Raw genomic sequence first — 461,373 nt, 5'->3', positions numbered from 1 at the left:
AGGGAAAGGCCACACATCGTGACTGAGATCGAGATCGGGCGCGGCAAGCGCGGCCGCAGGGCGTACGCGTTCGACGACATCGCCGTCGTACCGAGCCGGCGCACCCGGGACCCGAAGGAGGTCTCGATCGCGTGGCAGATCGACGCCTACCGCTTCGAGCTGCCGTTCCTGGCCGCCCCGATGGACTCGGTGGTCTCCCCGCAGACCGCCATCCGCATCGGTGAGCTGGGCGGCCTCGGCGTCCTGAACCTCGAGGGCCTGTGGACCCGGTACGAGGACCCGCAGCCCCTGCTGGACGAGATCGCCGAGCTGGACGAGGCGAACGCCACCCGTCGTCTCCAGGAGATCTACGCCGCCCCGATCAAGGAGGAGCTGATCGGGCAGCGCATCAAGGAGGTGCGGGACTCCGGCGTCGTGACGGCCGCCGCGCTCTCGCCGCAGCGCACCGCCCAGTTCTCCAAGGCGGTCGTGGACGCGGGTGTGGACATCTTCGTCATCCGCGGCACGACTGTGTCGGCCGAGCACGTGTCGGGTGCCGCCGAGCCGCTGAACCTGAAGCAGTTCATCTACGAGCTGGACGTTCCGGTCATCGTGGGTGGGTGCGCGACCTACACGGCGGCCCTGCACCTGATGCGTACGGGCGCGGCGGGCGTCCTGGTGGGCTTCGGCGGCGGCGCCGCGCACACCACCCGTAACGTTCTGGGCATCCAGGTCCCGATGGCGACGGCGGTGGCGGATGTCGCCGCGGCGCGCCGCGACTACATGGACGAGTCCGGCGGCCGGTACGTGCACGTCATCGCCGACGGCGGCGTGGGCTGGTCCGGCGACCTCCCGAAGGCCGTGGCCTGCGGTGCGGACGCCGTCATGATCGGCTCCCCGCTGGCCCGTGCGACGGACGCGCCCGGCCGCGGCCACCACTGGGGCATGGAGGCCGTCCACGAGGACGTGCCGCGCGGCAAGCTGGTCGACCTGGGCATCGTCGGGACGACGGAGGAGGTCCTGACCGGCCCCTCGCACACCCCGGACGGCTCGATGAACTTCTTCGGCGCCCTGAAGCGGGCCATGGCGACCACGGGCTACAGCGAGCTCAAGGAGTTCCAGCGCGTCGAGGTGACGGTCGCGGACGCGCAGCACAAGCGCTGACCGCAGGCCGGCATCCGGTCGGCATCCGTACGAGGACGAGGGGCCCCGCACCTGCACGGTGCGGGGCCCCTCGTCCTCGTACGCGGCCGACGGTCAGCCGGTGGGCGGAGCGATCGTCACTCCGCGCCCTTCTTGGCGCCTCCGAACGCGGCGACGGCGGCCAGAGCGAAGAACACGAAGGTCATGAACTCCTTGCCGACGTTCCAGGCCTCCGTCAGCAGCGAGAAGTTCTCGAAGAGCATCTCGGTCGTGGAGACGTTCAGCTCCTCGGCGGCGATGATCGCGAGGGCGAGGATCTGGCCGAGGTAGACCGCGCCGAGGGAGAACACCGCGCTCACGACGGGCAGGACCGGACCACGGCCGCCGACCTTGGAGGCGGCGAAGCCGGTCAGGAAACCGACGCCGATGGCGGCCCAGCCGATCTCCCGCTCGATCGATCCGGCGATACCGCCGTAGACGCCGGCCGCGACGAGCGCCGCGACCAGGGCGACCACCACGCCGAGGGCGAGATTGCCGCGTGCCGGCGCGGTCGGTACGGGCGCCGGGGCGGGCGCGGCGCCTTCGGCGAAGGGGTTGCCGGGCGGCGGAACGGACTGGGACATGCTGGTATCCCCCCAGGGACGTAGAAACGCACGAGTGTGCGACGAGGTGGCGCTGGAGGCTAGCACTACGGTCCGGCGTCGCACACACCGATTCCCCGGGCGGTGGCCCGGGGAGTCCTCACAGGCGGTGTGCCGCGCCCGCGGGGGAGGCACCGCGGGTGTCCAGGAGCAGCTGCGCCTTGACCGCCAGGCCCTGGAGGTCGTACGTGCGGTGGTGCTGGAGCAGGATCGTCAGGTCGGCGTTGGCGGCGGCCTCGTAGAGGGAGTCCGCGCGGGGGACCGGCCGGTCGCGGACGCGCCAGTCGGGGACGTACGGATCGTGGTAGCTGACGGACGCGCCCAGTTCGATGAGCCGCTGGGCGATCTCGGGGGCGGGGGAGCCCTGGAGGTCGGCGAGGTCCGGCTTGTAGGTGATGCCGAGCAGCAGGATCCGGGCCGCGCGGGCGGACTTGCCGTGCTCGTTGAGGAGGGTGGCGCCGCGCTGGATGACGTACTGCGGCATGCGCTCGTTGACCTGTCCCGCGAGCTCGACCAGGCGCAGGCCGCGGTGGGGGCCGACCGTGTCGAGGGGGACGCCGTGGCCGCCGACGCCGGGGCCGGGGCGGAAGGCCTCGAAGCCGTACGGCTTGGTCTCGGCGCAGCGGATGACGTCCCAGAGGTCGACGCCCAGATCGTGGCAGAGCACCGCCATCTCGTTGACGAGGGCGATGTTGACGTGCCGGAAGTTCGTTTCGAGCAGCTTGACGGTCTCGGCCTCGCGCGGGCCACGGGCACGGACCACCTTGTCCGTGACGCGGGCGTAGAACGCGGCGGCGGATTCGGTGCAGGCGGGGGTGAGTCCGCCGATCACCTTGGGGGTGTTGGTGTAGCCGTGGGTGCGGTTGCCGGGGTCGAGCCGGCTGGGGGAGTACGCGAGGTGGAAGTCGCGGCCCGCGCGCAGCCCGGAACCCTGTTCGAGGATCGGCCGCAGGTAACTCTCCGTGGTGCCGGGCTCGGCGGCGGATTCGAGGATGACGGTCGTACGCGGGCGGAGTCGCCCGGCCAGGGCGCGGGCGGCGTCGGCGACGGCGGTGAGGTCGAGCGACCGGTCCGCGCCGAGGGGGGTGGGGGCACAGATGACGGCGGTACGGACCCGGCCCAGCTCGGCGGGATTGCTGGTGGGCCGGAAGCCGCCCGAGAGCATCCGGCGGATCTCGGAGGCGCTGAGAGAGCCGACCACGGGCGGGCGTCCGGCTGCGAGTTCGGCGACCGGGCGGGGGTCGGTGTCGTAGCCGATCGTCTCGATGCCGGCGGCTACGGCGGCTTGGGCGAGCGGGAGTCCTAGGTGGCCGAGTCCGATGACGGCGAGATCTGCGGGCATGGCGGTGAGCCGTCCTTCCCGGTAGCCGAAGCTCCCAGTAGCCGAAGGGGACGCCACCCGCAAGTCCTGTGGACAGAACGAGCGGGCGCAATGTCAGACTAGGAGTAAATATGACCGATTTGCTGGATTGTGGGTGTCTGGCCGCCCGAGTGTTGTCCACAGGCGGTGGCTGAAGTCGGGGAGTGCGGACAGAATCGAGTGTGTGAGCCCGACAACACGAGCCCTGACGCAGGACCGGGGCGACGGGAGGCACCGTGAGGACAGCGACACTGGGACCCGCGCAGCGCGCCGGGGCACTCGCCGCGATGGCGGAGCGTGAGCTGGACGTGCTGGTGGTCGGCGCGGGCGTGGTCGGCGCCGGCACCGCGCTGGACGCCGCGACGCGTGGACTTCTCACCGGACTGGTCGAGGCGCGGGACTGGGCCTCGGGCACGTCGAGCAGGTCCAGCAAGCTCATCCACGGCGGGCTGCGCTATCTGGAGATGCTGGACTTCGCCCTGGTGCGGGAGGCGCTCAAGGAGCGCGGACTGCTGCTGGAGCGGCTCGCCCCCCATCTGGTCCGTCCCGTGCCGTTCCTCTATCCGCTCCAGCACAAGGGCTGGGAGCGGCTGTACGCCGGATCGGGCGTCGCGCTGTACGACGCGATGTCGGTGTCCTCCGGCCACGGCCGGGGTCTGCCCGTCCACCGCCACCTCTCCCGCAAGCACGCCCTGCGGGTCGCGCCCTGCCTCAAGAAGGGCGCCCTGGTGGGCGCCCTGCAGTACTACGACGCCCAGATGGACGACGCCCGCTATGTGGCGACCCTGGTGCGCACGGCGGCCAGTTACGGGGCGCAGGTCGCCAGCCGGGCCCGGGTGATCGGCTTTCTGCGCGAGGGAGAGCGGGTCGTCGGCGCCCGTGTGCAGGACGTGGAGACGGGAGGGGAGTACGAGGTCCGGGCGAAGCAGATCGTCAACGCCACGGGGGTGTGGACGGACGACACCCAGGCGCTGATCGGTGAGCGCGGGCAGTTCCATGTCCGCGCGTCCAAGGGCATCCATCTCGTCGTCCCGAAGGACAGGATCCATTCGACCACCGGGCTCATCCTGCGCACCGAGAAGTCCGTGCTCTTCGTCATCCCCTGGGGGCGGCACTGGATCGTGGGGACGACCGACACCGACTGGGACCTGGACAAGGCCCATCCGGCGGCATCCAGCGCGGACATCGACTATCTGCTGGAGCACGTCAATTCGGTGCTGGCCGTGCCGCTCACACGCGATGACGTCCAGGGGGTGTACGCGGGCCTGCGTCCGCTGCTCGCGGGCGAGTCGGACGCGACGAGCAAGCTCAGCCGCGAGCACACGGTCGCGCATCCGGTGCCCGGCCTGGTCGTTGTCGCCGGGGGCAAGTACACGACCTACCGGGTGATGGCCAAGGACGCGGTGGACGCGGCCGTGCACGGCCTGGACCAGCGGGTGGCGGCCTGCGTCACGGAGGACGTGCCGCTGATGGGCGCCGAGGGCTACCGCGCGCTGTGGAACGCGCGGGCGAGGATCGCGGCGCGCACGGGCCTGCATGTGGCCCGCGTGGAGCATCTGCTGGGCCGCTACGGCTCCATGGTCGAGGAGCTGCTGGACCTGATCGCGGCCGACCCGGGGCTCGGTGAGCCGCTGTCCGCCGCCGATGACTATCTGCGGGCCGAAGTCGTCTACGCCGCATCGCACGAGGGCGCCCTCCACCTCGACGACGTGCTCACGCGACGGACCCGGATCTCCATCGAGACGTTCGACCGGGGGACGCGCAGCGCGCGGGAGTGCGCGGAGCTCATGGCGCCGGTGCTCGGCTGGGACAAGGAGCACATCGCGAAGGAAGTGGAGCACTACGAGAAGCGGGTGGAGGCGGAGCGGGAGTCGCAGCGGCAGCCGGACGATCTGACGGCGGACGCGGCGCGGCTGGGGGCGCCGGACATCGTGCCGACCTGACGGACGCATGCCGCGTTTCGGGCAGGGCCGTTGCCTCCGGCTGCCGCCGGAACTGTCCCGGAACGAAACCGTTGCCGAGCCAGGATCGTGTAAGGGGGTGGTGACCTGTTCGGGAGCCGATCTCCCGTGCCAATAGGGCGGTGACCAGCGGGTCGACGGCCGGCGCGCGTGGTCGTGGCGCCCGTCGGTGGACCCGGGAGAATCGCCGGTCCTGGAATGAGAGACAATGGGGGCTCTTCCAGGGCGGGTTGCCGCACCGCGCAGGAAGCGGCAGGCGCGGGCGAGGATCAGGGATCGCAGAGGGGACGCATGTCGGAGGCGAAGCAGTCGCGGGACACGGCACCGGAGCCCCTGCGCGATGCCGGAAACGTTGTCGCACACGAAGACGAGACGCGTGCGGACGATGCCGTGAAGGACACCGCGGAGCCGGGCGCCGACGGACGCGCCACCGGGTCGGAGGAGTCCGGCCGGGCCACCGGTCCGAAGCCCGAAGGGGCCGATGGGACACCGGAGGACGCGGTCGGGGACGACCTCGTCAAGGACGCTGCGGGCGATGGCGGTCCGGTGAGCGACGGCCCCGTCAAGGGTGCCGCGGGCAAGGGCGCGACCGAGCCGGACGCGTCCGCCGGGAGCGCTTCGGCGGGGGATGCCTTCGCCAAGGCCGACTCCGGCAAGGACGGGTCCCCCAGGGATGCCGCCGCCAAGGACGGCTCCGCCAGGCAGGCAGCGGTGTCGGACGTGTCCGGCAAGGGTGCTCCCACCAAGGGCGCGTCGGCCACGGGCGCTTCGGGCAAGGGTGCCTCTGGCGCGTCCGGCTCCGGCAAGGCGGGCACCGGTGCCTCGCGGGGCGGGAAGGTCGGCGAGGGGCGGCTGCTGGCCGGGCGGTACCGGCTGGGCGGGGTCCTCGGGCGCGGCGGCATGGGCACCGTATGGCGGGCCGTGGACGAGACGCTCGGCCGCACGGTCGCCGTGAAGGAACTCCGCTTCCCCAACGCCATCGACGAGGAGGAGAAGCGACGCCTCATCACGCGTACGCTGCGCGAGGCGAAGGCGATCGCCAGGATCCGTAACAACGGCGCGGTGACGGTGTACGACGTCGTCGACGAGGACGACCGGCCGTGGATCGTCATGGAGCTCATCGAGGGCAAATCGCTCGCCGAAGCCGTCCGAGAGGACGGCATCCTGACGCCCCGGCGGGCGGCAGAGGTCGGGCTGGCCATCCTCGACGTACTGCGGTCCGCGCACCGCGAGGGCATCCTGCACCGCGACGTGAAGCCGTCCAACGTGCTGATCGCCGAGGACGGGCGGGTCGTCCTCACCGACTTCGGTATCGCCCAGGTCGAGGGTGACCCGTCCATCACCTCCACCGGCATGCTCGTCGGCGCGCCCTCGTACATCTCGCCGGAGCGCGCCCGCGGCCACAAGCCCGGACCCGCCGCCGACCTGTGGTCGCTCGGCGGCCTGTTGTACGCGAGCGTCGAGGGCTGCCCGCCGTACGACAAGGGCTCCGCCATCGCGACCCTGACCGCCGTTATGACCGAGCCGCTGGACCCGCCGAAGAACGCGGGCCCGCTGGAGGAGGTCATCTACGGCCTGCTCGCCAAGGACCCGGCGAACCGGCTCGACGACGCGGGCGCGCGGGCGCTGCTCATGGACGTCATCCATGCGCCGGAGTCGCGGGCCGAGCCGGAGCCCTCGCCCGAGGCGACCCGGGTGGTGGCGCTGCCGCCCGTGCCGCCGGAGCCCACCGCCCCGGCCAGGGACCGAGCGAAGGAGGCCGCCGACGCGGCGGCCGAGCGGGTCCGCGGCGCGCTTCGCTCCGTACGGAACGCGGCGGCGAAGCCCGAGCCGAAGCCCGAGCCGGCGCCCGCGCCCACACGGCCGGCCCCCGTGCGCGCGTCGCTGACCGATGTGGTGCCCAAGCGCACGCTGGTGATCATCGCGGTGGTCGCCGTGCTCGTGGTGCTCGGCAGCGTGCTCGCGTACAACCTCAGTGGTGACGGCGACGAGCAGGCCAACACCGGTTCGCGTCCGTCGGCCTCGGCCCCCGGCACGGTGCCGGGGGACAAGGGCAAGAGCGGCGACGGGAAGCAGCCCGCAGTGTCCGCGGGCCCCTCGGCGGACGGTGACGCGGGCACCGGCACTCCGGGCGCCGGTACCCCGGGCACGGGCAAGACCAGCGGCGGAACCGGCGCCGGGGGCAAGACCGGCTCCGCGCCGCTGCCCACGGTCGCGTACCGGCACGCACAGGGGTTCTCCATCGGGCTGCCGGAAGGCTGGAAGTTCACCAAGACCGACAGCGCGGGCGCACGGTTCGAGGGGCCCGACGGACAGCGCCTGCTGGTGGGCTGGACCACGTCACCGAAGGACAATCCGGTCGCCGACTGGATTCGTCAGGAGGGCTGGATGCGCCGCGACGGATACAAGCGCATCAAGATAGAGGCCGTCGCCTACCGTGGATGGAACTCTGCCGACTGGGAGTTCACCTTCAAGGAAGACGGCACGCGCTACCGGTCCCTGGACCGGGGATTCGTCGTCAACAAGGGGCTCGGCTACGGGATCATGTTCACCGCCCGTGCGGATGACTGGACGAAGCCCGAGACCACGGCCACGTTGAAGGCCTTCTTCGATACCTTCCAGCCCCGTTCCTGAAAACCTGTTCCCCGTCCCCGGTCCTGCAGAGGTGCGCCTCGGCAGGACCGGGGTCAGGTATTCGAGGGTCAGGAACTCAGGATCTTGCGGGCTCCGGCCACGATCTTCTTCTGACTGGCCGCGAGGCTGTCCAGCGCGGAGCTTTCCTTCTTGATCAGCCCCTGCTGGATGGCGGACTCGACCGCATGCCAGGTCTTCGGCAGCCCGACCTCGAATTTGCAGGTGACATCGGCCTTCGCGACGGCTCGTTCCCGCTCGTCGGCCGTGGGGTCGGAGAACGCGGGATCGTCCGTCACCGCGAGGGGGGACGCGTATGTGTGCCCGTGCCGTTTCATGCACCCGGACCAGTCGGCGAATGCGCTCTTGACGCGCGGGTCCTCAAGAGACGCCTTGTAACTGTCGAAATCGATGCTCTGGGCGATCTCTCTGCCGCGCTGCCCGTAATGGTCCCCGTAGACCTTCCGCTTCGATTCGCCGTAGCAGCCCCCGCTCGGCACGGGAATTCCCTGGTACTCCTTGACCGGCTTGGCGTCCGCGCCCTTCCCGGACAGCAGCATGGACTGGAGGGCGCTCGGCTGGGGGAGGGAGGCGGGATCCGGGCCGGTGGCATCGGCGACCTGGTAGCCGTTCCGCGCCGCCGCCCGTGCGTCGGTCAGGCTGTAACGGCGGCTCGCCTCAGCCTGTGCCGAGCCCCGCTCCGGGTTTCGGGGCGGCAGCGCGGGTGCGCCGAAGCGCCGCACGCACGCCTCCTGGAGCTTGATCTCGGCCCGGTCGAGGAGGAGTTTGTCCTGCGGACTCAGGGCGTACTGGTCGAGCGGCATCGAGAAGGTGAAGGCGGCCTGCTTCGGAGCCGGGGCTCCGCTTCCTGCGGCCGTGGGACCGGGACCGCGCTCCGTCGGCGCATCCGATCGGTCGGCGCAGGCGACGAGGGACACGGAGAGGGCCAGCAGAGCGAGCGTCGAAGCGGTGATCCGGGTGTGCGATCGATGGTTCATGTCCCTGCGATTTCCTTCGGGCCGGGCGGGTTTCCGGTTGCTGCTTTCCGGCTTCCGGCTTCGGTTTCCGGTTGCGGTTTCCGGTTTGCGGTTCCTGAATCGCTCGCGGAAACCCGCCCAGCTCTCGAACTATCCAGCCACTGCTACCAGTTGTAGCAGTTCTTCGGGTGGTTACCGACGTTGCTGTAGCCGGCCAGAAGCTTCACCGACGCGTTCTCGTTGTAGGTGCGGACGAGCCGGGGAGCGAAGACGATCCCGTTCTCCATCGACTCGAGCTTCTCGCAGGGGCCGTTGTAACCGCTGCTGTAGAAGATGCTTCCGGAGGAGGTGTAGAAGTTGTTGTCCGCCCGGAAGTTCGCCGAGGCGGCGTTGTTCTTCACGGTCAGGCCCTTGCCCGCACCAGCCGTGGTGAAGGTGTATCCGGCCAGGTTGGAAATGCTCTTGGTCGTGAGGAAGTGAGAGCCCTTGTTCTCGCTGTTGTAGAACAGCCAGAGACAGGGCTGGCTCGGGGCGCACGATGCGGCGGCGGCAGTCGGTGCGGTGGCCAGGCCCGCACCCGCAATGGTCGCCAGACCGGCGACGGTGACAGCGATTCGTCGTCCTACGGACATGTTTCCTCGAATCTCCAAGATCAATAACGGTCGGTGGAGTGTGCCAATTTCGGTCGAACTGACAATCGACTAAGTGGAGTTGAGTGCATCACGCTGTGGGGTGGATCCGTCGTCCCCCTCGGCGCCGTGCCGCCCCGGCACGTATCGTGAGGGACCGTGGGCCATGCGCAGCCGCAACAGACCGGTGGGGGACCGGAATTGGCGGATTCGTACGGGTCGCGGGACCGGGGGGACAGCACGCTGCTGGGGAGGCGCTGTGGACGACTACGCGGGCAGGGTTCTCGCCGACCGTTACCGTCTGCCGTTGCCGCCTTCCGACGCGTACGAACTCGTCGAGACACGCGCCTTCGACACCTACAGTGGCCAGGAAGTCCTTGTCCGGCAGCTGCCGTTGCCGGAGGTCGTGGACGCGGAGGTGCTCGACCCGGACGGCTCCGGGCGCGCCGTCGCACCACGGCGCGTCTCCGGGAGGGCCACGCGTCGGCCCACGGACCCGGCGGTACGGCGCGCGGTCGAGGCCGCGCAGGCCGCCGCGCAGATCCCGGACCACCCCCGCCTCGACCAGGTCTTCGACGTGTTCGCGGAGGGCGGTTCGCTCTGGATAGTGAGTGAACTGGTCGCGGCGCGTCCGCTGGCGGCGCTGCTGGCCGAGAGGCCGCTGACCCCTTACCGAGCGGCCGAGATCGGCTCCGATGTGCTCACCGCGCTGCGGGCGCTGCACGCCCACGGCTGGACCCACCGCAACATCACGGTCCGTACGGTCCTCGTCTGTGACGACGGCCGTGTCGTCCTGACGGGCCTCGCCGCGGGCGCGGCGGAAGAGGCGCTGTGCGGGTACGCGCCGGTGCCTGAGCCGATGGAGTACGCGGAGGCTGTGGAGACCGGGGGGTACGCGGAGGCCGGGGAATACGTGGAGGCCGTGGAGGCCGTGCCGTACTCCGCGGACCCGGCCATCCCGGTGCAGCCCGCCCCGCAGGACCGGTACGCCCCGGGGTACGGGGACGGGCGCGACCAGGTCGACGTACGGACGCCGCGCCCCGGCGCCATCGCCGCCTACCGGGCGGGAGCCCGCGCCGGTGCTCGGATCGGCGAGGACCGCCGTCAGTCCGAGGTCGGCCGCCAGTCGGAGGAGGGCCGTCGGAGCGAGGGCGGCGTCGGGCGCCTGCACCACCCGGGCGTGCGGGACGACGAGCGCGGGGCCGTCCCTGCCGAGAGCCTGCTCCCGCCGCGGTGGTGGTCCCGGCCGGCGGACGAAGAGGCCGACGAAGAGGCCGAGGACGCGTACGACGACGACACCTACGACGGGCCGTACGACGTCGCTCTGTACGAGGGCGACGCGCACGGCGGCGAGGCATACGAGGGCGACGCGCACGGCGGCGAGGCATACGACGGCGACGCACACGCCGACGAGGACGGCGGGGACGGCGGGGGCGGTGGGGACGACCGGCCGCGCGGCACCCGTCGCGCCCTGCTGGCCGGCACCTGGAGCGACGGCCCCTTCTCCGGTACGGACGGCCCCGCGTCCCTGTCGGCGGGCGGCGGAGCGTCACCGTACGGCACAGGCTCCTTCGGCGCCGACGCCTTGCGCGCCGAGGCGCGGCGCGGCTCGGACCCGACGTACGGCGACGGCCGCCGCGACAGCTCGGCAGACCCCCACAGCACCGGTCCGCGCGGCACCGGCCCCCACAGCACCGGCCCCCACAGCACCGGCCCGCACGGCACCGGCCCGCACGGCACCGGCCCCCACAGCACCGGTCCGCGCGGCACCGGCACACACAACACCAGCCCGCACGGCTCCCGCCCCCACGGCACAGGCCCCCACCGCCCCGGTCAGGGCCCCGGCCCCGCCTCTTCGCCCCCGCACGCCCCCGACCGGCAGCCGGTCGCCGCAGGCCGCTGGGACGAGGTCGTCGCGGGCGGCCCCGCCGACCCCACCGCCTCCGTCTACCGCGGCCCCACCACCCCACTGGCCGCCGAGCGCGCCCGCCAGGCCCGGATCGCCGTCGTCGGCGCGGTCACCGAGCGCTGGGCGCCCGAGCAGGCGGGGCCGGTCCACGAGAACTGGCAGCTGGCGCCGCCCATCGGCCCCTCCACCGACCTGTGGGCGCTCGGCGCGCTCCTCTACCGCGCGGTGCAGGGCCATGCCCCGTACCCCGAGGAGAGCGCGGCCGAGCTGGTCCAGCTCGTCTGCGCCGAGCCGCCCGCGTTCGCGGAGGAGTGCGGGCCGCTGCGCCCGGTCGTCGAGTCGCTGCTGCGCCAGGACCCCACCGAGCGCCCCGACTTCGAGGAGCTGCGTGGCTGGCTGCGCTCGCTCATCAGGTCCGCCCCGGAGCCCGAGGCGGGCACTGAGGTCGTCCCGCTGCCGTCCGTCGACGCCGCACGCCTGCCCGTCGTGCGCCGCCGTGGTGAGCTCGTACGCAAACGCCGCCCCGGTTCGCTCGACAGCAGGCACGGCCGCCACCGCCACAAGAAGACACGGGAGCCCCGCTCGCCCCGTTCGCCCCGCGAGCCGCGCACCCGCCGCCCGCGCGCCCTCGGCCGTCTCCTCCTCGTCCTCATCCTGCTCGGGCTCGCGGCGGCCGTCGCGTACGCGGTGATGTTCATGCCGAAGGCCGGGTCCTCCTCGCAGTCCCAGTCCCCGTCGTCGCCCGGCCGGGAGGCGCCGGGCGGCGGAGCGTCGTCGGACTCCGGCGCCGACGGCACTCCGGACGGCCAGCAGCCGCAGACTTCCGCGCCCACCTCCGGGGACCTCGCGGACGGCTATGAGGTGCGCGCCGACCCGGAGGGCTTCCGGATCGCCGTCGACAAGACCTGGGAGCGGCGCGCCAAGAACAGTGACGGCCAGGTCCGTTACGCCGGTGGCGCCTTCACGCTCATCGTCGTTCCCGGTCGTGACACCGTGCGGGCGAACGGCTCGGACCCGATGACGTACCAGCGCGACAAGGAGCGCGAGCTGCAGCCCTTCCGGGACTCCTCCTGGACGGAAGCGTCCGGTCTGCGCCGCACCGACGTCGGCGAAAAGGCGATGGCGGAGGGGAAGTTCAGCTGGAAGGACGGCAACGGCAGGCAGGTGTACGCACAGAACCTCGCCGTCATCGTCGGCGACCGGTACCACGTGATCCAGGTGATCGGGCCCGCGGACAAGAAGGACAAGGTCGCCGAGATCCACCAGCAGGCCGCGACGGCCTACCAGGTGACGGGCTGACGGGCGCGCGTCCGCCGGGTCGAGTGACCGACCGACAGCGTGCCGCGACCACTACATCACGGTGCGATTTCGTGAGCTGCCCCAGGTTCCCCGTACGTACTTCCCCTCCGTAACCTGTCTTTCCAAGGTACTAGCGGGGCACGGGGGCACGTGGGCACGTGGACAACAAGCAGAGTGGCACGGGCGCGGGTTCACTGCTGGCCGGCAGATACCGCCTGACCGAGAGCATCGGCCGGGGCGGCATGGGCAAGGTGTGGCGCGCCCAGGACGAACTGCTCCACAGGACCGTCGCCGTCAAGGAACTCACGGCAGGGATGTACGCCTCCGAGGCCGACCGTGCCGTCCTGCACGCGCGGACCCAGAAGGAGGCCCGCGCCGCCGCCCGCATCACTCATCCCAATGTCGTCACCGTCCACGACGTGCTGGAGCACGACGACCGTCCGTGGATCGTGATGCAGTACGTCGACGGTCCGTCGCTGGCCGACGCCGCCAAGCAGGCCGGGGCTTCCGGCGAACAAGGGCCGTCCGGGCAGCAGTCCGGTCAGCCGTCCGGGCAGTCAGGGCAACGGTCCGGTCAGTCCGGTCAGTCCGGTCAGTCCGGCCGATCCGGCTGCATCCGGCCGACGGAGGCGGCGCGCATCGGTGTGTACGTCCTCGCCGCACTGCGCGCCGCGCACGCCGCCGGAGTACTCCACCGTGACGTCAAGCCCGGCAACGTCCTGCTCGCGACCGACGGCCGGGTCCTGCTGACCGACTTCGGCATCGCCGCGATCGAAGGCGACTCGACCATCACCAGGACCGGTGAACTGGTCGGCTCCATCGACTATCTGGCCCCCGAGCGGGTACGGGGCGGCGACCCGGGCCCCGCGTCCGACCTCTGGTCCCTCGGTGCCACGCTCTACACGGCGGTGGAGGGCCGCTCGCCGTTCCGCCGTACGTCACCGCTGTCCACGATGCAGGCCGTGGTGACCGAGGAGCCGGCCCCGACCGAGAGGGCAGGACCGCTCGCCCCTGTCATCACGGCACTGCTGCGCAAGGAGCCCGACCAGCGCCCTTCGGCTGCCGAGGTCGAACGGATGCTGCTGGAGGCGATGGAGGGGCGTACGCCGAAGTCGGCGCAGGCGTACGTACCGACGCAGACGGTGACTCCGCAGGAGCGGTGGACGGGGACCACGCAGCTGACCGCACCCGCACCCGCACCCGCACCAGCGCCCGCAACGGCGCCGGCCAAGCGGCGCTCCGGCCGCTGGCGTACGGCCGTACTCGTGGTCGTACTCGCCACGGTCTTCGGTGGCGGGGCGGGATTCCTGGCGATGAAGTACGCGGACGGCGGCGCCGGCACCCCGTCCTCGAACAGCTCGACCGGAAGCAAGGGCGGCAGCGGCGGTGCGGCCGACCCCGCCAAGCCCGGCTCCGTACCCGCCGGCTGGGTCCGGGTGAAGGACCCCGAGGGCTTCAGCCTGGCCGTACCGAAGGGCTGGACACGGCAGTCGGACGGTAACCAGATCGACTACACGCCGGACAACGGCCGCCACCGCATCCGCATCGGCATCGACAAGTCGCCCGACTTCGAGAACCCGTACGCGCACATGCTGGACCTCGAGAAGATCGTCGACAAGCGGACGCAGTACAAGAGGCAGACCCTGCACCCCAATACGTACCGTGACCAGACGAACGCGGCGCTCTGGGAATTCACCTGGACCGAGACCAAGGACCACCCGGGCAAGCGCCGCGCGATCGACCAGATGTACTACGAGGACGACGGTACGGAGTACGCGCTCTCCATGTCGGCCCCCGAGGAGGGCTGGGCGACCACCCGACAGCAGTTCGACACGATGCTGAGGTACTGGCAGCCGCCCACAACCCCCTGATCAGGGCTTTTCTGCCAGCGATCGCTGGCGTGATCGTCGGGGTGTGTGAGGGCCTGGCGAAAAGCTGTTACCCACGGGTACCCAAAGCCTCGATTGCGTCATACTCTCGCCCCCATGACGGACTCGCAGGACTCGCAGGCTGCCCTCGCCCCCACGAACCCGACCGCCCCGGCCCCCGCGGGCGTGCGCACCGCCGCCGACGTGGTCACCCCGGAGGTGGTCGCGCAGCTCACCCGTGGCGTCGTCGGCTCCGGCCGTACCGCCAACCACACCCCCTTCACCGGCGAGAAGCTGGCCGACCTGCCCGAGTCCACCCCCGAGGACGTCGCCGACGCCTTCGCCCGCGCCCGCGCCGCGCAGCCCGTCTGGGCGGCCACGTCCCCCCGCGCCCGCGCCGCCGTCCTGCTCCGCTTCCACGACCTGGTCCTGGAGCGCCAGGCAGAGGTCCTCGACCTGATCCAGCTGGAGACCGGAAAGGCCCGCCTCCACGCCCACGAAGAGGTCCAGGCGGTCGCCGTCGCCGCCCGTCACTACGGCCGCAAGGCCCCCTCCTACCTCAAGCCCAAGCGGCACACCGGCGTCGTCCCGGTCCTCACCAAGACCACCGAACTGCGCCAGCCGCGCGGCGTCGTCGGCCAGATCGCCCCCTGGAACTACCCCCTGGAGCTGTCGGTCGGCGACGCGCTCCCCGCCTTCGTGTCCGGCAACGCGGTCGTCATGAAGCCCGACACCGAGACCGCGCTCACCGCCCTGTGGGCCCGCGACCTGCTCATCGAGGCCGGACTCCCGGCCGGCGTCTTCCAGGTCGTCATCGGCGAGGGCCCGGTCGTCGGCCCCGAGGTCGTCCGGCACGCCGACTACGTGTCCTTCACCGGCTCCACCCGCACCGGCCGCGAGGTCGCCCAGGGCGCGGCGGCCCGCCTCATCGGCGTCTCCCTCGAACTCGGCGGCAAGAACGCCATGCTCGTCCTCCACGACGCCGACATCGACAAGGCCGCCGCGGGCGCGGTGCGCGCGTGCTTCTCCTCCGCGGGCCAGCTCTGCATCTCCATCGAGCGCCTGTACGTCCACGAGTCGATCGCCGACGCCTTCATCGAGCGCTTCGCGGCCCGTACGAAGGCGATGCGCCTCGGCGGCTCCCTCGCGTACGGCGCCGACATGGGCTCGCTCGTCGGCGAACGCCAGCTGGAGACCGTCAAGCGCCATGTCGAGGAGGCCGTCGCCAAGGGCGCGACGCTGGTCGCGGGCGGTGTCCACCGCACCGACATCGGCCCGCTCTTCTACGAGCCCACCATCCTCGACGGCGTCGAGGCGCCGATGGCCGTGTGCACCGAGGAGACCTTCGGCCCGGTCGTCTCCATCTACCGGTTCACAGACGAGGACGACGTCATCGAGCAGGCCAACGGGACCCCGTACGGCCTCAACTCCAGCGTCTGGACGAAGGACGGCAAGCGCGGCCACGCCGTCGCCGCCCGCCTGCGCACCGGCACCGTCAACATCAACGAGGGGTACGCGCCCGCGTACGGCAGCGTCCAGGCCCCGATGGGCGGCATGAAGGACTCCGGCCTCAGCCGCCGACACGGCTCCGAGGGGATCCTCAAGTACACCGAGGCCCAGACGGTGGCGCAGCAGCGGGTGATGCCGCTGGCCCCGTCGTTCGGGATGGACGACGAGAAGTACGCGGCGTTCATGAGCATGTCCCTGAAGGCGATGAAGGCGCTCCGCCTGCGCTAGCCAGTTTCTGGCACCCCCCGTCCCCACCCGCACCGAGGAGAGCGAACAGCCATGCCCGAGGTCCCCCCTGCCCAAAAGCAGGACGAATCAGGATACGACTACGACGTCATCGTGATCGGCTCGGGCTTCGGCGGCTCGGTGTCGGCGCTCAGGCTCACGGAGAAGGGCTACCGCGTCGGCGTCCTGGAGGCGGGCCGCCGCTTCACGCGCGAGACGCTCCCCAAGAACTCCTGGGACCTGCGCAACTACCTCTGGGCCCCGGCCCTCGGCCTCTTCGGCATCCAGCGGATCCATCTGCTCGGCAAGGTGATGGTGCTGGCCGGCGCGGGGGTGGGCGGCGGCTCCCTCAACTACGCCAACACGCTGTACGTGCCCCCCGCGCCCTTCTTCAACGACCCGCAGTGGTCGGGCATCACCGACTGGCAGGACGAGCTCGCCCCGTACTACGACCAGGCGAAGCGCATGCTGGGGGTCCGCCTCAACCCGACGATGACCCCGTCCGACGTCCACCTCAAGGCGACGGCCCAGGCGATGGGTGTCGGGGACACCTTCCACATGGCTCCGGTGGGCGTCTTCTTCGGGGACGGCGACGACGCGGACGGTAAGGCCAAGGCGGCGCCGGGCGCGGAGGTCCCCGACCCGTACTTCGGCGGCGCGGGCCCGTCGCGCCGGGCGTGCACCGAATGCGGGGAGTGCATGACGGGCTGCCGCCACGGGGCGAAGAACACCCTCAACGAGAACTACCTCTACCTCGCCGAGCAGGCGGGCGCGGTGATCCACCCGATGACGTCGGTCGTCGCGGTCACGGAGAACTCGCGGGGCGGCTTCGCGGTCAAGACGCTCCCCAGTGACAACAAGCGCAAGGCCCGGGGCCGTACGTTCACCGCTGAGCGCGTGGTCGTCGCCGCCGGTACGTACGGCACCCAGACCCTCCTCCACCGGATGAAGGACACGGGCCTGCTGCCCCGCATCTCCTCGCGGCTCGGCGAGCTGACCCGCACCAACTCCGAGGCTCTCGTCGGCGCCCAGACCGACAACCGCCGCTACCGCAAGCGCCACGGCGCGGACAAGGTCGACTTCACGCGCGGCGTGGCGATCACGTCCTCGATCCACCCGGACGAACACACCCACATCGAGCCGGTCCGCTACGGCAGGGGCTCCAACGCCATGGGCGGCATGACGATCCTCCAGGTCCCGTACAACACGCGGGCCCGCGTACGCGCCTGGCTCGGGAACATCGCCCGACACCCGCTGCTCGCGGCCCGCTCCCTGTCCAACCGCCGCTGGTCCGAGCGCACGATCATCGGCCTGGTCATGCAGTCGCTCGACAACTCCCTGACCACCTACCGCAAGCCCACCGGCCTCGGCAAGGGCCTCCTCACCGCCCGCCAGGGCCACGGCGCCCCCAACCCGGACCAGATCCCCGAGGCCACCCGCGCCGCCTCCCTCCTCGCCGAGGAGATCAACGGCTTCGCCGGCTCCAACATCGGCGAACTCATGGGCACCCCGCTCACCGCACACTTCCTCGGCGGCTGCCCCATCGGCTCCTCCGCCGAGCACGGCGTCATCGACCCGTACCACCGCCTCTACGGCCACCCGGGCATCTCGGTCGTCGACGGCGCGGCCGTCACCGCCAACCTCGGCGTGAACCCCTCCCTCACCATCACGGCCCAGGCCGAGCGGGCGATGTCCTTCTGGCCCAACAAGGGCGAAACGGACCCCCGCCCGACCGCCGGCGCGTCGTACGAACGCCTCACCCCGATCGCCCCGAACTCCCCGGCGGTCCCGGCCGACGCCTTCGCGGCCCTGACCCTCCCGTTCCTCGGCATGCCGCCGGTCCCGCCCAAGAAGTAGCCGGACACAACAGAGAGGCGCTGCACCCCCCTCCGAGTGCAGCGCCTCTTGTGCTCTTTCGAGCGGTGTTACGTCATATACGCCGAGGCGTCGTTACGCGACCGAGCCGGCCTTGCGGCGCTTCATCGCGAAGACGACACCGGCACCGGCGACGATGGCGATACCACCGGCGATCCCGATGGTCGGCAGCATCGAGGACGAACCGGTCTCGGCGAGGTTGCCGGTGACGGCGATCGGCTTGGCCTCACCCTGCGGCTTGACGTCCGACTTGGGCTTGTCGCCGGTCGGCTTCGAGTCCTCGACGTCACCGGGGTTGCTGCCGGCCTTGACGACCGTGAACGCGTAGGTCTCGCCGTTCTCGAAACACGTGGACGTCTCGTCCGCAGCGTCGTTGAAGTACTCACCGACGGCGAGAGCGAGGCCGTCACCCGCAGGAGCACCCTTGTCGATCTTCAGGCGGAGGTCGATGGTGACCTTCTGCCCGGCATCGAGCGGGAACTCGCCGAAGAAGACACCATTGTTGATCGGCGTGTCGGCAAAGTCGTTGATCCACTCGCCGGACTCGGGGTCCTTGTATTCGAAGTGCGCGTACTTCTCGACGAGCTTGTCCTTGGGGTCCTCGGGGTCGTAGGTGGCGACCGCGTAGACGAACAGGCTCTCAATGTCGATCTCGCCGGCGTTCTTCACGTTGAACGTGAAGTTCTTCCAGCCGCTGCCCGCGACGATCTTGTTCGGGAAGCCGCCGAGGGAGACCTGGACGGAGCCCTCTTCGCAGATCGGGAACTCCTCGTCCTCCTCGAGTTCCTCCTCCTCGCCCGGCTTGACCTCGTCCGCCGGCTTCTCGTCCTCGGCGGGCTTCTCGTCGCTGCCCGGCTTGGTGTCCTCGGCCGGCTTCTCTTCCTCGGCCGGCTTCTCCTCCTCGGCGGGCTTCTCCTCCGCCGCCGGCTGCTCGCCCTCGGCGGGCTTCTGCTCCTCGGCCGGCTTCTCCTCCTCGGCCGGCGTGGTGTCCGTGTTGGCCGCCGGGCTCGCGGAGGAGGTGGTGCTCGGGGCGTCGTCGGTCGCGTACGCGGCCGGGGCCGCCAGGAACGCGGCGGGGGCTATGACGGCGGTCGCGGCGGCGACGGCCATAGCGCGGCGAAGCTTCATGAAGACCTCAGTGAAGTCCAGGCGCACCGCGATGCGCGGTACGGAGTCTGATCGCCATCCCCGGCCGTGGGGTCACGGGTGTGGCTGTTGTTTCCGCATGCATGACCCGTGATCGATGTGGAGGGTTGTACTCCGACGTACAGAAATTTTATGTGGCCTCTGTCACGTGACGTTTGGTATATGCGTGGGGCGCATTCCGTGATCGCGTGGCAGTGCCGCGCCGCGCAGGCAGGGCAGTTCCAGGAGGAGCAGCCCTGCCTGCCGTCAGCAAATGGGCTACGGCGCGGACCCGGCCGCCGCCAATCGAACGCCCCGGCTCTCCGCGATGCGGAGAGCGTCCCGCAGCGCCTCGGTCAGCCGGGCGGACAGAAAGCGGAGCTGGCCCGCGTCGGCGTGGGCGTCGTCGAGGAGGGCCTCGGCGTGGCCGAGTAGTTCGGCTCCCATGCCCAGCTGAATCGACTCGATCTGGTCGGCGACGCGGGAGACGTAGCCGCCCTCGCTGTCGGTCAGCAGGTAGCAGGGCTTTCCCCCGGTTCCGGCCCAGGGCAGCAGCTGAGCGGTACGGTCCAGATCCATCAGACAGCCCCCAGCCACGCAGGTTGGCGATGTGGACGATTTGGGGGCAGCGGCAGTCCCAGCCACTGCCGGAAGGTCCTGGCGATACAGTGCGGCACGTCTACCTGCTTCCTTCAGGCGGACCACGCCCCCGGGCCGTGCTAGCGGCTGCGGGGGTCTTCCGTGGCTGGACGACCACTGACCGTAGGGCCCCTGAAGGAGGCGTATGGGCAGGGTTTCTGCCCCTGCCTTTCAGGCAGCCAGCAGCCCGAGCTGTACCGCGAGTTCGCTGGCCCGCCGCCGCTGGAACGGATTCTTCGACTCCGCTTCTTCCAGCAGGATGCGCCGCGCGTATCCGTTGTAGCGCATGGTCTCCGGGGCCGCTTCGTACGCCTTTCCCAACACCGTCAGGCGGCCTCGGGCTGCCCGTCCAGCTGGAATCCGCGGGCCTCCTCGATACGGTGACGAGCGAGCCGGGGGCGAGAGGGAATCGCCGCCGCGTTCGCCGCGGCAGCCTGTCGGACACTCTCCCCGCCCGCATGCAGCTCGACTGCGACGGTCACCGCGTGTGCTCCCATGACGGCACGGGAGAACGACGTGACGGAGTGGTAGTAGTCGGCAGGCAGCTGCTCGGCGATCGCGCGTGCGCTGTCCCAGTACCCCCACGCCGCTCCGGTGTCGCCCCGCCGTGCCGCCGTGTATCCGGCCTCGAACCGAAGCGCACCCGCGATTGCTCGTACGTCGTCATCCGCTTGCGGTAGCAGCGGCTCCAGATAGCGGAGGGTCTCCAGGGTCACAGCGTCGGCGGCGTCGAAATGAGCCGGTCCGCTGTCCCGGTGCGCCTGCGAGGCCAGCCAGGCCGCTACCCCGAGAGTGTGTGGATCCTCCGACTCCAGCGCCGCGACCATGCCGCGCTCGACCACCCGCCACAGCAACGAACCATCGGGCTGGTAGGCGATGAAGAACTGAGCCAGGCTGTACGTCTGCGACAACACCGTTTGCGTGACCCGTCGCTCCGCTCCCGTCTCCGCCTGCCGCACAGCCAGCTGTGTGTCGCGGATCAGATCGGGCAGCAAAGCCCCGATCACGTCGCGGTGATTCGGCGACGAGTGGCGAGCCTGCCATGCACGCGCGAGACGCGCTTTCAAGTGAGCGACAGACGGGGCTTCGTAGTCAGCTGTGAACGGGTAGGCGTCGATCGCCGCCCGCACTTGCGGAAGCCGTACATGGCCAGGGCCTGTGAACAGGGCAACCGCCTGGGACTGATCGCCTGTGAGCTCGGACAGGTCGCGTACCCGCAATGCCTCGGCGATGCGCAGCACTATCGGAAGCTTGGGCATCTGCAACTGCCCGCCCTCCACCTGCTTCACCCAACTCGGGGACTTCCCGACCAAGCCGGCGAGGACGGTCCGGCTCATCCCGCGACGAGTACGCAAGATCTGCATCCGCTGTCCGAATGCGATCGGTTCGATGAATGGACCAGGGGTGACATCGGACGGCATGACCTTGCCCCTCTGTAGGCAAACCACGTCAACGGCAGCGTACGGCGCGCGGCTGTACGTGGTGCGAAGATCAGCCCTTTTCGGCCGATGCGGCCTGCCGCGCCCTGCGACCTGGAGCGGCTTCGGACTGGCCCTTGAGCTTGGGCCCTACGGCCTTCCAGGTGTGGATGTCCGCTCGCCGAGCCGCTCGTCGACCGCGCATGGCGCCCCGCGTGGCCTCCGCTCGGCTTGGGCCACGTGCCCCTCCGCCTCCACTGTAAAGCCATCGACACTCCCGACGCAGCCCTCAGCGCCCCGACAGGCCGCCTGAATACCCCGATGAAAGTGACGAGCCGCCCCACTCGGCCGCATCCATCTACTGACGTTGCCGTCAAATGCTGCCGTCACGGCATCCCGAAACCCCGCCAGGACACGCCTGGCGGGGCTTCAAATTTGTGGAGGCGCAAAGGGCTCGGTCTATGAGACTAGGGCGTCCCTTGATGCCGGAGGGTCGCCGGGACGACTCGCCGCCATTCACCCCGAGGCTATCTCCCATGCCCAGGCCTTCGCGCGCACGGAGTCCGGGAAGGCAGGGAGCCGCGAAATGTGCATGTCCTGTGGGTTATGCGAAGCCTTCACTCTTCGCGCGTCGCAGAATAGTGGCGGCTTCGCGTACGGCCACGATAAGGTTCCGTCTCTCCTTTTCGATCTTCGAGACCCTTCCGCCTGCCAAGCGGTATGCATTTTCGAACTCGACCCAGGATTCATAGGCGATCCGTACCGCCTCTGAGCTGGCCCGGCCCACCGCGAACTGCTGCCGAAGCGTCAGTGGAGGATCATGGCGCCCCATCCATATCTCAATGCGAGCTTTGGCTGAAATGAACTCTGCAACAGCCTCGATTACGTCGTTGCCGATCATGTTGCTGCCCATCATCTGAACGGCAAGGTTGATCGCCACTGAAGCTGTGGGAGCTCGCAGTTGCTCCGGAGCCTCCCAGTTCGGAGGTTGCCACTTGAGCGACTCCCAACCATCAGACCTCACGGCTAGAGTCTCCTTTGCGGATATGAGGAGTTCAGCAGCCAACCTGCAATGTTCGTTGAGTCGCTGACAGGGATGTCTACGCCACCAGCTTTGAGGATTCTCGCACAGTACGTCACGCAGTTATTCGTGTCGTTGTCGTGCGGGCCTAGATTGACATCCTCCATTGAGTATTGCGCCCGTTGTGCATTCCTGGCGTTAGGAAGGGGGATTCGGATGACGATCGTGCCAGGCGAGTGGGGCTTACTGCGAACTCCGGGAACAGAATCCAAGCCAGGCCGGGATCCTGCTTCGGTGTGCATCGTCGTATCTCCATGCGTCACGGAAATTGAGGCATGCCTTTCGACGTCATCGAAATAGACATCGGCATATTCAGTGTCGCAGTTGTGTACGAGGACCGGTGTGGCCCCCGCCAGCACATAGTACGTGTGGATATCAGCCACGGTCAGGTTGTGAACCGTTGCCTGCTGAGTCCAGCGCTTGACCGCGGTGATCTGAACCCGCGTGCCGGCCCCCGTGCGAAGCCACTCCCCGGCCTTCAGATCAGTGGCCTTGATCCAGTCCCGCAGTTCGGGCACCCAGAACGGGTGGCCGTCCGTTGCGGTGACGGTCGCCGTCTTGCCGCCCTTCTCTCCATCCGTGTCGACCGTGACCTCGACGAGGTTCTTGGAGCCCTTGCCGACGATCGTGGCAGCGACATCCTTGGCCGCGATCTCACCCGTTTCCGGGTCAGTGGCGAGAACCTTGTCGCCGGGCTTCAGGTCCTTGATCGCCTTGCTGGAGCCGTCGGCCATGACGACCTGGGTATCGGGCGTGAAGCTGTTGTTGGTGGGGCATGCATCCTGGCTTCCGCCGCCGCCACCACCATCTCCCCCTCCGCTATTGCTGTCGGCCTTCTCCGCAGCCTTCGCTTTCACCTCCTCCGCCTTCTTGGCCGCGGCCGCGGCATCGGCTTCCTTCTTCCAAGCAGCCATGTCCTCCGCGTACTTGGCCATGGCCTTCGCGTCGTCATCCGCGCGTCGCAGCGCACCCGTGGCCCAGGCGATTTCCTCGTCCCACTTGTTGTACGCAGACCAGGCCTTCGCCAGCGCCTTGACCAGCCGTTTCGCCTTGCCCGCCCAGGGGATGGCCGCCTCCACCGCCATCATTCCGCAGGTGGCGAGGTCTCCCCCGAGACAGGCGACGATGTCGTTGTAACCGCTGGCGTCCTTCAGGACCTCCATGGCGATTTCGCGGATCTTGTCCAGGCGGCTCTGTTCCTTGAGCCGCTTGGCGCGCTCGACGTCTTCCTTGCTCACGCTCGGCGTCGGCTTGCTCGGCGCCGGCGGAGTGGCGCCTCGTCCGGAGTTGGAGCCGGTTGTGTCATGCTCCTTGGGCTTCGAGCTGGAAGTCGGCATCCCTCCCCGGCAGCCCTTGATGTCACCCGTGTGACACTCCGCCACCCCCAGCCCGGAAGGATCCGACAGCGTCACCGGACTGTTGTGCGCGTACGCGTACGGGTTCATCGACTGCGACTCGCCCGTATCCATGAGCGGGTCGACCGAGATGAACCGGCCGATCGCCGGGTCGTACTCCCGCGCGCCCACATGCGTGAGCCCTGTGGACTCGTCCTTCGTGCCGCCGAGGAAGCCCTGCTCGCCCGGCCAGATCGTGGGCTTGGTGCCGCGCTCCTCGCCGAACGGGGTGAACTTCCGCCGCGTGACGGCCTGAGTGGCCACGTCCACCGACGTCGTCGCCGTGCCGTTGTGGTCGCTGAGGAGGTATGACGTCGTGATCTTGCCGGCCTCGGCGGTGCGCACCATGACCGGACCGGCCGGGTGCGCGTAGTAGCGCGTCCCCTTGGCTACGTTTCCATCCGCGTCCAGCTTGATCTCGGTCCCGGGCAGATACAGCGTGGCGCCCGTCGGGTCGTGCCGGATGAGGCGGTTGCCGCCCGCGTCGTAGATGAAGTCGGTGGTCTTGGCGGTCTCTCCGGAGCCTTCGGTGACCTTCTCCAGGTGGCCCTCGATGTCCCAGGTGAGGGCCTGGGCGTTGCCCTGGGCGCTGGTGCGCGTGATGGTGTTGCCGGCCGCGTCGTAGGTGTAGTTGTCGGTACGTTCACCCTGCGGGCCGGTGGTGGCGACCTTGGCCAGCCGGCTGGTGGTCGAGCCGCCTTCCTCGTACGAGTAGACGCGCTTGACGTCCTTCGCCGTGTCACCCGCCGGGTCGTGCTTCGTCTCGGTCTGCCGGTTGCCGACAGCATCGAACGTGTACGAGGACCAGTAGGCGTCCGGCCCGCCGACCTGGGGCTTCGACCCGGAGCCCGCCGCGCCGGGCTGCGCCGCACAGCCGTCCGTCGCCGTCCAGGCGTCCGTCATGCGGCGCAGGTAGTCGTAGGCGAAGCACTGGGTGTCGGTGGTGGCCGACGTGGGGTTGGGGCCCTGCTTGTCCGTGATCTTGAGGATGTTGCCGGTCTGGTCGTAGGTCGTGCTGATGTCGCTGATGCGAGTGGTGGCCGTCGTCCCGGTCTCCTGGTCGTGGACGGAGCGGGTGGCGCGCCGGGTCTGCTCGTCGAACTCGTAGCTGGAGATGACCTGTTTGCCGGCTGGTCCGACCTGGGTGCGGACGAGGTCGCCCAGCGGCGTGTACGTGGTGTTGGCGACGAAGGCCCTGCCTGCCACGGCCATGGTGGTGATCTGGTCGAAGCCGTGGTAGCCGATGGACACGCGCTCGGAGGCGAGACCGCCGGCAGCTGGGTGTGTCACCGTCTGAGGGAGGCCTACGGTCTTGGTGTACGTGTTCGTGTACGTGTAGGTGCCCGCCAGCTTGCCCTCGGCAGCGGGGATAGTGATCTTCGAACCGAGCGGGCGGTACTCCGTGTCGTACCCCGTGACGGCCTGGACGTACGCGTTGCCCTTCACGAAACGGGTCGACGAGACCGGGAGCCCGAGAGCGCCGGGCATGTCGTACGCCTGCTCGGTGAGCTTGGTGCCCAGGAGGGAGCCCTCGTGGGTCGCCGTGACGCGGCCGAGATCGTCGTAGGCGAAGGCGATCGTCTTCGCCGGGGCGCGTCCGTCGGTGACCGTCTGGACCCGGTCGCCCTTGTCGTACGTGGTCTTCGTCGTCCCCTTGTCGGGGTCCGTCGTCTCGTAGGGGCGACCACGCAGGTCGTACTTGTACGACCAGACGTTGCCCTTCTGGTCGGTCACCGACTCCAGGAGGCCCCGGCGCTCGTACTTGTAGTCGATCTTGGCGAACGTTCCCGTCGGCCCTGCGCCGTGGAACTGCTGCAACTGGGTCTTGCGGCCCTTCGCGTCGAGCAGCGACTTGGTCGGAGTGTCGCCGTTCGGCGGGTCCACCGCTATCCAGTCGCCGCCGTACGACGTGGTCGTACGCCAGGTCTCCTGGCCGAGCTTGCGCGCGATGGTCGCGACCGGCCGGCCCATACCGTCGTATTCCGTCCGGGTGGATGACGGAACCGCGTTGTCGTTCGAGGTCCACAGACCAGGTGTCGGTGCCTCGCTGTTGAAGTGGGCGCCGTTCTCCTTCCACACCAGCCCTCGGCTGTCGTAGAAGGTGTCAGTGACGACCTTGCCGCCGTCGAGCGCTTGCTGCTGTGTCTGGCGCAGCCGCAGCGCGCCGTCGTAGATGTCGTAGCTGACGCGGTAGTCGCCGCGCTCCAGCAACTTCTTGTTGGTGATGACGACCGGGGCGTCCGGAGTCACGGTGTAGCTGAACTCGGCATCGGGGATGGTGGTGTTGGCGTCCCGGTCGGGCGACCAGACCTTCGTCGTACGACCCAGCGCGTCGTACTGCATGACCGAGCGGCGCTTGTTCGCGTCCTCCTGGGCCAGCGGCAGGCCGCGACCCGGGTCCAGTTCGATCGTGCTCGTGTGGCCGAGCGCGTTCGTCGTGACGATCTTCGTGACGACCGAGTCGGACGACGGGGTGAATGCGGTCCTGGTGACCTTCCCGTAGACGTCGGTGGTCGAGGTCGGACGACCGTAGGCGTCGACGGTAGTGGTGCCGGTCAGGGTGTACTGCGGCTCGCCGTCCGCATAGCCCGACAGCGACTCACCCTTGACCACGTTGCCGTTGACGTCGTAGTGGATCAGCTTGTCGGAGATGACATGATCGGGGCGCTTGATGTCCGTGGCGGCGCAGCCCTTGGAGAGGGACTCCACCCGCTTCTGTGCCCACAGCCACTTCACGGTGTCGGCGTAGTATTCGAAGCGAGTGCAGGAGTCGTCGTCCGCCTTGCTCAGATCGCCGTGGTCGGTTGTGTGGAGAAGCCGGCCCACGTTGTCGAATTTGTGCTCCACAGCGGTCCGGCGCTGGCCGCGGCCGTCCGAGAGGATCGTGCGGGAAGCCGTCTTGCCGGTCTGCTGCACCCAGGCTTCCAGCGCTGACGCGCCTTCGCCTTCGCGCTGACGGGTGGCGGTGGGGCCGTGCAGCCAGGGGGTGTAGACGGTGGCCGACTCCAGGGGGCCGCCCTCGCCGTTGTAGTAGAGGACCTCACGTGCCTGCCCCTGGAAGAGCTCGTGGTCGGCGATCTCACCGCCCTCGGAGTCCTTGACCTTCACCGAACGCTTGGCGCCGTCGGGGGACGCCTTGTCGCCGTCGAGGCCCCGGAAATACAGCGTGTCCACCTGGGTCCGCTTGTCGGGCGCGACGCCGACCAGGGTGCGGACCCTCTCGTAACCGCGCCACTGGCTCCAGGTGCGTACCTGCTTGCTGACGCTTTCGCTCTCGTCGTCGTAGGCCCAGGCCGGGGCGCCGATGTACTGGTAGTTGGTCTCCTTGGTCGGCGAGGTGCCGTTCTTGTCCTCTTCACGGATCTGGTCGACACGGTGCTTGTGGAACCAGTCGGTCGAGTACTTCTTCTTGATCCCGGTCGGGTCGGCCGGGTCGGGGACCTCGTTGACCACGGGGTAGCAGCGCAGAGTGTTGCTGTGCGGGGAAGCGGGAAGCTTCGTCGGAGCTTCGGAGCTGCACTCGGGGGCCGCGTACTTGACGGCGATCTTCGCGCCGGTCTCGGTCTGGATGGTCTCCACACGCCAGCGCAGGAACGGTGGGTTGCCGTCGGTGTCGTTGTCGACCCGGTTGGGCAGCTGCTTGCCCCCGAACACCACCGGGGGGAGCGTGATGGGCGTGCCGTTCTTGCCGGTGTGCTGGATCTGGTTGAGCCACAGCGGGTACTCGCCGCTGATCGCACCGTCACCGGTGGCCTTGAAGTCCTGGGCCAGGGCCCAGGTGTCCACCGGCTCGTGCTTGTCGGCCTTCAGGACCTCGGTGTTGACCGCGGTCAGCCGTTTGCGGGTGAAGAACGTGGGCGCGTAGCGGTCCTTGCACTCCTTGCCCGACGCGCACAGCTGGTCGGCCGGAACGTCCGGCCAGTTGCGGGCCACGTCCCAGGCGGCTTCCGCCGTTAGCTTGCTTTCGGCGCAGTCGAAGCCGCCGACCTTGAGGCAGCGCTCGGCGACATCGAAGGTGACCTGGGCGGGGGCGAGGGCGAACGGGTCTTCGTTGCGCAGACCGTAGGAGATACGGGTCAGCCAGCCACCGCGGTCGTAGTCACGGGCGGTGGACGCGCCCATCTCCGTGACGTTGGAACCGTAGTAGTTGCGCTCCGTCGCGTACCAGTACGTCATCGCGTTGCCGCGCGGGTCCACCACGTAGTCGAGATTCCAGCGCCAGGCCTGGTCGCAGACCGAGGCGGCGTAGGTGGCCTCGTGGCAGTCTTCGCCCGAGTGGTTGCCGTAGACCGGGACGGTCCAGGTGGAATTGGTCTCGGGCTTGCCCGCTGCCCATTCCGGAAGCCGGTTCAGACCGAAGAAGTACTGCACACCCTGGGTGTTGGTGATGCGCCAGTACTCCTTCTCCGTGTCGCCGTTGACCGCGCCCTTCATCAGCTCGACGCGCGTGCCGTCGTCGCTCGCCTGCCGCCACTTCTTGGTCGCGTCGTCGAGGACGAGCTGGGTGGAGGAGCCGTCCAGCGACAGGGTGACGGTGGGCGGGCCCTGGCACAGATCGCCGGTGGGGTGCTTAGGGTTGTTGTAGCCCGCCTTCGTACGGTCATTCGCGCAGGCGACGTAGCTGCGCTCGACGTAGTTCGAGCTCAGGTCCCAGCCGTCACCGACCCAGGAGGTCTGCTGCGAGGTCGCCGACGTCCGACCGTCGACACTGGCCGACGAGTAGTTCAGCGACAGAGCCGGACCGGGGCCACCCAGCGATGCAGGGATCTCCATCGGGTACGACCAGGAGAAGTCACCGGCTGCGCCGCCTCCCTGCCAGGAACCGGACGGGCTGAGCGATGTCGCTTTGTAGTCACCGCTGGATCCCTGGGCTCCGGCGGTCGCCGCCAGGACTACGGCCCGCGGGGCAGGGGCAGCTGATTTGGCCGCCGTCTTGGTGGTGATGGACGCCGGCTGGACCGTCGCGGTGAGCGTGCCCTTGGCGGAGTCGTTGACCGTTGCGACCGGGGTGCGCTTCTGGCACTCCGCCTTCTGCGGCGTCGTCAGCACGCACTCGGGCAATGCGACGAACTTCAGGCGCGAACCCCAGCTTCCGCCGTAGGCGTTGCGGAAGCCCTTGTAGTCCAGCTCGACGGCGAGGGGGGAGGACGTGGTGTCGGTGTCCGTGCGCTGGACCTTGAGCAGGACGCCGTCGACACCCGCTTTGTCAGCGGTGGTCCGGTCCTTGATCTCGACCCGCGCCGCAGATGTGGCCGTGGCCTTCGCCGAGAGGCGGACCGGCAGGGCTCCGGCCTTCACATACGGGCCGCTCGGCGTCTTTCCGGATGCGCGGGATTTCGCGGTCCGGGCTGCGCCCGGAACCTTGACGACCTGGGAGCCGGCCTTCGGCCAGGTCACGGATGGTGGCTTCTTCCACGTCTTCTTGGCGCCCTTGCCGGAGGCCGGAGCAGAGGTCCTGGGAGCCGGTTTACCTGGTACGTCCGCCAGCTTCTGCAATTCGGGCAGCGAACTTTTCGGTGCTGCTTCTGCGGCCGGAATCGCTGGTAAACCGGTGAGTAGCAGTGTCGTCGCCAGTATGGGTAGAGACCAACGGGCGCCCGGATGTCTGCGCCGGTAGCGCTTTTTCGGCCAAGACGACGTTCGCGTGTCCAAAATCCCCACCCCGGACCTCGAAAGGAACTAACTGGCTGCGGGAAGCTACCAGCCGTAACGCTCTGAATGGAAGGCCCATCGGAAAATCCGAAACCTCGGCACAGATGAAGTCGGAGAAATGGCCCAGCCCTCCCGGAAAAGGGACGAGGTGGGCATGCGGACCCGTCTCGAAGTCGGCCCAAGTCGGTCGCGCGCGGCTGCTCCACCTGCTAGAAACAACTCGCAATGCAGGTTCCGTCACGGTGAGTGACAGCCATCGATGGGTGTCGCCGAAAGTCCGGCATGCTCATTCGCGCACCATTCATGAAGCGAGAGAGATGTAGTCCATGAGAAGACTGAGAGCAGGGATGAATGATCCGGGTGGGTCGCGCAGAAGAGGGGTTTCTGTTGTCGCCGTAACCGTACTGTCGGTGGGAATGGCCGCTCTTCCTCCGGTTGAGTCAGGGGCTTCCTCGGTATCCAGAAATTCTGATACCGGACCATCCGTGAGTCTCGTCGAAAAGCAGCGCAAGGAGGCTGATGCTGCAGAGAGGAGGGCCGCGAAAACCGGAAAGCCGGTCGAGATTATTTCGGAGCGGACCGAGACGGATCAGACGTACGCGAATCCGGACGGCACTTTCACCGTCGACCGTTACCTTGTGCCGCAGCGCGTGCGGCAGAACGGTAAATTGATCCCCGTCGACGCGCGTCTCGCGATTCAAGGGAACGGCAGGGTCGCACCGAAAGCCACAGGCCTCACCGTCTCCTTCTCGGGCGGCGGTGACAGCGCCTTCGCGACCATGGTCAAAGACGGCAGGGAGGTGGCCCTCTCGTGGCCCGGCAAGCTCCCCAAGCCGATCCTGTCCGGCGACACCGCCACGTACCGAGAGGTGCTGCCCGGCGTCGACCTGACGGCCACCGCCACCGTGGATGCCTTCTCCCATGCGCTTGTCGTCAAGAACGCGCAGGCGGCGAAGAGTCCGAAACTCGACGGCATCACCTTTGGCCTCAAGAGCAAGGGCCTCGCTCTCAAGACCGGTGCGAACGGAGAGATCCGCGCGCTCGATCCCACCGGCCGGGCAGTCTTCTCCGCCCCGAAGCCGCAGATGTGGGACTCGGCCGGCGTCAAGGCCGGCAAGCCGGGCGGGAAGGGCAAGCCCTTGCCTGTGGTGCGTCCGCTCGCCGAGGTGCTTGATGGTGCGACCGAAGGGTCTCAGCAGGCCGACATTGGCGCGAAGCTGACAGGTCGAACGCTGACCTTGACGCCGGACAAGAAGCTGCTGACAGACCCGGGCACCGTGTTCCCCGTCGTCATCGACCCCATATGGGCCAAGGACGCCCTCAAGAACGCCTGGTCGGTCGCGTACAAGCACACCGCGTACCCCAGCAGCGACGACACTGTGTACTACAACGGTGGCACGCTGTCGAAGGAAGCCCGCGTCGGCGTCGCGATCGACCCGGACGGCGGCACGGTCAGCGCCAACACCTACTTCCGTATTGCCACGGGCAACGTCTGGGGCAAGCAGATCATCAGGTCGACTCTGCGGATCAAGCAGACGTACGCCGGCTCCTGGTCGTGCAAGTCCGGTGACATTCTGGTGAAGGACATAGGTAAGGCTCTCCCCTCCAACATCACATGGAACCGGCAGCCCGCCTCACTCGGCACCGTCGACTCCTCCGGCGAGTCCTTCGGAGGCAGGAACTGCCCCGCCGACAGTGCCGGTCTGGTCGAATTCGACGTGACCTCGGCCATCAGTAAGGCAGCCAAGGGCAAATACCCGGCGTGGGCATTCGGGCTGTTCGCCAGGAACAGCACGGTCGATGTCTCCTGGCGGAAGTTCGACCCCAATTCCGTACGGATCTCGACGTATCTGAACACGCCCCCGGTCAAGCCGGCCAATCCCTCCACCAATCCCTCGGTCCCCTGCGGCGGCGGCACGTTCGGCATCACGGACTACGTCACTCTCCGTGTAACGGTCAATGACGCAGAGGACAACAACCTCAAGGCCCAGTTCCAGTACGGACCGGTCGGCGCGACGGCCGCGCCCGTCCGGCCGACCAAGGTCGCGGCCAGCCGCGGCACGGTCGCCAGTCTGCGCATCGACACGAGGAGCCTCACCAGCGGGACCTACTGGTGGAACGTCGTCGTGGACGACGGGACCGCCAACAGCCCGGTGAGCGATACCTGCCGGTTCACGTACGACGGCTCCGCCCCGTCGAAGCTTCCCGGTGTGTCCTCGCCGCAGTTCCCGGCCGACCGGGACGGGAGTCCGGCCCGTTCCAAGGGGGAGTTCTTCTTCACCAACGGAGGCGTCAGCGATGTCACCCACTGGATGTGGTGGACCGACTCGGACACCACGGAACGCTTCGTGTACGCCAAGGACTTCCCTGACCCGGCGCATCCGCCGAAGGTCGACTACACGCCGCTCAGCACAGGACCTCAGTACATGCACGTCCGAAGCATCGACGCAGCCGGTAACCGATCAGCCGAGCATCTGTACCTCTTCTACGCTACGCGTTCGCCCGAACGGGACAAGCCCGGCGACCTCAACGGCGACGGCAACGTGGACCTGTGGAGCGTTGACCCGGGCGACGGGGCGCTGTGGGTTCACCCGGGCCAGGGCAACGGAAAGTTCGCCGTAGGCGCACACGCCGCTGAGGCCTCCTTCGGTGAGGCTGCTGTCACCCATCGCGGCGCCTGGAACGAACGCGACTACGACGAGGACCTGGTCGCACTCCGCCCCGGCGCTGAGGATCCGGCACGCAAGGAACTCTGGGTCTACGAGAACGAGGGCGACGGCACTCTGGACGGTACGGAGGCCGGGAGCTGGGAACTCGAGGTGATGTCAGACGAAACGGACAACCACTGGCACAACGCCGACCAGATCCTGTCCATCGGCAGCATGAACGACGACAACGGCGACGGCGTGCTCAATGAGGCCGATGACGCCGATCTGCTGGTCAAGTCGGGCAGTGAGCTTTGGCTGTACCTCGGTTCCAGGGCCACCAACCTCCTGGACGCGTTCGTCCCGCCGATCCCGCTCGGCAACGCCGACTGGCAGGACATGACCCTTCTGGGGCCCGGCGACCTCAACAAGGACGGCCTGCCGGAGCTGTGGGTCCGTGACGCCAAGGCCGGCACGGTCCACCAGTACACCAGTCGCGCCAACCCCAACGCGGGCGACACCGCCGCAGATCTCAGCGTCTACGGCGACGCGGCAGTCCGGACCACGTCGATCGGATCCGGCTTCACCTCGGCCGCCTACCCGCACTTGTCCACCGAGGGAGACTTCGAGGGCGACGGCTTCGCCGACCTGTGGGCCAGGGACGGCGTCGGAGCCTCCGTAGAGTTCCCGGGCCGGGCGCTGACGAACAACTCGGCGTTCGGCTCGGCGCGCCCGCTCGTCACCAGCGGCACCCCGTGGGGCACTTGCGAGGTCTTCGAGTCGACTGCCACGGGAAGGCGCAGCTTGTGCGGTCCGATCCTGGCCAAGTACAAGGCGCTCGGCGGCCCGGCCAAGTTCGGATACCCCTCCACAGACGTCAAGACTCCCGGAGACGGTGTCGGTCGCTACGTCCACTTCCGCGCGCCGGGTACCACGGCCGACAACCGGTCGATCTACTGGAGCCCGGACACGGGAGCCTGGTCGGTCGTGGGCAGCATATGGACCAAGTGGACAGCCATGGGCCGTGAGAGCGGAGCCCTCGGATACCCGACATCGGACGAGCGTCCCACCAGCGACGGTGTCGGCCGGGTCACTGCCTTCAGCAAGGGCGGCAAAGCCGGAGCCATCTACTTCGCGTCGGGCATCGGGGCCTTTTCGACACAAGGAGCGGTGTACGCGAAGTATCTGGAACTGAATGGCCCGCGCACGCTGGGGTACCCCACCAACGACGTGACGGCCACCTCTCCCAAGGCCGGCTCCTACCAGCGGTACCGGTTCCGCCACGAAGCGGCGGACAGCTCGTCGATCTACTGGAGCAGTGCCACCGGGGCGTGGCCCGTCTCCAACGAGATCCGGGCCAAGTGGAACTCGCTCCAGTCGGAGAACAGCTGGCTGGGCTTCCCTGTCTCGGTCGAGTACGACGTCGCTGGGGGCACCCGGACCGACTTCGAGGGCGGATACGTCCGGCTGTACACCGCCAGCGGCATCGCTACAGAGCACAAGTCCGCCGACAAGACCGAGAGCCTGCGGAGGGAACTGTCCGGCGACGTCAATGGGGACGGCCGGAGCGACATGATCACGGTCTACAACTACGGTGGCGCCACCACTGGGTTCCACCTGCTCGAGGGAAATGCCGAGGGCGGGTTCAACCCTCCGAAGGAGGCGTGGGTCAGCGGCAGGGGAGGCTTTGACTACACCAGGAGCAAGTGGGTATCCGGCGACTTCGATGCGGATGGCCATGCCGATGTAGCCGCCTTCTACGGGTACGCCGACGGATCAGTCGCGACATGGACCTTCTACGGGGAGGCCGACGGCACGTTCAAGCGAACGGCCAAGAGTGCGGTGATCAATCCCGGTAGTTGGACGTGGAGCGCAAGCGAGGTGCTCGGCGGCGACTTCAACGGTGACAAGCGGAAGGACCTTGCGGTCTTCTACGACCTCGGCAACGCCACATCTCGGCTCTACACCTTCACGGCGAAGGCCGACGGCAGCTTCAACCTTCCCTTCGCCAGTTGGACGTCCAGCGCGGGAGGGTGGGATAGCAGCAGGTCTCAGGCCGCGGCTGGCGACTTCAACGGGGATGGCCGTGAGGAGCTGGTGGCCCGGTACGCCTACGACGACGACACCGAAGCCCTGTGGTATTTCGTTACTTCCGCCACCGGCTCGTTCACGTCCGGAGGAAAGGGGTACTCAGGCGACATCAGTGCGGTGGAGAGGGGCTCCGTTGGACTGGTCAGCGTCGACTTCAATGGGGACAAGCGAGTAGATGTCGCCATCCTGCGAGCTGTTCCTTATATGCGGCTGTCGGTGTTCGCCGGAAAGTCGGACGGGGGCTTCGAGGCGCCGGGACTTGTCTGGAATTCGCTTCTATGGGGCGAGAAGTGGGTGAAGGGCTATACCGGGGACCTGCTCTCAGGGGATGCAAACGCTGACGGGAGGGCGGATCTGGCCATGATGTACGGGAATGCCTCCGGGGCCAGTCGCGCCTACACCTTCGTCGGCAAGAGCGAAGGCGCCTTCGGTATCCCCCAGCCCTCGTGGCACGCGGAACCAGGCACCTGGTAGCCGCACGCACCACCACCTGACCCATCCACGCAAGAGCCCCGCGGACGTCACGTCCGCGGGGCTCCTGGCTGTCAGCACCGACGTCAGGGCAGCGCCGGTGCCGAAGAGCGGCGCCGGGGGGTTGCGCCGCTGGTGTGGGTGGGGGGTGGTGTGGACCAATGGCATACGGGGTGCGCGGGGCCGCGATGCCGTGGGGACGGGGTGTGCCTGCATGGTGCTGGACGGCTGTGGGCCGCGCAACCGTTTGGACCGGATGCGGTCGGCCCCGGGCGTCCCCGGAGCCGACCGCCTGGGGTGACCGGGCTGCTGTCCCCTGCCGACCGGTCACGCGCGCTGGGGCGAGGTCCCACGACGTACCTGCGTACGTCACACGCCCCAGCGAAGCCACGCGTGGTTTCTTCCCTCGGCCCGCCCCTGGCTGGCACGGACATCGGGACCAACGAAGGCCCTCCGGATGCGGTCACGCGCCGTACGGGTGAGAGCCGAATCGCACTCAGATACGACCCCGGCACAGCTCCAGCAGGGTCATCGCCAGCGACGTGCCCGGCTTGCCCAGGGCGTCGCGGTAGTGGGCGAGCACCTCCATCTCGCGCGAGAGGTTCACGCGGCGGCCGCCGGAGGTGATCCGGGCCTCCTGGATGACGGCGGAGACGGCCGCCCGTTCCTGGATCAGGCCGATGATCCGGTCGTCGATCGCGTCGATGCGTTCGCGGGCGTCGCCGATGAGCGTGGCGGCCTCGTCGGTGCGGGCGCCGGTGTCGGTGGAGGTGGACGTGGCGGTGGCGGTGGCGGTGGCGGTGGACGTGTCGGTGGAGAGGGAGGCGGTGGTGGTCATGCGGGGCTCCTGTCGGGTGGAGTCCCGGAGCGGCGGCCAGGCCCGGAAAACACAGAGCGCCCCGGGCCTGTCGGCCCGGGGCGCCTGGGAAGTCGCTTGTCAGTGGTTCAAGCAACACGACCGTGGCAGCCGGCGGGCCGGGTGCCATAGGTAAAGAGGAAGGTCGAGTGCTTGCGCATGGCGGTCAGTATGCCCCGCTCGTCCTCACCGGTGCCAATCAGGGTTCGGATGGTGAGACAAAGAGCGCCTGCCCGCGCCGGTAGAATCGACAAATAGAGACCCCCTGCCACCACCGCCGGAAGGCCGCCGCCGTGTCCTCAGCGTCCCCCGCTGCCGCACCCGCATCCAACCCGGACGTAGTCCTCGTTGTCGATTTCGGCGCGCAGTACGCCCAGCTCATCGCCCGTCGCGTCCGTGAGGCCCGGGTCTACAGCGAGATCGTCCCGTCCACCATGCCGGTGGCGGAGATGCTGGCCAAGAAGCCGGCGGCGATCATCCTCTCCGGCGGCCCCTCGTCCGTGTACGAGGAGGGTGCCCCGCGGCTCGACCGTGCGCTCTTCGAGGCCGGCGTTCCCGTCTTCGGCATGTGCTACGGCTTCCAGCTGATGGCGCAGACGCTCGGCGGCACGGTCGACAACTCCGGCGCGCGTGAGTACGGGCGTACGGGCCTGCACGTCAGCAAGACCGGCTCGACCCTCTTCGAGGGCACCCCTGCCGAGCAGCCGGTGTGGATGTCGCACGGCGACGCCTGCTCCGCCGCCCCGCCCGGATTCACCGTCACCGCGTCCACGGACGTCGTCCCGGTCGCCGCCTTCGAGAACGACGAGCAGAAGCTGTACGGCGTGCAGCACCACCCCGAGGTGATGCACTCCACCTACGGCCAGCAGGTCCTGGAGCACTTCCTCTACCGGGGTGCCGGTATCGAGCCGACCTGGACGACGCACAACGTCGTCGAGGAGCAGATCGCCGCGATCCGCGAGCAGGTCGGCGACAAGCGCGCCATCTGCGGGCTGTCGGGTGGTGTGGACTCCGCCGTCGCCGCCGCGCTCGTGCAGAAGGCCATCGGCTCGCAGCTGACCTGCGTGTACGTCGACCACGGGCTGATGCGCAAGGGGGAGACCGAGCAGGTCGAGAAGGACTTCGTCGCCGCGACCGGCGTCTCGCTGAAGGTCGTCGACGCGCAGGAGCGGTTCCTCACGGCGCTCGCCGGGGTCTCGGACCCCGAGGAGAAGCGGAAGATCATCGGCCGCGAGTTCATCCGGGTCTTCGAGCAGGCCGAGGTCGAGATCATCGCCGAGGCGGCGGGTGAGCACGGCGGGCAGCCGGTGAAGTTCCTGGTGCAGGGCACGCTCTACCCGGACGTGGTCGAGTCCGGCGGCGGCACCGGCACCGCCAACATCAAGTCGCACCACAACGTCGGCGGCCTCCCCGAGGACCTCGAGTTCGAGCTCATCGAGCCGCTGCGCAAGCTGTTCAAGGACGAGGTCCGGATGGTCGGCCAGGAGCTGGGCCTGCCCGAGGAGATCGTCCATCGCCAGCCCTTCCCGGGCCCCGGCCTCGGTATCCGTATCGTCGGCGAGGTCACCAAGGAGCGCCTGGACCTGCTGCGCGAGGCCGACGCCATCGCCCGCGAGGAGCTGACGGCGGCGGGTCTCGACCGCGAGATCTGGCAGTGCCCGGTGGTCCTGCTGGCCGATGTGCGGTCCGTCGGTGTGCAGGGCGACGGGCGTACGTACGGACACCCGATCGTGCTGCGCCCGGTGTCGAGCGAGGACGCCATGACGGCGGACTGGACGCGGATGCCGTACGAGGTACTGGCGAAGATCTCGACCCGGATCACGAACGAGGTCGCGGACGTGAACCGCGTCGTCCTGGACGTGACGTCGAAGCCGCCGGGCACCATCGAGTGGGAGTGACCCGGGCACAGCCGGGCCAACGCCGACGCCGTCGCTCATCTGTTTGAGCGGCGGCGTCGCCGTATCGTGCGGGCGCGCCGGAGATACCGCGCGGGATCGACCGAGCCTCGGCAAGTGGCGTGAAACCTCTGGTCAGTTGGGGTGTCCGGAGGTACCTTCCGCCGCATGACCGCCGCCGCCGAACCGCCCGCCCACGCCCCCACATCCGCCCCCGCCCCCGCGCCCGTCCCCGTGGAGCGGCTCCACTTCGCCATGCCGCCCGTCCACGAGACCCTCGCCGAGGAGCGGGCCCACCGTAAACAGCGGATCGCCGGGGCGCTGCGCCTGTTCGCGCGGTTCGGGTACGAGGAGGGTGTCTCCGGGCACATCACCGCGCGCGACCCCGAATTCGACGACTGCTACTGGGTCAACCCCTTCGGAGAGCCGTTCGCCGGCATGACCGCGAGCGCGCTGATCCTGGTCAACGGGGACGGGCACGTCGTCCAGGGCACCCAGCACGTCAATCAGGCCGCCTTCGCCGTGCACGCCGAAGTGCACCGGGCCCGGCCCGAGGCCATGGCCGTCGCGCACACGCACTCCCTCCACGGGCGCGCGCTGGCCTCTCTCGGGGAGCTGGTCGAACCGATCACCCAGGAGGCGTGCGCCTTCTACGAGGATCACGCGCTGTACGACGCGTACACGGGTGTGGCCGTCGACGCGGAGGAAGGGCGGCGGATCGCCACCGCGCTCGGCGGGCGCAAGGGGATCATCCTGCGCAATCACGGGCTGCTGACGGTCGGGGACTCGGTGGACGCGGCGGCCTGGTGGTTCATCGCGATGGAGCGCTGTGCGCAGGTCCAGCTGGCGGCGGGGGCGGCGGGCAAGCCGCAGCTCATCGAGCACGGGGACGCCGTGGCCACGCGCGAGAAGCTCGGCGGTGATCTTGTGGCGTGGATCAACTATCAGCCGCTGTGGCGGCAGATCAGCGGGGCGCAGCCCGAACTCATGTCGTAGTACGTCAATTTGATCGTGAGTCAATCACCCTTCGGCAAACTCGGTGGTGCGTGCGTTATCGCCCCAGTACGGCACAATTCCTTGGAATTACAAGGCCGTTGCTCAGACGAAGGGTGCGTCGCCGTGGCGGTGCAGGAAGCGGGACGAAGCGCGCACGGCGGTGGCTGCACCTGCGGTGACTGTCCGCACGGCGCGCGCGAGGGGCACCGGCGCGCCGTCGCCGAATTCGTCGGGCGCCGCGACGAGCTCGCGGCGGGGCAGGGACTGCCCGCGCAGGTGGCGTACTCGGTCGGCGCGTCCCGGCAGTGGATCTCCGACGAGCTCTCCCAGTCGGCCCGTGCCGTCGCCGAACGCAGTCGCGCGGCCGGTGACGCCTGGCTCCGGCGGGTCTGGCGGGTCACCTTCCTCGTGCTGTGGGGCGGTGTCGCACTGCTGCTCCTCGTGCAGGCCGTCACCGCGATCGACTCCGGCTGGACGGGGACGCGCACCGCGTACCTCGCCGCCGCGGCCTGCCTCGCCGCCCTGCTCACCGCCGCGGCCCGGCTGCACCGCGCGCACGGCGGACTGCTCGCCCCGCTCGTGGGCGAGGACAACCGGCTGTCGACGTCGCGGGCGGTCGCCGGGGCGTGGGTGCTGCTCGCGGTCCACGCGGTCCTGTTCCAGGCCTTCCAGGGGCGCGGAGCGATCGCCCAGGGGGGCATCGGCGGGGGCGCCGCCCTGCTGACCGTCGTCGCCGCCGTCAGCCTGGTCGCCGTCGTCGTACGCCGCGTCGTCACCGTACGCATCGTCACGCAGCGCCTCCAGAAGGTGCAGGCGGACCGTCCGGCCCCGGCCGATCTGCTCTGCGACGACGCCGGGCGCGGCAGCTTCACGGACGCGCAGTACGTCCTCGTGAACACCGCGGCCCTGGTCCACACGGCCGTCCGGCCGTCCCTGCCCTGGGGGCTCGTCGCGCTGGTCCTCGTCTCCGCGGCGGTCTATCTGGCCGGGAAGTATGCGGAGGGCGGCAGGCCCGTCGTCCTGTCCGTCGTCCGGGCCCGGGAGCCGGGCGATCTGGACGGTCCGATCCGCACGGGCGACGACATCGAGATCCGGGGCGCCGGGTTCGTACCGCCGGGGGCGGGCAGCCCCGACCGGCTCGCCCGCATGATGGTCCGCATCGGCGCGGTCCACGTCCACGTCCCGCTGATCCCCGTCCCCGGCGGCTTCGGCAACCCCACCGACACGAGCCTCACGGTGCCGGTCCCGGTCGACGTCGAGCCGGGGCGGGTGGACGTCCAGGTGGTGACGGCCGCCGGGGCGGAGTCGAACCGGGTGACGATCGACGTCGCCGACTGAGCAGGCGAGCCCGACGGCGAGCCGCCGGGCCCAACAGGCGATATTTGGTCAACCTGGCATTTTCCATGTGCAGTTGACCCGCAGTGGGTACTCTCCGGACCGCCAGCGGTGCGCGACGAGGCGAACGGAGCGTGGGACAGCCCATGACACTGCAGAGGGACGGTCGGCCGGCGGCGAGGCCCGCCACCACACTCGAGATCATCGTCGACGCCGACGAGCTCGACGAAGAGCCCGGTACCAGGACCAAGGGCCTTCGCCGGACGGGCCGCGACGTGGCCGCCGTGCCCGTCCCCACCGAGCAGGTGGCGGCGAACGTCGAGAGCGCCGTGGCGGCCCTGCGTGGCATCTTCGACCGCGTCGCCCGCACCGACTCCGCCTTCCCGCTGCGCGAGGTGCAGGTCTCCTTCGAGATCTCGGCCAAGGGCGGCTTCCAGCTCATCGGCACCAGCGAGGTGCAGGGGAAGGGCGCCGTCACGCTGGTGTTCGGAGCGGCCGACCGTCCGGCGAGCTGACCCGGATGGGCGCGCACCGGGCGCTGCTCCTGTTCGTGCCGGTGTACGACTCGCCGCACTGGCCGGATCTGAGCTATCTGCGCGACGAGTACGAGGACCTGCGGGCCGGCCTGCTGGAGCAGGACTACGAGATCGACGAGCGCAGCGGCTGTGCCGGTCTCGTCTCGCAGGAAGTCCTGCTTCGGATGGCGGCCTTCATCCTGGAGGCGCGGCGCGGCGATCACCTGCTGATCTACCTCAGCGGTCATGGCTTCCACCACGACGGACGGCACTGGTTCGCCGGGCAGGACTCCCAGGTGGGCCGACCGGGACAGCCGCTGTTGTCCAGCAACGTCGACCTGGAGCGGGACTGGCACGACCACGCCAAGGGCAGCGACGCCGAGCGCGTACTGGTCGTCGTCGACGCGTGCCGGGACACCTTGGAGGTCGACGGTTTCGAGGGCTTCGCGGGCAAGATCGACCGTGCCGTGAAGGCCCCGGCCGGGACGGACAAACTCGGCTATCTGATGGCGTGCGCGCCGGAGGAGCCGGCGGCTGTCGCGGGGCCCGCCGAGGGCTCGTTCAGCCTCTTCACCAAGGCGTTCCGCGAGATCCTCGCCGACGCGCAGGGGGCGCTGCGCGCCGACCGGCTGCGCGGTCTGCTGGAGAAGTCGATGGAGGATCTGCGCAAACGGCAGCAGGTCGTGCCACGGAAGCAGATCCCCCGGCTGTGCGTCGAACAGGGCGGTCCCCTGTTCGTCGTCGTCCCCACGAGCCCCCCGTCGGCATCGCGGCACCTGCTGATCCGCGACCCGAGGCTATGGGACCGGGTGACGGACCGTACCGAGGGCGAGGATCTGCTGGCGGAGGCCGCACTCGTCATCGACAGCACGCTCGACCCCTGGCTGCGGGAGGCGAGAACACGGCTCGCCCAGGATCCGTGGCTCGACTGGGAGGCGGACCTCCGGGCATCGGACAGCCTCGCGCAGCTGATCGAGCACCTGCCCAGCGAGGTGACGTTCACCCCGGCGGAGGCCGCGCTGCTCGCTCTCGCTCCCGCGCTGTACCACGGCTTCCGGGTCCGGCTGGCCTCACGGACGGACCCGGAGTCGCGGGTGGAGTGGGAGCAGTACCCACGCCTGCGGCGCCAGACGGCCGACGAGACAGGCCCGCATGGACGGAGCCGGGACCGTGACGTGGCCGAGTCGTGGGTGTTCCACCAGACCCGGTGGAGCCCGGGGAACGCGCACAACTTCACGTACGACCTCGTCGACTACCTCGACATGATGCTGGCCGGAACGGGCGCGCTGGCCGACGTCTGCACCCCGCCGGTCATGTCGTGGTTGTTCCGGGCCATGCGGCACGGCGGGGGCGTCCTCGCCGAACCTCCCGCGCTGCCCTACGCGCCGGGGCCCGACGTCGGCCATCAGAAGGTCGGGCTGCTGCTGTGCGTCGCCCAGACCATGTCGCTCGACCGCAGCGAACTGCCCGCCGTACTGGTGGAACACATGGGCGGCCGGGACCGGATCGGGATGAGGCACGTCCGCCAGGTCATCAGGGAGGCCGAGTGGACCCCGTCCGGGCAGGACCGAGGCAGGGGCACGCTGGGGCTGAGCGCGGAATGCGGCTACCAGGCGCTGATGGTCGCCCTCCAGGAGCGGGTGAAGGAGCTGGACGGCCTGCTCTGCAGCGAGCTGAATCTTCCCGTGCTGCCCCTGCTGCCCAGCCGGGCGTCCGGCGTCGAGGTCAAACCGGAGAAGAAGGCCGACGGCAGGACGGACAAGTTCTTCCCCGTCGCCACCCGTTTCGGGCTGGACGGCAGCCGCGTGCGCGAACTGCTCGTCGGCGAGCAGCTGTACGCGGACAAGTATCTGGCGGTCCGTGAGCTGTATCAGAACGCCATGGACGCCTGTCAGGTCCGGCAGGCCAGAGAGCTCGCGCGGCAGCCGATCGGAAGAAGGCGGCGAGGGGCGGACGGGGTACGCGGGGAGGACGGGGAAGGCCAGGAGAGCCCGGAGCGCGGGACGAGCTGGGTGGGCAGGATCACGATCACCCAGGGCGTGGACGGCGGCCGTGAGTTCGTCGAGTGCCTGGACAACGGCTCGGGCATGGGTCGCGGCGAGCTCCTCTACTCCTTCGCCCAGGGAGGCGTACGGCTGTCCCATCTCTCCTCCTTCCAGGAGGAGAAGCTGGACTGGGAGCGGCTCGGCATTCCGTTCCAGGAGAACAGCCGCTTCGGCATCGGAGTCCTCAGCTACTTCATGCTCGCCGACGAGCTGGTGGTCGTGACGCGGAAGTTCCCGCGCGAGGGACCCCCGGACAGCGCGGCTCTGCGCGTCACGATCGACGGACCGGACCACCTCTTCCAGGTCACCGAGGACACCGAGGACGAACACTTCTCCGACGGCCGCTGCGGGACCAAGGTACGGCTGTACCTACGGGCCGGACTGGACGGGTTCTCGTGTGTGAAGGCGTTGCGGTCCGTGCTCGGCGTGGCCCGCTTCCACACGGTGGCGCGGTACGGGGACGAGGACCCGGAGACCTGGGAGCCGGACGACTACCAGAGCCGCCCCGACACCGGAACCGCCCCGGCCATCGGCGCCTCCGGAATGGTCGTACCGGTCACCGGCGGAGAGGTCTTCTGGTGCGAGCGGGGCGGAGCCCTGCTCGTGGACGGCATCGCGGTCGACAGCCGGCTGTCTCCCGATCCGGCGGGCGGACGGGCCGAGCGGGCCGCACCGCAGCCGTCCGTGCGCGGAGCCGTGGTCAATCTCAGGGGACGGGTCGTCACGCGCCCCGGGAAGAAGAAGGCCGTCCCGCAACTCACGGTCGACCGCCGCCGCATCACCGATGACGTCACGGACACCGTCTTCTCCCTGCTGGGCAAACGGGAGTCCGTCAGAGCCCTGGTGGACAGCAAACTGCTCACCGTGTCATGGCTGGCGGGGATCGCGAAGGAGGAGCCGCGTCTGGCGGACGCGATCGTGACCGGACTCGTACGCCGGGGCGGGAAACTGACGTACGACGAGGGGGGCGACGGGACAGCCGACCTGGCGCGGACCGGGTTCATGGTCGCGGACCGGGAACTGCGGGCCGTGTGGAATGCCCCGCTGCCACCCCAGCTGAGGCGCGAGGGACCGAACTTCCCGAGGGAGCGGGCCGCTCGACTGCCCGCCCATCTCGCGCTGTGGCGTTACGCGGCCCATTTCCCGGACGACGTACGGGTGGCGCTGGGCGAGGTCTGTCCCCCGGAACTGGGCGACGTGCCGCTGCGCCCGGCACTCCCGTCGGACGATCTCATCCTCGGGCGCCAGGAGGGCTCCCAGGGCAACGTGACTGCCTCCTGGGACGCGCAACCCCCGCCGGGCGAGCTGTTCGCGCGGGCGGAGGAACTCGGCGAGCCGTACGCCACGGTCGTCGACCGTCTCGCCGCCCTCGGGCTGTCGGCACCCAGGACGGAGCGCACCACCGCTCTCACGGCCCACGAGGTGTCCCGGCTGACCAGCCAGGACGCCGACGGCGTGCCGCCGTATCTGTACCCGGGCGATGCCATCCGGGTCTGGCAGGTGCTCGCCACGTGCGGTGACGACGCGCACGCCGCCGCCGACGCGGAGGCGTTCCTCTACGAACTCGGCTACGACACCAAGGCGTTCTCCGCGCTGCTGGACGCCGCGTCGCCGGAATCCGGGCTCGTCCGCAGCCTGAAGGCCGAGGGCGGCGAACTGATGTCACGGGGGGCGCGGCTCGCTTTCGACAGTCCCGAGCGCCTCCTCGCCGCCGCCGACGCCTGCGGCATGTCCGTCAAGGAGATCAGAGGGGTACTCGCGTCTCAGACCTTCGCCGTCCCCAGGCCGAGGGATCTGGTCAGGATGTACGTCGGCTGGCCGGATGACTCCCCGTCCCCGTGGGACCGCGAATCCGAACCCCCCGTCGCGCTCCTCCCGGACCTCTACCGGCTGGCGCACCTGCGGGAATGCACCACGGCCGAGGCGGCGCGTCTGCTGGAGGCATTCGGTTACCGGGTCGACGAGCCCGGCGACGACCGCCCGGCACCCGAGGAGGCGGAACTGCTGGTTCTGCCGGTGGCCGACGGCCGGTTCCTCAACCCACGAACCGCCGTCACCCTCCTCGATCTGCGCGTCCTCGCGCAGCACAAGGGGCTGCCACTGTCCGGGGTCGCCGACTCGCTGCGCGCGCTGTCGGTCGAGGTGCCCGAAGGGCTGCCCGACTCGCTGGACGAGCGCGACCTTCCACTCCTCACCCAGGCGGACGAGGAGCCCAACGCGCTGCCGCGCGGGCTGGACCTGAGCCTGCCGGTGCCCGTCGCGCATCTGACGCTCCTCGCCGCCCGTCTCGGCCGTACCGTCGAGGAGATACGGACACGGCTGAACGAGCTCGGCATGACCGTCGCCCCGCTGCCCGACCCGGAGACGGAGCTGTTCGACCCCCGGACGGAGCAGTGGATCGCCGTCGGCTGGATCCCCTACTCCGCGGAGCCGGAGCGCCATGAGGTGCCCTTCGCGCACGTGCTCTGCACGGCGGCGGACCAGGGGTGGGACCTCGACACGACGGCCGAGGTGATGCGGGCCCGGGGGCTCGTGGTCCCGGCCGGGGAGGACGGCCGTACGCCCGAGGCCGACGGACGCGATCTCACCCTGCTGAGCCGGCGCTGCGACGGCCAGGCCCCCTGGCTGGCGCTGACCGAGGAGGTCTCGCCCGACCACGTCCTACGGGCCGCCAAGGAGACGGGAATGCCGGTCGCGGACGTGCGGGCCAGGCTCACGGCTCTGGGCCACGACGTCTTCACGATCGAGGAGGACGGCGACGCGGACTACTTCGTGAGCCTGCTGCGGGACATGCCGGGAACGCCGCACCACCCCGTGGATCTGTGGCCGTACAACGACATCAAGGACAGCCGGGTACCCGCGGCCTGTGTGTGGATGCTGTCGCGCATGAGCCGTCGCACCCTCGACGGGATCGCCGCCCTCCTTCGGGCCGCCGGAGCCGAGCTCGCCGAGCGGGAGTACCCACCCGGCCCGCCGGACGAGCGCGAGCTGCTCCTGCTCCGGGAGAACGCCGCACCGGACGGCCCCTGGCTCGTCTGCGGCGAGACCGTCGGCCTCGAACACCTCCTCGTCTCGGCGCACCGCCTGGGCATGACCGTCACGGAAGTCGCCGCCCGGCTCCGCGACGACTTCGGGCTCGATGTGCCCGATGTGGGGGAGCTGGTCGCGCGGACCTGGGCCGAGGTGCCGAGGTCTGCCCCCTGGGGTGCCGCCGGATCTGGGTGAGCGGGACCGTCGTCGCACACGTATGCATAGGTGTGGGGCGTGGGGACAATCGTCCCGGGCCGGTACTGGTGTGGAGGCGACGATGGGGCACGCGTACGGGACGACGGCGTACGGAACGATGGCGGGCACGCCGGAGGGACGCGGTGGATGGCGGGAGATCGGGCGGCGCTACGCGCTGCTGCCGTTGCGCGTCTTCCTCGGCGTGACCTTCATCTACGCGGGGCTCGACAAGCTCACCGACGACGCGTTCCTGTCGGCGACCGGCACCGGGTCCATCGGGGAGCTGATGAGCGCGGTGCGGGACAACTCGGCGATCCCAGGCCTCGTCGACCTCGCGCTGAAGAACCCCGAAGGGTTCGGCTACGCCATGGCCTTCGGTGAGCTGGCCGTCGGGATCGGCATCCTGATCGGGCTGCTGGCGCGGCTCGCCGCCCTCGGTGGGGCGTTGATCTCGCTGAGCCTGTGGCTGACCGTGAGCTGGCAGACCGAGCCGTACTACTACGGCAACGACCTGGCCTATCTGATGGCCTGGCTGCCGTTCGTGCTGGCCGGTGCGTCGGTGCTCTCGGTCGACGCGCTCCTCGCGGCGCGCCGTCGCCGGATGCTGTAGCCGGCGAAGGACGCGACGCCGGCCAGGAGCAGGCCGCCGAGGACGACGACCGGGGCGACGAACCACGCGGCTTGCCATGACCCCGCCGTGTCCCCGAGCACGATCGCGGCGGCGGCGAGGACGGCCGCGCCCGCGATCAGCCGGGCGGGGCGGAACTCATGAACGAACTCACGACTGGCCTCGCGACTGACCTCATGACGTGGCACGGGTGACCTCCACCTGTCCGATCCCGACCTTGAGGTCGAGGTCCAGCGTGCCCGCCGACCGCGCACCGGCGGGCGGGAGGAGTGTTCGGGTGCGCTGCTGGTCCGGGGCGACGTCGGCGTCATTCGGCCTGTCGCCGGGCAGCCGGACGTCACCGAGACCGGTGGCGGCGGTGACGTTCACCGTCGCGTCCCTGGGCACGATGACCTTCAGCTGTCCGGCGCCGACCTCGGCCTCGGTGCGCAGCGACGTCTTCGCGGGGATGACCACACGGCCGAGGTCGAGGGTGCCGACGCCCGTGCCGAGCTGGTAGCGGGACTCGACGCCGGCGACCGTGGCGGGGCGCCACTCCGTGCGCATCCACTCGGTGCTGATCTCCCTGGGCAGTGCGGAGGCAGCCGCCAGCAGGAGGGCGGTGACGACCGTCATGAAGATCGTGCCGCCGCCGGTACGCCCGACGAAGCTGCTGATCGCCAGGCCCAGGCCGAACACGGCCAGGGCGCAGGCGAGCCCGGTCTGCAGGCTCGTGCCCAGCGGCTGGCCGCCCCAGGACAGCGTCGTGCCCAGGGCGCCCGCGACCAGGGCGAGCAGGAGGACGAGGCCGCCGATGGAGCGTGGTCCGCGCGGCCGGGGAGGGGCGGGGCGGGGGCGGACCGCGCCGTGGCGGGGTGCGGCGGGGGCGCCCACCGCGTCCGCGGGGCCCCACAGATAGCCGGTGGCGACCGGTCCGGTGGAGCCGTCCTTGATGATCGGGTCGCGCCACCACGACGGGCTGCCCGGTGTCGGCGGAGCCATCGTCTCGGGGGGTGCCTCCGCCACCGCGTGCGCGGTCGCAGGGTCGAGGGGGCCGCCCTCGGGCGTGATCAGGGTGCGCCGCTGCGACCAGACGGCGGCGCCCGCGACGGCCAGGGTGAGCAGCGCGGAGAAGGCGAGCGTGCCGCCGTTGCCGAGCATGGACAGGAAGCCCGCGCAGCCGAGGAGGGCCATCAGCACGGCCAGCAGCGCCGCGCCGTCGACGCGGCCCGACAGCGCCCGCCGCGCCTCGTTCTCGTCCTCGCCGTCGAGGGGGATCAGCAGCCAGGCGAAGCCGTAGAAGATCAGGCCGATGCCGCCGGTCACCGAGAGCACGCCGATCGCGATGCGGAAGATCACCGGGTCGATGCCGCAGAACCGGCCGAGTCCGCCGCACACACCGGCCACGACCTTGTGCCGAGGGTCGCGGCGCAGCTGGGGCGCCGGGTCCGGCTGCCCGGGCTGTCCGGACGACGGCCCCGCGGGCGGCTGCTCGGGAGGCTGTCCCGCCGGCGGCCGGCCCGCGGGCGGCTGCTCGGGTGGCGGCTGCTCCGGTGGTGACGAGGGCGGCGGAGCGGTCGGCTGAGTCATGACTCCATGGTGACGGGCCTCTTCCCACTCACGCAGCCGCCGGAACCCTGGCCCTTCCCTGATATTGCCCCCGTCCCGCCGGTCAGGGTCGCAGGTCGCGGCGTATGCGGGGTCAGGGTCGGTTTCAGGGACTGCCCTGATGTCCGCGCCCGTGCGGACATGTGACGATCGACGCATGTCAGCCGCCCGTGCCGCCACCCGTCTGCCGGAGACCGAAGAGCCGCCTCCCGTCCGCAAGCTGTATCGCAGCGCCGACGGCCGCTGGCTCGGCGGTGTCGCGCGCGGACTCGCGGGACATCTCGGGCTCCCCGTCGTCTGGGTGCGGCTCGTCTTCCTCGGCCTGTTCATGGCGAACGGCCTGGGCGCGCTGCTGTACGCGGTCTTCTGGATCGTCGTCCCGCTCGGCGTCGGGGGCAGGGCGACCGCCGAGCCGAGGCCCGTCTTCGAGACGACGCCGGACGGCAGACGACGACTGCGCAAGCCCGACACGGGCCAGCTGTTCGCACTGTTCGCGCTGGTCATCGGAGCCATCGCGTTCATGGGCAGCGTCGAGATAGGCGGCTCGGCCAACCGCTATGTGTGGCCGCTGCTGCTGATAAGCGCCGGTGTGGTGCTGGTGTGGCGGCAGGCGGACAACGCCCGCCGGGCCCAGTGGGCCGGGGACGGGCGGCGGCGCCGGCTGCTGCAGCTGGCGCGGGGACTCGCCGGGGTGGCGCTGGTCGGCGTGGGTCTGACCGTCTTCATGGTGGTGCGAGGCTCGGCCGCTCAGCTCGGCAATGTCCTGACCGCGGCGATCGCCGTGATCGTCGGCGTCGGTCTGCTCGCCGGACCATGGCTGGTCCGGATGACCCAGGACCTCTCCGCGGAGCGTCTGATGCGCATCCGCGCCCAGGAGCGGGCCGAGGTCGCCGCCCATGTCCACGACTCCGTCCTGCACACCCTCACGCTGATACAGCGGAACGCGGACGACGCGGGTGAGGTGCGCAGGCTCGCCCGTGCCCAGGAGCGCGAGTTGCGCAACTGGCTCTACAAACCGGAGGGCACCGGCAAGGAGGAGGACGAGGAGCCGACGACGCTCGCCGACGCGGTGAAGAAGTCGGCCGCCGAGGTCGAGGACAAGCATGGTGTTCCGCTGGAGGTCGTGGTCGTCGGCGACTGCCCGCTCGACGAGAAACTGACCGCACAGATGCAGGCCGCGCGCGAGGCGATGGTGAACGCGGCGAAGTACGGTGGCGAGGGGGGTGCCGTGCAGGTGTACGCGGAAGTCGAAGGCCGTACGGTATTCGTCTCCGTCCGTGACCGGGGGCCCGGCTTCGACCCGGACGCGGTACCGGAGGACCGGATGGGCGTACGAGAATCGATCATCGGCCGGATGCAGCGCAACGGCGGGACGGCACGCCTGCGTTCCGTCCCGGGCGGGGGCACGGAAGTGGAGCTGGAGATGGAGAGGGCGGACGGATGACCGAGCAGACCGACGGAGCAACGGGCGTCGCGGAGCGTCGCGTACGGGTCGTGCTCGTCGACGACCACCGGATGTTCCGCGCCGGGGTGCAGGCCGAGATCGGCCGGACCGACGAGACGGGCGTCGAGGTGGTCGGCGAGGCCGCCGACGTCGACCAGGCGGTCACGGTGATCACGGCGACCCGGCCCGAGGTGGTGCTCCTCGACGTCCATCTGCCGGGCGGCGGCGGGGTCGAGGTGCTGCGCCGCTGCGCGAGCCTGATGGCGGCCACCGAGCACCCGGTGCGCTTCCTCGCGCTGTCCGTGTCGGACGCCGCCGAGGACGTGATCGGTGTGATCCGCGGAGGCGCCCGCGGTTACGTCACCAAGACCATCACCGGCACCGATCTCGTCGACTCGATCTTCCGGGTGCAGGAGGGCGACGCGGTGTTCTCGCCGCGGCTGGCCGGGTTCGTGCTGGACGCGTTCGCCTCGACGGACGCGCCGCCGGTGGACGAGGACCTGGACCGGCTGACCCAGCGGGAGCGGGAGGTGCTGCGGCTGATCGCGCGCGGGTACGCGTACAAGGAGATCGCGAAGCAGCTCTTCATCTCGGTGAAGACGGTCGAGTCGCATGTCTCGGCGGTGCTGCGCAAGTTGCAGCTGTCGAACCGGCACGAGCTGACGCGGTGGGCGACGGCGCGCCGACTGGTCTGAGGCGGGGGCGGGGCGGAGCGGGGCGGGGCGGGCTCGGTCCCCGGGGGGTGACGGGCGCCCCGCCCTGTCAGTGGGGGCTGCGATGATCCACGGCATGAGCGACTCGACCTCCGTGACGTGGCCCACCGACCTGTCGTCCGCCGTCCGGCTCGCGCAGACGTTGCACGACATCGAGTGGGGCTGGAACCGACCCGACATCGAACGGCTGGTGGACGCGCACCCCGACTGGAAGATCCGCAGGGAGTTCGCCGACTGCCTCGTCGCCGGTCTGGAGCCTTCCCGCGGCTACGGGAGCCCGTTCGGCCCGGAGTTGTTCCTCGACGCCCTCGAACCCAAGAGCAAGCACTACGTGCGGGCGCGCCTGCCCTTGCTGGAGTTCCACCTCCCGACGCCCGGCGACGAGCGTGGGCGCGCGCTGGAGCAGCTGTCCCGGGCACTCGAGAGCATCGGTGCGCCCACCCGGGTACCGGCCTGCGCCGACGGGTTCGGTCTGCGCTGGCAGTCCGGCGAGCGCACGATGCTCCTGCAGAGCAACGAGCGCCGCGCATGGATTTCCGTCCAGCCCGTGGTGCGGCGGGCCGAGCACATCGGCCCGGAGCTCCTCGCCGTGATCGCCGCCCTCGTGCCGCTCCTCCACGACCGGGCCGACGGCTGCTGCGACCGTACCGATGTCGAGCAGCGCGTGGCCGAACTCCCCGGCTGGTCCGTCGACTTCGCCGACACGCACGCCCATGCCCGCGTCAGCACCGCCGACCCGGACTGCCAGGTGTCGTTTCTCGGCATGGGCGGGCGGGGCCACACGTACGACCACCTGGGGCTGTACCGGTTCGAGCAGGACCCGGGCCTGGAGCGGCGCCGCGAGGTCTTCGGCGAGGTGTACCGGGCGATCCGCGGCGTCATCGGTGAGCCGACCCTCTACGGCGGCGGTCCCGACGGTCCCGATGTCCGCTGGCGGAACGCAGGGAAGGACGCCCGTGTCCTGCGCCTGCGCGCGGACAGCCTGCGGGTGTGGGTCGAGACCTGCCCGGCTGACGAGCTCGAGGAAGAGGAGTTGACGACCTTCGAGCACGGCGGCCCCTCGGGAGGCCCGGACGGGCCCAGCGACTTCCCCCGGCTGCCGTACACCTGGCAGCTGGTCCTGCACGGTCCCGGCGACACAGCCACCTACCTGCCGGGCGGCCGGCTCGCCCTGACCATGCCGCACCTCCAGGAGGCGCTGGAGACGCTGCTGAAGGTGTGGATCGAGCAGTTGCCCGTCCAGCGCCCCGGCGAGAAGGTCACGTTCACCATCGCGAGCCGCGGGATCAGCGGAGGGATGTCCTTCACCTACGACACGGTCAAGGGCATCCTGCTGCGCGTCGGCAGCCGTGACGGCGACCCCGCCGCGGCGGCGGCTGCGATGAGCGCGGTGGGCTGGCAGCCTTCGGGGCGCCGCTGGAAGGCCGAGTTCAAGAACCCGACCGAGCGGACGGCCACCGAGGTGGCCACGCTCGTCGTCACCGAACTCGCGGCCCGGGGGGTCACCGAGCCGTACCGGGAGATCACCGCGAAGCGCGTGGGCATCGGCACCCCCACCCACGGCGCCCATGGATTCTTCCGGGCGACGGGACTCGGCATCGAGAGGGCCTGACGGAACAGGAACAGGAACAGGAACAGGAACAGGAGCGGAAGGAGACGCTGTCGACGGCATCAGGCGACGCGGGTCGCGCCGGCGAACGGCATCTGGTCCATCGGCGCGACCCTGACCGGCGCGCCGGGCCGGGGGGCGTGGATCATCTGCCCGCCGCCGATGTAGAGGCCCACATGCGAGATGCCCGAGTAGAAGAAGACCAGGTCCCCGGGGGCCAGTTGGGAGCGTGGCACGCTGCGCCCCGCGTTGATCTGGGTGTACGTGGTGCGGGGGAGGGACACTCCCGCCGAGCGCCACGCAGCCTGCGTGAGACCGGAGCAGTCGTACGCGGACGGCCCGGTCGCCCCCCAGACATAGGGCTTGCCGAGTGCCCCGTAGGCGTAGGCGATCGCCTGTGCGGCACGGGAGTTGGGGGCGGGAGCCGGGGCGCCGGGGGCCGGTGTGCCGCGCGTGGAGTCGCGGTCGGCCCGGGGGACGGGCGTCCCGTCCGTGGCCTGGTACGCGGCGCGCTGCTCGGCGGTGAGCCGTGCGAGGTACGCCTCGGCCGCCGCGAGCTTCTCGCGCACCGTGGTCCGGTGCCGGGCCAGCTCCGCCCGGCGCGTCGTGAGGGCGGTCAGCCGCTCGCCGGCCTCCGCCCGCACTTGCGCGAGTTCCCGCTGCTGCCGCTGGATCCCGGCGATCGTGGCGGCCTGCCGCTCACCGATGCGATCGGCCAGCTCCGCTCCGGCCAGATAGCGGACGGGGTCGGAGGTGAGCGCCAGCTGCATGGCCGGGTCGATGCCGCCCGACCGGTACTGCGCGGTGGCGAGCGAACCTAGGCCGTTCCGGGCGGCGTTGAGCCGCTGCGTACGCCGGGCGGCCTCGTCGCGCAGCTCGTCGAGCGACTCGCGGGACTGGTCGACGGCCTCCTTCGCGCCGTTGTACTTCTCGGTGGCCTCCTCGGCCTCCTGGTACAGCTTGTCGGCCTTGGCCTTCAGCTGACCGGGTGTGGGGCGGGGCTCGGCGTGCCCGGAACCGTCGAACGCGGTGGCGGTCGCGGCACCGGCAAGCGCGAGGGTGAGGGCGGTGCGGGCGGCGGGGCCGGTGAGCGTGCGCTGCTTGGGTTTGCGGTGCGCTGCCACGAGGGGCCAGTCCTTCCGGGGTCCGGTAGGTCACCCCGTACGAGGTGCGAGGTACGACGTGTGCGGTACCGGGCACGGGGCGCGGATCCGGCGGCGGAACGCACGGGGGAGCGGACCACCGCCGGATCTTTTCGGCGGGGGCGACCGACTTGCCGCCGGGATCAGGAGCGGCGGTGAGGCGTCGGCCACCTGGGGAAGGACGCTAAACCTCCGGGTGGTGGAGGAGCTGCGCGATGACCGGTATTAGCCGGAGATGGACCGGCTGGGGTCAGGTTCGGACCGTACGGTTAGGCTCCGGTGCCATGGACGTACTCATCAATGTCTTCGTCGCCCTGCACATCATCGGAATCGCGTCGCTGCTCGGCGGCTTCCTGACCCAGATGAAGTCGATGAGCGCCGGAACCGCGCGCTTCACGCCCGCGATGCTGCACGGTGCGCTGACCATGCTGATCACGGGCGTGGCGCTGGTGGGGCTGAACCAGGCGGACGACCAGGAGGTGAACAACCTCAAGATCGGCGTCAAGCTGGCGGTGCTGGTGGTGATCCTGGCCCTCGTCTACGTGAAGCGGGACGAGGAGAAGGTGTCGAAGGGGATGTTCAGCGCGGTGGGTGGCCTGACGCTGGCGAACATCTTCATCGCGACGCTCTGGACCTGATCCGGCCGGGGGTCTGGGGGTTGTCCCCCAGGAATGTCGGCATCGCGACGCTCTGGACCTGATCCGGCCGGGGGCCGGCGACCTGATCCGGTCGGGGCCCCGGGCTCAGGAGGGGCGGACGCTGCCGTAGATGGGCATGTAGTAGATGGACTCCTCGCGGACGTTCGTGCCCGGCTTCGGGGCGTGGATCATGATGCCGTCGCCCTTGTAGATGCCGACGTGGCTGATGTCGTCGTAGAAGAAGACCAGGTCGCCGGGGAGAAGATCCTTCGTCGCGACGCGCTGCCCGACCTTCACCTGGTCCCAGGTGGTGCGGGGGAGGTCGACGCCGGCCTCCTTCCAGGCGGCCTGCGTGAGTCCGGAGCAGTCGTACGAGCTGGGGCCGGTCGCGCCCCAGACGTACGGCTTGCCGATCTGGGCGGCCGCGAAGGCGAGGACCTTGGCGGTTTTCGCGGCGTACGTGCCGCTGGGGCTTCCACTGCCGGTGCCGGTGCCGGTGTTGCTCTCCGGCTGCTGTTCGGGCTGTTGCGCCTGGCGCTCGGCCTCGGCCTTCGCCGCCGCTTCCGCTTCCGCCTCGGCCTTCGCCTCGGCCCGGCGGCGGGCCTCTTCCTCCCGCTTCCGTTCCAGCGCGGCGAGCCGGGCCTTCTCCTCCGCGCTCAGCTGCGACAGGAGCGCCCGCGCCTCGCCGAGCTTCCGCTGCACGCTCTGCTTGCTCGTGCGCAGGGCCTGCTGTGAGGCGGTGAGCGCCTCCAGGCTCTTCGTCGCCCGCACCCGCTCCTTCGCCGCCGCGGCCTGCCGGGTCTCGAACTCGGTGATGGCCTCGCGCTGCTGCTCGGTGAGCCGGTCCATCAGATGGGCCTGGTCGAAGTAAGCCTGCGGGCTGTCGGCCAGGAGCAGCGCCGTGGTCGGCGTGATCGCGCCGCCGGTCCGGTACTGCGCGGCCGCGTACTGGCCGAGCGTGCGCCGGGCCTCGTTCAGCGACTCCGTGCGCCGGGCGGCGCCGTCGAGCAGTCCGTCGACCTCACGACGCTGCTTGGCGGTGGCTTCCTTCGCCCGGTTGTACTCCTGGGTGGCCGAGCCGGCCTGCCGGTAGAGGTCGTCGACCTTCCTCTGGACCTCTTCGACGCTCGGCCTCGGCTCGGCGTGGGCGCTCTGGGCCGGGAGCAGCGTGACGGAGGCGAGGGCTGCCGTCGTGAAGCCGACGGCGGGGGAGTTCGTACGTGAACCCGTACGGGGGCGCGGCTTGCGATGCGACGCCAAGGCCGGCAGCTCCTTCCGTGGACCGCCTCCGAACTCCCTTGCCGGGATGTCGGATTCGGCGCGAGCCGCCCGATTGGCGTTGTTCGCCGTTGGGAGTACGGGCTGCCTGGGCGAGCACGCTAGCCACAGTGTGGTGCTGCTGTGAAGGTCGATGTGCGATATGCCCGATACATTTTCGTTATCTTTGCGCAGGGTGCTCAGTTGACTCCGCACGGTGACGGGGGTGAGTGTCGCGAAGGCGGCGGCGGGCTGTCGGTGGGGCGGCCTAGACTCGTAGAGCGATGAGCAGCCTCTTTGACGACAGCTTCCTGGCGGACCTCCAGCGCACACCGGCATCGGAGGAGCACCCGCCGCCCGAGCACGACGACCACGACGAGCACCTGCCCGTCGAGGAGGTCCCGCACGACCTCTTCGAGGGCGCCTTCGACGTGCCCCCGGCGCGCGACGCGTACTACCGCGACGGTGCGCCGCGTCCCGCCGTGGACCCGGCCGCGCTGCTCGACGGGCTGAACGAGCAGCAGCGCGCCGCCGTCGTGCACCACGGATCGCCGCTGCTCATCGTGGCCGGTGCCGGCTCCGGCAAGACCCGGGTGCTGACGCACCGGATCGCCCATCTGCTGGCGACCCGCCACGTCCACCCCGGCCAGATACTGGCGATCACGTTCACGAACAAGGCCGCGGGCGAGATGAAGGAGCGCGTCGAGCACCTCGTCGGTCCGCGCGCCAATGCCATGTGGGTCTCCACCTTCCACAGCGCCTGCGTCCGCATTCTGCGCCGGGAGAGCAAGCGGCTCGGCTTCACGTCGTCGTTCTCGATCTACGACGCCGCCGACTCGAAGCGGCTCATGGCCCTGGTCTGCCGCGACCTGGACCTCGATCCGAAGAAGTTCCCGCCGAAGGCCTTCAGTGCCAAGATCTCGAATCTGAAGAACGAGCTGATCGACGAGGAGACCTTCGCCGACCAGGCCGCCGACGGCTTCGAGAAGACGCTCGCCGAGGCGTACCGGATGTACCAGTCGCGGCTGCGCGAGGCCAACGCGCTGGACTTCGACGACATCATCATGACCGCCGTCCACCTCCTCCAGGCGTTCCCGGACGTCGCCGAGCACTACCGGCGACGGTTCCGCCACGTCCTGGTCGACGAGTACCAGGACACCAACCACGCCCAGTACACGCTGGTGCGCGAGCTGGTCGGCACGGGATACGAGGATCTGGACCCGGCCGAGCTGTGCGTCGTGGGCGACGCCGACCAGTCGATCTACGCCTTCCGCGGTGCGACCATCCGGAACATCCTCCAGTTCGAGGAGGACTACCCGGACGCGACGACGATCCTGCTGGAGCAGAACTACCGCTCGACACAGACGATCCTCTCCGCCGCCAACGCCGTCATCGAGCGCAACGAGAGCCGCCGCCCCAAGAACCTGTGGACGAACGCGGGAGCGGGCGCGCAGATCACCGGCTACGTCGCCGACACCGAGCACGACGAGGCACAGTTCGTCGCCGACGAGATCGACCGGCTGACGGACGCGGCCGAGGCGAAGGCGGGCGACGTCGCTGTCTTCTACCGGACGAACGCGCAGTCCCGTGTCTTCGAAGAGATCTTCATCCGCGTCGGCCTGCCGTACAAGGTCGTCGGCGGCGTGCGCTTCTACGAGCGCAAGGAGGTCCGGGACGTCCTGGCCTATCTGCGGGTGCTGGCCAACCCCGAGGACAACGTCCCGCTGCGCCGGATCCTCAACGTCCCCAAGCGCGGCATCGGCGAGCGCGCGGAGGCGATGATCGACGCGCTGGCCCTGCGGGAGAAGATCACGTTCCCGCAGGCCCTGCGCCGCGTGGACGAGGCGTACGGCATGGCCGCCCGTTCGGCGAACGCCGTCAAGCGCTTCAACACGCTGATGGAGGAGCTGCGCACGATCGTCGAATCGGGCGCCGGGCCCGCTGTCGTACTGGAGGCCGTGCTCGAACGGACGGGGTACCTGGCGGAGTTGCAGGCGTCCACCGATCCTCAGGACGAGACCCGTATCGAGAATCTTCAGGAGCTGGCCGCCGTCGCGCTCGAATTCGAGCAGGAGCGCGGAGCCGCGGAGGGCGCGGAAGCGGGTGCGGGTGCCAGTGCGGGTGCGGGTGCCGGTGCGGGTACGCCGACGCTCGCCGAGTTCCTGGAGCAGGTCGCGCTCGTCGCCGACTCCGACCAGATCCCGGACGAGGACGAGGAGGGAAGTGGTGTCATCACGCTGATGACGCTGCACACGGCCAAGGGCCTGGAGTTCCCCGTCGTGTTCCTCACCGGCATGGAGGACGGCGTCTTCCCGCACATGCGGGCGCTGGGCCAGACCAAGGAACTGGAGGAGGAGCGCCGTCTCGCGTACGTGGGGATCACGCGCGCCCGCGAGCGGCTCTATCTGACGCGGTCGTCGATGCGGAGCGCCTGGGGCACGCCCTCGTACAACCCGCCGTCGCGCTTCCTGGAGGAGATCCCGGACGCGCACCTGCGGTGGAAGCGGACGGGGCCGATGGCCGCTCCGGCCGGGCCGACGTCCGGCACCGCCTCCTCGCTGTCGTCGTCGCTGTCCTCGTCCCGCTCGCGCTCCGGCCCTTCGGGCTTCGCGACACGGCGTACGACGGACAAGCCGGTGATCGGGCTGGCGGTCGGTGACCGGGTCACGCACGACCAGTTCGGTCTGGGGACCGTGATGGCGGTGACCGGGTCGGGGGCGGATGCGCAGGCGACGATCGACTTCGGCGACGCGAAGCCGAAGCGGCTGCTGCTGCGGTACGCGCCGGTGGAGAAGCTCTAGAGAGCGTGAGGCGGGCGGGGCGGGGCCCGGCGGCCCCGTCACGCGGCCCGCGTCGCGTCACTTGCCGGTCGGGGCTTGTGCAGGGGCTCTCGTTGGGCGGGGTTCGTGCCGGTCCCTCGACGGTCGGGACTCGTGCCGGCTCTTCGCCGGTCCGGGGTTCGTGCCGGGTCCCTCGACGGTCCGGCTGCGGGTGTCAGACCGGATTGAGGCCGTGGCTGCGCAGCCACGCCAGCGGGTCGACTGCGGAACCGCCGCCCGGTCGCACCTCGAAGTGCAGGTGCGGGCCGGTGGAGTTGCCCGAGTTCCCGGAGTACGCGATGGTCTCGCCGGCCTTGACCGAACCCGAGCGGATCTTGGTGCTGCTGAGGTGGCAGTACCAGGTCTCCGTGCCGTCGGCGGCGGTCACGATGGCCATGTTCCCGTAGGCGCTGTTCCACTGGGTGCGCACGGTGCCGTCGGTGGCGGCCTTCACGGGAGTCCCGTAGGAGACGGGGAAGTCGATGCCGGTGTGCATGGACATCCAGTTGACGCCGGCCTGTCCGTAGTACGCGCTCAGTCCCTGCTGGTCGACCGGGAGGGCGAACTTGGGGCGCAGCGCCTCGCGGCGCGCGGCCTCCTCCTCGCGCTTCTTGCGGTCGGCCTCCTGGCGGGCCTTGAGGTCGATGCGTTCCTGCGTACGGCTGGCACGGTCGCCGAAATCGCGGGCGTCGGCGCTCAGCGCGGCGAGCTGCGTGTCCATCTTGCTGTTGGCGGCGACCGGTTTGACGGACGCCGGATCGGCGGCCGTGACCACGGGTTTGGCGGCCTTCTTCTCCTCGCCGCCGGTGAGCCCGCTGACGGAGGCGGCCGCGACACCGGCGACGCCCATCACGCAGGCGGAGGGCACGGCCACGGTGAGGAGGGCCGAGCGCTTGGCGGGGGTGCGGCGCCGGCTGCGGCCGCCGTCGGCCCGGCGCGCGGGGCGGGGGGCGGGGACGACGAGCGCGGGGCCGGTTTCCGGTTCCCGTTCCGGCTCGGTGTCCGAGGTCAGCTGCTGCTCGGCTTCCGGCAGGGGCTCGGGAGCGGGCTCGATACCGGCGTCGTAAGTGGCCTCGTAACCGCTGTCGTACGCGGAGTTGTACTCGGCCTCGTACGAGGACGTGTACCCGGTCTCGTGCTCGGACTCGTAGAGGAACTCGGCCTCGGGAGTGAACTGTTCGGGGATGACGACCTGCGCGAGCACGGTCTCGGCGTCCGGGGCGGGGGCCTGGTACTCGGCGTATCCGCTCTGCCCGCTCTGTCCGTTCTGGTCGACGTAGTAGCCGGTGTAGTCCGTGTGCTCCGCGTACTGCGGGGCGGTGCCCGCCGAGTTCCAGGCGGTCGCGTCGTAGGCGCCCGTTTCGTACGAGGTCGTGTCGTACGCGAAGGTCGCCGCGGCTGTCTCGAACTGCCCCGTCTGATTCCAGGCGTTGGCGTCCCACTGGCCCGTGGCGTTGGCGTCGTAGGTGCCGTAACCAGCCGTCGTCGCCGACTGCCACTGCGTCGCGTCGTACTGCCCGCTGTGTCCGGAGTCGTAACTGCCGGGCATGGCGCCGAAGAGCGGGTCGGTGGCGAAGCTGCCGGTGGCGTAGGTGTCGTACCCGGCGTCGGGGTGCTGGTCGTTCACCAACTTCTCTCTCGCCTCGGCAACAGGACCAGGATTTCGGGGCCACCCGCGACGGGGGTTCCCGAGGAACGCAGTGGGCGCGACTGTACCCGGCGGTATGCGACGCCGACAATCTTCCGCAGGTTTTCCGCCTGGGGGAAACGGGCATTCGGCCGCCTTTCGGCGGACTGCGGGCAGAGCTTTGGCCTTACGTTCGAAGGGTGTTCGACAATGGTTCATCTGGGAGGGCGGGCGGGGGCGTCAGGCGACCGACACCGCTCCCGGGTTTCCGGACGCCGGAGCGGCGGACTCGAGCGCCTGGCGGATGCCCGCCGCGACAGCGGGATGCACCGGCAGCGCGAGATGACCGATGCCGCTCACCCGGACGTTCTCCGCGATCAGGTCGGGATGGTCGATACACGCCGATTCGAGCGGCACCATCAGCTGATCGAGGTCACTCCAGAAACTGACGAAACGGGTTCGGCACCCCGGGGCCGGCAGCCGCAGCTCCTCGAGCACGGCGGAGCCGGGGCGCATCTGGCGCACGATGGGGTGAGCGCTCGCGAGGGGGACGGCGCTGGTGCCCGAATGAGGGGTGCCGAGCGTGACGAGCGTACGGACGCGATGGTCGCCGCCGAGCCGCTGTACGTAGTAGCGGGCGATCAGGCCGCCGAGGCTGTGTCCGACGATGTCGACCTGGCGATGGCCCGTGCGGGCGCAGATCTCCTCGATATGGCGGCCGAGCAGCTCGGCGGCTGTCCGTATGTCACAGGTCAGCGGTGAGTAGTTCAGCGATTCGAGATGGCGCCAGCCGTGCCGGGCGAGGGAGCGGCGCAGGAGGACGAAGACGGAGCGGTTGTCGATGAAGCCGTGGAGGAGGACGGCGGGTGGGTGCGTTCGTCCATGGGTGGGCAGGGCCGGGGGCTCAGTCGGCTCGGTCGGCTCTGCGCCGGGGCCGGGGCGCTCGTGGCCCAGCCCCGAGGGGTAGAGGACCAGATGTCCGGCGAGGATGGCCAGCTCCAGCGCGGTGGCACGGAGCAGGGCGATCGACAGTCGTATCCGCAAGAACGGCAGGAGCCCCATGGCCGACCTCCGAATGGCGCACGGGACGACGACACCGTCCCCCGTATGCCCTCATGGGGTGGCCGACGGGCCGTACCCCCGCGCCGCGCGGCTGGCGGCACGGTGGCACGGCGACCAAGAAGCGGCTCCCGTGGCTCCCCTTGCGTACGTCCCTGCGGTGAAGGTGGCGGCTGTGGCGACTGATGCCACCCGATGCGGGTACGACGCATAGCGAACATGTCCCACGTGTGATTTCCCCCTCGCTATCCACCGTGAAACGGCCGGTTGCGGGATGCTGGAGATAACGTTCGTTCACTTCCCCGGCCCTTCCGGCGCGGGGTCCGTGCCCCTGGCGGCGCAGTCGGTATGTGGAGGCAGTGATGGGTGTGACCGGTCCGATCCGCGTGGTGGTGGCCAAGCCGGGTCTCGACGGCCACGATCGCGGCGCGAAGGTGATCGCGCGGGCGCTGCGCGATGCCGGTATGGAGGTCATCTACACCGGGCTGCACCAGACCCCGGAGCAGATCGTGGACACCGCGATCCAGGAGGACGCCGACGCGATCGGCCTGTCCATCCTGTCCGGCGCCCACAACACGCTCTTCGCGAAGGTGCTCGAACTGCTGAAGGACCGCGACGCGGAGGACATCAAGGTCTTCGGCGGCGGCATCATCCCCGACGCGGACATCGCCCCGCTGAAGGAGAAGGGCGTCGCGGAGATCTTCACCCCGGGCGCGACCACGGCCTCGATCGTCGACTGGGTCAACGCCAACGTCCGTCAGTCGGCCGACGCCTGACCTTCCTGGCGGCGACGGGCGACGGCGACGGCGGCGCGCACCGGTACCCCGGGGACCGGTGGCCCTGGCCCCCACGCCCCGCCGGGCCCCCGGGCCCCCGGGCCGGCACGCCCTCAGGTCCCCGGGGCTCACGCCCCGCCGGGCTCGGGCTCTACGGCCCCGTCGGGCCCCGGGCTCTACGGCCCCGTCGGTGTCAGCTCCGCGCGCATCGTCGCGCGCAGGCGCAGCGTCGAGACGAGGCGCTGGAACGCCTCGGACCAGTACCCGCCCGCCCCCGGCGACGCCCCCTCCGGCTCGTCCGGGGTCGCGGTCAGCAGCTCCAGACGGCTCGCCTCCGCCGGATCGAGACAGCGCTCCGCGAGGCCCATCACGCCGCTGAAGCTCCACGGGTAGCTGCCCGCGTCCCGGGCGATGTCGAGGGCGTCGACGACCGCGCGGCCGAGCGGCTCGGCCCAGGGCACCGGACAGACGCCGAGCAGCTGGAACGCCTCCGAGAGGCCGTGCGCGGATATGAACGCGGCGACCCACCGTGCCCGTTCGTCCTCCTCCAGCGCCGCCAGCAGCTTCGCGCGCTCGGCCAGCGACGATGTGCCGGGGCCGGTGGACGGAGGGGCGGAGGGGGCGCCTAGGAGAGCGCGGGACCACTCGGGGTCGCGCTGGCGCACCGCCGCCCGGCACCAGGCCGCGTGCAGCTCGTCGCCCCAGCCGTCGGCGACCGGCAGGGCGACGATCTCCTCGGCCGTACGTCCGCCGAGCCGCTCCGGCCAGGCCGACAGGGGCGCCGCCTCCACCAACTGGCTCAGCCACCAGGACCGTTCGCCCCGCCCCGAGGGCGGTGTCGGCACCACCCCGTCACGCTGCATCGCCGCATCGCACTCGTACGGCGCCTCGATGGCGATCCCGGCCGCGCCGTGTGCGCGGTCCAGGCTTACGCAGCCGGCGGCCCGGACGGCCATCCGGGCGGCGAGCGCGGAGTGCGGCAGCGCGGACAGCAGCTCGGCGGCGGTCGCGCGGACGTTGCGGCTTCTGTCGGACAGTGCCTGTTCCAGGAAGGCCTCGTCCGCGTCGGACAGTCCCGTGCGCAGCGAGTCGAGGAACATCAGCCGGTCCTCGGCGCGCTCGGTGGACCAGGTGGCGGCGAGCAGTGCGAGCGCCGCCGCCGGATCGTGCGCCCGTACGGCCGAGAGCAGGGCGACCCGCTCGGCGAACAGGCCCTCCTCCCACAGCCGCCGGACGGCCTCCGTGTCCTCAGGGGCGGGGAGCGCGTTCCCGCCCGATGTGGCGCGCAGGGCGAACTTCCAGTCCGTGTTGAACCGGGCGAGCCAGAGCCCGCGCGGTCCCGCGAAGCGCAGCGCCTGCGCGCGCAGATCGGTACGGGCCCGGGCGGCGTCGAGCAGCGCGGGCAGGGCGGCGGCCGGGGCGCGGTAGCCCTGGTCGTCGGCGGCGGCCAGCCACTGCGGCAACAGCTCCGTGAGGTCCGGCGCCGTGCCGCGCCTGCCGCCTCCGCCGGCGGGGGCGGACCGGTCGGCCAGCAACTGCGCGAGCCTGCGCCGGGCGGGCTCGGGCGGCATGGGCCGGTCGTCGTGCGGTGCGGGCTCCGGCCTGCCCGCGGCCGGAGCGGGCCGCAGCCCGGCCCGGCGCCGCACGGTGTGCAGCGCGGCTGCGTCGAGCAGAGCGACCGGCGCGTCCTTGCCGGGAGCCATGACATCGGCCGGCGGGGTGCGCCGGTCGGTGCCGAGAAGAGCGGAGGTGACGAGCTCTTCCCAGGCGGACGTGCGAGTGGTGCTGGTCATCGGGTCCTCCGTCGTGTGTTCCTGCGGCGGGGCGCGGCTGGGCGGCCGGGGCGCCGTCGGCTGCGGCGCCCGGACGCACGGTGCTCCGGCGGCCGACTCGCTGTCTGTCGGCAGTCGTGGCGCGGTGCGGCGATCCGTGGCGCCGCCTGCTCCTGCGGTGCGGGCGGCGGGCGGCTCGCCGCTTGTCCCGGTCGTGGCGCGGTGCGGCGATCCGTGTGCCCGCCGCGCCCGGCACCGGTCGTGGTGCGGTACGGCGGTCCGTGGCTCTGCCCACCCGGCAGCTGGTGCCGCCGTTGGCGGCGGACAGCGCCGTGCTCCGGTGGGGCGGGCGGTGGGCGGCTCGCTGCCTGCCGCCCGGCACGGTGCGCCGCCCGCGTCGCATCGTGATCAGGTGAGCGTGACCGTGTCCGTGGTCTCGTCGGACCAGGCTGCCAGCGGCGTGAATCCACGGTGGCCGCACTCTCCGAAGACCGTGACCGGGCGGCCTCCGGAGAGGGCGACGAGCTTCCACAGACCGGGCCGGGCGAGCGCGGTGGGCGCGACCGGCAGGGCGGTGTCTCCGGGGGCGTCGGCCAGCTGCCAGCCCGTGTCGCCGGGGACCGGTATGACCGCGGTCAGGGTGACCGGCCAGGAGTCCTGCCAGGGGTCGTCGCGCAGGGCCGCCCCGTACGCGGCGAGCGCGTCGGATGCGGAACCGCCCGGTGGTGGTGCCTTGATGGGGACAGGGGTGCCGAACTGCTCGCCCAGATCGGCCCGCAGCTGACCGGCTCCCGCGTACGGCACGAGCTCGGCGTCGAGCATCAGGCCCGTCGGCAGCGCCAGTTGTGGTGAGCGGCCGGCGGCGCCGAAGGACAGCAGCAGCGCCGACCGACCGGTCTCCCGCCCGTGCAGCCAGATACGCCGGGTGGTGATCTTGCCGTCCGTCGTGTCGTACTGCGCGAGCACCAGCCAGTCGTCCCTGACGGGTGGCCCCTCGGCCACCGCGGTCAGTCCGACCCTGGTGCGCACGGTGGCGGCCAGGGGCTCCGGCAGCCGCTCGATGTCCAGCCAGGCCCGGTCCAGGAGGTGGGTCAGCGCGCTCTCCTCCAGCAGGCGCGTCGGCCACCCGGGCCCGGAGCCGGGGATCGCGCCCAGCTCCCGCACCCTGCCCGCCAGTCCGGGCGCCTGCGCGTCCACCATGCGCGCGGCCGTCTCCTCCCACAGCCCGTACCCGGACTGCTCCGCCGCGGCCAGGCCGCCGCGGACCAGATCGGCCAGCCGCTGCTCCAGCTCCGTCGCCCCCGCCGTGATCCGGCCGGCTCTGCGCTCGGCTCTGCGCCGGGCTGCCTCGGGGTCGGCGGACCCGCCCTTCTCCTTCTTCTCCACCGCGCGCTCGCGGCGGCCGGCCAGCCATGCGTCGGCCCAGTCCGGCACCTCGGAGTCCCGGACGCCCTCCTCCCCGCCCGCCCAGAGCAGCAGCAGTCCCAGCGCGTGCTTGCACGGGAACTTCCGGCTCGGGCAACTGCATGTGTACGCCGGGCCCGTGGTGTCGACGATGGTCCGGTACGGCTTGCTGCCGCTGCCCTTGCACAGGCCCCAGACGGCTCCGGAGCCGCTGCTGCCCGTGCCGGACCACGGCCCGGCCGTGCCGAGTTTGCTTCCCGCCTTGCGCGACGGAGCGTCAGGAGCCAGAGCCAGCACCTGTTCCGCCGTCCAGCGCACCCCCTGCTGATTCATACCGAAGACGCTACGGGCCACCACTGACAATCCGCTCTGACCTGCGGTTTTGTCAGGTTCCATAACGACTTGACTTTACTTTGTCTTTGCGATTTTCTGCGGTTCTCAGCCACACGATCCAGGGGGGATCCCCGCATGAACCGCACCATCCGCACCACCCTCGGCACCCTTGCCGCCGCCGGCCTCCTCTTCGGCCTGTCCGCCTGCGACGCCGCCGTCGACTCGGTCGACAAGGCGCTGAATGAGGATTACGAGGTGACGTACGAGGTCACGGGCAAGAGCGTCGACTCGATCGAGTACAACGGCGGCGCGGGCAGCGCCACGGAGCCCAAGCTCGAATCGGTGCCGAACCCCACGCTGCCGTGGACGAAGACGGTGAAGCTGAAGGGCATCGAGGCCCCGACCGTCGTGCCGATCGCCCTGGACGCGGCCGGTGCCGATGTCAGCTGCAAGATCACCTACAAGGGCAAGGTCATCAAGCAGGAGTCGGGCGCCGGCGTCGCGGCCGCGACCGGCTGCATCACGGTCTCCCCGCTCGTCGAGTAACCGGCCTCCGCCGCCACTGAGTTCGGGCCCTGATCAGGGCCCCGGCCTGCGGAAACGGCTGATTGTCAGTGGCATGGTGCACGGTGGGAACCACATCCGGTCGATCGATCTGGAGGGGGACCCATGTCCGTGCCCGAAACCAGTGCAGCCACCGCCACCGAGGCCCTGCGGCCCCACGCGGAGGACGCCTTCGCCGATGAGCTCAAGGCGCTGGCCGCGGCCGACGACCGGCCGCGGCCGGCCCGCTGGCGACTGTCACCGTGGGCGGTGGCCACGTATCTGCTCGGCGGCACGCTGCCCGACGGGACCGTGATCACACCCAAGTACGTGGGGCCGCGCCGGATCGTCGAAGTGGCCGTGACCACCCTCGCCACCGACCGCGCGCTGCTCCTCCTCGGCGTCCCGGGCACCGCCAAGACCTGGGTCTCCGAGCACCTCGCCGCGGCCGTCAGCGGGGACTCCACCCTGCTCGTGCAGGGCACCGCCGGCACGCCCGAGGAGGCCATCCGCTACGGGTGGAACTACGCACAGCTGCTGGCCCACGGCCCCAGCCGGGACGCGCTCGTGCCCAGCCCCGTCATGCGCGCGATGTCGGACGGCATGACCGCGCGCGTCGAGGAGCTCACCCGCATCCCGGCCGATGTGCAGGACACGCTCATCACGATCCTGTCCGAGAAGACGCTGCCCATCCCGGAGCTGGGCCAGGAAGTGCAGGCGGTCCGCGGTTTCAACCTGATCGCCACCGCCAATGACCGCGACCGCGGGGTCAACGACCTGTCGAGCGCGCTGCGCCGCCGGTTCAACACGGTGGTCCTGCCGCTGCCCGCGACCCCGGACGCCGAGGTCGACATCGTGTCCAGGCGCGTCGACCAGATAGGGCGCTCGCTCGACCTGCCCGCCGTGCCCGAGGGCGTCGACGAGATCCGCCGCGTCGTCACCGTCTTCCGTGAGCTGCGCGACGGCGTCACGGCCGACGGGCGCACGAAGCTCAAGTCCCCTTCGGGCACGCTCTCCACGGCCGAGGCGATCTCCGTCGTCACCAACGGCCTGGCGCTCGCGGCCCACTTCGGCGACGGCGTCCTGCGGCCCGGTGACGTCGCGGCGGGAATCCTCGGAGCGGTGGTCCGCGATCCGGCGGCGGACCGCGTCATCTGGCAGGAGTATCTGGAGACGGTGGTGCGCGAGCGGGACGGCTGGAAGGACTTCTACCGCGCCTGCCGCGAGGTGAGCGCATGACCTCGGGGACCGCGACGCCGGAGCCGCCCGAGGCGGCCGCGCCGGTCCGGGACGCCGCTGCCCGTGGGGCGCGCGCATGGCCCGGGGGCGGGCCGTTGGTGCTCGGGGTGCGGCATCACGGCCCCGGGTCGGCGCGGGCCGTCCGGGCCGCGCTGGACGCGGCGGAGCCCGGAGCCGTGCTGATCGAGGGGCCGCCCGAGGCGGACGCGCTGCTGCCGCTCGCCGCCGACGAGGGGATGCGCCCGCCGGTCGCGCTCCTCGCGCACGCCGTGGACGACCCCGGCAGGGCGGCGTTCTGGCCGCTGGCCGAGTTCTCCCCGGAGTGGGTCGCGATCCGCTGGGCGCTGGCGCACGAGGTGCCCGTACGGTTCATCGACCTGCCCGCGGCGCACTCCCTGGCGGCGGCCTCGGACCCCACATGGGGCGACGGCGAGGACGACGAGGCGGAAGTGGACGGCGGAGGGGGCCCGGCGCTGCGGATCGATCCGATCGCCGTGCTCGCCGAGACCGCCGGGTACGACGACCCGGAGCGCTGGTGGGAGGACGTGATCGAGCACCGCACCGTCACGCCCGCAGCCGGCCCCGGGACCGCCGACCCGTTCGCGCCGTTCGCCGTGCTCGGCGAGGCCATGGCCGCGCTGCGCGAGACCTACGGACACGGCGGGTACACCCGGGATCTCGTCCGCGAGGCCCACATGAGGATCCAACTGCGCGCTGCGCGCAAGGAGTTCGGGGACGAGGTCGCCGTGGTCTGCGGCGCCTGGCACGTTCCGGCCCTCACCGGGAGGACCGGAAAGTCCACCGTCACGGCCGACCGCGCCCTGCTCAAGGGACTGCCCAAGGTCAGGACGGAGATGACCTGGGTCCCCTGGACGCACCGCCGGCTCGCCAGACTGGGGGCACCTCCCGGGCGAAGCTCCGGGGGAGGCTACGGCGCGGGGATCGACTCCCCCGGCTGGTACGCGCATCTGTTCAGCGCCCCCGACCGTCCCGTCGAGCGCTGGATGACCAAGGTCGCCGGACTGCTCAGGGCAGAGGACCGGATGGTCTCCTCGGCCCATGTCATCGAGGCCGTCCGGCTCTCCGGGACGCTCGCCGCGATGCGCGCCCGGCCGCTGCCCGGACTGAGCGAGACGACGGACGCCATTCGGGCCGTGATGTGCGACGGCTCCGACGTCCCGCTCGGACTGATCCAGGACAAGCTCATCATCGGAGATGTCCTCGGCGAGGTCCCCGAGGCGGCCCCCGCCGTGCCGCTCCAGCGCGACCTGGCCCGGCTCCAGCGCACTCTGCGGCTCAAACCGGAGCTGCTGGAGCGGGAGCTGGAGCTCGACCTGCGCAAGGACACCGACGCGGCGCGCAGCCGCCTGCTGCACCGGCTGAGGCTCCTGGACATCGACTGGGGCACCCCGTCGGCCGGTCGCGGGTCCACGGGCACGTTCCGCGAGACCTGGCGGCTCCGCTGGGATCCCGAGCTGTACGTCGAGGTCGCCGAGGCGGGCGTCTGGGGCACGACCGTCCTCTCCGCCGCCACCGCGAAGGCCGAGGCGCACGCCGTCTCGGCGCCCGTGCTCGCCGACATCACGGCACTCGCCGAGCGCTGCCTGCTGGCCGAACTGCCCGAGGCGCTCCCCGTGGTGATGCGGGCCCTCGCCGACCGGGCCGCGCTCGACGCGGACGTCGGCCACCTCGCCCAGGCCCTGCCCGCCCTCGCCCGCTCGCTGCGCTACGGGGACGTCCGTACCACCGACACGGCTGCGCTCGGCGAGGTCGCGGCCGGGATCGCCGAGCGCGTCTGCGTCGGGCTGCCGCCCGCCTGCACCGGACTCGACGCGGACGCCGCCACCGAGATGCGCGGCCATCTCGACGGCGTCCACACGGCCATAGGCCTCCTGCCGGAGACCGGGGAGCTGGGCGGCCGCTGGGCCGGTGTCCTGCGCAAACTCGCGGCGCGGGACACCGTGCCCGGGATCATCCGCGGCCGGGCGGCCCGGCTGCTGCTGGACGACGGGCGGCTCGCGGAGGACGAGGCGGCGCGTCTGATGGGGCTCGCCCTCTCGCCCGGCACACCGCCCGCCGACGCCGCCGCCTGGATCGAGGGCTTCGTCGGCGGCGCGTCCGGAGGCGGAATGCTCCTCGTGCACGACGAGCGCCTCCTCGGCCTCGTCGACGCCTGGCTGACGGCCGTCCCGCCGGATGGCTTCACCGACGTACTGCCGCTGCTGCGGCGCACGTTCTCGGCGTACGAACCGGGCGTTCGGCGCACCCTGGGCGAGCTGGTCCGGCGCGGCCCGGCAGGGGGAGGCGGCCCGGAGCAGGGGGAGGCCGGAGCGCCCGGATTCGGGGCCGGGCTGGACGAGGAGCGGGCCGACGCGGTGCTGCCCGTACTGCGGCTGATCCTGGAGGGGAGCCACGTATGACCACACCGGCGGACACATCGGCGGACACGGCGGCCGACGAGCGGCTGCGGCGCTGGCGGCTGGTGCTCGGCGGGGGAGCGGCCGACGGCACCGGCCGCGCGCTGACCGGCAGGGACGCGGCGATGGACGGAGCCCTGGGCGCGCTGTACGGGGCGGGCGGAGGAAAGGACAAGGGAAGCGGGAAGCGGTCCGCCGGGCTCGAAGGGTCCGCGCCGAACGTGGCCCGCTGGCTCGGCGACATCCGGACGTACTTCCCGAGCTCGGTCGTCCAGGTCATGCAGCGCGACGCGATCGACCGGCTCGGGCTCAGCACCCTGCTGCTGGAGCCGGAGATGCTGGAAGCCGTCGAGGCGGACGTGCACCTCGTCGGGACCCTGCTCTCCCTCAACAAGGCGATGCCCGAGACGACGAAGGAGAGCGCCCGCGCGGTCGTACGGAAGGTCGTCGACGATCTGGAGAAGCGGCTGGCCACCCGCACCCGCGCCACCCTCACCGGCGCGCTCGACCGGTCGGCGCGCATCAGCAGGCCGCGTCACCGCGACATCGACTGGGACCGCACGATCCGGGCGAACCTGAAGAACTATCTGCCCGAGTACGGCACCGTCGTCCCCGAGCGGCTGGTCGGCTACGGCCGCGCCGCGCAGTCCGTGAAGAAGGACGTCGTCCTGTGCATCGACCAGTCCGGGTCGATGGCGGCGTCCGTGGTGTACGCGTCGGTGTTCGGCGCGGTGCTCGCCTCGATGCGGTCGATCGCGACCCGGCTCGTCGTGTTCGACACGGCGGTCGTCGATCTGACGGACCAGCTGGACGACCCGGTGGACGTGCTGTTCGGCACGCAGCTCGGCGGCGGTACGGACATCAACCGGGCCCTCGCCTACTGCCAGTCGCGGATCACCCGGCCCGCGGACACGGTCGTCGTGCTCATCAGCGACCTGTACGAAGGTGGCATACGCGACGAGATGCTCAAACGCGTCGCGGCGATGAAGGCGTCGGGGGTGCAGTTCGTCGCGCTGCTCGCGCTCTCCGACGAGGGCGCGCCGGCCTACGACCGCGAGCACGCGGCGGCGCTGGCGGCGCTGGGAGCACCGGCGTTCGCCTGTACGCCCGATCTGTTCCCGGAAGTGATGGCTGCGGCAATTGAGAAGAGGCCGCTGCCGGTGCCGGCTGCCGACTGAGGTGGAGACCGCTGCCCATAACGGACATGGCGACCCATCAGTAACAAGGGACTTGCGTGAACCCAGGAGGCTCATGCGAGCATCGTCCCCGTTGCCCCGGAGGGGCATGATCCACAACCTGGGAGGGCTCGTCCCGCTTTGACTGCCATCGCTGCTCAGCCTGCTGCCGCCGTGCGCCTCGTGCGCGCGGGGGCCGGGCGGCATGCGGTGCGCGCGGTGCGGGTGTTGCTGTTCGTCGCCGGGCTGATGGTGCTGGGGTTCGTCCTCGGCGGCCAGGCGCAGGCGGCGGAGCAGCCCGCAACGGGGCTCGGAGCGGGATCCGGGACCGAGCGGGTCCGTGACGTCGCCGTCGAGCGCGTCGCGGAGTCGGTCGTCGAGACGGTCCCGGACAAGGTCGCGGAGCCGGTCGAGTCCGTCGCCAGGGCGGTCACCGAGCCGGTCCAGCAGGCCGGTCCCGTCGTGGAGCGGGTGCTCCAGCCGGTCGTCCGGCCCGCTGAGCACGCGGTGGAGCGGGCCGTGGAGCGGGCCGTGCCCGAGCGGCTGTTGCCCGCGTCCGGCCTGGACGGCGCGGCAGCGGCAGTGACCGCACCCGTACGCGTACCGGCGTCGGCACCCGCACTCGCGCACGGGGCGGACCTCCCGCAGGCCACCGACCCCGTCACCGATCGGCGTGACGCGCCGCGCCCCGCCCCGGCCTACGCGTACGTCTTCGCGCACCAGGCGTCGGAGTCGTACGCCGCGGCACCGACCGCCGTGCTCGGCGCTCCGGCCGACGGGCCGCTGCTGCCGCAGGGCCCCCGCCGCGCACCGGCAGGGCCGGGCGCCGCCGCCGTGGTGGCGCACGCGAGCGACAGCCACACGCCGCGCCCCGGTGACCGCGACCCGCAGGCGGCGATGTTCTCGGACGCCGTGACGTTCGGGCTCATAGCCGGTTCCCGCCAGGCGGTGGCCGGCACTCCGGTGCGCGACCGGCACCGCGACATCCTCGAATTCCCCGGATAGGGCAGGCCGTTCCCCCGCCTCAGGACCTGCCGCGCGGGGGCGGAGCAGGTCTGCCCGACCCTCGAATTCGAAGGACTTTTCCGAACATGAACAAGAACATCCGTCGTTCCATAGCCGTGGCGGCCGGCGCCGCCGGTCTGTGGGCGGTCGGCACCGCCGCCGCCAGCGCGGACGAGCTGCCCTCGCTGTCCCTCTCGGCCCCGGACCGCGCCGCCGCCGCCGTTGACGCCGTCGAGGACACCGCGAACGACACCGTCGCGGTCGACGACACCGTCCAGGTCCAGGACGCGGCCGCCGCCGTCGTCGGCAAGGCCGAGGGCACCGCGCAGCCCGCCGCCGACGCCGCCGCCCAGGCCCGTGCGTACGTCGAGGGCGAGGCCGGTGAGGCCGAGGGCGAGATCGACTACCTCTTCGGCCCGCTCTCCGACTTCGCTCCCGAGCTGGTGCAGCAGGCGGGGCAGGCCCCGGCCCACGTCGCCCCGGTCGTCGACGAGACGTCGCAGGACGTTCTGCCGCCCATCGCCGTCCGCGCGGTCGACGGTGTGCTTCCGGTCGCCGGCCAGGCGGTCGGTGACGTCGGTGGCCTCGCCACGGGCGTCGTCGGCGACGTGACCCCCTTCGCGGGCGGTGTCGTCTCCGAGGTGCAGCCGTTCGCCGGCGACGTGGTCGGCGAGGTCCAGCCCTTCGCGGGCGGTGTCGTCGGTTCCGTCCAGCCGCTCGTGGACACCGTCGTCGACCACGTCGAGCCGGTCGCGTACGGCGTCGGCGGCAGCGCCGGCAACCTCGCGTACGGGGTCGCGGGCGACGTACAGCCGTTCGCGGGCGGTGTCGTGTCCGAGGTGCGGCCGTTCGCGCAGGACCTCACGGGCACGGTCGCAGCGACCCCGGCCGTGGGGAACGCGGTCTCCGGCGTGCAGGGCGCGGCGTACGCCGTCACCCCGGGCTACGCCGACAGCCTGGCGCAGAACCTGACGCAGGGCATCTGAGCCAGGTCTGCCGGACCGGCGCGTCCGGCACGGGTCCGCTGACCCGGTACGGCCGACGCGGGTCTGCCGACCGGCGCGTCCGGCGCGGGTCTCCTGACCCGGTCCGTCCGGCGACGCGGGGCCGCTGACCTGGCGCACCCGCACGCCTGACGCATCCGGCGCATCCCGCGCATCCGGCGCGGATCTTCGACACAGCGCATCTGACCGGCGGGTTCAGAGCATCCTACGGGCGGTCCTCATTGGGGTGGGGGCCGCCCGCTGTCGTTTCCGCCATTCGCCGCGCCGTACTCGCAGGGTTCCACCATGCGCGCGATCTGTGACAGGTATCACCGCTCCTGTGTGATCTGCGATTTAGGGACCCACGGCCCACGGGGATAACCTGCGAGACGGACATGCCGCGTACCCGGCCACCGTGTACGCCTCCCTTGTGACAGCGCAGTCACGTTGCCCTTCGCGGCACGCCCACGCAGACAACGAACCGCGATCACTGAAAAGGGACGGACGCGCGTGGACCTGTTCGAGTACCAGGCGAGGGACCTCTTCGCCAAGCACGGTGTACCGGTGCTGGCCGGTGAAGTCATCGACACGCCTGAGGCGGCGCGCGAGGTGACCGAGCGTCTCGGCGGCCGGTCGGTCGTCAAGGCCCAGGTCAAGACCGGCGGCCGCGGCAAGGCCGGCGGCGTGAAGCTGGCCTCCAGCCCGGACGACGCGGTCGAGAAGGCCGGTCAGATTCTGGGCATGGACATCAAGGGCCACACGGTCCACAAGGTGATGCTGGCCGAGACCGCACCGGAGATCGCCGAGGAGTACTACGTCTCGTACCTCCTCGACCGCACCAACCGCACCTTCCTGGCCATGGCCTCCGTCGAGGGCGGCATGGACATCGAGGAGGTCGCGGCCACCAAGCCCGAGGCCCTCGCCAAGGTCCCGGTCGACGCCACCGAGGGCGTCACGATCGAGAAGGCCCGCGAGATCGTCGCGCAGGCGAAGTTCCCGGCCGAGGTCGCGGAGCCGGTCGCCGAGGTCCTCGTGACCCTGTGGAAGACCTTCGTCGCCGAGGACGCGCTCCTCGTCGAGGTCAACCCGCTGGCCAAGGTCGCCGACGGCCGCATCATCGCCCTCGACGGCAAGGTGTCCCTGGACGCCAACGCCGAGTTCCGCCAGGCGGACCACGCGGCCCTCGAGGACAAGGACGCAGCCAACCCGCTCGAGGCTGCGGCCAAGGCCAAGGGCCTGAACTACGTCAAGCTCGACGGCGAGGTCGGCATCATCGGCAACGGCGCGGGTCTGGTCATGTCGACCCTCGACGTCGTCGCGTACGCCGGTGAGAACCACGGCAACGTCAAGCCCGCCAACTTCCTCGACATCGGTGGCGGCGCCTCCGCCGAGGTCATGGCGAACGGCCTCGAGATCATCCTCGGCGACCCGGCCGTCAAGTCGGTCTTCGTCAACGTCTTCGGCGGCATCACCGCGTGCGACGCGGTCGCCAACGGCATCGTGCAGGCCCTGGAGCTCCTCGAGTCCAAGGGCGAGGCCGTGACGAAGCCGCTGGTCGTGCGCCTCGACGGCAACAACGCCGAGCTGGGTCGCCAGATCCTGGACGACCGCAACCACCCGCTCGTGCAGCGTGTGGACACCATGGACGGCGCGGCCGACAAGGCCGCCGAGCTGGCCGCGGCCAAGTAAGGGACGAGGGACACCAACACCATGGCTATCTTCCTCACCAAGGAATCCAAGGTCATCGTCCAGGGCATGACCGGCTCCGAGGGCCAGAAGCACACCAAGCGCATGCTTGCTTCCGGCACGAACATCGTCGGTGGCGTGAACCCGCGCAAGGCGGGCACGACGGTCGACTTCGACGGCACCGAGATCCCCGTCTTCGGGTCGGTCAAGGACGCCATCGAGCAGACCGGCGCGGACGTCACGGTCATCTTCGTCCCGGAGAAGTTCACCAAGGACGCGGTCATCGAGGCGATCGACGCCGAGATCGGCCTCGCGGTCGTCATCACCGAGGGCGTCGCGGTCCACGACACCGCGCAGTTCTGGGCGCACGCGGGTGCCAAGGGCAACAAGACCCGGATCATCGGCCCGAACTGCCCGGGTCTGATCACCCCCGGTCAGTCGAACGCGGGCATCATCCCGGCCGACATCACCAAGCCCGGCCGCATCGGTCTCGTGTCCAAGTCCGGCACGCTGACCTACCAGATGATGTACGAGCTCAGCGACATCGGCTTCAGCTCCTGCGTCGGCATCGGCGGTGACCCGATCATCGGCACCACCCACATCGACGCCCTGGCGGCGTTCGAGGCCGACCCGGACACCGACCTGATCGTGATGATCGGCGAGATCGGCGGCGACGCCGAGGAGCGTGCCGCCGACTTCATCAAGGCGAACGTCACCAAGCCGGTCGTCGGTTACGTGGCGGGCTTCACCGCGCCGGAGGGCAAGACCATGGGTCACGCCGGCGCTATCGTCTCCGGTTCTTCTGGCACCGCACAGGCCAAGAAGGAAGCCCTGGAGGCCGCGGGCGTCAAGGTCGGCAAGACGCCGACCGAGACGGCGAAGCTGGCGCGCGCCATCCTGGCCGGCTGACGGCTGATTACGCGGTTCATACGCGGATGGGCCCGCACCCCGGTCTCCCGGGGTGCGGGCCCATCCGCGTATTCGGCGTGCGTGCAGTACGGGCGCGGGCGGCGTGCGCGCGTACCGGCGCGGGCTGCGTGCGTGCCGTACGGGTGCCCACAACGCGCGCGGCGTGCTCAGCGCGCCAGGGGCGCGAGCCGCTCCGGGCCGCTGAGCGGATGGTTCTGGAGCAGCGCGCGCAGCTGGACGGCCTGCGCGGTCAGGGGCTGTGGACCGGGCCTGGGCGGTACGCCGCCGACCGACTCGCCGGGGGCCTGCTTCGGTTCGTAGTGGTTCTGCGCGGTGACGGCGGTGACGATCGCCGCGCCGATGATCATGGCGGTGAGGCCGACCGCGGCCCGCGTCCAGAACCGGGTGCGCAGCTCGCTTCCGGTCCGTACGGCATGGGCCGGGGCGACCTCAGGCGCGGGTACGGCGGCGACCAGGTCGCTCAGCCGCTCGTGCAGCGTGTCGGGCCGGGTCAGCTCGGGGAGCCGTTCGGCGACGAGGGAACGGGCGTGCAGCACGCGGTTCGCCGCGGCCGGCGTGCTCGCCTCGGTCTCGGCCGCCGTCTCGGGCAGGTCGATGCCCAGCCCGTCGTACAGCAGGAGGGTGCGCCGGTACGCCGGAGGCAGGTCGAGCAGCGTCTCGCGGAGCACACGCCAACGGGGGTCCGCGGGGGCGGATGCCAGGTTTTCCGCGTCCGCCGGAGGGGCGGGGTCGGGCCGGCGGTGGGACCGGCGCAGCCGCTGCCAGGGCGCGGTGGCGTACTCGTACGCCGCCGCCCGGACCCAGCCCGCGGGGTCGGGGTCGACGGCCACTTCCGGCCAGCGCTGCCAGGCCCGGTGGAACGCCCACTCGACGGCCTCCAGGGAGAGCCTGCGGCGTCCCGTGAGCAGGTACGTCTGGCGTACGAGGCCGGGGGCGGTGTGTTCGTAGAGGGCGTCGAAGGCGTCCTCGGGGGTGAGGGTGGGCGCGAGCACCGGCCTGGCGGGCTTCGGGCGGGTGGACGTGGCGGCTGCCCCGTTGTCGGGGTCGCGTGTGTCGGGGTCGCGTGCCGGAGTGTCGGGCTCGGGCCCTTGGTGGTGGGGCGTGTCGGGCTCGGGCCCCTGGTGGTGAGGCGGGTCGGCCGGGACCGTCGTGGCCCCGTCGTCCTCCTGCGGGGGCTCCTCGCCCTCCCCGGCCGCGATCTCGGCCTCGTACTCGGCCAGCAGTTTCGCGTACGTCTCGCGCTTGCGTCCGCGCGGGCTCGTTCGGCCCGTCTCCCAGGACCTGAGCGTCGCCCGGGTGACACCGACGGCCCTCGCGAGCTGTTCCTCGCTCAGTGACTTCGCCTCGCGCAGCCTGCGCCGTTCCTTGGGGGAGGGCAGCGGGTCCGGGTCGGGGTTCTCGGTGGGGTCCGTGGCGCTCTGTGTCATGAAGGGCTCCCCGGGGCCGGAAGGCTGCACTGGGGCGAAAAGTACATAAGCGTATCTTCGGCGACACCACGGCCATTCGCCTGTTACACGGATAAAGCGCGTGTCGTTGGCAGCATGTCCGCGTGACCCAGTTGACCGATCGGATGACCGATCCTGGACCGGCGTTCGTGCCCCTCCAGGGCGCACGGCCGCCCGCCGCCACGCTGGCGGCGTCGTTTGCGCGGGGAGCGGTCGCGGCGTGCCTCGGGCTCGGCGCGCTGGCCGTCCTGGTGCTGGTGATGTGGATCAGCTCGCCGTACCCGGACAGCGGCCCCGAGGGGGCGCTGCACGTGGCCGCCGGGCTGTGGGTGCTCGCACACGGCACCGAGCTGGTCCGGCCCGGCACGCTCTCCGGCGCGCCCGCGCCGGTCGGGCTCGTCCCCCTGCTGCTGGTGACGCTGCCCGTCTGTCTGGTGCACCGGGCGGCCCGCGACGCGCTCGATCTGGACCTGGAGCCGGACCCGGACTTCGATACGTCCATGCCTTCGGAGTGGGCGGCGGTATCGGCGGTGGCCTGCGGATATCTGCTGGTCACGGCCGCCGCCGCGGTCTACTCCGCGGACGGGCCGCTCGCCGCGCGGCCGCTCAGCGCCGTACTCCACCTGCCCCTGGTGACCGCCCTGTCCGCGGCCGCCGGGGTGTGGACGGCTCATGGGCGGCCCCTGGCGCCGCTGCCGGGCTGGGTGCCTCGGGGCGTACAGGGCCTGCGGGCCGCCGTGGGGCTGCGGGCCGGGGGCGCGGCCGTGGTGGCGCTCCTGGGCGGTGGGGCGCTGCTCGTCGCGGGGGCGCTGGTGTGGCAGGCGGGTGCGGTGCAGCAGTCGTTCCTGTCGCTCTCGGTGGACTGGCCGGGCCGGTTCGCCGTGCTGCTGCTCGCGCTCGCGCTGGTACCGAACGCGGCGGTGTGGGGGGCGGCGTACGGGCTCGGCCCGGGTTTCGCCCTCGGTACGAGCGCGACAGCGACGCCGCTCGCGGTCGCCGGGACCCCCGCGGTGCCCGACTTCCCGCTGCTCGTCGCGGTCCCCGCCGTGGGGCCGGGCACTCCGCTGACCTGGGCGGCCGCCCTGGTGCCCGTGGCCGCGGGCGTCACGGTCGCCCGGCTCACGGTCCGCGCGGCGGCGCCCCGGCCGGCCTGCCCGGAGGACGCCTGGACGTGCCGCGAGACCGCGCTCACCGCGCTGCTCGGCGCGGGTGTGTGCGGGGCCCTGACCGCCGTCCTCGCGTCGATGTCGGGCGGTGCGCTGGGCGCGGGTGCGCTGGCGTCGTTCGGCCCGGTGTGGTGGCTGACGGGTGCGGCGGCGTTCGTCTGGACCGCGACCATCGGGGTCGTCGGCGCGGTCGCCGCCCGCGCGTGGCGCCTGCGGGGCGGGCGGGCCGCGTTGGTGGCGGGCGATGTCTCCGATGACGTCGACGACGACCTGTTCGACCTCTACGACTGGCTGGACGCGCCCCCCATCCGGCCCACGGCCGTACCGGTCCCGACGCCCTCGGTCGACGCGCCTGTCGAACCGGCCGGGGATACGACGCCGCCCCTGCCCGTACCGCCGCCCGGCCCGGCGGACGCGCGGGATTTGCCGGGCTCGCCCGGGTCGGCAGAAGCGCAGGGAGCTCCGCCGGGGCCGCGGCGGCCGCAGGGGTTGGCCGAGTCGTGGGATGAGCCGGGGGCCGCGGCAGGGCCGTCGGCATCGGCGCCCCGGCAATCGCCCGGCCTGGCGGCGGTTCCGGATGCGTCTTGGCAGGTGCCCGGCACGGCGTCGGCCCCGGAAGCGCCCCGGCAGGCGCCCGGCGTGGCAGCGGTTCCCGAAGCGCCCCGCCAGGTGCCCGGATCGGCGCCCCGCCAGGTGCCCGGCGTAGGTGCCGCCCCAGAAGCGCCCCGTCACGTACCCGGATCGCCGCCCGTCCCAGAAGCGCCCCGGCTGTCGCCGGCCCCGCTCCCGCCGTTGGCGCCACCGCCACCGCCACCGGACAGGCCTCCCGGTCCTCCGGCCGCCGCCGGGATCCCCGAGCCGCCCCGGAACCCTCCTACTCCTTGACGCCGATCACGCCACGCAGCGGCTCCGGGAGCCGCTCGTTGCAGGAGAGCTGGCCCGCCTTCGTCAGGGAGTCGTCCACGCAGGTGTAGAAGTCGCGGTAGACCAGCTGCATCGAGAACGTCATCGCCACGATCAGGAGCGCGACCGCCGCCATCACCAGACCACTGACCGCAGCCGTGACCTGCTGCTTGCCGCCCGGCTGGCCCCCCGCCGCCGGAGCCGATGCCGAAGCCGGGGCGCCGGAGGACGGGATCGCGGCCGGGATCGCGGCCGCGACCGCGTCCCGGGTGCCGTCGGTCCGGCGGCGGGCCTTGGCGCGCAGCGAGCTCACGCCCCAGTACAGCGAGAGCGCGCCCAGCAGCAGCGCGATCTCCTGGAAGTCGAAGAGCGCGAAGAAGAAGGCCCACATGCCGCCGAGCAGCGCGTAGCGGGCGCGCCGCTGGGCCGGGTCCGTCGGGTCCCAGCGCAGGCCCGTGCCCGATCCGCCGCCGCCCTCCGGACCGTTGCCGGGCCCGTCACCCTGGCCGTTCTGCCCGCCCGGCCGGCCGCCGAAGCCACCCGACGAGCGCCCCGGCTGACGGCTGCTCCACTGGCTGCCCCAGCCGGACCCGGACCCGGACCCGGACCCGGACCCGGAGTCGGATCCCGGGCCGGAGTCGTCGCCCGCACCGTGCCGCGGTCGCCACGGCTGGTCCGGAGTCCCCTCCGGCGGCGGTGCGAACGGGTTCGGATCTTCCTTGGGCTCAGTCGGCTCCGTGGACTGGCGTTCCCGCAGCAGGAGGGAGCCCCGCTCGGTGGCGAGCGGGTGGCGGAGTGCCGTGCGGCGGCATCGGTCCGGCATGTGGTGAACGACTTCCCCTCTTGTACCTCTGAAACCGGGTACTCCGTCTGGGGACGGGCCCTGCCCCCAGACGCTACCCCCCGGCCCCGCCCCCGTCCCGTGGGGGCCGCTCGGTGTGCCGGTATCGTTGCTGACGGTCGGCGGCTTCGTAGAGTTCCCCGTATCGCGGGGCTCGATTCGTTCGTACGACCACACAAAGCCCCGCGCAACGCCCCACGCAAAGCCGATCGCAACGCGAAATGAGTATCCCGTGGCTCCCGCCCGCCTCGTCGTTCTGGTCTCCGGATCCGGCACCAATCTCCAGGCGCTGCTCGACGCCGTCCGCGAAGCCCCGGGAGGCCCCGAAGGCTACGGCGCCCGCATCGTCGCCGTCGGGGCCGACCGCGACGGCATCGCCGGCCTCGACCGCGCCGCCCGCGCCGGACTCCCCACCTTCGTCTGCAAGGTCAAGGACTACGAGACCCGCGAGGAGTGGGACCGGGCCCTGACCGAGGCGACCGCCGCGTACGAGCCGGACCTGGTCGTCTCCGCGGGCTTCATGAAGATCGTCGGCAAGGACTTCCTCGCCCGCTTCGGCGGCCGGTTCGTCAACACGCACCCGGCCCTGCTGCCCAGCTTTCCCGGTGCCCACGGAGTCCGCGACGCGCTCGCGTACGGAGCGAAGGTCACCGGATGCACCGTCCACTTCGTCGACGACGGCGTCGACACCGGCCCGATCATCGCCCAGGGCGTGGTCGAGGTACGGGACGAGGACGATGAAGCCGCTCTGCACGAGCGCATCAAGGAAGTCGAGCGTCAACTGCTCGTCGATGTCGTGGGGCGTCTGGCCCGTAACGGCTACCGCATTGAGGGACGAAAGGTAGTTATCCAGTGACCGCCGAGAGCAACAAGCGGCCCATCCACCGTGCGCTGGTCAGCGTCTACGACAAGACCGGCCTGGAAGAGCTGGCCCAGGGCCTGCACGAGGCCGGGGTCCAGCTCGTGTCGACGGGCTCGACCGCCGGGCGGATCGCCGCCGCCGGGGTCCCGGTCACCAAGGTCGAGGAGCTCACCGGCTTCCCGGAGTGCCTGGACGGCCGGGTCAAGACGCTGCACCCGCGCGTGCACGCCGGAATCCTCGCCGACCTGCGCCTGGAGGCGCACCGCGAGCAGCTCACGGAGCTCGGCGTCGAGCCGTTCGACCTCGTGATCGTCAACCTCTACCCGTTCCGGGAGACCGTCGACTCCGGCGCGACGCCCGACGAGTGCGTCGAGCAGATCGACATCGGCGGTCCCTCCATGGTCCGCGCCGCCGCCAAGAACCACCCCTCCGTGGCCGTGGTCACCAGCCCCGAGCGGTACGCCGACATCCTCACCGCGGTCGCCGGCGGCGGCTTCGACCTCGCCGCCCGCAAGCGCCTCGCCGCCGAGGCGTTCCAGCACACGGCCGCGTACGACACCGCCGTCGCCTCCTGGTTCGCGTCCTCGTACGCCCCCGCCGACGAGTCCGCGTTCCCCGACTTCCTCGGCGGCACGTACGAGCGCTCGAACGTCCTGCGCTACGGCGAGAACCCGCACCAGCCCGCCGCGCTGTACGTCTCCGAGGAGGGCGGCGGGCTCGCCGCCGCCGAGCAGCTGCACGGCAAGGAGATGTCGTACAACAACTACACGGACACGGACGCCGCGCGCCGTGCCGCGTACGACCACGCCGAGCCCTGCGTCGCGATCATCAAGCACGCCAACCCGTGCGGCATCGCGATCGGCGCCGACGTCGGCGAGGCGCACCGCAAGGCGCACGCCTGCGACCCGGTCTCCGCGTACGGCGGTGTCATCGCCGTCAACCGCCCGGTGACCGTGGAGATGGCCGAGCAGGTCGCCGAGATCTTCACCGAGGTCATCGTGGCGCCGTACTACGAGGAAGGCGCGGTCGAGGTCCTCGCCCGCAAGAAGAACATCCGCGTGCTGCGCTGCCCCGACGCCCCGGCCGCCCCCGTCGAGCTCAAGCCGATCGACGGCGGCGCGCTCCTCCAGGTCACCGACCGCCTCCAGGCCGCCGGCGACGACCCGGCGAACTGGACCCTCGCCACTGGTGAGGCGCTGTCCGAGGCTGAACTGGCCGAGCTCGCCTTCGCCTGGAAGGCCTGCCGGGCCGTCAAGTCCAACGCGATCCTCCTCGCCAAGGACGGCGCCTCGGTCGGCGTCGGCATGGGCCAGGTCAACCGCGTCGACTCGGCGAAGCTCGCCGTCGAGCGGGCCGGCGAGGAGCGTGCGCGGGGCGCGTACGCCGCCTCCGACGCGTTCTTCCCGTTCCCGGACGGCCTGGAGATCCTGACCGCCGCCGGGGTCAAGGCGGTCGTGCAGCCGGGTGGTTCGGTGCGCGACGAGCTCGTGGTCGAGGCCGCGAAGAAGGCGGGCGTGACGATGTACTTCACGGGTACGCGGCACTTCTTCCACTGACACCCGAGCGGCCCGAGCAGCCCGCAACCTGTGAATTCACAGGTGCCCTCAGGGGCGGGGGCGATGGTTCGCTCTGAGCACGGCACAGAAACCGGTGACCACGGGGGGCACCGGGCCGTGACCAGGAAGGAACCGTTCATGCTCCAGTTCCAGGGGAAGGCCGCCGCGCTGCTTCTCGCGTCCGCGGCGGCTGTGGGCTCTCTCGCGATGGCGTCGCCCGCTTCGGCGGCCCCGTCCGGGCAGGGCTCGGTGGCGCAGGACGCCTCGGCGGCGGACCGGGCGCGGTGCCAGCGTGCGGTCATCCGGACGAGCCAGGGCGTGCTCACCTACACGGAGTGCAAGACGAAGTCGCGTGGCGTCTGGTACACGAAGGTGGACGGCCGCGTGGACGACACCAGGCCGGGTAACGGGCGCTGTGTCTACGCCACGGTCCGGATCGGCGCCTACAAGCTGGTCGAGAAGGACTGCGGCACCGGATACAACAACTTCCACACCGGCTGGAAGCGCGGCTCCGACGCCAAGGTCACCCTCGGCTGAGCCATCTGCGACGGCCCGGCGGACCACTCGGTCCGCCGGGCCTTTCGCGGCTCTGTGGCCCGGGGGCTCTGTGGCCCGGTCGCTCACGGGGCTCAGCGGCTCAGCAGTTCCTGGCCCACGTATGCGACAGAACCTTCGTCCCCGATCCGAGATTCCGCTTCTCCAGCCGCTCGACGCACCCCACGCGCTGCTTCAGCCCCGGCTGCCCGAAGTATGTGACGTCGACGAACCCCTTGGGGTCCTCCGTACCGTTGTTGAAGACCGAGCGCGGGCCGTCGTCCCCGGCCCAGCGGCACCGGGTCTCGCCTTCGAGCCACTCCGGGTCGTCGCCCTCCCACGCACACATATCGCCCCGGCCGTCCTCCTCCGCGAAGAAGCAGACGGCGCCACCGGCGCACCGTTCGTATCCATGGGCGGTCGGCTCCTCGCCCTCAAGCGTCCGCAGACCGATGCCCAGCCCCACGAGCGCGACCACCCCTGCAGCCACGGCGAGCTGGGCCCGTCGGCGGCGCCGGGGCGGCCGTGGCGGCCGGCCGGCACCGGCCGCCTCCACGCGCCGCAGCAGCGCGTCCGCGTCGTGCGCGGCGCGTTCCCGTTCCTCGTGCGTCCGGGCCAGGCAGTCCGTGACGATCTGCCGCCAGGGCTCGGCCAGTTCGGGTGACAGCCGCAGTTCCTCGTCCCCTCGGGCGTAGCGCACCGCCGCGTCCCGCCGCGCGGACGGAGTGCCCCCGGGCAGCGGCTGCGCCCCGGTCAGCACCACGTGCGCCAGCACGCCGAAGGCCCACAGGTCGGCGGTCGGGCGGATCTTCATGCCGCGCTCGCCGACCTCGGACCAGAGCAGCTCGGGCGGGGTGTAGTCGGCGGTCGTGAAAGCGGGGGCGTACGCGTGGGTGCCCTCCAGCTCCGCCGCCATGTTGAAATCGCCGAGGCGGACCGTACCGTCCCGCATGAGGAGCACATTGCCGGGCTTGAGATCGCCGTGCACCCAGCCCGCCCGGTGCAGTTGCCGCAGTCCCTCGCAGACCTGCGTGAGCAGCGCGGGCCCACGGTCGCCCGGCCGTCCGCGCGCCAGCAGGGCGTCCAGCGAGCCCGCCGCCTCCTCCAGCACGAGGACGGTGGCGCCGTCGAGCTCAGGGTGCCCCGGGTCGTCCACCGTCAGGGTCTCGTACATCCTGATCAGCCGGGGTGAGCGCAGCTTGCGCAGTACGCCGACCTCGCGCTCGGCCAGCTCGCGCAAGTGGCGCAACTGGCGCGGGGTGTGCGTGCCCGTCGACAGGAACTTCAGCGCGGCCCGCGCCGGGAGCCCCGGGGCGGGCACGGCGATCCGTGCCGCGTACACACTGCCGAACGCGCCGGATCCCAGGGGCGCGCCGACGATCCAGGGGCCGACCCGATACCCCTCGGGAACGGTGACGGCGTACGGCTGCCGGGTCACCGCGGCGTCACCGGAGCACGCCGAGGTCGTCCTCGCGTACGAGGTCGAAGCGGAGCGCCAGCGAGACGACCGAGTCCTTCTTGCCGTTGAGCCGCGGCCCCGGTCCGGCCGTGTCGGGACCGGGCTTGAGGCGCAGCTTCACCGCCAGGTAGTCGATGTTCCACTGCACGGACGTCCTGCTCACCTCGGGCCATACGGGACGCAGCCGCTCGACGACCTGCTCGACGGTGGGCGGCGGCGCGTGCGGCTCGCCGCGCAGGCGTGGTTCGCACAGGGCCGCGAGGACCAGGAAGTAGCGCTTGTCGCGGTCGAGCGGGAAGGCGAGCGCGGTGCGGTCGCCGTCGCGGGCCGGGGCGCCGTGGTCGGCGTAGTCGTGGCGCGGGGCCCAGACGTCGAAGCTCAGCAGCTCGTCGGCGGCCGGCAGCACGATGCGCGAGAACTCGAAGGGGACGGGCGCGGCCATCCTGCCCGGCGCGATCTTGATGTGCTCGCCGGCGCCCTCCGGGTTCTCGACCACGTACGTGGCGCAGCCGCTGAAGTTGCTCAGTGACCAGTACGTGCCGGTCGCGGTGATCTCGCCCGCCGTACGGGACACTCCGCCGTGCCTGATCGTCAGATGCCGGCTGCCGGGCGAAGCGGGTTCGCCGCGGCCGAAGAGGAGCGTCTCGCCCGGTGCGAGCCGGATCTGCTCGCAGGAGACCGCGGCCGGCGGCGGCACCACGATGATGCTGAACACGCTGCACATGGGGCCAGGGTAGGCAGCGCCGATAAACGTTCACACAACGGCGAAGGCCGTAACGCCCCACTGTGCGGGGGAGTTACGGCCTTCACGGATGAACGGTCAAGCGGTGCTTCAGCGCTGGCGGTTGAAGTACGCCGAGGCGTCCGCCTTGGCCAGGAAGACGATGATCAGGATGCCCAGGACGAGGCTGATCAGGGCGAAGAAGTTCGCACCGAACAGGTTGATGACGCTGAACAGCGTGACCACCGAGGCGTAGACGATCGCCGAGACGCGGATGCCGCTGCCGCCCTTGCCGAGCTTGGCACCGCTGAGGATGCCCCACAGGGCGAATCCCGCGACGAACAGCGCGATGATCACCATGAAGCCCATGCCGATGCCGGCGGCCGCCTCCGCGTCCGCGCTGGAGGTGGACGAGGACTCCGCGGCGGCCGAGAACATCTCCATGATCCACGCGCCGGCGATGAGGACGAAGACCGCGCCCAGCGCCTGGAAGCCGCCCAGGATGAAGAGCATGACGCGTGCGGCCTTCACGCCACCCGGCATCTCCGTCGGGACGCCGGGGTAGCCGCCGCCGTAGGGCGTGACCGGCGGGGCCTGCGGGTAGCCGTAGCCGGGCTGCTGCGGCTGGCCCTGCGGGTAGCCGTAGCCCGGCTGCTGGCCCTGCTGCTGGCCGTAGGGGTTGTTCGGGTCGCCGAAGCTCATGGCGGGATTCCTCCGTCGGGTTCTGCTGGGGACTACGCGGTCCAAAGCGGAGGAACATTTACAAAACTTGCGGTTTGCCCCCCGACACTGCCCGCGGCACTGCGCCGCTCATCGTGGTATTCCCGTCGCATTTTTGTCCAGTCGGTAACCGTAGGTGTTGTGCAAGTGCAACCTCCTGTTCTCGTCGACGGTGCCGAATTGGAACACGGGAGGGGTCATCCGCGAGGATGGGTCCATGACCGCCCAGATTCTCGATGGCAAGGCCACCGCAGCCGCGATCAAGTCCGACCTGACCGCCCGCGTGGCGGACCTCAAGGCCAGGGGCGTCACGCCCGGCCTCGGGACCCTGCTGGTCGGCGAGGACGTCGGCAGCCAGAAGTACGTCGCGGGCAAGCACCGCGACTGCGCGCAGGTGGGGATCGCCTCCATCCAGCGCGAACTGCCCGCCACCGCCACCCAGGAGGAGATCGAGGCGGTCGTCAGGGAGCTCAACGAGGACCCGGAGTGCACGGGATACATCGTCCAGCTGCCGCTGCCCAAGGGCATCGACACCAACCGGGTGCTGGAGCTGATGGACCCGGCGAAGGACGCCGACGGGCTGCACCCGATGAACCTCGGGCGACTGGTGCTGAACGAGAAGGCGCCGCTGCCCTGCACGCCGGCGGGCATCGTGCATCTGCTGCGACGCCACGGTGTCGAGATCAACGGCGCGCACGTCGTGGTCGTCGGGCGCGGTGTCACCATCGGGCGACCGATGCCGCTGCTGCTGACGCGCCGGTCCGAGAACGCGACGGTGACCCAGTGCCACACCGGCACCCGTGACCTCTCCGCGCAGCTGCGGCAGGCCGACATCGTCGTCGCCGCGGCGGGCGTACCGCACCTGATCAAGCCCGAGGACATCAAGCCGGGCGCGGCGATCCTCGACGTCGGCGTCAGCCGCGACGAGAACGGCAAGATCGTCGGCGATGTCCACCCCGGCGTCGCCGAGGTGGCCGGCTGGGTCGCCCCGAACCCGGGCGGCGTCGGCCCGATGACGCGCGCGCAGCTGCTGGTGAACGTCGTCGAGGCGGCCGAGCGCGCGTCCGCGGCCGCCGTCGACGCCCCTGCCGCGGGCTGACCGCCCATGCGCACCCCGGATGACCGCGCCGCGGCCGACGACCCGGAACGCCGGGACCCGTCGGGGGCCGAGGCCCCCGACGCCCCGCCCGCCACGGCCGTACCCGCCGAGGCGACCGGCGAGCAGAGCGGCGGCGCGTCGTCCAACGGCACGGGCCCGTCCCGGAAGAACGGTCATGCGCCTGCCGCGTCGGGTGCTGAGCCCGCCGGGTCGGGCGCCGGCCAGGTGAACGGCAACGCACCCGCCGGGCCGGGTGCCGAGCCCGCCGCATCGGGCACCGGCCGGCTGAACGGCCACGCGCCTGCCGCGTCGGGTGCCGAGCCCGCCGCATCGGGCACCGGCCCGCTGAACGGCCACGCGCCTGCCGCGTCGGGTGCCGAGCCCGTTGCGCCCGGCGAGAGTCGCGTCAACGGCCGCGCGCCCGCCGGGTCGGGCGACAGTCACGCGAACGGGCACGAGGCCGCCGCAGCGGCCGACAGTCACCTGAACGGTCACGAGCCCGCCGCAGCGGCCGACAGCCACGTGAACGGCCACGAGGCCGACCCGCAGGGCCCCCGCGCCGCAGGCGGGTCGCGGCGGCCGCCCACCGTCACCCGGGACACCGCGCGGCCCGAAGGCGGCGGGCGGGCCGCGCCCGGGGGCGCGCCCGCGCCCGCGCGGCAGTGGCCGTTGCTCACCGTGATCGGGCTCGCCGTGGTCGGGCTGCTGATCGTCGGCGCGAACCCGTTCGCCCAGGCGTTCCGCGTCGGGACGATCCTCGTCGGCGCCGCCCTCCTCACCGGCGCGGCGCTGCGCCGGGCCCTGCCGTCCGTGGGCATGCTGGCGGTGCGCTCGCGGTTCACCGACATGGTGACGTACGGCCTGCTCGGTACCGTGATCGTGCTGCTCGCCCTGATGACCCAGCCCGACCCGTGGCTGGAGATCCCGTTCCTGGAGGACGCGGTCCACTTCACTGTGCGGTAGGGATGCCGCACCGGCCCGAAGCGCGAGAGGGACGTCCACCTCATGGCCAAGATCAAGGTAGCCAACCCCGTCGTCGAGCTCGACGGCGATGAGATGACCCGCATCATCTGGCAGTTCATCAAGGACAAACTGATCCTGCCGTACCTCGACATCGAGCTGAAGTACTTCGACCTGGGCATCGAGCACCGCGACGCCACGAACGACCAGTTGACCGTCGACGCCGCCCACGCCATCAAGGAGTACGGCGTCGGCGTGAAGTGCGCCACGATCACACCGGACGAGGCGCGCGTCGAGGAGTTCAACCTCAAGGCGATGTACCGCTCGCCCAACGGCACCATCCGCAACATCCTCGGCGGCGTGATCTTCCGTGAGCCGATCATCATGGACAACGTGCCCCGGCTCGTCCCGGGCTGGACCAAGCCGATCGTCGTCGGCCGTCACGCCTTCGGCGACCAGTACCGCGCCACCGACCTCAAGGTCCCCGGTGCGGGCACCCTCACCATGACCTTCACCCCGAAGGACGGATCGGAGCCGGTCGAGCTGGAGGTGTACGAGTTCCCGGGCGCGGGCGTCGCGCTGTCGATGTACAACCTCGACGAGTCGATCCGCGACTTCGCGCGCGCTTCGTTCCGCTACGGCCTGGCCCGTGACTTCCCGGTCTACATGTCCACGAAGAACACGATCCTCAAGAAGTACGACGGCCGCTTCAAGGACATCTTCCAGGAGGTCTTCGACGCCGAGTTCCGGGCCGAGTTCGAGGCCAAGGGGCTCACCTACGAGCACCGTCTCATCGACGACATGGTCGCCTCGGCCCTGAAGTGGGAGGGCGGCTACGTATGGGCGTGCAAGAACTACGACGGTGACGTCCAGTCCGACATCGTGGCCCAGGGCTTCGGCTCGCTCGGCCTGATGACCTCCGTGCTCATGTCCCCCGACGGCAGGACGGTCGAGGCCGAGGCCGCGCACGGCACGGTCACCCGTCACTACCGGCAGCACCAGGCGGGCAAGCCGACCTCGACCAACCCGATCGCCTCGATCTTCGCCTGGACCCGTGGCCTCGCCCACCGCGGCACCCTGGACGGCACCCCCGAGGTCACCGGGTTCGCCCGGACCCTGGAGCGGGTGTGCGTCGAGACCGTCGAGGGCGGCCAGATGACGAAGGACCTGGCGCTGCTCATCTCCAAGGACCATCCGTGGCTGACCACGGAACAGTTCCTGGACGTGCTGGACTCCGGCCTGCAGAAGAAGATGGCGTCTACCTGAGCGCTCCACGGAACCGAGCGCTCCCCAAGCGCCTTCGGCTCCCCCGGAGTTGGGCCGTAGGCCCCGGATGAACGTGACGGCGCCCGTCCTCTCCCCCGAGGGAGGACGGGCGCCGTCACGTGAAACAGTGTTATGGACGTGCCGAACGGCTTCAAGGGGCGCCAGTGGCCTGTGTCACGGAAGTGACGGTTCCGCCATGGTGTGATCGTTGGGCAACGGGTGCGAAACTGTGGCGGGCTTCCGGGTGGAGGCGTGCGAGGGGGCGCGCTTATGTCCCGAATGCCCCCGTGCGCCCCTGGGGCGGGAACTGTCATCCTGGCTCTGCGCATCCCTCTGGTTAGTCCGCCCGGCCGGCCCGCGACCACGGGTGGGTCCGGCAGGACACCGGGGGTGTGGCAGGGGGGCACCAGCACGGGGCACATCAGGCACGTTCGGGGGGACAAGGGGGAGGCAATGCCTCGTTGGAAGGCGCTACCGGAAGAGCTCGACCCACAGGTCAGGGAGTTCACCAGCCAGCTGCGCCGGCTCGTCGACCGCAGCGGGCTCGGCATCGCCGCCGTGGCGGACCGCACCGGCTACAGCAAGACGTCGTGGGAGCGCTATCTGAACGGGCGGCTGCTCGCGCCCAAGGGCGCGATCGTCGCGCTCGCCGAGGTGACCGGGACCAACCAGGTCCACCTCACCACCATGTGGGAGCTCGCGGAGCGCGCCTGGAGCCGCGCCGAGATGCGCCACGACATGACCATGGAAGCCATCCGGATCTCGCAGGCGCGGGCCGCGCTCGGCGAGTTCGGTCCGTCCACCGACTTCGGTCCGTCCACCGACTTCGGTCCGTCCGCCCAGGCCGGCGCGTCCGCCCAAGGCGGTGCGTCCGTCCCAGGCGGCGCCTCGCGGACGGCCGCACCGCCGACGGGCCCGGACGCCCGGGTGTCGTACGCCCCCGCGCAGGGCGGCCGCCCCGTGCCGCCGTCACCGCCGGGGCGGCAGGACGGCGGGCGGCGCAAGGTGACGCTGTTCCTCACGGGGGTCGTCGGCGCGCTGCTCGTCATAGCCGCGGCCGTCCTGCTGACCGATCTCGGCGGAGGCGGGGGAGGCGGCGCCAAGCCCGTGGCCGAGTCACCGGCCGCGTCCCCGACCGTCAGCGATCCGCAGCTGCCCGCCGGAGTGAAGTGCTCCGGCGCCGACTGCACCGGCCAGGACCCCGAGAACATGGGCTGCGGCGGAGAGTTCGCCATGACCACGTCCCGGGCGACGGTCGGCACGGCGCTCGTCGAGGTCCGCTACAGCAAGACGTGCGCGGCGGCCTGGGCCCGTATCACCCAGGCCACCCCGGGCGACACGGTGCGCATCACCGCGGCCGGAGCGACCCAGAAGGGTCTCGTGAACGCCGACAAGGACGCGTACACGCCCATGGTCGCGGTCGCCTCGGCGGCAGAGGCGAAGGCGTGCGCGACGCTCACGACGGGAACGGAAGGCTGCACTGCGACACAGTGACCCGAGTGCCACGGCCCAGTGACCGAGTGAACCGGGCCACAAGCGGCCTGCGGTGCATAGGGTGGGTCGGGGTCGGATAGCCTGACCGCTGGATATCTCGATGTGGAGAGATATCCAGCACCAGGGGCAGGGACCCCCACCGCCAGCTGTCTTACGGAGATCGCCATGACCCGCACTCCCGTGAATGTCACCGTCACCGGCGCGGCCGGACAGATCGGCTACGCGCTGCTCTTCCGCATCGCCTCCGGCCACCTGCTCGGCGCGGACGTGCCGGTCAAGCTCCGCCTCCTGGAGATCCCGCAGGGCCTCAAGGCCGCCGAGGGCACCGCCATGGAGCTCGACGACTGCGCCTTCCCGCTGCTCAAGGGCATTGACATCACCGACGACCCGAACGTCGGCTTCGCCGGCGCCAACGTCGCCCTCCTCGTCGGCGCCCGCCCCCGCACCAAGGGCATGGAGCGCGGTGACCTGCTCTCCGCCAACGGCGGCATCTTCAAGCCGCAGGGCAAGGCCATCAACGACAACGCCGCGGACGACATCAAGGTCCTCGTCGTCGGCAACCCGGCCAACACCAACGCGCTCATCGCGCAGGCCGCGGCCCCGGACGTCCCGGCCGAGCGCTTCACCGCGATGACCCGCCTCGACCACAACCGCGCGCTCTCGCAGCTGGCGGCCAAGACCGGCGCGTCCGTCGAGGACATCAAGCGCCTCACCATCTGGGGCAACCACTCCGCGACCCAGTACCCGGACATCTTCCACGCGGAGATCGCCGGCAAGAACGCCGCGGAGGTCGTGAACGACCAGACCTGGCTCGCCGACACCTTCATCCCGACCGTCGCCAAGCGCGGCGCCGCGATCATCGAGGCCCGTGGCGCCTCCTCGGCCGCCTCCGCCGCGAACGCCGCGATCGACCACGTCCACACCTGGGTCAACGGCACCGCCGAGGGCGACTGGACCTCCATGGGTATCCCGTCGGACGGCTCGTACGGCGTCCCGGAGGGCCTGATCTCCTCCTTCCCGGTCACCTGCAAGGACGGCAAGTACGAGATCGTCCAGGGCCTGGACATCAACGAGTTCTCGCGTGCCCGCATCGACAAGTCGGTCGAGGAGCTGTCGGAGGAGCGCGAGGCGGTCCGCGGTCTCGGCCTCATCTGATCGGCTGTCTGTCACGACTGTGGGGCGCTACGCAGCGGCGTGGCGCCCCACAGTGCACACTGGCGGCATGGAACTCGGCCCCCGTCTGGTCCTCCTGCGCCACGCCAAGTCCGCCTGGCCGGATGTCGCCGACCACGACCGCCCCCTCGCCCCACGCGGCCACCGGGAGGCCCCGCTCGCCGGACGGCTGCTGCGCGAGAGCGGCTGCGTCCCCGACCTCGTGATCTGTTCCACCGCCCGGCGGGCCCGCGAGACCTGGGACCTCGCGGCGGGGGAGCTGGGCGCGGGGATGCCGGTCCGTTACGACGAGCGCGCGTACGGCGCCGATCCGGCGGAGCTGGTCGACATCCTGCGGGAGGTGCCCGGGGGGACCGGGACGGCCCTGCTGGTCGGCCACAACCCTGGCATCGAGGACCTGGCGGCCGGACTCACCGCGCAGGCGGAGGGCGACGCCCTCGACCGGATGACGGAGAAGTTCCCGACGTCGGCGTTCGCGGTGCTGGTCCTGGGTGAGGGCGGCTGGGCGGCGCTCGCCCCGGGCACGGCGCGGCTGACCGCGTTCGTCGTCGCCAGGGGCACCGAAACCGACCGGCCGTAGACATAAGCAGTCCCCGGTAGCCGTCTCGATTTCTGTACACATCAGTCGTCGCTGACGTGCCAGTCCTCGGGGCTCCTGCCGGGGGCCTGGCCGGAGCCGAAAGCTGAGTCACGCCGGTCGGTGAACGTCTTCGCCGACGGGTGCGGCTCTCTCCGGTTGTCCGGTGTAGGGGCAATTATCCGCCCGATTTGTCCGAAGTCAAGAGCCAGTCGGACGGCAGTCGCGACAGCACCCGGGTTCGTGTGATCTGAAGACCCGGTTGCAGCCCTCGCACTCCTGGAACGGCACGACGACCGGACCGGCGGGAGCAGCAGGCAGCGCGGGCGGTAGCCATTCGGTGAGCCGGTGCGCGAGCAGGGCGACCGGGCGGTGGATCGTGCCGACGGGGAGCGCCGAGGTGAGCGTACGGACCACCTGCGCGGGCGGCACGGCACGGTCCAGCCAAAGCGCGAGCTGCGGCGCGAGGGCGGCGATGTCGCGGACGGAGAGCGTGAGGCGGGGGTCGAGGGAGCGCAGCCCGGCGAGCAGCTGGGCGGCCGGCTGGTGCATCAGCTCGCTGATGCTGGGCAGCGGCGGGCGGGGCCGGGCCTTCGGTCGTTTGACCAGGCTGACGCGCCGCAGCGGGGCGGCTGCTTTCGGCGTCGGCTTCGGCTTGGCGCCAGGGCACTCGTAGTACGTGGTCCGGGTGCAGATCCGCTGCCTGGGCGTGCGGTACTTGCTGCGGCACAGGTAGCCCGCCGCTTCGAGCTCGTTGAGCGCGGCGGAGATGCGGTCCTCGCCCTCGGGGAAGCGGCGCGTCAGCTCCTGGATGCGGACCTGGGCGCCGTCGCGGAGGGACTGGATGTGGACCGCGAGGCCGATGGCGGTCGCGGAGAGGGACCTGTGCTGGGCGAGGTGGTTGCCGACGACCGTGAAGTTGTCTTCGTGCCGGTGTCGGACATGAACCACGCCGCTGGAAACCGGCGGCGCGATAGACTGCGCTGTAGTCATTGGGAAGGTGTTGTCTTCCTCGTGAACAGGCCCTCGGATTGGGATTGCACTCCCGCCGGGGGCCGTTTTTTGTGGGCTTGTGGCGCGAACGTACCTTGCCCGTCCCGAAATATGCCACCCCGTCACCTGAACGGATGACAAGGGGACTTGGGGGAGAGGTTGGAAGGTTTCTTCCCCAAGTTCTTTAAGGGGCGTCGGGCCCCACCGCGTCGCGGCCCACCGGATCGCGGAACCCCGCGATCCGGCGCGACCTGCGGCTTTACGCCCGCTCGGGCACGGACGCGGACGCGTATTCGACGAAGGCCGCCCAGTGGGTGGGGGCGAAGTCGAGGACGGGGCCGGTGGTGTTCTTGGAGTCGCGTACGTGGATGGTGGTGGGGTGGGCGGCGACCTCGATGCACTGGCCGCCCTCGCCGCCGCTGTAGCTGGACTTGCGCCAGGCGTAGGCGACCTCGATGCACTCGCCGCCGTCGCCGCCGCTGTAGCTGGACTTGAACCACGTCAGGTTGTTCATCGTTCTCCCGTCGCCAACTGCTTGATGAACTCGGCCGATTCCTCGGGGGAGAGGGCCTGGCTCTGGAGGATTCCATACCGCCTGGCGTGCCGGTTGACTGCCCTGCGTTCGGTGATCAACTGCCCGGTGCCCTGGACTTCGAGGTAGACGCCCATGCCCTGATCCGGCGTCTCGACCAAAGTGAACGGGCCCTCCAGTCCGGCGTGGTTGCCACGCTCGGTCGGCATCACCTGGATCTCGATGTGCCGCTCCTGCCCCGCCTCCAAAAGGCGGTGGAGCTGCTCACGCTGAGCCTCGTCGCCCGCTGTGGGACGGCGCAGGGTGACTTCTTCGAGGATGAAGCTCAGGTGGGGGGACGGGCTCCGGGTGAGTAGCTGCTGTCGGGCCAGCCGCGCGGCCAGACGACGTTCGATCTCCTCGTCCTCCAATGCTGGGCGGTAGGCGGCGCACACGCCACGGGTGTACGCCTCCGTCTGGAGTAGGCCGTGGATGAGCTGCGTTTGGTACGTCGACAGCGCGATCGCCTCCGCCTCGGCCTCCGCGAACGGCTCGAACCACGACGGATGCGGCTCCTTCAGCAGCTCGTCCACCACGGACGTGAACACGCCGGGCAGATTGAACTGCTTCTCCAGCTGCACCGCGAGGTCCATCTTCATCGGCCGCCGCAACTGCTCGACGCTCGCGATCTGGGATTCCGAGAACCCCACCTTCTTGCTGAATTCCCGTTGCGTCAGCCCGACCCACTCGCGCAGGGCCTTCATCTGCGTCGCCAGGTGGCGCATGCTCGTAGGGACGTTGTCGTCGTTCTGTTGGCTGTTGCTGTGGTCGGTCACGCCACGCTCCCTCGCCGACTCGTACGGAACCGACGCCGACCCGTACAGCACGGTCGTAGCCCGCGTCGGTGTCGTCAAGCTAGGCCTGATCAGGGCAGATTCGAGGCGTGAAAGACGAAACCTCACCCGAACGAAGTTCCGTACGCTTGAACGCAGTTGGGATCGACAAGGCGACGATCCTGGCCAGCGCGTCCCGCGCCCTGGACGGCTGCCCGCCCTCGCCCGGCGACGTGGACGCGCTCATCCTCCTCCTGCGCGGGCACATCAACCTGCTCATCCCCGAGATCGAGGCCCTCGCCAGGCTCCTCCCGGGCGGTGAGCAGGGCCGCTGCCTCGCTCTCGCCTCCGTCGGCGAGGCGCGACGGAAGCTGCGTGCCTGCTGGGGGCCGGGAGGCCCGGAGCGGCGGGCGGAGCAGCTGGCTCGCGTGTGCCGGGCGCTGATTTTCCATTTCGAGGAACTGGAGGCGGCGCGTGTGCGCACACTGAGTACATGAATGAGCACGCTGAGGGAGCACCCGCCTATCTGACCTTCCGGATGACCCACCAGCCCGGCCCGATCGCCGCCTTCGCGGAGGAGGAGGCCTGGCGGGCGCGGGAACGGTATCCGGACCTCATGGGTCTCGTGGCGCCGGTGTTCTTCTACGCGCGGGAACGGGATCTCGGCGGCTGGGAGATCCTCGGCGGCGGCGGTGACGCGCCGCAAGGCACCCGGGACGGCCTCGGGTCCCACTTCCGGATGCTGGCCAGTGAGACCACCGACCCGAAGGCCCGCAAGAAGCTGCTGGCGGCGGCCGAGAAGCTCGAATGGGTCGTGGTGGACGAGATGAAGGTGCTGGGCGTCCGGTACCGGGTGGTCCGTGCGGAACAGTTCATCCGCATGGGCCCCGACGGCCCCGAACCGCCCCGCCCCTCCGATCCGGACCCCGCCCCGCCGGAGGGGGCCCACAAGGTCCCCAGCCGTACGAAGGGCTTCGTGATCGACCCCTGGACGGGGACGGGTATCTCGGAGGGCCTGCTCCGGTTCGACCTCGCACAGATCGTGATGGCGCGCGGGTCCCAGACGGGCGCCATGTACGCCGACGCCGCAACCGCCCGGCAGACCCACCCCGGCGCGGTCCTGCTGCCCGTCGAGTTCACCGTCGCCCAGAGGGACGAGGGCGGCCGCTGGCGCCCCCACTCCGCAGGCGGCACCACGCCCCAGGACGCCCGGGACTCGCTGGCGCTGAGCTTCCGCGTCTTCACACCCGTGTACGAGAAGCTCGACGAGGAGCAGCGGGCCGAATACGCCCGCGCCGCCGACCGCCTCGACGAGACACGGGGTCCGGGCATCGTCGTCGGCACCCGCCGCTACCGGATCACCCGCGTCGAGACTCTCGTACGCATCGGCCCCGACGGCCCGGAAGGCCCCCGCCCTTCCGACTTCGACCCGGAGCCCCCGGTCGGGCAGCTCGCCAAGCAACTCAAGGCGGCCGGGCTGTGGCGCGAGGAGGACGAGGAGCCCGAGCCGCTGACGGGGGATGCGCTGGAGCTCTGGAACCTCATGCAGAAGGAGCAGGAGAGGGCGGGGCGGCCGCCGCTCCCGTCAGCCGGCGGCGATGGCGAGTAGCTCGGCCTCGATGAGGGCGCGGGCGTCGTCACCGTAGACGGCGGACCGCTCCAGGAGGGTGAACGCCTTCTCGTAGGCGGCGATTTCGGTCTGGTCGGTGATGTTGAGGCCGGAGCCGTACGTCTCGACCTTGACCTGCGCGGTGTCGAAGATCGAGAAGGCGTGCCCGGGATAGACGGCGAGCTCCGCCCGCGCAGGGATCACGCCCAGCTTGAGGCCCGGCAGGTCCAGGGCCTTGAGCAGGTGGGCGAGCTGGCCGCGCATGACGTCCCTACCGCCGAGGTTGCTGCGCAGGGCCTGCTCGCCGAGCAGTGCGTGGTAGGTCCGGCCGCCCTGGCCGATGAACTGGGCGCGGGCGGTACGACGGGCCACGCCGGCTTCGACGTCGTCGGGGATGCCGTGGAAGTCGACGACGTGGCGGAAGACGGCACGGGCGTAGTCCGTGGTCTGGAGGTTGCCCCAGATGAGGATGGGGCAGTAGTGGCGGGAGTCCTGGGTCCTGCGCACCAGTTCGAGGAACTCGTCCTGGATGGGGCCGGTGCCGGCGTGGAGGGTCTTGTCCCAGGTCTCGCGGGCGGGCTTGTGTGTCGTCGTCATGGGGCGAGTCTCCCCGGCGCCGGAGGGAGTCCGAACCTTAAATCGCTGCAAGTGACTGCAAGTATCGAGTCTCAGGGGCGTGTTGAGTGCATGCTCCTGGATGTAGATCGTCAGCTCCGACCAAGGAGGAAGCGTGACGTTACGTATGCTGGGCAAAGACCCCGAGAGCCAATTCGGCCAGTCGCCGACCGTCTACTTGGACGACCAGACGGACACATACCTCGTCCAGGGCTGGAAGGTCTTGGATGAGGAGCGCCTCGCCCAGATGGACATCCCGGGGCATGAAACAGTCGTCGAGATCCCGCGTCGTATGGTCCAGTTCTTCGAGGAGATGAAGCGTGACGCAGGCACCGAGGTTTGAAGAGCTGCTCGCCTCGGCACATCACTCGGCCATCCACCTGGAAATGCGCGATGGCTACATGGAGTCCGACGAGAGCTACATGGCCTGGAAGGAGGGTCGGCGAGGCGCGGCCCTGTGGGGCGGGCCGGAAGCCGGAGGGTGGCTCAAGTGGGTGCGCGACGCGACTGAGAGGGGCGTCGCGATCCGACGTGCACGGGTGTTCTCCGTGCCCGAGTCCGACTACATCAAGTTCGAGCACCATGTGTCGGACATGAACGTAGAGGCAGGCGAGCAGATCCGCTGGCTGCCGCGTCGGCGAGCGACGGACATCGCCTTCCCCGGAAACGACTTCTGGGTTTTTGACGACGAGCTCGTTCTGGTCCTGCACTTTGCGGGCGATGGGGAGATCGCGGAGGTCTGGTGGGAGCTCACGAAGGATCCCAAAATCCGTGAGCTTTGCACGAGTGCATTCGAAGCCGTGTGGGAGCGAGCCGTTCCACACGAGGAGTACAAGATCTCGTCCTGAAGACATGGCAGAGTCGCCTTCCTCGTCCGTGCGGGAAGCCCGTAAGACGTTGGGTAACCGGCTGAAAGAGATGCGCAAGAAGGCCGGGTTCAAGACAGCACGGGCCTTCGCGGCCCGTGCTGGCTGGAGTGAGTCCAAGGCTTCGCGGATAGAGAACGGGGTAACGGCTCCCGCAGACACCGATCTACGGGTATACGCCGAGCTCTGTGGTGTCCCTGAGGTCTTCGACGACCTGGCAGCCACCTCCCACAACGTCGAGGAGCTGTACATCGAGTGGCGTCGGGTGTCGGGGCGCGGCCTTGCGCCCATTCAGGCGGCCAGCGTCCCTCTCTATCAGCGCACTCGGCATTTTCGTGTATACGAGCCAGGAGTCGTACCTGGTCTGGTGCAGACTGCCGATTACGCGCGGGCGATCATGGGGCGGCTCGTAAACTTTCACCGAATCCCCAATGACCTGGAACAGGCTGTCGCAGCCCGTATCAGCCGCCAACAGGTCATCTACGACGCCACGCGCCGTTTTGCTCTGCTCGTCGAGGAGACTGCCTTGCGATCTCGGTATGGAGGCGCCGAGACCATGGCCGCGCAACTTGGTCATCTGCTGAAAGTGGCTTCGCTCCCGCAGGTCAGTTTCGGTGTAATCCCGATGTCTGTGGACCGCCTGCTGGGCCCCCATGAAGGTTTCTGGATCTTCGATGACAAGCAGGTCCTCGTTGAACTCGCCACTGCCGAAGTGAAGGTGAGGCAGCCGAGCGAGATCGCCGTCTACACCCGGATGTTCGCGGAACTTGCGGCGATGGCCTCCTACGGGCCGCAGGCCCGTGCCTTGATCGCGCAAGCCATCAGCGCGCTCGGGTGAACCTCTGCAAGCACCTGCAAGTTCGTTGAGCTGCGCGTATCCGCAGGTCGACGCTCTCCTCATGACACCCCAGCACTGCCACAAGTGCGGCACCCTCACCGATGCCCCGTCCTCGTCGACGAAGTCCACGCCGCCACCGGCCCCGGCCACAACGTCTACGCCTGCCCGGCCCACGCCCCGCGCGTCCCGGTCGCGCTGACGCCTGCCGCCGCGCTCGCGTACGCCCTGAGCAAGGGCCGCACCGACGGCTGAGAGCTCCCCGCGCCCGGACCGGGTCGCCGGCCAAGGAGAGCCCGGCCGGGGGCGGGGCGGGCCCATAAGGCGGGCCCACTGCAAGTGCACGGCGGCGCGGGGACGGGCCCCGGGCCGAGGAGCGCACTGAAGGTCACCATGCGCTACCCGCTGGACGTGGTCAAGGCCGACCCGGAGGACGACGACGGGCAGGGCGGCAACGAGAACGGCGGTTGCGGTGACGGTGGCGGCTGCGGCCGTCGGTGAGTAAGGGGGCGGGGCGGCTTCGGTCGCCCCGTCGGTCGGTTGGCGGGTCGGTCGGCAAGGAGAGAGTCCATGGCCAGGCATCACCACGGATACACCTGGCTCGGCAGTGGATTCGAGCTGCACCGGGACGGGCCCCGGCGCGACGTGCACCCCGAATTCAGGGTCAGCGGCGTGCCGCCGCTCGAAGTGGCGCAGTGGTTGTTGAAGCCGGCGTCGTTCGTCCAGGGGACGTGGGTGGACCCGGGCGAGGCTGCCCGGTGGTACGGGAGCCAGGCCCGGGTGCACATGGAGGCGTTCTCGTCCTCGTACGAGCGGGAGGTGCTCGACAGTCGGATCAGCGCGGTCGCTGTGCGTCTCACCGGTGGCGAAGACGTCGTCGGTGGCTGGTGGCTCACCGGGCAGCGGTTTCTGTCCGTCTGCCTCGTCGCGTGCTCACCGCACCGGATCAGGCCCGGTTACCCCTGTCCGGTCCCCGCGTAGGCCTAGAAGCTGAAGGTCATGAACGCCCCGTATCCCCGCTCGGCCGCCTTGGTGAAGAAGGTGACAAGTTCCTCGTAGGCGCGCTCGAGCCAGTCCAGATCGTCCTCGGGGCTGAACCTCCAGGTGTTGGGGTAGACCTCCTCTTTCGTCATCCGCTCCGGGTCGTAGTGGACCGCCAGCCGCTCCCACGGGGTTGCCCGCAGCTGCCGTGCCACGCTCTCGATCTGCGCCGGGGACCACCCGAACAGAGTCCCGTCCTCCAGGATCTGGAACCCGTCCATCAGGAACTCGAGATCGACGTCCGTCCCGTCGAGCAGGAACTGGAGGCCGGCCCACGCCTTGTCCGGGCCGCCATAGGGGCGATCCGGCATCGAGAGGTCGTCGCCGTCGTACAGCTTGTATACGTATTCATCGGCCCAACTCGGATCCTTCTCCGCCCTGTCCAGCTCCTCCGTGGTCGCGCTGATGAACCCGATGCTCACGCTCATGAAAGCCATCCCCCTTGGCGGACCGCGCGATCGACCCTTTGCTCGAACATCGAACAGTGACGGCGAGTGTTCCACGCGGCTCTGACAAGCGGGCCGGTCATCCCTGCCCGGCCCCCGCGTAGGCCTCGCGGAGGTCGTCGAGCGCCAGGCCGAACTCCTCGGCGGCGGTACGGAAAGTCGCCCGGTCCACGAGGGCCGTGACCAGGGCCGCGGCCCCGGTGGCCGGGTCGTGCTCGGACAGTCGGCGGGCCAGGCTCACGCCCTCGTCGAACAGCGGTCGTAGGCGCCCCACGGGCAGTTGGGCGTGGTACTCCCCGTGGCCGGCGGAACGTACGGTGAGGACTCGGTGCAGCCGGACCAGTTCGGCCAGGTGCCTGTCCGGGTCCTCGGCGGCCAGTGGCGCCAGGGTGTCCACTTCCTCGCGGAGGGTGTCGCGGCTGTCGACGTAGCGGCGCCAGGCCTCGCGTGACCACAGCGGGAGCGCCGCACCGATGGGTGGACGGGGTTCCTCCGGTGCCCGGCGCTCGCTCTCGGCGCCGGATATGGAGAGCAGGACCGCCCAGTAGGAGGCCTGGTAGCCGCTCCAGGAATCGCGCTCGCCGGTGGTGGCCAGCTCTGTCAGCAACCTGAGTGCCTCCTGCCCGGTGGCGGCCGCTTCCTCGTGCCTGCCACGGGTGTCGAGCATCTGGGCGTGCCGGATCAGCGTGTAGAGGTGATAGGCCATCGAGCTGTGGCCGTCCGCGGTCTCGGTCGCCTGCATGGTGACGAGTTCCTCGAACGCGGCGAGCGCTTCGTCGGACCGGCCCGCGGCATCGAGCGCGACGGTCCACTGCAGCAGTGACGAGGTGAGACCGCCGCCGCTGGGCCCGCCCGGCCGGAGCGCCGCGACCGCCTCGGTCAAGGCGTCCGCCGCCTCCGCGTGGCGGCCTTCCTCGGAGAGGCCTGCGGCCCATCGGTTCAGCCCCTTCACCGACGTGGGGTCGATGGCGAGCATCTCGGCGCGCACGGCGAGCCCTTCGGTCCGCCGGCCCAGGTCGTACAGGTGCCACTGGTACCTGTCGAGCGCGTCGTACAGCAGCTCGGCGCGGGCGGGCTCGGCGGGGTCGATGGCACGCGCGGCCGCTACCGCCTCCTCGCGCAGCGCGAAGAGCTGCTCGGGGAGGTCGCGGTAGCAGTCGTCGTAACTCAGGTGCCGCAGGGCGGTGACCAGACGGGGCAGGTAGGCGGCGGGGCTGACGTGGGCGAGCACCCGGTAGGCGCTCACTTCCTCGCGAGGCGTGCGGCGTCCGGACGCGAGCAGCAGCGTGCGGGCGCGCAGGATGTCGTCGTGGTCGACCTGAGTGACTTTCAGCGAGTGATCCATGACGGAGATTCTGGGAGTTGCGGGGAGAGTCGGACAAGGCTCGCGAACTGTGCCTTTCGTCCTACGAAAACGGCCTCTGACCTGTCATGATGGGTGTGTCATTACGCCAGGGGCCCCTCTGGGGCGTGCCGCGAGGGGCGGCCGGTCACGGAACCGCGGGCGGCATCGGCGCAGTCTGACGCGACATGCGCGTGATGATGATCCTCCCCGCCCTGACGGAGGCGACCAGTCCGCTCTTCCGTCCCATCAAGTACTCGCTCTTTCCGCCGCTCGGGCTCGCCACCCTCGCCGGATATCTGGATCCGGACGACGAGGTGACGCTGTACGACGAGCACGTCGAGCGGATCGACATCGAGGCCCTGCCCACGCCCGACCTGCTGGTCGTCCAGCCGTACATCACCTCCGCCCGGCGCGGCTACGAGATAGCCGACCACTTCCGGGCGCGCGGGGCGCATGTGGCCATGGGCGGCCTGCATGTGACCTCGCTTCCGGAGGAGGCGGCGGCACACGCGGACACGATCTTCACCGGGCCGGGTGAGGACACCTGGCCGCTGTTCCTCAAGGACTTCCGGGACGGTGCGCCGGCTGCCCGCTACGACTCGACGACCCGTACGCTCGCCGGGCTGCCGCCCGTGCGCCGTGACCTGATCAAGCGTCATCTCTACCTCGTGCCGAACTCGATCGTGGTCTCGCGAGGCTGCCCGCACCACTGCGACTTCTGTTACAAGGACGCCTTCTTCGAGGGCGGCAAGTCCTTCTACACCCAGGCCGTGGACGACGCCCTCGCGGAGATCGAGCGGCTGCCGGGCCGGCATCTGTACTTCCTGGACGACCATCTGCTCGGCAACCGGCGGTTCGCGGAGGCGCTGTTCGACGGGATGCGGGGGATGGGACGGCTGTGGCAGGCGGCCGGTACGGTCAGCTCCGTGCTTCGGCCCGGACTGCTGGAGCGGGCGGCGGAGGCGGGGCTGCGGAGCCTGTTCGTGGGGTTCGAGACGGTGAACGCCGCGAACCTCGCCGAACGCAGGAAGAACCAGAACGTCAACGCGGACTACGTCGCAGCCGTGCGCCGCCTGCACGACTGCGGGGTCATGGTGAACGCCAGCTTCGTCTTCGGGCTGGACCACGACGGCCCGGACGTCTTCGACCGCACGGTGGAGTGGGCGGTCGAGCAGGGCCTCGAGACGGCGACCTTCCACATCATGACGCCGTATCCGTCGACCGGGCTGTGGAAGCAGCTGGCGGCCGAGGACCGCATCGTCCACCGGGACTGGGATCTGTACGACACCCGCCACGTCGTCTACCGGCCCAAGGGGATGAGCCCGCGCCAGCTGGAGGACGGCTACTGGCGGGCGTACCGGGACTTCTACCGCTGGTCGAACATCTGGCGGGGCGCGTCCGCACAGCCGGGCCCGCACGAGCGGCTGCGTCATCTCGCGTACGCGGGCGGATGGAAGAAGTTCGAGCCCGCCTGGGACGCGCTGATCCGCTCGCGCCGCGTGGTGCGGGCGATGCCGATGCTGGAGCGGACCCTGGCGGCCTTCGGGGGGCGCTGAGCCTCATGGCCCTTGGAGCAGTTCTCATCCTGACTCCGCAGGTCACGGGGCTGGTGCGCGTCCATGGTGAGGTGGTCGTGCCGGTCCCGGGGCATCGAATTAATGCGTTGACACGCCCGGCAGGCGTCCTGTTAGCCTTCGGAGGTCGTTCTGTTTCGTTCTGGGCCTGTGTGCCCTGGAAAAGGGTGTTTGATGTCCCGGCCCGCGCCGAGTGCGCCTCGCCGTACCGCGTAACCGTCCGCTGCCTTTCGCTGCCCGTTTCTCCGGGCGGCTGCCGGACGTGCTCTCCGGTGCTCTGACCTGCCTGTCCGCCGTTCCACGGCGTTTCTGGGCCCTCTGACGAGGCCACTCGGCCTGCTCTTGCTGTCATGACCGACTTCCCAGCAAGGAGCACCCGGGTGTCCAGCCACACCACCAGAACCACCAACACTCTCAGCCTCGGCACCTTCGCCTGCGTCCGGTGCGGGCTGACCGTGTCCGCGTACGCCGCCGACGGCGCGCCGCGCGACCACTGCCCGTCCTGCCTGCACTCCCGGCACGTCCTCGACCACGTCGAGGGCGGTCCGAGCGACTGCGAGGGCCGGATGTCCCCGATCGCCATCGCTGTGCTCCGCACCGGTGACTGGATGGTGATCCACCGCTGCGTGCGCTGCGACGAGCTCACCTCGAACCCGGTCCGCGCCGACGACAACCAGCTCATCCTGATGCGCATGGCGGTCCGCCCCCTGGCCCAACCGCCCTTCCCGCTCGAAGCGTTCGGAACCCTCTGACCGCCCGTCAAGGAAGGAGCATCGCCATGCCGCGCAACAACCACGGCGGTCGCGGGCGGCGTCGACCGCAGCGGCGCAAAGACGTCCTGCACACCCAGGGCGGACACCGGACGAACGACTTCCGGTGCGCCTCCTGCCGGCTCGACGTCTCCCTGGACGCACCCGGCACCGCGCACCGCAACCACTGCCCCAACTGCCTGGCCAGCCTGCACGTCGACCGGAAGATCCCCGGCGACCGCGACGCGGACTGCCGCGGCCGGATGGAGGCGCTGGGCATGTCCGTCCGCCCGGACGGCGAGTGGATGATCATCCACCAGTGCGCCTCCTGCGGCGAGCTCAGCGCCAACCGCGTCGCCGGTGACGACAACCCGCTCGCCCTGGTCCGCCTCGCCCTCAGACCACTCGCCGACCCCAAGCACGCCGGCCGCGCCCTGCTCACCCTGTGACCCGGCCGCTGCGGCTGTGGGCCAGGCGCAGCTGCACCCGCAGCCGCGCCCCGCCCACGGCGCCACCCGACCACGACTTCCACCTCCACATCCACGGAAAAGGAACAACCCAGCAGTGAAGATCAGGACCGAGACCCCGCACGACGCCGACCGCGTACGCGAGGTGATCACCGCCGCCTTCGGCTCCCCCGAGGACGCCGACCTCGTGGACGCCCTGCGCGCCGACGCGTGCTGGATCCCCGAACTCTCCCTCGTCGCCGAGAACGAGAACGGAACCGTCATCGCGCACATCCTGTTCACCCGGGCCGGCATTGGCGACGCCCCGTCGCTGACCCTCGCCCCGGTCTCCGTCGACCCCGCCCACCAGGGCACCGGCGTCGGCAGCACCCTCATCCGCGCCGGCCTCGACGCTGCCCGCGCTCTGGGTGAACACACCGTCACCGTTCTCGGGCACCCCACCTACTACCCGCGGTTCGGCTTCGAACGCGCCGACGCCCACGGGGTCACCTGCACCCTCAGCGCCGGGCCCGACGAGGCCAAGATGGTCCTCTCCCTCGACGGCCGCCCCGTCCCGCCCGGTGACATGACGTTCGGCAAGCCCATGGCCGACGCGATCAGCGCCTACCGGCCGCAGTAACCGAAACAGCACAGCCCCAGGTCGTTGACCTGGGGCTGTGCTGTAGCGGATGACGGGAGTCCCGGGTGCGGGCCTCGGCTTGCGTGGGATCCCGGCGGCGTTGCGCGTCTACCTCCAAATGTAGTACTTCTTATACATGAGCGAGCAGGTGCACAACAGGCTGGCCGTCGTCAGAGCTGAGCGGAAAGTGTCCCGTCAGCAGTTGGCCGAGGCAGTGGGCGTCCACTACCAGACCATCGGCTACATCGAGCGCGGGCAGTACAACCCCAGCCTCGACCTGGCGTTGAAGGTCGCGAAGTTCTTCGGGTTGCCGGTGGAGGCGCTGTTCTCCCTGGAGCCGTTCCAGCCGCTCACCGACGAGGTCTACGGGAGGAAGTCATGACGGGGACTGCGGAGCGTACGGCGGCCGATCGTCCGACACGGTTCGACCGGCGCATGTACGAGGTGATGAACAGGAGGGAGGCGGCTGCGCTGCACGCCACCGCCGGTCGCAGGCGGGCCTTCGTCGCCGCCCACATCGTGCTGACGGCCGCCGCCGTGGCGGCCTGGCTGGGGACGGTGCTCGGCGATCAGCTCTGGTGGCTCTTCGTGATGCTCGGGACGATCCCGCCGTGGGTGTTCGTCATGGGGGTCCTCAACGGCGCCACCCGTGGCCTGCTCGAACTGCGCACCCGGATCCTCGACGAGCGGCAGATCGCCGAGCGGGCCGCGGTGCTGGCGCGGGCGCACAAGCTGACCACCTGGCTGTTCTTCGGGGCCACGGCGGGCGCCGGGGCCGCCGCCTGGTTCGGGGACATGAATGGCGAGGTGATGCTCTTCTCCGTGCTGTTCGTCGTTCTCGTCGTGCACTGGCTGATGCCCGCGTGGGTCGCGGGACTGCGCGTGCAGGACGAGGTCGAGGACGATCTCGGCATGGAGTGACACCGGCCACTCCCGGCCAACCGCCGCGCATGCTTTCCGCCCCCCGGGGCAGGCGACCCGCTCACCAGTTATCGCTGGTGAGGCATAAAACGGGAACGGAAGGCGTAACGCGACGTGTCAGCACAACTGACCATTCGCGTGGACGGAGAGTGGCGAAAAGCCGCCTCCGGAGCCACGCGCGAGATCCTGGACCCCGCCGACGCCACCCCCCTCGCGGTCGTGGCGGAAGGCGGGGTCGAGGACACCGACGCCGCGGTCGCCGCCGCACGCGGCGCGTTCGACCGGGGCCAGGGGGAATGGCCGCGGACCCCGGTGGGTGAGCGGGCCGCGCTGCTGCGGCGGGTCGCCGGACTGCTGCGGCGCGACCGCGAGGAGCTCGGGCTCCTGGAGAGCCGCGACGCGGGCAAGACCGTCGAAGAGGGGCGCGTCGACATCGACTGCGTCGCCGACGCGTTCGCGTACTTCGCCGACCTCGTCGTGAACGAGACCGGGCGGGTGGTGGACGCCGGGTCGCCGGACATCCACAGCGTGGTCGTGCACGAGCCCGTCGGGGTCTGTGCGCTCATCACCCCGTGGAACTACCCCCTGCTCCAGGCGAGCTGGAAGATCGCCCCGGCCCTCGCCGCGGGCAACACCTTCGTCATCAAGCCGAGTGAGATCACGCCGCTGACCACGGTCGCCCTCATCCGGCTGCTCCACGAGGCCGGACTGCCCGACGGCGTCGCCAACATCGTCACCGGCCCCGGCGACACCGTCGGCGCACGCCTCGCCGAACACCCCGACGTCGACCTCGTCTCCTTCACCGGCGGACTCGCCAGCGGTACGAAGGTCATGCGCGCCGCCGCCGACAGCGTCAAGAAGGTCGCCCTGGAACTCGGCGGCAAGAACCCCAATGTGGTGTTCGCCGACGCGTGCGCGACCGACGAAGGCTTCGACACCGCGGTCGACCAGGCGCTGAACGCCGCCTTCATCCACAGCGGACAGGTCTGCTCCGCCGGCTCCCGCCTCATCGTCGAGGAGTCCGTCCACGAGCGCTTCGTCGCCGCACTCGCCCGCCGCGCCGACCGGATCCGCCTCGGACGCGGCACCGACAAGGGCGTCGAGTGCGGCCCCCTCGTCTCCGCGCGCCAACTGGCCAGGACCGAGGAGTACGTCGCCTCCGCCCTCGCGGAGGGCGCGGTGCTGCGCGCCGGTGGCACGCGCCCCGAAGGCCCCGGGTACTTCTACCGGCCCACCGTCCTCGACCGGTGCCACCGCGAGATGCGCGTCGTCCGCGAGGAGGTCTTCGGCCCGGTCCTGACCGTCGAGACGTTCCCCGACGGGGACGAGGACACGGCCGTCTCCCTCGCCAACGACACCGAGTACGGACTCGCGGGCGCCGTCTGGAGCGCCGACCCGGGCCGCGCCAGGCGGATCGCCGGGCGGCTGCGGCACGGCACCGTCTGGATCAACGACTTCCACCCGTACCTCCCGCAGGCGGAGTGGGGCGGCTTCGGCAAGTCCGGCATCGGACGCGAACTGGGACCCGCCGGTCTCGCCGAGTACCGCGAGACCAAGCACGTCTACCAGAACCTCGCTCCGCGCCCCGTGCGCTGGTTCGCGGGCTGAGCAGGGGAAGACAGAATCATGACCGAGTACCTGACCGAGTACGACTATGTCGTCGTCGGGGGCGGCACCGCCGGGTCGGTGATCGCCTCCCGGCTCACCGAGAACCCCGACATCACCGTCGCCGTCATCGAAGGCGGCCCGAGCGACGTCGACCGTGACGACGTCCTCACGCTGCGCCGCTGGATGGGCCTCCTCGGAGGCGAGCTGGACTACGACTACCCCACCACCGAACAGCCCCGCGGCAACTCCCACATCCGGCACAGCCGCGCCCGTGTGCTGGGCGGCTGCTCCTCGCACAACACCCTCATCGCCTTCAAGCCGCTGCCCTCCGACTGGGACGAGTGGGCCGAGGCCGGGGCCGCCGGCTGGGACGCGGCCGCCATGGACCCGTACTTCCACCGGCTGCTCAACCACATCGTGGCCGTCGACGAGGCGGACCGTAACGCCATCGCCCGGGACTTCGTGGACGCCGCGCAGACGGCGCTGGGCGTGCCGCGCGTCGAGGGGTTCAACAAGAAGCCCTTCCACGAGGGCGTCGGCTTCTTCGACCTCGCCTACCACCCCGAGAACAACAAGCGGTCGTCGGCGTCCGTCGCCTACCTCCACCCCGTGATGGACGAGCGGCCGAACCTGACCCTGCTGCTGGAGACCTGGGCCTACCGGCTGGAACTGGCCGGGAGCCGGGCCCGCGGCGTGCACGTCCGTACGAAGGACGGTCAGGAGCGGCTCGTACGCGCCCGGTGCGAAGTCGTCGTCTGCGCGGGCGCCGTGGACACGCCCCGCCTGCTGCTGCACTCCGGCATCGGGCCGAAGCGCGACCTGGAGGCGCTCGGCATACCCGTCGCCCACGATCTGCCGGGCGTCGGCGAGAACCTGCTGGACCACCCCGAGTCGGTGATCGTGTGGGAGACGCACGGGCCGATCCCCGAGAACTCGGCGATGGACTCCGACGCGGGACTCTTCGTACGGCGGGACCCGGAGGCGCGCGGACCCGATCTGATGTTCCACTTCTACCAGATACCGTTCACCGATAATCCGGAGCGGCTCGGCTACGAACGCCCGCCGTACGGGGTGTCGATGACACCGAACATCCCCAAGCCGCGCAGCCGCGGCCGGCTGTATCTGACCAGCCCGGACCCCGAGGTCAAGCCCGCCCTCGACTTCCGTTACTTCACGGACGAGGACGACTACGACGGCCGCACCCTCGTCGACGGCATCCGCATCGCGCGCGAGATCGCGCGCAGCGAGCCGCTCGCCGGCTGGCTCAAGCGGGAGGTGTGCCCGGGGCCCGAGGTGACCGGCGACGAGGAGCTGAGCGAGTACGCCCGTAAGGCCGCGCACACCGTGTACCACCCGGCCGGGACCTGCCGAATGGGTGCTTCGGGCGATGAACTGGCCGTAGTCGCACCGGACTTGAAGGTGCGGGGACTGGGCGGAATCCGTATCGCCGACGCGTCGGTCTTCCCGACGATGCCCGCCGTGAACCCGATGATCGGCGTGCTGATGGTCGGCGAGAAATGCGCGGAACTGCTGACGGGGAGTGAGACCCGATGACCGAACCATCCGTCTTCGCCGTACAGGACCTGTGGAAGGTCTTCGGGCCGCCGCGCGCCGCCGCCCGGGTACCCGGATCGCCCGAGCTGACCGCGCTCGGCCCTGCCGAGCTGCGGGAACGTACCGGCTGCACCGCCGCCGTACGGGACGTGAGCTTCGACGTCCGGCGCGGCGAGGTCTTCGTCGTCATGGGCCTGTCCGGCTCCGGCAAGTCCACGCTCGTGCGCTGCCTGACGCGGCTGATCGAACCGACGTCCGGAACGATCTCGATCGACGGCGAGGACGTGCTGTCGATGGACCGCGCCAGGCTGCGCGAGCTGCGCCGGCACCGCGCCTCCATGGTCTTCCAGCACTTCGGGCTGCTTCCGCACCGCTCGGTGCTCGACAACGTCGCGTACGGACTCGAGATCCAGGGCATGGGCCGCGCGGAGCGCCGCGCCCGCGCCGCCGAGGTCGTCGCGAAGGTCGGCCTGGAGGGCCTCGAACACCGCCGCCCCGGGCAGCTCTCCGGCGGCCAGCAGCAGCGCGTCGGGCTGGCGCGGGCGCTCGCCGTCGACCCGGAAGTGCTGCTCTTCGACGAGCCGTTCAGCGCGCTCGACCCGCTGATCCGCCGTGACATGCAGGACGAGGTGTGCCGGCTGCACCGCGAGGAGGGCCGCACGATGGTCTTCATCACCCACGACCTGAGCGAGGCGCTGAGGGTGGGCGACCGGATCGCGCTGATGCGGGACGGGCGGATCGTGCAGCTCGGTACTCCCGAGGAGATCGTCGGCTCGCCCGCCGACGACTACGTACGGGACTTCGTCCGCGACGTGCCGCGCGAGCAGGTGATGACCGTCCGCACGGCCATGCGCCCCGCGGACGAGGACGAGGCCTCGTCGGGCCCGGAGGTCGCCTCCGACGCCACGGTCGCCGTCGCGATCGACGCGGTCGCCCGCGCGGGTGCCCCGGCGCGGGTCGTCGAGAACGGCCGCTGCGTCGGCATCGTCGACCACGCGGCGCTGCTCGCGGTGGTGGCGGGCGTGCGGGTGGGGGAGGTGGCGGCATGAGGAGCGACTTTCTGGCGGAGCCCGTCCGGGGGCACCCTCAGGCTCAGCTCCCTCCAGCCCCGCCGGCGTTTGAGGCGCGGGGTCTGGGGCGGAGCCCCAGTGTTGGGGAAGGGGCGGGGCGGGGAGAAGGCTCGCCGCAGGCGCCCACCACGTGGCGGTGGTCCCGATGACCGCCACCGTGAACGCCGTCTCCAAGACCACCGGGCCCGTCGCCCCGACGCCCAAGCCCGCACGCGCCCGCCGCCCGCGCGGACTCGTCGTGGGCGGCGCCGCCCTCGCCGTGCTCGTCGTGCTCGTGGCGGCCCTGGTCGGCGGCGGAAGCTGGCCCGCAGGGCTGACCGTCGACATCTCGCAGCCGCTCGACGACGCCAACGACTGGGTCATCGACCACCGCGACACCCACCCCCTCTTCCTCTACTTCCTGCTCCACCTGTCCAACACGGCGACCGACGCGGTCGACGCCGTCTACCAGGTGCTCGACGCACTCGGCTGGCTCGGCGTCGTGGCCGCGGGCGTGCTCGTCGCCTGGCGGGCCGCCGGGTTCGGGCGGCGGGGCGCGCGCGTCGCGGTCACCGCTCTCGGGGCGTTCGCCGTCTGCGGACTGCTCGGGATGTGGGACGCCACGCTGCTCACCATCGCGCTGATGGTGGTGTCCGTGGTCGTCGCGGCACTGCTCGGCGCGCTCATCGGACTGCTCGCCGGAATCTCCGACCGCGTCAACCGCGCGCTGCGGCCGGTGCTCGACACCATGCAGGTGCTGCCGGCGTTCGCGTACCTCCTGCCGTTCGTGCTGGTCTTCGGCACGGGCACGCCCGCCGCGCTCTTCTGCACGGTGATCTACGCGGCCCCGCCGATGGCCCGCCTCACCGCGCTCGGCCTGCGCGGCGCCGACTCCTCCGTACTGGAGGCGTCCGCGTCGCTCGGTGCGAGCGGCTGGCAGCGGCTGTGGACGGCCCGGCTGCCGCTCGCCCGCAAGCAGATGCTGCTCGGCCTCAACCAGACGATCATGATGGCGCTGTCGATGGTCGTCATCGCCGCGCTCGTCGGGGCGGGCGGCCTCGGCGAGGAGGTGTACTCGGCGCTGTCGACGACCGACGTCGGCAAGGCGTTCGCCGCGGGCGTCCCGATCGTGCTGATCGCGATCTGGCTGGACCGTACGACGGCGGCCGCGGGCGACCGCATCGGCGAGGGCGCCCCGGCTCTGGGCAGCGGGCGCACCTGGGCACTGGTCGCGGTCGGGGTCGCGGGCGCGGCCGCCGTCCGCACCTCGACCTGGCCCGAGGCGTGGACGTACGACATCTCGACCCCGGTGAACCGGGCCCAGGAGTGGATCACCGGGAACCTGACCTTCACCGAGGTCTGGGCGCGCGAGTTCACCCTGTGGATCCTCAACCCACTGCGGGACACGCTGATCTGGCTGCCCTGGTGGGCGGTGCTGCTGCTCGTCGCCGCCGTGGCCTGGCTCGTCGGGAACTGGGCCGCCGCGCTCACCGCGACCGCCGCGATGGCGGCCATCGGTGTGCTCGGCGTATGGGCGAAGTCCCTGGACACGCTCTCCCAGGTGCTCGCGGCGCTCGTGCTCACTCTGGTGCTGGGCTTCCTCGCCGGGGTGCTGTGCGCGCGGGCCGGGCGGCTGGAGCGGTGGCTGCGGCCGGTGCTCGACGCCATGCAGACGATGCCGCAGTTCGTGTACCTGATCCCGGTCGTCGCGCTGTTCGGCGCCACGCGTACGTCGGCGATCGTCGCGGCCGTCGTCTACGCGCTGCCCGCCGTCGTACGCATCACCACCCAGGGCCTGCGCGAGGTCGACCCGGCCGCGCTGGAGGCGTCCCGCTCGCTCGGCGCGTCCACCGGGCAGCAACTCCTCCAGGTCCAGCTGCCACTGGCCCGTCAGGCCCTGCAGCTCGCCGTCAACCAGGGCGTGGTGCTGGTGCTCGCCGTGGTCGTCGTGGGCGGCCTGGTCGGCGGCGGCGCGCTCGGCTACGACGTCGTCAAGGGGCTTTCCCGGGGCGAGATGGGCCTCGGGATGACGGCCGGAGTCGCGATCGTCTGCCTCGGCCTCGTCCTGGACCGCGTCACTCAGCCCGCGGCGCGCAAGCACCGCTGATCTCTGTTCTGTGATCTCCGATCCCACTAGGAGCACCATGCGTACTGCCCGTACCTCTCGTACCCTCCGCACCGTCACCGCTGTCGTCGGAGCCCTCGGCGTCCTCTCCCTCAGCGCGTGCGGCGCCGCCGACACCGGCAAGAGCCAGGACGTCGGCGGCGGCAAGAAAACCGTGAAACTGACCGTCCCCTCCTGGGTCGGCGCCCAGGCCAACGTGGCCGTCGCCAAGCACATCCTGGAGAAGGAGCTCGGCTACACCGTCAAGACCCAGCAGATGGGCGAGGTGCTGGCCTGGGACGCGCTGTCCAAGGGCGACACCGACGCGATCCTGGAGGACTGGGGCCACCCGAAGGAGGAGAAGCAGTACGTCGAGAAGAAGAAGACCGTCGTCAAGGGCGGCGACCTCGGCGTCACCGGGCACATCGGCTGGTTCGTACCGAAGTACTACGCGGACCAGAACCCCGACATCACGGACTGGAAGAACCTCAACAAGCACGCCAAGGACTTCAGAACCGCGGAGAGCGGCGAGAAGGGCGAACTGCTGGAGGGCTCGCCCGACTACGTCACGAACGACGACGCGATCATCGACAACCTGAAGCTGGACCTGAAGACGAACTACGCGGGTTCCGAGGCCGCCCAGATCACGGCGATCAAGAAGTACGCGAAGGAGAAGAAGCCGTTCCTGACGTACTGGTGGACGCCGCAGTGGCTGAACGCGCGGATCGAGATGGTCGAGGTGAAGCTCCCGGCGTACAAGGCGGGCTGTGACGCCGACCCGAAGAAGGTCGCGTGCGCGTACCCGAACACCCCGCTGCAGAAGTACCTCAACGCGGACTTCGCGAAGGACGGCGGCGAGGCGGCCGAGTTCCTGAAGAACTTCAAGTGGACCACCGAGCAGCAGAACGAGGTCGCGCTGATGATCGCGGACGAGAAGCTGTCGCCCGAGGCGGCGGCGGAGAAGTGGGTCAAGGCGAACGAGTCGACGTGGAAGGCGTGGCTGCCGAAGAAGTGACCGGGGCTCTCCGGGGCCCGGGGCTCGGGACCAAGGCCCCGGGCCCCGGGCCTTGGGGGCGCCTGCGGCGGGCTTCTTTCCCCTACCCGCCCCTTCCCGCAGTATCGATTTGCGGCTCCGCCGCGTGGGGGGGCAAGCCCCCAGCCCCCCGGTACCTCAATCGCCGGACGGGCTCCAAAGGAGCCCCTCCGGTGATTGAGGAGCAGGGGCTCGGGGGCGGAGCCCCCGACCAGGACCGGTGGTCAGCGGGGCACCAGGCCCGACGCGGCGGCTGACGCGAGGGCGGCGGCGGATGCGTCCGCGTTCAGGAAGGGACGGAGGAACTCCTCCGTCACCGTGCCCCCTTCGGCGGCGGTCACCAGACGCGCCGTGTCCTCGCGGCTCGGACGGGGCTCGGGGCCGTCCATCTCGTCCAGGGCGCACCACGCCTCCGTCACGGCGTTCGCGAAAGTCGCCAGGCGGCTCATTCCGCAGTCGAGGCCGTCGTCGTCCAGGCCGTCGGGGTACGCGGCGCGGGCCCAGGCGCCGTTCTCGTACCAGTAGACGCAGCCCAGTTCGTCACTCTCGACCAGCTTGCGCAGCTCCTCGTGGGGCAGCCAGGCCGGCGCACCCGCGAGCACGTCGATGGCCGGCTCGTGCCATTTGACGCCGCTGGACTCGTCCTCGCCGTAGAGCACGGCACGGCTGCCGTCCCCGGCGACCCGGGTCAGCGTCCACCAGGTGCAGCCCGAGTCGTCGAGGTGCAGTCCCTCCGCGTCGTGCCAATAGCCGTGCCGGTGGCGGCTGTCGACCTCCTCGGGATCGGCGGTCACGGCGGCGAGTACCGCCCAGCGGGCCCAGAGCAGGTCGGCCGGTGGCAGGTCTTCCGGGCGGCCCGGGCGGTGCAGATCGTCAGTCACGCACGCAAGGATGCCGCGATGTCGCGGACCGCGTCGAGCGTGCGCAGGAGCAGGCCGGGACCGAAGGTGATACGGGTGGCGCCCAGCCGGCCCAGCTCGGGGACGGGCGGACTGCCGGGCGCCTTGCCGACGTTGATGGGGCCGGGGACGGCCTCGCGGAGCCGGGGGAGGGCCTCGGCCGGGGCGCCGATCGGGTAGACGCAGTCGGCGCCGGCGTCGACGTACAGCAGGGCCCGTTCGATCGCGGCCCGCGGGTCGGTGACGCCGCGGATGAAGGTGTCGACGCGGGCGTTGATGAACAGCGCGTCGCCCGCCTCGGCCCGTACCTCCGCGAGCCATGCGGCCTGTCGGTGCGGGTCGACGAGGACCTTGCCGGGGCCGGAGTCCTCCAGGTTGACGCCGACCGCGCCGGTGTCGAGCACCCGGGCCACGAGCTCCTTCGGGGCCAGGCCGTAGCCCGCCTCGATGTCCGCGGAGACGGGCACGTCCACGGAGCGGACGATACGGGCGACCGCCGCGAACATCTCGTCGGCGGGCGTCTCGCCGTCCTTGTACCCGAGGGAGGCCGCCACCCCGGCGCTCGGTGTGGCGAGGGCCGGGAAACCGGCGTCGGCGAAGACCCGGGCACTCGCCGCGTCCCAGGGGCCGGGCAGGACGAGCGGGTCTTCGGGGGCGCGGTCGTGGTGTAGGGCGCGGAAGGTGTTCACCGACATTGCCGGCCTCTCAGTCGCTTGTGCTGGTCAGTGCTCGGCCGGTCAGTGTTTGTACTGGCCCGGTGTGTAGTGGCCCGGCGCCAGCCGGTGGGTGACCCCGAAACGGTTCCATGCGTTGATCACCGCGATCGTGGCGACGAGCTGGGCCAGTTCCGCCTCGTCGAAGTGCTTCGCGGCCTTCTCGTACACCTCGTCCGGGACGAAACCATCGGTCAGCACGGTGACCGCCTCGGTCAGCTCCAGCGCGGCGAGCTCCTTCGGCGTGTAGAAGTGCGGCGACTCCTCCAATGCGCTGAGCTGGACGATCCGGTCGACCGACTCGCCCGCCGCCAGGGCGTCCTTGGAGTGCATGTCGAGGCAGAAGGCGCAGTGGTTGAGCTGCGAGGCGCGGATCTTCACCAGCTCCAGCAGGACCGGGTCGAGGCCCTGCCGGGCGGCCGCGTCCAGCCGGACCATGGCCTTGTAGACCTCGGGGGCGTGCTTGGCCCACTCCAGGCGCTGGGCGGGCTCGGGGTTGCGTGCGTCGCGTTCGTTCGCGGTAGCTGTCATGGATACGACCGTACGAGGAGCATGGCGCATGGGTATGGTCCATTTCCATGGCAGATGACTGGGCCACTTCGGGGGCCACCTCAGGGTCGGACTCCGGCGCCAATTCCCGAGCCGCTTCGGGGGGAGCGTCCGGGGCCGCGTCCGGGGAAGCGTCCAGGGCCGCTTCGCGGGGAGCGTCCGGGGCCGCGTCCGGGGTCGCGTCCGAGGCTGCCCTCGGGGGCGCTCTCGGGGGCGCTTTCGGGGCGGACTTCCACATCGAACTGCGCGGATCCGGCGGCCTGCGTACGGGCCTGATGGACGCGCTCCGCGACGCCGTGCGCACCGGGCGGCTCGCCCCCGGCACCCGGCTGCCGTCCTCCCGTTCGCTCGCCGCCGACCTGGGCATCGCCCGGAACACCGTCGCCGACGCGTACGCCGAACTCGTCGCCGAGGGGTGGCTCACCGCCCGGCAGGGCTCGGGCACGCGGGTCGCCCGCCGCGCCACGCCCCGTAAGCAGGCCCCCACCCCGCCCCGGACCTCTCCGGTGCGCCTGGGGCCCACGTACAACCTGATGTCCGGCACCCCCGACCTGGCGTCGTTCCCACGTGCCGAGTGGCTCAAGGCGGCCCGGCGCGCCCTGGCCGCCGCGCCTCACGAAGCCTTCGGTTACGGCGACACACGCGGCCGCGTCGAGCTGCGTACCGTCCTCGCCGACTATCTCGCCCGCGCCCGGGGTGTGTACGCCGACCCGGACCGCATCGTGATCTGTTCCGGCTTCGTGCACGCGCTGATGCTGCTCGCCACGGTGCTGCGGAGGCGGCGGGTGCGGGAGGTGGCCGTGGAGGCGTACGGGCTCGATCTGCACTGGCAGCGGCTGACCGACGCCGGGCTGCGGCTGCCCGCGCTGCCCTTCGACGAGCGGGGCACCCGTACGGAGGAGCTGGCGCGGATGAAGGGGGCGGGCGCCGTGCTGCTCACGCCCGCGCACCAGTTCCCGATGGGCGTCGCGCTCCAACCCGACCGGCGGGCCGCGGCGGTCGACTGGGCGCGTGGTGGCGGCGGGCTGATCCTGGAGGACGACTACGACGGGGAGTTCCGCTACGACCGGCAGCCGGTCGGCGCGCTCCAGGGCCTCGACCCGGAGCGGGTGGTCTACCTAGGGACGGCCAGCAAGGCCCTCGCGCCCGGGCTGCGACTGGGCTGGATGGTGCTGCCGGAGAGCATGGTGGGGGAGGTCACGACGGCGAAGGGCGTGGCGGACTGGGCGTCGGGCACGCTGGATCAGCTGACGCTGGCGGAGTTCATGGCGTCGGGGGCGTACGACCGGCATGTGCGGGGTATGCGGCTGCGCTACCGGCGCCGCCGGGACCAGCTCGTCGAGGCGCTCGCGGAGCGTGCCCCCGGCATCCGGGTGAGCGGCATCGCCGCCGGCATGCACGCGGTCCTCGAACTCCCCCTGGGCACGGAACGCTCGGTGGTCCAGGCCGCGGCCTGGCAGGGCCTCGCGGTGGAGGGCCTGTCCCGCTACCACCACCCCTCGACCCCGGCGGGCCGCGACGCGCTGGTGGTGGGATACGGAACACCGTCGGACAGCGCGTGGTCGGGAGCGCTGGACGCGCTGTGCAGGGTGCTGCCGTGAGGGGGCGGGGGCTCATTCTGAGCCCGTCCGGCGTTTGAGGACACGGCCGGAGGCCGTACGGGGTCTGGGGGCTTGCCCCCAGTTGTGGGAAGGGGCGGGTAGGGGAACAAGCCCGCCGCAGGCGCCCTACCCCCGCCCTACCCCCGGTCGGGTCCCGGCGGGTCCGGGTCTGGGTCCGGGGCCGGTGACGTGGCCGGGTCCGGGGCCGCCGCCGGGAGTTCGCCGAAGCGCGCGAGCGCGAGCGCGCCGGCGATCGAGATCGTGAACCCCGTGATCGCGAGCCACGCGAGCCCCTCGCGGGGGCGATCGCCCAGCCAGACGACCCCGACCGCCGCGGGCGCGAGCGTCTCGGCCAGGACCAGCCCCGCCGTGGCCGTGGTCACCGAGCCGTGTGCGAAGGCCGAGGTGAGGAGCAGGAACGCCGCCGCGCCCCCGAGCAGCAGCGCGTACAGCGCCGGGTTCGTGAAGTCCACCGAGTCCATCAGCCGCACCGCGACCTCGGGCACGCCGAAGCCGATCCCGGCGCCCAGGCCCAGGACGAGCGCCCGGGACCGGCCGGGCAGTCCGCCCGCCGCGACGCCGATCAGCAGGACGGCGGCCGCCACGGCGAGCAGCACCCACTTCAGCGCGGGCGGCGGAGGCGTCGCACCCTCCGGTCCCGAGGAGAGCCCCAGCATCGCGAGGCCCGCGCAGACCACCCCGATCGCGACCCACTCGGTGCGGCTGAGCCGGACCGCCAGCGCCCGTACCCGCGTCGCCGTCACCGCCGTCACCGCGAGGCTCGCGGCGAGTGCCGCACCCACCGCGTAGATCGGGATCAGCCGCAGCGCCACGACCTGCAGGGCGAAACCGGCGCCGTCGAGGACGAGTCCGACGAGGTAGCGCCACTGCCGCACCGCGCGCATGAACAAGGCCGGATCCACCCCTGGACTGCCGCCCGGACCGGTCTCCGGTTCGACCACCGCCCGGGCGGCGACGGCCTGGAACACGGTGGCCATGCCGTAGCAGACCGAGGAAGCGACCGCGCACAGCATCCCAAAGAGCACAAAAGGACTCTAGTTGGGGAGTGATCGCGGACCGGCCTTACGGGCGGGCGGCGCGGCCATCTAGTGTGTGCGGCGATTCGTTCATTGGCTCGATACGTACGCAGCTCGATACGCACGCGGCTCGACACGTACGCAGACGGGGAGGCCCGGAACATGGCGCGGCGCAGGCTGAGGTCGAGCACGGTAGTGCTCGGCGGAGTGGGGGTGCTCGCGGCGACGCTGACCGCCTGCGGCTCGGAGCCCGATGAACGATGCGTCGACCCGGTGACGTACGAGGTGCTGCCCGAGTACGAGTGCGAGGACAGCGACGGCGACGGCCGGTACTACTACGGCGGCAGGCACACCGGCGGCACGGTCAGCGGCGGCAGCTTCGACAAGTCCGCGGTCGAGAGCGGCGGCTTCGGCTCCGGCAGCGGCTCCGGCGGCGGCTGAGCACGACCGTCATGAAGCGCCACACCATCGACCCGCGCCCCGGCTGGCAGGAGACCGTCGAGGAGCAGGGCCTGATCTATCCGCTCACCCGCTATCCGGACGGCTCGCTGCGCCCCTACTGGGACGAGAGCGCGTACTACGAGTTCTCGCTGCCCGAGGTCGAGGCGCTGGAGGAGGTCGTCGAGGAACTGCACGCCATGTGCCTGGCCGCGGCCGCGCACATCGTGGAGCAGGATCGTTTCGCGGACCTTGGCATCACCGACCCCCGGCTGGCCAAGCGGATCGCCGAGTCGTGGCGCCGGCGCGTCGAGCTGCCGTCCATCTACGGGCGCTTCGACCTGCGCTACGACGGCACGGGCCCGGCGAAGATGCTGGAGTACAACGCCGACACCCCCACCTCGCTGGTCGAGGCCGCCAGCCCGCAGTGGTTCTGGATGGAGGAACGCTTCCCCGGCGCCGACCAGTGGAACTCTCTCCATGAACGCCTCGTCGACGCCTGGAAGCGGCAGGCCCCGCTGCTGCCGCCGGGCCCGGTGCACTTCGTGCACTCCGACAGCGACGAGCTCGGCGAGGACCTGATGACGGTCGCGTATCTGCGCGAGACCGCTCAGCAGGCCGGGCTCACCACCGAGGCGCTGTCGGTCGAGCGGATCGGCTGGGACCGGCTGTCCGGGCGGTTCGTGGACGACCGGCTGCGGTTCATCCGCAGCTGCTTCAAGCTCTATCCGTGGGAGTGGCTGGCCACCGACCGGTTCGGTCCGCACGTCCTCGACACCCTGGACAACGGCGGCGGCACCGGTACCACCTGCTGGATCGAGCCCGCCTGGAAGATGCTGCTCTCGAACAAGGCGTTGCTCGCCGTGTTGTGGGAGCTGTATCCGGGGCACCCGAATCTGCTGCCCGCCTATCTCGACGGCCCGCGCGAACTCGCCGAGCGGGGCGGGTACGTGGCCAAGCCGCTGCTGGGGCGCGAGGGCGCGGGCGTGACCATCCACGAGGCGGGCGACGCGCCCGTGCTGCGCGAAGAGCCGTGCTGCTACCAGGAGTTGGCGCCGCTGCCCGACTTCGACGGCAACCGGGTCGTGCTGGGTGCGTGGGTGGTTGAGGACGAGGCGGCAGGGCTCGGCATCCGCGAGTCGTCGGGACTGATCACGGACGAGTACGCCCGTTTCCTGCCGCATGTGATCCTTTAGTCTTCTGGTCTCCCCGCAACCGAGCGCATCGGAGACCGAATGGCCATGGCAGATCAGCGAGTTGTCCTCGTCACCGGCGGCGGCACGGGCATCGGCGCGGCCACCGCGCGGCTCCTGCGCGCCGCCGGGCACCACGTCGTCGTCTCCGGGCGGCGCCCCGAGCCGCTGGAGCGGATCGCCGAGGAGACCGGCGCCCTGGCCCACCCGGCCGACACCGGCGACCCCGAGGCCGTCCGCGGTCTGGTCGACGCGGCCGTGGCCGCGTACGGCCGGCTGGACGGGCTCGTGCTCAACGCCGGTATCGGGCGCTCCGGCGGCGTGGGCGAACTGTCGGACGAGGACTGGGAAGCCGTCATGCGGACCAACCTCACCGGGCCCTTCCTCCTGCTGCGCGCCGCCCTCCCGCATCTGCTGGAGGCGCGCGGCTCGGTCGTTGCCGTCGCGTCCGTATCCGCACTGCGCAACGGAGCGGGCAACGCCGCGTACGCCACCTCCAAGGCGGCGCTGCTCCAGCTGTGCCGCTCGCTGGCCGTCGACTACGGGCAGCGCGGGCTGCGCGCCAACACCGTCTGTCCCAGCTGGGTACGCACCGAGATGGCGGACCGGCGCATGACCCGCTTCGCGGAGGAGACCGGGCTGTCGCTGGACGGGGCGTACGAGGAGGCGACCCGGCTCGTCCCGGCGGGGCGCCCCGGCGACCCGCACGAGGTCGCCGAGGCGATTTCCTGGCTGCTGTCACCCGCCGCCTCGTTCGTCAACGGCGCCGTGCTCACGGTCGACGGCGGAGTGACGGCGCTCGACCCCGGGACGGTCGCGTTCGACTTCAGTGTCGAACCGCGTCGCGGATAGGCGGCGGCCGGCAGGCGGTGGGTGGCGGACGGCGGACGGCAGGCGGTGGCCGTCGGGCGGTGGCCGTCGGCGGGGTCAGCCGCCGGCCAGCACCGCGCGCAGCTGCTCCAGGCCCCAGTCCAGGTCCTCCTTGCTGATCACCAGGGGCGGGGCGAGCCGGATGGTCGAGCCGTGCGTGTCCTTGGCCAGAACACCGCGGTCCATGAGCCTCTCGGAGATCTCGCGGCCCGTGCCGTGCGACGGGGCGATGTCGATCCCGGCCCACAGCCCACGCCCGCGCACCGCCTCCACCGCGCCCCCGCCGACCAGCAGGCCCAGCTCGTGGTGGAGGTGCTCGCCGAGCTCGGTGGCCCGCTGCTGGAACTCCCCGGTGCGCAGCATCGCGATCACCTCCAGGGCGACGGCGCAGGCCAGCGGATTACCGCCGAACGTCGAGCCGTGCTCACCGGGCCGGTAGACCCCGAGCACCTCGGAGGACGAGACGACCGCCGAGACCGGCACGACTCCGCCGCCCAGCGCCTTGCCCAGGATGTACATGTCAGGGACGACGCCCTCATGCTCGCAGGCGAACGTACGGCCGGTGCGGCCCAGGCCGGACTGGATCTCGTCGGCGATGAAGAGCTGGTTCCGCTCGCGGGTCATCTCCCGTACCCCGGCGAGATAGCCGGCGGGCGGGACGAGCACCCCGGCCTCGCCCTGGATCGGCTCCATCAGCACCGCCACCGTGTTGGCACTGCAGGCGCGGTGCAGGGCGGTGAGATCGCCGTACGGCACGATCTCGAAGCCCGGCGTGTACGGACCGAAGTCCGCGCGGGCCTCCGCGTCGGTGGAGAAGCTGATGATCGTGGTCGTGCGGCCGTGGAAGTTGTTCGCCGCGACAACGATCTTGGCCTGGCCGGGCGGGACGCCCTTGACCTTGTAACCCCACTTGCGGGCGGTCTTCACGGCGGTCTCCACCGCTTCCGCGCCCGTGTTCATGGGCAGCACCATCTCCATGCCGCACAGCTCGGCCAGCTGCGTACAGAAGTCGGCGAAGCGGTCGTGGTGGAAGGCGCGCGAGGTCAGCGTCACCCGCTCCAGCTGGGCCTTCGCGGCGTCGATCAGCCGCCGGTTGCCGTGACCGAAATTGAGCGCCGAATACCCGGCGAGCATGTCGAGGTAACGGCGGCCCTCGACGTCCGTCATCCACGCACCGTCCGCCGAGGCGACGACGATGGGCAGCGGGTGGTAGTTGTGGGCGCTGTGCGCCTCCGCGGAGGAGATCGCTCTCTCCGTTGCAGACGTTGTTGCAGACACGGGGTCTCCGTTCGTCCTGCGGCGTGGGCCGGTGGATCGGTGGCCGGCGAGGTCGGACCAGGGCCTTGGGTGTGGCCCCTTTTCTATCGTCGCTCGGCGACCGGGTGAAGAAACATTGAGCTTCGGGCGCGGCTGACCGCAGACCTTCCCGTTTCCCCGCGGTTTCCGGGGGCGGCGACCGCGCCCGCCGGGTGCCGCGAGTAGGGTGACGGTACGCACGGCGACTGGCGTACGCGGAACGAACCGCGGGGAAGCCGTGTGCGGCAGAACCTACGAGGTGCCGCCCGCCTGGGCACCTGGGACAGAAACTCCCAAGTGGGTGCCGCCCGCCCCCTGGCTCCGCCGGGGGGACCCCCAGCTGCACCCGGGACAAAAACTCCCGCGTGGGTGCCGCCCGCCCCCCTGGCTCCGCCGGGGGGACCCCCAGCAGCACCCGGGACCAGAAATTCCCACGTGGGTGCCGCCGCCCCCTGGCCTCGCCGGGGGACCTCGGACGCCCCCGGGTCCAGTGATCCCGGGGACCAGGCTGCACCCCGGGACACCGACTGCCTGCCCGGAGGACGCCATGACGCAGACCCATCCCGCACTCACCGCCACCGATCCCGAACTGGCCGCGCTCGTCGGCGCCGAGGAGCGGCTCCAGGCCGACACCCTGCGGCTCATCCCCAGCGAGAACTACGTCTCCCACGCGGTGCTCGAAGCCTCCGGCACCGTCCTGCAGAACAAGTACAGCGAGGGCTACCCCGGCCGGCGCTACTACGAGGGCCAGCAGAACATCGACCAGGTCGAGCTGCTCGCCATCGCCCGCGCGAAGGCCGTCTTCGGCGTCGAGCACGCCAATGTCCAGCCCTACTCCGGCTCCCCGGCCAACCTCGCCGTCTATCTCGCGTTCGCCGAGCCCGGCGACACGGTGATGGGCATGGCCCTGCCGATGGGCGGCCACCTCACCCACGGCTGGGGCGTCTCCGCCACCGGCAAGTGGTTCCGCGGCGTCCAGTACGGCGTGCGCAAGGACACCGGCCTGATCGACTTCGACGAGGTGCGGGAACTGGCCCTCAAGGAGCGGCCGAAGGTCATCTTCTGCGGCGGCACGGCCCTTCCCCGCACCATCGACTTCGCCGCCTTCGGAGAGATCGCCCGCGAGGCCGGCGCCGTGCTGGTCGCCGATGTCGCGCACATCGCCGGTCTGATCGCGGGCGGTGCCCACCCGTCTCCGGTCCCGCACGCCGACGTGATCTCCACGACCACCCACAAGACCCTGCGCGGCCCGCGCGGCGCCATGCTGATGTGCCGTGAGGAGCACGCCAAGGCGATCGACAAGGCAGTGTTCCCCGGCCTCCAGGGCGGCCCCCACAACCAGACCACCGCCGCCATCGCGGTCGCCCTGCACGAGGCGGCGCAGCCCTCCTTCCGTGACTACGCGCACGCGGTCGTCGCCAACGCCAAGGCCCTCGCCGACGCGTTGCTGGCCCGCGGCTTCGACCTGGTCTCGGGCGGCACCGACAACCACCTGATCCTGATGGACCTCACGCCCAAGGACGTCCCGGGCAAGGTCGCGGCGAAGGCCCTGGACCGGGCCGGGATCGTCGTCAACTACAACACCGTCCCCTACGACCCCCGCAAGCCCTTCGACCCGTCCGGTGTCCGTATCGGCACCCCTTCCCTGACCTCGCGCGGACTGTCCACCGAGCACATGACGTCCGTCGCCGACTGGATCGACCGCGGCGTCACCGCAGCCCGGACGGGGGACGAGGACGCCCTGGCAGTCATCCGCGCGGAGGTCGCCGAACTGATGGCCGCGTTCCCGGCCCCGGGCCTGCCCGCGTAGCCCTGACGGAGTGCCGGGTCGCGCCCGCGCCCCGCTTTTCGGGCAGCGCGTCGGTCTCCGGCGCGCTACAGGTCGAGCAACTGTTGGCGCGGCCCGGGGTCCGGGCCCCCGCCGCCGCGGCCGCCGAAGGGCGGGCGCGGCAGGCGGGCTGCCAAGGGGCGCACTGCCAGGGCCAGGACCGCGCCCGCGGCCAGGCCCGGTATCGCCCACCACCAGTCCGTGGAGGCACCTGCCCCGGCGGCCGCCGCCGCGGCCTGCGGCTCCGGTGACGCCGGGCGCTCCCAGGACGCCTGCGGCGGGATGCCCTCGTTGCCGAGCGCGCCGCTCTTCTTGCCCATCACCCCGAGCTTCTTCAGCAGCAGGATCAGGTCGGTCGGCTTCGTGGCCTTGTGCCACAGGCCGTCGTAGGACTCCGGCAGTTCGTCCGCCGTGTGGATCCAGACCGAGTTTCCGTCGTCGGACGGATAGACGTGGTCCAGCCGCCAGGGCGTGATGTCGTGGAGCATCCACGTCACATTGATCTGCCGGGGCCCCGTCATCTCGTCCAGCGACGGCGGCGGGTCCGTCTCCCCCGAGGACCCGGTGCCCAGCAGCGCCTCGAGCTCCCGGTACTCCGCGGCCGAGGAGTAGATGCCCGTCGCCTCGCCGCTCTCCGGGGAGACGACGAGCACACTTGTCGGGCCCCCGGCCGCCGCGCCCGGCGCGAGGAACAGAGCCGCGCCCACGGTGAGGGCGAGCAGTGTCACCAGTGCGGCAAGTCGTCGTAACAGTCGCATGCTTGCGTCCCCCTGCCCTGTCGACGCCCGGTACGGACCGTCCGCACCGCGTCCGCGTCACTTCTGGTACACCGCCCGAGCCGTCCGGGTTCCCACCGGACAGCCATGGATTTCAGCGGTTCGCAAAGACGGGTTCACGACGGGACCTCACCGTGGGACCTCTCAGCGGGGCCAATGGACCAGCGGACCAGCGGACTGGTCGGGCCGGCGGGGCCTCACGGCGTGGAGTCGGCGATCTCCCGCGCCCGGCCCGCGTCCGCCATGCCCTCCAGCCGCAGCGTCGTCCGCTCGTCCGGGGACATCCACAGCAGTGTCGGGCCCGCCGTGCGCCGCGACTCGGTCCACTGCTGTCCGCTCCCGCCGACGAGAGGGAACGTCAGCACATGCGGTGTGGCGAACCACAGCGCGCTCCGCCCGTCGGCGCCGCCCAGCTCCAGCCACTCGGGCCGGCCCGGCACGGTCTTGGAGAAGCCCGGCTCCAGCCGGGCCGGGAACTCGTCGAGCCTGAGCGTCCCCGACCGCTCGTACCAGCACAGGCTGATCACCCGAAGCCCGCCGGCCGCCTCGCTCACCGACACCGCGTCCGGCGCGCCCAGCTCGCCGGGCACCCTGGCCGCGAAGCCCGCCCGCCGCTCGGCGTCCGCCAGGCGCACCGGGGTGTGGCACCGAGGCACCTGCGCGCCCGGCGGGGACGGCGCCGAGGGGTCGTAGCGCACCTCGACGCCGCCGAAGCCGAACCAGTCCACGACGGCTGCCCGCACCGGGGGAGTGAGCGCCGCCACCACCAGCGCGCCCGAGAGCGTCACGGCCAGCGACCGCCACCGCCGCCGGGTCCACCGCAGCAGCCGCGCCCACCGCCCCCGTGACTCCGGCTCCGGCACGGGCGTCGGCAACGACTCCGCCACCATCCGCGCGAGCACGCGCTCGGCCATCGTCTCCCCGTCGACATCCGGGACGGGAAGCCGCCGCCCCAGCTCCCGCAGCTCCTCCGGCAGCCCGTGGTCACCCATGCTCGTCACCCCCTTCGGGGCCGTCCGGAAGCAGCCGCCCCAGCTTTTTCAGCGCACGGTTCAGCCGTGACTTGACCGTGCCGCGCGGCCAGCCGAGGGCCTCGGCCGTCTCCATCTCGTCCAGCTCCAGCAGATAGCGGTGGACGACGACCTGCCGCTGCTCCTCGCCCAGTTCGTCCAGGGCGGCCAGCAGCAGCCCGCGACGCTCCTCCGCCACGGCCGCGGCCGCCGGATCCGCCGAGTCCGGTATCAGCGGCTCCGCGGCACCCAGCAGCATCGCCTCACGCCCGGCGAGGGCGCGCATCCGCACCGCCGACCGCACTGTGTTCCTCGTCTCATTGGCGACGATCCGCAGCAGCCAGGGCCGGAACGAGGACCCGTCCCGGAACCGGCCGAGCGACTGGTACGCCTTGATGAAGGCGGACTGCACCACGTCCTCCGCGTCCGACCCCGCACCGCAGGCCACGGCGGCACGCAGCGCCACCTGCGTGTACGCGCGCACCAGCACCGCATACGCCTCGGGCTCCCCGGAACGTACGCGCGCGATCACCGCGGCCTCGTCGACGACGGTCAGAGTGCGGCCCCCCTCCAGGGTCCCCTCCCGCATGCTCACACCCTTGATACACCGCACACCTCCGATCGGTTCCCGTCCGTCACCGAGAGGATCAGGGAGAGGAGGAAGAGGATCAGGAAGAGGAGGGAGAGGACCAGGAAGGGACCAGGAAGGGACCAGGAAGGGACCAGGAAGGGACCAGGAAGGGACCAGGAAGAGGATCAAGGACAGGACTCGGGAGAGGATCAGGCCAATCGGCTCCCGGCCGGTGTTTCCGGCCGTGTTCCCGAGCTGTCAGCGGCACCTGAGAGAATGCTGAGTATGGCTTCAGACAGTCCTCGTGTGCTCTCCGGAATCCAGCCCACCGCAGGCTCGTTCCACCTCGGCAACTACCTCGGAGCGGTCCGCCAGTGGGTCGCGCTCCAGGAGACCCACGACGCCTTCTACATGGTCGTGGACCTGCATGCGATCACGGTCCCGCAGGACCCGGCCGCGCTGCGCGCGAACACCCGCCTCGCCGCCGCCCAGCTGCTCGCCGCGGGCCTCGACCCCGAGCGCTGCACACTGTTCGTCCAGAGCCACGTCCCCGAGCACGCCCAGCTCGGCTGGGTCATGAACTGCCTCACCGGCTTCGGCGAGGCGTCCCGCATGACCCAGTTCAAGGACAAGTCCGCCAAGCAGGGCGCCGACCGCGCGACCGTCGGCCTGTTCACGTACCCGATCCTCCAGGTCGCCGACATCCTGCTGTACCAGGCCAACCAGGTCCCGGTCGGCGAGGACCAGCGCCAGCACATCGAGCTCACCCGTGACCTCGCCGAGCGCTTCAACGGCCGCTTCGGCGAGACCTTCACGCTGCCGGCGCCGTACATCCTCAAGGAGACGGCGAAGATCTACGACCTGCAGGACCCGTCGATCAAGATGAGCAAGTCGGCGTCGACGCCCAAGGGTCTGATCAATCTCCTCGACGAGCCGAAGACGACGGCGAAGAAGGTCAAGAGCGCGGTCACCGACACCGACACGGTCATCCGCTTCGACGCGGCCGAGAAGCCGGGCATCAGCAACCTGCTCAGCATCTACTCCACCCTCACCGGTACGACTGTCGCCGATCTGGAGCGGCAGTACGAGGGCAAGGGCTACGGTGCGCTGAAGACCGACCTGGCCGAGGTCATGGTGGAATTCGTCACGCCGTTCCGGACCCGGACCCACGAGTACCTGGACGACCCGGAGACCCTCGACTCCCTCCTGGCCAAGGGCGCGGAGAAGGCGCGTACGGTCGCCGCCGAGACCCTCGCCCGGACCTACGAGCGGGTGGGCTTCCTGCCCGCCAAGCACTGAGTCCGGGCGCCGAGCGCCAGGACCGGGTCCGTACTGAGCCCAAGCTGAGTCCAAGGACCCTGGTCACAGCAGCGGTGCAGCGGTCACACTGGCGGCTGCACCGCCCCTTCACACGCACCACCGACGATGACCGAGACGACGACTGAGGAGAACGACGTGGGGACCGTAACGCTCGGCGTTTCGATCGCGGTCCCGGAGCCCTACGGCAGCCTGCTCCAGGAGCGGCGCGCGGGCTTCGGGGATCCCGCCGCGCACGGCATCCCCACGCATGTCACCCTCCTCCCGCCCACCGAGGTCGACGCCTCCGCCCTGCCTTCGGTGGAGGCGTATCTCGCGCGCGTCGCGGCCACCGGCCGGCCGTTCCCGATGCGGTTGTCCGGCACCGGGACCTTCCGGCCCCTGTCGCCCGTCGTCTTCGTCAAGGTCGTCGAGGGCGCGAGTGCCTGTACGCAGCTCCAGCAGCGGGTCCGGGACGCGTCCGGGCCGCTGGTGCGCGAGCTGCAGTTCCCGTACCACCCGCACGTGACCGTGGCGCACGGCATCGCCGAGGAGGCGATGGACCGGGCCTACGAGGAGCTGGCCGGGTACGAGGCGGAGTGGACATGCACGTCCTTCGCGCTCTACGAGCAGGGCTCGGACGGGGTCTGGCGCAAGCTCCGGACGTACGCCTTCGGCGGCGGCCAGCCGCTGTCCAACGTCCCGGCGCAGAGCACCTCGGTCGACGAAACGGCGGCCAGCACCCGCTAGCCTCGGCGTTTCCGTCGGACCTGCCGTCCCCGACGTCCCCGACGTCCCCGACGTCCCCGACGGACCTGTCGTCCCGCCGGACCTGTCGCCCCGCCCTTCCCGCCGGACCCGCTGGTACAAGATCGCGGTCGACGGGAAGAGGGAACGCATGGAGTTCCTGACCCGGCTGCCCGTCATCGGCCCGCTCGTCGAGCGGCTCATGCGAACCCATGCATGGCGCTCGTACGAGACGCTCGACCGCGCCCACTGGACCCGGCTCGCGGCCGCCATCACGTTCATCAGCTTCCTCGCGCTCTTCCCGCTGGTCACGGTCGCCGCCGCGATCGGCGCCGCGCTGCTCAGCGAGAGCCAGCTGAAGGAGATCGAGAACAAGCTCGCCGAGCAGGTGCCCGGCATCTCCGACCAGCTCAACATCGGCGCGCTGGTGGACAACGCCGGCACAGTCGGGGTGGTCGCCGGTGTGCTGTTGCTGCTCACCGGTATCGGCTGGGTCGGTTCGATGCGGGACTGTCTGCGCGCCGTATGGGGCCTCGACGAAGTGGACGAGGGCAATCCGGTCGTCCGGAAGGGGAAGGACGCGCTCATCCTGCTCGGCCTCGGGGCGGTCGGGCTGGCGTCGCTCGCCGCCTCCGCCCTCGGCTCCACCGCCGTGGGCTGGTCCGCGGACCGGCTCGGTATCGAGCACAGTGGCGCGGGCGGCGTTCTGCTCCAGACCGCCGCACTCGCCATCGCGGCCCTGGCCGACTTCCTGCTGCTCCTCTACGTACTGACCCTGCTGCCCGGCGTGCGCCCGCCACGCCGTCTGGTGCTGGTCGCGGCGCTGCTCGGAGCGGTCGGCTTCGAGCTGCTGAAGCTGCTGCTCAGCGGTTATATGAGGGGCGTCGCGGCGAAGTCGATGTACGGCGCGTTCGGCGTGCCGGTCGCGCTGCTGCTGTGGATCAACTTCACTGCGAAGCTGCTGCTGTACTGCTCCGCGTGGACGGCGACGCAGCCGGCCGACAGCGCGGACGCGTCCGGGGGAGGACACGGCGGGCGAGGACCCGTCCGGGCAGGCCCCTGCGGGGCGTGACCCGGCCGGGCATGACGAGGCAAGGCAGGACCCGTCCGGCCATGACCCGTCCGGCCATGACCCGTCCGGCCATGACCCGTCCGGCCATGACCCGTCCGGGCCGGACAGAGCCCGCGAGGACGGCCGTTAGCGGCGCGGGAGGCGGCGGACCAGATCCGGCAGCGGCCAGCGCCGGTTGACCAGGAACACCGCCCCGGCGAGCAGCACCAGCACCCCGCCCGTGATGGCGAGCGCCACACCGGCGCCGCTTGAGCCGTTGTCGCCCGCGGCGGACGCCTTCGCCGGGCGGCCGTGCCCGTTCTCCTTGCCGGCGGCCCCGGCTGACGGTTCGGAACCGCTGGAGGGGCCCGTACGCGCGGACTTCGGCGGGACCAGTTCGCCGACCGGCTTCACCTTCCCGGCCGCCTGGAATCCCCAGTCGAGCAGGCGCGCGGTCTCCTTGTAGACCGCCTGGTTCTCCTCGGAAGACGGGTTCATGACGGTGACGAGCAGCACCTTGCCGTTCCGCTCGGCCACGCCGGTGAAGGTGGAGCCCGCGTGCGTGGTGTTGCCGTTCTTGACGCCCGCGATGCCCTCGTACGTGGAGACCCCGTCCGCCCCGGTGAGCAGCCGGTTGGTGTTCTGGATCTCGTACGTCTCGCGCTTCTTGCCCGGCTTCTGCTCGCCGGGGAACTGGGCCCGTGCGGTCGAGCTGTACTCCCGGAAGTCCTTCTTCTGCAGACCGCTGCGGGCGATCAGGGTCAGGTCGTACGCGCTCGACACCTGCCCCTCCTCGTCGTAACCGTCCGGCGAGACCACGTGCGTGTCGAGGGCCTGGAGCTCCTCGGCGTGGTCCTGCATGTCCTCGACGGTCTCGTCGATGCCGTCGTTCATCTCGGACAGCACGTGCACCGCGTCGTTCCCCGAACGGAGGAACACACCCAGCCAGAGATCGTGGACGGTGTACGTGTGCCCCTCCTTGACTCCCACCAGGCTGCTGCCTTCACCCACCTTGGCGAGCTCCTCGGACGTGACCTCGTGCTCCTCGTCCTTGGGCAGCTTGGGCAGGACGGTGTCGGCGAAGAGCATCTTCAGCGTGGACGCGGGAGGCAGCCGCCAGTGCGCGTTGTGGGCGGCGAGCACCTCACCGTTCTCCGCGTCGGCCACGATCCAGGAACGGGCCGTCAGCTCCTTGGGGAGGACAGGTGCGCCGGATCCGAGATCGACCTGGGTACCCGGCTTGCCGAGCCGCGCGCCGCCGATCGTGGACATGGACGACGGCGGCTTCGGCGCCGCCTTCCTTTCCTTGTCGTCCGTCTTGTCGGCCTTGCCGAAGTGTGGGGCCGCTGTCGCGGGCGCGACGGTGAGTGCGGGCAGCAACGCGGCGGCGGCGACCGTCAATGCGGTCTTCTTCAAAGCAGACACGATCAAGAACGTACATGGCGTTGACGTGGATGCCGACGCGGATGGAGTGACCCGCCGCGAGCGCCGCCGGGACAGCCCATCCGCAGCCCCTATGCCCGGACCCCGCCGTACCGGTGGGGAGGACAACGGTGATACTGGGTCCATGAAGCTCAGCCGGCCCGTCTCCTGGTTCCTGCTCGCGTTCGGGGTGTGGAGCTGGGTCATCTGGATCACTTTCGTCAAAAACCTCTGGAACGACGCGAGTGGGCTCGCGTTCGACGACGCCGGTGACCCGACCGCGTACTTCTGGGTCCATCTGGTGCTGGCCATCACGTCCTTTCTCCTGGGGACGGCGGTGGGCGTCATCGGGTTGCGTGGTGTACGCGCATTGCGCCGTGACCGCGACTAGCCGCAACCAGCCGCAATCAAGGGAACGGTGCCGTGCTGCTTGTCCTGCCTGTGATCATCGTGGTCGTCGCCCTGTTGGCGGGCGTGCACTGGTACGTATGGCGGCGCCTGGTCCGCGATACGACCGCGCCCGGGGGTCTCGCCCGCCGTGTGGGCACGGTGGCCGCGGTCGTGCTGCCGCTGCTGTCAGTCGGAGCGCTGTCGTCCGGGCGGGTGGGGGCGCCGTTCTGGCTCCAGCAGGTGCTGGCGTGGCCGGGGTACCTGTGGCTCGCGACGCTGCTCTATCTGACGCTCGCCCTGGTGGTGGGTGAGGCGGTACGTCCCCTGCTGCGCCGCGTCCTGGCCCGCCGCGCGGGCACGGTGACGGCGGCCGGGACCGCGGATGCCCCGCTCGTCGCGGCGGCCGTCGGAGTCGGCGTCGGCGCGGGCGCCGTCGTGGTCGACGGCGGGCCCCAGGCCGAGCCCACGCCCGACCCGAAGCCCGCAGCCGGGCTCAAGCCCAACCCCGCAGCCGGGCTCAAGCCCGCGCCCGGAGCCGTACTCCAGTCCGAGCCCAAGGCCGAGCCCGCGACTGACCCCACGGCCGAAGTCGACGCCCACGTCGATACGAAGGCGGACACCGCCGCCGACACCGCCACCGACACCCAGCTCCGCACCGTCGCCGCGGCCGGCGGCGGACTGTCCCGTCGCCTGTTCGTGGCCCGTGCCGTCGGCGGGGCCGCCGCCGCCGTAGCGGCCGGGACCGTCGGCTACGGGGCCTACGGGGTGCTGCGCGGGCCCCGGGTGAAGCGGGTCACCGTGCCGCTCGCGAAGCTGGCGCGCGGGACGCACGGATACCGGATCGCGGTCGTGAGCGACATCCACATCGGCCCGATCCTCGGCCGCGCCCACACCCAGCGGATCGTCGACACCATCAACGCCACCCAGCCCGACCTGGTCGCCGTCGTCGGCGACCTCGTGGACGGAAGCGTCGCCGACCTCGGTCCCGCCGCCGAGCCGCTCGCCCAGCTGCGGGCGCGTGACGGCTCGTTCTTCGTCACCGGCAACCACGAGTACTTCTCGGGCGCGGACGCCTGGGTCGACCACGTACGCGAACTCGGCCTCACCCCCCTCCGCAACGACCGCGTCGAGATCGCCGGCTTCGACCTTGCCGGAGTCGACGACATCGCGGGCGAGAGCGAGGGCCAGGGGCCCGACTTCGTCAAGGCCCTCGGCGACCGCGACCGCGCGCGGGCCGCCGTGCTGCTGGCCCATCAGCCGGTCGTGATCCACGACGCCGTGACCCACGGGGTGGACCTCCAGCTGTCGGGGCACACCCACGGTGGCCAGCTCTGGCCCGGCAACTTTCTCGCGGACCTGGCCAATCCGACCCTCGCGGGTCTCGAACGGTACGGCGACACCCAGCTCTACGTCTCGCGCGGCGCGGGTGCGTGGGGGCCGCCGGTGCGGGTGGGCGCGCCGTCCGACATCACGATCGTCGAGCTGGCGTCCCGCCAGGCCTGACCCGTGGCGGGACCGGCGGTGACGGGACCGACGAAGACGGGGAACGCCGACGGAGCCGCTTCCGTCAGCGTCGGCCCCGTCACCGCTTCCCGTTGCGCTTCGGCTTGCCCGACGCGGCCATGCTCGCCGCCGTCGGCATGAAGTCCCTGAGCAGCTCGTGCGTCTCCTTGACCAGCGGCCGCAGCAGCCGGAACCGGGACAGGGAGATCGCGCGGGCCGTCACCGGCGCGAGCCGGTCGACCAGGCGGCGGCTGTTGGCGCAGCCCTCCGAGCGGTCGTAGACCCAGAAGAGCACCAGGCCCATCTGCTGCAGCCAGAGCAACTGGGGCAGCGGTTCCGCCAGTTCGGGGTCGACCTTGACGTTGGCCCCGGCCAGCACGCGGCGGTGGACGTCGATCGCGGCCTCGCGCGGGCCCACGGACTCGGGTGAGAAGGGGCTGAGCGGGCTGTCCGGGTCGGCGGCGTTCTTGAAGAACTGCGCCGCGAACTCGTGGTACGGCTCGGCGATGTCGAGCCAGCCGAGGAGGACCCCCCGGATCCGTGCCGTGAGGTCCTTCTCGTCGCCGTCCAGGACGTCCGCGACGGCCGCCTGGTGCTGCTCGGCGATGCGGTCGTAGAACCCCTGGACCAGGTGTTCCTTCGACGAGAAGTAGTAGTACGCGTTCCCGACGGATACGCCCGCCTCCTGGGCGATGGCCCGCATCGTGGTCTTGTCGTAACCGCGCTCCTGGAAGAGCCGGAGCGCGGTCTCGAGGATGAGGGTGCGGGTCTGTTCGCTCTTGGCGGGCTTGGCCGCGGCGGCTGCGTTCTCGTCCTTCACGTCGTTCACGAGGTCCGAGCCTAGCCGGGCGAGCCCGGGACCTCGCACCGCCCGCCCTCACAGGGCGCCGCCGTCACCTCGCGGTACTTGGCGGCGGCGAGCACGGTCATCCGGGCCAACGGCGCGCCCGCCGGGGTGCTGAGCCAGTGGGCCTTGGGCCGGTGGTCGGCCAGGGCCCAGAGGCAGACGATCCAGGCCGCCGTCGACCGGTAGATCTGGCCCTGGTCGCCGATCACCGTGATCTCGGCCAGCGTGCTCTCGTGATCGAGGTCCGGGAAGCGGCGCCGCGCCTCCTGCGACGCCGCCGGGACCAGATCGAGCGGGACGAGCTGCCGCTGCCGCAGCAGCCAGTGGCGCACATGGACGCAGAGCGAGCACTGCGCGTCGTAGAGAACGGTCAGCCGCTTCACCGGTACGCCCATGGCCGCTTACGCTCCCGTGCTTCCCGTGGCGGGTGCGGCCCAGGGGCCCGGTCCCTTGCCGGTGGTGGGTCCGGTCCAGCCCTGGGGCGGCACGGGCGGGGTCTGCTCGCGCTCCATCACACCGCGCCGGCGGATCTTGTTGAGGACGTAGACGTTGCCGAGGTGCATGACGCCGAGGACGAGCAGGACGACGCCGAGCTTGACCGAGAGCGCCTCGAAGAGGCCGCGGGCGTCGGTGACCGCGTCGTCCTGGTTGAGGTAGAGGGCGACGAAGCCGAGGTTGACGAGGTAGAAGCCGACCACCAGGAGGTGGTTGACGGCGTCGGCGAGCTTCTCGTCCCCACGCAGGACGTCGGAGAGGAAGATCCGTCCGTTCTTGCTGAGCGTGCGGGCCACCCAGATGGTGAGCGCCACGCTGATCAGCAGGTAGACGACATACGCGATAACAGTGAGGTCCATGCCTCACCCTCCCTTGAACGCGTTCAAATGCTGTTGTCATGGACTGTAGCCCTCTTCTTGAACGTGTTCAAGTCGAGTGGTAAATCGGGAGGCGGGGATGGGGCGCGCATCGCTAAGATCGGCCGGATGACACTTTCTTGGGATGAGACGGGGGACGGCCCCGCGGTGGTGCTGCTCCACTCGTCGGTCTGCGACCGGCGGATGTGGGACGCGCAGTTCCGGAGCCTGGCGGACGCCGGCCACCGGGTCGTGCGCTGTGACTTCCGGGGCTTCGGCGAGACCCCCGCCGAGGCGGTCCGGCCGTACCGTGACGCCGACGACGTGATCGAACTCCTGGACACCCTCGGGATCGAGCGGGCGGCCCTGGTGGGCGCGTCCTTCGGCGGCCGCGTCGCCGTCGAGATCGCGGCCCGCCGGCCCGAGCGGGTTTCGGCGCTGGCGTTGCTGTGCGCCGGGCTGGCGGGCTACGAACCCGGGCCCGCGCTCCGGGACTTCGACGCGCGCGAGGACGAGCTGATCGAGGCGGGCGATCTGGCCGGCGCGGTCGAACTGAACGTGAACACGTGGCTCGGCCCCGAGGCCGACGAGGCCGTACGCGAACGGGTGCGGCTCATGCAGCGCCACGCGTTCGACGTCCAGCTCGCGGCGGACGAGGCGGCCGAGGAGGCCGCCGTAGCGGCCGGGGAGACGGAACCGGAACCGGATGATCCGCATATCGACCCCGCGGCCGTCGAAGCACCCACCCTCGTCGTGACCGGCGCGCACGACGTACCCGATTTCCGGGCCATGTCGGCCCGCCTGGCGGAGCTCGTACCCGGCGCCCGCACCACCGAGCTTGCCTGGGCCGGGCACCTTCCGTCCCTGGAGCGCCCGGCCGAGATCACCGCCCTGCTGACGGACTTCCTGCGCGAATGCGTCCCGTTGACGGCTGATTCACGCTCCCGCTGACGCCACAACCGCCGTAACCTGTCCGAGGGGCGGCGTGGGACGAGGGGGCGCAGCATGGGTGTGGCGATGTTCGACGCGATCGGACTGGCGAGGAAGAACGCACGCCGGTGCGAGGAACTGACAAGGCTCCAGGAACGGCTGGAGCGGATCGCCGGCGCGGAGAACGCCGCGCAGGAGCGGGCGCGGCGGGCGGTGTACGACGAGGCGCTGGTGCCCTTCCGTGACGCCTTCGCCCGCCTGAAGCGGGTCGAGCTCGCCGAACTCCTCGGCCTCGACCCCTTCGAGACCGGCGACGCCGTCGACGTGGAGCCGCGGCGGCTGAGCGTCGACGGTGTGGCCGCCCTCGGCACGCTCGCGGGCGGGGCGCTCGTCGGGGCGGGGGCCGGGGTCGGCACGTATCTGGCGGTGGGCGCGTTCGCGACCGCGTCCACCGGGACCGCGGTGTCCTCGCTGTCCGGCGCCGCCGCCACCAGCGCGACGCTCGCCTGGCTGGGCGGCGGTTCGCTGGCCGCGGGCGGTGGCGGGGTCGCCGCGGGTACGGCGGTCCTGACCGGGATCGTCGCGGCGCCCGTACTGCTGTCCGTCGGTGTGCTCGTCGAGTGGCAGGGCCGAAAGTCGCTGCGCGAGCAGCGTGAGGCGGCGGAGGAACTGGACGGCGCGGAAGCCGAACTCGCCGTGGCGAAGGCCGGGACGATCGCCCTGTGCCGGAGCAGCAAGCGCGTGCGCCACGCGCTGCGGGACCTGCGGGGGGCGATCGTCGAACGCCTCCCCGCGTTCACCGAACTCCTCGACACCTGCGACGACTACGCCCGCTACAGCCCTGACCAGCGCGCCCGGGTGGCCACGCTCGTGGGTCTCGCCACGGCCACCGTCGCGCTCATGCGCTGCCCGGTCGCGGAGGCGGACGCGGCGCTCGCCGATGCCGCTGCGCGCCTGCGCGCGGCGGCGGCGTGACGTTGCCACGGTCCGGGGCGCCTGCGGCGGGCTTCTCTCCCGACCCCGCCCCTTCCCGAAACTGGGGGCTTCGCCCCCGGACCCTCGTACGGCCTTCGGCCGTCGGGGGTGCCTCCGGACGGGCTCCTCTGGAGCCCCCGCAGGCGAGGTCCCGGACGCAGCCCCCCACGTGGCGGAGCTGCACCCCGTGACGGGGCTGCCCGGGGCCGCCGAGCGGGCCGCGTGGTTGCTCGCCGATCCGCTGACGCGGCGGATGGCCGCCGCGACCGTGGAGACGCTGAACAGCGCGGAGAGCGTACGCAGGCTCGCACGGCGCTATGCCGCGGTGGGGAACGCACAGCGGGCCGGGCACCTGTTCGAGGTGATGCACGAACTGTCGTTCAACCAGCGGGCGATACGGCTCGGGGCGGACGTACGCAGTGTGGTCACCGAGTGGGCGGCCGGGGGATCGCACACGGCGCCCGCGGATCTCCGGCTGTTCGTCGGCGGGCGGCACGCCGGCGACGTACAGGCGAAGGTGCTCAAGCTGCCCAGGGACGCCGCGCGGGACGTGGGGCGGCCGCACTACCGGGGGATGGGGCGGCTGGTGCCCGCCGATCAGCTCACGGCCGTGGACGATCTGCTGGAGCGCAGGCTGCGCCTGACGCCGGGGAGTCTCGCGTACGCGGAGTACGAGGACGCCCGCGCGCACCTCACCGACCGGATCGCGTACCGCGACGTCCACAGTGACCCGGTCACCCGGGAGGCGGTGCTGGACGCCGCCCGCAATCCGAACGGCTGGGCGCTGAAGCAGACGCTGCGGGCGGCCGGGGCCGAGGCGCTGTCGGCCGCCGCCGTCGGGGCGGTCGTCAGCGGGCTGACGGAGGCCGCCGTGCAGGCCTCCCGGGCACGTGCCGGAGAGACGTCCGGGGCGGTCGCGGCGCTCACCGCGTCCGCATCCGCGGCGGGCCGCGCGGCGCTCAGGTCCGGTGCGCTGTCGGGCCTGAGTGCCTCGGTGCGTACCGCCGCGCAGGCCGGCCGGCTGCCGAAGGTCTTCGGTGGCGGGCAACTCGCCTTCGCGACGGCCGAGGCCGCGTACGCCGTCGCCGAGGCGGGCCTGGATCTCGCCCGGCGGCGTATCGACGCACGCGAGTTCGCGGGGCGCAGCTGCGCGGCGACGCTGACCACGGCCCTGTCGTGGGGCTGCGGTGCGCTCGGCCAGCTGATGATCCCGGTGCCGGTGCTCGGCGCACTCGTCGGCGGGCTCGCCGGTCAGGCCGTATCGGTGCTGGTCACCGAGGGGCTGCGAGGGGCTCTGGTCGCCGCCCGCGCGGACGAGGCCGTCCGGGACGAGGACCTGGAGCTGCTGGAGCTGGAACTGCTCACCTCCGCCACCTACACGGGGCTGCTGGGGGCCGATGCCACCGTGGGGCCCGAGGCGCTCGCCGAGCTGACCCGGCAGTTCGGCGGCCGGCCGCTGTTCGCCTCCCAGGAGGAGTTCGACGACTGGATGGCCGACGAGGACGCCGTGCTCAGTCTCGACCCGAACCCGCCGGGCTGAAGCGCCGCACCCCCGGCACCGCCGCCGTCGCCAGGCACGCCGCGCCGACGACGAACGCGGCCACGGTCAGGGGCACTTCCGGGCCCCACGCGGCCGCCGCCACCGGTGCGAGGGCGTAGCCGAGCGGCATCGCGCCGAGCGAGAGGAGCCAGTCGTACGAGGTGACGCGGGCGAGCGCGTGCGCCGGCATCGCCTGCTGGACGGCGGTGTCCCAGACGGGGGAGAGGAAGCCGAGTCCGGCGAGCGCGACGCCGTAGGACGCGATGGTCAGGGGGGCGGGCGCGGAGGCCGCCAGCAGGCCGAGCGGCAGTGCGTACGTGGCGAGGAACAGGTTCGCGACCAGGACCGGCCGCCTGGGCCGGGTGCGTCCGGCGAGGAGCGAGCCGAGCAGCAGGCCGACCGCGCCGGTCTGGAGCATGGCCACCCAGACGCCCTGGCCGCCGAGTTCCCGTACGGCGATGGCGGGTCCGAGGGTCATCAGGACCGCGGCCCCGCCGTTCCAGACGCAGTGGGCGACGAGGCTCGTCCAGTACCAGTCGCGGGTGCGGACCTCGCCCCAGCCCTCCCGCAGATCGGCGAGCAGGGACCGGCGCTCGACCGGCACGCGGCGGACCCGTACGGCCGCGAGCAGTGCGGCGCTCACGGCGAAGGTCACTCCGTCGAGGACGAACGCCCAGCCCGCCCCGGCGGTGTAGATCAGCAGTCCGGCCAGCGCCGGGCCGCCGAGCCGGGTGGCGCTCTGCGCCACTGCCATCGCGGCGTTGGCCCGCGCCAGTCCGGCCTCCGGCACCATGCCGGTGATCAGCGGGGACACGGTCGGCATGGCGAACGCGGACGCGGCGCCGCCGACCGCCTCGGCGGTGGCTATCACCCACAGCGTGGGCTCGCCGCCGAGGAGTTGGGCGCCGACGAGCAGTTGCGTGGCGCAGCGTACGAGATCGGTGGTGAGCGCGACCGTACGGGCGTTGAAACGGTCGCCCACCACGCCGCCCAGCGGGAGCAGCAGCAGCTTGGGGACCATCGCGCAGCCCAGCACCAGGGCGAGCGCGGACGTGGAGCCCGTGGCCGCAAGGACGGCGAGGGCGAGGGCCGCGGGGATCGCGGCGTCGCCGAGGAGGGAAAGCGCCCGTCCGGCGAAGAGGAGCTGGAAGGGGCGGGAGCGCAGGGGGTGAGGGGGAGGCATGATCGAGAAGGTATTTCGGTAACGAATAATTCGTCAACGAAATATAATCCTTCGAGAGCCCGGGCGGTCCGCGTACGATCGGCCGCATGGACGAGCCCGAGCCCCGCGACTGGACCGATGAGCATGTGGAGCGCTGGCTGCCCGTCCTGCCCGGCCTCGACCCGGACGTCGAGGGCGCGGTCACCCGCATGATGAAGCTCTCCGTCCATCTGCGCCGGGTCCGCGAGCAGTCACTCGTCGACTTCGAGCTGGAACGCCACGAGTTCGACACGCTCCACAAACTCGCCGGGCGCGGCGGCGCCGCCACCCCCTCGGAGCTCGCCGCGGACCTCGACCTCGCCCCCGCGTCCGTCACCGGCCGCCTCGACACGCTGGAGCGGCGCGGACTCGTCCGCCGTACGCCCTCCCAGGCCGACCGCCGCCGGGTCGTCGTCGAACTCACCCCGGACGGCAGGGCGACCTGGCTGGGCGCGATGGACGTGCTCGGCAACGAGGAGGGCCGGCTCCTCGGCGTTCTCGGCAAGGACGAACGCGTCCTGCTCAACTCCCTGCTGCGGCGCATCATGGTCGCGGCGGAGCACCCCCGGGACTGAGCGCCTGGCGGACGACGCCGAGCGGACGGCGCTACTTCGAAGCCACTCCCTGGAACGCCGCGTTGGCGATGGCCATGACGCGGCCCGTCTCCGGCGCGCGGTTCGTCGGGTTCATCGAATAGACGAGCACCCGGCCGAGATCACGGGTGGCGAAGACACCGCTCGTGTACCCGGCGTACGAACCGGTCTTGCCCCAGACCACCGTGCCGTTGTCCATCTGGTGGCGCATCAGCCCGCCCCAGCTGAAGGTCGCCCCGTTCGCCTTCGCCTCCGGGATCGTGAACAGGAGCTTCTGCTGCGCGGGTTCGAGGAGCCGGCCGCCCAGCAGCGCCCGTATGAAACGGGTGAGATCCGGGGCGTTGGAGATCATCCCGCCCTCCGCCCACGGCCAGGGGTCCGACTCGGTGATGTCCGTCAGCTCCTTCGCCTCGGGCGTCTTCGCCACCGCCGCACGGGTGTACGGGGTCGGCACCGACCGGTCGTCCGGGTCCGGCAGGGAGGTGTGCCGCAGTCCCAGCGGCCGCAGGATCCGGGCGTTCAGCTCCTGCGCGTACGAACGGCCCGTCACCTTCTCGATCATCATCCCGACGATGAAGTAGTTGATGCCGTTGTACTGGGACGTCTCGCCCGGCTTCGTCGGGTCGGCGCAGGAGAGCGCGGTGGCGACGACATGGGCCGGCGGGCCCTCCTCGACGCACTTCGGCTGCGGCAGACCGCTGGTGTGGCTGAGCAGCTGCCCCAGCGTGATGTCGTGCGGGTAGTCGGCGGGCAGCACGCCCGGCAGCACCTCCCGCACCGTGGAGTCCATGCGCAGACGGTCCTCACCGACCAGTTGCAGGGCGATCGCCGAGGTGAAGAGCTTGGTGGCGCTGCCGATCCTGAAGTGCGCGTCGGCCGACGGCACGGACGGGCCCGCGGTCCCGGTCCACCGCCCCTCCCGTCCGCTGACCTTGACCAGGGCGCCGGTGACGACCCGGTCGGGCAGCCCGCCGATCGCCTCGCGCAGGGCCTTGCGGTCGAGCGGCCCGGCGGCGTCGGAGGTGACGTGGGTGAGGGACGGTGCGGGGGCAGGCCGGCCGGTCGCCGCCGCCGGAACCATGCCCGCCGTCACGGCTGCGAGAGCCGCTCCGGTCGCCACGAGCAGCGGCCAACGGGCCTTCTTCTTCTGTGTGTTCGCCGTGTTCGTCATGGGGAACAGTCTTCTGCCGTGCGGCCCTCCCCTTCATCGGGGATCACCCTGGCCCGCCCCCCAGGCATCACCTAGATGCCGCTCCGGGCATCACCCAGGTCCCGGGTCCTGAGCCGGAGGACACCCCCTAGATGCTGAGCGAGCGCGCGTAGTTGATCTGCCCCATGACCCAGTGGATCGTGTCCGGTCCGGTCGCCGGGATCATCGTCGAGTGGTAGCGGCCGCCGCTGGTGACCGTGACCTGGATGAAGCCGGTCGTCACCTTCTCCTTCATCATCAGGAAGAACAGGCCCAGCAGACAGACGACCGCGAAGACGACCGCCAGCACGATGCCCACGTTGGGGATCCTCTCGTCCGTACGGGACATGTCCGTCGCCGACCACACGGCGCCCTTGAGCGGCAGCGTGCCGGCCGGGGTGATGATCGAGTCCTGGAAGACGGTGATGTCACCGATCGACAGGAGCGGCGCCCCGGGCCCGCCCATGGGTGCCAACGGTCCCTGCGGATACCCGTATCCGTAGCCGGGAACACCCGGAGGCTGGTCGGGCCCCCACTGGTAGCCGCCGCTGTCCATGTACGGGTTGGGCTCGCTCATCGATCCCTGCTCTCATCTCACATGCCAAGGGCCCGTCTCTGTACGGCGAGCGTACAGAAACGGGCCCCTGACGGAGGGTCTGACCCTTCGGGTCCGGTCAGAAGCGACGCGTGATCAGCGCGCGCTTGACCTCCTGGATCGCCTTCGTGACCTCGATGCCACGCGGGCAGGCGTCCGTGCAGTTGAACGTCGTGCGGCAGCGCCACACGCCGTCCTTGTCGTTCAGGATCTCCAGCCGCTGCTCACCGGCCTCGTCACGCGAGTCGAAGATGAAGCGGTGCGCGTTGACGATCGCCGCAGGGCCGAAGTACTGACCGTCGTTCCAGAACACCGGGCAGGACGACGTGCACGCGGCGCACAGGATGCACTTGGTGGTGTCGTCGAACCGCTCGCGGTCCTCGGCGGACTGCAGCCGCTCACGCGTCGGCTCGTTGCCCTTGGTCACCAGGAACGGCATGACGTCGCGGTACGCCTGGAAGAACGGCTCCATGTCCACGACCAGGTCCTTGAGGACCGTGAGGCCCTTGATGGCCTCGATCGTGATCGGCTTCTCCGGGTTGATGTCCTTGATCAGCGTCTTGCAGGCGAGCCTGTTCTTGCCGTTGATCCGCATCGCGTCGGAACCGCAGATACCGTGCGCGCAGGAACGCCGGAAGGTCAGCGAGCCGTCGACGTCCCACTTGATCTTGTGGAGACCGTCGAGCACACGCTCCTTCGGGTCGATCTCGATCTGGAAGTCCTCCCAGACCGAGTGCTCCGACACCTCGGGGTTGAAACGGCGGATCCGGAAGGTGACCGTGATGTACGGCGATGCGGCCTTCGCCACCGCCTCGGCCTTGTCCATTACGGGGGTAGCCATCAGTACTTACGCTCCATCGGCTGGTAGCGGGTCTGGACGACGGGCTTGTAGTCGAGACGCACGGTCTCGGAGCCGTCGGCGCCGACCTCGCGGTACGCCATGGTGTGGCGCATGAAGTTGACGTCGTCGCGGTTCGGGTAGTCCTCGCGGTAGTGGCCGCCGCGGGACTCCTTGCGGGCCAGGGCAGAGATGGCCATGACCTCGGCCAGGTCGAGCAGGTTGCCCAGCTCGATGGCCTCCAGCAGGTCCGTGTTGAAGCGCTTGCCCTTGTCCTGGATGGACACGTTCCGGTAGCGCTCGCGCAGCTCGGCGATCTTCTCGACGGCCGTCTTGATGGTCTGCTCCGTACGGAACACCATCACGTTCGCGTCCATCGTCTCCTGGAGCTCGCGGCGCAGCTCGGCGACCCGCTCGGAGCCGGTGGAGTTACGGAGACGCTCCACCTGCTCCTCCACGAGGGAGGCCGGGTTCTCGGGCAGCTCGACGTAGTCGGCCTTCGCCGAGTACTCGGCGGCGGCGATGCCCGCGCGGCGCCCGAAGACGTTGATGTCGAGGAGCGAGTTGGTGCCCAGGCGGTTGGCGCCGTGCACGGAGACGCAGGCGACCTCACCGGCGGCGTACAGACCCGGGACGACGGTGGTGTTGTCGCTGAGGACCTCACCCTCGACGTTCGTCGGGATGCCGCCCATCGCGTAGTGCGCGGTCGGCTGGATCGGGATCGGGTCCGTGTAGGGCTCGATGCCGAGGTACGTACGGGCGAACTCGGTGATGTCCGGGAGCTTGGCGTCCAGCTGCTCCGGCGGCAGGTGCGTCAGGTCCAGGTAGACGTGGTCGCCCTCGGGGCCGCAGCCGCGGCCCTCACGGATCTCCGTGTAGATGGACCGGGAGACGACGTCACGCGACGCGAGGTCCTTCATGACGGGCGCGTACTTCTCCATGAAGCGCTCGCCGTCCTTGTTGCGGAGGATGCCGCCCTCACCACGGGCGCCCTCCGTCAGCAGGATGCCCATGCGCCAGATGCCCGTCGGGTGGAACTGGAAGAACTCCATGTCCTCCAGCGGCAGACCGCGCCGGTAGCAGGCGGCCTGGCCGTCACCGGTCAGGGTGTGCGCGTTCGACGTCACCTTGAAGAACTTGCCGGTGCCGCCGGAGGCGTAGATGACGGCCTTCGCCTGGAAGACGTGGATCTCGCCGGTGGCCAGCTCGTAGGCGACCACACCGGCGGACTTCTTGACGCCGTCGACCTCGGTGATCAGCTGGTCCAGGACGTAGAACTCGTTGAAGAACTCCACGCCCTCCTTGACGCAGTTCTGGTACAGCGTCTGGAGGATCATGTGGCCGGTGCGGTCCGCGGCGTAGCAGGACCGGCGGACCGGGGCCTCGCCGTGGTTGCGGGAGTGACCGCCGAAGCGGCGCTGGTCGATCGTGCCGTCCGGGGTCCGGTTGAACGGCAGGCCCATCTTCTCCAGGTCGAGGACGGCGTCGATGGCCTCCTTCGCCAGGATCTCGGCGGCGTCCTGGTCGACCAGGTAGTCACCGCCCTTGACCGTGTCGAAGGTGTGCCACTCCCAGTTGTCCTCCTCCACGTTCGCCAGCGCGGCGGCCATGCCGCCCTGCGCGGCGCCCGTGTGGGAGCGGGTGGGGTAGAGCTTCGTCAGCACGGCGGTGCGGCTGCGCTTCGTCGACTCGATGGCGGCGCGCATGCCCGCGCCACCGGCGCCGACGATGACGGTGTCGTACTTGTGGATCTTCATGGTCGGATTACCTCAGCCCCGTGCCTAGCGGATGTTCGGGTCGAAGGTGAAGATCACCAGCGTGCCCAGAAGGATGGTGAACACCGTGGCGGTGTACAGCAGGCCCTTGAGCCACAGGCGCGTGTTCGGGCGTTCCGCGTAGTCGTTGATGACGGTACGGAGGCCATTGGCGCCGTGCAGCATCGCCAGCCACAGCATCAGCAGGTCCCAGGTCTGCCAGAACGGGGACGCCCAGCGGCCGGCCACGAAGGCGAAGCCGATCTTGGAGACGCCGCCGTCCAGCACGAGCTGGATCAGCAGGTGGCCGATGACGAGGACGACGAGGACGACACCGGACAGGCGCATGAAGAGCCACGCGGCCATCTCGAAGTTGCCGCGGGTCGACTTCGGGGTCTTCGTGGTGCGCTTGCGCGGCGCCTCGATGACGGGGGCCGGGTTGTCGGAGTCGTAGACTCCGGCACCCTCGACGGCACCGATCGCGGAAGGGGTCTCAGTGGACATGTCTGGCGTCAGCTCCCGAACAGTTCACGTGCGGCGTGGCCGAGGACCGGGTAAAGGGCGCCCGCCATCAGCACGACCCAGACGGCCATGACGGTCCAGAGCATCTGCTTCTGGTAGCGCGGGCCCTTGGACCAGAAGTCAACGGCGATGACACGAAGGCCGTTGAGCGCGTGGAAGAGGATGGCGGCCACGAGGCCGTACTCCAGCAGCGCGACGACCGGCGTCTTGTAGGTGGCGACGACGGCGTCGTAGGCCTCGGGGGAGACACGGACGAGAGCGGTGTCGAGCACGTGTACGAACAGGAAGAAGAAGATGAGGACGCCGGTGACTCGATGAGCCACCCAGGACCACATACCTTCCCGGCCGCGGTACAGCGTTCCAGCCGGCACGGAAAAACCCTCCGGGAGCGGGGATTGGAGCCGGCCGTCAGCGGTCTACCAAGGTTGACAACTCTGTCGGTCTGGCCCGGCCGGGTACGGTCCACCGGCCCTGGCCATCGTAGCGACGAGATGTCGGTTCCCTCGCGCCGGGTCAGGCAGATGTGATCGAACCGGCAATCAAACAGGCACGGACGGGCTACGAAAGCGCCCTGAGCAGGCGTTACGAGCCGGTCGAGAGGCCTGATTCGGGGTGATTCGCCACTACATGTGCCAATCGGGCGCGGGCGAGGCGCCGCAGTTGGTCGGCGGCGGTCGCCCGCTCCTCGTCCGGATCGTTGCCGAGTCGTGAGCGGATGCCCGACAGCACCTGGTCGGGCTGTTCGTCGGGCCGGAAACCGTCCAGGCAGATGACGAAGGCGTGACCGAAACGGCTCTCGTAGGCCGCGTGGGCGGCGCGCAGCGCGGTGTGCGCGGCCGGGGGTGCGGCGGGGTGCAGCCCGGAGGAGGACTCGTCGGCGAGCGCCTCGTCCAAGTCGGTGGCGGAGAGGTCGTAGCTCGCCTCGTCGGCCGCGGCGAGCAGCGCGTCCAGATCCGGGTACGGGCGGTGGGCGGCGAGCCGTCGCACCCAGCGGCGGCTGCCGCAGCAGGCGAGCAGGGCGACCTCGGCCGCACCCGCGGGCGCGGTGTTGAAACGCTCCAGGCCGGGCAGGTCCGTCAGGCGCGAAGCGCTGGCGGGAGCCGGGATCCGCAAGAGGCCGTTGTGCGATTCGCTGGGCGTGGACAGCGTGGACAGCGTGGGCTCCGGGAGAGGTGGGGCGGCTGAGCCGTCACGCTATCGATCTCCGGCGGGAGGCGTCCGACGGATACGCGAATTTCACCCGGAGGGGAGAGTTTCGACGCGAATCGTAGACGAACGGGACCGACTTCGCGCACTTCGGCCCGATTGGCCGTACTTAGCCCGTTGGGGGAGGCTAAGGGCATGCGTGGGCATTCCAGAGGCGCACGGATAGTGGGCGCGGCGGTCACGGCCGCCGCCCTCCTCACCACCCTCGTATCCTGCGGCGCTACGGTGCCCACCACTCCGGCCGACGCACAGGCACCCGAGCCCACGCCGACGCCTTCCCCCACCCGGACCTATCCGCTCTCCACGGCGCCCCGCACCATCCCCTCTGTACGCGAGCACGAACCGGCGCGCGGCCCCGGCTGGCGGCCCGGCCCCGGCAGCGCGGTCGTCGTCGCCAAGGGCAGCGAGGTGCTCGCCGACGAGGCCCGGCTGCTGTCGCAGGACCTGAAGACCGGCTTCCGGAACAGCGGCCCCGCCCGGACGGGCGACGTCGAGCTGGCCCTCGGGGCCGACGGCCGGGCCGACCCGGAGTCGTACACGCTCACCACCCGCGACAACCGCGTCCGGATCACCGGCCCGGACGAGGCCGGCGTGTTCTACGGCACCCGCACCCTGAAGCAGGCGCTGCGCTCGGGCGGCAGCGTCCCCGAGGGCGTCGTGCGCGACCGGCCCGACCGGCCGCAGCGCGGGCTCAACCTCGACATCGCGCGCAAGCACTTCACCGCCGACTGGATCGAGGCCCGGCTGCGGGAGATGGCCGACCTCAAGCTCAACCAGCTCGGCCTGCACTTCTCCGACGACCAGGGCTTCAGGATCGCCTCCGACTCGCACCCCGAGGTCGTCTCCGCGCAGCACCTCAGCAAGGCCGAGGTGCGCCGGATCATCGCCCTCGCCCAGAGCCTGCACATCACCGTCGTGCCCGAGATCGACTCGCCGGGGCACCTCGGCGCCGTCCTCAAGGCCCACCCGCAGCTCCAGCTGCTGAGCGTCCAGGGCACGCCCCGACAGGGCGCCATCGACATCTCCAAGCCCGAGTCGGCGGCGCTCGTGGACGACCTCCTGCGCGAATACGCGGGACTCTTCCCCGGCGCCTGGTTCCACATCGGCGCCGACGAGTACCAGGCGCTGACCGTCCGGGACCCGGCGGCGTCCTATCCGCAGCTGGCCCGGGCGGCCCGGCAGAAGTACGGCGCGAGCGCCGGTGTGCGGGACCTGGCCACCGGCTGGCTGAACGACCGCGCGGCGGTGGTGCGTACGGCGCAGAAGAAGGCGAAGGCCTGGAACGACGGGTTCTTCGGGGGCGGTGTGGTCACCGCGGACAAGGACGTCGAGGTCGAGTACTGGACGGGCAAGGAGATCGGCGCCCGGCCGCCGCAGGAGTATCTGGCCGAGGGCCGCCGGGTGGTCAACCTCAACGACGAGTACCTCTACTACGTGCTCGGCGAGCCGAACCAGTTCACCTACCCCACCGGCCGCCGTATCTACGAGGAGTGGACGCCGCTGGTGCTGCGCGGCACCACCGCCGTCCCGGCCCGCTACTCCGGGCAGATCCTGGGCGGCCGCCTCGCCGTCTGGGCCGATCTCTCACGGGCCCAGACCCAGGACCAGGTCGCGGCGGGCATCAGGATGCCGCTGCGGGCCGTGGCACAGAAGCTGTGGACACCGGGCGCGCCGGTGCTGGACTGGGCGGCCTTCGGCGCGCTGGCACAGAAACTGGGCTGAACCGCGTACGAAGGCCCCGGCGGGGGACGGGCCGCGGCCACTGTGTGACGCTTTTCGGTCACGCGGCGCAGATAGGGGTACCCGCACCCGATGGGAGCCCCCATGACCCTGGTGGAACTGCTGGCCGAGGCGGATGAGCGGAGTCTGGCCGCCAGCGGTCTGGCCTGCCTCGACCGCTGTCTGCCCCTGCTCGTCGACGAGACCGATGTACTGCGGCCCCTCTGGGCGGGCATCGCCGAGGGCGAGGAGGGCTGGGCCGAGCGGCTCGCGGAGGCCAGAGCCGCCCTGGACGCCGCCCCCGATCCCGGCGGGACGGCGGCCCCGGTACGGAAGATGATCGGCGCCGCGCCGTCGGAGTGGGCCGCGGGCCCGCTCGCCGAATGGGCGGCCGCCTGCTCCTCCCTCGCGCTCGAACTCCACCAGGAACTGGACCCGGCGGGCGGCACGCAGGGCCCGCTCGGCGGCGGGGAACAGCGCCGCCAGATCCAGATCCTGAAACTGCTGGCCCGCACTCCGGACGGCGCGGGACTGCGCCGAGCGCTGGACGTGTCGAAGGCGGGGCAGCGTGTGCTCCGCGCCGCCCTGTCCCGGCGGGCGAGGGCGGGCGGCTAGGGGTGTCTTGTGGATCAGGCCGGATCCGCTTTCGGATCCCGCCTGATCCGCTTTCGGGTCGGGCTGGATTCGCATCTCGGGCTGGATCCGCCTCCGGGTCAGGCCGGATCCACCGGCTACACCAGTTCGCTGCCCACGTTCCGCATCATCTGCCGCAGCACCTTGACGGTCGTCACGTAGTCCGCGTCGTCGATGCCCTCGTGTATCCGGTCGCGCCACGCGGGTGCGTGGGCCTTGAGGTCCGCGCGTGCCGCGTCCCCGGCCTCCGTGATCCACAGCCGGCCCTCGCCGTCCCGGGTGACCCAGCCCCTGGCCAGCATCGTCTCGGCGTCCGCCGCCAGGTCGTCCTCGACCCGCCGGTACGTCTTCGTGACCTCCAGCAGCTCGGCCACGGTCATGCCGTGGCCGTCCACCGAGATGTCGTTCTTCGACAGATACCGGAGCATCCAGTACTGGGGCTGCGTGAACCCGAGCTCGGCCTGCCGCTGCCGGATGAACCCGAGGATCGCGTCGTGGGCCACGCCGGCCCAGTACGCGATCGGCTGAGCCGCCAGCTCTTCTTCCGAGTACTCCTTGGTTCCCATGTCCGTCCCCCTCCGGGTGATCACTTCAACAAGATCACCATAAAACCTCAAGCAGACTTGAGGTCAAGGGGCGTTCGCATGGCCGCCGGTGCCACGTCCAGCGTCGGCGCGCCGGTGGTGGTGAGGCCGGTGGGGGAGCCGCGGAAGGTGGTGATCCCCTCCGGGCCGGCGACGGCGAGATCGTCGTACCCGTCGCCGTTCAGGTCACCGGCCGCGAGCGACTGCCCGCCGGCGCCGTGCAGCACGGTGGCGGGAGCGCCGGCCATCCGCAGCACCAGATGCCGCGTGCCCTGCGCCGAACGGTAGGTGACGGCGGTGTCCGGGCGGCCGTCCGCGTTGAAGTCGCCGGTCGCGCTGCCGACCTCGGTGGCGTCGCCGGGAACGTCGCCGGGCGTGTCGCCGGGCGCGTTGCCGACGCCCTGCTCGAAGGGGGCCTCCTCAGGGGCCTCCTCGAAGGCATCGAGCCCGTCCCCGTCCCCCTCCGCCGCCGCCTGTGCCGCCAGCGCACGGATCTCGGGCAGGTCGTCGTACAGATGGTCCCCGGGGCAATCGGTCGGCGAGCCGTCGCGGTGGCCGGAGATCCGGTTCAGGGTGACCTTCTCGCCCTTGTCGTACATGCCGTTGTCGGTGCTCGAGGTCAGGCCGACGGTGCCCTCCGGGTCGTAGCCGTCCAGCCCGAGCTTCCAGGCGGCGAGCTCGGCGACCGTCTCGAGCACGACCTGGGGGGCGGTGGCCGTCATGAAGTCGCCGAGGACGGAGATGCTGCTCGTGTCGATGTTGAAGCCGTAGGTGTGCGCGCCCTGCACGGGCCTGTCGATCCCGCCGCCACGGCCCTCGAAGACCGTGCCGCACTTGTCGACCAGGAAGTGGTAGCCGATGTCGCTCCAGCCCTGGCTCTGCACGTGGTACGTGAAGATGCCCCGGACGATCGAGGCCGATTCCGCGCAGGTGTAGTCGTTCGTCCCGGCGGTGTGGTGGACGAAGACCGCCTTGGCGCTGGTGTTGTACGTGGGTGACTGGGTGACGAGCGATTCGTCGGCCCCCCAGCCCGCGCGCGACGTGAGCGCGGGCGCGCCCGCGGGCTCGTCGGCCCGCAGCGTCGTCGGTACGGAGACGACGTCGTCGCCGCCGTCCGGGTCGACCAGCTCGACCCGCAGCCCCTCCGGCAGGGTCTCCCCGTCCGCCCGCAGTTCCACCCCGTCCGACGGCCCGGCCCACAGCGGGGCCGTGCCGCCCCGCACCCCGGCGGCACCGGCGCGCTCGGGCCCGGACTCGGGCGTACGGACGTCCGCGTCGAGCTCGTGCCACGCGGACCAGGTGCCGGTGCGGCTGTCGCGGGTGCGTACCTCGGCCGTGCCGCCGAGCTGCGCGGACGGATCGTTCCAGGTGAGGCCGATCATGCTGAACGGCTCGGTGGCCCTGGCGGGGAGCGTGCGCGACGCCGGGTCGGTGCCGGCCGGCACGGGCACGGTGTGGACGTCACCGCTCTTCGTGATGGGCGGCGGCGCCGAACCCGCGGGCTCCGTGAGGCAGAGTCCGATGGCGGCGGCGCCCGCGAGGGCAAGGGCGGTCCGGGAGTGCCTCATGGGGCGGTTTCTCATGAGGCGGGAGCATAGGGAGCGAGCAGGGGCAAACTTCCGTAATAGGGGCTCGACCATGCCATTGATCGCCCGAAATGAGCAGGTGATTGACGGCCCATAGGAAAACGGTCGATCAAACGCTCGATCAAGCGGTCCAGCGAACGGTCCAGCGAACGGTCCAACGAACGGTCGTGCAAACGGTCCAACCGGCGGTTCGATGAACGGTCGAGTGAACGGTCTTTCGAACGGTCGGGTAAACGGGCGACACCCCGGCACATGCCGTTGGTACGGTCCCGCCATGGTCGATGATCACGCATCAGTGCGAATCCCCGTCACCGCGGACGACGTTCAGCACGCCGTCCGCCTCGCCCTCGCCACCCTGCGCGGCCGCCTCGGTGCCGACTGGCACGCCAAGGCGGGGACCCTGGAGTGGACATGCTGGGAGACCGTCGAGCACCTGGCCGACGACCTCTTCTCGTACGCGACCCGCATCGGCCCCGAGGCGCCCCCGCTGGACCGGGAGGTCCCCTTCCTCTGGGCCCCGCGCCGGGAGGGCGGGCCCTCCAACGTGACCTACGCCGACCCGGAGGGCGGCCCGCGCGGGCTGCTCCAGGTGCTCGAGTCGTGCGGGGCGCTACTGGTGGCGATGGTGCGGACGACTCCGGCGGACCGTCGCGCGTACCACGTGTTCGGGGTGAGCGACCCGGAGGGCTTCGCGGCCATGGGGGTGGTCGAGACGCTCGTCCACACGCACGACATAGCCGCCGGTCTAGGCGTCCCCTGGACTCCGCCGGCGGGCCTCTGTGACCGGGTCCTCGCCCGCCTCTTCCCCGACGCGCCGGCCGGGACCGACCGCTGGGCCACCCTGCTGTGGGCGACGGGCCGAGGCGAACTGCCGGGGCGGGGGCGGCTGGAGTCGTGGCGGTGGCACGGGGCCGTGGAGGCTTCCCGGAAATGACGACCGGGGCCGCCACCCCCCACAGGAGAGGCCCCGGTCGTCGTCCGCCGGGGCCGCTGGGCGACCCCGTACTACCTTCAGCGCCATGAGTGCGTTTTCTGTCACACGCCCTGCCCCCGCCCTCCGCCAGCGGAATGTTGCAACTTGTACTAGACATGGACGTACGCGGGGGTAGGACGTAGCGTTCTGCTGCGCGCTGGGCGGTGCGGCGGCTGTGACCAGCCGCGATGACGAACGGGTTGTGGGAGTGCTGGGGGACGACGCGGAGCTGACCGCCGCGGTGCTCGCGGCGCAGGACGGGGACGAAGACGCCTTCCGGACTGTGTACCGCGCCGTGCAACCGCGGCTGCTCGGCTACATAAGGACGCTGGTCGGAGAGCCGGACGCCGAGGACGTGGCGTCCGAGGCCTGGCTGCAGATTGCCCGGGACCTGGACCGGTTCAGCGGTGACGCGGACCGCTTCCGCGGCTGGGCCGCGCGGATCGCCCGCAATCGTGCCCTGGACCACATACGGATGAGGGGACGGCGGCCCGCGGTCGGCGGTGACGAGACCGAACTGACCGGAAAGCCCGCCGAGTCGGACACCGCCGGGGAGGCCATGGAGGCCCTCGCCACCGGCCGGACGATGGAGCTCATCGCCCAACTCCCGCAGGACCAGGCGGAGGCCGTCGTGCTGCGCGTGGTCGTCGGCCTGGACGCCAAGAGCGCGGCCGAGACGCTGGGCAAGCGGCCCGGCGCGGTACGGACGGCGGCGCACCGGGGGCTGAAGCGGCTGGCGGAGCTGCTGGGAGCGGATCAAGGTCCCGTGGAGACGGGGCTCGGAGCCGTACCGCCGCAGCGTGACCCCCGCGGCGGTGCGTCGGCGCGCCCCGCCGGTGTGACGCATTCGCGGCTGCGGACGCAGAAGGACATGTGATGGCCGACGAGCGGTACGAATGGCTCGACCAGGAGGCGGCGGAGCGTTTGCTGCGCGGTGACCAGGTGGAGACCGTCGGTGTTGACGCGCGTAGCGCCGCCGACCGCCTCGCGGCCGCACTGGACGCCGTACGCACGGCCGACGGCACGGAGATCGCCCGGGAGGCCGCCGCGGCCCAGGAGCCGCTGCGCGGCGAGGAGGCCGCGCTGGCGGCGTTCCGCAAGGTACGCGACGGCGGCGCGGAGGAGTTGCTGCCCACGGTGCGGCTCGCCGCGGCGTCCCGGCCGGTGCGCTGGGGCAGACCCGTGCGCTGGGGTCTCGCGGCCTCGCTCGCGGGGTTCGCCGTGGGCGGTGTGGCGGTCGCCGCCGGCGCCGGCGTGCTGCCCACCCCGTTCGGCGCCGACCGCGATCCGGAACCCGCCGCCTCCGTATCGGCCCCCGCCACGCCCGGCCCGCTCGTATCCGGATCGCCGAGCGGCGGGCGCGATGCGGCCGACCCCTCGGCGCCGCCGTCCGGCGCGGCCACCCCGTCCGCCCCTTCCGCCTCCGGGCCGGCCGCACCGGCGACGAGCGCGCCGCCGTCCGGCAGCGGCCGCGGCGGCGGGCGGGACGAGGCCGCCGAGAAGGGGGACGGGAAGACGGGCGACCGGGACCGGTACCGCAAGGCGGTCGAGGCCTGCCGTGACTACCGCAGCGGCCGGATCGACGAGGAGCGCAAGCGGCGGCTGGACAAGTGGGCCGACGGCGCGGACAACGTCAAGCGGTTCTGCCACAAGCTGCTGTCCGGCAGCGGCAGCGGCGGCCGTGACGGCTCCGGCGGCGACAGCGAAAGGAACGGCGACGGCGACGACGACGGCGGCGACCGAGCCGCCGCCGCGGCCGTCCCGATCGCCCCGCGTATCACGGCGGCCCCGGTCGTCTCCGCCGTCCCGGTGCTCGTCCACTGACCCTGGTGTTTCCAGCCATTCCTGGGCCCCGCACCTTTAGGTCACCGCTCTGACCTGCGGTTTTGTGATTCGCGGAAAAAATTTCCGGCCAGGTGTGACGTTTTTTGAGCCGGTGACGCAGTAGAGAGTGAGCCGACTGGTCATCGGCCGCGCTTGAGCCGGGGTTCCCCCCGTACCTACGGCTCGGCGCACAAGGCGCGGGCGGGACACGTTCCCCCGGTCCCGCCCGCGCCCCCTCACTTCCTCGTCGCCAGTGGTCTCACCAGCGACTCACCAGTGGACGACGACCTTGTCGCCGGCCTTCACCTGGTCGAAGACCTGGGCGATCTTGCCCTTGTCCCGGACGTTGACGCAGCCGTGCGAGGCACCGTTGTACCCCCGGGCCGCGAAGTCGGACGAGTAGTGCACCGCCTGGCCCCTGCTGAAGAACATCGCGTACGGCATGGGCGTGTCGTACAGCGTCGACACATGGTCACGGCTCTTGAAGTCGACCTTGAAGATGCCTTCGCGGGTCGGGGTGTTCTCCGAGCCGAAGCGCACGTCCATCGCCGAGATCACCTTGCCGTCGATCATCCAGGCGAGCGTCCTGCTCTCCTTGCTGATGCACAGCACCCGGCCCGTCATACAGCGCTCGTCGGGCTTGTCCAGCGTGTTGGTCGTCGGCGGGCGCAGCTCGTCCGCGGTCGGCTTCCGGGACATCTCGGTGAGCTTCGTCCAGGTGGTCTCGTCGACCGACCCCGTGGCCGCGAGCCCCCGCTTCTCCTGGAAGCCGCGGACCGCGTCCGAGGTCATCGAGCCGTAGAACGCGGTGGGGCTGCGGTGGAAGTATCCGAGCTGCCGGAGCCGCGCCTGCAGCTCGCGGACCTGCTCGTTCTCCGTGCCCTCCTGCATCAGCACCTTGGCCGTGTCGGCGGACGGGCCGGTCTGCCCGGCGGAGGGCGATCCCGAGCCGGAGGGGGACGGGGAGCCGGCCGGCTTGTCGTCGTCCTTGTTGTCGTCGACGACGGGCGCGGCCGGTGTGGCGGGCCCCTTCGACGGCGTCGCGGACGCACCGCCGCCCGTGCCCTGCGCGGTGCAGCCCGCGGCCAGGGCCACGGCCATCGCGGCCATGAGCGTTCTCTGCAGGACGGACGTGCGGCGCATAGGAGCCCCCCGGGACGAGTCGTGTGTGAATAGGGATGCTTCCCGACCGTGCTTGGTTGCGGACAGTGGGCCATCCTGTGAGGAAGGTCCCAGCGTGCGGCACTCCATCGGCCGCACGCCCGCCGCTACAGTCCGTCGCGAGGGTCGGTACCAGTCAGTAGCTTTAGCAGGCTTATAGCGGGAGGCACAGCACATGGCGCGCGAGTCGGAGTCGGGACTGCCCATTGAGCCGGTGTACGGGCCGGACTCCCTGGACGCGTGGGACCCGGCCGAGAAGCTCGGCGAGCCGGGCTCGTACCCGTTCACGCGCGGTGTCTACCCGTCGATGTACACCGGACGGCCCTGGACGATGCGCCAGTACGCCGGCTTCGGCACGGCCGTCGAGTCGAACGCCCGCTACAAGCAGCTGATCGCCAACGGCACGATGGGCCTCTCCGTCGCCTTCGACCTGCCGACCCAGATGGGCCACGACAGCGACGCGCCGATCGCGCACGGCGAGGTCGGCAAGGTCGGTGTGGCCATCGACTCGATCGACGACATGCGGGTGCTGTTCGGCGGTATCCCGCTGGACAAGGTCTCCACGTCGATGACGATCAACGCCCCGGCCGCGCTGCTGCTGCTTCTCTACCAACTGGTCGGCGAGGAGCAGGGCGTCCCCGCGGACAAGCTGACCGGCACCATCCAGAACGACGTGCTGAAGGAGTACATCGCCCGCGGCACGTACATCTTCCCGCCCCAGCCCTCGCTGCGGCTGATCGCCGACATCTTCAAGTACTGCAAGGCCGAGATCCCGAAATGGAACACGATCTCGATCTCCGGCTACCACATGGCGGAGGCCGGGGCGTCCCCCGCGCAGGAGATCGCTTTCACCCTCGCGGACGGTATCGAGTACGTCCGAACGGCCGTAGCGGCCGGGATGGACGTTGACGACTTCGCGCCCCGGCTGTCCTTCTTCTTCGTCGCCCGTACGACGCTCCTGGAGGAGGTCGCCAAGTTCCGCGCGGCCCGACGGATCTGGGCGCGGGTGATGAAGGACGAGTTCGGCGCGAAGAACCCCAAGTCGCTGATGCTCCGCTTCCACACCCAGACCGCGGGCGTGCAGCTGACCGCCCAGCAGCCCGAGGTGAACCTGGTCCGGGTCGCCGTCCAGGGCCTCGCCGCCGTCCTCGGCGGCACCCAGTCGCTGCACACCAACTCCTTCGACGAGGCCATCGCCCTGCCGACGGACAAGTCGGCCCGCCTGGCCCTGCGCACCCAGCAGGTCCTGGCGTACGAGACCGACGTCACGGCCACCGTCGACCCGTTCGCGGGGTCGTACGTCGTCGAGAAGATGACGGACGACGTGGAGGCGGCGGCCCTGGAGCTGATGGGCAAGGTGGAGGACCTGGGCGGCGCGGTCCACGCGATCGAGCGCGGCTTCCAGAAGAGCGAGATCGAGCGCAGCGCGTACCGCATCGCGCAGGAGACGGACAGCGGCGAGCGCGTCGTCGTCGGCGTCAACCGCTTCCAGCTGGACGAGGAGGAGCCGTACGAGCCCCTGCGCGTCGACCCGGCGATCGAGGCCCAGCAGGCGGAGCGGCTGGCGAAGCTGCGGGCGGACCGCGACCGGGAGGCCGTTGACACGGCGCTCGCGGCGCTGAAGAGGGCGGCCGGGGGGACGGATAACGTCCTGTACCCGATGAAGGACGCGCTGCGGGCGCGGGCGACGGTGGGCGAGGTGTGCAACGCGCTGCGGGAGGTGTGGGGGACGTACGTCCCGACGGACGCGTTCTGACCGGTTTTCCGGTATGTGGAATACAAGGACGGAGTGTCGTACTCGCGTGCGACACTCCGTCGCATGCTGGGTGTGACAGATCTTCCGACCTACCTCGTGGGCCTCGTCCTGATCGTTCTGCTGCCGGGGCCGAACTCGCTGTACGTGCTCTCGGTCGCGGCGCGCCGGGGTGTGCGCACGGGCTACACGGCCGCAGCCGGGGTCTGGTGCGGAGACACTGTGCTGATGACCCTGTCCGCCGCCGGGGTCGCCTCGCTGCTCCAGGCCAACGCCGTGCTCTTCGGGACAGTGAAGTTCGCGGGCGCGGGCTATCTGACCTGGCTGGCCATAGGGATGATGAGGGCCGCCTGGGGCATGTGGCGCAGCCGCCACGACAAGGCGGTCGCGGATGTCGTCGGCGAGGCGGGGCCGGGCGCCGAGCGGCCGTGCCGCCGAGCCTTCGTGATCAGCCTGCTCAACCCCAAGGCGATCCTCTTCTTCGTCGCCTTCTTCGTGCAGTTCGTGGATCCGGGCTACGCGTACCCGGCGCTCTCCTTCGTGGTGCTCGGCGGCCTCGCCCAGGTCGCGAGCGTCCTCTACCTCACCCTGCTGATATTCACCGGCACGCATCTGGCGTCCGCGTTCCGCCGCCGCAAGCGGCTGTCGGCGGGTGCCACGTCGGCGGCGGGCGCGCTGTTCCTCGGCTTCGCGGTGAAGCTGTCGCTCAGCAGCGCGTGACGTTCTCCGGACGGCCGTGAGCCGTCAGCCGACGACCGACAGCTGACAGCCGACGCTTCACCGCTGGAGTCGGCGCGGCATGTGGCGGCCGTCAGCCCAGCGCCGCCCGCTTCAGCCGTCGCACCCGCCGCGCCACCCTGCGTACCGCCGCGTTCCGGGGCACCGGGAGGCCTCCCGGAAGGCCCAGCACGGTGAGGCGGCGGCGTTTGAAGTAGCGCCAGGTGCGGGGGGACAGGTGCGCGGACAGGTACGTCTGCGCCGCCTCGCGCAGATCGGGGCGCAGCTGCGGCTGCATCGCGAAGCCGACCGCCCGGACGAGTCCGCGAAGGGCGTCGTCCGCGGGGCGCGGGGCGCCCGAGGCGCCGGCCTCCAGGTCGGGGACCAGGGCGTCCACGAGGGTGAGCGGCACCCGGTTGCTGTTCTGGTACGGGGTGAGCCGGTCGAGGAGCGGCTCGGTGCCGATCCTGGCCACCGGGATGCTGTAGAACGTGCTCGCCGTCAGCAGGGCGGTCGAGAAGCAGGCCACCACCAGCGCGGGCTTCAGCCTCCGGTACAGCACCTCCGCCAGCAACGGCCGCTCCAGCACGGTCAGTTCCACGCCGAGCTTCCCGGCCTCTCGCTCCAGCGCGCGCGACCACGCGGCCGGGGCCACCGGGTGCGGCTTGAAGACGAGCTTGCGGTGGCCGAGCGCGACCGCGCCGCGGACCATCCGCAGGTGCAGGTCCTCCTCCTCGGCGGCGGTGATGATGCCGAGCGCCGTGAGGTACTGGCCGAGCAGCAGCGCGGGAGCGGCGCCGTCGAACGGCAACTCCTCGGCTCCGTAGGCCAGTTCGTCGACCACCTTCGTGAACGCCTCGACCGGCACCAGCTGCGGCCGCGCCCCGAACTCCGCCAGCAGCAGCGGCTCCAGCCCCGGCACCAGGTCGAGATGGAGCAGCCGGCGTACCCGCTCACCGACCAGCGGGTCGATCTTGCTCCGGGTCGGGCCGTAGCTCATCAGCCCGTCCGCGTACACATCGAGCCGCGCGTCGGGGAACAGCTGGGCGATCGCCAGTGCCGGGTTGACCTGGATGGACTCCACCGCCAGCTCGACGCGGTCGTCGCCGAGCCCCCACAGCATCCGCAGATGGCGCTCCCACAGGGGCACGTCGTCCGGACGCGGCGCCCAGCCGCCCGGATGGAGCGGTTCGATCGCCTCGTTCCAGGACAGCACCCGGTCGAACCGGCCGCGCAGCCGCTCGAAGCCCGGCATCGTGTCGAGCGACGGAGTCGTCTCCGGCGTCGCCGCGTTGTTGCTGACCAGCAGCAGCCGCCGGTCCGCGGGCTCGAAGCAGCCGCTGTCGAGCGCGGCGGCGAGCGTGGCGGCCCCGTACAGCGTCGAGGCGAAGAAGATCTGCGTCGTACGTGTCGCGGCCATCAGGCGTCCGCCCCCGCCGAAGGCGCGGACACGGACATCGGACGGCGGCGCACCCTGCGCAGCCGCGACGCCCGTTCGGCGTCCATCGAATCGAGCGCGTCCTTGAGAATGTCCTGCGGCATCCGCCGCAGCGCCGCCGCGCTCATCGAACGCAATTTACGGGCCACGGCCGGTTCGAACCTCTCCACTGATCCCAGATGATGAGAAATAACGGCGCAGTATGTGCGTACGGCTTTCGGCAACAGCCGGTCGGAATCCGGATCCTTCGTCGTTTCATCGAGCACCTGGTCGAAAGCTCTGATGAAATCGAGTTGTCTGATATCACCGATCTGCGTCAGTGATGACGCGATTCCGCGACGGTAGAAGATCCCGAGCAGGCCCACCGCCGCGAACGACTCCGCCTCGCGGTGCAGCCGCCAGATCCACGGCCGGTCCTCCGCCGTCCGCAGCCCGTCGGTGAAGTGCAGCAATCCGCGCTCCAGCAGCTCCCGCCGGTAGATCCCGGCCCACGCCATCGGGTAGTCGACGGAGGTCGAGCGGTCGGCCGGCAGGATCGCGTCACGCGGTCGCAGCACCTCGCCCCGACGGCCCACCGGCACCCGGAACACCTTGCGCTCGCGGGCCGTGCACTGGACGTGGTCGGTGCGGACGAAGTCGACGCCGAGCCCCTCGATGGCGGCGAGCAGCCGCTCGTAGTAGCCGGGCGCCAGCCAGTCGTCGCCGTCGAGGAAGGTGATGTACGCGCCGCGTGCGGCGTCCAGGCCGGTGTTCCGGGCCGTGGCAAGACCGCCGTTCCGTTCGTGTCTGAGCAGGACCGTTCCCGGAATCTCCCGCTCGGCGCGCTCCAGGATGTCCGGGGTCCCGTCCTTCGAACAGTCGTCGACGAGCAGGAATTCGAAGTCCTCGCGGGCGTTCGCGCGCAGGCTTCTGAGAGTGTCGGGCGCATATGACTGCACGTTGTAGAACGGCACGATGACGGAGAGCTTGACCACCTGCCGGACACTAAGCGCCGGCCCGTCATTCACTCTGACCCCAGGAGAGACAGTGGGTGAACAGGGCGCGGCGGAATTGTTAACCCGTTCGACCATCAGGTCATTTCGCGATTCGTCGACGCGCTGTTAACCATTTGTTGCTGTCCAGTTGGGCCGCCGAGCCAGATGCCTTTCTAACGTCCTCGACGTGCCATCACGTACCAGCGAAGCGCTGCGCGTCGCCGTGCTCGCCGACTCCGACACCCGGTGGAAATGGGGCGCGCTCACCGCGCGCCGTATCACCGAGCACGCCGAGCACGTCGAGACCGCCGAGCACGCCGCGAACAAGCCCGAGCTGACCGGGTTCCTGCTCCGCGGCCGCGCCACCCCCACCGCGCGCCAGCTCGCCGAGGTCGGGGTCACGGCGGACGACCTCCGCGAGGTGACCGGCGCCGAATTCCTGCGGGCGCTACGCGACGAGGGATACGACCTGGTCGTCCTCGCCCTCGTCGGCGGCGCCGTACAGGCGATGCTCCACGGCATCGCCGCCCTCCGCCTTCCCCGCAGGCCCGTACTGGTCACCGGCTACGTCGGCGTCGTCTACGAGAAGCTCGCCGACGGTCTGCTGCTGCGGCACGGCGCGGACGTCGTCCTCGCCAACTCCCGCCATGACGCGGACCGCTTCCGCGAGGTGTTCCACGGCGTGGGCGCCGACGCCTCCGCCGTGACCGAGGCGGCGCTGCCGTTCCTCGGCGGCGCGCCCTACGAGCGGCACGACGGCCGCGACACCGTCGTCTTCGCGGCCCAGCCGTCCGTGCCGGAGAGCCGCGCCGACCGCACGTATCTGCTGCGCAGGCTCGTCGAGCACGCACGGCTGCACCCCCACCGCGAGGTGCTCCTGAAGCTGCGCTCCAAGCCGGGCGAGCACACCACGCACCTGGAGGAGCTGCCGTACCAGAAGCTGGCGGACCGGCTCCCCGGCGGACTCCCGCCCAACTTCAGCCTCGTGTACGGGCACATGGGCGAGGTCCTCGACCGCACCGACCTCCTGGTCACCGTCTCCTCCACGGCCGCGCTCGAATCCCTGCACCGCCGCATCCCGACCGCCGTCCTGACGGACCTCGGGGTGCGCGAGGCGCTCGGCAACCACCACTTCCTCGGCTCCGGGCTGCTGACCTCCTGGGACGCCCTGGACGGCGGACACCGCCCGGTCGCCGATCCGGAGTGGGTCGCCCGCCAGGGCGTCGCCGCCGACGGCGCGTACGACACGGCCTTCGACGAGGCGCGGGGGCGGGTCGCGGAGCTGCTCGCCCGCCCCGGACTCCCGCCGCTCGCCCCGTACTACACCCCCGCCACCGCGCCCGGCTATCTGCCCGCCCTCCTCGCCCGCCACCACCTGGCCGCGGACGGCAACCCACTGCCCGGCGCCGCCCCGGCGACCGAGCCCACCGGCGTGCGCCGACTGGTGCGCGACGCGGTGCGGGGGGCGGCGCGCGGCGCGTACCGCCACGGCGTGCAGCGCGTCGCCCCCGTCATCCGCCGGATGGGCGCGCTGTGACCCAGCTCAAGGACCGGAAGCACCCGAAGGAGCCCCACCCCATGTCCACCGTTCTCGCCGTGATCCCCGCTCGCGGCGGCTCCAAGGGCGTCCCCGCGAAGAACCTGGCCCAGGTCGGCGGCGTGCCGCTGGTCGCCCGCGCGGTCCGCGCCTGCCTCGGCGCCCGCCTCGTCACCGACGTGGTCGTCTCCACCGACGACCCCGCGATCGCGGACGTGGCCCGCGCGGCCGGCGCGCAGGTCGTCCAGCGCCCGCCCGCCCTCGCGGGCGACGCCGCGACCAGCGAGTCCGCCGTACTGCACGCCATGGACGCCCACGAGGCGACCCACGGCCGCCCGGTCGACGTGGTCCTCCTCGTCCAGTGCACCAGCCCCTTCCTGACCAGCGAAGACATCGACGGGGTCACCTCGGCGGTGGCAGAGGACGGCGCCGCCACGGCCGTCACCGTCGCTCCCTTCCACGCCTTCGTCTGGCGCCGGACGGCCGCAGCGGCCGACGCAGCCGACGCAGCCGACGCAGCCGAAGTCGCTGACGCCGGGCACGCCGCCGACGCCGGGGACGCCCACGGCGTCAACCACGACAAGTCCTTCCGTCCCCGCCGCCAGGACCGCCCCCAGGACCTCCTGGAGACCGGGGCGGCGTACGCCATGGACGCCCAGGGCTTCCGTACGCACGCGCACCGGTTCTTCGGGCGCACCGCGCTCGTCGAGACCGACCCGGCCCGGGTGCTGGAGATCGACGACCCGCACGATCTGGCCCGCGCCCGCGCGCTGGCGCCGCTGCTCGACCCCGCGCCGCTGCCCACCCACCACGACGTGGACGCCGTCGTCCTCGACTTCGACGGCACCCAGACCGACGACCGGGTCCTCATCGACGCGGACGGGCGCGAGCTCGTCGCCGTCCACCGCGGTGACGGCCTCGGCATCGCCGCGCTCAAGCGCTCCGGGCTGAAGCTGCTCATCCTCTCCAGCGAGCAGAACCCCGTCGTCGCGGCCCGTGCCCGCAAGCTCGGGATTCCCGTACTGCACGGCATCGACCGCAAGGACCTCGCCCTGAAGGAGTGGTGCGAGGAGCACGCGGTCCAGCCCGAGCGGGTCCTCTACGCCGGCAACGACGTCAACGACCTGCCCTGTTTCGGGCTCGTCGGCTGGCCGGTCGCCGTCGCGAGCGCGCACGACTCCGTGCGCGCCGCCGCCCGCGCCGTCACCGCCACCCCCGGTGGCGCCGGCGCGATCCGGGAGATCGCCGCCTGGCTTCTCGGTCCCACCCTCACCACCCCCGCCCAGCAAGCCGACCGTTAGGAACCACACCATGAACTCCCGTCTGCGCACCCTCGGCAGCAAGACCGCGGGCCCCGGCCACCCCGTCTACGTCACCGGTGAGATCGGCATCAACCACAACGGCGACCTGGACAACGCGTTCGCGCTGATCGACGCCGCCGCCGACGCCGGCTGTGACGCGGTCAAGTTCCAGAAGCGCACCCCGGAGATCTGCACCCCGCGCGACCAGTGGGACATCGAGCGCGACACGCCCTGGGGCCGGATGACCTACATCGACTACCGCCACCGCGTCGAGTTCGGCGAGGACGAGTACCGCGCCATCGACGAGCACTGCGCGAAGCGCGGCATCGACTGGTTCGCGTCGCCCTGGGACACCGAGGCCGTCGCCTTCCTGGAGAAGTTCGACGTGCCGGCCCACAAGGTCGCCTCCGCGTCGCTCACGGACGACGAGCTGCTGCGCGCCCTGCGCGCCACCGGCAAGACGGTGATCCTCTCCACCGGAATGTCGACGCCGAAGCAGATCCGCCACGCCGTCGAGGTGCTCGGCAGCGACAACATCCTGCTCTGCCACGCCACCTCGACCTACCCGGCCAAGGCCGAGGAGCTCAACCTGCGGGTCCTGGGCACCCTCCAGGCCGAGTACCCGAACGTCCCGATCGGCTACTCCGGCCACGAGACCGGCCTGCAGACCACCCTCGCCGCCGTCGCCCTCGGCGCCGCGTTCGTCGAGCGCCACATCACCCTCGACCGCGCCATGTGGGGCTCCGACCAGGCCGCGTCCGTCGAGCCCGGCGGCCTCACGCGCCTCGTCCGCGACATCCGCACCATCGAGACCGCCCTCGGCGACGGCGTCAAGCGGGTGTACGAGTCCGAGCTCGCCCCGATGAAGAAGCTCCGCCGGGTCGCCGGGGTCGTCGCCGAGCAGGCCGAGCAGACCGCGCCCGCCGGGAACGCGACGCCGGTCGCGGTCTGACGACCATGGACCTCGCCTTCGTCGAGAGCCCGGTCCAGCTGCTGAACGTCCTCGAATGGGCCCACAGCACAAGGTCCGCGGCGCTGTCGGCCGCACCGGCCACAGCCGGCGGCGCGGCGGTGCCACAGGACGTCACCGTGGTCGTCCTGTCGCCCACCGACCCCATGTCGCGCGGTCAGCTGCGCCGCATGGCCGAGCTCGCCCGCGACGAAGGCCTCACCGTGCGCTGGCAGGAGGCGCGCGGCGGGAAGGGCGCGCCCCTGCGCACGATCCGGCAGCTCGCGCCGCAGCTGCGCAAGGCGAACCGGATCGTCATAGGGGATCCGTTCTCCCGCTACGTACAGCTCCTCCTCACCCTCGTCGGCACCAAGGACCTGACGGTCGTCGACGACGGCACGGCCACCATGGAGTACGTCTCCCAGGTGGCCAGGGGCGAGCGCCTCGTGCGCTGGCACCGGCGCGGCCGGCGGGGACCGCGCGAGCTCGTGCTCGCGCCGGTCTCCGCCGCCGCCCGCCGCCGGCTCTCCCCGTCGGCCTCCCGCGAGGTCGAGGTCTTCACCTCGATGCCCGTGGACCCGCCGGCCGGGATCACGGTCACCGCCAACACGTACCCGTGGACCCGCTCCCGGTTCGGCCCGCCCCGCCTCACCCGGGGCGCGGACATGGTCGGCACCTCGCTCGTGGAGACGGGGGTGGTCGACCCGGAGCAGTACGAGGAGGCCGTCGCCGCGCTCGCCGCGGAGCACGGCGCCACCCGATACTTCGCGCATCGCCGCGAGAGCCCGGACAAACTGCACCGCCTCGCCGCCCGCACCGGCCTGGAGATCGTCCGGCCCGATCTGCCGCTGGAGCTGATCGCCCGCCGCGGTCCGATCGGCCGCACCGTGCTGAGCTTCCCCTCGACCGTCGTGCACACCCTGCCGCTCGCCCTCGCCGGGACGGGTATCACGGTCGCGGTCTGCGACATCGCACCGGAGTGGCTCAGAGAGACCGCCTCACCCCGGGCCCAGGGCTTCCTGGCGGTGGTCACCGGCACGGCCAGAGGCGTCCACCGACTCCCGGCGCCCGCGTAACCGCTCCGCTGGACGTCGGTGCGATACCCGCGGGTGCGTCGTGGCTGGTCGCGCCCACGCGGCGGAGCCGCACATCGATACAGCCCCGCGCCCCTTCGGGGCGCTGCCGAACCGCAGCGGGCTTCACCGAGCCTGCTCAGGCCATGTCCACGGGTGTCCACATAGTGGTCAAAATTCCCGTGAGCTTACCCACACCGGCGGACGGCCATGCGTCGTCAGACGATTTTCTTTCCCCTATCGGGCTGAACTTTTGTTGATCTCGAGTGAGTTGGGGCAGGGAGGGGCCTACCCTTCAAAAGGTGAACCAGTTGATGTCCCGCGACCCCGACGCCGTTCCGTCCGGTGACGCCGTGCTGCCCGGCACGCTGTCCGATTCCCTCCGCCTGGAACTGATCGCGTTCCGCCGGGACTTGCACATGCACCCCGAGCTCGGCAACCAGGAGTTCCGCACCACCGCCGCGCTCAAGGCCCGCCTGGAGGCCGCCGGGCTGCGGCCCCGGGTGCTCGCGACCGGCACGGGGCTCATGTGTGACATCGGCACGGATGAAGGTGCGCGAAGCTCGAACATGGGTGGCGGGGGGCGACGGGCGGGCGGAGTGCGGCCCATGTTCGCGCTGCGCGCCGACATCGACGGCCTCCCCATCCCGGATACCAAGACGGGCGTCCCGTACCGCTCGACCGTCCCCGACCGCGCCCACGCCTGCGGCCATGACGTCCACACCACGGCCGTCCTCGGCGCCGGACTCGTCCTCGCCGAGCTCGACCGGCAGGGCCTGCTCCCCCGTCCCGTGCGGCTGATCTTCCAGCCCGCCGAAGAGGTGCTGCCCGGCGGCGCGTCCGACGCCATCGAGTCCGGCGTGCTGGACGGAGTCGGCCGGATCGTCGCGGTGCACTGCGACCCCCGCGTCGACGCCGGCCGGATCGGGCTGCGGCCCGGCCCCATCACCTCCGCCTGCGACCGGCTGGAGATCACGCTCGACGGGCCGGGCGGCCACACCGCCCGCCCGCACCTGACCACCGACCTCGTCACGGCTGCCGCGAAGGTGGTCAGCGAGGTCCCCGCACTGCTGTCCCGGCGCGTCGACGCCCGCTCCGGGCTGGCGCTGACCTGGGGCCGTATCGAGGCGGGCCACGCCTGCAACGTCATCCCGCAGCACGCCGAGCTGTCCGGCACGGTCCGCTGCCTGGACCTGCCGGCCTGGCGGGACGCCCCGGACCTGGTGCACGCGGCGATCGACGAGATCGCCACGCTGCACCGCGCCAAGTCGCAGATCAACTACATCCGCGGGGTCCCGCCGGTCGTCAACGACCCGGTCGTGACCGAGCTGCTGCGCGACGCCCAGGCCGCCCGTCGCGGAGCGCACACGATCGAGGACACCGAGCAGAGCCTCGGCGGCGAGGACTTCTCCTGGTACCTGGAGCACGTCCCGGGCGCGATGGCCCGTCTCGGCGTGCGCCCGCCCGGCTCGGGTGCCAGGCTGGACCTGCACCGGGGGGACTTCGACGTGGACGAGGAAGCGATCCGGGTCGGGGTCGAGCTGTTCACCGCCGCCGCCCTGCTGGATGGAGCGGGCGAAAGCGGTGGCCACCGTTCGTAATCGGACAGTTCACCTTCCGTTGGCTGTTCGCGTCGATCCGATAACGGCTGTCGAACGCGTCTTTACCTGACATCTACGCGCGTTACGATCGCGGCGAAACCAGCGCCGGAAGTGGCGCTTTCGGTCAGGTTTTAAAGGAGCCTCCCAGTGCGCCGATTCACCAGGATCGCCACCGTGGGCGTCGCGTCTGCGGCACTCGCACTGTCCGTCACCGCGTGTGGCGACAAGAAGTCGTCCGATGCCGGTTCGGACGGTGGCGCCCCCAAGGCCGCCATCGCCTACGACATCGGCGGCCGCGGCGACCAGTCCTTCAACGACGCCGCCTACGCCGGTCTCTCCAAGGCCGAGAAGGACCTCGGCATCAAGGGCAACGAGGCCGAGCCCGCCGAGGGTGAGGGCGACCCGGACAAGATCCAGCGCCTCACCTCGCTCGCCCGCGCCGGCAACAACCCGGTGATCGGCGTCGGCTTCGCCTACGCCCCGGCCATCGCCGCCGTCGCGCCGAAGTTCCCGAACACCACCTTCGGTCTGATCGACGACACCTCCAAGACCGGCAAGAACATCGCCAACCTGGTCTTCAACGAGGAGCAGGGCTCCTACCTGGCCGGCGTCGCCGCCGCCAAGGTGACCAAGTCGAAGACCGTGGGCTTCATCGGCGGTGTCGAGACCCCGCTGATCAAGAAGTTCGAGGCGGGCTTCGTCCAGGGCGTCAAGGACACCGACAAGAACGTCAACGTCAAGGTCCAGTACCTGACGCAGCCGCCGGACTTCGGTGGCTTCTCCAAGCCCGACCTGGGCAAGGCCGCCGCGCAGGGCCAGCTCGACGGTGGCGCCGACGTGATCTACTCCGCCGCCGGTCTCGCCGGCGCCGGCTCCATCGAGGCCGCCGCCAAGGCCAAGAAGTGGGCCATCGGCGTCGACTCGGACCAGTACAACCAGGCGGGCCTCGCGACGTACAAGGAGTACATCCTCACCTCGGTGACCAAGGACGTCGCGGACTCGGTCTACAACCTGATCAAGTCGGTCAAGGACGGCAAGCCGCAGAACGGCGAGATCCGCTACGGCCTCGACAAGGACGGCGTGGGCCTGGCCACCTCCAACCCGGCGTTCACCAAGATGACCGATGTGGTCGCCGCGGTCGACAAGGCCAAGGCCGACATCATCGCCAAGAAGATCACGGTCAAGACCGCTCCGTAACCGCGCGGCTGGACTGCGGGCCCGTGGGTCCGGGGAGAACGGCACTACGCCTCGGCGTGAGCCGTCCCTCCGGACCCCGGGCCACATTCCGCCTCCCGGTTTTTGGTATTTGAAGTCGCTACGCGCGTAGAACCCTTACTGGCGCGGTAACTTCGCCCCACCCCCCTGCCCGCGACAGCCTTCGCCTGTCCTCCCGCTCCTTTCCCGTCAAGGAGAGTGCGTCATCAACGCGTCCAGTCCGCCACCGCCGTCGGCTGCAGCCGTAGAACTGCGCGGCATCACCAAGCGCTTCCCCGGCGTCGTCGCCAACCACGACATCGACATCACCATCCGCAAGGGCACCGTCCACGCCCTCGTCGGTGAGAACGGTGCCGGCAAGTCGACCCTGATGAAGATCCTCTACGGCATGCAGAAGCCGGACGAGGGCACCATCACCATCGACGGCAAGCAGGTCTCCTTCCACAGCCCGGCCGACGCCATCAAGGTCGGCATCGGCATGGTCCACCAGCACTTCATGCTGGCCGACAACCTCACGGTGCTGGAGAACGTCGTCCTCGGCGGCGAGAAGCTGTACGGGATCGGGGCCAAGGCCCGTAAGAAGATCCTGGAGATCTCGGGCGCGTACGGGCTCAACATCCGCCCCGACGTCCTGGTCGAGGACCTCGGTGTGGCCGACCGCCAGCGGGTGGAGATCCTCAAGGTCCTCTACCGCGGCGCCCGCACCCTCATCCTCGACGAGCCCACCGCCGTGCTCGTCCCGCAGGAGGTCGACGCGCTCTTCGACAACCTGCGCGAGCTCAAGGCCGAGGGCCTCACCGTCATCTTCATCTCCCACAAGCTGGGCGAGGTGCTGTCGGTCGCCGATGACATCACCGTCATCCGCCGCGGTACGACCGTGGGCACCGCCGACCCGCGCACCACCACGCCCAAGCAGCTCGCCGAGCTGATGGTCGGCAGCGAGCTGCCCTCGCCGGAGACCCGCGAGTCGACGGTGACGGACGTACCGATGCTCGACGTGGACAAGCTGCACCTGAGCCAGACCGACCCCGACGGCGTCGTCCGCGCGGTCCTCGACGGCATCAGCTTCACCATCCACAAGGGCGAGGTCATGGGCATCGCCGGCGTCGAGGGCAACGGCCAGACCGAGCTCATCGAGGCCCTCATGGGCATGTCCGACCCCGACGGCGGTGTGATCACCCTCGACGGCGTCGACATCTCGCACGCGCCGACCCGCAGGCGCCGCGAGGACGGCATCGGCTACATCCCCGAGGACCGCCACCGGCACGGACTGCTGCTGGAGTCCCCGCTCTGGGAGAACCGCATCCTCGGCCACGTCACCGAGCGCCCCAACAGCAAGCGCGGCCTGCTCGACCCCAAGGCCGCCCGCAAGGACACCGAGCGGATCGTGCGCGAGTACGACGTGCGCACCCCCGGGATCGAGGTCACCGCGGCCTCCCTGTCCGGCGGCAACCAGCAGAAGCTGATCGTCGGCCGCGAGATGAGCCACCACCCCAAGCTGCTCATCGCCGCCCACCCCACCCGCGGCGTGGACGTCGGCGCGCAGGCGCAGATCTGGGACCAGATCCGCGAGGCGCGCCGCGAGGGCCTGGCGGTGCTGCTGATCTCCGCCGACCTGGACGAGCTCATCGGGCTCTCCGACACCCTGCGGGTGATGTTCCGCGGCCGGCTGGTCGCGGACGCCGACCCCGCCACGATCACCCCCGAGGAGCTGGGCTCGGCCATGACCGGCGCCGCCACCGGCCACCTCGAGCACGACGAGCAGCCTGAGAACGGTGAGGGCCGATGAAGAAGTTCGACAAGGACCGGCTGCTGCTGGGCGTCGCCGGCCCGGCACTCGCCCTGGTCGTGGCCTTCCTGCTCACCACCCTGGTGCTGCTCGCCTCGGGCCTGAACCCGATCGAGCCGTACGAGCTGATGCTCGACAGCGCCGAGTACATCGACGTACAGGTCAACATCGTCAACCAGACCGGTACGTACTATCTCGCCGCGCTCGCCGTCGCCATCGGCTTCCGGATGAACCTGTTCAACATCGGCGTGGACGGCCAGTACCGCCTCGCCGTGATGATCGCGGCCGTCGTCGGCGCCGCCGTCGAGCTGCCCGGACCGCTGCACGTCCTGCTGATCACGCTCGTCGCCATGGGCGTCGGCGCCATGTGGTCGGGCATCGCCGGTGTCCTGAAGACCACCCGCGGAGTCAGCGAGGTCGTCTCCACGATCATGCTCAACGCGATCGCGACCAGCCTGATCGCCTGGCTGATCCTCCCGGCCAACCTCGGTGTGCAGATCCCCGGCTCCAACGACCTGACCACGGGCGAGATCCCCGAGTCCGGCTGGTTCCCGGGTCTGGAGACCGAGGGCGGCGCGATCTACGGCTTCACCTTCGTCGCCTTCGCGCTCGGCATCGTCTACTGGTTCGCCCTCAACCGCACCCGCTTCGGCTTCGACCTGCGCGCCACCGGCGCCAGCGAGTCCGCAGCCCAGGCGAGCGGTGTCGACGCCAAGAAGATGGTCCTCACCGCCATGCTGATCTCCGGCGCCGTCGCCGGTCTGTCCGGCCTGCCGCTGCTGCTCGGCCAGACCCACACGTACAGCCTGAGCTTCCCGGTCGGCGTCGGCTTCACGGGCATCACCATCGCCCTGCTCGGCCGCAACAACCCGCTCGGCATCCTCTTCGCCGCGCTGCTCATGTCCTTCCTGGACAAGGCATCGGCCGACCTGGACCAGTTCGGCTACCCGAAGGAGATCACCACGATCATGAAGGGTCTGATCGTGATCTCGGTCGTCGTCTCGTACGAACTCGTCCGCCAGTACGGGCTGCGCCGTCAGCAGCAGAAGGTCGGCGAGGAGCTCGCCGCCCAGGCCGCCCGCAAGAACAAGGAGGTGGCCGCGTGACCACCACGGCCGTCCCGGCCGGCGCGGCGCCCGTCAAGCGCGCCCGCCGCACCCTGTCCGTGCCCATGATCCTGCTCATCATCGCGGGCGGACTGGCACTGTTCTCGCTGGTCCGCGTGATCAGTGGCGCGAACGACCTCACCTCCGTGGGCCAGGTCCGCGGCGCCCTCCAGCTGGCGGTCCCGATCGGCCTCGCCGGACTCGGCGGCCTGTGGGCCGAGCGGGCGGGCGTCGTCAACATCGGCCTTGAGGGCATGATGATCCTCGGCACCTGGTTCGGTGCCTGGGCGGGCTTCCAGTGGGGGCCGTGGACCGGTGTCCTGGTGGGCATCGCGGGTGGCGCGCTCGGCGGTCTGCTGCACGCGATCATCACCGTCACGTTCAACGTCAACCACATCGTGTCCGGTGTGGCGATCAACATCCTCGCCCTGGGCGTCACCGCCTACCTGTCGAACTTCACGTTCGCCGAGGCCCCGGGCGGCTCGTCCAAGCAGTCCCCGCGCATCGACCAGATCACCGCCATCACCGTCCCGGGCCTGTCGGACTGGCTCGCCGACCTCCAGGCGAAGCACTGGTTCTTCGTCTCCGACCTGGCTGGCGTTCTCGGCGGCCTGGTCACCGACCTGTCGCTGCTGACGGTCGTCGCGCTGCTGCTCATCCCCGGCAGCTGGTGGGTCCTGTGGCGCACCGGCTTCGGTCTGCGGCTGCGTTCCTGCGGTGAGAACCCCGTCGCCGCCGAGTCCCTCGGCGTCAACGTCTACAAGTACAAGTACATCGCCGTCGTCATCTCCGGCGGCCTGGCCGGCCTCGGCGGCGCGTTCCTCGCCATCGTGTCCACCGGTCTCTACCAGGAGGGCCAGACCGGCGGCCGCGGCTACATCGGCCTCGCCGCGATGATCTTCGGTAACTGGATGCCCGGTGGAATGGCGCTCGGCGCCGGCCTCTTCGGCTTCACCGACAGCCTCAAGCTGCGCGGTGGCGCGGACAACGTCCTCGCCGTCCTGCTGCTGATCGCCTTCGTCATCTGGCTCGGCGTGCTGTGGCAGCTGTACCGGACGAAGGCCCGCGCGGCCCTGGCGGCGGTCGGCCTGACCACGGTTCTGATGGTCGTCTACGCCCTGAACCAGGTCTCCCAGCGTGCCAAGAAGCCGAGCGACTGGCTCTACGGCAGCTGGCTCGGGGAGTCGTACGTCGCGACGTCTCTGGCGGTGGTGGCCGGCCTGCTCGCCGCCGCGGTCCTTGCCGTGCTGCTGGGAGAGCGGGCCTGGAAGCCGGTGATCGCAGTCGTCACGGCCGCGGCCGTCCTCGTCTGCTACGTCGTCATCGACAAGATCCCGAGCCAGTTCGTGGACGCGGCCCCGTACGTCACCACTCTGCTGGTGCTTGCGGTGTCGGCACAGCGCCTGCGGATGCCCAAGGCCGACGGCATGCCGTACAAGAAGGGCCAGGGCAAGTGACCACCGCCGTCGACTGGGAGGCCCTGCGGGAGGCCGCACGGGATGCGATGTCCCACGCGTACGCCCCGTACTCGGGCTACCCGGTCGGCGCGGCCGCGCTGGTCGACGACGGCCGCACGGTCAGCGGCTGCAACGTCGAGAACGCGTCGTACGGGCTCTCGCTGTGCGCCGAGTGCGGTCTCGTCTCGCAGCTGCAGGCCACCGGCGGCGGCCGGCTCACGCACTTCACGTGCGTGGACGGGCACGGCGACATCCTGATGCCGTGCGGGCGCTGCCGCCAGCTGCTGTACGAGTTCGGCGGCCCCGGCCTGCTGCTGGAGACCGCGATCGGCGTCCTGCCGCTCTCCGAGATGCTTCCGCAGGCCTTCGGCCCGGAGAAGCTCGGCTAGGTCCTGGGCCCGCGGCCCTTCCGCACCCCCACGGCGGAGGGGCCGCGCTCTTTTCTCCCCTCTCTCCCTGCTGCCTTTGTGCCGGCGTTGTCGCCGCACCCTTTGCACGTGGTTCGTACCTGGAAGGACCCTGGAACACATGGACGTCATTTCCGTCATCCGCACCAAGCGGGACCGAGGCCGGCTGAGCGACGAGCAGATCGACTGGGTCATAGATGCCTACACCCGCGGCGAGGTCGCCGATGAGCAGATGTCGGCGCTGGCCATGGCCATCCTGCTGAACGGCATGAACCGCGCCGAGATCGCCCGCTGGACCGCCGCGATGATCGCGTCCGGCGAGCGCATGGACTTCTCCTCGCTGTCCCGCCCCACCGCCGACAAGCACTCCACGGGCGGCGTTGGCGACAAGATCACCCTGCCGCTGGCGCCCCTCGTGGCGGCCTGCGGCGCGGCCGTCCCGCAGCTGAGCGGCCGGGGCCTCGGCCACACCGGCGGCACCCTCGACAAGCTGGAGTCGATCCCCGGCTGGCGCGCCCTGCTGTCCAACGAGGAGATGCTCTCCGTACTGGACTCCACCGGCGCGGTGATCTGCGCGGCGGGCGACGGACTCGCCCCGGCCGACAAGAAGCTGTACGCGCTCAGGGACGTCACCGGCACCGTCGAGGCCATCCCGCTGATCGCCTCCTCGATCATGTCGAAGAAGATCGCCGAGGGTACGGGTTCGCTGGTCCTGGACGTCAAGGTCGGCTCCGGCGCCTTCATGAAGAACATCGAGGACGCGCGTGAACTCGCCTCCACGATGGTCGGGCTGGGCACGGACCACGGCGTGCGGACCGTCGCCCTGCTCACCGACATGTCGACCCCGCTCGGCCTCACCGCGGGCAACGCGCTCGAAGTCCGCGAGTCGGTCGAGGTCCTGGCGGGCGGCGGCCCGGCCGATGTCGTCGAGCTGACGCTCGCGCTCGCCCGCGAGATGCTCGACGCGGCCGGTATCAAGGACGCCGACCCGGCGAAGGCCCTCGCGGACGGCTCCGCGATGGACGTCTGGCGCCGCATGATCGCCGCCCAGGGCGGCGACCCGGACGCGACGCTGCCGGTCGCCCGGGAGCAGCACGTGGTGACGGCCCCGTCCTCGGGCGTCCTCACCCGCCTCGACGCCTACGCCGTCGGCGTCGCCGCCTGGCGCCTCGGCGCGGGCCGCGCCCGCAAGGAGGACCCGGTCCAGGCGGGCGCGGGCATCGAACTCCACGCCAAGCCGGGCGACACGGTCACGGCGGGCGCCCCGCTGCTGACGCTGCACACGGACACCCCGGAGAAGTTCGACTACGCGCTGAAGTCCCTGGAGGGCGCGTACGACATCGCGGCGGCGGGCACGGCGTTCGCCCCGGACCCGATCGTCCTGGACCGCATCGCCTGAGTCATATGCCAGTGGCCCTTTTGGGTGAACGGGACCGGTGGACCCCCGCCGGTCCCGTTCGGCATGCTGGACTCGGTGACGCACCGACAGAGGAGACCGCCATGAGCGCACTCACCGTCGAACCCCCGACGGCCCAGGGCCACGAGTGGGACGACGTTGTCCGGATCTGGGAGGAGACGGATGCACCTGACGGCTGCACGGTGGAGATCATCGAGGGGATCGTCACCGTGTCACCTACGCCCGCCAACAGCCACAACAGCCTCGCTGAACTGGTTCAGAGGCGCCTCTACACAGCGATCCCAGAAGACTGGGGCATCTACCAGACCCTCGCGGTCGAGATTCCCTCCCGTCTGGGGATGTTCATCCCGGATCTGCTCGTGGCCCCGAGGGCGGTCCTGAACGAGCCGGGCACCTGCATCCCAGCCGCAGCGGCCGAGCTGGTCGTCGAGATCACCTCGAAGTCCAACGCGAACCACGACCGGGTGGAAAAGCTGCACGGCTATGCGACGGCGGGTGTTCCGCTGTATCTCTTGCTCGACAGCTGGCATTCGGGGCGCCCCACCGCGACGCTGTACGGGGAGCCGAAGAACGCGATGTACCGCGTACTCGCCAACGTGAAGTTCGGCGAAGACATCACCCTCCCCGCGCCCTTCGACCTCACCATCGACACCAGCACGTTCCCCGTCGGCTGACTCGCCTCGCCCGGCTCCCGCCGTCCCAGCCGGACAGCGGCTTCCCGCGCCGCCGTGCGGCCCCCGTGTCCCCGGCCCCGTCGTCGTCGGTGCCGCAGCCCCGGCACCGCGAGCATGCGGGCGACGATCCTGGCCACGGGCGCCGTCGCGGGCCAGACGGTGCCCGGGTGCAGGATCGCCGACCACAGATGGCCATGAGCCTCCGCGACGGCCTGTTCCTCGCCGGCGAGGAGGGCCTTCACGTCGGGCCGCCGGACACGTGCCGGGCGAGCAGCCGGGGGAGTTCGCGCATGTCGTCGAAGACCACCGTGTCCGGCCCCGCCAGCCGCTCCGCCCGGGTCAGCCCTCCGCAGTAGCCGAAGGCGCGCATGCCCGCGGCGCGCGCCGCCCGGACGCCGTACGGGCTGTCCTCCACGACGGCGCAGCGTTCGGGCGGTACGCCCATCGTGGTGGCCGCGTGGAGGAAGAGGTCGGGCTCGGGCTTACCGCGCCGCACATCGGCGGCGCTGAAGATGCGGCCCTCGAAGCGCGCGAACAGTCCGGTCGTCGTGAGGCTGCGGCGGATGCCCTTGTGGCCGCCGTTCGACGCGAGGCAGTACGGGGTGTCGAGGGCGTCCAGCGCCTCGAAGATCCCCTCGACCGGGGTCAGTTCGGCATCGAAGGCCTCCTGGTAGAGACGGGCGTACGCCTTGAACCAGTCGCGCTTCAGCCGCCGGCCGAGCCGTTCCTCCACCGCCGCCGTGTAGGCCTCCGACGACGAGCCGACGAACCGTTCGATGATCTCCGCCTCGGTGAAGTGGCAGCCCAGCTCGGCGAAGACCCGCGCGTCCACCTTCACGGCTATCCGCTCGCTGTCCACCAGGACACCGTCGCAGTCGAAGATCACCAGATCGAAAGGATCACGAGTCATTCGGCGCAGCCTAGAGCCCTCATCGGCCGCACGGCCGATGAGTTCTTGTGGTGCTCGGGGTCCTTCTCCATATGGACAGCGCGCATCCGATCGTCATCGCCCTCATCGGCCGGGTCACCCCGGCCGATGTACCGCTGCTGTGCGCCCGATTGCAGGCACGGATCATCGGCGCCGCAGCCGCCGGCGACGTGATCTGCGACGCCGGCGGGCTCACCGGCGCCGACCTCACCACCGTCAACGCCATCGCCCGGCTACGGCTCACCGCCCGCCGCCTCGGCCGCGACCTACGACTGAGGGACGCCGGACCAGAGCTGACGCTGCTGCTGGAGCTCGTCGGCCTGGGCGACGACCTCGGTCACGGCGACCCCGTCCTCAGCCCTCCCCTGTGACCGCGCGGCGGCTCACGCCTTCTCCAGCCGGTCCGGCAGGTCGAACAGCGGGAACCACCGCTTGGTGTCCAGGAAGAAGTCCATCCCGCCGATCTTGCCGTCCGAGAGCTCCAGGACGATCAGCGCCCACGGCTCGTACCCCTCGCCGTCCTGGCTCGGGTGGTAGTGCGCGAAGGCCGGCGCGCCGTTCGCCATGGTCGGGACCAACTTCGAGCCGCGGCAGACCTCTCCGACGCCGAGCATCCAGCCCACGATGTCGTCGTGCCCGCGCAGCCACAGGTCGTACGGCGGCATGGACATGGTCGCGTCCTCGTGCAGCAGCGCGGTCAGCGCCTTCATGTCGTAGCCCTCGAAGGCCGCGACATAGCGCTCCAGCAGCTTCTGCTGCTCCTCGTCCAGCGGGTCCGCCGTGTCCGTCTTCGCGGGGTCCGACTCGGCGATCGTGGCGCGGGCGCGCTGGAGCGCGCTGTTGACCGAGGCGACCGAGGTGTCGAGCAGCTCGGCGACCTCGGCGGCCTTCCACGCCAGGACCTCGCGCAGGATCAGCACCGCCCGCTGCTTGGGCGGCAGATGCTGCAGCGCCGCGACGAACGCCAGCCGGATCGTCTCCCGCTCGACCGTCGTCTCGGCCGGGTCGGCCACGGACGGCAGCACCCGCCCGTCCGGCACCGGCTCCAGCCAGGTGATCTCCGGACGGGCGTTGAGCTGGGCCTGCGCCACCGGCGTGGCGGCGGTCAGGTCCATCGGGCGGGCCCGGCGGTTGCCCGCGTTCAGCATGTCCAGGCAGACGTTCGTCGCGATGCGGTACAGCCACGAGCGCAGGGACGACCTCCCCTCGAACTTCTCGAAGCTCCGCCAGGCACGCACCATCGTGTCCTGGACGGCGTCCTCCGCCTCGAAGGAGGAGCCCAGCATGCGGTAGCAGTAACCGGTCAGCTCCGTCCGGTAACCCTCCAGCCGGGAGTCGAGGTCCTGCGTCGTTGCCGTATCACTCATCGGGTCCACCCTGTCCGCGCACATCACTCCAAGGTGCCGGCGCCCGAAGCACCGGCGGAAGCACCAGCCCTTCGGACGCTACAGGAGGGCACCGACAACGCGGGTCAGGTTCCCGGCTTGCGGCCGTAGACGTACACGTCGTCCCCGTTGCGCAGCAGATTCCAGTACGCTTTCGCGTCCGCGGTCCGCATGTTGACGCAGCCGCCCGAGCCGGGCGGGTTGTACATCGACTTGCTGACCGAGTGGAACGCGATGCCGCCGTCGAAGAACTGCGAGTACGGCATCCGCACGTGGTAGAGCGTCGACCAGTGGTTGATGTTCCGGTAGTAGATCCGCTTCGAGCCGGTCCGGGTCTCCGCCCCGTCCCGCCCCGTGCGCACCGGCACCGGCCCGTACTTCAGCCGCGCCCCGTCCTGGATCCAGGTCAGCTGCCGGGTCAGGTCGACACAGGCGATGCGGCCCTTGTTGGTGGGGCACTTGCCGGCCTTGTTGGGGGTGCTGCCCGCCGCGCGCTGGGCCAGCATCGTGTTCATCGTGCGCCACGTGAGGGGTCCGGCGTAGCCGATCGTCGGAGTGATCCCGTGCGCGCTCTGGAACTTCTGGATCGCCTTGCAGTCGGCGGCCGACTGCCGCCCGTCGACCCGCAGGCCGAGAAATCGCTCGACCCGCGTCTGGTACGGCCCCGTCGACGTCGTGCAGGACGCCGCCTGCGCGGGTGCGGCGCCGAGCGCCAGCGTCAGTGGCACCACCATCCCCGTGATGCCGAGGGCGACACCGCCCCGTCTCCGTATCGTCCCGTTACCCGATCCTTTACGTGCCACGGTCACCAACTCCCCTGTGGGCGCTGTGCGGTTGCTCTGACCGTTGGACGCTCACAGGGGGGCCGTTGGTTGTAGGAAGTGGCCGTGGATTTCCGGAAATCTCGTCAGTGCTGGGCGATGTGCCGCGGGACGGGCTGCGTGACCGGCCGCGGGAGCGGCCGCCGCTCCTGCGCCCGCGCCGCGTACGACCCGTACAGCGTGACCGAGACGACGCCGAGGACGGCCAGCAGCCCCAGCAGCACCGTGCCCGCCCAGCCGCCCGCATGGAAGGCCACCGCGCCGAGCGTGCCGCCCGCGCTGCTGCCCAGGTAGTACGCCGACTGGTACAGCGCCGACGCCTGGGCCCGGCCGGTCTTCGCGGTACGGCTGACCGAGGAGGAGGCGACCGCGTGGCCCGCGAAGAAACCGGCCGTGATCAGCACCAGGCCGATCAGGACCGCGACCAGCGAATCCGCGAGGGAGAGCAGCAGGCCCGCCGCCGTCGTACCGACCGCGAGGTACAGCGCGCCGCGCCGGCCGAGGCGCCCGACGAGCCTTCCGGCCGCCGCGGAGGAGACCGTACCGACCAGATAGACCAGGAAGATCGAGCCGACGACGCCCTGGGGGAGCGAGAAGGGGGCCTCCACCAGGCGGTAGCCGATCACCGTGTAGACCGCGCCGAAGACGGTCATGAACAGCGCGCCGATCGCGTACAGCCGCATCAGCAGCGGGTCACTGAGATGACCCCGGACCGTCTTCGCCAGCGCGCGCGGGTTCAGCGAGCCGGGGGAGAAGTGCCGGGCGCGGGGGAGCAGCAGCCGGAAGACCACCGCGCACACCAGCGCCATCAGGCCGACCGCGCCGAGCGCCGCCCGCCAGCCCCACAGCTGGGCGACCCAGCCGGTGACGATCCGGCCGCTCATTCCGCCGATGCTGTTGCCCGCCACGAACAGACCGATCGCGGCGACCAGCGCCTTGGGCCGTACCTCCTCCGCCAGGTACGCCATCGCGGAGGCCGGCAGCCCGGCCAGCGCCGCGCCCTGCACCGCGCGCAGCGCGACGAGCCATTCGAGGTTCGGCGCGAGGGGCACCAGCAGGCCGACCGCGACCGCGACCACCAGCGACACGGTCATCATCCGGGCCCGGCCGAACCGCTCGGACAGGGCGCTCAGCGGCAGTACACACAGGGCCAGCGCGCCCGTCGCGGCGGAGACCGTCCAGCTGGCGGCGCTCGCGCTCACCCCGAAGTCGGCGGAGACGGCGGGCAGCAGGGCCTGGGTGGAGTAGAGGAGGGCGAAGGTCGCGACGCCCGCGGCGAAGAGCGCGAAGCTCATGCGGCGGTAACCGGGGAGGCCGGGGGCGAGCTGAGGGGACGGCGAAGTGAGGGCACCCACGGTGGTGGGCGCCTCGGTACTGGCGGAAGGCATGCCTCGACGGTAGGCACCCCCCTCTGATGCGTCCAATGCATGGAACGGCTTTAATCGTTCCCATGGTGCATGAACCCAGCTCACGGGCTCGCCTGTCACTGAACAGTTACGAAGAAGACATGCGGTTGCTGCTCGCGCCCCGCCTCGCGTACTTCGCCGGGGTCGCCCGCCACGAGCATGTGACCAGGGCCGCGCACGAGCTGGGCGTCCCCCAGTCGACGCTGTCGCGCGCCATGGTCCGGCTCGAAGAGGACCTGGGTGTCGCGCTGTTCACCCGCAAGGGCCGCAACGTCTCGCTGACCGCCGCGGGCCGCACCTTCCTGGCCTCGGTGGAGCGGGCGCTCACCGAGGTCGAGCGGGCGGCGGACGCCGTACGGGCCGACACCGACCCGTACGCGGGCAAGGTCGCGTTCGGCTTCCTGCACACGATGGGCTCCGAGACGGTACCCGAGCTCATCCGCGCCTTCCGCGTCGACCACCCGCGCGTGCGCTTCTCCCTCGTCCAGAACTACGGCGAGGCGATGATCGAGGGCCTGCGCGCCGGCGAGCTGGACCTGTGCCTCACCTCCCCGGTCCCGGACGCCCCCGACCTCGTGGCCCGCCGCCTCGACGAACAGCGCCTGCGCCTCGTGGTCCCCGACGACCACCGCCTCGCCACGCGCAAGCGCATCCGCCTGGCGGAGGCGGCCGACGAGACCTTCGTGACCCTGGAAACCGGCTACGGACTGCGCCGCATCACGGACGCCCTGTGCGCGGAGGCCGGATTCACCCCGCGCGTCGCCTTCGAGGGCGAGGAGGCCGAGACCCTGCGCGGCCTGGTCGCCGCGGGCCTCGGCGTCGCCCTGCTCCCGCCACCGGCGGTGCCGCGCCCGGGAGTCGTCGAACTGACGGTCACGGCCCCGCGCGCGGTGCGCGAGATCGGGGTGGCGTGGCTCGACGGGCATCCGGACACGGCGCCGGTGGCGCAGTTCAAGAAGTTCCTGCTGTCCCGGCGGGGGAATCTGCTGCCGGACTGAGGCGGCGGACCAGGCTTCCCCGGGTCACGCCGTACGCCGGCGCTGGACCGGGCTTCCCCGGGTCAGGCCGTACGCCAGCGCCGGACCGTGTCACCGTCCACGGTCAGCCATGTGCCGTCGCCCAGCGCCAGCGGATCGAAGCTGCTTGCTCCCGGGTAGTCCAGCTCGGCGACCGGCTGGAGCGTGTGGCCGTCGAGGATCAGGTGCCGGTTGTCCTCGGAGTCCTGGTCCTCGGCGATGGCGACCAGGACGCGGTCCGCGTCCAGGAATCCCGGGTGGTAGCCGACGAAGCAGAGGTCTTCGGGCAGGACATCCTCGGCGTGGGCGCTGACATCGGGCTGCCCGGCCTCGTACCGGCTCAGCCACTCTCCGCCCACGTCCAGCTTGAGGAACGCGCCGTTCAGGCTCAGCCCGGCGAAGGGCTCGTCCTCCAGGCCGACGGGCCGCACTCGTAGGACGTCGTTCTCCAGCGTGACCAGGAGGGAGTGGAACGTATCGCCCATCGCCGCGTTCAGGAAGATCTGCGTCGGGTCGGTGAGGGACTGCTGGAAGGAGTAGCCGGCGGACGCGGACGGCAGCAAGGTCGCGGCGACGCGCCGGTCGTCGGCCAGGTCGAGGGCGACGCAGAGGTCCCCGGGGTAGGGGCCTTCGGTCTCCAACAGGCCGGGCATCGTGACGAGGAGCCGACGCCCCGACGGATCGGCGACACAGGCACCCGAGGCGACGCGGTGGTCGAACCAGGGTTCGTGCTCGTATGTCCAGCGCACCCGGCCGTCCGCCTCGTACACGGTGACGATGCCGCTGCCGCTCACGGCGAGACCGCCGTCCGGCAGCGGAGAGGCGAAACCATGGCTCCGCCCGGGCTGCGGGGAGGGCCAGCGGCGCTGCCACGCGAAGACGCGGGAGGGATCCTCGTCGACGCGCCCGACCGTGATCTCACCCTTGGTGCCTGCCACCAGCCAGTTCGCGCGGTCGCGCGCCTGCCAGGCGTCGTGATGCCCGCGCCGTTCGCCGAAACCGGGGAGCGTTTCCTGAGCAAGGCACTCAGCGGCGAGGTGTGTGTATTCCATGTCCCTGCTCAGGCCGTCCCGCCGGCACTGCCGGACAGCTCAGCGTGACCGGTTGCCCGGAACTCGTGGCTGTCGGCGGGCAGCCCGTGGAAGAAGGCGGATTCGGCCTCGCCGGTCACCAGGAGGGACTCGAGGAAGGCGGCACAAGACGTGGGGTAGCGCTCCCAGGCGGGACCGCGTCCTTCGTGGATCATGACGAGCCAGCTGTCCGGCGCCTGCCCGGGGCGGACGAGCCAGTACAGCGTCTGGCCGTTCTCCGTGAGAGCCCACGCGATGACATCGCTCCCCTCCTCTTCCAGTTCTTCGGGGTGGGAGCCGCTGGCCTCCAGTTCCTCTCGACGGCCCCGATTCTCGATCAGGAGGTCGTAGTACTTGTTGGCGCAGCCAGGCTCGAGTACCCACACCGCGTTGTCGAACACGCCGCCGCCGAAGGTGTCGACGAGTTGCTTGTAGTCGGCCGGCAGTTCGGCCCCGAGAGCTGACTCGACCTCATGCCAGTTCTTGCGCTCGGGGGCAGCGAGTGGAGGGAAGTGCTGGGCGAGGCGTTCGACGTGCGGGTTCACGGATGGCTCTCATTCATGGAGTGGGCTGTTCATGCGTCATGCCCAGACCCATGAGCCCTGTCCGTGGAAGAGGATGCGGCACAAGGCGGCGCCGAGATGTCGCCCTGGAGCCTGGAACGGCTGCGCAATGCTGGTTCGGGCTTGGTGTTACTGGAAGCTGAGGCGGTGGGGGTGCCGGCGGTCGGTGGGGCAGGTGTGGATGCGCATGTAGCCGCGGCCGAGGTAGACGCCGGTCTGGTGGCTCGTCTTGGGGGGCCGACGCCACTCTCCGTCGAGAATGCGCCGCTCGCGCCGCACGTCGGTCAGCAGATGGCCGGTTCCCTTTTCGTGGACGGGCGGTGCATACCGGCCACGGCTCGTCGGCCGGCCACAGCATCGGCCCCGCCACCGAACTCTCCTCCGCCTTCGGGGACCCCTGGCGGCGGTGCAGCCGGGTGCTGGTACGCCGGTGGGCCGCGAGGGCCGGGAACAGGGCCTCGACGTCGATCGGTCGTTCTGGCGTGGCGCGGATCACGCGGTCCTCCCGTGTGGGTCGTCACGGACGCTGCACGGCGGTCCGGACGTCCGCGCATTGGTCACCGCCACCAGCCAGTTCGCGCGGTCGCGCGCCTGCCAGGCGTCGTGATGCCCGCACCGTTCGCCGAATCCGGGGAGTGGTTCCTGAGCGAGGAGGTCAACGGCCATCGGAGTCAGTCCCCGCGTGGCCCCCGGAAGTCCACCGAGGTGACGAGGGCGTAGTCGAAGTAGATCGGGTCCCCCTCCTCGTCCATCGGGTACTCGAAGCTGCTCTCGTTCGAGAGGATCACTTTGAGGTCGGGGAGGGTGTCCACGCCGTCGTCGTTCTGCTCGACCGTGTGGCCGCGTTCCTCAAGGCGCTCCAGCAGCTCTTCGCTGGGAGTCCGGAAGACGTCGAGCCCGTCCAGGACGACCGTCACATCCGCGTCCTCGACCCGGAACCGGTACACATGGATGTCGGTCAGCGCGCCCTTGGTGAAGCCGAGATTGAACTCCGTCTCGGACTCCGCGTGCTCGCAGAGCACCTGTCCGGGCGCGTCGCCGTAGTCAGGGTCGGACGGGGCGAAGCCCAGTTCGCGCGCGGCCCGGACCGCCTCGTCGGCCGACATGCCTAGCCTGAGCGTGGCAACCCCCACCGCCGGCAACAGCTCCAGAATCATCGTCCCCTTCCAACCCTCCGAGTACGTACCGCTGCCTACCGGCCCGGGCGAAGGCCGGAAGAGCTCCTCGCCCGGGGTCCGGAACACATCGGCACCGTCCAGCGGAAGACGTCGGGCCTTTCGAGGGTGCCCCACGCGCACTCTCCCAGTTGCAGAACCCGCTTCAGGTCACCGGACAGGCTCTGTCGTGACCAGGACGTAGTCGAAATACAAGGGATCACCCTCCGCGTCCTCGGGGTAGTCGAAGGAGCTGTTGTTGGCGAAGGACATCTTGAGCTCGGGAAGGGCGTGAATGCCAAAATCATCGTCGTAGACAACGGAATGTGCGCTTGCCTCCATTTGCGGCACCAGCTGCTCGCTGGGGGTGCGGAAGACATCCATTCCATCGAAGGTGACGTTGATATCGGCGTCCTCCACGCGGAAGCGCCACAGCTCGACGGCGGTTAGCGTCCCGTCCTGCGGGAAGGACAGAACGAATTGGAACGCGGAGTCGTCTAGGTTCACCACGTACTTCCCCGGCGGCCGCTCAGCTCCGGGCCGGTGACTGATCCGGCCCAGCCCTTCACCGAGCGCCATCGCTTCGTCGAAGGGCATACCGAACCGGAACGGCCCAACGCCGATGTGCGGCTGAATCTCAACATCCATGATTGTTCCGCTCACTCCTTTTCGCTCACTCGCTGGAAAATCACCGCAGGAGAGCCGCCTCGTCGATGCTCCAGCCACGGCTGGCCAGCATGGCCTGAAGGTTCTTGTTGTCCTTCAAACTCTTCACCATTTCTTCGATGTGCTGGTCGTACTTGCCCGGGAACCTGCGCTTGATGTCGTCGATGTCCATCCTCATGGCCTCGGTGATACGGCCCTGGCTCACCAGCTCTCGCTGCCACATCTGCCAGGCCTGCGCCTGCAATTCGCTGCCCGTGCTGTACACATCGCGATGGTCATCGTATTCCATGCGAATGGACGGACCATTGTTGACCTTCTGCTTTTTGTGCGACTTGCCCGCGCGGTAGAAGCCCGGGTCGGTGATGTCCTTCCATGCAGCCTTGGGCGGAATGTGGTTGACCTCCATCGCGAGGGGGAACCGCGTCCCGTCCGCCTTCTGGTTGGCCGGGAGCTGGCCGCCGTACCAGCCGCCCTTCTCCGTGCATCCCTTGGCGATCAGCCCTTCCGGGTCCATCCACGTGAACGGGTTGGTGACGTAGGCGGCCGGATTGGGAGCAGGGGCGAGGCCCAGTGGGTCCGCCGACACGTATCGGGCCGTCTCCGGGTCGTAGTGCCGGTGGAGGTTGTAATGGAGGCCGGTCTCCGGGTCGTCGTACTGGCCGGGGAAGCGGAGCGGGGTGTAGGCGTCGGCTTCGCGGTTCCAGGCCGTGAGGCCCCAGACGGTGGAGCGCTTGTGCCAGGCGATCTCGCCGTGCTTGTCGACGAGTTCGGTCGGGGTGCCGACGAGGTCGGTGACGATGGCGAAGAAGCGGCTGCCGACGTCGCTCTGCGAGGAGTCTGCGGCTATGCGGCGTTCGAGCTGGGAGACGGGGCGGTAGCCCTCGTGGTCCCACGTGAGCGTCACCCCGGTCGAGGTGTCGGTCTGCTCGGCCAGCCGGGTGTCGTCCCAGGAGAACTGGACGGTGGCCTCGACCATGGCCCCGTCGGGTGCCATGCGGTGCTTGGCGGTGCGGCGGCCGAGTGGGTCGTAGGTGTAGCGCCAGACAGTGCCGTCCGGAGTTGTGCAGGAGGCGAGCCGGTCCTCGGCGTCCCAGGTGTAGCGCCAGGTGTCGGGCTTGCGGGACAGACGCCGCTTCTGGCGCAGGACGACCCGCCCGGCGTCGTCGTACTCGTAGCGCACCCCGCCCGCGCTGAGGAGGCGGGTGCCCTCATACACCCGTTCACCGCGGCTCTCTGTGTGCCGCGCCCGGTCGGGCCACTGGGCGCCGGTCTGGTTTCCGGTGGCGTCGTAGGTGTAACTCTCTGACCATTCGCCCGCGGTGACGCCGAGCGGTCGGCCTAGTGGGTCGAGTTCGAACCTCGCGGTCAGTCCGCTCAGGTGGTCGGTCTCCGAGGTGAGGAAGCCGTCGGCGCGATAGGTGTACGACCGTGAGAGGACCGTGTTTCGCGCGGTGGACACCGACTGGGACGTCAGTCGGCCGATCGGGTCCCACCCAGAGTCGAGCGCCACCGGCGCCTCGGCGGGGCCGAAGGTGCGCCGCAGCTCCCGGCCCAGTTCATCGTGCGTGTAGTCGAGGGTGTGGCCGGAGGCTTCGACCTGCACCCGGTTGCCGCCCGCGTCGTAGGCGTACGAGGTCACGGCCCCCGTCGGGGTCGTGCGTGAGACCAGTTCGCCGTGCGTGTCGTAGCCGAACCGTATGGTGCGCCCGTCGGCGGTCTCCGCCACCAGCCGGCCCATGGCATCGCGCTCCACGGACAGCGTGGACGTCGGCGACTCGGCGCGGGTCAGTCGGTCTGCGGCGTCGTAGGTGTAGCGGGTGACGACTCCGGCGGCGTCCTTCGTCACCACGTTGCCGAGGGCGTCGTAGGTCATCGTGATGCGCTGTCCGAGCGGTGTCGTGCGGGCGACGAGGCGCCCTGCGGCGTCATGTTCGTACGTGGTGGTGCGGCCGTCGAAGTCGGTCTCCGACATCGGCAGCCCGGCAGGACCGTACTGGTAACGCCACGTCCGGCCTTCGGGGTTGCGTACACCAGTGACGCGCAGCTCGGTGTCGTACGTGAACTCATAGCGCGCGCCGTCCAGGCCCGTGCGGGCGGCGAGCAGGTCGAACCACGTGTACTCGAACCGGACGACACCGCCCAATGGGTTGGTATACGCGAGGCAGTTGCCCTCCTCGTCCCACGTCCACGACTCGATCGTGTCGTCGGGGGCCGTGCGTCGCGACAGCAATCCCTCTGGCGTCCACTGCAACCGGGTGACCGCGCCGGTGGGATCGATACTCTCGACCGGAAGGCCGAACGGGTCGCGCCTGACCGCGTAAGTGGCGCCCTGCGGATCGGTGACCGAAAGCGTCAGGCCTGCCGGGTCATTGGTGCGCCGCTCCGTGTCGCCCGTGGGGTACGTGGCCGTAGTAAGTGCGCCCGCCGCATCGCACGTGAACGTGGTCGACGTCCCGTCGGGCGCGATGATCGCGGTCCGATTGCCGCGCTCGTCGAAGGTCTGCCGCCAGACCGTACCGTCCGGACCGGTCATCGACACCGGCAGGTGCAGTGCGTTGTACGTGGTCCGTGCCTGCCGCCCGTCGGGGTAGTACACAGTGGTCAGGTTGCCGTGCTCGTCGTACGCGAACCGGGCCGTACTGCCGATCTGGTCGGTGCGGCAGAGCAGGTTGTCCCAGCGGTCCCACTCGAAGCGGACGGTGTGCCCCAGTGGATCGGTCTCGGCGACGACCTGTCCGAGTTCGTTGAGGTAGGTGACGGTGACGGCACCGGTGGAGTCGGTGAAGCGGGTGATGCGGTTGACCGTGTCGTAGCAGAACTGGGAGGAGAGTGCGCCGTCCGGGCCGACGGTCTGCACGACCCGGCCGGCCGCGTCGTAGACGTATTGGTAGGTGTAGTCGTTGCGGTCGGTCCACGAGGTGACCCGCGCCTCGTCGTCGTACGTGAACCGCAGCGGTGTGCCCGAGGAATGGGCGACCGCTTCCAGATTCGCGTTGCTGTCGTAGCCGAAGGACGTCACCTGAACGGGGCCGTCCGGTGTCTGGAGGGACAGTCCTGTGACACGGCCGAGCTCCGGGTCGGTGGTCACCCGCACACGGTAGCCACCCTCGTGGTGCACGATGGTGGGCAGACCGTCCTCGGTACGGCCGATCTGAAGGGCGTTGCCGTTGCGGTCTTCGATCTCACGCAGCCAGTACAGGCCGCCCGCGTGGTAGGGGTTGCCGGTGAAGCGCCGGGTCAGGCCCGCGTGGGTGTCATGCACGGCGTACGTGACATCACCCAGTGCGTTGCGCTCGACATAGGTGAGCGGCAGCCGGTCGCCCTCCAGGGGCAGCACCTGCTCGTCGGCATCGCGCGGGAGGTCCGGGTAGAAGAGGATCGAGCCGTCCTCGCGGGCCCACATCGCGCCTTGGCCTGCCGGCTCCAGGCGCTCGTCGAGGGTGGAGGCCCAACTGCGGCCGAAGCAGTGGCCGTAGCGGTAGCTGGATATGTGCGTGCGCCGCAGGACGAGCGACAGGATCCCGGGCAGGGCCAGGTCCGTCTGGGAGAGGACCATTTCCCCGCTGGCCACGTCGACGGGGTCGGTCTTGCAGCGGCGGTTGCGTAGCGAGATCGCCCACTCGCGGACCCTGTCGAGCGCTTCCCGCAGCGACTTGGGGCGGGGGCGCCCCGGGCCCTTCGTCGCAGGGTCGGACTTGCCTCGCCGTCCGTCGAGGCCGTCGCCGTCCTTGCCGCCCTTCGCCGCGATGCTCTTGACGCGGTCGCGGACGTCCTGGTCGGTGTCCCGGTGGGTTTTCGAGCCCGCCTTCATGGACTTGGGCAGGTCGGTGCCGGTGTGCTTGCTGAGGTCCTTGTGTCCCTTGACGAGCTTCTCGATGACTTTCTCGAGGGTGGTGTCGAGGACGGCGGTGAGGGAGTCCTTGCCCTTGGCCCGGCCATGTGCGGTCTTCGCTTTGCCGATCTTCCCGGCCGTCTTGCCCTCCATGGCGATCTGTACGTCGCCCAGCTTCCCGCCGGCCTTGCCGTGCGCGTCGTGGTCGATCACGGGTCCGCCACCGGGGCCGCCTCCGCCCGGCCCGCCCGCGGAGTTGATCTGCAGTCCCTCCTTGCCCGCCTGCACGGTCTGGCCGGCGTCGTAACCGTCCTGCACGCCGACGACGTTGAGGGCGACCTGGATGGCGAGGTCGGCCGCGATGTTCTCCAGCGCGGCGACGGCCGGTTCGGTGAGGATGGCGACGATCTCGGCGACCGCGAGGTCGGCCATCTCCTTCAGGACCTGTTTGAACGCGGCACGGGTGGCCAGGATCTTCGCCCCCGCCAGCAGCGTCGAAAGACCCGCCGTGACCGGCGCCAGCGCGAGGGTGATGCCCACCGTGGCGGCCAGGTCGGCGAGTTCGCCCGGCCATGATCTTGCGGGCCACGATGAGGTCGGCCACCCGGTCCAGCGCCCCGGCGATCGTACGGGCCGCCTTGGCCACGTCCTTGTTCTTCTTCTGGACCTTTCCCCAGTGCTGGTCCAGGGCCGTCAGCGATTCGCTCTGCCCGGAGGAGAGCAGCCGCTGGATGTGTCCGTGCGCCGCGTGCGCGTCGTCGTCCGCGTCGTCCGCGAACTCCCGCAGCGCGTCCGCCATGTCCCGGTACGCGTCCTCGTCGACGTTGGGCCACCCCACGCCGACGATATCGAGCATCGCGTCGACGCCCTCGGGAATGGTGTAACCCATGACGAAGAGGCCCCCGTCTCGAACATGCAGTCAGATCATCAGATCTTTCAGCATGTCATGAGACTGCCAACCAGCCCCGAGCACCCCCTGGGAGGCCGCACTTCAATAACGGCGCGACGCGGACTCAGTACCGCAGCGACCGCCCGAACCCCGCCGCCAGCGGCATCCGCAGCCCCAGCGGCGGCGGCGCCGCCAGTGCGTCCGCGACCGGGCGGGCGTACGCGCGGGAGAAGAGCGCGCCGAGGACGAAGTCGGCCGCCAGGGCGAGGACTTCCTCCTGGTACTGGCGCAGCGCGTGGCCGTCCGAGTGGACCTCGAAGCGGCAGGTGGTCCGGTTGGACTTCTTCGCCCGTTCGGCCAGCCGGTACGACAGCTCCGGGTCGACCCGGGCGTCGTTCGTGCCGTGCACGATCAGGACCTGGCGGCCCGCGAGCTGTCTCACCGGTTCGGGCTGTGCCGCGACATCGTCCTCGGGCACCCAAGGGGCGAGGGCGAGTACGGAGTTGACGGCGCCGTGGCCGGCGGCGCGCAGGGCCGCACGGCCGCCCATGCCGTGGCCCGCCAGGCACACCGGTACGTCCCCGTACCGCCGTACGACCTCGTCCACGGCCCAGGTCGCGTCCGTCGCGAGCTGGGCGTCCGGGCCGTTCCAGCCGCGGCCGCGGTAGCGCACCACGTGTGCCACGAGACCGTCCGCGCGGCCCGCCCTGGCCAGTGAGCGCGCCAGGGGGAGCGCCGCCGCGTGCGCCACCGTGGACGGGCCGCGGGGCGACTCCGGTTCACCGTCCGGCAGCAGCAGCACGACCCCGCCGACCGCCGGTGCGGCGCCCGACGCGCGGACGGGCCGGCCGAGTCTGGCGTGCGCGGACGCGTCGGACGCGTCGGATGTGCGGGATGTGTCGCTCGTGCGTGCCGCGTCCGTTCCGGGGCGGACGTGCGCCGAATCCGCCCGCTCGGCCGGACGTCCCCACCACAGGTGTCGTGCCTGTTCTGCCATGGCAGAACAGTCTCAGAAGCGCGGGTGTACTCCACCCGTCCGCACGGTCACCGTTGCGTATCGACCGGTGATTCGCGCAGGTGCCCTCTACGCGCGTAGGTATTAGAGTGCGGAGATGACGAGCCAGACCACATCCGTGTCCTCCCGGGGAACTGCCCCCGGACCCGAGAGGCCCACCGCGGACCAGATCCGCCGTGCCCCGAAGGTGCTCCTCCACGACCACCTCGACGGCGGGCTGCGGCCCGGCACGGTCATCGATCTCGCCCGCGACGCGGGCTACGACTCCCTCCCCGAGACCGAGCCCGACAAGCTCGGCATCTGGTTCCACGAGGCTGCCGACTCGGGCTCGTTGGAGCGGTACCTGGAGACCTTCGCGCACACCTGCGCCGTCATGCAGACCCGCGAGGCCCTCAAGCGCGTCGCCATGGAGTGCGCCGAGGACCTCGCCGAGGACGGTGTCGTCTACGCCGAGGTGCGCTACGCCCCCGAGCAGCACCTGGAAGCGGGCCTGACCCTCGAAGAGGTCGTCGAGGCCGTCAACCTCGGGTTCCGGGAGGGTGAGCGGCGGGCCCGCGAGAACGGCCACCGGATCCGGGTCGGCGCCCTCCTCACGGCGATGCGGCACGCCGCCCGCGCCCTGGAGATCGCCGAACTCGCCAACCGCTACCGCGACTCGGGCGTCGTCGGCTTCGACATCGCGGGCGCCGAGGCGGGTTACCCGCCCACCCGGCACCTCGACGCGTTCGAATACCTCAAGCGGGAGAACAACCACTTCACCATTCACGCCGGCGAGGCCTTCGGGCTGCCGTCGATCTGGCAGGCGCTCCAATGGTGCGGCGCCGACCGGCTCGGCCACGGGGTCCGCATCATCGACGACATCGAGGTCGCCGCGGACGGCACCGTACAGCTCGGCCGTCTCGCCGCGTACGTACGCGACAAGCGCATCCCGCTGGAACTGTGCCCGACGTCCAACCTGCAGACGGGCGCGGCGGCTTCGTACGGTGAGCATCCCATCGGACTGCTGCGCCGGCTGCACTTCCGGGCCACCGTCAACACCGACAACCGGCTGATGAGCAACACCAGCATGAGCCGCGAGTTCGAGCACCTGACGGAAACCTTCGGCTACACGCTCGACGACATGCAGTGGTTCACCGTCAATGCGATGAAATCGGCGTTCATTCCTTTCGATGAACGACTCGCCATGATCAATGACGTGGTCAAGCCCGGCTACGCGGAGCTGAAATCCGAGTGGCTGTTCCAGCAAACCGCCACGACCAGCGGATCTTCACCGGACGAGGGCTGAGCGGTCGCGCAAGGAAAGGGCCGGGAGCGTCAACTCCCGGCCCTTTCCCCGGCGCGTGACTGTTTGCGGGGCGCGGTGCGCGCTGGCTAGCTTGCAAAACCGCTCATCTTTCCCCTCCCCCAAGGAAAATTCACTGATGAAGCAGTCCGCTGCCAAGACCCTCGGTGTCGCCGCCCTCGGTGCCGCCTTCGCCGTGGCCGGAGCCGGTGCGGCCGCCGCCGCCGGTGCCCCCGCCCAGCTCGGCACCCCGCTGGGCCTCGCCACCAACCCGGAGACCGTCGCCACCGTGGGACACGTGGTCGAGGGCGTCGGCCCGAACGCCCTGCCCGTCGCCCCCGAGCAGGTCACGGGCCTCCTCGGCGGTGCGGCGGCCGGCGGCGGCCTCCTGGGCGGTCTGCCCCTTCCGGTGCACTAGCCCGCCGGTCGACGAAGAGTGGGGCGCACACCCGGCCGGCCCGGGGGTGCGCCCCACTCGCGCTGTTACGGCGCCGCTGACGCCGGGTCACGTCACCAGGCGGTCGACGCGGTCTTCTCCTGCGGCAGCAGCAGCCACAGCGCCAGGTAGAGCAGGAACTGCGGGCCGGGCAGCAGACAGGACGCCACGAAGATCACGCGCATCGTCGTCGCGGAGGTGCCGAAGCGCCGTGCCAGCGCCGCGCACACTCCACCGATCACACGTCCGTCGCGGGGGCGGGCAAGTGCGGCCATGGTGGGCTCCTTCGAGAGTCGAGAGTCCGTATCCGGGAGCCTCTCCTCTGTGCTCCCGATGACTCCATACTCGCCGGGCGAACGGGGATGAAGCGTCGCTCTACGGGGCGATCCCGACCCTGGGAATCGTCGGGGTCGGCCCCTGAGACGCATCCTCCCGGAGCAGGCCTCCCCGCCCCTTCCGGTCCGTCCGGGGACTGCCGGAGCGCGCCCCGCGCCCGGCCCGCGTCAACCGGCGCCGCAGCCGGGCCCGGCCCACCGGGACCACGGCCAGATGCGCCAGCGCCACCCCGGCCGTGTTCAGCAGCAGCGAGTCCACGTCCACGACCTGCCCGGGCACCCCGGTCTGCAGCAGCTCGATGCCCAGCGACAGCAGCGCCCCCGCCGCGACCGTACGGGTCAGCGAGCCCCACGGGGAGGCGAAGAGCCGGCCGCCCGCCATCGGCAGCAGTATGCCGAGCGGTGCCAGCAGCAGCAGTCCTTCGCCGATCCGGCGGGCGGCCTCCACAGGGCCCATCGCCAGATCGGCCTTGATCCCCGCGAGGGGCTCCAGATTCGCCGCCATCACCCACATCACGTCCAGCGGGCGGAGCGTCAGCCACCCCACGAGCGCCAGATGCGCGAGGAGGAGGACACCCCCCGCCACGCGGAAGTGGATGGCGGCACTGCCGCCCAAGCCTTGACGCTGCACGACCCCCAAGACGCGACGACCGGCGGGATCGGTTCCGGGTCGCGTCCAGGCGTTACGAGACCCTCGTCACGAGCCCGTCGCGGCGGCGGTCGGCAGGGGCGTCTCCGGGCGCTGCTTAGCCGCCTGGGAGCAGCGGTAGCCGCGCGGCGCGTAGTCCCCGGGCCCGCCCAGGACGACCGTCCCGCCGGCCGTCGCCGCCTCGCTCTCCGCGAACGTGCACACGATCTGCGCCAGCGCCGTCGGCGTCAGGTCCTCCGGCTGCCGGGTCAGCCGCAGCGTGCCCTCCGGGTCGCCCTTCCACCCCGACGAGACGACCAGCGGCCCGCCGACGTCCGTGGTGAACCCGGCCTCCCGCTCGGCCACCGACGGCTCCGCGAGCAGCTGGTCGAGCAGCGCCCGGGCCCTGGCCACGGGCAGCCGGTCGGCCTCGGCGTCCTCGGGGCCCGGGGCCGTACGGTCCACCGCCACCAGTGCCGACGCACACACCAGGTACACCCGCACCGGCACGCCGCCCGGCTGCGCCCGCGTCGCCGTCTCCTTGCCGGACAGCGAACACGGCATCCGCGACGGCGCGGGGCCGGCGTCGACCGGCACCGACGTGGTCCTGATCCCGCACCCGGCGACGGCGAGCGCGAACACGGCGACGCCGACGGCCCCGGCGACGGCACGCAGGACCCTGCCCGGGCCAACCCTCCGGTCCGCGGCCCGCGCGTCCGCGCGTCGGCCCGTCGCCGGCGCCGTGTGCCCGTCCGCGCCCCGCGTCGTCGGCGTCGTGGGCCTGTCCGTGCTCGGGTCCGCGCCCCGCACGTCCACGACGGGGTGCTCTGTCGCGGGCAGGCCCGTCATCGGCGTCGTACGCCCGTCCGCGCTCAGGACCCTGCCCCTGCCCGTGGCGCGGGCGACGTCCTGTGTGGCCGGGCGCGGCGTCCCGGTCGGGTGGGTGGTCACCGCGTGTCACCTGTCTCTGCCCGGGTGGCCTGGCCTTCCGTGGCGAGGCCGGACGCGTCCTGCGGCAGCCGGAGCGTGAACACCGCGCCGCCCTCGCCGTCCGTCGTGTTGGCGGCGGAGATCCGGCCGCCGTGGATCAGAGCGTTCTCCATGGCGATCGACAGCCCCAGTCCGCTGCCCTCCGAGCGCGGCCGCGACGCGCTCGCCTTGTAGAACCGGTCGAAGACGTGCGGCAGTACGTCCTCGGGGATGCCGGGCCCGTGGTCGCGTACCGCGATGACCAGCTCCCCGTCCTCCGTGTGCACGGACACCCGCACCGGCGAGCCGCCGTGCTTCAGCGCGTTGCCGATCAGATTGGCCAGGATCACGTCGAGGCGGCGCGGGTCGAGCCGCGCCATGATGCCGCGCTCCGCGTCCAACTGGACCGCGTCCAGCCAGGCCCGCGCGTCGATGCAGGCGGTGACCTGGTCGGCGACATCGACGTCGTCGAGGACGAGCCGGGCCGTACCCGCGTCGAAGCGGGTCACCTCCATCAGGTTCTCCACCAGGTCGTTCAGCCGCCGGGTCTCGCTCACGACCAGGGCGACGGCGGGCGCGATCATCGGGTCGAGGCTGTCCTGCTCGTCCTCGAGGACCTCCGTCACGGCCGTCAGCGCGGTCAGCGGCGTACGCAGCTCGTGCGACATGTCGGCGACGAAGCGGCGGCTGGACTCCTCCCGGGCGCTCATGTCGGCGACCTTCTTCTCCAGCGACTGCGCGGCGCTGTTGAACGTCCGTGACAGCTCGGCCAGTTCGTCCGTACCGGACACGTGCAGCCGGGTGTCCAGCTTGCCCTCGCCGAGCTGCCGGGCCGCCTCGCCGAGCCGCCGTACCGGCCGCAGCACGGTCGTCGCGGCGGCATGCGCGAGCAGCGCCGAGCCGACCAGCGCGAGCGCGGTGGCGATCCCGAGCGACCAGGCGAGCGAGTTGAGGTCCGCCCGCTCCTGATCGAGCGACTTGAACATGTAGCCCGTCGGCCCGCCGCCCGTGATTCTCGTACCGCTGACCAGATAGGGCGTGCCGTCGCTCTGCGTCCGTACCCAGAACAGATGCTGCTTGTCGTTGACCGCGTCCTGCAGGGCCTGCGGCACGTCGTCGAGCGTGAAGCGGTCGGGGTCCGACGCGCCGACGATCGGCTTGCCCGCGTCCCGCTCCCCGAACAGCAGCACGCTGTAACCGGCGTTGCCGCCCGCCATCTGCTCGGCCGTCGTCCGCAGCTCGGTCTCGGTCGGCCGGGCGGGCAGCGAGGCGGCCCGGCTCTGCATCTCACGCCGGAAGTCGCCGAGCGCCGCGTTCTGCGTACGGGTCAGTACGGCCTCGCGGTTGAGCCAGTACGCGATCCCCGAGGCGGAGACGGCGGCGGTCAGTGCGACGAGTCCGAAGACGACGACGAGCCGCAGCCGAAGGCTGCTCCAGCGGAGTCCCGCGAGTATCGCCCGCTTCGCGGCACCCGTCCTGTCAGGGGTATCGCTCACTGAGGGGCGTCCAGCCGGTAGCCCACGCCTCTGACCGTACGGATCAGGGTCGGCGATGACGGTACGTCCTCCACCTTCGCCCGCAGCCGCTGCACACACGCGTCCACCAGACGCGAGTCACCCAGGTAGTCGTGCTCCCACACCAGGCGGAGCAGCTGCTGCCGCGACAGCGCCTGGCCCGGACGGCGGCTCAGCTCCAGCAGGAGACGCAGCTCGGTCGGCGTGAGCTGGAGATCCTCGCCGTTCTTCGTCACCGTCATCGCCGAACGGTCGATCACCAGCGAGCCGAACGTCGCCGAGTCGGTCGACTCGCGCTCCCCGCGCCGCAGCACGGCCCGGATCCGGGCATCCAGCACCCGCCCCTGCACCGGCTTGACCACATAGTCGTCCGCCCCGGACTCCAGTCCGACCACGACGTCGATGTCATCACTGCGCGCGGTCAGCAGAATGATCGGCAGCTGGTCGGTGCGCCTGATGCGCCGGCACACCTCGAAACCGTCGATGCCGGGCAGCATCACATCCAGCACGATCAGATCCGGCCGCTGCTCGCGCAGCAGTTTCAGGCCGTCCTCGCCCGTCGCCGCGGTGGCCACACGGTGGCCCTGGCGTGACAGGGAGAGTTCGAGGGCCGTGCGGATGGCGTCGTCGTCCTCGATCAGCAACAGGAAAGGCACGAACGTCATTCTGGCCCATAGGGGAGGGTCAGTTCGACAGTTGGAGTGCTTCTGCCCCTGTGACAGGCCTGTGACAGTCGGCGGACACCGGTGTGAAGTCCCCCGGGCAATGTTTTCTGCACACGGCCGGAACACCACCGGCGCACAGACTCCAACCGACGGGGGGCGCGAGATGAACGCACTGCACAGCACCACCTCAAGCGCAGTTGTCACGCGTCTCCACGACGTCAGCACCGTCGCGCCCGTCGTGCGGAGCACCGAGAAGTCCGGCGCCGTGAACGGGCGGGGGTGCGTTCGCGGCGCCGGGCGTCAGCACAAGCCGTCGTACATGACGGTCGTCGACTCCAGGGTCGAGGGGGGTCACGGGGGAAACGCGTACGGGGAGGTCTCGGGGGAGCGGCGGTCCTTGTCGGAGGTGGAGTTCACCACCTACGTACAGGAACGCCGTGCCTCCCTGTACGCGACCGCCTTTCATCTGACCGGTGACCGGTTCGAGGCGGAGGACCTGCTCCAGAGCGCCCTCTTCTCGACGTACCGGGCATGGGACCGGATCAGTGACAAGGCGGCGGTCGGCGGCTATCTGCGGCGGACCATGACCAATCTGCACATCAGCGCGTGGCGTCGGCGCAAGATCGACGAGTACCCGACCGAGGAGCTCCCGGAGACGGTGGGCGACACGGACGCGATGCGCGGCACGGAGCTGCGCGCGGTGCTGTGGCAGGCGCTCGCGCGACTGCCGGAACTGCAGCGCACGATGCTGGTGCTGCGCTACTACGAGGGCCGCACGGATCCGGAGATCGCGGACATCCTCGACATCAGTGTCGGCACGGTCAAGTCGAGCATCTGGCGGTCGCTCCGCCGGCTGCGTGAGGACGAGGTCCTCAGCTTCGGCCGTGACGAGGAGGAGTCCTTCGGCGAGCTGGTGGCCTGAGGGCGTACGGGGGAGCAACGGGGGTCACGGGGGATCCCACGGGGGAGAACGAAGCGGGCCGGACATGCCATGTCCGGCCCTTCTTCGTGCCTGCCCTCGCGACCGCCTTCTTCGTGCCCGCGGGCGGTGTCCCGGGGGCCTTCGTGCCCGCGGGCGGTGTCCCGGGAGGGTCCGGGCGCGGGGGAGTCAGCCGCCCGAGGCGGCCCGCGCGCGGCAGCGGCCCGCCGCCGCGGCGGCGAGGCGGCCGAGGGCCTCGGCCTTGTCGCAGGGGTGGGCGCCGAGGGCGGACTGGCGGGCCACGATGCCGCGTTCCGCGCGCATCAGGCGCCAGCCGCGGCGCAGCAGGAACGGGACGGACTTGCGGCCCTCGCGCAGATCGCGCAGGAGGCGGCGGCGGAACGTCGTCGAGGGGCGGCCGCGCAGGCAGAGCGCGTCCGCCAGGACGCCGAGCTCCTGGCAGCGGGCGACGATCTCGGCGGCGAAGATGCCCTCGGCGACGAAGAGCGGGGTGCGCTCGATGTCGAGGGCTTCGCGGTCGACCCGGGAGCTGGTGGAGATGTCGTACACGGGGACGGTCGTACGGCCCGTGCGGCACAGCTCCACGACCGCCTCGACGGCCGCGTCCGCGTCCCAGGAGTCGGGGGAGTCCCAGTCGATGTCCGTGCTGCCCGTGACCAGCGGCAGCGTGGGGTCGTCGGCCTCCTTGTAGAAGTCGTCCAGGCGTAGCACCGGGAGGCCGGAGCGGGCGGCGAGGGACGACTTGCCCGAGCCGGAGGGGCCGGCGAGCAGAACGACACGCGTCGGGTGGGGTTGGGAACTCACGGGACACCAGTGTGAGGCATTGGGCCATGCGAGGGACCCCTCTGGAGGCCCGTTGGTATTGAGGATCACAGGGCAACTACGGTGAGTGTGGCTCTGATTACTCCGGCAGGTGGGATTGTTCATGCCACGTCACTCAGCTCCCAAGTCCGCACGGCCCACGCTGTTGCGCGCCGGTCTGACCGTCGCGGCGGCGGCCGCGGCCATCGGCACGGGCGGCGCCGCCCATGCCGCGCCGGGCGGCGTCGACGTCGTGTCCCAGGACGCCCAGGCGACCGGACAGACGCCCGTCCAGGCCCGCGGCGTGACCGGTGTGGTCACGAACTCGGTGAACGGTGTGGGTGAGGTCAAGCGGCTTCAGCTGAACCCGCTGGCCAAGACCGGAGTCGATCCGCTGGACAACCACGTCGGCACCCAGGTCGCCGACTTCAAGTCGGTCGGCACGCAGGACGCCACGGGCCCGCTGTCCGCCGGCGCCGCCCTCCAGGACCTTCCGCTGGCCGGACCCGCCACAAGGGCCCTGCCGATGTGACGCGCCGGTGTGCGGTGCTGGTGTGATGCGCCGATGTGAGGTGCCGTCCGGCGTGCCGGTGTGACGCGTCGGCCCGAAGCGTCGGTCCCGAAGCACCGGTCCGGCGCGGGGACGCCGAAGCCCCCGCCGCGTCGCGCGGCGGGGGCTTCTCGGCGCGGGGCTCAGTACGCGGAGCCGGACGCGCCCAGGCTCCCCGTCGGGTGCCAGACCGTCTTCGTCTCCAGGAACGCCGTCATACGCCCCGTGCCCGGGTCGGCGGACCAGTCGTCGGCGCGCGGGCGCAGCACCCGCTTGAGGTTGTCCGCGGCCGCCGCTTCGAGCTCCTTGGCGAGCTGCTCGTCGGCGCCGGTCAGGTCGATCGCGTTGACGTCCTGGTGCGCGGCGAGCGGGGCCGCGATCTCGGCCGTACGGCCCGACAGGACGTTGACGACACCGCCCGGCAGGTCGGACGTGGCCAGCACCTCGCCCAGCGACAGCGCCGGGAGCGGGGCCTTCTCCGAGGCGATCACGACGACCGTGTTGCCCGTGGCGATCGCCGGGGCGATCACGGAGACCAGGCCCAGGAAGGACGAGTCCTGCGGGGCCAGGACCGTGACGACACCGGTCGGCTCGGGGGTGGAGAGGTTGAAGAACGGGCCCGCGACCGGGTTCGCCCCGCCCACGACCTGGCCGATCTTGTCGGTCCAGCCCGCGTACCAGACCCAGCGGTCGATCGCGGCGTCCACGATCGCGGCCGCCTTGGATTTCGACAGCCCCTCGGCGTCGGCCACCTCGCGCACGAACTGGTCGCGGCGGCCCTCCAGCATCTCGGCGATGCGGTAGAGGATCTGGCCGCGGTTGTACGCCGTCGCGCCCGACCAGGCGCCGAACGCCTTGCGGGCCGCGACGACCGCGTCACGGGCGTCCTTGCGGGACGACAGCGGGGCGTTGGCCAGCCACTTGCCCTTGGAGTCGCTCACCTCGTACACCCGGCCGCTCTCGGATCGCGGGAACTTCCCGCCCACGTACAGCTTGTAGGTCTTGAAGACGCTCAGACGGTCAGTGCGCTCAGACATCGAGGTAGGCCTCCAGACCGTGGCGACCGCCCTCGCGGCCGAAGCCCGACTCCTTGTAGCCGCCGAAGGGCGAGGTCGGGTCGAACTTGTTGAACGTGTTGGCCCAGACGACACCGGCGCGGAGCTTGTTCGCCACCGCGAGGATGCGGGAGCCCTTCTCCGTCCAGATGCCCGCGGACAGGCCGTACTGGCTGTTGTTGGCCTTGGCGACCGCCTCGTCCGGCGTACGGAACGTCAGCACGGACAGCACCGGGCCGAAGATCTCGTCGCGGGCGATGGTGTGCGCCTGCGTGACGTTCGTGAACAGCGTCGGGGCGAACCAGTACCCGGACGAGGGCAGTTCGCACGGAGCGGACCAGCGCTCGGCGCCCTCGGCCTCGCCGGTCTCGGCCAGCTGCGTGATCCGGGCCAGCTGCTCGGCCGAGTTGATCGCACCGATGTCGGTGTTCTTGTCCAGCGGGTCGCCGAGGCGCAGGGTCGAGAGGCGGCGCTTGAGCGAATCCAGCAGCTCGTCCTGGACGGACTCCTGCACGAGGAGACGGGAGCCCGCGCAGCAGACCTGGCCCTGGTTGAAGAAGATGCCGGTGACGATGCCCTCGACGGCCTGGTCGATGGGGGCGTCGTCGAAGACGATGTTGGCGCCCTTGCCGCCCAGTTCCAGTGTGACCTTCTTGTCCGTACCGGCCACGGAGCGGGCGATGGCCTTGCCGACCGCCGTCGAACCGGTGAAGGCCACCTTGTCGACGTCGGGGTGCTCGACGAGGGCCGCGCCCGCGTCGCCGTAGCCGGGAAGGATGTTGACGACACCCTTCGGCAGGCCCGCCTGGCGGCAGATGTCCGCGAAGAAGAGCGCGGTGAGCGGGGTCGTCTCGGCGGGCTTCAGGACCACCGTGTTGCCGGTGGCGAGGGCCGGGGCGATCTTCCACGCCAGCATGAGGAGGGGGAAGTTCCAGGGGATGACCTGGCCCGCGACGCCCAGCGGGCGCGGGTTCGCGCCGTAGCCGGCGTGGTCGAGCTTGTCGGCCCAGCCCGCGTAGTAGAAGAAGTGCGCGGCGACCAGGGGGAGGTCGGCGTCGCGGGTCTCCCTGATCGGCTTGCCGTTGTCGAGGGTCTCCAGGACGGCCAGCTCACGGCTGCGCTCCTGGATGATCCGGGCGATCCGGAAGAGGTATTTGGCGCGCTCGGAGCCGGGCAGGGCCGACCACTTCTCGAACGCCTTGCGGGCGGCCCTGACCGCGCGGTCGACATCCTCGGCGCCGGCCCGGGCGACCTCGGAGAGGACCTCTTCGGAGGACGGGGAGACCGTCTTGAAGACCTTGCCGTCGGCGGCCTCCGCGAACTCTCCGTCGATGAAGAGGCCGTACGAGGGCGCGATGTCGACGATCGACCGCGACTCGGGCGCGGGTGCGTACTCAAAGGCAGTCATGGTGATCAGTCCACCGTCACGTAGTCGGGGCCGGAGTAACGACCGGTGCTGAGCTTCTGGCGCTGCATCAGCAGGTCGTTGAGCAGGCTGGAGGCGCCGAAACGGAACCAGTGGTTGTCCAGCCAGTCCTCGCCCGCGGTCTCGTTGACCAGCACCAGGAACTTGATCGCGTCCTTGGTGGTGCGGATCCCGCCCGCGGGCTTGACGCCCACCTGCACTCCGGTCTGCGCCCGGAAGTCGCGGACGGCTTCGAGCATGAGCAGGGTGTTCGCCGGGGTGGCGTTGACCGCGACCTTTCCGGTCGAGGTCTTGATGAAGTCCGCGCCGGCGATCATGCCGAGCCAGGAGGCGCGGCGGATGTTGTCGTACGTGGAGAGCTCGCCGGTCTCGAAGATGACCTTGAGCCTGGCGGCCCCGGAGGCCTCCTTCACGGCCAGGATCTCCTCGTAGACCTTCATGTACTTGCCCGAGAGGAAGGCGCCGCGGTCGATCACCATGTCGATCTCGTCGGCCCCGGCGGCGACGGCGTCGCGCGTGTCCGCGAGCTTCACGTCGAGGGCGGCGCGACCGGCGGGGAAGGCGGTGGCGACGGAGGCGACCTTGACGTCCGCGCCGTTCAGGGCAGCCTTGGCGGTGGCCACCATGTCGGGGTAGACGCAGACGGCGGCCGTCTTCGGGGTCGTACGGTCGGTCGGATCGGGGTTGACGGCCTTGGCGGCGAGCGCCCGGACCTTGCCCGGGGTGTCCGCGCCTTCCAGCGTCGTCAGGTCGATCATCGAGATGGCCAGGTCGATGGCGTACGCCTTGGCCGTCGTCTTGATCGAACGGGTACCGAGAGACGCGGCGCGCGCTTCGAGGCCGACGGGGTCCACACCGGGCAGCCCGTGGAGGAAGCGGCGCAGTGTGCTGTCGGACGCGGTCACGTCAGCGAGTGCGGCTGGTGCAGCAGTGGTGGGCATGGTCACCAGTCGAGCATATCTACGCGCGTAGCGACCTGTAAACGCCTGCGCCCTTGTGAAGGACGAAAGTGCTGGTGGACACGTGTGCACGTGAAAGCTGTCACAGGCGGGCGGCGCGGAGTGTGTCGATGTGCGTGGAAGGGTGCGCGGGACGCCCATGGGGCCGTGAGGCGAGGTCGGGTGGTGCGAACGTGTGTGCAGTCGATCGCTGGAGCTGATGCAGGTGTACGGGACTGGCCCAGGTGTGCGGTTGGCGCACTACGGTGATTGGTCATGAAGCTGGTGGTGCAGGTGAAGCTGTTGCCGACGCCGGAGCAGGCGTCGGCATTGGGGGCGACCCTGCGCGCCTGCAACCGTGCTGCCTCCCATGCGTCGCGGGTGGCGTTCGAGAAGAGGATCACGAGCCGTAACGAGCTGCAGAAGGACGTGTACGCGGACCTGAAGGCCAGGTTCGGGTTGTCCGCGCAGCCGGCGGTGCGGGCGGTGAAGAAGGTGGTGGACGCGTACGCCACGTTGCGGGCGAACCTGCGGGCAGGGAATCTCGGCAATCCCGGCTCGCGGCGGTATGTGAAGGCGACCGGTGAGCCGCTCTCGTTCCGCCCGGATGCCGCCCAGCCGTTCGATGATCGGTGTCTGTCCTGGCAGTTCGATGCGCGGACGGTGTCGATCTGGACGCTGGGTGGGCGGATGAAGGGCGTGCGGTTCGCCTGCTCGCCGGACCAGCTGAAGGCGCTGGTGCAGTACCGGCGCGGGGAGAGCGACCTGGTCCACCGGGACGGCAAGTGGTTCCTGATCGCCATCTGCGAGGTACCCGAGCAGCCGCGGTACGAGCCGGTCGACTGGATCGGGGTGGACCGGGGCATCGTGAACCTCGCCACCACCTCCGACGGCACCAACCACCAAGGCCGCCGCCTGGGCCGGTATCGGCGCTGGCAGGCCCGCAAGCGTGCCGAGCTGCAGGCCAAGGGCACCCGCAGCGCGAAACGCCGGGCCAAGCGCCGTGCCAGGCGTGAGGCTCGGCACGCCACCCATATCAATCACCGGATCAGCAAGGAGATCGTGGCCGTCGCGCAACGCACCGGGAGGGGGATCGCCGTGGAGGACCTCGGCGGGATCCGTGACCGGGTACGGCTTCGCCGCGACCAGCGGGCCACGCTCTCCTCCTGGCCGTTCCACCAGCTCGGCGCCCACCTGGCCTACAAGGCCCGGCGGGCCGGTGTGCCGTTCCTGGAGGTGGACGCGGCCTACACCTCCCAGATGTGTCCGCGCTGCGGGCATACCGGTCGGACCAATCGGCCCGACCGGGACCACTTCTGCTGTCGTCGGTGCGGGCTCGCTGGCCCCGCCGACGTCGTTGCCGGGGTCAACGTGCGTAACCGCGCACGCTCGGCGTGGGTGCTCGTCACCGCACCCGTACCCGCCCTCGCGTAACGCGGGGGCGGGTAGATGCGACCCGTGACCGTCCCGTCGTAGGGGGCAGTCGGGAGCGCGACGAGGCGTGAACGACCAGGCACACAAGCCTGGCCGTCACGGCCGAGGAGGTGGCAGGAGTCGTTATGCCCCGTCGGCAACCGCCGCCGGTGTCGACACCGACCCGGTCCTGCAGCTCGGCCTGGCCGCCGATGGCACCGTCGAGGTGCCGTCCGTGGCCGAGGCGGACCGTATCGGCTGGTACGGCAAGGGCGTCACCCCCGGAGAGACGGGACCGGCCGTCCTGATCGGCCACTTCGACACGGAGAAGGGCCCCGCCGTCCTCAAGGACGTCGCGAAGGTTGAGGTCGGCGACACGATCAGCGTCACGCGCGCCGACGGCACCACCGTCGTCTTCAAGGTGCGCGAGCTGGAACAGGTGAGCAAGCGGGCCTTCCCGACCCGGAAGGTCTACGGCGACACCTCCCGCCCCGAGCTGCGCCTGATCACCTGTGGCGGCGAACTCACCGACGGCCACCGGCCGGACAACATCATCCTGTACGCCGATCTCGCCCACTGAGACGCGTGAGGCAGAATCGGGGTCATGACGACCCCGACGCCCGACCCCGAGCCGACCTACGCCGACCGCGTCTTCCGGTCGCCCGCCGGGCTTGTCGCCGGTGTGCTGCTGCTGGCACTGGTCGCCTGGCTCGGCGGTGACGCGCTCTTCCGCGGCGAGGGGCGCGCCCGTGCGATGGGGCTCGCGCTGCTGCTGCTGGGGGTGCCGCTGATCGTCGCGTTCACGCTGCGGCCCGCGGTGTTCGCGGGCGAGGACCGGCTGCGGATCAGGAATCCGTTCCGCACGATCACGCTGCCCTGGGCGGCGGTGAAGACCCTGAGCGCCATCTACTCCGTCGAGGTCTTCACGCAGCAGGACGCGAAGTACCAGATGTGGGCCGTACCGGTGTCGCTCCGGGCACGGAAGCGGGCCTCCGCCCGCCAGGCCCTGGCGGGCGACGACGCCTCGCGGGGCGCCGATGTCCGGCGCGCACCCGCCGACCAGACCGTCGCGGAACTGCGCGAACTGGCCGAACGCGGCGCGTCCCGCCCGGGCGCGCAGGGCGAGCCCCAGGTGCGCTGGGCCTACGAGATCATCGCGCCGGCGGCGGTCGGGGCCGTGGTCGTCGCGGTGCTGCTCGCGACGGGCTGACACCGAACCGGGGCTCCGCGCCGAATCCCGCCCCGAACGCCGACGGGCTGCGGGGCCTCCGCCCCGGGTCCCGCGACGCCGTACGGGGCTGGAGGTGTGGGGCTTCGCCCCAGGACCCCCGTGCCTCGAACAGCGGCGGGGCTGGGGGCTCGGCGCTGAATCCTCGCGTCTCGCGCGGCGGCAGGGCTGGGGGGTATGGGGCTCCGCCCTCGAACTTCCGTGCCTCAAACACCGGCGGCGTCAGGGGCTCCCGCGACGCCGGACGGGCTGGGGGTGTGAGGCTCCGCCCTGCATCCCCGTACCTCAAACGTCGACGGGCTGGGAATTGGGGCACTGTCCCAATTCCCAGCCCGTCCAAGGCTCCCCCCATGCCCGCAGGGCATGGGGGGAGCCTGAGCACACAGCCGAAGGCCGTACAGGCTCCGAGGGCTCCGAGGGCTCCGAGGACGTAGCCCCCGGTTCCGGGCCACGCCGGGTCAGATGCCCGCCGCCTCCGCCAGGTCGCGCTTGATCGCCGTGAGGACCTCCGTCGCCCGGCCCCGCGCGTCCGCAAGTTCGCTCGTGCCGTCGGCGACCGGGATCACGACCTCCAGGTAGCACTTCAGCTTGGGCTCGGTGCCGCTCGGGCGGACGATGACGCGGGCCTTGTAGGCGCCGTCCAGGTAGTAGCGCAGGCCGTCCGTCGGCGGCAGCCTGTCGCTGCCCTTCGTCAGGTCCTCCGCCGAGGTGACCCGCAGGCCGGCCAGTGTCACCGGCGGCCGCTCGCGCAGCCTGCGCATCGCGTCCGCGATGATGCTCAGGTCCTCCACGCGCACCGACAGCTGGTCGGTGGCGTGCAGGCCGTGGGCCACGGCGAGGTCGTCGAGGAGGTCCGACAGCGTACGGTCGTGCTCCTTCAGCTCCGAGACCAGCTCGGCGACGAGCAGCGCCGCCGTGATGCCGTCCTTGTCGCGCACGCCCTCGGGGTCGACGCAGTAGCCGAGCGCCTCTTCGTACCCGTACCGCAGGCCGTCGACCCGGGCGATCCACTTGAAGCCGGTGAGGGTCTCCTCGTAGCCCACGCCGGCCGCCGCCGCGATCCGGCCGAGGAGCGAGGACGAGACGATCGACTCGGCGAAGACCCCCCGCGCGCCCTTGTGGACCAGATGGGCCGCGAGCAGCGCGCCGACCTCGTCGCCGCGCAGCATCCGCCAGCCGCCCTGGACCGAGTCGTCGGGGACGGCCACCGCGCAGCGGTCCGCGTCCGGGTCGTTGGCGATGACGACGTCCGGCCGGGCCTCGCGCGCCGTCGCGAAGGCGAGGTCCATCGCGCCGGGCTCCTCCGGGTTGGGGAAGGCGACCGTCGGGAACGCGGGGTCCGGCTCGGCCTGCTCCGCCACCAGGACCGGCGCCGGGAATCCGGCCCGCTCCCAGGCCGCCAGCACCACGTCCTTGCCGACGCCGTGCATGGCCGTGTAGACGACGCGCGCGGTACGCGGCGACCCGTTGCTCAGGACCGCGTCCGTGCGCTCCAGGTACGCCTGGAGGACCTCGTCGCCGAGGGTCTCCCAGCCGGACTCCGGGCGCGGGACGTCGCTCAGGGACCGTACGGCGTCGATCTCCGCCGCGATCTCGCCGTCGGCCGGCGGCACGATCTGCGAACCGTCGCCGAGGTAGACCTTGTAGCCGTTGTCGCGCGGCGGGTTGTGACTCGCGGTCACTTCGACGCCGGCGACGGCCCCCAGATGCCGTATGGCGTACGCGAGGACGGGCGTCGGCAGCGGCCTCGGCAGCAGCGCCGCCCGCAGCCCGGCGCCGGTCATCACCGCGGCGGTGTCGCGGGCGAAGTCGGCCGACTTGTAGCGGGCGTCGTAGCCGATCACGACCAGACCGCCGCTCTCGCCCTTCGCCTTCAGATACGCGGCGAGCCCGGCGGCGGCCCGGATGACCACCGAGCGGTTCATCCGCATCGGCCCGGCGCCGAGTTCCCCGCGCAGCCCGGCCGTCCCGAACTGCAGCGTCCCCGCGAACCGCGCGCCCAGCTCCTCGGTGTCCCCGGCCTCGATGAGCTTCGCCAGCTCGTCACGGGTGTCCGGATCCGGGTCCTCGGCCAGCCAAGCCTGGGCCTGCGCGATCAGGTCCTGCGCCTCCTGCGCCACGGTGATGTGCCTCTCTAGATGTCGTTGGAGCGGCCGCGAAGAGCGGCCGCTCGACTACGCCTACCCGCTGAGGGCGCTGTCTCAGATGCGGTTGAGCACCTTGGTCAGCAGCTCACCCATCCGCGCCGCCGAGTCGCGTCCCGCCTGCAGGACCTCCTCGTGGTTCAGCGGCTCACCCGACAGGCCCGCGGCCAGATTGGTGACGAGCGAGATGCCGAGCACCTCCGCACCGGCCTCGCGCGCCGCGATGGCCTCGAGGACGGTGGACATGCCGACGAGGTCGCCGCCCATGACGCGGACCATGTTGATCTCGGCCGGGGTCTCGTAGTGCGGGCCGGGGAACTGGACGTACACGCCCTCCTCCAGCGACGCGTCGACCTCCTTGCACAGCGCGCGCAGCCGCGGCGAGTACAGATCGGTCAGGTCCACGAAGTTCGCGCCGATGATCGGCGAGGTGGCCGTGAGGTTGATGTGGTCGCTGATCAGCACGGGCTGACCGGGGCGCATGCCCTCGCGCAGACCGCCGCAGCCGTTCGTGAGGACGACCGTCTTGCAGCCCGCGGCGACGGCGGTGCGCACTCCGTGGGCGACGGCGGCGACGCCACGGCCCTCGTAGTAGTGCGTACGGCCGAGGAACACGAGCGCGCGCTTGTCGCCGATCAGGTACGAGCGGACCTTGCCGCCGTGGCCCTCGACGGCGGGCGGGGGGAAGCCGGGCAGCTCGGTGGCCGGGAACTCGGCCTCGGGCGTACCGAGGGCGTCGACGGCCGGCGCCCAGCCGGAGCCCATCACCAGGGCGACGTCGTGGGTCTCGGCGCCCGTGAGCTCGCGCAGGCGGGCCGCGGCGTCGGAGGCGGCGGCGTGGGGGTCCGGGGTAACAGAAACGTTCACGGGAAAAGGGTAGCCCGATAATCCCTACGCGCGTAGATGACGATGCTCACGAACTCGTCGAGCCTTCTCTCGTCGTAACGCACAAAGGGTCAGCAGGGGCGCTTGCGCAGCTCCATCACGTAGTCGTGCGGCGCGCCCGCCGACTCGGCGGCGTCGGCGATCTCGCCCAGATAGCGGGCCGAGGGCAGCCCGCCCTCGTATCCGTTGAGGACGTAGAGCCAGGTCGGCTCCTCGCCGTCCAGCGTGTGCACCCGCACCCGCATCCGCCGGTAGATGTCGAGACCGACACCCTCCCAGCGGTCCATGGAGTCCTCGTCCATCGGGGCGATGTCGTACAGCGCGACGAAGACCTGGGAGCGCGGCGCCTCCACGATGGTGGCCAGCGCCCCTTCCCAGCCCATCTGCTCCCCGCCGAACGTCAGCCGCCAGCCGTTGAGCCAGCCCGTGCCGCGCAGCGGCGAGTGCGGTGCGCGGCGGGACATCAGCCGCGCGTCGAGGTTGCCGGCGTACGCGGCGTAGAGCGACATGGGGTCGAGAGTACGGGAGGGGAAGCCGTGACCGCCTGTTCCGCTCGCCCCGCCCGGCGTCCCTCCCGGCGCCCCACGCCGGGCCCCCGCGCGAAGCAGGTTGAAGCGTGCGGGACAATGGGGGCGACGGACCACCCGGCAGAGCGAGAGCGCGAGGCGTAACCCCAGTGACCCGGATCGTGATCATCGGTGGCGGACCCGGCGGATACGAGGCGGCCCTGGTGGGCGCCCAGCTCGGCGCGGAGGTGACCGTCGTGGACTGCGACGGCCTCGGCGGAGCGTCCGTCCTCACCGACTGCGTACCCTCGAAGACCCTGATCGCCACCGCTGAGGTGATGACGAACTTCGACTCCTCGCACGAGGAGCTCGGCATCATCGTCGCGGACGACACCCCGCACATCGAGCAGGCCGCCCGGATCGTCGGCGTCGACCTCGGCAAGGTCAACCGGCGAGTGAAGCGGCTCGCGCTCGCCCAGTCCCACGACATCACCGCCTCCGTCACCCGTGCGGGCGCCCGCGTCGTGCGCGGCCGCGGCCGGCTCGAGGGGCAGCAGGCGATGGACGGCTCCCGGCAGGTGGTCGTTACCGCGGCGGACGGCAGCGAGGAGCGGCTCACCGCCGACGCGGTCCTGATCGCGACCGGCGGTCACCCGCGCGAGATCCCCGACGCGCTCCCCGACGGCGAGCGCATCCTCAACTGGACCCAGGTCTACGACCTGACCGAGCTCCCCGAAGAGCTGATCGTGGTCGGCTCCGGTGTCACGGGCGCCGAGTTCGCCGGCGCCTACCAGGCACTCGGCTCCCGCGTCACCCTGGTCTCCTCCCGCGACCGCGTCCTGCCGGGCGAGGACCCGGACGCCGCCGCCGTCCTGGAGGACGTCTTCCGGCGCCGCGGCATGAACGTCATGGCCCGCTCCCGCGCCCAGGCCGCCAAGCGGGTCGGCGACCGCGTCGAGGTGACGCTGTCCGACGGCCGGGTGATCTCGGGTACGCACTGCCTGATGGCGGTCGGCGCGATCCCCAACTCCGCCGGAATGGGCCTGGAGGAGGCGGGCGTACGCGTCACCGAGTCCGGCCACATCTGGACCGACAAGGTGTCGCGCACCACGGCGCCCGGCGTGTACGCGGCCGGTGACGTCACCGGCGTGTTCGCCCTCGCCTCGGTCGCCGCCATGCAGGGCCGTATCGCGATGTACCACTTCCTCGGCGACGCGGTGGCCCCGCTCAACCTGAAGACGGTCTCCTCGAACGTCTTCACCGACCCCGAGATCGCGACCGTCGGCTACACCCAGGCCGATGTCGACGGCGGCGTCATCGACGCCCGCGTCGTCAAGCTGCCGCTGCTGCGCAACCCGCGGGCGAAGATGCAGGGCATCCGGGACGGTTTTGTGAAGATCTTCTGCCGCCCGGGCACCGGTATCGTCGTCGGCGGTGTGGTCGTGTCGCCGCGCGCGTCGGAACTGATCCATCCCATCTCGATCGCGGTCGACAACAATCTGACGGTGGAACAGATCGCAAACGCCTTCACCGTGTACCCGTCGCTGTCGGGCTCGATCGCGGAAGTCGCGCGGCAGCTGCACACGCGCAAGGCGGCGGGCGAGGCGTAGCCGGCCGGACCGGGGACCGGTTGCGGGGGCAATCCCCGCAACCCCCGGCAAGCCGGACTTCGGCAGACCCCGACGGCCTCCGACGATCTCCGGCCGGATTCCCGCCCGGCTCCGCGCATACCACGTTGTGACCTCGGCCACGCCCAACTTCTGTATTTCGGCGCAAAGTGCTGAAAAGTATCGGCCGGTCAGGTTACTGTCAGTTTCGTGTTCGCTGCAGAACGTCGTCAGTTGATCCTCGAAATGGTGCGCGCCAACGGGGCCGTGTCGCTCCGTGAGCTCGCCCGCGTCGTCCAGACCTCCGAAGTGACCGTACGGCGCGACGTGCGGGCGCTGGAGGCAGAAGGACTCCTCGACCGCCGGCATGGCGGTGCGGTGCTGCCGGGCGGATTCACGCGAGAGTCCGGCTTCCCGCAGAAATCCCATCTCGCGACCGCGGAGAAGACGGCGATCGCCGATCTCGCCGCGGGTCTGGTCGAAGAAGGCGAGGCCATCGTGGTCGGCGCCGGGACGACCACGCAGGAGCTGGCGCGCCGGCTCGCGCGGGTCCCGGGACTGACCGTGGTCACCAACTCCCTGTTGGTGGCACAGGCGCTGGCGCACGCGAACCGGGTCGAGGTGGTCATGACCGGCGGGACGCTGCGTGGCTCGAACTACGCGCTCGTCGGCAGCGGGGCGGAGCAGTCGCTCCAGGGGCTCCGGGTCTCCCGTGCGTTCCTGTCCGGCAGCGGGCTGACGGCCGAGCGCGGCCTGTCCACGTCCAACATGCTGTCGGCGAGCGTCGACCGGGCGCTGGTGCAGGCGGCCGCCGAGGTGGTGGTCCTGGCGGACCACACCAAGCTCGGCACCGACACGATGTTCCAGACGGTGCCGACGGACGTCATCACCCGACTGGTGACGGACGAGCCGCCGCCGCACGACGACCGCGCGCTGACGGAGCTCCAGGCCCTCGCGGACCAGGGCGTCCAGATCGCGGTGGCGGGCGGCGCGCCAATGGGGGCGGCAGAGGGGAGCCGCCCCCGCCGCGACGTGCCCCTCCCGGCCCAGCGCCGTACCCACCCGTCCCCGGGCCTGCGCGCCGCCCCGGCCGCGCTCGCGGACCAGGAGCGCCCACGCGTGGCGGACCTCCGCCGCCGCTGAGCGCGCCTCCGGGCCCGCCCCGTAGCACCGGCTGAGCCCCGGCTGGTCAGGCCTTCAGGCCGCGGAGAGTCAGGGTCAGCAGGCGGTCGGGGAGTTCGGGGTCGGCCGGGTCGTGTTCCGCGGCCAGGGCGATCGCGTTCGTCAGCTGCATCAGGTCGCTGATCGAGACGTCCGTCCGCACCGCACCCGCCTCCTGGGCGCGCAGCAGCAGGCGCGCGCCCGCCTGCTCCATCGGTACGCTGCACTGCGCGAGTTCCGAACTCTCGTCGTGCGACGCGGACATGAGGGCCCGTGCCAGACCGCGGTACTCACCCGCATGAGTGATGATGGCGCGCAGCCACTCCACCAGCGCCCCGCACGGATGCTCCGCCGAAGCGAGTTCGCGCGAGCGTTCCAGCAGCGCGGCCAGGGCCTCCTGGAAGACCGCGTTCATCAGCGCGTGCCGGTTGGGGAAGTGCCGGTACAGCGTCCCGATCCCCACCCCCGCACGGCGCGCGATGTCCTCGAGCGATGCATCCGTGCCGTGCTCGGCGAAGGCGGCCCGGGCCTCGGCGAGCAGCCGCTCGTAGTTGCGGCGCGCGTCGGCGCGCATCGGCCGCGTACTCGTGGTCATGGCATCCAGGATGCCAAACGCACGGCTGGGGCCGCCGGGCGATCCCGGCGGCCCCAGTCAGGTACCCGTGTCAGTCCTTGATCTCGCAGATCACCGCACCGGACGTGAGCGACGCGCCCACCTCCGCAGCGAGGCCCTTGACCGTGCCGGAGCGGTGCGCGTTCAGCGGCTGCTCCATCTTCATCGCTTCGAGTACGACGATGAGGTCGCCCTCCTTGACCTCCTGGCCCTCCTCGACCGCGACCTTGACGATCGTGCCCTGCATCGGGGAGGCGAGGGTGTCGCCGGAGGCGGCCGACGCGGACTTCTTCGCGGCGCGGCGCTTCGGCTTGGCGCCGCCGGCCGCGGCCGTACGGGCCAGGGTCATGCCCAGCGACGACGGCAGGGAGACCTCCAGCCGCTTGCCGCCGACCTCGACGACGACCGTCTCGCGGCCCGGCTCCTCGTCCGCCTCGGCATCGGCGGGGGCGGCGAATGGCTTGATCTCGTTGACGAACTCCGTCTCGATCCACCGGGTGTGGACGCGGAACGGCGCGCTGGTGAACGCCGGGTCGGCGACGACGGCGCGGTGGAACGGAATGGCCGTGGCCATGCCCTCCACCTGGAACTCCGCGAGCGCGCGGGCCGCACGCTGGAGCGCCTGCTCACGCGTGGCACCGGTGACGATCAGCTTGGCGAGCAGCGAGTCCCAGGCGGGGCCGATGACCGAGCCGGACTCGACACCCGCGTCCAGCCGGACACCCGGACCGGACGGCGGCGCGAAGGTCGTGACCGTACCGGGAGCGGGCAGGAAGTTCCGGCCCGGGTCCTCGCCGTTGATACGGAACTCGAAGGAGTGACCGCGGAGCACCGGGTCGTCGTAACCCAGCTTCTCGCCGTCGGCGATCCGGAACATCTCGCGGACCAGGTCGATGCCGGTGACCTCTTCGGTGACCGGGTGCTCGACCTGGAGCCGGGTGTTGACCTCCAGGAAGGAGATCGTGCCGTCGAGGCCGACGAGGAACTCGACGGTGCCCGCGCCGACGTAGCCGGCCTCCTTGAGGATGGCCTTGGACGCGGCGTACAGCTGCGCGTTCTGGTCGGCGCTCAGGAAGGGCGCCGGGGCCTCCTCGACGAGCTTCTGGTGGCGGCGCTGCAGCGAGCAGTCACGCGTGGACACGACCACGACGTTGCCGTGCTGGTCGGCCAGGCACTGCGTCTCGACGTGACGCGGCTTGTCCAGGTACCGCTCGACGAAGCACTCGCCCCGGCCGAACGCGGCTACGGCCTCGCGTACGGCGGACTCGTACAGCTCCGGGACTTCCTCCAGCGTGCGGGCGACCTTCAGGCCGCGCCCGCCACCGCCGAAAGCCGCCTTGATGGCGATCGGCAGCCCGTGCTCCTCGGCGAACGCGACGACCTCGTCGGCGCCGGACACCGGGTCGGGGGTGCCCGCGACCAGCGGCGCACCGGCGCGCTGGGCGATGTGACGGGCCGCCACCTTGTCACCCAGATCGCGGATCGCCTGCGGCGGCGGGCCGATCCAGGTCAGTCCCGCGTCGATGACGGCCTGTGCGAAGTCGGCGTTCTCGGAGAGGAAGCCGTAACCGGGATGGATCGCGTCCGCGCCCGAATCGGCGGCTGCCTGGAGGACCTTGCCCATGTCCAGGTAGCTGGCCGCCGGGGTGTCACCGCCCAGGGCGAACGCCTCGTCGGCGGCCCGGACATGCAGAGCGTCACGATCCGGATCGGCGTAGACGGCTACGCTCGCGATCCCGGCGTCCCGGCATGCACGGGCAACACGGACAGCGATCTCGCCTCGGTTGGCGATGAGCACCTTGCGCACGATGGCTCCCTCCTTGCTGTGTCTTTCCGGGGAACGCCCCGGACCCCCAGCCGCTGGTCTTCCCGGCCGGAAACGGCCGAGCCGGGGTGCCTCGCTGAAACATGCTGAGTTTAGGGACTGCCGACACGGCCTTTCGACCTGTCCTTGATGGTGAGCTTGCCCACACGGAGTGTGATGCCAGCCCTCCTCAGGTGGCGAAACCCCTTGTCGCACCACGGTACGCCGAGTTCCCCGACCCGACAGTAGCCTCCGGATGTGGTCAAGGTCTCTGTTCGCGCGCTCAGCGGCGCGACACGTTTCTTTGTCGAGTCCCTACGAATGGCCGAATGATTCTTTGCTTGTGCCTGGACCCTTGTCCGAAGGTTTACCCGTTAGTAGCGTTCGCGGTGTCGTTCGTACTGCTGGTAACAGGCGCTGGGAACAGAGGGGTGGGGGCCGTGGCACGCAGACCACTGGCCGTGGTGGCCGCGATCGTGCTCTTCGTCGAGGCGGTCGGGGTCGTCTTCGTCAACGGCATACTCGCCACCGTCGTCGGCAACCAGCAGATGTCGCTGGACGGCCTGGATCCCGATGTCATGTCCAGCGCGACGTGGGCGCTCGGGGGTGTTCTCGGTCTTGTGCTCGCGGTCTGCGGGCTGGTGCTGCTGCTCGCGGGGCTGCGGGACCGGGCGCCCGGCCGGTTCGGCCGGGCGGTGCTGATCGCGAGCGCGGTCATGCACGGGGTGCTGGGCGCGCTGACCGTCGGTCTGGTCGGCTGGCACGCCTTCGCGTTCATGATGGTGGTGCTGGGGCTGATCGTGCTGTCGCTGGTGGCGTACGGTCCGAAGCCCGAGCCCGAGCCCGAGCCCGAGCCGGAGCCGGAGTCGGCGCAGGGTCCCGCGCCCGACCCCGCCTGAGGGCGTCAGGTCAGGTCCAGAGCGCGGTGATCTCGATCCCCAGGTCGCGCAGGAGCTTGCGCAGCAGCGGCAGGGACAGGCCGATCACATTGCCGTGATCGCCGTCGATGCCCTCGATGAAGGGGGCCGAGCGGCCGTCCAGGGTGAAGGCGCCCGCCACGTGGAGCGGTTCGCCGCTGGCGACGTAGCTCGCGATCTCCTCGTCGGAGGGGTGACCGAAGCGGACGACGGTGGACGCGGTCGCCGAGGCGTAGTGGCCGGTGTCGGTGTCGTAGACGCAGTGCCCGGTCTGCAGGGTCCCCGCGCGGCCGCGCATCGACTTCCAGCGGGCGATGGCCTCTTCGGCGTCGGCGGGCTTGCCGAGGGCGTGTCCGTCGAGTTCGAGTACGGAGTCACAGCCGACGACGAGCGCGCGGCTCCTGATCACGTCCGCCCGCGCGGCCACGACGGACGCCTTGGCCTCCGCGAGCGCGAGCGCCAGCTCGGCCGGGGTGGGTGCGCTCACGGCCTCCTCGTCGACGCCGCTGACGATCACGTCGGGAGCGAGTCCGGCCTGCCGGAGCAGCCCGAGCCGGGCGGGGGAGGCGGACGCGAGGACGAGGCGGCGGCGCTGGTCGGTCATGCGGGCCATCGTACGGGGCGGGGGTTCGCGCGATGAGCGCCACGACACATCGACCTGGGGCGCGCGGGCCGGCCCCCGCCTGCCGGCTGCGGGGCCGACCGCGCCCGTTCGGCGGGGCGCCGAGGGGGCGCCTGCGGCGGGCTCTTCTCCCCGCCCCGCCCCTTCCCGAAACCGGGGCTCCGCCCCCGAACCCCCGCTCCTCAATCTCCCCCTACGCCCTGGCGGGCGTGGGGGGACCCCCAGTGGGGCTCCTTTGGAGCCCGTCCGGCGTTTGAGGACACGGCCGGAGGCCGTACGGGGGTCTGGGGGCTTGCCCCCAGTTGCGGGAAGGGGCGGGTAGGGGAACAAGCTCGCCGCCGGCGCCGACTACCGCACTCCCGCCACGAACATCGCCACCACCATCGCGAGCGCCAGCAGTACGCCCGCGCGGCGCATCATCGCCTGGGTGTCCCGCATTTCTTTGGGGGGCTCGTTCTTCGGGTCGGACCACAGCATGCCTTCGATCCTGCTGCTGTGGAGGCCGGGGCGCCTGAGTACTCGTACTCAGGCGCCCCGTGTCAAAGGACTAAATGAACGCGCCCGCCCGCGCCGCCGCCAGCGCCGCCGTCACCGCGCGCTCCGCGTCCGCCCCGGTGAGCGGTTCGCGGCTGATCGCGAAGCGGTAGTACAGCGGGGCGGAGACCGCGCGGACCAACTCGGCCGGGTCGGTGCCCGCCGGGACCTCGCCGCGTGCGGCGGCGCGTTCGACGACCCGGGCCCATTCGCGCAGCCGGGTCGCGTAGAAGCCGTGCAGCGCGGCGGCGCACTGCTCGTCGCAGGCGGCGGCAGCGATGACGGCCTGGAAGACCGGGCCCATCCGGGGGTCGGTCAGGGTCGCCAGGACGAGTTCGGCGTTGGCCCGCAGATCGCCGTCCAGAGAGCCCGTGTCGGCGGCCGGCAGGGACTGCTCCGCCATGTCGCGCAGCAGATCGGCGACGAGCCCGGTGGCGGAGCCCCAGCGGCGGTAGACGGTGGTTTTGCCGACCCCGGCGGCGGCCGCGATCCGGTCCATGTTCAGGGCGTGGAAGCCCTGTGTCACCAGGGCTTCCCGGGTCGCTTCCAGCACCGCGGCGCGCACCTTGGCGGTACGGCCGCCGGGGCGCACGGTGCCGGGGGAGTCGGGCGAGTCGGGTGCGTCGGCACTCAAACGGGACTCCTGTTTCATTAACGAGGTCGACTCTGTTAGGGTCGCATCACCTTAACGAAACTGTACGCCCATTAGGGCGGAGGGGGATCACGTCATGTTCGCCAGGCTCGTCCGCCGCGCCACCGCACCCATCGCCGTCACCGCCCTCGGCCTGGGCCTGATCGCCGCCACGGGTCCGGCTCCGGCCGCGGCCCCGGAAACCCACACCTCCGCCACGCGCTGGAGCGCCGCCTGGGCCGCCTCCCCGCAGACCCCCAGCACCGGCTTCACCCCGAACTGGTCCCAGGAGGGCTTCTCCCGGCAGACCGTCCGCCAGGTCGTCCGCGTCACGGGGGCCGGTGACCAGGTGCGCATCCGGCTGTCGAACGCGTACGGAACCTCCCCGCTGCACGTCACGGGCGCCACCATCGCCCGTACGGACAAGGCGGCGGCCGTCCGTCCCGGCACCGTCCGCCACCTCACCTTCCGCGGCAAGCGGTCCGTCGCGATCCCTGCGCACGGCGAACTGCGCACCGACCCCGCCCCGCTCGCCCTCCAACGGCTGGATTCGGTCACCGTCACGCTCCACTTCGCCGGCACCACCGGTCCCGCCACCTTCCACTCCCAGGCGTGGACCGACAGCTACCGGGCCGACGGCGACCACCGCGCCGACGTCTCCGGCGACGCCTTCACCGAGACCACCCAGTCCTGGTACTACCTCTCCGGAGTGGACGTCACGGGCCGCGCCGAGCCCCGCCCCAAGGGCGGAGTCGTCCTCTTCGGCGACTCCATCACCGACGGCTTCGGCTCCACCACGAACGCCGACCGCCGCTACTCCGACGCCCTCGCCGAGCGCCTCGACCGCCCGGTCCTGAACGCCGGCATCGGCGGCAACCTCGTCCTCAACGACTCCGCCTGGTACGGCGAACGCTCCACCGCCCGCTTCGGCCGCGACGCCCTCGACCAGCCCGGAGTCTCCACCGTCGCCCTCCTCCAGGGCGTCAACGACCTCGGCTTCAGCGAGGCCGACGGCCAGCCCACGTACAAGCCGTCGCCCGTCGTGTCCACCGAAGAGCTCATCGCCGGATACCGCACGCTGATCGCCGCCGCCCACGCCCGCGGCGTCCGGATCGTCGGTTCCACACTCCTGCCGCTGAAGGGCACCACCCACTGGGGTCCGCACTCGGCGCAGGTGAGCGACGAGGTCAACCAGTGGATCCGTACCTCCGGTGAGTTCGACGCGGTCGTCGACTTCGACCGGCTGCTCGCCGACCCCGCCGACCCTGACCGCCTCAACCCGGCGTACGCGTACGAAGACGGCCTGCACCCCAACGACGCCGGCTACCGGGCGATGGCGGCGGCGGTGGCCCCGCTGGTGTGATGCCCGGGGCGGCTGCCCGAACGCATGAGTCCGAGGTCCCGCGTGCGGGACCTCGGACTCATGCGTCTGCGTGCCTACGTGTCTACGGCCAGAACGTACGCGCCCACGCCCGCGGCCCCGGGCGCAGCGCCCGTGTCCGCGCGATCCGCGCCGGGTCCGACCACTCCTGCGGCACCTGGGGCGCGCCGGACTCGGCGGATGCCGTCGCCGCGGCGCGCGCCTGGACCACCGCCAGGGCGGCGGCCAGCTCCTCCGGGGTCGGATTGCCCCGAACGACCTTGATCACAACGGCTCCTCTCGGCCGGGGGCTTACAGGGGGATGTTGCCGTGCTTCTTCGGGGGAAGGTTTTCCCGCTTCGTCCGCAGCCCACGCAGGCCCTTCACGATCTGCGCGCGGGTGTCGGACGGCATGATCACCGCGTCGATGTACCCGCGCTCGGCCGCGACGTACGGATTGAGCAGCGTGTCCTCGTAGTCCGCGATCAGCTCGGCGCGCTTCGTCTCCTGGGCCTCCGCGTCGCCCGCGTCCGCGATCGTGCGGCGGTGCAGGATGTTCACCGCGCCCTGCGCGCCCATGACGGCGATCTGCGCGGTCGGCCAGGCCAGGTTCAGATCGGCGCCGAGGTGCTTGGAGCCCATGACGTCGTACGCGCCGCCGAAGGCCTTCCGGGTGATCACCGTGATCAGCGGAACGGTCGCCTCCGCGTACGCGTAGATCAGCTTCGCACCGCGCCGGATGATGCCGCCGTACTCCTGGTCCACGCCCGGCAGGAAGCCGGGCACGTCCACGAAGGTCAGCACCGGGATGTTGAACGCGTCGCAGGTGCGCACGAACCGGGCGGCCTTCTCGCTCGCGTTGATGTCGAGACAGCCCGCGAACTGCATCGGCTGGTTGGCGACGACGCCGACCGGGAAGCCCTCGACCCGGCCGAATCCCGTCACGATGTTCGGCGCGAACAGCGCCTGCGTCTCCAGGAATTCGCCGTCGTCCAGGACGTGCTCGATGACCGTGCGGATGTCGTACGGCTGGTTCGCGCTGTCCGGGATGAGGGTGTCCAGCTCGCGGTCCTCGTCGGTGAGGTCGAGGAGCGCCTCCTCGGGGAACGCGGGCGGCTCGGACAGGTTGTTCGACGGCAGGTAGGAGAGGAGGGACTTGACGTACTCGATCGCGTCCTTCTCGTCGCCCGCCATGTGGTGCGCGACACCGGAGGTGGTGTTGTGCGTACGGGCTCCGCCCAGCTCCTCGAAGCCGACGTCCTCGCCGGTGACCGTCTTGATGACGTCGGGTCCCGTGATGAACATGTGCGAGGTCTGGTCGACCATGACTGTGAAGTCGGTGATCGCGGGGGAGTAGACGGCGCCGCCCGCGCACGGGCCGACGATGAGCGAGATCTGCGGGATGACACCGGAGGCGTGGGTGTTGCGGCGGAAGATCTCGCCGTACATGCCGAGGGCCATGACGCCCTCCTGGATACGGGCGCCGCCGGAGTCGTTGATCCCGATCATGGGGCAGCCGGTCTTCAGCGCGAAGTCCATCACCTTCATGATCTTCTGGCCGAACACCTCGCCCAGGGCGCCGCCGAAGACCGTGAAGTCCTGCGAGAAGACGGCCACCGGGCGGCCGTCCACCGTGCCGTAGCCGGTGACGACGCCGTCTCCGTACGGGCGGTTCTTCTCCAGGCCGAAATCGGTCGAGCGGTGCCGGGCGAACTCGTCCAGCTCCACGAACGAGTCCTCGTCGAGGAGGAGGGCGATCCGCTCACGGGCCGTCAGTTTGCCCTTGGCATGCTGCTTCTCGACCGCACGCTCGGAGCCCGCGTGTGTTGCCTGTTCGATACGACGCTGCAGATCGGCGATCTTTCCCGCGGTCGTATGAATGTCTTTTTCGGACATCGGGATGCGGCTCCCTGCCTGGTGACGGCTGTGGCTACTGACTCGTAGCGTATCGGCGCGGATACGGTTCGGCAGTGCGGCGTTTGCCACATCGCGGTGTGCTTGCGAACGAGACGTGAGGCCGTTTTCGGACCTGGTTCGCATCGCGCCCGGGGGACCGGCCAAGCTGGCTGCATGACGCCTCCCTCCTCCGTCGGAAACGGTCCCGGCCGCTGGTCCGACCTCGACCGTCCACCGCTCAACGCCACCGCGCTGCGCCGCGCCCTGCTGCGGCCGGACGGCCTGTGGACCTCGCTGGACGTCGTCCAGACGACCGGCTCCACCAACTCCGACCTGGCAGGCCGGGCCGGTGAGCTCGCCGAGGGCGCCGTGCTGGTCGCGGAGGAGCAGACGGCGGGCCGCGGCCGCCTCGACCGCAACTGGACGGCTCCGGCGCGCTCCGGCCTCTTCCTGTCCGTACTCCTCAAGCCGGACGTGCCCGTCGAACGCTGGGGATGGCTGCCGCTGCTCACCGGTGTGGCCGCGGCGACCGGCCTGGCCAGGGCGGCCGGTGCCGACTTCTCCCTCAAGTGGCCGAACGACCTGCTGGTGAAGGTGGCGGGGGTGGAGCGCAAGGCCGGCGGCATCCTGGCCGAGCGGACCGGGGACGACGGTGTCGTCATCGGGATCGGCATCAACGTCACCCTGCGTGAGGCCGAACTTCCCGTACCGGAGGCGGGCTCCCTCGTCCTCGCCGACGCGATCTCCACCGACCGCGACCCGCTGCTGCGGGCCCTGCTGCGCTCGCTGGAGCACTGGTACGGCGAGTGGCGCGCCGCGAACGGGGACCCGGGCGCCTCCCGGCTCCAGGAGGCGTACGCCGCCGGCTGCTCGACCCTCGGCCGTACGGTCCGGGCGGAGCTGCCCGGCGACCGTACGCTCACGGGCGAGGCGGTCGCGATCGACGGCGACGGGCGGCTGGTGGTGGCCACCGCGGACGGCGAACGCCACCCCGTGGGGGCCGGCGACATCGTCCACCTGCGGCCGGGCGACTGAACTGCCCAGGCCACCGGGACGTGAGCTAGGGCACACCTGCCGTATCGTTGAGGCCGCGCCGGGGGTCCGCGGCATGCGCGGACCGGCATGGCACGACAGATCGGCAGGGTAGTGCGCAGGGAACGGGCAGGAGGCGGCCGGTGACCGTCGACGACACGACTTCCGCCACGGGCACCACCGGCACCTCCGGGCCCATCGGTGCCGCGGGCCCGCCCGTGCCCACGGGTGCTCCCGGCTCCCGGGGTCTCGGCTGGACTTCCGTATCCCAGCACGCTTCCGGCCCCGAGAGCGCTGCCGGCTCCGGGGCGCGTGGGGCCTTCGGGTTCGCGGCTGCGCTCGGGGTCGCGGGCGGTGGGGGTGTGCACGGCCCGTCCGGGGGCGGGCTTCCCGGAGCCGTACGGGCTTCCGCCTCTTCCGGGCCCGCGGGTGCGAGCGCCGCGCACGAGGGCGGGGGCTCCGGGGCGAGCGGTTCGAAGACGGCCACCGGAGGGGCTCGAGCGGCGGGGGACTCCGGCGGATCCGGAGGGTCCGGGGGGTCAGGGAAGAAGCAGGCGTCGGACTCGGTGTATCCCACGCCGCATCACGAGGTCGACCACACGGCCGAGCCGACCAAGGACCCGCTCGCCATCCGGCTGGAGCAGCTGATCCTCGGTGCCGACCGTCGTTACACACCGTTCCAGGCCGCCCGCACCGCCGGGGTCTCCATGGATCTGGCGTCACGCTTCTGGCGGGCCATGGGGTTCGCCGACATCGGGCAGGCGAAGGCCCTCACCGAGGCCGACGTCCTCGCCCTGCGCCGCCTGGCCGGTCTCGTCGAGGCGGGGCTGCTGAGCGAGCCGATGGCCGTGCAGGTGGCGCGGTCGACGGGGCAGACGACCGCGCGGCTCGCGGAGTGGCAGATCGACTCCTTCCTGGAGGGGCTCACCGAGCCGCCCGAGCCGGGCATGACCCGTACCGAGGTCACGTATCCGCTGGTCGAGCTGCTGCTGCCGGAGCTCGAGGAGTTCCTGATCTACGTGTGGCGGCGGCAGCTCGCCGCCGCCACCGGGCGCGTCGTGCAGGCCGCCGACGACGAGGAGATGGTCGACCGGCGGCTCGCGGTCGGCTTCGCGGACCTCGTCGGGTTCACCCGGCTGACCCGGCGGCTGGAGGAGGAGGAGCTCGGCGAGCTGGTCGAGTCCTTCGAGACGACCTGCGCGGACCTGGTCGCCGCGCACGGCGGCCGGCTGATCAAGACCCTCGGCGACGAGGTGCTGTACGCGGCCGACGACGCCGGCACCGCCGCCGAGATCGCGCTGCGCCTGATCGAGACGATGACGCACGACGAGACGATGCCCGCCCTGCGCGTCGGGATCGCCTTCGGGACGGTCACAACGCGGATGGGCGATGTGTTCGGCACGACGGTGAACCTGGCGAGCCGGCTCACCTCGATAGCGCCGAAGGACGCGGTCCTGGTGGACGGGGCGTTCGCGGAGGAGCTGTCGCGGACCGGCGACGCCCCGGTTTCGGAGGCGGAGGCGGCGGAGGCCGCCGAGGCCGCGGCCGCCGCGGAGAAGGCGGGCGAGGAGCCCGTCGAGCTGCCGAAGTACCGCTTCGCCCTGCAGCCGATGTGGCAGCGGCCCGTGCGCGGACTGGGTGTGGTGGAACCCTGGCTGCTGACGCGCCGCCCGTCCTAGGATCCTCCGGGTGAACCACCGTTGACCAGGAGGTCGTCAGGCATGGCTGAGCAGCGCTTCGAGGAACGCGTCGAGGGAAGCGTCGAGGAACGCTTCGGGGAATTCGTCGCCGTACGCCGTCATGAGCACGGGCACGTCGCCGAACTCGTACTCGACCGGCCCAAGGCGATGAACGCCGTCTCGACGGACATGGCCCGGTCGATCGGCGCGGCGTGCGAGGCGCTGGGCGCGGATGCCTCGGTGCGGGTGACGGTGGTGACGTCCTCGAACGAGCGGGCGTTCTGCGTGGGCGCCGACCTCAAGGAGCGCAACTCCCTCACCGACGCCCAGTTGGTACGCCAGCGGCCCACCGCCCGCGCGGCGTACACCGGTGTGCTGGAACTGCCGATGCCGACGGTCGCGGCGGTGCACGGGTTCGCGCTCGGTGGCGGCTTCGAGCTGGCGCTCGCCTGCGATGTGATCGTGGCGGACGCGACGGCCGTCGTCGGGCTGCCCGAGGTGTCGGTGGGTGTGATCCCCGGCGGCGGGGGCACGCAGCTGCTGCCCCGGCGGGTGGGCGCCGCGCGGGCGGCCGAGCTGGTGTTCACGGCGCGGCGTGTGGAGGCGGGCGAGGCGCGGGAGTTGGGGCTCGTGGACGAGCTCGCCGACGACGCCCGCGAAGCCGCGCTCGCGCTGGCCGCGCGGATCGCGGCGAACTCCCCGGTCGGGCTGCGCGCCGCCAAGCGCGCGCTGCGGCTGGGGCACGGGCTGGATCTGCGGGCGGGACTGGAGGTCGAGGACGCGGCGTGGTGGTCGGTGGCGTTCTCGGGGGACCGTGCGGAAGGCGTGGCGGCGTTCAACGAGAAGCGCAGGCCCGAGTGGCCCGGCGAGTGAGCCGGTGGAACAGCCGGAAATTGTCTCAAACCTCGTAAACCTCCCTAAGCTGGGGTGATGGGTGAGGATGCGCGACTGCGAGCCGTGGTGGCGCTCGCACAGTCGATGGCCGCCGCGCACACTCCGCGGGAGTCGTGGCGCGCGGCCGCGGTGGGCGCCTGCGAGGCGCTGACCGGGAGCTTTGCCGCGCTGTCGGTATGGGAGCGGGAGCGCGGCCGGCTGAAGGTGCTCGTCAACGCGGGGGAGAGAGCCGCGGACGAGGAGGAGTTTCCGGACGGGGAGACGTATCCGGTCCACCGCTTCCCGGAGATCACCGAATTCCTGCACGAACAGTGGGTGGGCGGCGGCGCGCCGCGCGCGTGGGTCGAGACGGTGGACGGCCCGCAGTCCGGCGTGCACGGCTACTCCCACCAGCGGGTCGATGCGCTACGGCAGCGGGGGCGGGGCTGCTGCGTCGTCGCGCCGATCGTGCTGCACGGGCGGGCGTGGGGCGAGCTGTACGTGGCCCGGGCGGCCGGGCAGCCCGTATTCGACCGGGACGACGCGGACTTCGCGACCGTGCTCGCATCGGTGGTGGCGGCCGGGATCGCGCAGCAGGAGCGGCTGGAGGAGGTGCGGCGGCTCGCCTTCACGGACCCGCTGACCGGGCTCGCGAACCGGCGGGCCGTCGACATGCGGCTCGACGCGGCGATCGAGCAGCACCGGGCGGACGGTTCGGTGGTCTCCCTCGTCGTCTGCGACCTGAACGGCCTGAAGAAGGTCAACGACACGCTCGGGCACGCGACCGGAGACCGCCTGCTGGAGCGCTTCGGCTCGGTGCTGTCGCTGTGCGGGGCGATGCTGCCGGGGGCGCTGGCGGCCCGGCTCGGCGGGGACGAGTTCTGTCTGCTGACGGTGGGTCCGGCGGCGGACGACGTGGTGAAGGTCGCGGGCGAACTGTGCGAGCGTGCGGGTGAGTTGAAGCTGGGCGAGGGTGTGGCGTGCGGCATCGCCTCGACGGGCGACCCCATCGGGCCGGTCCGCTCCGCCCGCCGCCTCTTCCGCCTCGCGGACGCGGCCCAGTACCGCGCGAAGGCGGCTCGCGCGGCGGTGCCCGTGGTCGCGGGCCGCGACGACGAGGTCCTCCCGCTCGCGGACACCCACCCCCCGACCCCCCACGACCGCCGCCGCTTCCGCGACGCGCGCCGCTGACGCCAGGGGGTGGGGGCGGGTGGGGGGCCGCTGCGCGGGGCCTTTCCCCTCCCTGCCCCTTCCCGCAGTGTTGATTTGCGGCTCCGCCGCGTGGGGGGCTCCGCCCCCGAACCCCCGCGCCTCAATCGCCGGCGGGGCTGGGTTGTGGGGGTCTGGGGGGCTTGCCCCCACCACGCGGCGGAGCCGCACGCGGGAAGGGGCGGGTAGGGGACAGAGCCCGCCGCAGGCGCCCCCACCCCCCGCCCCGGCGGTAAGGACCCCCGGAGGGGAGAGGTGGTGACAGAAAGGGATTCAATCCGTAGGGTGCTGAATATGGATATGCACACTGTCGTGGTGGGAACGTCCGGGACCACCGTCGAGGACGTCATCGCCGTCGCCCGCGGCAACGCCCGCATCGAGCTCTCCGACAGCGCCGTCGCCGCGCTCACCGCCGCCCGGGAGATCGTGGACGCGCTGGCGGCCAAGCCCGAGCCGGTGTACGGGGTGTCGACCGGGTTCGGGGCGCTCGCGACCCGGCACATCGGGCATGACCTCAGGGCTCAGCTCCAGCGCAACATCGTGCGGTCGCACGCCGCCGGCATGGGGCCGCGCGTGGAGCGCGAGGTCGTACGGGCGCTGATGTTCCTGCGCCTGAAGACCGTGGCGTCCGGGCACACCGGGGTCCGCCCCGAGGTCGCGCAGACCATGGCCGACGTGCTCAACGCGGGGATCACCCCGGTCGTGCACGAGTACGGCTCGCTCGGCTGCTCGGGAGACCTCGCCCCGCTGTCCCACTGCGCGCTCGCCCTCATGGGCGAGGGCGACGCGGAAGGCCCCGACGGCACCGTCCGCCCGGCCGGCGAGCTGCTCGCGGCCCACGGCATCGCGCCCGTCGAGCTGCGCGAGAAGGAGGGGCTCGCCCTCCTCAACGGCACCGACGGCATGCTCGGCATGCTGATCATGGCCCTCGCCGACCTCCAGAGCCTCTACACCTGCGCCGACATCACCGCCGCCCTCTCCCTGGAGGCGCTGCTCGGCACCGAGAAGGTGCTCGCTCCCGAGCTGCACGCCATCCGCCCGCACCCCGGCCAGGCCGCCTCCGCCGCCAATATGAGCGCCGTGCTCAAGGGCTCCGAGCTCACCGGGCACTTCCAGGAGGAGGAAGCGCCCCGCGTCCAGGACGCGTACTCGGTGCGCTGCGCGCCCCAGGTCGCGGGCGCCGGGCGCGACACCCTCGCGCACGCGCTGCTCGTCGCCGAGCGTGAGCTCGCCTCCGCCGTCGACAACCCGGTCGTACTTCCCGACGGACGTGTCGAGTCCAACGGAAACTTCCACGGGGCGCCCGTGGCGTACGTCCTCGACTTCCTGGCGATCGCCGCCGCCGACCTCGGCTCCATCGCCGAGCGCCGCACCGACCGGCTCCTCGACAAGAACCGCTCCCACGGCCTGCCGCCGTTCCTCGCCGACGACGCGGGCGTCGACTCGGGCCTGATGATCGCCCAGTACACGCAGGCCGCGCTGGTCAGCGAGATGAAGCGGCTGGCCGTTCCGGCCTCCGCCGACTCGATCCCGTCCTCCGCGATGCAGGAGGACCACGTCTCCATGGGCTGGTCGGCCGCCCGCAAGCTGCGTACCACCGTCGGCAACCTGACCCGGATCATCGCCGTGGAGCTGTACGCGGCGACCCGCGCGATCGAGCTGCGGCGCGGCCTCACCCCCGCCCCCGCCTCGCAGGCCGCCATCACGGCCCTGCGCGCCGCCGGGGTCGAGGGCCCCGGCCCCGACCGCTTCCTCGCGCCTGATCTGGCCGCGGCGGAGGCGTTCGTACGGGACGGACGGCTCATCGCGGCCGTGGAGCCGGTGACCGGCCCGCTCGCCTAGTACGTACGAGCACCCTGGAGCTCGTACGTACGAGCACTCCGGCGCGACGCGAACGTCACGAACCCCGCGCCGACCGCCAGGAACGTCGCTCCACCGATCAGGTACGGCGTCGTGTCCACACTGCCCGTCTCGGCGAGGCGCAGCTCTTCGGGGCCGCCCCGCCGAGCGGCAGAGGCAGCGCCAGGGCCGGAAGCGGAAGCTCCGGATGTCTGATCCGCCGCCTCCCCGTCGGCCGTCGCGTTCGCCGACGGAACGAACCACAGCGCGCAGAGCAGGGAGCCGGCCGCGGTAGCGGTCAGCAGCGGTCGTCGAGCGACGGACACGGGAACGATCCCCCTTGTGGCAACGGCGAATTGACCTGCTGTGATGCTAATGAAAGGTGTGGGTCGCAGGAAAGTCGCGCCGCCCCTGAGCCGCTTTTGACCCCTACGCTCCGTCGTATGACCTCTTCTGAGACATCACGCTATGTGCGGCTACACGTCGAATTGGTGCTGGAGGTAACGGAACCGGAAGCACTCACCGATGCCGCCCTGGCCCGCATCGACACCGACGACTACATGCCGGACGAGGAGCGCACCCACGCCGGTTCCGCCGTGACCGAGGACCCGGCGGAGGCGCTCGCGTATCTCGTAGACCCGTTCGACCTGGTCAGCGAGGTCCCCGGAGTGGAACTCGCCCAGGCATCCTGGAGCTGTGAGCACATCGATTACGACCCTGATGCGGAGGAATGGGACCTCGGCGAGGAAGATGGAGACATGGACGTCCAGGCGGACGGCGGCCCGCGGCCGTAACGCCGGAACGCCACCAGTGGGCCCCGGTCGCCGCGCTGAACCGGGGCCCGTTCCGTTGCGTGTTCGTACGGGCACACCGCAGGGGCGCGGGCCTTATTCGGAACATCCGGAGAGTGGTGTTGCACACATCTGCGTGGGCAGGGGAACCGGAAGGGCCGTTTTGGGTGTTCTCGAAGAGAGACGGCTAGGGATTCGGCGACGATGGAGAAGCGTGTGATGACGGACAGCAAGCGGCGCAGGGGCCTTGTGGCCGCGTCCGCACTGCTCGGCGGCGTGCTGGTGCTCACGGGGTGCAGCGCCGACGCCGACAAGGGCGGCAGCAGCGCCGACGGCTCGAAGAAGTCGCAGGAGCAGGTCGACGCGGCGGCCGCGAAGGACACCTCCGCCGCCCGAATAGTCATCTCGCCGAAGGACGGCGCGACGAACGCGAGCATCAACAAGGACACCAAGGTCACGGTGAGCGAGGGCACGCTCACCGAGGTCACCATGACCACGTCCGCCGGTGCCGCCGTCAAGGGCACGCTCGCCGCCGACGGCAAGAGCTGGCAGCCCGACGACCAGCTGGAGCGCGCGACCGTCTACAAGATCGCCGCCACGGCCAAGGACTCCCAGGGCCGCGAGGCCCACGAGAACTCGTCCTTCACCACCGTGTCGCCCGAGAACAGCTTCATCGGCAACTTCACGCCCGAGGACGGATCCACGGTCGGCGTCGGCATGCCGGTCTCGATCAACTTCAACAAGGTGATCACGGACAAGAAGGCCGTCCAGTCCGGCATCACCGTCACCTCCAGCACCGGCCAGGAGGTCGTCGGCCACTGGTTCAACCAGCAGCGGCTCGACTTCCGCCCCGAGCAGTACTGGCAGGAGGGCTCCAAGGTCACCCTCAAGCTGAACCTCGACGGTGTCGAGGGCGCCGACGGCGTCTTCGGCGTGCAGCAGAAGACGGTCAGCTTCACCATCGGCCGCAACCAGGTCACCACCGTCGACGCCGAGACCAAGACCCTGACGGTCAAGCAGGACGGCAAGACGGTCAAGACCATCCCGATCTCCGCCGGCTCCCCCGAGAACCCGACCTACAACGGTCAGATGGTGATCTCGGAGAAGTTCAAGGAGACCCGGATGGACGGTTCCACCGTCGGCTTCACGGACGACGACGGCAAGGGCGAGTACGACATCAAGGACGTCCCGCACGCCATGCGGCTGTCCACGTCGGGCACCTTCATCCACGGCAACTACTGGGGCTCCGACTCGATCTTCGGCAGCGTCAACACCAGCCACGGCTGCATCGGCCTGAACGACGCCAAGGGCGCCGGCGACCCGGGCCAGCCGGGCGCCTGGTTCTTCGACAACTCGATCGTCGGTGACGTGGTCATCGTCCAGAACTCCAAGGACAAGACGATCGCCCCCGAAAACGGTCTGAACGGCTGGAACATGAGCTGGGCGGACTGGAAGGCCGGCTCGGCGGTCTGACCCCCGCCCCTCGGCAAGCGACACGACCGACGGCGGCTCCCGGAACACTCCGGGAGCCGCCGTCGTCGTCGCAGGAGCGCGCCTGGGAGAATCCCGCACGGCACGGAAAGATCATGGCGTACCCACGCATCAAGAGGAGAACCTCCGACATGACCACCACTGCCGCCGCTTACGCCGCACCCTCGGCCAAGGCCCCGCTGGAGCGCACCACGATCCCGCGCCGTGTGGTGGGCGAGCACGACGTACTGATCGACATCAAGTACGCCGGCATCTGCCACTCCGACATCCACGCATCGACCGACGGCTGGGGCGAGGGCATCTACCCGATGGTCCCCGGCCACGAGATAGCCGGAGTCGTCACCGGGACCGGTCCGGGTGTGACCAGGTACCGGGTCGGCGACCGGGTCGGCGTGGGCGTCTTCGTCGACTCCTGCCGTACGTGCGACAACTGCGCACAGGGGCTGGAGCAGTACTGCCTCAAGGGCACGACCAGCACGTACAACGCGCGCGACAAGAACGGCGAGCCCACCTACGGCGGCTACTCCACCCACATCGTCGTCGACGAGAACTACGTCGTCCGCATCCCCGACGCGCTCTCCCTCGATGTCGCCGCGCCGCTGCTGTGCGCCGGCGTCACCCTCTACTCGCCGCTGCGGCACTGGAACGCCGGCCCCGGGAAGAAGGTCGCCGTCGTCGGCCTCGGCGGCCTCGGCCACCTGGGCGTGAAGATCGCGCACGCACTGGGCGCCGAGGTCACCGTGCTCAGCCAGTCGCTGCGCAAGCAGGCCGACGGGCTGCGGCTGGGCGCCGACCACTACTACGCGACCAGCGACCCGAACACCTTCGAGCAGCTCGCCGGCAGCTTCGACCTGGTCGTCTCCACGGTCTCCGCGCCGCTGGACCTCGACGCGTACCTGGGCCTGCTCAGGACGGACGGCGCGCTGGTGAACGTCGGCATTCCCGAGGAGCCGGTCTCGCTCGACCTGTTCTCGCTGGTCAGTGGCCGCAAGACCCTCGCGGGCTCGAGCCTCGGCGGAATCGCCGAGACGCAGGAGATGCTCGACTTCTGCGCCGAGCACGGGTTCGGCGCCGAGATCGAGCTGATCCGGGCGGACCAGATCAACGAGGCGTACGAGCGGGTGCTGGCGAGTGACGTCCGCTACCGGTTCGTGATCGACACGGCGACGATCTGAGGCGCGGGGCCTTGGGAGGCCTGGACGGCCCTACCCGGGAGGTAATCGACCGGCCGGGCTAGCAGGGGCATGATCGGATCATGACCGCATACGCCATCGCCAACCTCCGGCCCCAGGCCCGCGTCCACGACGAGGTCCTCACGTACATGGAGCGCATCCAGGCGACCCTCGACCCCTTCGGCGGCCGCTTCCTCGTCCACGGAGTGCCCGAGCGCGACGTACGGGAAGGGGAGTGGCCGGGAGCCGTCGTCATGATCGGCTTCCCGTCGATGAAGGACGCCCGGGACTGGTACGACTCCGAGGCGTACCAGGAGATCGTCCCGCTGCGCACCCGGCACATCCCGGGCGACATCCTGCTGATCGACGGCGTGGCGCCGGGGTACGACCCGGCCACGACCGCCGCCGCGATCAGGGCGGCGCAGCGGGACGGATGACGGCCCGGGGCGGGGCGCACCCCGCTCCGGGCCACCGCGCACCCGGCCCGCGTCTACGGTCGAGGCGACCGAAGCGCGGCGTAACGCTCACCCGCCGCATGCCACCAACGAGGCGGCGAGCCGCCCCGCACCCGCGCGGTGGGCTGGTCCGGATGCAGCCCGATCCTGCGCAGCGCATCCGCCCCGACCTCGATCCGGAACCAGCCGCGCCACCGCCCGTCCGCTCCGGCTCCGCACAGGAGCCCGAAGCGGATCTCCCGCCCGTCGAAGGGCATCCAGTCGATGCCCCGCTCGCGCAGTCAAGCGTGGAGAGCGGGCAGGGGGCGGGGGTGGCCGGGTGCGTTCTCGACCTCGACGACCATGATCCATTCCTCGTCGTTCGAACTCATGCCGCAGACGCTACCCGCGGTGCCCGCCGCGTGACTTGTACGATCTGATCACCGTGCGGCATGAGGGGGAAACGTGATCGAACTGTCCGACATGATCCGTGAGTTGCGCCAGCAGCTGGCCACCGCGCTCGCGGACGGCGCCGGTGAGGCCGTGCGGTTCGAGCTCGGGCCGGTGGAGCTCGAAGCGACCGTCGCCGTCAGCCGCGAGGCCGGGGCGGACGCCAAGGTCCGGCTCTGGGTCGTCGACGCGGGGGCGAACGGGAAGTACGCGCACGCGCAGACCCAGCGGATCACGGTCACACTGCAGCCCAAGGTCGTACCGGCGGACGGGAGCCCGACGCGGCCGGTTCTGATCGCGGGCGGCGAGGTTGACGGCGAACGCTGAGCGGGGGCTGCGGCCGGAGCGGGTCGCGGAGATCATCGTCACGCTGCCGGACGGTGCCACGGGCCGACGGGGCTCGGGGTACCTCGTGTCGTCGGGCACGGTGCTGACCGCCGCGCACGTCGTCGAGGGCGCGGCGGGCGTACGCGTACGCTTCGAGGCCGACCGGCCGGGCGAGCGGACCGTCGAGGCCGCCGTGCGGTGGCAGCACGCGGGCATCGACATCGCCGTCCTCGCGCTCCCGGGCCACACGGACCCGGACAGCGCGCCCGTCCGGTACGGCCGGGTCGGCGAACAGGACGCGGTGCTGCGCTGCACCGCGCTGGGCTTCCCGCGCTTCAAGCTCCGTACCGGCACGGACGGTTCACGCTTCCGCGACGCGGAGCACGCGCACGCCACCTGCGCCGTCCTCTCCAACCGGCGCGAGGGCACACTCGACCTCGGCGTCACCGCACCCCCCGCGCAGGACCCGGACCCGGAGCGGGACGCCTGGGAAGGGATGTCCGGCGCCGCCGTGTTCACCGGCGGCCGCCTCGTCGGCGTCGTCACCCGGCACCACCGCACCGACGGCCCCGGCCGCATCGCCGCGAGCCGCGTCGACCGCTGGGCCGAGGCCCTGCGCGCGCCGGAACTGGCCGAACTGGAAGCGGCCCTGGGCCGAGGGCTGCACCCCGCCGCGCTCCCCGACGCCGTACCGGTCGCCGGACGCGACCTCATCCAGGAGGCCCACCGCGCACAGCTCGCCGACATCGCGCCGGAGCAACTGGAGGGCCGCGAGGCCGAGCTCCGCGAGCTCGTCGAGTTCTGCGGCGGGCCCGACCCGTACCGCTGGCTCCAGGGACCGCCCTGGGCGGGCAAGACGGCACTCGCGGCCTGGTTCGCGCTGCACCCGCCCCGTGGGGTCGTCCCGGTCTGGTTCTTCATCACCGCCCGCTACGCGAGCCAGGCGGACGGCGAGGCGTACACCGCCGCCGTCACCGACCAGCTCGCCGCCGTCGTGGGACGCGAACCGACGGGCGGCTCGCCGGTCGCCCGCGACGGCGAGCGCAGACTCCTGCTGCGTCAGGCGGCGGAGCGCGTCGCCGGCGACGGCGGCACGCTGCTCCTCCTCGTCGACGGACTCGACGAGGACCAGTCCCTGCTGCCCGGCGGCAGCGGCACGAGCATCGCCTCGCTCCTGCCCGAGCGGCTCCCGCCGAACGTCCGCGTCCTGGCGACCAGCCGGCCCGGCCCCGGCCTCCCGCCCGACGTGCGGGGCGGACATCCGCTGCGTCACTGCACGGTCGCGAAGCTGTCCGCCACGGCGGCGGCCCGGCACACCGAGTACGAGGCCAAGTACGACCTCCACGAGGCGCTCACCGGCGACGCGCTCCAGCGCGACCTCGTCGGCCTGCTCACGGCGGCGCGTGGCGCGCTCACCCTGGACGACCTGCGGGAACTCACCGGAGAGCAGGGGTTCACGCTGGACGCCAGGCTCGGCAGCGCGTTCGGCCGGATCCTGCGCCTGCGCCGCTTCCACAGCCTGTACGGCGGCGACCAGGTTCCTTCCCCGGTGGCGGAGGCCCGGGGCTATCTCTTCGCCCACGAGACCCTCCTCGCCGCCGCCCAGGACGCGTTCGGGCCGGACGTGGCGGCCTATCAGGAACGCCTGCACACGTGGGCCGAGACCTACGCGCGCCGGGGCTGGCCCGCACAGACCCCGCCGTATCTGCTCCAGCCGTACGGCCGTCTGCTCGCCCTCCTCGGCGATGTCCCCCGCGCCGCCCGCCTCGCCACCGACGCCGGGCGTCGCGACCGGCTGCGCGAGGTGACGGGCAGCGATGCCGCCTGCCTCGCCGAGATCGCGGCGGCGCACCAGATCGTCCGCCGTGCGACCCCCGACGACCTGGGCGCGCTGGCGGCCCTCGCCGCCGCCGGTGACCTCGTGGCCCGGCGCAACGAGTCGCTGCACCCGGACATCCCCGCGGCGTACGCGCGGCTCGGCCGCACCCGCCATGCCATCGGCCTCGCCCACAGCGTCTACGACCCGATGGACCGGGCACGGGCCTTGGAGGGCGTGGCGCGGGTGCTGGCCGAGGCGGGGGACCGGCAGGCGGTGGAACTGGCGCAGGAGGCCGTGCGGCTGGCCGAGACCGCCGTGGGGGACGAGCCGTGGACGTACAGCGACGAGGCCGCCCAGGAGGTGGCGGGCACGTATGCCGCCGCCCTGGCAGCGACCGGCAGGGAGACCGAGGCGCTGCGCCACCTCGGCGAACTGCGGCCGGCGGACACCCGCTCGGGGGTGGAGAGGCTCGTCGCGATCGCCGTCGCCTTTGCGGACCCGGCGCGGGTGGACGAGTTGCTGCGGCGGGCGGAGGAGTCCGCGCAGGAGATCGAGTACCTGCCCGACCGCATCCACGCGCTGGGAGCCGTCGCACGGGCGCGGGCCGCGACGGACCCGGGGCACGCGGAGAGGCTGTACGACTCCGTCGTCGCGCTCGCCGGGCGTCGCGCCGACTCCCCCTCGCCCGCGGCAGCTGCGGAAGTCCTGCACCGGGTTCGCCCGCGTGACACCGAGCGTATGGTCCGGCTGGCCGTCGCCCACGCGGACGGCATCCTTCGCGATCCTGCGACCTTCACCACCTTCGACCAGTTCGAGGGCGCCGTGCGGGCACTCGCCGTGACCGGGGCGGTGGACGAGGCCCAGCGGCTGATGGAGGCCCTGCGGGAGAGGCTGGCCTCGCGGGTGCCGCTCGGCTGGCCGGGCACGTGGATGTGGATGTCGATCGCCGAAGGGAGGGCAGGTGAGGGCCGGGCAGCCGAGGCGTGGGCAGCTCTGGAAGCCGCCTGGGCGGACACCACATACCGTCACGAGGGCGCCTTCTCCGCCGCCCCTGTCGTGGGGCTGCTCGCGGCCGCCGGAGCCGCCGACCAGTTGGAGAGCGTGCTGCTCGCCGCGGCGGACCCAGGGCGCGGGGGTGCCGCCGAAGCGCTCGCCGCGCTCGCCGTCCATTTCGCGGCCGACGATCCGGACCGCTCACTTCGGCTGCTGCGGCATACCGAGACGGGGCGCCATCCGGCAGGTACGTCCGTGCAACGGGACGAGCACCTCGCCGTCCTCGCAGGAGCGCTCGTCACCGTCGGCCGGCCGCGCGAGGCCGAGCGTCTCATCGGGGCGATGGGCGTGGACGAAGTACAACGGACCTGGGCGTACGCCGTCGTCTCCGTCGCCACCGCGGCGCGCGGGGACAGCGACCGAGCGCTGCACCTCGCCGAGCAGGCGGCCGACATGACGTCCGCGATCAGCGACGAGTTCATGCGGTCCTTCGTGAGCACGAGCGTGGTCCAGGCGCTGGCGTCCGTCGGCGCCGGAGAACGCGCGGCGGAGGTTGTCCAACAGCTGACGGATACCCAGGACGTCGACTTCGGCCCGCACTTCCGCAACCTCGCCCGGATCGTGGTGGCAGCGGGCCTGTGGCCGGACGGCCCGGACACGGCGAGTGCGCTGGCCGACGTCCTGCTCCCGGAGCTGCACGACGCCCCGCTGGACCTCGCGGGGATACTCGCCGCCGTGGCCTCGCACGACACCCGGCGTATCGCCCGGATCGAGGACTCGCTGCACGGCGCGGTGAACGTCACCGCCTTGCCCAAGCACCAGGTACTGCTCGCTCTGCTGACCGCGACCGCCGACCCGGCCGCCGCCCGCCTGCGGCTCGACGAGGTGGCATCGAAAAGCAGCGGCCCCCCGCCGTTCAACGAGGCAAATGCCTTGGCGGCCCTCGCGTACGCGGCACTCGGCGACCACGCGGCAGCCCGCGCCGCCGCCCAGCGAATCGCCACCGAACCGGAGCGTGCGGAGGCCCTCGCCGCCCTGGCCGGGTACGCCGCCTGCGTACCGGGCGACCCCATGGCCACCCGGCTCACCGGCCTCTCCCCGGCCTACCTCCCCACCGTCCGCCGCCTCGCCGCGCTCCTCCACCCGCCCCGGTCCGGCCCCGACCCCGCCCGCGCGCGAGCCCTCCTCGCCGACGCCCTCACCCCCGACGGCTGGCACCACGCCGTCCCGGTCCTCGCCTCCCTCGACCCGGAGGCGGTCCTGCGCGTACGGGACGTGGTCTTCGCACACCTGGGCCTGGACATCTCCTAGGCAGCGCGCACCTGCGCCGCCCGCCGGAGGCCCGTCCCGGGGCACGCCGAAAAAGTTTCCGGATTCCCGTCACATCTCCGTGCGCGCATCCGTCAGTGCTGTGAAGACGCCAACCGGGCGGACACGAAGGAGAACAGCAGCCATGACGAACACCTCCACCTCGACGAACACCTCCACGACCACCTCGATCTCCCGGATGCCCAACCCGGCCGAGTTCGTGCCCGAGCTGAACGACATCAGCGCCGCCCTCTTCCGGGCCACGGGTAACCGCTCGGTGCCGCGCACCACGATGAGCCTCGTCCACCTGCGCGCCGGGCAGATCGTCCACAACACCTACCTGACCGTCCTGAACACCGGCTTCCTGCGCAAGGCCGGCGAGTCCGAGGAGCGCATCACCGCCGTCTCGTCCTGGCAGGACGCCCCGTACTTCACCGACGCCGAGCGCGCCGCCCTCGCCCTGGTGGAGGCCACCCTCCAGCCCGCCCCGCACGGCAAGGAGCGCGTCCCCGACGAGCTGTACGCCGAGGTGGCGAAGCACTACGACGAGAAGGCGCTGGCCACCCTCACCATCGCGATCGGCCAGATCAACTTCTTCATCGCCCTGGCCGTCATCGGCAAGCCGCAGCCGGTCAGCTCCCTCGCGGACGAGCAGTGGGACTGACCTGATCCACCCTGGTCCGCCTTGGTCCGCCCTGGTCCGTCCGTCAGTGGGCCCGCTGACGGGCCGTCAGGGGGCTGCTTGCGAGGCGAGCACTTCCCCGATCACGTGTCGGGCCGTGGCCGCCATCACCGGATTGGTGACCCGGTAGTACGCGAGCTCGATGAGAGCGATCGACAGCGCCCAGCCGCGCCCTCGTGCCCACGTCGCGTCATCGACGTTCAGTACGGTGCGGAAGACGTCCCTCGCGTCGGCGGTCAACAGACTCCACGCGGCGATCAGATCGACGGCGGGCTCTCCGACACCCGCGCACCCGAAGTCGATGACCGCGCTGAGCCGGCCACCGCTGACCAGCACGTTCCCCGGCGACAGATCCGCGTGCACCCACACGCCCGGCCCCGTGTACCGCGGCGCCCGCAAGGCCGCGTCCCACGCCTCGCCCGCCGCGCCGGTGTCGACGACCCCGTGCAACTGCCCGATCGCCGCACGGGTCTCCGCGTCGCGCGTCACCAGATGCTCGTGGCGGTACGCGGTCGGCCCGCCCGAGGGGTCGATGACGCGCAACGCACGGACGAACGCCGCCAGATCCTCCGCGAGCAGCCCGAGGTCGGCCCCGGGAGCGGCGACGCGCCCGACAGCCGGGTTCTCACCGTCGAGCCACGGATGGACGGACCAGGGGAACGGGTATCCCTCGGCGGGCGTGCCCGTCGCGATCGGGACGGGAATCCTCACGGGAAGCAGCGGGGCCAGACGCGGCAGCCATCGCCGCTCCCTGTCCACGTCCCTGGCTCCGCCCTCGATGCGCGGCAGTCGTACGGCCATGTCCGCACCCAGCCGGTAGACGGCGTTGACCGTCCCCGCGGAGTCGACCGCCTCGATGGGAAGGCCCGCCCACTGCGGGAACTGACCGGCGAGCAGCCGCCGCACGAGAGATACGTCCGTGTCGACCTCGTCGGCGTGCATCTTGCCGGTGGCCATGGGCACCCCTGAACTGGACGGAGAGGAAAGGAGGGACGCACAAGGCAATCGGTTCGGCTCGTTGCCGGTCAACTGATTTGCCCGCCCGGGGGCCTTGGCGCCGTAAGGACGGCCGAGACGCGTCCCTACGCCGGTTGCGGGACGGTCCGGCCGTTCTCGTCGACGGTCTTGTCGGACCAGTAGCGGTCCCACTTGTCGCCCACGTGCTCGGGAACCTTGCCCTGCGGGTAGCGGGCCCAGCCCTCGGACGGCTCCTCGCCGTCGGCGACGCAGTCACTGCCGGTGTCGTTCACGGCGGCCACCGGGTAGTGGTCGGGCAGGCAGACCCGCTCCTGATGGCCGCCGCAGCCGGTCAGGAGCAGCGCCGTGACGACACCGGCGAGGGTGAGGCGCGGAAGGGTGGGGCGGGACTGCGGCACGGTCGTGGGCCTTTCTCGTCGGTTTCGCCACCAGTGTGCGGTGGGTGTGGGGCGGCGTAATGAGTACGCGTACTCAGCTTGTCGCCCATGGCGGGACCTTGCGCCATAGCGTTCACTTTCCATCCATTGCAATGATCGACACGACTTTCGTTGCGTTACCCTCGGCTCCGTTGCAACGAAATATGGCCTTTGAACTGCCAAAACATCAAATCTCTGCAACATCGATGTTGTGAGGACTTGGAAAGCAACGTAGCGTTTCCGGTGTCGGAAACAACGAGTCAACGCGAACACAGGAGAGCACGATGCAGAACTTCGACACCGCCGCCCCGATCTCCGCCGTCCTGGACATCCCCGCCGGACGCATCCAGTTCATCGCCGCGGACCGTGCCGACACCACCGTCGAGGTCCTGCCCGCCGACCCCTCCAAGAGCCGCGACATCAAGGCCGCCGAGCAGACCGCCGTCGCCTACGCCGACGGGGTCCTGCGGATCACGGCCTCGACCTCCGACAAGCGGCTCTCCGGCCCCTCCGGATCCCTGGAGATCACCGTCCAGCTCCCCGCCGGCTCCCATGTCGAGGCGAAGACGGCCAGCGCCGAACTCCGCGGCGTCGGACGCCTCGGCGACGTCGCCTTCGACGGTGCGTACCGCCAGATCAAGATCGACGAGGCCGCGAGCGTGCGCCTCACCGCGATCGACGGCGACGTCGAGATCGGCCGGCTGGGCGGCCCCGCGGAGATCAGCACCCCGAGGGGCGACATCCGTATCGCCGAGGCAGTGAGCGGCACGGTCGTGCTCCGCACCCAGTCCGGCAACATCTCGGTCGCCGCCGCCTCCGGCGTCTCGGCCGCCCTGGACGCCGGCACCGACTACGGCCGCGTCAGCAACGCCCTCAAGAACAACGGCACCGCCGAGCTCGCCATCCACGCCACCACCTCGCACGGCGACATCAGCGCCCGCAGCCTCTGAAGGAGCAGAGCCGGAACCAGGACTGCCCGGCCGCGTCCACCGCGATCGAGAACCCTTCGGTTGTCGCCCAGGACGCGGCCGTCGCCGGCGGCAAGCAAGAGCCGCAGCGGGATGAACCGAGAGGGGGGTGTGGCTCCCAGCCCGCTCCGCCCCGTGCTGCGGGACGAGCCCCTGAGAACCACCTCCGACATCAACGGCGGCGTAAGCACCAGGACGCTCCCGAGCGATGATCTCCAGGGGTGAACGCCCTACCCTCGCCGCTTCAGTTGCGGCTGAGACGGTTGAAACCGGTGAGGCGGGGCGAGATGGCGAAGGGGAAGGAATCGCCGTCGGGGGTCTTGAGGGCCGCCACGATGTCGTGGTCCGGTTCGCCGAATATCTCGAAGTGCTGCACGGCGCAGTGCTCCATCACCTCGCGGATGTACGGGTCCGACAGCCGCCAGTGGGCGCGGACGGCATCGGAGTCGCGGTAGAGCTGGAAGCTGTACGCCAGCATCCGCTCCTCGTCGATGAAGACCTCCACCATGAGCTGGGGGCCGTGCTCTTGAGCGAATGCCACTGCCTGTGCGATGGCGTGCCGGAAGCCGTCGAGGTGGCCGTCGGTGATGCGCATGGTGTTGCGGAAGAGAATGGTGCTGCTGTTTGTCATCTTCATGCGCCAAGTGTTTGACCTCAACCAGAGTTGAGGTCAAGAGTGGGGTCGGCCGGAAGCGTCGGCGACAGCGGATCCGTCACCACAACGCCTCGCGTCGACGAGCCACGTGGCCTTCAAGGGACAAGCGAGGGGCCGAAAGTCTGTCGGCCGATGCGCTCGGCGGTCGGCTGGTCGACCACTTGGCCGGGGACGTCGGGGTGCCGGCTCGTCCAGGCGCGGGCGTTCGCGGCGTCGGTGAAGAAGTTCAGTGCGTCGCAGCAGGCGGAGGCGGCGGGCCCGCCTCCGGGACGCTGCCCGACGAAGACCACCGCGCTCGCCGGTTCCCACCGAACGGCACCGGTGGTCGAGGTGACGGTGATCGGGTCGCCGCTGACCGGATCGGTGGAGGAGATCACCGCGTCCTGGCCGAGCATGGCCGGGATGCCCAGAGCGTCGATGGCGCACATCGACCAGACTTCCACTCCGCTTCCGAGGCGGACCCTGTGGCGGGTGGCGGCGGCGGAGAAGGGGTAGGCGGCGCGGATGTTCCCGGCCTCGTCCAGGGTGAGGAAGTCCTCGTCGGCCAGCTCGGTGAGCACCTCCGTGGCGTCCCTCCCGGCCCCGGCTGCGACCGGCTGAAGCGTCTGCGCGTCGGGAGCGGCTCCCGTGGCGGCGAAGTGGCGCAGGATCTGCTGGTGCACCGCGCGCAGGCCGTTCTCGGCAGGCGCGCGCCGCCCGCGGCCGGCCCGGCCAACCACGTCCAGCGGCTGTGGGGCGCAGCAGTCCGAAGCCTCCGCATCACGGACTTGTGGGGTTGCCCCGGCGAGGGCATGCCTGAGGGCGGACTCGTCCGGCACGCCGGACACGGTGCCGTCGGCATCCCTGTACAGGCGGCACGACAGGCTCGGCACCGCGCCGGGCGGCGCGAACGGGTCGGTGCCGTCGATCAGGATCGTCGGTGACCCGTACATGCCCAACCGGGCGGCCTCGGCCTCATCGGCCACCTCGATCAGCCGCACCAGAGCGGGTCGTCCATCCAGCGCGGCGGTCACCCGCTCCAGCGCGGGCCGCGCGTTCGGGCAATCCGCCACCGTCAGCACCGTGATCCGCATCCGCCCTGCCCTCCCAGACTGTCGTCCGACTGTCGTCCGCCTCCCGAACCGACGCTAGACCTTCCAGCGCACTGGAAGGTCAAGGACTAGCCTGGAGAGATGCGCATCGGCGACCTCGCCGCCCGCACCGGGCTGACGACCAAGACCATCCGCTTCTACGAGGACAGCGGCCTGTTGCCCGCACCACCGCGCACCCCGGGCGGCTACCGGGACTACCCCGATCACACGGTGACCCGAATCGCGTTCATCCGCGACGCCCAACGCGCCGGCCTCACCCTCGCCGAGATCCGCTCGACCCTCGCCCTGCGCGACGACGGCCACGCACCCTGCACCCACGTCACCGGCCTCATCCACGAGCACCTGGACGACATCGACCGACGTATGGCCGAACTCGCCGCCACCCGCGAAGCACTCCGCGCCCTCGCAGCCCGCGCCGCAACCACCGACCCCGCCGCCTGCGGCGCGGACGACATCTGCACGATCCTGAAGCCCACAGGGCCATAGGCCGCTGCGCCCTCCGGGCAACGATCCGGGTAGCGCGAAGGGCGGCTCACGAGGTGTTCAGAGGACCGGACGAATCCTGATCGGACACCCAGGCTCTTTCGCCGAAGGTGGGCTTGTGCCATAGCAGGCAGGGCCCGCTACCAGCGAGGATGCCCGACATGAGCACCGATCAGAACGTCGTCCCCCTCCGCTCGACGCACTCGGCACCCGTGGTGTTCGGTGCGGGAGCGGCCATCGGCGTGCTGGGCGGGATGATCGGTCTGGGCGGCGCGGAGTTCCGCCTGCCGCTGCTGATCAGCCTCTTCGGGTTCGCCGCGCTCTCGGCCGTCATCTTGAACAAGGCGATGAGCCTGGTCGTGGTCCTCGTGGCGCTGCCCGCCCGGTTGGCAGCGGTCCCGGCCGCCGAGGTGGCCGCACGGTGGCCCGTCGCGGTCAACCTGCTGGCCGGGAGCCTGCTGGGTGCCTGGGCCGGAGCGGCCTGGGCGGTACGCATGCGCAGCGCCACCCTCTACAAGGTGCTGGCCGCCCTGATGGTGCTGATGGCGGCGGCGCTGGTGGCCACGCACACCACCACTCTCGACACACTCGCGCTGCCGCTGTGGGCTCAGGTGCCGTGCGGAGTCGTGGCCGGGTTCGGCATCGGAGTGGTCGCCGCGATCATGGGCGTAGCCGGGGGCGAGCTGCTGATCCCGACGATCGTGCTGCTGTTCGGCGAGGACATCAAGACCGCCGGAAGTCTCTCCCTGCTGGTCTCCCTGCCGACCATGCTGGTGGCCTTCGCCCGCTACAGCCGTGACGGCAGCTTCGCCGTGCTGGGTGCCAACCTCCGCTTCACCATAGTCATGATCGGGGGCTCGGTCGCCGGCGCGGTACTGGGCGGGCTGCTCCTCGGTGTGTTCTCGGACCTGGTGCTCATCCCGGCGTTGGCCCTGATCCTGCTCGTCTCCGCGCTCAAGCTCGCCCGCCACGAATGAGCCTGCGGAGCGGCCCCGGTGGCCGCTCGTGCGTTGAGTCCGGTCTGCCCGGCGCGTGCGCTCGGCGTGCCCGCCATCGGGCGGGAGGTGCCCTTGAACGACCTGCCTGATCCGACGCGAGAGCGGGGCTGCCCCATGCGCGAGTAGCCCCTTTGGGTGGCTCTCACGGACACGCGCGTCCCTGCCCGGCGTCACGGGCATATTCAGTCGGCGCCTCGGCACTCCGCCAAGAGCTCGGACAGGAAGGACGCAGGATGCCGCAGCAGGGGACTGTCAAGTGGTACAACGCGGAGAAGGGGTTCGGCTTCATCGCCGTTGACGGCGGTGGCCCCGACGTCTTCGTCCACTACTCCGCCATCCAGGGCAGCGGAGACAGGGGCCTGGACGAGAACCAGCGGGTCGAGTTCGAAGTGACCCAGGGCAACCGGGGCCCGCAGGCTGATCAGGTGCGCGCCCTCTGACGTACCGTTGGGGCTCGCGCCTACCGCCCGTTTCGACAAGCTCGGCGCCAGCCTGGTAGCCGGTGCTTGCAACGATCCGGGTAGCGCGAAGCCCCGGCCGTCCGCCAAGGAGGAAGGGGACGGCCGGGGCCGTTCGAGGAACGTCAGGAACTGCCAGGGGGGCTGGTCGGCCCCCCGTCCGTGCCTTCTGTCAGCCGTGCGACGAGTGCCCCCCACGCGGCTGCTTCGCTCTCACGCGCAGCGCGGTCGTACAGCGCGTTGGCGTCTGATGGGTCACCATCGAGCGCGCACAGTGCTGCTTGGTAGAACCAGTACCGGCCTTCGTCCATGCGCCCCAGCATGTGGAGCAGCCGATCGCGTACTACGTCGGCGGCCCACCACCGGTAGCCGTCGGCGGCCAGCAGCAGCGCCACCACCCGGTTATGTGCCCGCATCGTCCACCCCCGATCCGCGTGCGTAGCGCAGCGCGCGGAAGAAGTCCGTACGGACCCGCCGGAAGCCGGTATGGCCGGTTGCCTGTGCGTGCTGAAGGCACCACACGGAAGGCTCGTTCCCCTCATCTGCGGGGCCGGACGCCTCATGGCACCTTGTGCACTGCGCTTCCTCGATGAGACTGGTGCCCGAACGGTCCTCGGCCAACAGCCAGTCAGCCGCCCGGACCACGCTCCCGCCACGGATGACCGAACTCACCGGCGCACCTCCCAAGCCACCCGCACCCACGCGTCCGGAGGACACGACCAGGCCGCCCCGGACGTGAACACGAGGACCACCCAGGGACGCCCCGACGCATCACGCATCGGGCGCACCCGCTTGACCTCCTGCCACTGCCCGAGCATCCGCACACGGTCCCGCTGCCTGACCCGCTGCACATTCACGCGCCGCTCACGCGTCACCGGGGCCACCGCCGCTCGCCGTGTCCAGCTCGGCCCACACCATCTTGCCCGGTCCCACGCGGTCGGCCACGGCCCACCGATCCGCCAGCGCGTCCACCAGCGGAAGGCCCCAGCCACCCGAGGCATCCATCCCCGGCACCGCCATCAACGGCCGCTCCTCGGCCGCATCGTGCACTTCGATCCGCAGACCGCCAGGTACACGCACGTAGCGCGTCTCGATCTGCCGCCCCTTGGGGACACACGCATGCCGCACCGCGTTGGTCAGCAACTCCGACAGGACCACCAACGCCGCATCCTCCAGCGTGCCCAGGCCCCAGCCCTCCAGCGTCTTGCGCAGCTCTTTGCGGGCTCGGCCCACACATCGGGGACCCCGCGCCCACCGGCACACCACGGCCTGATTCATGAGGCCACCTCCACACCGTGGATCAGCCGCGGCCCCACATCGATTCCGTGCACGGCCAGCCACAACGCCCGCCGCCGCTGCCGCTGGGCTCGCTCCTGCTCACGGTGCTCGTGCTCCACCAGGTACGGCCGCACCAGCCGACTGTCCTCGCCCCGCAACACCGTCCCCGACCGCATGGCAGCAGTCACTGGCCGAGCACCGCTGAGCCGGGGCGCCGCCGCGCCCAGGCTCCGATGTCGGCCCGAGGGGGGAAGCAACAGCCGCAACAGCGACCCGAAGAGATGGACGATAACCGTCACCACGTCGACGCTCCTTCGAAGCGTTGGCCACGCCCCCGGACCGGTCGCACGGTCGCGGGGGTCCTTCTGTTGGTGGCCAGCGGCCACCGTGACGATCGGTGACCGTTTAGTCACGTCAAGCAACTGGAAACAGAGTGCTCCTGCATCGATCCCAACCGCAACCGAATCGAGTGGAAAATGTTCCAAGATCCATTAGGCGCACTACTCTTGAGGGATCGTCACCGCCTGAAGGGGGCAACTTGTGGTCGAGCCCCGGCCAACTGTTCGCCGTCGCCGCCTTGCTGCAACTCTCGTGAAGCTCCGAGAGGAAGCGGGCAAGTCGCCAGAGGAAGCGGCGGAGCGCATCGGCTGTCACCGCTCGAAGATCAGCCGCATCGAGAATGCTCGTTTGGGGATCTCTCTCGGCGAGCTACGTGACCTCTTGACGTTCTACGAAGTCGACGACTCCGCGTTCGTCGAGGATTTGGTGAACCTGGCTCGCCGTGGAGGCGAGCGAGGGTGGACGAGGCATCTCGGCGCAACGCTGCCTTCGTACGCAGACCACATCGACTACGAGCAGACGGCCGACTACATCCGATCGTTTCAGCCGTTGCTCATCGCAGGTCTGTTTCAGACGCCTGACTACGCCCGCGAGCTGTACCGGGCGAACCCCGAGATGCTGAGCAGCAAGCGTGTAGATGACCTGGTGGACATGCGCATGCAGCGTCAGCAGGTCCTTGAGCAGGACAACGCCCCACGGATTTGCGTCATCGAAGGGGAGGCGGCTCTGCGTAGCCAGGTGGGCGGCAGCACGGTCATGGGCCCGCAGCTCGACAACCTCCTGAAGATTGCTGGGCGGCCGAACGTCGAGATTCAAGTGTTGCCATTGGGCGCGGGGGCCCATGTCGGACTCGTTGGAGCGTTTGTCCTCTTCGGTTTCCCTACGCCTGCGTTCTCCGATGTCGTTTGCGTTGAGCACGTGACCGGGACTCTGCACATGGAGACCCCGGAGGAGACGGGGCGGTATACGCTCGCGTTCGACTCGCTGAGGTCGGCAGCGTTGAGCCCTGTAGACAGCCTCGACTTGATCCAGCGAGTCAGGCGAGAGCTGTAGCAGACAGGAAGAGGTACGTACCATGCATGCCCTCGAATGCGGCAACGTGGCATGGCGTAAGAGCAGTTACAGCGGAGGGGGGTCCTCTGGCGGCGATTGCATCGAGGTCGCCGGTCTGGCCAGCAGCACCGCCGTACGAGACAGCAAGGTTCCCGCAGGGCCCCGACTCGTCTTCGAAACGACTGCCTGGGCGTCGTTCGTGGAGGCAGTGAAGGCCGACGGCCGGCCCGCCGTCTAGGACATCAGGCCCGGATCGCAGCCGGCCAAGCGCCCCCGGTTCAGTTGTGAGCCGGGGGCGCAGTCGCGCTTTCCGAGACGCTGACAGTCAGTCGTCGGCCTTCGCGACGCCGATCGGGCACGAGACGCCCGTCCCGCCGATCCCGCAGTAACCCGCCGGGTTCTTGTCGAGGTACTGCTGGTGGTATGGCTCGGCAGCGTAAAAGGTGCGCCCCTCCGCCGGGAGGATCTCCGTGCTGATCGTGCCGTAGCCCGACCCCGTCAGGACCTTCTGGTACGCCTCGCGGGAGGCCTCCGCGGCCGCCGCCTGGTCCGGGCCGTGGGTGTAGATCGCCGAGCGGTACTGGGTGCCGACGTCGTTGCCCTGGCGGAAGCCCTGGGTGGGGTCGTGGGACTCCCAGAAGGTCTTCAGGAGGGTCGCGTACGAGACGAGGGACGGGTCGAAGACCACGCGGACGGCCTCCGTGTGGCCCGTCAGGCCGGAGCAGACCTCCTCGTACGCCGGGTTCTGCGTGTATCCGCCCTGGTAGCCGACGAGGGTCGTCCAGACGCCGGGGGTCTGCCAGAACTTGCGCTCGGCGCCCCAGAAACAGCCCAGGCCGAAGTCCGCGACCTCCAGGCCCTGCGGATACGGGCCGAGGAGCGGGTTGCCGAGGACGGTGTGGCGGGCGGGGACCTCGAACTCGGGGGTCGGGCGGCCCTTGAGGGCCTCTTCGGGGGTAGGGAGGACAGGGGTGCGGCCGTACAGCATGAGTGGCTCCTGCGCAGTCGGACGAGTCGGGTCGGCACCCCGTCCAACGCGGTGGGTGCCGCCCCGATTCCCCGAAGGCACGGCCTAGAGGACCTGCCGCGCGCAGTAGTCGCGGACGTTCGTGTACCGGTCCACCGGGTCGCCCGAGTACGTCCAGGGAGCCTCGCCGATCCACCCGTCCACGTGCCGGAGCTGCTCGACGGCCTCCTCGTAGCGGTCCTGCCAGAACAGCAGCCATGCGAGCATGTGGCGCACCCACACCAGCCGCAGGTCCCCGGGCGCGCAGACCGCCGCGTCGGCGAGGGCGGCGTCGACCGCCGCGACGATGTCCGGGCTCTTGTAGAAGATGTCCGGGTCGATGTCCGACTCGTGCTGTTCGTGTTCGAAGTAGGCGCACAGCGGGATGAAGGTGAGCAGGTCACCCGGCTTGCCGACGGCCGCCGACTCCTTCGCGAAGGCCAGGGCCAGTTCGTGCGAGCCCTGCCACTTGCGGCACCAGTACTGAAGGGCGTGGTTGTGCGCGGTCACCACGCGTGGCGCGCGCGACACGATCTGCGCCCACAGCTGCCGGTACCGTTCGTGCTCGTAGCCCAGCCCCAGCGCGATCGCCTGCTCGACCATGTACGGAACCGGGTCGTCGGCCCCGGCCAGCCGCTGCGCCTCGTGGGCGGCCTCCTGGGCCCGGCCCAGCAGCTGGTGGAAGATCCGGAACTGCTCCCGGGAGGTGTGGCTCGCCCGCTTGGTACCGCGTACGTTCCACGCGACCGCCACCTCCGCGTCCGCGTGCACCACCGCCGCGCCCGCGTCCTCGGGCGCCGCCGCCCGCCAGGCCAGCAGCCAGGCGTCGTCCTCGGCGGCCTCCCGAGCCAGCAGCCGGGTCCGCTGGAAGCGCTCCTCCCAGTCCTTGCCGGCTTCCTCCAGCCAGGTCGCGGCCGCCTGCCAGTCGCCCGCGTGCACGGCGGCGCGTACCGCCTCCTCGCCCGGCTCGGGCTTGCGGCCATGCTCCGTGTCGAGCTGCTCGGCCGGTACGAAGCCGAGGGCGGCGGAGGCGTCCCCGCGCTGGGCGTCCATGGCCTCGGTCTCGGCTTCGATGGCTCTGGCCTTCTTGATCAGGCGTTGTCCGCGGAGGAAGTAGCCGAGCCCGGCGAGGACGAGGGCGCCAAGGGCGCCGAGTATGACGGGGAGCATCGAGGTCCTTCGGGAAGAGGGGAGAAAAGGAGGGGAGAAGGGGAGAAGAGGGGGCGTGCGGGCGGCGACATCGCGGCGGCGGTTGCGCTGAGGCGTGGGCGGGGGTGCGGGCGTGGGCCGAGTGGGCACGTCGTCCAGAGGCCGTCGGTCACGCCGGCCGGCGCCTTCGGTCAGGCGGGCAGCAGCTTGCGCAGCGGTTCCGTGTCCGGGGCGTCGGCCACCGCCGCGTCCAGTGCGAGCGGCAGCAGCTCCTCGTAGCCGTCGGGCAGCCGCAGGGTCGCCGAGTCGGACCAGGACAGCTGCCAGCGGGCGGTGCCGCGCGCGGTCAGCTCGACGGTGACCAGCTGGCGCAGGCCGCTTCGGACGGCCGGGCGCGTGAACTCGCGGGCCGCGCGGCCGGTCGCCGCCGCGGCCTCCTCCGACTTCGGGAGGCGGTCGGCTATGCGCCACAGCGCGCCCGCGTCGATCGCGTCGAGGAGAGCGGGCAGGGTGGGCACGGCCGGAAGCGAGCCGTCACCGCCGCCCGCCTCGGCCGCGACCGCGGCGCGCAGCGGCTCCGCGTCCTCGGCGACGTACGCGCACATGCTCTCGTGCACGAGGTCGTCCCAGTCGACCCGCCGCAGCCCGAGTGCCTGCGGGGTCAGTACGGCCTGCTCCAGCGCGGCGAGGGCGTCGCCGGGGGAGGACAGCAGGTCCAGGGCCGGGCGGGCGGAGGTCTCGGCGCGGCCGTCGGAGGGGAGCGCCTCGATGCGGGCGACGCGGTCGGCGACGGGCGGGTGGGTGTCGTACGGGGACGTCGGCTCGGTGGGCAACTCGCGGCGCAGCCCGTCCAGTTCCTCCGTGCGGGCTGCGAGGAGGTGGTGCAGTCCACCGAAGACCTCGCCGGGGCGCGGCAGCAGTCCGGCGCCGACGCCGAGGGTCGCGTACGCGTTCATGTAGAAGCCGTGGGCGGCGTCGAGCGCGGGGATCTCGCGCAGGGCGGCGGCGGTGGCGTCACGGCCCGCGATCCTGGCGGCGGCCGCGTCGGCGGCGTACTCCTGGCGGCGGCCGTCGGCGAGGGTGGCGCGGAAGTACAGCTTGGCGTACGCCGTGTAGATCTTGGCCATGAGGCGGTACGTGACCCCGGCGCCGCCGGTGTCGATCTCCTTGGCCTTCTTGCCCTTGGAGACGGCCTTGGCGGCCTTCTTCTCCTGCCGGGCCTGCTCCTTGGCCCGCGTCTTCGCGGCGCGCTCCTCGAAGTGCGCGATGGTACGGATCACCTGGGCGCGCCCGCGCCAGGTGATCGCCGCGAGCCGGGTGTCGGAGTTGGAGAAGTGGCCCAGCTCGTGCGCGAGGACGGCCCGTAGCTGGTCCTCGGTGAGGCCCTGGAGCAGTGGTACGCCGAGGTAGAGGCGGCGGGGGCCGCCCAGCAGCCCTAGGAGGCGGGCGTCCTCGGTGACCGCGGCGTTCACATCGCCGGTGAGCACGATCTCGGCGGGCGCGCGGGTGCCGACCTGGGCCGCGAGGTCACGGACGGTCGCCCACAGCCGGGGCTCGTGGGCCTCGGTGACGCGCAGGCCGGGCATGTCCTCGTCCTTGGGGGTGCGCAGCATGAACAGGCCGCGGACGACCGGGATGGCGAGCAGCACGGAGACGAGGTAGAGCTTGGCGGCGGCGCCGGCCGGTACCCACAGGTACAGCGCGTAGTCGATACCGGCCAGCGCGGCCAGCAGGATGAAGCCGAGCAGATAGAAGCCGGCGAGCAGGACGAGAGCGCGCAGGGCGCGCAGGCTTGCCCTCATGTGATGTCGGACCCCCCACGGGAACGTTCCCCCAATGCCGAGGTGGTGGGGGACCGGCAGTATCCAACAGCGCACGCGGGCCCGACCGCAATCGCGAATTCGAGACGATGGAACGGGGAGGACGGGGAGAGAGCGGAGAGTCAGTGGGGCAGCGTCGCCGGGCTGCCTCCGTTCGCCTCGTATCCCGCAACCGCCAGCGCCCGGTACACCGCGTACTCCGCCGCCGGATCGCCGCCGTGTGTCCACGGCAGCGCGCCGACATGCCCATCCACCCTCACCAGCTGGTGCATTGCTTCCGTCCAGCGTTCCATCCGGACCAGGAAGAACACCAGCAGATGGCGTACATGCGCCAGCATCGGGTCGTCCGGACGGGCCGCGTGCACCGCGAAGAGCGCGCCCTCCACGGCCTTGGTGACCACCGCGCTCTCGTAGAAGCCGGTGACCAGGTTGACCTCGGGCAGATGCTCGAACACCGCGAACAGCGGCAGCGCGGCCAGCAGCGACCCCTGCGGGGCGCGGGCGGCGGCCGTCGTCGCGAAGTGGTCGGCCTCCTCACGGGAGCCGTGCCACTTCTCGCACCAGTAGTGGAGGGCGGCGAGGTGCGCGCCCATGTGCGCGGGGGCGCGGTCGATCACCTTCGCCCACAGCTGGTCGAACTGCTCGTGCGGGTAGCCCAGTCCGCGCGCGACGGCCAGCTCGACGATGTACGGAACGGGGTCGCCGGGCGCCAGCAGCGCCGCCTCGCCGCAGACCGTACGGGCCTCCTCCAGGATGATCCGGAAGTCGTCCGCCCCGGCCGCCGACGAACGCCACGCCTGCTGCACCAGGAACTCCGCGTGCACCGCCGCGCCGCCCGCGTCCTTCGGCGACTCCGCGCGCCAGGTGCGCAGCCACGCCCCGCCGGTCCCGGGCTGCTGCTGGAGCTCCAGCGAGGCGGCCCCGGCGAACGCCTGCACGCGCTGCCAGCGCTCCTCGCCCTCCTTCGGCGTACCGGCGAGCAGCTGCGAGGCGGCGCGCCAGTCCTGGGTGCGCTGTACGACGTCGAGGACGTCCAGGAGGTCCTGGTCGGGGCCCGGCAGGCGCAGGTCGAGCTGCTCCTGCCGGATGAAGCCGTACGCGGCCGGATCCGCGGCGTCCGGGGCGCCGGGGGCGACCTGCCGGATACCGGCGCGGCGGCGCAGGATGAACGGACCGATGATCGCGGCCAGCATGCACATCGCGATCAGGAACCAGAGAATCTCCATGCGTCCATTGTCCCGGACGGGGCGGGGTTCCGGACGGGTCGGGGTTCCGGACGCCGCGGACCCTGCCGCGGGGCGGGGATTACGTCACCGGTGGTTCCGGCAGCCTCACTCCCTGGCTACCGCGGCACGCCCTCACCTTGCGGCGGCCGTGTCGCAGTCGAAGGCCTTGACCGCGGACCGCACGAAGGACTCGAAGAGGGGGTCATACCACGGAATGTCCGGGTGGCGCTTACGGGTGTCCAAGTACTGCAGCCCCGGTTCCATCGCCAGGTAGACAGCGCCTTGGGCACAGGGCAGAACGATCCTGTGAGCCTCGACGACATCGGCTTCCAGGCCCCCGGGCGCCGTGCCCTTGCGCGTTCCCGGCGCCTTCTTGACCGCGGCGAGGAGCAGCGGGTCCCGGGCAGCCGTGTATGTCATGAAGCCGTCCGCACGGACGACGTCACGTGAGTCGTCGTCCAGGGACACCGTGCACGACCACAGATCAGCAGATGGCGCCTGACCTTCTTCGAGCACCTTGGCGTCCGCCGGCACCTGGCCGCGCAAGGAGAAGCCGTCAAGGCCGCACAGCCGTCCTTCTGAAGCCGGACGGGCCGCCTCCGAGCGCGGTGGCAGGAGCGTTCCGGGCTCCTCGGGGAGGTCGCCGCATGCCGCCTTCGCCGCGACGGCGCGTGCGGCATCGGTGATCAGAGCGCTGAACGCCCTGGCGTCGGCCACTGGTTCGCTGGAGGCGGCCTTGAGGATCACCGGCCTGGTTGTCCAGCACTTCTCGGGCAGCAGGACCCAGCCGCCGTACGTGTCGACCCCACCGGTCACCGGTCCGGAGAAGAACGATGTCTGTGCCGGGTCCGGCCACCCGCCCTCCATGAAGGGGGCGTCCCCGCGTTCCTCCCAGACGTAGAAGGACATGCTGCCTTTTCCGGTGCCAAGGACGACTGATGACTTCTCGACCCTGCACTTCGTATCCGGAAGGTGGTCGGCGATGCCGTCGCCCTCGGCGCTGACACGGCCTGAACCCGGCAGGACGGCGTCCGCCCCCGGGGCGGAGACCAGCCCGCCGCAGAGTCGGTCGGCCGTCAGCACGTTGGTGTTGCGGTAGCCATGCAGCAACCCCGCGACCACGACGACCAAGATCGCGATGACGGCCCATATCTTCCACGACGGCCGCGTACGGCCTGCTGCTGTACTCACTTGCCTACTTCCTGGTTCGCAGGGCCGAGTACGCTTCCTCGCGGCCGGTGAGGTAACTCTGCCCCGTCCCGGACGGGGCAGAGTTGTGGATGGGACGGGGTTCCATCACGGGCGGTTGTTGCAGCCCCGCTCCTTGACCGCGGTCTTGAGGAACGCGTCGAAGAGTGCTTCGTGGGCCTTTTCGTAGGCTCCGGCGTCCTGCTCTTCCTGGTCCAGCATCGGGTACGCGTAAGAGTCCCAGAGGTACATGCTGGCGTAGAGGTCCCCGTTGACGCACTTCACGACAGTGCGTCCACTATTGGGCGATGCCCGCTCCATGCCGCGTCGTGCACCGTCTGTCAGGTCCGGGGCTTCGCTGATGGAGAAGGTGATCTGCGGCTCGCCGGGGCCTCGCAGCATGAGGTCGCAGACCCAGGTCTGCGTGTCACCACCGGTGAATCGCTCCGTTCCGGGTTTCGCCTTGCCCGCGATGAAAGCCACTTCGGGAAGCCGGAAACCCTTCAGTCCACAGGCGTTGTCCCGGTCGGTGCGTACCGGTTTGCCTTCGTTGACAGGGCCTTGCAAGCGCACCGGTGCATCCAGCCCCTCGGCGTCCGCACAGTCCAGCCCCTTGGCCATATGCCGGGCAGTGCTCATCGCCACCTGCGCAAGGGCCTCGGGTGTGGCCCTGCCCTGGGTGAGGTGGACCTCCACCGAAGGGACGAGGTCCTTCCTGACGGTCGAGGGCATGCCGTCACGGCAGTCCGACGGAAGCAGGACCCAGGCCTCCGATTCCGACGCCGCGCCGGTGATTTTGCCGGTGAAGTAGGAACTGCCGGATGGCTTCTTCCACACGAGCGAACCCAGCGCGAAGTCGGCGGTGTCGATGGTGTCTTCCACCTTGATCTGGGGCTGGCTGTTTCCTATGAATCTGTTGGTGCGCTGGACCGTGCACGAGAAGCCGTACGTGTCGTCCTCCTCATACACGGACTTCTGAGTGAGCCTGCCCGACCCTCCGAGCACCGCGTTCATCTCGGATGAGGTGAACGCTTGATTGCAGAATTCCTTGCGCCCGAGCACATCCGTGTTCCACCACGTGAACAGCCCTGCAGCAACGAGGGTCATCCCCGCGACCAATGCGATGAACCGCCGTGTTCGATTGACTGTGGACAATTAAATTACTTGCCTTCCCGCAGTGCGTCGTAGGCGCTTTCGCGTCAGGTCGTGTAGCTTTGGCCAGCCTCGCCCTAGGCGCTCTCGGCAGCGACGCTCTCCTTGGCACCACGGGTGTCGGCCCAGGAATCGATGGGATTGTTCGTGCCGAGGATTCCTGCGCGGTCTGCTTGCTGACTTCGCTGCTTGCGAAGGTGATCTGGCTTGCCGGGCCCTGCAACATGAGGTCAAAGCCCCAGATCTGTTTGTCCCAGCAGTGGATCGTTCTGTTCCTGGTTCTGCTTTGCCCGTGATGAGAGCCGATTCGCGAAGCCGGAAACCCCCTCAGTTCACAGGCGTTGCCCCGGGCGGTGCGCACCGGTTTGCCCTCATTGGCCACTGGAGACTAGCTGGCGCAGCCGATCTTCTTCGCCGCGCCGGGAGCGAAGTCTTCGATGAAGCGCTGGAGTTTCTCGACTCCTGCCTGGGAGTTTTCGACGCGATCGCCCTTGAATACGACGACGAAGAGTACGTATTCCGTAGGGCGGCCGCACTCGGCGGTGACCAGCGCCCCATCGCTTCCGATGACAGCAGTGCCTGGGAAGGAGATCTTCCGCGGTGCGCCCAGGGTGTGCTTGGCGTTCGCGTACTCCCAGTCTTCCGGGGGGAGGTCCTCTTCGGTCAGGCGGACAGTAATGTTCAGAACATGAATTCCGTCGACGTAGATATCGCAGTACGCCGGATCTGAAGCCAGCGGAAACGGATCGATCTTTTTCAGCTTTTCGCCGTCAGGGATGAGCGGCGAAAGAGTGGAGCTCTTCACGGGAACTCCACAGATTTCTCCCGGGATGGCGATGTCGTTCTTTCCGCATCCAGTCGCCAGCATGGCCAACGCGGCGAGACCCAGTACAGGCCGGAACGCAGTCCTCACTACTGATCCCCCGCAATGCCGTCTGCTGTTTCATTTCCGTCATTCGCCGCTGCCGAGATCTTGTTGTAGACCCCGGCCTTTTGGGAGTATCCCGTTTCGCTGTCTGCCCATTCGTGGTTCACGGCGTACCACTGATCGGCAAGCGCGTTGAGCTGCTTTCTGCGACTGCCGTAAGTGGCCTGGTTGTCTTCGGTCAGCTTGGCGTTGTCCCGCGCCTGCTCATCCATGATCCAGGCGGTGGTTACGACGTCGGCCCCGCGCTGGGCTATATCGCCATAGACGGGGATGAAGTTGAGCAGTGCGCCCGAGCCGTGATAGCTCCAGGCCTTGTCCCAGGTGTAGTCGTGCTTGTCGCCCTTGAGTGCGTTGTACCGGGCTTCCTCCATGAAGCCGACCGCGTGGCCGGCTGCGTCCAGCGTGTCCTCCGGCACGCTGTCCTTGTTGTGGAAGTTGTCGACGATTGCGTAGTTCATTCCTTCGTGGAGCATTCCGTAGGACTGCTCGCTCCTGGAGACCTGTTTGGTAATCTCCATCACTTGGTTCTGATCCAGCGTGGTCTGTTTCCCGCTTTGATCGTGCATGGCGACGAACACCTCGCGGCCATGGTTGGTCATGACCTTCGCCATGTCCTCGCGCAGTGACGCAGGCATGTCGTTGCCCTGCTTGGACAGGACGTCCAGTGAATACTCGAAGACACGGTTGTTGGCGTCCGTGTGCGCCGTAGGCCTGGCCGAACCCGAGGGATCGACGCCCGTCGCTGCCGCGGTCAGGGCATCGCCGAGTCCCTTTCGGCTCTCGGCGTCCTCGATGTCGCTTGCGTCCACCTCGACGTTGCCGCCCGGTCCTTGCCATAGGGTGGTGTTGGTGAGGTCCCAGTCGCGGCTTTCGTCGCCGTTGCCCAGCAGGTAGTCGAAGCGTTCCCTGCCGGCGGTCGTGCCGGGGTCGAGATAGCCCGCCGCTCCTTCCGGGGTGCGGGACATGACGCCCAGGGAGGCGTCGACCGGGTCGTTCGCGACCCAGCCGTCGCCGTCCTTTTCGTCGAACTTCCCGTAAAGGTCCCAGATATCCGGGTCCTTTTCTTCCATGGCGATCATGTCGTCGGTGACGTCCGCGATGAACTGAGGCGAGTAGGCGTCGTCGCCCTGCTGCATGAGCGTGGCCAGGCTCTGGTAGCCGCGCACCTGCTGATCGTGCCCCTTGGCCACGGTGTTGACCTTGTCGCCCGCCGCCTTGAGATCGTATTTGTCGTCGCCGTGTTCGCGCAGTTCCTCGCGCCATTTGTTGTAGAACTGTGCGTCGTCGGTCTTCGACCAGTTCCTGAATTCTTCGTTGTACGCCTCGGTGCCGAAGCGCAGGTGCTTGCCACTCGCGTCCTTGAAGTCCGGGACGCGTGTCGCCGTGGCCAGCGAGTCGGACAGGCCGCCGTTGATCTGCAGGTAGGCGCTCTTGTGCTTGGTGTCGTCGAAGTACGCCAGGTCGTTGATCTTGTTGGACAGCTTCAGCGCGTTGTCCGGGCCGAGGGAGTTGAGGTAGGTCTGGCTGAACTTCTTGTCGCCGGAGTTGTCACGCATCAGGCGTGCGTACTCCGCCGGGTCGCTCGGCTTCTCGCCGGCCAGGATCTCGTCCGCGTACTTCTTGGCTTCGCGCGCCTCGATGACCTCGATGTCGCCGACCGCGTCCGCGTTGAAGTTGTGTCCGCCACCCCAGGCATTGTCCAGGAACTCCTCGAAGAAGCTCTTGATGCCGGCGGCGTCGTGGAGGGCCAGCTTGGCGCCCTGGTCCGCGTCGTCGACCGCCTGGACCGCGGCGGCCACCGCGGCGGTCCAGCGGGCTTCGTGGACCGCGCGCAGCATGGCGTCACCGAATATTCCGCCCGTGGCGGCGCCTTTGTCCTTGTCCTTGCTCGGATCGACATGGGCCTGGCCCTGGGCGTCTATGTAGAGGTCGGCGTCCTTGGCCGACTCGACCAGGTCCCGCACGGCCTTTATTCGCTCGGTGAACTGCCCATGGATGTCCCGCAGAATCGAGGCGATGGCGCGGGCCTCGGTCGCGGCGGCATCGAATTGTTTGCGTGACACCGAGAACCGTGTGTTGGCGGCGTCGGCACTGACTCCGACCCATTCCCCGTCCGTCGCCACGCCCAGGACGCCTGCCCGTCCCGCTTCGTCTGGCCCAGGGCGGCCTCGTCACCCGCGAGACGCGCCTTGAGGTTCTTCACCTGGAGGTCCCATTCCTCGTGCGCGTCCGCGAGACCGGACCCGGTGGCCCAGCCCTTGAACTCCCGCTCCGCCGCGTCCGTGTTGTCATCGGCATGGACGCCGGCTCTGTCCAGCCCGGGGCGTATCCGCGTTTGAAGGAGGTTGATCGCGGCGCGTTTGCCCTGCGCGTTGGCCTTGAGGCTCGGCGGCGTGCCCGCAGCGCCACCCGCGCTGTTCACCTGCATATGGCCGCTCTGCTGTCGTGCCGCTGTCTCGGCCTTCAGCTGTTCCCACTCGTCCCAAGCCATCGTGTCCCCCGCTGTGCATCCCCGTGCGCGTTCGCGAACGCGATCTTCAGCTTGAGCTTGCCTGGAACTCGAAGCGCACGCAAGCGCTCTTGCTGGAACGCTTGTCGCATTCTTGACGCGAGGGCGAATGCGAGGGTGCGGTCGGGAACAGCAACCGGTCCACCAGGACTACGCTCGGCCTCATGAGCGATCAGCACAGCCACGAGCACAGCTTCGAGACCATCGCCATCCACGCGGGCAACACAGCCGACCCGCTGACCGGCGCGGTCGTCCCGCCCATCTACCAGGTGTCCACCTACAAGCAGGACGGTGTGGGCGGGCTGCGCGGCGGCTACGAGTACAGCCGCAGCGCCAACCCGACCCGGACCGCGCTGGAGGAGAACCTCGCGGCGCTGGAGGGCGGCCGGCGCGGCCTCGCCTTCGCGTCGGGGCTCGCCGCCGAGGACTGCCTCCTGCGCACGCTACTGGTCCCCGGCGACCATGTGGTCATCCCGAACGACGCGTACGGCGGCACCTTCCGGCTCTTTGCCAAGGTGGTCGAGCGGTGGGGCGTGGACTGGTCGGTGGCCGACACGTCCGACCCGGCGGAGGTACGTTCCGCACTGAACGAGCGTACGAAGTTGATCTGGGTCGAGACCCCGTCGAACCCGCTGCTCGGCATCACGGACATCGCGGCGATCGCGGGCATCGCGCGGGCGGCGGGCGTGAAGCTCGTCGTCGACAACACCTTTGCCAGTCCTTATCTTCAGCAGCCGCTCGCCCTCGGCGCGGACGTCGTCGTGCACTCGCTGACCAAGTACATGGGCGGCCACTCGGACGTCGTCGGCGGCGCGCTGGTCACGGCGGACGCGGAGCTCGGCGAGCAGCTGGCGTACCACCAGAACGCGATGGGGGCGGTGGCCGGGCCGTTCGACTCCTGGATCGTGCTGCGCGGCATCAAGACGCTCGCGGTGCGCATGGACCGGCACAGTGCGAACGCGGCGCGGATCGTGGAGATGCTGACCGAGCACCCGAAGGTGACCCGGGTCTTCTACCCGGGCCTGCCTGAGCACCCCGGGCACGAGGTCGCCGCGAAGCAGATGAAGGGCTTCGGCGGCATGGTGTCCTTCCAGGTCGCGGGCGGCGAGGCGGAGGCGGTCGCGGTCTGCGACCGCGCGAAGCTCTTCACGCTGGGCGAGTCGCTGGGTGGTGTCGAGTCCCTGATCGAGCACCCGGGCCGGATGACGCACGCGTCGGTGGCGGGGTCGGCGCTGGAGGTGCCGGCGGATCTGGTGCGGTTGTCGGTGGGGATCGAGTCGGTGGACGACCTGCTGGCGGACTTGCAGCAGGCGCTGGGCTGAGCGTTCCTGGCTGGGCCGGGCGGGCGTTGGGTGGGGCGCGTGGGTGGTGGGAGCCTGCGGCGGGCCTTCTCCCCGCCCCGCCCCTTCCCGAAAACTGGGGGGGCAAGCCCCCAGACCCCCGGTACGGCCTTCGGTCGTGTCCTCAAACTCCCCCTACGCCCTGGCGGGCGTGGGGGGGACCCCAGGCGGGCTGGGTTTCCCAGCCCCTCCGGCGTTTGAGGACACGGCCCGCCGCAGGCGCCGCCACTGCACCCGCCCCCCTCACCACCCCTCGATCAGCGGCGTCGTCTTCGACGGCGGCGGTCTCCACGGCTCGGTCGCCGACGCCCACGCCGCGAAGGCGAGGGCCGCCACCAGCAGCAGGACGCAGGCCGTGCGGTGCAGGGCGCGGCGGTGGCGGCGCAGGCGGATGCCGTGGGTGGTGGCGCGGGTGCAGAGGTCCGTGGGGACCGGGGGGTGGGGAGTGTCGAGGAGGCGCCGGATCTCCGCCTCCTTGCGGTCGGCGGCGCTCACGACGGGGCTCGCAGGGCGGCGATCGCGCGGCCGCAGAGCGCGTGGACCCGCTCCACCGGGAGGCCCAGCAGCGCGGCCGTCTGCTCCTCGGCCACGCCCTCGTACAGCCGCAGGACGACGACGAGGCGCTGGCGCGGGGTGATGCGGGACAGGATCCCGCCGCGGCCCCGGTGGAAGCGCCACGCCGAGCGGGCGAAGCGGGTGGCGAGGGCTGCGCGGGTGCGGTCGTACGGGTCCTCGCCGCGCAGCCGGTCCCATTCGGCGTAGGTGTGGGCGAGCGCTGCGACGAGGAGTTGCTGGGCGCGGGGATTGCGGCCGGGCTGTTCGGCGGTCAGCAGCGTCGCGGCGTGCAGCAGCCGCCCTCCCGCGCCCGCCACGAACGCGTCGAAGGTCGCAAAGGTCCCCAAGGCCTCGAAGTGGTGTCTCCGCTGCCGCACGTCCTCATATCAGGCCCGCGCGGCGCCCTCGGTCAAGAGGTCGGCGGCGTCTCCGTCTCGGAGTTCTCGGAGTTCTCGGAGTCCTCGGGGGCGGGCAGTCCGGCCTGGCGGGCCGAGAGCGCCGAGTTGAACCGGGTGAGCAGGGTGCAGAACGAATCCCGCTCCTCCTCCGTCCAGCCGTCCGTCACCTGTGCCATCAGTTCGCGCCGCGAGGAGCGGACCTCCTCCAGGCGGGCCTGGCCGCGGGGCGACAGCTGGAGCACGACCGCGCGGCCGTCGTCGGGGTGCGAGGTGCGCTTGACCAGGCCGGTGTCGACGAGCGGCGCGACCTGGCGGGTGACGGTCGACGAGTCGATCCCCATCCCGGCCGCGAGCGCCTTGACGCCCATCGGTCCTTCCTGGTCCAGGCGGTTGAGCAGCAGATACGCGGCGCGGTCCATCGAGTTGCGGACCTGGCCGAGGCCGCCGAGACGGGTCTGCTCGGCACGGCGTGCGAAGACGGCCACCTGGTGCTGGAGGGCATCGAGGAGACCGGGGACTCCCGGAGGTTCGGGGGTCGTCCCCTGGGAGTACGCAGTGTTCGTCATGTCCTGAGTTGTGGGCATGGCTGCGGGGGCTCTCTCGTGCGGTGGTCGGTTGGTGGGGGACAGAGTACGCGGACCCGGGCGGGTGCGTACCGGCCCTGCCGAAACCTGTGGACAGGCACCCGTGTGAGGCCGCTGTCAGGCCGCTGAGCTGCGAGACTTGCTGTCATGAGCTTCCGTACGGCTGGCCCCTTTCACCCACTCATCCTCGATGACGTCCGCGGCGCCCAGAAGATGCTGTCCGGTGTGGCCCGGCTGACGCCGATGGAGGGCAGCCGCTATCTGTCGCGACTGGTGGGTTCCCCGGTCCACTTCAAGTGCGAGAACCTCCAGCGGACCGGCTCGTTCAAGCTGCGCGGCGCCTACGTACGGATCTCGGGGCTGCGGCCCGAGGAGCGCGCGGCGGGTGTCGTCGCCGCCTCCGCAGGCAATCACGCGCAGGGCGTCGCCCTCGCCTCCTCGCTGCTCGGTGTGCGCTCGACCGTCTTCATGCCGGTCGGCGCCCCGTTGCCGAAGGTCGCCGCGACCCGCGACTACGGCGCCGAGGTGCGGCTCCAGGGGCATGTGGTGGACGAGACCCTGGCCGCCGCGCAGGAGTACGCGCGCGATACGGGCGCGGTGTTCATCCACCCCTTCGACCACCCGGACATCATCGCCGGGCAGGGCACGGTCGGCCTGGAGATCCTCGAACAGTGCCCGGAGGTGCGGACCATCGTCGTCGGTGTCGGCGGCGGCGGCCTCGTCGCGGGCGTCGCGGTCGCGGTCAAGGCGCTGCGTCCCGATGTGAAGGTGATCGGGGTGCAGGCCGAGGGCGCGGCGGCGTATCCGCCGTCGCTGGCGGCGGGACGGCCGATGTCGATCGAGACGCCCACGACGATGGCGGACGGCATCAAGGTGGGCCGCCCCGGCGACGTTCCGTACGCGGTCGTCGAGGAGCTCGTCGACGAGGTGCGCACGGTCTCGGAGGACGCGCTGTCCTCCGCGCTGCTGCTCTGCCTGGAGCGGGCGAAGCTGGTGGTCGAGCCGGCCGGGGCGAGCCCGGTGGCGGCGCTGCTGAGCGACCCGGGCGCGTTCAAGGGCCCGGTGGTGGCCGTCCTGTCGGGAGGCAACGTCGACCCGCTGCTGATGCAGCGCATCCTGCGGCACGGAATGGCGGCGGCGGGCCGCTATCTGTCGCTGCGGCTGCGTCTGCCGGACCGGCCCGGCGTGCTGGCCACGCTTCTCGGGGTGCTGTCGACGGCCGACGCGAACGTCCTGGACGTGGGTCACGTCCGTACCGACCCCCGGCTCGGCCTGACGGAGGTCGAGGTCGAACTGCACCTGGAGACCAAGGGCCCGGAGCACTGCACGGAGGTCGGGGCGGCCCTGCGCGAGGCGGGGTACCACGTCATCGGCTGACGCGTCTCGCCGTCCGGCGTTCGGTGGCCGGGCTGCCCTGCCTGCGTCTGACGCGCATCCGCCGCCCCGCGGCCGGCCCCAGCCTGCCCTGCGGCTGATGCGCGTGGCTGTCCTGCGGCTGGGGCTGCCGGCCGACGCGCGCCGCCGTCCCGCGACCCGGGGTCCGCTCTGCCTGCGCGGCTGACGTGCGCCGCCGTCCCGCGGCCGGCCCTGCCTTACCTGCGCCGACGCGCAGCCCTTGTGTATCGCGATGTATCGCGTTAACTTCTCCGTGGGCGCCCGCCGAAAAACCGCCTGCGCGGACGTGGGGCCGAACCTAAGCTTGCGTGGAAAAACCCGCAAACCGGATCAACGGAACCGCAGCCATCCTCTGCACTGGGAGACCCCATATGCCAGGCGCCATCTACGCCGAAGGCCTGGTGAAGACCTTCGGCGACGTACGGGCTCTGGACGGCGTAGATCTTGATGTTCCCGAGGGCACGGTCCTCGGGCTGCTCGGCCCGAACGGCGCCGGCAAGACGACCACCGTGCGCGTCCTCACCACCCTGCTCCAACCCGACAGCGGCCGTGCGGTCGTCGCGGGCATCGATGTCCTCAAGCATCCCAATGAGGTCCGTCGGTCGATAGGCCTCTCCGGCCAGTTCGCCGCGGTCGACGAGTACCTGACCGGTCGCGAGAACCTCCAGATGGTCGGCAGGCTCTACCAGATGAACGCCGCCGCGGCGAAGAAGAGGGCGGGGGAGCTGCTGGAGCAGTTCAACCTCGCCGACGCCGCGGACCGTCCCGCCAAGACCTACTCCGGCGGTATGCGCCGCCGCCTCGACCTCGCCGCGGCCCTGGTCGTCAAGCCGCCCGTGATGTTCATGGACGAGCCGACCACCGGCCTCGACCCGCGGAACCGCCAGGCGCTGTGGGAGGTCATCAAGGAGCTCGTCAGCGGCGGTACGACCCTGCTGCTGACCACGCAGTACCTGGAAGAGGCCGACCACCTCGCCCACGACATCTGTGTCGTCGACCACGGCAAGGTCATCGCCCGCGGTACGTCGGACCAGCTCAAGGCCCGCACCGGCGGTGAGCGCGTCGAGGTCGTCGTCCACCGGCCCGACGAGATCGCCCCGGCCCGCGAGGTGCTGGCCGGCTTCGGCAAGGGCGAGGTCGCCGTGGAGGAGCACACGCGGATGCTGACCGTCCCGGTCACCGGCGGGGCCAAGCTGCTCGCCGAGGTCATCCGCGAGCTGGACGTCCGGGGGGTCGAGATCGACGACATCGGTCTGCGCCGCCCCACCCTCGACGACGTCTTCATCTCCCTGACCGGCCGCCACGCCGAGCGGACGGCCGAGGACAACGGCGAGGTCACCGACCGTAAGAGCGCCAAGGGTGCCAAGGGCGCCAAGGCCCGGAAGGAGGCCGTGAAGTGACCACCGTCCAGGAAGCGGCGGACCGTCGCGTCGCGGCCCCGCCGCCGCGCGGCGCCATAGCGCAGTCCGTCAGCGACTCGCTCGTCGTCGCCAAGCGCAATCTGATCCGTATGACGCGGATCCCGGAGATGATCATCTTCGGACTGTTCCAGCCGATCATGTTCGTGGTGCTCTTCACGTACGTCTTCGGCGGCTCCATCCAGGTCGGCAGCTCCATCTCGCCCCAGGCCTACCGCGAATTCCTGATGGCTGGCATCTTCGCCCAGACCGTCACCTTCGCCACGGCGGGCGCGGGCGCCGGTATCGCCGACGACATGCACAAGGGCCTCATCGACCGGTTCCGCTCGCTGCCCATGGCGCGCGGCGCGGTCCTCACCGGCCGTACGCTCGCCGACCTCGTCCAGACGGCGCTCACGCTCGTCGTCCTCGCGGTCGTCGCGCTGATCCTCGGCTGGCGGGTGCACGAGAACATCGGCAAGGTGCTGCTCGGCTTCCTGCTGCTGCTCCTGCTCGGGTACGCGTTCTCGTGGATCGGCGCGCTGATCGGCCTGTCGGTCCGTACGCCCGAGGCCGCCACCTCCGGCGGACTGATCTGGCTCTTCCCCCTGACGTTCATCTCGAACGCCTTCGTGGACGCCAACAACATGCCGGGGTTCCTGCAGACCATCGCCGAGTGGAACCCGTTCAGCGCGACGGTGCAGGCCTGCCGTGAGCTGTTCGGCAATCTGCCGCCCGGCTTCCAGACCCCGGACGCCTGGCCCATGCAGAACCCGGTCCTGGCCTCGGTGCTCTGGTCGGTCCTGATCCTCGTGGTCTTCCGCACACTGGCGGTGCGCAAGTACCGCTCGGCGACCGTCTGAGCATCCGTCCTGGCGCCCGGTACGACGGAAGGCCCCCGGCACCTGTGGGTGCCGGGGGCCTTCCGCTTTACGGCCTGAAGGGCGGGCGGTCGCTCGGCCCCGGTGGGGCTAGCCCTGGTAGGGCTTGGCGTCCAGGATCCGCACCATCGCGAGCTTGCCGTTCGGCAGCTCGTACTGGGCGTCCTGGCCGACCTTCTTGCCGTTCACGCCGGCGCCGAGCGGCGACTGCGGCGAGTACGTCTCGATGTCGGCGCTCGCGTACTCGCGCGACGCCATCAGGAAGGTCAGGGTGTCGTCCTCGTCGCCGTCGAAGGCGATCGTCACGACCATGCCGGGCTCGACAATGCCGTTGTCCGCGGGGGCCTCGCCGACCTTCGCCTTCTCCAGGAGCTGGGTCAGCTGGCGCACACGGAGCTCCTGCTTGCCCTGCTCCTCCTTGGCCGCGTGGTACCCGCCGTTCTCCCGCAGGTCGCCCTCCTCGCGGGCCGCCTCGATCTTCTTGGCGATCTCGACGCGCGCGGGACCAGACAGGTACTCCAGCTCGGCCTTGAGCTGGTTGTACGCCTCCTGGGTGAGCCAGGTGACGTTCTCGCTGGTCTGGGTCACAGGTGCTCCTCGTAGGTACTGGGAATACAAAGCATCGCCCTACCCAGAAGCATGTGCCTTCAGGAGTGGGCGAAACCACGAGCCTAACAATTAGTGGCGAAAAGGGGGAGGACCAAAAGACCTCAAGAACGCGTCAATGCAGGTCATCCCCTGGATGTACGCCGCATACGCCCCGGCCGTCTCAGCCCTTCGGGCCGTCGTCCGCGGTGCAGCCCGCGAGCTCCGCACTGGTGGCCCTCGCCGTCGTACGCACCGTGACGACCTGGTCGACGCGGCCTGCGGCCATGTCGAAGCGGACGTCCCTGCGGCCCACCTCGGAGCCGTCCTCCGCGCGGGAGCGCAGGGTGCAGTAGCCCTGGGCGTCCTTGTCCTTACGGACCTCGAGATGGACCTGGACCTGGTCGTCCGCGGTGACATCCCACTTGATCATTTCGGCGCTGATCCGCTGGCCGCTCACGTAGTCGTAGCCGAACCAGCCGACCATGGCGAGAAAGGCCACACCCAGCACCGCGCCCACGATCTTCAGCCCACGATCCGCGCGCTCGTCCGCCGGGCGGCCGTAACGGCCCCCGGGGACCTCTTCGCGTACCGCGCCCATGATCGTCCTCCCAGAACTCGGGGATCCCGGAATTTTCCGTCCCCCGATTCCGTCACTATAGAAGCCGCCCCATGTGCCCATTCACTGAGGATCGAGTCTTGACTGAGCAGCTGCGACTGATGGCCGTTCACGCCCACCCCGACGACGAGTCGAGCAAGGGCGCTGCCACGATGGCCAAGTATGTGTCCGAGGGGGTGGACGTGCTGGTCGTGACCTGCACGGGAGGCGAGCGCGGCTCCATCCTCAACCCGAAGCTCCAGGGCGACAAGTACATCGAGGACAACATCCACGAGGTGCGCCGCAAGGAGATGGACGAGGCCCGCGAGATCCTCGGCGTCAAGCAGGAGTGGCTCGGCTTCGTCGACTCCGGCCTGCCCGAGGGCGACCCGCTGCCCCCGCTCCCGGACGGCTGCTTCGCCCTGGAGGACGTCGAGAAGGCCGCCGGCGAGCTGGTGCGGAAGATCCGCTCCTTCCGGCCGCAGGTCATCACGACGTACGACGAGAACGGCGGATACCCGCACCCCGACCACATCATGACCCACAAGATCACGATGGTGGCCTTCGAGGGCGCGGCCGACCCGGAGACGTTCCCCGAGTCCGAGTACGGACCGGTCTGGCAGCCGCTGAAGCTCTACTACAACCAGGGCTTCAACCGCCCGCGCACGGTCGCGCTGCACGAGGCGCTGCTCTCCCGCGGCCTGGAGTCCCCCTACGGGGAGTGGCTGGAGCGCTGGAAGGAGTTCGAGCGGGCCGAGCGCACGCTGACCACGTACGTCCCGTGCGCCGACTTCTTCGAGATCCGTGACAAGGCGCTGATCGCACACGCCACGCAGATCGACCCGGACGGCGGCTGGTTCCGCGTCCCGATGGAGATCCAGAAGGAGGTCTGGCCGACCGAGGAGTACGAGCTCGCCAAGTCCCTGGTCGACACCTCCCTCCCCGAGAGCGACCTCTTCGCGGGCATCCGGGAGAATGCGTAGCCATGAGCGCTAGCGCAAACCTCGCAATGACGCACCTCGTCCCGCTCGCCGCCCAGGAGCTGGACAAGAACAAGGTCACCCCGGGAGTCCTCGGCTTCGTCGTCTTCGCGGCGCTCGCCGTGGGCGTGTGGATGCTGATGAAGTCCATGAACCGGCACATGGGCCGGGTGAACTTCGAAGAGGCGCCGGAGGCGGCGGCCGACGGGGCCGCCAAGAGCGGCGCTCAGCGCGAGTAGTCCGCGAGCGACAGCAGCAGGTGCGCGGACTCCGGCCGCAGATGGTCGGAGTGCGCGCCCGCCGGGCTCCGGCCTTCCACGAAGACGCCACCCGCGTCCACGCTGACGAACCAGTGGTCGAGTTCCTTCTTCGCGTACGCCTCGTGCGGCGGACGCATCCCGATCCGCGACACCGGCTCGGGGGCGGTCCCGATGCCCTGGCTGCCGATGCCCCGCCGCTTCTCCGCCACCTTGTGCCACAGCCCGGTGGCCCAGTCGCGTTCCGCGTACGTGGCCACGACCGGACCCCTCAGGGGCGCCTCGGCGAGGGCCGTGAACGTCGTCGCGAAGGCGTCACGGGGCGCCGCCATCTGCAGCAGCAGCATCGAGTCCACGGTGAAGGGGCGCCCCGGGGGCCCCGGGCGGCTCCAGCCGAGCGTGCCGCCCTCCCGGCCGTCGTCGGCCGCCCACTGCACGGCCTCGCACAGCAGCCGGCAGCCGAAGGAATGGCCGACCAGGTGCAGGTACTGGCCGTCGCGGTTGGCGAGGACGCGGGCGGCGGCCGGATCCCCGCGCTCGGTGTCCAGATAGCCCAGCAGCCGCCCGATCACCCGGGCCGCGTGCCCTTCCGCCCCCATGGTGTGGGCGCGGTCCCGGATCCGCCGGTAGCCGAACAGCGTGCTGCGGGAGGGCCAGCGCACCAGCACCGGCCAGGGGGCGAAACCGTTCGCCAGGTGCGGGTAGAGCCCGGGGCCCTCCGCGTACCGTTCCTGTGTCAGGGCCAGCAGCCGGGCCGCCGCGTCGATCGCCGCGTCCGGCCTGGTCTGCCAGCCGTGCGCGTAGACGATGATGTCGCTCGCCCAGGCCGGGGGCGTCAGGAACTCGGCGAAGTGCGCGGCGAGCCGGTGCTCCGGTACGGGAGTGTCCCCGTCGAGCAGCCGTCCTGCCTCGTCCAGGTCGACGGTACGGATGGCGGTCATGAGGCGCGCTCCAGTCGGCTGTCCATCCCGCAGAGCAGCCCGTAGGCCAGCCCCAGCGGATTCGCGAACTCGGCGGCGTACCGCCTGGTCAGGGTGTGCGCGAGGGCCCCCGCCGTGGCCGTGCCGCGCAGATATTCGGTGATGAACGCGAGCGCGTACTCGGCGGCGAACACCTGCGGCATCTCGATCAGCGGCCCCAGCACCCCCAGCGCCCCCGACTCGATCAGCGCCCCGGCCAGGGACAGCCGCCCAGATCCGGCCGGCCCCGGGGCGGTGCCATGGCAGGCGTTCATCAGGACGAACGGCCGGAACGGCGACGTGCCCCAGTCCTGGCCGTCGCGGCACTCCAGGATCGTCAGCCCGTCGATCTCCAGTCCGTCGCCGAGCGCGATCGCGAAGGCGGGCGGCGCGGACTCCTGAGGGACGTACCGGCCGTGGCCCCAGAAGTACATGAACTGCTCGTCGCGTTCGGCGCTCTTGAGGGCCTGCGTCAGCTCCGTGCGGGTCGTACGGCTCACACAGTCGCCGCCCTCGGCCAGCGCCGCCGCGACCTGCTCGGCCCGTGTGCGGCCCCGGGTGCCCAGCGAGGGGTCGTGATTGAGGCTGACCAGCGGCGCCGGGCGCGGCTCCACGGCGCCGGGGCCGTAGACGTAGGAGTGGTGGGTGTGCTCGATCTGGTGGCGGTGTCCGAGGAAGCGGGCGAAGACCTCGTCGTCGGGGACGTCCCGGGACGGGAGGGCCAGCAGTGGCCACGGGAGCTGCAGATCGGAGTCGAACCGTACGCGAAGGTCCGTGCTCGCGAGCGCCTCGGCGAGATAGCCGCGGAACGCATCGATGCCGGGCCCGTCCCCGCGCAGCAAGGTGCGGAAGAGCAAGTGGGCGCCCATGTCGGCGAGTTCACGGACATGGGGCATGGCCTCCGGGTGGTCGCGCAGGTCGACGGCGGACGCGAACGGCCGTATCCGGGCGGCGTCCTCGCGGCCGTGCTCGTCCAGCGGCTGGAAGTCGACGAACTCCTTCCAGCGCCGCCGCAGCCGCGCGCCCGCGTCCCGTACCACCGACGGCTTCGTGGCCAGGATCGCCTTGTGGTCCATGCTGTACAGCGCGGGCACGGCCGGGCCGTGCATCCGCGCCCGGATCTGGTCCTCGCCGTACACGTCGAAGCTCACGGTCACGTCCGGGCCCCGGACGGGAAGTTCGCGGGTGCGGGTGAAATCCCTGCTGGGATTGCGGACGACCCGGACCGGTAGCTCTCTCACTCCCACGCGCTCATACCTTCTGCTCTGTGTGCGACGGCGCCGACGTGGCCGTGTCATCGGTCGTGTCGGGGATGTCCACCTCGGTCTCGACCTGCTGGAGCAGGGTGTCCGTGGCCGTGTCGTAGACGGTGAAGCGGATCCGGTGCACGCCTGCCGTGTGCGGGGTGAAGCCGAACTCGGCCCCGTCCTGGGCCCGTTCGGACGGCTTGAGGGCCACCGAGGCGGGTTCGACACCGGCCCGGGTGAGCGGTGTCGCGACGACCGTGAGCCACGGCGCCTCCAGCCGGTCCCGCCAGGGGTGGCCTGAGTCGGCCTCGACGCGGACGAGGAGGGTCGCGGCGGCCGTGGGGGCGGTGGCGGGGGCCTCGTCGAGGAGGGTGATGCGGACGCGGCAGCGGGGGCCGGCGGGCGGATCGTCGAACAGGCCGGTGGCGGTCAGCTCCCGGGCCAGGAGGGGGATGGCCGGTGGGGGCCCCAATGGGAGGAGGGGGCTTTCCGGTCGTCCCGCCCATTGCTGCCATACGCGCAGACTGCGCGCGCTCTCCGCGGACAGCAGCGCCGCCTGGTCGATCGTCGCCAGTGAACGCAGCGCCAGATCGCGGCTGTTGCCCAGTACGGCGAACCAGAGCCTTGTCCATGCCAGTCCGTGGTCGTCCCTGGCCGCCCGGAAGAGCCCGAGCGCATCCGTCAGCAGCTCGTGGGCGTCGGGACGGGCGGTTGTCCGGACGTACTCCAGCAGGGACCAGGCCTGCCCGCGCGGGGAACCCGCTCGCTCCAGGGCCGTCCGGGCCTGCTGGAAGAGAACGGTGGGATCACACCGGAAGGACTGGTCCCCCCTGACCCAGGCGCACACCCCCATGTAGTGCAGCGTCCAGCCGATGCCGAACTGGTCGCCGAGCTCCATGAACCCGGCCAGGGCCCGCAGCAGGTCGGCGAGGGCCAGGTCGTTCCTGCCTCCCTGGGCGGCGGCGATGCCCAGGTAGTGCAGGGTCCAGGCGGCTCCCCGCAGGTCCTCGGTGGCCTCGTGCTCCCGGAGGGCCTCCGACAGGATTTTCTGGACGAGGGGGACGCCCCTCCCGGACAGCAGGGCCGCCCGCCCGGATTCGATACGGGACCAGGCGAAGCCGCGGCGGTTACCGGAGGTGCGGAAGTCGTAACCCATCTCGTCGACGAGAGGCGCGAGGGAGCCCGCGCGGCCGTCGCGGAGCCCGGTCCGCGCGAGTTCCAGATCGATCCAGGCCGCCACCCGGACGTCGTCCGGGTGGCGGCCCCGGGCGACCTCCTCCCGAACGTCGTCCTGGAGGAGGTCGCCCGCTCGGGTGAGCGTCCGCACGGCCTCGGTGTGCAAGCCCAGCTCGCCCTGCAGGGAGCCGATCGCGCAGAGCGTCTCCGGTCCCGGCTCGTCGATCAGCTGAAGGACCGAGAGCGCGCCGGGCAGGTCGCCCTTGTCGCGGAGCACCAGGGCCAGTTCGCGGGTCGCCGGACGGTCCTGGCCGGGCGCGGCCGTCGCGAGTTCACGCAGCATTTCCTCCGCGATGCCGGTATGGCCCACCTGGCGCTGGGCCATGGCGACGGCGACGGTCAGTTCCTCGTCGGGGGATTCATCGGGGCGCCTGCTGTGCAGGTACAGGGCGAGCACATAGTGGTACTCGCAGCGTCGCAGCCAGTGCGTGGCGAGCGCCGAGAAGAGCGGGCCGGTGGCCGCGGCGTCGCCACCGGCCATGCGGCACGCCAGATCGAGCCAGGTGTCCGCGACCTCGTGGGGGACCGAGGGGCGGGAGGCCGCCTCGCCGACGTGCCGGGCGAGCTGCCATCTCGCCCTGGCCCCGTTCATCCGGTGTGTTCCCGAGGGCACCTCGCCCAGGTGCAGCCTCCCCAGCAGGGACGGTACGTGGTGCAGAAGGGCCCCGCGCGGCCGGAGGAACATCTGGTGCGCCAACTCGTGGAAGGCGGCCACGATGCGCCGCTTGCTCAGGCCGGTTTCGTCCAGCGCCCGTACGTCGCTGACCGTGAGCCCCGGCGCCTCCAGCACGAGCAGGACGTCCAGCAGACGACGCGCATCGGGTGACAGCCGCGCGCAGGCCTCGTCGTACAGCCCCTTCGGCGTGTCCGCGGGAGAATGCGGGCTGTCGTCCCGGAGCAGCCCGGCGAGCAGATGGAGCAGTACGGGATTGCCCTGTGCGGCGGGCAGCCACGCGTGCGGCGAGGCACCTGTCTCCCGGCCGGTGATGCTCCCGACGAGTCGGGCGGCGTCCGAGGTGCCGAGCGGGAGCACCTGGTGCCTGTGGATGCCGGGTCCAAGGTCGGGGTCGTCGTCGTGCGACCACTGCGACGTCGCGACGACGACGGCCCGGGTGCCGCGGAAGAGCTGCGTGAGCAGCCCCGGTTCCGAGACGTCGTCGAGCAGCACGATGTACCGGCGCTCGGTGAAGTGGCGGCGGCACAGGTTCCCCAGCGTCCGCCGGAGCTCGCCGCGGCTCGTGTACACGGCCTTGAGCAGCGTACGGTTCGGGACCCCGGCCTGCCGGAGCAGGAGCAGCAGGAACGTTGCGAAAGGCAGTCCGGCTGCCCGGACCTCCACGACCGGGGTGTCCTCCGTCTTGGCGAGGTTCTCGGCCAGCGCGTGGGCGAGCGTGGTCTTGCCGATCCCGGGCCGCCCGTGCAGCAGCAGCGCGGGGGACTCTCCGGCCGCGAGGCGGTCCCGCACGTGGACGAGCAGTTCGCTCAGCTCCCTCGAACGGCCGGTGAAGTACGACGGAACCGAGGAGCTCCAGGGCGTCGGAGCAACGGCCACGGGGAGGAGAGGCCCTGGTTCCTCGCCGCTCACCCCTCTGATGCCGTACTCGCGCAGCCGCGCCTGGAACTCCTCCGCCCGCTCGTCGGCGTCGGGCTCCGGGAGCGTTCCGCGCTCGACGGCGTCGCGGACCGCCTCCCCGGCCACCGCAGCCAGCCACTTCCGGCGCGCGAACCAGCCCCGGCCCGCGGTCACGTATGCACTGAACGCCCTGGTGGCCAGGGAGAAGATGTCCAGCCTGTCGTACGAGGCGGCCTGCCCCGCCGCGTCCGCGACGGACAGCCCGGCCGCCCGCAGCGCCCGCGCCATCGCGCGGCGCGCCGCGTGCTCCTCCTCCGGCCGGAGCCCGTGCGCGCCGGACTCGTACGATCCGTGACCCATCCCTGCCCCCTGGTGCCCCTGTCGCCCTACCGCCCGCTGCCACGGCCTTCGGCGGCCTCCACCGGTACCCCCATCACTTCCCGCGCGTGCCGGTTCGGCACCATCCCCAGCTGCCATGCCTGCCAGCCGTCCTCCAGCCGTACGCCCCGCTCCAGGACCAGCCGGAACGCCTCGGCGCAGTCCTCCAGCTTGCCGTCGCGGGCCGGGTGGGACTCCTGGCGCAGGCGGGCCAGTTCCTCCTGGGCGACGACCGTGCCGACCTCGACGCCGCCCGCGGAGGCGTAGGGGAGCAGGGTGCAGTGCAGGAAGCGGGCCCAGTCGGCGCCGCGCCGGTCGCCGTAGGAGGCGAAGAGGGCGGCGGCCTCGTCGCACAGGGCCAGGGCCTGGGCGGGGCGGTTGTTGCCGGCGTCGATGACGGCGAGTTCCAGACACGTCCAGGCCTCGCCATGGGCGACGCCGATGCGGTGGAAGTCGGCGCGGGCGTCGACCAGGAGCTGGCGGGCGAAGCCGGAGTTGCGGAGGTTGCCGGTGCGTTCGGCGCGCTGGTCGCGGGTGGCGCGGCCGGAGTGGTGGCGGGCGCAGGCGAGCCCGTACACATCGCGCATCCGGGAGAACATGGTGCGCGCCCGCTCCAGTTCCCGCACCGCCTCGTCGCGCTCGCCGCACTCCTCCAGCGCCTGGCCCAGGTAGTAGAGCGTCCACGCCTCGCCGCGCGCGTCCTCGTTGTCGCGGTGCCGGGCGAGGGCCTCGCGGAGCCGGTCCGCGGCCGGGGACGGGTCGCCGTCGACCAGCCGGGCGCGGGCCAGCTGGGTCAGCGCCCAGGCCTCGCCCCGGTCGTCGTGCGTGCGGGCGTACAGGTCGAGGGCCTCGCCCAGCTCCGACTCGGCGCGCGGCACGTCGCCCATGCGCAGGCACACCTGCCCCAGCTGGAAGTGGGTCCAGGCCTCGCCGTGCAGGGACTCGCCGCCCCGGTGCAGGGTCAGCGCGGTGGACAGGAGCGTCAGCGCCTCGGCGAGGTTCGCCCGGTCCCGTTCGACGGCCGCCAGCGCGTGCAGGGTCCAGGCGCGGTCGGCGGCCAGCGCGTCGGACGACTGGAGTTCGATCGCCTCACGCAGCTTCGCCGAGGCCTCGGCGAGGTTGCCCTGGTGGTGCAGGGTGATGCCGAGCGAGCACAGGGCGCGGGCGGCGCCCGCGTCGTGCTGCGCCTCGCGGTACAGGTCCACCACCGACGTCAGGGTCGTACGGGCCTTGTCGAGCTCGCCGAGCTGGCGCGCGGCGATGCCCGTACGCCACTGGACCGAGCGGACCAGCAGCCCTTGGTCGACGGCCTGAGTCAGCTCGTTGATCTCGCCGAGGCGGTAGAGGTCGCCGCGCAGCAGGCAGTAGTCGCACAGGGCGCCCAGCAGGTTCAGCACGGCCCGCTGGTTCACGCCCTCGGCGTGACGCAGGGCCGACGTGATGAAGCTCGACTCGTCGTCCAGCCAGCGCAGGGCCGCGTCGAGCGAGGCGAAGCCGTGGCCCCCGGCCGTGCTCCTCACGAACGTGTCGGCCCGTGTCGACGTCTTTCCGTCGACCAGCCGGATCACCGCGTCCGCGAGCTCCGCGTACGCGATGATCAGCCGCTCCTGTGCGGCCGTGCGCTCCTGCGGCTCCTCCTCGTCGAGGAGGCGCGCGTGGGCGAAGTCCCGTACGACATCGTGCAGCCGGTAACGCGCGCCTCCTCCGCCGCCCTGCGGTGCGGCGGGGCCCCCACGCACATGGTCGAGCAGCCCGGCCTGCGCGAGCTGCGACAGCAGCCGCTGCCCCTCCGCCTCGTCGGTCTCCAGCAGCGCCGCCGCCGCGGCCGCGCCGAGCGAGGCCCGCCCGGCCAGCGCCAGTCGGCGCAGCAGCCGACGGGCCTGCTCGGGCTGGTCGGTGTAGCGCAGCCACAGCGCCCGCTCGACCGGTTCCACGGGCCCGTATGCCCCCAGCTCCTCGGCCAGCCCCTGCGCGGTGCGCGCCCCGAGCGAGGAGCCCGCGATCCGCAGCGCCAGCGGCAGCCCGCCGCACAACTCCCGTACCGCGTCCGTCGACTGCGAGTCGTACGGCCCCTCCTGCGGCTCCTGCGCGGCCGACTTCAGCAGCTCCTCCGCGCCCGCCGCGTCCAGCGCGTCCACCGGCAGCTGGTGCACCCAGGCGGGGATGTCGGCGTCCAGTTCCAGCCGCCCGCGCGCCGTCACCAGCACGAGCGACTCCGAGCGCTCGGGGACGAGGGTGCGCACCTGGGCGGCGTCGTTCGCGTCGTCCAGGACGACGCTGACCGGCAGCCCCGTCAGATGCTGGTGGTACAGCTCGGCCAGCCGGCGCACCTGCTGTTCCGCCGACGACCGTTCGCGAAAGAGCAGTTGCTCGCGCGGCGCGCCCAGCCGGTTCAGCAGATGCAGCAGCGCGTCCCGCGTCGACAGCGGCTGCTCGCCCGCCGAACCGCCGCGCAGATCCACCACGCACGCGCCCCGGAACTGGTCCTTCAGCTCGTGCGCGGCCCGCACCGCGAGCGTCGTGCGGCCCGAACCAGGCGCCCCGTACAGCACCACCACCGTCGGCTTCGTCTCCGTCGACGCGCGTGCCTCCTGCACCCACTTCACGATCTGCGTCAAAGCCTCCCGGCGGCCCGCGAACACCCCCGCGGGCTGCGGCATGTGCCCGAACGACTGATCGAGCACGCTGCGCTTGCGCGCAGCCTGGCTGCGGTCCGTGCCGCGCAGCTGGGGCCCGGTCGCGGCCTTCTTCGCGGGACGCGCGGTGGTCGCCGTCAGCATCCGCTGCTGGTCGAGGAAGGGCCGGATGCCCCGTACCTCCAGCGCGGTCAGCCACTGCAACCGTAGCTGTTCGGGTCCGCCCGGCTGGCCCAGCGCCCCGGCCCTGCGGTGCGCGGCGGGCCAGTGCGAGGCGGTCACCTTGAGCACGGTCGTGGCCGCCCCTGCCACCGCGACGACGGCGCCCGCCCCGAGCGCGGTGCCCGTCTGCGTACCCAGCGCGAGGTCCGCGCCGATCGCGGCGGCCGCCGCGACGGCCGTGACCAGCACGGGAGCCGACACGTTCTGCCGGTTGAAGCGCTGCCCGAGCGACAGCTGCCCGGCCTCGGCCTCCTCCACCGCCCGCAGATACGCCGCGTACTCCTCGCCCGCCGTCGCCGTCATCGCCTCCAGCGCGTCGCGGCCCCGGGCGAGCAGCGCCGAGGCGTCGACGCGTCCGCCGGAGCGGCGCACCTCCTCCTCGACGGCACGTTCCAACAGCCGTTCGACTTCCGCTCGATGGCTGTCCCGCATGTGGGTCCCCCTTTGACAGCTACGGTTGCGTTCCGGCGTCAAGTGTTCCGTCTGATGCGCGACGACGCGAGGGAGTCGGAGGATCAAGAGGGATCAAGGAGGCTCAAGAGGTGGACGGACTCGGCGAGTTCTGTGCGGAGTTGCTGAGGAAGCACGGCTGCCCGTCGGTCTCCGTGGCGGTGGCCGAGCGGGGCGAGGTGGTCCTCGCCGAGGCGTACGGGTCGGCCGACACGGCCACCGGGCGCCCGGCCACCCCGGGCACCGCCTACGCGCTGGCGTCCGTCACCAAGCCGATCACCGCGACCGCCGTCTGCGTCGCCGCGGACGAGGGCCTGCTGGACCTGGACGCGCCCGTGCGGCTCGACGCCTGGCTGTCACCGCCCACAGCGCGACAGCTGCTCCAGCACCGGGGCGGTCTCGGGCCGCACTACGACTGGGACTACGGCGACGGCGAACGGGTCGTCGACGCGGACCGATACACACTGCCGTACCGGCGGCCGGGCACGGGCTTCGAGTACGCCAACCTCGGCTACCGGATCCTCGGCCGCCTGCTGGAGCGGGCCACCGGACAGGATCTGGACGCGTACGTCCGGGACCGGGTGTTCACGCCGCTCGGCCTCACCACCTGCCACATCGGCCGCGGTTACCCGGGCCCGGCACCGTCGGCGGTCCGGTACACCGTCGACGGCCGCCCCTACCCGGACTACGGCACGAGCCACCCCGGCGCCACGCTCGGCTGGGCCACCGCACCGGAGCTGGCGCTGTTCGCGCAGTCGTACGACCGGCTTCTGGAGCCGGCCACGTCGGCGGACGTGCGGGACGCCCTCCCGGTCAACGAGCACCTGGGATATGGCCTCGGCTGGTGCGTATCGCGCCGCGGCGACGGCCTTCGTGGCGACGGCCTTCTGGTGCAGAGCCACGGCGGCGGCGCGGGCGGGGTCGCGGCGATGGTCGTCCACGTGCCGGAGCGCCGCCTCTCGGTCGCGGTCCTGACCAACTCCACCGGCAAGGCGGTCCGCGACGAGGTCCTCACGTACGTGCTGACCCGGCTGCTCCCGGGCTATACGAACACCCTGGTCGACCCGGCGATCCCCGACCCCGAACGCCCCTCGGCCCTGCCGCCGGGCACCTGGGCGGGCCGGATCGCCACCCCCGAGGGCGACGTCCCGGTCGAGCTGCGGCTGACGGCCTCCGAAGCCGAACTCCGCCTGGCCGGGGCGCGCGCCACCGCCCCGTCCGCCGCCACGCAGGCCTGGGACCTGCGAGCCTCCTTCCCGGCACAGCTGCCGACGGAGGACGCCCGGGTCGCCGGTCCGCTGCTGCTGCTGTGTCTGCGGCGCGAGGACGGGGGACGCCTGGCCGGGGTGGCCCACGCGTACAAGAACGGGGACGGCGAGGGCCGGCTCGGGAACTTCCTGAGCCACCCCTGCGAACTGGAGCCGCGCTGACACCGGACAGCGGGCTGCCGTCCGCCGCTACGCGTCCGGCAGGGTCCGGCCCAGTTTGCGCAGCAGCTCGGTCAGGGCGCTCCGCTCCTCGGCCGTCAGCCCGGCGAGCAGGCGCGTCTCGTTGTGGAAGTGCTCTTCGACCGCCGCCTCGATGAGCTCCCGGCCCCGGTCGGTGAGCCGGATCAGCCGGCCCCGCGCGTCGTCCTCGGCCGCTCGGCGGCTGACCAGCCCGGCGCGTTCCAGCCGGTCGACCCGCTTGGTCACCGCACCCGAGGTGACCATCGCCGATCCGCGCAGCTCACCGGCGGTCAGCTCGAAGGGAGCGCCGGAGCGGCGCAGCGTCGCGAGCATGTCGAACTCGCCCCTGCTCAGGCCGTAGCGCTCGAAGACCTGGGACAGCAGGTCGTCCAGCGCCCAGTGCAGACGGGTGATGCGGCCGATCACGTGCACCGGGCCGGGGTCGAGGTCGGGCCGCTCCCGGAGCCATTGACCGACGATGAGATCGACCGGGTCGGCGTCGGGGGGCGGGGCGGAGGGTTCGGCGTCCTGAGGCATGGCTTGACTGTACCTTCCGTGGAAAGTAATTTAGTTTCCATGGAAAGTATCTTGTGGTGCCCGGCGCCGACGGCGTTCGGTGACCGGAAATTCGGTACGGAAGGCGGCGCGGCATGAAGGGCGGTCAGCAGTTAGCCACCTCGGGTCTGACGGCGCTGGCCCCGGCGATATGGGGAAGCGTGTATCTCGTGACGGCCGAGTGGCTGCCGCCGGACCGCCCGCTGCTGGCCACCACCGTGCGGACGCTTCCCGCGGGCCTGATCCTGCTGGCCTTCGCCCGTACGCTGCCGACCGGGATATGGCTGTGGCGCTCCCTGGTGGTCGGAACGCTCAACATCGGCGCGTTCAATTTCCTGATGTTCGTCGCCGCCTATCGCCTCCCGGGTGGCATAGCGGCGATGATCATGGCGGTGCAGCCGATGATCGTGCTGGTCCTGGCGGCGCTGCTCATCGGGGACAGCATTCGGTATACGCACGTGCTGGCCTGCGTCCTCGGGGCGGGCGGTGTCGTGTTGCTCGTGTTCAAGGGGACAGCGGCACTGGATTACGCCGGTGTGGCGGCGGCGCTCGGCGCGGCGGCCTGCCTGGCGTTCGGCATCACCCTCACCAAACTGTGGGGACGCCCGGACGGGGTGGGGCTGCTTCCCTTCACCGGCTGGCAGCTCGTCGCTGGCGGACTCGTGTCGTTGCCGTTCACGCTGGCGATCGAAGGTCTGCCGGCCACCCTCACCGGAACGAACCTCATCGGGTTCGCCTATCTCATCTCCCTGGGCGCCGTCATCAGTTACGTGATCTGGTTCCGCGGGATAGAGAGGCTGCCCGCGCTGGCGGTCTCCTTCCTCGCCCTGTGCAGTCCGGTCGTCGCGACCGTCCTCGGCTATCTGTTCCGGCAGGAGACGCTGTCGATTCCCCAGCTCGTCGGAATCCTCGTGATCCTCGGTGCCGTGCTGCTCGCACAGCCCCGACCGGCGAGGCCGCCCGGAGCGCCCAGGTGGCGCATGGGCAGGGCCCACCCGCGTGCGCAAGGATGGGGGCATGCCGAATCGCCTGGCCCACGAGACGTCCCCGTACCTCCTCCAGCACGCCGATAACCCGGTCGAGTGGTGGCCGTGGTCCCCCGATGCCTTCGAAGAGGCGCGTAAGCGCGGGGTGCCCGTGCTGCTCAGTGTCGGGTACAGCAGCTGCCACTGGTGCCATGTGATGGCGCACGAGTCGTTCGAGGACGACGACACCGCCTCCTACATGAACGAGAGCTTCGTCAACATCAAGGTCGACCGCGAAGAGCGCCCCGATGTCGACGCCGTCTACATGGAGGCCGTCCAGGCCGCCACCGGTCAGGGCGGCTGGCCGATGACGGTCTTCCTCACGCCGGACGCGGAGCCCTTCTACTTCGGTACGTACTTCCCTCCGGCGCCCCGCCACGGCATGCCGTCCTTCCGCGAGGTGCTGGAGGGGGTCGCGTCGGCATGGACCGGCCGGAGGGACGAGGTCGCGGAGGTGGCCGGGCGGATCACGCGGGACCTGACCGGGCGCTCGCTCGCGTTCCGGGGGGAGGGGCCGCCCGCCGAGGCCGAGCTGGCGCAGGCGCTGCTCGGGCTGACCAGGGAGTACGACCCCGGGCACGGCGGGTTCGGCGGTGCGCCGAAGTTCCCGCCGTCGATGGTCGTCGAGTTCCTGCTGCGGCACTACGCGCGGACGGGCTCCGAAGGGGCGCTGCAGATGGCCGCCGACACGTGCGAGTCGATGGCCAGGGGCGGGATCTACGACCAGCTCGGGGGCGGGTTCGCGCGGTACGCGGTCGACCGTGAGTGGGTCGTGCCGCATTTCGAGAAGATGCTGTACGACAACGCGCTGCTGTGCCGCGTGTACGCGCATCTGTGGCGGGTGACCGGCAGCGATCTCGCCCGGCGCGTCGCCCTGGAGACCGCCGACTTCATGGTGCGCGAGCTGCGTACGCCCGAGGGCGGCTTCGCCTCGGCGCTCGACGCGGACAGCGACGACGGCACGGGCCACCACCACGAGGGCGCGTTCTATGTGTGGACGCCCGCGCAGCTCGTCGAGGTCCTCGGGGCGGAGGACGCCGAATTCGCCGCCGGGTACTTCGGGGTGACGTACGAGGGGACCTTCGAGAAGGGCGCCTCCGTCCTTCAGCTGCCCATGGACGCGGCACCCGTGGACGCCGCCCGTGTCGAGAGCGTCAAGGCCCGGCTGCTCGCCGCGCGTGAACAGCGCCCCCGGCCGGGGCGCGACGACAAGATCGTCGCCGCCTGGAACGGGCTCGCGATCGCCGCGCTCGCCGAGGTCGGCGGGTACTTCGACCGGCCCGATCTCGTCGAGCGGGCCACCGAGGCCGCCGATCTGCTCGTACGACTGCACATGGACGAGGGCGCCCGGCTGGCGCGTACGTCGAAGGACGGGCACAGGGGTGCGAACAGCGGCGTGCTGGAGGACTACGCCGATGTCGCCGAGGGATTCCTCGCCCTCGCCGCCGTCAACGGCGAAGGTGTGTGGCTGGAGTTCGCCGGCTTCCTGCTGGACATCGTGCTGGACCAGTTCACCGGCCCCGAGGGGCAGCTGTACGACACCGCCCACGACGCCGAGGCGCTGATCCGGCGACCGCAGGACCCGACCGACAACGCCGCCCCCTCCGGCTGGACGGCCGCGGCGGGAGCCCTGCTGTCGTACGCCGCGCACACGGGATCGGCGGCTCATCGCACGGCCGCCGAGGGTGCGTTGGGCGTGGTGAAGGCGCTCGGGCCGCGTGCGCCCCGGTTCATCGGATGGGGGCTCGCCGTCGCGGAGGCGGCGCTCGACGGGCCGCGTGAGGTCGCGATCGTGGGCGACCGGGACGACCCGGGCACCAAGGCGCTGCACCGGGCGGCGCTGCTGGGGGCGGCGCCGGGCGCCGTCCTCGCCGTGGGACGGCCGGGCAGCGACGAGTTCCCGCTGCTCGCGGACCGGCCGCTGGTCCAGGGGCGGCCCGCCGCGTATGTCTGCCGGCGGTTCGTCTGTGCCGCGCCCGTCACCGAAGTGGACGCGCTGGGGCGGGAGTTGACGCCTGGTGCGTGAGAGGTTCCGGAGAAATCCGGTGACCTGACCGAAACGCGCCATTCATCGAAACAATCACGCGGCCGTCACGGATCCCCCCTATTCTCTACACCGCTGACACAGCAGCTGCGCGTGGGGGGCATGCGCAGGGGGATTCAGGGGGAGCAGGGGGAGAAGTGCGTGGCGGGCCGGCCAGGAGCGGGCCCGCCGCGTCGGTCACCCCTGCCGAGGGGGGCCGATGCTCACGTCTTTGCTCATCGCTGCCATTTCCATGGCGCTCTTCTGGATGGCGGCGTTCACGCTCTGGTGGCAGATGCACGCCTGGCGCACGCCGGAAACGCTCGCCGCCACCCGCTTCGAGAGCCCGGCCGGCGCTCAGGGACTGTCGTTCTCCCTGCTGCTGCCCGCCCGCCACGAGCAGCTGGTGCTGGAGCACACCATCAGCCGGCTGCTGCACTCCAGCCACCGCGACTTCGAGATCATCGTCATCGTCGGGCACGACGACCCCGAGACCGCCGAGGTCGCCGCCCGTGCCGCGGCCCGCGACCCGGACCGGGTGCGGGTCGTCGTCGACACCCACGAGACGAAGAACAAGCCGAAGGCGCTCAACACCGCGCTCCCGTACTGCCGGGGCGACGTCGTCGGGGTCTTCGACGCCGAGGACCAGGTCCACCCCGAGCTGCTCGCCCACGTCGACCACGCCTTCCTGGACACCGGCGCGGACGTCGTCCAGGGAGGCGTCCAGCTGATCAACTTCCACTCCAGCTGGTACGCGCTGCGCAACTGCCTGGAGTACTTCTTCTGGTTCCGCTCGCGGCTCCACCTGCACGCCGCCAAGGGCTTCATCCCGCTCGGCGGCAACACCGTATTCGTCCGCACCGACGTGCTGCGCGAGGCCGGCGGCTGGGACCAGAACTGTCTCGCCGAGGACTGCGACCTCGGCGTACGCCTGTCCTCCGTCGGCAAGAAGGTCGTGGTCGCGTACGACGCCGACATGGTCACCCGCGAGGAGACGCCCGGCTCGCTCGTGAGCCTGCTCAAGCAGCGCACCCGCTGGAACCAGGGATTCCTCCAGGTCTACCGGAAGAAGGACTGGAAACAGCTGCCGACGCTCGGCCAGCGGATGCTCGCCCGCTACACGCTGATGACCCCGTTCATGCAGGCGTTCACCGGCGTCATCATCCCTGTCAACGTGGCGGCCGCGCTGTTCCTCGACGTACCGATCGGGATCGCCGTCCTCACCTTCCTGCCGCTGCTCACCGCCGTCGTGACCTTCGTCTTCGAAGTGGTCGGACTGCACGACTTCGGTACGCAGTACGGGCTGCGGGTCCGCCTCGTCCACTACCTGAAGCTCATCATCGGCGGCCCGTTCTACCAGGTGCTCCTCGCCGGCGCGGCCGTCCGCGCGGTCTGGCGCGAGCAGCGCGGCCGCAGCGACTGGGAGCTCACCAGCCATGTCGGCGCCCACCTCGGCCGGGAGGAAGCCCACTCATGACGACCACCCTGACTCCGGCGCCGCCGGCCCGGCCGTCCGTGGCCCCCGACCCTCCCGCCCCGGCGGCCGCCGTCCCGTTCCGCTTCCGTGCCTCCCGGCCCGACCAGCTCCTGTGCCTCGTCCTCCTGCTCGCGATCGCCGTCGTGCAGGGCGTCAACACCGGCGGGTTCCCGTCCTTCAGCGACGACGAGGGGACCTATCTCGCCCAGGCCTGGGCGGTCCAGCGGGGCGAGGGCCTCGCCCACTACACGTACTGGTACGACCATCCGCCGCTCGGCTGGATCCAGATCGCGCTGCTGACCTGGATCCCGGCGCTGCTCGTGCCCGACGCGATGACGGTCGGCGCGATGCGCGCCGCGATGCTGCTGGTCACGCTGCTCACGGCGGTTCTGCTGTACGTCCTCGCGCGCAGGCTCTCGCTGCCGCGCTGGACCGCCGCGCTCGCCGTCGCCCTGTTCGGGCTGTCCCCGCTGTCGGTGGAGCTGCACCGCGAGATCTTCCTCGACAACATCGCCGTCGTCTGGATCCTGGCGGCGTTCGTCCTGGCCGCCTCGCCCAGCCGCCATCTCTGGCACCACTTCGCGGCGGGCATCTGCGCGGCGGTCGGGGTGCTGTCGAAGGAGACGATGCTGCTGGTGCTGCCCGCGCTGCTGTTCACGATGTGGCGGCACAGCCACCGCGACACCCGGAAGTTCGCCGTCACCGGCGCTCTGACCTCGTGCGCGCTGATCGGGCTGATGTATCCGCTCTTCGCGCTCCTCAACGGTGAACTGGCGCCGGGCGCGGGCCATGTGTCGCTGTGGGACGGCGTCACCTACCAGCTCTCCCGCCCCGGCTCCGGCTCGATCTTCGTCGACGGCTCCGGCGCGAACAAGGTGCTGGACTCCTGGCTCTACTACGACCGCGTGCTGCCGCTCGCCGGACTCGCGGCCGCCCTGCTGCTGGCCGCAGCGCACCGCTGGTCGGTGACGGCACGGGCGCTCGCCGGACCCGCCTTCGTGGTCGTGCTGCTCGCCGCGGTCGCCGCGTTCCGCAGCTCCGGCTATCTGCCCGACATGTACATCATCCAGGCGCTGCCGTTCCTCGCCCTGTGCCTGGCCGCGCTCGCCGCGTCGGTCGCGGCGCTGCTGCACCGGAGGCTGCCGCGCCCGGCGGCGGGTTCGCTGTTCGGCGCGCTGCTGCTGGCCGGGGGCGCGTTCACCGTCCCGCAGTGGTACGAGGGCACGCGCACCGCGATGACGGCCGACCCGAACGCGCACTTCCGCGCCGCCGCCGACTGGCTGGACCCGGCGTCGGGCCATGTGAAGGACCCGGGACGGCTGCGGGTCCTCGTCGACGACTCCCTCTGGCTGGACCTCGTCCACGACGGATACCGGCCCGGGACCGGGGCGATCTGGTTCTACAAGGCCGACCTCGACCCGGCGGTCAGCGAGGTGCTGGACGACGGCTGGCGCGACGTGGACTACGTCGTCTCCACGCCCACCGTGCGGCGGGACGCCAAGGACCTGCCGACGGTCGCCGACGTACTGGAGCACTCGCGGCCGGTCGCCGTCTTCGGCGAGGGCGCGCAGCGGGTCGAGATCCGCCGCACGGCCGGGGGTGGCGCCCGGTGACCAGCCCCCTCGTCCGCCCCACCGGCGACCGGCTCGACGTCGCGGCCCCGGCCGCCGTGACCGTCGTCGTACCGACCTTCAACGAGTCCGCGAACGTACGGGAGCTGCTGAGCCGGATCGAGAAGTGCGCGCCGCCGGAGCTGCCGTACGACGTCCTCTTCGTCGACGACTCCACCGACGACACCCCGGACGTGGTCCGCCGGGCCGCGCCCGACTTCCCGTTCCCCGTCACCGTCATCCACCGCGACGAACCGGCCGGCGGGCTCGGCGGCGCCGTCGTCGAAGGGCTGCGCTCGGCCGGGTCGGACTGGGTCGTCGTCATGGACGGCGACCTCCAGCACCCGCCCGAGCTGATCCACGAACTCGTCGCCGAGGGCGAGCGCACCGACGCCGACCTCGTCGTCGCCAGCCGTTACGCGAAGGGCGGCAGCCGGGCGGGCCTCGCCGGGGCGTACCGGCTGCTGGTCTCCGGCGCGTCCACGCTCCTCGCCAAGGGGCTCTTCCCGCGCAGGCTGCGCGGCATCAGCGACCCGATGAGCGGCTTCTTCGCCGTCCGCCGCAAGGCCGTCGAGGCGGCGTCGCTCCAGCCCCTCGGCTACAAGATCCTGCTGGAGCTGGCGGTGCGCTGCCGGCCCGAGCAGGTGGAGTCGGTCGCCGAGGTGCCGTTCGTCTTCCAGGAGCGGTTCGCGGGCGAGTCCAAGTCGTCGCTGCGGGAGGGCTTCCGCTTCCTCCAGCATCTGTGCGGGCTGCGTACGGCGTCCCCGCTGTCGCGGATGCTCGCCTTCGGGCTGATCGGGCTGACCGGCTTCGTACCGAACCTGGCGGCGCTGTACGTGCTGACCGGCGCCGGGCTGCACTATCTGCCGGCCGAGGTGCTGGCCAACCAGTTCGGGGTGGTCTGGAACCTGCTGCTGACCGAACTGCTGCTGTTCCACCGGGCGCGCGCGCACCGCCACTGGGCCGACCGCTGCGCGCGCTTCGCGCTGCTCGCCAACGCCGACCTGCTGGTGCGCATCCCACTGATCGCGCTGCTGGTGGAGCGCCTCGGCATGGCGGCGCTGCCCGCGACGGCGCTGGCGCTGGTTGCCACGTTCGTGCTGCGGTTCCTGGCCACCCAGGCCCTGATCTACGTACCGAGACGAGGAAGGGACGCCTCATGAGACGACCACGGACCCTCGCCCTGGCCTGGGTGCTCGCCCTGGCGGCCGGCGGACTGACCCTGTCCGCCGCCGAGCGGGCCGAGGCCGGGGTGAACATGCTGGTCAACCCGGGCTTCGAGACCTTGAAGCCGGAGGGCACCGCCCGCTGCTGGGACATCTACGGCTGGGGCGACAACGACCACACCTCGCGGCTCACCGACCGCGCGCACAGCGGCGAGCGGGCGATGGAGGTGACGCTGACCCGGCGGGCGAGCGGCGACCACAAGGCGATGATGTACGAAACGCCCTCCTGCGCCCCGAACGTGACGCCTGGTCATCAGTACGACGTGTCCGTCTGGTACACGTCCACGAGCCCCGACATCGCCGTCACCCTCTTCCGCCACGACGTGCGCGACGGCTGGGTGTACTGGACGGATGTGATGACCCCGCCGATGAGCGCGACGTACCGGCGGGCCGAGGTCCGTACGCCGCCCGTCCCGCCCGGCACCGACCAGATCAGCTGGGGCATGTCCCTCTACGGCACGGGCACCCTCACCACCGACGACTACGCGATGGCGGACGCGACCGTCCCGGCGGCGGGCGAGGTGTGCACGGCGGGCAGGGCGTGCACGGAGGGCGCCTGGGAGGTGCTGCCGTTCCGCAACCCCGTCCGCGCGATGCACGCCGTGGTGCTGAAGACCGGCAAGGTGCTGCTGGTCGCGGGCTCCGGCAACGACCCGGAGCGGTTCGCCGCGGGGACGTTCGAGACCGCGGTGTACGACCCCGCGAACGGCTCGTTCAAGACGATCCGTACGCCCATCGACCTGTTCTGCGCGGGCCACGTCCAGCTGGCCGACGGCAAGGTGCTGATCATGGGCGGAAACAAGGGCTATCCGTCCGACGACGGGAAGATCGGCTACCAGGGCTACAAGGACTCGTACCTCTTCGACCCGGAGACCGAGACCTACACCCGCGCCAACGACATGAACGACGGCCACTGGTATCCGTCCGCGACGCTCCTCGGGAACGGCGACGTCCTGTCCTTCGGAGGGCTGCGCGAGGACTCCACCGGCTCGGTCACGGCGGAGAAGTGGTCGGCGGCGCAGAACAAGTGGCTGCCGATGAACCAGGTCAACCAGACCTGGTCGTACTGGGGCCTGTACCCGTCGATGATCCTGATGCAGGACGGCCGCCTCTTCTACTCCGGCAGCCACGTCTTCGGCAACGGAACGCCGGGCACGGGCGCGTCCGTCTACGACTACGACGCCAACACCATCACCGACGTACCGGGCCTCCAGAACAAGGACGAGCGCGACCAGTCCGCGAGCGTGCTGCTGCCGCCCGCCCAGGACCAGCGGGTGCTGACGATCGGCGGCGGAAACATCGAGACCAATCCGGACGCCAACCGCCTCACCGACATCATCGACCTCAAGCAGCCCAGCCCGGTCTACCGGCCGGGCCCGCCGCTGCCCCAGGGCACCCAGTCCCTGAACGGCGCACCCCCGACTCCGCAGACCGGCGGCCAGGGCAAGATGTACGTCTCGGCCGTGCTGCTGCCCGACGGCAAGGTCTTCGAGACCGGCGGCGCGCTGCACAACCGGGCCGACCCGGTCCACGAGGCGTCGATGTTCGACCCCACGACCGACACCTGGCAGCCGGGCATGGCCACCGACCCGGCCGACCGGGGCTACCACTCGGCGTCGTTCCTGCTGCCCGACGGCCGGGTGATGTCGGTCGGGGACAACCCGGGCGACGGCTCGTACACCGACAAGGTCTCCGTCTACACCCCGCCGTACCTCTTCAAGGGCCCCCGGCCGCAGATCACCTCGGTGATCGACAGCCAGTGGCAGTACGGCGACACGCAGCGCGTCACGGTCGACCGCCCGATCGTGCGGGCCGAACTGATCCGCCCGGCGGCCGTCACCCACTCCTCCGACCCCAACCAGCGGTTCGTCGATCTGCCGATGAGCGTGATCGACGACCGGACGATCGACCTGAACGTGACCAGCAACCCGAATCTGGCCCCGCCCGGCTGGTACATGCTCTTCGGCGTCGACGCGAACGGGGTGCCGAGCGTGGCCGAGTGGGTGCACCTCGGGGGTCCCGCGGCGCTGGACGCGCCGGCCGCTTCGGCCCATGTCCACGACTTCGCGGGCGACCTCGCCGCGCCCCCGAAGAAACCCGGGAAGCGGCGGGTCTCGGCGCCGGTGAGCCCGAGGATCGCGGGCTGCGACCGGCACTACGGCTCGGTGAACGTCTGCGTGCCGACGGTCTTCCCGGCGGAGGTGAAAGCGACGACGAAGGCCCGCTGCACATGGCTCGCGCAGCACGATTACGGCCGGCTGAAGGTCAACGGCAAGGACGATCCGCTGCGGCTCGACCCGGACCGCGACGGCTGGGCCTGCTCGGCGCGCTCTTCGGGCGCTACGGCGCGCTCTTCGGGCGTGGGCGCTCCAGGGAAAGCCCGCCCTTGAGCGTGTCCAGGGTGCGGTCGACGAGCGCGACCAGATCGTCCTTCCGGCCGCGCTCGGCCCAGTAGAGCATCGCCTCGCGCACGGCCCCCATGACCGCGGCGGTGAACACCCGTACCTCCAGGTCGTCGGGGTCCCGCCCGGCCCGCTCGGCGATGGGGCGGGCCAGCAGGAGCGAGGTCTCGGCCAGGGTCTCGGTCATCCGCGCGCGGACGGCCGGGACCTCGGCCATGAGCCTGGTGCGCCGTTCCATCTCCTCGGGCTCCCGCGCGAGCCTCTCGGCGACGGCCGCGGTCATGATCACCCGCAGCGACTCCAGCGGCGGCTCGTCGGCGGGCCGCGCCCGCAGGACCTGCTCCATGACCGGGTCGTACTCGTCGGTGAGGACGATGTCTTCCTTCGTGGGGAAGTACCGGAAGACGGTGGAGGGCGACACCTCGGCCGCCGCCGCGATCTGCTCGATGGTGGTGGCCTCGTAGCCCCGCTCGGCGATGAGCCGGTACGTGGCCCGCCGGATCGCGATCCGCGTCCTGAGCTTCTTGCGCTCGCGCAGCCCGAGCGGGGGCCGGGGGGAGGGGAGGGGCGATGCGGCGGCCATGCGGGTCATTGTGAGGCATGGCCCGAGCCCGGCACGAGGCCTGTACGGAGGGGTGTGCGGGGCCGCTGCGTGGGGCCGTTGCGCGGGGCTTCTCTCCCCGCCCCGCCCTTTCCCGCAGTGTCGATGTGCGGCTCCGCCGCGTGGGGGGGGCAAGCCCCCAGACCCCCGTACGGCCTCCGGCCGTGTCCTCAAACTCCCCCTACTCCCCCTATGCCCTGCGGGCATGGGGGGACCCCCAGGCGGGCGTGGGGGACCCCCAGACGGGCTGGAAAATCCAGCCCCTCCGGCGATTGAGGAGCGGGGGTTCGGGGGTGGAGCCCCTGAATTCGTCAGGCGTGCTGGTACGCCACCAGCGAGATGCCCACGTAGTGCACGACGAAGCCCCCCAGCGTCAGCGAGTGGAACACCTCGTGGAAGCCGAACCACCGCGGCGACGGGTTCGGCCGCTTCATCCCGTAGATGACCCCGCCCACGCTGTACAGCAGCCCACCCACGATCACGCACACGAGCACCGCGATCCCGCCCGTCCGCATGAAGTCGGGGAGGAAGAAGACCGCCGCCCAGCCCATCGCGATGTAGCAGGGGGTGTAGAGCCAGCGCGGGGCGCCGACCCAGAAGACCCGGAAGGCGATGCCGGCGGCCGCCGCCGCCCATACCGCCCAGAGCAGGATCCGGCCCGTGGAGTCGGGCAGCAGGAGCAGTGTCAGCGGGGTGTAGGTGCCCGCGATGATCAGGAAGATGTTCGCGTGGTCGAGCCGGCGCAGGACGGCCTCGGCGCGCGGGCCCCACTCGCCCCGGTGATACAGCGCGCTCACACCGAAGAGCAGGCACGCGGTCAGGACGTAGATCCCGCAGGCGATCCGCCCTCGTGCGGAGTCCGCGAGCGCGGTGAGGACGAGTCCCGCGACCAGTACGGCGGGGAACATTCCGGCATGCAACCAGCCGCGCAGCCTCGGCTTCACCTGATCAGTCATGGCCCGCATGCTATCTACGCGTCCGTAAGTTACGCCTAGGTACTCAGAGGTATTGACGGATGACGAGTGGTGATGCTCACGTGAGAGGTCCTCTGGACATATGGGCGGGCGGCACGGATCATCAAATGAGTGCGGTCGGCACCGGATGAGCGCCACATGAGATCCATGCAGTGAAGCGTCCGGGTCGCAGCCCCCACGGGGCGACAACAGAACTCCAGATTTCAACCCCTCACTTAGGAGCGACCGTGGCGCGCGACATCGCGGCTCCCAGCACTGCCCCCACCGAACATCAGGACCTGATCGCCTGGGTCGATGAGATCGCAGCTCTCACCCAGCCGGACCGGGTGGTCTGGTGCGACGGTTCCGAGGCGGAGTACGAGCGCCTGTGCGAGGAGCTCGTCGCGAAGGGCACGTTCAAGAAGCTGGACCCGATCAAGCGCCCGAACTCGTACTACGCCGCCTCCGACCCCACCGACGTCGCGCGCGTCGAGGACCGCACCTTCATCTGCTCCGAGAAGGAGGAGGACGCCGGCCCGACCAACCACTGGAAGGCCCCGGCGGAGATGAAGGCCATCTTCGCGGGCGAGAAGGGCATCTTCCGCGGCTCGATGCGCGGCCGGACGATGTACGTCGTCCCGTTCTGCATGGGCCCTCTGGGCTCGGACCTGTCCGCGATCGGCGTCGAGATCACCGACTCCGCCTACGTCGCGGTCTCCATGCGGACGATGACCCGCATGGGGCAGCCCGTCCTCGACGAGCTCGGCCGCGACGGCTTCTTCGTGAAGGCCGTCCACACGCTGGGCGCGCCGCTGGAGGAGGGCGAGGAGGACGTGCCGTGGCCCTGCAACTCCACGAAGTACATCTCCCACTTCCCCGAGACCCGTGAGATCTGGTCGTACGGCTCCGGCTACGGCGGCAACGCCCTCCTCGGCAAGAAGTGCTACGCCCTGCGCATCGCCTCCGTCATGGCCCGCGACGAGGGCTGGCTCGCCGAGCACATGCTCATCCTCAAGCTCACCCCGCCGCAGGGTGAGGCCAAGTACGTCGCCGCCGCCTTCCCCTCCGCCTGCGGCAAGACCAACCTCGCCATGCTGGAGCCCACGATCTCCGGCTGGACAGTGGAGACCATCGGCGACGACATCGCCTGGATGCGCTTCGGCGAGGACGGCCGCCTGTACGCGATCAACCCCGAGGCCGGCTTCTTCGGCGTCGCGCCCGGCACCGGCGAGCACACCAACGCCAACGCCATGAAGACCCTCTGGGGCAACTCGGTCTTCACCAACGTCGCGCTCACCGACGACGGCGACGTGTGGTGGGAGGGCATGACCGAGGAGGAGCCCAAGCACCTCATCGACTGGAAGGGCAACGACTGGACGCCGGAGTCCGAGGCCCCGGCCGCCCACCCCAACGCCCGGTTCACCGTGCCGGCCGCGCAGTGCCCGACGATCGCCCCGGAGTGGGAGGACACCAAGGGCGTGCCGATCTCGGCGATCCTCTTCGGCGGCCGCCGCGCCTCGGCCGTACCGCTGGTGACCGAGTCCTTCGACTGGCAGCACGGCGTCTTCCTCGGCGCCAACGTAGCCAGTGAGAAGACCGCCGCCGCCGAGGGCAAGGTCGGTGAGCTGCGCCGCGACCCGTTCGCGATGCTGCCGTTCTGCGGCTACAACATGGGCGACTACATGGCCCACTGGATCAAGGTCGGCAAGGACGCGGTCTCCCGGGGCGACCAGTCCAAGCTGCCGAAGATCTACTACGTGAACTGGTTCCGCAAGAACGACGCGGGCAAGTTCGTGTGGCCCGGCTTCGGTGAGAACAGCCGCGTCCTGAAGTGGATCGTGGAGCGCCTGGAGGGCAAGGCCGAGGGCGTCGAGACCCCGATCGGCATCCTGCCGACGCGCGACGCGCTCGACACGGACGGCCTCGAACTGCCCGAGGAGGACCTGGACTTCCTGCTCAAGGTCGACGCGGACGTCTGGCGCGAGGAGGCCGCACTGGTCCCCGAGCACCTCAACACCTTCGGTGACCACACCCCGAAGGAGCTGTGGGACGAGTACCGCGCGCTGGTGGCCCGCCTGGGCTGACGCCTGGCCGCCGCACCGACCGTAAGCAGAAGGCGGCACCACCGGTACGACCGGCGGTGCCGCCCTCTGGCGCGTCCGGGCACCCGCACGGCCGGCCCCACGCCGAGGCGGAGGTCACCTGCGTCGCGGGCCGTGTTCCGCCCGCCTCAGCCGTGGCCCCGCACCGCCGCGACGCACTGGTCGTAGAGGTCGGCCAGGTCGAGTCGTCCGTCGTGTGCGGCCCACAGTTCGGTCGCCGTGTCCACGCAGGCGAAGACCGTCGCGACGATCGCCTTGGCCTGCGGGTCGGGGAGCGGTCCTGGGAGCGGTCCGGGGCCGGTGCCAAGCCGCGCCTGGACGACCGGCACGAGTTCGGCCTGCCAGCGCAGCCGCTTCTCGATGTAGCGGGCGTGCAGCGAGGGAGTGGCGAAAATGAGGCGGGACAGCTCCAGCGCCCGCTCCGCCGTGTGGTTGGCGGTCAGGACGACTTCGAATCCGGCGCGCAGTGCGTCCCACGCGGAGACCCCGGCCGGCTGCTCCTCGACGGTCTTCCTCAGCAGCTCGCCCAGCGCGTCCTGGTCCCCGCAGACCAGGTCCTCCTTGGTGCCGAAGTAGCGGAACAGGGAGCGTTGCGAGATCCCCGCCTCCCGCGCGATCTGCGCGATCGTCGTCCGCTCGTATCCCTGCTCGGCGAACAGACGGACCGCCGTGTCCAGGATCGCCTGGACGGCTACCTGCCGCGAACGGTCCCACAAGGTCGTCATGGACGTCAGACTACCCCTCTAGACAGCGACCGCCTACCTGGCATTAACTGCCAGAAAAGCAGCGACTGAGAGAGGGGGAGCCATGACCGCTGTCGACTACCGCGGACAGATCACGCTGATCACCGGCGCCAGCGCGGGCATCGGCGCCGAGTTCGCACGCCGGCTCGCCGCCCGCGGCTCCGGCCTCGTGCTGGTCGCCCGCCGCAGGGAACGCCTGGAGGAACTGGCCGCCGAACTGCGCGCACAGCACCGGATCCAGGTCCACGTGGTGGATATGGACCTGGCCACGGACAGCCCGGGACAGGCGCTGGCCCTGCGCGTGGAGCGCCTCGGCCTGCACGTCACCAGCGTGATCAACAACGCCGGGTTCGCCAGCTTCGGCGCTTTCCACCAGGCGGATCCGGTACGGCTGCGCCAGGAGATCGCCGTCGACGTGACCGCCGTGGCCGACATCAGCCGCGCCTTCATCGAACAACTGCGTACGGCGGGGCGTGGGGTGCTGGTCAACGTGGCGAGCATGGCCGCCTACCAGCCCAACCCGCGCATGGCGGTCTACGGAGCGGCCAAGGCGTTCGTACTGAGCCTCACCGAGGCGCTGTGGGAGGAGTCGCGAGGCACCGGTCTGCGGGTGCTGGCCCTGTCACCCGGCGCCACCCGGACCGAGTTCTTCGACGTGGTGGGCACCACGCGGGCCGCCGGAGGAACCAGGCTCGCCTCACCCGTCGACGTCGTCGACACCGCGCTGGCCGCCCTCGACCGCAGGAACCCGCCGCCCAGCGTCATCGTGGGACGCATGAACCGGGTGATGGCCGCCCTCGCCCGCCGTCTGGCCACCCGGCGGCAGATCATCCGCGCCATCGGCCGGCTCACGGCCGAGGGGGCATGACGACGAGCCCGGCGTCGGCGGAATCACGAGCGCTTCGCGTGGATGGAGCCGCTGTTCGACGAGCGCTTCGAACCGAAGGACGGCCGGATGGCGGGCCCGGACCGGCCGGGCCTCGGCCTGGCGCTCAGTGAACAGGCTGCCGCGTGGACGGTGGACACGGCGCTGTTCCGGGCGCGGGGCCGGCCCGCAGGCCGAGCGCGCTCAGCGCACCCGCGGCGGCGACGGCCGCGAGGACCATCAGGGCGACCGCTCCATGGGCGATCAGCATGGCCGCCGCGGCGACCCCGACGACCGGGCCGACGTTCATGGCGGTCTGCTGGAGTCCGCCGGCCACCCCGGCGCTGCCGGCCGGCGCGTGGCGCACGATCACGGCCGTCGCGGTGACCATCACGGCGGCGAAACCGGCGCCCATGAGGAGCGAGCAGCCGCCGATCGCCACGGCCGTCGCCGCCCGGTCGAGCCGCGAGAAGAGCGCGACACCGAGCGCGAGGAGCACCATCCCCGCCACGGCCGTACGGCGCGGACCGTACCGGCGTTGCAGTACGGCCGAGACCGGCGCGCCCAGCACCATCGTCACGGCCAGCGGCAGCATCCGCAGACCGGTTTCGAGCGGGTCGAGCGCGAGGGCGTCCTGCAGGAAGTACGTCGCCACGAACAGCGCCCCGAACAGCGCCGCCGACGCCGCCACCAGGACGCCGAGCGCCGAGGCGACGGCCGCCGATCCGACCACGTCCGGCGGTAGCAAGGGGCTCGCGGCGCGCCGTTGGTGGCGTACGAACGCCCATCCGGCGGCCGCCGCGGCCACCGCCGTCCACCCGGTCTCCGGCAGCCCGACGAGCGTGTGGACCAGACACCCCAGCGTCACCGCGAACAGACAGGCACCGGGCAGGTCCAGGGGCTGTCGGGCGTCCCCGGGCGCCTCCGGTACGCGGACGGCGAGAGCCAGCACGCCGATCACGAACGCCGGTGCGACGCTCAGGAAGAAGACGGACCGCCAGCCCAGCTGGTCGGCCAGCGCCCCGCCGACGACCGGACCGGCCGCCGCCGCCACCCCGATGGCGCTGGTGCGCAGCGCGATCGGCATGCCGAGCCGGTCGGGCGGGTACACGGCGCGCAGCATCCCGAGCGTGGCGGGCTGCAACAGCGCGCCGAAGACCCCCTGGGCGACGCGCAGTCCGATCACCCAGCCGATGCCGGGCGCCAGGCCGATCCCCGCCGACGTGAGCGCGAAGCCGAGACTCCCGACGGCGAAGACCCGCCGGTGCCCGTACCGGTCTCCGAGGCGGCCCGCGAAGACGAGCAGGCTCGCCACGGCGATGAGGTATCCGGTGCTGGTCCACTGGATCTGCGCGAACGAGGCGTGCAGCTCGCGCTGCATGGCGGGCTGTACGACGGTCAGCACGGTGCCGTCCAGGGCGACGACCGCGGCCCCGGTGACGCTTCCGGCGAGCGTGAGTCGCCGGCTCACCGGGCGACCCGCACGGTGAGGGGCCCCACCTCGGCGGCCCCGGTCGCGGGCGTGAGGCCGGTCCCGGTTCCCTCGCGGGTCACCGGGGCGACACCGACGTCGTTCGGGCGGCCGTGCGGCCCGGAGTCCTGTGCATGCATAGACACTGTCTACCAGTGGTTCGTAGACAGTGTCTACCTGCTCTGTCCGCCCGTAGCGGCTAGCCCTCTCCGCGCCGGCGCTCCTCCAGGTAGTGCGTATGGGTCCGCTGCCGCCGGGCCTCCGCGTCCTGAAGCGCCGCCGCGATCCCGGCCGCCTCGTCGTGCAGCACCGTCAGCTGCCGCTCCAGGTGGCGCTCGGGCGGCTCGGTGCCCGGGGTGAGGCGGGTCCACCAGCGGGTGCGGTTGTACGTGTCGACCGACTCGGGGATGTCCTGGCGGATCGCCCGGGACAGCGCGTGCACCGCCTCCGGGTCCGTGGCGAGGGCGTCGGCGACCCAGCCGGGTTCCAGCAGCGCGGTCAGCAGGCCGTCGAGCTCGGTGAGCCGGCCGGACGCGGCGGGCGGCAGTTCGACCTCCGCGAGGTAGCCGCGCAGGGTCGCGAAGTCGCCGCGCAGTTCGCCCAGTTGCTCGGCCGGCGCCGGGAAGTCGGGGGCGGGCGGCCGCTCGGGCGGGGCGATCAGGGCGCCCGCGCCGTACAGCCCGGCCACGACGACCGGCCAGTACGCGCCCGCCGCACCCGCGAAGGTGAGGCCGAGCCCGATGAGCCCCAGGGCGCTGCCCGTCAGGTTCTTCCGGGACTCCAGGAAGCGGAGCACCCCGTTACTGGTAGCCACGGATCTCCTCGAAGGCGGCGTCCAGCGACCCCTTCCGCGCGTCGAACAGCCGGCCGCCGGTCAGTTCGGCGACCCGCTCCAGCTCCGCGCGGTCGGAGTCGCCGAAGAGGATGGGGAAGACGGGCGTGTGCCGCTGATCGGCGGGCAGCCCCCGGTAGTACGACTCGAAGTCCTCGGCCGAGGCGCCCGCGGTGTTCTCGCCGTCCGTCATCAGGACCACGGACGTGAAGGTGTCCGCCGAGGGGTTACCGCCCAGATGCGCGTACGCGTCCCGCAGACTGCTGAAGATCGCCGTGTCGCCCTGCGCCGACAGACCTTCCGCGTCCTTGCGGATCGCGGCGCGGCCCGCGTCCGGGTCGGCAGGATCGAGCGTGTGCGTGAGCTGCCGCTTCACCTGCGAGCCGAAGGGCATCAGGGTCACCTCCTCCCGGACCCGGAAGTCCCCGGTCAGCCGGAGCAGCGCCGCCTTGAGCCCGTCCAGCCGCTCGCCCTCCATGGACCCGGAGGTGTCGAGGACGTACACCGTGCGCGAGGGCCTGCGCAGCGTGTTCTCGTACGAGTCGAGCAGCCCGTCGGCGACGGACCTGGTGCCGGGGAAGGGCAGTTCGCGCCGGGGCTCGGTGGCGAGGCCCGCGGCGGGGCGTACGGAGGTGACGACCGGCCGCCGGAAGGTCTTCTCCGTGATGGCCTTCTGTGCCTCGGGGCCGCGCAGGTACTCCGTCAGCGCCCGCCCGGACTTGCGTGCCTCCTGGGGCGCCGAGTTCAGCAGGGTGAACGGGTAGTCCGCCGTGACCACCCCGTCCTTGGGCCGAATCACGGTCAGCCCCGTGGACATCAGCACGGACTCATAGTTGATCATCGCGTCGACCGTCCCCCGCCGCTTGTACGCGGAGGCGAGCCAGCCCGAGGACCCGGAGGTCAGCTTCTGCCCGGAGAAGAACTCCTTGAGCCGGGGCGAGGCCTTTTTCACGTCCGCGTCGGTGAGGGCGGACTGGGCGCCGGAGAGCCCCGACGCGACGGAGATCAGCGCCGAGAAACCGGAGTTGGAGCGCTCCGGGTCGGTCATCCCGTACGTCAGCTCGCCGTCGGCGACGGCCCGGTGCAGCTGCGACCAGGTGACCGTCTCCGGCTTCCAGCCGAGCCGCGAGACCGTCTCCGGCTTGACCCCGATCGCGACCGGTGAGGTCATGACCGGCGTCTCGCTGCTGAGCTTCCCGGCGGCCTCGGGCCGCAGCCGCAGATAGTCGTTGGACGACAGCCACACCGCGTCGTATGTCCCGTCCGCCTTCCCCGAGGCGACCTGCTCGACCGCGTCCAGGGTCCCCGCCCAGGTGGGCCGCACGGTGACGCCGGTCTTCGCGGCGGCCGCGTCGAGGACGGGCCGCATGTCGGCGAGCTCGCTGCTCGCGAGCACCCGCAGGGTGCCGGGGCGGTAGGCGGTGTCGGGGCCCAGGTCACCGGGCTGCTCCGTGGTGCACCCGGCCAGGGCGCCCACCGCGAGGGCGGCGACGACGGCCCACACCGCGCGGCGGGCGCTCGGCAAGGGCCCGGCCACGTCACGGCGCCGCACCGGCACGGCGGCGGCGAGCCGACCGCGCGCCCGGCGTGGCGCGGCGGCGGCCCACACCGCCGTGCGCGTGCTCATCCGAGGCCCCCTTCCAGCGCGCCCGTCTGGCGGGTGCGCTCCAGGAACGCGCTCGCCGAGCGGAGTTCCGAGCTCAGGGACTCGACCGTCGCCGCCATCGACTCCGTCGCCTGGACCTTGTACGTGTCGATCGCGTCCAGCGTCCGGTAGATCTGCTGGAACGCCGTCCGCAGCGTCTCCGCCCCCACCGCCGGGTCCGCCGCGATGCGCTGGATCTCGCCGCTCTGGGTGGCGAGCATCTCCGCGTTGCCGCGGATCAGGTCCTCGGTCGTCGCGCGCAGGGTGTTGACCTGCTCGGTGACCTTGCGCTGGTTCTCCAGGGCGGAGGAGAGCATCACCGCGATGCGCAGCGCCGAGACCGTCGTCGTGGCGGCCCGGTCGACGCCCTTGATGAGCTCCTCGTTGTTGCGCCGGACCACGTCCATCGCCAGATAGCCCTGTGCGCACACCGCGAGCTGGGTCAGCAGGTCCTGGTGCTTCTGCCGGACCGGGAAGAGCACGTCCGCGCGCAGGGCGTCCGCCTGGGCCGGGTCGGCCGTGGCGGCGATGCGCTGTTCGACGGCCGCGTCCAGGGCGTCGGTGAGCACCGCGTACTCCTGGAGCTTGCCCATCGTCTCCCACAGCCGCGTGCGCTCGGTGTGCAGTGCGGCGTTGTCGCGGCGCAGTTCGTCCTGGCCGCCGCGCAGGGAGCCCACGATCTTGTTGAGCGTCGCCTGCGAGGAGGCGTACTTGGCCACGTGGTCACGGAACTTGTTGCCGCCGGGCAGCCGGGACAGGAACCTGCGCGCCCCCTTGCCCGGGGTGTCGCGCGGATCGAGGTCCTCCACGGTCCGGCGCAGCTCGACGAGCGAGGAGGCGACCTTGGACTGGGCGTCCTCGCCGCCGCCCGCCGCCAGCGAGCGGACCGTGCGGTCGAGCATCCGGTTGGACTGCTGGGCGGCGCCGCGGATCTCGCCGGCCCCGAGGCCGGCGATCTCGCCGATACGGGTCGCGAACTCGGGGGAGCGGGCGTCGAGCCCGGCCAGCGAACCGACGTACTCGCCGGCCCGCCGCTCCATCTCCTCCCGTACGGAGTCGTCCAGCGGCACCAGCCCGGAGGCCTGTTCGGCGCGCACCGGGGTGACCGGCTCCGGCGGGGTGAGTATGAGCGCTTCGTTCTCGGTCATCTGTACGGCCCCCTTACGACCGGGCCCGCTGCGCCATCTCGTGCAGCACCTTGGAGGTGGGCACGGGCGCCTGGCGGATCCCGGTCAGCGTCTGGTTGAGAAAGTCGGTGTGTGGCGCGGTGGCGGCGGTGAACTCGGCCGCCGCGCCCTGCGGCCGGAACCCGTGCCGCACGGCCAGCTCCCGCAGCCGCTTGTCCGTGCCGAGCAGCTCGCCGAGCTCCCGCCCCTCGGGCGTCAGCGGTACGAGGGTGTGGTCGCTGGACACGGTGGTGTCCGGGTACAGCACCACCAGGTCCCCGGCGTTCTGCTTCTGCACCAGCAGCGAGGCGACCTGCGACTCGTACACGAGCACCAGCGGATTGCCGACCCCGCTGATGAAGTCCCGGAACGGGGCGTCGGACCCGGTCTGCTGCGCGCCCTGCACCGCGATCAGCTTCTTGAGCAGCGGCGCGGTGCGCGCGACGGCGGCGTCGTCGGCGGCGACCCGGCCGCCGTCGGCGACGTAGGAGGCCGCGGCCAGGTACAGCGCGCCGGAGTTGGACGCGACCGGGTCGGTGCTGGTGATGAAGAGGGTGCCGCTCAGCTCGGCGTGCCCGGCGGCGCCCTTGAGCTGCTGCCAGGTCCGGTCGGCCTTCGCGGCGTCCAGATACGGGCCCATGCGCAGGGTCCCGCTGGACTTGCCGCTCAGCACCGCGAGCCCGTTGCCCGCGAGGACCTCGGCGGCGGCACGGTGCGCGACGACGACGAGCGGCGAGTAGAACGGCCGCGGTGGCGTCCCCGGGATCTTCGACTTCTTCCGCAGCTCGTCGGCGGGGGCCTTGGCGGCCGGGAACACGAAGTCCTGGCCGGTCAGTGGTAGTTGCTCCATGTCCCAGGAGCCGGACGTCTCCGTCTTCACGGTGAAGCCCTTGTCGGCCAGGGCCTTCACCACGTCGGGATCGGCGAAGAACTCCGCCTTCTCCGATCCGATCACTCCGCGCACGGTCTTCGTTGCCGTGCCCTGGTCCTGGTTGTTGCCTGCTGCGAGGGCGTAGACGACTCCGCCGATCAGCAGCACCGCCAGGACGATTCCCACGATGCGTTTCACGGGTGCAGCGTGCTCGCGGAACTACACATTCCTCGCGGAGTCGGATGTACAGGAGGTGAAGGGCTTATCGCAGTACGCCGACGGCGCCCGGCGGCCGAGCAGCGGTCCGGGGCCCGTGTCCCCGGCACGGGGGAGTGGCAACGTCCCCGGCACGGGGGAGTGGCAACGTCCCCGGCTCGGGGGAGTGGCAACCCGGTCCGCGGGCCTCTGCGGCCCGCGGACCGGGGCCGTCAGGAGGCGCCGACCAGGTGCGCGTCGTGCAGGGCGGCGGTGTGGGCGTCCATGCGCTCGGCGGAGAGGATCGCGGCGGCGGTGTCGGCGCGCGAGGCGGCGACGACCAGGGCGCGGCCGGCGAGGGCGAGCGCGCGGTGGTGCAGGGCGGCGGGGTCGGCGCCGGTCAGTCCGGCGTGCCGGGCGGGCGGGGCGCCGCGCAGGCGGGCGACCTGCTCCGCGATGCGGTCGGCCTCGGCGCCGAGGCCGAGCTCGTCGGTGACGGCGAGGAGCGCCGCGAGGTGGCCGGCGAGCTGGATGTCCAGCTCCTCCTCGCGGGAGCGGTGGGGGAAGTCGGTGGCGCCGGCCGTCGAGTGGACCGACTTGGCGCGGATCGGTTCGTACATGGTGGACGGCCTCCTGTGCACTGTCAGGAGGCCATCCTACATTAGAAGCTGTCTAAAGTTGTGCGCGGTCGTAAGAAAGCGGAACGAGAACTACGGCTGGCTGTAGCCGTCCAGGAAGTTCCCGATCCGGGTCACCGCGTCCGCCAGGTCCTTCGCGTTCGGCAGCGTCACGATCCGCAGGTGGTCGGGCTCGTGCCAGTTGAAACCGGTGCCGTGGACGACCATGATCTTCTCGCTCCGCAGCAGGTCCAGCACCATCTGCCGGTCGTCCTTGATCTTGTAGACGGCCGGGTCGAGGCGCGGGAACAGATACAACGCCCCCTTCGGCTTCACGCACGTCACGCCCGGGATCTGCGTCAGCAGGTCGTACGCCACGTCCCGCTGCTCCAGCAGCCGCCCGCCCGGCAGCACCAGGTCCTCGATCGACTGCCGCCCCTGGAGCGCGGCCGCCACGGCGTGCTGGGCCGGCATGTTCGCGCACAGCCGCATGTTCGCCAGGATCGTCAGGCCCTCGATGTACGACGAGGCGTGGGCCTTCGGGCCGCAGACGGCCAGCCAGCCGCTGCGGAAGCCGGCCACCCGGTAGTTCTTCGACATGCCGTTGAAGGTCAGCACCATCAGATCGGGCGCGATCGCGGCGGTCGGGGTGTGCGTGGCCCCGTCGTAAAGGATCTTGTCGTAGATCTCGTCCGAACAGACGACCAGCTGATGACGCCGGGCGATCTCGGTGAGCCCCCGCAGCATCTCGTCGTCGTACACCGCACCCGTCGGATTGTTCGGGTTGATGATCACGATCGCCTTCGTGCGATCGGTGATCTTCCGCTCGATGTCGCCCAGGTCAGGCATCCAGTCGGCCTGCTCGTCGCACCGGTAGTGCACGGCCGTCCCGCCCGCGAGCGCCACCGACGCCGTCCACAGCGGATAGTCCGGCGCCGGTACGAGCACCTCGTCGCCGTCGTCGAGCAGCGCCTGCATCGACATCTGGATCAGCTCGGACACGCCGTTGCCGAGATAGATGTCCTCGACCGAGAGCGGGATGCCCTTGGTCTCGTAATGGCTCATGACCGCGCGCCGCGCGCTGAGGAGGCCCTTCGCGTCCCCGTACCCGTGCGCGCCCCCGAGGTTGCGGAGCATGTCCTCGAGGATCGCGGGCGGGCACTCGAACCCGAAGGCCGCCGGGTTCCCCGTGTTCAGCTTGAGGATGCGGTGACCTGCGGATTCCAGCCGCATAGCCTCCTCGAGCACCGGGCCCCGGATCTCGTAACAGACGTTGGCGAGCTTCGTCGACTGGATCACCTGCATGACGTGAGCTTACGGGCGAGCCGGGCGGGGCGCTTCGTGTTTTCCACCACGTCGGGGGCCCGGGTGGCGCCGGCGGCCCGCGGCCGGGCTCACCGTCAGTAGAACCGGGGGCCGGCGTCGGTGACCCTTGCCGCCTCGATCAGGCCGGGTTCGCCCTTGATCACACCCTGGCAGGTGTACTTCGTCTTCACGCCGAAGGGCACCAGCACGGCCTTGGGGATGTTGTTGCAGCGGACGAGTTCGATGTCGGAGTTGTTGCCGTAGAGCAGGCGCGCGGCGCCGTCGCGGGCGAGGACGCCCTGGCGTGGGACCGCCTGGTACTCCACGTAGTTGTCCGACCAGCCCGACTTCTTGCCGATGGTCACGTCCCACTCCACCTCCACGCCCTCGAAGGTGCTCGTGCAGGTCGCCTTCGCACCCTCCTTCGACCCCACGTCCTTCGGGCACTCGGCGGTGGTCTCCCCCGAGGTCCCCGCCATGTTGAGGGTCTTGCGGCGCAGGTCGTACGCCAGGTTCTCGTGGAACCCGGCGTCGCTCGCCGGGGACGGCTGGAGCTCCCCGCCCGGCAGCGGCGTCGTCGGCTTGGGCACCGCCTGCGGCAGCACGGGACGCTCCGGGGCCTTGTTCCCGGCGTCGCCGGAGCCCTTGCCCGAGCCCGAGCATCCCGTGGCCGACAGAACCACGGCACCGGCTATGACTGCTGCAACGATCTTCAGCCTGTTCTTGCGAGGAACCCCGGCGTTCCCGCCCGGGAGGAATCGCATCCTGGTTCCGGAGGCGCGGAGCGCCGGAGTTCGATGCATATCTGGTGTGACCTGCGCTTTCGGCTGTTGTCAGTGGTGGCGTCTAGGTTGGTCGGGTGAAGCTCGTGGTGCAGGTCAAACTCATACCAGATGCCGTGCAGGCACCGGCGTTTGAGCGCACCCTGCCTGCGATCAACGACGAGGCGAACTGGGTATCCGCCGTGTCGTTCGAGCGCTTCGGTCTCAAGGGCAGCGTCCGTGAGCTGCGGAAGCTGTGTTACGGCGAGCTGAAGGCCCGTGGGTTCGGAGCGCAGGCCGCTCAGCACATCATCAAGCGGGTGGCCGACGCCTACACCACACTCGGGGCAAACATCCGGGCCGGGAACCTCGGGCCCGAGGGATCGAAGCGCCGTCGTAAGGCCGAGTCCAAGCCGATCGTCTTCCGCTCGCACGCCGCGCACACGTACGACGACCGGTGTCTGTCGTGGAACTACGACGGCAAGACCGTGAGCATCTGGACCCTGGACGGGCGGATCAAGAACGTCCGCTTCGCCTGCTCCGCGAAGGCGTTCAAGCAGCTCACTGAGTACCGCCGGGGCGAATCCGACCTGGTGATGCGGGACGGTAAGTGGTTACTGATCGCCACCGTTGACATTCCCGAGCCCGAGGTGTTCGCGCCCAAGGGCTGGATCGGCGTGGACCGGGGGATCGTCAACCTGGCCACCACCAGCGACGGGGACAACCACCAAGGCCGCCGCCTTGGCCGGTACCGGCGCTGGCAGGCCCGTAAGCGGGCCGAGATCCAGGCCAAGCGCACACGTTCCTCGAGGCAGCTCCTCAAGAAGCGGGCGAGGAAGGAAGCCCGCCATGCCACCCACGTCAACCACAAGGTGGCCAGGACCATCGTTGCTGTCGCCCAACGCACCGAGCGCGGTATCGCTCTGGAGGAACTCCAGGGCATTCGCGAGCGGGTCACGGTTTCCCGCGACCAGCGAGCACGACTGTCGTCCTGGCCGTTCCACCAGCTCGGCGGATTCATCGCCTACAAGGCACGCCAATCCGGTGTGCCGTTCATTGAGGTGGACCCGGCCTACACCTCGCAGCGCTGCCCGCGCTGCGGACATACCGCGAGGAGCAATCGCCCCTCGCGGGATCACTTCTGCTGTCGTCGGTGCGGCCTCGCTGGGTCCGCCGATCACGTCGCCGGGGTCAACGTGCGCCAACGGGCACGCTCGGCGTGGGTATTCGTCAACATGCCCGTTCCGGTCCCGGCGCAGCCGGGACCGGTAGATGTGACCCGTGACCATCCTGTCGTAGGGGGCAGTCGGGAGCATAAGCGGAGTCGTACTCGCCGAGTCAGCAAGCTCGGTCTTTTACGGCCGAGTGGTTGACACGCATGATCGTCACCCTATCGAGCCGGGCGGCGCGCTCACTCCGGCAGGCGCGTCCCCTCCGGCAGCCGGATGCCGAAGTCGTCCGCGAGCACCCGCAGCACCTCGTCCGCGTCCGCCAGCTCCCGCTCCTTGCGCGAGCCGTCGGGGGCCGATTCGGTCAACTTACGGCCCGTCAGGGCGAGATGGGCGTCGGGCAGGGTGCGCTGGACGTACACGAGCTTCGAGAACGGCGAGCGCGGGTTGGTCGCGATGTGCCAGTTGATGACCTCGTAGTCCGGTGCCTCGAACGGCTCGACCGTGAAGGCGTACTGGTCCTCCCAGCCGTCCTCCACCACGTCGTACGTCTGGAGCTTCCACAGCTCCAGCGGCCCGTCGTGCGGCGCGGTCACCAGCCGGTGCCGGCGCGGGGAGTCGTGCAGCTCCGCGTCCGCGACCAGCGGCAGCGGCTCCAGCAGGGCCCCGATGCTGCCGAAGCCGACATCGCTCACGTACGGCACCGGCTCGCCCGGCACGTGGGTGAGCATCAGCATGTGCGTACGGGGCCGTACGTCCTCGGGCTTGGCCCCGACCAGGACGCGCGCGGCGAGCAGCGTGACCCGGAAGCCGAGGGCGGTCAGGGCGGCCGCGAACAGGCTGTTGTGCTCGTAGCAGTAGCCCCCGCGCCCGCCGCCGACGAGCTTCGCCTCCAGGTCGGGCAGCGCGAGCGACGGCGCCGTGCCGCGCACCGGGTCCAGATTCTCGAACGGGATGCCCAGCATGTGCGCACGGTGCACGGAACGCAGGACGTCCGCCGTGGGGCGGCGTTCCCCGGTCCAGCCGATGCGGCGGAGGTACGCGTCAAGATCAATAGTCATGGCTCGACAGTACGCAAGGACGTGCGACCGGACGACGGTGTCCCGTCGTCCGGACCGAGGTGGCTGCTGCGGCCATCGATCCTTGTGAGTCGTCCATGACAGGGGACACCCTGTTCGAGGCGGCCGTCCCGCCCACCCGGGCCGCCCCATGCCCCGGTCTCCAGACGAACGGAGTGGCCCCTTGGAAGCCCGACCCACCGGACCGCACGGCACACTCATCTGGTCCGGACAGCTCGGCAGGCCGCGGGCGGAGCTCCGCCGGGTCGGCGATCGCACCGTGCTCACCATCGGCAAGCGGCAGATCACCGTCCGGGACGACGCGGTGGTGCGGCACCGTGCCGGCCTGCTGTACCAACGGCTCATCATCGAGCACCCCGGCGAGCCGACCTTCACGCACCGCTACCGACTGCACTGGGCTCTGCAGCTCGCCCCGCTGTGGGAGACGACCTACGACCGGTGGTCCGCGGAGGCCGACGACGACGGACTCGGCCTGGTCGAGGTGCTGGGCGGCACGGACGACTGGGTGGACCCGACGGATGGTTGACTGTGTGGTGCCGTGGCCGAACCGCGCGCAAGGAGACGTATCCGCGCCGACTCGTGCGTGACCGCGACGGCCCGCCCCCGCGCCGCTTCCCGATGTCAGCTCAAGGCCGCTGGAACTCGACCTCCGGGTTGGCCGTCGACGGTCCGTCGAGCAGAGGCTGCCGAATGCCGCGCAGATGCTGGTCGAAGAAGGCCCCCACGTAATCACGGGTGATCTCCCCGGAGCGTCGTCCCGGCAGGGGTGCCGAGGGATCGGTCAGCCCCAGCTGTCCGCCGAGCACCGGCAGGTCGGTGAAGGAGAGGTGCCCGGAGTCGGCCACGGTCAGCCAGCGCTTCCAGCCGTCCAGGCGCGCCCAGTCGCCGTCCCAGCTCGGGCTGCCGACACCGGGGCTGTGGTCGGCCTTCGTGCCGAGCATCAGGAACGGCCGGCCTTCGAGGCCCGAGGTGGGCACCGGGGCGTAGAAGGACCCGTCCAGGTTCACTCCGGCCCGCACCCGCCGGTCGGTGGCCATGGTCTGCGCGGCGCTGTTGCCGCCGATGGAATGCCCGGCCGCTCCGATGCGACGCGCGTCGATCATCCGGGCGTGCCGCCACGCCGGGCGGTGGTCCGTCAGCCGGTCCAGGAGGAAGGTGATGTCCTTGGCCCGGCCTTCGGCGGCGGCCTTGTATCCGGCGTCGCCGCCGGCGTCGACCGGTGCGCAGGCGGCGCAGGTGAGCATCCGCCCGCCCGGGAAGAGCGTGCCGAAGGACTCGTAGGCGTGATCGACAGTGGCGACGACGTATCCGCGACTGGCCAGGTCCCCGGCGAGACCGGAGAGCGTGGCGCGGGGCATGGTGAAGCCGGGTGAGAGCACCACCAGCGGGAATCTGCCGGGCAGGGGGCGGGCGGCCGCCCGCGCGTGGGTCAGGGTCGTGCTGACCGTCTCCGTCGGTATCACCCCGTCCCGCCGGAGGCCCTTCAGCAGCAGTCGCGCTTCCTCGGTGGTCATGTACGGCGCGGAGTCGCCCGTGCCGGGCCGTGCGGGGTAGTACATCGACACCATGAGCTCCCGCGCTCCCGCCTGGGGCATCCAGGGGTCGCGGCGGTCGTTGTCGACGAGGTGCAGCGTGTCGCGTCCGATCGCGTACGGCCCGGTCGGGCGGAGCAGTTCGAGCCGGGTGGCGGGAGCCTGTTCGGAGTCCTGCGTGCGGACGGACTGCGGGGTCGGGGCATCGGCCATCCCCACCCCCGCCAGCGGCATCGACAGGCCGAGCGTGAGGGCCGCGGCGATCGAAGCGCGACGGGCGACCGCCGCCTTGCTGTCGGAGAGCCGGGTGAGTCGTTCCCTGAGCGAGATCATGCGGCGACGCTACGTTTCCCGCGCCGTCCCGCTCATGGGGCGAACGGCAACGACGGACCCCTACTTTCGGCAGGGGCGCGTGACTCTCGGCCGACCGATTAGCGCAAACGTTCGGTTTCTTCGTTACGCTGGATTCCATGGCCGCGCCACCCCTCCAACCCTCCCTCTTCGACCAGACCGACGAGATCCGCCTCGGCCCGCTGACCGCCGTCCGCCGCACCCCGCTCGGCGACGGCGCCTGGCTCGACGTGCTGCCCGGCTGGCTCGCCGGCGCGGACGAGCTGTTCGAGCTGCTGGCGGACGGTGTCCCGTGGCGGGCCGAGCGGCGGCAGATGTACGAGCGCGAGGTCGACGTGCCCCGGCTGCTCGCGTACTACCGGGAGGGGGACGCGCTGCCGCACCCGGTGCTCGCCGAGGCGCGGGACGCGCTGTCCGCGCACTACGCCGCCGAGCTCGGGGAGCCGTTCACGACGGCCGGGCTCTGCTACTACCGGGACGGCCACGACAGCGTCGCTTGGCACGGCGACACGCACGGACGCGGCTCGCGCGAGGACACGATGGTCGCCATCCTCTCCGTCGGGTCCCCCCGCGACCTGGTGCTACGGCCCCGCCACGGCGGCGGCGCCGCCGTCCGCAGGGCGCTCGGTCACGGGGACCTGGTCGTGATGGGCGGGTCGTGCCAGCGGACCTGGGAGCACGCGGTGCCGAAGACCGCGCGGGCGGTCGGGCCCAGGATCAGCGTCCAGTTCCGCCCGCACGGCGTGAACTGACCACACACCGCGCAGGCCCCGTCGCCCGCAGCGTGATCCCCGTGTCGACCGGGACGTCCAGGTCCACGGCCGTCAGCTCGTACTCCCGCAGGATCATCGCCAGCGCGAGCACCGACTCCAGCATCGAGAAGTGCTGCCCGATGCAGGCCCGCGGCCCGCCCCCGAAGGGGAACCACGCGTACCGCGGCCGCGCCTTCTCCGCCTCCGGAGCGAACCGGTCCGGGTCGAAGCGCTCCGGCTCCTCCCAGTACCGCGGGTGCCGGTGCGTCACCCACGGCGCCACGATCACATCCGCCCCGGCCGGGATCGTGTGCCCTCCGATCTCGGCGGCCTCGACGGCCTGCCGCCCGATGACGGGGCCCGCCGGGTACAGCCGCATGGCCTCCTTCAGCACCCGCGTCAGATACGGGAGCGCGTCCAGGTCGTACGCCTCGGGAGTGCGCCCGGCCAGTACGCGGTCGACCTCGGCCCGCGCCCGCTTCTGCGCCTCGGGGTGGCGGGCCAGCAGATGCAGCGCGAACGCGAGCGAGGTCGCCGTCGTCTCGTGCCCGGCCAGCAGGAAGATCAGCACCTGGTCGCGGATCTCGGCCGGGTCGAGGCTGCCGTCCTCCGCGCTCCCGGCCTGCGCGAGCAGCGTCAGGAGGTCGTCGCCCTTCGCCGCGTCCCCCTCCGCCCGCCGCTCCTCGATGATCCGGTCGCACACCCCGTACAAGTCCTGCATCGCGGCGGCGGCGCGCCGGTTGCCCGGGGTGGGCCAGTCGCGCGGGACGTTGGCCGGGGAGTAACCGCGCCGCAGCGTGTACTCCCCGATGACCGGGAAGCACCGCTCCACCACGTGGACGGCGGCCTCGACGTCCGTGCCGAAGAGAATGCGCGCGACCGCGCGCAGTGTGAGGCGGGTCATCTCGCCGACGACATCCACGGTGGCGTCCGGCGCGTCGGCCCAGCCGGACAGCAACGTCGCCGTCTCGGCGGTGATCGCCTCCGCGTAGCCGTCGACCCGGCGGCGGGTGAACAGCGGCTGCACGAGCCGCCGTTGGCGCAGGTAGTCCTCGTCCTGGCTGGTCAGCAGACCGTTGCCGAACGACTCCCGGACCTCCTGGTAGAAGGCGTTGTCCTTGCGGAAGTTGGCCGAATCGGTCGCCAGCACCTGCTGGGCGCCCTCGGCCGAGAACACCCCGTACAGCTCCACCCGCAGTCCGGGCGGCCCGGCCGTGATCCTGACGACGTCGCCGTACGCGCGCTGCGCGTTCAGGTACGTGCCGAGTGAGTCCCGCTTGAGGTCGAACATCGATCCGAGCAGGGGCACGCCTGCCGGGCCGGGAATCTCCGTGCCGGTGGTGGTCATGGGCTCCCCTTGGTCGGCTGCGGCGACTGTGACGCCGATTGTGCCGGACGTACGCTCGGTCGCAGGTCAACTCGGCGGCAATGAGGCCTGATTCAGGACAGGGTGCACTAGCCTCATGGAGTTTCCGACGCTCGCCCCGCCCTCGCGTGCTCCTCGTCGATGATCCGGACGAACCGCCGCCCGCGTGCGCTGCCTTCCGTCGCCGCCGCCCACGCGCCACGGGCCATCCCCCAGAATCGCGGCCCCACGTCGCCCCGGAACATGCCGGCGAGCATGTCGCGCAGCAAGGGCTCGGGGATGGTGCCGATCTCGTAGCCCATCCATGCGTACTGGACCATGAGGTTGGTGTAGATGTGCTGCCGCTTGGCGTCGTCCGTGGGCAGGTCCAGAGGGCCCCAGCAGGGGAGGTAGAGCGGCAGGTCGTCCAGCTGCATCCGCATGAGTTCGAGGTGGAAGCCGCGGATGGCCTGGATCTGGTCGGCCCTGGCCTGCCGCGCCTGGACCAGCAGCGACACGGCCACGCCGCCGAGGGCGAACGCCGACACGACGGCCGAGGCGGCTCCGTACGTCTGGCCGATCTCGCTCAGGCGCTTCCATTCGTCGCCGTTTCCCGTGCCGAAGGCGCGTAGCGCGAACGGGGACAGGAAGACGAGGCCGAGGAGAGCCGTCAGGGCGGCGAGGATGCCCGCCGCCCTGACCGTCGTGCGTATGTTCACCTGTGTCCCGCCCCCGTCTGCGACTGCCTACGAACGCGGCCGATCATGCCGAACCCGGGCCGCGGCCGCCAGACTGACCGCGCTGACCAGCGCCGTCGCGGCGAAGGCGAGGGCGACGGGCGTCCAGGACTTCCCCGAGGCGCTGAACAGCCAGGTGGCCGCCGCCGGTGCCAGGGTGCCGAGCAGGCCCGCCGTCTGGAAGGCGACGGACAGGCCGGTGTAGCGCACGCGCGGGGCGAACCAGCCGGAGATCAGGGTGCCGATCGAGACGTAGGCGATGGTGCTGGCGAGCATCGGCAGACACATGGCCAGCCACAGTCCGGCGACCGTACGGGTGTCGACGGCCCAGAACATGGGGAACGCGACGAGCACGTGGAGCAGGATGCCCGTGAGGGTCACCCTGCGCAGCCTGAAGCGGTCGGCGAGGAGCGCGGCCAGCGGGGTGCAGATGATGACGACGACGGACGCGGCCGTGCCGGCGCCCGCCGTCTGGGCGTCGGTGAAGCCGAGTTCGGTGACGGCGTACGTCGACATGAAGGTGACGGTCACGTAGTAGCCGCCGATGGTGATGAGGAACGCGCCGGAGGCGAGCAGCAGGGTCTTCCAGGAGTCGCGGAGGACGACCACGAAGGGCGCGGCCTCCTTCTCACGGGCGGCCTCGGCCTTGCGGGCCGCCTCGAATTCCGGGGACTCGTCCATGGAGTGGCGGATGAGGAGACCGACCAAGGACACGACCGGATCGGAACTACGGACGGCGGCTGACGTGCTGCGCACTACTCCGAGGCGCACGAGCCGACCGTTCTCAAGCGTCCCTGGCGTTCATACCGATCCTCGCGATGTCGGCCGCTGTTGGCCAATTCGCTGTGTACCGGGCAGGGTTTGATGTCCTGCACCGGGTGTCTCCCGAACGGTCCTGGAGACGGGGAGTGGCACGGGCTGGTCGCTTCGGCGCGGTTGCGTCTTGTCGCCTTGGTGTGGCGTGCGCACCGTCCTGGGCGGGCCCGTGGTCCCGCGTGCCTTGGGTGGGGGTGCGGTCTGGCCGGTAGTTCTCCGCCGCACGATCCTCTGGTCGTGGGCGGTCACACCTGACCGACGCCGCATCCCGTGTCCCAGGGCGCGCCTGCCGATCGCCACCGAGGCCGCGTGGTGCCGGGTGACGGTGATGGTCCTGGTCTGCTGCTGGAGTGGGGCCTGCCAGTGCTGGGTCCCCCAGCGGGAGGTGTAGGCCGGGTCGACCGCGATCACGACCAGTCCGGCGTGGTGGGCCATGCCCCGGATGCGTTCGCGGAAGCGGGCGGTGGGTAGCCCGGCGACGGTGCGGCGGAACCGCTTGCCCCGTGCGCCGCGGCCCATGGTCTCCCGCCCGGTGGCGCGGGCGTCGGCGAAGCCGAGGTTCTCGATGGCAAAACCGGCGCAGCCGTGCTCGTGGGCGAGGTTGATCAGTTCAGTGATCGCGGCGCGGAGCCGTCCGTCGCGGCGGGATGCGGGACCGGTCAGGTCGGTGGTGATGGTCACGGGTCGGCCGATCGGGTTGCCGTGCGGGTCGATGACGCAGGCGGCGAGATGATCCGCGTTGAGGTCCACGCCCAACAGCCGGGCCCCGGTGGCGGCGAGCTCGGCCGGGGTCGGCAGTGGGGTCGTGCTGGTGGCCCAGGAGGCGTCGAGGTACCAGCGCCCGCGTTCGGGGTCGTAGGCGATGTCGTAGCGCACGGCCCGGTGCGCGGTGACGCGGTCCAGCCACTCCTCGCGGCGGTGGGAGAAGGTGACGGTGCCGGCCAATCGGTAGCGGCCCCTGGGTGCGTTCGCGAGTTGCGGCAGCGGCTCCGGCAGCACAATTGTCACGGATCCGTCGGCGGGGTCGACGCTGATCGTGTAGTTGCCGTGCGGCGCACCGCTTTCGCCGTCGGCGGTCAGGAACATCCGAGCCGCGTCCCACTGTTCCCGCCACTGCGCGGCGCTCATGCCCGCGCTGTCGAGATGATGCCGCACCTTCGCCAAGCGGCGCCCGCCCACCACGATGGCCGGGCGACCCTGCTTGATCCGGGCCTCGACCCCGGCCAGCCTGACCATGAGCACCCGCAGGCGGCGCTGCTTCTGGGCACGCTCGTTCTGATCGGCGTAGCCACGCACCCCAACCACGCGCCGCCCGCACGGGACGGCCAGCCGGGCCGTGATCTTCCCGATTGTGCGCCGAAGCCCGGCCCGCTCGGCGTACAGGCAGCGCATCGCCAGCTGGTACTGGTCCTCCGATGCCCGCGTGATCGCACCCGCCCACCGGGACGAGGACAGCGCCGTCAGCGCGCGTTTACGTTCTGCCCGCCGCCGTTGCTTCACCGGCACACTGCCGATGCGCACCCGCTCAGCCAGATCGGCCCGCGCGAGTCGGCCCAGATGCACCCCGACCAGCTGCAGCACCTCCTCGTCGGAGGCGATCAACCGCAGCCGGTCACGGATTCGCGCCCCCGACGGCGCTTCCACTGTGAACGGATCTGCCAGCTTGCGCAGTTCGCGCCTCCCACCTGCCACCAGCAGACCCCTCCCTCCAGTGCTTGAGCCCTCCCGGCAACCGCCACCCACCATGCCGCTCACACCGTCACCCGGCCTCATGAACTAGCCTCGATCACCCGCACGGGGGACGAAATGGCTAACCTCGGCCAATGGCCAGCCCTCTCCCTGCACGGCGTCTCCTGGCTGGAGGCATCCGGCGCGGTCGCCGCCGAGAACCAGGTGCTGCGCCTGTTCGCCGACCTGGCCGGCCTGCCCGCCACGGCGGGCGGCTGCTTCGTCAGCGGCGGCTCGGCCGGCAACCTCTCCGCGCTCGTCGTCGCCCGCGACACCGGCCGCCACCGCCGCGGCCTCGACGAGCGCGCCCCCGTCCGGATCGCGGTGAGCGACCAGGTCCATTCCTCGGTCGGCAACACCCTGCGCATCCTCGGCGTCGAGCCCCTCGTCGTCCCCACCGCGGACCACCGCCTCACCGGGGAGAACCTCCGCGCGGCCCTGGACGCCGCCGAGCACGACGGTGGAGCGCCGGTCGTCGCCGCCGTCGCCACCGCCGGCACGACCAACGCGGGCATCATCGACGACCTGGCCGGCGTCGCCGAGCAGACCCGCGCCCGTGATCTGTGGCTGCACATCGACGCCGCGTACGGCGGGGCCGCCCTGTTCGTCCCCGAACTGCGGGAGAAGCTGCGCGGCATCGAGCACGCCGACTCGCTCGTCGTCGACCCGCACAAGTGGATGTTCGCGCCCTTCGACTGCGGCGCCCTGCTCTACCGCGATCCCCGGCCGGCCCGCGCCGTCCACACCCAGGACGCCTCGTACCTCGACGCCATCCACGGCGCCGACGGAGCCGGCGCCGCCGACGAGGACCACGCATGGAACCCGAGCGACTACGCGTACCACCTCACGCGGCGCCCGCGCGGCCTGCCGCTGTGGTTCTCCCTCGCCGTCCACGGCACCGACGCCTACCGTGACGCCGTGGCCCGTGGCGCGGACATGGCCCGCCGCACGGCCCGTCTGGTCGAGCGGACCGAGGGCCTCGAACTGCTCCGCGAGCCCGAGCTGACCGTGGTCCTCGTCCGCCGCGTCGGCTGGCGCCCGGAGGACTACTACGCCTGGTCGAAGCGGCTGCTCGCGGCGGGCACGGCGTTCATCACCCCGAGCGTGTGGGAGGGCGAGACCGTCGCCCGCCTCGCCTTCCTCCACCCGGACATCGGCGAGGACACGGTCCGGGAGATCCTCGACTCCCTCGTACGGGACGTACGGGAGGACTGACCGCGCTGCCGGTAGGCTCGGCCCTCCACGCGAACAGGGTCGCGAACAGGGTGGGGACGGACCAACGGGCCATGTGGATGCAGAGTGCGGCCGGGCTGCGCCGGCTGGGAGCGGCCGGGTCGCTGGCGATGGCGGTGGGCGGTACGGCCGCCGGGACGCTGCCCGCGCGGGAGCCGTGGGGGCTGTGGGTCCCCTACGGCCCGGCGACGACGCTCGCCGCCGCCGTGCTGGCGTACGCCGGACTGACCGTGCTGGTCCTCGCCTGGTGGGCGTACCAGCACCAGGAGGAGCACGGTCCGCGCGACGCCCTGGTCACCCTGGCCTGGTGGACCGCCCCGCTGCTGCTCGCGCCGCCCCTCTACAGCGCCGACGTCTACAGCTACATCGCCCAGGGCGCGATGGTCCTCGAAGGCCACGACGTCTACGCCCACGGCCCGTCGGTGCTCGGCCCCCACTCACTGGGGGCCGACGCCGCCGCCGGCGTCGGCGGGAACTGGACCGACACGCCCGCGCCGTACGGGCCCGTCTTCCTGCTCCTGGCAAAGGCCGTGGTGTGGGCGACGGGCGGGGCGATCGTGCCCGCCGTGGCGGGGATGCGGCTGCTGGCCGTGGGCGCGCTCGCGCTGATCGTCTGGGCGGTACGGCGCCTGGCCGTGGAGTGCGGCGCGAGTGAGAGCCGGGCCCTGTGGCTGGCCGCCCTCAACCCGCTCCTGCTGATGCACGTCGTGGGCGGCATGCACAACGACGGGCTGATGATCGGGCTCATGCTGACCGGCGTCGTCTGCGCCCTGAGCGGGCGGTGGCTGCTCGGCAGCGCGGTCGTCGCCCTCGCGATCATGGTCAAGTCGCCGGCCGCCGTGGCCCTGCTCTTCATCGGCGTGATCGTGATGCGGGCCGGCCGCGACGGGCGCGGTCCGCTGATCCTCCGCGCGGCGAAGGCGTTCGTCGTCCCGGGCCTGGTGGCGGCGGCCGTCGCCGCTGGGAGCACCGTGCTCGGCGGCACCGGGTTCGGCTGGCTGCGCACCCAGAGCGTGGCCGCGACGATCCACACCCCGCTCTCCCTCACCAGCGACATCGGGCTGGCCGCCGGGCACCTGGCGCGGCTCGTCGCCGGGACGGACCCGGCGGCGGTCAAGGCCCTCGTCCAGAGCCTCGGCCTCGCCGCCGCCCTCGTGGTGATCGGCTTCCTGGCGTACCGCTCCCTGCGCGGACGGCTGCACCCCGTCCCCGCCCTCGGGCTGTCGCTGCTGGCACTGGTCGCCCTCTCCCCGATGGTGCAGCCCTGGTATCTGCTGTGGGGCATGGCGACGGTCGCCGCGGCCATGGCGTGGCGGGGGCGGACCGCCCAGGTCCTGATGGTCCTCTCCGTGGCGTTGGTGTACGAGACCCAGCCCTCGGGTCACACCCCGCCGTACGGCTTCGTCCTCGGCGCCGTCGCGGCACTGCTCGCCGTCACCGCCCTGCGCCGCCACCCCGCGCCGCCCGCGTCGGGCCCCCGCCCCAGGATCCCCGCGCAGTCGACCGCGCCGGCCGGCACGCCGGTGCCCAGGTCGTAGGAGATGGTGTCCCCCTAGGGCCCGTCCGGCGATCACCCGGCGGAACCAGGCGCACCCTACGACCGGCCTCGGCGGCGCACCGACCTGCCCGCCAGGACGTCCGTGCGCCGCCCGTCCTCGATGACGAACCGGCCGTCGATCAGCACGTGCGGGATACCGGTCGGCAGCGTCCTCGGCGCCTCGAAGGTCGAGCCCGCCGCGACCGTGTCCGGGTCGAAGAGGACCAGGTCGGCGCGGTGGCCCTCGCGTACGTGGCCCCGGTCGGGCAGGCGGAGGCGAGCCGCGGGCCTTCCGGTCAGGTGGTGGACCGTCTCCTCCAGGGAGAGGACGCCGAGTTCGCGGGCGTACCGGCCGAGGTAGTGCGGGAAGGTGCCGTACGCGCGCGGATGCGGCTTGTCGCCCTGGAGGATGCCGTCGCTGCCGCCGGTGTGCACACGGTGGCGCATGATCGCGCGCACGTTCTCCTCGTGGCCGACGTGCTGGAGGATCGTCGTGCCGAGCCGGTCCTCCACGAGGAGGCGGCGGGCGGTCGGCCAGCCGTCCAGGCGGCGGCCCACGAGGTCCGCGAGGCCGGGGTGGGCGACGCCCGAGATCTCGATCGTGTCCCACTCCATGGGGACGCCGTGGCAGCCGTCGGAGCCGACGACTTCGAGATGGTGGCGGATCCTGTCGGCGGTCCCGTCGTCCCGGAGCCGGGCGAGCACCGCCTCCGGCCCGCCCTCGTTCGCCCAGCTCGGCAGCATCGCGACGAGGGTCGTACAGCCGGGGGTGTACGGGTACGTGTCGAGGGAGATGTCGGCGCCCGCGTCGAGGGCCGCGTCGAGCAGGCTCAGCAGCTCGGGCGCGCGGCCCTCGTTCACGCCGAAGTTCATGGTGGCGTGGGCGAGATGGAGCGCGCAGCCCGCCTCGCGGGTGAGACCGACCATCTCGTCGTAGGCTTCGAGCGCGCCGGCGCCGTACGAGCGGTGGTGCGGGCAGTAGTAGCCGTCGTACGAGGCCACCACGCGGCACAGCTCGGTGAGTTCGGAGTCGTTCGCGTACATCCCGGGGGTGTACGTGAGCCCTGAGGACATGCCGACCGCGCCCTGCTCCATGCCCTCGGCGACGAGCTGCTTCATGCGCAGCGTCTCGGCCTCCGTCGCGGGGCGGTCGTCCCAGCCGACGGCGTACATCCGTACCGTTCCCTGCGGGACGAGGTAGGCGGCGTTGACCGCGATGCCCTGCCGGTCCAGCCGGTCGAGGTACTCGCCGACGGTCCGCCAGTCGAAGTCGATGTCCGCGCCGTCGCCGTTCCAGCCGGTGATCGCGCGGCGGACCTCCGCGAGGGTGCGGTCGTCGGCCGGCGCGTACGACAGCCCGTCCTGGCCGAGGACTTCGAGGGTCACGCCCTGCGCGGCCTTCGCGCTGTGGTCGGGATCCCGCAGCAGCGCGAGGTCGCTGTGCGCGTGCATGTCGATGAAGCCGGGGGAGAGGGCGAGGCCGTGGGCGTCGAGGACGCGGCGGCCGGTGAGCCGGTCCTCCCCCTGCCGCCGGATCGCCGTGATCCGGCCCGCGTCGATGCCGACGTCGGCGCGGTACGAGGGCCCGCCGCCGCCGTCGATGACGCGGGCGTCGCGAATGACGAGGTCCATGCCGACGCGGCCCCCTAGAAGAACGTCCGGATGAGGTCGGTGACCGTGCCGTCCGCCTCCACCAGCGGGATCATCTGCCACTTGTCGAACGACGTGCAAGGGTGCGACAGGCCCATCCCGAGCCAGTCACCGACCTCCAGATCGGTGCCCTCGTCCGTGCGCAGCCAGCCGTGCTGGTCGGACAGCCCGGTGACCGTGATGCCGGTGGCGGGGCGTACCTCGCCGGTGCGGGCGTCCCGGACGACCTGGGCCTCGGGCAGGTCGAGGTCGTACGCGGCGTCGCGCTTGCCCGCGTTGGTGAACGCCTGGCCCGGGGCCGGCCGGGAGACGACCTGGGCCCAGAGCCGGAACGCGGGCTCCAGCGTGCCTTCCCGCGGGATCCGGTTGAAGGGGGTGAGGCGCCGGTAGTGGCCGTCGTCGTGCGAGACGTACGTGCCGGAGCGCAGCAGCTTCAGTACGGGCAGGGAGAGTTCGGGGATCGTCGCGAAGACCTCGGCGACGGTGTCGAACCAGGCGCTGCCGCCCGCGCTGACGACGATCTCGTCCGCGCCCGCCCCGGCGAACCGGCCGTCCTCGTCGAAGGCGGCGGCGAGGGAGACGAGGCGGCGCACCCAGTCCCGTACCCGCTCGGGGTTCGCGTCCGGGACCTCGCCCTCGTAACCGGCGACGCCCACCAGGCGCAGGGTCGTGGTGGCGGCGACGGCGTCGGCGACGGCCGCGCACTCGGCCTCGGTACGCACACCGGTGCGGGCACCCTCGCCGGCGCCCAGCTCGACGACGACGTCCATGCGGCGGGAGGCGGCGCCCGCGAGGGCCGCTTCCATCAGCTCGACGCCCCGTACGGAGTCGACGTAGCAGATGAAGCGGAAGCCGGGGTCGGCGTCCAGCTCGCGGGCGAGCCAGCGCAGGGCGACGGCGTCGACGAGCTCGTTGGCGAGGAACACGCGCCGGATGCCGTAGGCGCGGTAGACGCGGACCTGATGCGGCATGGCGGCGGTGATGCCCCAGGCGCCGTGCTCCAGCTGACGGGCGAACAGCTGCGGTGACATCGAGGTCTTGCCGTGCGGGGCGAAGGCGAGGCCGTGGCGCTCGGCGTACGTCTGGAGGACGGCGAGATTGTGCTCCACGGACTCGGCGGACAGGGCCAGCACGGGGGTGGTGAAGCCGTCCGTGAAGAGGTTGCGGCGCTGGGCGGCCAGCTCGCCGACGGTCAGGCCCTGGGCGTCGGGCGGGAGGGCCTTGAAGCGGTGGTCGACGCGTTCGTCGGCGAGCCGTTCGACGAGCTGGGCGACGGCGTCGACGGCGTTGTCGGCGGGCATGAGGGCCTCCTTGCTGGCGTGCTCGTTGCGACATATGCAATATCCATTGCGCATATCGCTTAACGCTGTCTAACATCCGAGCCGATCCGGGGCCAATGAGCCCACCGGACCCCTCCAGATCACCAAGGAGAAGCCGTGGATGTCGCTGTGGACGTCGTCTGCCTCGGTGAGTCCATGGTCACGTTCCTGCCGTCGGTGGCCGGGCGCCTCGCCGACGTTCCCTCCTTCGTCCGCACCATCGGCGGCGCCGAGTCCAACGTCGCCTGCGCGCTGGCCGTGGCCGGGCACCGCGCGAAATGGGTCAGCCGGGTCGGCGCGGACGGCTTCGGAGACCATCTGATCGAGGCGGTCGCGGCGTACGGCGTCGACACCTCCGCGGTCCACCGCGACCCGCACCGCCCCACCGGCGTCTACTTCCGCACGGCCACCGACCGCGCCACGGACACGCACGAGGTCGTCTACTACCGGGCGGGCTCGGCCGCCTCCGCGATGTCGCCGCGGACCGTCCCGTACGAGGACCTCCGCGCCGCCCGCGTCCTGCACGTGTCGGGCATCACGGCCGCCCTGTCCGACGACTGCCTCGCCCTGATGCGCGACCTCACCGGCCCCCGCCCCGGCCGCCCCCTCGTCTCCTTCGACGTCAACCACCGCCCCGGCCTCCGGCGCGACGACCCCGCCGTCCTGCTCGAACTGGCCCGCGGCGCGGACCTCGTCCTCGTCGGCGAGGACGAGGCGGAGGAGGCCTGGGGCCTGCGGGGCGCGGACGCGATCCGGGACGCGCTCGCGGAGCCGGAGGTGGTCGTGGTCAAGCGGGGGGCGAAGGGGGCGGTGGCGTACAGCCGTCCCGCGTGTGCGCCCCAGCACGACACCGTCACCCGCGAACCCGCCCCCCGCGTCGACGTCGTCGCCCCCGTCGGAGCCGGCGACGCCTTCGCCGCCGGGTTCCTCTCCGCCACCCTGCGCGGACTCGGCATGAAGGCGCGCCTGCGGCACGGGCACCTCATGGCCGCCGCCGCCCTCACCGTGCCCGCCGACCTCGGCCCGCCTCCCACCCGCCGGCCGGACCACCACCCCTCAACGAGCCGCTACGCGGCGCCCCTGACACTCGCGTACGCCGACCGCCTTGCCGCCCTCGGCGACGAGGACTGGGGGACACTTCACCTCGGCCCCGGCTGGACCGCAGCCGCGCAGGCCCCGGAGGAGGTACAGACGCCATGAGCCAGACCGTCGACCGTGCGCTGAGCATCCTGCCGCTGCTCGCGCAGGGGCCCGCCGACCTCGGACAGGTCGCCGAACGGCTCGGCGTCCACAAGTCCACCGCGCTGCGCCTGCTGCGCACCCTGCACGAGCACGGCCTCGTCTACCGCCAGCAGGACCAGCGCTACCGTCTCGGCGCCCGCCTCTTCGCCCTCGCCCAGGAGGCCGTCGAGAACCTCGACGTCCGCGAGATCGCCCACCCCCACCTCGTCGACCTCAACGAGCAGATCGGGCACACCGTCCACCTCGCCGTGTACGAGGAGGGCGAGGTCGTCTACATCGACAAGGTCGAGAGCCGCTACCCGGTCCGGATGTACTCCCGGATCGGCAAGCCCGTCGCGATCACCGTCGCCGCCGTCGCGAAGCTCCTGCTCGCCGACTTTCCCGAGCCCGAGCGCCGAGCGATCGCCGAGCGGCTCGACTACCCCATGTACACGCCCCGTTCGATCCCGAACGCCGCCGCCTTCCTCGAAGAGCTGGCGGCTGTACGCGAACAGGGCTGGGCCACCGACCTCGGTGGCCACGAGGAGTCCATCAACTGCGTCGGGGCCCCCATCCGAGGCGCGGAGGGACGCGTCGTCGCCGCCATGTCGGTCTCGGCGCCCAATGTGGTCGTCACGGCCGAGGAACTCCTCAGCCTGCTCCCGCTGGTGCGCCGCACCGCCGACGCCATCACCCGTGACTACTCAGGGCTGCATTCCCCGGGGGGCGCCCCCCGGACCCCCGGCAGGCTGCATTCCCCGGGGGGCGACCCCCGGACCCCCGACAGAAACCCCACCTCACCGAAGGACGACGCATGACCGAGAAGACCGCCATCACGCCCCCCACCCACACCGCCCCGCCCGCGAAGTTCTCCCACGGCGTCCGCAAGGGCAACATCCTCCAGGTCGCCGGCCAGGTCGGCTTCCTCCCGGCAGTCGACGGCCAGGCCCCGACCCCCGCCGGCCCGACCCTGCGCGAGCAGACCCTGCAGACCTTCGCCAACGTCAAGGCGGTCCTGGAGGCGGGCGGCGCGAGCTGGGACGACGTGATGATGATGCGCGTCTACCTCACCGACACGGCCCACTTCGCCGAGATGAACGAGATCTACGACGCGTACTTCGAGGAGCAGGGCCTCAAGGAGGCCCCCGCCGCCCGTACGACCGTCTACGTGGGCCTGCCCGCCGGCCTGCTGATCGAGATCGACGCCCTCGCGGTCCTGAGCTGATCTTCCTCCGAGCGGGACACCCTCAAGTCCTGGACGGTCCTGGAGTCGGTGCTGTCGGTGGCGGGCCTCGCGGTCGCGGCGGCGCTGAGCCTCGCCGTCCAGCCGTACGCATGCGAAGAGGCGCCCGGGACGGTCACGTCCCAGGCGCCCCTGTCCCGCCGCACCGGGGCGAGGTCAGAGCTCGCTCGCAGGGAACACCCGCCACACCTGGGACATGTGCACCCCGCCGCCCCACAACCGGGTCAGGCCCAGCAGCTTGTCGTTCAGCTGGTGGTATTCGGCGAGCCCCAGCGCAAAGCGCGGGTGCACCACCGAAACGATGGCGTAGCTGTCGGAACTGACATCCTGGTGGATGAACCTCCAGTTCTGATGGAGGCTGTCGGTCTGCTCCTGAAAGGTGACGACGTCCGACGGCTTGGAGCCGACGGTCAGGCAGCGGCGGTTGGCGAACGACTCGATACGGACGGTCCCATCTGGATTCGTCACCAAGTACCACTTGTGACTGGTCTTGTCCTTCGGGAAGGGGAACTCGGCCCAGGTCTGCACGTGGTTGTTGACGCCGTCGTGCCAGTCGTTGCACATGAAGTACGTCCCGGTGATGTGATGGGACATCCCCACCGGGCCGATGGGCAGCGTCGTGAGCAGGTCGGGCATGAGCGACTCCGTCTCTCGCGGGTTCTGGATTTCTCGGTGCGAGAGTCGCAGGCGGAGCCGCGGTGGCCGGGCGCGCCATGCGGAATGATCACTGGATCGGGACGGCGAACGGAGTAGCGCGCAGTCCCGCCTGTGGCCAGGGCGTTTCCCTGGCCACCGAGGGCACTCGCGTGCCTCAGCCCGCGGGGGAGTCGCTGACCTTGCTGACCGGGCTGATCTGGATCGGCCTGCTCTGGGCGTCCGGGTTCTCGGCCGGGAGGGAGCCCGCGGGCCAGTCGATCGTGACGGTCTTCGTCTCGTTCGGCGGAGTCACCAGGATCTTGGACACGCGCACACCGGAGCCGCCGGTGTTGTTGAACGCGAACGTGATGTTGAAGGCGGCGGACTCGCCGTCCTTGAGGACATCGGACCTGGTCCCGTCGCCGTCCCGCTCCACGGAGAGGGTGTCGCCCGCCGCCGTCTTCAGGTCGACGCCGGCGAAGCCGCTGATGGTGCAGTCGCGGCCGCCGCCGTTCTTCAACTGGACGGTGACGACGCCCACCTCCTTGTCGGTCGTGTTGTCGACAGCGGTGACCTCAAGCTCGTCGCCGCGGCAGATGCCGACCGACTGCTCGCCGGAGCCGGAGCCGGAGCCGGAGCCGGAGCCGGTGCCGGCGGCGGTGCCTTCGCCGCCTCCGTTGCCGCCGCTGTTGCTCTTGCCGTTTCCGTTTCCGCTTCCGTTGCTGCTGTCGGTGGAGCCCTGGTCCGCGCCGCCGCTGCCGGGGCTGCTGCTCGCGCCCGTCGAGGCGCTGGAGGAGGAGCCGGCGGGCGCCGCGCCCTTGATGACGTCGCCGTTGCAGGCGGTCAGGGTGAGCGCGCTGACCAGCGTGAGGCCGGCGAGGATCGTCGTGCGGGTGTGCTGGAGCTGCATGGGTTCCCCCGTGTCGTGCGTGGTCTGCCTGGTGGCGATTCGCGGCCGGTCGGCGTTCTCCGTCCGGCTCGGCAACAGCCAATCCGTTCCAGGAAAGCGGGGGCAAGCTGGAACGGTGGATCAGGGACGCTGGAACGCCGGTACGGCGTCTGACCTGCGAGAATATCCAGCCCCTGGAACGCGGGGCGGGATGCGTGAGGGGCGCCCGGGAGGCGATGTCCCGGGCGCCCCTGTCAGGTCAGCTCGCGCAGTACTGCTGTTCCTTGCCGATGGACCGGTACATGCAGTCGGAGTTCTCCAGCAGCTGGAGCACCGCGTCCCGGTTGCGGCTCGTCTCGCGCTCGATCACCTCGTCGGGCGGGTAGAAACCGCCGCCGCCGAAGCCTGACGGGTACATCTCGAAGGTGTACGCGAAGATCTTCTGGTTCCCCCACAGCCAGTCGTCGATCGACCCGTCCGTGATGTACAGGTCGCTGGCCTGCTCGGGGGTGTAGCCGTTGCTGGCGGCCATCTTCTGGCCGACGGCGGCGAAGGCGTTGCGGTCGTCCTGGGTCAGGCCCGGGGCGGTGTCCGCCGTCGTGTAGCCGTACGGCCACAGGATCAGTTCGCTGTAGGTGTGGAAGTCGATGCCGGTCTTGATCTGCTGCTTGCCGCCGACGACCCGGGAGCGTACGAAGTCGGCGACGACCTTCACCTCGGGGGCGGACTCGGCGGCCCGGCCCCGGAAGGTGTCCGAGCTCGGGGAGCCGGAGGAGCCGCCGCAGCAGCCCCACTTGTAGTTCCAGTTGCGGTTCATGTCCGTGCCGACGTACGACGAACCGGAGTTGGGCTGGCGGTTCTTGCGCCAGCTGCGGTAGGAGCCGGTGGCGATGTCGTACTCGCCGCCGTCCGGGTTGAGGTCGGGGATGATCCAGATCTCGCGGGCGTTGACCGCGTTGGTGACGCGGGAGTCGGTGCCGTAGTCGTCCCCGAGCTCGCGCAGCAGGTAGAGCGCCATCTCGACGGTGAGGTGCTCGCGGGCGTGCTGGTGGTGGGTGAAGAGGACTTCCGGCTCGTTCTCGTCGGTCGCGACGTTGTCGCTGATCTTGATGGCGACGATGTCACGGCCCTGGTAGGACTTGCCGATCACGCGCTTGCTCATGATCGAGGGGTGGGCAGCGATCCGCTGGTCGATCTCCGCGCTCATCTCGGCGTAGTTGTGGTAGCGCGAGTCCGCGGACGGGAAGTCGAACGGCTTGGCGGCGGTGCCCGCCGCCTGCCGGCTGGGCGGTGCGGGCAGCGCTTCGAGTACGTGGCCGAGTGCGCGGAGCCGTTTCGCCTGGGCGGCGTTGGCGCTGATGACGATCGCGTGGTCGTCGGCCTCGTCGATCGAGACGCCGCTCGCCGCGATGGCGGTCCGCTCGGCGACGGTGGAGGGGCCGTGGATCTCGTACTGGCGGATCTGTTCCTCGACGGGGGCCGCGGGTGCGCGGTCCGGGGCGGGTTGCGCGGTCGCGGTGATCGGGACCGCTACGGCGAGCGCGAGCAGGGCCGCGAGGGTGGCGGACCTTCTGCGGCCGCGGGCGCCGCTGCCGCGTATGCGAAGTCGCATGCTGTCTCCTGGGTGGGGAGTGTGGGGGTGGCTCAATGCGACGTGCGGGTGGTGCGGGGTTGGTGCGGTGTGACGGGCACATGGTGGGCGTATGGCATGGCCCGGTCAAGAGCTGAACTCGGCCACCCGCGATCCGGCTTGGCGAACCCGTCATACTTGTGTGCATGACATACGGCGGTCACCCCCACTCCCACCCCGCCCCCGGCGCGGCACCTGCCGGCTTCGGCCCGCCCATGCCCGTACCGCAGCCGTACCCTCCACAGCAGCAGCAGCCGTACGCCCCGCCGCAACAGCCCTACGCCCCGCCACAGCAGCAGCCGTACGCCCCGCAGCCCTACGCCGCACCCGAGTTCATGGCCCACGACAAGCGCAACTCGGTGATCGTCGACGACTCGGGCGTGGCCCTGGAGATCAACGGCCACATCATGGAGTTCCCGTGGGCGGTGATCGGGACCGTCCACCACGCCCCGGCCCCGTCCGGCAACGTCCTCATGGTGGCCGTCGCCCACCCCAGCGGGGTGCTCTACGAGTGCCGGGTCGCCGCCCGCCGCCGGGAGCAACTGCTGCAGTGGCTGGCCGAACTGCCGCACGTGCTCGGGTACTACCTGGCGAACCGCCCGCCGGCCGTCCAGTAGGCCGATGGGCGGTTCACGGCAGGTTCACGGCACGCGGCGCCGCGCCGCTACGGCAGGTTGTGCACGTGCGGCCCGACCGCGTTGGACCACGCGTTCCCGGCGGTCGCGTCCCAGTTCGTGGACCAGGTCATCGCGCCCCGCAGGCCCGGGTACGTACGCGAGGGCTTGAACGCGCCGCAGTTCGTGCCGCGCGCCAGGCAGTCCAGCGCGTTCTTCACGATCTGCGGGTCGACGTAACCACTGCCCGCGCCCCGTGTGGACGCCGGGACCCCGAGGCCCACCTGGGAGGGGTCGAGGCCGCCCTCCAGCTGGATGCAGGCGAGCGCGGTGAGGAAGTCGACCGAGCCCTGGGAGTGGACCTTGCCGTCGCAGCCGAGCATCGAGCCGCTGTTGTAGTACTGCATGTTGACCACCGTGAGGATGTCCTTCACTGCGAGCGCCGTCCTGAAGTACTCCGTGCCGGTGTTCTGCATGTCGATCGTCTGCGGCGCCATCGTCAGGACCAGCCCGGAGCCCGCCTTCTGCGAGAGCTGCCGCAGCGCCTTGGTCAGGTACGTGGAGTTGATCCCGTGCTCCAGATCGACGTCCACGCCGCTGAATCCGTAGCTCTGCATGAGGGCGTACGCGCTGTTGGCGAAGGCGGTCGCGGACGCGTCGCTGTTGATCGTCACATTGCCGCGCTCACCGCCGATCGACAGGATCACCGACTTTCCGGCGGCCTTCTTGGCGCTGATGTCGCGCTTGAACTCGTCGACCGAGCCGTAGCCGACCGCCGGGTCGAGGTTGAAGGTGATCTCGCCGGGCGTCGCCGTCGAGTCGGCGAAGGACACCGCGATGATGTCGTACTGCGCCTGGACGTCGCGCAGCTTCTGCACGGTCGCGCCGTTGTCGAAGTTCTGCCAGTACCCGGTCAGGGCGTGCTTCGGCACGGCCGGATTACCCGGGTTCCCGCCGCCGCTGGTCCGTCCGGTGACGACGGCGGACTTCGCCGACTCCCCGGCCGCGTTCGCGGCGCTCACCTGGAACTGGTACGAGGTCGACGCGGCCAGCCCGGTCACGGTCGCCGACGTCCCGCTCACCGACTGCACCTTGGTGCCGTCGCGGTACACGTGGTACCCGGTCGCCCCGGACACCCCGCTCCAGCTCAGCGCCACGGACGACGAGGTCACCGCGCCGGCCTGGAGGCCGGTGGGCGGGGCGGGCACCACCGGGTCGGGGTCACCGCCGCCGCCCCCGTCCGGGCCGAAGACCGAGACGTCGTCGACGTGGTACGCGGACTGCCCGTACCAGCCGTGCGTATACACGGTCACCGAGGTCGTACTCGCGCCCGTCGTGAAGCCGGTGCTGAGCTTCTGCCACCCCGAGGCGCCCGGTGTCCACGTCGACACGTCCGTCGTCCCGGTCCCGCTCGCTCCGAGATACACGTACGACCCCTGCACCCACGCACTCAGCTGGTACGTCGAGTTCGGCTTCACCGCCACGGTCTGCGAGCACTTCGCGTGGTCCTGCCCGGTGGGCGTGCCCCTGAGCGCGGCGGTCCCGCCGTGCACGGGGGAGGAGACGGTGGCCCCGTTCCCCGTGGAACAGCTCCAGTTGGCGAGCCCGGACTCGAACCCGCCGTTCTTGGCGACATTCACATCGGCGGCCTGCGCGGTCCCGGCGGCGCCGGTCAGTCCGAGCCCGGCGCCTACGGCCAGCGCCAGGGCTGCGCCGAGCCATCTGCGTGTGGTGCGGTCCGTGCGGTCCACTTGCTGCCTCCGTGGGGGGAGTTGGGGGGTGGGAGGAAGACGTACGGGAACGGTGGCCACCGCTGGTCCTCCAAGCTGGTCCAGACCAATCGGGTTGTCAAGACCTCTGAAGGTCGAGCCTGCATCCGGAATGATCTCTTCCTTCAACTTCCTTGTGAAATACGCGACTTACTGTCGAAAATCTGTTTGATGGGCATCACGTCGGCACCTACAGTCACTCCCGACGCAACACCAAACGGGAGGAAGCACCACCTTGAACATCCGGACAACGATCACGACCGTCGGCCTCGGCACCGTCCTCGCGCTCGGCATGACCACCACCGCGACCGCCGACGCCGGCTCGACCACCGCCCCTCGCACGGCGAAGGCCGGCGCCTCCGACAAGGCCGACCGCGCCGGCGACGCCAAGACGCGCGCCGGTTCCGTCATCGCCACGTACAAGGGCAAGAAGATCGACCTCGCCAAGGGCTGGGGCACCGCGAAGGTCTGTTCGGAGTACCCCGACCTGTCGGTGAAGTGCTTCGACAACGACGCCCAGGCCAACGCCGACCTGGCCACCTACAAGAAGGCCCACCCCACCGCCTTCAAGGCCGCCCCCAAGGGCCGCGGCGACATCACCCCGAAGAACGCCGCGGCCGGCACGAGCAAGGCCGCCTACGCCGCCGCGGGTACGCCGACCTGCAACTTCGGTTGGGTCTGCATCTGGCAGGACTCCAACTACAACGGGCGCAAGCTGCAGTGGTCCGAGGACGGCACCAAGACCCTCGGACAGTACGACTTCCGCGACAAGGCCTCTTCGACGTGCAACAACGACGAGATAGGCGGCATGTCGCTGATCGACTACCGCAACAACCTGCCCGACCCCGAGATCATCACCTCCCTCGGCGGCTGCCTGCGCAACCTCGCCGACCACGACTACCCGGGCGTCGGCACCGGCTCGTGGAACGACAAGGCCGACGCCCTCAAGATGTGATCCCCTGACGGCGACACGCCGCGCCCCCGGCCGCTACGGCCGGGGGCGCACCCATTGCGCCGCCCCGCCGAGGCCTCGGCTGTCCTCCCGCAGCCGGTCGGTACAACCTGGTCCAGACCGATCTGGTGGTCAGGACCTCTGGCGCCGGCCCTGCTTCCGGTCTTCCTGACGGCTCAGCAGACCGCGCTCCATGGCCACCACCACCGCGTGCGTGCGGTCGCTGACATCGAGCTTCGCGAAGACCCGCAGCAGATGGGTCTTCACCGTCGCCTCGGCGATGACCAGCCGCTTGCCGATGTCGACGTTGGACAGGCCGTCCGCCACCGCGTTCAGCACCTCCACCTCACGCGTCGTCAGCGCCACCGGGGCGGGCTGCCGCATCCGGGCCACGAGCCGCTCCGCGACCCGGGGGGCCAGGACGGTCTCGCCGCGGGCCGCGGACCGGATGGCGTCGACGAGTTGCTCGCGGGTGGTGTCCTTGAGCAGATAGCCGATCGCGCCCGCCTCGACCGCGCGCTCGATCTCCACGTCGGTGTCGTACGTGGTCAGGATCAGCACCCGGGTCCCGGAACCGGCCGCGACGATCTCGGCCGTGGCGGCCACCCCGTCGAGCACCGGCATCCGCAGGTCGATCAGGGCCACGTCGGGAGCGAGCCGCTCGACCAGTTCGACGGCCTCGCGGCCGTTGCCGGCCTCGCCGACGATGTCGATGGCGGGATCCGAGGCGAGCAGGGCGGCGACACCGGCACGCATCACCGTGTGGTCGTCGGCGAGGATGATCCGGAGCGTGTCCTCAGGAGCCTGCGGGCCCTGCGAGGCCTGAGGAGCCTTCGGGGGCTGAGGTGCGTACGACATGTCAGTCCTGTCCTTCGATGGGGAACGTGGCGAGGATGCGGGTGCCGTCGCCGACCGAGCTGGTCACGGTGAGCTCGCCGCCGAGTTCGGCGAGGCGCTTGCGCATCCCGTCGAGGCCGAAGCCCCGGGACTCCTCGACCACGAAGCCGCGGCCGTCGTCGGTGATTTCCAGCTCGATGCCGTACGGGTGCTGCGCGAGGACGACGCCGACGGTGGAGGCGTCCGCGTGCTTGCGTACGTTGGCCAGCGACTCCTGCAGACAGCGCAGCAGCGCGATCCGGGTCGGCTGGTCGCACGTGACGTCCGGCAGCTCCGCGTCGACGGCCAGGCCGGTGTCCTCGGCGAACCGGTCCAGGGTGCGGCGCAGGGCCGCGGCGACCGGTCCGGGGGTGAGACCGCTCTGCGGGGCGGACCCGACGAGCACCCGGGCCTCGGCGAAGTTCTCACGGGCGGTGTGCTCGATCGACTGCAGCTGCTGGGCGACCTTGGCCGGATCGGTGCCGAGGCTCGAACGGGCCGCCTCCGCCAGCACGATGATGGACGCGAACCCCTGCGCGAGCGTGTCGTGGATCTCCCGCGCCAGCCGCTCGCGCTCGTCCGTGGCGCCCTGCCGCCGTAGCGCCTCGGCCTGCGTCTCGGCCAGCCGCCGCCGGGCGGCCTCCAGCTCGTCGGCCAGCAGGCGGGCGCGCGCCTCGCTGTCCCTGACGAGCCGGCTCACGCCCAGGCCGAGCAGCACGCTCGCCGCGTACCCGATGAGGGTGGCGGTGACGTTCCCGGTGAGGAACGGCCCGTCCGGGGCCTGCCGCAGGACGTTCCCGGCCACGGTCGCCGTCGCGGCCAGAGCGCTCAGCCCGATCGCGGCCCCCGGACCCGCCGCGTAGATCCAGAAGTGCGGCAGCGCCACGACGAACATCGCCGCACCGCCGTTGAGCAGGAAGGACATCGCGCCGAGTCCGACGGCGAGCACGTACAGATAGGCGCGCGGGCCGAGGACCCGGTTGCCGGGGAACATGGCCACGGCCGCGTACGACACGGCCAGGACGACCAGCAGCCCGAGCACCCCGGACTTCGTCGCGCCGGAGGCGTCCGCCGCGGAGATGGCGGGGGGCACCAGGCCCAGAAGCACCCACAGGACGGCGTTCCACCGGTGCACCAGCGGGATCGGCACCGGTATCGGCTCCTGCATCGGCAACTGGGGCTCGGGCTGGGGTCGTTGATCCATGCCGGTCAGCCTACGTTTACGGGCCGGCGGGCCACCGGGACCTCGCGCTGTGCCCGGCCCATCCCCCGCGACGGCCACCAGCTCGCGGTGCCGAGCAGCAGCATGAGCGCGGGCAGGATCACGATCCGGATGACGAAGGCGTCCAGCAGCACGGCCACCGCCAGGCTGAAACCGATCTGCTTCATCTCGATCAGATGCAGGGCGGCGAAGCTCGCGAACACCGTCACCATCACGAAGGCGGCACTGGTCACGACGCCGGCCGAGCTGCCGATCCCGTCCAGGACGGCCTTGCGGGTGGGCACTCCGCTCAGGGCGGCCTCCCTGATCCGGCTGATGACGAAGACCTGGTAGTCCATCGACAGGCCGAACAGGATCACGAACAGGAACAGGGGCACCCGGGAGCCGATCGAGCCGGTGGAGGTGAAGTCCAGCAGCCCCTCGGCCCAGCTGTTCTGGAAGACCAGCACCAGCAGCCCGAGCGAGGCGGCGGCCGAGAGCAGGTTGAGGGCCACACCGACCAGGCCGAGCACCACGGAACGGAACGCCCACACCGTCATGGCGAACGTGACCAGCAGCAGCGCACCGATGATCAGCGGCAGCTTCTGCTTCTGGTGCGTGGGGTAGTCGGCGTAGCGGGCGACGTCCCCGGTCACCGCGCTCTCGGCGCCGGCCAGCTTGCCGACCGTCTCCGGCAGGTACTCCGTGCGCAGCCGCTCCAGCGACTCCTGGGCGATGTCCGCGCTCACGTAGTGCGGTACGGCCAGCTCCAGCAGGCTGATCCGCCCGTCCGGGGAGGTGCGCAGCTGGGCCGTGCCCGCGAGCGCCGGGTCGTTCTTCGCGCGCTCGCCGAGCTCGCGCAGCGCGCCGGCCACCTCGTCCGCGCGGTCGGCGTCGGCGCGTACGACGACCTGATGCATGGACTTCAGCTCGGGGAAGGCCTGGTTGAGCCGGTCGTACACCTGCATGGCGGGGATGGCGCGGGAGTGGGTCTCGCGGCCCATGTCGGTCAGGTTGAGGCCGAGGAGCGGGGCGGACAGGGCGAGCATGGCGAGGACCGCGACGGTGAGGGTGGCGGCGGGGCGCTTGCTGGTGGCGCGGAGGATGGCGCCGGTGATGCGCCCGGCCTTCGGCTGCTTCGGCTCCGCGGAGCGGCTGAACCGGCCCGTGCGCTCGGCCTTCCGCGCGGCCTTGCGTGCCGCCCTGCGTTCCGCCCGCTCGCCGAGCTTGGCCAGCAGCGCGGGCAGCACGGTCAGCGAGCTGACCACGGCGACCAGGGTGACGACGATCGCGCCGGTGGCGATCGAGGAGAAGATGACGTCGTCCGCGAGGTACAGCGTCGCGCTGGAGACGGCGACGGCGAGTCCGGAGAGGACGACGGCCCGTCCGGAGGTGGCCGCGGCGATCTCCACGACGGTCTGCGGGGTGAGGCGGCCGCCGGAGCGGGCGCGTTCCTCCCGTTCCCGCTTGAGGTAGAAGAGGGTGTAGTCGACACCGACCGCCAGGCCGATCAGCAGGATGACGTTGGTGCCGACCCCGGCGTCCGGGAAGGCGTGCGAGGCCAGCATCGACAGGCCCACGGCCGCGACGATCGAGGTGAGCGCCAGCAGCAGCGGCACGGTGGCCATCGCGAACGAGCGGAAGACGAACAGCAGGGTGATCAGCGTGACGGGCAGCGCGATCATCTCCGTCCGCGAGAGGTCGTCGCCGCGGAGCTTGTCGACGCCCTTGCCGATGGAGGGGCTGCCGACCTCCTCCACCCGCAGCTCCGGGTGGTCGGCCTGAACTTCGGCGGTCTGCGCGAGCAGCGGATCGACGTGCTTCTTGCCGTCGAGCTCGGGGCCCTTCATGGTCACGTCGACCCGGACCGCGGTCCCGTCGGCCGACCACACCGGCGCGCCCACCGAGAGGACTTCGGGCAGCGCCTTCATCCGCCCGCTGATGTCCCGCGCGGCGGCGTCGCCCGCGGCCCGGTCCAGCTTGCCCGCGCCGGGCCCGGCGGAGATCAGCACCCGCTCCAGGGGCCGCTGCTGCAGCCCGCCTTCGGCCGCCATGGCCTCCCCCCGGCCGGCCTCGCCGACCCGGAAGTCCTCGCTCGTGGCGGGGTTGCCGCCGACGGCGATCCCGGCACCGAGGCACAGGACGACGAAGACGAACCATCCGACGATCGCGCGCCACGGGTGCCGGGCGCTCCAACTTGCCGTACGTACAGTGAGGTTCTTCATGACGTTCATGCTGGTCGCAGCGGTATGTGCGCCGACAGGCTCGACCGGTGGAACCTCGTGTCCACCGGTCGGTGGACACGGTGGACACGGTGGACACGAGGAAACGGCGGACACGGGGAAACGGGGAGGCCCGGTCCGTTCCCGGACCGGGCCCCTTGACCACTGAACACCCCCGTCGCTCAGTGGATCTTTCACGCCGGAGGCCGCAGAGGCCCCCCGTGCGTCTGTTTCAGTTGTCCTCCTGCAAGCGGTCCGCCGCGTACCCCGCGACGCATCCGACCGCCAGCACCGCGTTCGACATCAGCAGCCCCTCCGCCGCCAGCCTCTCCCACTGCAGCGCCAGGTTCAGCAGCTGCGCGGCCAGCGGTACGACGAGCGTCGCCGCCAGGTGCCCCGGCAGGGAGCGCCGGAACGGGTCCCGGTGCACGCGCCCCGCGGCCCACACCGCCAGTCCGACACAGAGTGCGTTCGGCAGGTGAATCAGAAGCAGCCGTCCGCTGAACGACGAGAGTCTCGAATCTGTCGCCAGATAGTCGAACACCACCGTGGCCTGCACGTATTCGGTGAACAGCAGGACGACGATGCCGGCCGCCCAGGCGCGGACGAGCGCGAACACCGCCGCCCCGCGCCCCTCGTCCCGCCGGGCGGACGCCCCCGGGTAGCCGTACCTCGTCATCGCCACTCGCCTCCGATCACCATCGAACGTTCTGTCAGGTCACTGTGAAGAGGAACACCGCCGCGAGCCCGGCGGTCGCCATCCCGCACCCGGCCACCAGCACCACGCACTGCAGGACCGGCGACCAGCTGCCGCGCCCGGCGATGGTCGCGGTGCGCTCGGGGGAGGCGGGGTCGTACGCCACCATCACCCGCGTACCGGTCCGCATGGACCAGCCGGCCAGGTCCTCGAACTCGACCTCCCGCCCCTCACGGGTACGGAAGACGAAGAAGTGCCGGTGCGCGTCGTTGTTTTCGCCCCGCTCGGTCTCTATCCGCACGCATTCGCCCTCCGCGCGTTCGCCGTGCCGCACCGAGCGCAGCACGATGAACAGGCGGCGCGCGTACTTGCCCGTCAGCCATCCGAAGAGCGTGATCATGCCGCCGAAGAAGAGGTACTCGCCGCCCGGAACGTCCATGCCGGCCGCCCCCTATCCCTTGAGGACCGTCACCGACTCGACGATCTTCTTCAGATCGCCGTCGTCGAGCCGGCCCTCCACGGCGTCGATCCGCACCGCGTACGCCTTCTTCCGCGCGTCCAGACCCGCGACGATCACTCCCGCCACCCGGTCCCCCTTCTCCGTGAACTCGAAGTCGATCCGGCGGGCCTCCTGCCGGCCGTCCGGGCCCACGACCTGGATCTCCTTCTGGCCCTTCAGCGTGGAGCCGAGCGCGATACCGGCCTCGGCACCGATCGCCGCCTCCTCCGCCGAATCGGCCTCGGTGAAGTCCAGCTGGACGGTGATCATGCCGACCGGCTTGCCGCCCTCGCTGAGCGTGGCCGCCGCCGCGTTGTGCTTGCTGCGCTCGGTGTCGCTCTGCTCCGTGAAGGAGGGCGGGCGGGCGACGGTGACGGACGCCGTCTTCAGCGTGCCCCAGCCCTCGGGCACGGCACCGGTCTCCTGCCCCGACCCGCAGCCGGTGGCGACCGCGGCCAGCAGCGCGGCGACGCCCGCGACCAGCCAGCCGTTCGTCTTCGTACTCCTCATGGCGTGTGTGCTCCTGTCCCCGGGATCAGTTCGCACAGTAGCTGTACGGCACATAGCTGCGGCTGTCTCCGCGCGGCGCCCCGAGGAACTCCGCTTCGTTGAGCATCTCCTCCTTCTTCTCGGTCGAGACCGAGAAGCCGAGGCTGAGACCCAGGTTCAGTTCGAAGCCGTACTCCGCCGCCTCGGTCTGGCCCGTGTACGTCGTCCGGCTCGACAGGCCCTCGTCGAAGAGCAGCTGCCCGAACTTGTCATCGTTCCCCGGCCGCTTCGTCGGGGCGTGGTCGTCGAACATGTAGGTGAACGGCATCCCGTACTTCCCGTTGCCGTCCAGCCACTCCTGCGCGATCGCGCGCTGCTTGGCTCCCTCGGCGCCCGGCGGGATCACCACGGAGTTGGTGATGACCTCGATCCCGGTCTCGTGCTCGCCGCCCTTCACGCCGCCGCTGCCGCCGCGCTTGTCGTCGTCCTCCTTGCCGTTGTCGCCGCCGACCTTGGCCCCGTCCTTGGTGGCGCCCTTCTCGACCGTGCGGGTCATGTCGATCCGCAGCAGCTCGCCCGTCTTCTTGTCGTGGGTGACGGTGATGGTGCCGGTCTGGGTGGTGTTCGCGGACGACTCCCCGCTGACCGGCCCGGCCTCGTACCCCACCTTGGTGCCGTACTCGATCGACGCGCTGTACGTGTACGCCTTGGTGCCCTTGTAGTTGTTGTCGGTCCAGGTCGCCTCGGGCGAGAACTTGAAGTTGCCGCCGAGCGTCGCGCTCAGCTTCTTCTCGTCCCCGGCGGACAGCTTGAGACCGGCCGAGGCGCTCGTCTCGATGGCGACCTTGCCGTAGCTGATGTGCCGGTTGCCGAGCTTCTCCTCGATGCGGTTGCGCAGCTTCTCCTCCTCGGCCATGGGCCCCTTCCCGAAGAGGTAGAGGAGGCTGTTGCCGAGCCCGCCGCCGTGGGCGTTGGAGTGCCGGTTGGCCAGCTCGTACGTCTTGAGCTTCTCGATGTCGTCCCGGAAGGCCTTGGCGTCCGCCTCGCTGTCGAACACCCAGGTGTCCCCGTTGGTCACCTTGATCCCGGCTCCCAGCTCGACCGTGTCGGACCCGAACTTGCCGACCTTGGCGCCCGGCTTCCAGTCCTTCTTGGCGGCGATCGACGCGGCGTCGGTGAAGGTCATGAAGACCTGCTGGTCGTTCTCGTCGACCTTGCCGTCCTTGTTGATGTCGGTCTTGGCCTGGAAGACCTGCTGCTGGAAGCCGTACTCCTCGCCCCACTCGATGAACAGGAACTTCCCCTTGGCGCCGACCTTGTCGCTGATCGAGGAGATCTGACAGAGCGGCGGCTCGTAGTCGGCGTCGGTGCGGGGGCGGGCCTGGTTCGTGGTGCCGTCACCGGATCCGCAGGCGCCTCCGGTGATCACACACCGGATCTTGTCGCCGATCACCTGGCCGACGCCCGTGACGCTGACCGCGCCGATGATCGCGATGGCGACCACGAGCATGCCGATGTACTCGGTGCCGGTGACGCCGCGATCGTCGAAGCGGTGACCGCGGCGCTGTCCGCCGGGTCTGTGAGCGGGCGGTATCCGCCCTTCCTGATCCATCCGACGCCCCCTGAGACGGTGTTGCTTCCCCTGACCGGAACGGGAGATTACGCAGCGAACGGATGAGCGGGCGTGGGTCCTGGGACCCCATTCCGGGCCCAGACGAAGGATTGGGTCCGATGCGGAAGATCGGAATCGATCTTGCTGAATCCTTTGATCACCTCGGGGTTTCCCGCAATTCGGTGGTGAGCATTGCGTGCGGGTTGCCTTACTGGGACCTGAAAGGTGTTCTCTGCCCCGGAGGACGTGGATAAGGTGCTGCCACCAGAAGCATTGATGCAGGAGGGAACTGCGGCCATCGGGACGCCGAAGGCCGGAGCCGAACGGGGAACCTGTGCCGACCGCAATCGCCGTCACCAGCGCTGACCTGGTGTTACCACCGACGGACCAACAAACACCGCCCGCCGCACTGCTGCACGCGCCCGGCGACCAGCCGCTCGACGCGGCGCTCGCCGACATGTCCGTGCTGCTGGAGCAGCACGGTTACGTCATCGCGCTCTACCCCGCTTCCCTCGCGCCCGCCCACGAGCGCAGACTCCACACGATCAGGTCCGTCCTGGAGAGCGAACGCATCGCCCTCCTCAAACTGGACCTGCCGCCGCTCGGAGTCGCCGTCCTGGTCCGCCAGTTGCGGCAGCTGTCCATCTGCGACTTCGGCGCCGGCATCGTCGCCTCCGCGGCGCGACTGCTCTCGCACTACATCTACGCGGGCGCGGTGCTGAACTCGGTCACCAAGCTGGACCGGGTGCCGGTGAGCCTCAAGTCCCACGCCAAGTCGTGGGTGCCCGGCTCGCAGTTCGGTGTCCTCGCCACCCCCACCCCCCAGCTGATCAAGATCGGCCCCGGTGCCGGTGAACTGACCGGCCCCGAGTTCGGCACTCAACTGATGGTCGCGAAGGGGCAGTTGCAGACGGACTGGGTGACCGCGACTCTCGCGCCGGGGTGGCGGGTACAGGGTCTGCAGGAGTCGGCGCTGCCGGCCGAGTCCCCGAAGTGGTGGGGCACGGCGAAGATGATCGAGTTCGCTGCCTTCCTGCCGGACATCTCCGTGGTCTACCAGCTGGTTTCGTCCGTTCGGCGAGAGGTCTGCTCCTGGTGCGGAATCGAACTCATCGGTGATCGCTGCGGGTTCTGCTCGGCGCCGCTGGCACCGCCCGAGAACCAATCCCACGCCTCCGGTGTCCTCAATCAGGGGGCTTCCACACACCAAGGCTCATAGCCGACGACGGGAAGCGCCCCGGTAGGCGCATCTCCCGGACCCGGTCCTCGCAGCTCGACACGTGCACAGTTCTGATCCCTGTCCACTCCGTCCACGCTCCTGAACGAGGTTCTCCCGCCCATGAATTCACGTCAGCGTCGCGGCGTCATCCTTCTGCTCCTGTCGGTTCTCTGCGCCTTCGGCGTGTTCGCCGGCGTCCTGTCCGTCATCAGCGACGTGAACTCGAAGGTCGGGCCGGAGGTCGAGGCGTACCAGTTCAAGGCCGATGTAGCCCCTTATACGGCGCTGGACGCGAAACAGTTCGAAAAGATCAAGGTACCCAAGAGGTGGCTCTCGAAAAACGCGGTCACCGACCTCGCGGTGGTCGACGGAAAGATCGCGGTGACCCAGCTCAAGAAGGGGTCCCTGCTCCAGGACGACATGTTCATCAAGAAGCCGGCCCTCGGCAATGACGAGCAGGAAATCGCGATCATGATCGACGCCGCCACCGGAGTCGCGGGCAAGATCTTCCCGGGAGCGCTGGTCAACATCTTCGCCACCTTCCCCGGCAAGAACGAGGGGGAGAAGGACCAGTCGCGGATCATCGTGGCCAACGCCAAGGTGATCGACGTCGGCAAGCTCACGGCCCTGGAACCGCGCGGCGACGACCGCGCCGCCCAGCCCGCCAAAGCCGTTCCCATCACGTTCGCGCTGAACACGAAGGACGCACAACGGCTCGCCTACGCCGAGTCGTTCGCCGAGCACGTGCGACTGGCCCTGCTCGGCAAGGGCAACCCGATCACCCTCGGTCCTGGCGACGGCACGTACACCCTCGACGAAGACAAGAACAAGTGAGGGCTGAATGACGACACGCATCCTCCCGGCCGTCGGCGACGCCGACGCCGCGCGGTCCATCACCACCCTGCTGAGCCAGCTCCCCGACGCGGAGCCGGCCAGCCCCGTCGGTGACTCGACCACGCTCCTCGACACCCTGGCCAGGCTGGCCGGGGAGTCGATCGACGAGCTGCCGGAGGTCGTCCTGGTCCATGAGCGGATCGGGCCGGTACCGGCACTCGAAGTGATCAGGGAGGTGGCCCTCCGCTTTCCGGCGGTGGGCGTCGTACTCATCACCGCCGATGCCAGCCCCGGGCTGTTCTCGGCCGCCATGGACTCCGGGGCGCGGGGCCTGATAGGTCTCCCGCTCAGCTACGAGGAGCTCGTCACCCGCGTCCAGGCGGCCGCCGCCTGGTCCGTGGGCGTACGCCGCCACCTCGGCCAGGGCAACGACGTCTTCACCGGCCCCGGCGGCACCGTCGTCGCCGTGGCCGGAAGCAAGGGCGGCGTGGGCGCGACCCTCGTCGCCGTCCAGCTCGCCCTGGCGGCCCGCGCCTCCGGGCAGAACACGGCACTCGTCGACATGGACCTCCAGGCCGGCGACGTCGCCTCCTACCTGGACGTGCAGTTCCGCCGCTCCATCGTGGACCTCGCCGACATCCAGGACATCTCCCCCCGCGTCCTCCAGGACGCGGTCTTCAACCACCAGACCGGTCTCGGCCTGCTCCTGGCACCCGGCGAGGGCGAGCGCGGCGAAGAGGTCACCGACCGCGTCGCCCGCCAGATCGTCAGCGCCCTGCGCCAGCGCTACCAGGTCGTCGTCATCGACTGCGGCGCCCAGATGAACGCCGCCAACGCGACCGCCGTCGAGATGGCCGACGCGGCGGTGCTCGTCACCACCCCCGACGTCGTGGCCGTACGCGGAGCCAAACGCATGGTCCGCCTCTGGGACCGGCTCCAGATCCGCAAGGCGGAGGAGACCGTCACGCTCGTCAACCGCTACAACCGCACCACCGAGATCCAGCCGCCGCTGGTCGAACGGATCACCGGCACCCGGGTGGCGCGTGTCGCCGTCCCGGCGAACTTCAAGGAACTCCAGGGAGCGGTCGACGCGGGCCGTATGCAGGACCTGGAGTCCAAGAGCACGGTCAAGCAGGCGCTGTGGGCCCTGGCGGGCGAGCTCGGCCTCGTCAAGTCCGCGGAGAACGAAGGCAAGGGCGGGAAGTCCGCGAACGACCGGGGGTCACTCGCCTTCGGCCGCCGGTCGCGCGGCGACACATCGAGAGACGGGAAGAGGGGGACAGGGGGATGAGTACAGAACGGCTCGCGTTACTCCGACCCGGCAGGCGCCACCGCGGCCGCGACCGGGGCCAGACGGCGGTCGAGTTCGTGGGCATGCTGCCGATCATCCTGGGCACGTGCGTGGTGCTGTGGCAGGCGGTCCTGTTCGGGTACGCGTACACGCTCGCGGGGAACGTCGCCGACGAGGCGGCGCACACCGCGGCGGTCCGGCACGACTACCAGGATCGCCAGGCCCAGTGCGACGAGGGCGCCAGGGAAGGGCTGGCGGACCGCTCGTTCACCCTGACCTACATCAACTGCACACCCGACGGCGCCGGGCAGGTCCAGGCCAAGGTCAAGCTCGCCGTACCGGTGCTCTTCCCGGGATTCATCGACTTTCCGTTCACGGTGCCCGGCGAAGCCAGTTCGCCGGAGGAGGGCTGAGCGATGTCTTCCCTGGCCATCACGCGCCGAAAGGACCGCGGGCAGACGGCGGTCGAGTTCATCGGCTTCCTGCCGATCCTGATGATCGTCTGCTACGCCGTGATCCAGCTCGGCATCGCCGCGTACGCGGTCCAGCAGGCGGGCACCGCCGCCCGCGCCGCGGCCCGGATCGAGTCCCACGACAACGCGGGCGACCCGGTCGCCGGGGGCCGGGCGGCCGTGGACGACATGTTCCAGGACGGCACCGACATCACCGTGAGCGGCGCCTTCTCCGACGAGGCGCGGGCGACCGCGACCGTGGAGATCCCGTCACTCATCCCGGGCCTCTTCGAGTTCGACCCTATCGAACGCTCGGCCACCTTCCCCCGCGACTGACCCACCGGCTGACGAACCACCCAGCACAGTCAAGGAGCTGACGAATGAGTCTTCTGGAGCGCAGGGGCGCGCCCGAGGAGAACGGCGGGAGCCGTGAGGACGGCCACCTCGTCGCCACCTACCGGGCCAAGCTCCTCCAGGAGATCGACCTCGCCGAGATGTCGGCACTGGCGGCCGCCGAGCGCCGCGTGCGCCTGGAGCGCGTGCTGGGCCACATCATCAGCCGCGAGGGTCCCGTGCTCTCCACCGTCGAGCGCGCCCAGCTCATTCGCCGGGTCGTCGACGAAGCTCTCGGTCTCGGCATCCTCGAACCGCTCCTCGAAGACGCGTCCGTCTCCGAGATCATGGTCAACGGACCCGACCAGATCTTCGTGGAGCGCGGCGGCCGGGTGGAGCTGCTGCCCATGCGCTTCGCCTCCAACGACCAGCTGATGCAGACCATCGAGCGCATCGTCTCCACGGTCAACCGCCGGGTGGACGAGGCGAACCCCATGGTCGACGCCCGCCTCCCCAGCGGCGAGCGCGTCAACGTGATCATCCCGCCGCTGTCGCTGACCGGCGCGACCCTCACCATCCGGCGCTTCCCCCGGGCCTACACCCTGCGGGAGATGATCGGTCTGGGCTCGCTGGACGAGCACATGCTCTATCTGCTCTCCGGCCTCGTCCAGGCCAAGATGAACGTCATCGTCTCGGGCGCCACCGGCACCGGAAAGACCACGCTGCTCAACGCGCTCTCCGGACTGATCCCCGAGGGCGAGCGCATCATCACCATCGAGGACTCCGCCGAGCTCCAGCTCCAGCAGTCCCATGTGATCCGGCTGGAGACCCGCCCGCCGAACGTCGAGGGCAACGGCCAGGTCACCATCCGCGACCTCGTCCGCAACTCCCTGCGTATGCGGCCCGACCGCATCATCGTGGGTGAGGTCCGTGGCGGCGAGACGCTCGACATGCTCCAGGCGATGTCGACCGGTCACGACGGGTCGCTCGCCACCGTCCACGCCAACAACGCCGAGGACGCGCTGATGCGTCTGCAGACCCTCGCCTCGATGTCCGAGGTGGAGGTCCCCTTCGCCGCGCTCCAGGACCAGATCAACAGCGCGCTCGACGTCATCGTCCAGCTCACCCGGCACGCCGACGGCTCCCGCAAGATCACCGAGATCGCGATCCTCGCCTCCCACGGCCGGGAGGCCTTCAAGATCATCACGGTCTGCAAGTTCCACGCCCAGCCCATGGCCGCCGACGGAAAGATCCACGGCCACTTCGAGTACTACCCGCTCCCGCGCCGCATCGCCGACCGCCTGTACATGGCCAGCCAGCCCATCCCCCAGGCCTTCGGTGTCGCACAGTCCGACGATCAGCTCGCCACCCGTGAAGCCAAGTAGCCAGTAGGAAGCCAGGAATGGATAACCTCGCTCAGCTGACGATCGGTGCCACGCTGCTCTTCTGCGTGCTCGCGACCGCGGGAGTCCACACGTACGCATCGGGCAAGGCGCAGCGCGAAGCCCTCGTGCACCGCCTGTCCTCCACCCAGCAGATCCCGCTCGGGCGGCGGCGCCGCTTCACCGGCGTGGACCGCAGGCTGAAGCGGACCGGCGTCGGCAAGAAGATCGAGAACAGGCTGGCGGCCACCGGCCTGGACCTCACCCCGGGTGAGTTCTTCGTCTACATGCTCGCGGCCGTGGCCGGGTTCTGGCTGGTGGCCAGCTCCCTGCTGGCCGCCTTCTTCGGCCCCATCGCCGCCGCCATCGCCCTGTGGGCGGCCTTCGCGTTCCTCAACTGGCAGCGGCAGAAGCGCATCGAGCGGTTCATCAACCAGCTCCCCGAACTCTCCCGCATCCTCGCCAACGCCACCCAGGCCGGGCTCGCCCTGCGGATGGCCCTCGCGATGGCCGCCGAGGAGCTGGAGGAACCGGCCGGCGAGGAACTGGGAAAGGTCGCCAACGCCCTCGCGGTCGGCCAGTCCATCGACGACGCCCTCGGCGCCCTCGCCGAGCGGCTGCCCTCCCGCGAGCTGGTCGTCCTCGTGACCACCCTGGTCCTCTCCAACCGCTCCGGCGGAACGATCGTCAGCTCCCTGCGCAACCTCACCATCACGTTGGAGGAGCGCAAGGAGACCCGGCGTGAGGTGCGTACGCAGCTGTCCCAGGTCACCGCCACCGCCTACATCGTTCCGGCCATGGGCCTGCTGATGCTGATGTTCATGGACAACATGTGGCCGGGCGCGCTCGACAAGATAACGGCCTCCGGCCTCGGACAGGCCGTCGTCCTCATGTCGCTCGGGCTCTACGGCCTCGGCTTCTTCCTCGTCCGCCGTCTCGCCAAGATCGAAGTCTGAGGGAGGAGGAGACGCCATGGGACTGCTCCTCGCACTCGTCGCAGGGCTGTGCATCGTCGGGATCTTCTACGGCGTGCGGCTCTACCGCGCCGACGCCAAACTCCCGTCCGACCTCGCCCTCGCCCTCGAAGTCGGCTCCACCCGCACCAGCGCGGTCGGCTCCGGCCTCGACCGCATGGGCATGCGCTTCGCCCCCGCCGTGCTGCGCATGATGGGCCCCAAGCAGGTCAACAAGCTCCGCGTGAAGCTCGACATGGCCGGAAACCCCGGCGGTCTGACCGTGGACCGCTACGCGGCCAGGCGGGCCGTCTACGGCTTCATCGGCGGGCTGGGCGCCCTGGCCATGCTGACCAACGGAAGCCCGATCCTGGCCGTCATGTTCCTCGCCTTCGGTATCTGGTGGATCGAACTGGGCATCTGGTCCGCGATGCGGGAACGCAAGGCGGCCATCGAGCGCACGCTGCCCGACTTCCTCGACGTCCTCGCCGTCGTCGTCTCCGCCGGTCTCGGCTTCCGGCAGGCCCTCGACCGCGTGTCCGAGAAGTACCAGGGCCCCTGGGCCGACGAGCTCCGCATCACCCTGCGCCAGATGGACATGGGCGTCAGCCGGCGGGACGCCTTCGAACAACTCCGCAAGCGCAACTCGTCCGACCAGGTCGCCCAGTTCGTCACCGCCCTCCAGCAGGGCGAGGAGCTGGGTGCCCCGATCGTCGACACGCTGATCGCCATCGCCAACGACATGCGCCGTACGGACGCCCAGAACGCCCGGCGCCAGGCGTCCAAAGCCGTACCCAAGGCCACCGGCATCGTCACGATGCTCATGGTCCCCGCCACGATCCTGCTGATCGGCGTGGGCATGTTCCTCGGCTCCGGCCTGAGCATCGGGGGCTGACCGGATGGACCGGACGAGCAGTGAAGGAGGGGAAACACCATGGCGCTCCAGCCCGTGCACGGCCCGTCCGCGCTCATGAACGGCGGACAGCTCGTCGGCGGAGTGGGCGTGCCGGGGGCCGAAGCGGACGCGGAACCCGCGCTCAAGATCCAGCTGAGCGCGCTCCAGGCCATGTGCCGCCAGGTCTTCGGCTTCCGGCTGGCCATGATCGGCCTCGCCACGCCCTTCGCGCTGACCCGCACGGCACCGGGCTGGCCCACCCTGCTGGTGGGCCTGGCCATCCTGGTCACCTTCATGGGCTCGTACCTGCTCTTCCGCGACTGGGAGCGCTTCGGGCCGCTCCTGCTCAAGCACCCGCCACTGCTGGGCGTCGACGCGCTCTTCGGAGCGCTGCTGCTGCTCACCGCCACCCCGGCGAGCCCGCTCGCGTACGTCACGATCTGTACGCCGCTGCTCGCGGGCCTGGTCTACGGCTGGCGCGGCGCGGGGATCTTCGCCTCGCTCACGATCCTGGTCACGGTTGCCGCGTACATCGGCAACAAGGCGGTGGACGGGTCGTTCGCGGACTCCGGCCTGCTGGCCGGGCTCTGCGCGATCGTCGGCGCGGTGGGGGTCGCCCTGCGCAACATGATGCTCCGCTTCGGTACGGCGACCCAGGCACTGAGCGAGGTGAGCTCCCGGCTCGCCGTGACCGAGGCCGTCGAGGACGAACGGGCCCGCCTGGCCCGCGAAATGCACGACTCGGTGGCCAAGACCCTGCACGGCGTCGCCATGGCGGCGGACGGCCTCGCGTCGTCGGCCGACCGCATGGACCCGCTGACCGTCCGGCATCAGGCGGAGATCGTCGCCAGGTCCGCCCGCCGGGCGGCGGCGGAATCGCGTGAGCTGCTCTCCGACCTGCGGCGGCAGAACGAGCTGGGATCCACGGGTGTCGACGTCGTCAAGGAACTGGGCGCCCGCACCGATGACTTCGCCAGACGGACCGGCCTGCGGGCCGCCTGGCGGCTGCTCGGGGACGGCCAGGTCCCCGAGGTCCCGCACGCTGTCGCCCGCCAGCTGCTGACCATCGCCTCCGAGGCCATGGAGAACGCCCACCGGCATGCCCACCCGAGCTATGTGGACGTCGCGGTGGGCGTGGTGGAGGGAGCGCTCCGTATCAGCGTGTACGACGACGGCCCCGGGCTGCCGCCCGGCACGACGCTCGACGAGCTGAAGCGGGCCGGCCATTTCGGGCTGGTCGGCATGGTCGAGCGCGCGGCGGGCATCGGCGCCCGGATCCGTATCGGGAGAGGACGCGCGACCCGTGGCACCGAAGTACGTCTGGAGATCCCCGTCAACGCCCTGCTGCCGTTCGGGCAGCAGGCCCAGTACGCCCCACCGCTCGCCAGTTGATCCATCACTGTTCGTCCCCCTACACCCGAGAGGAGGCCGCACCCATGCCGGACGACATCTCCTACACCTCAGGGCAGCAGCACGCGCCCTCGTCCCACGTGTCCCAGCACACGTCGTCGCACAGCACACCGATCCGCTCCGAGCACACCCCCGCGAGCGTTCCGCTCCCCCCACAGGCAGCGGCATCCGGAGGCTTCCCAGCCCTCCCCACCCCGGCCGCGCCGACCCCCCTGCGGGTCGTCGTCGCGGACGACAACCCCGTCGTACGGGCAGGCCTTCAGGTCCTGCTCTCCGGCCGTGACGACATCACCGTCGTCGCGGAGGCGGCGGACGGCCGCCAGGCCTACGAGGCCGCCCAGCAGCACCGGCCGGACGTCGTGCTCCTGGACGTCCGCATGCCCGGAGTCGACGGCATCTCCGCGCTGCCGCACCTCGTGCGCATCGCACCGGTGATGATGCTGACCTACAGCCGCGAGAGCGAGATCGTGCAGGAGGCCCTGCGCCTGGGCGCGGGCGGCTACCTGGTGCACGGCGAGTTCACGGCCGACCAGCTCGTGGGCGCCGTGCGGGACATCAGGGAGGGCCGCGCCCACTTCACGGCCTCGGCGGCGAACGCGCTGCTGGCCCATATGCGGGGCGGGGCGGCGCCGGGCGGGCCGCAGCCGCTGCCGGAGGGACTGGGGCAGGCCTTCACGGGCGGCGGTGCGGGGGCGGGCCGAACCGTGCCCGCCCAGCCGGATGCTGCAACTGCACACGGTGGATATCCGCAGACGGAACAGTCGCAGATGGCCAACACCGGCTCCCAGAGCGGCTCTTATGTCTCGAATAGGTTGCAGACGCAGACGGCTACTTCGCATGTGCAATCGAATGTGTCACAGTCTGTGGGAGTGCGGCGGGACCCCGGCCCGCACCCGGCACGGTCGAAGGAAGAGTTCGGTCTGAGTTCGAGGGAGGTGGAGGTGATGGACCTGATCGCGGCCGGCATGACCAATCAGCAGATCGCCGCCACCTGCTTCATCAGCGAGAAGACCGTCAAGAACCACATCAACCGCATCTTCGCCAAGCTGCACAGCGCCAGTCGGAGCGAGGCCATCGCCGTCTGGCTGGGCACGGCACGCGGCCACGGAAGCCACGGCGGACCCGGTGGCGACGACCGAAGGGGGCCGGGCGGCCATGCGTGAGCGGGGGGAGGCGTCGCGTGTGGGCCACCGGGCCCACACCGCCAACTGGGGGGCCCAAACTCGGCTTTGGGCCTTGGAATGGGCCCTGGGGCCCTCTTCCGGGACCCCCGATCCGGCGTACGTTTCTCGTGTCGAAAGGGGCACCGGCCAGGAGGAAGCCGGAGCCGCGGACGACACCACAGAGACTTACGAACCGGCCGGTGAGCGGCCGGCCGGACCCGGAGGGGAACACCATGAGCAACTGGAAGAACACCACCGTCGCGTACCTGCAGGCCCGCTTCAACGTGAAGAGCGACAAGGGGCAGACGGCCGTCGAGTACATCGGCATGCTGATCGCGGTCATCGCGATCATCGCTGTGGTGGCCGGTATGACGGACATCGGTACCACGATCGGCGACAAGATCCGCGAGGCGGTCGAGGGCATCGGCGGCTGATCGGGGCAGTGAATCCGAAGCTCCGCGAGGCAGGGCAGGCTTTCCCCATCTACATCACGGTGGTGGCGAGCCTGCTCTTCCTCGCGTTTGCGTACTTCGTGGTCGGCAAGGCCGCGGACAAACGCAATGACGCTCAGGGTGCCGCCGACGCCGCCGCGCTGGCAGCAGCCCAGGATGCTCGTGATCAGCTCAGGGGTGCTCTTCTCGGGTCCGTCCTGAATCCGACCGACTGGGAGGACCTGGTCGAGGGCCGGGGGTTCGGGGCCGGGCGGTGCTTCACGGCCGCCGACCGGTTCGCCAAGGAGAACGACTCCAAGGTGACCGCCTGCGATCCGTACTTCGGCTCCCGATGGGGATTCACCGTCGAGGTGGAGACCCTCGGGTCCGTTGGCGAATCGGTGGTCCCCGGGACCGAGAACAAGAAGGGCACGGCGCGGGCTCGGGCCGTCATCGAGCCCCGATGCTCCTTCAAAGCCGCTCCCAAGCCGGAGGACGGCGAGGACCCCGACGAGGGCGCGGGGAACGACAAGCCGGTGTTCCCGGGCACGTTGACCTGCGACGGCACGCCCATCGACTTGGAGAAGCTCGACTTCTTCCCCGAAGCGGCGGATCTTTTCAGGGTCCGACTTGTTGATGCCGACGACTGACCGAGCGAACCAATTAACCCATCAGTAGTGGAGATGAGCATGCGGAAGAACTCGCTGACCTGGCGGGCGGCGGCGGCCGCCACCGCGGTGGTCGCACTTGCCCTGGGCCTGACGGCGTGTGGTGGCGATGACCCCAAGTCGAACGAATCGTCGAACGGGCAGTCGCAGTCGCCGACCGACAAGGGCAAGGGGAGCAACGCCACGCCGCAGGAGTCCGAGAGCGTGATCGCCACGATCCAGGGCCCGGAATCGGTCACTCTTGACATCACTGCGGTGGAGCGGGACTCCGGCGGGTTCTTGACCGTGAAGGGCGTGCTCAAGAACAGCGGCACGCAGAGCTACTCCCGGACCAGTGTGTGGTCCGGACCCGAGGTCGAGATCATCAGGGGTGCCGGGGGCAGCTCGCTCGGTGGCGCGACCCTCGTCGACAAGGGCGAGAAGAAGCGCTACTACATTCTCCGCGACACCGAGAACAGGCCATTGGCGAGCACGGGCATCGGCACCCTGAAGGCAAACACCCAGACCCCGGTGTTCATGCAGTTCCCCGCCCCGCCGGCCAGCACCACGGAGGTGGACTTCCTCCTGCCGACGTTTGCCGCCACCACCCTCAAGCTTGCGGGTGAGTGACCTGATGGCGACCGCAATGCTCACGCGCCGCCGTCTCACTCTGGTGAGCACGGGGGCCCTGGTACTGACCCTGGCAGTCGGCCCGTCGGCTCTGGCGGACGACAGCCCTTATCCTTCCGCGACGTCCGTCGCGACAGAGAAGGTCGACGTCAACGATCCCGATCTGAAGATGGTGGACGGTGCCACGCTCGCACCCCCCAAGGTGCTTGAGATCAAGACGGTCGTGGGCGATGAGGGTGGCAACGAACAGCGCGAGGACTCCAACTCCAACGTCAAGTTCAACCTGCAGGCCGAAGTCCTCTTCGGCAAGGACAGCGCGAAGCTCAGCCCGCTTGCGAACTCCCGGATCAAGACGATCGCCGAAGAGATCAAGAAGCAGAGCGCCAAGAGGGTGCGGGTCTTCGGCTTCACGGACAACCTCGGCTCGTCGGCACACGGAGATGTGCTCTCCAAGCAGCGGGCCGACGCGGTCCACAGCGTGCTGGTGAAGGAGCTCGGCTCCTCCGGCATCACCTTCGAGGTCCGGGGCTACGGCGAGCAGTACCCGATCGCCGACAACGCCGAGGAAGAGGGCCGCAAGAAGAACCGTCGCGTGGAGGTCTCCTTCCCGCGCGGTGCGAACTGACGCAGCGACGACACCGGGAGGCCGGGCCACAGCTCCTTTGTGGCCCGGCCTCTCGCTGTCCGGAGTCCCCGCTTGCTTTTGGGCCCTGGGGCCCATGACGCCCGCGCAATGAAGCCCTAGTGTCCGAATTATGGCTGTAACGGGTGGCGGAATCGCGGGAGTTGGCGGCCTGGGGGCGGCTGGCGGCACGGGCGCGCTGCCGCCGATGCCCGGAGCGGGCAGACAGCCGATGCCGAGGGCGTTGCGGGCCGCACTCGGGGTGCTCTACGCGTTGTTCGCGTTCACCGCCCTGGGCGGGGTCGGGTTGCTGATAGCCGCGGCCTCCGCGGGTGTGGTGGACGGCGAGCTTCTCGGGCTGCTGATCTACGGTGCCCTGCCGGGAGTCGCCGGGCTGGTTCTGGCGCGGTGGGCGTGGTTCGGCGGGGTGTGGGTGTGGCGAGGGCTGCTCGCCGTCCAGGTCTGGCTCGTGCTCGGCGCCTTCGGGTCGCTGAGCGACGGCAGCGGCCGTGGCGTGACCCAGCTGGTGTTGCCCGTCCTGGCGATCGTGCTGCTGTGCCGAGGGGCGTCGCGCGAGTGGTTCCACCTGGAGGAGTCGGAGCGGGAGGAGCGTCGCGCGTTCAGCGTCGCGCGGATGATCCGGTGGCGGCGGGACGAGGCGCAGACGTCGGTGGAGTACATCGGCCTGCTCCTGATCGTGAGCGCCGTCATCGCGGGTCTGGTGACGGCCGGATACACGACGGAGGTCGGGCGGTCGGTCAGCGCGAAGATCTGCGAGGCCATCGGCACGAGCTGCGGTGGGACCGGCGGGGACGGCGGCGACGACGGTACGGAGGTCGAAGCCGGTGACGGTACGGACACCGGAGGCGACGCGGACAGCGGCGGAACCGGCAACGACGCCGACCCCGACGGCGAGGGCGAGACCGGCGGAACGGGCACGCGCGACGAGGAAGCCCCCGGCAACGACGAGGGCAACGACGAAGCCGGCGACGAGGGCAACGACAACGACGGTGGCGAGGACGGGGAAGGCGGGGAAGGCGGGGAAGACGGGGAAGACGGCGGCGACGAGCAGGACGGTGGCGAGAGCTGCACGTCCGGCTTCGGCGCGTTCTTCTCCTGCGCCGCCGACCAGGTCGGCGGGTTCTTCGAAGGCGTGGTCGTCGACGGCATCGGTAGTGACCTCACCGGAATCTTCGATGTGATCACCAGCCCCGTCGAGTCCTGGAACGGCCTGATGGACTACGGCAAGAGCCTGGGTGACCAGTGGCTCAAGGACTCCGCGGGCGCCGCCGACAAGTGGGCCAAGGGCGACTACCTCGGTGCCATCTGGGACTGGGGCGGGGCCTCCCTCGGCGTGGGCGGGACCGTCCTCTACGACGTCTTCATCGGCGACGAGGTCGCCGACATGTGGAAGAAGGGCGACTACGGCCAGGCGGTCGGCACGGTCCTGTGGAACATCGGATCGGTCTTCATCCCCGGTTACGGCGAGGCGAAGATCATCGGCAAGCTCGGAAAGCTGGGCAAGCTCGGGAAACTCGGCGGCCTCGCCGACAAGGCCGCCGACGCGGCCAAGGCGGCCCGTGAGGCGGCGAAGAAGGGCGACGTCGACGGCGCGAAGCGGGCGGCGGACGAGGCGCAGCAGCACGCCGACGAGGCCGCCGAGAAGGCCAGGGAGGCCGGCTGCACGATCGCGATGGGCGGTCGCCCGGTCCCGTACGGCCCGAAGACAGGCGCCGGCGGCCGTGACGTCCACGCGATCCACGGGGTCGCCGGGTCGGGAACGGGAGTGCTGGCCGCCGGAGCTCCGCCGCGGGTCGTCGTGGCCCTGGCCAAGATGTGCCCGCCCGACGGAGACGCCGCCGAGACGGCGCGCAAGGCCCAGCAGGAGGCCCTCGACGCGCAGGCCGAGGCGGCGAAGGCGGCGCTGCGCAAGAGTGGTTCGTCCGTTCCGGACGACCAGATCGACGGGCTGGTGGACCGGGCCGTGGACAATCCGACGAACAAGCAGATCAGCAAGAAGCAGGCCGCGGAGGCCCTGGACGACATCGCGGACCTCGCGGGCCGGAACAACGTGAACAAGCAGGCGTCGGGCGCCCTCGAAGGCAAGGTCGTCAACGCCAAGGACGCCGACAAGCTCGACGAGGCACGGGCCGAGGTGCACGCCGTCCAGCGCGCGGCCGACGATGCCGCACCGGGGACGCAGGTGGATGCCGGAGTCGGTCTGGAAATGAACCGTAAGCAGGCCGACCTGGGCAACGGCGAGAAGGTCGATCTCGGGGACATCCCCGACGCCGATGTCGTCTACAAGGCGAAGGACGGCACGATCCATGTGAAGGAGGTCAAGAACGCCGGGTCCGCCACGCGCAAGCCCGAGTTCGCCAGGCAGGTCGAGCGGATGAAGAGGTGGGAGGCGCAGCAGCCGGGGCGCAAGGCCACCGTCGAGATCGAGACCACCGACCGCTGGACCAGCATCTTCAGCGAGTTCAAGCCCAAGAAGGACGCGCGTACGGCCGCGGGTGAGATGGCGAGGAACGGTGTGGACGCGAAGATCGGCGGCCACCGCCTCACCGCGAGTCAGATGCAGAGGATGCAAGCTGAGATCAACACGCGCTCCAAGAACGGGACCATGGACTGGTCGAAGATGAAGGATCCGCAGAGCGCGAAGCAGTATCTGGGTGTCGAGTGAGGCCGAGCGAAGCGAAGCGGGGCGAGCGGTGAGCGAGCTGGACGACGAGGAGACATGGGACCCCGGTGTGGAGCGCTGGCGGGGCGAAGGCGACTACGTCCTGCCGGCATCCCTCCGCTCCCTGCCCGTTCCCTGGGACGGCCCCTGGTCCGGGATCGAGCGGTCGGAGCGGACGCCGGAGCGGCTCGCCGATGCCCAGCACGTACTGACCGTGCTCCTCGACGACCCCGCACTCGCGCCGCACGTGCCCGAGCCCCCCGCTCCCGGCCTGCTCCTGCACGCGTGGGAGGAGCTGGAGCGGGAGGTCTGGGCGCGCATGCCCCGTACCGGGGCGGTGACCTGGAGCGGTGTCGATCTGCTCGTACGGGAGAAGCGGGAACGAGGCGGGCTGTACGTCCTTCAGGAGCGGGCGCTGTCGCACGTCGAGGCCGTCATGCTCGACCTGATCCGGCGTACCCGCGACGACATCGCCGATTCGGTGTTCCGCTGGCTGGCGCTGGATCCGGAGCCGCGACGGTTCGCCGGGTGGGCGGTGGACATGGCCGAGCGCTGTGTCGTGGCGGGCATCGGCTCGGACATGGCGATCGAGCTGCTCGGGTCGATCGGTACGGGTGAATCGGTCGCCGCGCTGGAGCGGCTGTCGGCGAAGCCGGGCCCGGCGAGCTGGGAGGACGCGGAGACGGCCCTGGGGATGCTCGCGCAGGAGCCTCGAAGCGGCCCTCGTGGGGCCGGGCCCCGGTGACCTTCCGGCGGTGGCGCTAGGACGAGGCGTCACTCGCGGACTGCCGCTCCTTGGCGGTCGTGGTGGCGAGCGCGAGCAACACCACGGCACGGACGATCAGACCACCCAGCAGCGCCGCCACGAAACCGTCGACGTGGAGTCCGCCGCCCAGCTTTCCGCCGGCCCAGGAGACGACCAGCCAGACAAGGGTGTCCTGGACGACTCCGATCGCACCGAGGATCAGGAGCATCAGCGCGGGCGCACGCCTGATGTCGTGCGGGTAGCTGTAGATCAGCTGGTTGAGGATCACGAATATGGCGCCGCCGATGACCACGGCCATTACTTGCGGGGCTTCGCCCCGCACGGAGATGCCCGGAAGCAGGGCCGCGGCGAGCGCCACGCCTGCATAGGTTCCACACAATCTCTTCGCCTTGTCCATGACCGCGATCATGGCATCGAGTCGTCCGCGCGCACAGGGGTTCGAGGCCCTGTGCTTGAGCCGTGACGGGGGCGAGGGACGGGGGACGGGGACACGCACGGGACATAATCGAGCGCATGCCCCCGAAGCCCCCGCCCGCCCCGCCACGCGCACTCCCGGCGGCCGCCCCCGCGCTCCTCGGATACGCGGCCGTACGCCTGACCGGGATGGCGATCCTCTGGGCCGTCGCCGCCGCCCAGGGAAAGGACGCGCCGCACCGGCTCAAGGGGCGCTGGGACGCGGTCTGGTACGCCCGGATCGCGGAGCACGGATACGGCCACGAGGCGACGCTCCCCGACGGCAGCGTCCACTCCGACCTGGCCTTCTTCCCGCTCCTGCCCGCGCTGGAGCGCGGCGCTTCGGAACTCGTGCCGGGTCTGGACGCCGCCACCGCGGGGCTGGTGGTCGCCTGGCTCGCCGCGTTCGCGGCCGCGTGGGGGATCTACGCCGTCGGCACGCACGTCGCGGGCCGCCGGGCCGGGATCCTGCTGGCGGTGCTCTGGGGCGTGTATCCGACCGCGTTCGTGCAGTCGATGGCGTACACGGAGACGCTGTTCACCGCCTTCGCCGCCTGGTCGCTGTACGCGGTGCTGACCGGCCGGTGGATCGTGGCGGGTGCCCTGTGCGTGCTCGCCGGGCTGACCCGGCCGTCGGCGGCGGCGCTCGTCGCGGCGCTCGGCATCACCGCGATCGTCAACGCGGTGCGCGGAGGCCTGACGTGGCGGATGGCCGTGGGCGTGCTGCTCGCGCCGCTGGGCTGGCTCGGTTACGTCGTCTTCGTCGCCGTCCGGGAAGGCAGCCCCACCGCCTACTTCGAGGTCCAGGCGGCCTGGGGCAACAACATCGACGGCGGCGTGGCCCTCGCCCGCTTCGTCGGCGCGCAGCTCACCGGCCCGCACCCGCTCGCCGGGGTCGGCCTGATCGCCGCGCTCGGGCTGCTGGCCTGGCTGGTGTGGCTGTGCGTGAAGCAGCGCCAGCCGCTGCCCGTCCTCGTGTACGGGATCGGCATCGTCGTCATCTCGCTGATCGGGGCCGCGTACTTCGGGTCCCGGCCCCGGCTGATCATGCCCGCCTTCCCGCTGCTGCTGCCGCCCGCGGCGGCACTGGCCAGGATCCGCCCGCGGTGGGCCGTGTCCATCGTGGCGCTGCTCGCCGTCGCCTCGGGGGCGTACGGTGCGTTCACACTCCTGGGATCGGGGCCGCCGTGAGCAGCATCAGGAAGTTACCGTTCGGCGAACGGCTCCGCGGTGAACTGGGCACACCCCGGCGGGCCCGCGCGCTCGCCAGCAGCCCGCGTTCGCACGTGTGGCGCGTCGAGCTGGACGGCGGTCCGGCGGTGGTCAAGCAGCTGGCGGCGGGTGACGGCGCCGACGAGAGGTACGTACGCGAGGTCGCGGCGCTGCGGCTGGCCGGGCGCCTCGATCCGCCGGTGGTGCCACGGCTGCTCGGCACGGACCCGGCCGGGCGGGTCCTGGTCCTGGAACACGTCGAGCACCGGCGGCCCGCCGAGGGGTGGGTCGTCGCGTACGCGGAGACACTGGCCCGGCTCCACACGGCCGCCGCCCCCGATGGCGATCATCCGGACCTGCCCGCCTGGGCCGGTCCCGGCGAGGGCGACATCGAGGCATTCCTGAGGCTCGCCCGTACGCTCGGCGCCGCCGTACCGCCGGGCGCGGAGGACGAACTCGCCCGGCTCGTCCGGCGGCTGGCACGGGCCGTGGACCGGCCGGCCCTGCTGCACGGCGACCCGTGCCCCGGCAACGATCTGCACACCCCGGACGGCGGCGTCAGGTTCGTCGACTTCGAGCAGGCGAGCCTCGGCAACGGCCTCATGGAACTGGCCTACGTACGCATCGGATTCCCCACCTGCTGGTGCGTCACCGCCACGCCGGAACCGGTCCTGGCCCGTGCGGAGGACGCGTACCACCGCGTCTGGCGCGAGGTCACGGGCACGGAGGTGGCGGGTGATCCGGCGGACGCCTGCGCGGGCTGGCTGATCCGGGGCGACACCCTGGTCCAGCGGGCGCACCGGGGGAGGGCCGACCAGCTCGCCCGGCTCACCGGCACGGACTGGACCTGGGGCACGGCGTCGGCCCGCCAGCGCCTTTCGCACCGGCTCGGCGTGGTCGCGGAAATGACGGGCGACGGCGGAGCCGACGGCGTGCTGGAGAGCTTCGGGCGGCTCTGCGCGGACATGCGGCGGCGCATGCTCGACCGCTGGCCGGGCCTCGGGCCGGTCCCGGCGTCCGACACGCGGGAGGAGTGAGAGGGCCGCAAGGCCTCAGAGGCCCCCGAGCCCGAGCCCGAGCCCACGTCCAAGCCTCAAGCCTCAGAGGCCCCCGAGCCCAAGCCCGAGCCCGAGCCCGAGCCCGAGCCCGAGCCCGAGCCCGAGCCCTCGCCCAAGCCCTCGCCCAAGCCTCAAGGCCTCAGAGGCCCCAAAGCTCCCAGGCCCCCAAGCCCCGAGGCCCGTAGGAGCCCCAAAGGCCCTTGGGCCTCCTCATCCCCAAGCCTCTAAAGCCCCTGGTCGTCCTGAAGGTCCTCGGCCGTCCGGATCGCCAGCCGGACGCCCGGCCGCACGCCCCAGCGCTCCATCGCCCCCGCCTCCGACTCCAGGACGTGGCGGGAGCGCAGCCGCGGCGCGCCCAGCCGCCCCGGCTTCATCGTCGTCACGGCGATGACCCGCAACTCCTTGTCCAGATAGGCCACATCGATGGTGAAGCGCATGCGGAACGTGTGCACGCTGCCGCACGGGGTCAGCATGATCGCGCCGTCGACGCCGTCCCGCCCCAGCAGACCACGGGTCCGTGCCCGGTACGAGGCGGCGACCCGCAGCTCCACCGGTTCGTCCCGCCCCGGGATCGTCAACACGGCCTTGCCGTCACGCCATTTCCCCATGGCCGTAGACCGTAGCGGCCGCCGCGGGTCTGTGGGCCCCGGACGGCGGAGAGTAGGTCCCAGGGCCCATGACCCGGGTGCGGGACGGTCCTAGGGTCGAGCCCGTGGAGTCCGGGTTCGCGTACGTCATGCTGATCGCCGCCGCCCTGTGGGGGGCCGGGGCGGGAGCGCTCGTGCCGCGCGCCGCGTACCGGCTGTCCGTCGAGCCGGAGCAGGGGTGGCGGGACGCGTGCCCCGCCGGGCATCCGATCACGGGGCCCGCGCGCGGCTGGCTCGGCGTCGCACGGTGCGCGAGCTGCGCCGTGGCGGCCCCCGCCGAGGAGAGCCCCGGCCCCGACGCGTCCGCGTCGCCGTACCGGCCCTCCCCTCTCGTCCCCGTTCTCACCGCCTTGGTCTGCGCCGCCCTCGTCGCCGTTGTCGGCCCGCGGCCCGAGGCGGCCGTCTGGGTGCTCCTCGCGCCCGTCGCCGTGCTCCTCGCGACCGTCGACCGCAACGTCCACCGGCTGCCGGACCAGCTGACGCTGCCGCTGGCCGCCGCGGCCGCCTGCCTGCTGGCCGTCGCCGCGCTGCTGCCCGGGGCCGCCGGCTCCTGGCCGACGGCGCTGCTCGGCGGGCTCGTGCTCGGCGGCGGGTACTTCGTGTTGTTCCTGATCAATCCCAACGGGATGGGCTTCGGCGATGTGAAGCTCGCGCTCTCGCTCGGGATCGCGCTCGGCTGGTACGGCTGGCCGGTGCTGTTCGTGGGGGCCTTCGCCGGATTCGTGTTCGGCTCGGCGTACGGGCTCGGGCTGATCGTCCTGCGCAAGGCGGGGCGCAAGACGGCGATCCCCTTCGGGCCGTTCATGATCGCGGGGGCGCTCGTCGGGCTGGTGCTGGGAGCCCTTGGGGCCTGATTCGGGGCCGGAGTACTGTCGAACCGGTAAGTGTCCTGGCAGAGCTGAGGAGTCGACGGTGGCCAAGGGAAAGAGCCTCTACACGTGTGGTCTCGACGCGGCGGTGGATGTCGTCGGAGGAAAGTGGAAGCCGATGATCCTCTGGGCCCTGCATGACGCGGGCACCCGGCGCTTCGGAGAGCTGAAGCGGGACGTGCACGGAGTGAGCGAGAAGATGCTGATCCAGCAGCTGCGTGAGCTGGAGGCGGACGGGATCGTGCACCGCGAGGTGTACCGGGAGGTGCCGCCCCGGGTGGAGTACTCGCTCACGGAACTCGGCCAGGCGCTGAACACGGCGCTGCTGCCGCTGGGCCAGTGGGGCGACGACTTCATGCAGCAGATCGTGACGAACAAGGAGCGGGCCGCGAAGGCCGCCTGACGCGGAGGGACCGGGTCCGCCACCGAAGTCCTCGATCCGACGCCGAGGGGCCGGGCTCCGACGCCCAGGTCTTTGGTCCGACGCCGGTACACGCGTCAACCACGTGCCCGGCGGGCCGGGTCCCCCGTCGGGGTTACGAAACCAGCCGCGGCGACGGCCCGTCGGCGGCCGTGTTTCCGGCCGGGACCACGTCTCCGTACCGCAGTCCGATGAATTCGGAGAGTAGTTGTGGCATGTCGTGGCACGCAGCATCACTTACGAAGGGTTATGGTGGAAACCCCCCCTCGGGCCGGTCCGTATCCCCCCCACGGACCGGCCCGTTTTCTGTCCCGGCTGCCATCGGGCCCGGAAATCAGCGGCGGCCGGCCCAGATGTTCGTCCCCGCCGTGTCCACCGCGAAGGTGTCGATCTCCTTCAGCTCGTCCTCGGAGAGCGGCGATCCGGACAGTGCCGCCACGTTCTCCTCCAGCTGCCCCACACTGCTCGCGCCGATCAGCGCGGAGGTCATACGGGCGTCGCGCAGCACCCACGTCAGCGCCAGCTGCGCCAACGACTGGCCGCGCCGCTGTGCGATCTCGTTCAGCCCGTTCAGCCGGCGGAGCACCTCGTCGGAGAGCAGATTCGGGTCGAGGGACTTGCCCTGCGAGGCCCGCGAGCCCTCCGGGATGCCGGTCAGGTACTTGTTCGTGAGCAGCCCCTGGGCGAGCGGCACGAAGGAGATGCACCCCATGCCGGCCGTCTCGAGCGTGTCGAGGAGCGCGTCGTCCTCGATCCAGCGGTTGATCATCGAGTACGAGGGCTGGTGGATGAGCGCGGGGACGCCCATCTCCCTCAGCAGCCGGGCCGCCTCGGCGGTCTGCTCCGAGTTGTACGAGGACACGCCGGCGTACAGCGCCTTGCCCTGCTGGACGGCGGACGCGAGCGCGCCCATCGTCTCCTCCAGCGGGGTGTCCGGGTCGAAGCGGTGCGAGTAGAAGATGTCGACGTAGTCGAGGCCCATCCGCTTCAGCGACGCGTCGAGCGACGACATCAGGTACTTGCGGGAGCCCCACTCGCCGTACGGGCCGGGGTGCATGAGGTAGCCGGCCTTGGTCGAAATGATGAGTTCGTCCCGGTACGGGGCGAAGTCCTGGGCGAAGATCTTGCCGAAGTTCAGCTCGGCGGACCCGGGCGGCGGGCCGTAGTTGTTCGCCAGGTCGAAGTGGGTCACCCCGAGGTCGAACGCCCGGCGCAGGATCGCGCGCTGCGAGGCGAGCGTGCGGTCGTCTCCGAAGTTGTGCCAGAGGCCCAGGGAGATCGCGGGGAGCTTCAGCCCGCTGTGGCCGGTGCGGCGGTACTCCATGGACTCGTAGCGGCTCGTGGCGGCACGGTAATGGGGAGAATCGTTCACGCTTCTCTGCTTATCACGGACTTGTGACAGGCCGGGTTGGGTCGCCGTGGCCGGTCCGCAGTAATGTGACGGCTTCGGGGGTCAGCCACAGCACGGAGGGGTTAAGGACTGTGAACCTGCGCGACCTGGTGTACGGGCTCTACGCACGCCGGGTGGAAGGCCGCCTCGACCACGACCAGGTCCCCAAGCACATCGGCGTCATCCTCGACGGCAATCGCCGCTGGGCGAAGGCGTCCGGAGGCACGACGGAGCAGGGGCACAAGGCCGGCGCCAGCAAGATCCACGAGATGCTGGGCTGGTGTGCCGAGACCGATGTCGAGGTCGTCACGCTCTGGATGCTGTCCACCGACAATCTGGACCGGCCGGAGAAAGAGCTCATTCCGCTCCTCGGCATCATCGAGGACGCGGTGCGTGGGCTGGCGGGTGACGGGCGCTGGCGGGTCAACCACGTCGGCACGCTGGACCTGCTGCCCGCGCGTACCCAGGCGGTCCTCAAGGAGGCCGAGCAGGCGACCGTCGGCATCGACGGGATAATCGTCAATGTCGCGGTGGGCTACGGCGGCCGCCAGGAGATCGCTGACGCGGTGCGCTCGCTGCTGACCGAGCACGCGTCGAAGGGCACGACCTTCGAGGAACTGGCGGAGATCGTCGACACGGATCTGATCGCCTCGCACCTCTACACACGGGGGCAGCCGGACCCCGACCTGGTGATCCGCACGAGCGGTGAGCAGCGGCTGTCCGGCTTCATGCTCTGGCAGAGCGCCCACTCGGAGTACTACTTCTGCGAAGTCTTCTGGCCGGCCTTCCGCAAGGTCGACTTCCTGCGCGCCCTGCGCGACTACGCGGCCCGCCACCGCCGCTACGGCACCTGACGGGGTCGCTGCCCCCGGGCCCCCGCTCGCACGTCGGTGCGCGTCGCTGCGTACTGGGGCCTTCCCCCCGGACCCCCGTACGGCTTCGACCGCGTCCTCAATCTCCCCCTACGCCCTGGCGGGCGTGGGGGGACCCCAGACGGGCGAGTTTCCCAGCCCCTTCGGTGGCTGAGGAGCGGAGTCCGGGACAGAGCCCCACACCCCCCAGCCCCGCCGGCGTTTGAGGCGCGAGGTCCGCGGCAGCGCCCAGGCGGGTCTCTGGGAGCGGAGCCCTCGATCATTCAGCCTCGTCGGCGTTTGAGGCGCGGGGGTTCGGGGGCGGAGCCCCGGCGGGGGTTCGGGGCAGCCCCGTAACGGGGTCTGGGGCGGAGCCCCAGCTTCGGGAAGTGGGGGTCCCCCCACGTCCCCGGGGCGTAGGGGGAGGGTAGGGAAAAAGCCCGCCGCAGGCGCCCCCCACCACGCACGGCACCCCGCCCCCGCCGCCAGGGCAGCCGGCCCACGCCGCCCGCCGGGCGGGAGGGAGCCCGCCGCAGGCGCCCCCGCCCACCACGCACGGCACCTCGCCCCCCCCACGCACGGCCGCCGGCCCACACGCGCCGGCCCACACGCGGCGGCCCCACACGCGCCGCCCCCACGCGCGGCGGCCCGGCGCAAGGCGTCAGAGCCCCCGCCGCAGGGGCGGTTTCGCGCCGAGGGGGAAACGGGGCGCGCCCCGCCCACGGACTCGGCCCGGCGCACGCCCGAGCATGGTCATCGCCTGTTCATCGACGCGTCGTCATATGCCATGGCATGGCCGCGCTTGTTCGAGGGAATATCCCTTCCAGGTCGACATCCGGACACACACGCCGGATGCCGATGCCATTTCACAGCGAGTGGCACCGAGCCGCTCGCCCGGGAGGCCCTTTGCGCCAGGACGACCGTGCGGTCCGCACGGAAGGAACGGAGGGCCGGTGCCCGGCCCGTGCAGCGGGGCCGGAGACCGGTCCACCCGCCCGCGACGCCGTCGCACCCCGATCTCAGCCGAGGGGGTACGTCCTTCCGTGGTGAACAGCACAAAGCGCCGCATGCCCGACAGGCGCACCTACGTTCTCGACACCAGCGTCCTGCTGGCCGACCCGAACGCCATGGCCCGCTTCGACGAGCACGAAGTCGTGCTCCCGATCGTCGTGGTCACGGAGCTGGAGGCCAAGCGGCACCATCCGGAGCTCGGTTACTTCGCCCGCCAGGCCCTGCGCCTGCTGGACGACTACCGCGTCCGGTACGGCCGGCTGGACGCCCCCATCCCGATGGGCGACCTCGGCGGCACGCTGCGGGTCGAGCTCAACCATTCGGACCCCGGCGTCCTTCCCGCCGGCTACCGGCTGGGGGACAACGACTCACGGATCCTCGCGGTCGCCCGCAACCTCCAGGCCGAGGGGTACGACGTCACGGTCGTCTCCAAGGACCTTCCCCTGCGCATCAAGGCCTCCTCGGTCGGCCTCCTCGCCGAGGAGTACCGCGCGGAGCTTGCCATCACCGACTCCGGCTGGACCGGAATGTCCGAACTGGGGCTTTCCGCCGACCAGGTGGACATCCTCTATGAAGAGGAGACGCTGTACGTTCCCGAGGCCGCCGAGCTCCCTGTCCACACCGGCCTCGTCCTCCAGTCCGAGCGGGGCAAGGCACTCGGCCGTATCACCGCCGAGGGAAATGTCCGGCTCGTCCGCGGTGACCGCGAGGCCTTCGGGATCCGCGGCCGCAGCGCCGAGCAGCGCATCGCCCTCGATCTGCTGCTCGACCCGGACGTCGGCATCGTCTCGATGGGCGGCCGGGCCGGCACCGGTAAGTCGGCGCTGGCGCTCTGCGCGGGCCTGGAGGCCGTCCTGGAGCGCAGGCAGCACCAGAAGGTGATGGTCTTCCGGCCGCTGTACGCGGTGGGCGGGCAGGAGCTCGGCTATCTGCCGGGCACCGAGGCCGAGAAGATGAGCCCCTGGGCGCAGGCGGTCTTCGACACGCTCTCCGCGGTGGCCGGCCGTGAGGTCATCGAGGAGGTGCTCGGCCGGGGCATGCTCGAAGTGCTGCCGCTGACACACATCCGGGGTCGCTCCCTGCACGACGCGTTCGTCATCGTCGATGAGGCCCAGTCGCTGGAACGGAACGTCCTGCTGACCGTTCTGTCCCGAATCGGGGCCAATTCCCGGGTCGTTCTGACCCATGACGTGGCACAACGGGACAATCTCCGCGTCGGCCGCTACGACGGAGTCGTCGCCGTCGTCGAGAAGTTGAAGGGCCATCCGCTCTTCGCCCACGTCACGCTCACCCGCTCCGAGCGCTCGCAGATCGCCGCGCTCGTGACCGAAATGCTGGAGGACGGACCGATCTAACACCCGAAGCGCGATATGAGAGTTGGCGCCGCCCGGCGAACCGCAGGAGCTTAGCCGGGCGGCGTCATGCTGTGCGCAGGTTTCCGTAAAACCCCAGGAGCAAACGGGGTGTGAGCTATCCCACGTAACGAATAATTGCCTTGCGCCCTCGCCTTCCGGCAGAGTCTTGCTTCCGTCAGGCCCCGCATACGGCACACCCGCATCTCCAGGGATGCGACACCACACAACTCCACACTTGCCGCCGTATGCCGCCCGAGCACCACGCGGCACTCCCCGCAGGGGAGTTGCCCACCGGGCCCGTGCCTCCCGTGACCTAGCAAGTGGGAGTGCCAGTGCCAGGGGCACGATTGCGTCCGCGAGGTCACCTGTGCGGGCGATGCTGGAAGGAAACCGTGTGAGCCGGATCTCGGTCCGGGGATTCGCAGTGGCGTCCGCCACCGCGGTCACCACTGTCGGCGCCGTCGTTGGCGTGGCTTCGGGTACCCCGCAGCCCGTGGACAACGACTTCGAGGCAACTGCCGCAGACGCGACGCTCCTCGCAGACATCCCCGCCGGTCAGCAAGCGCAGGTCCAGGTTGCGTCCCTGACGCAGCAGGCCGACGCGCAGGCTGCCGCCGCCGACGCGGCCGCCAAGAAGTCCGCCGAGGAATCGGCGCGCCTTCAGGCCGCCAAGGACGCCAAGGCGAAGAAGGAAGCCGCCGAGGACAAGGCCGAGCGTGAGGCCGAGGCGAAGGCCAAGGAGGAGGAGGAGCGCGCCAGCCGTTCCGCCGTCCGTGACGCCTCCAGCTTCGCGACGCAGTCCTCCTACAGCGTCGCCGAGGTCCAGGCGATGGCCCGCCAGATGATTCCTGGCGATCAGTTCCAGTGCTTCAGCAACATCGTGGACCACGAGTCCACCTGGAACTACCGCGCCCAGAACCCGTCGTCCGGTGCCTACGGTCTCGTCCAGGCGCTCCCGGGATCCAAGATGTCGTCCGCCGGTGCCGACTGGCGGACCAACCCGGCCACCCAGATCAAGTGGGGCCTCAACTACATGAACGAGCGCTACGGCAGCCCGTGTGGTGCCTGGTCGTTCTGGCAGGCCAATCACTGGTACTAGTACCGGGCGCAAGAACCTCACGGAGCCCCTCGCCGTCCTACGGCGAGGGGCTCCGTACGTGTACGGTCGGGGCGGACCCGGGGGAGAAGGAAAGAGCATGACGAAGACGCCAGGGTGGCTCGGCCGCCTGGGGGCCCGACTGACCCGTATGGGGGCACGGTTGGAAGAGCGCCGCGCGGCCGCGGCCGGCAATGGCAACGGCGGTGACGAACTGTCGCGCGGACCCGTGCCCGAACGGGTACCGCCGCCCCCTTCCTATGCCCCCGCCATAGCGGCCAAGCCCGATCCGGTCGCCGCGATCCCCTGGGGCATGCGGGTCGCGGCGGAGGCGGGCTGGCGTCTGCTCGTCCTCGCCGGCACCCTCTGGGTCCTGATGCGGGTCATCAGCGCCGTCCAGCTGGTGGTGCTCGCCTTCGTCGCCGCGCTGCTGATCACCGCCCTGCTCCAGCCCACCGTGGCCCGGCTGCGGCGCGTCGGCCTGCCGCGCGGGCTCGCCACCGCCGTCACCGCCATCCTGGGCTTCGTCGTCATGGGCCTGGTCGGCTGGTTCGTGGTGTGGCAGGTCATGGACAACCTGGACAATCTCGCCGACCGGGTCAAGGACGGTATCGAGGAGCTGAAGCGCTGGGCCCTGGACAGCCCGTTCCACGTCACCGAGCAGCAGATCAACGACATCGCGGCCAATCTCCAGGACACGATCGGCACCAACACCGAGGAGATCACGACCGCCGGTCTCCAGGGCGTGACCGTCATGGTCGAGATCCTGACCGGGATGCTGCTGACGATGTTCTCGACCCTCTTCCTGCTGCACGACGGGAAGCGGATCTGGCAGTGGTCGCTGAAGCTGGTGCCCGCGGCGGCGCGGCCCGGTGTCGCGGGCGCGGGCCCGCGCGCCTGGCGGACGCTGACCGCGTACGTCCGGGGCACGGTGATCGTCGCCCTCATCGACGCCATCTTCATCGGCCTCGGCCTCTACTTCCTCGATGTCCCGCTGGCCGTGCCGCTCGCCGTCTTCATCTTCCTGTTCGCCTTCATCCCGCTGGTCGGTGCGGTCGTCTCCGGCGCGCTCGCGGTCGTCGTCGCGCTGGTCACCCAGGGCGTGTTCACCGCGCTGATGGTGCTGGTCGTGGTGCTGGCCGTGCAGCAGATCGAGGGCCATGTGCTCCAGCCGTTCATCCTGGGCCGCGCGGTCCGGGTCCACCCGCTCGCCGTCGTCCTCGCGGTCGCCGCGGGCGGCCTGACGGCCGGTATCGGCGGTGCGGTGGTGGCCGTTCCGCTGGTGGCGGTGACCAATACGGTGGTCGGCTACCTGCGTGCGTACAGCATGGAACCGGCTCTCCGGTACGCCCCGCAGCCGCGCGGCGCGACAGCCATCGACGAGGCGTCGACGGCTCCTCCGAGGCCGGAGACGGGTGAGGACCGCCAGTGATCTCCGAACCGGAACTGGAAGGCAGCAGCGAGCCCCTGCTCTCGTACGCGCCGGGCGCGGTGGTTCCCGGGCAGCGTACGGCCGAGACCATCTCCGGCGGGGACGAGGACGCTGCGAAGCCCCCGCGTCCCCGCGGCGCCTGGCTGTGGGCGCTCGGCGGCGCGGTGGTCGCGTCCGCGGTGTGGGCGGGGGGTCTGTACGCCTACGACCGTATGGGTCCCGATCTCGGGGGCTACCGGACGAGCCGGAACCTGTGCCTGGACGCCGAGATGGAGAAACTGACGGCGACGGTCGGTGCGAAGGACAAGGGGACGCCGTCGATCGACGAGTACGACGTGTACGAACGCGCGTCGTGCGACTACAACATCATCAAGAGCGACGCCCTTCAGTACTCCCTGTCGGCGACGTACGAGCTGCACAAGAAGACCGACCCGGGGACGGAGTTCGACGCCCAGACCCTGCCGGGCTCGCAGTACGGCGCCGACATCAAGGTGGAACGGATCGAGGGCGTCGGCGAGCGGGCGTACCTGCTGGGCGGCAGCGAAAGCTACGACGGGTACTCCCTGGTGGTGCTCGACGGCCAGGCCGTGCTCGGGGTCAGCCTCAACGGCGTGTGGGGCGACTACGAGGCGGACGGCCGAGGGGGGACGGCGGAGCCGGATCCCGATCTGTCCGTGACCAGGTTCAAGAGCGCCCTCATCGAGGACACGAAGGCGCTGGTGGCGAGGCTGCAGCGCCCGGCGTAGCGAAAGGGCCCCGCTGGACGATGCGATCGTCGAGCGGGGCCCTTCGCCCGCGTATGCGCGTACGCCGTTACGCGCCCAGGACGGCTTCCGCGTCCAGCGTCGTGCCGACCGCCTGGATCACCGAGGCGATCTTGAACGCCTCCTGGATGACGTCACGGTCGACGCCCGCCTTGCGGAGCACTTGCTCGTGCGAGTCCAGGCACTGGCCGCAGCCGTTGATCGCGGAGACGGCGAGCGACCACAGTTCGAAGTCGATCTTCTCGACGCCCGGGTTGCCGATGACGTTCATCCGCAGACCGGCGCGGAGCGACCCGTACTCGGGGTCCGACAGCAGGTGCCGGGTCCGGTAGAAGACGTTGTTCATCGCCATGACGGCGGCGGCCGACCTGGCGGCGGTGTACGCCTCGGCGGACAGGTTGGCCTTGGCCTCCGGCCCCAGCTCGCGCAGCACGATCGGCGAGCGCGAGGCGATCGCGCAGGCCAGGACCGTGCCCCACAGCTGCTGCTGCGGAAGCTCGCTGTTGCCGATCACCGAACCGAGGTTCAGCTTGAGGTCCTTGGCGTAGTCCGGCAGCGCGGACTTCAGCTCATCGAGGGCCATGCTCACTCACCGGCCAGCAGCTTGACGGGGTCGAGGGTGTTCTCGCCCTTGGTCCAGTTGCAGGGGCAGAGCTCGTCGGTCTGCAGGGCGTCGAGGACCCGCAGGACCTCCTTGGGGTTACGGCCGACGGAGCCGGCGGTCACCATCGTGAACTGGATCTCGTTGTTCGGGTCGACGATGAAGACGGCACGCTGGGCGAAGCCGTCCTCGCCCTCGATGCCGAGGTCGCGCATCAGCTCGTGCTTGGAGTCGGCCAGCATCGGGAAGGGCAGGTCACGCAGGTCGGCGTGGTCCTTGCGCCAGGCGTGGTGGACGAACTCGGAGTCGCCGGAGAAGCCGAGGATCTGAGCGTCGCGGTCGGCGAACTCCTCGTTCAGCTTGCCGAACGCGGCGATCTCGGTGGGGCAGACGAAGGTGAAGTCCTTGGGCCACGCGAAGACGACCTTCCACTTGCCCTCGTAGGACTTGTGGGTGATCTGCTCGAACTCCTTGCCGCTCTCCAGCGAGACGCAGGCGGTCAGTTCGAAGGTGGGGAACTGGTCACCGACAGTGAGCACACGCTCTCCTTGCAGGGGGGGGAAGACCCCTTTTGGGGGTGCTTCCGGGGGGTTGGACGGACCCCGATCGTGGCACAGGGCTCATTGATCACAGAAATAGCTAGACTGGGTCATCGCGATCGGAGGTGCCTATCAGTGGCGGTGGCCAAGGTGACGCATACGGTGAACCGGGGCAAGCAGCCCAGCCTGTCCCAGCTGCGGGCGTTCGCGGCCGTGGCCGAGCACCTGCACTTCCGGGACGCGGCCGCCGCGATCGGGATGAGCCAGCCCGCGCTCTCCGGCGCCGTATCGGCGCTGGAGGAAGCACTCGGCGTCCAGCTGCTGGAGCGTACGACCCGCAAGGTGCTCCTGTCGCCCGCGGGGGAGCGGCTCGCGGTCCGCGCCAAGTCCGTTCTGCACGCGGTCGGCGAGCTGATGGAGGAGGCCGCGGCGGTCCAAGCCCCCTTCACCGGGGTGCTCCGGCTCGGCGTGATCCCCACGGTCGCACCGTATCTGCTGCCGAGCGTGCTGCGGCTGGTCCATGAGCGTTACCCCGAACTGGACCTCCAGGTGCACGAGGAGCAGACCTCGTCCCTGCTGGAGGGGCTCGGCGGCGGGCGGCTCGACCTGCTGCTGCTCGCCGTACCGCTCGGTGTGCCGGGAGTGACCGAACTGCCCCTCTTCGACGAGGACTTCGTCCTCGTGACGGCGCAGGAGCACTGGCTCGGCGGCCGCCAGGACATTCCGCGCGAGGCCCTGAAGGAACTTCCGCTGCTGCTCCTCGACGAGGGGCACTGCCTGCGTGACCAGGCCCTCGACATCTGCCGCGAGGCGGGCCGCACGGAGGGGGCTCCGGTCACGACCACCGCCGCCGGCCTGTCCACCCTGGTCCAGCTGGTCGCCGGCGGCCTGGGGGTGACCCTCCTGCCGCGCACGGCCGTCCAGGTGGAGACGGGCCGCAACCCCGCGCTCGTGACCGGGGACTTCGCAGCCCCTGCCCCGTCGCGGCGCATCGCCCTGGTGATGCGCTCGGGGGCCGCGCGGCAGGAGGAGTTCGAGGAGTTCGCGCAGGCGCTCAGGGGGGTGCTGAGGGGCCTGCCGGTGCGGGTGGTGTGACTCCGGGGCTCCTTGTCACTCCGTGCGCAGTCCCTCCGGACGCATCAGGCGCAGCAGCGGCGGCAGGCTCAGCGGCGTCACCACCAGGACCACACCCCCGCCGATCCCGGTCATCGCCCCCACCGACGCCCCTACCCCGGAGGGGCCTCGTCGCGAGGGGGCTTCGGGGGGCGGCCGCGGCGGGGGATGGGGGTGACGCCGCCCGGCAGCCGGCCGGCGTCCGCGAGCGCGCGCCGCAGCAGGAACTCGATCTGCGCGTTCGCGCTGCGCAGTTCGTCCGAGGCCCACCGGGCGAGCGCCTCGTACACCGCCGGGTCCAGCCGCAGCAGTACCTGCTTCCGCTCCGGAGGCGGGGGCGGCGGAGGCGGCGGCGTCACTGGTACAGCGTGCCGGTGTTGACGACCGGCTGCGCCGCGCGATCCCCGCAGAGCACCACCATCAGGTTCGACACCATCGCCGCCTTGCGCTCGTCGTCCAGCTCCACGAAGCCCTCCTCGGAGATCCTCGCCAGCGCGGCCTCGACCATGCCGACCGCGCCGTCCACGATCTGCCGGCGCGCCGCGACCACGGCGCCCGCCTGCTGGCGCTGGAGCATCGCGGAGGCGATCTCGGGCGCGTACGCGAGGTGCGTGAAGCGGGACTCGATGATGTGGACGCCCGCCGCCTCGACCCGAGCGTGCAGCTCGATCGCCAGCTTCTCCGTGATCTCCTCGGCGTTGCCGCGCAGCGACAGACCGTCCTCCTCGTGGGCGTCGTACGGGTACTCGATCGCGATGTGCCGCACCGCCGCCTCGGTCTGCGTCGAGACGAACTCCAGGAAGTCGTCCACCTCGAACGTCGCCTGCGCCGTGTCCTCGACCCTCCACACGACCACCGCGGCGAGCTCGATCGGGTTGCCGTACGCGTCGTTGACCTTGAGGATCGCGGTTTCGTGGTTGCGCACCCGGGTGGAGATCTTCTCGCGCGAGGTCAGCGGGTTCACCCAGCGCAGACCGTCCGTGCGGATCGTCCCCCGGTAGCGCCCGAAGAGCTGGACGACCCGGGCCTCGCCCGGCGCCACCGTGTTCAGCCCGCACATCGCGAAGAACGCGGCGAACGCGATCAGGATGCCGAGCACGATGAGGCCGGCCTTCGCACCGCCGTCCGAGAGTGTGGCGCCTGCCACCACGAGCCCGACGCCTGCCACCAGGCCGAGCAGGCCGAGCAGCAGCGCCAGGCCGCCGCCGATGCTGTGGGCCGCGAATTCCCGGATCCCCGAATCCCGTACCTGCGGGGTCTCCGGCAGGTCGTCGTCGTGGGTGGACGTGCTGGTCACGGACATGGTGGTCCCCCGTTTCGCCGGCCGCGTCGGGCGGCCGGAAGCGCTAGCAATGTGATTACACATTATCGGTTGTCGCAACCTTGTCCACCTCTTATGAGTCGGTTCCCTAGAGACGGGTGCTGATTGTCACGTCCGGAAAAGGCCGGATCAGTGGCCCTTTGTCGGCACGCGCGGTGCTAGCTTTCTGAGCTGATCTGACGACGAGACGATCAACTGGACGACGACGAGCGGAGCGACGGGGCGATGGGCCGAGCGGATGCGCGACAGACCCGGCAGCGCGATGCGCGCCGGGCGAAGGGTGGCGGAGGCATACGCCGGTTCTTCACCTGGAGGAAGATGCTGGGCACCTTCCTCGGCGTCTGCCTGGTCCTGATGGGCGCGTTCCTCGTCGTCTACTGGCTCGTTCCGGTACCCGGCCCGAACCCCGAGGCCAACAAGCAGAGCAACGTCTACAAGTACGCCAACGGCGAGATGCTCGCCCGCACCGGCGAGGTCAACCGGGAGATCGTCGGCCTCGACAAGATCCCCGTGGACGTCCAGCACACGTTCGTCGCCGCCGAGAACAAGACGTTCTACAAGGACTCCGGCGTCGACCTGAAGGGCACCGCCCGCGGTCTGTTCAACACCGTCACCGGCAAGGGCAAGCAGGGTGGCTCGACCATCACCCAGCAGTACGTCAAGAACTACTACCTGAACCAGGACCGGACGGTCACCCGTAAGCTCAAGGAGCTGGTGATCTCGCTCAAGGTCGACCGGCAGATGGGCAAGCCGGACATCCTGGCCGGGTACATCAACACCAGCTACTACGGCCGCAGCGCCTACGGGATCCAGGCCGCGTCCCAGGCCTACTACGGGGTCGACGCGGGCAAGCTGGACGTCGCGCAGGGCGCGTATCTCGCCGCGCTGCTCCAGGCCCCCAGCGATTACGACTGGGCGGTCGCGTCCGACACCGGCAAGAAGCTGGTGACCGAGCGCTGGAACTACGTACTGGACAACATGGTCGAGGAGGGCTGGCTCGACGCCTCCGAGCGCGCCGGCCTCAAGTTCCCCGTCCCCAAGGCGCCGAAGGCCGCCCCCGGCATGGAGGGCCAGACCGGTTATCTCGTCGAGGCGGCCAACGCCGAGCTGGAGCGCCAGGGTGTCAGCGAGGAGGACATCGAGGCCGGCGGCTGGACCATCACGCTCAACATCGACAAGAAGCGCCAGGACGCCCTGAAGAAGGCCGTCGAGGACCAGGTCGAGGAGAAGCTCGACCGCAAGGCCGACAAGAAGGCCGCGACCGTCCAGGTGGGTGCGACCTCCGTCGATCCCAAGACCGGCCGTGTCGTCGCGATGTACGGAGGCATCGGCGCCACCGAGCACTGGATGTCCAACGCCACCCGCCGCGACTACCAGCCCGCCTCGACCTTCAAGCCCATCGTGCTCGCCTCGGCCCTGGACAACGGGTCCGAGACGCAGGACGGCCGCCCGATCGGGCTGAACACGGTCTACGACGGCAACAGCAAGCGGCCCGTCGAGGGCAGCGACGTCCCCTTCGCCCCGCAGAACGAGGACGACAGGAGCTACGGCCAGGTCACCGTCCAGGAGGCCACGGACCGGTCGATCAACTCGGTCTACGCCCAGATGATCGTCGACGTCGACCCGGGCAAGACGAAGAAGACCGCTCTCGACCTCGGCATGACGGACGGCAAGGGCTGGCCGGAGGACCCCGCGATGTCGCTGGGCACGATGGGCGCCTCCACCTGGGACATGGCCGCCGCGTACGCCACGCTCGACAACCACGGCAAGCGGACCACGCCGGCCATCGTGAAGTCCGCAGTGCACAAGGACCGCGTGGTGGAGCTCCCCGACCCGTTCGGGGACCAGGTGATCAGCCGCGAGGCGGCCGACACCGCCACCAAGGCCATGATGGGCGTCGTCACCCACAGCGTGGGCTCGGGCTCGAACGCGCTCGGCGACTACCACGCGGCCGGCAAGACCGGCACCTCCGAGAACAACCGCTCGGCCTGGTTCGTCGGCTACACGCCCGAACTCGTCACCGCCGTCGGATTTTTCGGCGAGAAGCCGGACGGCACCGGCCAGGTCACCCTGACCGACGCGATCAACCCGGGCCGCGCCAACGGCGGTGGCTTCCCCGCCAAGGTCTGGAAGCAGTACACGACGGCGGCGCTGAACGGCGGCTCCGACACCGAGTTCGACCTGGAGGTCGCGGAGTCCGAGCCCGAGCTGCCGACGCAGAGCCCGACCGACGAGCCGACGGAGCCCGAGGAGACCGAGACCCCGACCGACGAGCCCACGCGGCCCGAGGACCCGGTCACGCCGCCCACGGAGCCCACGGAGCCCGAGGAGCCGACGGACGAGCCGACCGACGAGCCGACGGATCCGGGCGAGCCGGACGGCGGCGTCACCTCCGGCGCCGACGGAGGCACCGAAACGGGCGGCGGCGGCACGGCCGGTACGACCACCGGCGCGGACGGCGGAGCGGACGCCGGTACGACGAGCGGTGCGACGGGCGGCGTCAGGCCGCCGAGGATGTAGAAGCGAGGCAGGGCCCCGGCACACCGCGCCGGGGCCCTGCCCCGTTCTCTGCCTCCGTCGACGGGATCCGCCCCGCAGGGGACCGGTCCCGTACGGGATCAGTGGGTGGCCAGCTCGAACCACACCACCTTGCCGGTCGACAGCCGGGTCGCCCCCCACCTCCTGGCCAGCCGGTTCACCAGGAAGAGCCCGCGCCCGCCCTCGTCGGTGTCGCGAGCCCGCCGCTGCCTCGGCAGCTGCGGGGAGTCGTCGCCGACCTCGCAGCGCAGCACGTCCGTACGCAGCAGCCGCAGCGTCACCGGCCGCTCCGCGTACCGCACGGCATTGGTGACCACCTCGCTGACCAGGAGCTCCACCGAATCGGAGAGGTCCTCCAGGTCCCATCGGGCGAGCGCGCGCCGGGCGAGCCTGCGGGCCCGGCCGGGGGCCGCGTCCTCCGGCTCCAGGAACCAGTAGGCGACATCGCTCGGCGCGATCCCGTCGAAGCGGGCGGCGAGCAGCGCGATGTCGTCGTCCCGGTCACCCGGGCCGAGCATGTCCAGCACGTCGTCGCACAGGGCCTCCAGCGGCGGCGAGTGGTCGGGCCCGGTGAGCTGGGCGGTCGCGGCGAGGCGCTCCCGCAGCTGCTCGATCCCGGTCCAGACGTCCCGCAGCCGCGACTCGACGAGCCCGTCGGTGTAGAGCAGCAGGGTGGCCCCGGCCGGGGCGTCCAGCTCGACGGCCTCGAAGTCCACACCGCCGACGCCGATGGGCGCACCGGGCGGGACCCGCAGCACCTCGGCCCGGCCGCCCAGGTGGAGCAGTATCGGCGGCGGATGGCCCGCGTTCGCGATGGTGATGCGGTGCGAGACCGGGTCGTACACGGCGTACATGCAGGTCGCCATGCGGTCGGTGCCGAGCCGCTGGGCCTGCTCGTCGAGGTGGTGGAGCACCTCCTGCGGCGGCAGATCCAGACCGGCCAGCGTCTGGGCCGTCGTCCGCAGCTGGCCCATGATCGCGGCCGAGGTCATGGAGTGGCCCATGACGTCGCCGACGACCAGCGCCACCCGGCTGCCGGGCAGCGGGATCGCGTCGTACCAGTCGCCGCCGACCCGGGCGGTCTCGGCGGCCGGCAGGTAGCGCGAGGCGAGCCGCACGCCGGTCGGCTGCGGCAGCCCCTCGGGCAGCATCGTGCGCTGGAGTTCGTCCGCGATGTACGCCTCGCGGCCGTACAGCACGGCCTTGTCGATGCCGAGCGCGGTGTGCGTCGCCAACTGGGCGGCGACCAGCAGATCGTTCGCCTCGAACGCGGGACGGTCGGGCCGGCGCAGGAAGACCGCCGCACCGATGACGCGGCGGCGGCCGCGCAGCGGGGCGAGGATCGCCCGGTGCCCGCCCGGCACGGTCCGGTCGGCGCCGAGCAGCTCGGGCAGGGCCGCGCGGGCGGCCGCGGAGTCGCCGAAGACGGGGCGCACACCGCGCAGCACCTCGGCGAGCGCGCTGCCGGTCCGGACCTCGCACAGCTCGGCGGCGGGCAGCAGATCGGCCTGCGGGTTGAGCACCGGCACCTGGCGCGCCGAGCCCGCCGGGCCGTACAGCACGCCGTCGCTGTCCTCGTCGGTTAAACGCAGCCTGTCGGTACGGCGGAGCCGCAGGATGAACGGCGCCACCGGCCGCTCGTCGCCGACCGGGAGCGGGTCACGCAGATAGACGAGGATCGCGTCCGAGAACGTCGGCACGGTGGCCCGGCACAGGCCGAGCACGATCTCGTCCAGGTCTATCCCGCGCGCGATGCGCCGGGTCGCGGCGCCCACGAAGCGCAGCCGGTCGCCCTCGCGGCGGGCGACACCGGTGAGGTCCTGCGGCTGCTGGGCCGGCAGGCCGGACGCCATGACCGCGGGAGGCGCCGACGGCACGGGCGGCGCCGGAGGCACCGGCGGTCGGCCGGGCTGCCCGGCCGGCGCCGGGGGTTGCGCGGGTACGGGCGGCACGGGCGGCTGCGGGGGCACACCGCCGGAAGAGGCCGGCCCGGGGGCATGGGCGGCCGCTTCCGGCCGGGGCCGGGTGCGTTCGTGCGGCCGGGCAGCCAGGGGCTGCCGGCCTTCGTGGGAGGTGGGATGCTCCGTCACGCGTGGGGTTCCGTCCGTCCGGGCCGGTGGTGCGAGGCTGGGTCCTGTCGTGCCTCGATTGCCGCTGTGCGTCGCGTCCGGGGGCGGTGGCGAGCATGGCCGCACCGCGGGTCACCGGGCCGGCGGGCGGAGGTTCCGCCCGTGGTCCCAGGCGGCAACGCCCCTGGACGGTCGATATAGCCCATACCCAATCCGGGCGTGGCGTCGACAAGTTGAGGGAGATCCGGGCACACATCGCGCACGGTTTCCTCCCCCTCGTGATGACTTACGGTCAGTTCCGGTTCTCTGCTCAGTCGTTGAGGCGATCGATGCGATGATCCTCGGCGCGCCTCGGCCCTGCGGAGGACGATCCTACGTTTGAACCCCGGGGGCGCATCAAGGGTCTCTTCCAGGGTCTCACGACCATGTCACGCGGAGGTGCGCGCCGGGGTGCGATTCCAGTCGGTGGGCAGCTCAGGGACCGGCCACAGGGGATCGGGCCGCCAGTCCTCCCAGCCGTCCGAGAACGGCGCCCCCCAGGCCTGGATCACCTCGACCGCGGACCGCCCGGCAGCCCGCACCCGGCGGGCCTTCCCGGCGTTCATCAGCCCGGCCTGCTGCGCCTGGGCGAACTCGTCCTCGTCGAGCCAGTCCCAGCTGCGGTCCGGGCGTACGGTGATGTCCAGGAAGTGGTCCTCGGAGTCCACCCCGCCGGACCAGCGGGTGCGCGGCTCCTCCAGGTTCACGTACCAGTTCTTGAACCGCCAGCCCCGCTCCCAGAACAGCCACACCGACCACGGTTCCCCGGGCCGGGCCAGCTTCAGCACGCCCGTACCGAACCAGCGGGAACGCGCGGTGGTGCGGGGTGCGGTGTACCGGGTGGCGAGCGGTTCGTGCTGTACGGGCGTACCGTTCGCCAGCACCGGCTTCACGCATTCGGTGCCCGGCGCCATCCATACGGCCAGCAGCTCGTCACTGTCCTCGACGACGGTGACGGGCCGGCAGATGTGGACGTCACCGGAGCCGTTGCCGCGGTAGCGCCAGAGGATGTGATCCCCCGCCGTCCAGTGCTGAGACCCTGCCGATCCTGTCATGCGCAGATCTTAGTTGTGCCCCCGCCGGACCGCTGCGTCCCAGGTCACGGACATTCCTCCGGACATGCCCCGGACATCCTCCAGACCATTCCTCCAGACATGCCCCGGACATCCCTGGAGACGCCCCGGGCATCCCCCGGGCCGTCCCCGCGCGCCGCCGCTACGGCCGCGTCATCCGCAGCACGTCCAGCGCCTCGTCCAGCTGCTCCTCCGTCAGATCCCCGCGCTCCACGTACCCCGACTCCAGCACCACCTCGCGGATCGTCTTCCGCTCGGCCAGCGACTTCTTAGCGACCTTCGCGGCCTCCTCGTAGCCGATGTACTTGTTCAGCGGGGTGACCACCGACGGCGAGGACTCGGCGTACTCCCGGGCGCGCTCGACGTTCGCGGTGATGCCGTCGACCGTGCGGTCCGCGAGCAGCCGCGACGCCGTCGTGAGCAGACGTACGGACTCCAGCAGGTTCTTCGCCATCACCGGCAGCATGACGTTGAGCTCGAAGTTGCCCGCCGCTCCCGCCACCGCGACCGTCGTGTCGTTGCCCATCACCTGCGCGGCCACCATCAGCACGGCCTCGGGGATCACCGGATTGACCTTGCCGGGCATGATCGACGATCCCGGCTGGAGGTCGGGGAGGCTGATCTCGGCCAGACCGGTGCGCGGGCCGCTCGCCATCCAGCGCAGATCGTTGGAGATCTTGGTGAGCGAGACGGCGATCGTGCGGAGCTGCCCGGACGTCTCCACGAGCGCGTCCCGCGCGCCCTGCGCCTCGAAGTGGTCCCGGGCCTCGGTCAGCGGCAGCCCGGTGGTCCGCGCGACTTCGGCGATGACGGCGGCGGAGAAGCCGGGCGGGGTGTTGATGCCGGTGCCCACGGCGGTGCCGCCGAGGGGCAGTTCGGCGAGCCGGGGCAGCGAGGCCCGCAGGCGCTCGATCCCGTACCGGATCTGCGCGGCGTAGCCCCCGAACTCCTGGCCCAGGGTGACGGGAGTCGCGTCCATCAGATGCGTACGGCCGGACTTGACCACGTCCGCGAACTCGGCGGCCTTGCGCTCCAGCGCCTCGGCCAGATGCCCCAGCGCGGGGATCAGGTCCCCCGTCACGGCGGCGGTCGCCGCGATGTGGATGGACGACGGGAAGACGTCGTTGGACGACTGGGAGGCGTTGACGTGGTCGTTGGGGTGGACGGGGCGCCCGAGACGCTCCCCGGCCAGGGTCGCCAGGACCTCGTTCGTGTTCATGTTGGACGACGTGCCGGAGCCCGTCTGGAAGACGTCGACCGGGAAGTGCTCGTCCCAGCGGCCCTCCGCGACCTCCGCCGCCGCCTCCCGGATCGCCTCCGCGACGTCCTTGTCGAGCACCCCGAGCTCCGCGTTGACCTTGGCGGCGGCCGCCTTGATCCGGGCCAGGGCCTCGATGTGGGCGCGCTCCAGCCGCTGTCCGGAGACCGGGAAGTTCTCCACGGCCCGCTGGGTCTGGGCCCGCCATCTGGCGTGCGCGGGGACCCGCACCTCGCCCATGGAGTCGTGCTCGATCCGGTATTCGCCCGGCTGCCCGTCCGCGTTGCTGCTCACATCCGACATCTTCAAACCTCCGAAAAAGTTGAGCACTTGTCTTGTTCTGCCTATTCCCAACTGCGCTACCGACCAGTAAAAACCGTCGGTAACACCAAACCGGGGAGGCGCAATGAGGCGCACACGGCACAGACTTCGCTGTACGGTCGCGGCCGCCGCGGCCCTGACGGCAGCTCTCGGCACGATGGCAGCCACCACCCCCGAGCGCGCGCACGACACGGCCCGCTCGGCCGCATCCGTATCGTCGGTCCCCCTTCCGCCGGAGCTGGAGAAGATCCGCGCCGCGGAGGCGACCGCCCTCTACGGCGACCCCGCCGAGCGCCCGCTCGGCCAGCGCAAGACCGGGCTCATCTCGCTCGGCGACAGCGAGATCTCGGGCGAGGGCGTCGGCACGTACGAACCCGGCACGAACGGCCCCGACAACTGGTGCCACCGCTCGCCGGACGCCGCCATCCACCGCACCGGCATCGCCGCCGACGTCACGTACAACGTCTCGTGCTCGGGCGGCTACACCGGCAACATCCGCATCGGCGGGTCGAAGCAGTACGCCGACGAGCTCGTCCAGAGCGACAACCTCGCCATCAAGGCGCGCAACACCCGGATCAAGATGGTGCTCCTGGTCGCCGGGGCCAACGACGACCTCCAGTTCGGCCCCGTGATGACGGACTGCGTCACGCGGTGGCTGCTCAGCCAGGGGCCCTGCGAGTCCAAGTACGCGGCGGGCTGGCAGGCGCGGGTCGACGCCCTCGTCCCCAAGGTCGAGCAGACCGTGCGGGACCTGCGTACGGTGATGAGCGACGCGGGCTACGCGGACGGCGACTACAAGCTCGTCGTGATGGGCTACCCGAGCCCCATCGGTCCCGACTTCAAGGACAACCCGAAGTTCCCGGGCAAGCTGATCTGCGGTGGGACGGGGTACGACTCCGACACCGTCTGGGGCCGCAACACCGCCGTACCCGCCTTCGAGCGCGGCATGCGCAAGGTGGCGAAGTCGACCGGGGCCGTCTATCTCGACAACTCCCGGCTCTTCCACGGCCATGAGGTCTGCATGGAGGACACCTGGGCGCGCGGACTCTACCTCGACGTGTCCAACCCCTTCCCGCCGGACGCCAATTCGGCCCGCCAGTCCTTCCACCCCAACGCCCGCGGCCACGCCGCCTTCGCCTCGTGTCTGACCCAGCTCTACGACTCGGGCCTGCGCGAGGCCAGTTGCGCCGACCCGGCGTCCACGGGCAAGCCGGCGCTGTATCCGCTGGCCTGGGACGACGTGTTCAAGCCACTGAAGAACGAGGCGACGGGCACATGTGTGGACGTCGACGCGTCCGTCACCCGCAACGGCACCGGAGTCCTCGGCTGGGACTGCCACGGCGGCCGGAACCAGGGCTGGTGGTACGACACCGCCCGTAAGTCCGTGCACACCGAGCTCACCCAGGACCGCTGCCTCGACGTGCCGGGGGCCGACTACAAGGCGGGCGCGGCACTCATCGTGTGGAACTGCTCGGGCGCGGCGAACCAGCAGTTCGTCCGCCAGGCCGGCACTCTGCGGCCCGCGGCGGCGACGGGGCTGTGCGCGACGCTGGGCGCCGCGAAGGACCCGCTGCGGCTGCAGCCGTGCGACGGGTCGGCGAAGCAGCGCTTCGCGTAACCGCCGCTCCTCCCGTACGCCCCCCACACCCGGCCGGACCGTCCGGCCGGGTGTTCCCCCTTCCTGCCGCGGCTGCCTCCGCGGCTACAGCCAAGGGTCCTGCCACTGCGGCAGCGGGGCGGAGGCCACCTTGAATCCGCCCTCGGTCACCGTCGTGAAGGGCGCCGGGGCCATGCAGGTCCCCACCCGGGCGAGGATCGGGTCGTGGCCCGGGTCGGCGTTGGCGATGCCCCACGAGAAGCCCAGCCGGTCCGGCGCGCCGTGCCGGCCGTCCTGCACGCTGATGCCGATCCGGGTGCCCTTGGAGCCGGTGTTCGACTTCGTCACCACCGCCGTCAGGGTGGCCACCCCGTCGCCGGTGACGAGGCAGTCCACCTCGGCCTCCGATATTCCTGCCTTGCCCGTCTCTGTCACGTAGTGGTAGACGGTGACCTTGCCCTTCGCGTCCAGGGGCGCCCCCTTCAGCGACGTTCCTTTGATCGTGAAGGGGCGGGTGTAGGGCGCCGCCTCCGCGTCCACGCTGAACCGGATGACATCGCCCTTCGGTGCGTACGCGAAATGCACCTGAGCGGCGCCGTGCACGGCGGCGGTGCGGGGCTTCGAGGGCTTCGAGGGCGGCGAGGCCGGTGCGGGGGCGGCGGCGACCAGGGCGGTGACGGTGGCGAGCGCGGCGACGGACAGCGTCATGCTGCGGATCTTCATCTGAACTCCCTTGACCAGGTGTCCCGTTGGGTTCGTTCGGTTACGGGACAAGCCTCGCCCGGGGCCAGGGGGAGCGGCCATCTGCCGATCGGCCCGACCTGCGGGGCCGGGGTACGCCGATCGGCAGAGCGGCGAGCAGCGGTCGCGCGTCAGCGGGCGTCGACGCACGTCGCCGTGCGACGTGAGGCCGCTGCGCGGGGCGGGAGCTCCGGGGAACTCCCGCCCGTCGGGCGTTACGCCAGGCCCGGGCCGCGCACCGGGATGCTGGTGAACGTCGGGGCGGGCGCCGGGTCCTGGAAGAAGTCGTTGCCCTTGTCGTCGACGACGATGAACGCGGGGAAGTCCTCGACCTCGATCTTCCAGACCGCCTCCATGCCGAGCTCCTCGTACTCGACGACCTCGACCTTCTTGATGCAGTCCTGGGCCAGACGGGCGGCCGGGCCGCCGATCGAGCCCAGGTAGAAGCCGCCGTGCGTGCCGCACGCGTTCGTGACCTGGTTGCTGCGGTTGCCCTTGGCCAGCATGACCTTGGAGCCGCCCGCAGCCTGGAACTGCTCGACGTAGCTGTCCATGCGGCCGGCCGTGGTCGGGCCGAAGGAGCCGGACGCGTAGCCCTCGGGCGTCTTGGCCGGGCCCGCGTAGTAGACCGGGTGGTCCTTCAGGTACTGCGGCATGTCCTCGCCCGCGTCGAGCCGCTCCTTGATCTTGGCGTGCGCGATGTCGCGCGCCACGACCAGCGGGCCGTTCAGCGAGAGCCGGGTCTTGACCGGGTACTTGGTCAGCTCGGCGAGGATGTCGTCCATCGGCTGGTTGAGGTCGATCTTCACGACGTCGGAGGACTCGTCGAGGTGCTCGTCCGTCGTCTCCGGCAGGAAGCGCGCCGGGTCCGTCTCCAGCTGCTCCAGGAACACACCCTCGGCGGTGATCTTCGCGACGGCCTGACGATCGGCCGAGCAGGAGACGGCGATGGCGACCGGGCAGGACGCGCCGTGCCGGGGGAGGCGGACCACGCGCACGTCGTGGCAGAAGTACTTGCCGCCGAACTGGGCGCCGATGCCGATCTTCTGCGTCAGCTCGAAGACCTTCTCCTCCAGCTCCTTGTCCCGGAACCCGTGGCCGAGGGGCGAGCCCTCGGACGGCAGCTCGTCCAGGTAGTGCGCGGAGGCGTACTTGGCGGTCTTCAGCGCGTACTCCGCCGACGTACCGCCGACGACGATGGCGAGGTGGTACGGCGGGCAGGCGGCCGTGCCGAGCGAGCGGATCTTCTCCTCCAGGAACTTCATCATGGAGGCCTCGTTCAGGACCGCCTTGGTCTCCTGGTAGAGGAAGGACTTGTTGGCGGAGCCGCCGCCCTTCGCCATGAAGAGGAACTTGTAGGCGCCGCCGTCGGTGGCGTACAGCTCGATCTGTGCGGGCAGGTTCGAGCCGGTGTTCTTCTCGTCCCACATGGTCAGCGGGGCCATCTGCGAGTAGCGCAGGTTCAGCTTCGTGTAGGCGTCGTAGATGCCGCGCGAGAGGGCTTCCTCGTCGCCGCCGGACGTCAGCACGTTCTGCCCGCGCTTGCCCATCACGATCGCCGTGCCGGTGTCCTGGCACATGGGGAGCACGCCGGCGGCCGCGATGTTCGCGTTCTTGAGCAGGTCGAGCGCCACGAACTTGTCGTTGGACGACGCCTCGGGGTCGTCGATGATCTTCCGCAGCTGCGCGAGGTGCGCCGGGCGCAGGTAGTGCTGGATGTCGTGGATCGCCTCTTCGGCGAGCTTGCGCAGCGCCTCCGGCTCGACCTTGAGGAACGTCCGGCCGTCGGCCTCGAAGGTGGACACACCCTCGGCGGTCACCAGGCGGTAGGGCGTGGTGTCCTCTCCCAGAGGAAGCAGATCGGTGTAGTCGAATTCCGGCATTACGGCCATTCCTCACTCGGCAGACGGCGCGGCCTCCATTGGCAACGCGCACACAAGCGTAAGGCGCGCTCCGGGCCCCGATCCTGTGAGGTAAGGCTCAGTTGTCCGGGACTCGGCAGAGTGTGCCCTAGTCGCGATCTATCGCGTTTCGCTACGCTGGCTCCGTGGACCTCGACAAGCATGATGCAGCGGCCTCCGGCAGCGGGCAGCCCCAAAAGCCGGTCGCGCGGCCCGCGGCACCCGGGCGCCCCGCGGACACCCTCCGCGCGTCCGACGCGGACCGCGACCGGATCGCGGACATCCTCAGGGAGGCGATGGCCGAGGGCCGGCTGGACGCCGAGGAGCACTCCGAGCGGATCGAGGCGGTCTACCGGGCCAAGACCCTCGGGGAGCTGGAGCCCCTCGTACGGGACCTGCCGACGGGCAGCCCCCGGCCGGCGCCGGTGTCCTACGGGTACGGGCCGGACGACCCGGCCGCGCCCGCCGAGAACCTGGTCGCGGTCTTCTCCAGCTCCACCCGCAAGGGGCGCTGGCGCGTGGGTGCGAGGACCAACGCCTTCGCGTTCTTCGGCAGCATCGAGATCGATCTGACCGAGGCGATGTTCGGGCAGCGGCTCACCGTGATCAACGCGACCTCGATCTTCGGCAGTGTCGAGGTGCGCGTCCCGGAGAACATCTCCCTGCGGGGCAGCGGCACGGGCGTCTTCGGCAACTTCGAGGTGCGTCATCTGGAGGCCGCCCACCCGGAGGCCCCGGTCGTCGTGGTCAACGGATACTCCGTTTTCGGCAATGTGGAGGCCAAGCCGAAACGGGGCAAGCGCATCGCCGACCTCATCCAGAACAGCCTGCGCAAGCACCTCGGACACTGATCCGGCCCGCCGGACCTGACGCGACCTGCCGAAACCCGACGCGGACCCGCCAGGGCGTGCCGCGAGTCGCCGCGCCACGACGTGCCCCTGAACACGGCCGAAATTCCGCCCTTCGGAACTGCGTGCCACTCAGTGCATAGGCGCGCGCACAGCGGGTAGGCCTTGCTGCATCGTCTCTCGCTCGCGAAGCCGTCGTCAGGAGTAGACCGTGCTGCAACTGCCGCATCAGCCCTTGCAGGTCGCCGCTGTTCCGACCCAGCGCACCTCCGCTCGGGAAGATCAGGCCGGACCCTGGCATACGGAGGCTGTGTGCCGCCGGGACGAAGCCGGGTTGTTCTTCGCCCCGTCCAAGGAGCCCACGGCCGCCCGGCTGGCCCGCGAGGAGGCCGCCAAACGCGTCTGCGCGCGCTGTCCGGTGATGGTGGCCTGCCGGGAGCACGCGCTGCTCCAGCCCGAGCCGTACGGCGTATGGGGCGGGCTCACCGCCGCCGAGCGCCGTGTGGTCCTGGCCCGCCGCAGGCGGCGCGAGATGGAGCTGAAGAAGTCCGCGTCGGCGGCCTGACGTACCCGCACACCGTGGGACACGTACGGGAAGGGGCGCCCCCACCGCACATGGGGACGCCCCTTTCTGTGTTTTTTGAGGCTCAATTCGCCTCCGGGGCGCTGAAGTCCCTGTCGACGGTCGACCGTGCTCGGTCCTTCGTTCCTCAGGACCTCCGCGCGGTCTCCCTTTCGACAGTGACGCGCCCCTTCGGCTCACTCGCCGGGGGATCGGGCTCGGGTCTACTGCGCCCGGTCGAAGTCGATCGCGCTGTACGCGCGCAGCTTCGACAGCCGGTGCGTGGAGTCGATCTGGCGGATCGTGCCCGACTTGGAGCGCATGACCAGCGACTGCGTGGTCGCGGTCTCCGCCCGGTAGCGCACGCCGCGCAGCAGCTCGCCGTCCGTGATGCCGGTCGCGACGAAGAACACGTTGTCGCCGCTGACCAGGTCGTTGGTGGAGAGCACGCGGTCCAGGTCGTGGCCCGCGTCGATCGCGCGCTGCCGCTCCTCGGCGTCCTTCGGCCAGAGCTTGCCCTGGATCGTGCCGCCGAGGCACTTGATCGCGCAGGCGGTGATGATGCCCTCGGGGGTGCCGCCGATGCCCATCAGCATGTCGACGCCGGTGCCCTCGCGGACGGCCATGATCGCGCCGGCGACGTCGCCGTCCGAGATGAACTTGATGCGGGCGCCGGTCTCGCGGATCTCCTTGACGATGCCCTCGTGGCGGGGGCGGTCGAGGATGACGACGGTGACGTCCTCGGGCGAGGAGTTCTTCGCCTTGGCGACCCGGCGGATGTTGACGGCGACCGGGGCGTTGATGTCGACGAAGTCGGCGGCCTCGGGTCCGGTGACCAGCTTGTCCATGTAGAAGACCGCGGACGGGTCGAACATGGTGCCGCGGTCGGCGGCCGCGAGGACCGCGATGGCGTTGGGCATGCCCTTGGCGGTGAGCGTCGTACCGTCGATCGGGTCGACGGCGATGTCGCACTCCGCGCCGGTCCCGTCGCCGATGCGCTCCCCGTTGAACAGCATCGGGGCTTCGTCCTTCTCGCCCTCGCCGATCACGACGACACCGTTCATCGACACGGTGTGGACGAGAGTCCGCATGGCCTTGACGGCCGCGCCGTCGGCGCCGTTCTTGTCGCCGCGGCCCACCCACCGGCCGGCGGCCATGGCGGCGGCTTCGGTGACCCGGACGAGCTCCAGGGCAAGGTTGCGGTCAGGGGCTTCGGGCGACACTTCGAGCTGGGACGGCATGTTGTGCTCGGTCATCGGAGCGCACCTTTCTGTACGACGACGGCCGGTAAAGGAGGGTGCAGTGACTCTATCGGTACGTCGACAAATTGAGCAGAGGGCCCCACGTTTGAGCAGACATCCTTAATGCGACCATAGTGCGGTGGCAGGTATGCGAGGCAAGCAAACGGTACGCGGGATGGTCCAGTCGCTGGCGGTGACCCTGGCCGCCGCATTCGTGGTCTATCTGTTCATTCCACGCGAGGGCCCGGAAGACCCGGTTCCGGCGATCGACTACCGCGTGGAGCTCGTGACGGCGCGGCGAGCGGCACCGTATCCGGTGGCCGCCCCGGCGGGGCTGCCCGAGGGCTGGAAGCCGACGTCGGTCACGTACAGCAGTGAGAGTGACAATGCGTGGCACCTCGGCTACCTCGACCCGGACGACCAGTACGTCGCGATCGAGCAGTCCACGGCCCCTGTCGGGAAGTGGATCCCGGAGGTCACGCAGCAGGCCGCCAGGACGGACCGCACCGAGACGGTGGGTGGCGCGACCTGGCAGCGCTGGGAGGGGCAGAAGTACGACGCGCTCGTCCGCACCGACAAGGGCTCGACGACGGTGATCACGGGTACGGCGTCGTTCGAACGCCTCGCGCAGATGGCGGCGGCCCTGAAGACGTCCTGACGCGACGGGCCCACGGGCCCCGCGGACGTACGGACATGGCGAAGGCCGCCGCACCCGCGTGGGGTGCGGCGGCCTTCGTGCTGCCGAATCGGTCAGACCGTCGTGACGACCTCGTCGAAGGCCAGCCGCGGGGAGCGCGGACTGTGCTGTTCCGGGGGGCGACCCCCGGACCCCCGGCGGCGGGCGCCCGTCGTGGTGTGGGTCAGACCGTCTTGATGACCTCGTCGAATGCCAGCCGCGGCGAGCGCGGGAACCACGCGTCCTCGCCCGGCTTGCCGATGTTGACGACCATCAGCGGGGTGTGGTCGTCGTCCAGGAACTCCTTCTGGATGCCGTTGAAGTCGCAACCGGTCATCGGGCCGGCGGCCAGACCGGCGGCGCGGACGCCGACGATGAAGTACGCGGCCTGCAGCGCGGCGTTCAGCAGGGCGGAGCCCTCACGCACCGGGCGCTCGCTGAAGAACACGTCCTTGGCCTGCGGGAAGTGCGGGAGCAGCGCCGGGAGCTCCTCGTGGAACTCGTTGTCCGCGGCGAGGATCGCGACCAGCGGCGCGGAGGCGGTCTTGGCCTGGTTGCCCTCGGCCATGTGCTGGACCAGGCGCTCACGGGCCTCGGCCGACCGGACCAGGACGACGCGCAGCGGCGACTGGTTGAAGGCGGTCGGGCCGTACTTGACCAGGTCGTAGATGGCCTGCACCTGCTCCTCGGTCACCGGCTCGTCGGTGAAGGTGTTGGCGGTGCGGGCCTCGCGGAACAGGAGGTCCTGGGCGGCGGGGTCAAGAGCGAGGGACATGCTGCTACCTTCCGGATATGCAAGGTTGATCAAGCGTCGCTCTCAAACGTACGGGCGGATAGGTTAACTTTCAACTAAATCGGACCCAAGGTGATCAGGCTCACAGAAGTGATCACCAGTCCCCGGGTCGTCCACCGAGCCGTTCCCCGCGCCCCAGCCCCCGAGCCGTCCCCCGCCCCGGCTCACCCCTCGTCCGACTCCTCGTCCTCGCCCGCGCCCCGGTGCGCGGCCGTGCCGGTGCCGCCCGCGTCGGCATCCCGCTCCGCCAGCGCGGCGTCCAGCCGGGCGCGCGCGCCGTCCAGCCAGCGCCGGCACACCTTCGCCAGCTCCTCGCCGCGCTCCCACAGTGCCAGGGACTCCTCCAGCGTCGTCCCGCCCGCCTCCAGCCGGCGTACGACCTCGATCAGCTCGTCCCGCGCCTGCTCGTAACCGATCGCACCGATCGAACCGTTCGTGGCTGTCATGCGGACCACCCTATTCGTGACCTACGACAGTGACCGGGAAATCGCCCTCCGCGACCCTGGCCCGCAGCTCCTCGCCCGCCGTGACCTCGCCGGGCGCGCGCACCACCGCGCCGTCCGCGCGCTGGAGCACCGCGTACCCCCGCTCCAGCGTGGCCGCCGGCGACAGGGAGACGACGCGGGCGCGGGTGTGGGACAGCTCGGAGTCCGCCCGGTCCAGCAGATGGCCGAGCACCCGCCTGCTCCGGGCGACGAGCGCGTCCGTCTCGTGCTCGCGCTCCTCCACGATCCGGTGCGGATGCTCCATGACCCGCCGGTGCAGCGCGTGCGCGAGCCCCCGCTCCTCGCGCTCCAGCAGCCCGCGCAGCGTCCGCAGCGCCCGGTCGCTCAGCGACCGCACCCGGTCCAGCTCCTCGCCGACGTCCGGAACGACCTTCTTCGCCGCGTCAGTGGGCGTGGAGGCCCGCAGGTCCGCCACCAGGTCCAGCAGCGGCGAGTCCGGTTCGTGCCCGATCGCGGACACCACGGGCGTACGGCAGTCGGCCACGGTGCGTACCAGCTGCTCGTCGGAGAACGGCAGCAGGTCCTCGACGCTGCCGCCGCCCCGCGCCACGATGATCACGTCCACGTCCGGCTGCTCGTCCAGCTCCTTCACCGCCTGGACGACCTGGGACACGGCCCGTACGCCCTGCACGGCCACGTTGCGCACCTCGAAGCGGACGGCCGGCCAGCGCCGCCGCGCGTTCTCCAGCACATCGCGCTCGGCGGCCGAGGCACGGCCGCAGACCAGGCCGATCAGCTGCGGCAGAAAGGGCAGCGGCTTCTTGCGGTCGAGCGCGAACAGCCCCTCCGCCCCCAGCGTCCGCTTCAGCTGCTCGAGGCGGGCCAGCAGCTCACCGATGCCCACGGGCCTTATCTCCGCCGCGCGCAGCGACAGCTGCCCGCGCGGTGCGTACCACTCGGGCTTCGCGTGGACGACGACCCGCGCGCCCTCGGACACGACATCGGCGACGGCGTCGAACACCTGCCGGTAGCAGGTGACGCTCACCGAGATGTCGTACGACGGATCGCGCAGCGTCAGGAACACCACGCCCGCCCCGGGCCGGCGCGACAGCTGGGTGATCTGTCCCTCCACCCACACGGCCCCGAGCCGGTCGATCCACCCCCCGATGAGCCGCGACACCTCGCCGACGGGCAGGGGCGCTTCGGCAGACGTATTCAGACCCATGCCCGCGAGCGTATCGGCCGCCTCGGACAATCCACCCCTGCCGGACGCGCCGGAGCCGCTGGACGCGCTGGACGCGCCGGAGCGACGCCCCGGTGGCGCTGGACGCGCCGGAGCCGCTGGACGCGCCAGAGTCACCGGCCCCGGTGGGTCCCCCTCAGCCCGCCGTCGCATCCGACGTCCCCGCCGCCGGCGGCGCCCCCCGCCGTCTCCGCCGTCTCCGCCGTCCCCGCTGGCCCAGCAGCACCACCAGTCCGACCGTCAGCCAGGCCGCCCCCAGCAGCTGCGCGGTGTGCGACGCCTCCACGATCACCGCGATCGTCACGGCCGCGCCCAGCACCGGGATCAGCACATGGCGCCACCAGCTCGGCGGCCCCTCCTTCCGCCGTACCGCGAACCAGCCCAGCACGCTCGCGTGCAGCAGCGTGAAGGCCGTCAGCGCTCCGATGTCGACGACCGACACCAGATGGTCCAGGCCGTCGTCGCGCCGGGCCGCCCACACCGCCGCCGTCATCGTCACCGCGGCGGCGACGAGGAGCGCCACGCGCGGCACCCCCGAATCCGTACGGGCCAGGGCGCGCGGCAGCCGCCGCCCGCGCGCCATCGCGAAGAGGAGCCGTCCCGCGGCGGCCTGTGCGGCCAGCGCCGCGAAGGCCGCCCCGATGGCCTTGCTCAGCGCCACCAGGTCGCGCAGCCACGTGCCGACCGACGCGTCGACGGCGTCGTAGAAGGCGGTCCCCTGCAGCGCCGGATCCGCCGCCAGCTCCGCCGACGACACGGGCTGCAGCAGCGCCGCCAGATACGTCTGCGCCACGAACAGCGTCCCGGCCATCCCCAGGCAGAACAGCAGCGCACGCGCCACCTGCCGCGACCCTCCGGTGACCTCCTCCGCGAAGGCCGCGATCGCGTCGAAGCCGAGGAACGAGAGCACGGCCACCGACACCGCCCCGATCACCGCACTCAGCGCGAATTCCCGGTCACCCGTGAGCGGAGACGCCCAGCCCCGCTGGGCCCCGTCCTGCGCCAGTACCACGGCAGCCGCGACCAGGAAGACCAGCAGCACCACGATCTCCACCGCCAGCACCGCGAAGCCGACCCGGGCGGCGGTGCGTACGCCCCACAGGTTCAGCAGCGTCGTCACCACGACGGCGACGCCCGTCCACACCCACCGGTCCACCGCCGGAACCAGCGCTTCCATCGCGATCCCGGAGAACAGGTACGCGACGGCCGGGATGAGCAGGTAGTCGAGCATCGCCATCCACCCGGCGATGAAGCCGGGCCCCTCGCCGAGCCCCTTGCGCGCGTACGTGAAGACCGATCCGGCCTGCGGGGCGACCCGCACCATCTGTGCGTAGCTGAACGCGGTGAGGGCCATGGCGACGGTCGCGATGGCGTACACCAGGGCGATCGCGCCGTGCGATCGCGCGTCGAGGGTGCCGAAGACGCCGAGCGGCGCCATGGGGGCGATGAAGAGCAGTCCGTAGACGACCAGGTCCCGGAATCCGATGCTCCGCCGCAGCCGGGTGTGCGTGTCCGTGCCCGTGCCCGTGCCCGTGCCCGGATCCGGATCCGTGCCGTTCCGCGCGCCCGCCATAAGGACGAACCTCCCTGCTCACGTACGGAGATCACGTACGGACCAGTCTCAGTCCCACGGGCGATCGTTGGCCCGTTCGGCACGCCCTTACGATGGGAGGCATGACTGCATCGAAGGCCCGCCGCGTCCTGCTCGCCGCTCCCCGTGGCTACTGCGCGGGGGTGGACCGTGCCGTGATCGCCGTGGAGAAGGCCCTTGAGCAGTACGGCGCCCCGATCTACGTCCGCCACGAGATCGTCCACAACAAGTACGTCGTGCAGACCCTGGAGCGGAAGGGCGCGATCTTCGTCGACCAGGCGACCGAGGTGCCGCCGGGCAACATCGTGATGTTCTCCGCCCACGGCGTGGCCCCCACGGTCCACGAGGAGGCCCGCCAGGGCCGGCTCGCGACCATCGACGCCACCTGCCCGCTGGTCACCAAGGTGCACAAGGAGGCCGTCCGGTTCGCCAAGGAGGACTTCGACATCCTCCTGATCGGCCACGAGGGCCACGAGGAGGTCATCGGCACCTCCGGCGAGGCCCCCGACCACATCCAGCTCGTCGACGGCCCGGAGGACGTGGCGAAGGTCGAGGTCCGCGACCCGTCGAAGGTCGTCTGGCTCTCCCAGACCACGCTCTCGGTCGACGAGACCATGGAGACGGTGGACGCGCTGAAGGAGAAGTTCCCGCAGCTGATCTCCCCGCCGTCCGACGACATCTGCTACGCCACGCAGAACCGCCAGCTGGCGATCAAGGAGCTCGCCGGGCAGGCGGAGCTCGTCATCGTCGTGGGCTCGAAGAACTCCTCGAACTCGATCCGCATGGTCGAGGTCGCCAAGCAGGCCGGCGTGCCGGCCGCGTACCTGGTCGACTTCGCGAGCGAGATCGACGAGGCGTGGCTGGAGGGCGTGACCACCGTCGGCCTGTCCTCGGGCGCGTCCGTGCCGGACGTTCTGGTGCAGGAGGTCCTGGAGTGGCTGACGGAGCGCGGCTACGCCGACGTCGAGATCGTGAAGACGGCGGACGAGTCGCTGACCTTCTCCCTCCCGAAGGAACTGCGCCGCGACCTGCGCGCGGAGGCTGCGGATCTCGTCCAGGAGTAACAGGAGCAACACCGGGCGTCCGCCCGCCCCTGCCCCTACGGTGGACGTCATGAACGTCTTCGGAGTGGATATCGGCGGCTCGGGCATCAAAGGCGCTCCTGTCGACCTGGACCGCGGCGATCTCGCCGAGCCCCGCCACAAGGTGCTGACACCACAGCCGGCCACGCCCGAGGGCGTGGCCGACTGCGTTGCCGAGGTGGTCGGCCATTTCGGCTGGTCGGGCCCGGTCGGCGTGACCTTCCCCGGCGTCGTCACCGGCTCCACCATCCGCACGGCGGCGAACGTCGACAAGGGCTGGGTCGACCTGGACGGCGGCGGGCTGCTGGCCGACCGCCTGGGCCTGCCCGTGACCGTGCTCAACGACGCGGACGCGGCAGGCGTCGCGGAGATGACCTTCGGCGCGGGGCGGGGCCGCAAGGGGACGGTGATGCTGCTGACGTTCGGTACGGGCATCGGCAGCGCGCTCTTCATCGACGGCGAGCTCGTGCCGAACACGGAGCTGGGCCATCTCGAGCTGAACGGCCACGAGGCGGAGAAGCGCGCCTCGACGAAGGCCAAGGACGACGAGGAGCTGACCTGGGAGCGGTGGGCGAACCGGGTCCAGAAGTACCTGGTCCATCTGGAGATGCTGTTCTCGCCGGAGCTGTTCATCATCGGGGGCGGGGTGAGCCGCAAGGCGGACAAGTTCCTGCCGCTGATCAAGCACGTCCGCGCGGAGCTGGTCCCGGCGCAGCTGCAGAACAACGCGGGGATCGTGGGCGCGGCGATGACGGCGGCGGAGCGCCGGGCGGCGGCCTGAGCGGGTCGTACAGGGCGTGGCCGGTGCGGCCGTACCCGCCCTTCGGGCGCTGCACCGCACCGCCCGAAGGGACCGGCAAGATCCGGAAGGACAGGCCTTAGGGCCTGCCCGGCCGATCTTGCCGGGCTCGCGTGCCCTGGCACGCACATCTGCCGCGTTTTCGTCGGTCACCGACGCTCCGCGTCGATTCCCTCCTCCGCCCTGCAGCCGCACGCACCAGACCCTCCCCCTACGCCCTGCGGGCGTGGGGGGACCCCCGCTCGCTGATCCGGCCTGATCGACCGGACAGGCCCTAGGCGCGGCCCGCAGGGCGGCGCGTGACCTGGCCGGCCGCCGGGCGGGCGCCCGCCCGGGCGACCTGCCGACGGGACATCAGGCGCACCTTCCGTACGGTCGTGATGAGCCCGGCCACCAGCGTGCCGCCGTACAGCCAGCCGGCCTGGACAGCCAGGGCGGTGACGACGGCCATCACCTGCCCGCCGATGCCGCTCGGGCCGCCGGAGACCGGCACGAGCCCGACGGTGAAGGCGATCGGCACACTGATCGGCGCGCTGACCAGGTCGGCCGACCGCACCCAGAGCGCGGTCAGAGCGCTGACGGGCAGGAACAGCACGCCGTACACGACGGCCGAGCCGTCGAACAGCAGCTGGTCGAGCGAGCCGATCAGCAGCATCACGGCCGAGGCGAAGAGCCCGGCCCCGATCCCGGTCAGCCGGGGGTTCGGCAGCCTGCGCAGCGCGACCACCACAGGCGGCACCTGGCGGCCGGGCCGCCGCCCGCCGGGCTTGCCGGGCTGCGCGGGATGACCGGCGCGACCGGGGCGACCGGGCTGCGCGGGATGACCGGCGCGACCGGGCCGGGCCGTGACCCGGTACACCGAGGCGCCCTCGATGAGCGCACCCTGTACGGAAAGAGGGGCCTGCGGCCGTGGCCGCTGCTGCGAGGGACCTGTCCATTGCTCCACGCACCCAACGTAGGTCGCATTAGGTGAGTATTCCGGCACAGGACACGCCCTTTGGGTGACCTTGGCGTTGAGTTCGACGCGATCACGCCCATCGGCCGCCGTCACCGCCGCTTGCACCCCGCCCGTAAACTGGGGAGTCGGCCCATCCGTGGCCGGGCCCCGCCCTCAGCCAGTCCTACTCCAGGAAGTCGCCAACGTGTCGCTCACGATCGGAATCGTCGGTCTGCCGAATGTCGGCAAGTCGACCCTGTTCAACGCCCTGACCAAGAACGACGTGCTGGCGGCCAACTACCCGTTCGCCACCATCGAGCCCAACGTCGGCGTGGTCGGCGTCCCCGACCCCCGCCTCGACAAGCTGGCCGAGATCTTCAGCTCCCAGCGGATCCTGCCCGCGACCGTCGACTTCGTCGACATCGCCGGCATCGTCCGGGGCGCGAGCGAGGGCGAGGGCCTCGGCAACAAGTTCCTGGCGAACATCCGGGAGTCCGACGCGATCTGCCAGGTCATCCGGGCCTTCAAGGACGAGAACGTCGTGCACGTCGACGGCAAGGTCTCGCCCAAGGACGACATCGAGACGATCAACACCGAGCTGATCCTCGCGGACCTCCAGACCATCGAGAAGGTCCTGCCGCGCCTGGCCAAGGAAGCCCGGATCAAGAAGGACGTGGCTCCCAAGGTCGCGGCGGTCGAGGCGGCCAAGGAGATCCTGGAGCGCGGCGACACTCTCTTCTCGCAGGGCATCCTCCAGGGCTCGGACAAGGCCGAGCTCCTGCACGACCTGCACCTCCTCACCACGAAGCCGTTCCTCTACGTCTTCAACGTCGACGAGGACGAGCTGACCGACGACGACTTCAAGAACGAGCAGCGCGCGCTGGTGGCCCCGGCCGAGGCGATCTTCCTCAACGCCAAGCTGGAGCAGGACCTCGCCGAGCTCGACGAGGAGGACGCCATGGAGCTCCTCCAGTCCGTCGGCGCGGAGGAGCCGGGCCTCGCCACACTGGCCCGTGTGGGCTTCGACACCCTCGGCCTCCAGACCTACCTCACGGCAGGCCCCAAGGAGTCCCGCGCCTGGACCATCAAGAAGGGCGCGACGGCCCCCGAGGCGGCCGGTGTGATCCACACCGACTTCCAGAAGGGCTTCATCAAGGCCGAGGTCATCCACTTCGGCGACCTGGTCGCGGCGGGCTCGGTCGCCGACGCCCGCGCGGCGGGCAAGGCCCGTATGGAGGGCAAGGACTATGTGATGCAGGACGGGGACGTGGTGGAGTTCCGCTTCAACGTCTGAGCGGATGAGGTGACACCACGTCGCTGAGCCGGCGAACACGCAGATCGGAAGGGGCCGGGCTCTCAAGAGCCCGGCCCCTCCTGTTTTCGGCGAAGCCGCCCCAGGAGCGGCTCCCCGTTCCGGCGGTGGCCCGCTATCCGGGGCCCGGGTGTCCTTGGTGGATGAATGTGGCCCAGACCGGGAGGCGTTCCAGCCCGGGGCGGTGCATCTCGCGGAGGAGCTCGCCGCTCAGTGAGCCCGGATTCTGGCGGTCCGGGTCGAGCATCCACATCTGCGTGATCCTGAGCGCGTCGGCCGGGCTGTGCCCCTCGACCGCCAGGAAGTGGTGGAACACCGCCATCATCAGGGCCGACGCGCCGTCCTGGGTCGTCCACCGCGAACCCACCACATTGCGCGCCCCGCCCGACACGAACGCCGTCGTCAGCGTCAGCGCCTCGTCGTGGTCGCGGGTGCTCAGGTCGGTCTCGCAGGCACTCAGGACCACCAACGGGCCGCCGTCCGCGTCCTGCTGTCCACCGCCCCGCTGGTCGAGCAGCCGGGCCACGGTCAGCATCCCCCGGTCCGGGACGGCCCCCGGGCCGCCCTCCTCGGCGGGCAGCCCGTCGGTGCCGTCGGGGAAGGCGAGATGCAGGGCCGACACCGTCGGGCTGACCCCCGCGGAGCCGTGGGACGCCACATGGAGCAGCGAGGGGGTCTCGCCCACCAGCGCGAGGAGCTCGTCGGGTGTGCCGGTCGCCGCCGGTTCCGTGGGCGGTTCGTAGAACTCCCCGTACAGCCGCGCCCGCGGGTAGAAGGCCTCGTACAGCGCTGTGACCTCCCCTTCGGCGTGGACCAGGTCCAGTCGCGGGTCGGCCACCAGGATCGGATCGGCGGCAGGGTCGCGCCGTGCGCGCCGCACGGTGCGCAGGAACTGGCTGCCGGACGCCGAGTAACTGATGACCATGGCCTGACAGGCGTAGTCGTGGGGTGCCGCTTCGGGCAGGCGTGCGGCGTGCCAGGGGACGACGCCCAGGCGGCCGCACGGAACCAGGACGATGCGCGGTGGGGCCGTGGGATTCCTGCGGGGGTTGTCGCCGGCGTTGAGCCGCTGGACGATGACCGGGACGATCTCGTCGAGCGCCGCCTGGTACGCCCAGTCGCACAGCGCCGACAGTGCTTCCTCCCAGGCCCGCTCGGCGGCCGGTTCGCCAAGCCGCCGGGAGCGTTCGGCGGCCGCGTCGAGGTAGTGCTCCAGAGGGCCGCTCCCGGTGCCGGACAGCAGCGGGAGGCCGCCCACGCCGACACCGATGTCCGGCCCGATGATCAGCCCCACGCCGACCGCGTCGCCGTCACCGGGGAGCAGATAGACCAACGCGTCCGCTCCGCTCTCGGCGACACCGTCCGCCAGGTCGCTCACCGTGGGGGTGGCGAACAGGTTGCCCTGCCGCCGGTGGCCGAGAGCCTCCAGAGCACGGCGGCGCAGGGTGCTGGGCAGCTCACCCGGGGGCCCGTCGGCCGTCGGGGCATGGCCCGCGCCGACGGCCCGCCATGCCTCGGCGAGCTCCTGATGACCGCGCGCCTCGAGGAGTTCCGGCACGGTCCGCGACGCGGACGCCGCATGCAGCACCATGGCGCGGCCCACTTCGAGTGCGGCCACCGCGTCGTCGACACGGCCCTGCCCCGCGGCCCAGATGGCGGCCCGTACGCCGCGTTCGGCTCCGGAGCGTGCCGTCAACAGACCGTGTTCAGGCCCCTGTTGCAGGATGACGTCGCCCGCGAGTACGTGGAGGGCCGCCAGCGCGGTGTCCGTGGCGGTGGCCTGTGCCGTCGCGTCCTCGGTGTGGTGCCAGCGGGCACGGTAGGCCTCCGCCAGGCGCCACATGGCGTCGGCGGCGAACCAGGGTTCCTCGCCCCGCCGCAAGTCGTCGCGGATCCGTTCCAGTTCGGCGATGAGCGGGTCGAGGTCCGCCGGGTCGTGGGTGAGGCCGTACCGGACTCCCAGGGACATCGTGGAGGCCCAGCGCTGCCCTCTCGGCGCGTCAGGGGGCGCGGGGGCGTGGCCCTGGAGAAGCGTCGGGTCGCCGGTGGCAGCGGCGCGCAGGGTGTCGGGCAGGGTGACCGCCTGCGCCATCCACTCCCGGAAGGCCGGGGGCAGGGAGTCCGCGGTCGCCATGATCTGTTCGACGTAGGCGCCGCCGCGCACCATCATGTCGTTGTCGTGGGTGAGCATGCCGAGCGTGATGCAGGCCTGGCCGAGGACGGCCAGAGCGATGAAGTGGCACGTGTCGTCCTGGGGGATGCCCGCCTCGATTGCGACGAGCTCGGCGTGCAGGGCGCGTACGGCCTCGACGTCCTCCGCCTCATGGGCCTCGCGGAGCTCCGCGGACAGAGGAGCCACTCGTAGCAGAACCGCGAATTCGCGGTCCACCGGATCCGTGGAGTCCCCCGCGAACAGGCCGAACCGCTCGGCCAGCGTCCTCATGTGCGTGCGGCCGAGCGACTGGTCCTGGAGATTGCCGCCGACGGCCTGGGTCTGCATCAGGGTGGCGGCGAGCATCTTGATCAGGGGGTCCAGTTCGTGTCCGGGTGGCATCCGCTCGGAGGCGGCGCGCAGCCGTCCGAGTGCCTGGTTGAGGACTTCCGGGTCGCCGCTCTGGAGCGCTGTGAACGCGTCGAGCACCGAGGAGACAGCGGCGCTCATGGCGATGCCCAGGGCCTCGCCGTGGTCGGAGGCAGGGGGTGTGGTGGGGGCCTCGCCGTGATCCGCGCCGTGATCCGCGCCGGAGGGGTCGGGGCGGACGCTCGGCTCCGGAGGCGTGGTCGACAGACCCGCCGCGATGTCGGCCATCATCCGGATCCGGTCCATGGACGGGAAGCCGTCCCCCAGCAAATCGGCGAACCGGCGTACGGAGTCGGGGGTGGCGGAGCCCGCGAGGGCGTCGAACAGCGCGGTCAGCTGTCGCACCTGCGCCTGCAGCTCAGGTGGCAGCGGCAGTTCCCGGACATCGGCCAGGAGCTCCCGCATCTCATGCACGGCGGATGCCGTCCCCGTGGCGCCCAGCTTCGCGTGCCAGTCGAGGAACGTGGAGACGTCGGGCGCCCCGCCGGTCGCGGTCCCGGCCCACGGCATCATGAGATTCAGCAGGAACAGAGCGGCCCACCGCCTGTCGTCCACATCCGTCGCCGCCCCGATCGGCGTCCTGGGGTCGCGGGCGTCGCGCAGCAGCCGCTGAGCCTGCTCCCGGTCCTCCTCCGGTGAACGGTTCTCCGGTGTGCGGTCCTCCGGTGAACTGCCCTCCGTGAGGAAGCGCATCGCGAGCACGCAGCCGAGCTGCATGCTCACCGTGCTCCGCAGCTCCGGGTCGTGGTCCAACAGGTGTGTCAGTTGCGCCAGTTCGGCGACCGAGCTGTCATACGCGCCCCGTGCGGCGGCCGTCGGGCCCATGTGCGGGGACAGCCGCAGGGCCCGCTTCGTCGCGGCCAGCGCCCAGGCGCGCAGGCCCTGGACGCCCCCGCTCTCCTCGTCGTTCACCCGCAACCCCCGCCTTTCCGAGCTTTCCTCAGGGAATCGACCGTATCGACCGTATCGACCGGATCCACCGGGCCGTTCCTGAAGCCATGATGGCCATCTGCCGGGCGACCGGGAGGCCGAATCCCGGCAACGCCCGGACTCCGCCCCGACTCCACCCGGACCGGTCCGCATCCCCTGTCCGGTCGTCGGCGGGCTCGCCCGGAGGTGTGCCGCATCGGCGGGTCAGCCGCGGAGCGTGAGCAGCGCCGCGATCGCCGGGCCGAACGCGCCACCCAGTTGGTAGCAGAGGTTGAACAGACCGATGGCGGTGGGGCGTACGGACGCCGGCGTCGGTGTGGTGGCGTAGACCGCGAGGGTCGCCTGGCCCGCGCTCGTCGTGAGGACCGCGAGGGTGGCGACGAGCAGGAGCAGCGGGGCCCAGGGGGTGAGGGCCGCGGTGAGGGGGGCCAGGGTGCCCAGGGTCAGCAGCAGGGTCAGGACCGTGCGGCGCTTCATGCGGGCCGAGGCCGCGGCGAGGAGCCAGGAGAGCAGCGAGCCGGTCAGCAGGGCGACGAGCTGGGCCGTCCCGATCAGGGACAGGGACCAGTCGGTACGTTCGCGCAGAAGCTGCGGGACCGTGAAGAGCAGGGTGAAGTACGAGGTCGCGAAGGCGCAGGCGAGGAGCGCCGAGACGACGAACGCGGGGGTGCGCAGCAGTGCGAGCGGGACGAAGCCGTCCGGGCGGGTGCGGATGTGGGCGGCGAGGAGCGCCGCCGTGACGAGGGCGGCCGCCGCGGCCGGCAGCGGGTGGTGGGGAAGGAAGACCAGGGCCGTGGCCAGGAGTACGAGCAGGCTCGCGCCCCGGCTGTCGAACGGCGACGACGGAGCGGGGGCGGCTGCTTCGGGCGCGTGGCGCAGAACCGCCGGGAGGGCGAGGAGCGCCGCCGCGGACACGGCCAGGGAGGCCCGCCACGAGACCGCGTCCGCGATCAGCGAGCCGAGCAGGGGGCCGACCGCGCCCAGGATGCCGAAGCCGGCGGTGATGACGCCCATCCGGCGCACCGAGCCCGCGAGGCTCATCGCGGAGGTGATCAGGCCCGCGCCGCCGATCGCCTGGGCGGCGCGGCCGGGCAGGGCGAGCGGCAGCCAGGGCGCGACGGCGACGAGCAGTGTGCCGGCGAGGACGAGCGCGGCGCTGAGGCGCAGCGTGGTGCGCAGACCGCGGCGCCGCAGCAGCCCGGCCATCAGCGGGGTGCCGACCGCCATCGCCCAGGCGAACACCGTCACGAACCAGGTCGCCGACGCCGTCGGGGCGCCGAACGACGCCGCCATGTCCGGCAGGATCAGCACCGGGCTGTTGGCCCCGGCGGCCACGGGGGTGGCGAGCAAGGCCAGCCACAGCGCGGGGACGTGACGGTGCGTCGGGGCGGCCAGGGGGGTGGTGACTGCCCGGGTCTCGTGGCGCGTGCGTGTGCGCATCGATGCACTCCTTCGATGTTGATAATTTCAACGTTGAGATAAAAGCAGCCTCGCTCCTTCAGCGTCAAGTGTCTTAAGGTTGAGAGAATCTCGAACCGGGCTGAGCCGGACTGAGCCGAGCCGAACCGAGTCGAACCGAGCCGAGCCGAAGGGAAGACGCATGAGCGACGCCGTCGACGCGATCGTCGGGCAGTGGACCAGGGAGCGCCCCGAGATCGCCGACGACCTCTGGCCCGTCCAGGTGCTGGCCCGCGCCCAGCGGCTGACGCGGTACGTCGAGACGGAGATCAAGCGCGTGATCGCGAAGCACGGGCTGGAGTACGGGGAGTTCGACGTACTCACGACGCTCCAGCGGTCGGGGCCGCCGTACGAACTGACCGCGGGCGCACTGGTGAAGGCGGCGATGGTGACGTCCGGGGCCATCACCAACCGCATCGACCGCATGGAGGCCAAGGGCCTGGTCGAGCGGGTGCGCGATCGCGCGGACCGCCGCACCGTGAAGATCCGGCTCACCGAGCACGGCCACGAGGTGACGCGCGCGGTCTTCCCCGAACATCTTGCGAACTACGCGGCGCTGATGGCGGACCTGGGCCGCGAGGAGACCGAGCGCATCGGCGAGGGCCTGCGGAAGGTGCTGGAGGCTCTCGGCGACACGTCCATCGAGTGACGGCGGGCGCCGGGCGTACGGGGCCGGCCCCGCGCCCCACGCGCCCCGCATGAGGCCGAAACCGTGACGCCGAAACCGTGACGCCGAAACCGTGACGCCGAAAGCCGTTACGCCGGAGCCGCGAGCCCCGACTTCAGCCCCGCGCCGCACAGCGGCACCACGGCGCTGCGGCCGTCCAGCCCGTACGCCCCGATCGCCGCCCAGCACGCCACCCCCGTGGCCTCGACGAATAGTCCGCGACCGGCGAGATCGAGCTGCGCGGCCCGGATCTGGTCCTCGGTCACGGTGAGGATCGTGCCGCCGGACGTGCGCACTGCGGTGAGGATCTGCCGGGCCCGGGGCGGGTTCGGGATGGCGATGCCCTCGGCGAGGGTGGGCGTGGTCGCGGCGGGGGCGAGGATGTCGTCCGCGCCCGCGCGGAAGGCGAAGGCCAGTGGGGCGACCGCCGCCGCCTGGACCGCGATCAGGGCGGGGCGCTGGTCGATCAGCCCGTACGCCAGGAGCTCGTCGATCGCCAGGGAGGCGCCGAGCAGCAGCGTGCCGTTGCCGACGGGGAGGACCAGCGCCTCGGGCAGCCGGCCGCCGAGGTCCTCCCACACCTCGTACACGTACGTCTTGGTCCCGTGCAGGAAGTACGGGTTGTGGACGTGTGAGGCGTAGAAGACCCCGTCCTCGCCGGCGGCGGACCGGACGGCGCGGGCCGTGGCCTCGCGGTCGCCGGGCACGATCTCCAGATGGGCTCCGTGCGCCCCGATCTGCTCCACCTTCTTCGGGGAGGTCGCGGCGGGTACGTACACCGTGCAGTCGAGACCGGCGCGTGCGCAGTACGCGGCGATGGCCGTGCCCGCGTTGCCGCTGCTGTCGGCGATCACGCGACGCGGCTTCAACCGGCGGGCCAGCTCGGCCAGCATCACCGCGCCGCGGTCCTTGAACGACAGTGTCGGCATCAGGAAGTCCAGCTTGGCGGTGACGGTGTCCGTCAGCGGGACGAGCGGAGTGCGGCCCTCGCCGAGCGAGACCGCGGCGCGCGCGTCCGAAGCGGACAGCGGCAGGGCCTCCTCGTAGCGCCAGAGCGAATTCACGCGTCCGGAAAGCGAGTTGCGCGGCACCGGTGAGGCGGTGAAATCGAGATCCCAGGGGCCCTGGCACTGCGGGCAGCACCAGACAAGGGCCTCGACGGGGGAACGTACGTCGCACATCGGACAGTGATATTTCGTCATGTGATCCAGGATGGCAGTTGTGTGGCGCATGTGTTACGGGGCCTTCCAGGCTCTTGTGAGATTCCTATGGATCCGCCAATCTTTCGGACGGCAGCAGCACGGCAACCTCGTAGACCCGCGGCGGACACCACGGGGAAACGGATTGTCATGTTCCTGTCGATCGACCCCCCACAGCAGCGCACCACCAATGAGGAGGATCCCTCACATGTCTGTGATGCGTAATTCGCGGCGAAGACTGGCCGTTGCCGGCTCCATAGCCGTCGCCGCCCTGGCACTTGGTGCCGCTTCCGCCATCCCCGCCAGCGCGGCCCCGTCGGCCCAGGAAGGCGTCATCCAGAACGCGGGCGCGCCCGGCGCCATCGCGGGCAGCTACATCGTCACCCTCGACGAGTCGGCCGCCGATGCCGGTTCCAAGGCGGGCAAGGCCCTCGCCGCCGAGTACGGCGCGAAGATCAAGAAGACGTACAACGCAGCCCTCAACGGATACGCCGTCGAGCTGTCCGAGGCGCAGGCCAAGAAGTTCGCCGCGGACCCGGCCGTCGAGTCCGTCGTGCAGAACCGCGTCCTCACGATCTCCGGCACCCAGCCGAACCCGCCCTCCTGGGGTCTCGACCGGATCGACCAGAAGCCCCTCCCGCTGAACCAGAGCTACACCTATCCCGACTCGGCGGGCACGGGCGTCACGGCGTACATCATCGACACCGGTGTGCGGATCACCCACAGCGACTTCGGCGGCCGCGCCTCCTACGGCTACGACGCCATCGACAACGACAACACGGCCCAGGACGGCCACGGTCACGGCACACACGTCGCCGGCACGGTCGCCGGCGGCGCCTACGGTGTCGCGAAGAAGGCCAACATCGTCGGCGTCCGGGTGCTCAACAACCAGGGTTCCGGCACCACCGCGCAGGTCGTCGCGGGCATCGACTGGGTGACGCAGAACGCCCGTAAGCCGGCCGTCGCCAACATGAGCCTCGGCGGCGGGGTCGACACCGCCCTCGACACGGCCGTACGCAACTCCATCGCCTCCGGCGTCACCTACGCCGTCGCGGCGGGCAACAGCAACGCGAACGCGGCCAACTACTCGCCCGCCCGTGTGGCCGAGGCGATCACCGTCGGCTCGACCACGAACACCGACGCGCGCTCCAGCTTCTCCAACTACGGCAGCGGCCTGGACCTCTTCGCGCCGGGCTCCTCCATCACGTCGGCGTGGAACACCAACGACACCGCCACCAACACCATCTCGGGCACGTCGATGGCCACCCCGCACGTCGCGGGCGCGGCCGCGCTCTACCTGTCCGACAACCGGACGGCGACCCCGGCCCAGGTCTCCGCGGCCCTGACCGCGGCGGCCACCCCGAACGTGGTCGGCAACCCCGGCACCGGCTCGCCGAACCGGCTGCTGTACGTCGGCGGCGGCTCCACCACCCCGCCCGGACCGAAGTTCGAGAACACCGCCGACTACGCGATCAACGACCACTCCACCGTCGAGTCGCCGGTCACCGTCAGCGGAGTCTCCGGCAACGCCCCGGCCGCGCTCCAGGTGCCGGTGAACATCGTGCACACGTACATCGGTGACCTCCAGGTGCAGCTCGTCGCCCCGGACGGGACCGCGTACACGCTGAAGGGCTACGGCACGGGCGGCAGCTCGGACAACATCAACACCACGTACACGGTCAACGCCTCCTCGGAGGTCGCGAACGGGACGTGGAAGCTCCGGGTCAGTGACAACGCGAGCGTGGACACCGGGAAGATCGACTCCTGGGGTCTGCAGTTCTGACGCGGTTCACCCGGTTCCGGCCTGGTTCCGGGATCCGGCCTGGTTCCGAGTGCTGACCTGGTTCCGGGGTCTGAGCTCTGACGCAGGTGCGTGATGGGGGCGGCCGCCCGACAGCGGCCGCCCCTTCTCTGTGTGTCGGTGACGCCCCGTATGATCCGCTGATCCGTTGATCGCGCATACGTTCGCACGACATGGCCGAGGAGCACCCGTACCCGTGGAACCGCCGTCGCAGGGCTGGACGCCGCCGTCCGACCCCACGCCCCCGTCCTCGCCCGCGGCCTCGCCCCCGCCGTCCTCCGCGTACGCCTCTCCCTACGTGCACCCGGCCCTGCAGCCGCATCCGCCGTTCGGCGGGCCTCACGTGCCCCCCGCGCCTTCCCGGCCCCCGTTCAACGGGCTCTCCATCGCCTCGCTCGTCCTCGGGATCGTGTGCTGTCTGGCGCCCGTCGGACTCGTCCTTGGGATCGTCGCCCTCGTGCAGGTCCGGAAGAAGGGCGAGCGCGGCCGGGGCATGGCCGTGTCCGGCACGATCGTCTCGCTGGTCATGACGGTGCTCCTGGGCATCGTGATCGGCACCGGAGGGGCCGGTGACTTCTGGGACGGGATGAAGGGAGGGTTCAGGGACGCGCGGGAGAACGCGGCGCGGTCCCGGTCCACCATGGACCTGCGCATGGGCGACTGCTTCGACGCGCGCGGCGACGGTGAACTGGCGGGTGAGGCCGTCGATGTGACGGTCCTGGACTGCTCGAAGCCGCACGACGGCGAGGTCTTCGCCACGCTCCGGATTCCGAGGGACGGGGACTTCCCCGGAGACCCGGACGTGCAGTCCGAGGCGGACGAGCGCTGCTTCGGGATGATGGACGACTATGCGCAGGACACCTGGCTGACGGACACCCTGCCGGTCTACTACTACGTGCCCACCCGGCAGAGCTGGCGACAGGGCGACCGCGCGGTCGTCTGCGTCTTCGGCAGGGATCCGGGGCAGCCGAAGCTGACGAAGTCGCTGCGCCTCGACGACAGCAATCTCGACGACCACCAGCTCACCTATCTCCGTTCGGAGAACGCGGTCTGGAACATCCTGGAGGAGCAGCCTCTGGACGAGTTCGAGGACGCCGAGGGGGAGTACCGGGCGTGGGCCGAACGGTGCTCGGCCCTCATGTCCGGGCAGGCGTCCCTGCTGCGGAGGCACGAGGGCTGGCCGGCGGCGGCCGCCGGGCCCGTGAAGGACCGGGCGGCGCAGCTCGACGCCGCGAAGCGGCACTGGGACCGGGCCGCCGACGCACAGGACTGGGCCACGTTCAGCACCCAGCAAGGGCTCGCCGTCCAGGCGCTCCGTGAACCGACGGAGGTGGCGGTGAGGGGGGCGCTGGGGCTCTCCACGACGCCCCCGGACCCGTACGGCGATTCCGATGACGAGTCGTCCGGCGAGTCGTCCGGCGACTCGGCCCCGGACTCGTCCGTCTGAGCGGGGCAGGGATCCGACGTACGCCTGCGCGAACCCGGTTGCCATACCGCTGGTAAGCCCCTGCGTAAAGAGCGGTCATCACTTTGAGTGAAACATTGGCCCATGCTTGCGGGGCCAACCTACGGTTGCCAGGCTGTTGCTGTCTGTCAACCTGTTGGGAGTGGCCAGTGACATTCGGTGAGCAGCCGGCCTATCTGCGCGTCGCGGGCGACCTCCGGCGGAAGATCGTGAACGGCTCGCTGCCGCCGCACACCCGCCTCCCTTCGCAGGCGCGCATCCGCGAGGAGTACGGGGTGTCGGACACCGTCGCGCTGGAGGCGCGCAAGGTGCTGATGGCCGAGGGGCTGGTGGAGGGCCGCTCCGGCTCCGGCACGTATGTGCGTGAGCAGCCCGTTCCGCGTCGGATCGCCCGGTCCGGCTTCCGGGCGGAGTCGGGGGCCAGTCCCTTCCGGCAGGAGCAGGCCGCCGAGGGGACGCGGGGCACCTGGGAGTCCAGCAGTGAGCGGCAGGGGGCGAGCGCGGCGGTCGCCGCACGGCTCGGGATCCAGCCCGGCGAGCACGTCATGCGTACGCGCTACGTCTTCCGGGACGCGGGCGAGGCGATGATGCTCTCGACCTCCTGGGAGCCGCTCGCCATCACGGGGCGCACCCCGGTGATGCTGCCCGAGGAGGGCCCGCTCGGTGGCTGCGGGGTCGTCGAGCGGATGGGTGCGATCGACGTCGTCGTGGACAACGTGGTGGAGGACGTCGGCGCGCGGCCGGGGCTGGCGGAGGAACTCCTGACGCTCGGCGGCGTCCCGGGCCATGTGGTGATGGTCATCCAGCGGACGTACTACGCCTCGGGGCGCGCGGTGGAGACGGCGGACGTGGTCGTCCCTGCCGATCGCTACCGCATCGCCTACCACCTGCCGGTCCGCTGACCGCTGACCGCTCACCGCTGGCCGCTGGCCGCTGGCCGCTGGCCGCTGGTCTTCCGGGGAATTCAGGGGGCGCACTCAACTGGGTGCGCCCCCTTCGTGCGCGGCTTTCCGGCCGGATCCGTCTCTCTTTGTGAAAACACGTATCCGCTGAGTGAAGGTCAGGCGTAAGCTCGGGCATATGCGTAGTGCGGTTTCCTGGGGATCGTTAGAGATGTGCAGGCCGGCGGCGGGAGGGGTGCGATGAACGACAGCGGCGCAGTGCTTCCCTGGCTGGTGATACGTCAGGACGACAACGGCAGCCGTTACCGCGTGGGCAGGTACGCCACGCGGGACGAGGCGCAGAAGGTCGTCGACGGACTCGAGGACGGCGGCCCCGAGCAGCTCTACTGGGTCGAGCGCGTCGGGCAGACCACTCCCTGACCTTTTTCTGACCGCCTCGGGTTACGCTCCGGCGCATGACCGATCGCGTAACCGCCCGTGTCGTAGTGGCCGGTGCCGTCTACGACCAGGGGCGTCTGCTTGCCGCGCGCCGCAGCGCGCCGCCCGAGCTGGCCGGCCGCTGGGAGCTGCCCGGCGGCAAGCTGGAGCCCGGCGAGACCCCTGAACAGGCGCTCGTGCGCGAACTGCGCGAGGAGCTGGGCGTCGAGACGGAGCCGGTGGAGCGGGTCCCGGGCGAGTGGCCCCTGGGGCCCGGATACGTGCTCCAGGTCTGGACGGCCCGGCTGCTCTCCGGTGAGCCGCGCCCGCTGGAGGACCACGACGAACTCCGCTGGCTGGCCGTCGATGAACTCGACGCGGTGGATTGGCTGCCCCAGGACCGTCCCGCGGTCGACGAGGCGGCACGCCGTCTGCGGCCGGAGCCGCCCCGGCCGTCGCCGGGCTCCTCGGATGGAGTGCGCGGATGATCCCGTACGCCGTTCGTGTCACCATGCGCCTCTGTCGACGATAGTGCGTCCCGATTATCGGGTATGTCCTGATTAACCCCCTGGAAGTGGATGCGGGTCTACGGCTGCGGCTGGTCTTGGGAAGTGATCGGCGTGATCGACACCGAAGGCGAATGCGCCGAGTGGGTCTTCCCTGCCGAGCCCGACGCCGTACGTGCCGCTCGCCACGCTGTCCGCGACACCCTGCGCCACTGGGACCTGGACTCCGCGATCAGCGATGTGACGGTGCTCCTGGTGAGCGAGCTCGTGACCAATTCTCTTCGGTACGCCTCCGGCCCCATCGGCGTCCGGCTGGTCCTGCCCAACCCCGACGGTGTCGCCCCCTCGCCCCGCACCGGACTCGTGGTCGAAGTCTCGGATCCGCTTCCGGATCCACCCCTGGAACGCGCCGCCGGGCCTGATGACGAGGGGGGACGAGGACTCCAGCTGGTGGCCAGCACGGCCCGCCGGTGGGGCACGCGACGCGGCAGAACAGGCAAGACCGTGTGGTTCGAGCTGCCTCTGCCGGGTTAGAAGTCTCAAGGGACAACGATCACTCCGCGCTCGGCTCAAAACGAACGAGACCTTGCTGTGATCGTGAACGCCGTGCCGTCAGGGGCCGTAGTGCTGAATACTGCGGGCATGGCCGGTCCGGTGCGGTGAGCTGGAGGGGACGGTCGCGTGAGCGAGATACCTGAGACGGCGAGCGCCGTGGTGTGGCAGAGCAGTCCGCCCGGCTCGATATACGACTACATCAAAGTCGCGTCCTTCTCGATCGGCCCGGACGGGCTGATCGACCAGTGGAGTCGGCGTGCCGCCGAGCAGTTCGGCCTGGAGTCCGACCAGGTGAGAGGCAAGGACCCGGTCGAGGTCTTCATGCCCGACGAGCTGCGTCCCCGCGGGCATCGCAAGGTCGCCGAGATCCTCGACGGCAAGGAGTGGACGGGACTCGTCCCCTTCCGGATGCCCGGTGACGGCGGTGCGCACGGACTGGCCGAGGTCTATGTGATGCCGAGCGAGACGGAGGGCGGCGAGCGGGCTGCGCTCTGCATCGTCGTCGACGTCCGCGCCCTGCGCCGTATAGAGACGGATCTTGCCGCGTCGGAGGCCATTTTCGGCCAATCTCCCTTCGGCTTCCTCCTGTTCAGCACCGACCTCACCGTGCTCCGGGCCAACCAGCGCTTCGTGACCGTCTTCGGCGGCGCGGCGGAGGACCACCGCGGCCGCACCGTGCACGACTACTTGTCCCGGTCCGAGGCCGAGCGGATGACCGCCGCGCTGCGGCGCGTACTGGAAACCGGCGAAGCCGTCACCGATCTGCAGATCATCGGCAGCCCCCCGGGCAGTGCCGAGCGCCGCCACTGGTCCGTCAATCTCTACCGGGTCCACAGCGGATCCGGACGGCCCATCGGCGTCGCCGGTCTCGGCACCGACGTCACCCGGCGCCAGATCGCCGCCCGCGAGGCCGCCAGCGCCCGGCGCAACCTCGCCCTCCTCAACGAGGCCAGCGCCCGGATCGGCAACTCCCTCGATCTGGAGACCACCGCGAGGGAACTCCTCGACGTCGCCGTGCCCGGCTTCTGCGATCTTGCCTCCGTCGACCTCTACCAAGGACTCCTCACCGGGGACGAAGCCCCACCGGGACACTGGGGTGCCGCCCGCCCGGAGGGCTACGGCAGCGGCAGCGCCGAACTGCGCCGCGTCGCCTTCGCCAGCGCCGTGTCCGACGCCCTGCTCGGCTCGGGCGACGGCGGCTCGGGCGCCGGGACACCCGCCAGTCCCCAGGTCGGGGCCGTCCATCGCTATCCGTTCAGCTCCGCCTGCGCCGGCGCCCTGCGCACCGGCAGGGTCAAGGCCATCCCGGGTGAGGACGGCAGCCTCGTCCAGTCCACGCTCGCCGTGCCGATGGTGGCGCACGACACCGTCGTCGGACTCGCCCAGTTCTCCCGGGCCAAGGGCAGTGAGCCTTTCGGCGAGCGGGACCGGGCACTCGCCGTGGAGCTCGCCGCCCGCGCGGCGGTCTGTATCGACAACGCCCGTCTCTACCGCCGCGAGCACGAGCGGGCCCTCATCCTCCAGCGCAGCCTCCTGCCGCCCGGCGACCCGGAAGCCGCCGGCCTCGACATCGCCTGCCGTTATCTGCCGGGCAACACGGCCACCGAAGTGGGCGGCGACTGGTTCGACGTGATCGAGCTGCCGGGCCACCGAACCGCGCTCGTCGTCGGTGACGTCATGGGCCGCGGGCTGCGTGCCGCCGTCGCCATGGGTGAACTGCGCACCGCCGTGCGGACCTTGGCGCTGCTCGATCTGGAGCCGGCGGAGGTGCTCTCCGCGCTGGACGAGATCGCCCGCGGCCTCGGCAGCCCCAGCGGCGCGCAGCAGGCCTCCCGGGTCGCCCACAAGTCCCGCGGTCCGGAGCTCTCCGAGGTGTATCTGGCGACCTGCGTCTACGCCGTGTACGACCCGGTGACCAGACGCTGCACCTTCGCCAACGCCGGTCATCTGCCACCCGTCCTCGTCGAACCGGGCGAGGAGGCGCTGATGCTCGACGTGCCACCCGGGATGCCGCTCGGGGTCGGCGGCGAGCCCTTCGAGGAGGTCCAGGTCGACCTGCCCGAAGGCGCGCTGCTCGCGCTCTACACGGACGGGCTCGTCGAATCCCGGGACCATCCGCTCGACGAGGGCCTCAGCGCCTTCCGCAGGGCGCTCACCGACCCCGTGCTGCCGCTGGAGGACGTCTGCGACCACGTCCTCAGCACCCTCGACACCCGGCACGGCGAGGACGACATCGCTCTGCTGATGGCCCGCATCCAGGGGATGCCGGCCGAGGCGGTGGGGGATTGGCGGCTGCCGCGCGAACCCCGGTCCGTCGGCCGGGCCCGCGAACTGGCTCGGACCCAGCTGGTCGCCTGGGACCTCGAACCGCTGGTGGACACGGTCGAACTCCTCGTCAGCGAGCTCGTCACCAACGCCCTGCGCTATGGCGAGGGCGAGATCCGGCTGCGGCTGCTCCGCGACCGGACCCTCGTCTGCGAGGTCTGGGACGCCGGTCTCGTCCAGCCCCGCAGGCGCCGCGCCAAGGACACCGACGAGGGCGGCCGCGGTCTGCAGCTCGTCGGCCTGCTCAGCGCGGCCTGGGGCTCGCGCCGCACCCCGCGCGGCAAGACGGTGTGGTTCGAACTCGCCCTCCCGGACGGCGATTCGACGTCCGAGCCGAGCGTGGACCAGCTCCTCAGCATGTTCTGACCTGCCGCCGCCGAGCTGGTCGGCGGCGGGCCCGGCGCGGTTCGCCGTCATGCCGGCGGGCCGGAGGCCCGGCGCCTGCCCGGTGTCTACCGCCGGGCGCGTGCCGGGCAGGCGCCCGGCCGCCGGCCGTCGACAGGGCGGACGTGGGCGGCCCCGCGCGAGCCGCTCGCCCGGCGGCGGACGTCGTCCTGACACGGGCCGGCCGCGTCGCACCTGTCCGGCGGCAGGATCGGCCCTGCCGCGTCGCGACGGGCTGGCGGCAGGATCGGCCCTGCTGCGTCGCGACGGGCTGGCGGCCCGATCCGCCCTGCCGCATCCCGCCTGCCCCTCGGCCGGACCGGCCCTGCCGACGGCTACGCCGCCTTGAGCGCGGCCAGCCGAGCCTCGATCTCCGCGCTGTCGCCGAGGGCGTCCAGCTGCTCGAACTGGGCGTCCAGCGAGGACGCGGCCAGCTCCTGCTCGCCCATCGCCTTGGCCTCCTCCCGGCGCACCTTGTCCTCGAAGCGGCTCAGCTCGCTGGTCGGATCCAGCACGTTGATGTTCTTGACGGCGTCCATCATCCGGGTCTGCGCCTGGGCGGACTTGGCCCTGGCCACCAGCTCGTCGCGCTTGGCCTGAAGCTCGGTCAGCTTCGCCTTCATCTGGTCGAGACCGGACTTGAGCTTGTCCACGACCTCCGTCTGCGCGGCGATCGTCGGCTCGGCCGTCCTCGCCTCCTTCTCGGACTGGAGCTGCCGCTGCAGCGCCACCTTGGCGAGGTTGTCGAACTTGTCCGCGTCCGCGCTCTGGCCGGACGCCCTCAGCTGGTCCGCCTTCCTGCTCGCCGCCAGCGCCTTGCGACCCCACTCCCCGGCGGCGTCCACGTCCTCCTGGTGGTCCTGCTCCATCAGGCGGAGGTTGCCGATGGTGCTCGCCACCGCCTGCTCGGCCTCCGCAATATTGTTCGTGTAATCCCGGATCAGCTGGTCCAGCATCTTCTGCGGATCCTCCGCCTGGTCCAGGAGCGCGTTGACGTTGGCCTTCGCCAGCTGGGCGACACGGCCGAGGATCGTCTGCTTGGTCATGGCACTTCTCCTTGCGTCGCTTGCGCAGTAGGACAACCGCGTCAGAAACGGCCACCGCCGCCCAGCCGGCCACGCGTGCCCCCGCCGCCGAAACTGCCTGGGCCACCACCGATGCCGCCGCTCCCCATACCTCCGCCAAAGCCCCCGCCCCCTCCGGGTCCGCCCCTGCCGCCGAACAGGCCGCCGAGGATGATTCCGCCGAGCACGGCACCGCCGAGCCCGCCTCCACCTCCTTGTACACCGCCCGAGCCGAACGGGTTCCCGTACGACCGGACGTCCCGCTCGGCGAGGTGCTGTGCCTGCCCGCCGAGGGAGTCCGCCTGCTGAACCTCGGCCAGCGCGCCCTGCGCGTTGTCCGAGTCCGCAAGCTCCCGCGACCGCTCCAGCCGCCGCTGCGCCTCGGCGAGCCGGGTCCGGGCCTCGGCCCCGACCGCGCCGCGGTGCGTCGTGATGTAGTCCTCGGCGGCGCCGATCGTGGATCGGGCCGTCAGCGTCGCCTGTTCCAGCAGCGCGCGGGCCCGCCGCGCGCCCTCCTCGTACTTTCGGGCGCCCGTCAGCGCCTCGTCCAGCGCGGCGTCGGCCTCCTCGACCCGGCGCAGGGCGTCGATCGGGTCGTACGGTCCGGCCTCCGTCGCACGCCGCACCGCGGCGGTCACGGTCTCCGCCCGGGCGATCCGGCCCTGGAGATCGGCCGTGGAAACCCCCTCGGGCGTGCCCTGCAACAGCCCGCGGGCATCGGCCAGGTCCGCCTCGGTCTCGGTCAGGGCGCCGGGCAGCTTCCCGGCCGCTTCCGCGAGTTCCCGCGCGCGCCGGTCGACCGCGTCGATCAGCCGTGCCGCCTGGTCGACCGCCCCTTCGGCGGCGCGGATGTGCACGGCCGCCGTGCTGGTGTCACCGCTGTCGGCCGACTGCCTGGCCTGGTCGAGCGTGCCGGCCGCGAACACCAGCCGGTCCTTCGCCTGATCGACGTCGCCCGCGACGGGCGCGGCCGCCGACTCCGCGTACAGCCGGCCCATCGCCGTCAAAGTGGCCTGCGCCGTGACGACCCGCCCGTCGAGTTCCCGGTACGCGGATTCGGCGGCGGCGAGGGCCTGCGGGGCGTTCTGTTCGAGTGCGCGCAGCCGGTCGAAGTCCTCCGACTCCTCGTCCAGCCGCCGATTGGCCTCCGCGCACCGGGAGAGGATCTCCTCCAGCATCCGGCGGCGGGTCGCGTCGTCCTCCGCGAACGCGTCGTCGAGCGCCTGCCGCAGCCGGAACGCGGTGGTCAGCTCGCCCTGCGCGTACGCCACCGCCTCGGTGAAGGGCTTCGCCGCCTCCTCGCCGAACTGCGCGGTGGCGAAACCGAGCTCCTCCTGACTCGTGCGAAGAGCGTCGTCGGTCTCCACCAAAGTCCGCTTCGCCCGGTCGTCCAGCTCGGGCAGCGGTGTCTCCGCGGGTTCCTCCGGCCTGCCCCAGCCCTGACCACCGGCCTCCTGCGGCGCGGTACGGCCGGCGGTCCCACGCCTGCGCTTGCGGTACATGTACACGGCGACGGCACCCGCACCGCCGAGCAGGGCCACCGGCAGGATCAGGTCGATGGCGGAAGCACCGTCCCCGTCGCCCGGGTCGGCCTCGCCGGGAGTGATCGAGGGTGTGGGCACGGGGCGCCCCGAAAGTACGGCGTCGTACCCGTTCGCCGCGCCGATCGCGGCGCCCGCCCAGTCGTTCTGCTTGAGCGGGGGCTCGATCGCGGTCCGCGCGACGTCGTCGAGCTGCGCCTGGGTCAAGGGGGAGTCCGGGTCCGCCGAGTACGCGTACTGCCGGTCGTGCGTCGCGACGGCGAGCAGCACGTCGTTCAGCCCGAGGCCGTTGTCGGTGGCCGTGGTGTCGGCCCAGGCCTGGGCCGGGCGGCCGGAGAAGTCACGTACATATACGACGAAGAGCTGGACGCGGTGGTCGTCGTACAGCCGGTCGAGGGCCTGAGCGACCTCGCCCCGCCGCTCGTCGAGCGCCCCGACGCGATCGGTGATCTGCCCCTCGCGGGCCAGTGGCACGGGGTCCTCGGCGCGGGCGCCCGAGGCGGCGGGCACGACGAGCCACCATGCCGCCACCAGCAGGGCGAGCAGGACCCGCGTGGCTATTCGCGTCACGTCTGGGAGGCTATGTCCCCTTCCGGGCGTGCGCGACCGGACGCCGGACCGTCACTGTCAGTGGCGGCCTCTAGGGTGGGAGACCACACGGCACTGCTGACGCGTACGGCAGCGCCGACGGGGGACGACGGGGGATTCCGGTGACCGTACAGCCACGCTCGACCGCGGAAGCACGCGCGACCACGCGGCCACGCTCCTTCGCGCGGCGCTTCCTCGCCCGGCTTTCGGGCCCACGGTTCAGATGGCCCAGGCGCATCGCGCTCGCGCTCGCCCTGCTGCTGGTCGTGCCCGCCCTGACCGGCGCGGTCGCCCTGCGTGTGAACTACGCGGGGGAGGTGCGGGAGGGCACGAAGACACGAGGGAAGGACGCGATCTGGCTGGGCCACGCCTGGGTGGACGGCCGGAAGAAGGATGCCGACCTCGACGCGTTCGCCGCGCGGATACGGGGGACCGGGATACGGGACCTGTATGTGCACGCCGGGCCGCTGGAGCATGACGGGACGCTGCCCGCCGCGCGGTATCCGCGTGCGCGGTGGCTGATCGACGGCGTCCACCGGAAGATACCGGGCGTGCGGGTGCAGGCGTGGCTCGGCGACAAGCTGGCCACCGAGTCGCCGGACGGGCTGCGCCTGGAGAACGCGGCGTCGCGGGCAGCCGTGGTGCGCTCGGCCGGGCAGATCCTGGACGTGGGCTTCGACGGTGTCCACTTCGACCTGGAGCCGCTGCACTCGGGCGACCGTGACTATCTGTCGCTGCTCGACGATCTGCGCACGCTCACCCGGGAGCGGCGGGTTCCGCTCTCGGTCGCCGCCCACCAGATCGACCCGCTGCCGGCCGCGCACTCGGTCGTGGGAGCGGTCGTCGGCAGCCCCAAGTGGTGGTCGCAGGAGTTCTTCGCCGAGGTCGCCCGCCGGGTCGACCAGATCGCCGTCATGTCCTACGACACCTGGATGCCGCTGGAGGGGCTGTACGGCGGGTACGTCGCCCAGCAGACCGCCCTGGCGCTGGAGGTCACACCGGAGGACACGGACCTGCTGATGGGGCTGCCGTTCTTCCACGAGGACGACATCGGCCACTGGGAGAACGCCGAGACCGTGTCCGCCGCGATCCGCGGCACCCGCCTCGGCCTCGGGCGCACGGACCGGGACCGGGAACGGTTCGGGGTGGCGCTGTACGTCGACTTCGCGGCGGAGGAGAAGGACTGGGAGGCGTATCGGGAGGGCTGGCACTGACGGCTGCGAGCCCTTGGACTCCCGGGAGACCCCTGGATTCCCAGGAGACCCCTGGCTTCCCGGGAACGCCGAGGGATCCGCGCGGATCCCGGCCCTCCCGATCACGCTGGAGCGGGCGTAGCCACCGGCGGGTGGCCGGTGGCTACGTCGGTGGCTACGTCGGTTGCTACGCCGGGTGCTACGAGGCGGGGTCCCGCCGTCGGATCTTGTTGCCCAGCCACACCAGCGGGTCGTACTTGCGGTCCACCGCCCGCTCCTTCAGCGGGATCAGGGCGTTGTCCGTGATCTTGATGTGCTCGGGGCACACCTCCGTGCAGCACTTCGTGATGTTGCAGTAGCCCAGCCCGTGCTCGTCCTGAGCCGTGCGTTTGCGGTCCAGGCCGGTCTCGGCGGCGGCGTCCAGGGGGTGCATGTCCAGTTCCGCCACGCGCATCAGGAAGCGCGGCCCGGCGAAGGCCGTCTTGTTCTCCTCGTGGTCACGCACCACGTGACAGGTGTCCTGGCACAGGAAGCACTCGATGCACTTGCGGAACTCCTGGGAGCGGTCCACATCGGCCTGCTGCATCCGGTACTCGCCGGCGGCCACGCCTGGTGGCGGGACGAACGAAGGCACCTCACGTGCCTTGGCGTAATTGAAGGAGACGTCCGTGACCAGATCCCGGACCACCGGGAAGGCCCGCAGCGGCGTCACCGTGATGGTCTCCTCGCGAGAGAAGACCGACATCCGGGTCATGCACATCAGCCGCGGCCGGCCGTTGATCTCGGCGCTGCACGAACCGCACTTGCCCGCCTTGCAGTTCCAGCGTACCGCCAGATCGGGGGCCTGTGTGGCCTGCAGCCGGTGGATGATGTCGAGGACGACCTCGCCGTCGTTGACCTCGACCGTGAAGTCCGTCAGGTCCCCGCCGTCCTGGTCGCCCCGCCAGACCCTGAACCGAGCGTCGTACGTGCTCATTCGTACAGCTCCTCTTCGGCGAGGTACTTGACCAGCTCCTCCTTCTCGAAAAGGGCGAGCAGGTCGGGGCGGATGGGCTCGGTCGTCGTGCGTGCGAGCCGGATCTGGCCGCGCACCGGGTCGGCCGCCGTCGGGTCCCCGGCCGGGTCCCCCGCGAGCCGGCACAGCAGGTTGATCCGGCGCCAGTCGCGCTCCATGGCCGGGAAGTCCTCGCGGGTGTGCCCGCCGCGGCTCTCCGTGCGCTCCAGCGCGGACCGGGCGATGCACTCGCTGACCAGCAGCATGTTCCGCAGGTCCAGGGCGAGGTGCCAGCCGGGGTTGAACTGCCGGTGCCCCTCGACACCGGCCCGCCGGGCCCGGACCCGGAGCTCGGCCAGCTTCTCCAGGGCGTGTGCCATCTCGCCCTCCCGCCGGATGATGCCGACGAGGTCGTTCATGGCCTGCTGGAGTTCCTGGTGCAGGGTGTACGGATTCTCCGGGGCGGCGCCGGGCTCCGGGCCCTCGGCGCTGAACGGCCGGAGCGCCTCGGCCGCGGCCGCGTCGATCTGCGCCTCGTCCACGAGGGGCCGCGCCGCGGCGAGCTCCGAGGCGTACTCCGAGGCGTGCAGGCCCGCCCGACGCCCGAAGACCAGCAGGTCGGACAGCGAATTGCCGCCGAGCCGGTTGGAGCCGTGCATTCCGCCCGCGACCTCGCCCGCCGCGTACAGCCCGGGAACACCGACCGCGGCGGCCGTGTCCGAGTCGACCGCGATGCCGCCCATCACGTAGTGGCAGGTCGGGCCGACCTCCATCGCCTCGGCCGTGATGTCCACGTCCGCCAGCTCCTTGAACTGGTGGTACATGGAGGGGAGGCGGCGTTTGATCTTCTCGGCCGGCATCCGGGTCGAGACGTCCAGGTACACGCCGCCGTGCGGCGAGCCGCGGCCCGCCTTCACCTCGGCGTTGATCGCGCGGGCGACCTCGTCACGGGGGAGCAGTTCGGGCGGGCGCCGGTTGTTGTCCGGGTCCTCGTACCAGCGGTCGCCCTCCGCCTCCGACTCGGCGTACTTCTCCTTGAAGACGTCCGGGACGTAGTCGAACATGAACCGCTTGCCCTCGCTGTTGCGCAGCACCCCGCCGTCGCCGCGCACCGACTCGGTGACGAGGATCCCCTTCACCGACGGCGGCCAGACCATCCCGGTCGGATGGAACTGCACGAACTCCATGTTGAGCAGCGGGGCCCCGGCGAGCAGCGCCAGCGCGTGCCCGTCGCCCGTGTACTCCCACGAGTTCGACGTGACCTTGAAGGACTTGCCGATCCCGCCGGTGGCGAGGACCACCGCGGGGGCCTCCAGCACGAAGAAGCGGCCGGACTCGCGCTCGTAGCAGAACGCCCCCGAGACGCGGTCGCCCTCCTGCGGGCGGTGTTCCTTCAGGACACGCGTGACCGTGCACTCCTGGAAGACCTTCAGCCGGGCCTCGTAGTCCCCGAACTCCCTGAAGTCCTCCTGCTGCAGCGAGACGATCTTCTGCTGGAGCGTACGGATCAGCTCCAGGCCGGTCCGGTCGCCCACGTGTGCGAGCCGTGGGTACTCGTGGCCGCCGAAGTTGCGCTGGGAGATCTTCCCGTCCTTCGTGCGGTCGAAGAGCGCGCCCCAGGTCTCCAGCTCCCACACCCGGTCGGGCGCCTCCTGGGCGTGCAGTTCGGCCATCCGCCACTGGTTGAGGAACTTCCCGCCGCGCATGGTGTCGCGGAAGTGCACCTGCCAGTTGTCGTGGGCGTTCACATTGGCCATGGAGGCGGCGATTCCGCCCTCCGCCATGACCGTATGGGCCTTGCCGAAGAGGGACTTGCAGATCACGGCGGTACGGGCGCCCCGCTCGCGCGCCTCGATGGCGGCCCGCAGGCCCGCGCCGCCCGCGCCCACCACGACGACGTCCCACTGCTGGCGTTCCAGCTGAGTCATCAGAAGGCACCTTTCCCTTAGAAGAAGCGCGGATCGTCGAAGGCGCCGGTGGCGAGCAGGTAGACGTAGAAGTCGGCGAGCGCGACGCTGATCAGGGAGGACCAGGCGAGCAGCATGTGACGCTCGTTCAGCTTCCCGGCCCAGCCCCACATCCGGTAGCGCACCGGGTGCTTGGAGAAGTGCTTCAGCCGGCCGCCGATGATGTGCCGACAGGAGTGGCAGGAGAGGGTGTACGCCCAGATCAGCGTGATGTTGACGAGGAAGATCAGGGTGCCGAGGCCCATGTGCCCCCACGCGTAGTGCTCGTCGCGGAAGGCGAGCACGGTGTCGTACGTGAGGATGCCCGCGACCGGCAGCGCCGCGTAGAAGAAGTAGCGGTGCATGTTCTGCAGGATCAGCGGGAAGCGGGTCTCGCCCGAGTACTTCTTGTGCGGTTCGGCGACGGCGCAGGCCGGTGGCGAGGCCCAGAAGCCCCGGTAGTAGGCCTTGCGGTAGTAGTAGCAGGTCAGCCGGAAGCCCAGCGGGAAGATCAGGATCAGCAACGCGGGGGAGAGCCCCCACCAGCTGCCGAAGATCTCCCAGTTGGGTCCGGAGCGCATGGGCTCGCAGTTCTCCGCGAGACAGGGCGAGTAGAACGGCGAGACGTACGGCGCCGCGTAGTAGTCGCTGTTCGCGAAGGCCCGCCAGGTCGAGTACACGATGAAGGCGAGCAGTCCGGCGGCGGTCGCGGCGGGCGCGAGCCACCAGCGGTCCGTCCTGAGGTGGCGGGGGGCGATGGCGGCGCGCGTGGCGCCGCGTACGCCGGTGTCGGTGTGGGGTGAATCAGTGCCTGTGGCCAACGAAGCTCCTAGGGCGCGTGCCGGTCGCGCGCACCCAGGCCTTCGTCGTCCGAGTCCGTCCACAGTGAGCTGTCGTACGGAGTGTCGGGAATGGTGACCAGGTCTTCGGGGCGGCCGGCCGGCTGGGTCCGGGATGCGTCCTCCCGCGTCTGCGCGAGGCTCCGCTCCAGCCGTTCGACCGTCCGGGCCAGGTCATCGAGACGGCGCTTGACGTCCGTCAACTCGTCCTGCAGGGACATGAACTGCCCTCACTTCCGCGGTCGCGGTGGCATGCGGTGTCTGGGGTCGCCCCCAGAGGGCTCTGTGTGCGCCTGCGAGTGTCGCGCGTCACATCCCGTGTTGTGAAGGCGTGTGCAGCGATTCCCCGCGCACGCCACCCATATGGGGTGCCCCGTTGGGCCGCATGGGTGGGGTTTACCGGTCGCGCCGCCGTGTCGGCGCCACGCCCTGCCCGCCGTGCATTTCAGTGTAGGAGCAATAGGTGTGATCATCGCTAAATTTCCGAACCTGATTAATCAAGAGCAAACCGTCATCAAAAAATCCGAGTCAGGACGAAGAGGTACAGGCCATGCCCTACGTCGTCTCCCCGCGCCGCAGGACCCTGCGCTCCGTAGCCCTCCTCACCAGCGGCGTTCTCGCGCTGCCCGCCCTGGCCGGATGCACCACACCGGAGCCCGGGGCCGATGCCAAGCCGGCGCCCATGGACATCGCCCCGGCCGAACGCGATCAGGTGGAGGACGGCGGAACGCTGCGCTGGGCCGTCGACGCCATCCCCGCGACGTTCAACACCTTCCAGGCTGACGCCGACGCCGCCACGTCACGCGTCGCCGCGGCCGCGCTCCCGGCCCTCTTCACCCTCGACGGGAGCGGTCGGCCGCAGCTCAACGGCGACTATCTGGAATCGGCCAAGATCGTCGAGCGTGAGCCGCGGCAGGTCGTCCTCTACAAGCTCAACCAGCAGGCCGTGTGGAGTGACGGCCGGGAGATCGGGGCCGCCGACTTCGTCGCCCAGTGGCGGGCGCTGAGCGGCAAGGACTCGGCGTACTGGACCGCGCGCAACGCGGGTTACGACCGGATCCAGAAGATCGAGCGCGGCGCGAGCGACCTGGAGGTCCGGGTCACCTTCGCCAAGCCGTACGCCGATTGGCAGTCGCTCTTCACCCCGCTCTACCCGAAGGAGGTGATGGGCACCCCCGACGCGTTCAACGACTCCGCGCGCACCCGGCTCGTGAAGACCGCCGGGCCGTTCACGCTCAAGGAGCTCGACCGCAAGGCGGGCACCGTCACCCTCGTCCGCAACCCGCGCTGGTGGGGTCAGCGCGCCAAGCTCGAATCGCTGGTGCTGCGGGCGGTCCCGCGCGACGACCGCGCGGCGGCGCTCGCCACCGGACGCGTCGATCTGGCCGAAATCGACCGCAGCGTCGCGAACCGTATCGCCCTGGCGGTACGGGACACAGGCAGCCCCTCGCCCGCCCACGGGCCCGCGGCCCAGAGCAGCCCGTCCGGCGCGCTGAAGGCCTGGGCCCTCGCGCACGGCTCCGACGCGAAGAAGGCCAGGGCCGCCCGGATCGCCCAGCAGCGGAACCAGGCCGCGATCGACCGCCACACCAGGCAGCAGACCGCGCTGCGCGGCTTCGTCGTCCGCAAGTCGCTGGAGCCCGCGTACACCCAGCTCGCGCTGAACGGGGAGTCGGGCCCGCTCGCCGACGAGCGGGTACGCCGCGCCGTCGCCCGCGCGCTGGACCGCAAGGAGCTCGCGGAGACCGTCCTCAAACCGCTGGCCCTGCCCGCCGAGCCGGTGGGCAGCCATATCGCGCTCGCCGGGCAGCGCGCGTACGCCGACAGCAGCGGCGCGCTCGGCACCCAGGACACCGTGGAGGCCAGGGCGCTGCTCGCCGACGCGGGCTGGACGCCGGAGGGCGCCCGCGAGACGCCGCCGGACGGGACCGAGGCCGGCGCCGAGGCGGATACCGAGGCGCGCCCGGAGAAGCCGGAGAAGAAGGGGGAGGAGAAGACGCAGAAGGGTACGGACGCCGGCAGCCCGGCGGCGAGCCCGGTGGCGGGCATTCCGGCTGTGAAGAGCCCGGTGGCGGGGGGCGCGCAGGCGTCGGCCCCGGCCGCCAGGGGCGCGGAGGCGTCGGCCCCGGCGGGGAGCGGCGGTGCGGGCCGGTCCCCGGGCGCCGCCGGCACCGCGAGGCCCCCGGCCGCCGGGAGCTCGGCCGGGGCCCCCGCTCCCACCCCCGGCGGCGCGGCCCCCGTGCCGGCCCCCGCCCCCGCGTCCCCGGCCGCCAGGAGCGCGGCGCAGCCCCCCGCCCCCGGTGGACCGTCCCGTGTCCCCGCCCCCGGCAGCGCGGCGGACGTCCCGTCCGACGACGGGCTGTACATCGTCGGTGACGACAAGCCGGGCGACACCGGATCCGGCCCGGACGACTGGAACATCCTCGCGCCCGCCCGGAGCGCCGGACTGCAGAGCCTGGCGCTGCGCCGCCAGGCCGACGTCCAGGGCCGCCCGGCCGACGACTCCGCCGACGGGAACGGCCCCGTCGCCGAGGCCCAGGAGCGCAGGCCCGGCGGGGTCGCGGGCGCCTACGCCCCCAAGGGGACCCACGCCCCCGCCATGAACGACGACCGCGCCGCGGGCCCCCTCGGCAAGAACGGCGAGCCGCTCACCCTGCGCTTCGTCCTCCCCTCGGGCCCGGGCTCCGAGGCACTGCGCACCGTCGGCGACCGGATCGCGCGGATGCTGGACAGGATCGGCGTACGCACCGAGATCACCAAGGTCGAGGACGAGAGCTACTTCAAGGACCACATCGCCTCGGGGCACTACGACCTGGCCCTCTACACCTGGCCCGCCTCCGCCTACCCGGCGACCGACGCCCGCCCGATCTACGCCAAGCCCGAGCCGGCCACCGACGGCTCACTGCTGGTGGAGCAGAACTACACCCGGGTCGGTACGGACCACATCGACCAGCTCTTCGCCCAGGCCGTGGCCGAGCTGGACGAGGACCAGGCCGACGAGCTGATGAAGCGGGCCGACGCCCGGATCTGGGCCACCGCCGCGTCCATCCCGCTCTACCAGCGCCCCCAGCTGGTGGCGGTCAAGCGGGAGCTGGTGAACGTGGGCGCCTTCGGATTCGCCGCACCGCGCTACCAGGACATCGGTTTCACCAAGCCGAAGCCCGCGGCGGACCACGAGAAGGACCCGAAGGGGAACGGCGCGGAGAACGACGACGAGGACGGCAAGGAGAACGACGAGGACTAGCCGGTCAGGCGCTGGATCGGCCCGGGAAGTCGGTTTCCGCGGCAGCCCCGTACCATAGGGGTAAGCCGTGGCGCGTCCGCCCGGCGGGCGTACGAGCAAACAGACGCCGCATCCCACGATCCGAGAGAAGCGCTAGCCACCCATGCCCACGCGCCACGACATCCGTAACGTCGCCATCGTCGCCCACGTCGACCACGGCAAGACGACCATCGTCGACGCCATGCTGAAGCAGGCGGGAGCCTTCGCCGCCCACCAGCTCGACTCCGTCGACGACCGGATGATGGACTCGAACGACCTGGAGCGTGAGAAGGGCATCACGATCCTCGCCAAGAACACGGCGGTGAAGTATCACCCCAAGAGTGGCGAGGCCCCGATCACGATCAACATCATCGACACCCCCGGCCACGCCGACTTCGGCGGTGAGGTCGAGCGCGGTCTGTCGATGGTCGACGGTGTCGTGCTGCTGGTGGACGCCTCCGAGGGCCCGCTCCCGCAGACCCGTTTCGTGCTCCGCAAGGCGCTCCAGCGGCGGATGCCCGTCATCCTCTGCATCAACAAGACGGACCGCCCGGACTCCCGGATCGACGAGGTCGTCAACGAGACGTACGACCTCTTCCTCGACTTGGACGCCGACGAGGACCAGATCGAGTTCCCGATCGTCTACGCCTGCGGCCGTGACGGCGTCGCCTCGCTGACCAAGCCGGAGGACGGCACCGTCCCCGCCGACAGCGAGAACCTGGAGCCGTTCTTCTCCACGATCCTGGAGCACATCCCGGCTCCGACGTTCGACGAGGCCGCGCCGCTCCAGGCGCACGTCACCAACCTCGACGCCGACAACTTCCTCGGCCGTATCGCGCTGCTCCGCGTCGAGCAGGGCGAGCTGCGCAAGGGCCAGACCGTGGCCTGGATCAAGCGCGACGGCTCGATCGCCAACGTCCGCATCACCGAGCTGATGATGACCGAGGCGCTCACCCGCAAGCCCGCCGAGGTGGCCGGCCCCGGTGACATCTGCGCCGTCGCCGGTATCCCGGACATCATGATCGGCGAGACGCTGGCCGACCCGGAGAACCCGGTCGCGCTGCCGCTGATCACGGTCGACGAGCCGGCGATCTCCATGACCATCGGTACGAACACCTCGCCGCTGGTCGGCCGCGGTGGCACCGGCAAGGGCGCGGACGCGAAGTCCGCGGTCAAGGACCGCAAGGTCACCGCCCGCCAGGTCAAGGACCGCCTGGAGCGCGAGCTGATCGGTAACGTCTCGCTGCGCGTCCTGGACACCGAGCGCCCCGACGCCTGGGAGGTGCAGGGCCGTGGTGAGCTGGCGCTGGCCATCCTGGTCGAGCAGATGCGCCGCGAGGGCTTCGAGATGACCATCGGCAAGCCGCAGGTGGTCACCAAGCAGGTCGACGGCAAGACGCACGAGCCCGTCGAGCGCATGACCATCGACGTGCCCGAGGAGCACATGGGCGCCGTCACGCAGCTCATGGGCGTCCGCAAGGGCCGTATGGACAACATGTCCAACCACGGCTCGGGCTGGGTCCGCATGGAGTTCGTCGTGCCGTCCCGCGGCCTCATCGGCTTCCGTACGGAGTTCCTGACGAACACCCGCGGCACCGGTATCGCCCACTCCATCCACGAGGGCCACGAGCCGTGGTTCGGCGAGCTGAAGACCCGTAACAACGGCTCCCTGGTCGCCGACCGTGCCGGCGCCGTCACCGCCTTCGCGATGACGAACCTCCAGGAGCGCGGCGTGCTCTTCACCGACCCCGGCACCGAGGTGTACGAGGGCATGATCGTCGGCGAGAACTCCCGCGCCGACGACATGGACGTGAACATCACCAAGGAGAAGAAGCTCACCAACATGCGCTCCTCCTCCGCCGACTCCTTCGAGGCGATCGTGCCGCCGCGCAAGCTGTCGCTGGAGCAGTCCCTGGAGTTCTGCCGCGACGACGAGTGCGTCGAGGTGACCCCGGAGGCCGTCCGCATCCGCAAGGTCGTCCTGGACCAGAAGGAGCGCGGTCGCTCCGCGTCCCGCGCCAAGCACGGCTGACCACAGGCCTCATAGCCGTCCGACGGCCCGGTCGCTCTCCTCTGGGGGTGCGACCGGGCCGTCGCTCGTTTCCGGCCAATGTCGCTCCGGAGCTGAACCGTGTAGCGCATTCTGGCGGTTCCGAGGCCCCCCGCAACTGGTTTTCCGTGCCCAGGTGTCCGGATGTCGAACGATCATGACCGATAGATGTATAACGAGTCCGTTTCGCGGGCTTCTATCTAGGATCGATTTGTCCAGATTTTGATCGTTGTTCACTGCGGGTGTGATGCAACCGAGACCTAAAGGGTGTGGTCGGAGGGTACGTCATGGCAGATAGTTATCCGCGTAGAGCTCGGGTCAATGGGTCACGCACTGTGGGGAGTGCACCGACTCACGAGCGCGCAAGGGGTATGTGATGTCCGCCGTCAGGGGTGTCGGCGGGCTTCGATGCATATCTCGCTTGTAGTGACAAGTGGACTCATGAGGAGGGCCCAATGCGTGGTGCCATAAGCGCCAAACGGGTCGTGTTCGCGACAGTGATCCCCATGGGGGCGGAACGATCGTGACGAGCCCAGCGAAGGCCGGGGGCGCGGGAGCGTCCGCCGTCCTGGAGGTGGATGCCACGCCGGAAGGCGAGGCTCCGGAAGTCAAGACCCCTGCCGGGCTTTCTCCCGGGCAGCTGATGTGGCGTCGATTCAAGCGTGACCGCACGGGAGTCGTCTCCGCGTGCACCGTCATCTTCTTCTTCGTCATCTCGCTCCTGGCTCCGGTGATCCAGAGCGTGTACGGCAAGGACCCGTACACCCTCTATGGGCAGGACAACATCGAGCTCCTCGATGAGTTCAGCATCCCGACCGGTGTCTTCGGAGGAGTCTCCGGCGAGCACTGGTTCGGCATCGAGCCCATTCTGGGCCGCGATGTGTTCATGCAACTGCTGTACGGGATGCGCACTTCGATCTACACGGCTCTGGTGGCGACTGTCCTGATGGTCGTCCTGGGTGTGGTGATCGGCCTGGTCGGCGGTTACTACGGAGGGAAAGTCGACTACTGGCTCGGCCGGTTGACCGACTTCCTGATGGGCATTCCCAGCCAGCTGTTCTTCGTGGCGTCGATGCCGGTTGTCGTCGCGGCCTTCGTCAACCCCGACGAGGAGACGCCGACGGGACTGCGGGCGATCGCGATCGTCATCGTGCTGTCGTTCCTGGGCTGGATGGGTCTGTCCCGTCTGATCCGGGCGGCGACGCTCTCCCTGCGAGAGCGGGAGTTCGTCGAGGCGGCGAAGATCGCGGGTGCGTCTCCGTGGCGCATCATCCGCAAGGAACTGCTGCCCAACCTGGTCACACCGATTCTCGTGCAGGCGACTCTGCTGCTGCCTTCCACGATTCTCTCGGTGGCGTTCCTTTCCTTCGTGGGAGTCGGCTATGTCGAGCCCACGCCGGACTGGGGCCGGATGTTCGCCATCGGTGCGGACATCTACGAGCAGGACCCGGCTTACATGTTCTTCCCGGGTGTCGCCATGGTCGTCTTCGTCGTGGCGTTCAACCTGCTCGGTGACTCGGTACGGGACGCCTTCGACCCCAAGTCCGGACGCTGACTTTCCACCAGCGGGACAGCTGCCACTCCACTCCCACGTAACCGTCTTCGAACGTCGAACTCGAACGGATGCGCCAGGCAGCACAGTTGGATCACTACTGACAGATAGGTACTCATCACTATGAGCATCTTTGGTACGCGCAGGGCGCGCGCTGTCGTCGTCGCGCTGGCGGCCGGCTCGCTGGCACTGACCGGTTGCGGCAACAACAGCGGCTCGGACTCCAAGGACAAGGCCAAGACCAAGGAGGACGCCGCCAAGCAGGCGACCGCCGTCACCTATGGCGACGCCGCGGCCTCCACCGGCCCCGCCAAGGAGATCCCCGGTGCCAAGCCCGGCGGCACGATCGAGATCCTCCAGACGGACGACTTCTCCCACCTGGACCCGGCGCAGAGCTACGTCAGCGACGCCCGCATCCTGGGCCGCCTCATCCACCGCGGTCTGACGCAGTACGACGAGGCCGCGGACGGCTCGCTCAAGGTCGTCGGCGACATCGCCACCGACTCCGGCAAGACGACCGACGGCGGCAAGACCTGGACCTACACGCTCAAGAGCGGTGTCAAGGACGCGAACGGCAACGAGATCACCTCGGCCGACGTGCGCCACACCATCGAGCGCCTGTACGCGCCGTTCGTCACCGACGGCCCGATCTACCTCCAGACGTGGCTGTCCGGTGAGGGCACCACGTACCGCAAGGCGCTCCCGGACGGCCCGTACAAGGGCAAGCACCTCCCGGACACCGTCCTTGAGACCCCGGACGCGAAGACGGTCATCTTCAAGTTCAAGGAGCCGCAGGCCGACCTGCCGCAGGCCCTCGCGATGACCGGCTACTCCATCGTGCCCGCGAAGGGCGACACGAAGGAGAAGTACGACACGGCCCCCGTCGCCGTCGGTCCGTACAAGGTCGCCGACTTCAAGCCCGGCAAGTCCATGAAGCTCGTCAAGAACACGAACTGGGACCCGAAGACCGACTCGGTCCGTCACCAGTACGTCGACGGCTTCGAGGTGACGTTCAACCAGGACGACGAGGCGCAGACCAAGCAGATCCTGGCCGACCGCGGTGAGGCCAAGAACGCGATCCAGCTCACCGGCACGGTCGCCACGACCCAGGTGCGCAACGTCGTCACCAACGCCGAGGCCAAGAAGCGCACCATCCAGGGCTACCAGCCCTACGTCTGGCAGCTGAACTTCAACCTCGACCGGATGAAGGACAAGAAGGTCCGCGACGCCATCGCCATCGCGATGCCGAGCGCCAACGTCTACCAGCCGGACGGCGGCGCCTACGGCGGCGAGGTCGCCACCGGCCTGCTCGCCCCGACCCTCCCGGGCTTCGAGAAGGACTACGACCCGTTCGGCAAGGCCAAGAAGCCGGGCGGCGACATCGAGAAGGCCAAGAAGATGATCGAGGAGGCGGGCGCCAAGGGCAAGAAGGTCGTCTACGCCTACGCCAACTCGCCGAAGCGCCAGCAGCAGTCCGTGGTCATCGAGAACGCGCTGACGAAGATCGGTCTCGACGTCCAGAAGAAGGAGATCGACAACGCGACCTGGTACGAGCAGGTCGGCAAGGTCAACAACGGTCTCGACCTCTACATGACGGGCTGGGGCCAGGACTGGGCCTCCGCGTCCACGGTGATCCCGCCTCTGTTCGACGGAAAGCAGCTGCAGGACGGCTCCTCGGTCTACTCGCACATCAACGACCCCAAGGTCAACGCCGAGATCGCCCGTATCAAGAAGCTCACGGACCCGGCTGAGGCGCAGAAGGGCTGGACGGCCCTGCACCACGACATCGTGGAGCGGATCAACCCGGCCGCCCCGCTGTACTTCACCAGGGCGCTGTACATCCACGGCTCCAACGTCGGTGGTGCTCGCTACTCCACCGACCTGAGCTCCGTCGACGTCACGCGCCTCTTCATCAAGAAGTAACGCTCACTCAGGCCGGCTCCGGGGATGTGCACAAGGCGGTATGCGCATCCCCGGAGCGCCGGTCCCTCCCGTAGAGACCCCTTATTGCCGCCGTCCTGAGAGCAGCGACCTGCCATGCTTCAATTCCTTATTCGCCGGACGCTCGGCGCAGCCCTGATCCTCTTTTTGATCAGCGCGTTCACGTTCTTCATGTTCTTCGCCATCCCGCAGGATCCCGCCCTGCTGGCCTGCGGAAAGAACTGCACGCCCGACGCACTGGAAGTCATCCACAAGAACCTCGGTCTCGACAAGCCGGTCGCGGTTCAGTTCTGGGACTTCATGGTCGGCATCTTCGCCGGTCGCGACTTCTCCGTGGGCCACTGCTCGGCCCCGTGCTTCGGAGTCTCGTTCAACGACCAGCAGATGGTGTGGGACACGATCGTCGACCGGTTCCCGCTCACTCTCTCGCTCTCGATCGGCGGCCTGATCGTCTTCCTGATCGTCGGTCTCAGCGCCGGCATGATCGCCGCCTGGCGCAAGGGCACCGCGGTCGACAAGATCTTCAGCGGTGGTTCGCTGGTCCTGTCGTCCATGCAGATCTACTTCCTCGGCCCGGTCGTCCTCGGACTCTTCGTCTACAGCACCGGCTGGCTCGACAAGCCGAAGTACGTACCGTTCAGCGAGAGCATCGGCGGCTGGTTCATGGGCCTGCTGATCCCCTGGATCGTGATGTCGGTCATCTTCACGGCCAACTACACGCGTATGTCCCGGTCCACGATGATCGAGCAGCTCCAGGAGGAGCACGTCCGCGCCGCCCGCGCCAAGGGCATGAGCAGCCGCTACGTGTTCTTCCGCTACGCCTGGCGCGGATCGCTCATCCCGATCGTCACCATCATCGGCATCGACCTGGGCGCCCTCTTCGGCGGCGCGATGGTCACCGAGCTCACCTTCGGCCTGGCGGGAATCGGCCGACTGGCGATCAGCTCGGTGGTGAACAAGGACCTGCCGCTGACCATGGGTGTGATGGTCGTCAGTGCCGCACTCATTCTCTTCTTCAACGTCATCGTGGACGCCCTGTACGCCATCATCGACCCGCGCGTGCGTCTGTCCTAGGAGAACGACCGTGACCACACTCACCAAGACCGAGGACACGCCGGCCCCGACCGAGTCGGGCGCGTTCCTCTCGGTGCGCGACCTGCGAGTCCAGTTCTCCACCGAGGACGGCATCGTCAAGGCCGTGGACGGCCTCTCCTTCGACCTCGAGCGCGGACAGACGCTGGGCATCGTCGGCGAGTCGGGCTCCGGCAAGTCGGTGACCAACCTCAGCATCCTGGGGCTGCACAACCCGAAGAGCACCACGATCGAGGGTTCGATCCGGCTGGACGGCCAGGAGCTCACGGACGCCTCGGGCCGCCAGCTCGAGCGCCTGCGCGGCAACAAGATGGCGATGATCTTCCAGGACGCGCTGACCGCCCTGTCGCCGTACTACACGATCGGCCGGCAGATCTCCGAGCCGTACATGAAGCACACGGGCGCGAGCAGGAAGGAGGCCCGCGCGCGGGCCATCGAGATGCTCGGCAAGGTCGGCATCCCCGATCCCAAGGCGCGTGTCGACGACTATCCGCACCAGTTCTCCGGCGGTATGCGCCAGCGCGCGATGATCGCCATGTCGCTGGTCTGCAACCCCGAGCTGCTGATCGCCGACGAGCCGACCACCGCGCTCGACGTGACCGTCCAGGCGCAGATCCTCGACCTGCTCAAGGACCTCCAGCAGGAGTTCGGGTCCGCGATCATCCTGATCACGCACGACCTGGGCGTCGTGGCGAACACCGCCGACGACCTGCTGGTGATGTACGCGGGCCGGGCCGTGGAGCGCGGCTCCGTCCGAGAGGTGCTCAAGCAGCCGCAGCATCCCTACACCTGGGGTCTGCTCGGTTCGATGCCGCGCCTCTCGTCCGATGTGAACGAGCCGCTCATGCCCATCCCCGGCTCGCCGCCGAGCCTGCTGAACCCGCCCGCCGGCTGCGCGTTCAACCCCCGGTGTGCCCATGTCGAGCTCGTCGACGGCGGTCGCTGTGCGAACGAGCGCCCGCTCCTTCCGGCCGGACGGGGCGCGGCATGCCATCTGTCGGCGGAGCAGCGGCAGCAGGTTTTCATCGAGAAGATTCAGCCCCGGCTGGGCTGATTGACCAGCGACTGGGGCTATGACCATGAGCGAGAACACCACCACCACCAAAACCACCGCCAATGACGCGGTCCCGCCGCAGGGCGGGCCGTCGCAGGCCGAACCGTTGATGACGGTGGAGGGCCTGACCAAGCACTTCCCGATCATGGGCGGCTTTCCCATCAAGCGGAAGGTCGGCGCGGTCCAGGCCGTCGACGGCGTCAGCCTGAGCGTCTACCCGGGTGAGAGCCTGGGCCTGGTCGGTGAGTCGGGCTGCGGCAAGTCGACCACCGGCCGGCTGCTGACCCGGCTGATGGAGCCGACCGGCGGCCGGATCACGTACGCGGGCAAGGACATCACGCACGCCAAGCGGAAGCAGCTGGCGCCCATCCGGTCCGAGATCCAGATGATCTTCCAGGACCCGTACGCGTCGCTGAACCCGCGCCAGACGGTCGGAACGATCATCTCCGGCCCGATGGAGATCAACGGGATCAACCCGCCCGGCGGCCGCGAGAAGCGGGTCCGCGAACTCCTGGAGACCGTCGGTCTCAACCCGGAGCACTACAACCGCTTCCCGCACGAGTTCTCGGGCGGCCAGCGCCAGCGCATCGGCGTGGCCCGCGCGCTCGCCCTGGAGCCGAAGCTGATCGTCGCCGACGAGCCGGTCTCGGCGCTCGACGTGTCCATCCAGGCGCAGGTCGTCAACCTGCTCCAGGACCTCCAGCGCGACCTGGGCATCGCCTTCGTGTTCATCGCGCACGACCTGGCGATCGTCCGGCAGTTCTCGCAGCGCGTCGCGGTGATGTACCTGGGCAAGATCGTGGAGATCGCGGACCGCGACTCGCTCTACAACCGCCCGCGCCACCCCTACACGCACGCCCTGCTGTCGGCGGTGCCGGACGCGGACATCGACGCCGCGAAGAAGGAGCGGATCCGCCTCTCGGGCGACGTCCCCTCGCCGATCATGCCGCCGTCCGGCTGCCGGTTCCGTACCCGCTGCTGGAAGGCGCAGGACAAGTGCGCCACGGAGGAGCCGCCGCTGCTCCAGCTCTCCGGCAGCGAGGCGGGCCACCTCACGGCGTGCCACTTCCCGGAGGAGCCGACGACCGAGGCCCGGGAGCACGACGTCGTGCTGGACCCGGCGCTGATCGCCATGGAGCAGGACGGCTCCGGGTCGGCCGACCAGGCCTGACCGTCCGTCTCCGCCGAGGGCCCCACGCGTGACGCGTGGGGCCCTCGGCGCGTTCACGCATGGGACACCTGCCGGGCCACGTACGGACGCGGTGAACGTGCGGGGTGCCGGCCACGGGCGCGATATTGGGGCCAGGGGCAGCTACGGACCACCCGGGAGGCACTCCATGCGCGGAGCCACGCACGCCAAGTGGGTCGTCTGCTCGGTCGCCGTCGTACTCGCGGCAAGCGGCTGCGGTGGTGGTGGCGGCGCCGGTGCCGGAGGCCCGGACGGGATCGTCAGCTCCTCGTGGGGCGACCCGCAGAACCCCCTGGAGCCGGCGAACACCAACGAGGTGCAGGGCGGCAAGGTCCTCGACATGATCTTCCGTGGTCTCAAGCGGTACGACCCGAAGACCGGCGAGGCCGAGGACATGCTCGCCGAGAAGATCGAGACCGCCGACTCCACCCACTTCACCATCACCGTCAAGGACGGCTGGACGTTCTCCAACGGCGAGGCGGTCACCGCGAAGTCCTTCGTGGACGCCTGGAACTACGGCGCCCACCTCAAGAACAACCAGCGCAACGCCTACTTCTTCGGCCAGATCGAGGGCTACGACGCGGTCCACCCCGAAGCGGGCGAGCGACCGACCGCCGAGACGATGTCCGGCCTGAAGGTGACGGGCCCGCAGACCTTCACGGTCAAGCTCAGCCAGAAGTTCTCCACCTGGCCCGAGACCCTCGGCTACGCCGCCTTCGCCCCGCTGCCCAAGGCCTTCTACACCGATCACGCCGGCTGGCTGGCCAAGCCCGTCGGCAACGGCCCGTACGCCGTGGACTCGTACACCAAGGGCTCCCAGATGTCCCTGCGCCGCTGGGACGCGTACCCCGGCCAGGACAAGGCCAGGAACGGCGGCGTCGACCTCAAGGTCTACACCGACAACAACACCGCCTACACCGATCTGACGGCCGGAAACCTCGACCTGGTCGACGACGTCCCGGCGGCCCAGCTCAAGAACGTCAAGGCCGACCTCGGCGACCGGTACATCAACACCCCCGCCGGCATCATCCAGACCCTCGCCTTCCCCTACTACGACCCGGACTGGAACAAGCCCGGCCAGGAGAAGGTCCGCAAGGGCCTGTCCAAGGCGATCAACCGGCAGCAGATCACCGACACGATCTTCCAGAAGACCCGCACCCCCGCGACGGACTGGACATCCCCCGTGCTCGGCGAGGAGGGCGGGTTCGACGCCTCGCTCTGCGGCGACGCCTGCACGTACAACCCCGAGGAGGCCAAGAAGCTGATCGCCGAGGGCGGCGGCATCCCCGGCGGCCAGGTGAAGATCTCGTACAACGCCGACAGCGGCTCCCACAAGGAGTGGGTCGACGCCGTCTGCAACTCCATCAACAACGCGCTCGGCAACAGCAGGGCCTGCGTCGGCAATCCCGTCGGCACCTTCGCCGACTACCGCAACCAGATCACCCAGTCCAAGATGAGCGGCCCCTTCCGGGCCGGGTGGCAGATGGACTACCCGCTGATCCAGAACTTCCTCCAGCCGCTCTACTACACCAACGCCTCGTCCAACGACGGTAAGTGGAGCAACCCGGAATTCGACCAGCTCATCGACGAGGCCAACGCCGAGACCGACACGGCTAAGGCCGTGGACACCTTCCAGCAGGCCGAGGAGATCCTGCGGGACGACATGGGCGCCATTCCCCTCTGGTACCAGAACGGCAGCGCCGGCTATTCGACCCGGCTCTCGAACGTGGCGCTCAACCCCTTCAGCGTCCCGGTCTACAACGAGATCACGGTCAGCTGACGCCATGGGGCGCTATGTGATCCGGCGTCTGCTCCAGATGATCCCGGTCTTCATCGGCGCCACGCTGCTGATCTTCCTGATGGTCAACGTGATGGGCGACCCCATCGCGGGCCTGTGCGGCGACCGCGAATGCGACCCCGCGACGGCCGCCCAGCTGCGGAAGGAATTCGGCCTCGATAAACCGGTCTGGCAGCAGTACCTGACGTACATGGGCAATCTCTTCACCGGCGACTTCGGCACCGCGTTCAACGGCCAGCCGGTCACCGAGCTCATGGCCACCGCCTTCCCGGTCACCATCAGGCTCACCCTCGTCGCCATCGTCTTCGAGATCGTCATCGGCATCACGCTGGGCGTGCTGACCGGACTGCGCCGAGGCCGCCCCGTCGACACCGGCGTACTGCTGCTGACCCTGGTCGTCATCGCCATCCCGACGTTCGTCACCGGTCTGCTGCTCCAGCTGCTGCTCGGCGTGCAATGGGGCTGGATCCGGCCCGCCGTCTCGCCCGAGGCGCCCCTCGACGAACTGATCGTTCCGGGACTCGTCCTCGCCTCCGTCTCGCTCGCGTACGTCACGCGCCTCACGCGGACCTCCATCGCCGAGAACCGGCGCGCCGACTACGTCCGCACGGCCATCGCGAAGGGCCTGCCGCGCCGCCGCGTCATCACCCGCCATCTGCTGCGCAACTCGCTGATCCCGGTCGTCACCTTCATCGGCGCCGACATCGGCGCGTTGATGGGCGGCGCGATCGTCACCGAGCGGATCTTCAACATCCACGGCGTCGGCTACCAGCTCTACCAGGGCATCGTGCGCCAGAACACGCAGACCGTCGTCGGCTTCGTGACCGTGCTGGTGCTGGTGTTCCTGCTGGTGAACCTGCTCGTGGACCTCCTGTACGCCGTCCTCGACCCGAGGATCCGCTATGCCTGAGCCACGGGAGAACGCGATCGCTCCGACCGGGGCGGGGGGCGCGATGGACCTGGCGACCAGCGAGGGCGAGACGCTGGAGCGCACCCCCGGCGGCCCGCTCGGCACCGGACCTTCCCAGAAGCCCCGCAGCCTCTGGTCCGACGCCTGGCGCGACCTGCGCCGCAATCCCGTCTTCCTCGTCTCCGCCCTGGTCATCCTCTTCCTGGTCCTCATCTCGCTGTGGCCGTCGCTGATCGCCTCCGGAGACCCGCTGTCCTGCGACCTCGCCAAGGCCCAGGAGGGTTCCCAGCCCGGCCACCCCTTCGGCTTCGACGGCCAGGGCTGCGACGTCTACACGCGCACCGTCTACGGCGCCCGCACCTCGGTCACCGTCGGCGTCTGCGCGACCCTCGGCGTGGCGCTCCTCGGGTCCGTGCTCGGCGGGCTCGCCGGATTCTTCGGCAGGGCGTCGGACGCCGTCCTCTCCCGCCTCACCGACGTCTTCTTCGCCATCCCGGTGGTGCTGGGCGGCCTGGTGCTGCTGTCCGTGGTCACCAGCAACACCGTCTGGCCGGTGATCGGGTTCATGGTGCTGCTGGGCTGGCCGCAGATCTCCCGTATCGCCCGCGGCTCGGTGATCACCGCCAAGCAGAACGACTACGTCCAGGCCGCGCGCGCCCTCGGCGCCTCCAACTCCCGCCTCCTGCTGCGCCACATCGCCCCGAACGCGGTCGCCCCCGTCATCGTCGTGGCGACCATCGCGCTCGGTACGTACATCGCGCTGGAGGCGACCCTGTCGTACCTGGGCGTCGGGCTGCGGCCGCCCACCGTTTCCTGGGGCATCGACATCTCCGCCGCGTCCCCCTACATCCGCAACGCCCCGCACATGCTGCTCTGGCCGGCCGGCGCGCTCGCCGTCACCGTGCTGGCGTTCATCATGCTCGGCGACGCGGTGCGCGACGCCCTCGACCCCAAACTGAGGTAGGCGGCCATGCTGCTCGACGTACGAGACCTGCACGTGGAATTCCGTACGCGGGACGGAGTCGCCAAGGCCGTCAACGGCGTCGGCTACTCGGTGGACGCGGGCGAGACCCTCGCCGTGCTCGGCGAGTCCGGCTCCGGGAAGTCCGTCACCGCCCAGGCCGTCATGGGCATCCTCGACGTTCCGCCGGGCCGGATCACCGGCGGCGAGATCCTGTTCAAGGGCCGGGACCTGCTGAAACTCAAGGAGGAGGAGCGGCGCGGGATCCGTGGTGCGGAGATGGCGATGATCTTCCAGGACGCCCTGTCCGCGCTCAACCCGGTGCTGACCGTCGGGGAGCAGCTCGGCGAGATGTTCACCGTGCACCGGGGGATGTCCCGCAAGGACGCGAGGACGAAGGCCGTCGAGCTGATGGACCGGGTCCGCATCCCGGCGGCCAGGGAACGCGTCGGTCAGTATCCGCATCAGTTCAGCGGCGGAATGCGGCAGCGCATCATGATCGCGATGGCCCTGGCGCTGGAGCCGGACCTGATCATCGCGGACGAGCCGACGACCGCGCTGGACGTGACCGTGCAGGCCCAGGTGATGGACCTGCTCGCCGAACTGCGGCGCGAGCTGAACATGGGCCTCATCCTCATCACCCACGACCTCGGGGTCGTGGCCGACGTCGCCGACCGGATCGCGGTGATGTACGCGGGCCGGATCGTGGAGAGCGCCCCCGTCCACGACATCTACAAGGCGCCCGCCCATCCGTACACGCGCGGGCTGCTCGACTCGATTCCCCGGCTGGACCAGAAGGGCCGGGAGCTGTACGCGATCAAGGGCCTGCCGCCGAATCTGATGGCCATTCCGCCGGGTTGCGCCTTCCATCCGCGCTGCCCGCTGGCCCAGGACGTGTGCGTGACGGACGAGCCGGAGCTGTTCGACGTGAGCCGGGACCGGGGGAGCGCCTGCTTCTTCTGGAGGGAGTGCCTCCGTGGCTGAGCGGGCCAGCGAGCCGATCATCGAAGTGCGCGGGCTGCACAAGCACTATCCGCTCACCCGGGGAATCGTCTTCAAGAAGCAGGTGGGGGAGGTCCGAGCGGTCGACGGGGTCGATCTGGACCTCTTCCCCGGCGAGACCCTCGGCATCGTCGGCGAGTCCGGCTGCGGCAAGTCCACCCTCGCCAGGATGCTGGTTCATCTGGAGCGGCCGTCGAGCGGCGAGATCCGCTACAAGGGCGAGGACATCACCAAGCTGTCCGGGCGCGCGCTGAAGGCGGTGCGGCGCAACATCCAGATGGTGTTCCAGGACCCGTACACCTCGCTGAACCCGCGCATGACGGTCGGCGACATCATCGGGGAGCCGTACGAGATCCATCCGGAGGTCGCCCCCAAGGGCTCACGGCGGCAGCGGGTCCAGGAACTGCTGGACGTCGTCGGCCTCAACCCCGAGTACATCAACCGCTATCCGCACCAGTTCAGCGGCGGCCAGCGGCAGCGCATCGGCATCGCGCGCGGACTCGCGCTACGGCCGGAGATCATCGTGGCGGACGAGCCGGTGTCGGCGCTCGACGTGTCCGTGCAGGCGCAGGTGATCAATCTGCTGGACCGGCTGCAGAAGGACTTCAGCCTGAGTTACGTCTTCATCGCCCACGACCTGTCGATCGTGCGGCACATCTCGGACCGGGTGGGGGTGATGTACCTGGGCCGGATCGTGGAGATCGGCAGGGAGGAGGAGATCTACGAGCATCCGACCCACCCGTACACCCAGGCGCTGCTGTCGGCGGTCCCGGTGCCCGACCCGGACGCGCGGGCGCACCGGACGCGGGTCATCCTGTCCGGAGACGTACCGTCCCCGACGAGCATCCCGTCCGGTTGCCGGTTCCGTACGCGCTGCTGGAAGGCCCGGGAGCGGTGCGCGCTGGAGGTGCCGGAACTGGCGGTTCCGGAAGTCTTCCGGCTGAGCGAGGGCCCGGCGAAGCACGATTCGGCGTGCCACTTCGCCGAGGAGAAGCGGGTGGTGCCGACGGACGACACCACCCCCTAGCGCCTGATGGCTTCTCCTGCTAGTTCCTGTGCAGGAAGGCCAGCCGGGCCTTCTTCTCCGGCAGGAAGACCTCCGGAAGGATGATCTCCGGCAGGACGATCTCGGGACCGAGCTCGAAGCCCGTACGGGCCAGTCGCTCGATCGCCTTCTCGTTGTGGATGTCCGGCTCGGCGACGATCCGGCGGACCAGCGGGTCCTCGAAGACGAAGCCGGTGAGGACGGACAGCAGGGCGGCGGTGAAGCCGGGGCGCGGGGCGCCCGCCGAGGGGCCGATCAGCAGGTGGACGCCGATGTCGCCGGGCTCGACGCCGTAGCACTCGCTGACCCGGTCGGCCTCCGGCTCGTAGGTCTGGAAGAGCAGGACCGGGCGGCCCTCGCACTCCACCAGCCACGCGTGGTGGGTGGTGAGGGAGTCCAGGTGCTGGTAGATCTCCAGGACCTCGTCCCGGCTCGCTCCGCCCATGCCCCAGAAGCGGGCGCGCTCCTCGGTGACCCAGGCGTGCACGGTGTCGATGTCGCGCTCGGGGGCCAGGGGCCGGACGGTCGTGGTCCCGAGCTCGTCGACGTTCCGCTCGTACACGACGGTGGGGTCAGTGGTCATTGGTTTCCTCGGTCAGCTTGTCGAAGTCGGTGATGACGGGGATGAGTTCGCCGCGCAGCCACAGCGGCAGCTGGTCGCGGTGGTGGGCGTCGCCGGGGACGCCGCGGGCGCCCAGCGGGACCACCCACAGGCTGTTCTCGCGCCGTTCGAGGTCCCACACGTAGCGGGCGGCGGGCCCGCGCGCGCTGAGGTCGGTGAGGCCGGGAACGCTGGACGTGGACAGGACGCAGTCGTGGTCGCCGGGCAGCCCCGGCCACTCCTCGTTCGCCACGACGCCGGGAAGGGCCTGCCAGGGCGCGAGCCGGTGCAGCTCGCCCCAGGTGGCCTCCGGCGGCTCCGCGGCGACCTCCTCGACCGCCGCCCGGACGATCGCGGCCCGGTCGATGCCCGGCAGCAGACGGGTCGTGAGCAGCCCCTCCAGGGCGTACGCGACCTTCACGACCGGGACGAGCCACGGCTGGAAGACCGCAGGGTACGGCAACGGCCCGGCGAGCGCGGCGAGTTCCGGGTGCGCGGCGATGCGTCGTACGACCGCGGACCGCACCGCGGCGTACACGGCGGCGACGGTGCTGTCGGCATCCATCCGCCGGTCCCAGCACAGCAGCCGCTCCCGCAGCTCGGCGGCCTCCGGAGCGAGTCCTTTCAGCTCCGCGACCAGCTCCAGCAGGGGCTTCGCGGACGCCAGATGCGTGTCGGTGTGGACGGTCGCCATCTCCGGCGCGGTCCAGGACGCGGCCCCGCGCAGCAGCTCGCGGATCCGCTGGGCGCGGTGCGGCGGCGCGAACTCCACCCCGAGCGGGGCGGCGAGGGCGCGCGCGTTCGCCATGACCGCGACGTCCTCGACCTCGGCACGGGGCATCGGCTCGTGCCACCCCTGCCACTCGTGCCCTTCCTCCCAGGCGTCGACCACCCGCATCCGGTTCTCGTGGTTGCGCACCGGCACCCGCCCGGCGGTCCGGTGCAGCAGGCCGCCGGCCGTGTCGGCGGCCTGTACGACGTTCACGGGCTCCACCCATCGCTCGTACGCCCGGTCGACGTCCGCTACGGTCCGGGCCCTGAGCAGCGCGGGTATCGCGGCGAAGCCGAGGTCGGCGGTGACGCGGGGGACGTAGCGGAGGCTGATGGCCCGGGCGACGGACGCGCCGCTCGCTGCCGCCGCTGGGTGGCTGCCCGGTGCCGAGTGCCCGCTCGTGCCCCGGCCTTCGGCCGCGCCGGCGGCGTCCGGCGCGGCGCCGATGATCACCGGGCCCCGTCGCGTCTCGATGACGTCGATCTCGACCGGTTCGCCGCCCGCGACCTCGATGGTCTCGGTGTGGTGGGTGGCCGGGTGCCAGCCGTCCGGGCCGAGGGCCTGGATGCCGTCGGCGGTGCGGCGCAGGCGTTCGCGGTAGAGGTCCTGGTAGTCGGCCATGGCGTTGGTGATCGCCCAGGCCACGCCGCCCGTGTGGCCGAAGTGGGCGAGGCCGGGGACGCCGGGGACGGCGAGGCCGACGACGTCGAAGTCGGGGCAGACCAGGTGGATCTGCTGGTAGACGCCGGGGTCCTCGATGAAGCGGTGCGGGTCGCCCGCGATGAGGGGGGCGCCGGAGCGGGTGCGGGCGCCGGTGACGAGCCAGCCGTTGGAGCCGGAGGTGCCGGGGCCGTCGGTGGCGAAGAGGTCGATCGCCTCGTCGCCGAGGCGCCGGGCGACCTCCTCGCGCCAGAGCTTGGTGGGGAAGCCGGCGAACAGGATGTGCGTGGAGAGCCAGACCGCGAGGGGCGTCCAGGGCCGCCAGCTTCCGGGGACCAGCCCGGCCGCCGCGAACTCGGGCGCGGCGGCGGCGCCTTCCGCGAGGCCCGCGTCGACCCCGTCGACGTACGCGCTGACCCACACCCGGGTGTCCTCGTCGAGCGCCTCGTAGCAGCGCCGCGCGGTGTCCTCCAGGCGCGCCTGCCGGACGAACCGGTCCCAGGCGACGGCCTCCGTGCCGAGGAACGCGGCCGTGGTCCCCTGCGCCCGGTGCCGCTCGACCTCCAGCTGCCAGGCACGGTCGACGGCCGCGTTGTACCCCTGGGCGTACGCGAGTTCGATTGCGCTGCCCGCGCGCAGATGCGGGATTCCCCACGCGTCGCGATAGACCTCGACCTTCACGCCGGCACTCTCCTTTAGTAGGTTAGGCTGGCCTAACTTTAACCGGGGCGCAGGGGAGGAGAGCACGGTGGGTCATGGCTGGGAGGGCGTCGTCCTCAAACTGATGCGGGGGAAGGACTTCGCGTTCACGGTGACCGGATCGGAGCAGGTCACCGACCGGTACCGCCGCGTCCACCTCACCGACGGGGGCATGCTCGCCGCGACCGGAGTGCACCCCACCATGTGGGTGCGGCTCTGGTTCGAGAACGCGGGCAAGCCGCACCAGCGCGCCTACACCCTCGTCGACCCCGACCCCGCCGCCGGAACCTTCAGCCTGGAGTTCGCCCTGCACGACGGCCGTGCGAGCGACTGGGCCCGCGGTGCCGAGCCCGGCGACACCATCGAGGCCACCGTCCAGGGCACCGGCTTCGCCGTGCCCGATCCGCTGCCCTCCCGGCTGATCGTGATCGGCGACCCCGCGTCCCTCCCCGCGATCAACTCGCTCCTCGGCGCGATGCCCGGGACCCCGGCCACGATCTGGTTCGAGACCCCGCACGAGTCCGACGCCGATCTGCCCGTACGGGACGGCTCGCCGCACCACGAGCTGCGCAGGATTCCCCGCCGCGACGCCGGGGCGCACCTCGTCGAGGAGGTCAGGGCCGCGCTCCCCGCCCTGCTCGGGGACCCGTCGGACGCGTACGTCTGGATCGCCTGCGACGCCGCGACGACCCGCGCCCTCACCTCGTACGTCCGCAAGGACCTGGCCGTCCCCAAGGACCGGGTGAACGCCCTCGGCTACTGGCGCGACGTGGCCCCGGCGGCATGAGGTCACATGTCCGGGTGAACACCCCTCGCATTCGTTAACTTTCAGGCAACTTGCCGGACGCGGCGGCGATATGCGAACGCGTCAGGCTGAGCACCGTACGGCCGTGCGGGTGCCGTGGACCGGCCGGGCGCACCATGTCGTCCCGGCCGGTCGCATGTCCGCCGCGGGTCCGCCAGTATCGCTCGGGTGACACTCACACGGGGAGCACGCCTCACGGGCGCCGCGTTATGCGCCGCGCTCGCCGCACTGGCCGCCGCCTGGATCGTCCGGGACTTCCGCGCCGTCGACGATCCGCTCGCCCTCAGGTGGTCGTGGGCAGGTGGCGGTCCTCCTCCCGGCCGCCAGGTCACGACCACGCTCCACGACCCCGTCCTGCTGATCGGATACGTCGTCGCGGGCATCGCCGCCCTGCGCGCGTCGGTCGCCCCCTCCGTGCTCCTCACCGCCTCGGTCGTCACCTTCGCCGTACGGCTGCCCGCGCTCTGGATGGTGGCCGCCACCTGGATGGACCTGCGGGCCACCGACGAACTCCGCAGCCGCGCGCTGCTGTGCACCTTCGCGGTGCTCGGCATGGCCGCCGCACTGCTCATCACGGCGGTGGCGGGCCGCCGCCCGGCGCACCGGACCGACCTGCCCGCGCGCCCCTCCCGCCGGGCCGCCGCCACCGCCTTCCTGCTGCTCGCGTCGGCGGCGGCCGTCCGCGCCGCCTGGGAGGTGTACTGGACCACGGAGATCCCGGCACGCGCCTACCTCGACCGGTTCAGCGGCAGCGCGTCGCTGCCGATGCCCCTGCTGGGCACCCCGCCCGGCTGGCTGTCCGCGGTCCTCGTCCTCATCGCCCTCGCCGCCGCGGCCGGTGCCCTCTTCCGTGGTGTCCACTCCCGGCCGCTGGGCCTCGCCGCGGCCGGACTCCTCACCGCGAGCGGCGCCGCCGGCCTGTCGCTCATGATCCGCGCCGACCTGCCGTCCCGGCTCGGCGAACTGGCGGTCCCCGAGCAACTCGCCGTTGCGAGCTTGCTGTTCGAATGCGCGGCGGGCGCCGTGACCCTGCTGGTGCTGGCCCGCAGGGGGGCGGGCGACGGGTCCGGCGGGGCGCTGCCGCAGGTGCAGCGCCCCGCCGTTCACGGTCCGCCTCCGCCCTCTTCCCTCCCGCCCGGCTGGTGACATGGGTTTGTCCCTCAGCGCATGCGCAGCGCCCGCTTGAGGAAGTCCACCTGGAGCAGGAGCAGGTTCTCGGCGACCTGTTCCTGAGGAGTGATGTGGGTGACCCCGCTGAGCGGCAGCAGTTCATGGGGGCGGCCAGCGGCGAGCAGCGCCGACGACAGCCGCAGGCTGTGTGCCGCCACCACATTGTCGTCCGCCAGCCCATGGATGATCATCAACGGTCGGGCCGGTTCGGCCGGTTCGGCCAGCCCCTCGTCCGTGACGAGGGAGTTCGCCGCGTACACCTCGGGCCGCTCCTGCGGCGTGCCGAGATAGCGCTCCGTGTAGTGGGTGTCGTACAGCCGCCAGTCCGCGACCGGCGCGCCCGCGACCGCCGCGTGGAACACGTCGGGCCGGCGCAGCACCGCCAGCGCGGCGAGATATCCGCCGTACGACCAGCCGCGGATCGCCACCCGCCCCAGGTCCAGCGTTCCGGCGAACGGCCCGGATCCGGCGAGCGCGTGCAGCGCCTCGACCTGGTCGTCCAGCGTGTGCGTGAAGCCGTCCTCGATGGCCTTCTCCCAGGCGGGGGAGCGCCCGGGGGACCCGCGCCCGTCCGCGACGACCACCGCGAAACCCTGCTCGGCGAACCACTGGGACGTGAGGTGGGCGTTGTGTGCGGCGAGCACACGCTGGCCGTGCGGGCCGCCGTACGGATCGAGGAGCACCGGAAGCGGGCCGTCCGACTCCTGGTGGCCGGAGGGGAGCAGGACGGCGCACGGAATCCGCCGTGCGCCCCCCTCGATGAATCGCGCGCGGGGGCTCAGCACCGGTTTCTCCGCATACGACCCGACCGTGGCCACCGGCTTCCCGTCCCGCAGCACCCGCACCACCGCGCCGCTCACGTCCGGCCGCGCGGACGAGAGCACCGTCACCGGCCCCGACCGCACGGCGGAATGCACCCCCACGCCCTCGGAGACCCGCTCGATCCCCAGCTCACTGACCCGGTACACATGGATCTCCCCGGTCTCCGGCGCGGCGGCGTCCTCGCCCGCCGACGCCGAGATCAGGACATCCGTGTCCCCGACGTCCAGCACCGCCCGCACATGCAACTGCGCCCCGGTCAGCGGCCGGTCCCCGACCGCGAGCACCCGCGCGCCGCCCTCCTCGGCGATCCGCACCAGCCGCCCGTCCGGAGCCCACGCGGGCGCCCCCGACGGAAGCTCCACCCACACCGGGTCCTCGTCGACGTGCACCGTCCGCGTCGCACCGCTCTCCGCGTCCACCCCGAGGTACAGCGCCGTGTGCTGGTCCCGGCTCTGCACCAGGAGCAGCGGGGCCCCGGCCGACGACCAGTGCACCCGCGCCAGATACGGGTACCGCACCCGGTCCCACAGCACCTCGGTGCGCGCCCCGTCGAGGCCCACCACGTAGAGCCGCACCTCCGCGTTGGGCGTCCCCGCGGCCGGATACGCGACCCCCGCCGGCTCCCGGTCCGGATGCGCCGGATCCGCGATCCACCAGCGCTGTACGGGCGCCACGTCGGCCCGCGCCACCAGCAGCCGGTCCGACTCCGGCGACCACCAGAAGCCGCGCGAGCGGCTCATCTCCTCGGCCGCGACGAACTCCGCCAGACCGTACGTCGTCCCCGCGTCCTCCGGCTCCGCCAGCGCCCGGTCCCCGTCCCCGTCCGCGCCGATCACCCGCAGCGCGCCTCCCGCCGCGTACGCGACGTACCGCGCGTCAGGCGAGGGGCGCGGGTCGACCACCGGCCCGGCGGCGGGCAGTTCACGCGCCGTCCCGGCCCGCAGCTCGGCCGTGAACAGCCGCCCGGACAGCGCGAAGGCCGCCAACTCCGCCGCCTGGTCCACGGCGTACCCGACGATGCCCCCGGACCCCTCACGGCTGCGCTCGCGCCGCGCCCGCTCCTCGGCGGGCAGCTCCTCCACCGCCCCGCCCAGCAGGACGTCCGGGTCGGCGGCGACCCGCTCACGCGCCTCCTGCCCGGGCGGGCCGTCCAGGTCCAGGACCCAGAGCCGGTAGGCGCGTTCCGTCCCCGAGGGGGACCGGAGAAAGACCACCCGGGAGCCGTCAGGGGACACGGTGAACGCGCGCGGCGCGCCGAGCGTGAACCGTTGTGTGCGGGCGTACTGGCGCGGGAAGGACATCGGCGCCGAAGGGGCGGAGGAGAGCTTCTGCCTCGAAGTCATGTGGCCGAATCTAGTGCTGTGCGCCCCCATGTGCTGCCGTGCACCGATCGATGCGTGGGGGCGGATAGTTATGATCCGTAGCGCTAGGTGGGTATGACTCCTCCGGCACATGCAAGCTGCTCGTTACCGACCGAATATCTGTGGAGGTGAACCGCCGTGGCACTCTCGATTTCGGCGGTGGTGCTGCTGGCGATCATCGTCTTCCTGCTGGTCAAGAAATCAGGGCTGAAGGCGGGTCACGCGGCGGTCTGCATGCTGCTCGGGTTCTTCCTGGCGAGCTCCTCGATGGCCCCCACGATCAGCCAGATGACCACGAGCGTGGCGGGCATGATCGGCGGCCTCAAGTTCTAGGAGGTGTCCGGCCTCACGTTCCCGGGGTCCGGCGAGGGCCTCGTAGGCTGGTGGCATGACGGACCTCCCCTCTCGTCGTCTGCTCCTGGTGCACGCGCACCCCGACGACGAGTCGATCAACAATGGCGCCACCATGGCGCGGTACGCCGCCGAGGGCGCCCACGTCGCTCTGGTGACGTGCACCCTCGGTGAGGAGGGCGAGGTCATCCCGCCCGAGCTGGCCCATCTGGAGGCCGGCCAGGACGATGGCCTCGGCGCGCACCGCGTCGGTGAACTGACGGCCGCGATGGCCGAGCTGGGCGTCACCGACCACCGCTTCCTCGGCGGCCCCGGCCGGTTCCGGGACTCCGGGATGATGGGCGTGCCGCAGAACCGCCGCGAGGGCGCGTTCTGGAACACGGAGGTGGACGACGCCGCGGCGTACCTCGTCGAGACGATCCGTACGGTCCGGCCGCAGGTGCTCATCACGTACGACCCCGACGGCGGTTACGGCCACCCCGACCACATCCAGGCGCACCGCGTCGCGATGCGCGCCGCCGACCTCGCCGCCGAGCGCGCCTTCCGGCGCGACCTGGGCGAGCCGCACACCATCGCCAAGATCTACTGGAACCGTGTGCCCCGGTCGGTGGCCGAGGAGGCCTTCGCCCGACTGCGGGCGGCGGACGCGGGATTCCCGGGCATCGCCGACATCAAGGACATTCCTGGCGTGGTGGACGAAGCGGAGATCACCACCGAGATCGACGGCTCCGCCTACGCGGACCGGAAGGCGGCCGCGATGCGCGCCCATGCCACCCAAATCGTGGTGGACGGCCCGTTCTTCGCGCTGTCCAACGACCTCGGCCAGCCGGTGTTCACCACCGAGTACTACCAGTTGGTCCGCGGTGAGTCCGGCGCCCCCCAGGGGGAGCGCGAGCGCGATCTGTTCGCGGGCATCGCGGGCATCGCGGGCATCGCGGGCATCGCGGGCGATGCGGGGGTCGCAGGGGTCGCAGGGGCCGAAGGCATCGAAGGCATCGAAGGAACCGAAGGAGTGGCGCAATGACCGACACCGGAGCCTGGCTCACCAGGCCCCCGAAACCGGGACGGATCGCCGCATATGTCGCCCTCATCGTCCTCGGCTTCTTCGTCGGAGCGGCCGGTTCGCTGGTCCAAGCCGCCTGGTTCCCGGCCGGATTGCTGCTGGCGCTGCTCGCCACGGCCGGTCTCTTCTACGGCGGGCTGCGGGCCACCGGCACCCAGATCGGCGTCCTCGCCCCGGCGGCGGGCTGGCTCGCCGCGGTCCTGCTGCTGAGCGCCGGACGGCCGGAGGGCGACGGCCTCTTCGCCGGCGGGCTCGGTGAGATCGTCTTCCTGCTGGGCGGAATGGTGGTGGCTGTGATCTGTGCCACCATGGCGCGGTTGCCGCAACCGGGCGGAGGATCCGGTCGACTTGGCAAGTGACGTGCCCCATCTACGGCCGAAATGACCTCGGCATGAGCCGGTGCCCGTAGGGCAGACCGAACGTCGCTTCCCGTAGTCGCCGGGTACGTTTCGGCAGCGGCCAGTATGGTGGTGCGCGCCGCCGAGCCGCCCGCAGCAGTGAGCACCAGTAAGAACGGGCGGCGGAGCCAACCGGGAGAACCTGCTTTGAGTCGTGAAACTGACAGTTCGTCCTCCGGCCCGCAAGGGCGCGGCGGAGCCGCGTATCCCTCGGGGACACCGCCGTACGGATCCCGCCAGTATCCGTCGCTGCACCCCACGCAGGACGCTCCGGACGAGAGAGCCGAACCGGCGTCCGCGCCGGAGTCGGACGAGCCCAGGACCGAGACCACGCTGACCACCCGCATCCGGATCAACATTCCGGGCTCGCGGCCGATCCCGCCGGTCGTCATGCGTACGCCGATGAGCGAGAGCGACGTGGACGCGCGCGAGCGTACGGGCAGCGTGCCGCGCCCCGCGGCGGCGGACGCGCCCGGTGCGGGTGCCGCTGGTGCGGCGGGTGCGCGTGAAGAGGCCTCGGCCCCGGCGCAGAAGCCGGCCGAGGAGAAGGCCAGCTCGTGGTTCGCGCCGCGCAAGACTCCGGCGGCGGCGCCGCCGGAGACGCCGGGCGAGCCGACCCCGCCGCCTGCGCCGAGCCAGTCCGCGCCGCCGACCGGCGCCGGGCAGCGCCCCAGGAGCGCGCTCAGCGACCTCGCGGCGGACTCGGGGGCACCCGGGCCGACGGGACCGGGCAGCCCGTCCGGCGCGGGATCGGCGAACGGCTCCGCGAACGGCTTCGGGCCCGGTGGCCCGTCCGGCTCCGCGCCGGGTCCGGCGAACGGTTCCGCCAACGGCTCCGGCAACGGCTTCGCTCCGGAGCGCCCGACGCCCCAGCTCGGTCTGCGCCCCCCGGGCGGTCCGTCCGGCCCCACGACGGGTCCGGCCACCGGCACCTCGCCGTTCGCACCGGCGGCCGACAGCTCGCCGTTCGCGCCGGCCGCTGACGGTTCCCCGTTCGCGCCGCCCTCCGGGACCTCGCCGTTCGCGCCGGGCGCCGGTGCGCCCCGGATGAGCGACGACACCGCCGAGCTGACGCCGCAGAAGCCCGCCCCGGGCCCCGGCCACGGCCCCGGTCCGCTGACCGCGCCGGGTGGCAATGTCTCGGGCGACACACTGACCAGCGGCATCCCGGTGGTCCCGTCGGACCACCAGTCGCCGTTCGCGCCGGGCGGCGGTCCGGGCACCGGCACCGGCCCCTGGCCGTCCGAGGGCCCCGGCGAGGGCTTCTCCACGCCGGACTTCCCCGGCGCGGCGGGCTCGGCCCGCGTCGCGCCGTCGCCGTCCGCGTCGCCCACGGCGGAGGCACAGGCCCGGCCATCGGCGCCCGCCCCCGCGCCCTCGTCGTCGTCCCGCCCCGCGAAGAAGGGCCGCTCCAAGCTCGTCCTCGCCGGTGCGGGCGCGTTCGGCGCGCTCGGCATCGCGTACGGCGCCGGGCTGCTGATGAACCACTCCGAGGTCCCCAAGGGCACGACGGTGCTCGGCGTCGACATCGGCGGCGGCACCACGGAACAGGGCGTCGCCAAGCTCGAAGCCGCCCTCGGCGAGCGCGCCTCGACCCCGCTCCAGCTCACGGTCGGCGACAAGAAGGAGCAGCTCGCGCCGGACAAGGCGGGCCTCGGCCTGGACAGCCAGGCGACCGTCCGCGCCGCCTCCGGCAGCGACTACAACCCGGTCTCGGTGATCGGCTCCCTCTTCGGCGGCGAGCGCGTCGCCCAGCCGGTGATCCCGGTCGACGAGGAGAAGCTCCAGGTCGCCCTCAGTGACCTGGCGGGCAGCTCCGGCTCCGCCACCGAGGCCACGATCAAGTTCGAGCCGAACAAGGCCGTCGCCGTACCGGGCAAGGCGGGCCAGTCCCTCGACATCCTGAAGTCGATGACCTCGGTCAAGGACGCGTACCGCGCCCAGGTCGAGACGGGCAAGGCCAACGAGGTCGAACTCCCCCTCGGCACCCGCGAGCCCACCATCACCAAGACCGAACTGGACCGGGCGATGAGGGAGTTCGCCGCGCCCGCCATGTCCGGCCTGATCACGATCAAGGCGGGCGGCAAGCAGATCGATTTCGGCCCCGCGCGATCGCTGCCGAAGATCCTCTCCATGAAGGCGATCGACGGCCGTCTGGTCGAGGTCTACGACAAGAAGGCGATCGAGGAGCTGCTCGACGGCACCTTCGACGGCATCCAGATCACCAAGGGCGACGGCAAGAAGCACCCGCTGTCGGTCGACGACGTCGCCCAGGCCATGCAGAAGGCGCTCCGCGGGAAGACCCCGGCCGAGCGTACCCAGACGATCGCGCTCGACGGCGAGGGCTGACCGGCCCGACTGCCCGGATCGCCCGAGCCCCCGCCCCGACTTCCGGGCGGGGGCTCGGGCGTACGCACGCCCGGCTGTCCCCGCTCCGCCACGCCCTCGGAGTGACCTGCCTCACAGGCTGTCACAGTGATCGGCCACGCGGTGTCTTGTGTCCGAACCCCTTGAAGCGGAGGAGACACCATGGCTGAGAACACCGATGTGGTCGTGATCGGCGGCGGTTACGCCGGTGTCATGGCGGCCAATCGCCTGACGCAGCGCGACGACGTGACGGTGACGCTGATCAACCCGCGTCCGACCTTCGTCCACCGGATCCGTCTGCACCAGCTGGTGGGCGGGTCCGACGACGCGGTCGTCGACTACCGGGAGGTCCTGGCCGAGGGGGTCGGGCTGGTGGTCGACACCGTGACCCGGATCGACGCGGTCGGCCGCAGTGTCACGCTGGCGTCGGGCGGCACCATCGGCTACGACTACCTGGTCTACGCGCTGGGCAGTGGCAGCGCCGACCCGTCGGTGCCGGGAGCGGCCGAGTTCGCCTACCCGATCGCCACGCTGGAGGAGGCGCAGCGCCTGCGGCCGGTCGTCGACGCGGCGTCCGCGACGGCGCCGGTGACGGTGGTCGGGGCCGGTCCGACCGGTATCGAGACCGCTGCCGAGCTGGCGGAGGCGGGTCGGGCTGTGACTCTGGTCTGCGGTGGGGTTCTCGGCCCGTACCTGCACGCGCGCGGTCGGCGTTCGGTCGCGAAGCGGCTGGCCAGGCTGGGTGTGACCGTGCTCGAAGGACCCGACGCGAAGGTGACGGCGGTGACCCGCGATGCCGTGCGGCTGGGCGGTGGCCGCGAGTTGCCGAGCGAGGTGACGATCTGGACGGCTGGTTTCGGTGTGCCGGATCTGGCCGCGCGCAGTGGGCTGAGCACCGATGAGCTGGGTCGTCTGCTCACGGACGAGACGCTGACCAGCGTGGACGACGAGCGCATCCTCGCGGCCGGGGATTCGGCGGCGCCGTCGGGCCTGCCGCTGCGGATGAGCTGCCAGGCGGCGATGCCGCTGGGCGCGCGGGCCGCGGACACGGTGCTGGCCCGGATCGCGGGTGAGCGACCGGAGAACCTCAATGAGCGGTTCGCCGGCCAGTGCATCAGCCTGGGTCGGAGCGACGGCATCTTCCAGTTCGCCGACAAGTCCGATGCCGCGGTGTGGTTCCACGTCGCCGGCCGCCCCGGCGCGAAGCTCAAGGAGTTCGTGTGCGAGGGCGTCGTCAAGCACCTGGCGGAGGAGGCGCACAAGCCCGGTGGGTACAGCCTGCACAACGTCTCCGGAGGCGCCAAGCGCCAGCAGTTGCTGCAGGCCAAGCGCGGCGAGGCGCAGGTCACCGCCGAACGGGCAGCCTAGAGAGTCGATCCGCTCCGAGCCGACCGCGACGGATCCGGAAGGATGTCGTGCGGCGACGCGCATAGCGCGGGGCGCCGCCGCACGCATGTGTTCAACAACGGCCCTTTCAGCAACGGATCATGATCAACTTGTCGGACCGAATGGCCGCCAACGAAAGGGACCGCGCTGTGGATACACGCTTGAAGACCTTGAAGACCATCGAAGCTCACGGCCGTCCGAGAACGCAGGGGTCCGAGATATGAGCGAGCACGCCAACGACCCGGCGACCGAGAGTTTCGTCGCCCACCGCAACCTGCTCTTCACCGTCGCCTACGAGATGCTCGGCTCGGCTGCCGATGCCGAGGACGTCCTCCAGGAGACCTGGTTGCGCTGGGTCGAGGTCGACTTGGAGCAGGTGCGCGACCACCGCGCCTACCTCGTCCGGATCACGACCCGGCAGTCGCTCAACCGCCTGCGCACGATGCAGCGCCGCAAGGAGGCGTACGTCGGCCCCTGGCTGCCCGAGCCGCTGCTCACGGCGCCGGACGTGGCCGAGGAGGTGGAGCTCGCCGAGAGCATGTCGACGGCGATGATGCTCGTCCTCGAAACGCTGTCGCCGACCGAGCGGGCGGTGTTCGTGCTGCGCGAGGTCTTCGATGTCGGCTACGACGAGATCGCGGCCGCCGTCGACAAGACCCCGGCCGCCGTCCGCCAGATCGCCCACCGCGCCCGCCGGCACGTCGATGCCCGCCGCCCCCGCCGGGTGGCCTCCGCGCGCGAGACCCAAGCGGCTCTGGAGTCGCTCCAGCGCGCGCTCGAAACCGGGGACCTTCAGGGTTTCCTCAAGGTGCTCGCCCCCGAGGTCGTCTACATGGGCGACGGCGGCGGCATCAAGCAGGCCGCCCTGCGGCCGATCATCGGCGCCGACAAGGTGGCCCGCCTCATCGTCGGCGGAACCGCCAAGGCCGGACGCACATTCGCCCTTAGTCCCACTGTCGTCAACGGTAACCCGGCCCTCCTCGTCCACCTGGACGGCGAGCTCGACGGCATCATGACGATCCGCATGGAGGACGCCCGCATCACCGGCCTCTACTTCGTCCGCAACCCGGAGAAACTGTCCGGCCTCGAATCCGAGATTCCGCTCACCCTGCGATGAATGCGCGGCGGCGGATCAGCCGCTCGGACCACCGGTCTGTCGGCCGTCACCGGAGCCCGATCCAACCCGGGACCGGTGACGGCCGGCGACTGTCGTCAGACCCGCACAGGGACGATGCGCCGGGTGCCCGGGAGCTGGTCGAGGTACACCTGGATGTCGTCCGGGTCGGACGTGGCGACGGCAGTCGCCCCGATCTGCTGGGCTGTGAGAGCGACGAGCCCGTCGATGGGGTCGGGACGCTTCTTGGCGGGCAGCGCCGCCTGCCCGATGAGTTCCCCGACCTGGTGCCACTCGGCGGCCGTGTAGCAGCACACGATGGCGCACTCCTTGAGCGCGCGGGCGAGATACACACGTCTGGCACCGAGACGCCACGCCTGGGCGACGACCGGCGCGGGAACGACCGGACGACCGCTGCTCGCGAACTTGCGATGACGGCCGAACGCGCGAGCCGGCGACTTGTCGGCCAGGGCGATCAGCATCCCGGCGTCATACACCGCGTCGCCGAGCGTGCCCTGGTCCGGGCAGGTGGGGCAGCCCAGGTTCATGCGGCGGCACCACCGTTGCGACGAGCCGTCCCAGCGCTGCGGCGAGCGGACTCGGCGCGCGCCGCGGCGACTTCGGCCTCGCCGCGGGCGATCTCGTCCGGATCCAGGTCTGGCGGCGGCCACTCGATGGTCTCCGCCTCGGCATCGACTGCGGCGATCGCGGCGTCGATGTCGGCCCAGGCCTCAGCCACTCGTGCGAGCCGCGCGGCCTCCTTGCGACCGGCCATGACGAGGAAAGCGGACACGTCGAGTCCGTTCTCCGCCGCGACCTTCCGGATCAGCTCTGCGTCGGCAGGATCCAAGCTGATGGAGATGCGAGTCTTAGCCACGCTTTCAGCGTAACACGTCATATTACGATGCTCCTCTCATTGCGGCCCTCGCAGCCGCTGCCCCGTGCAGGGCTGCCAGGGAGTTCATGGGTGCGGCCCCGGTCGCCGCCGCCTCCGCGCGTGTACGGCGGCACTCCGGGCACAGCTCCTCGTCGGCCACGGGCCGGAAGAGGCACGGCTGGGTGTGCGAGCCCGTGCACTCGCGCATCAGGGCGACCCGGGGCGGGGGAGGTGCGGCAGGGACGGGCGGTACGTGCCTGAGCAGGTACCGCAGCAGCCCGCCGGGCCGGTGGATGGTCTGCCCGGCGGCGGGCAGACCGTGCCCGATCGCGGCCCGTACGCCGTCGGCGCTGTGCCCGCACCGCAGCCATTGCGCGGCGAGAGCCGCGAGCTCGCTGAGCATGCCGCGTGGCACGCGTAGCCGGGGATCCAGGTCCCGTAGCTGCTCGATGAGATCCCTGGCGGCGTGGTCACCGGGCTCGGGGGCGGGAGGTCCATCGGGGACCTCGGGCGCCGCGGACACCTCCGGCGCCTCCGCCGCGGACACCTCCGGCGCCTCCGGCGGGGGAGGGTTGGAGGTGTTCTCCTTCGGGTGTTTATCTGGATGGCGATCGACGGACCGGGCCTCCGGCTCACCGGCGGTCTGAAGGGGGCCTGTCAGTGCGACCTGCCGCAATGTGGCGACTTCCTCGGCGCTCAGCGGCACATTGGACGCCAGCTGCTGCGTCCGCCAGAGCCCGCCCGCCCCCTGCTCCTTCCACTCGTGGACGAAGCCCTCGTCCACGAGTTGCTGCTTCGCCCGCTGGAAGGCCATCGGCTTGATCCCAGCGCGCTCGGCGGTCGTAGACAGGGACTCATGCTTGTCGGCGGGGAGCGACAGCTGCCAGGTGAGAAGCCGGCGTCGGAGTTCAGACGCGGATGGCGGATGAGGTCGTTGAGGTCGTTCGGAACCTGCGATTGAAGTGCTCTCCTCCCTTCGCAAGCTGAGGAAGGAGATTCCCGTCTACCTTGCGGTGGCGGGCTTGACGCCGCGGGTGCGCCTGACGACTGCCCTCCCGGCAGCCGGGATCGCCACGTGGCCGATCCGGTACTGGTGCAAGACGTTCCGGGCTCCGTTGTGGTCGGCGTTGCCGGTCCATCCGCAGTCGGGGTTCTTGCACACGAACAGGGCCTGCGTTTCCCGGCTGCCGGGCGTGAGGAAGCCGCACGCGGAGCAGCGTTGGGAGGTGTAGGGCGCGGGGACTTTGACCAGGGTGCCGCCGTTGCGGGTGGTCTTGTACGTCAGCATGGTCACGGTGCGGCTCCATGCCTCTTGGAGGCTGGAGCGGTTGAGGCCGGACTTCTGCTTGACGTTGGTTCCCGGGTTGTCGACGGTGCCCTTCGCGGACTTGGTCATGTTCGTGATGTGCAGGTCTTCCACCACGATCACGCTGTACTGCTTGGCGAGGGTCGTGGTGGTCTTGTGCTGCCAGTCGATGCTGCGGCGCGTGGCTTTTGCGCGCAGTGCTCGGATCTGGTCGTAGGTGCGGTGCAGGCGTCGGGAGGTCTTCTCCTTTGGCTTGCGGAAGGTGTTGCGGTGTGCGGCCCGCTGTTCCAGGCGGAGGAGCTTGGCCTTCTCGTCGGGGTTCATCCACTTGTCCCGGTCGGAGGTGCCGTTTGGGAGACGGGGCGGGCGGCCGTGGTCGTGGTGGTTGCCGTCGGAGAGGGCGAGGGGGATGGTGACGCCGAGGTCGATGCCGACCTCCGGTCCCGGGTGGGGTTCGGGGGTGCGGTCCAGGGTGGTGATCCGGAAGGCGATGTGCCAGCCCAGGCTGTCCTTGACGAGCCGGGCTCCGGTGATCCGGTTGTCGCTGTTCGCCTGCTTACCGACGGGCAGGTCTTTGGTCCAGCGGAAGCGGACGCGTCCGATCTTGGGGATGTTGACCACGCCCCATCGGCGGTGGACGCGCTTGATCTGGAGGTCGCGGCCCTGGGGGATGTCCACTGACATCACCGACCGGAACCGGCCCTTGAAGTTCGGCTCGTCGGCGCGACCGTCCCAGCAGTTCTTCCAGGCTTGGAAGTACGTCTTGAGGACCGCCTGAGCGGCCTGCGCGGGGAGCGCCGCGAGGAAGTCGATGTCCTTGCGGGCCTGCCGGATCGCCGTGTCCGCGGCGGTCAGGGACCGCTTCTCCTTCGGCATCATCTGCCACCAGGCGTGCAGGCAGTTCCACATGGTGCGGGCCGCGTGCGCCTGATCGTCCACGGCCCGGATCTCGGCAGGCGACAGGGCCAGACGGGCGCGATGCCCGAACTGCCGCTTCACCAGGCCGAGTTCTGAGTTCACGCGATCACTCTATCGTTTGGTTCATGTCACCGAGGTGGAATCCAAACCCCGACGTACGCACCGGCCGTCACGTCGTCCACAACCTGCATGTCCACTTGGTTTTCGTCACCAAGTACCGGCGCAAGGCCATGACGGACGCCATGCTCACGCGCTGCGCGGTATTTGTGGGGCGGACACTTCTGGTCCGGCTCCTACTTCGCAGGCTCATGCGACGGCGCACCCCTGACCGTCGTCAAGCGGTACATCGCGAACCAGAAACGGCCCGTCTGACCGTCACACCGGAGACGCGGCGAACTCCGGCGCTTCGCGCCTCCGGGCCATGGATGCGCTTCACCTCCGCCCTAAAGGACGGAGCACTGCACAAGATCAGAGGTAGAAGCGGGCAGGCGGGATAACATGACGAAGCATTCCGGGTGCTCCTTTGTCAGCACTCGCGGTGAAGGCCCTCGCTGCTGGGCGCAACCAGCGCGGGGGCCGCTTTGCGCTCACCGTACAGCCAACATGCCTATACACAGCGTGACTTCACTCGAACGTGTGGCTCACCATCGCCCGCCGTACCGTGCCTGCTTCGCCCGCAGCCACGCCCGCACCTCCTCGGCCTCCTCGGCGGAAGCGATTCCAGACGGAGGCGTACGCGCGCGAAGTGCTGAGCTCCGGCTCCAAGCCCAGGAGCGACGAGGCACGTGACAAGCTCCTCGTCACCCGCCTGGAACGTGCCCACATACTCGAGAACTTCGACTCACCCGTGGTCTGGACGATGCTGGACGAGGCAGTGTTGCGGCGCCCCATTGGTGGCCCGGTGGTCATGTGCGAACAGCTGCGTCACATCGTGACGTTGGGGGAGAGTCGTCGCATCCGCGTCCACGTACTCCCCTTCGACGTGGGCTATCACGCCATGCTGGAGGGGCTCGTCGAACTGATGTGGTTCGAGGACCTCCCGCCCATCGCCTACGTGGAAACGTTGAAGACGGGCAGGGTCTGGGAACTTCCGTCCGTGGTACGTGAATGCCAGGTGGCCTACGATCAGGCCCTGGGCGACGCCCTGTCGCACCGCAAGTCCCTTGCCCTCATCAGGTCCGTCGCGGAGGAATACGAGCATGCAGCGCGCTGAGCACATGATTCCCGACGCCTCGGTGTTGCCCGCCTGGCGCAAGTCCAGCTACAGCGGCGGCACCAGCGGCGACTGCCTGGAGGTCAGCGACGCCTTCGCCGATGCCTGGCGCAAGTCCAGCCACAGCGGCGGCAGCAGCGGCGACTGCCTCGAAGTCAACGACGCCTGCCCCGCCTGCGTTCCCGTCCGCGACAGCAAGAACCCCACCGGCCCCGCTGTCCTCTTCGCCCCCACCGCCTGGACCTCCTTCGTCACCGCCCTCAAGACCGGGGACGTTTACTCGCAGGTGATCTGACCCTTCTTCTCGTCGAGCATGCCCTTTGACGGGCCGCTGGTGATCTCCACCTTGCCCGTGTAGTCGATCACCTGACCGGGAGTCGCGCAGCCCGCTGTCACCCCGGGCGCGCCCGGTCTCTCCGTCTTGGATCCCGGTTCGTTGAACGTGACCGTCGTGGTGCCTGACCCTCCCGATGGGGGGTCCACGCGGACATCGAAGCTGTAGGTGACCTTTCCGGCGGTTGACGTATTGATCGTCACCTCGGGCCCGACTACGGCCAGGCGAACCTTCCCCTCCTCCACCACCACAGTCTTTGCGATGAGGTTCAGAGCCACGGCCGTAACGGTCGCTTCCTTATTGATGTCGCCCTTCTTGTCCTTACCCTTGCCCTTTTCCTGTTTGGGCTTGGAGCACTTCAGGGGCTTCGTCGTTTCGGGCTTCTTCAGGTCCTTGTACGCGACAGCGACGTAGTTGCCGTACGGCACACCCGTGTGCGAGAAATCCCCCGCTTCCGATGTTGTGCCGCTGATACTGATCTTCTGCTTCTTCGAGGCGACCTCCACATACTTGTTGGGCGTGAACCCTGACAGCTTTATGTCGTACGTGGTGTTGCCGGATTGATCGGCCGCACCCTCCACCAGCACGCACGTCGGCCGGGGTAGGACTGCCCCTTCCGCGGAAACGGCCGGAGCGAGCGCGGTCGAGGGGACGAACAGCGGTGCGAAGAGCGCGAGACGACGACGCCAGTTCATCCGTCTACCTCCCGGTCGAGGGAACAGTCCATTGTGGCCGTGGGGGCGTGACGGGAACGTGACGGCGTGACCCTGACGGTCCACCGCACCTCGCCGCACCGGCCGTCCTTGGACAGGCTGAGGTCATGGACCTGGGTTTGTCGGGCAAGGCCGCCGTGGTGACAGGCGCGAGCAGGGGTATTGGCCTGGCGGTCACGCGGGCCCTCGCCGCCGAAGGCGTACGCGTGGCCGCCGCCGCCCGCACGCTCACGGGGCCGCTCTCCGAACTGGCGGACAGCGCGGATGTCCGTCCCGTGCTGGTGGACCTCGCCACGCCCGACGGGCCCGCGCACCTGGTCGACCAGGCGGTCTCCCTCTTCGGCGGGCTGGACGTGCTCGTCAACAACGTGGGCGCTGTCCAGCCGCGCACCGGAGGGTTCCTCTCCGTCAGCGACGAAGACTGGACCTGGACCCTGACGATCAACCTCATGTCCGCGGTCCGGACCACGCGCGCGGCCCTGCCGCACCTGATCGACCGCGGGGTTGGCGCCGTCGTGACCATCGGTTCGGTCGGCGCCCGTCTGCCGGACCCGTCCTTCATCGACTACTGCGCGAGCAAGGCGGCTCTCGCCAGCTTCAGCAAGGCCCTGTCCAAGGAGTTCGGCCCCCACGGTGTCCGCGTGAACACCGTCACCCCGGGCCCCGTCACCACGGACATCTGGCTGGGCGAGCAGGGCCTGGCGACCACCCTCGCCGCGACGGCCGGCGGGAGCCGGGAAGCGGTCACCGACGCGGTCGCGGCCCAGTCGGCGACCGGCCGCTTCAGCCGCCCGCAGGAGGTCGCCGATCTCGTACTCCTGCTGGCGAGCGAACGTGCGGGCAATGTCACCGGCTCCGACTTCGTCATCGACGGCGGAGTCGTCACGACCCTCTGATTGCAATCCGCGCCGGTAACACCTGGTGTTACGCTCCTTCTATGGCGACTGTACGCTTCTCGATCAGCATGCCCCCCGAGATCCGCGACCGGATCAAGGAGCACGCCACCGAGGCCGGGCTTGACGTATCCACATTCCTCACCATTGCCGCGCAGGCACAAATGGATCAGCAGGATCGCGTCAAGAAGCTCTTTGCACACTTTGAGCAGGCAAGGGCGGAGGCGGAGGCTCACGCCGACACCACCGACACCTGGACGGACGGCCTGGAGCTGACCCCAGAGGAGCAAGCGGATGTCGATGCCATCCTCGGCCGGGTCCAGCGCGGCCAGGAGGCGGCGTGAGTGTTGTCGTCTATGACACCGGCATGCTGATCGCACTCGTCAACCAGGACCGCAGAGCCCGAGCCAGGCATGCCGGATTCGTCGCCGCCGGGGGTCACCTCCCGATCGTGCCCGGCCCTGCGCTGTCGCAGGCGTACCGGACGAGTCCGAAGACCGCCTACGCCTGGAAACGACTCCTCGGCGAGGTCTTCGTTCATCCGGCGGCACGGGGTATGCCCGTCGGCGAGCTGTTGCCGCGCTGCCTGCCGTGCGCCGGAGGGTTGAGCGTCGAGCACTGGAAGACGTTGGGGGACATACTGGGCGGCGCCGTGCTGCCGCCGAAGAAGCGGCCTGATCCCGTGGACGCGCTGGCTGTTCTCATCGCGGTCGCTCACGGTGGCGGCGTCGTGATGACGTCCGACAAGGACGACATCGAAGCGTACGCCGCAACACTGCCCGGCCATGAAGTAACCGCCGTAGCTGTCTGACGGCTTACCGTAACGTCGGCTCCTTCGCTGGCCAGGGCACCGGGCCCGAACAGTCCAGCATCCGACAGGATCGCCTCAGTCCGGGTCGGTCTTTTTGGTGCATGCACGGCTTTTGAGGGCGTCGGCGGATCCGGCTTCGTAGCCTGCCTGCCAGTTGAGGTCGTACATCGTCGTCTTGGGCGGGACCACCTTGCAGGTCTTCTTGGTTTCGGTCTTTCCCTTGCGATAGCCGCTCTCGTATGCCGGCGACTGCGGATCGGCTTTCGTGTCGGTCTGGGGTGGGCGCGCGGCTACCCGAGTGCACGTCACCTTTGGGGCGTCATTCGCCAGGTCTCTGGCAACGCTGTACTCGCCCTCGGGCAGATTGGCGACTATGAAGAAGCCGTCTGGAGCCCCGACCGCATCCACAAGCTTGCCGGTTGCGTCGTAAAGATAGAAAATCCCGGGAGAGTTGCCTATAACTCTGACCTTGCCCGGATTGGTCGGGTCGGCTGAGACGGTACAGACGAGTGGAACCGCCGCTGCCGCAGGCCAGGGCAGGGCGGGGCCGAAGCCGACGGAAGCCGCAATCACGGAGATGGCCACAGCCCGGCGGACGAACCGAGTTCTCATGATTCCTCCTGCTGCGAAAGTCCCTGATGAACGAGATGGCGTCCCCGCAGCAGCTGGGGTTCCATTCTGGCTGTGGGGGCGTTACGGGAACGTGACGGCGGGAGCCCGGGAGCGGTCACCGACGCGGTCGCGGCCCAGTTGGCGACCGGCCGCTTCAGCCGCCCGCAGGATGGCTGGGGGCGCCGCTGTCATCGCCCACCGCCGACGCCGCTCATGCAATGCATGTGACGACGGCCTTCGCCTCGTTGGACGTCGTGGTGTCGTTGAGGATGGTGATCCACGCACCGACAACCCGGATGTCCCCTGCCTTCCCGACGGGAATTGTGGAAGTGAAGGAGACTGGCCGGGTTCCCGCCTTGTCGAATTCTTCGGTCCGGTTCACCTTTGTGCCGTCGTAGACATTCCAGGTGTAATTGACGACTCCTGGTCCCGAGGTCGTGATGTTGCCGGTGAAGATGATCTTCGCTGCGGCATCGCACTTCAGATCGACAATCCCCGTAGGGTCGGATGACAAGTCCACTTTGCTGACGTCCGGGGCTGTTCCGGGAGGGTTCTCACCTGCGGGCTCCTTGGGAACCGTGGTGCATGTTACGGACTGGCCTCTCTTTTGGCTGGCGGTGTACTCGGCGTAAGGCACGTTTTTCGCGGTGGCCTTTCCCCGGGACACATTGAGGGTTGAGCTGCCGTGCCCCTCGGTGGAAATCTTCACCTTCCCCTTCTTGGTGAATCCGTCGAGCTCCAGGTTGTACGTGGGCCGGCCTGCCTCGCCTGCGCCCTCCACCAGGGCGCACGTTGCGATGGGGGCGGCGGAGATGGCGTTCTGCTGCACCTGCGTAGTCCCGTGGGCTGCGGCGGCAGGAGCGAGTGCGACTGACGAAACGAGCAGTGGGGTGAGAAGCGCTTGGCGATGCTGCCGGGTCATTGCTCTTCCTCCTGGCGTCAGAGAGGGCAGATCGGCCCGTGAGGGTGGAAGCCAGTGTGGCTGCCAGGGCGTGACGAGATCGTGACGGCGGCGACTTCGGGCTCTGTCCTGGTGCGATCGGCGCCCGGTTCAGACGCGAACCCGGCTCCGGCATCGCGGGCGCGGCCTCAGTGCGATGCGGCCGCGTACACCTCCGCGACCAGCGCGCACAGCCGGGCCGTGGGATAGAGCCCCAGCTCCGAGCCGAGACGCTGCACGTAGTCACCGAAGTCGTGCAGGGCCTCGGACGGGTTGCCTTCCGCGACGTGCGCGCGGACCAGGCATACCCAACTGCTCTCGCGCAGCGGATCTGCGTGGACGGCCGTACGGGCCGCCGCCACGGCCTCGGCATAGCGGCCGGCCGCGGTGAACGTCTCCGACAGGGTCTCCAGGGCGTGCAGCCGCAGCTGCCGCCAGCGCTCCGCCTCCAGTTGCGCCCAGTCGTCGTACCACCCGGGCAGCAGGTCGGCGGCGAGAGCGTCGATGGTGCCGATGCCGGGGTCGACCAGGTCCTCCAGCTCCCCGTGCTGTGTGGCATCCAGAATGTGCTGGGCGAGCGAGCGGGCGTGCTGGAAGTCGATGACGGCATCGCGTGCGAGGCGCACTTCGGACGCCCCGATGTCGAGGGCCTGTTTGCCCGTGTCGCGGAGCCGGGACAGGGCGGATCTGAGGTTCGCGTGGGCACAGCTCGCGGGTGCGTCCGGCCAGAGGGTACCTGCGATGAGGGCCCGGGGAACGGCCGCGCGGCTGTTCAGAGCGATGAATGCCAGCACCCGCTCCGAACTCAGTGGAATCCCCACGGGTTCATTGTCGATACACAGCTCGAAGCCGCCGAGGACCGCGATGCTCACGCAGTTTCCCGCCCCGTTGATCGGGGGCCGAGATCTCTGGTCACGAGGGGCGCCCTGCCGCGAGTGACGGTCGGCGGGGTCGCGGCCACCCCTGACTGTGTGAGCCATGCATGGCCCTCCGTCATTTCATCCGGTGGGAACGATCAGGGGGAGAGAGCATGAGGTGTCCCCTTCACTTCATGCTCCGTCACCCGCCTGGACCTGTCGACCGGGGACGGAGAGGGCCCCCGGCCGTGCGTGGCCGGGGGCCGCGTGGCGACGCCGTCGTCTCGGTACGGCTACTTGCACTTGTAGTCGAAGAATTTCTTCTGCGAACTCTGCCCGTCGTCGATGATCTCGGCCTGGACGTCCACGGAAAGGCCGCTACCTGCCGGTTGGGCATCAGTCGGGTAGTTCACGCTGACGGTCTTTGCCCCCGCCGCTTCGAACGTCTCGGTCTTTGGGCCGGACCTTCCCTCGTCGTCGAAGTCCCAGCGGTACTTCACCTTCCCCGGACTCGCGGTCTTGATCTCCGCCTTCACGGTGATTGTCGCCGGAGGAGTGCACGTGATTTCTGGTGTCGTCGGCTCGATCGACAAGATCCTGACGCTCGTCACCTCAGCCACCTTGTCAGCCGGCTTCACGGGTGACTTGGTGCATCCTACGGACTTCTTGAACTTCTTTCCCTGCTTGTCGAACTTGACGCTGTAGTTGCCGCGAGGCTGGCCTTCCTCGTCGAACTTGCCGTTGCCATCCGCGTTACCCTTGGCGACGAGTTTGCCCTTGGAGTCGAATATCGCGAGTGGCTTGCCGTCAGGGAAGTCGGACAGGACGATGTCGAATTTGTCTGCCGCCGCTGTTGCCTCCAGTTTGCAGACGGCGGAAGGCGCGGCAGAGGTCGACGTCGGCGCCTGCGTGCTTGCCCCGTGCGCGGCGACCGCAGGCGCGAGGGCGACGGAGGAGACGAGGAGCGGGCTGAGGAGCGCGAGGCGCTGCTGCCGGTTCATTTGTCGTCCTTTCGTGGCGGAACAGGGTGCACAGGCCCAGACGAACCAGAACCAGGGTGGCAGCAGGGGCGTGACGGGAGCGTGACCGTGATGTCACGGCAATCCTCGGGGCCTCCCACGGCCGCGCGTCACGCCTCCGTCACGCCTCCGTCACGCTCCACCGGGCACGCTGGACTCCGGCCCCGTCACAAGGAGGAGGAACAGTCATGCGCCCTGGTATCCAGCGTCTCCGGCGGAGAAGGATCGGCCAGCTGTTCATCGGCGCCGCGACGGCCTGCGGCCTGACGGCGGGACTGGCCACGCCGGCCGCCGGCGGCGAAATCGTCGCCCCGCCCCGACTGCAGAACCTGCGGCTGGACCCGCCGACCGCGTACCTCACCTTCCAGGACAACTCCGATGCCGAGCAGGTGTACTTCGCCGTTCTGCGGGAACGCGACAACCCGGACGTCGAGGTCAAGGGGAACCTCCAGCCCACCACGCCCGTGCCGGGCGTCGGCCGGGTCGTCACCCGCACATACAGCGGTACCGTCAAGCCCGGTGTCGCGTACTGCGCGACCGTCGAGGGCCTGGCGAAGATCGAAAGCGCGACAGGCGTCGACGCGGGGAAGTTCACCGGCCCCTCCAACAGCGTCTGTGCAGATCCGGCGAAGCCCGCCACGGACCTTGCTCTGGACCGGATCGAGGGCGACGAGGACCTGATGGTGGGCTGGACCCGGAACTACTGGGTCTACTACTCCAACAAGGGCCCCGCGATCGACGGCAAAGCCGTGATCACGGCCGCCGTCTCGGGCCCGCTGGTGATCAGAAAACTGCCCGAGAACACGACCTTCAACGGTTTCACCTGCACGGCCACTGCGGCCTCGGGCGGGGCGACCGGTGGCTTCCGCTGCACGGGCGGCAGCCTCAAGCAGGGCGAGAGCGGCAAGATCCCGGTTCTGGTGAAGGTGGCGAAGCCAGGCATCGGTGCCGTCCACACCTCGATCGGCGTGAGCGGTGGTGCGGCCGACAAGAACCAGGGCAACAACCTCAGCACGCTCAACGTACGGGCACAGTAGCCCGCCTCGCGGGAAACACCGTCACGGTCCTCTGGCCGTCGCCGTCGCCGTCGTCCAGCGGAAAGGGGCGAGCTCTCGGGCCCCCGCTCCACCTCCGCCGCCCCGCCCGCCGCGGTCTCCTTCAGGCGCTTGCCCAGCAGGACGAACAGCAGGATGAGCCCGACCGTGAGGTCGAACCTGACCATGCGCCAGCTCACCCCGCTGTTCGGGGTATCCAGGTCGGCGGCGGACCGGATCATCGACCACCGCGGGCCAATGCTCGCTCGCCGGTCCCGCAAGCGGTTCGCCAAGGACACCGTGCTCACCGTGGACAGCATCCGGTCCCCACGCGCGACCACACCGTCGCCGAGCGGTCGAAGAACTGCCGTCACTGCACCAACCAAGCAGGTCGTCATCGACGCCGATACCTGCCTGGTCGTCGTGGTCGGTCGGCCGCACGCCGGGAACCGCAACGACTGCGAGACATGGGAGGAATCCGGCGCCAAGGCCGCCAGCGGAAGCATGCTCACGATCGCCGACGGCGGCTACCCCGGCACCGGACTCGTCATCCCTCGCCTCCGCGAGCGCGGCCAGAGCGAACTCTTGGATTGTCGGAGATCATTTGCGGGACACCTCTACGCCGGAGAAATTCCTCGCACCCTCCCAAGGCGCCTTCCATATACCGTCCCAGGAGTTCTCCAGATCACCCGAAAGGGTGGCTGAGATGAGGACTGCTTCCGGCCCTTATCGGCATCCGCCAGGTTCGATCCCGGTGACTCGCTTAAGAGACGTGAACGCCGAGTCGTCACCTACTCCTCTCCATCACGCTTGCCGGACCTGCCCCATGCGGCGGCAAGGGATGCGTCCTGGCTTTGTCGAAGCTGCTCCAGCCCTCCCCGGTATCACCCGGATCAGGCTGTGTACTCCGGTCCGAGCCGTTTTGATTCTTCGCGCGTCGGCCGCCGGTGGACAGAGGTGCGGCGTAGGGGCGGCAGCCTTCACCATGTCGAGGCGACAGGGGCATCCAGTGGCCTCAGTTCACGATCGCCCGTAAGTTTCGTGCCGAGAGGAAATTGGAGCGCGGGTGCCGTGGACTCAATCAAGGTGGGGTAATGGGAGCTGGCGATTGTGAACTCTCTGGAGGTAGGAGGACGAAGCCGCCACGCCGTGCAGTGCTGGGGCTGATCGGAGCTGGAACAGTTGGAATGGCGGCACAGGCCTTCCGTGGCCGTCCGGCACCTGGTGGGAAGGAGGTCGAGGCCTCCCGTGCTCTCCCCCGCCCTGTCGAGCCGGTCGTGCTGGCCCCTTCGCGCTCCATAGCCGAGGAGAACCGCCGGGAAGGGTCCAAGGGTTGGATATCCCGCTCTGACATCCCTATGGCTTCCAGTGACCGGCGGGGCGACATCATGGGGTATGCGTCCGCCACGTCGGTGGGACACGGCGGCATTGTCGACTTCCATGTGTCCGTACACTCTCCGCAGAATTTCAGGATCGCCGTATTCCGAATAGGTGACTACGCCGGTAGGGGTGCCCGGCTGTACGCGACCAGTGGGAGACTCCAGGGCGGGAACCACCTCATGCCCAGGTTCGATCCGGTTACCGGGACCATAGCCTGTGCCTGGCCCGTCTCGTGGAGGCTGCGCATCCCCGAGGGCTGGATGTCCGGGCTCTACCAGGCCGTGTTCACCGCCGATGACGGATATCGCAGTAGCACGCCATTCGTGGTACGGGCGCCCGAGCGGGCCTCGGACATCCTGGTGGTGCTTCCCTTCGCCACGTACCAGGCATACAACATGTGGCCCGAGGACGGCCGCACCGGAAGAAACCTCTACCGGGGATACCAGGACCACGGAAAGCTCGGCGGCGCCGACGAGCGGGCGTACAAGGTTTCCTTCGATCGGCCGTATCCGGGCGCCGGAGTTCCGACCTGGTTCTCGATGGATACGAGCTTCATCCGCTGGGCCGAGCGGGCCGGACATGACGTAACCTATGCCAGCAGTATCGATCTGCATGACGGTACGGTGGACACGGCCAATCACCGCGCAATCTTCTTTCCGGGCCATGACGAATACTGGTCCAAGCCGATGCGCGATGCCGCCGAGCAGGCCGTCGGGGCCGGCAAGCATCTTGCGTTCCTCGCATCGAACAACGTCTACTTCCAGGTCCGGATGGAACGGTCCGACGACGGCCGGGCAAATCGGGTCATGGCCTGCTATAAATCGGCCCACGACCCTGCGGGCGCCTCGTTGGGGCGCACCTCCCGCTGGCGGGACATCAGCCCTGACGGCCGGTACGCCGAGCAGCGTCTGCTCGGCATCCAGTTCAACGGCATCGTGCGCAAGCCCGCACCGATGGTCGTCAGGGACAGCGGTCACTGGCTGTGGGCGGGAACCGGGCTCCGTTGGGGTGACAAGCTGCCGCGGATGGTCGGCGGAGAAGCGGATGGCTTCGACCCGTCGGCCCCCGGTCCGCCCGGTGCCCGACGCACCCTACTGACCGAGTCGCCGTACCACGATCGGCGATCAGCCAAGACCACGAAGGTTCAGCACACCGCGCTGACCGAGTTCCCCAGTGGGGGCATGGTCTTCGTAGCGGGCACCTTCCACTGGGCACTTGCTTTGGATGACCCGGACCATGTGAACTCGCGGATCCGGCAGGCGACCACGAATCTGATCAGCCACCTGCTGGCACAGCCTAAATGGTCCGCCAAATGACGTCGATGTGCGGCGGCCGCTGCGCCCCGGATCGCCGATGACGCAGGCGTTTCGGTTGGTCAGGATGTCGCCGCGGGCCTGTACCAGCGCAGTTCTCTCGGACAGGGCGGGTCGCCGTACGGCCGGCCACGGTCGATGCTCCAGCAAGCCACGCGTCTGCCTGGCTGCCGCAGGCTCGTGCGCCTGGGCAGCCAGACCGGTACGCGATGTCAGGCGTAGATGTAGAAGGACTTCTGCACGTAGTTGATTGCACCGCCGATGCTGAGGTCGTGGCCCCTGACACGAAGCCAGATCTCGACCTTCTCATTGTCCGGAAGGTCGAAGTTGCAGATCTTGCTGGTCCCAGTGCCGGACTTCACCATGCATGTGGCGGCACCGCCAGGCCACTCCTTGCAGCTGCGGGGCCTGGTGGCCCACCTGCGGAAGGCGCCACAGTCATGCGAGTGCTGCGGGCTGAACTCGGCATCGACCGGACGACGTCAAGGCAGTGATGGACCAGGTTCCGACTGACGCCTACTCGGAAGTCCTCGCCGAGGTCGAGCTCCTCGCCTGAAAGCTGCTGATTCCCGGACCGGAAGGAAGAGCGGAACCGTTCGCGTCGGCAGGCCCGAGCCCGCGTTGGAGTTCGTTGCCGCTCTGGCCAGTAAATCTCCACGTTGAACCGGGAGTTGGGCGCGTCCGGAGCGGGGGCCGGACAGAAGCGAGGTGTCCGTGATTGCCATGCGATCGCCTGGAGGCGGAGAGCTGATCACCTCGGTTGGGGCCATGGAATGACCCATTCGCAAATCTGCTCAACACACCTTGAAGGTGACGCATGAAGAGGAAGCGCGGACTCGGACGGATGGCGCTCGTCGGCGCCATCGCGGCAGGCCCCATCGCCACGACGCACGGCAGCGCCTACGCCCTGACCTACGAGTGCTGGGACACCGGCGACACGACCGACCCCGGGGGCCGGTCCTGCTTGATACGTCATCAGAATGCCGCCGGCATGAACGTCGACTACGCCTACTTCAACGCGTACGACGAGACGCTGACCCTGTCCGACTACGAGGCCAACGGCGAAGGCGTCGTCGCGTACGTCGAGGGGAACCGATTCCCGCTCACGAGTGGGGCCAACACCAGCTACACCTGGGACCTCGACTACGCCGAGGGAACGAGCGTCATGCTCAAGTCCTGCCAGACCGACAACGGCTCGGAATACGACTGCAAGACCGTCTACGCCATCGCGTAGACCCGGTGCGGTTGTCCGGGACCTCGCGGTACGCGCGGTTCCCGGCACCGTCCGTGCCGTCGGGCGCTCGACCGCCTCCTACTGGTTCGGCTTGCCCCCCGGGCAGCTTGTACGGAAAGCCTCGTCGTACGCGGTGTCGTAGCCGATGCGGTAACCACGCTGATACGAGTCGATGAGTACGTTCGGCTGCGGCGGGGGCTTCAGCTCCGCGTGCTCTCGTTTGCAGGTTTTGGCATCCTCCTTTCCCCAGTTGGTGCCGGCCTCTTGACCTGCTTTGAACATGCTTTCAGGGGTCTGTTGCTGCGCGGGAGGTGGCGGAGGCGGATCCTGCGGCTTCTTGGTGCAGTTCGCCTTGAACGCCTTCGGGAAGGACTCGTCATAGCCGACCTTGTAGCCCACTGCCAGGCCTCGTTCGTATTCGTTGGGCTTGACCGGCTTCAGCGGAGGCGGGAGCTTTTGGCAGATGGGCGGGCTGCCGTTCTTCGAACCGGCTTTCAGGCCCTGGAAGTAGCCGGCGCGACAGCCCTTTTGGTACTCGCTCCTCGGGGGGAGCCCCAGGAGGTGGCAGGTTTCTCCGGCGGGAAGTGCTTCCTGGGTGCTGACAACGTGGTAGGCCGCAGCAGGTGAGACCGGGAGCAGGGCGAGGAGCGGTGCCGCTCCCAGCGCGGCGAAGCAGCGAATGCGGAACATGGTCATCCCTTCGAATCCCATTGCCGGCCGACGTCGATCTAGGAGGTCTGCTTGTTCAGGCAGTGCTTGCCGTAAGCCTCGTCGTACGCGGTGTTGTAACCGTCGCGGTACCCGTTGTTCCAGCCGATGGCGATCACATCCGTCCTGCCTGGGAGTGTCGCATCCGCGTTGGTTCGTGTGCAGTTCTTCATGGCGTCATCGCGGCCCCAGACACTGCCGGTGACTTTCCCGTTCGTGTAAGCGTTGCGATATACGTCATCCTGCGTTTGTTTCGGCGGCGGTACTGGGGCATCCGGCTGCTTGACGCAGTTCTTCTTGTACGTCTCGTCGTACGTGCTGTTGTAGCCGTTTTTGTAGCCCTCTACTCTGCCGCGCACGTATTCATCCTGCTTCGGCGGTTTCAGTGGCGCCGGGAGCCTTTGGCAGACAGGGGGGCTGCCATGTTTGCGGCCGGCTGCCGCCCCCTCGATGAACCCGTCCTTGCAGCCTCTGTAGTAGGGAGTCTTGGGCGGGATCACCAGGTTTCGGCAGGGAGGAGCGGCCTCCGGGGCAGTCACTTCTTCCGGGGTACTCACCACCTGTGCCGCGGCCGTCGGTGAGACCGAGAGGGCGGCGAGGAGCGGTGCCGCTCCGAGCGCAGCGAAAAGGCGATTGCGGGACATGGCCATCCTTTCGGGAGCCCAACCCCCTCCCGTTGTGCGGCCCCATATCGGGGTGCCGTCATCCCCGCGAAGCTGTGACGGCTTCCGAAGCAGACGCTACTTCTGACGGCGTCACCGCGACGTGACGCCGGCGTGACCGCGCCGCGTCCGCCTGAGTTGCCCTCCGGCGTCAGTTCAGCATCGAGCGCGCCGCATGCGCCCGCCGCCGTATCGTCGCCGCCACCGCTGGTTCGACCGCCGAGACGACATCCGCGTACGCGTCCATCTCCGCCGCCCCCGTCAGGAAATCGCCCCGCTGGACCAGGAGTTGCGCGCGCTCGAAGCGGAGGCGGGCCGGGTGGGCGGGGAGGAGGAGGGAGAGGTCGACGGCCCACAGGGCGACGTCCGTGCGTTCGGGGCGGGCGGCTGCCCAGGCGCGGATGTTGTTGAGGATGCGCAGGACGATCTCCAGCGGGGTGGCCGGGACCAGCATCGACGGGTGGAGGGCCTCGCCGGTCGCGCCCGCGACGAGGAGTTCGGCGTCCGTGCCCGTCAGGAGGCGGCCGCCCGCGAAAGGGTCGGCGAGGACCGGGCCGCCGGGGGCGTGGGGGTCGCCGAAGCCGACGACGAAGTGGCCGGGGAGGGCGACGCCGTAGACCGGGGCGCCGGCGCGGCGGGCGACCTCGATCCAGACGACGGAGAGCAGGATGGGCAGGCCCCGGCGGCGCCGCAGGACCTCGTGCAGCAGGGACGACTCCAGGCGCTGGTAGTCGCCGGGGGTGCCGTGGAAGCCGCAGCGTCCGCCGAGTACGTCCGCCAGGGCGCGCGCCCACGTCTCCGGACCGGCGGCGCCGTACGGCAGCAGGCCCGCCAGCCGGTCCAGCTCGATCTGGGCGGCGTCGAGGCCGTGCTCGTCCAGCGCCGGGTCCGCCTCCGCGCCGACCAGGAGGCACAGCGTCGCGAGGTCGGGCCGCTCGGAGCGGGCCTCCTCGGCGAAGCGGTGCCGGCGGCCGGCGGCTTCCGGATGTTGCGGCTGCATATGCGTCTCGTACCCGCTCAGGAAGATCGGGAGTAGCGGAAATGGTGGTAGAGGTGATGGGTCGCGAAACCCATCCCCTCGTACAGCGCCCGCGCCCCGTCGTTGTCCGCCTCGACCTGGAGCCAGGACGCCGACGCGCCCTCCTCCAGGGCCCGGCGGGCGAGCGACGCCATCACGGCCGTGGCCAGTCCCTGCCGGCGGTACGAAGGGTCGACCTCGACCGCCATGAAGCCCGCCCAGCGGCCGTCCACCACACACCGCCCGATCGCCGCGGGGATCTCACCCTCGCCCGGTATGGTCGCGAACCACACCGACGGACCGCTGCCCAGTACCTTCAGCACATGGGGGCCCGGCACACCGAACCGCTGGTAGCGCTGTAGCCACGCCTCGTCGACCGAGCGGGCCAGCCGTACGCGCGAGACATCCGCGTCCAGGTCCCCGATGGGCGCCAGGCCGCCGATCCGCAGCTCCGCCGTCACCTCGCGCGCCCAGCCCCGCTCCTCCAGCTCCGCGCAGAGCCGCTCCTGCGTGCCCTCCGCGCCCGTGGCGGTCTGGATGTACGGCGGAAGGCCCCGGGCCGCGTACCAGCCCCGTACCCGCGTCAGCGCGTCGTCCAGGGGCACCCCGGGGTCGCCGAGCGGCAGCACCGAATTCGCCCGCCGGGTGAACCCGGACGCGGCACGCAGCTCCCAGTCGCCGAGCCGCTCGCTCTCCACCGGCTGCCAGGCCCGCGCCGAGACGCGCGCGAGCTCCTCGAAGCCGGCCGCCGGGAGCCCCCGCCTGCGGGCCGGGGCGTTCGGCACGATCTTGCCCGAGACCAGCGACGATTCCGGAATGTGGACAGTTTCGCCCGTTCTGCGTGTGATCAGTAGCACACCTTCGTCCCATGATGTGAGAACCCCGACCGTGTCGGTGAACTTCTGACCATGGGAGCCAGGCCCGGCGAGCCGCCGTACCGAAACACGTTTCCCCACGTCAGCAGGGGTGATGCGGACCTCCATACGTCCGCCTGCGGCGAATTCCACAGTTCGTTCCTCCCCTCCTGTTCGGATCATCCCCAGGAACGGAGATACTAGGTGCGGGCATCGACGACGCCGCGCTCCCGCGCAGCCCCGCGGCGAGCCGCAGATCGGACGCCGCGCCCTACCGAGGAGGAACGACAGCGTGACCTACGTCATCGCGCAGCCTTGTGTCGACGTCAAGGACAAGGCGTGCATCGAGGAGTGCCCCGTCGACTGCATCTACGAGGGCTCCCGGTCCTTGTACATCCACCCGGACGAATGCGTCGACTGTGGTGCCTGTGAGCCGGTATGCCCGGTCGAGGCGATCTTCTACGAGGACGACACTCCCGAGGAGTGGAAGGACTACTACAAGGCGAACGTCGAGTTCTTCGACGAGCTCGGTTCGCCGGGTGGCGCCTCCAAGCTGGGCCTGATCGAGCGCGACCACCCCTTCATCGCCGCGCTGCCGCCGCAGAACGGCTGACGACAGCGCGCCCTCGGCCCCCGTACGGTTCGTCCGCCGTACGGGGCCGAGCCATTTGCGCAGCCTTGCGCGGCCCGCAGCACCCCGCGCCGCCGTACGGCCGCCGTACGTACGAGAAAGTGAGCACAGTGTCCGCTGTTTCGTCCCGCCTCCCCGTGTTCCCCTGGGACAAGCTGGAGCCGTACAAAGCGACCGCCGCGGCCCATCCGGACGGCATCGTGGACCTCTCCGTCGGCACGCCCGTCGACCCGGTCCCGGCACTGATCCAGCAGGCCCTCGTCGCGGCCGCGGACTCTCCTGGGTACCCGACGGTGTGGGGTACGGCCGCACTGCGTGACGCGCTCGTGGGCTGGTGCGAGCGGCGGCTCGGAGCTGTGTCGTTCGGCCACACGAACGTCCTGCCGGTGGTGGGGTCCAAGGAACTGGTCGCCTGGCTGCCGACCCAGCTCGGCCTGGGCGCCGGCACTGCGACATCTAAAGACGTGGTCGCGTACCCGAGGCTGGCGTATCCGACCTACGAGGTCGGCGCGCGGCTCTGCGGTGCCACGCCCGTCGTCTACGACGACCCCACCGAGCTCGACCCCGCCGGGCTGAAGCTCCTCTGGCTGAACTCGCCGTCCAACCCGACGGGGCGTGTTCTCGCCAAGGACGAGCTCGTACGGATCGTGGCGTGGGCGCGCGAGCACGGGGTGCTGGTCTTCAGTGACGAGTGCTACCTGGAGCTGGGCTGGGAGGCCGAGCCGGTCTCCGTACTCCACCCGGACGTCTGCGGGGGCACGTACGAGGGCATCGTCTCCGTCCACTCGCTGTCCAAGCGCTCCAACCTCGCCGGCTACCGCGCCGCCTTCGTGGCGGGCGACCCGGCCGTGCTGGGCGAGCTGCTCCAGATCCGCAAGCACGGCGGAATGATGACGCCCGCGCCGGTGCAGGCGGCCACGGTCGCCGCGCTCGGTGACGACACGCACGTGGCGGAGCAGCGGGCGCGGTACGCGGCGCGGCGGGACGCGCTGCGCGAGGCGCTGCTGAAGCACGGCTTCCGGATCGAGCACAGCGAGGCGAGCCTCTACCTGTGGGCGACGCGCGACGAGCCCTGCTGGGACACCGTCGCGCACCTGGCGGAGCTGGGGATCCTCGTCGCGCCCGGCGACTTCTACGGGGCGGCGGGCGAGCGGTTCGTACGGGTCGCCTTCACGGCGACGGACGAGCGGGTCGAGGCGGCGGTCAAGCGCTTGGGCTGAGGCGCGGAGGCGTGAGCCTGTGCGGCTGTGACCGCGAGGTCTTGAGGCCTGCAGGGCGCCGCCCCGCGAACATGCGGAAGGGCCCTCGGGGAGCGTGTGCTCCCGAGGGCCCTTCCGCGTACGGTGCGGCGGTGACCGGCGGCTACTAGAGGGCCGGCAGGGTCGGCGCCCCGCCGCCCAGCGCGCCGCCGACCACGTCGGTGCCCGGCAGTCCGCCGCCCACCACGTCGGTGCCCGGGAGGGCGCCCTGCTCGGTCGCGGTGCCCGCGGCCTGGCCCACGGCCGTGCCGGCGGTGCCGACGCCCTGGCCCGCCATCGTCTGGGCGGCCGGGACCGCGGTCTTGCCCGTCTGGCCGGCGACCTTGCCCGCGGTCGAGAGGGTGCCGACCAGCTGACCGCCGGCCTCGCTCGTGAGGTCGGTCGCCTGCTTCGTGGCACCGTCCGCGGTGGTGCCGAGCGCGGCGCCGTCGGTCTGCGTCAGGCCGCCCAGCTCCGGGGCCTGCGGCAGGGGCGCGGCGTTTGCGGAGCCGGCCGCACCGACCACGGGAGCTGCGCCGGCTGCGACGAGCAGCGCGGCACGGGCGATCCGGCGGGTCAGGGGGAGGGTCATGATGCTCCTTCGACGAGAGAACGTTTGGTGGTGCCTGTCCGGCGATCGGACGCAGTGACAACCGCGCTTGGGCCCGGGAAGGTTGCGGTGGGCCAAGGTAAAGAGTTTGCAATGCATCGCATAATCGGCTGGGGACAAAAACGGGCGAACATTGCGCGTTCAGACAGCATGCCGAACCGTCACTTCCCTTTTGCGGCAAGGGAATTGAGGGCTGGCCGCGAGCAGGCCCGAGGAGGCCGGAGAAACCGCGGCCGGGGCCATGTGGGTGTACCGCTGATGGGTGAAGTTCCGGGCGAATGCTCGATAAGGATTCGAGGGCGTTTCCCGGGTGTGGGGCTTGCGTACGGGCCGCTGGGCGGCTACTGCGCGATACGGATCCGGACCGCGCCGGCGGCGGACTTCGCGTTCGCCGAGGATTCCGGGGCGGCCTCAGAGGCGGTCTCCGGGGCCGTCTCCGAGGACCTCCAGCCCTCGTCGGCCTCGTCGGCGCTCCACACCTTGCCGTCGTACGAGACTTCCTCGATGCGCAGCACCGATGCCTGGGCCACGGCCCAGTGCGCCAGCTCCCAGCCGCGGCGCGACGCGCTGACCGGAAGGGTCAGATCACCGGGCCGGGGCGCGCCGGCGCGACCGCTGCCGCCGGCCGGGGGAAGCACCTCGGGACCGAAGGAGCGCACCAGCTCGGAGCGCACCTTCGCCAGGTCGCCGGGCTGCTCGGTCCGCGTGCCCGGGGTACAGGTCAGCGTGGCCGAGGCCCGGCCCGTGAGCGCGGCCGACAGCAGCACGGCGTCCGGCTCGTGCTTCGCGTACGCCTGCGGGAAACCGCTGCGCTGGACGCGCTGCGCGGCGACGGTGAGCGGCAGCCGCGAGTAGCCGGGAACGTCGGCCAGGCCGTCGTAGAACTTCCCGGCGGAGTAGACCGGGTCGAGGATCTGCTGCGGAGTGCCCCAGCCCTGCGACGGGCGCTGCTGGAACAGGCCGAGGGAGTCCCGGTCGCCGTACTCGATGTTGCGCAGGGCGGATTCCTGGAGGGCCGTCGCGAGGGCGATCGTGACCGCGCGCTCCGGCATTCCGCGGGTGGTGCCGACGGCGGAGATGGTGGCCGCGTTGGAGGCCTGCTCCGGGGTGAACTCGTACGACGTGCCGTCGCCCGAGTCGCCCGAGTCGCCCGACCGCACGATGCACCGCGGGGCGCCGCCGCCTCCGCTCACGTACTGCACGACGACGTACCCGACCAGGGCGAGCAGCACGGCGAACGCGGCCGCAATCCGCGGGAGGCGGCCGCGTCGGACGGGGGAGGCGGTCTCGGTCACGCGCCCACCGTACTGGAGCGTGTGCCGGGGGTTGCGAGGTGCCTCGGGGGCTGTGGAGCGGAGCGCCCGCGGCGGGCTTTGTCCCCGCCCCGCCCCTTCCCGAAACTGGGGCTCCGCCCCAGCCCCCGCTACGGGGGCTCCGCCCCCGAACCCCCGCGCCTCAAACGCCGGCGGGGCTGGTTGTGTGTGTGGGGGGCTTGCCCCCCACCATGCGACGGAGCCACAAATCGACATCGCGGGAAGGGGCGGGGCGGGGAGAGAAGCCCGCCGCAGGCGCCCCCGCCCCGGGGCTTCGGAGCGGAGCCCCGAGGGGCGTCAGCCGCGGGGATAGGGTCAAGGCATGCCTGAAACCGCGCTTGATCTCCGCCAGGACGGCCCCGCCCTCACCGCCCGGCTCGTCGACTTTCCTTCCGTCAGCGGCAGCGAAAAGCCGCTCGCCGACGCGATCGAGCAGGCCCTGCGCGCCCTGCCGCACCTCACGGTCGACCGGTACGGCAACAACGTCGTCGCCCGCACGCAGCTGGGGCGCGCCGAGCGGGTCATCCTGGCCGGTCACATCGACACCGTGCCGATCGCCGACAACGTGCCCTCCCGGCTGGACGAGAACGGCATCCTGTGGGGCTGCGGCACCTCGGACATGAAGTCGGGGGTCGCCGTCCAACTGCGGATCGCCGCGACCGTCCCCGAGCCCAACCGGGACCTCACGTTCGTCTTCTACGACAACGAAGAGGTCGCCGCACACCTCAACGGACTCGGGCATGTGGCCGACGCACACCCCGACTGGCTGGAGGGCGACTTCGCCGTACTGCTGGAGCCGTCCGACGGCCAGGTCGAGGGCGGCTGCCAGGGGACTCTGCGCGTCCATCTCCGTCTGACCGGGGAGCGCGCACACTCCGCGCGCAGCTGGATGGGGTCCAACGCCATTCACGCCGCCGCCCCCATCCTGGCCCGGCTCGCCGCGTACGAGCCGCGCCGCCCGGTCATCGACGGACTGGAGTACCACGAGGGGCTCAACGCCGTGGGGATCGAGGGCGGCGTCGCCACCAACGTCATCCCCGACGCCTGCACGGTCGTGATCAACTACCGGTACGCGCCGGACCGGAGCATGGCCGAGGCCGAGGCGCACGTACGTGAGGTGTTCGCGGACTGCGGGGTCGCCGAGTTCATCGTGGACGATCACACCGGCGGGGCACTGCCCGGACTTTCGCACCCGGCGGCCGCGGCCTTCATGGAGGCGGTCGGCGGCACCGCGCAGCCCAAGTTCGGCTGGACGGACGTGTCGCGGTTCAGCGCGCTGGGGGTGCCCGCGGTCAATTACGGGCCCGGTGACGCGCTCTACGCGCACAAGCGGGACGAGCACGTCGCCGTGGAAAAGATCACGCACTGTGAGGAGAGGCTCCGCGACTGGCTCACTGCCTGACCTCCGGAATTTCGTTGCGCGACACGTCCGTGGATCTACCCTGACGGGGAACGAGCACCGCAGCGGAGGGAGCAGGTCATGGCCAACCCCGAAGAAGCACGCCGGCCGGAGGAACAGCGGCTGGGACCGGTGCTGCGCCGCAGGGACCAGATCCAGCCGGGCACCACGGATCAGAGGCTGCTGGACACCGAGGGCGACTCCGAATGGGTGCACACCGATCCGTGGCGGGTCATGCGGATCCAGTCGGAGTTCGTGGAGGGCTTCGGCGCGCTCGCGGAACTTCCCAGCGCCATCAGCGTCTTCGGCTCGGCCAGGACCTCGCCCGGTTCCCCCGAGTACGAGACCGGCGTCCGGCTCGGCAGGGCCCTCGTCGAGGCCGGATTCGCCGTGATCACGGGCGGTGGGCCGGGGGCGATGGAGGCCGCCAACAAGGGGGCGCGGGAGGCCAGAGGCATCTCGGTCGGACTCGGCATCGAGCTGCCCTTCGAGCAGGGGCTCAACCCGCACGTCGACATCGGGGTGAACTTCCGCTACTTCTTCGTCCGCAAGACGATGTTCGTGAAGTACGCGCAGGGCTTCGTGGTGCTTCCCGGCGGGCTGGGCACCCTGGACGAGCTCTTCGAGGCGCTCACCCTCGTCCAGACGCGCAAGGTGACCCGCTTCCCGATCGTGCTGTTCGGCTCGGCCTACTGGAGCGGCCTGGTCGACTGGCTGCGCAACACGGTCGTCGCGCAGGGCAAGGCGTCCGAGCACGACCTGCTGCTCTTCCACGTCACGGACGACGTGGAAGAGGCGGTCGCGCTGGTCACCAAGGAGGTCGGCACGCACGCTCCGCCCGGCCGTGGCATGGAGGACTTCGAGGGGGAGCCCGAGGGCTTCGAAGGGTTCGAGGCGTAGCAAGCGGCGGGGCCAGGTCCGGGGCCCGCCCGCAGGATCGGGCGGGCCGCGGGTGGGGCGAGGCACTGGGGCGGGTCAGGCCGTGCGTCAGGCCGGGCCTCAGGGTCCGGCGGTCCGGCGCAGGTCCGGGGCAGGTGAGTCCCGGAGTCCGGCTCCGGCCCAGGTCCTGGCCTGGGCCCCGGGTCGGGTCAGGCCCTGGGGCGGGTCAGGCCGTGCGTCAGGCCGGGCCTCAGGGTCCGGCGGTCCGGCGCAGGTCCGGGGCAGGTGAGTCCCGGAGTCCGGCTCCGGCCCA

At 70.8% G+C, this 461,373-nt stretch carries 406 protein-coding genes, 5 pseudogenes and 1 riboswitch; of the genes and pseudogenes, 223 read left to right on the top strand and 188 right to left on the bottom strand.

The annotated features are described in order from the left end of the window. The first annotated feature begins 18 nt into the window (after positions 1-18). Positions 19-1,143 carry a GuaB3 family IMP dehydrogenase-related protein gene (locus tag ABT342_RS02485; RefSeq protein ID WP_351565826.1) on the top strand — a complete coding sequence of 375 codons (1,125 nt, stop codon included), beginning with the start codon at positions 19-21 and terminating at the stop codon, positions 1,141-1,143. A gap of 116 nt (positions 1,144-1,259) precedes the next feature. Here the strand turns inward: ABT342_RS02485 and ABT342_RS02480 are convergent, their stop codons facing one another. Then, on the bottom strand, positions 1,260-1,745 hold the full coding sequence (locus ABT342_RS02480; RefSeq protein ID WP_351565823.1) for a hypothetical protein: 486 nt from the start codon (positions 1,743-1,745) through the stop codon (positions 1,260-1,262). Positions 1,746-1,863: 118 nt separating this feature from the next. Beyond that, complete coding sequence (locus tag ABT342_RS02475) at positions 1,864-3,105, bottom strand: nucleotide sugar dehydrogenase (RefSeq protein ID WP_351565820.1); 1,242 nt, start codon at positions 3,103-3,105, stop codon at positions 1,864-1,866. A gap of 254 nt (positions 3,106-3,359) precedes the next feature. On the opposite strand from ABT342_RS02475, the gene ABT342_RS02470 reads away from it, so the two are divergent. Together ABT342_RS02470 and ABT342_RS02465 are read left to right on the top strand one after the other, a co-directional pair. After that, positions 3,360-5,066, top strand: a complete 1,707-nt coding sequence (locus ABT342_RS02470; RefSeq protein ID WP_351565817.1) for a glycerol-3-phosphate dehydrogenase/oxidase — start codon at positions 3,360-3,362, stop codon at positions 5,064-5,066. Positions 5,067-5,375: 309 nt separating this feature from the next. Then, positions 5,376-7,718, top strand: coding sequence for a serine/threonine-protein kinase (locus tag ABT342_RS02465; RefSeq protein WP_502965439.1), 2,343 nt, complete (start codon positions 5,376-5,378; stop codon positions 7,716-7,718). A gap of 68 nt (positions 7,719-7,786) precedes the next feature. On the opposite strand, the gene ABT342_RS02460 is transcribed toward ABT342_RS02465, so the two are convergent. Continuing rightward, the gene (locus tag ABT342_RS02460; protein WP_351565814.1) at positions 7,787-8,713 is read right to left on the bottom strand and encodes a hypothetical protein; all 927 of its coding nucleotides are present in this window, start codon (positions 8,711-8,713) and stop codon (positions 7,787-7,789) included. Between the two features lie 143 nt (positions 8,714-8,856). Further along, on the bottom strand, positions 8,857-9,324 hold the full coding sequence (locus tag ABT342_RS02455) for a hypothetical protein (RefSeq protein WP_351565811.1): 468 nt from the start codon (positions 9,322-9,324) through the stop codon (positions 8,857-8,859). Between the two features lie 256 nt (positions 9,325-9,580). Between ABT342_RS02455 and ABT342_RS02450 the strand changes: the two genes are divergently transcribed. The 4 genes from ABT342_RS02450 (at position 9,581) to ABT342_RS02435 (ending at position 17,988) form a co-directional block, all read left to right on the top strand. Then, positions 9,581-12,529 (top strand): serine/threonine kinase C-terminal domain-containing protein, encoded by a 2,949-nt coding sequence (locus ABT342_RS02450; protein WP_351565808.1) that lies wholly within the window; start codon positions 9,581-9,583, stop codon positions 12,527-12,529. Between the two features lie 158 nt (positions 12,530-12,687). Then, positions 12,688-14,400 (top strand): serine/threonine-protein kinase, encoded by a 1,713-nt coding sequence (locus ABT342_RS02445; protein ID WP_351565805.1) that lies wholly within the window; start codon positions 12,688-12,690, stop codon positions 14,398-14,400. 114 nt (positions 14,401-14,514) lie between these two features. Continuing rightward, positions 14,515-16,134, top strand: coding sequence for a succinic semialdehyde dehydrogenase (locus tag ABT342_RS02440; RefSeq protein ID WP_351565802.1), 1,620 nt, complete (start codon positions 14,515-14,517; stop codon positions 16,132-16,134). Between the two features lie 51 nt (positions 16,135-16,185). Beyond that, positions 16,186-17,988, top strand: coding sequence for a GMC oxidoreductase (locus ABT342_RS02435; protein ID WP_351565799.1), 1,803 nt, complete (start codon positions 16,186-16,188; stop codon positions 17,986-17,988). Positions 17,989-18,081: 93 nt separating this feature from the next. On the opposite strand, the gene ABT342_RS02430 is transcribed toward ABT342_RS02435, so the two are convergent. The 5 genes and pseudogenes from ABT342_RS02430 to ABT342_RS02410 all read right to left on the bottom strand — a co-directional run bounded on the left by ABT342_RS02430 (position 18,082) and on the right by ABT342_RS02410 (position 29,060). Next, a complete protein-coding gene (locus ABT342_RS02430) occupies positions 18,082-19,134 on the bottom strand; it encodes an LAETG motif-containing sortase-dependent surface protein (protein WP_351565796.1) in 1,053 nt (350 codons plus the stop codon). Between the two features lie 276 nt (positions 19,135-19,410). After that, the gene (locus ABT342_RS02425) at positions 19,411-19,710 is read right to left on the bottom strand and encodes a hypothetical protein (protein WP_351565793.1); all 300 of its coding nucleotides are present in this window, start codon (positions 19,708-19,710) and stop codon (positions 19,411-19,413) included. Positions 19,711-19,941: 231 nt separating this feature from the next. Continuing rightward, a pseudogene (locus ABT342_RS02420) lies at positions 19,942-21,191 on the bottom strand (helix-turn-helix domain-containing protein). Between the two features lie 601 nt (positions 21,192-21,792). Next, positions 21,793-22,128 carry a hypothetical protein gene (locus ABT342_RS02415; protein ID WP_351565790.1) on the bottom strand — a complete coding sequence of 112 codons (336 nt, stop codon included), beginning with the start codon at positions 22,126-22,128 and terminating at the stop codon, positions 21,793-21,795. An 86-nt stretch (positions 22,129-22,214) separates the two neighbouring features. Further along, entirely contained in the window at positions 22,215-29,060 is a 6,846-nt protein-coding gene (locus tag ABT342_RS02410) for a polymorphic toxin-type HINT domain-containing protein (protein ID WP_351565787.1), read from the bottom strand. A 581-nt stretch (positions 29,061-29,641) separates the two neighbouring features. On the opposite strand from ABT342_RS02410, the gene ABT342_RS02405 reads away from it, so the two are divergent. Further along, entirely contained in the window at positions 29,642-34,525 is a 4,884-nt protein-coding gene (locus ABT342_RS02405; RefSeq protein ID WP_351565784.1) for an FG-GAP-like repeat-containing protein, read from the top strand. A gap of 493 nt (positions 34,526-35,018) precedes the next feature. Here ABT342_RS02405 and ABT342_RS02400 read toward each other — a convergent pair whose 3' ends face one another. Next, on the bottom strand, positions 35,019-35,360 hold the full coding sequence (locus ABT342_RS02400; RefSeq protein ID WP_351565782.1) for a chorismate mutase: 342 nt from the start codon (positions 35,358-35,360) through the stop codon (positions 35,019-35,021). A 311-nt stretch (positions 35,361-35,671) separates the two neighbouring features. On the opposite strand from ABT342_RS02400, the gene guaA reads away from it, so the two are divergent. From guaA to ABT342_RS02370, 6 genes are all read left to right on the top strand, one after another. Continuing rightward, complete coding sequence (gene guaA, locus ABT342_RS02395) at positions 35,672-37,276, top strand: glutamine-hydrolyzing GMP synthase (RefSeq protein ID WP_351565779.1); 1,605 nt, start codon at positions 35,672-35,674, stop codon at positions 37,274-37,276. A gap of 165 nt (positions 37,277-37,441) precedes the next feature. Further along, entirely contained in the window at positions 37,442-38,269 is an 828-nt protein-coding gene (locus ABT342_RS02390; protein ID WP_351565777.1) for a class II aldolase/adducin family protein, read from the top strand. Between the two features lie 123 nt (positions 38,270-38,392). After that, a complete protein-coding gene (locus ABT342_RS02385; protein ID WP_351565775.1) occupies positions 38,393-39,607 on the top strand; it encodes a hypothetical protein in 1,215 nt (404 codons plus the stop codon). A gap of 143 nt (positions 39,608-39,750) precedes the next feature. Beyond that, on the top strand, positions 39,751-40,119 hold the full coding sequence (locus ABT342_RS02380; RefSeq protein WP_351565773.1) for a Pepco domain-containing protein: 369 nt from the start codon (positions 39,751-39,753) through the stop codon (positions 40,117-40,119). Between the two features lie 5 nt (positions 40,120-40,124). Continuing rightward, complete coding sequence (locus ABT342_RS02375; protein WP_351565771.1) at positions 40,125-45,389, top strand: wHTH domain-containing protein; 5,265 nt, start codon at positions 40,125-40,127, stop codon at positions 45,387-45,389. Between the two features lie 82 nt (positions 45,390-45,471). Then, positions 45,472-45,999 carry a DoxX family protein gene (locus tag ABT342_RS02370; protein WP_502965438.1) on the top strand — a complete coding sequence of 176 codons (528 nt, stop codon included), beginning with the start codon at positions 45,472-45,474 and terminating at the stop codon, positions 45,997-45,999. A gap of 192 nt (positions 46,000-46,191) precedes the next feature. On the opposite strand, the gene ABT342_RS02365 is transcribed toward ABT342_RS02370, so the two are convergent. Then, positions 46,192-47,586 carry a PspC domain-containing protein gene (locus ABT342_RS02365; protein WP_351565768.1) on the bottom strand — a complete coding sequence of 465 codons (1,395 nt, stop codon included), beginning with the start codon at positions 47,584-47,586 and terminating at the stop codon, positions 46,192-46,194. Positions 47,587-47,761: 175 nt separating this feature from the next. Here ABT342_RS02365 and ABT342_RS02360 point away from each other — a divergent pair, with 175 nt between their 5' ends. The 3 genes from ABT342_RS02360 to ABT342_RS02350 all read left to right on the top strand — a co-directional run bounded on the left by ABT342_RS02360 (position 47,762) and on the right by ABT342_RS02350 (position 51,373). Continuing rightward, entirely contained in the window at positions 47,762-49,048 is a 1,287-nt protein-coding gene (locus ABT342_RS02360; RefSeq protein ID WP_351565765.1) for a PspC domain-containing protein, read from the top strand. Then, positions 49,045-49,743 (top strand): LuxR C-terminal-related transcriptional regulator, encoded by a 699-nt coding sequence (locus ABT342_RS02355; RefSeq protein ID WP_351565762.1) that lies wholly within the window; start codon positions 49,045-49,047, stop codon positions 49,741-49,743. The genes ABT342_RS02360 and ABT342_RS02355 overlap by 4 nt, the downstream gene beginning before the upstream one ends. A 94-nt stretch (positions 49,744-49,837) precedes the next feature. Next, positions 49,838-51,373, top strand: coding sequence for a hypothetical protein (locus ABT342_RS02350; RefSeq protein ID WP_351565759.1), 1,536 nt, complete (start codon positions 49,838-49,840; stop codon positions 51,371-51,373). A 59-nt stretch (positions 51,374-51,432) separates the two neighbouring features. Here the strand turns inward: ABT342_RS02350 and ABT342_RS02345 are convergent, their stop codons facing one another. Then, entirely contained in the window at positions 51,433-52,494 is a 1,062-nt protein-coding gene (locus tag ABT342_RS02345; RefSeq protein ID WP_351565756.1) for a C40 family peptidase, read from the bottom strand. Positions 52,495-52,796: 302 nt separating this feature from the next. Here ABT342_RS02345 and ABT342_RS02340 point away from each other — a divergent pair, with 302 nt between their 5' ends. Next, complete coding sequence (locus ABT342_RS02340; RefSeq protein WP_351565753.1) at positions 52,797-53,150, top strand: hypothetical protein; 354 nt, start codon at positions 52,797-52,799, stop codon at positions 53,148-53,150. A gap of 105 nt (positions 53,151-53,255) precedes the next feature. Here the strand turns inward: ABT342_RS02340 and ABT342_RS02335 are convergent, their stop codons facing one another. After that, a complete protein-coding gene (locus tag ABT342_RS02335; RefSeq protein WP_351565750.1) occupies positions 53,256-54,410 on the bottom strand; it encodes a C40 family peptidase in 1,155 nt (384 codons plus the stop codon). Positions 54,411-54,691: 281 nt separating this feature from the next. Here ABT342_RS02335 and pcrA point away from each other — a divergent pair, with 281 nt between their 5' ends. Further along, a complete protein-coding gene (gene pcrA, locus ABT342_RS02330; protein ID WP_351565747.1) occupies positions 54,692-57,208 on the top strand; it encodes a DNA helicase PcrA in 2,517 nt (838 codons plus the stop codon). A gap of 193 nt (positions 57,209-57,401) precedes the next feature. Here pcrA and ABT342_RS02325 read toward each other — a convergent pair whose 3' ends face one another. Both ABT342_RS02325 and ABT342_RS02320 read right to left on the bottom strand, forming a co-directional pair. After that, entirely contained in the window at positions 57,402-58,853 is a 1,452-nt protein-coding gene (locus tag ABT342_RS02325) for a peptidoglycan DD-metalloendopeptidase family protein (RefSeq protein WP_351565745.1), read from the bottom strand. Between the two features lie 240 nt (positions 58,854-59,093). Next, positions 59,094-59,915 (bottom strand): esterase/lipase family protein, encoded by an 822-nt coding sequence (locus ABT342_RS02320; protein ID WP_351565743.1) that lies wholly within the window; start codon positions 59,913-59,915, stop codon positions 59,094-59,096. A gap of 359 nt (positions 59,916-60,274) precedes the next feature. On the opposite strand from ABT342_RS02320, the gene icmB reads away from it, so the two are divergent. Next, positions 60,275-60,688, top strand: coding sequence for a coenzyme B12-dependent isobutyryl CoA mutase small subunit (gene icmB / locus ABT342_RS02315; protein ID WP_351565741.1), 414 nt, complete (start codon positions 60,275-60,277; stop codon positions 60,686-60,688). Positions 60,689-60,864: 176 nt separating this feature from the next. Here the strand turns inward: icmB and ABT342_RS02310 are convergent, their stop codons facing one another. Both ABT342_RS02310 and ABT342_RS02305 read right to left on the bottom strand, forming a co-directional pair. Continuing rightward, the gene (locus ABT342_RS02310; protein ID WP_351565738.1) at positions 60,865-62,481 is read right to left on the bottom strand and encodes a DUF5691 domain-containing protein; all 1,617 of its coding nucleotides are present in this window, start codon (positions 62,479-62,481) and stop codon (positions 60,865-60,867) included. A gap of 387 nt (positions 62,482-62,868) precedes the next feature. Then, positions 62,869-64,197, bottom strand: a complete 1,329-nt coding sequence (locus ABT342_RS02305) for an SWIM zinc finger family protein (protein ID WP_351565735.1) — start codon at positions 64,195-64,197, stop codon at positions 62,869-62,871. A gap of 135 nt (positions 64,198-64,332) precedes the next feature. On the opposite strand from ABT342_RS02305, the gene ABT342_RS02300 reads away from it, so the two are divergent. The 8 genes from ABT342_RS02300 (at position 64,333) to sucD (ending at position 74,154) form a co-directional block, all read left to right on the top strand. Next, a complete protein-coding gene (locus ABT342_RS02300) occupies positions 64,333-64,743 on the top strand; it encodes an MmpS family transport accessory protein (protein ID WP_351565732.1) in 411 nt (136 codons plus the stop codon). A 123-nt stretch (positions 64,744-64,866) separates the two neighbouring features. Then, entirely contained in the window at positions 64,867-65,979 is a 1,113-nt protein-coding gene (locus ABT342_RS02295; protein WP_351565729.1) for an ATP-binding protein, read from the top strand. Further along, a complete protein-coding gene (locus ABT342_RS02290) occupies positions 65,976-68,399 on the top strand; it encodes a DUF5682 family protein (protein WP_351565726.1) in 2,424 nt (807 codons plus the stop codon). Before ABT342_RS02295 ends, ABT342_RS02290 begins: the two co-directional genes overlap by 4 nt. Beyond that, positions 68,396-69,574 carry a VWA domain-containing protein gene (locus ABT342_RS02285; protein ID WP_351565723.1) on the top strand — a complete coding sequence of 393 codons (1,179 nt, stop codon included), beginning with the start codon at positions 68,396-68,398 and terminating at the stop codon, positions 69,572-69,574. The genes ABT342_RS02290 and ABT342_RS02285 overlap by 4 nt, the downstream gene beginning before the upstream one ends. A gap of 171 nt (positions 69,575-69,745) precedes the next feature. Next, positions 69,746-70,576 (top strand): hypothetical protein, encoded by an 831-nt coding sequence (locus tag ABT342_RS02280; protein ID WP_351565720.1) that lies wholly within the window; start codon positions 69,746-69,748, stop codon positions 70,574-70,576. An 86-nt stretch (positions 70,577-70,662) separates the two neighbouring features. Next, positions 70,663-71,562, top strand: coding sequence for a hypothetical protein (locus ABT342_RS02275; protein WP_351565717.1), 900 nt, complete (start codon positions 70,663-70,665; stop codon positions 71,560-71,562). Positions 71,563-72,069: 507 nt separating this feature from the next. Then, entirely contained in the window at positions 72,070-73,248 is a 1,179-nt protein-coding gene (sucC, locus tag ABT342_RS02270) for an ADP-forming succinate--CoA ligase subunit beta (protein WP_351565715.1), read from the top strand. 21 nt (positions 73,249-73,269) lie between these two features. After that, positions 73,270-74,154, top strand: a complete 885-nt coding sequence (gene sucD / locus ABT342_RS02265; RefSeq protein ID WP_351565712.1) for a succinate--CoA ligase subunit alpha — start codon at positions 73,270-73,272, stop codon at positions 74,152-74,154. 167 nt (positions 74,155-74,321) lie between these two features. Here sucD and ABT342_RS02260 read toward each other — a convergent pair whose 3' ends face one another. Continuing rightward, the gene (locus ABT342_RS02260) at positions 74,322-75,602 is read right to left on the bottom strand and encodes a helix-turn-helix domain-containing protein (protein WP_351565709.1); all 1,281 of its coding nucleotides are present in this window, start codon (positions 75,600-75,602) and stop codon (positions 74,322-74,324) included. 143 nt (positions 75,603-75,745) lie between these two features. Between ABT342_RS02260 and ABT342_RS02255 the strand changes: the two genes are divergently transcribed. Next, positions 75,746-77,671 carry a cell division protein PerM gene (locus ABT342_RS02255; RefSeq protein WP_351566303.1) on the top strand — a complete coding sequence of 642 codons (1,926 nt, stop codon included), beginning with the start codon at positions 75,746-75,748 and terminating at the stop codon, positions 77,669-77,671. Here the strand turns inward: ABT342_RS02255 and ABT342_RS02250 are convergent. Next, a complete protein-coding gene (locus ABT342_RS02250; RefSeq protein WP_351565706.1) occupies positions 77,661-78,512 on the bottom strand; it encodes a hypothetical protein in 852 nt (283 codons plus the stop codon). The genes ABT342_RS02255 and ABT342_RS02250 overlap by 11 nt on opposite strands. Positions 78,513-78,762: 250 nt before the next feature. On the opposite strand from ABT342_RS02250, the gene purN reads away from it, so the two are divergent. The 3 genes from purN to ABT342_RS02235 all read left to right on the top strand — a co-directional run bounded on the left by purN (position 78,763) and on the right by ABT342_RS02235 (position 81,485). Then, positions 78,763-79,386 (top strand): phosphoribosylglycinamide formyltransferase, encoded by a 624-nt coding sequence (purN, locus tag ABT342_RS02245; RefSeq protein ID WP_351565703.1) that lies wholly within the window; start codon positions 78,763-78,765, stop codon positions 79,384-79,386. Continuing rightward, positions 79,383-80,948 (top strand): bifunctional phosphoribosylaminoimidazolecarboxamide formyltransferase/IMP cyclohydrolase, encoded by a 1,566-nt coding sequence (purH, locus tag ABT342_RS02240; RefSeq protein ID WP_351565700.1) that lies wholly within the window; start codon positions 79,383-79,385, stop codon positions 80,946-80,948. Before purN ends, purH begins: the two co-directional genes overlap by 4 nt. 138 nt (positions 80,949-81,086) lie before the next feature. After that, positions 81,087-81,485, top strand: a complete 399-nt coding sequence (locus tag ABT342_RS02235) for a hypothetical protein (RefSeq protein WP_351565697.1) — start codon at positions 81,087-81,089, stop codon at positions 81,483-81,485. A 100-nt stretch (positions 81,486-81,585) separates the two neighbouring features. Here the strand turns inward: ABT342_RS02235 and ABT342_RS02230 are convergent, their stop codons facing one another. From ABT342_RS02230 to ABT342_RS02220, 3 genes are all read right to left on the bottom strand, one after another. After that, positions 81,586-82,920, bottom strand: coding sequence for a protein kinase domain-containing protein (locus tag ABT342_RS02230; RefSeq protein ID WP_351565694.1), 1,335 nt, complete (start codon positions 82,918-82,920; stop codon positions 81,586-81,588). Between the two features lie 7 nt (positions 82,921-82,927). Then, a complete protein-coding gene (locus ABT342_RS02225) occupies positions 82,928-83,656 on the bottom strand; it encodes an FHA domain-containing protein (RefSeq protein WP_351566300.1) in 729 nt (242 codons plus the stop codon). Positions 83,657-83,773: 117 nt separating this feature from the next. Beyond that, positions 83,774-84,364 (bottom strand): hypothetical protein, encoded by a 591-nt coding sequence (locus ABT342_RS02220; protein WP_351565691.1) that lies wholly within the window; start codon positions 84,362-84,364, stop codon positions 83,774-83,776. A gap of 235 nt (positions 84,365-84,599) precedes the next feature. Between ABT342_RS02220 and ABT342_RS02215 the strand changes: the two genes are divergently transcribed. The 6 genes from ABT342_RS02215 to ABT342_RS02190 all read left to right on the top strand — a co-directional run bounded on the left by ABT342_RS02215 (position 84,600) and on the right by ABT342_RS02190 (position 90,954). Beyond that, positions 84,600-85,481, top strand: coding sequence for a bifunctional methylenetetrahydrofolate dehydrogenase/methenyltetrahydrofolate cyclohydrolase (locus ABT342_RS02215; RefSeq protein ID WP_351565688.1), 882 nt, complete (start codon positions 84,600-84,602; stop codon positions 85,479-85,481). 6 nt (positions 85,482-85,487) lie between these two features. Further along, positions 85,488-86,444: a DUF3017 domain-containing protein gene (locus ABT342_RS02210; RefSeq protein WP_351565685.1), complete on the top strand. Its 957-nt coding sequence runs from the start codon at positions 85,488-85,490 to the stop codon at positions 86,442-86,444. 42 nt (positions 86,445-86,486) lie between these two features. Next, complete coding sequence (locus ABT342_RS02205; protein ID WP_351565682.1) at positions 86,487-87,707, top strand: NADP-dependent isocitrate dehydrogenase; 1,221 nt, start codon at positions 86,487-86,489, stop codon at positions 87,705-87,707. A 453-nt stretch (positions 87,708-88,160) separates the two neighbouring features. Next, complete coding sequence (locus ABT342_RS02200; RefSeq protein WP_351565679.1) at positions 88,161-89,201, top strand: DUF2690 domain-containing protein; 1,041 nt, start codon at positions 88,161-88,163, stop codon at positions 89,199-89,201. A gap of 165 nt (positions 89,202-89,366) precedes the next feature. After that, positions 89,367-90,356 carry a malate dehydrogenase gene (locus ABT342_RS02195; protein WP_351565676.1) on the top strand — a complete coding sequence of 330 codons (990 nt, stop codon included), beginning with the start codon at positions 89,367-89,369 and terminating at the stop codon, positions 90,354-90,356. 67 nt (positions 90,357-90,423) lie between these two features. Continuing rightward, a complete protein-coding gene (locus tag ABT342_RS02190; protein WP_351565673.1) occupies positions 90,424-90,954 on the top strand; it encodes a SixA phosphatase family protein in 531 nt (176 codons plus the stop codon). 198 nt (positions 90,955-91,152) lie between these two features. On the opposite strand, the gene ABT342_RS02185 is transcribed toward ABT342_RS02190, so the two are convergent. From ABT342_RS02185 to ABT342_RS02175, 3 genes are all read right to left on the bottom strand, one after another. After that, on the bottom strand, positions 91,153-91,902 hold the full coding sequence (locus tag ABT342_RS02185; protein ID WP_351565670.1) for a helix-turn-helix domain-containing protein: 750 nt from the start codon (positions 91,900-91,902) through the stop codon (positions 91,153-91,155). Positions 91,903-92,203: 301 nt separating this feature from the next. Further along, positions 92,204-92,458 carry a DUF397 domain-containing protein gene (locus ABT342_RS02180; protein WP_351565667.1) on the bottom strand — a complete coding sequence of 85 codons (255 nt, stop codon included), beginning with the start codon at positions 92,456-92,458 and terminating at the stop codon, positions 92,204-92,206. After that, positions 92,455-93,291, bottom strand: coding sequence for a helix-turn-helix domain-containing protein (locus ABT342_RS02175; protein WP_351565664.1), 837 nt, complete (start codon positions 93,289-93,291; stop codon positions 92,455-92,457). Before ABT342_RS02175 ends, ABT342_RS02180 begins: the two co-directional genes overlap by 4 nt. Before the next feature lie 146 nt (positions 93,292-93,437). Here ABT342_RS02175 and ABT342_RS02170 point away from each other — a divergent pair, with 146 nt between their 5' ends. Both ABT342_RS02170 and ABT342_RS02165 read left to right on the top strand, forming a co-directional pair. Next, positions 93,438-93,785 carry a DUF6415 family natural product biosynthesis protein gene (locus ABT342_RS02170; RefSeq protein WP_351565661.1) on the top strand — a complete coding sequence of 116 codons (348 nt, stop codon included), beginning with the start codon at positions 93,438-93,440 and terminating at the stop codon, positions 93,783-93,785. Next, positions 93,782-94,897, top strand: a complete 1,116-nt coding sequence (locus tag ABT342_RS02165) for a DUF5954 family protein (protein ID WP_351565658.1) — start codon at positions 93,782-93,784, stop codon at positions 94,895-94,897. The genes ABT342_RS02170 and ABT342_RS02165 overlap by 4 nt, the downstream gene beginning before the upstream one ends. Here the strand turns inward: ABT342_RS02165 and ABT342_RS02160 are convergent. Next, a complete protein-coding gene (locus ABT342_RS02160) occupies positions 94,874-95,494 on the bottom strand; it encodes a DUF5753 domain-containing protein (protein ID WP_351565655.1) in 621 nt (206 codons plus the stop codon). The genes ABT342_RS02165 and ABT342_RS02160 overlap by 24 nt on opposite strands. Positions 95,495-95,627: 133 nt before the next feature. Here ABT342_RS02160 and ABT342_RS02155 point away from each other — a divergent pair, with 133 nt between their 5' ends. The 5 genes from ABT342_RS02155 to ABT342_RS02135 all read left to right on the top strand — a co-directional run bounded on the left by ABT342_RS02155 (position 95,628) and on the right by ABT342_RS02135 (position 98,194). Continuing rightward, complete coding sequence (locus tag ABT342_RS02155) at positions 95,628-95,855, top strand: hypothetical protein (RefSeq protein ID WP_351565652.1); 228 nt, start codon at positions 95,628-95,630, stop codon at positions 95,853-95,855. Further along, a complete protein-coding gene (locus tag ABT342_RS02150; protein WP_351565649.1) occupies positions 95,833-96,360 on the top strand; it encodes a DUF6879 family protein in 528 nt (175 codons plus the stop codon). Before ABT342_RS02155 ends, ABT342_RS02150 begins: the two co-directional genes overlap by 23 nt. A 4-nt stretch (positions 96,361-96,364) precedes the next feature. Beyond that, positions 96,365-97,216: a helix-turn-helix domain-containing protein gene (locus tag ABT342_RS02145; RefSeq protein ID WP_351565646.1), complete on the top strand. Its 852-nt coding sequence runs from the start codon at positions 96,365-96,367 to the stop codon at positions 97,214-97,216. Positions 97,217-97,300: 84 nt separating this feature from the next. Further along, positions 97,301-97,468 carry a hypothetical protein gene (locus ABT342_RS02140; protein WP_351565643.1) on the top strand — a complete coding sequence of 56 codons (168 nt, stop codon included), beginning with the start codon at positions 97,301-97,303 and terminating at the stop codon, positions 97,466-97,468. Positions 97,469-97,783: 315 nt separating this feature from the next. Further along, positions 97,784-98,194 carry a hypothetical protein gene (locus tag ABT342_RS02135; RefSeq protein ID WP_351565640.1) on the top strand — a complete coding sequence of 137 codons (411 nt, stop codon included), beginning with the start codon at positions 97,784-97,786 and terminating at the stop codon, positions 98,192-98,194. Positions 98,195-98,196: 2 nt separating this feature from the next. Here ABT342_RS02135 and ABT342_RS02130 read toward each other — a convergent pair whose 3' ends face one another. Continuing rightward, on the bottom strand, positions 98,197-98,682 hold the full coding sequence (locus tag ABT342_RS02130; RefSeq protein WP_351565637.1) for a YfbM family protein: 486 nt from the start codon (positions 98,680-98,682) through the stop codon (positions 98,197-98,199). A gap of 97 nt (positions 98,683-98,779) precedes the next feature. After that, on the bottom strand, positions 98,780-100,045 hold the full coding sequence (locus ABT342_RS02125; RefSeq protein ID WP_351565634.1) for a hypothetical protein: 1,266 nt from the start codon (positions 100,043-100,045) through the stop codon (positions 98,780-98,782). 185 nt (positions 100,046-100,230) lie between these two features. Here ABT342_RS02125 and ABT342_RS02120 point away from each other — a divergent pair, with 185 nt between their 5' ends. The 11 genes from ABT342_RS02120 to ABT342_RS02070 all read left to right on the top strand — a co-directional run bounded on the left by ABT342_RS02120 (position 100,231) and on the right by ABT342_RS02070 (position 111,705). Further along, a complete protein-coding gene (locus ABT342_RS02120; protein WP_351565631.1) occupies positions 100,231-101,601 on the top strand; it encodes a B12-binding domain-containing radical SAM protein in 1,371 nt (456 codons plus the stop codon). Positions 101,602-101,999: 398 nt separating this feature from the next. Beyond that, complete coding sequence (locus tag ABT342_RS02115) at positions 102,000-102,371, top strand: RNHCP domain-containing protein (protein WP_351565628.1); 372 nt, start codon at positions 102,000-102,002, stop codon at positions 102,369-102,371. A gap of 26 nt (positions 102,372-102,397) precedes the next feature. Then, on the top strand, positions 102,398-102,817 hold the full coding sequence (locus ABT342_RS02110) for an RNHCP domain-containing protein (protein WP_351565625.1): 420 nt from the start codon (positions 102,398-102,400) through the stop codon (positions 102,815-102,817). 115 nt (positions 102,818-102,932) lie between these two features. Next, a complete protein-coding gene (locus ABT342_RS02105; protein ID WP_351565622.1) occupies positions 102,933-103,454 on the top strand; it encodes a GNAT family N-acetyltransferase in 522 nt (173 codons plus the stop codon). Positions 103,455-103,590: 136 nt separating this feature from the next. Continuing rightward, a complete protein-coding gene (locus tag ABT342_RS02100) occupies positions 103,591-103,836 on the top strand; it encodes a helix-turn-helix transcriptional regulator (protein WP_351565619.1) in 246 nt (81 codons plus the stop codon). Beyond that, positions 103,833-104,375: a hypothetical protein gene (locus ABT342_RS02095; RefSeq protein ID WP_351565616.1), complete on the top strand. Its 543-nt coding sequence runs from the start codon at positions 103,833-103,835 to the stop codon at positions 104,373-104,375. Before ABT342_RS02100 ends, ABT342_RS02095 begins: the two co-directional genes overlap by 4 nt. Positions 104,376-104,489: 114 nt before the next feature. Beyond that, complete coding sequence (locus tag ABT342_RS02090) at positions 104,490-105,983, top strand: aldehyde dehydrogenase family protein (protein WP_351565613.1); 1,494 nt, start codon at positions 104,490-104,492, stop codon at positions 105,981-105,983. An 18-nt stretch (positions 105,984-106,001) separates the two neighbouring features. Continuing rightward, positions 106,002-107,537, top strand: coding sequence for a GMC family oxidoreductase (locus ABT342_RS02085; protein WP_351565610.1), 1,536 nt, complete (start codon positions 106,002-106,004; stop codon positions 107,535-107,537). Beyond that, complete coding sequence (locus tag ABT342_RS02080; RefSeq protein WP_351565607.1) at positions 107,534-108,586, top strand: quaternary amine ABC transporter ATP-binding protein; 1,053 nt, start codon at positions 107,534-107,536, stop codon at positions 108,584-108,586. The genes ABT342_RS02085 and ABT342_RS02080 overlap by 4 nt, the downstream gene beginning before the upstream one ends. Before the next feature lie 166 nt (positions 108,587-108,752). Beyond that, positions 108,753-110,693: an ABC transporter permease subunit gene (locus ABT342_RS02075; RefSeq protein WP_351565604.1), complete on the top strand. Its 1,941-nt coding sequence runs from the start codon at positions 108,753-108,755 to the stop codon at positions 110,691-110,693. 37 nt (positions 110,694-110,730) lie between these two features. Further along, on the top strand, positions 110,731-111,705 hold the full coding sequence (locus ABT342_RS02070; RefSeq protein WP_351565601.1) for an ABC transporter substrate-binding protein: 975 nt from the start codon (positions 110,731-110,733) through the stop codon (positions 111,703-111,705). Between the two features lie 242 nt (positions 111,706-111,947). Here ABT342_RS02070 and ABT342_RS02065 read toward each other — a convergent pair whose 3' ends face one another. Genes ABT342_RS02065 through ABT342_RS02055 form a run of 3 tightly spaced genes read right to left on the bottom strand, consistent with a single transcriptional unit; the run spans position 111,948 to position 113,866 of the window. Beyond that, positions 111,948-112,604 (bottom strand): hypothetical protein, encoded by a 657-nt coding sequence (locus ABT342_RS02065; RefSeq protein ID WP_351565599.1) that lies wholly within the window; start codon positions 112,602-112,604, stop codon positions 111,948-111,950. After that, the gene (locus tag ABT342_RS02060) at positions 112,601-113,317 is read right to left on the bottom strand and encodes an isocitrate lyase/PEP mutase family protein (protein ID WP_351565597.1); all 717 of its coding nucleotides are present in this window, start codon (positions 113,315-113,317) and stop codon (positions 112,601-112,603) included. Before ABT342_RS02060 ends, ABT342_RS02065 begins: the two co-directional genes overlap by 4 nt. A gap of 42 nt (positions 113,318-113,359) precedes the next feature. After that, positions 113,360-113,866: a carboxymuconolactone decarboxylase family protein gene (locus tag ABT342_RS02055; protein WP_351565594.1), complete on the bottom strand. Its 507-nt coding sequence runs from the start codon at positions 113,864-113,866 to the stop codon at positions 113,360-113,362. A gap of 47 nt (positions 113,867-113,913) precedes the next feature. Here ABT342_RS02055 and pdxR point away from each other — a divergent pair, with 47 nt between their 5' ends. Next, the gene (gene pdxR, locus ABT342_RS02050; protein ID WP_351565591.1) at positions 113,914-115,485 is read left to right on the top strand and encodes a MocR-like pyridoxine biosynthesis transcription factor PdxR; all 1,572 of its coding nucleotides are present in this window, start codon (positions 113,914-113,916) and stop codon (positions 115,483-115,485) included. Positions 115,486-115,622: 137 nt separating this feature from the next. Here the strand turns inward: pdxR and ABT342_RS02045 are convergent, their stop codons facing one another. Continuing rightward, the gene (locus tag ABT342_RS02045) at positions 115,623-116,531 is read right to left on the bottom strand and encodes a DMT family protein (RefSeq protein WP_351565589.1); all 909 of its coding nucleotides are present in this window, start codon (positions 116,529-116,531) and stop codon (positions 115,623-115,625) included. A gap of 153 nt (positions 116,532-116,684) precedes the next feature. Here ABT342_RS02045 and ABT342_RS02040 point away from each other — a divergent pair, with 153 nt between their 5' ends. The 3 genes from ABT342_RS02040 to ABT342_RS02030 are packed head-to-tail and all read left to right on the top strand — an operon-like array spanning position 116,685 to position 119,005. Further along, the gene (locus ABT342_RS02040) at positions 116,685-116,963 is read left to right on the top strand and encodes a hypothetical protein (protein WP_351565587.1); all 279 of its coding nucleotides are present in this window, start codon (positions 116,685-116,687) and stop codon (positions 116,961-116,963) included. An 11-nt stretch (positions 116,964-116,974) separates the two neighbouring features. Beyond that, complete coding sequence (locus ABT342_RS02035; RefSeq protein WP_351565585.1) at positions 116,975-118,156, top strand: glutathionylspermidine synthase family protein; 1,182 nt, start codon at positions 116,975-116,977, stop codon at positions 118,154-118,156. A gap of 45 nt (positions 118,157-118,201) precedes the next feature. Continuing rightward, positions 118,202-119,005, top strand: a complete 804-nt coding sequence (locus ABT342_RS02030) for an SDR family NAD(P)-dependent oxidoreductase (RefSeq protein WP_351565582.1) — start codon at positions 118,202-118,204, stop codon at positions 119,003-119,005. A 75-nt stretch (positions 119,006-119,080) separates the two neighbouring features. Here ABT342_RS02030 and rocD read toward each other — a convergent pair whose 3' ends face one another. Beyond that, positions 119,081-120,301 carry an ornithine--oxo-acid transaminase gene (gene rocD, locus ABT342_RS02025; RefSeq protein ID WP_351565579.1) on the bottom strand — a complete coding sequence of 407 codons (1,221 nt, stop codon included), beginning with the start codon at positions 120,299-120,301 and terminating at the stop codon, positions 119,081-119,083. Positions 120,302-120,511: 210 nt separating this feature from the next. Continuing rightward, positions 120,512-120,602, top strand: a riboswitch (ZMP/ZTP riboswitch). A gap of 264 nt (positions 120,603-120,866) precedes the next feature. On the opposite strand from rocD, the gene glyA reads away from it, so the two are divergent. Continuing rightward, a complete protein-coding gene (gene glyA / locus ABT342_RS02020) occupies positions 120,867-122,129 on the top strand; it encodes a serine hydroxymethyltransferase (protein ID WP_351565576.1) in 1,263 nt (420 codons plus the stop codon). Positions 122,130-122,194: 65 nt separating this feature from the next. Here glyA and ABT342_RS02015 read toward each other — a convergent pair whose 3' ends face one another. The 3 genes from ABT342_RS02015 to ABT342_RS02005 form a co-directional block, all read right to left on the bottom strand. Continuing rightward, positions 122,195-122,905, bottom strand: a complete 711-nt coding sequence (locus ABT342_RS02015) for a hypothetical protein (RefSeq protein ID WP_351565572.1) — start codon at positions 122,903-122,905, stop codon at positions 122,195-122,197. 215 nt (positions 122,906-123,120) lie between these two features. Continuing rightward, positions 123,121-123,915, bottom strand: a complete 795-nt coding sequence (locus tag ABT342_RS02010; protein WP_351565569.1) for a hypothetical protein — start codon at positions 123,913-123,915, stop codon at positions 123,121-123,123. Further along, positions 123,908-124,522: an RNA polymerase sigma factor gene (locus ABT342_RS02005; protein ID WP_351565566.1), complete on the bottom strand. Its 615-nt coding sequence runs from the start codon at positions 124,520-124,522 to the stop codon at positions 123,908-123,910. Before ABT342_RS02005 ends, ABT342_RS02010 begins: the two co-directional genes overlap by 8 nt. A 267-nt stretch (positions 124,523-124,789) precedes the next feature. On the opposite strand from ABT342_RS02005, the gene trpS reads away from it, so the two are divergent. From trpS to ABT342_RS01990, 3 genes are all read left to right on the top strand, one after another. Beyond that, positions 124,790-125,803, top strand: coding sequence for a tryptophan--tRNA ligase (gene trpS, locus ABT342_RS02000; RefSeq protein ID WP_351565563.1), 1,014 nt, complete (start codon positions 124,790-124,792; stop codon positions 125,801-125,803). A gap of 156 nt (positions 125,804-125,959) precedes the next feature. Further along, the gene (locus ABT342_RS01995; protein WP_351565560.1) at positions 125,960-126,550 is read left to right on the top strand and encodes a 2'-5' RNA ligase family protein; all 591 of its coding nucleotides are present in this window, start codon (positions 125,960-125,962) and stop codon (positions 126,548-126,550) included. A gap of 148 nt (positions 126,551-126,698) precedes the next feature. After that, entirely contained in the window at positions 126,699-127,619 is a 921-nt protein-coding gene (locus tag ABT342_RS01990) for a YihY/virulence factor BrkB family protein (RefSeq protein WP_351565558.1), read from the top strand. Positions 127,620-127,745: 126 nt separating this feature from the next. Here ABT342_RS01990 and ABT342_RS01985 read toward each other — a convergent pair whose 3' ends face one another. Further along, positions 127,746-129,227 carry a D-alanyl-D-alanine carboxypeptidase gene (locus ABT342_RS01985; protein ID WP_502965437.1) on the bottom strand — a complete coding sequence of 494 codons (1,482 nt, stop codon included), beginning with the start codon at positions 129,225-129,227 and terminating at the stop codon, positions 127,746-127,748. Between ABT342_RS01985 and ABT342_RS01980 the strand changes: the two genes are divergently transcribed. Both ABT342_RS01980 and ABT342_RS01975 read left to right on the top strand, forming a co-directional pair. Continuing rightward, positions 129,115-129,411 carry an SCO4848 family membrane protein gene (locus ABT342_RS01980; protein ID WP_502965447.1) on the top strand — a complete coding sequence of 99 codons (297 nt, stop codon included), beginning with the start codon at positions 129,115-129,117 and terminating at the stop codon, positions 129,409-129,411. The two genes, ABT342_RS01985 and ABT342_RS01980, sit on opposite strands and share 113 nt — an antisense overlap. Positions 129,412-129,446: 35 nt before the next feature. Next, positions 129,447-130,913 (top strand): metallophosphoesterase, encoded by a 1,467-nt coding sequence (locus ABT342_RS01975; RefSeq protein ID WP_351566297.1) that lies wholly within the window; start codon positions 129,447-129,449, stop codon positions 130,911-130,913. A gap of 79 nt (positions 130,914-130,992) precedes the next feature. Here the strand turns inward: ABT342_RS01975 and ABT342_RS01970 are convergent, their stop codons facing one another. Genes ABT342_RS01970 through ABT342_RS01960 form a run of 3 tightly spaced genes read right to left on the bottom strand, consistent with a single transcriptional unit; the run spans position 130,993 to position 132,614 of the window. Beyond that, positions 130,993-131,742, bottom strand: a complete 750-nt coding sequence (locus ABT342_RS01970) for a TetR/AcrR family transcriptional regulator (RefSeq protein ID WP_351565552.1) — start codon at positions 131,740-131,742, stop codon at positions 130,993-130,995. A gap of 11 nt (positions 131,743-131,753) precedes the next feature. Beyond that, on the bottom strand, positions 131,754-132,155 hold the full coding sequence (locus ABT342_RS01965; RefSeq protein WP_351565550.1) for a thiol-disulfide oxidoreductase DCC family protein: 402 nt from the start codon (positions 132,153-132,155) through the stop codon (positions 131,754-131,756). Positions 132,156-132,161: 6 nt separating this feature from the next. Beyond that, the gene (locus ABT342_RS01960) at positions 132,162-132,614 is read right to left on the bottom strand and encodes a hypothetical protein (RefSeq protein WP_351565548.1); all 453 of its coding nucleotides are present in this window, start codon (positions 132,612-132,614) and stop codon (positions 132,162-132,164) included. A gap of 126 nt (positions 132,615-132,740) precedes the next feature. Here ABT342_RS01960 and ABT342_RS01955 point away from each other — a divergent pair, with 126 nt between their 5' ends. The 3 genes from ABT342_RS01955 (at position 132,741) to ABT342_RS01945 (ending at position 136,056) form a co-directional block, all read left to right on the top strand. After that, the gene (locus ABT342_RS01955; protein ID WP_351565546.1) at positions 132,741-133,562 is read left to right on the top strand and encodes an alpha/beta fold hydrolase; all 822 of its coding nucleotides are present in this window, start codon (positions 132,741-132,743) and stop codon (positions 133,560-133,562) included. 54 nt (positions 133,563-133,616) lie between these two features. Continuing rightward, positions 133,617-134,516: a hypothetical protein gene (locus ABT342_RS01950; RefSeq protein WP_351565543.1), complete on the top strand. Its 900-nt coding sequence runs from the start codon at positions 133,617-133,619 to the stop codon at positions 134,514-134,516. Positions 134,517-134,685: 169 nt separating this feature from the next. Beyond that, positions 134,686-136,056 (top strand): hypothetical protein, encoded by a 1,371-nt coding sequence (locus ABT342_RS01945; RefSeq protein WP_351565540.1) that lies wholly within the window; start codon positions 134,686-134,688, stop codon positions 136,054-136,056. Here ABT342_RS01945 and ABT342_RS01940 read toward each other — a convergent pair. Then, a complete protein-coding gene (locus tag ABT342_RS01940; protein ID WP_351565537.1) occupies positions 136,028-137,239 on the bottom strand; it encodes an MFS transporter in 1,212 nt (403 codons plus the stop codon). The genes ABT342_RS01945 and ABT342_RS01940 overlap by 29 nt on opposite strands. A gap of 86 nt (positions 137,240-137,325) precedes the next feature. Between ABT342_RS01940 and ABT342_RS01935 the strand changes: the two genes are divergently transcribed. Then, the gene (locus ABT342_RS01935; RefSeq protein WP_351565533.1) at positions 137,326-137,832 is read left to right on the top strand and encodes a MarR family winged helix-turn-helix transcriptional regulator; all 507 of its coding nucleotides are present in this window, start codon (positions 137,326-137,328) and stop codon (positions 137,830-137,832) included. A gap of 31 nt (positions 137,833-137,863) precedes the next feature. Here the strand turns inward: ABT342_RS01935 and ABT342_RS01930 are convergent, their stop codons facing one another. The 7 genes from ABT342_RS01930 to ABT342_RS01900 form a co-directional block, all read right to left on the bottom strand. Next, complete coding sequence (locus tag ABT342_RS01930) at positions 137,864-139,021, bottom strand: serine hydrolase domain-containing protein (RefSeq protein ID WP_351565530.1); 1,158 nt, start codon at positions 139,019-139,021, stop codon at positions 137,864-137,866. A 127-nt stretch (positions 139,022-139,148) separates the two neighbouring features. Continuing rightward, positions 139,149-139,616, bottom strand: coding sequence for a hypothetical protein (locus tag ABT342_RS01925; RefSeq protein WP_351565527.1), 468 nt, complete (start codon positions 139,614-139,616; stop codon positions 139,149-139,151). A gap of 97 nt (positions 139,617-139,713) precedes the next feature. Further along, a complete protein-coding gene (locus ABT342_RS01920) occupies positions 139,714-140,475 on the bottom strand; it encodes a succinate dehydrogenase iron-sulfur subunit (RefSeq protein ID WP_351565524.1) in 762 nt (253 codons plus the stop codon). Continuing rightward, positions 140,475-142,229 (bottom strand): succinate dehydrogenase flavoprotein subunit, encoded by a 1,755-nt coding sequence (sdhA, locus tag ABT342_RS01915; protein WP_351565521.1) that lies wholly within the window; start codon positions 142,227-142,229, stop codon positions 140,475-140,477. Before sdhA ends, ABT342_RS01920 begins: the two co-directional genes overlap by 1 nt. A 24-nt stretch (positions 142,230-142,253) precedes the next feature. Next, positions 142,254-142,730: a succinate dehydrogenase hydrophobic membrane anchor subunit gene (locus ABT342_RS01910; RefSeq protein ID WP_351565518.1), complete on the bottom strand. Its 477-nt coding sequence runs from the start codon at positions 142,728-142,730 to the stop codon at positions 142,254-142,256. A gap of 8 nt (positions 142,731-142,738) precedes the next feature. Further along, a complete protein-coding gene (gene sdhC, locus ABT342_RS01905; protein WP_351565515.1) occupies positions 142,739-143,119 on the bottom strand; it encodes a succinate dehydrogenase, cytochrome b556 subunit in 381 nt (126 codons plus the stop codon). A gap of 211 nt (positions 143,120-143,330) precedes the next feature. After that, the gene (locus ABT342_RS01900) at positions 143,331-143,861 is read right to left on the bottom strand and encodes a 2-oxo-4-hydroxy-4-carboxy-5-ureidoimidazoline decarboxylase (RefSeq protein ID WP_351565512.1); all 531 of its coding nucleotides are present in this window, start codon (positions 143,859-143,861) and stop codon (positions 143,331-143,333) included. Between the two features lie 228 nt (positions 143,862-144,089). On the opposite strand from ABT342_RS01900, the gene ABT342_RS01895 reads away from it, so the two are divergent. Continuing rightward, positions 144,090-145,676, top strand: coding sequence for a beta-N-acetylhexosaminidase (locus ABT342_RS01895; protein ID WP_351565509.1), 1,587 nt, complete (start codon positions 144,090-144,092; stop codon positions 145,674-145,676). 102 nt (positions 145,677-145,778) lie between these two features. Beyond that, on the top strand, positions 145,779-146,288 hold the full coding sequence (locus ABT342_RS01890; protein WP_351565506.1) for a hypothetical protein: 510 nt from the start codon (positions 145,779-145,781) through the stop codon (positions 146,286-146,288). A gap of 116 nt (positions 146,289-146,404) precedes the next feature. Here ABT342_RS01890 and ABT342_RS01885 read toward each other — a convergent pair whose 3' ends face one another. Both ABT342_RS01885 and ABT342_RS01880 read right to left on the bottom strand, forming a co-directional pair. Next, positions 146,405-146,872, bottom strand: coding sequence for a MarR family winged helix-turn-helix transcriptional regulator (locus ABT342_RS01885; RefSeq protein WP_351565503.1), 468 nt, complete (start codon positions 146,870-146,872; stop codon positions 146,405-146,407). Between the two features lie 47 nt (positions 146,873-146,919). Continuing rightward, positions 146,920-148,458 (bottom strand): N-acetylmuramoyl-L-alanine amidase, encoded by a 1,539-nt coding sequence (locus tag ABT342_RS01880; protein ID WP_351565500.1) that lies wholly within the window; start codon positions 148,456-148,458, stop codon positions 146,920-146,922. A 292-nt stretch (positions 148,459-148,750) separates the two neighbouring features. Between ABT342_RS01880 and ABT342_RS01875 the strand changes: the two genes are divergently transcribed. The 3 genes from ABT342_RS01875 (at position 148,751) to ABT342_RS01865 (ending at position 151,273) form a co-directional block, all read left to right on the top strand. Further along, on the top strand, positions 148,751-149,410 hold the full coding sequence (locus tag ABT342_RS01875) for a DinB family protein (protein WP_351565497.1): 660 nt from the start codon (positions 148,751-148,753) through the stop codon (positions 149,408-149,410). A 247-nt stretch (positions 149,411-149,657) separates the two neighbouring features. After that, entirely contained in the window at positions 149,658-150,326 is a 669-nt protein-coding gene (locus tag ABT342_RS01870) for an RNA polymerase sigma factor (RefSeq protein WP_351566294.1), read from the top strand. Continuing rightward, positions 150,326-151,273 (top strand): hypothetical protein, encoded by a 948-nt coding sequence (locus ABT342_RS01865; protein ID WP_351565494.1) that lies wholly within the window; start codon positions 150,326-150,328, stop codon positions 151,271-151,273. Before ABT342_RS01870 ends, ABT342_RS01865 begins: the two co-directional genes overlap by 1 nt. Positions 151,274-151,543: 270 nt before the next feature. On the opposite strand, the gene ABT342_RS01860 is transcribed toward ABT342_RS01865, so the two are convergent. Beyond that, complete coding sequence (locus ABT342_RS01860) at positions 151,544-152,416, bottom strand: L,D-transpeptidase family protein (protein WP_351565491.1); 873 nt, start codon at positions 152,414-152,416, stop codon at positions 151,544-151,546. A gap of 193 nt (positions 152,417-152,609) precedes the next feature. Between ABT342_RS01860 and ABT342_RS01855 the strand changes: the two genes are divergently transcribed. Next, positions 152,610-154,190, top strand: coding sequence for an acyl-CoA mutase large subunit family protein (locus tag ABT342_RS01855; RefSeq protein ID WP_351565488.1), 1,581 nt, complete (start codon positions 152,610-152,612; stop codon positions 154,188-154,190). Positions 154,191-154,253: 63 nt separating this feature from the next. After that, the gene (gene leuE, locus ABT342_RS01850; RefSeq protein ID WP_351565485.1) at positions 154,254-154,907 is read left to right on the top strand and encodes a leucine efflux protein LeuE; all 654 of its coding nucleotides are present in this window, start codon (positions 154,254-154,256) and stop codon (positions 154,905-154,907) included. Positions 154,908-154,998: 91 nt separating this feature from the next. Here leuE and ABT342_RS01845 read toward each other — a convergent pair whose 3' ends face one another. Beyond that, a complete protein-coding gene (locus tag ABT342_RS01845) occupies positions 154,999-156,324 on the bottom strand; it encodes an alpha-2,8-polysialyltransferase family protein (RefSeq protein WP_351565482.1) in 1,326 nt (441 codons plus the stop codon). Continuing rightward, positions 156,324-157,316 (bottom strand): glycosyltransferase family 2 protein, encoded by a 993-nt coding sequence (locus ABT342_RS01840; RefSeq protein WP_351565479.1) that lies wholly within the window; start codon positions 157,314-157,316, stop codon positions 156,324-156,326. Before ABT342_RS01840 ends, ABT342_RS01845 begins: the two co-directional genes overlap by 1 nt. A 187-nt stretch (positions 157,317-157,503) precedes the next feature. On the opposite strand from ABT342_RS01840, the gene ABT342_RS01835 reads away from it, so the two are divergent. From ABT342_RS01835 to ABT342_RS01780, 12 genes are all read left to right on the top strand, one after another. Then, a complete protein-coding gene (locus ABT342_RS01835) occupies positions 157,504-158,853 on the top strand; it encodes a DUF6716 putative glycosyltransferase (protein WP_351565476.1) in 1,350 nt (449 codons plus the stop codon). Between the two features lie 41 nt (positions 158,854-158,894). Continuing rightward, positions 158,895-160,154: a cytidylyltransferase domain-containing protein gene (locus ABT342_RS01830; protein ID WP_351565473.1), complete on the top strand. Its 1,260-nt coding sequence runs from the start codon at positions 158,895-158,897 to the stop codon at positions 160,152-160,154. 10 nt (positions 160,155-160,164) lie between these two features. Next, entirely contained in the window at positions 160,165-161,106 is a 942-nt protein-coding gene (locus tag ABT342_RS01825; RefSeq protein ID WP_351565470.1) for an N-acetylneuraminate synthase family protein, read from the top strand. Between the two features lie 5 nt (positions 161,107-161,111). Beyond that, complete coding sequence (locus tag ABT342_RS01820; RefSeq protein ID WP_351565467.1) at positions 161,112-162,179, top strand: hypothetical protein; 1,068 nt, start codon at positions 161,112-161,114, stop codon at positions 162,177-162,179. A gap of 311 nt (positions 162,180-162,490) precedes the next feature. Further along, entirely contained in the window at positions 162,491-163,777 is a 1,287-nt protein-coding gene (locus ABT342_RS01815) for an amidohydrolase (protein ID WP_351566291.1), read from the top strand. Between the two features lie 147 nt (positions 163,778-163,924). Continuing rightward, on the top strand, positions 163,925-164,974 hold the full coding sequence (locus tag ABT342_RS01810; protein ID WP_351565464.1) for a BMP family lipoprotein: 1,050 nt from the start codon (positions 163,925-163,927) through the stop codon (positions 164,972-164,974). A gap of 223 nt (positions 164,975-165,197) precedes the next feature. Further along, complete coding sequence (locus ABT342_RS01805; protein WP_351566288.1) at positions 165,198-166,781, top strand: ABC transporter ATP-binding protein; 1,584 nt, start codon at positions 165,198-165,200, stop codon at positions 166,779-166,781. Further along, positions 166,778-167,887 (top strand): ABC transporter permease, encoded by a 1,110-nt coding sequence (locus ABT342_RS01800; protein ID WP_351565461.1) that lies wholly within the window; start codon positions 166,778-166,780, stop codon positions 167,885-167,887. The genes ABT342_RS01805 and ABT342_RS01800 overlap by 4 nt, the downstream gene beginning before the upstream one ends. 65 nt (positions 167,888-167,952) lie before the next feature. Then, positions 167,953-169,344, top strand: a complete 1,392-nt coding sequence (locus ABT342_RS01795; protein WP_351566285.1) for an ABC transporter permease — start codon at positions 167,953-167,955, stop codon at positions 169,342-169,344. Beyond that, positions 169,341-169,733 (top strand): cytidine deaminase, encoded by a 393-nt coding sequence (locus ABT342_RS01790; protein WP_351565458.1) that lies wholly within the window; start codon positions 169,341-169,343, stop codon positions 169,731-169,733. The genes ABT342_RS01795 and ABT342_RS01790 overlap by 4 nt, the downstream gene beginning before the upstream one ends. 139 nt (positions 169,734-169,872) lie before the next feature. Next, positions 169,873-171,150, top strand: a complete 1,278-nt coding sequence (locus tag ABT342_RS01785) for a thymidine phosphorylase (protein WP_351565455.1) — start codon at positions 169,873-169,875, stop codon at positions 171,148-171,150. A 101-nt stretch (positions 171,151-171,251) separates the two neighbouring features. Next, positions 171,252-171,842: a Uma2 family endonuclease gene (locus tag ABT342_RS01780; protein WP_351565452.1), complete on the top strand. Its 591-nt coding sequence runs from the start codon at positions 171,252-171,254 to the stop codon at positions 171,840-171,842. A gap of 238 nt (positions 171,843-172,080) precedes the next feature. Here ABT342_RS01780 and ABT342_RS01775 read toward each other — a convergent pair whose 3' ends face one another. Then, positions 172,081-172,752, bottom strand: coding sequence for an HAD family hydrolase (locus tag ABT342_RS01775; protein WP_351565449.1), 672 nt, complete (start codon positions 172,750-172,752; stop codon positions 172,081-172,083). A gap of 71 nt (positions 172,753-172,823) precedes the next feature. Here ABT342_RS01775 and ABT342_RS01770 point away from each other — a divergent pair, with 71 nt between their 5' ends. Beyond that, positions 172,824-173,141, top strand: coding sequence for an STAS domain-containing protein (locus ABT342_RS01770; RefSeq protein WP_351565446.1), 318 nt, complete (start codon positions 172,824-172,826; stop codon positions 173,139-173,141). A 12-nt stretch (positions 173,142-173,153) separates the two neighbouring features. Here ABT342_RS01770 and ABT342_RS01765 read toward each other — a convergent pair whose 3' ends face one another. The 3 genes from ABT342_RS01765 to ABT342_RS01755 all read right to left on the bottom strand — a co-directional run bounded on the left by ABT342_RS01765 (position 173,154) and on the right by ABT342_RS01755 (position 176,364). Beyond that, a complete protein-coding gene (locus tag ABT342_RS01765; protein WP_351565443.1) occupies positions 173,154-174,137 on the bottom strand; it encodes a sigma-70 family RNA polymerase sigma factor in 984 nt (327 codons plus the stop codon). A gap of 104 nt (positions 174,138-174,241) precedes the next feature. Next, entirely contained in the window at positions 174,242-174,889 is a 648-nt protein-coding gene (locus ABT342_RS01760) for a L,D-transpeptidase family protein (RefSeq protein ID WP_351565440.1), read from the bottom strand. 173 nt (positions 174,890-175,062) lie between these two features. Further along, positions 175,063-176,364 (bottom strand): MFS transporter, encoded by a 1,302-nt coding sequence (locus ABT342_RS01755; RefSeq protein WP_351565437.1) that lies wholly within the window; start codon positions 176,362-176,364, stop codon positions 175,063-175,065. Between the two features lie 62 nt (positions 176,365-176,426). Between ABT342_RS01755 and ABT342_RS01750 the strand changes: the two genes are divergently transcribed. Continuing rightward, entirely contained in the window at positions 176,427-177,380 is a 954-nt protein-coding gene (locus tag ABT342_RS01750) for a LysR family transcriptional regulator (RefSeq protein ID WP_351565434.1), read from the top strand. Between the two features lie 62 nt (positions 177,381-177,442). Here the strand turns inward: ABT342_RS01750 and ABT342_RS01745 are convergent, their stop codons facing one another. From ABT342_RS01745 to ABT342_RS01715, 7 genes are all read right to left on the bottom strand, one after another. After that, positions 177,443-178,450, bottom strand: a complete 1,008-nt coding sequence (locus ABT342_RS01745; RefSeq protein WP_351565431.1) for a hypothetical protein — start codon at positions 178,448-178,450, stop codon at positions 177,443-177,445. 8 nt (positions 178,451-178,458) lie between these two features. Further along, positions 178,459-179,013, bottom strand: coding sequence for an SMI1/KNR4 family protein (locus ABT342_RS01740; protein WP_351565428.1), 555 nt, complete (start codon positions 179,011-179,013; stop codon positions 178,459-178,461). 147 nt (positions 179,014-179,160) lie between these two features. Then, positions 179,161-179,310, bottom strand: a complete 150-nt coding sequence (locus ABT342_RS01735; protein WP_351566349.1) for a hypothetical protein — start codon at positions 179,308-179,310, stop codon at positions 179,161-179,163. Positions 179,311-179,702: 392 nt separating this feature from the next. After that, a complete protein-coding gene (locus tag ABT342_RS01730) occupies positions 179,703-180,137 on the bottom strand; it encodes a hypothetical protein (protein ID WP_351565426.1) in 435 nt (144 codons plus the stop codon). Positions 180,138-180,356: 219 nt separating this feature from the next. Next, on the bottom strand, positions 180,357-180,833 hold the full coding sequence (locus ABT342_RS01725; protein ID WP_351565424.1) for a hypothetical protein: 477 nt from the start codon (positions 180,831-180,833) through the stop codon (positions 180,357-180,359). Between the two features lie 40 nt (positions 180,834-180,873). After that, the gene (locus tag ABT342_RS01720) at positions 180,874-185,223 is read right to left on the bottom strand and encodes an RHS repeat-associated core domain-containing protein (RefSeq protein ID WP_351565422.1); all 4,350 of its coding nucleotides are present in this window, start codon (positions 185,221-185,223) and stop codon (positions 180,874-180,876) included. Between the two features lie 473 nt (positions 185,224-185,696). Then, positions 185,697-186,569: an alpha/beta hydrolase gene (locus tag ABT342_RS01715; RefSeq protein WP_351565420.1), complete on the bottom strand. Its 873-nt coding sequence runs from the start codon at positions 186,567-186,569 to the stop codon at positions 185,697-185,699. 115 nt (positions 186,570-186,684) lie between these two features. Between ABT342_RS01715 and ABT342_RS01710 the strand changes: the two genes are divergently transcribed. Both ABT342_RS01710 and ABT342_RS01705 read left to right on the top strand, forming a co-directional pair. Then, on the top strand, positions 186,685-187,872 hold the full coding sequence (locus tag ABT342_RS01710) for an adenosine deaminase (protein ID WP_351565418.1): 1,188 nt from the start codon (positions 186,685-186,687) through the stop codon (positions 187,870-187,872). Positions 187,873-188,008: 136 nt separating this feature from the next. Beyond that, the gene (locus tag ABT342_RS01705; RefSeq protein WP_351565416.1) at positions 188,009-188,287 is read left to right on the top strand and encodes a hypothetical protein; all 279 of its coding nucleotides are present in this window, start codon (positions 188,009-188,011) and stop codon (positions 188,285-188,287) included. 92 nt (positions 188,288-188,379) lie between these two features. Here the strand turns inward: ABT342_RS01705 and ABT342_RS01700 are convergent, their stop codons facing one another. The 5 genes from ABT342_RS01700 to afsQ1 all read right to left on the bottom strand — a co-directional run bounded on the left by ABT342_RS01700 (position 188,380) and on the right by afsQ1 (position 192,407). Further along, entirely contained in the window at positions 188,380-188,580 is a 201-nt protein-coding gene (locus ABT342_RS01700; RefSeq protein ID WP_351565413.1) for a PspC domain-containing protein, read from the bottom strand. 100 nt (positions 188,581-188,680) lie between these two features. Further along, positions 188,681-189,256, bottom strand: coding sequence for a VanZ family protein (locus tag ABT342_RS01695; RefSeq protein ID WP_351565410.1), 576 nt, complete (start codon positions 189,254-189,256; stop codon positions 188,681-188,683). An 81-nt stretch (positions 189,257-189,337) separates the two neighbouring features. Continuing rightward, positions 189,338-190,219 (bottom strand): hypothetical protein, encoded by an 882-nt coding sequence (locus tag ABT342_RS01690; protein ID WP_351565407.1) that lies wholly within the window; start codon positions 190,217-190,219, stop codon positions 189,338-189,340. Continuing rightward, positions 190,216-191,733 (bottom strand): ATP-binding protein, encoded by a 1,518-nt coding sequence (locus ABT342_RS01685; RefSeq protein WP_351565404.1) that lies wholly within the window; start codon positions 191,731-191,733, stop codon positions 190,216-190,218. The genes ABT342_RS01690 and ABT342_RS01685 overlap by 4 nt, the downstream gene beginning before the upstream one ends. Further along, positions 191,730-192,407, bottom strand: a complete 678-nt coding sequence (afsQ1, locus tag ABT342_RS01680) for a two-component system response regulator AfsQ1 (RefSeq protein WP_351229557.1) — start codon at positions 192,405-192,407, stop codon at positions 191,730-191,732. Before afsQ1 ends, ABT342_RS01685 begins: the two co-directional genes overlap by 4 nt. Positions 192,408-192,579: 172 nt before the next feature. Between afsQ1 and ABT342_RS01675 the strand changes: the two genes are divergently transcribed. Further along, entirely contained in the window at positions 192,580-193,338 is a 759-nt protein-coding gene (locus ABT342_RS01675) for a SigE family RNA polymerase sigma factor (RefSeq protein WP_351565401.1), read from the top strand. A gap of 186 nt (positions 193,339-193,524) precedes the next feature. On the opposite strand, the gene ABT342_RS01670 is transcribed toward ABT342_RS01675, so the two are convergent. Further along, the gene (locus ABT342_RS01670; protein WP_351565399.1) at positions 193,525-194,160 is read right to left on the bottom strand and encodes a uridine kinase family protein; all 636 of its coding nucleotides are present in this window, start codon (positions 194,158-194,160) and stop codon (positions 193,525-193,527) included. A 121-nt stretch (positions 194,161-194,281) separates the two neighbouring features. Here ABT342_RS01670 and ABT342_RS01665 point away from each other — a divergent pair, with 121 nt between their 5' ends. Continuing rightward, complete coding sequence (locus tag ABT342_RS01665; protein WP_351565396.1) at positions 194,282-194,689, top strand: hypothetical protein; 408 nt, start codon at positions 194,282-194,284, stop codon at positions 194,687-194,689. A gap of 161 nt (positions 194,690-194,850) precedes the next feature. On the opposite strand, the gene ABT342_RS01660 is transcribed toward ABT342_RS01665, so the two are convergent. From ABT342_RS01660 to deoC, 3 genes are read right to left on the bottom strand one after another with little or no spacing between them, the layout of a single operon-like run. Continuing rightward, a complete protein-coding gene (locus ABT342_RS01660; protein WP_351565394.1) occupies positions 194,851-195,744 on the bottom strand; it encodes an aldehyde dehydrogenase family protein in 894 nt (297 codons plus the stop codon). Beyond that, positions 195,737-197,170 carry an aldehyde dehydrogenase family protein gene (locus ABT342_RS01655; RefSeq protein ID WP_351565392.1) on the bottom strand — a complete coding sequence of 478 codons (1,434 nt, stop codon included), beginning with the start codon at positions 197,168-197,170 and terminating at the stop codon, positions 195,737-195,739. The genes ABT342_RS01660 and ABT342_RS01655 overlap by 8 nt, the downstream gene beginning before the upstream one ends. Positions 197,171-197,175: 5 nt before the next feature. Further along, positions 197,176-198,129, bottom strand: coding sequence for a deoxyribose-phosphate aldolase (deoC, locus tag ABT342_RS01650; protein ID WP_351565389.1), 954 nt, complete (start codon positions 198,127-198,129; stop codon positions 197,176-197,178). Between the two features lie 273 nt (positions 198,130-198,402). On the opposite strand from deoC, the gene ABT342_RS01645 reads away from it, so the two are divergent. The 3 genes and pseudogenes from ABT342_RS01645 (at position 198,403) to ABT342_RS01635 (ending at position 200,749) form a co-directional block, all read left to right on the top strand. Further along, on the top strand, positions 198,403-199,560 hold the full coding sequence (locus ABT342_RS01645; RefSeq protein ID WP_351565386.1) for an RNA-guided endonuclease InsQ/TnpB family protein: 1,158 nt from the start codon (positions 198,403-198,405) through the stop codon (positions 199,558-199,560). A 142-nt stretch (positions 199,561-199,702) separates the two neighbouring features. Beyond that, positions 199,703-200,119 (top strand): annotated as a pseudogene (locus ABT342_RS01640) (class F sortase); the annotation flags it as partial. A gap of 24 nt (positions 200,120-200,143) precedes the next feature. Further along, entirely contained in the window at positions 200,144-200,749 is a 606-nt protein-coding gene (locus ABT342_RS01635; RefSeq protein ID WP_351565383.1) for a PH domain-containing protein, read from the top strand. 476 nt (positions 200,750-201,225) lie between these two features. On the opposite strand, the gene ABT342_RS01630 is transcribed toward ABT342_RS01635, so the two are convergent. The 3 genes from ABT342_RS01630 to ABT342_RS01620 all read right to left on the bottom strand — a co-directional run bounded on the left by ABT342_RS01630 (position 201,226) and on the right by ABT342_RS01620 (position 204,305). After that, positions 201,226-202,887, bottom strand: a complete 1,662-nt coding sequence (locus ABT342_RS01630) for a phospho-sugar mutase (protein WP_351565380.1) — start codon at positions 202,885-202,887, stop codon at positions 201,226-201,228. 81 nt (positions 202,888-202,968) lie between these two features. Beyond that, positions 202,969-203,778, bottom strand: coding sequence for a purine-nucleoside phosphorylase (locus ABT342_RS01625; RefSeq protein ID WP_351565377.1), 810 nt, complete (start codon positions 203,776-203,778; stop codon positions 202,969-202,971). 89 nt (positions 203,779-203,867) lie between these two features. Beyond that, positions 203,868-204,305 carry a gamma-glutamylcyclotransferase family protein gene (locus ABT342_RS01620; RefSeq protein ID WP_351565374.1) on the bottom strand — a complete coding sequence of 146 codons (438 nt, stop codon included), beginning with the start codon at positions 204,303-204,305 and terminating at the stop codon, positions 203,868-203,870. Positions 204,306-204,472: 167 nt separating this feature from the next. Here ABT342_RS01620 and ABT342_RS01615 point away from each other — a divergent pair, with 167 nt between their 5' ends. Then, positions 204,473-205,912 (top strand): NAD(P)H-quinone dehydrogenase, encoded by a 1,440-nt coding sequence (locus tag ABT342_RS01615; protein ID WP_351565371.1) that lies wholly within the window; start codon positions 204,473-204,475, stop codon positions 205,910-205,912. Positions 205,913-206,119: 207 nt separating this feature from the next. After that, positions 206,120-207,052 carry a DeoR/GlpR family DNA-binding transcription regulator gene (locus tag ABT342_RS01610; protein ID WP_351565368.1) on the top strand — a complete coding sequence of 311 codons (933 nt, stop codon included), beginning with the start codon at positions 206,120-206,122 and terminating at the stop codon, positions 207,050-207,052. Positions 207,053-207,098: 46 nt separating this feature from the next. On the opposite strand, the gene ABT342_RS01605 is transcribed toward ABT342_RS01610, so the two are convergent. Both ABT342_RS01605 and ABT342_RS01600 read right to left on the bottom strand, forming a co-directional pair. After that, positions 207,099-207,665: a TetR/AcrR family transcriptional regulator gene (locus tag ABT342_RS01605; RefSeq protein WP_351565365.1), complete on the bottom strand. Its 567-nt coding sequence runs from the start codon at positions 207,663-207,665 to the stop codon at positions 207,099-207,101. Between the two features lie 70 nt (positions 207,666-207,735). Continuing rightward, positions 207,736-209,490, bottom strand: a complete 1,755-nt coding sequence (locus ABT342_RS01600) for an acetyl/propionyl/methylcrotonyl-CoA carboxylase subunit alpha (RefSeq protein WP_351565362.1) — start codon at positions 209,488-209,490, stop codon at positions 207,736-207,738. A gap of 428 nt (positions 209,491-209,918) precedes the next feature. Here ABT342_RS01600 and ABT342_RS01595 point away from each other — a divergent pair, with 428 nt between their 5' ends. Continuing rightward, entirely contained in the window at positions 209,919-210,386 is a 468-nt protein-coding gene (locus ABT342_RS01595; RefSeq protein ID WP_351565359.1) for a hypothetical protein, read from the top strand. Between the two features lie 10 nt (positions 210,387-210,396). Here the strand turns inward: ABT342_RS01595 and ABT342_RS01590 are convergent, their stop codons facing one another. The 3 genes from ABT342_RS01590 to ABT342_RS01580 form a co-directional block, all read right to left on the bottom strand. Continuing rightward, positions 210,397-211,008, bottom strand: a complete 612-nt coding sequence (locus tag ABT342_RS01590) for a Maf family protein (protein WP_351565356.1) — start codon at positions 211,006-211,008, stop codon at positions 210,397-210,399. 366 nt (positions 211,009-211,374) lie between these two features. Beyond that, a complete protein-coding gene (gene mmpB / locus ABT342_RS01585) occupies positions 211,375-211,503 on the bottom strand; it encodes a morphogenic membrane protein MmpB (protein ID WP_351565353.1) in 129 nt (42 codons plus the stop codon). Between the two features lie 70 nt (positions 211,504-211,573). Further along, entirely contained in the window at positions 211,574-212,212 is a 639-nt protein-coding gene (locus ABT342_RS01580) for a TetR/AcrR family transcriptional regulator (protein ID WP_351565350.1), read from the bottom strand. A 76-nt stretch (positions 212,213-212,288) separates the two neighbouring features. Between ABT342_RS01580 and ABT342_RS01575 the strand changes: the two genes are divergently transcribed. Beyond that, positions 212,289-213,554 carry an SGNH/GDSL hydrolase family protein gene (locus ABT342_RS01575; protein ID WP_351565347.1) on the top strand — a complete coding sequence of 422 codons (1,266 nt, stop codon included), beginning with the start codon at positions 212,289-212,291 and terminating at the stop codon, positions 213,552-213,554. Between the two features lie 82 nt (positions 213,555-213,636). Here ABT342_RS01575 and ABT342_RS01570 read toward each other — a convergent pair whose 3' ends face one another. Both ABT342_RS01570 and ABT342_RS01565 read right to left on the bottom strand, forming a co-directional pair. After that, positions 213,637-213,840: an acyl-CoA carboxylase epsilon subunit gene (locus ABT342_RS01570; RefSeq protein ID WP_351565344.1), complete on the bottom strand. Its 204-nt coding sequence runs from the start codon at positions 213,838-213,840 to the stop codon at positions 213,637-213,639. Positions 213,841-213,863: 23 nt separating this feature from the next. Beyond that, on the bottom strand, positions 213,864-215,447 hold the full coding sequence (locus tag ABT342_RS01565) for an acyl-CoA carboxylase subunit beta (protein ID WP_351565341.1): 1,584 nt from the start codon (positions 215,445-215,447) through the stop codon (positions 213,864-213,866). Positions 215,448-215,621: 174 nt separating this feature from the next. Here ABT342_RS01565 and ABT342_RS01560 point away from each other — a divergent pair, with 174 nt between their 5' ends. From ABT342_RS01560 to hutH, 5 genes are all read left to right on the top strand, one after another. After that, on the top strand, positions 215,622-216,482 hold the full coding sequence (locus ABT342_RS01560; protein WP_351565338.1) for a biotin--[acetyl-CoA-carboxylase] ligase: 861 nt from the start codon (positions 215,622-215,624) through the stop codon (positions 216,480-216,482). 563 nt (positions 216,483-217,045) lie between these two features. Continuing rightward, positions 217,046-218,158 (top strand): adenylate/guanylate cyclase domain-containing protein, encoded by a 1,113-nt coding sequence (locus ABT342_RS01555; RefSeq protein ID WP_351565335.1) that lies wholly within the window; start codon positions 217,046-217,048, stop codon positions 218,156-218,158. 42 nt (positions 218,159-218,200) lie between these two features. Then, positions 218,201-219,031 (top strand): enoyl-CoA hydratase/isomerase family protein, encoded by an 831-nt coding sequence (locus tag ABT342_RS01550; protein ID WP_351565332.1) that lies wholly within the window; start codon positions 218,201-218,203, stop codon positions 219,029-219,031. A 57-nt stretch (positions 219,032-219,088) separates the two neighbouring features. Beyond that, positions 219,089-220,222, top strand: a complete 1,134-nt coding sequence (locus ABT342_RS01545) for a GGDEF domain-containing protein (RefSeq protein ID WP_351565329.1) — start codon at positions 219,089-219,091, stop codon at positions 220,220-220,222. A gap of 318 nt (positions 220,223-220,540) precedes the next feature. Further along, positions 220,541-222,082, top strand: coding sequence for a histidine ammonia-lyase (gene hutH / locus ABT342_RS01540; RefSeq protein ID WP_351566282.1), 1,542 nt, complete (start codon positions 220,541-220,543; stop codon positions 222,080-222,082). On the opposite strand, the gene ABT342_RS01535 is transcribed toward hutH, so the two are convergent. Beyond that, the gene (locus ABT342_RS01535) at positions 222,079-222,405 is read right to left on the bottom strand and encodes an LAETG motif-containing sortase-dependent surface protein (RefSeq protein WP_351565326.1); all 327 of its coding nucleotides are present in this window, start codon (positions 222,403-222,405) and stop codon (positions 222,079-222,081) included. The two genes, hutH and ABT342_RS01535, sit on opposite strands and share 4 nt — an antisense overlap. Positions 222,406-222,522: 117 nt before the next feature. On the opposite strand from ABT342_RS01535, the gene ABT342_RS01530 reads away from it, so the two are divergent. From ABT342_RS01530 to ABT342_RS01515, 4 genes are all read left to right on the top strand, one after another. Next, positions 222,523-222,873: a hypothetical protein gene (locus ABT342_RS01530; protein ID WP_351565323.1), complete on the top strand. Its 351-nt coding sequence runs from the start codon at positions 222,523-222,525 to the stop codon at positions 222,871-222,873. 201 nt (positions 222,874-223,074) lie between these two features. Continuing rightward, positions 223,075-224,343 carry a L,D-transpeptidase gene (locus ABT342_RS01525; protein WP_351565320.1) on the top strand — a complete coding sequence of 423 codons (1,269 nt, stop codon included), beginning with the start codon at positions 223,075-223,077 and terminating at the stop codon, positions 224,341-224,343. 149 nt (positions 224,344-224,492) lie between these two features. Continuing rightward, positions 224,493-225,536, top strand: coding sequence for an NAD(P)-dependent alcohol dehydrogenase (locus ABT342_RS01520; RefSeq protein WP_351565317.1), 1,044 nt, complete (start codon positions 224,493-224,495; stop codon positions 225,534-225,536). An 80-nt stretch (positions 225,537-225,616) separates the two neighbouring features. Further along, positions 225,617-225,970, top strand: coding sequence for a DUF1330 domain-containing protein (locus ABT342_RS01515; protein WP_351565314.1), 354 nt, complete (start codon positions 225,617-225,619; stop codon positions 225,968-225,970). A gap of 53 nt (positions 225,971-226,023) precedes the next feature. Here the strand turns inward: ABT342_RS01515 and ABT342_RS01510 are convergent, their stop codons facing one another. Then, complete coding sequence (locus ABT342_RS01510) at positions 226,024-226,245, bottom strand: hypothetical protein (protein ID WP_351565311.1); 222 nt, start codon at positions 226,243-226,245, stop codon at positions 226,024-226,026. Between the two features lie 187 nt (positions 226,246-226,432). On the opposite strand from ABT342_RS01510, the gene ABT342_RS01505 reads away from it, so the two are divergent. From ABT342_RS01505 to ABT342_RS01495, 3 genes are all read left to right on the top strand, one after another. Continuing rightward, on the top strand, positions 226,433-226,744 hold the full coding sequence (locus ABT342_RS01505) for a trypco2 family protein (RefSeq protein WP_351565308.1): 312 nt from the start codon (positions 226,433-226,435) through the stop codon (positions 226,742-226,744). Beyond that, positions 226,728-230,867, top strand: coding sequence for a trypsin-like peptidase domain-containing protein (locus tag ABT342_RS01500; protein ID WP_351565305.1), 4,140 nt, complete (start codon positions 226,728-226,730; stop codon positions 230,865-230,867). The genes ABT342_RS01505 and ABT342_RS01500 overlap by 17 nt, the downstream gene beginning before the upstream one ends. Positions 230,868-231,009: 142 nt before the next feature. Beyond that, entirely contained in the window at positions 231,010-231,528 is a 519-nt protein-coding gene (locus ABT342_RS01495) for a carboxymuconolactone decarboxylase family protein (RefSeq protein WP_351565302.1), read from the top strand. A gap of 66 nt (positions 231,529-231,594) precedes the next feature. On the opposite strand, the gene ABT342_RS01490 is transcribed toward ABT342_RS01495, so the two are convergent. Further along, positions 231,595-232,503, bottom strand: coding sequence for an aminoglycoside phosphotransferase family protein (locus ABT342_RS01490; RefSeq protein ID WP_351565299.1), 909 nt, complete (start codon positions 232,501-232,503; stop codon positions 231,595-231,597). Between the two features lie 125 nt (positions 232,504-232,628). Beyond that, positions 232,629-232,922 (bottom strand): SCO0607 family lipoprotein, encoded by a 294-nt coding sequence (locus tag ABT342_RS01485; RefSeq protein WP_351565296.1) that lies wholly within the window; start codon positions 232,920-232,922, stop codon positions 232,629-232,631. A gap of 302 nt (positions 232,923-233,224) precedes the next feature. On the opposite strand from ABT342_RS01485, the gene ABT342_RS01480 reads away from it, so the two are divergent. Then, positions 233,225-233,890: a DUF4097 family beta strand repeat-containing protein gene (locus ABT342_RS01480; RefSeq protein WP_351565293.1), complete on the top strand. Its 666-nt coding sequence runs from the start codon at positions 233,225-233,227 to the stop codon at positions 233,888-233,890. A gap of 262 nt (positions 233,891-234,152) precedes the next feature. On the opposite strand, the gene ABT342_RS01475 is transcribed toward ABT342_RS01480, so the two are convergent. Beyond that, on the bottom strand, positions 234,153-234,545 hold the full coding sequence (locus ABT342_RS01475; RefSeq protein ID WP_351565290.1) for a hypothetical protein: 393 nt from the start codon (positions 234,543-234,545) through the stop codon (positions 234,153-234,155). A 113-nt stretch (positions 234,546-234,658) separates the two neighbouring features. Continuing rightward, positions 234,659-235,636 carry an alkylmercury lyase family protein gene (locus ABT342_RS01470; protein ID WP_351565288.1) on the bottom strand — a complete coding sequence of 326 codons (978 nt, stop codon included), beginning with the start codon at positions 235,634-235,636 and terminating at the stop codon, positions 234,659-234,661. A 99-nt stretch (positions 235,637-235,735) separates the two neighbouring features. Between ABT342_RS01470 and ABT342_RS01465 the strand changes: the two genes are divergently transcribed. The 3 genes from ABT342_RS01465 (at position 235,736) to ABT342_RS01455 (ending at position 237,575) form a co-directional block, all read left to right on the top strand. Further along, positions 235,736-236,140: a heavy metal-responsive transcriptional regulator gene (locus tag ABT342_RS01465; RefSeq protein ID WP_351565285.1), complete on the top strand. Its 405-nt coding sequence runs from the start codon at positions 235,736-235,738 to the stop codon at positions 236,138-236,140. A 158-nt stretch (positions 236,141-236,298) separates the two neighbouring features. After that, complete coding sequence (locus ABT342_RS01460; RefSeq protein ID WP_351565282.1) at positions 236,299-237,114, top strand: TSUP family transporter; 816 nt, start codon at positions 236,299-236,301, stop codon at positions 237,112-237,114. A gap of 254 nt (positions 237,115-237,368) precedes the next feature. Further along, complete coding sequence (locus tag ABT342_RS01455; protein ID WP_351565280.1) at positions 237,369-237,575, top strand: cold-shock protein; 207 nt, start codon at positions 237,369-237,371, stop codon at positions 237,573-237,575. A 143-nt stretch (positions 237,576-237,718) separates the two neighbouring features. Here ABT342_RS01455 and ABT342_RS01450 read toward each other — a convergent pair whose 3' ends face one another. The 4 genes from ABT342_RS01450 to ABT342_RS01440 all read right to left on the bottom strand — a co-directional run bounded on the left by ABT342_RS01450 (position 237,719) and on the right by ABT342_RS01440 (position 239,173). After that, positions 237,719-237,988, bottom strand: coding sequence for a hypothetical protein (locus tag ABT342_RS01450; RefSeq protein ID WP_351565277.1), 270 nt, complete (start codon positions 237,986-237,988; stop codon positions 237,719-237,721). 7 nt (positions 237,989-237,995) lie between these two features. Beyond that, the gene (locus ABT342_RS38175; RefSeq protein WP_502965446.1) at positions 237,996-238,238 is read right to left on the bottom strand and encodes a DUF7848 domain-containing protein; all 243 of its coding nucleotides are present in this window, start codon (positions 238,236-238,238) and stop codon (positions 237,996-237,998) included. A 219-nt stretch (positions 238,239-238,457) separates the two neighbouring features. Beyond that, positions 238,458-238,871 (bottom strand): ATP-binding protein, encoded by a 414-nt coding sequence (locus ABT342_RS01445; RefSeq protein WP_351565274.1) that lies wholly within the window; start codon positions 238,869-238,871, stop codon positions 238,458-238,460. Beyond that, positions 238,868-239,173, bottom strand: a complete 306-nt coding sequence (locus tag ABT342_RS01440) for a hypothetical protein (RefSeq protein WP_351565271.1) — start codon at positions 239,171-239,173, stop codon at positions 238,868-238,870. Before ABT342_RS01440 ends, ABT342_RS01445 begins: the two co-directional genes overlap by 4 nt. Before the next feature lie 238 nt (positions 239,174-239,411). On the opposite strand from ABT342_RS01440, the gene ABT342_RS01435 reads away from it, so the two are divergent. Then, on the top strand, positions 239,412-240,263 hold the full coding sequence (locus ABT342_RS01435; protein ID WP_351565268.1) for a helix-turn-helix domain-containing protein: 852 nt from the start codon (positions 239,412-239,414) through the stop codon (positions 240,261-240,263). A gap of 22 nt (positions 240,264-240,285) precedes the next feature. Next, positions 240,286-240,501, top strand: coding sequence for a DUF397 domain-containing protein (locus ABT342_RS01430; RefSeq protein ID WP_351565265.1), 216 nt, complete (start codon positions 240,286-240,288; stop codon positions 240,499-240,501). A gap of 87 nt (positions 240,502-240,588) precedes the next feature. On the opposite strand, the gene msrA is transcribed toward ABT342_RS01430, so the two are convergent. From msrA to ABT342_RS01390, 8 genes are all read right to left on the bottom strand, one after another. Next, the gene (gene msrA, locus ABT342_RS01425) at positions 240,589-241,251 is read right to left on the bottom strand and encodes a peptide-methionine (S)-S-oxide reductase MsrA (protein ID WP_351565262.1); all 663 of its coding nucleotides are present in this window, start codon (positions 241,249-241,251) and stop codon (positions 240,589-240,591) included. Positions 241,252-241,335: 84 nt separating this feature from the next. After that, complete coding sequence (locus tag ABT342_RS01420; RefSeq protein ID WP_351565259.1) at positions 241,336-242,439, bottom strand: hypothetical protein; 1,104 nt, start codon at positions 242,437-242,439, stop codon at positions 241,336-241,338. A gap of 170 nt (positions 242,440-242,609) precedes the next feature. Continuing rightward, positions 242,610-244,220, bottom strand: a complete 1,611-nt coding sequence (locus tag ABT342_RS01415; RefSeq protein WP_351565256.1) for a M48 family metallopeptidase — start codon at positions 244,218-244,220, stop codon at positions 242,610-242,612. 140 nt (positions 244,221-244,360) lie between these two features. Next, positions 244,361-245,464 (bottom strand): hypothetical protein, encoded by a 1,104-nt coding sequence (locus tag ABT342_RS01410; protein WP_351565254.1) that lies wholly within the window; start codon positions 245,462-245,464, stop codon positions 244,361-244,363. A 132-nt stretch (positions 245,465-245,596) separates the two neighbouring features. Next, complete coding sequence (locus tag ABT342_RS01405) at positions 245,597-246,655, bottom strand: hypothetical protein (protein ID WP_351565252.1); 1,059 nt, start codon at positions 246,653-246,655, stop codon at positions 245,597-245,599. A gap of 105 nt (positions 246,656-246,760) precedes the next feature. Next, complete coding sequence (locus ABT342_RS01400; protein ID WP_351565251.1) at positions 246,761-247,759, bottom strand: hypothetical protein; 999 nt, start codon at positions 247,757-247,759, stop codon at positions 246,761-246,763. A 433-nt stretch (positions 247,760-248,192) separates the two neighbouring features. Then, complete coding sequence (locus tag ABT342_RS01395) at positions 248,193-248,609, bottom strand: hypothetical protein (protein WP_351565248.1); 417 nt, start codon at positions 248,607-248,609, stop codon at positions 248,193-248,195. Between the two features lie 107 nt (positions 248,610-248,716). Further along, positions 248,717-250,855: a hypothetical protein gene (locus tag ABT342_RS01390; RefSeq protein WP_351565245.1), complete on the bottom strand. Its 2,139-nt coding sequence runs from the start codon at positions 250,853-250,855 to the stop codon at positions 248,717-248,719. A gap of 550 nt (positions 250,856-251,405) precedes the next feature. Here ABT342_RS01390 and ABT342_RS01385 point away from each other — a divergent pair. Continuing rightward, positions 251,406-252,563, top strand: coding sequence for a cystathionine gamma-synthase (locus tag ABT342_RS01385; protein ID WP_351565242.1), 1,158 nt, complete (start codon positions 251,406-251,408; stop codon positions 252,561-252,563). A 261-nt stretch (positions 252,564-252,824) separates the two neighbouring features. On the opposite strand, the gene ABT342_RS01380 is transcribed toward ABT342_RS01385, so the two are convergent. The 3 genes from ABT342_RS01380 to ABT342_RS01370 are packed head-to-tail and all read right to left on the bottom strand — an operon-like array spanning position 252,825 to position 254,100. Then, complete coding sequence (locus tag ABT342_RS01380) at positions 252,825-253,076, bottom strand: hypothetical protein (protein ID WP_351565239.1); 252 nt, start codon at positions 253,074-253,076, stop codon at positions 252,825-252,827. After that, on the bottom strand, positions 253,073-253,513 hold the full coding sequence (locus ABT342_RS01375; protein WP_351565237.1) for a sigma factor-like helix-turn-helix DNA-binding protein: 441 nt from the start codon (positions 253,511-253,513) through the stop codon (positions 253,073-253,075). Before ABT342_RS01375 ends, ABT342_RS01380 begins: the two co-directional genes overlap by 4 nt. Positions 253,514-253,545: 32 nt before the next feature. Beyond that, positions 253,546-254,100, bottom strand: coding sequence for a MarR family winged helix-turn-helix transcriptional regulator (locus ABT342_RS01370; protein ID WP_351565234.1), 555 nt, complete (start codon positions 254,098-254,100; stop codon positions 253,546-253,548). 165 nt (positions 254,101-254,265) lie between these two features. On the opposite strand from ABT342_RS01370, the gene ilvA reads away from it, so the two are divergent. The 3 genes from ilvA to ABT342_RS01355 all read left to right on the top strand — a co-directional run bounded on the left by ilvA (position 254,266) and on the right by ABT342_RS01355 (position 257,773). Beyond that, positions 254,266-255,495 (top strand): threonine ammonia-lyase, encoded by a 1,230-nt coding sequence (gene ilvA, locus ABT342_RS01365; RefSeq protein WP_351565231.1) that lies wholly within the window; start codon positions 254,266-254,268, stop codon positions 255,493-255,495. A gap of 389 nt (positions 255,496-255,884) precedes the next feature. Beyond that, positions 255,885-256,913: an ATP-binding cassette domain-containing protein gene (locus ABT342_RS01360; protein WP_351565228.1), complete on the top strand. Its 1,029-nt coding sequence runs from the start codon at positions 255,885-255,887 to the stop codon at positions 256,911-256,913. Next, positions 256,910-257,773: an ABC transporter permease gene (locus ABT342_RS01355; protein ID WP_351565225.1), complete on the top strand. Its 864-nt coding sequence runs from the start codon at positions 256,910-256,912 to the stop codon at positions 257,771-257,773. Before ABT342_RS01360 ends, ABT342_RS01355 begins: the two co-directional genes overlap by 4 nt. 108 nt (positions 257,774-257,881) lie before the next feature. On the opposite strand, the gene greA is transcribed toward ABT342_RS01355, so the two are convergent. Beyond that, a complete protein-coding gene (greA, locus tag ABT342_RS01350; RefSeq protein ID WP_351565222.1) occupies positions 257,882-258,379 on the bottom strand; it encodes a transcription elongation factor GreA in 498 nt (165 codons plus the stop codon). A 181-nt stretch (positions 258,380-258,560) separates the two neighbouring features. Then, positions 258,561-258,977, bottom strand: a complete 417-nt coding sequence (locus ABT342_RS01345) for a DUF4307 domain-containing protein (RefSeq protein ID WP_351565220.1) — start codon at positions 258,975-258,977, stop codon at positions 258,561-258,563. A gap of 98 nt (positions 258,978-259,075) precedes the next feature. Between ABT342_RS01345 and mca the strand changes: the two genes are divergently transcribed. Together mca and ABT342_RS01335 are read left to right on the top strand one after the other, a co-directional pair. Further along, positions 259,076-259,957 (top strand): mycothiol conjugate amidase Mca, encoded by an 882-nt coding sequence (gene mca, locus ABT342_RS01340; protein WP_351565218.1) that lies wholly within the window; start codon positions 259,076-259,078, stop codon positions 259,955-259,957. Between the two features lie 2 nt (positions 259,958-259,959). Further along, positions 259,960-260,193 (top strand): hypothetical protein, encoded by a 234-nt coding sequence (locus ABT342_RS01335; protein ID WP_351565216.1) that lies wholly within the window; start codon positions 259,960-259,962, stop codon positions 260,191-260,193. Here ABT342_RS01335 and ABT342_RS01330 read toward each other — a convergent pair. From ABT342_RS01330 to ABT342_RS01315, 4 genes are read right to left on the bottom strand one after another with little or no spacing between them, the layout of a single operon-like run. Next, on the bottom strand, positions 260,181-261,152 hold the full coding sequence (locus ABT342_RS01330) for a hypothetical protein (protein ID WP_351565213.1): 972 nt from the start codon (positions 261,150-261,152) through the stop codon (positions 260,181-260,183). The two genes, ABT342_RS01335 and ABT342_RS01330, sit on opposite strands and share 13 nt — an antisense overlap. After that, positions 261,149-262,411: a CHAT domain-containing protein gene (locus tag ABT342_RS01325; protein WP_351565210.1), complete on the bottom strand. Its 1,263-nt coding sequence runs from the start codon at positions 262,409-262,411 to the stop codon at positions 261,149-261,151. Before ABT342_RS01325 ends, ABT342_RS01330 begins: the two co-directional genes overlap by 4 nt. Before the next feature lie 10 nt (positions 262,412-262,421). Beyond that, a complete protein-coding gene (locus ABT342_RS01320) occupies positions 262,422-265,586 on the bottom strand; it encodes an AAA family ATPase (RefSeq protein WP_351565207.1) in 3,165 nt (1,054 codons plus the stop codon). Between the two features lie 26 nt (positions 265,587-265,612). Next, positions 265,613-268,894 (bottom strand): tetratricopeptide repeat protein, encoded by a 3,282-nt coding sequence (locus ABT342_RS01315; protein WP_351565204.1) that lies wholly within the window; start codon positions 268,892-268,894, stop codon positions 265,613-265,615. A gap of 110 nt (positions 268,895-269,004) precedes the next feature. Here ABT342_RS01315 and ABT342_RS01310 point away from each other — a divergent pair, with 110 nt between their 5' ends. Then, entirely contained in the window at positions 269,005-270,342 is a 1,338-nt protein-coding gene (locus ABT342_RS01310) for a serine hydrolase domain-containing protein (RefSeq protein WP_351565201.1), read from the top strand. A 27-nt stretch (positions 270,343-270,369) separates the two neighbouring features. Here the strand turns inward: ABT342_RS01310 and ABT342_RS01305 are convergent, their stop codons facing one another. After that, the gene (locus tag ABT342_RS01305; protein WP_351565198.1) at positions 270,370-270,897 is read right to left on the bottom strand and encodes a MarR family winged helix-turn-helix transcriptional regulator; all 528 of its coding nucleotides are present in this window, start codon (positions 270,895-270,897) and stop codon (positions 270,370-270,372) included. 113 nt (positions 270,898-271,010) lie between these two features. On the opposite strand from ABT342_RS01305, the gene ABT342_RS01300 reads away from it, so the two are divergent. From ABT342_RS01300 to ABT342_RS01275, 6 genes are all read left to right on the top strand, one after another. Next, entirely contained in the window at positions 271,011-271,988 is a 978-nt protein-coding gene (locus ABT342_RS01300) for an EamA family transporter (RefSeq protein ID WP_351565195.1), read from the top strand. Beyond that, on the top strand, positions 271,933-273,966 hold the full coding sequence (locus ABT342_RS01295; RefSeq protein WP_351565192.1) for a thioredoxin domain-containing protein: 2,034 nt from the start codon (positions 271,933-271,935) through the stop codon (positions 273,964-273,966). Before ABT342_RS01300 ends, ABT342_RS01295 begins: the two co-directional genes overlap by 56 nt. 217 nt (positions 273,967-274,183) lie before the next feature. Beyond that, on the top strand, positions 274,184-275,440 hold the full coding sequence (locus ABT342_RS01290) for a glycosyltransferase (protein WP_351565190.1): 1,257 nt from the start codon (positions 274,184-274,186) through the stop codon (positions 275,438-275,440). Beyond that, entirely contained in the window at positions 275,437-277,053 is a 1,617-nt protein-coding gene (locus ABT342_RS01285) for an ArnT family glycosyltransferase (RefSeq protein ID WP_351565187.1), read from the top strand. The genes ABT342_RS01290 and ABT342_RS01285 overlap by 4 nt, the downstream gene beginning before the upstream one ends. Next, positions 277,050-278,213, top strand: a complete 1,164-nt coding sequence (locus ABT342_RS01280; protein WP_351565184.1) for a glycosyltransferase — start codon at positions 277,050-277,052, stop codon at positions 278,211-278,213. The genes ABT342_RS01285 and ABT342_RS01280 overlap by 4 nt, the downstream gene beginning before the upstream one ends. Then, complete coding sequence (locus ABT342_RS01275; RefSeq protein WP_351565181.1) at positions 278,210-280,666, top strand: galactose oxidase early set domain-containing protein; 2,457 nt, start codon at positions 278,210-278,212, stop codon at positions 280,664-280,666. Before ABT342_RS01280 ends, ABT342_RS01275 begins: the two co-directional genes overlap by 4 nt. Here the strand turns inward: ABT342_RS01275 and ABT342_RS01270 are convergent. Both ABT342_RS01270 and trhA read right to left on the bottom strand, forming a co-directional pair. Next, positions 280,617-281,261: a TetR/AcrR family transcriptional regulator gene (locus ABT342_RS01270; protein ID WP_502965436.1), complete on the bottom strand. Its 645-nt coding sequence runs from the start codon at positions 281,259-281,261 to the stop codon at positions 280,617-280,619. The genes ABT342_RS01275 and ABT342_RS01270 overlap by 50 nt on opposite strands. A 329-nt stretch (positions 281,262-281,590) precedes the next feature. Further along, the gene (gene trhA, locus ABT342_RS01265) at positions 281,591-282,235 is read right to left on the bottom strand and encodes a PAQR family membrane homeostasis protein TrhA (RefSeq protein WP_351565175.1); all 645 of its coding nucleotides are present in this window, start codon (positions 282,233-282,235) and stop codon (positions 281,591-281,593) included. Between the two features lie 245 nt (positions 282,236-282,480). Between trhA and ABT342_RS01260 the strand changes: the two genes are divergently transcribed. Beyond that, complete coding sequence (locus ABT342_RS01260) at positions 282,481-284,316, top strand: phosphoenolpyruvate carboxykinase (GTP) (protein ID WP_351565172.1); 1,836 nt, start codon at positions 282,481-282,483, stop codon at positions 284,314-284,316. Positions 284,317-284,462: 146 nt separating this feature from the next. Here the strand turns inward: ABT342_RS01260 and ABT342_RS01255 are convergent, their stop codons facing one another. Next, complete coding sequence (locus ABT342_RS01255) at positions 284,463-285,059, bottom strand: TetR/AcrR family transcriptional regulator (RefSeq protein ID WP_351565170.1); 597 nt, start codon at positions 285,057-285,059, stop codon at positions 284,463-284,465. Positions 285,060-285,141: 82 nt separating this feature from the next. On the opposite strand from ABT342_RS01255, the gene ABT342_RS01250 reads away from it, so the two are divergent. Next, entirely contained in the window at positions 285,142-285,945 is an 804-nt protein-coding gene (locus ABT342_RS01250; protein ID WP_351565167.1) for an SDR family NAD(P)-dependent oxidoreductase, read from the top strand. A 124-nt stretch (positions 285,946-286,069) separates the two neighbouring features. On the opposite strand, the gene ABT342_RS01245 is transcribed toward ABT342_RS01250, so the two are convergent. The 9 genes from ABT342_RS01245 to ABT342_RS01205 all read right to left on the bottom strand — a co-directional run bounded on the left by ABT342_RS01245 (position 286,070) and on the right by ABT342_RS01205 (position 294,727). Continuing rightward, the gene (locus ABT342_RS01245; protein ID WP_351565164.1) at positions 286,070-287,413 is read right to left on the bottom strand and encodes an MFS transporter; all 1,344 of its coding nucleotides are present in this window, start codon (positions 287,411-287,413) and stop codon (positions 286,070-286,072) included. Beyond that, positions 287,410-287,553: a hypothetical protein gene (locus tag ABT342_RS01240; RefSeq protein WP_351565162.1), complete on the bottom strand. Its 144-nt coding sequence runs from the start codon at positions 287,551-287,553 to the stop codon at positions 287,410-287,412. The genes ABT342_RS01245 and ABT342_RS01240 overlap by 4 nt, the downstream gene beginning before the upstream one ends. Before the next feature lie 59 nt (positions 287,554-287,612). After that, the gene (locus ABT342_RS01235) at positions 287,613-288,227 is read right to left on the bottom strand and encodes a hypothetical protein (protein WP_351565160.1); all 615 of its coding nucleotides are present in this window, start codon (positions 288,225-288,227) and stop codon (positions 287,613-287,615) included. Further along, a complete protein-coding gene (locus tag ABT342_RS01230; protein ID WP_351565157.1) occupies positions 288,214-289,872 on the bottom strand; it encodes a substrate-binding and vWA domain-containing protein in 1,659 nt (552 codons plus the stop codon). The genes ABT342_RS01235 and ABT342_RS01230 overlap by 14 nt, the downstream gene beginning before the upstream one ends. Then, a complete protein-coding gene (locus ABT342_RS01225) occupies positions 289,869-291,038 on the bottom strand; it encodes a toxic anion resistance protein (RefSeq protein WP_351565155.1) in 1,170 nt (389 codons plus the stop codon). Before ABT342_RS01225 ends, ABT342_RS01230 begins: the two co-directional genes overlap by 4 nt. A gap of 13 nt (positions 291,039-291,051) precedes the next feature. Then, positions 291,052-292,125 carry a hypothetical protein gene (locus ABT342_RS01220; protein WP_351565152.1) on the bottom strand — a complete coding sequence of 358 codons (1,074 nt, stop codon included), beginning with the start codon at positions 292,123-292,125 and terminating at the stop codon, positions 291,052-291,054. Between the two features lie 230 nt (positions 292,126-292,355). After that, positions 292,356-292,742, bottom strand: coding sequence for an SCO4983 family protein (locus ABT342_RS01215; protein WP_351565149.1), 387 nt, complete (start codon positions 292,740-292,742; stop codon positions 292,356-292,358). Between the two features lie 90 nt (positions 292,743-292,832). Next, on the bottom strand, positions 292,833-294,044 hold the full coding sequence (locus ABT342_RS01210; protein ID WP_351565146.1) for a pyridoxal phosphate-dependent aminotransferase: 1,212 nt from the start codon (positions 294,042-294,044) through the stop codon (positions 292,833-292,835). A 95-nt stretch (positions 294,045-294,139) separates the two neighbouring features. Then, the gene (locus ABT342_RS01205) at positions 294,140-294,727 is read right to left on the bottom strand and encodes a hypothetical protein (protein ID WP_351565143.1); all 588 of its coding nucleotides are present in this window, start codon (positions 294,725-294,727) and stop codon (positions 294,140-294,142) included. Positions 294,728-294,903: 176 nt separating this feature from the next. On the opposite strand from ABT342_RS01205, the gene ABT342_RS01200 reads away from it, so the two are divergent. Further along, complete coding sequence (locus ABT342_RS01200) at positions 294,904-296,178, top strand: RNA-guided endonuclease InsQ/TnpB family protein (protein ID WP_351565140.1); 1,275 nt, start codon at positions 294,904-294,906, stop codon at positions 296,176-296,178. A gap of 38 nt (positions 296,179-296,216) precedes the next feature. On the opposite strand, the gene ABT342_RS01195 is transcribed toward ABT342_RS01200, so the two are convergent. After that, complete coding sequence (locus ABT342_RS01195; RefSeq protein ID WP_351565137.1) at positions 296,217-297,035, bottom strand: arylamine N-acetyltransferase family protein; 819 nt, start codon at positions 297,033-297,035, stop codon at positions 296,217-296,219. A gap of 181 nt (positions 297,036-297,216) precedes the next feature. Here ABT342_RS01195 and ABT342_RS01190 point away from each other — a divergent pair, with 181 nt between their 5' ends. Next, positions 297,217-297,579, top strand: a complete 363-nt coding sequence (locus ABT342_RS01190; protein WP_351565134.1) for a hypothetical protein — start codon at positions 297,217-297,219, stop codon at positions 297,577-297,579. A gap of 100 nt (positions 297,580-297,679) precedes the next feature. On the opposite strand, the gene ABT342_RS01185 is transcribed toward ABT342_RS01190, so the two are convergent. Then, positions 297,680-298,918 carry an alpha/beta hydrolase family protein gene (locus tag ABT342_RS01185; protein ID WP_351565131.1) on the bottom strand — a complete coding sequence of 413 codons (1,239 nt, stop codon included), beginning with the start codon at positions 298,916-298,918 and terminating at the stop codon, positions 297,680-297,682. Positions 298,919-299,055: 137 nt separating this feature from the next. Between ABT342_RS01185 and ABT342_RS01180 the strand changes: the two genes are divergently transcribed. Next, positions 299,056-299,688 (top strand): alpha-ketoglutarate-dependent dioxygenase AlkB, encoded by a 633-nt coding sequence (locus ABT342_RS01180; RefSeq protein WP_351565128.1) that lies wholly within the window; start codon positions 299,056-299,058, stop codon positions 299,686-299,688. On the opposite strand, the gene ABT342_RS01175 is transcribed toward ABT342_RS01180, so the two are convergent. The 4 genes from ABT342_RS01175 to ABT342_RS01160 all read right to left on the bottom strand — a co-directional run bounded on the left by ABT342_RS01175 (position 299,654) and on the right by ABT342_RS01160 (position 304,278). Next, on the bottom strand, positions 299,654-301,036 hold the full coding sequence (locus ABT342_RS01175) for a cytochrome P450 (RefSeq protein WP_351565125.1): 1,383 nt from the start codon (positions 301,034-301,036) through the stop codon (positions 299,654-299,656). The two genes, ABT342_RS01180 and ABT342_RS01175, sit on opposite strands and share 35 nt — an antisense overlap. A gap of 113 nt (positions 301,037-301,149) precedes the next feature. Beyond that, complete coding sequence (locus ABT342_RS01170) at positions 301,150-301,752, bottom strand: DUF6082 family protein (protein WP_351565122.1); 603 nt, start codon at positions 301,750-301,752, stop codon at positions 301,150-301,152. A 27-nt stretch (positions 301,753-301,779) separates the two neighbouring features. Beyond that, positions 301,780-302,484: an MFS transporter gene (locus ABT342_RS01165; RefSeq protein ID WP_351565120.1), complete on the bottom strand. Its 705-nt coding sequence runs from the start codon at positions 302,482-302,484 to the stop codon at positions 301,780-301,782. Between the two features lie 87 nt (positions 302,485-302,571). Then, positions 302,572-304,278, bottom strand: coding sequence for a hypothetical protein (locus tag ABT342_RS01160; protein ID WP_351565118.1), 1,707 nt, complete (start codon positions 304,276-304,278; stop codon positions 302,572-302,574). Positions 304,279-304,392: 114 nt separating this feature from the next. On the opposite strand from ABT342_RS01160, the gene ABT342_RS01155 reads away from it, so the two are divergent. Next, positions 304,393-305,529, top strand: coding sequence for a pyridoxal phosphate-dependent decarboxylase family protein (locus tag ABT342_RS01155; protein ID WP_351565116.1), 1,137 nt, complete (start codon positions 304,393-304,395; stop codon positions 305,527-305,529). Between the two features lie 71 nt (positions 305,530-305,600). Next, positions 305,601-307,085 (top strand): polyprenol phosphomannose-dependent alpha 1,6 mannosyltransferase MptB, encoded by a 1,485-nt coding sequence (mptB, locus tag ABT342_RS01150; RefSeq protein WP_351565114.1) that lies wholly within the window; start codon positions 305,601-305,603, stop codon positions 307,083-307,085. Positions 307,086-307,141: 56 nt separating this feature from the next. Here the strand turns inward: mptB and ABT342_RS01145 are convergent, their stop codons facing one another. Both ABT342_RS01145 and ABT342_RS01140 read right to left on the bottom strand, forming a co-directional pair. Next, entirely contained in the window at positions 307,142-308,716 is a 1,575-nt protein-coding gene (locus ABT342_RS01145; protein WP_351565111.1) for an N-acyl-D-amino-acid deacylase family protein, read from the bottom strand. A 14-nt stretch (positions 308,717-308,730) separates the two neighbouring features. Next, positions 308,731-310,035 (bottom strand): alanine racemase, encoded by a 1,305-nt coding sequence (locus ABT342_RS01140; protein ID WP_351565108.1) that lies wholly within the window; start codon positions 310,033-310,035, stop codon positions 308,731-308,733. A 174-nt stretch (positions 310,036-310,209) separates the two neighbouring features. Here ABT342_RS01140 and ABT342_RS01135 point away from each other — a divergent pair, with 174 nt between their 5' ends. From ABT342_RS01135 to ABT342_RS01125, 3 genes are read left to right on the top strand one after another with little or no spacing between them, the layout of a single operon-like run. Continuing rightward, positions 310,210-311,253 (top strand): sugar kinase, encoded by a 1,044-nt coding sequence (locus ABT342_RS01135; protein ID WP_502965445.1) that lies wholly within the window; start codon positions 310,210-310,212, stop codon positions 311,251-311,253. Next, positions 311,250-312,092, top strand: a complete 843-nt coding sequence (locus tag ABT342_RS01130) for an IclR family transcriptional regulator (protein ID WP_351565103.1) — start codon at positions 311,250-311,252, stop codon at positions 312,090-312,092. The genes ABT342_RS01135 and ABT342_RS01130 overlap by 4 nt, the downstream gene beginning before the upstream one ends. Continuing rightward, positions 312,089-312,499, top strand: a complete 411-nt coding sequence (locus ABT342_RS01125; RefSeq protein ID WP_351565101.1) for a RidA family protein — start codon at positions 312,089-312,091, stop codon at positions 312,497-312,499. The genes ABT342_RS01130 and ABT342_RS01125 overlap by 4 nt, the downstream gene beginning before the upstream one ends. Positions 312,500-312,673: 174 nt before the next feature. Here ABT342_RS01125 and ABT342_RS01120 read toward each other — a convergent pair whose 3' ends face one another. The 3 genes from ABT342_RS01120 to ABT342_RS01110 form a co-directional block, all read right to left on the bottom strand. After that, complete coding sequence (locus ABT342_RS01120) at positions 312,674-313,153, bottom strand: RICIN domain-containing protein (protein ID WP_351565098.1); 480 nt, start codon at positions 313,151-313,153, stop codon at positions 312,674-312,676. A 175-nt stretch (positions 313,154-313,328) separates the two neighbouring features. Then, entirely contained in the window at positions 313,329-314,063 is a 735-nt protein-coding gene (locus tag ABT342_RS01115; protein WP_351565096.1) for a DUF4232 domain-containing protein, read from the bottom strand. 238 nt (positions 314,064-314,301) lie between these two features. Beyond that, positions 314,302-315,654 (bottom strand): M14 family metallopeptidase, encoded by a 1,353-nt coding sequence (locus tag ABT342_RS01110; protein ID WP_351565093.1) that lies wholly within the window; start codon positions 315,652-315,654, stop codon positions 314,302-314,304. 164 nt (positions 315,655-315,818) lie between these two features. Between ABT342_RS01110 and ABT342_RS01105 the strand changes: the two genes are divergently transcribed. Then, positions 315,819-316,289, top strand: a complete 471-nt coding sequence (locus ABT342_RS01105) for a hypothetical protein (protein ID WP_351565090.1) — start codon at positions 315,819-315,821, stop codon at positions 316,287-316,289. Between the two features lie 47 nt (positions 316,290-316,336). Here ABT342_RS01105 and ABT342_RS01100 read toward each other — a convergent pair whose 3' ends face one another. Beyond that, positions 316,337-318,037, bottom strand: coding sequence for a chitinase (locus tag ABT342_RS01100; RefSeq protein WP_351565087.1), 1,701 nt, complete (start codon positions 318,035-318,037; stop codon positions 316,337-316,339). 253 nt (positions 318,038-318,290) lie between these two features. Between ABT342_RS01100 and ABT342_RS01095 the strand changes: the two genes are divergently transcribed. Then, positions 318,291-319,010: a peptidase inhibitor family I36 protein gene (locus ABT342_RS01095; RefSeq protein WP_351565084.1), complete on the top strand. Its 720-nt coding sequence runs from the start codon at positions 318,291-318,293 to the stop codon at positions 319,008-319,010. 129 nt (positions 319,011-319,139) lie between these two features. Here the strand turns inward: ABT342_RS01095 and ABT342_RS01090 are convergent, their stop codons facing one another. The 7 genes from ABT342_RS01090 to ABT342_RS01060 form a co-directional block, all read right to left on the bottom strand. Next, entirely contained in the window at positions 319,140-319,865 is a 726-nt protein-coding gene (locus ABT342_RS01090; RefSeq protein WP_351565081.1) for a response regulator, read from the bottom strand. Between the two features lies 1 nt (position 319,866). Next, a complete protein-coding gene (locus tag ABT342_RS01085; protein WP_351565078.1) occupies positions 319,867-321,087 on the bottom strand; it encodes a sensor histidine kinase in 1,221 nt (406 codons plus the stop codon). A 5-nt stretch (positions 321,088-321,092) separates the two neighbouring features. After that, positions 321,093-323,309 (bottom strand): MMPL family transporter, encoded by a 2,217-nt coding sequence (locus ABT342_RS01080; RefSeq protein WP_351565075.1) that lies wholly within the window; start codon positions 323,307-323,309, stop codon positions 321,093-321,095. A gap of 229 nt (positions 323,310-323,538) precedes the next feature. Continuing rightward, a complete protein-coding gene (locus ABT342_RS01075; protein ID WP_351565072.1) occupies positions 323,539-323,985 on the bottom strand; it encodes a hypothetical protein in 447 nt (148 codons plus the stop codon). Between the two features lie 34 nt (positions 323,986-324,019). Further along, a complete protein-coding gene (locus ABT342_RS01070; protein WP_351565069.1) occupies positions 324,020-324,442 on the bottom strand; it encodes a DUF3592 domain-containing protein in 423 nt (140 codons plus the stop codon). 12 nt (positions 324,443-324,454) lie between these two features. Further along, positions 324,455-325,012 (bottom strand): hypothetical protein, encoded by a 558-nt coding sequence (locus tag ABT342_RS01065; RefSeq protein WP_351565066.1) that lies wholly within the window; start codon positions 325,010-325,012, stop codon positions 324,455-324,457. 25 nt (positions 325,013-325,037) lie between these two features. Then, positions 325,038-326,603 (bottom strand): hypothetical protein, encoded by a 1,566-nt coding sequence (locus ABT342_RS01060; RefSeq protein WP_351565063.1) that lies wholly within the window; start codon positions 326,601-326,603, stop codon positions 325,038-325,040. Positions 326,604-326,937: 334 nt separating this feature from the next. Here ABT342_RS01060 and ABT342_RS01055 point away from each other — a divergent pair, with 334 nt between their 5' ends. The 16 genes from ABT342_RS01055 to ABT342_RS00980 all read left to right on the top strand — a co-directional run bounded on the left by ABT342_RS01055 (position 326,938) and on the right by ABT342_RS00980 (position 342,293). Then, entirely contained in the window at positions 326,938-327,822 is an 885-nt protein-coding gene (locus ABT342_RS01055) for a hypothetical protein (protein WP_351565060.1), read from the top strand. Positions 327,823-327,942: 120 nt separating this feature from the next. Then, positions 327,943-328,656 carry a Flp pilus assembly protein CpaB gene (gene cpaB / locus ABT342_RS01050; protein WP_351565058.1) on the top strand — a complete coding sequence of 238 codons (714 nt, stop codon included), beginning with the start codon at positions 327,943-327,945 and terminating at the stop codon, positions 328,654-328,656. A 7-nt stretch (positions 328,657-328,663) separates the two neighbouring features. After that, positions 328,664-329,947, top strand: a complete 1,284-nt coding sequence (locus ABT342_RS01045) for a CpaE/TadZ family protein (protein ID WP_351565056.1) — start codon at positions 328,664-328,666, stop codon at positions 329,945-329,947. Beyond that, complete coding sequence (locus ABT342_RS01040; RefSeq protein WP_351565054.1) at positions 329,944-330,360, top strand: TadE/TadG family type IV pilus assembly protein; 417 nt, start codon at positions 329,944-329,946, stop codon at positions 330,358-330,360. The genes ABT342_RS01045 and ABT342_RS01040 overlap by 4 nt, the downstream gene beginning before the upstream one ends. A gap of 3 nt (positions 330,361-330,363) precedes the next feature. Then, positions 330,364-330,735, top strand: a complete 372-nt coding sequence (locus ABT342_RS01035) for a TadE family protein (RefSeq protein WP_351565051.1) — start codon at positions 330,364-330,366, stop codon at positions 330,733-330,735. 44 nt (positions 330,736-330,779) lie between these two features. Continuing rightward, on the top strand, positions 330,780-332,117 hold the full coding sequence (locus ABT342_RS01030) for a TadA family conjugal transfer-associated ATPase (protein ID WP_351565050.1): 1,338 nt from the start codon (positions 330,780-330,782) through the stop codon (positions 332,115-332,117). Positions 332,118-332,134: 17 nt separating this feature from the next. After that, a complete protein-coding gene (locus ABT342_RS01025; RefSeq protein ID WP_351565047.1) occupies positions 332,135-333,070 on the top strand; it encodes a type II secretion system F family protein in 936 nt (311 codons plus the stop codon). Positions 333,071-333,086: 16 nt separating this feature from the next. Beyond that, positions 333,087-333,962, top strand: a complete 876-nt coding sequence (locus ABT342_RS01020) for a DUF5936 domain-containing protein (protein WP_351565044.1) — start codon at positions 333,087-333,089, stop codon at positions 333,960-333,962. A 39-nt stretch (positions 333,963-334,001) separates the two neighbouring features. Next, on the top strand, positions 334,002-335,354 hold the full coding sequence (locus tag ABT342_RS01015; RefSeq protein WP_502965435.1) for a sensor histidine kinase: 1,353 nt from the start codon (positions 334,002-334,004) through the stop codon (positions 335,352-335,354). 44 nt (positions 335,355-335,398) lie between these two features. Further along, positions 335,399-336,535, top strand: coding sequence for a response regulator (locus ABT342_RS01010; RefSeq protein ID WP_351565042.1), 1,137 nt, complete (start codon positions 335,399-335,401; stop codon positions 336,533-336,535). Positions 336,536-336,768: 233 nt separating this feature from the next. Further along, entirely contained in the window at positions 336,769-336,969 is a 201-nt protein-coding gene (locus ABT342_RS01005) for a hypothetical protein (RefSeq protein WP_351565039.1), read from the top strand. Positions 336,970-336,977: 8 nt separating this feature from the next. Further along, a complete protein-coding gene (locus ABT342_RS01000) occupies positions 336,978-337,616 on the top strand; it encodes a pilus assembly protein TadG-related protein (RefSeq protein WP_351565036.1) in 639 nt (212 codons plus the stop codon). 39 nt (positions 337,617-337,655) lie between these two features. Beyond that, positions 337,656-338,243 carry a hypothetical protein gene (locus tag ABT342_RS00995; protein WP_351565033.1) on the top strand — a complete coding sequence of 196 codons (588 nt, stop codon included), beginning with the start codon at positions 337,656-337,658 and terminating at the stop codon, positions 338,241-338,243. A gap of 4 nt (positions 338,244-338,247) precedes the next feature. Then, the gene (locus ABT342_RS00990) at positions 338,248-338,868 is read left to right on the top strand and encodes an OmpA family protein (protein ID WP_351565030.1); all 621 of its coding nucleotides are present in this window, start codon (positions 338,248-338,250) and stop codon (positions 338,866-338,868) included. Between the two features lie 130 nt (positions 338,869-338,998). Next, positions 338,999-341,551 (top strand): hypothetical protein, encoded by a 2,553-nt coding sequence (locus ABT342_RS00985; RefSeq protein WP_351565027.1) that lies wholly within the window; start codon positions 338,999-339,001, stop codon positions 341,549-341,551. 28 nt (positions 341,552-341,579) lie between these two features. Then, the gene (locus tag ABT342_RS00980; RefSeq protein WP_351565024.1) at positions 341,580-342,293 is read left to right on the top strand and encodes a hypothetical protein; all 714 of its coding nucleotides are present in this window, start codon (positions 341,580-341,582) and stop codon (positions 342,291-342,293) included. Between the two features lie 16 nt (positions 342,294-342,309). On the opposite strand, the gene ABT342_RS00975 is transcribed toward ABT342_RS00980, so the two are convergent. Beyond that, on the bottom strand, positions 342,310-342,711 hold the full coding sequence (locus ABT342_RS00975) for a phage holin family protein (RefSeq protein WP_351565021.1): 402 nt from the start codon (positions 342,709-342,711) through the stop codon (positions 342,310-342,312). A 116-nt stretch (positions 342,712-342,827) separates the two neighbouring features. On the opposite strand from ABT342_RS00975, the gene ABT342_RS00970 reads away from it, so the two are divergent. Both ABT342_RS00970 and ABT342_RS00965 read left to right on the top strand, forming a co-directional pair. After that, the gene (locus ABT342_RS00970; protein WP_351565018.1) at positions 342,828-343,958 is read left to right on the top strand and encodes a hypothetical protein; all 1,131 of its coding nucleotides are present in this window, start codon (positions 342,828-342,830) and stop codon (positions 343,956-343,958) included. Further along, positions 343,955-345,016 (top strand): aminoglycoside phosphotransferase family protein, encoded by a 1,062-nt coding sequence (locus ABT342_RS00965; protein WP_351565015.1) that lies wholly within the window; start codon positions 343,955-343,957, stop codon positions 345,014-345,016. The genes ABT342_RS00970 and ABT342_RS00965 overlap by 4 nt, the downstream gene beginning before the upstream one ends. Before the next feature lie 245 nt (positions 345,017-345,261). Here the strand turns inward: ABT342_RS00965 and ABT342_RS00960 are convergent, their stop codons facing one another. Further along, positions 345,262-345,645, bottom strand: coding sequence for a DUF192 domain-containing protein (locus ABT342_RS00960; protein ID WP_351565012.1), 384 nt, complete (start codon positions 345,643-345,645; stop codon positions 345,262-345,264). 128 nt (positions 345,646-345,773) lie between these two features. On the opposite strand from ABT342_RS00960, the gene ABT342_RS00955 reads away from it, so the two are divergent. Together ABT342_RS00955 and ABT342_RS00950 are read left to right on the top strand one after the other, a co-directional pair. Beyond that, complete coding sequence (locus ABT342_RS00955) at positions 345,774-346,538, top strand: prepilin peptidase (protein ID WP_351566276.1); 765 nt, start codon at positions 345,774-345,776, stop codon at positions 346,536-346,538. A 58-nt stretch (positions 346,539-346,596) separates the two neighbouring features. Beyond that, complete coding sequence (locus tag ABT342_RS00950; protein ID WP_351565009.1) at positions 346,597-346,956, top strand: winged helix-turn-helix transcriptional regulator; 360 nt, start codon at positions 346,597-346,599, stop codon at positions 346,954-346,956. A gap of 352 nt (positions 346,957-347,308) precedes the next feature. Here the strand turns inward: ABT342_RS00950 and mgrA are convergent, their stop codons facing one another. After that, positions 347,309-348,346 (bottom strand): L-glyceraldehyde 3-phosphate reductase, encoded by a 1,038-nt coding sequence (gene mgrA / locus ABT342_RS00945; RefSeq protein ID WP_351565006.1) that lies wholly within the window; start codon positions 348,344-348,346, stop codon positions 347,309-347,311. Between the two features lie 110 nt (positions 348,347-348,456). On the opposite strand from mgrA, the gene ABT342_RS00940 reads away from it, so the two are divergent. From ABT342_RS00940 to ABT342_RS00920, 5 genes are all read left to right on the top strand, one after another. Next, entirely contained in the window at positions 348,457-349,218 is a 762-nt protein-coding gene (locus ABT342_RS00940; protein ID WP_351565003.1) for an isoprenyl transferase, read from the top strand. Between the two features lie 1,040 nt (positions 349,219-350,258). Further along, positions 350,259-351,581 carry an RNA 5'-3' helicase PhoH2 gene (gene phoH2, locus ABT342_RS00935; protein WP_351565001.1) on the top strand — a complete coding sequence of 441 codons (1,323 nt, stop codon included), beginning with the start codon at positions 350,259-350,261 and terminating at the stop codon, positions 351,579-351,581. Between the two features lie 394 nt (positions 351,582-351,975). Further along, the gene (locus tag ABT342_RS00930; protein WP_351564999.1) at positions 351,976-352,680 is read left to right on the top strand and encodes an aggregation-promoting factor C-terminal-like domain-containing protein; all 705 of its coding nucleotides are present in this window, start codon (positions 351,976-351,978) and stop codon (positions 352,678-352,680) included. Positions 352,681-352,777: 97 nt separating this feature from the next. Next, positions 352,778-354,109 carry an AI-2E family transporter gene (locus ABT342_RS00925; protein ID WP_351564997.1) on the top strand — a complete coding sequence of 444 codons (1,332 nt, stop codon included), beginning with the start codon at positions 352,778-352,780 and terminating at the stop codon, positions 354,107-354,109. Then, positions 354,106-354,855, top strand: a complete 750-nt coding sequence (locus ABT342_RS00920) for a hypothetical protein (protein ID WP_351564994.1) — start codon at positions 354,106-354,108, stop codon at positions 354,853-354,855. The genes ABT342_RS00925 and ABT342_RS00920 overlap by 4 nt, the downstream gene beginning before the upstream one ends. Before the next feature lie 67 nt (positions 354,856-354,922). Here the strand turns inward: ABT342_RS00920 and ABT342_RS00915 are convergent, their stop codons facing one another. Together ABT342_RS00915 and ABT342_RS00910 are read right to left on the bottom strand one after the other, a co-directional pair. Continuing rightward, positions 354,923-355,456 carry an alkyl hydroperoxide reductase gene (locus tag ABT342_RS00915; RefSeq protein WP_351564991.1) on the bottom strand — a complete coding sequence of 178 codons (534 nt, stop codon included), beginning with the start codon at positions 355,454-355,456 and terminating at the stop codon, positions 354,923-354,925. A gap of 2 nt (positions 355,457-355,458) precedes the next feature. Beyond that, positions 355,459-356,013, bottom strand: coding sequence for a peroxiredoxin (locus tag ABT342_RS00910; RefSeq protein ID WP_351564988.1), 555 nt, complete (start codon positions 356,011-356,013; stop codon positions 355,459-355,461). Between the two features lie 135 nt (positions 356,014-356,148). Here ABT342_RS00910 and ABT342_RS00905 point away from each other — a divergent pair, with 135 nt between their 5' ends. Continuing rightward, complete coding sequence (locus ABT342_RS00905) at positions 356,149-357,108, top strand: hydrogen peroxide-inducible genes activator (RefSeq protein ID WP_351564986.1); 960 nt, start codon at positions 356,149-356,151, stop codon at positions 357,106-357,108. A 131-nt stretch (positions 357,109-357,239) separates the two neighbouring features. Here ABT342_RS00905 and ABT342_RS00900 read toward each other — a convergent pair whose 3' ends face one another. Continuing rightward, the gene (locus ABT342_RS00900) at positions 357,240-357,485 is read right to left on the bottom strand and encodes a type II toxin-antitoxin system antitoxin (protein WP_351564983.1); all 246 of its coding nucleotides are present in this window, start codon (positions 357,483-357,485) and stop codon (positions 357,240-357,242) included. Continuing rightward, positions 357,482-358,429 (bottom strand): SPFH domain-containing protein, encoded by a 948-nt coding sequence (locus ABT342_RS00895; protein WP_351564980.1) that lies wholly within the window; start codon positions 358,427-358,429, stop codon positions 357,482-357,484. The genes ABT342_RS00900 and ABT342_RS00895 overlap by 4 nt, the downstream gene beginning before the upstream one ends. A 243-nt stretch (positions 358,430-358,672) precedes the next feature. Here ABT342_RS00895 and ABT342_RS00890 point away from each other — a divergent pair, with 243 nt between their 5' ends. Beyond that, entirely contained in the window at positions 358,673-360,967 is a 2,295-nt protein-coding gene (locus ABT342_RS00890) for a transglycosylase domain-containing protein (RefSeq protein ID WP_351564977.1), read from the top strand. 98 nt (positions 360,968-361,065) lie between these two features. Here the strand turns inward: ABT342_RS00890 and ABT342_RS00885 are convergent, their stop codons facing one another. The 3 genes from ABT342_RS00885 to ABT342_RS00875 form a co-directional block, all read right to left on the bottom strand. Next, positions 361,066-363,075: a SpoIIE family protein phosphatase gene (locus tag ABT342_RS00885; RefSeq protein ID WP_351564974.1), complete on the bottom strand. Its 2,010-nt coding sequence runs from the start codon at positions 363,073-363,075 to the stop codon at positions 361,066-361,068. A 407-nt stretch (positions 363,076-363,482) separates the two neighbouring features. After that, positions 363,483-364,148 carry a cytidylyl-2-hydroxypropylphosphonate hydrolase gene (fomD, locus tag ABT342_RS00880; RefSeq protein WP_351564972.1) on the bottom strand — a complete coding sequence of 222 codons (666 nt, stop codon included), beginning with the start codon at positions 364,146-364,148 and terminating at the stop codon, positions 363,483-363,485. A gap of 160 nt (positions 364,149-364,308) precedes the next feature. Then, positions 364,309-365,727, bottom strand: coding sequence for a class II fumarate hydratase (locus ABT342_RS00875; protein WP_351564969.1), 1,419 nt, complete (start codon positions 365,725-365,727; stop codon positions 364,309-364,311). A 103-nt stretch (positions 365,728-365,830) separates the two neighbouring features. Between ABT342_RS00875 and ABT342_RS00870 the strand changes: the two genes are divergently transcribed. Next, positions 365,831-367,363 carry a ricin-type beta-trefoil lectin domain protein gene (locus ABT342_RS00870; protein WP_351564966.1) on the top strand — a complete coding sequence of 511 codons (1,533 nt, stop codon included), beginning with the start codon at positions 365,831-365,833 and terminating at the stop codon, positions 367,361-367,363. Positions 367,364-367,447: 84 nt separating this feature from the next. Here ABT342_RS00870 and ABT342_RS00865 read toward each other — a convergent pair whose 3' ends face one another. Together ABT342_RS00865 and ABT342_RS00860 are read right to left on the bottom strand one after the other, a co-directional pair. Further along, positions 367,448-368,065 carry a hypothetical protein gene (locus tag ABT342_RS00865; RefSeq protein ID WP_351564964.1) on the bottom strand — a complete coding sequence of 206 codons (618 nt, stop codon included), beginning with the start codon at positions 368,063-368,065 and terminating at the stop codon, positions 367,448-367,450. A 233-nt stretch (positions 368,066-368,298) separates the two neighbouring features. Then, positions 368,299-369,966: a fumarate hydratase gene (locus tag ABT342_RS00860; protein WP_351564961.1), complete on the bottom strand. Its 1,668-nt coding sequence runs from the start codon at positions 369,964-369,966 to the stop codon at positions 368,299-368,301. Positions 369,967-370,130: 164 nt separating this feature from the next. On the opposite strand from ABT342_RS00860, the gene ABT342_RS00855 reads away from it, so the two are divergent. Further along, entirely contained in the window at positions 370,131-370,835 is a 705-nt protein-coding gene (locus ABT342_RS00855; protein ID WP_351564958.1) for a DUF1707 SHOCT-like domain-containing protein, read from the top strand. A 208-nt stretch (positions 370,836-371,043) separates the two neighbouring features. Further along, the gene (locus tag ABT342_RS00850) at positions 371,044-371,397 is read left to right on the top strand and encodes a WhiB family transcriptional regulator (RefSeq protein WP_351564955.1); all 354 of its coding nucleotides are present in this window, start codon (positions 371,044-371,046) and stop codon (positions 371,395-371,397) included. 221 nt (positions 371,398-371,618) lie between these two features. On the opposite strand, the gene glpX is transcribed toward ABT342_RS00850, so the two are convergent. After that, positions 371,619-372,650 (bottom strand): class II fructose-bisphosphatase, encoded by a 1,032-nt coding sequence (gene glpX, locus ABT342_RS00845; protein WP_351564952.1) that lies wholly within the window; start codon positions 372,648-372,650, stop codon positions 371,619-371,621. A 133-nt stretch (positions 372,651-372,783) separates the two neighbouring features. Here glpX and ABT342_RS00840 point away from each other — a divergent pair, with 133 nt between their 5' ends. Continuing rightward, positions 372,784-373,293, top strand: a complete 510-nt coding sequence (locus tag ABT342_RS00840) for a DUF4245 domain-containing protein (protein WP_351564949.1) — start codon at positions 372,784-372,786, stop codon at positions 373,291-373,293. Between the two features lie 202 nt (positions 373,294-373,495). On the opposite strand, the gene ABT342_RS00835 is transcribed toward ABT342_RS00840, so the two are convergent. The 4 genes from ABT342_RS00835 to ABT342_RS00820 all read right to left on the bottom strand — a co-directional run bounded on the left by ABT342_RS00835 (position 373,496) and on the right by ABT342_RS00820 (position 377,366). Next, the gene (locus tag ABT342_RS00835) at positions 373,496-374,086 is read right to left on the bottom strand and encodes a malonic semialdehyde reductase (RefSeq protein ID WP_351564948.1); all 591 of its coding nucleotides are present in this window, start codon (positions 374,084-374,086) and stop codon (positions 373,496-373,498) included. Positions 374,087-374,268: 182 nt separating this feature from the next. After that, the gene (locus ABT342_RS00830; RefSeq protein WP_351564945.1) at positions 374,269-374,550 is read right to left on the bottom strand and encodes an exodeoxyribonuclease VII small subunit; all 282 of its coding nucleotides are present in this window, start codon (positions 374,548-374,550) and stop codon (positions 374,269-374,271) included. Between the two features lie 10 nt (positions 374,551-374,560). Then, a complete protein-coding gene (xseA, locus tag ABT342_RS00825) occupies positions 374,561-375,775 on the bottom strand; it encodes an exodeoxyribonuclease VII large subunit (protein WP_351564943.1) in 1,215 nt (404 codons plus the stop codon). Positions 375,776-375,929: 154 nt separating this feature from the next. Then, on the bottom strand, positions 375,930-377,366 hold the full coding sequence (locus ABT342_RS00820; RefSeq protein ID WP_351564941.1) for an APC family permease: 1,437 nt from the start codon (positions 377,364-377,366) through the stop codon (positions 375,930-375,932). A 92-nt stretch (positions 377,367-377,458) separates the two neighbouring features. Between ABT342_RS00820 and ABT342_RS00815 the strand changes: the two genes are divergently transcribed. Continuing rightward, positions 377,459-378,448, top strand: a complete 990-nt coding sequence (locus ABT342_RS00815) for a 4-hydroxy-3-methylbut-2-enyl diphosphate reductase (RefSeq protein ID WP_351564938.1) — start codon at positions 377,459-377,461, stop codon at positions 378,446-378,448. 49 nt (positions 378,449-378,497) lie between these two features. Next, complete coding sequence (gene ppgK, locus ABT342_RS00810; RefSeq protein ID WP_351564935.1) at positions 378,498-379,247, top strand: polyphosphate--glucose phosphotransferase; 750 nt, start codon at positions 378,498-378,500, stop codon at positions 379,245-379,247. A 292-nt stretch (positions 379,248-379,539) separates the two neighbouring features. Here the strand turns inward: ppgK and ABT342_RS00805 are convergent, their stop codons facing one another. Then, entirely contained in the window at positions 379,540-380,211 is a 672-nt protein-coding gene (locus tag ABT342_RS00805) for a DUF6542 domain-containing protein (protein WP_502965434.1), read from the bottom strand. A 196-nt stretch (positions 380,212-380,407) separates the two neighbouring features. On the opposite strand from ABT342_RS00805, the gene ychF reads away from it, so the two are divergent. After that, on the top strand, positions 380,408-381,496 hold the full coding sequence (gene ychF / locus ABT342_RS00800; RefSeq protein ID WP_351564932.1) for a redox-regulated ATPase YchF: 1,089 nt from the start codon (positions 380,408-380,410) through the stop codon (positions 381,494-381,496). A gap of 133 nt (positions 381,497-381,629) precedes the next feature. Here ychF and ABT342_RS00795 read toward each other — a convergent pair whose 3' ends face one another. Together ABT342_RS00795 and ABT342_RS00790 are read right to left on the bottom strand one after the other, a co-directional pair. Then, the gene (locus ABT342_RS00795; RefSeq protein ID WP_351564929.1) at positions 381,630-385,007 is read right to left on the bottom strand and encodes a CHAT domain-containing protein; all 3,378 of its coding nucleotides are present in this window, start codon (positions 385,005-385,007) and stop codon (positions 381,630-381,632) included. Positions 385,008-385,229: 222 nt separating this feature from the next. Continuing rightward, entirely contained in the window at positions 385,230-386,465 is a 1,236-nt protein-coding gene (locus ABT342_RS00790) for an MFS transporter (RefSeq protein ID WP_351564926.1), read from the bottom strand. A 160-nt stretch (positions 386,466-386,625) separates the two neighbouring features. Here ABT342_RS00790 and ABT342_RS00785 point away from each other — a divergent pair, with 160 nt between their 5' ends. Further along, on the top strand, positions 386,626-387,132 hold the full coding sequence (locus ABT342_RS00785) for a MarR family winged helix-turn-helix transcriptional regulator (protein WP_351564924.1): 507 nt from the start codon (positions 386,626-386,628) through the stop codon (positions 387,130-387,132). 107 nt (positions 387,133-387,239) lie between these two features. Here ABT342_RS00785 and ABT342_RS00780 read toward each other — a convergent pair whose 3' ends face one another. Then, positions 387,240-388,352 (bottom strand): threonine synthase, encoded by a 1,113-nt coding sequence (locus ABT342_RS00780; protein WP_351564921.1) that lies wholly within the window; start codon positions 388,350-388,352, stop codon positions 387,240-387,242. Positions 388,353-388,557: 205 nt separating this feature from the next. Between ABT342_RS00780 and ABT342_RS00775 the strand changes: the two genes are divergently transcribed. The 7 genes from ABT342_RS00775 to ABT342_RS00745 all read left to right on the top strand — a co-directional run bounded on the left by ABT342_RS00775 (position 388,558) and on the right by ABT342_RS00745 (position 396,686). Continuing rightward, positions 388,558-390,132 (top strand): S8 family peptidase, encoded by a 1,575-nt coding sequence (locus tag ABT342_RS00775; protein WP_351564919.1) that lies wholly within the window; start codon positions 388,558-388,560, stop codon positions 390,130-390,132. A gap of 214 nt (positions 390,133-390,346) precedes the next feature. After that, on the top strand, positions 390,347-391,597 hold the full coding sequence (locus ABT342_RS00770) for a DUF4190 domain-containing protein (RefSeq protein WP_351564916.1): 1,251 nt from the start codon (positions 390,347-390,349) through the stop codon (positions 391,595-391,597). 167 nt (positions 391,598-391,764) lie between these two features. Then, positions 391,765-392,517 carry a GntR family transcriptional regulator gene (locus ABT342_RS00765; RefSeq protein ID WP_351564914.1) on the top strand — a complete coding sequence of 251 codons (753 nt, stop codon included), beginning with the start codon at positions 391,765-391,767 and terminating at the stop codon, positions 392,515-392,517. 240 nt (positions 392,518-392,757) lie between these two features. Next, positions 392,758-392,937 (top strand): SPOR domain-containing protein, encoded by a 180-nt coding sequence (locus tag ABT342_RS00760; RefSeq protein ID WP_351564911.1) that lies wholly within the window; start codon positions 392,758-392,760, stop codon positions 392,935-392,937. Between the two features lie 35 nt (positions 392,938-392,972). Next, positions 392,973-393,422 (top strand): (deoxy)nucleoside triphosphate pyrophosphohydrolase, encoded by a 450-nt coding sequence (locus ABT342_RS00755; RefSeq protein ID WP_351564908.1) that lies wholly within the window; start codon positions 392,973-392,975, stop codon positions 393,420-393,422. A gap of 123 nt (positions 393,423-393,545) precedes the next feature. Next, positions 393,546-393,974: an ATP-binding protein gene (locus ABT342_RS00750; RefSeq protein ID WP_351564905.1), complete on the top strand. Its 429-nt coding sequence runs from the start codon at positions 393,546-393,548 to the stop codon at positions 393,972-393,974. A 147-nt stretch (positions 393,975-394,121) separates the two neighbouring features. Further along, a complete protein-coding gene (locus ABT342_RS00745) occupies positions 394,122-396,686 on the top strand; it encodes a SpoIIE family protein phosphatase (protein ID WP_351564903.1) in 2,565 nt (854 codons plus the stop codon). A 353-nt stretch (positions 396,687-397,039) separates the two neighbouring features. On the opposite strand, the gene ABT342_RS00740 is transcribed toward ABT342_RS00745, so the two are convergent. Then, the gene (locus ABT342_RS00740) at positions 397,040-397,750 is read right to left on the bottom strand and encodes a PspA/IM30 family protein (RefSeq protein WP_351564900.1); all 711 of its coding nucleotides are present in this window, start codon (positions 397,748-397,750) and stop codon (positions 397,040-397,042) included. Between the two features lie 41 nt (positions 397,751-397,791). After that, a complete protein-coding gene (locus ABT342_RS00735; RefSeq protein ID WP_351564898.1) occupies positions 397,792-399,879 on the bottom strand; it encodes a TPM domain-containing protein in 2,088 nt (695 codons plus the stop codon). A gap of 134 nt (positions 399,880-400,013) precedes the next feature. Between ABT342_RS00735 and ABT342_RS00730 the strand changes: the two genes are divergently transcribed. Next, positions 400,014-401,111, top strand: coding sequence for a glycoside hydrolase family 18 protein (locus tag ABT342_RS00730; RefSeq protein WP_502965444.1), 1,098 nt, complete (start codon positions 400,014-400,016; stop codon positions 401,109-401,111). A gap of 178 nt (positions 401,112-401,289) precedes the next feature. On the opposite strand, the gene ABT342_RS00725 is transcribed toward ABT342_RS00730, so the two are convergent. The 4 genes from ABT342_RS00725 to ABT342_RS00710 are packed head-to-tail and all read right to left on the bottom strand — an operon-like array spanning position 401,290 to position 405,090. Beyond that, the gene (locus tag ABT342_RS00725; protein WP_351564895.1) at positions 401,290-402,066 is read right to left on the bottom strand and encodes a succinate dehydrogenase/fumarate reductase iron-sulfur subunit; all 777 of its coding nucleotides are present in this window, start codon (positions 402,064-402,066) and stop codon (positions 401,290-401,292) included. Further along, positions 402,063-404,012: a fumarate reductase/succinate dehydrogenase flavoprotein subunit gene (locus ABT342_RS00720; RefSeq protein WP_351564893.1), complete on the bottom strand. Its 1,950-nt coding sequence runs from the start codon at positions 404,010-404,012 to the stop codon at positions 402,063-402,065. The genes ABT342_RS00725 and ABT342_RS00720 overlap by 4 nt, the downstream gene beginning before the upstream one ends. 17 nt (positions 404,013-404,029) lie before the next feature. Continuing rightward, a complete protein-coding gene (gene sdhC, locus ABT342_RS00715) occupies positions 404,030-404,851 on the bottom strand; it encodes a succinate dehydrogenase subunit SdhC (protein WP_351564890.1) in 822 nt (273 codons plus the stop codon). 8 nt (positions 404,852-404,859) lie between these two features. Further along, the gene (locus tag ABT342_RS00710; RefSeq protein ID WP_351564888.1) at positions 404,860-405,090 is read right to left on the bottom strand and encodes an Rv0250c family protein; all 231 of its coding nucleotides are present in this window, start codon (positions 405,088-405,090) and stop codon (positions 404,860-404,862) included. A 329-nt stretch (positions 405,091-405,419) separates the two neighbouring features. Between ABT342_RS00710 and ABT342_RS00705 the strand changes: the two genes are divergently transcribed. The 12 genes from ABT342_RS00705 (at position 405,420) to ABT342_RS00650 (ending at position 422,707) form a co-directional block, all read left to right on the top strand. Further along, positions 405,420-408,113, top strand: coding sequence for an ABC transporter substrate-binding protein (locus ABT342_RS00705; RefSeq protein WP_351564887.1), 2,694 nt, complete (start codon positions 405,420-405,422; stop codon positions 408,111-408,113). 142 nt (positions 408,114-408,255) lie between these two features. Then, positions 408,256-410,163 (top strand): translational GTPase TypA, encoded by a 1,908-nt coding sequence (typA, locus tag ABT342_RS00700; protein ID WP_351564885.1) that lies wholly within the window; start codon positions 408,256-408,258, stop codon positions 410,161-410,163. 541 nt (positions 410,164-410,704) lie between these two features. Further along, positions 410,705-411,736: an ABC transporter permease gene (locus ABT342_RS00695; RefSeq protein WP_351564882.1), complete on the top strand. Its 1,032-nt coding sequence runs from the start codon at positions 410,705-410,707 to the stop codon at positions 411,734-411,736. Between the two features lie 120 nt (positions 411,737-411,856). Continuing rightward, a complete protein-coding gene (locus ABT342_RS00690; protein ID WP_351564880.1) occupies positions 411,857-413,656 on the top strand; it encodes an ABC transporter substrate-binding protein in 1,800 nt (599 codons plus the stop codon). Positions 413,657-413,770: 114 nt separating this feature from the next. After that, the gene (locus ABT342_RS00685) at positions 413,771-414,748 is read left to right on the top strand and encodes an ABC transporter permease (protein WP_351564877.1); all 978 of its coding nucleotides are present in this window, start codon (positions 413,771-413,773) and stop codon (positions 414,746-414,748) included. Between the two features lie 10 nt (positions 414,749-414,758). Continuing rightward, positions 414,759-415,820: an ABC transporter ATP-binding protein gene (locus ABT342_RS00680; RefSeq protein WP_351564874.1), complete on the top strand. Its 1,062-nt coding sequence runs from the start codon at positions 414,759-414,761 to the stop codon at positions 415,818-415,820. A 25-nt stretch (positions 415,821-415,845) separates the two neighbouring features. Next, complete coding sequence (locus tag ABT342_RS00675; protein ID WP_351564872.1) at positions 415,846-416,991, top strand: ABC transporter ATP-binding protein; 1,146 nt, start codon at positions 415,846-415,848, stop codon at positions 416,989-416,991. A gap of 166 nt (positions 416,992-417,157) precedes the next feature. Next, the gene (locus tag ABT342_RS00670; protein ID WP_351564869.1) at positions 417,158-418,789 is read left to right on the top strand and encodes a peptide ABC transporter substrate-binding protein; all 1,632 of its coding nucleotides are present in this window, start codon (positions 417,158-417,160) and stop codon (positions 418,787-418,789) included. A 4-nt stretch (positions 418,790-418,793) separates the two neighbouring features. Beyond that, entirely contained in the window at positions 418,794-419,717 is a 924-nt protein-coding gene (locus tag ABT342_RS00665) for an ABC transporter permease (RefSeq protein ID WP_351564866.1), read from the top strand. Beyond that, a complete protein-coding gene (locus ABT342_RS00660; protein WP_351564863.1) occupies positions 419,710-420,681 on the top strand; it encodes an ABC transporter permease in 972 nt (323 codons plus the stop codon). The genes ABT342_RS00665 and ABT342_RS00660 overlap by 8 nt, the downstream gene beginning before the upstream one ends. Positions 420,682-420,687: 6 nt before the next feature. Continuing rightward, positions 420,688-421,662: an ABC transporter ATP-binding protein gene (locus ABT342_RS00655; RefSeq protein WP_351564860.1), complete on the top strand. Its 975-nt coding sequence runs from the start codon at positions 420,688-420,690 to the stop codon at positions 421,660-421,662. Next, entirely contained in the window at positions 421,655-422,707 is a 1,053-nt protein-coding gene (locus ABT342_RS00650; RefSeq protein WP_351564857.1) for an ABC transporter ATP-binding protein, read from the top strand. The genes ABT342_RS00655 and ABT342_RS00650 overlap by 8 nt, the downstream gene beginning before the upstream one ends. Positions 422,708-422,726: 19 nt before the next feature. Here ABT342_RS00650 and ABT342_RS00645 read toward each other — a convergent pair whose 3' ends face one another. Together ABT342_RS00645 and ABT342_RS00640 are read right to left on the bottom strand one after the other, a co-directional pair. Then, on the bottom strand, positions 422,727-423,308 hold the full coding sequence (locus ABT342_RS00645) for a GNAT family N-acetyltransferase (protein ID WP_351564854.1): 582 nt from the start codon (positions 423,306-423,308) through the stop codon (positions 422,727-422,729). After that, complete coding sequence (locus tag ABT342_RS00640) at positions 423,298-425,439, bottom strand: penicillin acylase family protein (RefSeq protein ID WP_351564852.1); 2,142 nt, start codon at positions 425,437-425,439, stop codon at positions 423,298-423,300. Before ABT342_RS00640 ends, ABT342_RS00645 begins: the two co-directional genes overlap by 11 nt. 67 nt (positions 425,440-425,506) lie before the next feature. Here ABT342_RS00640 and ABT342_RS00635 point away from each other — a divergent pair, with 67 nt between their 5' ends. Next, positions 425,507-426,244, top strand: coding sequence for a siderophore-interacting protein (locus ABT342_RS00635; RefSeq protein WP_351564849.1), 738 nt, complete (start codon positions 425,507-425,509; stop codon positions 426,242-426,244). Positions 426,245-426,430: 186 nt separating this feature from the next. Continuing rightward, positions 426,431-427,408, top strand: coding sequence for a hypothetical protein (locus tag ABT342_RS00630; protein ID WP_351564846.1), 978 nt, complete (start codon positions 426,431-426,433; stop codon positions 427,406-427,408). A gap of 14 nt (positions 427,409-427,422) precedes the next feature. Here ABT342_RS00630 and ABT342_RS00625 read toward each other — a convergent pair whose 3' ends face one another. Next, a complete protein-coding gene (locus tag ABT342_RS00625; RefSeq protein ID WP_351564843.1) occupies positions 427,423-429,597 on the bottom strand; it encodes a S9 family peptidase in 2,175 nt (724 codons plus the stop codon). Between the two features lie 156 nt (positions 429,598-429,753). On the opposite strand from ABT342_RS00625, the gene ABT342_RS00620 reads away from it, so the two are divergent. The 6 genes from ABT342_RS00620 to ABT342_RS00595 all read left to right on the top strand — a co-directional run bounded on the left by ABT342_RS00620 (position 429,754) and on the right by ABT342_RS00595 (position 436,297). Next, a complete protein-coding gene (locus tag ABT342_RS00620) occupies positions 429,754-429,948 on the top strand; it encodes a hypothetical protein (RefSeq protein WP_351564840.1) in 195 nt (64 codons plus the stop codon). 55 nt (positions 429,949-430,003) lie between these two features. Beyond that, positions 430,004-430,990, top strand: coding sequence for an N-acetyl-1-D-myo-inositol-2-amino-2-deoxy-alpha-D-glucopyranoside deacetylase (gene mshB / locus ABT342_RS00615; protein ID WP_351564837.1), 987 nt, complete (start codon positions 430,004-430,006; stop codon positions 430,988-430,990). Beyond that, entirely contained in the window at positions 430,987-431,388 is a 402-nt protein-coding gene (locus tag ABT342_RS00610; RefSeq protein WP_351564834.1) for a DUF6113 family protein, read from the top strand. The genes mshB and ABT342_RS00610 overlap by 4 nt, the downstream gene beginning before the upstream one ends. A 186-nt stretch (positions 431,389-431,574) precedes the next feature. After that, positions 431,575-433,776: a hypothetical protein gene (locus ABT342_RS00605; protein ID WP_351564831.1), complete on the top strand. Its 2,202-nt coding sequence runs from the start codon at positions 431,575-431,577 to the stop codon at positions 433,774-433,776. Between the two features lie 180 nt (positions 433,777-433,956). Continuing rightward, a complete protein-coding gene (locus ABT342_RS00600; RefSeq protein WP_351564828.1) occupies positions 433,957-435,162 on the top strand; it encodes an NAD(P)/FAD-dependent oxidoreductase in 1,206 nt (401 codons plus the stop codon). A gap of 238 nt (positions 435,163-435,400) precedes the next feature. Then, entirely contained in the window at positions 435,401-436,297 is an 897-nt protein-coding gene (locus ABT342_RS00595) for an RNA polymerase sigma-70 factor (RefSeq protein WP_351564825.1), read from the top strand. A gap of 95 nt (positions 436,298-436,392) precedes the next feature. On the opposite strand, the gene ABT342_RS00590 is transcribed toward ABT342_RS00595, so the two are convergent. The 4 genes from ABT342_RS00590 to ABT342_RS00575 form a co-directional block, all read right to left on the bottom strand. Next, complete coding sequence (locus tag ABT342_RS00590) at positions 436,393-436,842, bottom strand: type II toxin-antitoxin system VapC family toxin (protein ID WP_351564822.1); 450 nt, start codon at positions 436,840-436,842, stop codon at positions 436,393-436,395. Continuing rightward, positions 436,839-437,171, bottom strand: a complete 333-nt coding sequence (locus ABT342_RS00585; RefSeq protein WP_351564820.1) for a hypothetical protein — start codon at positions 437,169-437,171, stop codon at positions 436,839-436,841. Before ABT342_RS00585 ends, ABT342_RS00590 begins: the two co-directional genes overlap by 4 nt. Positions 437,172-437,193: 22 nt before the next feature. Further along, positions 437,194-437,985: a hypothetical protein gene (locus ABT342_RS00580; protein WP_351564817.1), complete on the bottom strand. Its 792-nt coding sequence runs from the start codon at positions 437,983-437,985 to the stop codon at positions 437,194-437,196. A 189-nt stretch (positions 437,986-438,174) separates the two neighbouring features. Further along, on the bottom strand, positions 438,175-439,497 hold the full coding sequence (locus tag ABT342_RS00575) for an RNA-guided endonuclease InsQ/TnpB family protein (protein ID WP_351564814.1): 1,323 nt from the start codon (positions 439,495-439,497) through the stop codon (positions 438,175-438,177). A 23-nt stretch (positions 439,498-439,520) separates the two neighbouring features. On the opposite strand from ABT342_RS00575, the pseudogene ABT342_RS38170 reads away from it, so the two are divergent. The 4 genes and pseudogenes from ABT342_RS38170 to ABT342_RS00560 form a co-directional block, all read left to right on the top strand. Further along, positions 439,521-439,652 (top strand): annotated as a pseudogene (locus tag ABT342_RS38170) (IS200/IS605 family transposase); the annotation flags it as partial. Between the two features lie 7 nt (positions 439,653-439,659). After that, positions 439,660-439,767: pseudogene (locus tag ABT342_RS38165) on the top strand (transposase); the annotation flags it as partial. A gap of 262 nt (positions 439,768-440,029) precedes the next feature. Further along, positions 440,030-440,608: a DUF5753 domain-containing protein gene (locus ABT342_RS00565; RefSeq protein ID WP_351564811.1), complete on the top strand. Its 579-nt coding sequence runs from the start codon at positions 440,030-440,032 to the stop codon at positions 440,606-440,608. Next, positions 440,595-440,903: a DUF397 domain-containing protein gene (locus tag ABT342_RS00560; RefSeq protein ID WP_351564808.1), complete on the top strand. Its 309-nt coding sequence runs from the start codon at positions 440,595-440,597 to the stop codon at positions 440,901-440,903. Before ABT342_RS00565 ends, ABT342_RS00560 begins: the two co-directional genes overlap by 14 nt. Here the strand turns inward: ABT342_RS00560 and ABT342_RS00555 are convergent. Beyond that, on the bottom strand, positions 440,885-441,637 hold the full coding sequence (locus ABT342_RS00555) for a hypothetical protein (protein WP_351564805.1): 753 nt from the start codon (positions 441,635-441,637) through the stop codon (positions 440,885-440,887). The two genes, ABT342_RS00560 and ABT342_RS00555, sit on opposite strands and share 19 nt — an antisense overlap. A 125-nt stretch (positions 441,638-441,762) precedes the next feature. On the opposite strand from ABT342_RS00555, the gene ABT342_RS00550 reads away from it, so the two are divergent. The 3 genes from ABT342_RS00550 to ABT342_RS00540 are packed head-to-tail and all read left to right on the top strand — an operon-like array spanning position 441,763 to position 443,359. Then, on the top strand, positions 441,763-442,551 hold the full coding sequence (locus ABT342_RS00550; protein WP_351564802.1) for an oxidoreductase: 789 nt from the start codon (positions 441,763-441,765) through the stop codon (positions 442,549-442,551). A gap of 41 nt (positions 442,552-442,592) precedes the next feature. Further along, the gene (locus ABT342_RS00545; protein ID WP_351564799.1) at positions 442,593-442,892 is read left to right on the top strand and encodes a hypothetical protein; all 300 of its coding nucleotides are present in this window, start codon (positions 442,593-442,595) and stop codon (positions 442,890-442,892) included. After that, on the top strand, positions 442,889-443,359 hold the full coding sequence (locus tag ABT342_RS00540) for a hypothetical protein (protein ID WP_351564796.1): 471 nt from the start codon (positions 442,889-442,891) through the stop codon (positions 443,357-443,359). The genes ABT342_RS00545 and ABT342_RS00540 overlap by 4 nt, the downstream gene beginning before the upstream one ends. A gap of 75 nt (positions 443,360-443,434) precedes the next feature. Here ABT342_RS00540 and ABT342_RS00535 read toward each other — a convergent pair whose 3' ends face one another. The 4 genes from ABT342_RS00535 to ABT342_RS00520 form a co-directional block, all read right to left on the bottom strand. Beyond that, positions 443,435-443,971, bottom strand: coding sequence for a hypothetical protein (locus ABT342_RS00535; RefSeq protein ID WP_351564793.1), 537 nt, complete (start codon positions 443,969-443,971; stop codon positions 443,435-443,437). A 211-nt stretch (positions 443,972-444,182) separates the two neighbouring features. After that, a complete protein-coding gene (locus ABT342_RS00530; RefSeq protein ID WP_351564792.1) occupies positions 444,183-444,800 on the bottom strand; it encodes a hypothetical protein in 618 nt (205 codons plus the stop codon). 260 nt (positions 444,801-445,060) lie between these two features. After that, the gene (locus tag ABT342_RS00525; protein WP_351564789.1) at positions 445,061-445,783 is read right to left on the bottom strand and encodes an AfsR/SARP family transcriptional regulator; all 723 of its coding nucleotides are present in this window, start codon (positions 445,781-445,783) and stop codon (positions 445,061-445,063) included. 278 nt (positions 445,784-446,061) lie between these two features. Continuing rightward, positions 446,062-446,769 (bottom strand): T9SS type A sorting domain-containing protein, encoded by a 708-nt coding sequence (locus tag ABT342_RS00520; protein WP_351564786.1) that lies wholly within the window; start codon positions 446,767-446,769, stop codon positions 446,062-446,064. 206 nt (positions 446,770-446,975) lie between these two features. Between ABT342_RS00520 and ABT342_RS00515 the strand changes: the two genes are divergently transcribed. The 3 genes and pseudogenes from ABT342_RS00515 (at position 446,976) to ABT342_RS00505 (ending at position 450,517) form a co-directional block, all read left to right on the top strand. Next, positions 446,976-447,824, top strand: coding sequence for a hypothetical protein (locus ABT342_RS00515; RefSeq protein WP_351564783.1), 849 nt, complete (start codon positions 446,976-446,978; stop codon positions 447,822-447,824). A 168-nt stretch (positions 447,825-447,992) separates the two neighbouring features. Further along, a pseudogene (locus tag ABT342_RS00510) lies at positions 447,993-448,412 on the top strand (transposase); the annotation flags it as partial. Between the two features lie 686 nt (positions 448,413-449,098). Then, positions 449,099-450,517, top strand: coding sequence for a N,N-dimethylformamidase beta subunit family domain-containing protein (locus ABT342_RS00505; protein ID WP_502965443.1), 1,419 nt, complete (start codon positions 449,099-449,101; stop codon positions 450,515-450,517). A gap of 209 nt (positions 450,518-450,726) precedes the next feature. Here the strand turns inward: ABT342_RS00505 and ABT342_RS00500 are convergent, their stop codons facing one another. Continuing rightward, positions 450,727-450,876 (bottom strand): hypothetical protein, encoded by a 150-nt coding sequence (locus ABT342_RS00500; RefSeq protein WP_351564777.1) that lies wholly within the window; start codon positions 450,874-450,876, stop codon positions 450,727-450,729. A 455-nt stretch (positions 450,877-451,331) separates the two neighbouring features. Here ABT342_RS00500 and ABT342_RS00495 point away from each other — a divergent pair, with 455 nt between their 5' ends. Then, positions 451,332-451,748, top strand: coding sequence for a hypothetical protein (locus tag ABT342_RS00495; protein ID WP_351564774.1), 417 nt, complete (start codon positions 451,332-451,334; stop codon positions 451,746-451,748). Between the two features lie 78 nt (positions 451,749-451,826). On the opposite strand, the gene ABT342_RS00490 is transcribed toward ABT342_RS00495, so the two are convergent. From ABT342_RS00490 to ABT342_RS00475, 4 genes are all read right to left on the bottom strand, one after another. Beyond that, on the bottom strand, positions 451,827-452,444 hold the full coding sequence (locus ABT342_RS00490) for a hypothetical protein (RefSeq protein WP_351564772.1): 618 nt from the start codon (positions 452,442-452,444) through the stop codon (positions 451,827-451,829). A gap of 32 nt (positions 452,445-452,476) precedes the next feature. Then, positions 452,477-453,100, bottom strand: coding sequence for a hypothetical protein (locus tag ABT342_RS00485; protein ID WP_351564770.1), 624 nt, complete (start codon positions 453,098-453,100; stop codon positions 452,477-452,479). A gap of 169 nt (positions 453,101-453,269) precedes the next feature. Next, the gene (locus tag ABT342_RS00480) at positions 453,270-454,118 is read right to left on the bottom strand and encodes a transglutaminase family protein (protein WP_351564769.1); all 849 of its coding nucleotides are present in this window, start codon (positions 454,116-454,118) and stop codon (positions 453,270-453,272) included. A gap of 17 nt (positions 454,119-454,135) precedes the next feature. Continuing rightward, entirely contained in the window at positions 454,136-455,143 is a 1,008-nt protein-coding gene (locus tag ABT342_RS00475; protein ID WP_351564766.1) for a GNAT family N-acetyltransferase, read from the bottom strand. A 139-nt stretch (positions 455,144-455,282) separates the two neighbouring features. On the opposite strand from ABT342_RS00475, the gene fdxA reads away from it, so the two are divergent. Both fdxA and ABT342_RS00465 read left to right on the top strand, forming a co-directional pair. Further along, on the top strand, positions 455,283-455,603 hold the full coding sequence (gene fdxA, locus ABT342_RS00470; RefSeq protein ID WP_003985062.1) for a ferredoxin: 321 nt from the start codon (positions 455,283-455,285) through the stop codon (positions 455,601-455,603). Positions 455,604-455,731: 128 nt separating this feature from the next. Then, entirely contained in the window at positions 455,732-456,841 is a 1,110-nt protein-coding gene (locus ABT342_RS00465; RefSeq protein WP_351566268.1) for a bifunctional succinyldiaminopimelate transaminase/glutamate-prephenate aminotransferase, read from the top strand. Positions 456,842-456,986: 145 nt separating this feature from the next. Here the strand turns inward: ABT342_RS00465 and ABT342_RS00460 are convergent, their stop codons facing one another. Both ABT342_RS00460 and ABT342_RS00455 read right to left on the bottom strand, forming a co-directional pair. Then, positions 456,987-457,451 (bottom strand): ATP-binding protein, encoded by a 465-nt coding sequence (locus ABT342_RS00460; protein WP_351564762.1) that lies wholly within the window; start codon positions 457,449-457,451, stop codon positions 456,987-456,989. 359 nt (positions 457,452-457,810) lie between these two features. Beyond that, the gene (locus tag ABT342_RS00455) at positions 457,811-458,764 is read right to left on the bottom strand and encodes a VldE C-terminal domain-containing protein (RefSeq protein ID WP_351564759.1); all 954 of its coding nucleotides are present in this window, start codon (positions 458,762-458,764) and stop codon (positions 457,811-457,813) included. Positions 458,765-459,104: 340 nt separating this feature from the next. Between ABT342_RS00455 and dapE the strand changes: the two genes are divergently transcribed. Together dapE and ABT342_RS00445 are read left to right on the top strand one after the other, a co-directional pair. Then, on the top strand, positions 459,105-460,184 hold the full coding sequence (gene dapE, locus ABT342_RS00450; RefSeq protein ID WP_351564756.1) for a succinyl-diaminopimelate desuccinylase: 1,080 nt from the start codon (positions 459,105-459,107) through the stop codon (positions 460,182-460,184). A 78-nt stretch (positions 460,185-460,262) separates the two neighbouring features. After that, a complete protein-coding gene (locus ABT342_RS00445; RefSeq protein WP_351564753.1) occupies positions 460,263-461,081 on the top strand; it encodes an LOG family protein in 819 nt (272 codons plus the stop codon). Positions 461,082-461,373: the final 292 nt, after the last annotated feature.

This window comes from Streptomyces sp. NPDC000410 (genome assembly GCF_040300305.1).
Taxonomy (GTDB): domain Bacteria; phylum Actinomycetota; class Actinomycetes; order Streptomycetales; family Streptomycetaceae; genus Streptomyces.
This window is presented reverse-complemented; position numbering and strand designations above follow the sequence as displayed.

Coding starts and splice junctions, on each gene's coding strand:
- ABT342_RS01710 (WP_351565418.1), top strand. CDS start 186,685: ATGACGAGCCAGACCACATCCGTGTCCTCCCGGGGAACTGCCCCCGGA.
- ABT342_RS01645 (WP_351565386.1), top strand. CDS start 198,403: ATGAAGCTGGTGGTGCAGGTGAAGCTGTTGCCGACGCCGGAGCAGGCG.
- ABT342_RS01105 (WP_351565090.1), top strand. CDS start 315,819: ATGACATACGGCGGTCACCCCCACTCCCACCCCGCCCCCGGCGCGGCA.
- ABT342_RS01470 (WP_351565288.1), bottom strand. CDS start 235,636: ATGCGGATCACGGTGCTGACGGTGGCGGATTGCCCGAACGCGCGGCCC.
- ABT342_RS00960 (WP_351565012.1), bottom strand. CDS start 345,645: ATGGGGAAATGGCGTGACGGCAAGGCCGTGTTGACGATCCCGGGGCGG.
- ABT342_RS01800 (WP_351565461.1), top strand. CDS start 166,778: ATGAAGAAGTTCGACAAGGACCGGCTGCTGCTGGGCGTCGCCGGCCCG.
- ABT342_RS01195 (WP_351565137.1), bottom strand. CDS start 297,035: ATGACTATTGATCTTGACGCGTACCTCCGCCGCATCGGCTGGACCGGG.
- ABT342_RS01175 (WP_351565125.1), bottom strand. CDS start 301,036: ATGACCACCACCGGCACGGAGATTCCCGGCCCGGCAGGCGTGCCCCTG.
- ABT342_RS01660 (WP_351565394.1), bottom strand. CDS start 195,744: ATGTCTGAGCGCACTGACCGTCTGAGCGTCTTCAAGACCTACAAGCTG.
- ABT342_RS01705 (WP_351565416.1), top strand. CDS start 188,009: ATGAAGCAGTCCGCTGCCAAGACCCTCGGTGTCGCCGCCCTCGGTGCC.
- ABT342_RS00830 (WP_351564945.1), bottom strand. CDS start 374,550: ATGACAGCCACGAACGGTTCGATCGGTGCGATCGGTTACGAGCAGGCG.
- ABT342_RS01455 (WP_351565280.1), top strand. CDS start 237,369: ATGCCGCAGCAGGGGACTGTCAAGTGGTACAACGCGGAGAAGGGGTTC.
- ABT342_RS00625 (WP_351564843.1), bottom strand. CDS start 429,597: ATGACTTCGAGGCAGAAGCTCTCCTCCGCCCCTTCGGCGCCGATGTCC.
- ABT342_RS02365 (WP_351565768.1), bottom strand. CDS start 47,586: ATGACTCAGCCGACCGCTCCGCCGCCCTCGTCACCACCGGAGCAGCCG.
- ABT342_RS02435 (WP_351565799.1), top strand. CDS start 16,186: ATGCCCGAGGTCCCCCCTGCCCAAAAGCAGGACGAATCAGGATACGAC.
- sdhA (WP_351565521.1), bottom strand. CDS start 142,229: ATGAAGATCCACAAGTACGACACCGTCATCGTCGGCGCCGGTGGCGCG.
- ABT342_RS00775 (WP_351564919.1), top strand. CDS start 388,558: ATGTCTGTGATGCGTAATTCGCGGCGAAGACTGGCCGTTGCCGGCTCC.
- ABT342_RS01300 (WP_351565195.1), top strand. CDS start 271,011: ATGAAGGGCGGTCAGCAGTTAGCCACCTCGGGTCTGACGGCGCTGGCC.
- ABT342_RS02130 (WP_351565637.1), bottom strand. CDS start 98,682: ATGAGCGTGAGCATCGGGTTCATCAGCGCGACCACGGAGGAGCTGGAC.
- ABT342_RS01910 (WP_351565518.1), bottom strand. CDS start 142,730: ATGTCCACTGAGACCCCTTCCGCGATCGGTGCCGTCGAGGGTGCCGGA.
- ABT342_RS00755 (WP_351564908.1), top strand. CDS start 392,973: ATGACCGATCGCGTAACCGCCCGTGTCGTAGTGGCCGGTGCCGTCTAC.
- ABT342_RS01795 (WP_351566285.1), top strand. CDS start 167,953: ATGATCCTGCTCATCATCGCGGGCGGACTGGCACTGTTCTCGCTGGTC.
- ABT342_RS00645 (WP_351564854.1), bottom strand. CDS start 423,308: ATGACCACTGACCCCACCGTCGTGTACGAGCGGAACGTCGACGAGCTC.
- ABT342_RS01525 (WP_351565320.1), top strand. CDS start 223,075: ATGGAGAAGCGTGTGATGACGGACAGCAAGCGGCGCAGGGGCCTTGTG.
- ABT342_RS02040 (WP_351565587.1), top strand. CDS start 116,685: ATGGCGCGGCGCAGGCTGAGGTCGAGCACGGTAGTGCTCGGCGGAGTG.
- ABT342_RS01750 (WP_351565434.1), top strand. CDS start 176,427: ATGGTGCATGAACCCAGCTCACGGGCTCGCCTGTCACTGAACAGTTAC.
- ABT342_RS01445 (WP_351565274.1), bottom strand. CDS start 238,871: ATGAATCAGGCCGTGGTGTGCCGGTGGGCGCGGGGTCCCCGATGTGTG.
- ABT342_RS01225 (WP_351565155.1), bottom strand. CDS start 291,038: ATGACCGAGAACGAAGCGCTCATACTCACCCCGCCGGAGCCGGTCACC.
- ABT342_RS00515 (WP_351564783.1), top strand. CDS start 446,976: ATGCGCCCTGGTATCCAGCGTCTCCGGCGGAGAAGGATCGGCCAGCTG.
- ABT342_RS01110 (WP_351565093.1), bottom strand. CDS start 315,654: ATGCGACTTCGCATACGCGGCAGCGGCGCCCGCGGCCGCAGAAGGTCC.
- ABT342_RS00740 (WP_351564900.1), bottom strand. CDS start 397,750: ATGACCAAGCAGACGATCCTCGGCCGTGTCGCCCAGCTGGCGAAGGCC.
- ABT342_RS01715 (WP_351565420.1), bottom strand. CDS start 186,569: ATGGCAGAACAGGCACGACACCTGTGGTGGGGACGTCCGGCCGAGCGG.
- mptB (WP_351565114.1), top strand. CDS start 305,601: ATGTGGATGCAGAGTGCGGCCGGGCTGCGCCGGCTGGGAGCGGCCGGG.
- ABT342_RS01415 (WP_351565256.1), bottom strand. CDS start 244,220: ATGAGGGCAAGCCTGCGCGCCCTGCGCGCTCTCGTCCTGCTCGCCGGC.
- ABT342_RS02480 (WP_351565823.1), bottom strand. CDS start 1,745: ATGTCCCAGTCCGTTCCGCCGCCCGGCAACCCCTTCGCCGAAGGCGCC.
- ABT342_RS01130 (WP_351565103.1), top strand. CDS start 311,250: ATGAGCCAGACCGTCGACCGTGCGCTGAGCATCCTGCCGCTGCTCGCG.
- ABT342_RS00595 (WP_351564825.1), top strand. CDS start 435,401: ATGAGCGAGCACGCCAACGACCCGGCGACCGAGAGTTTCGTCGCCCAC.
- ABT342_RS00860 (WP_351564961.1), bottom strand. CDS start 369,966: ATGCCGGAATTCGACTACACCGATCTGCTTCCTCTGGGAGAGGACACC.
- ABT342_RS02320 (WP_351565743.1), bottom strand. CDS start 59,915: ATGGGGCTCCTGCCGTTCTTGCGGATACGACTGTCGATCGCCCTGCTC.
- ABT342_RS01725 (WP_351565424.1), bottom strand. CDS start 180,833: ATGGATGTTGAGATTCAGCCGCACATCGGCGTTGGGCCGTTCCGGTTC.
- ABT342_RS01115 (WP_351565096.1), bottom strand. CDS start 314,063: ATGCAGCTCCAGCACACCCGCACGACGATCCTCGCCGGCCTCACGCTG.
- ABT342_RS01545 (WP_351565329.1), top strand. CDS start 219,089: ATGGGTGAGGATGCGCGACTGCGAGCCGTGGTGGCGCTCGCACAGTCG.
- ABT342_RS00865 (WP_351564964.1), bottom strand. CDS start 368,065: ATGAAGATCCGCAGCATGACGCTGTCCGTCGCCGCGCTCGCCACCGTC.
- ABT342_RS00480 (WP_351564769.1), bottom strand. CDS start 454,118: ATGCAGCCGCAACATCCGGAAGCCGCCGGCCGCCGGCACCGCTTCGCC.
- ABT342_RS00485 (WP_351564770.1), bottom strand. CDS start 453,100: ATGTCCCGCAATCGCCTTTTCGCTGCGCTCGGAGCGGCACCGCTCCTC.
- ABT342_RS01965 (WP_351565550.1), bottom strand. CDS start 132,155: ATGGGCGTACCGGTGAAGCGGCTGACCGTTCTCTACGACGCGCAGTGC.
- deoC (WP_351565389.1), bottom strand. CDS start 198,129: ATGCCCACCACTGCTGCACCAGCCGCACTCGCTGACGTGACCGCGTCC.
- ABT342_RS01490 (WP_351565299.1), bottom strand. CDS start 232,503: ATGGCCACCGGCAAGATGCACGCCGACGAGGTCGACACGGACGTATCT.
- ABT342_RS00600 (WP_351564828.1), top strand. CDS start 433,957: ATGGCTGAGAACACCGATGTGGTCGTGATCGGCGGCGGTTACGCCGGT.
- ABT342_RS01635 (WP_351565383.1), top strand. CDS start 200,144: ATGACGACCCCGACGCCCGACCCCGAGCCGACCTACGCCGACCGCGTC.
- ABT342_RS01070 (WP_351565069.1), bottom strand. CDS start 324,442: ATGGACGTTCCGGGCGGCGAGTACCTCTTCTTCGGCGGCATGATCACG.
- ABT342_RS00670 (WP_351564869.1), top strand. CDS start 417,158: ATGCGCGGAGCCACGCACGCCAAGTGGGTCGTCTGCTCGGTCGCCGTC.
- ppgK (WP_351564935.1), top strand. CDS start 378,498: ATGAACGTCTTCGGAGTGGATATCGGCGGCTCGGGCATCAAAGGCGCT.
- sucD (WP_351565712.1), top strand. CDS start 73,270: ATGGCTATCTTCCTCACCAAGGAATCCAAGGTCATCGTCCAGGGCATG.
- ABT342_RS01335 (WP_351565216.1), top strand. CDS start 259,960: ATGAGCGCTAGCGCAAACCTCGCAATGACGCACCTCGTCCCGCTCGCC.
- ABT342_RS02375 (WP_351565771.1), top strand. CDS start 40,125: ATGGGCGCGCACCGGGCGCTGCTCCTGTTCGTGCCGGTGTACGACTCG.
- ABT342_RS02275 (WP_351565717.1), top strand. CDS start 70,663: ATGAACAAGAACATCCGTCGTTCCATAGCCGTGGCGGCCGGCGCCGCC.
- ABT342_RS02370 (WP_502965438.1), top strand. CDS start 45,472: ATGGGGCACGCGTACGGGACGACGGCGTACGGAACGATGGCGGGCACG.
- ABT342_RS02235 (WP_351565697.1), top strand. CDS start 81,087: ATGCTCCAGTTCCAGGGGAAGGCCGCCGCGCTGCTTCTCGCGTCCGCG.
- hutH (WP_351566282.1), top strand. CDS start 220,541: ATGCACACTGTCGTGGTGGGAACGTCCGGGACCACCGTCGAGGACGTC.
- ABT342_RS00580 (WP_351564817.1), bottom strand. CDS start 437,985: ATGGCCTTCCAGCGGGCGAAGCAGCAACTCGTGGACGAGGGCTTCGTC.
- ABT342_RS00925 (WP_351564997.1), top strand. CDS start 352,778: ATGACGAAGACGCCAGGGTGGCTCGGCCGCCTGGGGGCCCGACTGACC.
- ABT342_RS01825 (WP_351565470.1), top strand. CDS start 160,165: ATGAACTCCCGTCTGCGCACCCTCGGCAGCAAGACCGCGGGCCCCGGC.
- ABT342_RS01090 (WP_351565081.1), bottom strand. CDS start 319,865: ATGTCGTACGCACCTCAGCCCCCGAAGGCTCCTCAGGCCTCGCAGGGC.
- ABT342_RS01250 (WP_351565167.1), top strand. CDS start 285,142: ATGACCGCTGTCGACTACCGCGGACAGATCACGCTGATCACCGGCGCC.
- ABT342_RS00690 (WP_351564880.1), top strand. CDS start 411,857: ATGAGCATCTTTGGTACGCGCAGGGCGCGCGCTGTCGTCGTCGCGCTG.
- ABT342_RS01370 (WP_351565234.1), bottom strand. CDS start 254,100: ATGACGAACACTGCGTACTCCCAGGGGACGACCCCCGAACCTCCGGGA.
- ABT342_RS02180 (WP_351565667.1), bottom strand. CDS start 92,458: ATGAACAACCTGACGTGGTTCAAGTCCAGCTACAGCGGCGGCGACGGC.
- ABT342_RS01755 (WP_351565437.1), bottom strand. CDS start 176,364: ATGCCTTCCGCCAGTACCGAGGCGCCCACCACCGTGGGTGCCCTCACT.
- ABT342_RS01320 (WP_351565207.1), bottom strand. CDS start 265,586: ATGGGTCACGGATCGTACGAGTCCGGCGCGCACGGGCTCCGGCCGGAG.
- ABT342_RS02055 (WP_351565594.1), bottom strand. CDS start 113,866: ATGACAGCTACCGCGAACGAACGCGACGCACGCAACCCCGAGCCCGCC.
- ABT342_RS01135 (WP_502965445.1), top strand. CDS start 310,210: ATGGTCACGTTCCTGCCGTCGGTGGCCGGGCGCCTCGCCGACGTTCCC.
- ABT342_RS02200 (WP_351565679.1), top strand. CDS start 88,161: ATGCCTCGTTGGAAGGCGCTACCGGAAGAGCTCGACCCACAGGTCAGG.
- ABT342_RS01760 (WP_351565440.1), bottom strand. CDS start 174,889: ATGGTGGTGCCACTGACGCTGGCGCTCGGCGCCGCACCCGCGCAGGCG.
- ABT342_RS00970 (WP_351565018.1), top strand. CDS start 342,828: ATGCCCCCGAAGCCCCCGCCCGCCCCGCCACGCGCACTCCCGGCGGCC.
- ABT342_RS01560 (WP_351565338.1), top strand. CDS start 215,622: ATGACGCCTCCCTCCTCCGTCGGAAACGGTCCCGGCCGCTGGTCCGAC.
- trhA (WP_351565175.1), bottom strand. CDS start 282,235: ATGACTGATCAGGTGAAGCCGAGGCTGCGCGGCTGGTTGCATGCCGGA.
- ABT342_RS00555 (WP_351564805.1), bottom strand. CDS start 441,637: ATGAACTGGCGTCGTCGTCTCGCGCTCTTCGCACCGCTGTTCGTCCCC.
- ABT342_RS00790 (WP_351564926.1), bottom strand. CDS start 386,465: ATGCGCACACGCACGCGCCACGAGACCCGGGCAGTCACCACCCCCCTG.
- ABT342_RS01010 (WP_351565042.1), top strand. CDS start 335,399: ATGCCGGACGACATCTCCTACACCTCAGGGCAGCAGCACGCGCCCTCG.
- ABT342_RS00975 (WP_351565021.1), bottom strand. CDS start 342,711: ATGGACAAGGCGAAGAGATTGTGTGGAACCTATGCAGGCGTGGCGCTC.
- ABT342_RS00835 (WP_351564948.1), bottom strand. CDS start 374,086: ATGTCCCTCGCTCTTGACCCCGCCGCCCAGGACCTCCTGTTCCGCGAG.
- ABT342_RS02300 (WP_351565732.1), top strand. CDS start 64,333: ATGAACCGCACCATCCGCACCACCCTCGGCACCCTTGCCGCCGCCGGC.
- ABT342_RS01880 (WP_351565500.1), bottom strand. CDS start 148,458: ATGAGGCACTCCCGGACCGCCCTTGCCCTCGCGGGCGCCGCCGCCATC.
- ABT342_RS00545 (WP_351564799.1), top strand. CDS start 442,593: ATGGCGACTGTACGCTTCTCGATCAGCATGCCCCCCGAGATCCGCGAC.
- icmB (WP_351565741.1), top strand. CDS start 60,275: ATGGGTGTGACCGGTCCGATCCGCGTGGTGGTGGCCAAGCCGGGTCTC.
- ABT342_RS01155 (WP_351565116.1), top strand. CDS start 304,393: ATGGCTAACCTCGGCCAATGGCCAGCCCTCTCCCTGCACGGCGTCTCC.
- ABT342_RS01925 (WP_351565527.1), bottom strand. CDS start 139,616: ATGAGCGAGCCCAACCCGTACATGGACAGCGGCGGCTACCAGTGGGGG.
- ABT342_RS02260 (WP_351565709.1), bottom strand. CDS start 75,602: ATGACACAGAGCGCCACGGACCCCACCGAGAACCCCGACCCGGACCCG.
- ABT342_RS01015 (WP_502965435.1), top strand. CDS start 334,002: ATGGCGCTCCAGCCCGTGCACGGCCCGTCCGCGCTCATGAACGGCGGA.
- ABT342_RS02110 (WP_351565625.1), top strand. CDS start 102,398: ATGCCGCGCAACAACCACGGCGGTCGCGGGCGGCGTCGACCGCAGCGG.
- ABT342_RS02160 (WP_351565655.1), bottom strand. CDS start 95,494: ATGACGACGACACACAAGCCCGCCCGCGAGACCTGGGACAAGACCCTC.
- ABT342_RS02475 (WP_351565820.1), bottom strand. CDS start 3,105: ATGCCCGCAGATCTCGCCGTCATCGGACTCGGCCACCTAGGACTCCCG.
- ABT342_RS01345 (WP_351565220.1), bottom strand. CDS start 258,977: ATGGGCGCGGTACGCGAAGAGGTCCCCGGGGGCCGTTACGGCCGCCCG.
- ABT342_RS00490 (WP_351564772.1), bottom strand. CDS start 452,444: ATGACCATGTTCCGCATTCGCTGCTTCGCCGCGCTGGGAGCGGCACCG.
- ABT342_RS02190 (WP_351565673.1), top strand. CDS start 90,424: ATGGAACTCGGCCCCCGTCTGGTCCTCCTGCGCCACGCCAAGTCCGCC.
- ABT342_RS01430 (WP_351565265.1), top strand. CDS start 240,286: ATGCATGCCCTCGAATGCGGCAACGTGGCATGGCGTAAGAGCAGTTAC.
- ABT342_RS02080 (WP_351565607.1), top strand. CDS start 107,534: ATGACCGAACCATCCGTCTTCGCCGTACAGGACCTGTGGAAGGTCTTC.
- ABT342_RS01605 (WP_351565365.1), bottom strand. CDS start 207,665: ATGACCACGAGTACGCGGCCGATGCGCGCCGACGCGCGCCGCAACTAC.
- ABT342_RS01120 (WP_351565098.1), bottom strand. CDS start 313,153: ATGCCCGACCTGCTCACGACGCTGCCCATCGGCCCGGTGGGGATGTCC.
- ABT342_RS02360 (WP_351565765.1), top strand. CDS start 47,762: ATGTCAGCCGCCCGTGCCGCCACCCGTCTGCCGGAGACCGAAGAGCCG.
- ABT342_RS01360 (WP_351565228.1), top strand. CDS start 255,885: ATGCCAGGCGCCATCTACGCCGAAGGCCTGGTGAAGACCTTCGGCGAC.
- ABT342_RS02430 (WP_351565796.1), bottom strand. CDS start 19,134: ATGAAGCTTCGCCGCGCTATGGCCGTCGCCGCCGCGACCGCCGTCATA.
- ABT342_RS01060 (WP_351565063.1), bottom strand. CDS start 326,603: ATGGATCAGGAAGGGCGGATACCGCCCGCTCACAGACCCGGCGGACAG.
- ABT342_RS00520 (WP_351564786.1), bottom strand. CDS start 446,769: ATGAACCGGCAGCAGCGCCTCGCGCTCCTCAGCCCGCTCCTCGTCTCC.
- ABT342_RS01465 (WP_351565285.1), top strand. CDS start 235,736: ATGCGCATCGGCGACCTCGCCGCCCGCACCGGGCTGACGACCAAGACC.
- ABT342_RS01990 (WP_351565558.1), top strand. CDS start 126,699: ATGGAGTTCCTGACCCGGCTGCCCGTCATCGGCCCGCTCGTCGAGCGG.
- ABT342_RS01895 (WP_351565509.1), top strand. CDS start 144,090: ATGCGTGGGCATTCCAGAGGCGCACGGATAGTGGGCGCGGCGGTCACG.
- glpX (WP_351564952.1), bottom strand. CDS start 372,650: ATGACCGAGCACAACATGCCGTCCCAGCTCGAAGTGTCGCCCGAAGCC.
- ABT342_RS02290 (WP_351565726.1), top strand. CDS start 65,976: ATGACCTCGGGGACCGCGACGCCGGAGCCGCCCGAGGCGGCCGCGCCG.
- ABT342_RS01875 (WP_351565497.1), top strand. CDS start 148,751: ATGGTCGATGATCACGCATCAGTGCGAATCCCCGTCACCGCGGACGAC.
- ABT342_RS01040 (WP_351565054.1), top strand. CDS start 329,944: ATGAGTACAGAACGGCTCGCGTTACTCCGACCCGGCAGGCGCCACCGC.
- ABT342_RS00915 (WP_351564991.1), bottom strand. CDS start 355,456: ATGGCCCTCGATGAGCTGAAGTCCGCGCTGCCGGACTACGCCAAGGAC.
- ABT342_RS00780 (WP_351564921.1), bottom strand. CDS start 388,352: ATGACGAAATATCACTGTCCGATGTGCGACGTACGTTCCCCCGTCGAG.
- ABT342_RS01920 (WP_351565524.1), bottom strand. CDS start 140,475: ATGGCTACCCCCGTAATGGACAAGGCCGAGGCGGTGGCGAAGGCCGCA.
- ABT342_RS01980 (WP_502965447.1), top strand. CDS start 129,115: ATGCCCGGACCCCGCCGTACCGGTGGGGAGGACAACGGTGATACTGGG.
- ABT342_RS02255 (WP_351566303.1), top strand. CDS start 75,746: ATGACCGATCCTGGACCGGCGTTCGTGCCCCTCCAGGGCGCACGGCCG.
- ABT342_RS01460 (WP_351565282.1), top strand. CDS start 236,299: ATGAGCACCGATCAGAACGTCGTCCCCCTCCGCTCGACGCACTCGGCA.
- ABT342_RS02120 (WP_351565631.1), top strand. CDS start 100,231: ATGCGCGTGATGATGATCCTCCCCGCCCTGACGGAGGCGACCAGTCCG.
- ABT342_RS01045 (WP_351565056.1), top strand. CDS start 328,664: ATGACGACACGCATCCTCCCGGCCGTCGGCGACGCCGACGCCGCGCGG.
- ABT342_RS02060 (WP_351565597.1), bottom strand. CDS start 113,317: ATGTCGGTGAACACCTTCCGCGCCCTACACCACGACCGCGCCCCCGAA.
- ABT342_RS01675 (WP_351565401.1), top strand. CDS start 192,580: ATGAACGCACTGCACAGCACCACCTCAAGCGCAGTTGTCACGCGTCTC.
- ABT342_RS02305 (WP_351565735.1), bottom strand. CDS start 64,197: ATGAATCAGCAGGGGGTGCGCTGGACGGCGGAACAGGTGCTGGCTCTG.
- ABT342_RS01515 (WP_351565314.1), top strand. CDS start 225,617: ATGACCGCATACGCCATCGCCAACCTCCGGCCCCAGGCCCGCGTCCAC.
- ABT342_RS02350 (WP_351565759.1), top strand. CDS start 49,838: ATGAGCGACTCGACCTCCGTGACGTGGCCCACCGACCTGTCGTCCGCC.
- trpS (WP_351565563.1), top strand. CDS start 124,790: ATGGCTTCAGACAGTCCTCGTGTGCTCTCCGGAATCCAGCCCACCGCA.
- ABT342_RS02035 (WP_351565585.1), top strand. CDS start 116,975: ATGAAGCGCCACACCATCGACCCGCGCCCCGGCTGGCAGGAGACCGTC.
- ABT342_RS01495 (WP_351565302.1), top strand. CDS start 231,010: ATGACGAACACCTCCACCTCGACGAACACCTCCACGACCACCTCGATC.
- ABT342_RS01180 (WP_351565128.1), top strand. CDS start 299,056: ATGGCCGCGCCACCCCTCCAACCCTCCCTCTTCGACCAGACCGACGAG.
- pcrA (WP_351565747.1), top strand. CDS start 54,692: ATGAGCAGCCTCTTTGACGACAGCTTCCTGGCGGACCTCCAGCGCACA.
- ABT342_RS00560 (WP_351564808.1), top strand. CDS start 440,595: ATGCAGCGCGCTGAGCACATGATTCCCGACGCCTCGGTGTTGCCCGCC.
- ABT342_RS00875 (WP_351564969.1), bottom strand. CDS start 365,727: ATGTCGGATGTGAGCAGCAACGCGGACGGGCAGCCGGGCGAATACCGG.
- ABT342_RS01270 (WP_502965436.1), bottom strand. CDS start 281,261: ATGGCCGCCGCATCGCCCCTCCCCTCCCCCCGGCCCCCGCTCGGGCTG.
- ABT342_RS01065 (WP_351565066.1), bottom strand. CDS start 325,012: ATGAGGAGTACGAAGACGAACGGCTGGCTGGTCGCGGGCGTCGCCGCG.
- ABT342_RS01935 (WP_351565533.1), top strand. CDS start 137,326: ATGGACGAGCCCGAGCCCCGCGACTGGACCGATGAGCATGTGGAGCGC.
- dapE (WP_351564756.1), top strand. CDS start 459,105: ATGCCTGAAACCGCGCTTGATCTCCGCCAGGACGGCCCCGCCCTCACC.
- ABT342_RS01410 (WP_351565254.1), bottom strand. CDS start 245,464: ATGGAGATTCTCTGGTTCCTGATCGCGATGTGCATGCTGGCCGCGATC.
- ABT342_RS01330 (WP_351565213.1), bottom strand. CDS start 261,152: ATGACCGCCATCCGTACCGTCGACCTGGACGAGGCAGGACGGCTGCTC.
- ABT342_RS02095 (WP_351565616.1), top strand. CDS start 103,833: ATGACGGGGACTGCGGAGCGTACGGCGGCCGATCGTCCGACACGGTTC.
- xseA (WP_351564943.1), bottom strand. CDS start 375,775: ATGGGTCTGAATACGTCTGCCGAAGCGCCCCTGCCCGTCGGCGAGGTG.
- ABT342_RS01565 (WP_351565341.1), bottom strand. CDS start 215,447: ATGTCCGAAAAAGACATTCATACGACCGCGGGAAAGATCGCCGATCTG.
- ABT342_RS01730 (WP_351565426.1), bottom strand. CDS start 180,137: ATGTCGGCCGACGAGGCGGTCCGGGCCGCGCGCGAACTGGGCTTCGCC.
- ABT342_RS00725 (WP_351564895.1), bottom strand. CDS start 402,066: ATGAGCACGTACGACGCTCGGTTCAGGGTCTGGCGGGGCGACCAGGAC.
- ABT342_RS00870 (WP_351564966.1), top strand. CDS start 365,831: ATGAGGCGCACACGGCACAGACTTCGCTGTACGGTCGCGGCCGCCGCG.
- ABT342_RS01955 (WP_351565546.1), top strand. CDS start 132,741: ATGACACTTTCTTGGGATGAGACGGGGGACGGCCCCGCGGTGGTGCTG.
- ABT342_RS01580 (WP_351565350.1), bottom strand. CDS start 212,212: ATGAAACAGGAGTCCCGTTTGAGTGCCGACGCACCCGACTCGCCCGAC.
- ABT342_RS00705 (WP_351564887.1), top strand. CDS start 405,420: ATGCCCTACGTCGTCTCCCCGCGCCGCAGGACCCTGCGCTCCGTAGCC.
- ABT342_RS01240 (WP_351565162.1), bottom strand. CDS start 287,553: ATGCATGCACAGGACTCCGGGCCGCACGGCCGCCCGAACGACGTCGGT.
- ABT342_RS02215 (WP_351565688.1), top strand. CDS start 84,600: ATGACCGCCCAGATTCTCGATGGCAAGGCCACCGCAGCCGCGATCAAG.
- ABT342_RS01285 (WP_351565187.1), top strand. CDS start 275,437: ATGACGACCACCCTGACTCCGGCGCCGCCGGCCCGGCCGTCCGTGGCC.
- ABT342_RS02340 (WP_351565753.1), top strand. CDS start 52,797: ATGGACGTACTCATCAATGTCTTCGTCGCCCTGCACATCATCGGAATC.
- ABT342_RS01960 (WP_351565548.1), bottom strand. CDS start 132,614: ATGGACCTCACTGTTATCGCGTATGTCGTCTACCTGCTGATCAGCGTG.
- ABT342_RS02205 (WP_351565682.1), top strand. CDS start 86,487: ATGGCCAAGATCAAGGTAGCCAACCCCGTCGTCGAGCTCGACGGCGAT.
- ABT342_RS01530 (WP_351565323.1), top strand. CDS start 222,523: ATGACCTCTTCTGAGACATCACGCTATGTGCGGCTACACGTCGAATTG.
- ABT342_RS02030 (WP_351565582.1), top strand. CDS start 118,202: ATGGCAGATCAGCGAGTTGTCCTCGTCACCGGCGGCGGCACGGGCATC.
- ABT342_RS00895 (WP_351564980.1), bottom strand. CDS start 358,429: ATGTCCGTGACCAGCACGTCCACCCACGACGACGACCTGCCGGAGACC.
- ABT342_RS01140 (WP_351565108.1), bottom strand. CDS start 310,035: ATGCCCGCCGACAACGCCGTCGACGCCGTCGCCCAGCTCGTCGAACGG.
- ABT342_RS01700 (WP_351565413.1), bottom strand. CDS start 188,580: ATGGCCGCACTTGCCCGCCCCCGCGACGGACGTGTGATCGGTGGAGTG.
- ABT342_RS01655 (WP_351565392.1), bottom strand. CDS start 197,170: ATGACTGCCTTTGAGTACGCACCCGCGCCCGAGTCGCGGTCGATCGTC.
- ABT342_RS00535 (WP_351564793.1), bottom strand. CDS start 443,971: ATGAGAACTCGGTTCGTCCGCCGGGCTGTGGCCATCTCCGTGATTGCG.
- ABT342_RS01480 (WP_351565293.1), top strand. CDS start 233,225: ATGCAGAACTTCGACACCGCCGCCCCGATCTCCGCCGTCCTGGACATC.
- ABT342_RS01305 (WP_351565198.1), bottom strand. CDS start 270,897: ATGCCTCAGGACGCCGAACCCTCCGCCCCGCCCCCCGACGCCGACCCG.
- ABT342_RS01035 (WP_351565051.1), top strand. CDS start 330,364: ATGTCTTCCCTGGCCATCACGCGCCGAAAGGACCGCGGGCAGACGGCG.
- ABT342_RS01830 (WP_351565473.1), top strand. CDS start 158,895: ATGTCCACCGTTCTCGCCGTGATCCCCGCTCGCGGCGGCTCCAAGGGC.
- ABT342_RS00590 (WP_351564822.1), bottom strand. CDS start 436,842: ATGAACCTGGGCTGCCCCACCTGCCCGGACCAGGGCACGCTCGGCGAC.
- ABT342_RS00460 (WP_351564762.1), bottom strand. CDS start 457,451: ATGACCCTCCCCCTGACCCGCCGGATCGCCCGTGCCGCGCTGCTCGTC.
- ABT342_RS02125 (WP_351565634.1), bottom strand. CDS start 100,045: ATGGATCACTCGCTGAAAGTCACTCAGGTCGACCACGACGACATCCTG.
- ABT342_RS01745 (WP_351565431.1), bottom strand. CDS start 178,450: ATGGAATACACACACCTCGCCGCTGAGTGCCTTGCTCAGGAAACGCTC.
- ABT342_RS01855 (WP_351565488.1), top strand. CDS start 152,610: ATGGCGCGCGAGTCGGAGTCGGGACTGCCCATTGAGCCGGTGTACGGG.
- ABT342_RS01295 (WP_351565192.1), top strand. CDS start 271,933: ATGCCGAATCGCCTGGCCCACGAGACGTCCCCGTACCTCCTCCAGCAC.
- ABT342_RS02010 (WP_351565569.1), bottom strand. CDS start 123,915: ATGGGTGACCACGGGCTGCCGGAGGAGCTGCGGGAGCTGGGGCGGCGG.
- fomD (WP_351564972.1), bottom strand. CDS start 364,148: ATGACAGGATCGGCAGGGTCTCAGCACTGGACGGCGGGGGATCACATC.
- ABT342_RS01385 (WP_351565242.1), top strand. CDS start 251,406: ATGAGCGATCAGCACAGCCACGAGCACAGCTTCGAGACCATCGCCATC.
- ABT342_RS01520 (WP_351565317.1), top strand. CDS start 224,493: ATGACCACCACTGCCGCCGCTTACGCCGCACCCTCGGCCAAGGCCCCG.
- ABT342_RS01210 (WP_351565146.1), bottom strand. CDS start 294,044: ATGCAGGTGATCCAGTCGACGAAGCTCGCCAACGTCTGTTACGAGATC.
- ABT342_RS02465 (WP_502965439.1), top strand. CDS start 5,376: ATGTCGGAGGCGAAGCAGTCGCGGGACACGGCACCGGAGCCCCTGCGC.
- ABT342_RS01950 (WP_351565543.1), top strand. CDS start 133,617: ATGGGTGTGGCGATGTTCGACGCGATCGGACTGGCGAGGAAGAACGCA.
- ABT342_RS00760 (WP_351564911.1), top strand. CDS start 392,758: ATGAACGACAGCGGCGCAGTGCTTCCCTGGCTGGTGATACGTCAGGAC.
- mshB (WP_351564837.1), top strand. CDS start 430,004: ATGACGGACCTCCCCTCTCGTCGTCTGCTCCTGGTGCACGCGCACCCC.
- ABT342_RS01075 (WP_351565072.1), bottom strand. CDS start 323,985: ATGACGAGGTACGGCTACCCGGGGGCGTCCGCCCGGCGGGACGAGGGG.
- ABT342_RS02085 (WP_351565610.1), top strand. CDS start 106,002: ATGACCGAGTACCTGACCGAGTACGACTATGTCGTCGTCGGGGGCGGC.
- ABT342_RS00815 (WP_351564938.1), top strand. CDS start 377,459: ATGGGAGGCATGACTGCATCGAAGGCCCGCCGCGTCCTGCTCGCCGCT.
- ABT342_RS02015 (WP_351565572.1), bottom strand. CDS start 122,905: ATGCGACTGTTACGACGACTTGCCGCACTGGTGACACTGCTCGCCCTC.
- leuE (WP_351565485.1), top strand. CDS start 154,254: ATGCTGGGTGTGACAGATCTTCCGACCTACCTCGTGGGCCTCGTCCTG.
- ABT342_RS01420 (WP_351565259.1), bottom strand. CDS start 242,439: ATGCTCCCCGTCATACTCGGCGCCCTTGGCGCCCTCGTCCTCGCCGGG.
- ABT342_RS00990 (WP_351565030.1), top strand. CDS start 338,248: ATGGCGACCGCAATGCTCACGCGCCGCCGTCTCACTCTGGTGAGCACG.
- ABT342_RS02165 (WP_351565658.1), top strand. CDS start 93,782: ATGAATGAGCACGCTGAGGGAGCACCCGCCTATCTGACCTTCCGGATG.
- ABT342_RS01275 (WP_351565181.1), top strand. CDS start 278,210: ATGAGACGACCACGGACCCTCGCCCTGGCCTGGGTGCTCGCCCTGGCG.
- ABT342_RS02460 (WP_351565814.1), bottom strand. CDS start 8,713: ATGAACCATCGATCGCACACCCGGATCACCGCTTCGACGCTCGCTCTG.
- ABT342_RS00890 (WP_351564977.1), top strand. CDS start 358,673: ATGGGCCGAGCGGATGCGCGACAGACCCGGCAGCGCGATGCGCGCCGG.
- ABT342_RS01145 (WP_351565111.1), bottom strand. CDS start 308,716: ATGGACCTCGTCATTCGCGACGCCCGCGTCATCGACGGCGGCGGCGGG.
- ABT342_RS00955 (WP_351566276.1), top strand. CDS start 345,774: ATGCTGATCGCCGCCGCCCTGTGGGGGGCCGGGGCGGGAGCGCTCGTG.
- ABT342_RS01780 (WP_351565452.1), top strand. CDS start 171,252: ATGAGCGCACTCACCGTCGAACCCCCGACGGCCCAGGGCCACGAGTGG.
- glyA (WP_351565576.1), top strand. CDS start 120,867: ATGACGCAGACCCATCCCGCACTCACCGCCACCGATCCCGAACTGGCC.
- cpaB (WP_351565058.1), top strand. CDS start 327,943: ATGAATTCACGTCAGCGTCGCGGCGTCATCCTTCTGCTCCTGTCGGTT.
- ABT342_RS00720 (WP_351564893.1), bottom strand. CDS start 404,012: ATGACTCAGCTGGAACGCCAGCAGTGGGACGTCGTCGTGGTGGGCGCG.
- ABT342_RS02310 (WP_351565738.1), bottom strand. CDS start 62,481: ATGACCAGCACCACTCGCACGTCCGCCTGGGAAGAGCTCGTCACCTCC.
- ABT342_RS01575 (WP_351565347.1), top strand. CDS start 212,289: ATGTTCGCCAGGCTCGTCCGCCGCGCCACCGCACCCATCGCCGTCACC.
- ABT342_RS00985 (WP_351565027.1), top strand. CDS start 338,999: ATGGCTGTAACGGGTGGCGGAATCGCGGGAGTTGGCGGCCTGGGGGCG.
- ABT342_RS02285 (WP_351565723.1), top strand. CDS start 68,396: ATGACCACACCGGCGGACACATCGGCGGACACGGCGGCCGACGAGCGG.
- ABT342_RS01030 (WP_351565050.1), top strand. CDS start 330,780: ATGAGTCTTCTGGAGCGCAGGGGCGCGCCCGAGGAGAACGGCGGGAGC.
- ABT342_RS01215 (WP_351565149.1), bottom strand. CDS start 292,742: ATGTACGAACCGATCCGCGCCAAGTCGGTCCACTCGACGGCCGGCGCC.
- ABT342_RS02005 (WP_351565566.1), bottom strand. CDS start 124,522: ATGCGGGAGGGGACCCTGGAGGGGGGCCGCACTCTGACCGTCGTCGAC.
- ABT342_RS00785 (WP_351564924.1), top strand. CDS start 386,626: ATGAGCGACGCCGTCGACGCGATCGTCGGGCAGTGGACCAGGGAGCGC.
- ABT342_RS01550 (WP_351565332.1), top strand. CDS start 218,201: ATGGCTGAGCAGCGCTTCGAGGAACGCGTCGAGGGAAGCGTCGAGGAA.
- ABT342_RS01125 (WP_351565101.1), top strand. CDS start 312,089: ATGACCGAGAAGACCGCCATCACGCCCCCCACCCACACCGCCCCGCCC.
- ABT342_RS01590 (WP_351565356.1), bottom strand. CDS start 211,008: ATGACCGACCAGCGCCGCCGCCTCGTCCTCGCGTCCGCCTCCCCCGCC.
- ABT342_RS00610 (WP_351564834.1), top strand. CDS start 430,987: ATGACCGACACCGGAGCCTGGCTCACCAGGCCCCCGAAACCGGGACGG.
- ABT342_RS00495 (WP_351564774.1), top strand. CDS start 451,332: ATGAAGAGGAAGCGCGGACTCGGACGGATGGCGCTCGTCGGCGCCATC.
- ABT342_RS01985 (WP_502965437.1), bottom strand. CDS start 129,227: ATGACCCAGCTCCACACCCCGAACGCGAGCAGGAACCAGGAGACGGGC.
- ABT342_RS01475 (WP_351565290.1), bottom strand. CDS start 234,545: ATGAAGATGACAAACAGCAGCACCATTCTCTTCCGCAACACCATGCGC.
- mmpB (WP_351565353.1), bottom strand. CDS start 211,503: ATGCTGTGGTCCGACCCGAAGAACGAGCCCCCCAAAGAAATGCGGGAC.
- ABT342_RS01885 (WP_351565503.1), bottom strand. CDS start 146,872: ATGGGAACCAAGGAGTACTCGGAAGAAGAGCTGGCGGCTCAGCCGATC.
- ABT342_RS01290 (WP_351565190.1), top strand. CDS start 274,184: ATGCTCACGTCTTTGCTCATCGCTGCCATTTCCATGGCGCTCTTCTGG.
- ABT342_RS02070 (WP_351565601.1), top strand. CDS start 110,731: ATGCGTACTGCCCGTACCTCTCGTACCCTCCGCACCGTCACCGCTGTC.
- ABT342_RS00710 (WP_351564888.1), bottom strand. CDS start 405,090: ATGTCCCTGCAGGACGAGTTGACGGACGTCAAGCGCCGTCTCGATGAC.
- ABT342_RS02405 (WP_351565784.1), top strand. CDS start 29,642: ATGAGAAGACTGAGAGCAGGGATGAATGATCCGGGTGGGTCGCGCAGA.
- msrA (WP_351565262.1), bottom strand. CDS start 241,251: ATGCTGTACGGCCGCACCCCTGTCCTCCCTACCCCCGAAGAGGCCCTC.
- ABT342_RS02100 (WP_351565619.1), top strand. CDS start 103,591: ATGAGCGAGCAGGTGCACAACAGGCTGGCCGTCGTCAGAGCTGAGCGG.
- ABT342_RS01185 (WP_351565131.1), bottom strand. CDS start 298,918: ATGATCTCGCTCAGGGAACGACTCACCCGGCTCTCCGACAGCAAGGCG.
- ABT342_RS01400 (WP_351565251.1), bottom strand. CDS start 247,759: ATGACCCTCGTTGCTGCAGGGCTGTTCACGTGGTGGAACACGGATGTG.
- ABT342_RS00840 (WP_351564949.1), top strand. CDS start 372,784: ATGCGAGGCAAGCAAACGGTACGCGGGATGGTCCAGTCGCTGGCGGTG.
- ABT342_RS01315 (WP_351565204.1), bottom strand. CDS start 268,894: ATGCGGGACAGCCATCGAGCGGAAGTCGAACGGCTGTTGGAACGTGCC.
- ABT342_RS02400 (WP_351565782.1), bottom strand. CDS start 35,360: ATGACCACCACCGCCTCCCTCTCCACCGACACGTCCACCGCCACCGCC.
- ABT342_RS02295 (WP_351565729.1), top strand. CDS start 64,867: ATGTCCGTGCCCGAAACCAGTGCAGCCACCGCCACCGAGGCCCTGCGG.
- ABT342_RS01865 (WP_351565494.1), top strand. CDS start 150,326: ATGGCCGACGAGCGGTACGAATGGCTCGACCAGGAGGCGGCGGAGCGT.
- ABT342_RS00820 (WP_351564941.1), bottom strand. CDS start 377,366: ATGGCGGGCGCGCGGAACGGCACGGATCCGGATCCGGGCACGGGCACG.
- ABT342_RS00655 (WP_351564860.1), top strand. CDS start 420,688: ATGCTGCTCGACGTACGAGACCTGCACGTGGAATTCCGTACGCGGGAC.
- ABT342_RS01005 (WP_351565039.1), top strand. CDS start 336,769: ATGAGCAACTGGAAGAACACCACCGTCGCGTACCTGCAGGCCCGCTTC.
- pdxR (WP_351565591.1), top strand. CDS start 113,914: ATGGCAGATGACTGGGCCACTTCGGGGGCCACCTCAGGGTCGGACTCC.
- ABT342_RS01845 (WP_351565482.1), bottom strand. CDS start 156,324: ATGGCCGCGACACGTACGACGCAGATCTTCTTCGCCTCGACGCTGTAC.
- ABT342_RS01820 (WP_351565467.1), top strand. CDS start 161,112: ATGGACCTCGCCTTCGTCGAGAGCCCGGTCCAGCTGCTGAACGTCCTC.
- ABT342_RS02355 (WP_351565762.1), top strand. CDS start 49,045: ATGACCGAGCAGACCGACGGAGCAACGGGCGTCGCGGAGCGTCGCGTA.
- ABT342_RS00445 (WP_351564753.1), top strand. CDS start 460,263: ATGGCCAACCCCGAAGAAGCACGCCGGCCGGAGGAACAGCGGCTGGGA.
- ABT342_RS01665 (WP_351565396.1), top strand. CDS start 194,282: ATGCCACGTCACTCAGCTCCCAAGTCCGCACGGCCCACGCTGTTGCGC.
- ABT342_RS00660 (WP_351564863.1), top strand. CDS start 419,710: ATGCCTGAGCCACGGGAGAACGCGATCGCTCCGACCGGGGCGGGGGGC.
- ABT342_RS02440 (WP_351565802.1), top strand. CDS start 14,515: ATGACGGACTCGCAGGACTCGCAGGCTGCCCTCGCCCCCACGAACCCG.
- ABT342_RS01815 (WP_351566291.1), top strand. CDS start 162,491: ATGTCCCGCGACCCCGACGCCGTTCCGTCCGGTGACGCCGTGCTGCCC.
- ABT342_RS02075 (WP_351565604.1), top strand. CDS start 108,753: ATGACCGCCACCGTGAACGCCGTCTCCAAGACCACCGGGCCCGTCGCC.
- ABT342_RS01930 (WP_351565530.1), bottom strand. CDS start 139,021: ATGACGAACACGGCGAACACACAGAAGAAGAAGGCCCGTTGGCCGCTG.
- ABT342_RS01255 (WP_351565170.1), bottom strand. CDS start 285,059: ATGACGACCTTGTGGGACCGTTCGCGGCAGGTAGCCGTCCAGGCGATC.
- ABT342_RS00995 (WP_351565033.1), top strand. CDS start 337,656: ATGCGGAAGAACTCGCTGACCTGGCGGGCGGCGGCGGCCGCCACCGCG.
- ABT342_RS02250 (WP_351565706.1), bottom strand. CDS start 78,512: ATGCCGGACCGATGCCGCCGCACGGCACTCCGCCACCCGCTCGCCACC.
- ABT342_RS02390 (WP_351565777.1), top strand. CDS start 37,442: ATGACCGCCGCCGCCGAACCGCCCGCCCACGCCCCCACATCCGCCCCC.
- ABT342_RS02425 (WP_351565793.1), bottom strand. CDS start 19,710: ATGGATCTGGACCGTACCGCTCAGCTGCTGCCCTGGGCCGGAACCGGG.
- ABT342_RS01860 (WP_351565491.1), bottom strand. CDS start 152,416: ATGCGCCGCACGTCCGTCCTGCAGAGAACGCTCATGGCCGCGATGGCC.
- ABT342_RS01770 (WP_351565446.1), top strand. CDS start 172,824: ATGGACAGCGCGCATCCGATCGTCATCGCCCTCATCGGCCGGGTCACC.
- ABT342_RS01230 (WP_351565157.1), bottom strand. CDS start 289,872: ATGAGCACGCGCACGGCGGTGTGGGCCGCCGCCGCGCCACGCCGGGCG.
- ABT342_RS01510 (WP_351565311.1), bottom strand. CDS start 226,245: ATGCCCTTCGACGGGCGGGAGATCCGCTTCGGGCTCCTGTGCGGAGCC.
- ABT342_RS01785 (WP_351565455.1), top strand. CDS start 169,873: ATGGACGTCATTTCCGTCATCCGCACCAAGCGGGACCGAGGCCGGCTG.
- ABT342_RS01890 (WP_351565506.1), top strand. CDS start 145,779: ATGACCCTGGTGGAACTGCTGGCCGAGGCGGATGAGCGGAGTCTGGCC.
- ABT342_RS02380 (WP_351565773.1), top strand. CDS start 39,751: ATGACACTGCAGAGGGACGGTCGGCCGGCGGCGAGGCCCGCCACCACA.
- ABT342_RS02145 (WP_351565646.1), top strand. CDS start 96,365: ATGGCAGAGTCGCCTTCCTCGTCCGTGCGGGAAGCCCGTAAGACGTTG.
- ABT342_RS01620 (WP_351565374.1), bottom strand. CDS start 204,305: ATGTCGCTCTACGCCGCGTACGCCGGCAACCTCGACGCGCGGCTGATG.
- ABT342_RS01020 (WP_351565044.1), top strand. CDS start 333,087: ATGGGACTGCTCCTCGCACTCGTCGCAGGGCTGTGCATCGTCGGGATC.
- ABT342_RS00665 (WP_351564866.1), top strand. CDS start 418,794: ATGGGGCGCTATGTGATCCGGCGTCTGCTCCAGATGATCCCGGTCTTC.
- ABT342_RS02195 (WP_351565676.1), top strand. CDS start 89,367: ATGACCCGCACTCCCGTGAATGTCACCGTCACCGGCGCGGCCGGACAG.
- ABT342_RS02210 (WP_351565685.1), top strand. CDS start 85,488: ATGCGCACCCCGGATGACCGCGCCGCGGCCGACGACCCGGAACGCCGG.
- ABT342_RS01765 (WP_351565443.1), bottom strand. CDS start 174,137: ATGAGTGATACGGCAACGACGCAGGACCTCGACTCCCGGCTGGAGGGT.
- ABT342_RS01025 (WP_351565047.1), top strand. CDS start 332,135: ATGGATAACCTCGCTCAGCTGACGATCGGTGCCACGCTGCTCTTCTGC.
- ABT342_RS02135 (WP_351565640.1), top strand. CDS start 97,784: ATGGCCAGGCATCACCACGGATACACCTGGCTCGGCAGTGGATTCGAG.
- ilvA (WP_351565231.1), top strand. CDS start 254,266: ATGAGCTTCCGTACGGCTGGCCCCTTTCACCCACTCATCCTCGATGAC.
- ABT342_RS00675 (WP_351564872.1), top strand. CDS start 415,846: ATGAGCGAGAACACCACCACCACCAAAACCACCGCCAATGACGCGGTC.
- ABT342_RS01085 (WP_351565078.1), bottom strand. CDS start 321,087: ATGGATCAACGACCCCAGCCCGAGCCCCAGTTGCCGATGCAGGAGCCG.
- ABT342_RS01775 (WP_351565449.1), bottom strand. CDS start 172,752: ATGACTCGTGATCCTTTCGATCTGGTGATCTTCGACTGCGACGGTGTC.
- ABT342_RS01080 (WP_351565075.1), bottom strand. CDS start 323,309: ATGAAGAACCTCACTGTACGTACGGCAAGTTGGAGCGCCCGGCACCCG.
- ABT342_RS02455 (WP_351565811.1), bottom strand. CDS start 9,324: ATGTCCGTAGGACGACGAATCGCTGTCACCGTCGCCGGTCTGGCGACC.
- ABT342_RS00550 (WP_351564802.1), top strand. CDS start 441,763: ATGGACCTGGGTTTGTCGGGCAAGGCCGCCGTGGTGACAGGCGCGAGC.
- typA (WP_351564885.1), top strand. CDS start 408,256: ATGCCCACGCGCCACGACATCCGTAACGTCGCCATCGTCGCCCACGTC.
- ABT342_RS02220 (WP_351565691.1), bottom strand. CDS start 84,364: ATGAGCTTCGGCGACCCGAACAACCCCTACGGCCAGCAGCAGGGCCAG.
- ABT342_RS01940 (WP_351565537.1), bottom strand. CDS start 137,239: ATGCCTCCCCCTCACCCCCTGCGCTCCCGCCCCTTCCAGCTCCTCTTC.
- ABT342_RS00685 (WP_351564877.1), top strand. CDS start 413,771: ATGCTTCAATTCCTTATTCGCCGGACGCTCGGCGCAGCCCTGATCCTC.